Genomic DNA, 341,937 nt, shown 5'->3' with positions numbered 1-341,937 from the left:
GGCGCTCCGGGCGGGGATACGGGGGCGCGGCTGTGGATGAGTCGCCAGGCGACGCCGTCTTCCCCCTGTGGATAACTTCGGATGCCACGGTAGTCATCGGCGCCCGGATCGGCAACCTGTCCCGGGAAAGACGCGGGTGTGTCGTCATCCGGCGTCGTCTCCACAGATGTGGATAATGGCTGTGCGAAACGTCCGGGCCAGGCGACGGCATCCCGGCGTGGATTTGCCCTGCGCGGACGCGGGACGTACTCTTAATCGGTTGACTTATGCCCATTTGGGCAGTTCCCCTGTCTCCGGAAGATAGACCCCGGTGACACCCACGTTCCGGAGTGATCCTCATGAGCAAGCGCACCTTCCAGCCCAACAACCGTCGTCGCGCCAAGAAGCACGGCTTCCGCGCCCGCATGCGCACCCGCGCCGGCCGTGCCATCCTCTCGGCCCGCCGCGCGAAGGGCCGCACCGAACTCTCGGCGTAACCCCCTGTGCTCGCCCGGCCGAATCGTCTGACCCGCGGCACCGACTACCGCCAGGTGGTCCGACGCGGAACGCGATGCGGCGGCGCGCGCCTGGTCACGTCCATGCTGGCCGGCGCCGAGCAGCGAGCACCCCGGTTCGGGTTCATCATCAGCAAGCAGGTGGGAACCGCCGTCGTCCGCAACACGGTCCGCCGACGCCTCAAGGCGATCTGCGCGGAGCTGCGCGACACGGTCCCGGAGGGCACGGATGTCGTCATCCGTGCCCTTCCTGCATCCGCCACCGCCGACTTCGCCGAGCTGCGCGCGGATGTCGCGCGATGCCTGCGACGGATGCAGGGCGCGGAGCGGTCATGAGCGCCCTGCCCTCCTACGCCTTCGGCACGGCGCACCTGCACCCGGGGGATCTGCTGCGCAGCATCCCGCTCATCCCCCGCAATCTCGCGCTCGCCTTCCTCGTCGCGTACCGCGCCGTCATCTCGCCGCTGTACGGGGACGTGTGTCGTTACTACCCGTCCTGTTCCGCGTACGCTGTAGGAGCGGTTCAGCAGCACGGCGCCGTGCGGGGGGCGGCGCTCTCCGCGTGGCGGGTTCTGCGCTGCAACCCATGGAGCAGGGGCGGCATCGACGATGTCCGCCCGCATGCTCACTTCCGATACGACCTGACGCCGACGGGCTTCGTCGTACCTGCTCGAAAGGACTGAACAGTGGGTCTTGACCTTCTGCTCGCAAGCACCTCCACCCCCGCGCCGAGTTCCGGCGGCGGGTTCGATCTGTTCGGCCTGATCCTGTGGCCGCTGAAGTGGGTCGTGGAGCTCATCCTCGTCGCGTGGCACGCGCTGCTGACTCTGATGGGCCTGCCCGGGGCCGCCGGCGTCACCTGGGTGCTGGCGATCGTCGGACTGGTGATCGTGGTGCGCGCAGCGGTGTTCCCGCTGTTCGTGAAGCAGATCAAGAGCCAGCGCAAGATGATGGAAATCGCTCCTGAGCTGCGAAAAGTTCAGGAGAAGTACAAGGGCAAGCGCGATCAGCTCTCTCGCGAGGCGATGAGCCGCGAGACGATGGCGCTGTACAAGAAGCACGGAACGACGCCTGTCTCCAGCTGCCTTCCGCTGCTGATCCAGATGCCGATCTTCTTCTCGCTCTACAGCGTGCTGGTCGACGTGCAGAAGATCCGGGACAACCCCGACTTCAGCGGTGTCGGCCTGCTCAACAACGAGCTGACGCAGGAGTTCTACGACGCGCGCCTGTTCGGCAGCGTGTCCCTGCACGAGACGCTGAGCGTCGCGTGGGAGAACCAGAACACGCTGGCGATCACGATCCTCGCCATCCTGGTGGTGCTGATGATCGTGTCGCAGTTCATCACGCAGCTGCAGATCATCTCGAAGAACCTTTCGCCCGAGGCCAAGACCGGCCAGGCCTACCAGATGCAGAAGATCATGCTCTACGTGCTGCCCCTGGGCTTCATCTTCTCGGGCATCTTCTTCCCGCTCGGCGTGGTCGTGTACTGGTTCATCTCGAACCTGTGGACCATGGGCCAGCAGTTCCTCGTCATCCGCGAGATGCCGACCCCGGGCTCCGAGGCGGCGAAGGCGCGCGAGGAGCGCCTGGCGCGCAAGGGCAAGGCGATCAACGCCCAGGGCAAAGTCGTCCCGATCGCGGTGTACGAGGCGGAGCAGCAGCGCAAGCTCGAGGAGGCCGAGCGGGCCAAGGCGCAGGCGCCGAAGCGCGAGCAGCCGATGAGCAAGAAGCGTGCGAAGAAGAAGGGCGGCAACGGATGACCACCGAGGACCTGGCGACCGAGTCGACGCTCGAGCAGCTCGAGCACGAGGGCGATGTCGCGGCGGATTTCATCGAGGAGCTCCTCGACATCGCCGACATCGACGGTGATCTGACGCTGGACGTCCGGCAGGGTCGCGCGTATGTGTCCGTCGAGGCGGAGGGAGATGGCCTCGGCGTTCTCTCGGCCCCTGAGACGGTGCAGGCCCTGCAGGAGCTGACCCGGCTTGCGGTGCAGAACAAGACCGGCGCGTTCTCCCGGCTGATCCTCGACATCGGCGGATCGCGGGATGCCCGGCGCCGGCAGCTGGAAGCGCTGGTCGACGCCGCGGTGGCGAAACTGGACGAGGGCGCCTCGCAGGCTTCCCTCCCGGCGATGTCCAGCTACGAGCGCAAGCTGGTGCACGACATCGTGTCCGAGCGCGGTCTTATGTCGGAGTCGTACGGCGAGGGCGCCGATCGCCACACGGTGATCTCCCGCCGCTGACGCTTCGCTGTCTCGGTCCCGTCGCGGTTCCGGTCGTTGAGTGAGCCCCGTCCCGGCCGTTGAACGAGCGTAGCGAGACGAAACGCACCCCAGACAGCCCCCACGGAAGGATCCCCGCATGTCCGACGAGCAATCCCCCGCCGTCGAACCGGAACCCTCCGCCGCGGCATCCCTCTTCGGCGACCGTATCGACCTCGCCCGGCGCTTCACCGCGTCCCTGGCCGCCGAGGGTGAGCTCCGCGGCCTGATCGGGCCGCTGGAACTCCCCCGCCTCTGGACGCGGCACGTCTTGAACTCGGCGATCGCCGCACCGCTCTTCCACGGTTCGGTGGCTGATGTGGGCTCCGGTGCGGGTCTTCCCGGTCTCGTGCTCGCGATCGCACGGCCGGACGTGACCTGGACGCTGATCGAACCGATGGATCGCCGCGTGACCTGGCTCAATGAGCAGGTCGATGCACTGGGCCTGGAGAATGTGACGGTGATGCGCTCACGCGCTGAGGACGTGGGCCTGGAGTTCGACATCGTGACGGCGCGGGCGGTGAGCGCGATGCGGACGCTCATTCCGATCACGGCGCCGCTGGTCCGAGACGGGGGCGAACTGATCCTCCTCAAGGGACACAATGTGCCGGCCGAGATCGAGGCTGCGCAGAAGGTGCTCAAGAAGCACAAGGTGACTGACGTCCGCATCGAGGTTCTCGGCGAAGGCGTCCTCACCGAGACCACTCGCGTCGTCCGCGCCCGAGTCCGCGCCTGACCGAAACCCGATGTTTCACGTGAAACGGACTGTCCCGGTCGTTAAGCGAGCGCAGCGAGTCGAAACGAGTTCCCCTGGGTAGACGTTTCACGTGAAACGGACCCTTCCGGTCGTTGAGCGAGCGCAGCGAGTCGAAACGGGGTCTACCGGGGCGGGGGCGTTTCGTCTCGTCGCTTCGCTCCTCGCTCAACGACCGGCGGGTAGTTCGGTCGTTGAGCGAGCGTAGCGAGACGAAACGAGTTCCCCTGGGTAGACGTTTCACGTGAAACGGACCCTTCCGGTCGTTGAGCGAGCGCAGCGAGACGAAACGCGTTCCGGTGACGGATGGCGTTTCGTCTCGGTTGCCCTGCGGGCGTCCTCGCTCAACGACCGATGGTGGGCAGCTTCGGGGTCAGGGCGTTTCGTCTCGTCGCTTCGCTCCTCGCTCAACGGCCGACGGGTAGTTCGGTCGTTGAGCGAGCGTAGCGAGACGAAACGAACTCCCCGGCGGATGTTTCACGTAAAACGGCGTCGCCTTCTCGGTCGTTGAGCGAGCGCAGCGAGCCGAGACGCGTTCTACCAGGGGGCGGAGGCGTTTCGTCTCGTCGCTTCGCTCCTCGCTCAACGGCCGACGGGTAGTTCGGTCGTTGAGCGAGCGTAGCGAGACGAAACGCGTTCGGGTGACGGATGGCGTTTCGTCTCGGTCGCCTTGCGGGCTGGGGCAACTCCGGGGGCGAGGGCGTTTCGTCTCGTCGCTTCGCGACTCGCTCAACGGCCGGGGCGGTGGCGAGCGCTCCAGCCGCGGATGGCGTCGATGCCGCCGTTGATGAATGCCTGGCGCTTGGCGTGACTCCAACCCTGAATGCGCTTCTCCCAGCGGAACGCCTCATCGATGCGTGCGAACTCCTCCCACCAGACCAGCTCCACCGGAAGGCGGCTCGCGGTGTAGGCGCTGCCCAGGCCCTGGGCATGCGTCTCGATACGACGCCAGGGATCGTTCGTGCTGCCGACATAGAAGGTACCGTCGGCGCAGCGGAGGATGTAGGTGTATCCGACCATGCCGCAACGATAGGGAGGCGGGGTCCGGGGGGAGCGGGTGTTCCACAGGGGTTGCCGGGATGTGCGGCGTTTCACGTGAAACGGCGGATCTGTGGTGGACGATGCAACGTCGGAAGGGGCGTTTCGTCTCGGGCGCCCTGGGGGCGTCCTCGCTCAACGACCGGGGGTGGGGTAGGGCGTTTCGTCTCGTCGCTGCGCTCCTCGCTCAACGACCGGGGGGCAGGGCGTTTCGTCTCGTCGCTGCGCTCCTCGCTCAACGACCGGGGGGCAGGGCGTTTCGTCTCGTCGCTGCGCTCCTCGCTCAACGGGCGGTACGGGACGGGTTAGAGTGGGAGGCGGTCCCGGAAGGAGTGGATGTTTCACGTGAAACAACCCGACAAGGCATCGCCGAACGACGACTTCGGGATGGACACCCCCCTCGCACGCGAACTCGCCGACCTCTCCGCTCGACGCCGGGCGCTCCAGAACATCACCGTCGACTTCGACGGCGACACGCGGATCCTCACCGTGTCGAACCAGAAGGGCGGCGTCGGCAAGACCACGACCGCCGTAAATCTGGCCTCCGCTCTGGCCCAACTCGGCGGGCGAGTGCTCGTCGTGGACCTCGACCCGCAGGGCAACGCCTCCACCGCTCTTGGTGTCACCCACACCGCCGACACCCCTTCGGTCTACGACGTCCTCATCGACGACGCCCCCTTCGCCGACATCGTCCAGCAGAGCCCCGAGGGCGACACGCTCTTCTGCGCCCCCAGCACGATCCACCTCGCCGGCGCCGAGATCGAGTTGGTGTCCCAGGTGGCGCGCGAGTTCCGGCTCCGCCGCGCCCTCGAGACCTACCTGCGCGAGCATCCGATGGACATCGTGATCATCGACTGTCCGCCGTCGCTCGGCCTGCTCACGATCAACGCGTTCACCGCGGCATCCGAGGTGCTCATCCCTATCCAGTGCGAGTACTACGCGCTGGAGGGACTGAGCCAGCTCCTCGGCAGCATCCAGATGATCCAGAAGCACCTCAACCCCGAGCTGCACCTCTCGACCATCCTGCTGACCATGTTCGACGCCCGCACCCGCCTCGCACAGCAGGTCGCCGACGAGGTGCGCAGCCACTTCCCGGAGCAGACCCTCCACACGGTCATCCCGCGGTCCGTCCGCGTCTCCGAGGCGCCGAGCTTCGGGCAGACGGTGATCGCGTACGACAACTCATCCGCCGGCGCCGTCGCCTACCGCGAGGCCGCCGTCGAGATCGCCCGCCGCGGCATGGCGGAACAGCAGACATCGCAGGCCGCCGGCCTGCAGAAGAAGGAGCGATGATGGCGAAGCGAACAGGACTCGGACGGGGGATCGGGGCACTCATTCCCACGGCTGACCAGGCGGAACGTCCCGTCGATGTCTTCTTCCCCGGGGCACCGCGCGCCAAGGCGGCGGAGGCCACGAAGGTCGCCGAGGACGCCGCTCCCGCTGTCACGGAGTCGGATGCCGAGCTCGCGGCCGTCCCCGGCGTCCGCCTCATCCACGTCGACCCGCACGAGATCGTGCCCAACCCTCGGCAGCCGCGCACCCACTTCGATCCGGACGACCTGTCCGAGCTCGTGCACAGCGTCCGCGAGTTCGGCGTGCTGCAGCCCGTCGTGGTGCGTCGCAACGCGGACGGCGCCTACGAACTCATCATGGGGGAGCGGCGCACCCGCGCCGCCCGCGAGGCCGGCCTCGACTCCATCCCCGCGATCCTCCGCGAGACCGCTGACGAGGACCTGCTCCGCGACGCCCTGCTGGAGAACCTGCACCGCTCGCAGCTGAACCCCCTCGAAGAGGCATCCGCCTACCAGCAGCTCCTCGAGGACTTCGGCATCACCCAGGAGGAGCTCGCCACCCGCATCGGCCGCTCCCGCCCGCAGATCAGCAACACCATCCGCCTGCTCAAGCTGCCCGTCCCCGTGCAGCAGCGCGTCGCCGCCGGAGTCCTCTCCGCTGGGCACGCGCGCGCCATCCTCTCGGTGGAGGACCCCGAGCAGATGCAGCGCCTGGCGGACAAGATCGTGAACGAGGACCTCTCCGTCCGCGCCGCCGAGCAGGCCGCCAAGGCCCTCCCCGCCGCACCCGGGTCGACCCCGCGCCCCCAGCCCGGAGCCCGCCGCGCCTACCTCGACGAGGTCTCGAACCGCCTCGGCGACCGGCTCAACACCCGTGTGCAGATCACCATCGGTGCACGAAAAGGCCAGCTCAAGATCGATTTCGCGTCGATCCAGGATCTCAACCGCATTCTCTCCGAGCTGGGCGAGGACGGCTACGGCGCATCCTGAGTCCCGCCCGCCGCGACTGACAGTGATGATGGTGGTGGGAGCCCCGCAGCGGTTGTCCTGACTCAGCGACTGACTGACTACGGGTCTTGAACGCGATCTGTCGTTCGATCGCTGCGGGGCTGCCATGCACTCACCGTGCGAGGGTTGTGACCTCATAGGAGCCTGTGCCAGCAGGCACCCATCACTGTCTTGTCCGCTCGCTCTCGGATGGTGCGTGCCGTCCGATCGGAGAGTTGAGAGGAAGGGACGGCGATGACCACCATCGCACGAGAAGAGCAGCAGGACCAGGTCATGATCGTGGCGGGTATCGACACGCATGGCGATTCCCACACCGCGGCGGTCATCGACACCACCGGCCAGCTGCTCGGGAGCGCGCAGTTCCCCGCGAATCGTTCCGGTTATGCCGCGTTGCTGAGTTGGGCGTGTGCGTTCGGTGTGCTCGTGATCGCGGGGATCGAGGGCACCGGCGCATACGGTGCCGGTCTTGCCCGTCACCTGCGCGCTGCGGGTGTCGAGCTGCGGGAAGTGGACCGACCGGACCGGAAGTCGCGGCGCTTTGCCGGTAAGTCCGACCCGCTGGACGCGGAAGCTGCCGCCCGGGCAGCGTTGGCAGGCACACGATCGGGGATCCCGAAGGACCGAGCAGGGAAGGTGGAAGCGCTCCGCAATCTGCGGATCGCCAGGCGCAGCGCCGTGACCCAGCGCGCCGACTGTCAACGCCGGATGAAGGCGATCATCGTCACCGCACCCGACGCGCTCCGCGAACGGTTGCGGGGGCTGTCAGACCGGGAGCTGATCGAGGTATGTGCCGCTGCACGTCCCGACACCACACGCGCCGACGAACCCGAGCAGGCATCGAAGATCGCGCTGCGCGCTCTCGCACGCCGCCACCAGTCGCTGACCGCCGAGATCGCCGAACTCGACGCACTCATCGACCCTCTCGTCGCGGACATCAACCCGCGGCTGCTCGCCCTCAACGGGGTCGGCGCCGATGTCGCCGGGCAACTGCTCGTCACCGCTGGCGAGAACCCCGGCCGGCTCCGTTCCGAAGCCGCATTCGCGATGCTCTGCGGCGTCGCGCCCATCCCCGCCTCATCAGGCAAAACCCACCGACACCGCCTCAACCGCGGCGGCGACCGCCACGCGAACGCCGCGCTCTACCGCATCGTGCTCTGCCGGCTCCGCTGGGATCCCAGAACCCGCGCTTACGCCGCCCGACGCACCACCGAGGGCCTCTCGAAGAAGGACATCATCCGCTGCCTCAAACGCCTCATCGCCCGCGAGATCTACACCGCCCTCACCACTTGACATCCATAGGAGCATCACGGACGTGTCCCGGCGAGACTCCCGGATCGTCACAATCGGGCATTTCCCTTGCCTCCGCCGCATCCGTGGGTGTGTGATCGGAGGACACGGCAGCGACGCCGGGGCCACCGGTGTCCGTGCACGAACGGAGGCGCACCATGGCGGCACACGGCGGAGCTCCCCTCGAGGAGCCGGTCTACGACGACGAGGCCGACGACGGCCGTAAGGCGGGGGTCGTCCGCATCGCGATCGTCGCGGCCCTCGGCGGATTCCTCTTCGGATACGACAGTGCGGTGATCAACGGCGCGGTGGCGGCGGTGGAGCGGGAGTTCCAGGCCGACCCGGTCTCGCTCGGTTTCGCGGTGGCGTCCGCCCTCCTCGGCGCGGCGGTCGGCGCCGTGATCGCGGGGCGGCTCGCGGACAGGATGGGCCGCCTGGCCGTGATGAAGGTGGCCGCCGTCCTGTTCCTCGTCTCCGCGCTGGTGACCGGGCTCGCCCCGGAGCTGTGGATCCTCGTCGTCGGACGCGTCATCGGCGGGCTCGGCGTCGGCATGGCATCCGTCATCGCCCCCGCCTACATCGCCGAGATCGCCCCGGCCCGCATCCGCGGCCGCCTGGCATCCCTGCAGCAGCTCGCGATCGTCACCGGCATCTTCATCTCCCTGCTCGTCGACTTCCTGTTCGCGCTGGCGGCCGGCGGATCCAGCGAGCCGTTCTGGTTCGGGCTGGACGCGTGGCAGTGGATGTTCCTGGCGATGGCCGTCCCGGCGGTGATCTACGGCGGGCTGGCCCTCACCATCCCCGAGTCGCCGCGCTACCTCGTCGCCACGCATCGTGTGGAGGAGGCGCGCGAGGTGCTCTCCCGACTGCTCGGACCGGAGAAGATCGAGACGACCATCGTCCGCATCCGGGAGACGATGGAGCGTTCGACGACCCCGTCCTGGCGCGACCTGAAGTCCCCGTCCGGCCGCATCGCCGGCATCGTCTGGGTGGGTCTGCTGCTGTCGATCTTCCAGCAGTTCGTCGGGATCAACGTGATCTTCTACTACTCCAACATCCTCTGGGAGGCCGTCGGCTTCGACGAGTCGCAGGCGTTCGTGATCACGGTGATCAGCGCGACCATCAACATCCTCACCACCCTCATCGCGATCGCCACCGTCGACCGCTTCGGGCGCAAGCCGCTGCTCATCATCGGATCCATCGGCATGACGGTCACCCTCGCCACCATGGCGGTGATCTTCGGCACGTCGCCGATCGTCGACGGCGCCCCCGTGCTCGAGGGTGCGTCCGGTCCGATCGCCCTTGTCGCGGCGAACCTCTTCGTGATCGCGTTCGGCATGTCGTGGGGCCCGGTCGTGTGGGTGCTCCTCGGTGAGATGTTCCCCAACCGGATGCGGGCGGCGGCGCTCTCCCTCGCGGCCGGCGGCCAGTGGGTGGCCAACTGGGTGATCACGGTGTCTTTCCCGGGGCTGAAGGATCTCTCCCTCGGGCTCGCGTACGGCCTGTATGCCACGTTCGCGCTGCTGTCGCTGCTGTTCGTGTGGAGGTTCGTCCGCGAGACCAAGGGCAAGTCGCTGGAGGACATGACCGAGTCCGTCGTCGTGGTGCGGCACTGAGGAGGTCATGGGCGGCGGATGCCCCGCGCTCAGCCCCGGCCCTCAGCCCGAACGTCAGCCCGTCGGTCAGCCGCCCCTCAGCCCCGGCCCGACGCCTCCGCGACCGCGGCGAGGGACCGTTCGACCGCCGGCCTCGGGTCCAGGGCGTACCCGCCGTCGCCGAACAGCTCGATGGTCGCGAGCCCGGCATACCCGTGGCGCTCCAGCGCCGCGACGATCCCGTCCAGCGGCAGCTCGCCGTCCCCCCACGCGAGGTGCCCGGCGGGCGCGCCGTCGATGAGGTGCACGTGCCGCACCCGGTCGCCGAGCTGCGCGAAGTAGTCGTCCACGCTGTCGCCCGCGACGGCGGCGGCCACGGTGTCCAGGGCCACGCCCAGGTTCCCGGCGCCGACGTCGGCCAGCATCCGCGCGGCATCGGCGGCCGTGTTCACCAGGTTCGACTCCACCCGCTGCAGCGGCTCGAGCACGCACTCGAGCCCGAGCGCGCCAGCATGTTCGGCGATCTCGCGCAGCGCCCCGGCGGCGCGCGCCCATCCGGCATCCGTCTCCTCGTCCTCCCCGCCGCGACCGGCGGTGAGGAACAGCATGCCGGCGCCGAGCTGCACCGCGATCTCGGCCGCGCGCCGGAACATCGCCACGCTCTCGGCGCGCAGCCGCGGCGACGGCGAGGCGATGTTCACCGGGTAGGCGACCTGCTCCGGGGTGAAGCAGGCGATGCGCATGCCGCGCGCCTCGGCGGCGTCACGGATGCGGCGGGCCTCGGCATCCGTGAGCCACGGCACGTGCGCGTGCGGGGCGACACCCCACAGCTCCACCTGCGAGCGCCCCAGGGCTGCCATGTCGTCGAAGCAGCGCTCCAGCGGCAGGTGCTGGTAGGAGAAGTTCGACCCGGTGATCCGGTCGATGAGCGGCGCGGTCATTTCCCGATGCCCTCCGACAGGCCCTTGATGAAGTACCGCTGGCTGGCGAAGAACAGCACGATCACCGGCAGTGCCGCGACCACCATGCCCGCGAACACGACCGGATAGTCCGTGCCGTGCTTACTCATCAGGCTGGTGAGACCAACGGGGAGGGTCTGCACCTCCGTGCCGCTGGTGAACACCATGGCGAACAGGTACTCGTTCCACGCGAAGAGCAGGTGCAGGATGATCGTCGAGATGATGATCGGCTTGCACATCGGCAGCCATCTCGGAGGTCGCCGCCGAGGCCGGCGTCGGCCGCTCCACGGCGGCGCGCACCCTCGGCGGATACGGCTACGTCAGCCCGGAGGTCAGGGAGCGCGTACTGGCGGCGGCCGAGCGGATCGGCTACCGGGCCAACGCGCTCGCGCGGAGCATGTCGACCGGGGTCAGCCACACCATCGGCGTCATCGTCGCCGACATCGCCAACCCGTTCTTCGGCGGCGTGGTGCGGGGCATCTCTGACGCGGCGCGGGCGCGCGGCTTCGACACGCTGGTGATCAGCACCTACGAGGAGCTGGCGGAGGAGGTCGCGGCGACGAACGTGCTCATCGACAAGCGCGTGGACGGGATCATCGTGGCGTCGACCGCTCTCGACGCGGCATCCGCCGACCACCTCGAGCAGGCCCGTGGGCACGGGATCCCCGTGGTGCTCGTCGACCGCGCCGTGCCGGGGCTGGACGTCGACGCCGTCGTGATCGACAACCGCGCCGCGGCGCGGAGCGCGGTCGAGCGGCTGATCGACGCCGGGCACCGCCGCATCGGGTTCGTCTGGGGTCCGCCGGTCGACGAGCTTCCGCGCCGCCGTCGCGAGATGGTCGAGCTTGCGGCGCGCAACCTGTGGACGGACGGCGAGCGTCTGCAGGGGTACCTGGACGCGCTGGACGACGCCGGCATCCTGTACGACGCCGATCTCGTCATGGTCGGCGCCAAGACCGAGGAGCACGCCCGCGACGAGGTGGCGCGGATGCTGGCGCTGCCCGACCCGCCGACGGCGCTGTTCTGCACGGAGACCGACGCGATGACCGGCTCGCTGCGCGCGCTGCGCGAGGCGGGGCTGCGGGTGGCCGCGGACGTCTCGCTGATCGGGTTCGACGACAGCTCCTGGGCGGCCGTGATGGAGCCGCCGCTGACGATGATCGAGCAGCCGATGCTGGCGCTCGGGACCCGCGCGGCCGAAGTGCTGTTCGCGGCGATCGACGGCGAGGCGGCACCCGGCGGTCTGCACACGCTGGAGACGCGGTTCATCGAGCGGGCATCCGTCGCCGCCGTGCCGGTGGCCGAGCGGCGGTGATCGCCCCTGCCTCCGCGGCCCTCGTGTCCGCGGTCGCGCTTAGGCTGGAACGGTGACCCCGTTCCCCCGCCGCGCCAGCCTGGAGGTGCTCCGCGCCGAGGCCGGCGACGAGCGCGCCGTGCTGGTGCACGAGCGGCTGCGGCACGGGCAGGACCCGTGGGACTTCATGTCCGAGATCCCCTCGGTCGACGAGCTCGTCGTGCTGCTGCTGCGCGCGGACGTCGTCGCGGCCCGGGGCGGGAACGTGCGCGATCGCGGCTGGAACGACGGCATCCTGCGCCGCATCGCCCTGGAGTACCCGGAGCTGACCCCCACGGTCTGGCGGATGCTGGGCTGACGGCATCCCGACGCGACGAAGCCCGCCGCCGGGAGGGGCGACGGGCTTCGGAAGGGCGTTTCGTCTCACCCGCCCGCGGCGGGTTCGCTCAACGACCGGAAGGCCGGGTCAGCGGAGGAAGTCCGCGAGGTCCTGCTCGAGGGCGAACTTCGGCTTGGCGCCGATGATCGTGGTCTTGACCTCGCCGCCCTGGAACACCTTCATGGCGGGGATCGAGGTGATCTGGTACTTCATCGCCAGCTCGGGGTTCTCGTCCACGTTGAGCTTGAGGATGGTGATCTTGTCGGGGTTCTCGGCCTGGATCTCATCCAGCACCGGCGCGACCATGCGGCACGGTCCGCACCACGCCGCCCAGAAGTCGACCAGCACGGGTCCCTCGGCCTGGAGCACGTCCTGCTCCCAGGTGGCCTGGCTCGTTGCCTTGGCGGTCATGGAATCTCCTTGCTCGGTATCGGTTGACGCCTGCTACAACAGCCGTCGGGCGGGATGTGTTCCCCGCGGGTCAGGCGGTGATGATCTCCGCGGCCTCGGCGGCCGGGACCTCGACGGATGAGTCCTCCAGGTCGGCGAGGAAGTGCTCGGCGTCCAAGGCGGCGACCGTGCCTGAGCCGGCGGCCGTGACGGCCTGGCGGTAGGTGGGGTCGATGACGTCGCCGGCGGCGAACACACCCGGCACGGACGTGCGCGAGGAGCGGCCGTCCACCCGGATCGTGCCCTCGGGCGTCAGCTCGAGCTTGTCGTGCACGAGATGCGTGCGCGGGTCGTTGCCGATCGCGACGAACAGGCCGTCCAGCGGCAGTTCGCGCAGCGATCCGTCGACCGTGGAGCGCAGCCGCACGCCGGTCACCGCGGTGTCGCCGAGGACCTCCTGCACCTCCGCGTTCCAGATGAACTCGATCTTCTCGTTCGCGAAGGCGCGCTCCTGCATGATCTTCGAGGCGCGTAGGGTGTCCTTGCGGTGGATGACGTACACCTTCGAGGCGAATCGGGTGAGGAAGGTCGCCTCCTCCATCGCGGAGTCGCCGCCGCCGACGACAGCGATCGTCTTCTCACGGAAGAAGAAGCCGTCGCAGGTCGCGCACCACGACACGCCGTAGCCGGACAGCCGCTCCTCGCCCTCCACGCCGAGCTTGCGGTAGGCCGAGCCGGTCGCGTAGATGAGGGTGCGGGCTTCGTGCACGGTGCCGCTGCCGAGCGTGACCTTCTTCACCGGGCCGGCGACCTCGAGCTCGGTGACGTCGTCGTAGACGACCTCGGTGCCGAACCTCTCGGCCTGCTCCTGCATCTTGGCCATCAGCTCCGGGCCCTGGATGCCCTCCGGGAAGCCGGGGAAGTTCTCCACCTCGGTGGTGTTCATCAGCTCACCGCCGACCTCGACCGAGCTGGCGATGAGCAGCGGCTTCAGGTTCGCGCGTGCGGCGTAGATGGCCGCCGTGAATCCCGCGGGGCCGGAGCCGATGATGATGACCTGACGCATGTGCTCTCCTTGTCACGGGGCGCTCCCCGCATCGCCCGCTTCAACCCATGGTAACGGCTTCAACCCATGGTAACGGCGGGGCATTCCCGCGACCGGGCGGGTGACGTCAGGTTCCCGGCGGGTTCCCGGGTGCCGGTTCCTCCGCCTGCCGCGCCTCCCGGCGCTTGCGCAGCACGGTGCGGAGCACGCCCAGGCCGAGCAGCACCACGATGATGCCGCCGAGGACGACCAGGCCGATGCCCTCCCAGTCGGCCCGCAGCGTCACCCGCGCGGACTGCGGCACGTCGATCGGCACCCCGGTCGGGCTGTGCAGGCGGAACTCCACCCGCAGCTCTCCGCTGGCGACCCGGGCCTCCACCGGCACGGTCACCCGCGTGTTGCTGGCGGCGAGGGCCTTCACCTCGGTGGTGCGCTGCACCTTCAGCCGCGGGTCGCTGGGCTGCGTGGTGAGCGTCACCCGCACCGGCCAGGGCAGGTCGTTGCGCACCCACACCGGCAGCGGCGCCGCCGCGGTGAACAGCTGGATCGCGGACGGCTTCTGAATGCTCACCGCGCCCAGCGTCGCACGGGTGGACTCGCGGTGCGTCTGCAGCGCGACGGCGAGCTCCTCGTCGGTCGGGCCCACGCCGGTGAGACGCAGGATCCGGATGCGCTCCGGCACCAGCATCAGCTCCGGCTCCTCGAGCACGGAGGAGAACGGGACCAGCTTCTGCTCGTCCTCGAGCAGTGCGGTCAGGGCGGCCTGCCGCTCGGCATCCGGCTCACCCGTGAGCGTGACCGCGGCCGGCGCGGCGGAGCGGACCGCGGCCAGGCCGGCACCGGGGGTGGCGATGCTGGTGAGCGCGGCGCGCAGCGCCTCCGCGGTGCGGGTCTCGGAGCGGTCGAGGCCGACCAGCACCGGTGCCCCGGAACCGGAGGCGAAGAAGAGATGCCCGGCGGCGGCGGCCAGATCGCGGTCGCGCACGGCATCCTCCGTCTCCTCCACCGCGGCGGAGAGCCGGGCCGAGGCCCGGGCATCCGTCACCAGCAGCTCGCGCGCGCCCACCGCGGCGTGCCCGCCCGCATACCCGTCCACGGACGTGGACGGCAGCACCGTGGCGACCTGGTCGCCGAGGTACGCGCCGAAGGCGGCCAGATCGCCGTCGGTCACGTCGGCCGTGGGCCACAGGATGCCGGGGTCCGCGCCGCGGATGGCGGTGAGCTCGGCGGCGTCCGGCAGCGCCGGGTCGTCGGCATCCGTCCCCGGCGTCGCGGAGGGCGACGGCGTCGGGGTCGGCGATGCGGAGGCGAAGTCGGCGGGGTCGAGCAGCGCCGTGAGGTCGCCGGGCTCGAGGAGCGCGGGCCGGCCGGTCTGCGCCTGCACCGTGGCATCCGCATCGGCGAAGAGCAGCGTGAACGTCTCGTTCGGCAGGGCCTCCAGCCGGGCCAGCCAGTCGACGGCCGACGCCGGTGCGCGCGTGCCGAGCCGACGGACGGATGCCGCGATCGCCGGGTCCACCGCGATGACGGCGCTCGTGCCGCTCACCGCGTCCAGCTGCTGGGTCAGCGCGCCCTCCGGCTCGGTGAGCTCGGCGACCTCGTCCGCGGTGAGCAGCGAGCCGTCCTCGGGCGTGGCCGTGATCGGCACCATCACCGCAACGGCGGGCGCGGCGGCCGGAGGCACGGTGACGACCGTGGTGGCGGTCAGCTCCGCGGGCATGGGATCGCCCTCGCCGTCGGCCGTCGACCCGGTGAGCGTCGCGCGCACCGGGTACACGCCGGGTGCGCTGAGGCCGAGGTCGGCCGTCGACACCACGATGCTCGAGGACGAGGTCGACCCCTCCGCCACCGCGGCGGTCGGCTGGTCGGCGACGGCGTCGAGCCGGGCATCCGTCGACCCTTCGTCGAGCCAGGCGTCGAGGGCGGCGCCATCGGCGAGCGGGGTGCGGGAGATCTCGAGCCGGATGCTGCCCGCGCTGAGCGTCGTGCCGGCCGGCGTCTCGAGCGTGACCGTGGCGAGCAGCGGCGCTCCGGCGGTGACCGTGGTGCCGGCGTTCAGGTGCATCTGCGCCGTCGCAGCATCCGCGGTCTCGTCCTCCTCGGTCGCGGCGACCGCCGGGGTGCCGCCGAACACGATCCCGCCGACGACAAGCACCGCCGCGAGGCGGCTCAGCAGCCGCTGCGCGCGCGTGCGCAGGCCGGATCGGGGGATGGTCGCGGTCATAGGATCTTCCTCGAACACCCCGGGGAGGTGAGTGTCGACGGTCCCGATTCTAGGCGGCACGCCCCTCGAAACCCTGAAGGCGCGTAGAGTGACGGCCGTGCCGGACCGTGCTCAGCCCCGCCCCGACGAACGGCTCGCCCTCGCGCTCGCCGCCGATCTCGACGCGTGCGACTTCCGCTCCGATCCGCTTCGCCGACTGTGGGGCGCGGAGGCCGACGACGCGCTCGCCCGCGGACTGCGCGAGCCGATCCTGCGGGCGCTGGCGCTGCGCGACGATCCGCTGCCGACCCTGGGTCGGCTGTTCGTGCTCGGCATGCCGCAACCGCTCGCCGCGGTGGAGCGCGCCCTGCAGCGGCTGGGCGTCGACGGGCTCACCGCCCTGGGTCTGGCGCGCATCGACGGCGCGAAGGTGGTGCCACTGGCGGTGATCCGGCCGCAGTCTTTCGTGGACGCCGACGGCGTGGGCGAATGGTGGGTCGCGAGCGATCTCGACGAGGTCGCGCTGGGGTGTGCGCTGCCGGCGGACCACGTCCTCGGCGTCGGCGGCGCCTCGCGCACGCTCGCCGAGATCCTCGTGCCGATCACAGTGGATCGCGCCCTCGATCTCGGCACCGGATGCGGCATCCAGGCCCTCCTCGTCTCCCGGCGTGCCGGCACGGTGGTGGCGACCGACGTCTCCGAGCGCGCTCTCGCATACGCCGCGTTCAACGCGCAGCTGAACGGGGTGCGGAACATCGAGTTCCGGCACGGCAGCATGTTCGAGCCGGTGGCCGGGGAGGCGTTCGACCTCGTCGTGTCGAATCCGCCGTTCGTGATCACGCCGCGGGCATCCGGCGTGCCGAACTACGAGTACCGCGACGGCGGGCTCGTCGGGGACGCCCTCGTCGAGCGGTTCGTCCGCGAGGTGCCCGCGCACCTGGCTCCCGGCGGCATCGCGCAGCTGCTCGGCAACTGGGAGTCGCGTGCGGAGGGGGCTTCGAGGACGATCGACGCTTCGGCGGGCGCCGCGTCCGGGCTGAACCGCGTCGCGACCTGGGTCGCCGACGATCTGGACGCCTGGGTGGTCGAGCGCGAGGAGCTGTCGCCGCTGGCGTACGCCGAGCTCTGGATCCGCGACGGCGGCATGCTGCCGCGCGACCCGGGTTTCGTCACCCTGCTCACCGCCTGGCTGGACGACTTCGCCGAGCGCGGCGTCACCGCGGTCGGCTTCGGCTACATCCTCCTTCGCCGCCCCACCGCGACGGATGCCGCGCCGTTGCGGCGCTTCGAGCACGTCGCCCAGCCGGTGTCGGGCGTCGGACGGGCGCTTCGCGACGGCCTCGCCGCTCACGACCTCCTCGCCTCGGGCATCCCGTTCGTGCTGCACGTCGCGGCGGACGTGACCGAGGCCCGCCACCACCTGCCGGGGGAGGACGACCCGAGCGTCATCGAGCTGCGCCAGGGCGGCGGCTTCGCGCGCACGGTGCCGGTGGACCCCGCGCTGGCCGCCTTCGTCGGAGCGTGCGACGGCGAGCTCACCGTGTCGCAGATCGCCGCGGCGCTCGCGGAGCTGTTCGACGTGCCGCTGCCCGAACTGTGGGCGGATCTCGAGCCCCGCATCCGCACCCTCATGCTCGACGGGATCCTCGTCCCGGCATCCTGAGCGGAATGCCTGGCGTGCTGTATGCGTTCGCATAGATCATGAGAGCTTTCGGATTCCTCTCCTTCGGGCACTACGCCGACGTGCCGGGTTCGGTCACGCGCACCGCCGGCGACATGCTGCGCCAGACCATCGAGATCGCGGAGGGCGCCGACGAGATCGGCGTGAACGGCGCCTACGTGCGGGTGCATCACTGGGCGCGCCAGGCGGCATCGCCGATGCCGCTGCTGGCCGCGATGGCCGCCCGCACCTCGCGGATCGAGGTGGGCACCGGGGTGATCGACATGCGGTACGAGAACCCGCTGCAGCTGGCCGAGGAGGCGGCATCCCTCGACCTCATCTCGGGCGGCCGGATCGCGCTCGGCATCAGCCGCGGCTCACCCGAGACCGCGCTGCGCGGCTACGAGGCCTTCGGATACACGGATGCCGAGGACGTCGAGCGCGGCAGCGTGCTCGCCCGGGAGAAGTTCGACCTGTTCCTTCGCGCGATCGACGGAGAGCGGATCGCGCCCGGCGACCCGCGCATGGTCGGCCCCGGGAAGTATCTGCACATCGAGCCGCAGTCGCCCACGCTGCGCGAGCACATCTGGTGGGGTTCGGGCAGCCGCGCGACCGCGGAGCAGACCGGCCGCAAGGGCTTGAACATGATGAGCTCGACGCTCGTCACCGAGGCGACCGGGCAGCCGTTCCACGAGCTGCAGCGTGAGCAGATCGATCTGTTCCGCGCCGCGTACGCCGGGGCCGGGCACACCGGCGCGCCGCGGGTGTCGGTGAGCCGCAGCGTGTTCCCGCTGGTGTCGGACATCGACCGGGCCTACTTCGGGCTGCGCTCGGAGGAGAGCCACGACCAGATCGGCATCATCGACGGCCTCCGGTCCACGTTCGGCAAGACCTACGCCGCCGAGCCGGATGTGCTCATCGAGCAGCTCCGCGCCGACGAGGCCGTGATGGCGGCGGACACCCTGATGCTGACCATTCCGAACCAGCTCGGACCGGACTACAACCTGCACGTGCTCCAGGCGTTCGCCGAGCACGTGGCGCCCGCGCTGGGCTGGAAGCCGAACACCGAGGGGCCGGTGCAGGGCGACCCGGTCTGAGTCACGCGTGCGGGAACCGGGACGATGTCCGCGGCACCCGCTACCTTCCCTCACATCGATTCGGAGGGAGGCTCAGATGAGCACCAACAGCACCGTCGGCGGCATCGGGGGGATGCCGAGCCGCCGCACGACTCAGGGAGGGACGGCTGCCGAGGCAGTCGTCTTCGCGGAGACGGCGTACTCGCGCTCGCTCCGCCGCACCACAACCCGTGCCATCCTCACCGGGGGACTCCTCGTCGGCATGCTCGCGATCGTCGCGGGGCTTTCCCGGCTGGGCGGTGATCGAGCCACGCCGGTCTCGCCGCCGACGATCGCCGTCGAGCAGGGAGGTGCGGCGCTCGCGGTTCTTCTCCCGGCATCCATTGCGCTGCAGGTGCTCCTGCGGATGCCGCGCGATCGCGAGAGCACCGAACCCGAGGACGCTGTGGCGCAGCGGCAGTTCTGGGGGCGGGTCGCCGCGATCGTGGCGCTGGCGTCGGCCTTCGTTGCGCTGTCCGCCTGTGCGAACGCATTCGTCGCCAGTATCCCGGGGGCTCTCGACGTGGTCCGCCTGTTCGGCGTTCCTGCCGGTGCCACCCTGGCCATGCTCATCGCCGCCGATGCCGCCACACTCGCCGAGACCCAGGCGGAACGCCTCAGCCTCCCGAGCGTCCGCAACGAGAAGGAACTGGACCGGATTCGGACGGCGATCACGCGTATTCCAGGACGCATCGACCCGCATCCGACGGTGTCTCTGATCGTCCAGGGCGGACTCGCGGGGGCGATCGTGATCGCGCTGTGCTCGTGGATCGCTCACACCCTCGTGCCCCACGCCGGGGCGACGGTCGTCTTCGCCGTCTTCGCAACCATCGTCACCGCTTTTGCGGTGGCGACCGCTGTGCAGGTGATCCCCGCGGCGCTGCAGGCACGGGTGCTCGACGCCGTTACGGTGCTCCTGCCCCCTGCACTGATCGCGGTGGTTGTCGTCCTCGAAGGAGCGACGGTGTCGATGTCGGCAAGTACCGGCAGTGACCTCGCGCGGTACTTCGCCGGTGTCGTGTACGGGCTTCTGATCGCCGTCCCCGCAGTGGTGACTGTGGCACTTCTCACCCTGCCCCGGGGCCCGAAGCGGGTCTCGCCGCCGGTGCTGGCGTACGCGCGGGCGGGTCTGTGCGCGCGGGCCGAGCGGCTGGCGCAGTCCACACCGAAGGCGGAGCCCGAACCGTGGCGGATCTTCGCCACCGCCAGCATCGTCATGAGCATCGTCCCGCCGGTGGCCGTGGTGCTCGCTCTGATCGCCACCTGGCAGCGGCGCGGGCGAGAGGACACCGGCCGCGCGCTGATCACCGGCGCCTGGACCACGATCATGGTCGCTGCGCTCCTGGAAGTCGCGCTTCTCGTGCTGCTGCCGTTCTACGGCGCCGCGCTCGGCTGGTTCACACTCCGCTGACTGCCGATGCCTCGGCGCCCGGCGGGCCGTTCCCGGCATCCGCGCGCGGGTCCCGCTTCCGCACCCCGGTACCCTGGAACCCATGCTCAACATGGCCGACGGCCTCGCCCGTCTCGGCGCGCTCGCCGAGAACCCGGTCGTCGCCACCCTCTCGCGGGCGTTCGCGGATGCCGGCTTCGAGCTGGCGATCGTCGGCGGTCCGGTGCGCGACGCCCTGCTCGGCCGGGTGACGCACGACCTCGACTTCACCACGGATGCCCGTCCCGACGACATCCTGCGGATCGTCACCCCGATCTCCACCGCGCAGTGGGACATCGGGCGGGCGTTCGGCACGATCGGCGCGCGGGTCCAGGGCGAGCAGGTCGAGATCACCACCTACCGCGCCGACAGCTACGACGGCGTCACCCGCAAGCCGGTCGTCGAGTTCGGCGACAGCATCGAGGGCGACCTGCTCCGTCGCGACTTCACCGTGAACGCGATGGCCCTCCGGGTTCCCGACATCAAGCTGGTCGACCCGGCCGGCGGCGTCGAGGACCTCCTCGCCGGCACCCTGCGCACCCCGATCGATCCCGAGGTCAGCTTCGGCGACGACCCGCTGCGGATGCTGCGCGCGGCGCGCTTCAGCGCCCAGCTCGGCTTCGGCGTCGAGGAGGCCACCGAGCGCGCGATCGAGAAGCTGCGCGGGACGCTGAGCATCGTCAGTCCGGAGCGGATCCAGGGCGAGCTCGTGCGGGTGATGCAGACGGACGACCCGGTCCGCGGCATCCGCGTGCTGGTCGAGACCGGGCTGATCGAGGAGTTCCTCCCGGAGGTCAGCGCCCTGCGTCTCGAGGTCGACGAGCATCACCACCACAAGGACGTCTACGAGCACTCGCTCACCGTGGTGCGCCAGGCGATCGAGCTCGAGCACCGGCGCAACCCGGGCGCGGCCCCCGACGTGCCGCTGCGCTTGGCCGCGCTGCTGCACGACATCGGCAAGCCGCGCACCCGCAAGCTCGAGCCCGGCGGCGGCGTCACCTTCCACCATCACGACGTCGTCGGCGGCCGGATGGCCCGCAAGCGGATGCAGGCGCTGCGGTTCGACGGCGAGACGACGGATGCCGTGGCGAAGCTCATCGAACTGCACCTGCGCTTCTTCGGCTACGCGGAGGGCGCCTGGACCGACAGCGCCGTGCGCCGGTACGTGCGCGACGCCGGGGATCTGCTCGAGCGGCTGCACATCCTGGTCCGCGCTGACGTCACCACCCGCAACCGCCGCAAAGCCGCCCGGCTCGCTGCGGCCTACGACGACATCGAGCGCCGGATCGTCGAGCTGCGCGAGCAGGAGGAGCTGGACAGCATCCGCCCCGAACTCGACGGCAACCGGATCCAGGAGATCCTCGGCATCCCGCCGGGGCGCGAGGTCGGCGAGGCGTACCGCTTCCTGCTCGATCTGCGGCTCGACGAGGGCGTCATCGGCCCGGACGCCGCCGAGCAGCGGCTCCGGGAGTGGTGGGCCGCCCGCGGCTGACCGAGGCTTTCAGCCCTTGGCCGGCCGCCCGCTTCGAGCGGCGGGCGCCGGAGGGTCCGCGGCCTGTGGCGGCGACTTAGACTGGGCACACCGCCGTCAGCGCCGATGGGAGCAGCCGTGGCATCCCCGTGGTCCTCGTCCCGCGACATCTCGCCCGAGGCGTCGCGCCTGCTGATCGAGCGCGCGCACGAGGAGCTGGTCGCGGGCAACTTCGAGGACAGCCGCCTGCAGCAGGTGCGTCCGCTCGTCCGCGCCTCCTGGGAGCGGGCGTGGCGCAGTCGCGTCGGCGCCGAGGGCCTGCCGCCGCTCGACTTCACCCGCGAGGCGCTCGAGGAGTACCGCCGCGGGCATCCGCTGGCCGGCGCCATGGACCTCATCCGAAACCTGCTGCTGCCCGGCTCCGCCGAGGACTCCGGCGTCATCGTCGCGGTCGGCGACCACGCCGGCCGGCTGCTGTGGGTGGAGGGCGATCTGCGGCAGCGGGTGCTCTCCGGCGACATGGGCTTCGTCGAGGGGGCGAACTGGTCGGAGGCGTCGGTGGGCACCGCCGCGCCCGGCACCGCGATCGCGCTCGGCGAGTCGGTGCAGATCCACCAGGCCGAGCACTACAACCGGCTCGTGCAGCCGTGGTCCTGCACCGCGGCACCGGTGTTCGACCCGGAGACCCGGCGCATCCTCGGCGTCATCGACGTCACCGGCGGCAGCGAGGCCGTCACGCCGCAGGCGCGGATGCTGGTGGACGCCACCGTCCGCGCGGTCGAGGCCGAACTCCTCGTCGCCCGGCTCCGCGCCCGCGCCGAGGCGCCCGGAACGACCGCCCCCCGCGCCGGCGGGCGCCGCCACCAGGAGCCGGAACGTGCGATGCTCCAGGTGCTCGGGCGCGACCGCGCACGCCTCGAGGTCGCGGCATCCGACGGCGAGACGGTGATCGAGCTCAGCGCCCGGCACGCCGAGATCCTGCTCATGCTCGCCGTGCATCGCCAGGGCGTGTCGGCGGAGCGGCTGAGCGAGCTGGTCTACGGCGAGGACGCGTCGCCGGACACGCTGCGGCCAGAGATGGTCCGGCTGCGGAAGGTGCTCGAGCGGCTGTCTCCGCAGCTGGTGCCGCAGTCGCGCCCCTACCGGCTCGCGATGCCGCTGGAGACGGATGCCCAGAACGTGCTGTCCCTGCTCGACCGCGGTGCCCACCGGGTGGCGCTGTCGGCGTACCCGGGCCCGGTGCTGCCCGACTCGGTCGCGCCCGGCGTGGAGGAGTTCCGGCAGACGGTGCAGGCCACCCTGCGCGAGACGATGCTGACCGAGGCGAGCGTGGACGTGCTGCTCGCCTACGCCGACATCCCGGAGGGCGCCGAGGACCTCGAGGTGCTGCGGCTGTGCCTGGAGATGCTGCCCGCGCGCTCGCCGAAGCGCGCCGGGCTGGTCAGCCGCATCCAGCGCCTCGGCGGCTGACCCGTTCGAATCGCGGGAAGGGCCCAGCGCCCGCAACCGGATGCAACGTTGCGCACCGGGCCGCAACGTCGCGCGGCCTATCGTCGACCCACACGGAACCTGCGGCGCGGATGCCGCGGGCAGTCGAAGGACAGTCGAAGGAGACGCCATGACCATCGTCGAAGAGAGTGTGTCGACCGCGTACGCCGCCCCCGGGCAGCCCGGGTCGATCGCCCAGTACCGTCCGCGATACGGCCATTACATCGGCGGCGAGTTCGTCGAGCCGGTGAAGGGCCAGTACTTCGAGAACATCAGCCCGGTCAACGGCAAGCCGTTCTGCGAGGTCGCCCGCGGCACCGCCGAGGACATCGACCGCGCCGTCGATGTCGCCTGGAAGGCGTTCGAGACGTGGGGGAGGACCAGCCCCGCGGAGCGGGCCGTCATCCTGAACCGCATCGCCGACCGCATCGAGGAGAACCTGGAGCGGATCGCGGTCGCCGAGACGTGGGAGAACGGCAAGCCGGTGCGCGAGACGCTCGCCGCCGACATCCCGCTCGCCGTCGACCACTTCCGCTACTTCGCCGGCGTTCTCCGCGCCCAGGAGGGCGGGATCAGCCAGCTCGACGAGAACACGGTGGCGTACCACTTCCACGAGCCGCTCGGCGTCGTCGGGCAGATCATCCCGTGGAACTTCCCGATCCTGATGGCGACGTGGAAGCTGGCCCCGGCGCTCGCCGCGGGCAACTGCGTGGTCATCAAGCCGGCCGAGCAGACGCCGGCATCCATCATGTTCCTGTTCGACATCATCGGCGACCTGCTCCCCGCGGGTGTGGTGAACATCGTGAACGGGTTCGGGATCGAGGCGGGGGCACCGCTGGCGCAGCACAAGCGCATCCGCAAGATCGCGTTCACCGGCGAGACCACGACCGGCCGACTGATCATGCAGTACGCGTCGCAGAACATCATCCCGGTCACCCTGGAGCTCGGCGGCAAGAGCCCGAACGTCTTCTTCGAGGACGTCGCCGCCTCCACCGCCGATCCGTTCTACGACAAGGCTCTCGAGGGCTTCACCCTGTTCGCGCTGAACCAGGGTGAGGTGTGCACGTGCCCGTCGCGCGCGCTCATCCAGCGGTCGATCTACGACTCGTTCCTCTCCGACGGGCTCGAGCGCGTCTCGCGCATCAAGCAGGGCAACCCGCTCGACCCGGAGACCATGATCGGGGCGCAGGCGTCCAACGATCAGCTGGAGAAGATCCTGTCGTACATCGCCATCGGCAAGGAAGGCGGCGCGAAGCTGCTCGCGGGCGGGGAGCGCGCCGACCTCGGCGGCGACCTCAGTGAGGGCTACTACGTGACCCCGACGGTGTTCGAGGGCACGAACGACATGCGCATCTTCCAGGAGGAGATCTTCGGCCCGGTGCTGTCGGTGACGAGCTTCAGCACCTTCGACGAGGCCATCTCGATCGCCAACGACACGCTGTACGGGCTCGGCGCCGGAGTGTGGAGCCGCAACGGCGACACCGCCTACCGCGCCGGACGGGCCATCCAGGCCGGCCGCGTCTGGACGAACACCTACCACCAGTACCCCGCGCACGCCGCGTTCGGCGGGTACAAGCAGTCGGGTGTGGGCCGCGAGAACCACCGGATGATGCTCGAGCACTACCAGCAGACGAAGAACCTGCTGGTGTCGTACGCCGAAGGTCCGATGGGCTTCTTCTGATCCGCATCCACCCCTGCGTTGAGCGAGCGAAGCGAGACGAAACGCACCCGGACGGAGGCGTTTCGTCTCGTCGCTTCGCTCCTCGCTCAACGACCGAACGGCGAAGGGTCGTCAACATGGTCAGCATCGGCGCCTATCAGCGGGTCGACGTGACGGATGCCGCGGCATCCCTCATCCGCGACCTGACCGCGCAGCACGGGCCGCTCATGTTCCACCAGTCCGGTGGATGCTGCGACGGGTCGTCCCCGATGTGCTACCCGGTCGGGATGTTCCTCGTCGGGCCGAGCGACGTGCTGCTCGGCCGTCTCGAGATCGAGGGGATCGACCCGATCGAGGTCTACATGTCGGAGGCGCAGTTCGAGTACTGGAAGTACACGCACCTCACCATCGACGTCGTCGAGGGGCGCGGTGCCGGGTTCAGCGTCGAGGGCCCGACCGGCAAGCGGTTCCTCATCCGCTCCCGGATGCTCGACGAGGCCGAGCTGGAGCACTTCGGGCTCCGCGACCGAACCGGGCTCCATCACGGAACCGGAGTCAGTGGTCTAACTGCATCCACACCCAGCCGACGATCATGAGGATGAACACCAGGATCGTGACCCACGAGGTGCTCTTCTTCAGCCGCCGCCCTTCCGGCGCGACCCCGGGAGGGGGCGGCGTGATCATGCCGGCGGGCGGTGCGAACGGCAGGGGCTTCTGCGGCCCGGCATCTGTCGACGCGGGAGGGGCGGATGCCTGGGCCGCACGCAGACGCTCGTCCCGCCACCGCGCCCATTGATCGAACTTGGTCATCAGCGCCCCGACGATCCCGAACAGCCACGCCCAGGTCGCCGGGTCGGTGGTGGACACCGGGCGGCGCATGTAGAGGAACATCCAGTCGTCCACGATCTCGACGTCGAGCTCGGCGGCGTGGTCGATGAAGCGCGCCATGATGTCGGGCGTGAACAGGTAGAGGGCGTCCTGCTCGTAGCCGCGCGGGCAGTACAGCGTGAAGTACCGGTCGAAGTCGCCCTCGAGCGAGAGACGCTGATCCTTGGAGAAGGAGGCCGGCAGGTTGGAGCCGAGGGTGTTGTTGCCGACCGCGTCGAGGACGATGTTCGGCAGCGGAACGTCGAGCCTCACCGCCACATAGCCCCAGTGGTACGTGGTCGAGCTCTTGCCGTGCTTCACCGTGTACTGGTAGTTCCCGAACTCCACGAAGCGCGGGTGGAACCCGCGGACCAGCGAGGTCGACATCCGTCCCGAGCCGTGCTGGAAGATCATGCCCGGCAGCTGCGGATCGGCGATCCGGTCCTCGTAGACCATGTTGTTCGCGGCGGCGAACCGGGCGATCCGGTAGCGCTGCTCCCGCCGTCGGCGCCAGGAGAGGACCCCGAACACGGCGCCCCCGACGATCGTCAGTGCGAGGAGCAGGATCGGCACCACGGCGAGCGCGGAGAGGTCGCCGCCGTGGCTGAGGACGGTGGCGAGCACCACGGTCATGGCGCCGACGACCGGCAGGGCGACCGCGACCACGAACACCGCGGCGATGACGGTGAACACCACCCCCGCGGTGGACGGCGGGGTGCGCCGCCTCATCTCCCGCGCGAACTCGGCGACCGCCCGCGGATCGACCGGTTCGGTCAGCGGACGGGCGTCGAAGGGGACGGCGGGCGGCTGCGGATGCATGGGCACAACGGTACCCGCGCGCCCCGCCCGTCACTCCCCGTTCACCTCGGCGTCGCGCTCGCGTCACACGGCCTCGGCACGATGACCCGGTGCCCGCGCCGCTCGTCACCGTCATCGTCCCCGCGAAGGACGCCGGAGCCTACATCGGCACGGCGCTGGAGACGCTCACCCGCCAGTTCGACGACCCGTCGGCGCTGAAGCTGGTCGCGATCGACGACGGGTCCACGGATGCCACCGGCGCGCTCATGCGGCAGTACGCGGCGCGCTTCGATCACGCCGAGGTGATCCGCAACCCGCATCCGCGCGGCCTGGCGACCGCGCGCAACCAGGGACTCGCGCACGTCGAGGGGGAGGCGTTCTGTTTCCTCGACGGCGATGACTGGATGCAGCCCGCCCGCCTGCCGGTGCTCGCCGCGGCGCTGCGAGACCTCGGCTGCGACTTCGTGCGCACGGATCACGTCACCGTGAAGCGGACGGAGCGCAGGCTCGTGCGCGCCCCCTTCACCGCCCGCGGCGTGGTCGCCGACCCGCGCACGGCCGTGCTCCCGGTCGACGACAAGAGCATGGTCGACTACCCCTACGCGTGGGCCGGCATGCTGCACCGGAGGGTGCTCGATCGCGGCCTGGCCGGCTTCCGCGACGGGCTGTTCACCGCGGAGGACCGCCCCTGGATCTGGCGGCTGCACCTGCACGCCGACTCGTTCGCGGTCGTCGACGCGCCCCACCTGCTGTACCGCCGCGGGCTCAGCGACTCGCTCTCCCGCACCCTCGATAGTCGCCAGCTGCACTTCACCCGCGCCATGGGCGAGGTGCTCGACCTCGTCGACGCACATCCCGAGGCCGGCCGCTTCCGGCCGAAGGCCGTGTTCTCGGCACTCGCCCTGAGCGCGCACCACCTCGTGCGCGCCCGGCGGATGCATCCGGCCGTGCGGCGCGAGCTGCGCACCGGCATCCGCGGCCTGCTCGCGCGGCTGCCGCGCACCGAGACGCACGCCGCGCTCGCCCGCCTGGACGGCCCGCGCCGGCGGGTGCTCGCCGGGGTGCTTCGTCAGGCGGTGCCGGCATGATCCAGCTCTTCGCGCTGCACAGCCCCTACGGCCTGATGACCGCCGCCGCCGCCATCGACGCCGGGCTGCTCGGCGCCTCCTCGCGCCGCATCCTCGTGCCGATGAACACGGCCGCCGTGCCGGAGACCGCCCTCGACATCGCGACGGCCCCGCGGTACGCGACACTGCGCGCTCGCTTCGACGCGATCCAGCCGCTGAATCCGCTGGTCGATCCGCGCCACCCCACCGCATGGACGCCCGATCCGCAGGACCTGCCGCTGCTGGAGCGGCTGTTCTCCCGGGCCTTCGACCTCGGCGACGCCGAGATCGAGCTGTTCGCGCAGTCCCCGCAGGTCGCCCCGGCGCGCACGCTGATGACGATGTTCTCGCGGGCTCGGCTCGGCGTGATCGGCGACGGCCTGATGACGTACTCGCCGACGCGGAACCGGATGCCTCGGCAGGTGACCGAACGGGTCGCCCGGGTCGTCTACCCGGACGTGGTTCCGGGCGTCGAGCCGCTCGTGTTCGCCGAGGCCGGTGCCGCACGCGTGCCGGTGCCGCCGGAGGCGTTCGGCCGGGTGCTGCACGAGGCGGGCGAGGCGGTGCCGGATGCCGCGCTGGATGCGCTCGCCGGCGACGACCGCCGCACCGGCCTGGTGATCGGCCAGTACCTCGGCGCCCTCGGGCTCGTCGGCGCGGCAGAGGAGACCGCCCTGCAGGTCGCGATGGTCGAGCGGCTCGCGGATGCCGGAGTCGAGCGGGTCGTCTTCAAACCGCATCCGTCCGCCCCTCCCGCACTCGCCGACGCGCTGGCCGCGAGCGCCGCGCACCGCGGGATGGCCTTCGCGGTCCACGACGGCGACCAGCCGGCCGAGCACGCCGCTCTGCGCCTGGGCGTCACGGACGTCGCCGCGTGCTTCTCCACCGCTCTGCCGACCCTGCGCGCACTCTCCGGCATCCGGATCCACGCGGTGGGCACGGATGCCGTGCTCCGCCGCCTCAGCCCGTTCGAGAACAGCAACCGCATCCCCGCGGTGATCGTCGACGCGCTCACCCGGCCCGTCGGCGACGGGACCGGCGGCGACGAGCCGGGACGGCTGCAGCGGCTGGTCGACGCCGTCGGCTACGCCATGCAGCCGGAGATCTGCGCGCACCTGCGTCCGGGCGCGGAGGCGTTCCTCGCCGCCCTGCCGGCCGCGGAACGGGAGCGGTATGTCCCGCCCGAGCGCCTGCGCCGGCTCGGCCTGCCGGGGGCACCGGCGCCGACCGTGCTGCAGCGCGCGCTCGCACCGCGCGGGGGCATCGGGCGGCTGGAGGAGCTGCGGCTGACCGCGGCCGGAGCACGCCGGCGCGCGCGCCGCGTGTGGAAGGCGGCGACCGGACGATGACCCCCGGGACGACGTCCGACGCCGTGTCCGCGGGACCGGCCGCGCCGGCTGGGCTCACCGTCGCGATCATCCCGGCGCGCGGCGGCTCCCAGGGCGTGCCCGGGAAGAACCTGCGCCGCGTGGGAGGGACGCCTCTCGTCGAGCGCGCCGTCCGCGCCGCCGCGGCCGCCGGCGTGGACCTCGTCGCCGTCAGCACCGACGACCCGGGGATCGCCGGCGTCGCCGCGGCGGCCGGCGCCCGCGTGATCGACCGCCCTGCCGCGCTCGCCGGCGACACGGCCTCGTCCGAGAGCGCCCTGCTGCACGCGCTGGACGAGCTCGAGGCGAGCGGCACCCGCGTCGGCACGGTCGTCTTCCTGCAGGCGACGTCCCCGTTCATCCCCGCGGACGCCCTCGCCCGGGCGATCGGCGACGTGCGCGACGACCGCTTCGACAGCGTCTTCTCCGCGCATGCGACGTACGGATTCCTGTGGCGAAGGGATGCCGGGGCCGAGGCCGTGGCGATCAATCACGACGCCGCGCACCGGCCGCGGCGGCAGGATCGGGAGCCGCACTACCTGGAGACGGGAGCGTTCTACGTCTTCTCCGCGGAGGGCTTCCGCCGCGCCCGGCACCGCTTCTTCGGCCGCGTCGGCATCGCGGAGGTGCCCGAACGCACCGCGATCGAGATCGACGACGAGCATCAGCTCGCGCTCGCCGAGGCGCTCGCGGGAACCCTGGACGCCCCGGCATCGGCGGCATCGACGGCATCGGCGGCATCGGCGGCGTCTGGCGGGGCATCCGTCCCCGCGCCGATCCCTGCGACGGCCCTCGTCACCGACTTCGACGGCGTGCACACCGACGACACCGCCACCGTCGACAGCGAGGGGCGCGAGTCGGTGCGCGTCAGCCGCGAGGACGGCTTGGGAGTGTCCCGGCTGCGCCGCGCCGGCATCCCGATGCTGATCCTGTCCACCGAGCAGAACCCCGTGGTCGCCCGCCGCGCGGACAAGCTGCGGGTGCCCGTGCGGCACGGCGTCGACGACAAGGCGGCCGCCCTCGCCGCCTGGGCGGACGAGCAGGGCATCCCGCTCGCGGACATCGCCTACGTCGGCAACGACGTCAACGACCTCCCCGCCCTCGCCCTCGCCGGCTGGCCGGTCGCCGTCGCGAACGCGCACCCCGCCGTGAAGGACGCCGCCCGCGTCGTCCTCACCCGCCGCGGCGGCGAGGGCGCCGTCCGCGAGGTGATCGAGCGGATCCTGCTCGCCGCCGCCACCCCCGCCCCCTGACTTTCGAATCGCGCGATCGGTCCCGAAACCGGCCGATTCACAGCAGTTCAGGCGATTCGAACGGACTGGTCGCCCGGCGGTCACCGACCCGACCCCGGGGGTTCACCTCCGGTGCGTAGACCGGTGGGACACAGCGAACGGAGGGCTGTCATGACCGTCAGCATCGGAAGCCGGGTGATCGGCGGGGGTCGCCCCACCTACGTCATCGCCGAGATCGGCCTGAACCACAATGGCGACGTCGAGATCGCCAAGAAGCTCATCGACGTCGCCCGCGCCGCGGGCGCGGACGCGGTGAAGTTCCAGAAGCGGACGCCCGAGATCGCCACCCCCGAGCACATGCGCGACGTGCCGCGCGAGACGCCCTGGGGCACCATGAGCTACCTCGACTACCGCCGCCGGGTCGAGTTCGACCGCGACCAGTACATCGAGATCGGCGACCACGCCACGATGGCGGGCCTGCACTGGTTCGCCTCGCCCTGGGACGTGCCCAGCGTCGAGTTCCTCGAGGACCTCAACGTCGTCGCGCACAAGGTGGCATCCGCCAGCCTCACCGACGCCGAGCTGCTGCGCGCCCTGCGCGACACCGGCAAGCCGGTCATCCTCTCCACCGGCATGTCGACCATCGACCAGATCGACCGCGCCCTGGACACGCTCGGCACCGACCGCACCATCCTCATGCACGCCACCTCGACGTATCCGATGGAGGCGGGCGAGGCGAACCTGAAGATGATCGCCACGCTCCGCGACCGCTATCCCGGCGTCCCCGTCGGCTACTCCGGTCACGAGCGCGGCCTGCAGATCTCGCTCGCCGCCGTCGCGCTCGGCGCCGTCGCCGTGGAACGGCACATCACCCTCGATCGTGCGATGTGGGGCTCCGACCACGCCGCCTCCCTGGAGCCCGGCGGCTTCGAGCGCCTGGTGCGCGACATCCGCGTCATTGAAGAGGCTCTGGGTGACGGCGTGAAACGGGTCTACCCCGGCGAGCTGGCACCGATGGCGAAGCTGAGGCGCGTCGTCGCATGACGTTCCGCGGCAGCCGTGAGCGCCGCCTGCGCGTGGTGGCGATCGCCGACGCCGACTCCTTCGTGAAGTGGTCGGCGCACCTCATCGACCGTGTCCCCGACATCAGCAGGCACCTGCTCCTCGTGCGCACGCCGCTCACGGTGAGCGAGGCGCAGGAGCAGGCTGCGCTCGCCGGCACCCGGTTCGCGGGGGATCCCGCATCCGTCACCCGCATCGACTTCGGACGCGTGGCCTCGTGGCTGGGCGCCGACCGCCCGGACGTCGTCGTGCTCGCCGGACGCGGGCCGTTCGTACGGCTTCTCGGGCGCGAGATCGACCGCCTTCCGGCGCGCCCGGTCGTGGTGAGCGGGCTGCCCGGCATGTCCATTCCCGCCCAGCGCGGCGCGCTGGACTACCGCCGGCACAGCGATCTGCTCGTCGTGCACTCCTGGCGCGAGGTGGCCGCGTTCACGCAGCTCGGACGGCGCATCGGCGTCGACGTCCCGATCGCGCTCGCCACGCTGCCGTTCGCGCGGCGGACGGATGCCGCAGGCCAGCGCGTCCGCGGCACCGAGGCCGATCTGCTGCACACGCCAGGCACCGACCTCGTCTTCGCCGCGCAGGCCCTGGTCCCGGCCACCCGGGGGGAGCGGCTGCGCATGGCCGAGATCCTCCGGCTCGCGGCCGTCGCGGAGCCGTCGAAGCGGGTGGTGGTCAAGCTGAGGTCGCGCCCAGGCGAGGCGGAGACCCATCACGAGCGCGACGCGTACCCCGAACTGCTGCAGGGCGCGCCCGACAACCTCGTGCTCTCGTACCAGCCGATGTCCGAGGCGCTCGCCACGGCGGAGGGGCTGGTCACCGTGAGCTCGACCGCCGCCGTGGAGGCGATCGCCCACGGGGTCCCGGTCATCGCGGTCGACGAGTTCGGCGTGAGTAAAGCGCTCCTGAACCACGTCTTCCGGGGCAGCGGGCTGCTGGGCGGTGCGGAGGACGTGGTGGCCCGACGCTTCCGGCATCCGGATCCGGGGTGGGCGGCCCAGAACTACTTCCATGATCCGCGCGACTCGCAGTGGTGGGCCCAGGTGCGCGGGCTCGTGGCGCAGCGCCGGCGCGGCGAGCTTCCGTCGCGCGTCGTGCCGCGTCCGCGCGGCGGTGCGCTGCACGCCGCATGGCACCGCCGGCTCGTGCTCGGCGAGGAGGACCGCACCCTGTCCGGAGCGCTCGCGGGCGCGGTCGGCGCGCCGCTGGTCTCGGCGCTGGTCGCTGTGCGCCGCCGGCGGGGCGGGACGGATGCCGGGTCCTGGCAGGATGCCGGCAGCGACCTCACCCTGGCACCCACTCCGCTCGCCGAGCCGGTGCGCCGCCGGACCGCCGCATCCCTCGCCATCGGGTAGACTTCTGTGGTTGTCTGCCTTCCGGCATCCGTCGGATGCGGACGACGTGCACAACACCCTCCTGCTTCCGGGAAAGTCCCGGGAGCCGTTCTAGTCCGAAGGAGGTGGGTAAGTGACGCACCAGTACGAGCTCATGGTCATTCTGACTCCCGAGCTGGACGAGCGCCAGGTTGCCCCCAACCTCGACAAGTTCCTGAAGGTCATCACGAACGATGGTGGCTCGATTGACAAGGTCGACATCTGGGGCAAGCGCCGTTTCGCCTACGAGATCAACAAGAAGAACGAGGGCATCTACGCCGTCGTCAACTTCACCGCGACGAGCGAGGCCACGCAGGAGCTCGACCGCCAGCTGAAGCTGAGCGAGCTCGTGTTCCGCACCAAGGTCCTCCGCGCCGAGGAGGCGCAGGCCATGGTCGCCGCTGAGGCCAAGCGCGCCGAGGCCAAGGCCGCCCGCAAGCCCAAGGTCGCGAAGGCCTAAGGCTCATGGCCGGCGAAACCGTCATCACCGTGGTGGGGAACCTCACCGCCGACCCCGAGCTGCGCTACACGCAGAACGGCCTGCCGGTGGCCAACTTCACCATCGCCTCGACCCCGCGGACGTTCGACCGCCAGGCCAACGAGTGGAAGGACGGCGAAGCGCTGTTCCTCCGCGCGTCGGTGTGGCGTGAGTTCGCCGAGCACGTGGCCGGGTCGCTGACGAAGGGCATGCGCGTCATCGCGCAGGGCCGTCTGCGTCAGCGCTCCTACCAGGACCGCGACGGCAACAACCGCACCGCGATCGAGCTGGAGGTTGACGAGATCGGTCCGTCGCTGCGCTACGCGACGGCACAGGTCACGCGGGCCGCATCCGGCGGCGGCGGGCAGTCCCGTCCGCAGCAGCAGGTCTCGGACGAGCCGTGGTCGACCCCCGGGTCGACGAGCGCCGACGCCTGGAGCACTCCGGGCAGCTTCGGCGACGACACGCCGTTTTGATCCATCCCGGTCGTTGAGCGAGGGCCGCAGGCCCGAGACGAAACGCTCATCCGTCCGGAACTCTTCATCTTCTGTAAGGAAATCTCATGGCTGGAAAGTCGAGCGGCGACCGCCGCAAGCCGCGGAAGGGCGCGAAGAACGCCGCCCCCGCGAAGTCGATCCGCGTGGGCGTCATTGACTACAAGGACGTCGCCACGCTTCGCAAGTTCATCTCGGAGCGCGGCAAGATCCGCGCCCGTCGTATCACCGGTGTCTCGGTGCAGGAGCAGCGCCTGATCGCCAAGGCGATCAAGAACGCGCGCGAGATGGCGCTCCTGCCTTACGCCGGCGCTGGCCGCTAAGGAGCACCGACATGGCAAAGCTGATTCTCACGAACGAGGTCGCCGGGCTCGGTAGCGCCGGCGACGTCATCGAGGTCAAGAACGGGTACGCCCGCAACTACCTCATCCCGCAGGGCTACGCGGTCGCCTGGACCCGTGGCGGCGAGAAGCAGGTCGAGCAGATCCGTTCCGCTCGTCAGGCTCGCGCGATCCACGACCTCGACGAGGCCAAGGCCCTGAAGGACAAGCTCGAGGGCACCAAGGTGCGCCTGGCCGTCAAGGCCGGCGCCGAGGGCCGCCTGTTCGGCTCGGTCAAGCCGGCCGACGTGGCCGACGCGGTGGCCGCCGCCGAGCTGGGCTCGATCGACAAGCGCAAGGTGCACATCACCGCGCCGATCAAGTCCACCGGCGAGCACGAGGCGACCATCCGCCTGCACGAGGATGTCACCGCCGTGATCACCCTCCAGGTGGTCGCCGCGAAGTAACTCGCGACGCACGCACCAACGGCGAGAGCCCCCGTCCCCGCGACGGGGGCTCTCCGTGTCTCCGGGTTCGCCGGTCGCCTTGACCCTCGTTCGCCCGGCCACGTATAACGGGCGTATGCGCACAGTCTCACCCGGAAGGCTGCGGTTCGCTGCTGATCTCTCGTGCGCCGAATCCGTGGAGGATCTGACCCGCTGGCTGTACGCGGGCATCGACAAGGTCTTCGATGAGGTCGTCGTCGGATTCGACCTCCTCGACCCCGTCACCCACCGTCCGCAGCTGACATCCGCGCACGGCGTCAGCAGGTTCTTCCTCGCTCGCTACGACCTTCTTGCGCGTGATGAGGATCCCGTGCTGAGCCGTGCCATCGACACCCGGGACCTGGCCTACAACATCGCGATGATGTCCACGGAGGAGTGGGAGGAGTCCGTTCTCTACCGCGAGGTGTTCTCGCTGCATCACATGAGGGACCTGGTGTACGCGCCGGTCATCGTGTCGAGTGAGGTCATCGGGACCCTCAATCTGGGCCGCGTCGCGGATGCCGCCCCGTTCACGTCCGAAGAGCTCCAGGAGGCCGCGGAACTGGCCGCACTTCTCGGCACGATCATCGAGGGCCTGTGGAAGCGCGGCAGCCTCGAGCGTGAGCTCACGCTGTTCCGGCGTGGCCCTCGCGGCTGTCGGCCCCATCACCGGCCTTCTCCGGAACGTTCCGGGTACCCCGGGTACCCCGGGCACGCCTGGCACGCCCGGCACGCCGGGTACCCCTGGCACGCCCGGCACCCCGGGTACCCCTGGCACGCCGGGTACCCCTGGCACGCCGGGTACGCCGGGAACTCCCGGTGCTCCGGATACGCCCGGTACTCCGGGCACGCCGGGTACCCCTGGCACGCCTGGCGCGCCGGGTACCCCGGGAACCGGCGGCGCCCCCGGTGCCCGCGTCGGTTCGCCCGCGGGTCTGAACACCAGCGCGCGCACTGTTCACCGCTCCGTGCGGCCGTTCGCGACGTCCGTGCCGGGTCGTCGACCCTCGCCGCGACGGGCGGGGAGGCCACGCCGCTCGGAGCCGCAGTGCTGCTCCTGGTCGCAGGGCTGATGATGCTGGTTCGGGTGCGTCGCAGCGCCTGACCTGGGGCCGAACCAGCTGTGGTGCGGGCACGAAGGGCCCGCACCACAGCCATGCCCGGCGCAGACGCGCCCGGTGTGCGCGGAGTTGACTTTTCCCCGTAGTTGTACACATGCGACAACGCGGCGGCCAACCTTCAATCAGAGCTTTAAGCGGAAATCCGTCCACAGCTTGAGGATCAGAAATACGGCTGGTCACAGCCATAAAAGTTCATCAAAATCTGAGCTGTCCACCGAGTTGTCCACAGTCGTTCTGCACAGACACTCCGAGGTTCTCCGCACGTCTTCCACAGAGTTATCCACAGCCCCTGTTGCACGGGGAAAAGGCCGCTCCTAGCGTGGTCGGGACCGGATGTCGGGAGCTCGTGGTTCCCTGTGTGCCAGGGACGGGATCTCCGCCCGGACCACGCGCAGAGCACGGGGGCTCTGCGAAGGCATCCGTATTGGGAGGGAGTGCTGTGTCGATCGCCGACATCTCGGAAGAACGTCTGGGTGGCACCCGCACGCCGGAGCGCACGCCCCCGCACGACCTTCTCGCGGAGCAGAGCGCGCTGGGCGGCATGCTTCTCTCCAAGGACGCCGTCGCCGACGTGATCGAGACCCTCAAGGGCGCCGACTTCTACATCCCCAAGCACGAGCTGATCTTCGAGGCCATCCTCTCGCTGTACTCGCACGGCGAGCCCACCGACGTCGTGGCCGTCACCGACGAGCTCATCAAGACCGGCGAGCTCGGCAGGGCAGGCGGTGCCGATTACCTGCACACCCTGACGTCGATCGTCCCCACCGCGGCGAACGCGGGCTACTACGCCGGCATCGTCGCCGAGCGGGCGATCCTGCGCCGCCTGGTGGATGCCGGAACGCGCATCGTGCAGCTCGGCTACGACGGTCAGGGCGACGCGTCCGACATCGTCAACAGCGCGCAGGCGGAGATCTATTCGGTCACCGGCACCCAGGAGGCGGAGGACTACGTCCCGCTCACCGTCGCGGTGGACGCCGCAGTGGAGGAGATCGAGGCCGCGAGCGGTCGCGACAGCACCATGACCGGCGTGCCGACCGGCTTCCGCGAGCTCGACGAGCTGACCAACGGTCTGCACCCGGGACAGATGATCGTCGTCGCCGCCCGCCCCGCGATGGGCAAGTCGACGCTCGCGCTGGACTTCGCGCGCGCGGCATCCATCGGCCACAACCAGCCGTCGATCTTCTTCTCCCTCGAGATGGGCAAGAGCGAGATCGCGATGCGTCTGCTCAGCGCCGAGGGCGCCATCCCGCTGCAGAACATGCGTAAGGGAACCCTCGACCCCCGCGACTGGACCACCGTCGCGGCCACCCGCGGCCGGATCAACGACGCGCCCCTGTACATCGACGACAGCCCGAACATGACGCTCGTCGAGATCCGCGCGAAGTGCCGCCGGCTCAAGCAGCGGGCCGGGCTGAAGATGGTCATCATCGACTACCTGCAGCTGATGACGAGCGGCAAGCGCGTCGAGTCGCGTCAGCAGGAGGTCTCCGAGTTCTCCCGTGCCCTCAAGCTGCTCGCCAAGGAGCTGCAGGTGCCGGTGATCGCACTGTCGCAGCTGAACCGTGGCCCCGAGCAGCGGCAGGACAAGAAGCCCGTGATCAGCGACCTGCGCGAGTCCGGATCGATCGAGCAGGACGCCGACATGGTGATCCTGCTGCACCGCGACTCGGTGTACGACAAGGACGTCCGTCCTGGCGAGGCCGACCTCATCGTCGCCAAGCACCGTAACGGGCCGACCGCGACGATCACCGTCGCCTTCCAGGGCCACTACTCCCGGTTCGCCGACATGGCCCCGGGCGGCGACTTCAGCTGACGCCTCGTCGGGGTCGCGGCCGCGCCGCCACCTTGTGACGGAAAAATGACGCTGGATGACGCTCCGGCCGATCGACCGATGTCGGTGCCTGGAGCGAGGATCGGGATATGCCCGGATGCCCCTGCTCACCGATCCCCGGGACTGCCGACCGGGCCCGCACCGACCGGGCCCGCACCGACCGGGCCCACACCGACCGCGCCGGCACCGGGCGCGCCCGCACCGAACCTGCCTGCGCCGGGCACCCCGCGCGCGAACGCGCCGCTGACGCTGACCGCCGCGGCGGTGACCGTGGTGCTGTGGGCGCCGGCGTTCATCGGCATCCGCGGCGCCGGCCCGCACTTCGACCCGGGCGCCCTCGCCCTGCTGCGCATGGCAGTCGGCACGCTGGCTCTCGGGGTGATCGCGGTGCGCCACGGCATCCGCCTGCCCGAACGACGCCACTGGCCTCTCGTGATCGTGTGGGGCGTCGCCTGGTTCTGCGTCTACAACCTCGCGCTGAACAGCGCCGAACGCACGCTCGACGCCGGCACTGCGGCGATGGTCGTGAACCTCGCCCCGCTCATGGTTGTGGTCTTCAGCGGGCTGTTCCTCGGTGAGGGCTTCCCCAAGCCGCTGGTGATCGGCGCGCCGATCGCCTTCCTCGGCGTCGTCCTGATCGGGATGAGCTCGTCGACGAGCGCCGGCCTCGACATCACCGGCCTGCTGCTGGCCCTGCTCGCCGCGGTCATGTACGCCGGATGCACGCTGCTGCAGAAGCGGCTGCTCACCTCGGGCGTGGACTCGACGACCCTCACCTGGCTGGGCGCCGTCGCCGGCACGGTCGCGCTGCTGCCCTGGACCGCGCGCCTCATCGGCGACCTGCACGCCGCCCCGCTGGATGCGACGCTGTGGGTGATCTACCTCGGCATCTTCCCCACGGCGATCGCGTTCACCACCTGGGCGTACGTGCTGCAGCGCAGCACCGCCGGGCAGACCTCCGCCACGACGTACGTGGTGCCGGCCCTCGCGATCCTGATGTCGTGGCTGATTCTGGGCGAAGTGCCGACCCCGGTGATGTTCCTCGGCGGCGCCCTGTGCCTGCTCGGCGTCGTGATCACGCGCATGCGGTGGGGTCGCCCGCCGCACGGATGATGCCGAGACGCCGGACGAGCAGCCCGTCAGAGCACGATGTCGGCCGGCGTCCTCAGCATCCGCCATTCCCCGGGCCGCGCCGTGCGCGCGGCGAGCACGTCCGCATCCGGCAGCGGCCCGAGGTCGACCCCGGTGAGCTCCGCGATCTCGGCGATCGGCACCTGGAACGTGCGGAACGCCCCCAGCGCATGCACCGCGAGCAGACCGTCGCGCGTGTCGATCAGCTCGGACTGGTCGAGGACGAAACCGGCCGCGGCCAGGCCCGTCGGTCCGCGCCACGCGGCGAGCTTCCAGAACCGCAACGGGATCCGGATGCCGCGATAGGGCGGGTCGCCGCCGCCGAGGACCGGCGCGGTGAACACCGACAGCCGCTGATCCGTCGCGTCGGCGTACCCGAGCACGTGATCCTCCAGGCCCAGCCACAGCTCCTTGGACTGGTTGAACCCGGCCGCCTGCGGTGCCGCGTTCGGGTACGCGAACGTCGCGTCCATGGCGCGACGCGCCTCGTCGACGTCGCCCCAGCCGGGGTCGCGCCGGCGCACGAGGTGGCCGCGGTCGAGGTCGTTGCGCGCGTACATCTCGGGTCCGGTCTGCTCGTCGGGAGCGACCCGCGGATCCCGATGCCACTCACCCGTGCGCGCCAGGTCCTGCAGCAGGGCGCCGTCGATGTTCACCCCGGTCACCGCCGCCATCCGCCGCTCCGGATCGAGGAGCACGGTGAACCTCGGGTACGGGAGGCCCCGCACCGGCTGTGCCGGGCGGGGCAGCGGCAGCTCGGTCGCGAGGAAGTGAGGGTCGTACCCGTCCGCCATGGGACCCATCGTGCCGGATGCCCCCGACATCGTCCGGCCACGACCGCCGCAGAAGGGGGTGACGGATGCCGCGCCCGCGGCCTAGACTCGAGCTGGTCGAGGCGCGCACCTTCGACCAGCGCATCCAGCTGCTCGAGTACATCCCGACGGTGCTGGACGGCCCGCCGGGACGCTGAGATCACACCAGGCGCCGGATCGCCTGCAGCGGGATGCCGATCCAGTCCGGCCGGTTGCGCGACTCGTAGATCGCCTCGTAGACGGCCTTGTCGAGTTCGAGCGCGTCGAGCAGCGGCCGCTGCGCGGCGAGGTCGGCGCCGGATGCTCCCGCGTACCCGTCGAGGAAGGCCGCGCGCGCGGCATCCGCCCATGCCCGCACGGATGCCTGCCGGACGTCGGGCCGCTCCCGCTCGAGCGACCCGGCCACGTAGTCGAAGGAGCGCAGGGCGCCGGCGACGTCGCGGATGGCGAGGTCGGGCAGCATCCGCTCCGGCATCGGCCGCATCGGCTCGCCCTCGAAGTCGAGGATCACCCATCCGCGCCCGGGCGTGAGGATCACCTGCCCGAGGTGGTAGTCGCCGTGCACACGCTGCAGGTCCGGCCAGGCGGCATCCAGCGCCCGCGCGTACACCGCCGCGATCGCATCCTGGACGCCCGCGAGCACGGGGACCTCGGCGGCGGCGATGGACAGGCGCCGATGCCAGCCGGCGACGACCCCGGCACGCTCGTCCGCCGACGGCGGTGCCGACCCGAACAGACCGGCCAGCGACACATGCACCTCGGCGGTCGCGACGCCGAGGTCGCGGGCGCGCGCGCTGAAATCCTCACCCGCGGCGGCCGCGCGGAGGGCCACCCGGCGCGCGTCCTCGACCCCGGGCAGGAACTCCTGCGCGAACGCGAGCGAACCCTCGACGGGCGCGCCGGTCTCCGGGTCTGGCCAGGTGCCGGCCACGGATCCCACGGCTCCGGGCACGTGCGCGGAGCCGGAGGCGGCGAGGGCGGTCTGCAGCTCGATGTCGGGGTTGACGCCCGGATGCAGCTGCCGGAACACCTTGCAGATGATCGGCGCGGTGTCGTCGCCGTCGCGGTAGATGATCGAGGTGTTCGACTGCTCGCCGCCGAGCACGCCGGCCGCGTACTCCGCATCCGGGATCTGCGCCGCGGGGATGCCGCGCGCCCGAGCCCGCTCACCGGCGGCCTCGCCGCCGCGGGTCACCAGCCGGCGCAGCGCCTCGGTGTACGACGGGTCGAACGGGCCGTCCAGCAGCACGGTGCCCGGTTCGGGGCTGCCGATGACGTGGTCTGCGGCGGGGTCGACGGCGGATGCCGGACGCGCGACCACCGGCACCTGATACAGCACGACGGGGTGTGCGCCGGTGTCGGCGACGAGGAGCGTGGTGACGACGGCGCGCTCGCCGCCGTGACCGGCGAACGGGTCCGGCAGATCCCACGCGGCGACGAGCCGCAGCTCCGGGTCGCGACCCTTCGCCGAGTACCAGCGCTGCCGGGGCATCCAGGCCGCCAGGCACGCCACCGTGCTGTCCATACCTGCGACAGTAGAGCCACCGGATCGCCGGTGTCGACAGCCCTTCCGCGCGCCGCCGCGGATCGATCGTGACGCCCTCCTCGTACAGGTCGAACACCCGCGGGTCGATGTAGCTCGCACGCGCGACCGCCGGCGTGTTGCCGAGCACGGCGGCCGTCGTCTTCACCGCGTCGATGACGGCGCGGCGCCGCGCGGTCGCCGTGGTGCGCGGGCCGGTCTCGGCCAGGGCGCGTGCCGCGGTGACCGTGCCGTGCAGCGTGCGGAAGTCCTTCGCGGTGAACTCCCCGCCGGTGCGCGCGCGGACGTCGTCGTTGATGTCGGCGGCGTGCAGCGGATGCCAGCCCGCGTCGTCCTGCCAGGCCAGCAGCGTCGCGTCCGGGCCGCGGCGCTTCAGCCCGGCCACGAGCGCCGCGAGGTCGGGATCCTCCACGTCCGACTCCCACGGCTGCCCGCTCTTGGCGGGGAAGCGCAGCTCGACCACGGTGCCGCCGCGCACCGCCGCGTGCTCGCCGCGGAGCGTCACCAGCCCGATGCTGCCGTGCGTGCGCGCGTACTGCTCCGAGCCGACCCGCAGCAGCGCGGAGTCCAGCATCCGGAAGGCGCCGGCGAGCACCCGCTCCCGCGGGAATCCCTCGAGACGCAGGTCGGAGGTCACCCGTCCCCGCACCGACGGCATGACGGCGGCGAGCTCGAGCATCCGGTCGAACCCGCTCGCCTGGTTCAGTGCGCTGTTCGTGCTGGTCCCGGCGTATCTCAAAGCGCATCGCGACCTGGCACGGATGCCGGTGACCCCGGACTTCGTCACGGAGACGACGCCGATCCCGGTGATCGGCCCGACCGACGGGTCGATGGTGGTGGATGCCGTGCTCACCGCGCCGGTGCCGATCGTTCCCCCGCGGCTGTCGCGGCTGCGCCGGCCGGCGTCGCGGCGGCGCCGCTAGCATCCGCTCGTCGTCGACGCGGCGGCGGATGCGTGGCATCCGTGCTTCCTGCGCGCGGCATCCGTTCGTCGTAGACGCAACGGCCGAACATCATCCTTGAGACGGATGCCCGGCGTCGGAGGCCTCACCTACTCTTGATCACAGAGGCGCGCGGGGGGTGCGCCCGATGACACGGGGGGTCGTGCCATGACGTCATTGACGGTTGCGAACGCGCTCATCGAGCTGTTCGTTCCGATCGGGGTGGCCGGAGCAGTGATCGCGGTGGCCTGCGCACTCGTCGCGGCCACCGCGCTCGCTCGCGGCTGGGCGGGACTGTGCGGAGGGGCGGTCGGCGTCTGGATCGTCGCCGCCATGCTCAGCGTGGCGGCCACGTTCGCCAGCCTGTGGACGCCGGTGCTGGTCTCGCTCGCCGCGCTCGCCGCGGCGCTCGTGCTGGGAGCTGTGGCGCGCGGGCTCTCGGTCCGCCGCTCCGCCGCGGCCTGAGAGCGCCCTGCCGAGGAGCGCCGGTGGCCGCAGGCGATCTCCTGCTCAGCCGCCGAAAATGGGTGTTGACGGGTACCGTGCGGCAACCCGTACCATTCGACTACCCGAACGGCTGATGCCCCGTATGACGCTGTCGGGTCCTCAGCCTCCCGGCGGGGTGTGGTGATCACGCCCGCACCCCGCCGGGACACCAACGGCGGGGACGCGGACACGGCGGGGCACGCTACTCCACGTCGGCGCGCGAAGGTCGCTCCGTGCCGCGCCGGCGCACGGTCGCTTCGTGCGGCGGTCCCTCCGTGCGGCGTCGGCGCACGATTCGCAGCTCGCTGGCGAGGATCCCGAGCACGACCAGTCCGCCGCCGAGCAGCGCCGTCAGCGGCAGCCGCTCCCCGGCGATCCGGCCGACGACGGCCGCCCACACCGGCTCGCCGGCGTAGATGATCGTGGCCCGGGTCGCCGACACCGACTTCTGCGCCCAGTTCATGGTCAGCTGGATGAGGCAGCTCGCCGCGCCCAGGCCGACGGCGGCGCCGAGCCACACCCAGGAGAACGCCGGTGGCGCCTCGCTGACCAGCGGCATCGTCGCCAGCCCCAGCACACCGGCGGTGAGCAGCTGCACGATGGTGATCCGGCCCAGGTCGACGCGGTTCGCGAACAGGCTGATCAGGATGATCTCCGCGACGATGGGCAGCGTGCTGATGATCGTGGCGATCTCGCCGGTGCCGAGCGACAGCCGCAGGGCATCCGGCCCCGCGATGAGCACCAGCCCCGCGAACGCGAGACCGGCGCCGAGGAAGGCGAGGGCGGGCGGTCGGCGGCGGAACACGGCCCACTGCGCGAACGGCACCATCGGCACGTAGAGCGCGGTGAGGAACGCGGACGTGCTGCTCTCGATGGACTGCAGCCCGTAGGTCTGCAGGCCGTAGCCGAGGTGGATCATCAGGCCGATCGCGGCGCCCGCGCCGATGTCGCGCCAGCGGATGCCGCGCAGCGCGCCCCGAAAGATGAGCATGCTGATCAGGCCGGCCAGGAGGAAGCGGATGCCGACGAAGAACCATGGTCCGGAGTGCTCCATCGCCCAGTGGACCAGCAGGAACGTGCACCCCCACACCGCGGTGATCGCGATGAGGGCGAGCTCCTGCGGGCGCAGCCGCATCCAGCGCAGACGAGAGGGCATCCTCCGATTCTGCCCCGTCCCCCTCGCCCCCCTCGCCCCCTCGTCCCCCGCCCGGGCGGCGGGCGCTCTGCCGTGGGCGGATCCGCCTGGGGCGGATTCCGGTGCGGGGCATCCGCATCAGGGCGCAGGCTGACGTCATGACCGACGACACCACCGTTCCCCGCTTCGGGCCGGAGGCGCGGCGCGCACTGTTCCACGAGCGCGTCCTCGTCCTCGACGGCCCGCTCGACGACGACAACGGCACGCTGCTGATGACGCAGCTGCTCAGCCTCGCCGCCGAGGATCCTGTGACCGACATCGCGCTGTGGATCCATTCGCCCGGCGGCTCCGTCCCGGCGATGCTCGCCATCCGCGACATCATGCGCACCGTGCCGAACGACGTCGCCACCGTCGCGCTCGGCATGGCGTGCAGCGCCGGGCAGTTCCTGCTCTCGGCGGGCACCAAGGGCAAACGCCGCGCGCTCGAGCACGCGCGCATCCTGCTGCACCAGGCTTCGGCGGGGATCGGCGGATCCGCCGTGGAGATCGAGGTGCAGGCCGACGACCTGCGGCACATGCGCGACACCGTGATCGGGCTGATCGCCGAGGACACCGGCCAGCCGCGCGAACGCGTCTTCGAGGACTCCCTGCACGACCACTGGTACACGGCCGCCGAGGCCCTGGACTACGGCTTCATCGACGGGATCGTGGGATCCGTGTCGGAGGTGTTCCCGCGGCGTCGGTCGCGGATCGGACTGGGCGCCGAAGGCGGCCCCGAGCAGGAGGAGAGCGGACGATGAGCAGCTACACCATCCCGAACGTGATCGCGCAGCATCCGCGCGGCGACCGCATCATGGACGTCTACTCGCATCTGCTGTCGGAGCGGATCGTGTACCTCGGCACCGAGGTGGATGCCGGCGTCGCCAACGCCATCATCGCGCAGCTGCTGCACCTGGATGCCGACAGCCCGGACAGCGACGTGCAGTTCTCCATCAACTGCGCCGGCGGCGACCCCAGCGCGGCGCTGGCGATCTACGACACCATGCAGCACATCCGTCCCCGGGTGACGACGACCTGCGTGGGTCAGGCGATCGGCGTCGGCGCGCTGCTCGTCGCCGCGGGTGCCCCCGGGATGCGATCGGCGCTGCCGCACGCCCGGATCGTGCTGCACCAGCCGGCGGCGCAGACCCGCGGGGCGATTCCCGACCTGATCCTCGCCGCCGACGAGGTGGTGCGGGTGCGCTCGGAGATCGAGCAGGTGCTCGCACAGCACACCGGCCAGACCGTCGCGGCCCTGCGCGCCGACACCGACCGCGATCGGGTGTTCACGGCCGCCGCCGCCGCCGAGTACGGCCTGATCGACCAGGTGGGCTCAGCGCCCGAAGGACCGCGCCGCCGGGACGGGCTCAGCGCCGAAAGCCTGCGCCCGAACCGCGCCCGGGCCCGGACCCCCGCCCCGGGTCCGTAGACTGGAGGGGTCACCGATCGAGGACTCGTCATGCCCGCCCCTTCCCGCCCGTTCACGGCGCGCCACGTGCAGCTCAGCCGTGCCGCGCTCGCGGCCGTGGCTGCGCTGATGATCACGTTCTCGCCCGACCACTCGGCGGCGGTCGGCCTGTCCGTCTTCGGCGGCTTCGCGATCGTGACCGCCTTCGTGCTCGCGCTCGCCGCCTGGAGCGCGTATCCCGCCGGCCGCCGCTGGCCCGCCGTGGCCATCGCCGTGATCTCGATCATCGTCGGCATGGCCGGCAGCATCCCGTCCTGGCGCTCCGAGACGCTGTTCTTCGTGCTCGTGATCGCCTGGGCCCTGCTCACCGGACTCGTCGAACTCCTCGCCGGCATCCGCCACCGCGGCAGCGAGGGCGCCCGCGACGCGATGATCACCGGCGCCCTCGGCATCCTGCTCGCCGCCGCGCTGCTCCTGGTGCCCGCCGGCTTCGCGCAGCCGTACACCGTCGACGGCGCCGGCACCTTCACGCTCACCGGCATCATCCTGGGCGTCGGCCTCTTCGGCGGATACGCGGCGATCGTCGCGGTGTTCCTCGGCATCGCCGGGCTCACCCCGCGCGGGGCCGTGGAGAGGACGGATGCCGCAGCCGGCCCTCGTGCGAGCGAGGCCCAGAGTGGAGGACCCGCATGACCGACCACAAGCCGTCCCGCCGCGAGATCCTCCGCCCGCTGCACCTCGTCGGCATCGCCCTGGGCTGCGGAATCTTCGCGACCGTCGTGACCCTCGTCTCGACCGGAGCGTTCACCGCGCGGGTGAACCTGGCCATCGCCCGCGGCACGTACGAGGGCCTCACCCCGCTCGGCCTCGGCCTCGTGGTCGGCGGGGCCGCGTTCATCATCACGCTGCTGCTGCTCGCGATGCTGCTGCTCGCGATCGACCCGGCCGATGTCACCAAGCGCGTCGACCGGCCCGTGCTCTACGACGCGACCGACGCGGACGACGCGGGTGACGCAGGCGCAGGTGCCGAGGCCGGCGACGCGGATGACAGGGATGCCGCCGGCCGCGCCGGCCGCGCCACCGACCGCGCCACCGACCGCCGCGCCGACCGCGCCACGGACAGCACCGACGGGAACCCCGGCCCCGCGGACGGCGACGGCCCCGGATCCGCCGACCGTCGCGACCGGTCCTGATCCGGCGGAATGCCCGCCGACCGCGACCGGTCCTGATCCGGCGGAATGCCCGCTGGCCGCCGCGACCGGTCCTGATCCGGCGGAATACCCGCCGCGGCATCCGGCTTGTCCCTGAGGTGACCATCTCCGTCGATCGCGCCGACGTCGGCCTGCGCTCCGAGCGCGGGCCGGTGCTGGGAGCGCTGATGCTCGCGACCGGCCTGATCGCGATCGACGCGACGATCCTCGCCACCGCCGTGCCGAGCATCGTCCGCGACCTGGGCAGCTATCAGGAGTTCCCGTGGCTGTTCTCCGTCTACCTGCTCGCGCAGGCGGTCAGCGTGCCGATCTACTCGCGCTTCGCGGACGTCATCGGACGCAAGCCGATCATCCTGCTCGGCATCGTCCTCTTCCTCGCCGGCTCCGTGCTGTGCGGCTTCGCGTGGAGCATGACCGCGCTCATCGTGTTCCGGATCGTGCAGGGTCTGGGCGCCGGTGCGGTCGCCCCGATGTCGATGACCATCGTCGGCGACATCTACACGGTCGCCGAGCGCGCCAAGGTGCAGGGGTACATCGCGAGCGTGTGGGCGGTGTCGTCGGTCGTCGGGCCGGCTCTCGGCGGTGTGTTCTCGCAGCTGGATGCCTGGCGCTGGATCTTCTTCGTGAACGTCCCGCTGTGCGCGGTCGCGGGATGGATGCTGGTGCGCCGCTACCACGAGGCGAAGCACTCGCAGCGGCACCGCATCGACTACGCCGGCGCCGTGCTGCTCGCGGTCGGGCTCACGAGCGTGATCCTCGGGCTGCTCGAGGGCGGCAACGCGTGGGCGTGGCTGTCGGTTCCCAGCGCGGTGTGCTTCGGCGTCGGGATTCTGGCGCTGGCGGGCTTCGTCGTCGTGGAGCGGCGCGCCGCCGAGCCGATCATCGACCTGCGCCTGGCCGGGCGGCGGCTGATCCTCACCACCACGCTGGTGTCCCTCGGGGTCGGTGCGCTGATGATCGGGGTCACCAGTTTCGCCCCGGCGTATCTGGAGGGGTCGATCGGCATCGCGCCGCTGCTCTCCGGCCTCGCCGTGGCCGAACCCGGTCGTGGTGGCGATCGTGGCGTTCGTGCTCGGCTTCGGCCTGGGCTGGAGCGCCGCGCCCACGCTCATCGCGGCCCAGTCGTCGGTCGGCTGGGGGGAGCGCGGGGTGGTCACCGGCCTGAACGCGTTCGCCCGTTCCGCCGGAACCGCGGCCCGCGTCTCAGAAACTGCGGGTCCCCGGCATCCGCACCCGCATCTTCTGCGACACCGGCGGGCGCCAGCGTCGCCCGGCCCGCAGTCCCCGACTCAGCGCGCGAGCTGCTCCGCGAGCCCCACGTACGTCGCCGGGGTCAGCGCCAGCAGCCGCTGCTTCGCGGCGTCCCCGATGTCCAGGCCCTGCACGAACTCCGCGAGCTCCTCGGCCCCGACCCGGTGACCGCGGGTGAGCTCCTTCAGCAGCGCGTAGGGGTCGGTGATGGTCGAGCGCCCGGCGACGACCTCGGCCCGGATCACGGTCTGGATGGCCTCCGCGAGCACCTCCCAGTTCGCGTCGAGGTCGGCGAGCAGCACGTCCCGCGACAGCGAGATCTCGTTCAGACCGCGGCGCAGGTTGTCCAGTGCGAGCAGCGAGTGCCCGAACGCGACGCCGATGTTGCGCTGCGTGGTGGAGTCGGTGAGGTCGCGCTGCAGGCGCGAGGTGACCAGCGTCTGCGACAGCGAGCCGAGCAGGCTGCCTGCCAGCTCGAGGTTCGCCTCGGCGTTCTCGAACCGGATCGGGTTGATCTTGTGCGGCATCGTCGACGACCCGGTCGCGCCCGCGACGGGGATCTGTGCGAAGTAGCCGAGGGAGATGTAGGTCCACACGTCGGTCGCGAGGTTGTGCAGGATCCCGCCGGCGTGGCGCACCCGGTCGTACAGCTCCACCTGCCAGTCGTGCGACTCGATCTGCGTGGTGAGGCCGTTGAAGTCGATGCCCAGGCCCTCGATGAACTCGCGCGCCAGCCGCGGCCAGTCGACGTCAGGCTCGGCGGCGAGGTGAGCCGACCAGGTGCCGGTGGCGCCGGAGAACTTGGCCAGATACTCGGATGCCGCGATCTGCCCGCGCACCCGCTCCAGGCGCCAGGCGAACACCGCCAGCTCCTTGCCCATCGTCGACGGCGTGGCCGGCTGACCGTGCGTGCGGGAGAGCATCGGGGCATCCGCGTGCTCGACGGCAAGCTCGCGCAGCTTCGCGACGACGGCGTCCAGCGCCGGCAGCCACACGCCCTCGACCGCGCGCTTCACGGTGAGCGCGTAGGAGGCGGAGTTGATGTCCTCGCTGGTGCAGGCGAAGTGCGTGAGCTCGGCGATGGCGTCCAGGCCGAGGGCCGACAGCCGGTCTCGCACCAGGTACTCGACCGCCTTCACGTCGTGACGGGTGACGGCCTCCTTCTCGGCGAGCCAGTCGATCTCGGCCTGCCCGAACTCGCGGTACAGGGCGCGCAGGCGCTCCTTGTCGGCATCCGCCAGCGGTGACGTGCCGAACAGCGACCGGTCGGTGAGGGCGATCAGCCACTCCACCTCGACCTCCACCCGGGCGCGGTTCAGGCCCGCCTCGGAGAGGAAGTCGGCGAGCCCGGTGACGGCGGCGCGGTAGCGGCCGTCGAGCGGGCTGAGCGGCTGGGGCGGGAGGGAAGGCTGGGAAGTCAGGAGAGGTCCTCCGGCTCGGGGCCCCGCATCGCGCGGGACGTCGGGTGGGGCACCCGCACAGCCGGTTCGAGCTGGCGGAACAGCCCGCGGGTCGCGAGCTCAATCATACCGAGCACGGAATCGAACATCGCGGGCCCGGCGTAGTACGGATCCGGCACGTCCATGCTCGAGGCGTGCGGGTCGAAGGAGCGCAGCAGCGCGATCTTCGCCTCGTCGTCCTCGGACCGCGCCCAGGTGCGGAGGATGCGCTCGTGCGTGCGGTCGAGCGCGATCACGAGGTCGTTCTCGGCGAAGGATGCCGCGGTGAACTGCTTCGCCCGATGTGCGGACCCGTCGTAGCCGCGGCGGCCGAGCGCCTCGAGGGTGCGCTCGTCGGCGCGCTCGCCGAGGTGCCAGTCGCCGGTTCCGGCGCTGCGCGCTTCGATGCGGGAGCCGAGTCCCTGCGACTCCGCGAGCGCGCGCAGCACGACCTCCGCCATGGGGGAGCGGCAGATGTTCCCCGTGCAGACGAAGATGACGCGGAAGGGCGCTGGCGACGTCACGCCTCCCATTCTGCCGGTCGCCCGCTCGCTGTCCACACCCGCGGCGGTGAGGGATGTTGTGCACAGCGGCCGTGTTTCCGGGCTTCGGCGCCGTGGCGGTGGACGCACCATGGGGGCATGTACGACATCGCCCCCGCGCACGGCATCGCTCCCGCCGAGTTCTGGGCGGCGCTGGCCGCCCAGCGTGCCCTGGACGACGCCCTCGAGGCGCTGGAGAACGCACGCGCCGAGCTGAGCCGGCTCGCCGCGGAGACGACCTGGCAGTCCCGCGGGGTCGCCGCCCTGCACGAGCGTCTCGTCGCCGCCGGCGAGGATGCTGCGGATGCGGCCGGCACCGTACGCGGGATGCAGTGGTCGCTCGGAGCGGCGGTGGGCCCGTGACGGACGGCCTCGACATCGTCTCGGGCGGAGCGATCGCGGTCGACACCGAGGCGCTCCGCGACGTCGGCCGGCGTCTGCACGGGGTGGCGCGGATGCTGACGGATGCCGAGAGCGCGATCCGCCGCGCGTGCGGGATCGCCGGCGGCATCGCCGCCCTGCGCACCTGCGAGGGCGATCTGGCGGCGGGCGCCGGCCGGATCGCGCGCCTCGCCGACGAGTGCGCGGAGGATGCCGCCGGCACGCTCCTGATGGCCGACGTCTTCGAGGTCGTGGAGCTGCAGGCGCGGCAGCGCGCACTGGAGGTGAACGACCCGCGCGCCGCCCTCGCCCTGCAGGACCGGATCGACCGGCTGACCTCCGCCGATCCGCGGATTGGGTCGATGGCCGCGCAGCTGGTCGCCGGGTGGGAGGAGCGGCGCTTCCAGGGCCTGGAGCACCAGCATCTGGACCGGCTGCTGGTCCCCGGGTCGATGCCGTGGAGCGGCCCCGGGCCGATCGGCGGCCTGGCGCTCGCCGGCGGCGGAATCGCCGCGGTGCGCGGGCTCGGAGTGCTCCCGTACGGCGCCCGCCTGGACGGAACCGCGCCCCCGGTGCGGGTGGAGCGCGTCGCCACCTGGTTCCAGGTGCCGCCGCCGCGGAACATCGCGGAGTCGCTGCAGCGCATCCCGCGGAGGGGCGCGCAGGTGCGCGTCGAGGAGTACACGATGCGGGACGGCGCGCGCCGTTTCGTCGCCTACATCGACGGCACCCGCACGGCCCTGCCGCTGGTCACGCAGCAGCCGTGGGACATGGGGTCCAACTGGGACGCGTACATGCGGCAGGAGAAGTCCGCCGCGTACCACGCCGTGCAGGAGGCGCTGCGGGAGGCCGGCGCCGGCCCGGACAGCCGCGTCGACCTCGTGGGCTACTCGCAGGGCGCCATGATCGCCTCCTACCTCGCGATGGACGGGTCGCTCGACGTCGGCACCACCGTGCTCGCCGGCAGCCCGGTGGAGCCGTCGCTGCAGGACGGTCAGACCCTGGTGCAGCTGCGGCACAGCGACGACCCGATCGCGGCGCTCGCCGGTGGCGGATCACCCGGGTCCCCGGGCGCGGACGGGTTCACCGCCTGGCGGGAGGCGGGCGACGGCATGTTCGGGAACGACGCGCCGTTCGCGGCGCACGACCTGGAGGCCTACATCGAGACGGCGGGGATGGTCGACGCCTCCCGCGATCCCCGCGTGGAGGAGGTGACCCTGTGGAGCGAACTCGCCGGGGCCGTGGACGTGCGCGCCTTCGACTACGTCGCGACCCGGCCGGCCGGCTGACGGGCGGGCCGCGGTCGAAGGGCGGGGCGCGGTCGACGGGCGGGGGGGCGTGGTCGACGGGCGGGGCGTGGTTGCGGTCAGTCGCGCGAGCGCTTCTGCGGCCGCAGTAGGAAGCCGAACACGGCGTTGATGATCGCGATCAGCAGCGCCGCGACCACGGCCCACCAGAAGTTGCCGAGCGTCAGCCCCCAGCCGAACCCGGAGGTGATCCACGCGGTCAGCCAGAGCAGGATGCCGTTCACGAGCAGCGCGATCAGGCCGAACGTGAGGATGTAGAGCGGGAACGCGACGATCCGGATCACCGTGCCGACCACGGTGTTCACGAGCGCGAAGATCGCGCCGACGGCCAGCAGCGTGAGCACGAGCTGCAGGTCCTCGCCGGGCGGGAAGGGCGTGATCACCACCTGCAGGGCGGGGATCAGGGACACCACCCACAGGGCGAAGGCGTTCACGACGACACGGATGACGAATCGCATGGTCCCCTCAGTCTGGCACGAGCGCCGCCCGATGTCGCAGTGCGTGCCCATCTTCACCGGAGCGGTGGGGCCGCGCGGACCGGCGGGCCCGCCACGGCGGTCGTAGACTCTCCCTCGTGACCGAGCCGATCCTGCCCCGCATCCGCCCGGAGATCGCCGCCCTGCCGCCGTACCGTCAGGGTCGCCAGGCCGGGCCGAACGCCTTCAAGCTCTCCAGCAACGAGAACCCGTTCGACCCGCTGCCGTCCGTCCAGGAGGCGCTCGCGCACACCACTCCGGTGAACCGCTACCCCGACGCGTCGGCCGCCGCGCTGCGCGCCCGCCTGGGTGAGAAGTACGGCGTCGACACGGATGCCGTGCACGTCGCCGCCGGTTCGGTCTCGATCCTGCACCAGCTCGTCCTCGGCACGGCGAGCGTCGGCGACGAGGTCGTCTACGCGTGGCGCTCCTTCGAGGCATATCCGAGCCTGCCGCTGGTCGCCGGCGCCACCGGGGTGCAGGTCCCGCTCACCACGGGCGCTCGCCACGACCTCGACGCGATGGCGGATGCCGTCACCAACCGCACCCGCGCCGTCATCGTCTGCACCCCGAACAACCCGACCGGCCCGATCGTCACCAGCGCCGAGTTCGCGTCCTTCGTCGACCGCGTCCCCGCCGACTGCCTGATCATTCTCGATGAGGCATATGCCGAGTTCGTCACCGACCCCGAGGCGGTCGACGGCCTCCGTGAGCGCCTGTTCGAGAAGCATCCGAACGTCGTGGTGCTGCGCACCTTCTCCAAGGCCTACGGGCTCGCCGGACTCCGGATCGGCTACGCGATCGGGCATCCGCGCGTCCTGGACGCCGCCCGCACCACCGGCATCCCGCTGTCGGTGACCAGCGCCGCCGAGCGCGCCGCGATCGCGAGCCTCGACGCCGAGGACGAGCTGGGCGAGCGCATCGCCGAGATCGTCGCCCGGCGCACCGTGCTGCGGGACGGCCTTCGCGCGCAGGGCTGGGACGTCCCGGACGCGCAGGGCAACTTCGTGTGGCTGCCGACCGGCGCCGACACCGACCACGTCGCGGCCGCGTTCGACGCCGCCGACCTGATCGTGCGCCCGTTCTCCGGCGACGGCATCCGCATATCCGTCGGCGAGCATGAATCCGTGGGCAAGGTCCTACAGGTCGCGGAATCCGTTGTGCGGACTCTCCAGCGTTGAGCCGGTGCCGCGGGGTAGCGTAGAGGCGTGAGCTCCCTCGACACCCCCCTCGTGCGCGTGCTGGAGGCGGACGGCAGCCTCGTCCGATCCGCGGAAGCCGAGCAGTACCAGCCGCTGATCGACGCGCTGACGGATGCCGAGCTCGAGCGGTTCTATCGCGACATGGTCGCGATCCGCGCGATCGACACCCAGGCGACCAACCTGCAGCGGCAGGGGCAGCTCGCGCTGTGGCCACCGAGCCGCGGGCAGGAGGCCGCCCAGGTCGGCTCCGCACACGCCGCCCGCCGGCAGGACACGATCTTCCCGTCCTACCGGGAGCACGCGGTCACCCGCATCCGTGGCGTCGACCCGGTCGACATCATCAAGCTGATGCGCGGGGTGTCGCACGGCGGCTGGAACCCGCTCGACCCGAAGAACGGCAACACCCGCATCTACACCCTCGTGCTCGGCTCGCAGACCCTGCACGCGGCGGGCTTCGCGATGGGCCTCGCCTTCGACGGGCGCTGCGGCACCGGCGACCCCGAGCGCGACGCGGCCGTGGTGGTCTACTACGGGGACGGCGCGTCCAGCCAGGGCGACGTGCACGAGGCGATGGTGTTCGCGGCGAGCTACGACGCCCCCGTGCTGTTCTTCCTGCAGAACAACCACTGGGCGATCTCCGTCCCGGTGGAGACGCAGTCGAAGGTGCCGCTCGTGCAGCGCAGCGCCGGCTACGGCATCCCGAGCGTCCGCGTCGACGGCAACGACGTGCTCGCCAGCTACGCCGTCTCCCGCGCCCTGCTCGACGAGGCGCGCGCCGGCAGCGGACCGCGGGCGATCGAGGCGGTCACCTACCGGATGGGCGCGCACACCACGAGCGACGACCCGACCAAGTACCGCCGCGCCGAGGAGGAGCAGTTCTGGGCCGAGCGCGACCCGATCGCGCGGATGCGGGCCTTCCTCGAGGCGCGCGGCGCCGCGGCATCCGTCTTCGCCGACGCGGAAGCCGAGGCCGCCGAGGCCGCGGAGGACCTCCGCGCCCGCACCGTCGCCCTTCCCGGTCCGCCGCGGGAGATGGTGTTCCAGAACATCTACAGCGAACCGCATCCGCTCGTCGAGGAGCAGCGCGCCTGGTTCGAGAAGTACGAGGCCTCGTTCGAAGGAGGCGCGGAGTGACCCTCGAGACCATGCCCTTCTCCAAGGCACTCAACGCAGGGCTGCGCAAAGCCCTCGAGGACGACCCGCGCGTGCTGCTGATGGGCGAGGACATCGGCAAGCTCGGCGGCGTGTTCCGCGTCACCGAACACCTGCAGCGCGACTTCGGCGAACGCCGCGTGCTGGACACGCCGCTCGCGGAGTCCGGCATCGTGGGCACCGCGATCGGGCTCGCGATGGCCGGGTTCCGCCCGGTGTGCGAGATCCAGTTCGACGGGTTCGTGTTCCCGGCGTTCGATCAGATCACGTCGCAGCTGGCCAAGCTGACCTACCGTCACGAGGGCGCGCTGTCGATGCCGATCGTGATCCGGATCCCGTACGGCGGTCACATCGGCGCCGTCGAGCACCACCAGGAGAGCCCGGAGGCGTACTTCACGCACACCCCGGGGCTGCGGGTGGTGTCGCCGTCCACGCCGAACGACGCGTACTGGATGATCCAGGAGGCCATCGCGTCGAACGACCCGGTCGTCTTCATGGAGCCGAAGAGCCGGTACTGGCCCAAGGGCGAGGTCGACCTCGCCGCGCCGGCCGTGCCGCTGCACGCCTCCCGCATCGTCCGCCGCGGCACCGACGTCACCCTCGTCGGCCACGGCGCGATGGTCACCACCCTGCTGCAGGCCGCCGCGATCGCCGAGGGCGAGGGCGTCAGCTGCGAGGTGGTCGATCTGCGCTCGCTGTCGCCCGTGGACTACGGGCCCATCCTCGACTCGGTGCGATCCACGGGGCGGATGGTGTACGCGCAGGAGGCCCCCGGATTCACCAGCCTGGGCAGCGAGATCGCGGCCACCGTCATGGAGCGCGCGTTCTACGTCCTCGAGGCGCCGGTGCTGCGCGTCTCCGGATTCGACACGCCGTTCCCGCCCGCCAAGCTCGAGGGCTCGTACCTCCCTGATGCCGACCGCATCCTCGAGGCCGTGGATCGCTCCCTCGCCTACTGAGTCCCTTTCCGGTCGTTGAGCGAGGAGCGCAGCGACGAGACGAAACGCCATCTTCACGAAGGATTCCTCATATGAGCACCCAGACGTTCACCCTCCCCGACGTCGGCGAAGGTCTCACCGAGGCCGAGATCGTCTCCTGGAAGGTCTCCCCGGGCGACACCGTCGCGATCAACGACGTCATCTGCGAGATCGAGACCGCGAAGTCCCTGGTCGAGCTGCCCTCGCCGCACGCCGGCACGGTCGGGGAGCTCCTCGTCAGCGAGGGCACCACCGTCGAGGTCGGCGCGCCGATCATCACCATCGTGACGGCGGATGCCGCGGAGGCGCCGCGCGCCGCCGCATCCGAAGCGCCCGCGGCGCCCGCGGCGAAGGACGCCGGCAGCGGCTCGGTCCTCGTCGGCTACGGCACCGGCGGCGACGTCACCTCCCGACGCAAGCGCCCCGCCGAGCGGCCGGTGCGCTCCTCGGTCGGGGTGATCGCGAAGCCCCCGATCCGCAAGCTCGCCCGCGACCTCGGCGTGGACCTGGCATCCGTCACCCCGACCGGAGCCGACGGCGAGGTGACCCGCGAGGACGTCGTCAAGCACGCCTCTCAGGCGAGCGTGTTCCGCAACATCGAAACCCCGGACTGGGGCGACGTGCGCGAGGAGACCGTCCCCGCGCCGCAGGCGAAGCCGGTGGGCGTCGCGCGCGGCATCCAGCCCGGCTCCGACCCGTCCCGCACCGAGGCCATCCCGGTGAAGGGCGTGCGCAAGGCCAGCGCGAACGCGATGGTGCAGAGCGCCTACACCGCCCCGCACGTGACCGTGTGGAAGGAGGTCGACGCCACCCGCACGATGGAGCTCGTGAAGCGCCTCAAGGCCTCGCCCGACTTCGCCGACATCAAGGTCTCGCCGCTGCTGATCATGGCCCGCGCCGTGATCTGGGCCGTCCGTCGCACGCCGATGGTGAACGCCGCGTGGATCGAGACCGAGGACGGCGCCGAGATCGCCGTGCGCCACTACGTGAACCTCGGCATCGCGGCCGCCACCCCGCGCGGCCTCATCGTGCCGAACATCAAGGACGCGCAGAACCTCGGCATGCGCGATCTCGCCCGCGCCCTGAACCGCCTGACGCTCACCGCCCGCGAGGGCAAGACCACGCCGGCGGATCAGCAGGGCGGCACGATCACGATCACGAACATCGGCGTGTTCGGGATGGATGCCGGGACGCCGATCATCAACCCGGGCGAGGCCGGCATCGTGGCGATGGGCACCATCAGCCAGCGCCCGTGGGTCGTCGACGGGGAGGTGCGTCCGCGCTGGGTGACCACGGTCGCCGGGTCCTTCGACCACCGTGTGATCGACGGAGACGGCATGAGCCGCTTCATCGCCGACGTCGCCGCCGTGCTCGAGGAACCCGCGCTGCTCGTCGACTGACAGTGATGATGGTGGTGGGAGCCCCGCAGCGGTTGTCCTGACTCAGCGACTGACTGACTACGGGTCTTGAACGCGATCTGTCGTTCGATCGCTGCGGGGCTGCCATGCACTCACCGTGCGAGGGTTGTGACCTCATAGGAGCCTGTGCCAGCAGGCACCCATCACTGTCTTGTCCGCTCGCTCTCGGATGGTGCGTGCCGTCCGATCGGAGAGTTGAGAGGAAGGGACGGCGATGACCACCATCGCACGAGAAGAGCAGCAGGACCAGGTCATGATCGTGGCGGGTATCGACACGCATGGCGATTCCCACACCGCGGCGGTCATCGACACCACCGGCCGGCTGCTCGGGAGCGCGCAGTTCCCCGCGAATCGTTCCGGTTATGCCGCGTTGCTGAGTTGGGCGTGTGCGTTCGGTGTGCTCGTGATCGCGGGGATCGAGGGCACCGGCGCATACGGTGCCGGTCTTGCCCGTCACCTGCGCGCTGCGGGTGTCGAGCTGCGGGAAGTGGACCGACCGGACCGGAAGTCGCGGCGCTTTGCCGGTAAGTCCGACCCGCTGGACGCGGAAGCTGCCGCCCGGGCAGCGTTGGCAGGCACACGATCGGGGATCCCGAAGGACCGAGCAGGGAAGGTGGAAGCGCTCCGCAATCTGCGGATCGCCAGGCGCAGCGCCGTGACCCAGCGCGCCGACTGTCAACGCCGGATGAAGGCGATCATCGTCACCGCACCCGACGCGCTCCGCGAACGGTTGCGGGGGCTGTCAGACCGGGAGCTGATCGAGGTATGTGCCGCTGCACGTCCCGACACCACACGCGCCGACGAACCCGAGCAGGCATCGAAGATCGCGCTGCGCGCTCTCGCACGCCGCCACCAGTCGCTGACCGCCGAGATCGCCGAACTCGACGCACTCATCGACCCTCTCGTCGCGGACATCAACCCGCGGCTGCTCGCCCTCAACGGGGTCGGCGCCGATGTCGCCGGGCAACTGCTCGTCACCGCTGGCGAGAACCCCGGCCGGCTCCGTTCCGAAGCCGCATTCGCGATGCTCTGCGGCGTCGCGCCCATCCCCGCCTCATCAGGCAAAACCCACCGACACCGCCTCAACCGCGGCGGCGACCGCCACGCGAACGCCGCGCTCTACCGCATCGTGCTCTGCCGGCTCCGCTGGGATCCCAGAACCCGCGCTTACGCCGCCCGACGCACCACCGAGGGCCTCTCGAAGAAGGACATCATCCGCTGCCTCAAACGCCTCATCGCCCGCGAGATCTACACCGCCCTCACCACTTGACATCCATAGGAGCATCGCGGCGGGGCGGCTCGCCGCGCGCGTCTGCGCGGTCGCGGGGTCTTTGCGGTCGCGGGGAGCTTCCCGCATCCCCCGGTGGGCAGTGCGATGCGTTTTCCTTCTGGCGGGGAGCGGCCCCGTGATCGCCGGGAGCTTTCCGCATCGGGGAGGGGTGTGGCGGGCCGCTGAAGCAGCAGAACGGCACAAACAGACGCCCGGGGGAGCGGGGCGGTGGGAGGGCGGTGGGAAGGGCGGGCGGCCGGTATGATAATGGTTCTCATTAGCAGGTAGGCTGGGCGGTATGAAGAAGTCTGCCGTCACCCTCGCCGCCGCATCCGTCGCCGCTCTCGCGCTCACGGGGTGCTCCACGTCGGCGAACGGGGCGGCCGGCGGCGATGCCGTCCAGGTCGTCGCCTCCACCAACGTGTACGGCGACCTCGTCGCACAGATCGGCGGCGACCGGGTCGAGGTCACCTCGCTGATCGCCTCGGCGACGAAGGATCCGCACTCCTACGAGCCGACCGCCCGCGACCGCCTCACCGTGCAGGGCGCGGACCTCCTCATCGAGAACGGCGGCGGCTACGACGGCTTCCTCGAGGAGCTGCGCGAGGGGTCGGATGCCCCGGTCATCACCGCGGCCGAGTTCTCCCACGACTTCCCCGGCGCGGAGGAGCACGGCACCGACGAGCACGACCACGAGGAGCACAGCGACGGCGAGCACGCCGACGCCCCAGCCGAAACCGACGCCGCCGAAACGGACGCCCCGGCGGACACCGAAGCGCCGGCCGAGGACGAGCACGCCGACGAGCACGGCCACGAGGGCCACGACCACATCGAGGGCTTCAACGAGCACGTCTGGTTCGACGTGCACACCATGGTCCACGTCGTGGAGCAGATCGCCGCGGACCTGACCGAGCTCGACCCGGAGGGTGAGAAGGAGTTCGCCGCCAACGCGGAGGAGCTCGTCGCCGAGCTGGAGGACCTCGAGGCCGAGCTCGACACCCTGCACGGACAGCACGAAGGCACGCCGGTGTTCCTCACCGAGCCGCTGGCCGGCTACCTGGCCGCGTCCGCCGGGCTCGAGAACGCCACCCCCGAGGGCTTCGACGAGGCGGTCGAGGAGGGCAGCGACGTCGCCCCGGCCACGCTGCTCGACGCCCTCGCCGTCGTCGAGGGCGGGCAGGTGGCCGCCGTGCTGACCAACGCCCAGACCGGTGGCGCCGAGACCGAGCGGGTCGAGGCGGCCGCCGAGAAGGCCGGCATCCCCGTCGTCGCGTTCACGGAACTGCTCGAGCCCGAACAGTCGTACGCTGAGTGGATGCGCGCCGCGATCGACGACCTCGCCGCCGCGCTCTCCCAGTGAGCGGCGGCGCGGCGCCCGTGTCGGGGCGTCCCGTCCTGGAGATCCGTGGCGCGGCCCTCCACCGCGGCGACCGCGAGCTCTGGTCGGGCCTGGACCTCGACGTGCATCCGGGCGAGTTCCTCGCCGTGCTCGGTCCCTCCGGCTCCGGGAAGACCACGCTGCTGCGCAGCATCCTGGGCCTGCAGCCGCTCTCCGGGGGCAGCATCCGCGTCGGCGGCGCCCCGGTCCACCGCGGCAACCCGCGCATCGGCTACATCCCGCAGCAGCGTCCGCTGCCGGCCGATACCGCCATGCGCGCCCGCGACCTGGTCGCGCTCGGCGTGAACGGCACCCGGTTCGGGCTGCCGATCCCGCGCCGCGGTGACCGCGCGCGCGTGGACGCCCTGCTGGCGGGCGTCGGCGCCGCGCACTACGCGGAACGGCGGGTCGGCCTGCTCTCCGGCGGCGAGCAGCAGCGGCTCCGCGTCGGCCAGGCCCTCGCCGGCGACCCGGCGCTGCTGCTCTGCGACGAGCCGCTGTCGAACCTCGACCTCGCCAACCAGCGCGGCGTGACCGGCATCATCGACCGGCAGCGGCGCGAGCGCGACGCGGCGGTGCTGTTCGTCACGCACGACATCAACCCGATCCTCGACCGCGTCGACCGCATCCTCTACATCGCCGGCGGCCGGTTCGTGCTCGGCACGCCCGACGAGGTGCTGCAGAGCCACGTGCTCACCGACCTGTACGGCACCCCGGTGTTCGTGCTGCGCGCCGGCGGCCGGCTGGTCGTCGTCGGCATCCCCGACGCCGACACCCACCACGAGCACGAGGGGGCCGAGGCGTGACCCCGCTCGTGGACTGGAGCGACGTGTTCTCCTTCCAGGACTACGGCGCGCTCCTGGCGCTCCTGGCGAACTCGCTCATCGCCGGTGCCGTCCTCGGCGTGGTCGGCGGCCTGGTCGGCGTGTTCGTCATGCAGCGCGACCTGGCCTTCGCGGTGCACGGGGTCAGCGAGCTGTCCTTCGCGGGCGCCGCGGCAGCCCTGCTGTTCGGCGGCAGCGTCGTGGCCGGCTCCCTCGGCGGCGCGCTCGTCGCCGCGATCCTCATCGGCGTGCTCGGCGCCAAGGCCCGCGACCGCAACTCGGTCGTCGGGGTTTTGATGCCGTTCGGTCTGGGTCTGGGCATCCTGTTCCTGTCGCTGTACGAGGGGCGCAGTGCGAACCGCTTCGGCCTGCTCACCGGCCAGATCGTGTCGGTGTCCAGCCCCGACCTCGGCTGGCTGATCGGCATCAGCGTGGCCGTGCTGGCCGGGCTGCTGCTGATGTGGCATCCGCTCCGCTTCGACTCGCTGGATCCGGAGTCCGCGGCCGCCCGCGGCGTGCCGACCCGCGTGGTCAGCCTGGCGTTCATGGTGATCCTCGGCCTGATCGTCGCGGTCAGCGTGCACATCATCGGCGCGCTGCTCGTGATGGCGCTGCTGGTCACTCCGGCGGCCGCCGCGATGCGCGTGAGTGCCGGCCCGGTCGCGGTGCCGCTGCTGGCCGCGCTGTTCGGGTTCGTCTCCGCCGTCGGCGGCATCCTGCTGGCGCTTGCGGGCACCCTGCCGGTGAGCCCCTACATCACCACGATCTCCTTCCTCATCTACGGCGGATGCTGGCTGGTGCAGCGGGGACGCCAACGCGTCCGTCGCGGCTGACGCGAGGTGACATCATGGATGCCGGGGGGCAGGCGACTTCAGAAAGGCACGACAGGTGAGCGAGACGCACGAGTCCGATGACGCCCAGAACGGCGACTTCTTCGATCAGCTGCTGACGACGGCGCCCAAGGAGCACTCCTCGTTCACGCAGGCGTTCCGCGGGTACGACAAGGCGGAGGTGGATGCCGCGATCGCCACGCTCCGCGACCAGCTGCGCCGGGTGACCGCCGATCTGGCATCCGTGGAGGAGCGGCACCGCGCCGAGCTGGACCGGGTGCGCGCCGAGTCCGAGACCGAGTTGCAGACGCTCCGGGCCGACAGCGAGGAGCGCGTCGCCCGGCTCGAGGAGGAGCTCGCTGCGGCGAGGGCGCAGGCCGAGGATGCCGCGCAGCAGGTGAGCACCCTGGCATCCGAACTGGCCGAGGGCACGCGTGGCGCGAGCGGTGACGAGCCGCAGAGCCGGGCCCAGTTCGAGGCCGTGCTGCGCGTCGCAGAAGAACAGGCCAGCGTGCTCATCCACAACGCCGCCACCCAGGCCGAGCGGCTGCTGCAGGCCGCCCGCGAGGAGGCCGAGGCCAAGCGCGCCGAGCTGGATGCGGACGTCGCGCGCATCACCGCGCAGGCCCAGCACGACGCCGACCAGGTGCGCCTGAAGATCGAGACGGAGTACACCGCCCATCAGGCGCGCATCGAGCGCGAGGCGGCGCACGCCGCCGAGAAGGTGGCGCAGGCCGAGCAGGAGGCGGCGACGATCCGCACCGAGGCCGAGAAGGGCGCCGCCGCGCTGCGCGCGATGGTCACGCGCGAGACCACCGACCTGCGCGCCGCCGCCGAGCGCGAGGTGCGCGAGATGAACGCCCGCGTGCTCGAGTTCGAGGAGACGCTGACCCGCCGGCAGGACGACGCGCAGCAGGAGTTCCTGGTGCTGCACAACCAGGCCGTCGCGCACGCCGAGCGGATCACCGCGGACGCCAACGAGCAGGTGCAGGCCTCCCTCGAGCACGCCCAGCGGATCTCCGCGAAGGCGGAGGACTACGAGCGGCTGATGCGCTCGCAGGCGCAGGCGATCGAGGCGGACGCCCAGGTGAAGGCGCGCGAGATCCTCGACCGCGCCCGGGTCAAGGCGCAGAAGATCGTCGAGACGGTCACCGCGCACGCGACCGGCGTGCTGCGCGATGCGGAGGACCGCACCCGTCAGCTGCGCTGGCAGCAGCAGCAGCTCACCAGCTTCATGGCCGAGGTGCGCGAGCTCATCCGCCCGGAGGGTGTGCTGCTCGGGGCATCGGGGACGGATGATGCCGCGCCGTCGGCCGAGGAAACGGATGCCCCGGCATCCGAGGCGGCCGCGGAGCCCGACGGGGTCCTGGAACCGACGCCCTGACGCCTCCGGCGGGTGGAGCTCCCAGCCGGGGCGGAGCGGCGCCGCCTAGACTCGGCTGTATGGCTCAGCGGAACACCTGGCAGCGCGAACGAGTGCGTGACGCGCTCGCGGACGCGCGCGGGTTCGTGAGCGCGCAGGCCCTGCATGCGACCCTGCGCGAGGCAAACACCGGCATCGGGCTGGCCACGGTCTACCGTGCGCTCGCCGGGCTCGCGGCATCCGGCGACGCCGACTCGCTGCAGAGCCCGGAGGGCGAGGCGCTCTACCGCGCCTGCACCACGCAGGGTCATCACCACCACGTGATCTGCCGCTCCTGCGGGCTGACGGTCGAGATCGAGGCGAAGGACGTCGAGCAGTGGGCGCAGCGCACCGCGTCGCAGCACGGCTTCCGCGACGCCGAGCACGTCGTCGACATCTTCGGCCTGTGCGCCTCGTGCTCAGCGGCACGCGTGCGCGACGGCGGGGCGGGCGAGTGACGCACACCGCCGTTCCGGCTCGCCCGGCGACCCGGCCGCCGCGGCGCGTCTCGCCCTGGGCGGGCGCGGGCATCGGCCTGGGCATCCTGGCCGTGCTGCTCCTCATCGACGTGTTCGCGCCCGCGCTGTTCCCGGCCGGCCTGCCGACGCGGATGCAGGACGGGCTCACGCTCACGCTCAGCGTCCTCATCGAGGCGCTGCCCTGGGTGATCCTGGGCGTCGTGCTGTCGATCGTGGTGCAGGTGTGGCTGCCGGCGGATGCCCTGCAGCGCTGGCTTCCCTGGAATCCCTGGGGCCGCCGGGCCGTGCTGTCCGCGCTCGGCATGGTCGTCCCGGTCTGCGAGTGCGGCAACGTGCCGTTCGCCCGCGGCCTGATGATGCGCGGTCTCGGTCCGTCCGACGCGCTCACCTTCCTCATCGCCGCGCCGATCGTGAACCCGATCGTGATCCTCACCACCCACGCCGCGTTCGGCTGGGACGGCGGCATCCTGGTCGCGCGCCTCCTCGGCGGTTACGCGATCGCCAACCTCATCGGGTGGATCTACAGCCGGCATCCGGACCCGCAGGCGATGCTGACCGCACGGTTCGTGGACACCTGCGAGCTCGTCACGCATGAGCCCGGCAGCCCGGTGCACCGCAGCCTGACCCAGTTCCTCGTCGAGCTGCGCGCCGTGATGCCGGCGCTGGTGATCGGCTCGGCGCTGGCCGGCGCGGTGCAGGTGCTGGTGCCCCGCGACGTGCTGCTCGCGATCGGGGCGAACCCGGTGCTGTCCATCGTCGCCATGGTCGCCCTCGCGATGACCGTGGCGATCTGCTCCAACGTGGACGCGTTCTTCGCGCTGTCGTTCGCCTCCACCTTCTCCGCCGGGGCGATCATCGCGTTCCTGCTGGTCGGACCCCTCGTCGACGTGAAGATGCTCGCCCTGCTGCGCACCACCTTCACCGGCCGGGTGCTGGCGGGGATCGTCGGCGTCGTCGTGCTCGCCGCCTGCGCCATCGGGATCGGGGTGAACGTCCTTGTCTGAGCGCCTCTCCGAGCGCAACCGCGCCCTCCTGAACCGCTGGCTCGGCGTCGGCCTCGCCGCCGTCATCGCCGTGGTGACCATCGTCCTCGGCGTCACCGGGCGGCTGACGCTCTACATCAGCCCGGAGACGGTCTGGTTCGCGTGCGCCGCGGCCGTGGTCACGCTCGGCGTCGCGGTGTGGTCGTGCACGCTGCCGCTGGGCGCCGAGGAGCACCACGCGCACGATCACGCGCACGAGCACGGGACGGATGCCGGCGCCCGCCGCACCCTCGCGACCGCGGCGGTCATCAGCGGCGGGGTCATCGCGACCGGCACCGTGCTGGCGGCCCTGGTGCTGCCGCCGGCGTCGCTGTCGGCCGAGCTCGCGATGTCCCGCGCGGGGGAGCGCACGACCCTGTTCGCCGGCGCCGACGACGTCTCGCTCGGGATCGCCGACACCACCACGTTCGGGGTGGGCGAGTGGTCGAGCGTGTTCGCCACGGCCACGCGGCCGGAGGCGTACGACGGCTCGACCGTGACGCTCACCGGTTTCGTCACGCCGTCGGATGCCGGGGGCCTGAACCTCACGCGCATGGTGATCACCCACTGCGTGATCGACGCGCAGCCCGCATCCGTCCCGCTCGCCGAGCCGGAGGACGCCGGCAGCCTCGCGACCGGCGACTGGATCGAGGTCACCGGCACCGTGCGCGCCGACGGGGACGGCACCCTGCGGATCGAGCCGGCCTCGGTGACGAAGGTCGACGAGCCGAAGGACCCGTATGAGTACTGACGGCGACCGGCCCCTCACCCGCGCCCAGCTCCGCGCCCTCCGTGCTTCCCAGTCGTCGACTGAGCACGCCGACGGCTCCCGGTCGTTGAGCGAGCACGCCGAAGGCGAGCGAGACGAAACGCCCCCCGCGGCGGATCCCCGCCCCGCGGCGGACGCTTCGACGGGCTCAGCGTCCGCACCTTCCGGCGAGCAGGACGCCGTCCCATCCCGGTCGTTGAGCGAGCACCGCGTAGCGGAGCGAGACGAAACGCGTTCCGCCGGTCGGAGCGTTTCGTCTCGTGGGGCGAGCCGCCGCTTCCCGCTGACGCTCCTCGCCGTCCTCGGCATCCTCGCCCTCGTGGTCGGGGTGCTGGGCGTCGTCAGCCTGGTGCAGGGACCGCGGCTGAGCGACGTCCAGGCCTCACCCGCCGAGGCGATCGAGACCTCCGGCAGCCGGGTCATCCTCACCGCGAACCAGGCGCTCGCCGAGGTCGATCCCGAGCAGGTCACCGTCGAGCCCGCCGCCCCCTTCACCGTCGACGCGGCCGGGCGCAGCATCGGCATCCGCTTCACCGCCCCGCTCGACGACGCCACCGACTACACCGTGCGGGTCTCCGACGTCACCGCCGCCGGCGGCGGCCCGGCCGCCGACCTCGCCACGAGCTTCCGCACCCCGGCCGCGCAGATCTTCCTGCTGCAGCGCTCCGCGGACGGCGAGGACCGCATCTTCAGCACCGACCTCACCGGCGAGAAGGGCGTGCCGGTGTTCGCGCACCCGCGGATCAGCGACTTCCGCAGCACCCCCGACGCTCTCGTGGTCGCGGTCGAGGAGGAGGACGGCTCCCGGCTGCTGGTGATGGACCGCGACGGATCCGGCCAGCGCGAGCTGGAGCTGCCCGGGGAGGGCCACGTCTCCTCGGTGCAGGTCTCCGACCGCGGCGGCCTCGTCGGCTACAGCTACTCCGACCGCGAGCTCACCGACACCTCCGGCCGCGCCAGCATCCTCGTCACCCAGCCGCTCAGCGGCACCGGCGCCCCGCGCATCGTCGAGGTCGGCGGCGCGGAGGCCAGCGTCGCCGACTGGGAGTTCGTGCCCGACTCGTCCTCCCTCCTGTTCATCGACTTCGACGGCGCCCTCGCCGTCGAGGACCCGACCTCGGACGAGGGCGTCAAGCCGCTCGGCCTCGCCGCGAGCATCCTCGGCATCAGCCGCGGCACCTACACCGCGATCGTGGAGCGCACGGATGCCTCGCTCGTCGAGCTGAACCTCCTCGACGGCAGTGAGCAGCCGCTCGCCCCGACCGACCCCGACTACGGCCGCCCCACCACGATCGTCCCCTACCCGGGCGGCACGCTGCGTCACGTCGTGCAGCGCGACGACAGCGGCATGCCCACGGGGCAGGCGGTGATCCGGGTCGACGCCGACGGCCGCGCCGCGCCGATCGCCGAGGTGAGCGGGACGGATGCCATCCTGCAGGCGTGCGCCTCGCCGAGCGGCCAGTACGCCGGCGTCGTCGTCGCGCCCGACCTGCCGACCAACCCCTACGACGACCTGCTGCTCCCGCTGCCGACGACCCTGCACACCCGGCTGATCGACCTGGCCGGGGAGCAGGAGCTGCCGACGCTGAACGGCTTCGACATCTCGTGGTGCCGGGTGGCGCCGCGCCCGTGAGCGCGACCCTGCGTCGCGCCGGCCGCGACGACCTCCTCGGCCTGCCGCTCGAGGTCGCCCCGCGGCTCCTCGGCGGCGAGCTGCGCACCGTCGTCGACGGCGCCCAGGTGCGGCTGCGGCTCACCGAGGTGGAGGCCTATCACGGCCGCGGCACCGGCGATCAGCCCGACCCCGGCTCGCACGCCCGCATGGGCCGTACCGCCCGCAACGCCACCATGTGGGGCGAGCCGGGGCACCTGTACATCTATCTCAGCCACGGCATCCACTCCTGCGTCAACGTGGTCTGCGCCCCGGACGGGGTCGCCGGCGGGGTGCTGCTGCGCGCCGCCGAAGTCGTCGGCGGGACGGATGCCGCGGCGGCCCGCTCCGGCCGCACCGGCCGCGACCTCGCCCGCGGGCCCGGCCGGCTCGGCCAGGTGTCGGGGCTGCGGCATCCGCGCCACGACGGCATCGACGCCGTCACGGGCATGCCGCTGCACGGCGCGACGGCGGAGCTGTGGCTCGGCGACCCGCTCCCCGATGTCGCGACCGGCCCGCGGGTCGGCGTCGCCGGCCACGCCGGCACCCAGGCGTTCCCATGGCGGTTCTGGATCCCGGGCGACCCGACGGTCTCGCCGTTCCGCTGGGGCCGTGGGGCGGCCGCCGCGGCATCCGCCGGCTGAGCCGGGCCCGCGGCGCGGAGGCCGGCGCGCACGCGCGCACCCCGCACACGGCCCGGTGTCAGCTCCCGGATGCCGAGGTGCAGCCGCAGGACTCCCGCACCCGCAGGCGCGTGGTCAGCTCGTGGAAGCGCCGCTCCGGGTCCGGGTTCACCAGCGCTGCGATCGCCGTCTCCGCCATCTCGGCGAGCGGCTGCACGGCGGTGGTGAGCCGCGGCCAGACGAAGTCGGCGGGGACGGTGCCGTCGAAGGAGGCCACTGCGATGTCCTCCGGCACCCGCACGCCGTGCTCGTGCAGCGCGGTGAGCATCCCGATCGCGATCTGATCGGATGCGGCCAGCACGCCCCGCGGCATCCGCTCGGCGTTCGCGAGCCGCACGCCGGCCTCGTAGCCGCCCTGGTACGTGAACGGAGTGTGGATGAGCGGGCCCAGCGGCAGGCGCGCGGCCGACAGCGCCTCCGACCAGCCGCGCTCGCGCTCGTCGTAGCGGGCGGCGCTGCCGACGAACGCGATGTCCTGGTAGCCGTGCCCGATCAGATGCTCGACGACCTCGCGCGCGCCCCGGCAGAAGTCCACGCCGACCCCGGCGAGCCCCTCGGTCTCGCCGAACTGCCCGATCATCACCGTCGGAATGTTCAGCGACGCCACGAGCGCCTGCTCCCCGGCGGTGAGCACGGTGGCGATCAGGAGCGCGTCCACCTGACGCGCGGCGAGCTCGCGGATCTGCTCGCCCGGGTCGGCCTGGTCGCGGTCGGAGTTCACGATCAGCAGCGACCGGCCCTGGTCGGCGCTCGCCTTGTCCAGGGCGTGGCAGAGCTCGGCGAAGAACGGGTTCCGGTTGTCGTGCACGAGCAGGCCGAACATGTCGGCCGATCCCATCGACAGCGCCCGCGCGGCCGCATTCGGCCGGTACCCGAGCACGCGCACCGCGTCGAGCACCCGCTCCCGGGTGAGCGGTGCGACCGGCTTCGGGCCGTCATTGAGCACGTAGCTGACGACGGCGGTGCTCACGCCCGCGTAGCGGGCCACGTCCGCGCGCGTCACCGAGCGCGCTCGGCGCTCACCCGGCATCCGCGTCCCCCATGTCCGGGATGCGCAGCCGCTCCCCGCCGCGGCGCGCGGACTCGTGCGCGATCACGCCGGGGAGCGTGAAGCGGGCCGCCTGCCAGGCGTTCACGGGCGGCAGAGTGCCGTCGGTGACCGCGCGCACGAAGTCGTCGACGAGGAAGTGGTGGCTGCCCTCGTGCCCGTTCGGCAGGCGGCGCAGCTCCTCGGGGATGCGCTCGCGGTCGTGGATCGCGGCGTAGCCGGACACGAACGCCTCGCGCAGCGCGGGTGCCACGTGCGCGAGCGACGGGTCGTCGACGGATGCCGAGGCGTGGGTGTCGATCAGGTGCGAGATGTCCTCCACCCCCTCCCTGGTCTGCCACACCGTGGTGCGGGCGAGCTGCTCGAACGAGCCCTCCGTGCCGAACCAGCGGAACCGCGATTCGCGCAGGTGCGTGGGGTAGCCGACGCGGCGGAACTCGTTGATCCGCATCGAGCCGCCGCCGGCCAGCTCGAACAGGGCGGTGGCGTTGGAGAAGTCGTTGTCGAACTGGCTGACGTCGCGGTCGAAGACGCCGTCGCCGCGCTCGTCGACCACGCCGATCGCCGACACCGCGGTGGCGTGGGTAGGCCAGGCGCCGAGCACCCCGCCGATCGAGTGCGTCGGGTACAGCAGCGGCGGGTAGCTCGCGGTCGACCGCCAGTCCTCGCCACCGGAATACTGATATGCCTCGTAGAAGCCGAGATCCATGTCGTGGACGTAGTCGCCTTCGCCGTAGAAGAGGCGCCCGAACGCGCCCTCGGCGAGCTTGGCGCGGGCGAACACCGTGGCCGGGTTGTAGTAGCTGGTCTCGCCCATCATGTAGGTCAGCCCGGTCTCCCGCACCGCCTCGATGATCGCTGCGATCTCCTCCGCCGACACCGCCATCGGCACCGCCGAGTACACGTGCTTCCCGGCGCGCAGCGCCTGCACCACGAGCGGGCCGTGCGTCCACCGCTGGGTGAAGATCGCGACGGCGTCGATCGGCGAGGCCAGCATGTCCTCGAAGCTGTCGAAGGTGCCGGCCAGCCCGGCGCTGGCGACGAGGTCGTCGGCGCGGGAGCGGATGACGTCCGTGACGTGCACGGCGGAGACACCCGGATGATGATGGAAGAGTGTGGCGAACTGACCGGCGAACTGGCCTGCGCCGACCATCCCCAGTGTGAACGCCATGCGTGGAAGTCTTCCACCGAGGTCTACCGGTGTCAACAAGGCGGGTGATCCCGGAACCTAGCCCCCCTCGAAAAGGTTCCGGGATCTTTTCCCCCAGCGATCTACGCGGGTAACATATCACGAACCGAGCGTCGCCGCATCTCCGGATGTCGAGGACAATGAAGTCGAAGGACGAGAGGTACGCATCATGAAGCATCCCGTCGCCGCCCTGGCGCTGATCTCCGTCACCGGACTGGCGCTCACCGCCTGCACGGGGGGAGGTTCCGGCGGCGACGAGGTCTCGCTCGAGGTGCAGACGAACTTCGGCTCGACCGATCCGTCCCTCGACGTGCTGCAGGAGATCACCGACCGGTACCTCGAGGAGCACCCCGGGGTGGCCATCGACCTGGTGCCCTCCACCGACACCTACGAGGCCGACGTCAAGGTGCGCCTCGCCTCGGGCGACGTGCCGGACATCTGGGCCACGCACGGGTGGTCGCTGCTGCGCTACGCGGAGTTCCTCGAGCCGCTGGACGGCCAGCCCTGGGCGGAGAACTTCAACGAGGCGCTCGCACCGGCCATGAAGGACGAGGACGGCCGGTTCTACGCCCTGCCGATCGAGACCGACGTGGCGGGCATCGTCTACAACGCCGAGGTGCTGGAGTCCGCGGGCATCGACCCGGCGTCCCTCACCGACTGGGACGCGTTCGGAGCGGCCCTGCAGAAGCTGAAGGATGCCGGGGTCATCCCGATCTCCTCCTCCGGCAAGGACAGCTGGTTCGCCGGCAACATCACCGACTTCATCGGCTCGGGTGACTTCAGCGAGGAGGCGTTCGAAGGGTTCAAGGACGGCACCTTCGACGAGGCCGGGTACACCCGGATCATGGAGATGATCGACACCTGGCGGCAGAACGGGTACTTCAACCCGGACTACTCGTCCGCGACCATGGACGACCTCGGGCGGTCGCTCGCGGAGGGGAAGACGGCGTTCATCTTCGTGCAGAACTACCTCGTCGCCACCGCGCTGGAGTTCAACCCGGTTGCGCGCATCGCGTACATGCCCATCCCGTCGCAGACCGGGCAGCCGTTCCTGGTCGGCGGCGAGGGCCGCGCGTACGGGGTCGCGAAGGACTCGCCGGACAAGGAGCAGGCCCTCGACTACCTCGCCTTCCTCGCCGAGCCGGAGAACCTCGGGGTGCTGGCCGCGTCCATCGGCGGCATCCCCGGCCTGACGAACGCCGAGAGCGACCTGGGCGTGCTGACCGAGAGCTACGAGACCTTCGTCGCACCGGGGGAGGTGCCTCTGAAGCCGTACTTCGATCGCGTGTACCTGCCCAACGGGATCTGGGACACCATGGTGTCGACCACGGATGGCGTCATCACGGGCCAGATGACCCCGGCGGATGCAGTCGCGCAGATGAAGTCGAGTTTCGACTCGCTGCAATGACGGCGACCACCGCGGTGACGGTGCCGAAGGGCGAACGGGGGACCAGGGGGGCGGTCCCCCGTTTCGCTGGTCGGGGGCTGAACCTGCTCTACCTGCCCGCGCTCGCCGTGCTCGGCCTGTTCATGCTGTGGCCGCTCCTGAACGGCGTGCTGCTGTCGCTGACCGACTGGAACGGGTACAGCGCGGCGCGCGACCTGGTCGGCGCGGCGAACTACCTGCGGCTGTTCGAGGACCCGAACTTCCGCACCGCCCTCGGCAACACCTTCATCTACGGCTTCGGGTCGACGCTCGTGCAGCAGGTGATCGGCCTCGCGCTCGCGCTCGCGCTGGACCGCGCGGTGCGCGGGCGCAACCTCGCCCGCGCGATCATCTACCTGCCCGTGCTCGTCTCGCCGGTGGTGATGGGCACGATGTACTACCTGTTCTTCGCGTACAACTCCGGCGGGCTGAACGACCTCGTGATCGCCCTCGGCGGGCAGCGCACCGCCTGGCTCAGCGAGGTCGGCACGGCCATCGCGCTCATCGTCGCGGTCAACTCGCTGCAGTTCGTCGGCGTCTCGATGGTGATCTACCTGGCCGGGCTGCAGTCCATCCCGACGATGTACTTCGAAGCCGCGCGGATCGACGGCGCGAGCAGCATCCAGTCCTTCCTGCGCATCACCGTGCCGATGCTGCAGCCGGCTTTCGCGACCAGCATCGTGCTCAACCTCATCGGCGGCCTGAAGCTGTTCGACGTCATCCAGGTGCTCACCGGCGGCGGGCCGGGGTACGCGACGAATTCGGTGTCGACTCTGATCGCGAAGATGTACTTCGACAACCAGAGCGCCGGCTACGCCTCCGCGATGGGCGTCGTGCTGTTCCTGATGATCGCGGTGTTCACCCTCGTGCTGAACACCGTGCTGAACCGCCGGCGCCTGGAGCTGCTGTGAGCGCGCCCCGGGCATCCGCCTCCTGGGGCGCGCGGCTCGCCATCGGCGGAGGCGTGCTCCTGGCCGTGCTGCTGCAGCTGCTGCCGTTCTACATCACGGTGACCTCGGCGCTGAAGGCGCGCAGCGACCTGTCCTCGCAGTGGGCGTTCCCGATCGGGGCGTGGCACTGGCAGAACTTCGCCACCGCTGTCGAGGAGGGGCACATCCTGCGCGCGATCGGGAACAGCGCGATCGTGACCGGGAGCACAACCGTGCTGGTGTGCCTGCTCGGGGCGCTCGCCGCCTACCCGCTGGCGCGCCGCCCCACGCGGGGGAACCGGCTCGTCTTCGCCGGCATCGTCGGGCTGATCATGGTGCCGCCGCTGTCCATCCTCGTGCCGCTGTACTCGATGATGAACCAGTTGAAGGCGGTGAACACGTTCTGGGGCACCATCCTGGTGATGGTGGCGATGCAGTTGCCGCTGGCGATCTTCCTGTACGCCTCGTTCATGCGCGGCCTGCCGCTGTCGATCGAGGAGGCGGCATCCGTCGACGGGGCGAATGCGGTGCAGCTGCTGTTCCGCATCGTGTTCCCGATGCTCAAGCCGGTTACCGCGACCGTGGTGATCCTCACCGGTGTGGCGGTGTGGAACGAGTACGCCATCAGCGTCTATCTCATGCGCAGCCCCGAGATGCGCACCATCGCACCGGCGATCGGGACGTTCTTCGCGACCTCGTCCAGCGACCTCGGGGCCGCGGCCGCGGCATCCCTCCTCTCCGTGCTGCCGGTGCTGGTGGTCTACCTCCTGCTGCAGCGCTACTTCATCAAGGGGATGGTGGCAGGGGCCGAGAAGTGATCCGTGCTAGGATTGCTCTTCGTCTGCGCACTCTCCTGGTGCGCAGTTCGTCCCTCCTTCATGCTCGATCGGCCCGATGCCGGTCCCTGAGCCTGTCGAAGGGGCAGACAAGGGATCTTGGGTGGGGCCGTCCGGCCTCACGGTAGTGAAGGAGTCACCGACATGGCAGCAGTGTGCCAGGTGACCGGTGCTGTTCCCGGCTTCGGTCACAACATCTCGCACTCGCACCGCCGGACGAAGCGCCGCTTCGACCCGAACGTGCAGAAGAAGACCTACTACGTGCCGACCCTCGGTCGTAAGGTCACCCTCAACGTGTCCGCCAAGGGCATGAAGGTGATCGACGTCCGCGGCATCGACAACGTCGTGAAGGATCTGCTTGCGAAGGGTGTGAAGCTCTGATGGCGAAGAAGGCTCAGGACGTTCGTCCGATCATCAAGCTGCGCTCGACGGCGGGCACCGGTTACACCTACGTGACCAAGAAGAACCGCCGCAACACCCCGGACCGTCTCGTGCTGAAGAAGTACGACCCGGTCGTCCGCAAGCACGTCGAATTCCGCGAGGAGCGTTAATCATGGCGAAGAAGAGCAAGATCGCCCGCAACAAGCAGCGCGAGGCTGTCGTCGCCCGTTACGCCGAGCGTCGCGCCGAGCTGAAGAAGACCCTGGTCGACCCGAACGCGACCGACGAGCAGCGCGAGGCCGCTCGCGTCGGCCTGCAGAAGCTGCCGCGCAACGCCTCGCCGGTGCGCCTGCGTTCGCGCGACGTCATCGACGGCCGCCCGCGCGGTGTCCTCACGAAGTTCGGCATCTCGCGTGTCCGCTTCCGTGACATGGCGCACCGCGGCGAGCTGCCCGGCGTGACCAAGTCGAGCTGGTGAGCATCGCACCCTGAGCGCGTCGAAGGGACCCTGAGCGCGTCGAAGGGTAGGGGCGGGGATCTTCGGATCCCCGCCCTTCTGCATGCCCCGGCATCCGCCCCGCCCCTTGCGCTCGTCCTGCACGGAACGGATGCCGGAGCGGACTGTCCACAGCGGCCGGGTTCCGGCGGTTCGGGCCGCTCGCCGGTGCCGCAGGATCGCCGCATGGATCCGATCGATGCACTGCGGCGAGCGGGCGGCATCGCCCGTGTGCAGACCCTCCGGCGGCGCGGCGTCAGCGCCCACTCCTTCCGGCGCGCCCGTGAGGCCGGGGCGTTGATCGTCGTCCGCCGCGGCTGGGTGGCGCTGCCGGGCGCGGATCCGATGCTCGTCACTGCCGTGAAGCGCGGCGTGGTGCTCAGCTGCGTGACCCTCGCCGCGCGGCGCGGACTGTGGGTGCTCGACGCCTGCGAGCCGCACGTCGCCGCGCCTCCGCACTCCGGGCATGCACGAGTGACGCGCGGCGTCATCCACTGGAGTGCTCCGCTCTTCCCGCGCGACCCCGATTCCTGCGAGGACGCGATAGAGAACGCGTTGGTCCTCGTCGCCCGCTGCCGTCCGTATGAGGAGGCGCTGGCGGTGTGGGAGTCGGCGCTTCGGAAGGGAGCCGTCGATCCGGGCGTGCTCGATCGGGCGCCGCTGCCGCCGGATGCGAGACGGATGCTCCGTGACGCCCAGCCGTTCGCGGATGCCGGCACCGAGACGATCTTCCTCAGCAGGCTGCGCTGGCTCGGCATCCCGGTCCTTCCCCAGGCATGGGTTCTGGGTCGGCCCGTCGACTGCCTGATCGGCGAGCGCCTGGTCGTGCAGATCGACGGCGGCCATCACGTGGGTGCCCAGCGCAGCAGCGACATCACGCACGACGCGCTGCTGAAGCTGCACGGGTACCACGTGATCCGGATCAGCTACGCCCAGCTGTTCGACGACTGGCCCGCCGTGCAGGCCGTGATCATGGCCGCCATCGCCCAGCGCCTCCACCTCGCCCGCTGACATCCGCCGCCTCCGGGCCCGCTGACATCCGCCGCCTCCGGGCCCGCTGGCATCCCTCATCACCCGCCCGAGCGGTCCGCGCGGCCTGCTCTCGCGCACCGCGTCGGGAGGAGTTCTCTCACTCGGGCGGAGGATTCCCGGTGATTCGTCCTCCCGAACGTGAGAACTCCTCCCGCCCGGGAGGGGCGGGGGCGCCTCCCGACCGGGAGGGGCCGGGGCGCCGCCTGCCCGGGGGACGCGCGCCGCCTGAGCGGGGAAGGGTGTGACAGATGGGGCGGATGTGGCGCGACACGCCGCAGAAATCGCCCGAAACCCCTGAAATGACGCGGAAACACGGGGTGCCGTTGATACATTCGGAGCGGTCGATCGACCACCGGGGTGCGTCCGCCCCTCGGACCCAACATGATGCGACGGGATCTTCGTCGCTGGAGGATGACATGGCTGACAAGTCCATCACCAAGACCGAGCTCGTCGCGAGCATCGCTTCCGCCACCGGCGAGAGCCAGGCCACCGTCTCGCGCGTCCTCGACTCGCTCTTCGGCACCGTCTCCGACGCCGTCGCCAAGGGCAGCAAGGTCTCGATCCCGGGCTGGATCTCGTTCGAGCAGGTCGAGACCGCTGCTCGCACCGGCCGCAACCCGCAGACCGGCGCCGAGATCAAGATCCCGGCCGGCAAGCGCGTCAAGGTGACCGCGGGCTCCAAGCTCAAGGCTGCCGTCAAGTAAGACCGCAGTTCGCACGAAGGCCGTCCCCTTCCGGGGGCGGCCTTCGCGCGTCCTCCGGGTCCGTAGGCTGGGAGGGTGAACCCCTACCGCGTCGCGGGCCTCGCGATCCTCGTCGCCGCCTCGGCGGCGGCCCTCGTGGCGGCGCTGCTGTTCGGCGGCGGAGCGAACGCCCCGATCCTGCTCGATCCGGGCCCGGTCGTGCTGTGGGGCCTCCCGGCGGCGAAACTGGTCAGCAACCTCGGTGCCGCGGCCATGCTCGGATCGCTCAGCCTGGCGCTGTTCGCCCTGCGCACGCAGACGCGCCCGTTCGAGGTCGCCGTCGACACGGCATCCGTAGGCGCCGCCGTGTTCACGGTGGCATCCGGCCTCTCCGGCTTCCTCACCTTCATGGCCGCGTTCAACCCTCGCCTCACCGCCGACCGCGCCTTCGGCGAGCAGTTGGGCAGCTTCCTGCTCGAGATCCCGCTCGGCCAGGCGTGGCTGATCACCACGCTGATGGGGGCGGTGATCACCGTGATGGCGTTCGCCTGGCGCGGCTGGACCGGCACCCTGCTCACCGCTGCGCTCGCCGCCGCCGCGCTCCTGCCGATGGCCACGCAGGGGCACTCCGGCGACCTCGCCGGCCACACCGTCGCTGTGAACGCCATCCTGCTGCACACCGTCGGCGCGGCGGCGTGGCTCGGCGGCGTGATCCTGCTCGTCGTGCTCCGCCCGGCCCCGGGTCGCGCATCGTCGCGGACGGATGCCGGCCGGGGCGCGAGCCGGACGGATGCCGACCGGATCGACCTCCCGGCCCTGATCCGCCGCTATTCGAGCATCGCGCTCGCCGCGTTCGCGGTGGTCGCGGTGTCGGGCATCGCCCGCAGCGTCGTCGCCCTCGGCACGTGGAGCCAGCTGTGGAGCCCGTACGGCGGCATCCTGCTCGCCAAAGCAGCGCTGCTCGCCGGCCTCGGCCTGTTCGGCGCGTGGTACCGGATGCGGCTCATCCCGCACCTGGATGACGGCACCCGCGGCACCCGCGGCACCCGCGGCGGCGCGGCCGCCCGCCCCCGCCGCGCCTTCTGGACCCTCATCCTCGGCGAGCTCGCCCTGATGGGCCTGGCCTCCGGCGCTGCCGCCGCGCTCGCCCGCACGCCGCCGCCGGTCGGCGAGGAGGCCCCGGCCGCGCAGACGCCGGCCGAGCGGCTCACCCGCTCCCCGCTGCCCCCCGAGCTCACCCTGGACCGCTGGTTCACCGCCTGGGACATCGACATCCTCTGGTTGGTGGCCGCCGGCTTCGGCCTGTTCCTGTACGCCGCCGGCGTGTGGCGGCTGCACCGCCGCGGCGACCGGTGGCCGGTCCACCGCACAGTTCTCTGGACCCTCGGCATGCTCCTGCTGGTGTGGGTCACCTGCGGCCCGATCAACGCCTACCAGGAGTACCTGTTCAGCATCCACATGCTGGGGCACATGATGCTGAGCATGGCGATCCCGCTGCTCCTCGTCGCGGGGGCCCCGATCACCCTGGCGCTGCGCGCCATCCACAAGCGCGAGGACGGCACCCGCGGCGGCAGGGAGTGGATCATGTGGGCGGTGCACTCCCCGTTCGCGCGTGTGATCACGCAGCCGCTCGTCGCCGCCGCGATCTTCATCGGGTCGCTGTGGGCGTTCTACTTCACCGACCTCGTCCGGTGGGCGATATACGAGCACCTCGGGCACGAGTGGATGGTGATCCACTTCCTGCTCTCCGGCTACCTGTTCGTGATGAGCCTGATCGGCGCCGACCCGGTCCCGTACCGGCTGCCGTATCCGGGCCGCCTGATCACGCTGATCGCGGTGATGGCCATGCATGCCTTCTTCGGCATCGCGATCATGATGCAGGAGGGGCTCATGGTCGCGGAGTGGTTCGGCGCCATGGGGCGCACCTGGGGCCCGACGCCGTACGAGGACCAGTACGTCGGCGGCGGCATCGCGTGGTCGATCGGCGAGATCCCCACGTTGATCCTGGCGATCACGGTCGCGATCCAGTGGTCGCGATCGGATGCCCGGCTGCAGCGCCGCCGCGACCGGCACGCCGACCGCACCGGCGACGCCGAGCTGGCGGAGTACAACGCCCGGCTCGCCGAGATCGCCGAGCGGGACCGGCGCATCGCGGAGCGCGAGCGGCGCTGAGGCACGTGTGGCAGAGAAGAAGGTGGACCAGGGCCTGTGTGAGCAAACCACTGAACTCTTGTGGTGGTTCCTCAGTGGTGCCAGCTTCCGGAGCGGGGAGCTGCTCGGGGGGTGCGCCGATGAAAGCCAGGCGAGGTTATAGACGCGATGCCGCCATGGTGGCAGTGCTTGGGATTGTTCTGGCTGTCGTGTTACCGGCCAGCCCTGCGGCCGCATATACGACGACGGGGTGCACGTGGCCGACGGCCACCGGAACAGTCACCTGGAATCGGGACCAGTGACGCACAACGAAGGTTCACGTCACGAGCTGTTCGAAAGCGTCGACTCGCTTGCGGCCGCCAGCTCCTTCATCGGTGTGGTGGAGATCGATGACCAGAACATCATCGATGGGAAGTTTCGAGAGACTCTGTCAACGGCGGCCGTCATCACCTCTTTCGAGCCCCCGAGCCTCGCTTCGTCGCTTTCCGAAGCGCCCGCCGTTTCCGGAGACACTGTGATCGTGTGACAGTTGGGTGTTCCAGGAGACGTCGCGCCCTTCCCCTACCTGGAGGAAGGGAAGCGTTATCTGTTGTTCCTTACACCGTCGATGCTGGAAGGTGAGGTAGCAGGCCACTTCTACGTCACGGGAGGGTCGGCCGGGATCTACGCTCAGCAGGACGGCATGTTTGTTCACGGTCCGTTCGAGGAGGGAGACAAGCTCCCTGAGACGCTGGCTGCTGAAGACTTGGAGTAGCCACTCGCGACGTGAGCCCGCGCCCCTGCCCCGGCCTCGGCCCGGGTGCGATGCTCCTATGGATGTCAAGTGGTGAGGGCGGTGTAGATCTCGCGGGCGATGAGGCGTTTGAGGCAGCGGATGATGTCCTTCTTCGAGAGGCCCTCGGTGGTGCGTCGGGCGGCGTAAGCGCGGGTTCTGGGATCCCAGCGGAGCCGGCAGAGCACGATGCGGTAGAGCGCGGCGTTCGCGTGGCGGTCGCCGCCGCGGTTGAGGCGGTGTCGGTGGGTTTTGCCTGATGAGGCGGGGATGGGCGCGACGCCGCAGAGCATCGCGAATGCGGCTTCGGAACGGAGCCGGCCGGGGTTCTCGCCAGCGGTGACGAGCAGTTGCCCGGCGACATCGGCGCCGACCCCGTTGAGGGCGAGCAGCCGCGGGTTGATGTCCGCGACGAGAGGGTCGATGAGTGCGTCGAGTTCGGCGATCTCGGCGGTCAGCGACTGGTGGCGGCGTGCGAGAGCGCGCAGCGCGATCTTCGATGCCTGCTCGGGTTCGTCGGCGCGTGTGGTGTCGGGACGTGCAGCGGCACATACCTCGATCAGCTCCCGGTCTGACAGCCCCCGCAACCGTTCGCGGAGCGCGTCGGGTGCGGTGACGATGATCGCCTTCATCCGGCGTTGACAGTCGGCGCGCTGGGTCACGGCGCTGCGCCTGGCGATCCGCAGATTGCGGAGCGCTTCCACCTTCCCTGCTCGGTCCTTCGGGATCCCCGATCGTGTGCCTGCCAACGCTGCCCGGGCGGCAGCTTCCGCGTCCAGCGGGTCGGACTTACCGGCAAAGCGCCGCGACTTCCGGTCCGGTCGGTCCACTTCCCGCAGCTCGACACCCGCAGCGCGCAGGTGACGGGCAAGACCGGCACCGTATGCGCCGGTGCCCTCGATCCCCGCGATCACGAGCACACCGAACGCACACGCCCAACTCAGCAACGCGGCATAACCGGAACGATTCGCGGGGAACTGCGCGCTCCCGAGCAGCCGGCCGGTGGTGTCGATGACCGCCGCGGTGTGGGAATCGCCATGCGTGTCGATACCCGCCACGATCATGACCTGGTCCTGCTGCTCTTCTCGTGCGATGGTGGTCATCGCCGTCCCTTCCTCTCAACTCTCCGATCGGACGGCACGCACCATCCGAGAGCGAGCGGACAAGACAGTGATGGGTGCCTGCTGGCACAGGCTCCTATGAGGTCACAACCCTCGCACGGTGAGTGCATGGCAGCCCCGCAGCGATCGAACGACAGATCGCGTTCAAGACCCGTAGTCAGTCAGTCGCTGAGTCAGGACAACCGCTGCGGGGCTCCCACCACCATCATCACTGTCAGTCGCTCTCGACGTCCGGCGACCCGACCCGGATGGACGCCGACCCGTCCGGGAGGATCGCGATCGTCCCGTTGATGCGGAACGGCACGTCCTCGGACACGTGATCGATCGACCCGTCGAACAGGGACTGGATGTCGACCTCGATGTGAGCCACGGCGTCGGCGGGCGGGATCGCCCAGTTCGCGCCGTCGGGCACGACGGTCACGGTCGGATGCTGCACGATGGACCACTTCGGCGGCGAAGCGATCCGGTTGCGCACGGTGAGCCCGAACGGACAGGCGGTCGGCTGCAGCACCTCCTGCGTGGTGCAGCCCTCGAGGAACTCCTCGACCCGCTGCTGCACCACCTCGCGGAACTCCTCCGTGGGCTGCGCCTGCACCTCCACGGGAGTGCGGGCCAGGGGCGTGTCGGCGAGCACCTTCACCCCGGGGGTGTGCGAGATCGCGGTGTCCACGGTGACCGAGTACACGCCGGGCGTGAACACCAGCAGATGCAGCGGCTCGAGCGGATCGGCATCCGCCCCCTGCGCCGACACCTGCCGCCGGTCGACCTCGAAGCCGTTCACGGCGAAGCGGTCGGCGCCGCGCAGCCGCAGCTCGACCTCGGCGAGCGGGCTCACCGCGAAGCTCCAGTTCGGGGTGACGCCGACCCAGCCGTCCTGCACCACCGTGAACGTGGTGCGGCCCTTCGCGCCGCCCGCCCGGAAATCGGCGGTGACCAGGAAGGAGCCGTCCTGTTCGGTCTCCGACACGATCTCCACGTCGTCCAGCGGGGCGAGAGCCGCGCGGCGCAGCAGGGCCTCGGAGGCGGCGCCGTCGATCCCGTTCTCCTCCAGCGCGGCGCGGTCGACGGCCACGCCCGGCACGCGCAGCGCGTCCGCCGCCCGTCCGGACGACAGCAGGTCCAGATAGCGCTCGACGAAGGCGGACGGCCCGTAGAAGTCGCGGTACAGCGAGAGGCCGCCGGCGGCGATGGCGGCGAGCAGTAGCACCCCGACGATGCCGAGGATGGTGAGATCGGAGGCGAGACCGGCGCGACGTCGCGTCCTCGTCCTCGCCTGCTCCATGGCGTCAGTCTAGGAGGGGGCGCTGGGACGACGCCGTGACGCGCGGCCCGCATCCGCCGCGTTCGGCCTACCATGGGGGCGTGTCCCTCCCCGCCCTCTCCGCTGAGCAGCAGGAGCTGTTCCGGCTCATCGAAGACACGCACGAGCACGTCTTCATCACCGGCAGGGCGGGCACCGGCAAATCCACGCTGCTGCAGCACTTCGCGTGGAACACGAAGAAGCAGATCGCGATCTGCGCCCCCACCGGCGTCGCCGCGCTGAACGTCGAGGGGCAGACCATCCACTCGCTGTTCCGCCTGCCGATCGGCCTCATCGCCGAGAGCGAGATCGAGCAGACGGATGCCACGCGCCGCATCCTCAACGCGATCGAGACGCTCGTGATCGACGAGGTCTCGATGGTGAACGCCGACCTGATGGACGCCATCGACCGCTCGCTGCGGCAGGCACGCGGGCGGCGGGCCGAGCCGTTCGGCGGCGTGCAGGTGGTGATGTTCGGCGACCCGTACCAGCTGGCCCCGGTGCCGCCCCGCGGCGACGAGCTGCGCTACATCCAGGACCACTACCGGTCGTTCTGGTTCTTCGACGCCAAGGTGTGGACCGGCGGCGCCCCGTCAGCGGGCGCAGGGGACGCCCCGATGCTCGACCTCGGTACGCACGGCGCGAAGCTGCACGTGCGCGAGCTGGTCGAGATCCACCGCCAGTCCGACGACGGGTTCAAGGCCATGCTGAACGCCGTACGGTACGGCCGAGTCACCGCTGAGATCGCCGGCGTGCTCAACGCGCAGGGCGCGCGCACCCCGCCCGAGCCCGAGCCGGGGGAGACCCCGATCATCACCCTCGCCACCCGCAACGACATCGTGAACGCCATCAACCGGCGCCACCTCGCCGCGCTCCCCGGCCGCGAGCAGACCGCCCGAGCGGAGGTCAGCGGCGACTTCGGACGCGGCGAGGCGAACCACCCCGCCGACCTGGAGCTCAAGCTGAAGGTGGGCGCCCAGGTGATGTTCCTCCGCAACGACACGTCGATGTCGGGCGAGCCGCCGCGCTGGGTGAACGGCTCGATCGGGACGGTCACCCGCATCCTCGGCGGCACCGTCCGTGTCGAGGTCGACGGTGAGGAGTTCGACGTCGAACCGGCGGTGTGGGAGCGCTTCCGCTACGCCTACAACCCCGGGACGAAGACGCTCAGCCGCGAGGTCGTCGCCGAGTTCACCCAGTTCCCGCTGCGGCTGGCGTGGGCGGTGACCATCCACAAGTCGCAGGGCAAGACCTACGACCAGGCCGTGATCGACCTCGGCTCGGGGGCGTTCGCGCCGGGCCAGACGTACGTGGCGCTGTCCCGGCTGACCTCCTTGGACGGGCTCTACCTCACCCGCCCGCTGCGGCCGAGCGACATCCGCGTCGACCCCGACGTGCGCAGGTTCATGCGCGAGGCGTGGGAGGCGCGGCAGGTCGCCGGGGCGTCGTGATCGTCGACGGATGCCGGCCCGGCGGGCATGCCGGCCTTTCAGGATCGGCGTTCTAGACTCGGAACTATCGTCCCTGGGGGTCCCTTCATGCCGCATCGTCCGTCCCGCCGTCTGCGCACCGTGCTCGGCGCCGCCGCCGTTCTCGCGCTGACCCTGACCGGATGCACCTCCGCCGACCCGACCGTCACGTACACCCCGCCGCCTCAGGCGGAGGGCGGGCTGCCCGAGGACACCGTGGCGCAGCTGCAGACCGCGGTCGACGAGGCGATGGCGGCGGCCGGGGCATCCGGCGCCATCGTCGGCGTGTGGGTGCCGTGGAGCGGCAGCTGGGTCACCGGCGTCGGCACGCAGGGAGCGGGCGACGATGCCGAGGTGACCACCGACATGTCCTTCCGGATCGCCGACGTCACCCGGCTGATGACCTGCGACGTGCTGTACGGCATGGCCGACGACGGGCTCATCCCGCTCGACGGCAAGGTGCCCGACTACGTGCCCGGCGTCGCCGACATGGCCGACATCACCCTGCTCGACCTGTGCAATGGCACGAGCGGCGCCGGCTCCTCGGAGGAGAAGGTCAAGCCGTACCTGCTGAACACGCCGGAGCGGGTGTGGGCGCCGCTGCAGCTGGCGAGCTTCGGACTGGGCCAGCCGCGCAGCGAGGCGAAAACCGCGTACCGCGATTCGGATGCCGGCTACCTGATGCTCGGGATGGCGCTGGAGCGCGAATCGGGCAAGAGCGCGTCCCAGCTGATCGCCGAGTACGTCACCCGGCCGCTCGGCCTGGAGAGCACGTCGCTGCCCGGCGACAAGGCCGCCCCGCCGCAGCCGGCTCCCGCGCTCAAGGGCTACTACCTGCCGGCGATCGAGGGCGGGTACGACTGCGCCGCCCCCGTGGACATCACCGGGATGTCGGCGAGCACGGGCTTCACGGACTCGGGCGCCGTGTCGACCATCGAGGAGCTCGGGCGCTACGTCCAGGCCGAGGCCCGGCAGGCGCTGCGCGGGGAGAAGGCCGAGCCGGCCCGCTTCGGCAGCCCGCTGCCGGCCGGCCCCGGCGCGCCGTCCTGGCACCAGGCGACCGGCGGCGGCTACCTGGTCGGATCGATGATCGGCCAGCACGGCTGGACGCCCGGCTACGCCACCGCCGCCTACGCCGACCCGGAGACCGGCTTCACCGTCGCGGTGACCCTGAACAACTCCACCTCCGGCGGCGCCATCGCCGGGTACCTGGCGTGGGAACTCGCCGCGATCGCGTCCAAGGCGCCGGCCGCAGCGGGGCAGACCGCCCCCGAGTTCGGTCTGCCCTTCACCGCCGAGCAGTACAAGCAGGCCGTGCTCGACGCCGCCGTGTGCGCGCCGCCGGCACCTGCGGAGTGACCGTCTCCGCGGCGACCGCGCGCGGGACGCCCGGCGGCCGGGGCCGTCGGCCTCGTCGTCGCCGGCCTGCTCGCGCAGGAGGCCGGCGCCGCGCTCGCCGTGCTGCTCTTCCCCGCCGTGGGGCCGCTCGGCATGGTCATGCTCCGGCTGGTGTTCTCCACGGTCATCCTGATGCTCGTGGCGCGGCCGGCGCTGCGCGGTCACACCGCACGGGCCTGGCGCGCCGCCGCCCTGTTCGGCGCGGTGATCGCGGCGATGAACGGGATGTTCTCCCTCGCCCTGAGCGAGCTGCCGCTCGGGGTCACGGTGACGATCGAGGTGCTCGGCCCGCTGGCGCTCTCGGTGATCGTCGGCCGCACCCGCGCCGGATGGATCTGGGCGGGCGTGGCGCTGCTGGGCATCCTGGCCCTGGGCGGCGGGGGCTGGGACCGGCTCACGCTGCCCGGCGTCCTGTTCGCGCTCGGGGCGGCGGTCAGCTGGGCGGCGTACATCCTATGCTCCGCCCGGGTCGGCCGCGCGTTCCGCGGCCTGGACGGACTCGCGTTCGCGATGGGGTTCGGGGCGATCATGGCACTCCCGTTCGGGATCGCGGATGCCGGGTCGGCGCTGCTGCGGATCGAGCTGGTCGCCCTGGGCGCCGCCGTCGCGCTGATGTCGTCGACCATCCCGTACGCCTTCGAGCTGATCGCGCTGCGCCGGCTCGCGCCGGCCGTGTTCGGCGTGCTGATGAGCCTGGGCCCCGCGACCGCAAGCCTGGCCGGCTTCCTGGTGCTGGGGCAGCACCTGTCCCCTCTGGAGGTCGCCGGCATCGCGCTCGTCGTGGTGGCCAGCGCGGGTGCGGTGTGGGAGGGCCGCGACCGGAACGCGCTGCCCGAGGCCGAGGTGCCGCTGGCCGCGTCGGGTCCGCGCCCGGGGGCGCCTCGGGCGCGCGTGCGAGGATGGAGGGGTGCGCACGTCCCGCAGGCCCCACGTCATCCGTGGGTTCGCCGCCGCCTCGGTCGCGACCTTCGTCGCGCTCGCGTCGCACGTCTTCGCCGGCGGCGGGATGCCCGGGATGCTGGGCATCGCCGTGCCGTGGCTGCTGTCGCTCATGGTGTGCACGCTGCTCGCCGGCCGGCGGCTGTCGCCGGTGCGGCTGACGGCATCCGTGGCGATCTCGCAGCTGCTGTTCCACGCGCTGTTCGTGCTCGGCGGCATCGCCCCGCGCACCGGGCTCGGCCCGCACGAGCACGGGGTGCCGGCGCTGCCGGCGCTCGCGGATCGGCCGGTCGGAGGCCCGGTCGGGAGCCCGGCCGCCGCTGCGGCCTTCGTGCCGGACACCGCCGCGATGTGGGCGGGGCACGCGGTCGCCGCGGCGCTGACCGTGGTGCTGCTGTACCGCGGTGAGCGGATCGTGCACGCGCTGCGCGCGCTGGCATCCGCTCTCGCGGCGTGGCTCGGCCGCCCCGCCCTCGTCCCCGCGCGGCCGCACACCGCGCCGCGCACGCCGCTGCCGGTCGCCGTCCCCGCCCCGGTGCGGCAGGACCCGCCGCTGCGGGATCTGTGCCGCCGCGGTCCCCCTCTCCGCCTCGTCTGAGTCCTCCGCCGCCGACGGCGGCCGGCCCGCGCACGACGCGCGGCGCTTCCCCGCGCCCGGGACGCCCGGGCGCCCAGACGATGACGCCGCCCCGTGCGGCATCCGAAAGATGCCCTCCGCGGCATCCGAAAGAGAGGTTCCCTCATGTCCCGCATCCGCACCCTCCTCGCCGGCCTCGCCGTCGCGACCGTCGCCGTCCTCGCGGTCGCCGGCCCGGCATCCGCCCACGACGAGCTCGTCTCCAGCGACCCGGCCGACGGGCAGCAGCTGACCGCCGCGCCCGAGCAGCTCGTCCTCACCTACTCGAACAGCCTGCTCGCGCTGGAGGGCGAGAACAGCGGCACGGCCGTGGTCGTCACGGACGAGGCCGGACGCGAGTGGGCCGACGGGGCGCCCGTCGTCCAGGCCGAGACCGTCACGGTGCCGCTGCGGCAGGGCATGGCCGACGGCGCCTACCGCGTCGCCTGGCAGGTGGTCTCCAGCGACGGGCACCCCATCTCGGGCGAGTTCGGCTTCACCGTGGCATCCGCGACCCCGGAGACCGCCGCGCCGGCCGAGACCACCGAGCCGGCCGAGACCGCCGCCCCGGACGAGAGCGCGGAGCCCGAGGAGGCGCCCGCCGCCGACGCGGTGCCCGCAGCGCTGCTCTGGGGCCTGGGCGCCCTCGTGCTCGTCGCGGCCGCGGTGACCGCGGTCCTGCGGCTCCGCCGTCGCCGCTCCTGACCGCCCCGCGCCGGCGCGCGGGAGAGCCCCGCGCGCCGGCGTGCCCGCTAGAGTCGGCAGGGCGTACGGGAGGAGCAGGCCCATGGCGATGATCGACAACGGCATCTACGTCGACGGCATCCGCACCGAGAACCCGGAGAGTCTCGCCGAGACCTTCGAGCTGATGCGGAGCCGCGGCGGCATGGGCTGGATCGGCCTGTACCGGCCCAGCGAGGACGAGGTCCGCGCCGTCGCGGACGAGTTCGGGCTGCACGAGCTCGCCGTCGAGGACGCCCTCAGCGGCCACCAGCGGCCCAAGATCGAGCGCTACGACGACATCCTCTTCGTCGTCCTCCGCCCCGCCCGCTACCTGGACGCCGAGGAGGAGGTCGAGTTCGGCGAGCTGCACGTCTTCGTGGGGCCCGACTTCGTCGTCACGATCCGCCACGCCGAGTCGCCGAACCTGGCCAAGGTGCGCCGGCGCATGGAGTCGCAGCCCGAGCTGCTCGCGCTCGGGCCGGAGGCGGTGCTGTACGCGATCGTCGACGAGGTGGTGGACGAGTACGGGCCGGTCGTCGCGGGCCTCGAGAACGACATCGACGAGATCGAGAGCGAACTGTTCGTCGAGGACGTCGACGCCACCCAGCGCATCTACGAGCTCGCGCGCGAGGTCATCGACTTCCAGCGCGCCGCGCAGCCGCTCACCGGCATGATCGAGGCGCTGCTGCGCGGCGGTGAGAAGTACGCGGTGGAGGAGGAGCTGCAGCGCCACCTGCGGGACGTGCACGACCACAGCATCCGCATCGCCGATCGCGCCGCCACCTTCCGCACCATCCTCGACAACGCGCTCACCGTCGAGTCCACCATCGTCGCCCGGCGGCAGAACGAGGAGATGCGGCGGATGACCGAGCTCAGCATCCGGCAGAACGACGAGGTGAAGAAGATCTCCGGCTGGGCGGCGATCCTTTTCGCGCCGACCATCATCGGCGGCATCTACGGTATGAACTTCGACACCATGCCGGAGCTGGACTGGGAGTGGGGCTACCCGATGGCGATCGGGCTGATGCTCGCGATGGGCTTCGGGCTGTGGGTGGTCTTCAAGAAGAAAGGCTGGCTGTAGCGGCATCCGTCTGCCGCCGCTCGCGACGACGCGACCACCGCGCGAGCGCGTAGAGCACGGCGCCGGCGGCGAGCAGGATCGCCGCGAACAGCCACACCACCGGGCGCTGCTGGGTCAGCAGCAGGATGCACGAGCCGATGCCGAGCACCGGCACCGCCGTCCACACCCGGAAGTGCTCGTGCGCCACCGCGTCGCGCCGCAGCACCAGGACGGAGACGTTCGCGCTCAGGAAGACGAAGAGGAGCAGCAGCACCACCGTCTCGGCGAGCGTGGCGAGATCGCCGACGAGAGTGAGCAGCATCGCCACGAGGGTGGTGGCGAGGATCGCGACCCACGGCGTGCGCCGGCGGGGCAGCACGCGGGCGAGCACCTCGGGCAGCAGGCCCTGGTCGGCCATCCCGTAGGTGAGGCGGCTCGCCATGATCATCGTCAGCAGGGCGCCGTTGGCGACGGCGATGAGGGCGATGAGGCTGAACAGCCAGGACGGGATGCCCGCGCCGGTCGCCTCGACGACGGCGAGCAGCGGGCCTGTGGATTCCTGCAGCTCGGATGCCGGGAGCGCCGCCGCACTGGCCAGGCCGACCAGGACGTAGACGGCGCCGGCCGTGACGAGGGCGCCGAACAGTGCGCGCGGGTAGGTGCGGCTGGGGCGCTTCACCTCCTCGATGACGTTGGCGGAGGTCTCGAAGCCGACGAAGGAGTAGTAGGCGACGATCGCCCCCGACAACAGGGCGAGGCCGACGCCGGTGCCCTCCGGCGGCTGCATCGCGCGGGCGAGGTCGCCCCCGCCGCGGGCCAGGAAGAGCGCGACGACGACCACGACGATGACCAGGCCGCTGAGCTCGATGACCGTCATCACGAGGTTGGCGCCCATCGACTCGCGGATGCCGCGGGCGTTCAGCGCGGCGATGGCGGCGAGGAAGACGAGAGCGACCGGCAGCACCGGCAGCGGCAGGAAGGTCTGGAAGTACTCGCCGGAGAACGCGATCGCGAGCCCGGCGGCGCTGGTGACGCCGGCGGCGAGCATGCTGAACCCGACCAGGAAGGCCAGGAGCGGGCTGCGGAACGTGCGCTCGGCGAACACCGCCGCCCCGCCGGCGCGCGGGTACTTCGTGACCAGCTCCGCGTAGGAGCCGGCGGTGAGCAGGGCCAGCAGCAGGGCCAGCAGCAGCGGCACCCACAGCATCCCGCCCACCTTCTCGGACAGCACGCCCATCAGCGCGTAGACGCCGGCGCCGAGGACGTCGCCCAGGATGCGACCACCGTGGGCAGCATCTCCGGCGGCGGCTTCAACCCGGCGGTGGCCCTCGGCCTGTCGATGAGCGGTCACGTCGCCTGGAGCTCGCTGTGGCTCTACATCATCGCGCCGGTCCTCGGCGCGGTGGTGGGCGCGGTGCTGTTCCGCGTGCTGAACGCCGATGACGCGAAGAAGGTCGGCGCCGAGTAGCCTCAGGCCTCAGCCGAGATCCCTCGCCGCGCTCCTCAGCTTCCGCAGAAGGAGCGCGGCGAGGACCGTGGACGCCGCCAGCTGGTACCCCAGCCACACCGCCCCGACGAGCCCGCCGCGATCCTCTCCGGCGAGCCACCACGCAGCGAGCGAGGCGATGACCAAGCCGGCGTCGTAGGTCGCGAGGAACCGGCTGTGTCCGCGCAGGCGTGCCGCGCGCATCGCGAAGCCGATCTCCACGATGCCGCTGCCCGCGATCACCAGCGCCGTGAGGAGCGCCAGCGGCGGGTCCGCGTGCAGCAGCGTGCTCGCCGGCGCGATCAGCACCGTCAGTGCCACGGCGACGGCGAGCTTGAACACGCCGTCCGCTGCGAACCCGAACGCGAGAAGCCGCTCGCGCCCCGACCGGCTCATGCCGCGGCCGTCGCGTTCCTGGCCGGAATCGGCCTGCGAGGACGGCTGACGAGCCCGAATGCGCGTCCACCCAGGTCCGACCGCGTCGCCACGTCGAGCAGAGCCGCGGCCAGGTCGGCGCGATGGACGCGTCCGATGCCGTTTATCTCGGGAAACAGCTCGTAGCGGGTGCGCGGCTTGTCGACGAGGTAACCGGGGCGCAGCACCGTCCACTCGATGTCGTCGCCGGATGCCTGCAGCACCTGCTCCATCGCCTCGAGGTCGCTGTAGATGTTCGGGCCGGAGCGCCGCACGAGCGGGCGCACGATCCCGCGGAACCACCACGGCTCGCCCGCACCCGAACGCAGGACGGGGGATGCCGAGGTGGCGACGATCCGCGAGACGCCCTGGCGGCGCATGGCGCCGAGGAGATTGGTCACGCCACCCGCGCACACCGGTGCGGTGTCGTCGTACGAGCGCTTGCCGAGGGTGGAGATCACGACATCCGTGCCTTCGGGCAGCCGCACGGCGTGGTCGGCCACGACGTCGGCGCGGAGCACGCGGATGCCGGGGCCGGGTGCCCACGAGCTGGCAGGGCGGACCAGGGCGGTGACCTCGTGCCCGGCCGCATGCGCCTGCGCGGTCAGAAGACGGCCGGTCGCGCCGGATGCTCCGGCGATCACGATGTGCATGCTGCGGTCCTCCCCGCTCGCGAGCTAGTACAACTTGACTAGACCCTAAAACGAGGGGAGCTGCTAGTCAAACTGGACTAGTCTGGGGCGGGGAGGAGGAGTCATGACGGCGACGAGGCTGCTGATCCTGGGGGCGGTGCGGCAGCGCGGCAGCGCGCACGGCTACCAGGTGCGCCGCGACCTGGAGTCCTGGGCGGTGCACCGCTGGGGCAGCGTCGAGCGCGGCTCGATCTATCACGGCCTGCGCAAGCTGCGCGACGAGGGCCTGCTGGCGGAGGTCGCCCCGAGCGCGCCCGCGGCCGGGCCGGCGAAGACCGAGTACGCACTGACCCCCGCCGGCGAGAAGGCGTTCCTCCAGCTGCTGGAACGGGCGCTGGGCGGGGCGGACGACGACTTCTCCGCCACCATGGCGGGCATCGGCTTCATGCCGGCTCTCGCGCGCTCGCGGGTGATCGAGCTCCTGACCGAACGCCTGGCCGCCCACGAGCGGCAGCGGGCGCAGATCGCGGACGAGCTCGCCCGTCACCAGGGAGAGGACTGGGAGCATCACATCGAGGCGGTGAAGCTGTGGGCGCACACCGTCGACAGCGCCGCCCGGTGGGTGCGCGAGCTCATCGCACGACTGGAGAGCGGGGCGTACCGGATGGCCGGCGAGGCCTGACCGAGGCGCCCTGCAGCACAATGCCGGGCGGAGCCTAGCCGAGGGCTGCCGGGGTGCGCCGGCGCTGCCGCGCCGCTTTGTGGAGGTTGACAGGCGTCGCGTCGAGCACGCGGTCGACCATCGATTCGAGGAATCGGCTCGGCGTGAGGTGGAGCGGCATCGCATCGTGGCGTATCCGCACAGGAGGCAGAGCGGCGAGGTCGCGCTCGACATCTGGGGCCGGTACGTCCAGAACGTCCTCCTCGGCATCCGGGTCCTCGACCAGTCCGGCGGCGATGAGCGGGTTCTCGGGGTCTTCTCCCGTTTCGGTGGGGACCACGAGATCGTCGTCATATTCGATCATGATGAGGCACGTCGCATGGTACGCATCGTCCTCGCGCCCTAGCTTGGCGAGCAGATCGACCAGCCATTCGGCCGTTTCGGGCTCCTTCTCAAGGATGTCCGAGCGCAGGCCGAACACGAATCCGAGGGCCGCCAGCGGATGGCGCAGCCGCAGGTTCTTGGCATCCCCGTAGGACTCCTCGACCCGATTCGCCGCGTTCTTGCCATACGACGAGTCCATGCGCTTCGTGGATATCAGCAGCTCGGGTCCCGTCGCCCAGTCGGTCATGATGACGTCGACCTGCTTGAAGTAGTTCTTACCGAGGATGCTGGCGCTCGCCGCGGTGACTCCCGGAACCGTCGCCTTCTTGGCAAGCCGTGCGTCCAACATCACCCGCTCTTTGCCTCGTAGTGCGCGACGTAGGTTGGCCACAGGCGCCGGAAGGATGCGCGGGTGGATCGGACGGGGCCAGACAGCGTCCTCGTCGAAACCAGCGCGGCGCAGTTCGTAGCTGATCCACACGTCCAGCGCGAGGGCGGGAACGCCCGTGCGCGTATCCGCCCCGAGATAGAGCGGCACCCCGAGCAGCCGGCTCAGGGTTTCGTAGTCGGGGCCGTATCGCAGCGTCCCCTCATCGTCTCGGTACCAGGGATTCGAGTGTTCACCGGCCGGGGCCGCATCCGCGACAATCCGGTCGAAGAGCACCCACGCTCTCTCCTTCGCGCTCGGTTCACCGGGCACGCTGCCCCCTCGCTGTCCGTCGCCTGGCCATCTCGATGCGTGCGTCCCGAACCAGTGCGAGCCGCTCGCCTGCCATCACGCCCGGGTCCTCGAGAAGCACTTCATCGACCTGGTGCACGGCGTCGAGAAGGCGTCCCTGTCGGAGCAGCCTCCCGATCGCCGGCCTGATCTCGCGCAGCCGCTCTGCGCGGGAGCGCACTAGTGCCGGGCTCGGCATCAGCCATCGGTCCGCTTCCCGGGGCTCGATCTTCAGAATCCCACCGCCGTACGCGCGCCCGACCAGCTCGGCGTGCAACACGGTCACGGAGTTCAGGCTTGCGAGCGGAAGGAGCTCGACACCGAGATCACGATGCTGGTCCGCGAGGTACACGCCGTGCACCGAGTTCAAGTGGTGGGCTCGGGCTGTATTCGTCGTCAACCGAGGCGTGTCGGCGTTCATGCACGTGAGGAGCAGGTCGGCAGGTGGGACGAGCGGGACCTTGTACCACGGCTTTCTCACGCGGCACTTGTACGCGGTGTCGACACCGGTGCGGTGCCCGCTTTCGATATACGCCGCCGCAGCGGAGCTCAAGGTCTCTCCCGGGGCGAACAGCAGCGTTGAGGATCCGTCCGCCCCGAGCCGAGTCAGCATCCCCGTCGTCAGTGAGAGACCGCGGAGGTGCGCGCTGCCTGGAGGGGACAGCCGAACAAGTTCCTCCTGAGCGAGCCCCAGCTCTGCCGCCCGCGCGGGTGACATCGTGAAGAAGCGGTTGTTGCCGGTGACGATGCCGAGGGTGGTGTCGCCCCACGTCTCAAGGTCGCGGAAGGCTCCGTCGTCCGCGAGGGAGATCAGGGAGTCGGCCGCGGCTGCGGTGATGAGGCTGCTCGTCCACTTGGCGGAAGGGTCCATGGGTTGCCACTTCGACCCACGGTCGAGGAGAGGCAAGGTCTCGGCGTTCCTTGTCTGCCGGATCGTCGCATGTGTGGCCGGGCCAAGACCGAAGCCATCGGCGAGGAGCAGCACGACGTCGGCCTCGGCCTCGGGGAAGACCTGCTCATCGAAAAGGACGAGGGTGACGTCGGCGAAACTGTCGAACAAAAACCGGCGCACCGGGGCCGCATAGTTGACCGAGAGCAACTCCGCGGGAAGCACGAGGCCGAGCCGACCGCCGGGGCGCAAGAACTGCGCGCCGTGTACCGTGAACGCCGCCCAACTCGACGCGAGGCCGGTGAGCGGAACGCCCGCGCGGAGAGCAGCTGCGCGCGCGCGCATCCGGGACTCGCCGGAGAAGTCCTGATATCTGATGTACGGCGGGTTGCCGATCACCGCGTCATAGGTCGGTAGTGGTTCGACGCAGAAGAAGTCGTCGTGCTGAATCGCCGGTATGCCTCCGGCTTCCATCACCCGCCGCCGGGCAACCTCCGCGCTGTGAGCATGGATCTCGACGCCGTCGACTCGGGGCGCGATCTGCGGGGAATCCGCCAGGGAGTGAAGGCGCTTCACGGCCGCGATGAGAAACGCTGCATCTCCAGCAGAAGGTTCCATCACTCGGTCGGAGGCATCCCGCAGTGCCCACCCGGCGATGAACTCCGTGATCTCGGAGGGGGTGAAGAACGCCCCGCGCGCCTTTCGCAGCTCCGCCGTATCTGCAAGCTGTTCGGGGGTCACGGACGTCACGTCTCCATTCTCGCTTCTCACGGGCGCCATCACTGGCAGACAGGCGGAAGTGACGCCCGTTGGATTGCTCGGTGTGGACGATTCTCGTGGCAGCCACCGACATCGCCAATAGTACAGCCAATGATGTATTATCTGTTCATGCCCGCCATGACCGCCGCCGACGTGATGATCCGGCTCGGCCGCGCCATGTCCGACCGCACGCGCTCCCGCATCCTGCTCGAGCTCCTCGAGGGCGGCCGGTACCCGGCCGACCTCGCCGAGGAGCTCGGCCTCACCCGGCAGAACGTCTCGAACCACCTGTCGTGCCTGCGCGGCTGCGGTCTCGTCGTCGCCGAACCCCGAGGCCGGCGGACCCGTTATGAGGTCGCGGACCCGCACCTCGCCGCGGCCATCCGCGAGCTGCTGCGTGTCACCGTCGCGGTCGCGGAGAACGAGACGTGCTGCGACGGGGCCTGCGACGTCCTCGGATGCTGCGCGGGAGCGGAGTGACCGCCGGGACGGCGGCGCGGCGGGCGCTGCTGTATCGCCGGATCCGTCTCATCGTCGGCATCACGATCGGATACAACGTGCTCGAAGCGGTCGTGGCGCTCGCCGCGGGGAGCGCGGCGTCCTCGGCCGCGGCGGTCGCCTGGCAGTTCACGCGCCGCGACCCGGGGCGCTGGGAGAAGCCGGTGCTGAGGATCATCGCAATCGCGTTCTTCGCGCTCGCCGCCTGGGTCGCCGTGAGCGCCGCGCTCACGCTCGCCGGGTGGTGGGTGGAGCCGGAGCATTCGCCGCTCGGCATCGCGATCGCCACGGTGAGCGTGCTCGTCACGCCGTTCCTGTCTTGGTGGGAGCGCGTCACCGGGCGGGAGGCGGAATCGGCGACGGCGGTCGCCGACTCGAAGCAGGCTCTCATCTGCACGTACCTGAGCGCGGCGCTTCTCGTCGGGCTGGTGCTGCACGCGGGGCTGGGCTGGTGGTGGGCGGACTCGCTCGCCGCGCTCGTCATCGCTGGCTTCGCGGTGCGTGAGGGCGTGGAGGCCTGGAGCGGGGACACGTGTGCCACCTCGGTCGGAATGCTGATGGAGGGCGACGATCACGAGTGACGGCGGGGCCACGGAAGGCGCCGGATGCCGAAGATCGCCCGGCGTGTGGTGGCGGGGCGCTCTTCGCGTGTGGAGGGGCTGACGGGAATCGAACCCGCGCTGTCTGCTTGGGAAGCAGAAGTTCTGCCATTGAACTACAGCCCCGGAGCCTTGCGGCGTCTGGCCAGCATAACAAACCTCGCGGTCGCACCGCGCCGACGCGCGGACCGGTCCGCCCCTCGCCCGCCGTCCGCCGTCACGCGGCCCGGTCCGCCCTCCCGCCGCCCGTTAGGCTGATCCCGTGCTTCTCAGCGATCGCGACATCAGAGCAGAGCTCGCGTCAGGCCGCATCGGCCTCGACCCGCACGACCCGCAGATGGTCCAGCCGTCCAGCGTCGACGTCCGGCTCGACCGCTACTTCCGTCTCTTCGACAACCACAAGTACCCGTTCATCGATCCGTCCGAGGACCAGCCCGAGCTCACCCGGCTGATCGAGGTGTCGCCCGACGAGCCGTTCATCCTGCACCCGGGCGAGTTCGCCCTCGGCGCGACCTTCGAGCGGGTGACCCTCGCCGACGACATCGCCGCCCGCCTGGAGGGCAAGTCGTCGCTGGGCCGCCTCGGCCTGATCACCCACTCCACGGCCGGGTTTATCGATCCGGGATTCACCGGCCACGTCACGCTCGAGCTCGCCAACGTCGCGACGCTCCCGATCAAGCTGTGGCCGGGCATGAAGATCGGACAGCTCTGCTTCTTCCGGCTCACCTCGCCCGCGGAGAACCCGTACGGCTCCGGTCCGTACGGCAACCGCTACCAGGGGCAGCGCGGGCCCACGGCATCCCGGTCCTTCCACAACTTCCACCGCACCGACGTCGGTGTCACCGACGCGGGGTCCGTCGGCGGCTGAACCGCCGCGCGGGGCTTCCGGACGATCCGTCGGATGCCGCGGACGGACGGTCGGGCATCCGCCCCGCCGCCGGGCGAGGCTGGAAGCATGACCACGACCGCACCCCTGCCCGTCGCATCCGCCGCCCCGCCCCGCCTGCGCTACGGCGCGCTGCTCGCCATGATGACGATGAGCTTCCTGCTCGTCACCGCGGAGTTCCTGCCCAACGGCGTGCTCACCGAGATCGCCGCCGAGCTGCGGGTGACGCCGGGCCAGGCCGGGCAGATGGTGACCGTGACCGCCCTCGTCGGCCTGTTCGTCGCCCCCACGATCGGGCTCGCGCTGCCGCGCCTGGACCGCCGCGCGCTGCTGGTGTGGATGGCCGCGGCCGCGGCGGCGTCCAACGCGATCGTCGCCATCGCCCCCACCCTGCCGCTCCTGCTGCTCGCGCGCGTCCTCCTCGGCGCCGCCCTCTCCGGCTTCTGGGCGATGTCGATCACGGTCGCCGCCCGGATCGCAGGCCCCGAGCGGCTCGGCCGCGCGGTGATGTTCACCTCCGCCGGGACGTCGCTGGCGACCGTCGCCGGCGTGCCGATCGGCGTCATGCTCAGCGCCGTCATCGACTGGCGGGGCGTGTTCGCCCTCGCGGCCCTCGCCACCGGCCTGCTCGCCGTGGCGCTGCGCCTGTTGCTGCCGTCGGTCCCGGCCGAGAACGTCGCCCGCCTCTCGGTGCTGCTCGACACGCTGCGCCGCCCGGGCATCGCCCTCGGCGTCGCGGGTCACGTGCTCGTGGTGCTCGGCCACTTCCTCGCCTACACCTACATCCGCCTCGCGCTGGAGCGGGTGCAGGCCGACGGGCAGGCCGTGGACGCGGGCAGGATCGTGCTGCTGCTCGCCCTGTTCGGCATCGGCGGCTTCCACTCCCGGCCGGGGTCGGCATGGACGGCGTCGAGGACGCGGTCCAGGAAGGGGTCGCCGGCGCGATGCGGCCAGCCCTCGGGGGCGCAGCCGATCGTCGACCAGGCGCGGATCAGGGACTGCAGCAGCGTGGTGGCCATCATCCGGCAGATGACGAGGTCGCCCTCCCGCTTCGGGCAGTCTCCCTCGCGGTCGGCGCCCATGTGCTGGGCGAGGGCCGCGGCGGCCGGCTCGAGTCGGTCGAAGCCCTGGATCCATGCCGCCGTCGGCAGCAGCCCGGCGACCTCGGCGGAGCGCTCGTCCAGATCGAGTTCGGAGAGCAGGATGCCCGACCCGGCCGGCAGCAGCAGGGCGAGCGGCTCGCGGGAGAGCAGCGCGTCGCCGGCGCGGAGCTCGTCCGGCAGGCGCGGATGCGAGAGCGGGCGCACCACCCCGTCGAGCACGTACACGAGGCTGAGCCGGGCGGGGTCGAGGGCGATCAGCTCATCGGTACTGTGAGCGCAAACACTCGCCGCTCGGAGCCCCATGTCCCCTTCTGCCGCACCGTCCCTCACCTGGCGTGACGGCGGGCTCCTCCGGGACGGCCGCCCGCACCGCATCCTCTCCGGGGCCGTGCACTACTTCCGCATCCACCCCGGCCAGTGGGAGGACCGGCTGCGCCGCCTCGCCGCGATGGGAGCGAACACGGTCGACACCTACGTCGCCTGGAACTTCCACGAGCGGGTCGAGGGCAGGCCCGACTTCACCGGCTGGCGCGACGTGGAGCGGTTCATCCGCATCGCGGGCGCGGTGGGGCTGGACGTGTTCCTCCGCCCGAGCCCGTACATCTGCGCGGAGTGGTCCAACGGCGGCATCCCGTTCTGGCTGAGCGGGCGCACGCGGGCGCTCCGCACCAGCGATCCGGTCTTCCTCGCCGCGGTGGACGCCTGGTACGACGTGCTGATCCCGCGGCTCGCGCCGCTACAGGCCGCGCACGGCGGTCCCATCCGGTTGGTGCAGGTGGAGAACGAGTACGGCTCCTTCGGCAGCGACGGCGCCTATCTCGCGCATCTGCGCGACGGCACCGGCGTGCCGAAGGCCGTGGAGCTGCGCCGCGACGGCGAGGCGCTGATGTGCAGCGAGCTGTGGGGCGGCTGGTTCGACCACTGGGGGGAGAAGCACCACGTCCGCTCGGCTGCGAGCATGATCGGCACCGTGCAGGAGCTGCTGGACGCCGGCGGCTCGGTCAGCCTGTACATGGCGCACGGCGGGACGAACTTCGGCTTGTGGAACGGCGCCAACCACGACGGCGTGCTGCAGCCGACGGTCACCAGCTACGACTCCGACGCGCCGATCGGCGAGGACGGCACGCTGAACGACAAGTTCCACGCGCTGCGCGCGGCGTTCGCGCCGTTCCACGACGGCGACCTGCCGCCGATCCCGGATGCCCCGCGCCGCCGGCGCGCGGCATCCGCCCCCCTGCGTCCCGTCGCCTCGCTGCCGGAGATCCTGCGGGCGCTGCCGGTGCGGGCCGTCGCGCCGGTGCCGCTCAGCTTCGAGGAGCTCGGCGCCGAGGACGGTCTCGTCGCCTACGAAGCCGACGTCTCGTATCCGGCGGATGCCGTGCTCGGCGTGCTCGGGCTGCGCGACCGGGCCACCGTCCTGCTCGACGGGGTGCGGCTCGGCACCCTTGAGCACGACGGCTCGCACGAGCTGCGGATGCCCGAGGCCGGCGGCTCCGGGCGCCTGACGATCCTGGTGGAGAGCCTCGGCCGGGATCAACTACGGGCCGCTGACCGGGGAGCGCAAGGGCATCCTGCAGGGCGTCGTGATCGGACGGCGGTACGTGCACGGCTGGACGCACGCGTGCTCACGGGACGGGCGGACGCCGAGCCTGTCGAAGCGCCGGCCGACCCTTCGACAGGCTCAGGGTCCGCGCTGGGGGGCTCAGGGTCCGCGCTGGGGGGCTTCAGAGTCCGCGCTGGGGGGCTCAGAGTCCGCGCTGGGGGGCTCAGAGTCCGCGCTGGGGGGCTCAGAGTCCGCGCTGGGGGGCTCAGGGTCCGCGGTGGCCTCCTTCGACATCGACGAGCCGCTCGACGCGTGGCTCGCCTTCCCCGGCGGCGCGAAGGGCATGGTCTGGCTGAACGGCTTCCTGCTCGGTCGCTACTGGGAGCGCGGGCCGCAGGAGACGCTGTACCCTCCCGCCCCGCTGTGGCGGGAGGGCCGCAACGACCTCGTCGTGCTCGACACCGACCGGCTCGGAGCCGCGGTCGAGATCCGTGAGGAGCCGTCGTTCGGCGAGGCCGAGGAGTTCATCGGGTCCTGAGGGCTCCGCCGGGCCGGCGCTCGCGCAGCGGCAGGAGCAGCAGCAGGCCGGCCAGCAGCACCAGCACGATGCCGAGGATGCCGAAGGCGGTGCGACCGGTGAGCAGGATGAACAGGCTCCACGCCCCGGACGCCATCCAGCTCGCCGCCCGGCCCGTGGTGGCGTACAGCCCGAAGATCTCGCCCTCGCGTCCGGCGGGGGTCACCCGGGCCAGGAACGACCGCGCGGCGGACTGCGCCGGGCCGACGAAGGCGCACAGGATGAGCCCGCCGATCCAGAACACCGTCTTGCCGGCATCCGTGAGCAGGAAGACCGCGAGCCCCGCCGCCACCATGGCGGTGAGCGACCACACGATCACGCGCTTGGGCCCGAAACGGTCGTCGAAGCGGCCCGCGATGATCGTGGAGACGCCGGCGATGAGGTTGGCGGCGATCCCGAAGAACACCAGGTCGAGGAAGCCGAAGCCGAACACCGCGGCGGCGATCACGGCGCCGAACGCGAACACGCCGCCGAGGCCGTCGCGGAAGACGGCGCTGGCGAGCAGGAACCAGAACGTCGGCCGGGTGACCGGATTGCGGTACAGCCCGATGACGTCCTTCACCAGCAGCCCGTACGAGGCGAAGAAGCCGACCCGCCGCTCCGGCCGGCCGAGCGACGGCTCAGGGACGTTGAGGAAGATCGGGATGGAGAACACCACGGTCCACAGCGCGCAGCCGAGCGCGATGATGCGGAACGGCAGCCCGCCCTCCTCGCTGATCCCGAACCAGTCGAACACGGAGAACACCACGACGATGACCAGCGCGAGGATGCCGCCGAGGTAGCCGAAGCCCCACCCGAGGCCCGAGATCCGGCCGACCGTCCGCGGGGTGGCGATGCCGATCAGCATCGCGTTCGAGTTGACCGCCGCGATCTCGCCGAACACGCTCGCGGCCGAGATCAGGGCGACCCCGAGCCAGAACAGCGACGGCGACGGCTCGACGAACCAGAGGCCGGCGGTGCAGAGCACCAGCGCCCCGGTGCCGATGCCGAGCCAGAGCTTCTGCCGCCCCGCGGCATCCGCCCGCTGCCCGAGCACGGGTGCGACGAGCAGGATCGCCAGCCCCGCGATCGTCGAGCCCAGCCCGAGACCCGAGGTGAGGTCGGCGATGCCCGCCTCCCGGGCCGGGTCGTCCTCGGCTAGGCCCTGCAGCGACGCCGGCAGGAACCGGTCGGTCGTGAGGTACAGCGCCGTGAAGATGAAGGTGAGGATCACCGTGTTGAACGGCTGGGTGGCCCAGTCCCACAGCGCCCACGAGTAGATCTGCTTCCGCGAGGGCGGCTCGTCCCCGCGCAGCTCCAGGCCGATCACGCCGACGGCGCCGCTGCTCGCCGTGGCGTCCGGGCGCGGAGGATCATCGCTCATGCTCGCAGTCTGGCGCTCCCCGGTGAACGGGAGGTGGCGGCGCGCCGTCCGCGGGCGTGCCCGGCAGGTGCCCAGTAGGGTCGTTCCATGCCGAGGACGCACACGGTCGTACTGGTCGAGGGGCGCAGCGATCGCCAGGCCCTCGACGTGGCCGCGCGCCGCCTCGGCGCGCCGCTGGATCCGGATGCCGGGTCGTCGGTGGGCCCGGATGCCGGGTGGGCCGGCGGTCCGGATGCCGCGTGGCCGGCCGATCCGGATGCGGCGCTGCGCGCCGCGGGGTTCTTCGGCGCCGACCGGGACCTGGAGGACGAGGCGATCCGCGCCGCCGCCCCCGAGCTCGTGCTGTCGGTGCTGGAGCGGACCGGCGACGGCTGCTGCGCCCGTACAACCCGGCCCAGGACGTGTCGCCCTTCGCGATCGCGCAGGTGGTGGATGCCGGTGACATCCCGGCCAACCCGTTCAACCTCACCGAAGCCGTCGACGGCATCGAGAAGGCCGCGAAGGAGCTGAGCGAGAAGGTGCAGCGGATCGTGACGATCGGCGGCGACCACGCACGGCACGCCGTTCCGGCGCGCGAGCGAGGAGGGGCTGATCGACCTCACCGCGAGCTGCCACGTCGGCACCCGCGGTCCGCTCTACTCCAAGCAGGACCTGGAGGACGACGAGCGGCTCGGCTTCTCGATCGTCTCCAGCGAGTACATCGAGGAGCACGGCGTGGAGGCCGGCATCGACCGCATCCGCACCCGCATCGGCGACAAGCCGCTGTACATCTCGATCGACATCGACGTGCTCGACCCCGCGCACGCGCCGGGCACCGGCACGCCCGAGGCCGGCGGGCTCACCAGCCGGGAGCTGCTGCGCATCCTGCGCGCGCTCACCGACCGGAACGTGGTCGGCGCGGACGTCGTGGAGGTCGCACCACCCTACGACCACGCCCAGATGACCGGCATCGCCGCGAGCCACGTCGTGTACGAGCTCGTCACCCTCCTCGCCGCCCAGGTCGCCGCCACCGGTCGTTGAGCGAGCGGAGCGAGACGAAACGCCACCCGTCGTTGACGTCACCTGTCAGTGGGCGGTTGCGACGCCGATCGTGTCGTGCACGATCACGGCCGCCACGCGCGCCCCGGCGCCCGCGGCGACGATGAGCTGCTGCGGGCCGGGGGAGGCCACATCGCCCGCGGCGTACAGCCCGGGCACGTCGGTGCGCCCCGACCGGTCGGTGTGCAGGTGCCCGTGCGCGTCGCGGGCGGGGGCGATCCCGTCCAGGAACGACAGGTCGGCATCCCACTCCGGCCGCACGAACCCGCCATCCACCGCGTACCGCGTCCCATCGGCGACACGGATGCCTTCCAGCCGCCCGCGGTCTCCCTCCAGCTCGGCGATCGGCGAGCGCACCACGGCGACGCCGGCGGTCGCGAGCTCCGCCTCCTCCGTGGTCGTGACGGCGTCCGAGCCGTGCGTGAACACGGTGAGGCTCTCGGTCCAGCGCGCGATCAGCCGGGCGCGGTCGGCGAGATCGGCCGACTCGCCGATCAGCGCCAGCCGGCGGCCGCGCAGCTCCCAGGCGTCGCAGGCGGCGCAGCTGAACAGGCTCATGCCGTAGTAGCCGCGCAGGTTCGGCACATCGGGAAGGGTCTCCCGCAGCCCGGTGGCGAGCAGCACGGTGCGGGCGGTCACCGTCTCGGTGGCCTCGCGGCGCCCGATGCCGGCGGCGAATCCGGCATCCGTCGCCCGCAGGTCGGCGACCCGCACCCGCGAGCGGATCTCGACGTTCGGGTACGCGGCGAGCTCCTCCCGGGCGATGCGGCGCAGCTCGAACGGCGGCACCCCGTCGCGGGTGAGGAACCCGTGCGAGTTGAGCGTGGCGGCGTTGCGCGGCCGGTCGGCGTCCACCACGAGCACCCGGGCCAGGGACCGGCCCAGGTTCAGCGCCGCCGACAGCCCGGCCGGCCCGCCGCCGACGATGAGGACGTCGTACTCAGTCATGGCCGCCGTCCTGCGCTGGCAGGGCCGCGACCAGTGGGTGGTCGCGCGGGATGACGCCGACCTTCGCGGCGCCGCCGGGGGAGCCGATCTCGTCGAAGAACTCCACGTTCGCGGTGTAGTAGTCCTGCCACTCCTCGGGCAGGTCGTCCTCGTAGTAGATCGCCTCCACCGGGCAGACCGGCTCGCAGGCCCCGCAGTCGACGCACTCGTCGGGGTGGATGTACAGCGAGCGCTCCCCCTCGTAGATGCAGTCGACGGGGCACTCGTCGATGCAGGCACGATCCTTCACATCGACGCACGGCAGCGCGATCACGTAGGTCACGGGGTCAGCACCTCCGCGCGCGAGATCGCGACCTGCTCCTCCCGCGGCACGACCTTGACCCGCTCGCGGGTGTGCACGTGCGTCTCGCCGAGGGCGCGCTCGTGCGCATCCAGTGCCAGCCAGCCGTCCCACGTGGTGACCTCGACCCCGCGGGCTTCCAGCACCGCGGCGATGTCCTCGGCCTCGGCCGGGGCGTCCAGCCGCCCGGCGGCGGCGTCGGCGACGAGGTGCGCGATGGTCTCGGTGGCGTCCGACTTGGTGTGACCGATCAGGCCCACCGGGCCGCGCTTGATCCAGCCGGTGGCGTACAGCCCCGGGATGGCGGCGCCGTCGGCATCCGTCACCCTGCCCTCCTCGTTGGGCACCACGCCGCGGCGCGCGTCGAAGGGCGCGCCGAGCACCTCCGAGCCGAAGTATCCGACCGCGCGGTAGACCGCATGCACCGGGTACTCGCGGAACTCGCCGGTGCCGGCGATGCCGCCGGTGCCGTCCGGCGCGGTGCGCTCGAAGCGGATGCCCTCGACGCGGCCGTCGCCGGTGATCTCCACCGGCGCGTGCCAGAAGTGCAGGTGCAGCCGCCGCGACGCCCCGATCGCGGGCCGGGTGCGCCACGTGTTGAGGGTGCGCAGCATCACCTTGAGCTGGTTGTTGGGGGCGGATGCCGGGTCGACGCCTTCGAAGTCCTCGTCGTGCAGCACGATGTCGAGGTCGCGCACCTCGCCCAGCTCGCGCAGCTCGATCGGGGTGAACTTGATGTCCGCCGGGCCCCGGCGGCCGAACACGTGCACGTCGGTGACGGCCGAGGCCTCGAGGCCTGCCAGGACGTTGTCGGGCACCTCGGTGCTGCGCAGATCCTCCGCCTGCTTGGCGAGCACGCGCGCGACGTCGAGGGCCACGTTGCCGTTGCCGATCACCGCGACCTCGCGGGCGTCCAGCGGCCAGGTGCGCGGCACGTCGGGGTGCCCGTCGTACCAGGCCACGAAGTCCGCCGCCCCGTAGGAGCCGGGCAGGTCGACCCCGGGGATGTCCAGGGCGGCGTCGCGGATCGCGCCGGTGGCGAGGATCACCGCGTGATAGCGGCCGCGCAGCTCGTCCAGGGCGACGTCGCGCCCGACCTCGACGTTGCCGAGGAAGCGGATGCCGCGGCGCCCGGCCCCCTCGGTCCGCGCGTCGAGCATCTCGTGCAGCGAGGTGACGATGCCCTTGATGCGCGGGTGGTCGGGGGCGACGCCATAGCGGATCAGCCCGTACGGCGCGGGCAGCGAGTCGAACAGGTCGATCTCGACGCCGCTGAGGTCAGGGCCGGCGGATCCGGCGGCGACGGCGGCGGTGAGGATGTTCCCGGCGTAGATGCCGGCGGGACCGGCGCCGACGATCGCGACGCGCAGCGGGTGAGAGGTCATGACGGGGCCTTTCGGGTGGACGGTTCGCGCGGGGTCAACGGGTGCGCGAGGTGGTGCTGTCGGCGAGTCCGGCGTCGACGGCCAGGCCGGCGTCGAACGCCGCGACGATGCGGGTCACCAGGGCTTGCAGTTCGGGGGTCGACACGCCGGATGCCGGATGCTGCGGGGCATCCCGTCCGACACGTGGCGTGTCGACCCCCGAAGTGTTCGGGGCCGCGTCCCCGGCGGCGGTGGTGCCGAGGCCGGCGGGGGCGTGCGGGCTGAGCCGGACGACGTCGCCGACGACGATCACGGCCGGGTTGCGCACCCGGCGGGCCGCGGCGACCCGGGCGATGTCGCCGAGGGTGGCGACGGTGACGCGCTCGCGGTCGCCGTACCCGTCCTCGACGATCGCGACCGGGCATCCGGTGCCGCGCTCGCCGAGCGAGAGCACGTGCGCGGCGTGCGCGAGCGTGCCCACCCCCATCAGCAGCACCACGGTGTGGTCGCGGCCGCCGGGCAGCTCCTCGAGCGGATCGTGCGCGCTGGCGACTGTGAACGCCGCCGCGACGCCGCGGTGCGTGAGCGGGATGCCGGCCACCGCTGGCACCGACACGGCGCTGGTCACCCCGGGGACGACCTCGACCGGCACGCCCTCGGCCTGGCAGTACAGCTGCTCCTCGCGGCCGCGGCCGAACACGAACGGGTCGCCGCCCTTGAGGCGGACGACCGCCTTGCCCTCGCGGGCGTACCGGACCAGCAGGGCGTTGATGCGCTCCTGCGGCACCGGGTGGTGGCCCGGATGCTTGCCGACGTCGACGATCTCGGCGCGCAGCCGCTCGCCCTCGGCGGCGAGCTGGTCGAGCACGGCGCGGGCGCCGAGCCTGTCGGCGACGATGACGTCGGCGGCGCGCAGCGCGCGCAGGCCGCGGAGGGTGAGCAGGCCGGCGTCGCCGGGGCCGGCGCCGACCAGGGTGACGGTTCCGGTGGTCATGAGGTTCCTTCCGTGAGCAGCCCGCGGCGGCGCAGCAGTCGCCGCTCCAGCGGCCCGAACAGGACGAGTTCGATGAGGATGCCGATCGCGAGGATCAGCAGGATCGTGGCGAGGACGCCGGCGAGGTCGGCGAGTTCGCGCGACTGCTGCAGCATCGAGCCGAGGCCGAAGCCGATCGTGCCGCCGAAGGCGATGATCTCCGCCGCCATCAGGGAGCGCCACGCGAACGCCCAGCCCTGCTTGATGCCGGCGAGGTATCCGGGCATGGCCGCGGGCAGCACGATCTCGGTGGCCAGCTGCCACCGCGAGGCGCCGAGGACGGTGCCGACGCGGCGCAGCTGGGGCGGCACCTGGTCGATGCCGGAGAGCAGCCCGTTCACGATCGACGGGATCGCGCCCATCAGGATGACGAAGTAGACCGTCGCGTCGGTCAGGCCGAACCAGATGATCGCGGCGGGAACCCATGCCACGGAGGGCAGCACCTGCAGTCCGGAGATCAGGGGACCCGCGGCCCGCCGCAGCGGTCGCGACTCGGCCAGCAGCATCCCCAGCGGGGTGCCGACGAGGATGGCGATCGCGAAGCCGAGGATCCCGCGCTCGAGGCTGGTGAGCACCGCCTCCTGCAGCCGCCCCTGCGCCCACGCGTCGCCGATCGCCGCGGCGACGTCGAGCGGGCCGGGGGCGAGGTCGGGGCGCGGCTGCGCGATGACGACGTACGCCTGCCAGGCGGCCAGCAGGGTCAGCAGCAGCAGGACCGGCGGGAGCGTCTTCGACAGCACCTCGCGCCAGGGGGAGCGGCGCCGGGACTCCTCGGACTGCAGACGGTCCAGGCCCGCGGCGAGCGTCTGCAGCTCGTCCTCGGGAGCGGGGCGGAGGTCGACGTCGCCGGGGGTGCGGAGGTCAGTGGGCATTGCGGCGGATCTCCTTCCGCAGCTCGGCGGTGATCTCGGTCGCGAGCGCCGACACCTCCGGGGACTCGATCCGGCGCGGGCCCGTGCTGGACACCCGCCACTCGCCGGCGATCCGGCCGGGCCGGCTGGAGAGCAGGACGACCCGCTGGCCGAGGCGCGCCGCCTCGCGCACGTTGTGGGTGACGAACACGATGGTGCGGCCGGTGGCCCGCCACACCCGCTCCAGCTCCTCGTGCAGCAGGTCGCGGGTGATGGCGTCCAGGGCCGCGAACGGCTCGTCCATCAGCAGCACCGAGCGCTCCTGCGCGAGTGCCCGGGCCAGGGCGACGCGCTGCCGCATCCCCCCGGAGAGCTCGTGCGGGCGCTTGTCGGCGGCGTCGGCGAGGTTCACGGTGGCCAGCAGCCGGCGCGCCTCGACGCGGCGCTCGCCGCGGGGCATCCCGCGCAGCCGCAGGGCGAGCTCGACGTTGCGGGCGGCGCTCAGCCACGGCATCAGCGCGGCCTCCTGGAACATCACCGCGGCCCCGCCGTCGGGGGTGACGATGCTGCCGGAGGTGACCGGCTCCAGGCCGGCGATGAGGTTCAGCAGCGTCGATTTGCCGCATCCGGATGCCCCGAGCAGGCACAGGAACTCGCCGGGTGCGATGTCGAGCGAGATGTCGTCGAGCACGAGCGGCCCGGAGCCGTAGCGCTTGGACACGTGGTCGATGCGGACGGCCGGCGGAACCGGCTCCGCGGGCGGGCGCAACGGGGTGACGCCGTCGAAGCTCGGGGCGAGCGGGGCCGTGGCGCCGATGGTCCGCTCCACCGTGAGGGTGGGCTCGGCGGTCACGGTTCCGCCCTCCCGAGCCCGGCGTCGTCCACCGGCTCCGCGCCGGACTCCTCGAGCAGCCGGTTCAGGATCGACAGGTCGAACAGCCCCTCGATCGAGCCGTCCTTCTGCGTGCCGGCGGCGACGCCGTCGGCGACGAGCTCCTCGAACGCGGCGGCGTGCGGGTCGGCCGTGAACGCGACGTTCTCCAGGGCGCGCGCGAGCACGGGTTCGGCGAGGGCCTTGCCGGTCGCCTGGTCCAGCGCCGCGTTGATGGCACCGCCCAGCTCGTCCGGGTGCTCCTCGATCCAGTCCAGGGCGGCGAGGTGGCCCTGCAGCAGCTTCTCCACGGCATCCGGATGCTGCTGCGCGAAGTCCGCGCGCACGAGCAGCACCGTGGTCGGGAACTCGCCATCCGGCCACAGCTCGCGCTCGTCGACCAGCACGTGCGCGCCGGCATCGACGACCAGGCGCGACGCCCACGGCTCCGGCAGCCAGGCGCCGTCGACGTCGCCGGACTGGAAGAGGGTCAGCGTCTGGGCGTTCTCGGTCGGGACGATCGCCACATCGCCGCCGCCGGAGGTCGAGGTCTCGAAGCCCTCGTCCGCCAGCCAGGCGCGCAGCGCCACGTCCTGCGTGTTGCCGAGCTGCGGGGTGGCGAGGGTCGCTCCCTCCAGGTCCTCGGGGGTGTCGATGCCCTCGCGGACGACGAGCGCCGCACCACCGGATGCCGCGCCGGCGACGATCACGGCGGACTTCCCGCGGGACTGGATGTAGGTGTTGATCGCCGGGCTCGGGCCGATGTAGGCGGCGTCGATCGCGCCCGCGGAGAGCGCCTCGACGGCGGCCGGCCCGGCGTTGAAGATCTGCGTCTCCAGGTCGATCCCGCCCAGGGCGTCCTCGAACAGGTCCTCCTCGACGCCGACGAGCGCCGGCGCGTGGGTGAGGTTGGCGAAGTAGCCGAGGCGCAGCGCGGCCGCCTCCTCCTGCGGTTCGGCGGATGCCGACTGGCAGCCGGCCAGCATGGCGGCGGCCACTCCCAGGATGGTGATGGTCGCGGTCGTACGGACGGTGTTCACTGTCGCCTCCTTCGCAGGGTCGGGTGTTGCGGGTCGGTGTCGGATGCCCGGGGCCGGTTCAGCCCAGGGACGTGATGGTCGCGGCGGCGAGCGTGGCGCCGTCGCCGAGGTGGATGAGCAGCAGCGCGCCGCCGTCGCGGTCGTCGGCGTAGCGCTGCAGCGGGAGCTCGGCGGCGAAGCGCAGGCGCACCCGGCCGATGTCGTTCACGCGCAGCTCGGAGGTGGGCTGGTGGGCCAGGGTCTCCAGGTCGCGGCTGGAGGTGACCTCGCTCACCAGCGCGCGGACGGTGGCGGTGCCGTGCTTGACCAGCACCTCGTCGCCGGGGATGAGCGGGCGGGGGTCGAGGTGGAAGATCTCCGCCTCCGCCTGCCGGTAGCCGGTGAGCCCGGTGCCGGCCGCCGCGATCACGGACCCGCGGGCGGCGTCGATCTCGTCCGCGAGGGTGAGCGCGACGGACTGCGCAGCGTGCGCCTCATCGCTCTCGCGCCCGGCGACGCGGATGCCGGTGACCGTCGTCTCGTGCCCGCCGGGGAAGACCTCGACGCGGTCGCCGACGCGCACCGAGCCCGAGGACACCCGGCCGGTGAAGCCGCGGTAGTCGCGCAGCGCCTCGGCATCCTCTCCCGGCGCGAGCCCGCCCTGGGGCCGGATCACGGACTGCACCGGCAGGCGGAACCGTCCGCGCACGTCGTCGATCTCGGACTCGGCGGGCAGCGTCTCCAGCAGCTCCAGCAGAGCGGGCCCGTCGTACCACGGGGTGCGGTCGGATGCCTCGGCGACGTTGTCGCCCTGCAGCGCCGACACCGGGACGACGTGCGCCGCCGGGATGCCGAGCTCCCGGGCCACGGCCCGGGCATCCGCCTCCACGGCACGGAACACCCGCTCGTCGAAGCCGACGAGGTCGATCTTGTTCACGGCGAGGATGACGTGCGGCACACGCAGCAGCGAGGCGACGGCGAGGTGCCGGCGCGTCTGCTCGAGCACGCCCTTGCGGACGTCGACGAGCACCAAGACGGCGTCCGCGGTCGCCGCCCCGGTGACCATGTTCCGGGTGTACTGCACGTGGCCGGGGCAGTCGGCGAGGATGAAGGTGCGCCGGTCTGTGGCGAGGTAGCGGTAGGCGACGTCGATCGTGATGCCCTGCTCGCGCTCGGCGCGCAGGCCGTCGGTGAGCAGCGCGAAGTCGAACTCGCCGTGCGCGAAGCCGCGCTCGGCCGAGGTGCGAGCGACCTGCTCCAGCTGGTCGGCGAGGATCGCCTTCGCGTCGTGCAGCAGGCGGCCCACCAGGGTCGACTTGCCGTCGTCCACGGAGCCGGCCGTCGCGAACCGGAACAGGATGCCCTCGAGGGTGGTCGTCGTCATCAGAAGTACCCGTCCTTCTTCCGGTCCTCCATGGCGGCCTCGCTGATCCGGTCGTCGGCGCGCGTCGCGCCGCGCTCGGTGAGCGTCGACCGGGCGACCTCCGCCACCACGGCGTCGACGTCCGCGGCATCCGATTCCACGGCGCCGGTGCAGCTCATGTCGCCGACCGTGCGGTAGCGCACCACGCGGCGCTCGACCTGCTCGCCGGCGCGCGGCGCGCTGTACGGGCCGACCGCCCACCACATGCCGTCCCGGCGGAACACCTCGCGCTCGTGGGCGAAGTACAGCGGCGGCAGCGGGATGCGCTCGCGGGCGATGTAGCGCCACACGTCCAGCTCGGTCCAGTTCGAGATCGGGAAGGCGCGCACGTGCTGACCGGGCAGGTGGCGGCCGTTGTACAGGCTCCACAGCTCCGGGCGCTGGTTGCGCGGATCCCACTGCCCGAACTCGTCGCGCAGCGACAGGATGCGCTCCTTGGCGCGGGCCTTGTCCTCGTCGCGGCGGGCGCCGCCGAACACGGCGTCGTGCCGACCGCGCGCGATCGCGTCGAGCAGCGGCCGCGTCTGCAGCACGTTGCGGGTGCCGTCGGGACGCTCGGTGAGCCGGCCGTCGTCGATCCAGTCCTGCACTGAGGCGACCTCGAGGCGCAGGCCGAGCCGGGCGACGGTCTCGTCGCGGAACGCGATCACCTCCGGGAAGTTGTGGCCGGTGTCGACGTGCAGCACCGGGAACGGGATGCGGCCGGGTGCGAACGCCCGCGCGGCGAGGTGCAGCACGACGACGGAGTCCTTGCCGCCGGAGAACAGCAGCACCGGCCGCTCGAACTCGGCGACCACCTCGCGGATGATGTGGATGGCCTCCGCCTCGAGCAGGTCCAGCGTGCTCAGGTGCGCTCCCTCGCCGAGGGCGGGCACGTCCGGGACCCGGCCGAGGTGCGCCGTCGACGACACCGGCCGCCCCTCCCGGTCGTTGAGCGAGGACGGCGCAGCCGACCGGGACGAAACACTCTCTGACGAAACGGTCTGTGCAGTGCTGAAAGTCATACGTGGAGTCCGCATTCGGTCTTGGCGAGTCCGGCCCAGCGGCCGGAGCGGGGGTCGTCGCCGGGGGCGACGGGGCGGGTGCAGGGTGCGCACCCGATGGACGGGTAGCCGTTCGCGACGAGCGGGTTCACCACGACCTCGTGCGCCGTGGCGTAGCCGATCAGATCGTCGAAGGTCCAGGCGGCGACGGGGTTGACCTTGACCAGACCGTTGCGCTCGTCGAAGGTCACCAGCGGCGTGGCGGCCCGGGTGGGCGCCTCCTCGCGGCGCACCCCGGTGAACCACACCTCGCAGTCGCCGAGCGCCCGCTGCAGCGGCTCCACCTTGCGGCGGGCGCAGCACAGGCCCGGGTCGCGGGCGAACAGGTCGCGGCCGAACTCGGCGTCCTGCTCCGCCACGGTCTGCGCCGGCTTCACGTCGACGATCCGCACGTCCAGGGTGCGGGCGACCTCGTGCCGGGTGAAGATGGTCTCGGCGAAGTGGTACCCGGTGTCGAGGAAGAGCACGTCGACGCCCGGCAGCTGCTCGGCGACGAGGTGCGGCAGCGCGGCATCCGCCATCGAGCATGCGACCGCGACGGCGCGCACGTCGAAGTTCTCCGCGACCCACGCCACGACCTCGGCGGGAGAGGCCTCGTCGGAGGCCCCGCTGCGCAGCGCTTGCGCGCCCTCGGCGGCCAGGGCGCGCAGTGTGTCGGCGTCCCGCCGGCTCATCGCACGGCCTCCTGCTCGGGCGCGGCCTGGAGCGCCTCCTCATCAGCTCTGTGCGCCCAGTGCGCGAAGGTCTCGCCCTCCTCGCGGTCGGCGAGGTAGCGGCGGATGATCCGCTCGGCGTAGTCGGCGATGCCGTCCGCCTCGACCTTGAGCCCGCGGACGGTGCGGCCGAGCCCGGCATCCGGGCGGTCCGGCGAGGCGAGCCCGCCGCCGAGGTGCACCTGGAAGCCGGGCACCTGCTCGCCGGCGGCGTTGGTGATCAGCTGGCCCTTCAGCCCGATGTCGGCGATCTGGATGCGGGCGCACGAGTTCGGGCATCCGTTCACGTGCAGGGTGATCGGCTGGCCGATCTCCGGCTCCAGCGCGCCCAGGCGCTCCTCGAGCCGGGCCACGGCATCCGCGGCGTTCGCCTTCGTCTCGACGATCGCGAGCTTGCAGTACTCGATGCCGGTGCACGCGATCGTGCCGCGGCGGAACAGGCTGGGGCGCGCCGACAGGCCGAGCGCGTCCAGGCCCGCCACGAGCGACTCCACCCGGTCCTCGGCGACGTCGAGCACGAGCAGCTTCTGGAACGGGGTGGTGCGGATGCGGGTGGAGCCGTGCGCCTCGGCGAGATCCGCGAGGGCGGTGAGGATGCTGCCGGAGACCCGGCCGACGACCGGGGCGGCGCCGACGTAGAAGCGCCCGTCCTTCTGCCGGTGCACGCCGACGTGGTCGCCCTGGCCGAGCGGCCGCGGTGCGGCGGGGCCGTCGGGCAGCGGGGCGTCCAGGTACTCGGTCTCGAGCACCTCGCGGAAGCGCTCCACGCCCCAGTCCGCGAGGAGGAACTTCAGACGGGCCTTGTTGCGCAGCCGGCGGTACCCGTAGTCGCGGAAGACGCGGGTGACGCCGTGCCACACCTCGGCGACGCGCGCCGGCGGCACGAAGGCGCCGAGCCGCTCGCCCAGGCGGGGCACCGTGGAGAGCGCGCCGCCGACCCACAGGTCGTAGCCGATGCCCAGCTCGGGGTGCTCGACGGCGACGAACGCGCAGTCGTTGATCTCGTGCACGACGTCCTGGCTGGGGTGGCCGGTGATGGCGGTCTTGTACTTGCGGGGCAGGTTCGCCAGCGACTCGTCGCCGAGGAAGCGCTCGGCGATCTCGGCGATCTGCGGCGTCGGATCGATGAGCTCGTCGGCGGCGATGCCCGCGACGGGGGAGCCGAGGATCACGCGCGGTACGTCGCCGCACGCCTCGGTGGTGCTCAGGCCCACGGCTTCGAGCCGCCGCCAGATCTCGGGGACGTCTTCGACCGGCACCCAGTGCAGCTGGACGTTCTGCCGGTCGGTGAGGTCGGCGGAGTCGCGGGCGAACTCGGTGGAGATCCCGCCGATGACGCGCAGCTGCTCGGTGGTGAGCTGGCCGCCGTCGATGCGCACCCGCAGCATGAAGTACTCGTCCTCGAGCTCATGCGGCTCGAGCTGGGCGGTGCGGCCGCCGTCGATGCCGGGCTTGCGCTGCGTGTACAGGCCCCACCAGCGGAACCGGCCGTGCAGGTCGGTGGGGTCGATGGACGAGAAGCCGCCCTTGGCGTAGATCGTCTCGATCCGCTCGCGGACGTTGAGGCCGTTGTCGGCGAGCTTGAACTCCTCGTTCGCGTTCAGCGGCTCGGTGCCGTCGACCTTCCACTGCCCGTGCGGCTTGGTGGGGACGCGCGCAGTGCGGGTGCGGGCGCCGCGGGTCGTCGCTTCCAGGGTCATCGGGGGTCTCGCTCTCGTGAAGGTGTGAACACGGTAAGGAGACTCGGGCGCCGGATGCGAGGACATGACGAACACCCGGAAACGGGAGGTCACAGTTCGTCACGGAGGGGCTCTCGCTCAGCAACGTGCGGTTACATAGCCGTGACTGCGTCTGCCCGCCGCTCGAAGTGGAGGAGCCGGTCGATCAGCCCAGGGAGGCGGCGGCGTCGCGGTAGCGGGAGAGGACCAGGTCGACCAGCGCGGCCGGCGGTTCGGCCGCGTCGAGCAGGGGCTCGGTGACGACGGATGCGCCCGCCTGGCGGACGGCGAGGTCGTGGAAGTAGCCGTGCGCGAGCAGGTACGCCGCGACGACGGCATCCGGATGCTGTGCGGCGACCGTGTCGAGCCGCGGCTCGCGCGCGGCCAGGTACGCGGTCTCGACCGGGCGGCCGAGCCGGGCGGCGAGCAGGCCCGCCATCGCGAGGGCGTCCGTCTCGGATGCGGGGTCGCGCGATCCGGCGACGGCGAGGATCACCGGGGTGTCCGGGCTGCCGGAGGCGCCGGACGCTGTGCCGAGCGCGCCGCCGGCCTGCGCGAGCCGCTCGGCGAGCACGTCCGCGAGGCGGGGGTCGGGGCCGAGCGGCGGGGCGATCGCGAGGTCGTCGCGGGCGAGCCCGCCGATGTCGACGTTGACGTGGAAGCCGCTGGACAGCAGCAGCGGCACGATCACGACCGGGCCGTCGATCGCGGCGAGGGCGGTGGCCGCCTCCGGCTGCTGCACGTCCACGAACGCCTCGTGCACGGCGACGCCGGGCAGCTCCTCCGCGACGCGGGCGACGAGGCGGGCGACCGCAGCCGCGCCGTCGACGTCGGCGGTCCCGTGCGAGACGGCGAGCAGAGCGGGTGTCGTCATGTCGGGTGAGCCTAGCGGCGCCGCGTTACCGGCGTGTGTCGCGCGTCCTCGCGTGACGGCGGGCGGACTCCGCATCGTGGCTTTGTTCGAATGTCGGTGGCTCGTGGTTCACTGAGAATATGACAAACGCACTGATGGACGCCAGTGACGCGCAGGTCGCCGCCCTGGATTCCATCGTGTCCTCGCTGCGTCAGATCGACGCCACGCTGAGCAGCGTGCTCGCGGTGCGCGACGGCATGCTCGCGCTGGCCTCCCGTCTTGCGCTGACCGTCGCCGAGCAGGGCGGGCATCCGGATCACGGCGACCTGACCCTGCGCACGGTGGCGGCCGAGATCGGGGCGGCGCAGCGGGTGAGCGATCGCACGGTGCAGCGCTGGATGGCGGATGCCGAATGGCTGGTGACCCGGTTCCCGCAGGTGTGGGCCGCGCAGGGCGCGGGCCGGATCAGCGCGGGTCACGCCCGTGTGATCGTGGAAGCGGGGAGCCATCTCGAGGATCCCGCCGAGCGCGCCGCCTACGCCGAGAGCGTGCTCGCGATCGCCGAACAGGAATCGCCGAACCGTCTCCGCCCGATGGCGCGACGGCTCGCGGAGCGGTATCAGCCGCTGCCGATCGACGAGCGTCACCGCAGGGCGCGCAAGAAGTGCGGCGTCTGGCTGGACGATCTCGAGGACGGCAACTCCAAGATCACCGCGATCACCTCATCGGCACTCGCGCACGGCATGTTCGACCGGCTCAGCGAGATGGCGACCGAGCTCAAGAACCACAACGCCCAGGCCGCCGCGGAGGCGCGCGCCGCCGGTGCGCGGGTCGTGCCGGCGTCGGATGCCGCGGCCCGGCAGGCGGCGGGGTCGTCGGCGTTCGGGTCGGCGGCGGATGGCGCGGTGTTCGTCGCGGACGACCGCACGGTCGCCCAGCTGCGCGCCGACCTCCTCGCCGACCTCGTGCTGAGCGGTGTGCCCACGGGTCACGACACCGAGGACGGCCTGCTCGCCCGGATCGTCCCGCACGTCCAGGTGACCGTCCCGATCCTCACCCTGATGGGCTTGGATCGCGCGGGCGTGCCGCTGCCGCCGGCCGAGCTCGACGGCGCCTGTCCGATCGACCTCGACACGGCCCGGCGCCTGGCCGGGGCGGCATCCGGCTGGGACCGCGTGCTCACGGATCCGATCACCGGCGGCGTCCTCGCCGTCGACCGGTACCGGCCGTCGACACACCTGCGCCGCTACCTGCATGCCCGGGACCAGCGCTGCCGCTTCCCCACCTGCGGGCGCAGGGCGTCGCAGTGCGACCTCGACCACAACCGCGCGGCTTCCGCCGGCGGGGCGACCTCGGCCGAGAACCTCGGCGACTTCTGCCGACGGCATCACATCCTGAAACACCACAGTCCCTGGCACGTCGAACAGCTGGGCGGCGGTGTCTTCGCCTGGACCAGCCCGACCGGCCGGCTGTACATCGATCGGCCGCCGCCGCAGAACACCGTCACCTTCCAGCCGCCCGATCCGGACCCGTCCCGCGACCTGTGGGCGTCCGTCCCGGCCGCGGAAACCGCGCCGTTCTGACCGGGGCCGCGGAACCCTTGCTTTCGGGCGGTGTCCCGCCGGACCGCCGGCGCGGGGTGCCCCCGGAGTGTGCTCTCCGGGGGCACCCGTAGGCTGGACAGGACCCGAGGAGACCGATGTTCCGCACCCCCGCCCGCCTGTTCCGCGTGCTCGCGATCGCTGAGGCGATCACCTGGAGCCTGCTGATCGCCGCACTCATCGCCCGAGCCGCCGGCCTCCCGCCGGTGCTGGTGACGATCGCCGGAGGCGTCCACGGCTTCGTCTTCCTCTCCTACGGCGCCACGGCGGTGCTCCTGGCCGTTCGTCAGCGCTGGCATCCGGGCGCCGCGATGCTCGCGATCGCGAGCGCCGTCATCCCCTACGCGACCGTCCCCGCCGAGCTGTGGCTGCACCGCACCGGCCGCCTCGACGGCGACTGGCGCCTCGACGAGACCGACGACCCCCGCGACCGCACCTGGTACGACCGCTGCATGCGCTGGCTGCTGCGACGGCCGTGGGCGCTGGCGGTGCTGATCCTCGCCGCGGTCGCCGCGCTCTTCGTCGTGCTGCTGATCCTCGGCCCGCCCGGCGGCCGCTGACCGCCTTCGCCGCGGCGCCCCGGCTACGCGGTCGGATGCTCCGACGCGGCGACGAACTCGTTGCGTCCCTCGTTCCGCGCCGAGCCGCGCACGAGATGGTTGAAGACGATGTTCAGCAGCACCGCGACCACCGTGGTCGAGCTGATCGCCGAGTTGAAGATCACCGTGAACCAGTGTCGCGATGCCGCTCGCCGCCACCGTGCCGAACAGCACGATCCCGACGCCGCCGAGCACCGGAGCCGGGATGGAGACCCCGCTCGAAGCCGCGCGCAACAAGCGCGACCTGGCGCGCGAGGCGCGCTGCGACGTCGCCCTGCACGGCTCGGTGATCACCTGGGACGAGACCGTGCCGGCACAGCTGGACGAGCTCGCGGCCATGGGCATCCGCTCGGTCAAGATGTACATGACCAACCGCGGCTCCACGATGAGCGACAACGACACCGTGCTGCGGGTGATGAAGGAGATGCGCCGCCTCGGCGGGCTGACCATCATTCACGCCGAGCACGACGCGATCATCGTGGACTGCACCGAGGAGCACGCGGATGCCGGCCGCATCGGCATCGAGCACCTGCACCACACCCGTCCCGAGCTCGCCGAGGCGCGCACCCGCGGGGTGGAGGCGTACTCCGAGACCTGCCCGCACTACCTGCTGCTCGACGACGGCGTGTACGCGTCCCGCTACCCGGAGTGGTTCGCATGCTGCCCGCCGATGCGCTCGGCCGAGACGGTGGCCGCGCTGCGGGAGCGGTTCGCCGACGGCTCCGTCGACACCCTCTCCAGCGACCACTCCTGCTACGACCTGACCCAGAAGCGCGAGCGCACCGACGACGTGCGCGAGATGCCGCACGGGCTGCCGGGCGTGGAGACGCGGATGCCGGCGGGCTTCACCGCACTGGCGGGCGACGCGCCGGCCGACGACGCCGTGCTCGCGCGGTTCGCGGACCTGTTCTCCGCCGGTCCCGCCCGCATCCACGGGCTCGCCGGCAAGGGGCGGATCGCGGCCGGGTTCGACGCCGACCTGGTGATCTTCGACCCGGACGAGAGTCGGCGCGTGGACGGCGGCGCGCTGCACATGGGCACCGACTTCTCGCCCTTCAACGGACGGATGCTGCGCGGCTGGCCTCAGGCGGTGATCGCCGCAGGCCGGGTCGTGCTCGACGAGGACGGCTTCCACGACCCCGGCGCCGTCGGGCGCCTGATCGGCCGGCACGCGCAGGGCGAGGACGCCGCGAGAGCGGATGCCGAACCCGTGCTCGCCGGAAGGGGCGCCTGACCATGGAGAGCACCGCGGTCCTCAGCGAGGCGCGGCCGACGCCCGGTGACCCGGATCGCACTGGACGCCGGCTCCGACCAGCAGTTCGACGCGGCCGGCATGCGCGCCGCCGCCGAACTGCTGGCGACGGCGGACGTCGACGTGATCGCCTGGAACGGCACCTCGGGCTCCTGGCTCGGGGTCGATCACGACCGGGCGATCGCGGCCGACGTCAACGAGCAGGTGGCGGCGCGGTACGCCGAGCACGGCATCGCGGTGGCCGGGCATCACGCGCTCGGCCTGAGCGACAACGAGTCGTTCGGCCGGGTGGTCCCGGAGAGCCTGGTGGAGCCGTCGCTAGCGCTCGCCGAGGCCGGCCCCGATGCGCTGGTGTACCTCTGCACGAACCTGTACGGCGCCCCGATCACCGAGCAGGTCGAGAAGCGCACCGGGGTGCCGGTGCTCGACTCGGTCGCGGTCACCCTCTGGCACTGTCTGGTGCTCGCCGAGGCCCCGCTGCTCGACCCGAAGTGGGGGCGATTGCTGACCTGACGACACGTGCCGGTCCGGGCCGGTGCTCCGCTGTTCCCGCCGCGGAATTCTTCGCAAACTTGAGTCCGGGAATATCAACTTTGTTGACATGCCCGGCTCGGACGGCGTATCCTTGAGCCATCGCGACTCAGGTTTCCGGGTCGCGCCAGGCTTCACACACAGCAGAGCAGGCTTCGACAAGAAGGAGAGACACATGGCACGTGCTGTCGGTATCGACCTCGGGACGACGAACTCCGTCGTCAGCGTCCTCGAGGGCGGCGAGCCCAAGGTCATCGCCAACGCGGAGGGTTTCCGCACCACCCCCTCCGTGGTGGCGTTCACGAAGGACGGGGAGGTGCTCGTCGGCGAGACCGCGAAGCGCCAGGCCGTCACCAACGTCGAGCGCACCATCTCGTCGGTCAAGCGCCACATGGGCACCGACTGGACCTTCTCGGTCGACGGGAAGAAGTGGACCCCGCAGGAGATCTCCGCGCGCATCCTGCAGAAGCTGAAGCGGGACGCGGAGTCCTACCTCGGCGACACGGTGACGGATGCCGTCATCACCGTCCCGGCGTACTTCAACGACGCCGAGCGTCAGGCGACCAAGGAGGCCGGCGAGATCGCGGGCCTGAACGTCCTGCGCATCATCAACGAGCCCACCGCCGCGGCCCTCGCCTACGGCCTCGACAAGGGCAAGGAGGACGAGCTCATCCTCGTCTTCGACCTCGGCGGCGGCACCTTCGACGTGTCGCTGCTCGAGGTGGGCAAGGATGACGATTTCTCCACGATCCAGGTGCGCGCCACCGCCGGTGACAACCGCCTCGGCGGCGACGACTGGGACCAGCGCCTCGTCGACTTCCTGATCAAGCAGTTCAAGGACTCGACCGGCGTCGACGTCTCGAACGACAAGATCGCGCTGCAGCGCCTGAAGGAGGCGGCGGAGCAGGCCAAGAAGGAGCTGTCGTCCTCGACCAGCACCTCGGTGAACCTTCCCTACCTGTCGCTCACCGAGAACGGCCCGGTGTCGCTGTCCGAGACCATCACCCGCGCCAAGTTCGAGGACCTCACCAAGGACCTCCTCGACCGCACCAAGAAGCCCTTCGAGGACGTCATCCGCGAGGCCGGCATCAAGGTGTCCGACATCGACCACGTCGTGCTCGTCGGCGGCTCGACCCGCATGCCCGCGGTCGCCGAGCTCGTCAAGCGCGAGACCGGCAAGGAGCCCAACAAGGGCGTGAACCCGGACGAGGTGGTCGCCGTCGGCGCCGCCCTGCAGGCCGGTGTCCTCAAGGGCGAGCGCAAGGACGTGCTGCTCATCGACGTCACCCCGCTCAGCCTCGGCATCGAGACCAAGGGCGGCATGATGACCAAGCTCATCGAGCGCAACACGGCCATCCCGACCAAGCGCAGCGAGACCTTCACGACGGCCGACGACAACCAGCCGTCCGTGGCGATCCAGGTCTTCCAGGGAGAGCGCGAGTTCACGCGCGACAACAAGCCGCTGGGCACCTTCGAGCTCACCGGCATCGCCCCCGCCCCGCGCGGCGTGCCGCAGATCGAGGTCACCTTCGACATCGACGCCAACGGCATCGTGCACGTGTCCGCCAAGGACAAGGGCACCGGCAAGGAGCAGTCGATGACCATCACCGGCGGCTCGTCGCTGTCGAAGGAGGACATCGACCGGATGGTGCGCGAGGCCGAGGAGCACGCCGCCGAGGACAAGAAGCGCCGCGAGGCCGCGGAGACCCGCAACCAGGCCGAGGCGCTGGCGTACTCGATCGAGAAGCTGATCTCCGAGAACGACGACAAGCTCCCCGAGGACGTCAAGTCCGAGGTGAAGGGCGACGTCGACGAGCTCAAGGCGGCGCTCGCCGGGGACGACGACGAGAAGGTCAAGGCCGCGTTCGAGAAGCTGTCGCAGTCGCAGACCAAGCTCGGCGAGGCGATCTACGCGCAGAACCAGAACGCTGCCGCCGGCGCCGCGGACGAGCCCGCTGAGGAGACCGGCGGCTCCGACGAGGACGTCATCGACGCCGAGGTCGTCGACGACGAGGACGAGAAGAAGTAATCATGACGGACAAGAACTTGGACGAGCCTTTCGAGGAGGCTCAGGGACCCGAAGACGGGAACGGTCCGGCGAAGTCCGGTGAGGGGTCGGATGCTCAGGCATCCGGCCCCGAGCCGCAGAATCCGGATGCCGCGCCGGCTCCCGAGAACCCGGATGCCGCGGAGAACCCGGATGCCGCGGAGGCCGCGGCCGCCGAGGGCTCCGACGACGACCTGGAGTTGACGGTCGACGACATCCTCGGCACCGAACAGACCGCCGAGGCTGCCGCCGAGGACGCGGCGCTGCTGGACGCCGAGAACGCGCTGCTGACCGACCTCAAGCGCCTGCAGGCGGAGTACGCCAACTACCGCCGGCGCACCGAGGAGCAGCGCGGCATCGAGATCGCCCGCGCCAAGGGCGAGGTGGCGAAGGGCCTGCTGCCCGTGCTCGACGACCTCGACCGCGCCCGCCAGCACGGCGACCTCGAGGAGGGCTCCCCGTTCGCCGTGATCGCCGACAAGGTGCGCGCGGCGGTCGAGCGCCTCGGCGTGGTCGCCTACGGTGAGAAGGGCGAGGAGTTCGACCCGCAGCACCACGAGGCGATCTTCCAGCAGCCCTCGCCGGACGTCGAGAAGCCGACGGTCCTCGAGGTCGTCGAGGTCGGCTACCGGCTGGGCGAGGTCGAGCTGCGCCCGGCGAAGGTCGTCGTCGCTGTGCCGGACGAGGCGTCGCCGGGCACGGAGGGCTAGGTGATCGATGGCTAGCCAGGACTGGTTCGACAAGGACTTCTACAAGACGCTGGGAGTCTCGAAGGACGTCAGCGACGCGGACCTGAAGAAGACGTACCGCAAGCTCGCGCGGAAGTACCACCCGGACGCCAACCCGGGCGACGCCGCCGCCGAGGCGAGGTTCAAGGAGATCAGCGAGGCGTACGCCGTGCTGAGCGACCCCGAGCAGCGCCGCGAGTACGACGAGATCCGCGCGATGGGCTCCGGTGCCCGCTTCACCGCGGGCCCGGGTGCCGCGGGCGGGTTCGAGGACGTCTTCAGCCGCTTCGGCGGCCGCGGCCAGACCGCGGACTTCGACGACATCTTCTCGATGTTCACGCAGGGCGGCGGGTTCGGGTCGGGTCGGTTCGGGCAGCAGACGGGCGGCTTCCGCGGGTTCGGCGGTCCGCAGCGCGGCGCCGACGTCACGGCCCGCACCACGATCGACTTCATGACGGCCGCCAAGGGCGAGACCATCACCCTGCAGGCCGAGGACGGCAAGCCGTTCAAGGTCAAGATCCCCGCCGGGGTCGCCGACGGGCAGAAGATCCGCCTGCGCGGCCGCGGCCGCCCCTCGCCGGACGGCGGGGAGAGCGGCGACATCGTGGTGCAGGTCACCGTGCGCCCGCATCCGGTGTTCAGGCGCGAGGGGAAGAACCTCCGCATCACCGTGCCGGTCACCTTCACCGAGGCCGCGCTCGGCGCCACCATCGAGGTGCCCACCCTGGACGGCGACACCGTCCGGCTGCGCGTGGCCCCCGGCACCCCGTCCGGCCGTGTGCTGCGCGTCAAGGGCCGCGGCATCACCACCGGCAAGGGCTCCGGCGACCTGCTCGCCGAGCTGCAGGTGGTCGTGCCGTCGCACCTCGATGCCGCCGCGCGCGAGGCGCTGGAGCGGTTCCAGGAGCTGGAGCCGAAGGAGAACCCGCGCGCGGAGATGATGGCGAAAGCGCAGGTGTAACGATGGACGCGGACTCCCCGCTGTTCGCGATCGCGGTCGCGGCCGAGCTGGCCGGGATGCACCCGCAGACGCTGCGGCAGTACGACCGGCTCGGGCTGGTCGTGCCCGGGCGCACCCGCGGCGGCTCGCGGCGGTACTCGATGCGCGACATCGAGCAGCTGCGGGAGGTCGCGCAGCTCTCCAGCGAGGGGATGAACCTGCCCGCCATCGCGAAGCTGCTCGACCTCGAGAACGAGGTGCGGATGCTGCGCCGCCGCGTCGCCGAACTCGAGAACGCGCTGCGCGCCGAGCGGGAGAACCGCCCGGGCGTGCGCGTGTTCGCCGCCGGGCCGTCGGGTCAGGTGATCACCCTGCCCTCCGGCCGCCGGGTGCGCCGCTCCACCGAGGTGGTGCTGTGGCGCCCGCGCATCCCCGCCGCCGGCCGCGAGGACGACGGCGGGGAGGCGGTGCCGGGCGGGCAGCCGGCACGACAGCAGCCGCGCCGGCCGGGGAACCAGCCGGCCGGAGGCTAGCCGCTGATCGCGGCGGATGCCCGGTCGGCGTCCTCCGCGGCATCCGCCTTCTCCCACGGCGCGCGGATCGGGAACAGCCGCTCCAGCGCGTCGCGCACGGCCCGCATCCGCAGCTGCTCCGGGATGTCGGTCTCGGCGCCGTCGTTCAGGCAGAACATGTCCAGGTCGCTTCTCTCGACCAGCCGGTCCACCCGCTCCAGCGCACCCGCCGTGGTGGTGTGCACGTACCGCACCCGCGGCCGCGTCGTCGGCACCGCGCGCCCGGTGAACAGCGCGTAGTAGTGGTACAGGCTGTTCGTCACCGAGATGTCGGTCATCGACCGGAACCGCGCGGCGGCGGTGCGGGCGAACTCCTCGGGGAAGGTCTGCTCCAGCTCGAACAGCACGCTGCGGCGCATCGGGGCGGCGCAGTGCTCCAGGTCGCGCACGATCGTCCGCCCGAAGCGCTCCCGCAGCAGGGCGCGGTTCACCCGCAGGCCGTTGTCGTGGCCGCTGCGCTCCACCTGCGGGGCGCCCGCGCCGATCCGGATCTCGCTCTCCACGAACTTCGTCGTGCCGCCCGGGGCGAAGAACAGCTCCGGCTCCAGCATCCGTCCGAAGAACATGTCGTCGTTCGAGTACAGGAAGTGCTCCGACAGGCCGGGGATGCGGTGCAGCTGCGCCTCCACGGCGTGCGAGTTGTGCGTGGGCAGCACGCTCGGGTCGGCGAAGAACTCCTCGCTGCGCACGATGGTGACCTTCGGATGCTCGGCGAGCCAGCGCGGTGCCGGCGAGTCGGTGGCGATGAAGATCCGGCGGATCCACGGTGCGTACATGTGCACGCTGCGCAGGGCGTAGCGCAGCTCGTCGACGTGCCGGTAGCGGGCCGGCCCGTCGTCGCCCTCGCCGACCACGTGCGCGGCCAGCTGCGCCGCGCGCTGCCGCTGGAACTCGGTGGAGGAGCCGTCCACCCAGGAGAAGACGATGTCGACGTCCTCGCGGAACTCGTCCGGCAGCGGGTCGAACATGCCGTCGATCGTGCGCCAGACCCGGCCGTACCGCTCGACCTCGGTGAAGGAGAGGTCGGATGCCGGCGTGAGCCGCCGGGTGAGCACGTTGTCGTCGGGCGCCTCGACGAGGTCTGCGCCGAACCGCCAGAACTCGACGCGGGCGGCCAGCGACGCTCCGTAGCGGAGGGTGCGGCCCGGTGTGATCCGGGGGCGGAACACGCGCAGCGCGGAGGGCGCGCCGGCGGGTGCGACGGCATCCTCCACCGGTACGGCGGGCCGTCCCTTGAGCTTGACGTAGAACGGGTCCTCGGGCAGGTGCGCGCGCAGCGCGTGGATGGCGGCCTCGCGGTTCTCGGCGTCCACGACCAAGGACGGGGTGGACCGGTCGCGGCGGATCAGCATCACATCGATGCCGGCGGCTTCGAGGGCGTCCGCGGTGGCGCGCAGGTCGTCGATGCGCGCCTGCCACGGCGTGACGTCGTCGTGGACGAGATGGAGCAGGCCCCGATCCAGCAGCACGTCCGGTCGTGCGATGAGATCGGTGCTGCGGTGGCGGGTGCGGGGCAGCGCCGAGAGTGTCGTCATCATCGTCCTCCTTCGCGGGGTCGGCCGAGCACCGCCGGCGGACCGGGGACCGTGCTCGGAATGAGCGTGTCGCGCCGTCGCGGATGCCGCGGAAGCGCTGCCGGGGTGCGATGGCACCCGAACGGCGGGCGTCTGGCGGAGTCGTCGAGCGACGAGGGGCGCGACGGAATTATATCGCCCGGGGCATCCGTCTGTCTCGGACGGGGCTGAGCGCTTGCACAGGAACGATCGGCGGGCAAGCCCCTCGACACCGTCCCGCGTGCGCCGAGAGGATGGCCACCCCGCTCACTTCGAGGAGGTGCATCGTGGCGGTCACCGAGGCACGCACGGCCGGCCGACGCGCCACGCGTGCCCGCGAGGTCCGGCGTGCCGGACGCGACCGCTACGACAAGCGCGAGGCGATCGCGGGGTACCTGTTCATCGCGCCGTGGCTGATCGGGTTCCTCGTCTTCACCGCGGGCGCGATGATCTACAGCCTGTAAATCTCGTTCAGCAGCTACAGCCTCGCCACGAGGGCGCTTTCGTGCTCGGCACGACCGGAGAGTTCCCCGCTGTCGACGTCGACGAGTTCACCGCGCTTGTGTCGGCCGCGATGGAGGAGCTCGCCGATCGGATGCGCGTGATCGTGCACGTCGGGCGGCCGAGCGCGTTCGAGGCCGTGCGCCTGGTCGGGGTCGCCCGGGCTCTGGGGGTGCGCGAGTTTGCCGCGCTGACGCCGTACTACCTGCGCTCGACCGACGACGCCGTGTTCGACTACTTCCGGCAGGTGTCGGATGCCGTCGGCAACGGGCGCCTGTACGTCTACATCTACCCGGCGCGCAGCGGCAACCCCGTGTCGCCCGAGCTGCTGGTGCGGCTCGCCGAGCTGCCGAACGTGGTGGGTGCCAAGGTCAGCGAGCTGACGCTGGACGACCTCGCGGCCTACCGAGCGGCGGTGCCGGAGGGTTTCGAGCTGTACACCGGAGCCGATCGCGACCTGGTCGCCGCCGCCGGGGCGGGTGCGCAGGGCGTCGTGTCTGGCGTGTCTGCCGTGACGCCGAAGCCGTTCCGCGCTCTCGCGGATGCGGCTCGCTCCGGCGACGCCTCGGCCGTCGCCGCGGCTCAGGAAGCCGTCGACGAGGTGGTCGCCCTGATCGGCGGCGACATGGCGCGCATGAAAGAGGGTTACCGGGTGCTCGGCGTCACCGACGCGCACTGCCGGATGGCGATCGCCGCGCCCGACGACGCCGGGCGCGCGGAGGTCGCGCGCGTGGTGCGGGCTCACGCCTGAGTCGACGAGACGTTCGTCGCGGCCTCGGCCGCGGCAGTGAGTTCGGGGAGGCGATGACCGACGCAGGTAAGGTCAGAAGTCCTGCAAGCCATCACCCGAGGACCGTCATGGCCACCATCTACGACGTCGCACGCGCCGCCGGAGTGTCGCCGGCGACCGTGTCGCGCGTGTTCAACGGGACGAGCGTGTCGGCGGAGAAGGCCGAAGCGGTGCGTGCGGCGGCCCGAGAGCTGCGGTTCGTTCCCAACCGCACCGCCCGCACGCTTCGGCGGCGGAGCTCCGAGGTGATCGGGCTGATCATCCCGGACATCGAGAACCCCTATTTCACCGAGGTGGCGCGCGGGGTCGAGGACGTCGCATCCGAGGCCGGGTACTCCGTGGTGCTGTGCAACTCGGATGCCGAGCCGGATAAGGAATCGACCTACCTGGGCATCGCCGTGGCCGAGCACATGTCCGGGGTGATCCTGGCGCCGGCCTCGGATCGGCCGGCGCTCGACGTGCTGCTCGACTCCGGCCGCCCCGTCGTCGCCGTCGACCGTCACGCCGGAGCGGAAATCGACAGCGTGGTGATGGCGAACCGGGAGGCCGGACGCGCCGCCGCTGCGCACCTGCTGGGCACCCACCGCCGGGTCGCGTACATCGGCGGACCCGAGCACATCGAGACCGCGGCCGAACGTGCGGAGGGCTGGCGGCAAGCGCACCATGATGCGGGCCTCGAGGCGCCCGAAGACCTCCTGCTGTTCTCGTCGTTCCGGGTCGACGGCGGGCGCCAGGCGATGGAGCGGCTGCTCGCGCTGCCCGAGCCGCCGGACGCCGTCGTGGCGGGCAACAACCTGATCGGCGTCGGGGCGATCCAGGTGCTCAGCGAGCGCGCGCTCACGCCGCCGAAGGTCGCTGTCGCCGTCATCGGCGGACTGCCGTTCACCACACTGTCGCCGTCGGCGGTGAGCGTCGTGCGGCTCCCCGCTCGGGAGATGGGCATGACAGCGGCGCGCATGCTGCTGGAGAGAGTGCACGGCGAGGCCGGCCCGCCGCGGAACGTCGTGCTCCACGGCGAACTGCATCCCGCTTCGGTCGGCGAGTGACCCGCGGCGCGCGGCGCGGTGACGAGCGCGTTGCATGATGAAATCGATTTCGCGTATCGTGGTCGCAGGTCTCATCAGTCAGGAGGACGAGATGCGCTGCACGCTCGGAGTGGACGTCGGCACGTCGAGCAGCAAGGGCGTGCTCGTCGCGGAGGACGGCACCATCGTCGCCACCGCCACCCGCGCCCATGAGGTCGGCCGCCCGCACGCCGGCTGGGTGGAGATGGACGGTCGCATCTGGTGGGACGAGTTCGTCGCGATCGCGCGGGAGCTGCTGGCGGACGAAGACGCGGAGGTCGTCGGCGTGGGGGTCAGCGGCATGGGTCCGTGCATCCTGCTGGCGGACGAGCACGACGAGCCGGTGCGCCCCGCCATCCTGTACGGCGTCGACACCCGATCCACCGCGCAGATCGCCCACATGACCGACGAGCTCGGTGAGGACGAGATCACCCGCATCGGCGGCTCCGTGCTCACCTCCCAGGCGGGTGGTCCGAAGATCGCCTGGATCGCGGACGAGGAGCCGGATGCCTGGGCGCGCGCCCGTCGGCTGTTCATGCCCGCCTCCTGGCTCGCCCGCAAGCTGACCGGCGCATACGTCCTGGATCACCAGTCCGCCAGCCAGGTGTCCCCGCTCTACGACATCGAGCGCGAACGCTGGCACGAGCCGTGGTGGGACCGCTACGCCGGCAGGCTCGAGCGTCCGCCGCTCGCCTGGGCCGGTGACATCGCCGGCACGATCACCGCGGAGGCCGCCCGGCTCACCGGCATCCCGGCCGGCACGCCGGTCGTCGCCGGCACCATCGACGCCTGGACGGAGGCCGTCAGCGTCGGCGCGCACGAGCCTGGCGATCTCATGCTGATGTACGGCACGACGATGTTCCTCGTCGCGACCGGCGGGGAGACGCTGCGCACCCCGTCGATGTGGACCACGGCCGGCGCCTTCCCCGGCACCCGCAACCTCGCCGGGGGCCTGTCCACCTCGGGCGCGCTGACCGCGTGGCTGAAGGACCTCACCGAGGCGGACTACCCGCAGCTGCTCGCCGAGGCGGCGGCTTCCGGTCCCGGCGCGCGCGGGCTGGTGATGCTGCCCTACTTTGCGGGGGAGCGCACGCCGATCCAGGACCCCGATGCCCGCGGCGTGATCGCCGGACTCACCCTGCGCCACGGCCGCGGCGACCTCTACCGCGCAGCGCTCGAGGCGACCGCCCTCGGCGTGCGGCACAACGTGGAGACCATGCGCGCCGCCGGCGCGGACATCCGCCGCATCGTCGCGGTCGGCGGCGGCACGCAGGGCCGGCTCTGGCTGCAGATCGTCTCCGACGCCACCGGCCTCGTGCAGGAAGTGCCGGAGACGACGATCGGCGCCAGCTACGGCGCCGCGTTCCTCGCGGCATCCGCCGTCGCCGCCGAGGGCGCGGCGCCCGTCATCACGGACTGGAACCCGATCGCCGAGACCGTCACCCCCGACCCCGCCGTCCGCGCGACCTACGACGCGCTCTTCGACCGCTACCTGCGGCTGTACGAAGCGACGAAGGACGTGGTGCACGAGCTCGCCCACGCGCAGCGGACCCACTGACCACCCTCCCCGAATCACCCGGAGCACACCATGAGCTACGCCCTCCCCACCCCGGCATCCCGCCCGGCATCCGCACCGAAGACCGCCTACCTCATCGCCTCGGGCGACCTGCGCGAGTCGGCGAACACCGCCGGCTGGCCGACGCAGGTCGAACTCGAGAAGGGGGTCACCGGGGTGCTCCGCGACCTCGGCTGGACCGTGATCCGTGCGAACGACGTCGACCCGGCCACCGGACACGGCTTCATCTCCAGCCAGCGGATGGGCCTGGAGGTCTTCAAGCGCATCCCCGTCGACGCGCCCCTGATCGTCGCCGAGGCGGTCTGGCAGTACTCGCACCACGTGCTCGCCGGGCTTCGCACCCACCAGGGGCCGATCCTCACGGTGGCGAACTTCGCCGGCGACTGGCCCGGACTCGTCGGGCTGCTCGGCCTGAACGCCGGGCTGACGAAGATGGGCAAGGAGTACGCCACGATCTGGTCGGTCGACTTCACCGACGACTGGTTCAAGGCCGGCATCCGGGAGTGGACCGAGACCGGCCGCATCACGCACGACGCCTCGCACGTGCGCCCGCTGCCCGCGCTGCCCGACTCCCCGGAGAAGGAGCTCGGCCAGGCGCTCGCCGCCGAGCTGCTCGCGGACAAGGCGATCATCGGCGTGTTCGACGAGGGCTGCATGGGCATGTACAACGCGATCTTCGATGACGAGCTGCTGAACGCGACCGGCATCTACAAGGAGCGGCTCTCGCAGTCGGCGCTGTACGCCGAGATGCTGCGCGTGACGGATGCCGAGGCGGACGCCGCCTACGACTGGCTGATCGACCGCGGCATGACCTTCCGCTACGGCGAGGACCCCGCCACCGAACTCACCCGCGACCAGGTGCAGTGGCAGCTGAAGATGTACATCGCCGCACTCCGGATCGCCGACGACTTCGGGCTGGACGCGGTCGGCATCCAGTACCAGCAGGGGTTGAAGGACCTCGTGCCGGCATCCGACCTCGCCGAGGGCATCCTGAACTCCACGGAGCGGCCGCCGGTGACCTCGCGCGACGGTTCGCGGGTGCTGCACGAGGGCCGCGCGTTCCCGCACTTCAACGAGGCCGACGAGGCCGTCGCGGTGGATGCGCTGGTCACCGACCGGGTCTGGCGCGCCATGGGCCTGGTGCCGGACAACACCCTGCACGACGTGCGCTGGGGGGAGGAGTACGACGGCGAGTTCGTCTGGGTCTACGAGATCTCCGGCTCGGTGCCTGCCTCGCACCTCGGCGGCTGGGACAAGGCCGAGGGCTGGCGGCAGGGGCACGTCTTCTTCCCCGCGGGCGGATCCACGATCAACGGCGTCTCCAAGCCGGGCGAGGTCGTGATCAGCCGGGTGTTCATCGCCGACGGCATCCTGCAGGCCGACATCTTCCGCGGCACCGTGATCGAGCTGCCCGAGGAGGAGACGCAGCGCCGCAAGAACGCCACCAATCCGGAGTGGCCGATCGCGCACGTGGTGCTGCACGGCCAGACCCGCGACCAGTTCATGGCCCGGCACAAGGCCAACCACGCGCAGGTCGTCTACGCCCCCGACGCCGAGACCGCCGACAAGGCCCTCCTCGCCAAGGCCGCGATGTTCGACGGCATGGGCATCAAGGTCAACCTCGTCGGAGACGTGAACATCTGATCGCGGGTCGGCACGCGGGGTCGGATGCCCGAGGTTGACCTGTCCGCTGCGTCAACTTCTACCGTGGCAGACATGACGATCACGATGATGGACCGGCTACATCAGCCTCACGCTGTGGCCGACCGACGAGAACCTGGCGCGACTGGAGGCGTCCGCGGTGCACGAGCTGCACCACAACCTGCGCTTCGCGCCGGGCGGCGCCGTCTGGAACCCGGCGACCGTCGCGGTCGGCGACCACGTCGTTTCGGAGGGGCTCGCCGACGCCTTCGCGCGGCAGCTGTACGGCGACGATCTCGGGTACACCCCGATCGCGCGGGCGCACCTGCACGACGACGCCGTGTTCGACAAGGTCGTCTCCGGGCTCGACGTCCAGGGGATGCAGAACTTCGCCGCGTGGGTGCTCGGCGACGCCACGGCGCGCCGCTTCGGCGGTCAGCCGGTGGGTGTGCCGACCGGTGGCGGCTATGCGGTCGGCAACCGCCTCGCGGACCGCTACCTCGCCGCGACCGGCCGGACGGCCGCGGAGGCCCTGCACGCGCCGGCTCACGAGGTGATCGAGACCGCGCTCCGGTCCTGACGGCGGGAGGTCGGGCGGACGCGCTCTGGCCGGGCGGAGTTCAGGCCGGCGGGAGGCGGAGCATGTCCGACTCGCCCGCGGTCAGGTCGTCGGCGATGCGGATGCTGCGGGCGAGATCGTCCAGCGCGCCCTCCAGAGTGCCGAAGCGCTGGCGGTCGCTGCACACCGCGTTCAGTGTGATCAGGTGCGTGCCGGTGTCCCAGGTGTAGGTCGCGAAGGGCGGCGAAGCCGGAGTCCGCGGGATCGCCACCACGAGCTTCTCCCCCACGCCGAGCGGAGTCGGGAACGCCTCGGTGTCGTCGTACTCCATCGGCATCATCGCGCGCGCGGTGCGCAGATGCGGGGTCAGCTCCTGCACCGTGGCCATCGCGACCACGAGCTCGGGCTCGGCCTTCCACGTCCACGCCAGCACCCGCCCGCGCGCCTGGCGCATGGCGATCGGCACGGCCTGGCTGGCCAGCCAGGTGCCGAACCGGGAGCCGGGCAGCGATTCGCGTCCGGCGCCGGCGGCCGCCTGGTCGAGCAGCATCCGGATCGCCGCCTTGCGATGGCGGCGTCCGCGCCAGCCGAACGACTCGGTCACGGGGATCCACAGCGCGGGGTCGGCGGAGGAGGTGAGGCGCATGACCCCACGGTACGGGATGCACCTCGGCACGGCCTCCGGGCCGCCGCAGTCCCCTCGGGTAGAGTGGCCTGCGCCCCACCGTGGCAACCGAACTCGAGAGCTACAGATAGGCAGCCCTCCGTGACAACCTCCGACGATCATCGCGAACCGACGGATCCGTCGACCTCTGATCGCCCCCTGACCATCCTGATCGGATGCGACACCTTCGCCCCCGACATCAACGGCGCGGCGCGCTTCGCGGAGCGCCTCGCGGCCGGGCTGGTGCAGCGCGGCCACCGCGTCCACGTCGTCGCCCCGAACTCCGCCTACCGCCGCTCGGCGCCGCACACCGAGATCATCGAGGGCGAGCCGATGACCCTGCACCGCCTCCCCGCGGTGCGCTGGCTGCCGCACGACTGGCTGCGCTTCGTCTGGCCGTGGCGCTCGAAGCACTACGCCCGGAAGGTGCTCGACCGGGTCCAGCCGGACGTCGTGCACATCCAGTCGCACATCATCATCGGCCGCGGTCTGATGCGCATCGCGCGCGAGCGCGGCATCCCGGTGATCGCGACGAACCACGTGATGGCCGAGAACATCCTCGACCACACCACGATGCCGAAGTTCATCGACGACATCGTGCTGAAGCTGGCCTGGGCAGACGCGAAGCGCACCTTCGACATGGCCCGCGCCGTCACCACCCCGACGCGCAAGGCCGCCGACTTCCTGGAGCGCACGATCGACATCGAGGGCGTCGTGCCGATCAGCTGCGGCATCGACCGGTCCAACTACCGGCCGGTCATCGGTCCGCGCGAGCGCAACCGGGTCATCTTCGTCGGGCGGCTCACCGCCGAGAAGCAGGTCGACGTCATCCTGCGCGCCCTCACCAAACTGGACCCCGCGCTGGACGTGCACTTCGACGTCGTCGGCGGCGGCGACCAGCGCAAGAGCCTCGAGCACCTCGCCCACGAGCTGGGCCTGGACGGACGGGTCACCTTCCACGGGCAGGTGTCCGACGAGGAGCTGCGCGACCTGTACTCCCGGGCATCCGTCTTCGCGATCGCGTCGATCGCCGAGCTGCAGTCGATCGCGACGATGGAGGCGATGGCCTCGGCGCTGCCGGTCGTGGGGGCGGATGCCGTCGCCCTTCCGCACCTGGTGCACGACGGCGAGAACGGCTACCTCTTCGAGCCGGGGAACATCGACGACCTCGCCGAGAAGCTCACGCGCGTGCTGACCGCCGCGCCCGAGGAGTACGAGCGGATGCAGCGCGCGTCCCTCGACGGCGTTGCGGTGCACGACATCAACCGCACCCTGGACACCTTCGAGGCGCTGTACCGGGGCGAGCCGCTGCCGGAGTGAGCCGCTGCCGGAGTGACGGCCGGCCCGCCGGCATTCGGGTTCAGCGGTAACCGACGCCGGGCTCGGGATGCTGCGCGGCGTCGATCGCGGCGACGCGCGACCAATCGGTCGGCACGGGCCGGTAGCCGTCCCGGCGCACCTCGATGATCGTGGCGATGACGCCCCAGAGGGCGAGTGCTGCGAGAAGGATGGCGATGATCATGGCAGAAACGCTACGATCGTAGAGAACCCGTCACGAGTGGCAGAACGGACGGTGTTCGTAGGAAAACTGTCACGTCGTCTCGGCCGGGAGGAGTGCGATGAAGACCGTCGCCTGCGTGATCGACGAGGGCTTCGCCCCCTTCGAGTTCGGTGTGGCCTGCGAGGCTTTCGGCCTGGACCGCAAGGAGGATGGCGTCCCCGACTTCGACTTCCGGGTCGTCGCCGTCGAGCCCGGGCCGGTGCGCTCGAAGCTCGGCTTCTCGGTGAACGTCGAGCACGACCTGAGCTTCGCGTACGAGGCCGACCTCGTCGTCTTCTGCCCGGTGCCGCGGGAGAGCTGGGGGCGCATCGACCCGCGGCTGATCGACGTGGCCCGTGCCGCCGTCGAGCGCGGGGCCTGGGTGCTCAGCGTCTGCAGCGGGTCGTTCGTGCTCGCCGCGGCCGGCGTGCTCGACGGCCGCCGGGCGACCACGCACTGGATGTACGCGCACACGATGGCGGCGATGTACCCGCGGATCGACATCGACCCCGACGTCCTGTTCGTGCAGGATGGCCGCATCATCACCAGCGCGGGCACCGCCGCGGGAATCGACGCCTGCCTGCACCTGCTGCGGATCGAACTCGGCTCCGAGCTCACGAACCGGATCGCGCGGCGCATGGTCGTGCCGCCGCAGCGCGACGGCGGGCAGGCGCAGTACATCGACCGGCCGCTGCCCGCCGCGCCGAGCGACTCCCTCGCGGCGGTCGCGGACTGGGCCGTGGAGAACATCCGCGACGAGCTGTCGGTCGAGGAGCTCGCGCAGCGCGCGCACATGTCCCCGCGCACGTTCGCCCGGCGCTTCAAGGCCGAGTTCGGCGCGACCCCGGCGTCGTGGCTCACCCGCCAGCGGATCATCCACGCGCAGCGGATGCTGGAGCGCACCGACTGGGGCCTGGAGCGCATCGCGGAGGAGTGCGGCTTCGGCTCCGCCGCGGTGCTGCGGCAGAACTTCGCCCGTGTGCTCGGCACCACCCCGACCGCCTACCGCGCCCGCTTCTCGTGCGCGATGCCGGACGCGCTGCCGGAGGCCGTGCCCGCCTGAGCGGCTTCCGTCGGTTCGGCGTGCCGGGTCAGCTCCACTCGCCCGGCCGTGCGAGCACGTGCGAGTGCACGTGCGCCCCGGCATCCGCCACCGCGGCGATGCAGTAGAGCAGCGACATCGTGGGGTAGCCGTGCACGTGGTTGTCCCGGATGATGGCGCGGTCGTCGTCCCGCGAGAGGCGGCCGCTCTCGGCGAGCAGCTCCAGCCAGCGCGAGGACCAGTCGGCGTCGCCCGGGGCCGGGCGGTCCGCGCGGAACCGGGGCAGCCAGGTCGCGATGCGCGCGGTGGTGGGGTCGTCCAGCCCGTCGTGCGCGATCATGTGCACGCCCTCGGGTACCGGCGTCTCGCTCAGCTGCACCCCGTCCCAGGACAGCACGCGGGAGCGCTCCGGGGACACCTCGAGCAGGTTGAAGCCGTGCGTGCGCAGCGGCGGCTCCGGTGACCGCCCCGCGACGGACTCCAGGGCGAGGCTCCCCCGCGAGAGGACCTCGCTCTCGGGCAGATCGAGCACGTCGGCGCGGTTGAGCAGCACCGCCAGGCGACGGGATGCCGGGTCGACGGCCAGCCATGCGCCGCCGGCGCGCCGGTCGCGGATGCCGATCACGCCGGGGTGGTGCTCCGGCCACCACACGCCGAGGTCGTCCCACTCCCGCTGCGGATCCTCGTCGCGGACGGCGAGCAGCCGCGTGGGACGGGAGACATCGATCACGACCGTGCACACGAGGGAGAGTCTAGGCGCGCGCCGCGTGGGGCAGAATCGGAACCGTGAACATCGTCGTCGGCGTCACCGGTGGCATCGCCGCCTACAAGACGGTGCACCTGGTGCGCCTGCTCATCAAGAATGGTCACGAGGTGACGGTCATCCCCACCGAGGACGCGCTCCGCTTCGTCGGGGCGCCGACCTGGGAGTCCATCAGCCGGAACACGGTCACGACCAGCGTCCACGAGGACGTCGCGCGGGTGCGGCACGTCGCGCTCGGCCAGGCCGCCGACCTCGTCATCGTGGCGCCGGCCACCGCCAACACGATCGCGGCGATGGCCGCCGGGCTCGCCGACGATCTCCTCGGCACCACGCTGCTGGCCACCACCGCGCCGGTGATCATCGCGCCGGCGATGCACACCGAGATGTGGCGGCACCCCGCCACCCAGGCGAACATCGCCACGCTGCGGGAACGCGGCGTGCGGATCGCCGGTCCGGCCGACGGCGAACTCACCGGCGGCGACTCCGGCCCGGGGCGGATGCTGGAGCCGGAGGAGATCCTCGTCGAGGCGCTCTCCGCCCTCGCCCCGCAGGACCTCGCCGGCCTGCGCGTGGCGGTGTCGGCCGGCGGCACGCGCGAGCCGATCGACCCGGTGCGCTTCCTCGGCAACCGCTCCAGCGGCCGGCAGGGCGTCGCGCTCGCCGTCGAGGCGGCGAGCCGAGGCGCCGAGGTCGAGCTCGTCGCCGCCCACATCGCGGCCGACGTGCTCGCGGAGGCGCGGCGGCCGGGCATCCGCATCACCGACGCGGGCACCGCGGCGCGCATGGCCGACGCGATGAAGAGCGCCGCCGCCCGCAGCGACGTGATCGTGATGGCGGCTGCGGTCGCCGACTACCGGCCCGCGCGCGCGTCCGACCAGAAGCTCACGAAGGAGGACGGGCGGCTGGAGCGGATCGAGCTCGTCGAGAACGAGGACATCGTCGCCGGGCTCGCGGCCGCGCGCCGCGAGGGACGGATGCCGGAGGGGCAGACGATCGTCGCCTTCGCCGCGGAGACGCTCACGGATCCCGGTGAGCGCCGCGCCCGCGCCCGACGCAAGCGCGAGAGCAAGGGCGTCGACCTGCTCGCGGTGAACCTGGTCGACGCCGAGCGCGGGTTCGAGGCGGCCGACAATGCGGTCGAGATCATCGGAGACGGCGGAGAGGTCGTGGCATCCGCCGCCGGGACGAAAAGGGAGGTGGCGGCGGCGATCTGGGACGCGGTAAACTTGAGTCGACACAACTCAAGTTTGACCGCGAAGGCATCCCCAGGAGGAGCAGAATGACCATCCCCGCACAGCAGCAGGAAGAACAGCAGAGCCCCCTCGAGCAGTTCGGCATCAACCTGACCGACCGCGCCCGGCAGGGCAAGCTCGACCCGGTGATCGGACGCGACAGCGAGATCCGCCGCGTGAGCCAGGTGCTCACCCGGCGCACGAAGAACAACCCCGTCCTCATCGGCGAGCCCGGCGTCGGCAAGACCGCCGTCGTGGAGGGCCTGGCACAGCGCATCGTGGCCGGGGACGTCGCCGAATCCCTCAAGGACAAGGAGCTCGTCGCCCTCGACATCTCCGCCCTCGTCGCCGGCGCGATGTACCGCGGCCAGTTCGAGGAGCGGCTGAAGAGCGTGCTCAAGGAGATCACGGAGTCCGAGGGTCGCATCATCACCTTCATCGACGAGCTGCACGTGCTGATGGGCGCGGGCGGCGGCGAGGGCTCGGTCGCGGCCTCCAACATGCTCAAGCCCATGCTCGCCCGGGGCGAACTGCGCATGATCGGCGCCACCACGCTCAACGAGTACCGCGAGTTCATCGAGAAGGACGCCGCGCTCGAGCGCCGCTTCCAGCAGGTGTACGTCGGCGAGCCGAGCGTCGAGGACACCGTCGCGATCCTGCGCGGACTCAAGGGCCGGTACGAGGCCCACCACGGCGTCACCATCTCGGACAGCGCGCTGGTGGCCGCCGCAGCCCTCTCCAACCGGTACATCCCCAGCAGGCAGCTGCCGGACAAGGCGATCGACCTCATCGACGAGGCGATGTCGCGGCTGAAGATGGAGATCGACTCGTCCCCGGTGGAGATCGACCAGCTCAAGCGTCAGGTCGACCGGATGCGGCTCGAGGAGCTGGCGCTGAAGCGCGAGAAGGACGACGCGTCGAAGGAGCGCCTCGCGGCGCTGCGGGAGCAGCTGACCGGCATGGAGAAGGAGCTGGCCGAGCTCGAGGAGCGCTGGGCGCGCGAGCGGTCGGGTCTGAACCGGGTGGGCGAGTTGAAGAAGCAGCTCGACGACGCGATCACGCAGCGCGACCTCGCCATGCGCCAGGCGGACTACACCCGGGCGTCCAAGCTCGAGTACGAGACGATCAAGCGTCTCGAGCGCGAGATCGCGGAGGCCGAGCAGGCCGAGGCGAACGCCTCCTCCGAGGGGCGGATGGTCAACGAGCAGGTCACCGACGAGGACATCGCCGCCGTGATCGCCGCGTGGACCGGCATCCCGGTGGGGCGCCTGCTGCAGGGCGAGTCCGAGAAGCTGCTGCAGCTCGAGCGCGAGCTCGGTCGCCGCATCATCGGGCAGAAAGAGGCCGTCACGGCCGTGTCGGATGCCGTGCGGCGCTCCCGGGCCGGCATCAGCGATCCGGGCAGGCCCACCGGCTCGTTCCTGTTCCTCGGGCCCACGGGTGTCGGCAAGACCGAGCTCGCCAAGGCGCTCGCGGAGTTCCTCTTCGACGACGAGCATGCCATGGTGCGCATCGACATGTCCGAGTACGGCGAGAAGCACACCGTCTCCCGCCTCGTCGGCGCCCCTCCCGGGTACATCGGCTACGAGCAGGGCGGTCAGCTCACCGAGGCGGTGCGGCGGCGCCCGTACAGCGTGGTGCTGCTCGACGAGGTCGAGAAGGCGCACCCCGAGGTGTTCGACATCCTGCTGCAGGTGCTCGACGACGGGCGGCTCACCGATGGCCAGGGCCGCACGGTGGACTTCTCGAACGTCATCCTCATCCTCACCAGCAACATCGGCTCGCCCATCCTGATCGACCCGTCGCTGTCGTGGGAGCAGAAGCGCGACGCGGTGATGGAGCTGGTGCGGCAGGCGTTCCGCCCCGAGTTCCTCAACCGCCTGGACGACATCGTGATGTTCTCGGCGCTGAGCGAGGACGACCTCGCGCAGATCGTCGAGCTCGCCGTCGACCAGCTCCAGCGCCGGCTGCACGACCGCCGGCTCACGCTCGCGGTGACCCCGGATGCCCGGTCCTGGCTCGCCGAGCGCGGCTACGATCCGGTGTTCGGCGCCCGGCCGCTGCGCCGGCTGATCCAGACCGAGGTGCAGAACAGGCTCGCCACGGCGCTGCTGTCCGGCCGCGTGCACGACGGCGATGTCGTCCGCGTGGACGTCGCGGCCGATGGGTCGGGGCTGGTGCTCACCAGCGCCGGGCAGGCGCCGGCTGCGCCGGCCGATGGCGACGACGATGACGAGGTGATCGAGGCCGTGATCGACGAGGAGTGATCCCGGTCACGCGCGGCATCCGCTCACACCTTCGTGCCGAGGACGATGGCCGAGCCGTCGGGCAGGTCGTCGATGGTCGCGTGCCACAGCGTCATCGCGACGCGGGTGCCGGCCCCGGTGCGGTACGAGGGGACTTCGAGGGCGAGGTCGCCGTGCTCGTTCTGCAGCAGTTCCGCGGGGATCTCGACGCCGTCGTGGAACACGATCGTGAGCTCCCGCGGACCGGCGGCGAGCTCGCTCGCCGGGATCGAGGTCAGCAGCCGGGCGCCGCGGTAGAGGTGCGTGTTGGTGGCGTGTGCGGGCAGTCTTCCGTCGGCCATGTCTCCTCCATGGGTGCGCACACATCCTGCCACGCCGCCCGCCGCCGTCCCACCCCTTCTGCGGACGGCGGCGGGCGGCGACCGGTCAGCCGCGCAGCGCCTCGGTCAGCTTCACCCTCGCGCCCATCCGCAGCAGCGAGTTCTCGTAGATCTTCGCGCCGACGGCGATCGCGGCGGCGCACGAGGCCAGCAGGATCACCAGCGACAGCAGCGGCTCCCACCACTGCGCCTCGCCGACGAACAGGCGCATCGGCATCCCCACCGGCGCCGAGAACGGCACGTACGACATGATCTTGAGCACCAGCGGGTTGTCGTTGAAGACGATCACCAGCACGTAGGGCGCCATCACCAGCATCGTGATCGGCGTGGTTGTCGCCCCGATGTCCTCCTGCCGCGACACCATCGCCGCGGTCGCCGCGAACAGCGACGCCAGCAGCACGAACCCGAACAGGAAGAACACCGCGAACCACACGATCGGCCCGCCGATACCGGCGAGCAGCTCGTTCTGGCCGGTGATGATGAGCCCGACGACGGCGACGGCCGCGAGCGCCAGGATCTGCGCCATCGCCAGCACCGTGTTGCCGAGCACCTTGCCGGCCAGCAGCGCGCGAGTCGGGATCGCCGAGATGAGCAGCTCCACCACGCGGGTCTGCTTCTCCTCCACCACGCTCTGCGCGATCGTGCCGCCGAAGGTCGACGCGGCCACCAGGAAGACGATGCCGAAGCCGATCGCGATGATCCCCCGCAGGTACGGGTTCGTCGCGTCGGGATCCAGCAGCTCCACCGGCGGCGACTTGGCGAGCATCATCAGCAGCGAGTTCGGCGCCTCGTCCATCGCGACGACGGTGTATCCGAAGACGGGGTCGTTCGACGGCACCAGGGCGGCGTCCACCTCGCCGTCGCGGACGAGCCGCTCGGCGGCGGTCCGGTCGGTCACCTCGGTCGGGTCGATCCCGTCGACGCCGCGCACGGCATCCGCCGTCTCCGCGGTCACCGCGACCGGCGTGCCGGACGCGTCACGGTTCACGAATCCGGGGATCAGGATGCCGGCGAGCGCGATCAGCAGCAGGATGCCGGTGGAGATCAGGAACGCCTTGCTGCGCAGCTTGGCCGTGATCTCCCGCTCCGCGACGAGCCAGATCGCGGTGCCGGTCGATGCGGGGTTCATCGGATGACCTCCTTGAAGATCTGCGCGAGGGACGGATGCTGCGGCGCGAACGACAGCACGTCGCCGCGCTCCAGAGCGGTGCGCAGCACGCGCTGCGCCGCCTCGTCGTCCTCGGCGTCGAACACGGCGTCGCCGCCCTCGAAATCCACGACCTCGATCCCCGGCGCGGAGCGCAGCCACCCGGCATCCGTCGTCGTCGCCAGTGCGAAGCGGCGCGTGGAGTGCTGGGCGCGCAGCGCGTCGCGGGAGCCCGCCGCCCGGATCGCGCCGCCGGCGATGATGACGAGGTCGTCGCACAGCCGCTCCACGACGTCGAGCTGGTGCGAGGAGAACAGGATGGCGGCACCGTCGGCGGCGCGAGCCTGCAGCACGCCCGCCACCACGTCCACGGCGAGCGGGTCGAGGCCCGAGAACGGCTCGTCGAGGATGAGAACCTCGGGATCGTGCACGAGCGCGGCCGCGATCTGCGCGCGCTGCTGGTTGCCCAGGGACAGCGACTCGATGCGGTCCTCCAGCCGTTCGCCGAGCCCGAGGTCGGTGAGCAGCCGCTCGGCGCGCTGTGTCGCCTCGGCCCTGCCGAAGCCGTGTAGCCGGGCCAGGTAGACCACCTGCTCGAGCACCTTCATCTTCGGGTACAGGCCGCGCTCCTCGGGCATGTACCCGAAGCGGCGGCGGTCGGCCGTGGTCACCGGCATGCCGCCGAGGGTGACCGCGCCGCCATCCGCGGCGAGCACGCCGAGGATGATCCGCATGGTGGTGGTCTTGCCGGCGCCGTTGCCGCCGACGAAGCCGGTGAGCCGGCCCGCGGCGACCGGGAACGAGACATCGTGGAGCACACGGCGCGAGCCGTAGCTCTTCGTCACGCCCTGCAGCTGCAGCGTCGGTGGCCAGTTCGTCGATTGCATGACATCCACGCTAGGAAGCGGCTGTGCCGAGGGCATCCCCCGGCGGGCGGATCCCGCGGCATCCGTCCTCGGACGGAGTAACTCTATTCATTGGAATAGAACGGTGGCTCGGGGCGGTTGTCCCCATCGTCCCCCTCACGATCAGACAGAAGGACTCTCATGACCCGCACCATCGGATACATCGTCGGCAGCCTGTCGAGCACCTCCATCAACCGCCGCCTCGCGACCGCGCTCGCGAAGCTCGCCCCGGAGGGCGTCGAGCTCGTCGAGATCCCGATCAAGGACCTCCCCTTCTACTCGCAGGACGCCGAGGCCGACTTCCCGCAGGCCGCCCGCGACTTCAAGCAGGCCATCGCCGACGCGGACGGCGTCATCATCCTCACCCCGGAGTACAGCCGCTCCATCCCCGGCGTGCTGAAGAACGCCCTCGACTGGGCCGCGCGTCCCTACGGGCAGGGCTCGTTCGACGGCAAGCCGACCGCCGTCATCGGCGCCTCCGGCGGCGGCATCGCCACCGCGGCCGCGCAGCAGCACCTGCGTGCGATCCTCGGCCACTTCAACGCCGTCACCATGGGCCAGCCCGAGGGCTTCGTCCAGGTCACCCCGGGCCTGATCACCGACGAGGGTGACGTCACCGTGGAGAGCACCGCCGAGTTCCTGCGCGGCTACATCGCCGCCTTCGACACGCTGATCACCCGCGTGGAGGCCGCACGCCGTCACGCCGCCTGACCGCCGACGGGTGAGGCCGGCCTCCGCGGGGGCCGGCCTCCTCAGGCGAGGCCGTGACGGTGCGCGAGCACCACGGCCTGCACGCGATCCCGCGCGCCGAGCTTCTGCAGGATGCGGGACACGTGCGTCTTCACGGTCGCCTCGCCGATGAACAGCGCGGAGGCGATCTCGGCGTTGCTGCGGGCGTCCGACATCAGCTGCAGCACCTCCGCCTCGCGCTCCGTGAGCGGCTCGGCGAGGACTCCGGATGCCCCGGACGCGGAGGCTCGGACGGCGGATGCCGGGCCGGCGGATGCCGTCGAGATGTGCGCCGGCGCTCCGCGCCCGGACGATGACGCGAACCGGGTGAGCACGCGGCGGGTCACCTCGGGCGCCAGCATCCCGTCGCCGGCCGCGAGTGCGCGGACCGCGGCGATGAGCTCCTCCGGGCCCGCGTTCTTCAGCAGGAATCCGCTCGCCCCCGCCTCGAGCGCCTGGAACAGGTACTCGTCGCGGTCGAAGGTGGTCACCACCGCGATCGCGGAGGACACCGCCGGGTCGGCGACGATCCGCCGCGTCGCCTCGAGGCCGTCCATGTCCGGCATCTGCACGTCCATCGTGATGACGTCCGGGCGCAGCTGCGCGGCCGTGGCGACCGCCTCCGCGCCGGTGGCCGCCTCGCCCACGACGGTGATGTCGGGCTGCGCGTCGAGGATGGTCCGGAATCCGGCCCGGAGCATGGCGTGATCGTCCACCAGCAGCACGCGGATCGGGGTCTGCGCGGTCATTCGGGTCCTCCTCCGGCGTCCGTGAGCGGCACCGCGACGCGCACCCGGAAGCCGCCCTCGGCGCGCGGCGCGAACTCGATGGTGCCGCCCGAGGCGTGCGCGCGCTCGCGCATGCCGAGCTGGCCGAGACCGGGACGGATGCCCGCGACGGGCCGGCCGGTGTTGGCCACCTCCAGCTCCACGGCGTCGGCGGCGTAGCGCAGGCGCACATCCGCGGTGGCGCCGGGGCCGGCGTGACGGCGGGCGTTGGTGAGCGCTTCCTGCGCGATCCGGTAGAGGTTCACGGCCACTACCGGCGGCACGGGCACGGGCGTGCCGATGACGTGGAACGCGGTGGGCAGGCCGGCATCCGTCGACGCGGCGGCGAGCGTCTCGATGTCGTCGACGCCGGCGGCGGGCGCGGCCGCCTCGGCGTCCTCTCCCGGCGCCCGCAGGGTCTCCAGCAGCCCGTGGAACTCGCGGATCGCGTCGCGGGCGCCCGCCTCGATCGCGGTGAGGATGCGGGCGGCCTCGGCGGGGGAGTCGTCGATGACCATGCGGGCGGCGCCCGCCTGCACCCCCATCACCGAGACGTGGTGAGCGACCACGTCGTGCAGCTCGCGGGCGATGCGGATGCGGTCGAGGGCGACGGCCTGCGCCGCGGTGACCTCGCGCTCGCGCTCGAGCTCGGCGGTGCGCTCCTCGAGAGCCGCGCGCTGCGCGGCGGCCTGCCAGGAGCGCTCGCCGAAGTAGTAGGCCCCGCCGAAGTACAGCACGTTCAGCAGCAGCTGGATCATCATGAACGCCACGTAGGGGGAGAACAGCCCGGCGGCGACGTCCGCCTCCTTCGCCTGGTCGATGGCGTCGCGGTACATCACCACGATCAGCCAGGCGAACATGCCGGCGATGATCGCGACCCGCACGATGAGGGCGGTTCGCCGGTTGTTCATCCAGGCGCCCACCGTGTAGAGCGCGACGAACATCGCGATGTTCATGACGTACAGCTCGGGCACCTTGAAGGTGACGCCTACGAAGAACGCGACGGCGACGACGACGGCCACCACGGCCGGCCTGCGGCGCCGCAGCGCGAGCGGCGCACTCACGGCCGGCACCAGGAGCAGGGCGGTCCACAGCGGCGCCTGCTCCTCGCCGTAGACGCCCGCGATCGACGACAGCGCGGCGGACAGCATGCCGCCGACGAGCATCGCCGCCGCGAGCACGAGATCCCCGCGGAGTTCGCGCGGCGTGGGCGTGCGCGTGAACGGGACGGAGGACGGCATGCTTCCACCGTAGGAGCGCATGGAGGCCGCGGCATCCCCCGCGCGACGGATGCGGGTGCACGAGGGCATCGGATGCCGGTCCGCGGCGGCGCTGGGGGCGCGATCCGTTTCGGGCCGACAGCAGTCAGGCCGCGGTGGCGAAGTCGAACCTCGCTCTGCCGCCGAGCCGCGGCGTGCCGGCGGGATCGACGTGCGGCGGCGGGATGGGCGAGCCGTTGCGCCCTGGTGAAGAGCCGCTTCTCGGTGCCCCAGTCGAGGATCTCGCCGCGGCCGCCGAGCACGCATGGGATGACGCCCCCGGACGCGGCCATCCTGCGCACCGAGCTGATGCTCACCGAGATGCTCGCAGACCTGCGCCAGCCCGGTCGCCTTGGAGACGCCCTGGGCCATCACCTCGACGAACGGCGCCCCGGACATCGTCGCCTCGAAGCCGGTCAGCCCGAGCGCGCGGAGCGCGTCGAAGACCTCGGCGATCGGACGCGACGGATGCCGGATCACCAGCTTCAGGCTCGGTGCGGCCAGCACGTCCGCCAGTGGCACGCCGCCCATCGTCGCCGGGTCGCGCTTGTGGTCGGCCAGGCCCACTCGTCGAACCCCGCCTGCTCGGCGATCGGCCGCAGACCGATCGGCTGACGAGCGGTGACCGGCACGGTGACGATGCCGGCATCCCGCGCCGCATCGAGCGCGGCCCGGGTGCGCGGCGACACCTGCCCGTCCGAGCCCAGGAGCGTGCCGTCGAGATCGGTGGCGATGAGGCCGATGCCGGGTGCCGTCACGCGAAGATCATCGGGAGGTCGTCGTCTTCCGCCGCGCCGCCGAAGTCGAGGTCGACCACGACCGGCACGTGGTCGCTGGGCTGCTCGCCCTTGCGCTCGTTGCGGTGAATGGTGGCGCCGGTGACGGCATCGGCGAACGTGCGCGAGCCGAGGATGAAGTCGATGCGGATGCCCTCGTTGCGCGGGAACTTCAGCCGCTGGTAGTCCCAATAGGTGTAGCCCTCGGGGATGAGCGGGCGCACGACATCCGTCACGCCCGCCGACTCCAGGGCGAAGAAGGCGTCGCGCTCGGGCTGCGAGACGTGGGTCGAGAAGCCGGGCACGATCGCGGGATCGCCGTTGTCCTTGTCGAACGGGATGATGTTGAAATCGCCGACCAGGGCGAGCGGGAGGTCGGGGTTCGCGGACAGCTCGGAGGCCGTCGCGGTGCGCAGCGCCTCGAGCCAGTGCAGCTTGTAGTGGTAGTGCGGGTCGCCGAGCGACCGGCCGTTGGGCACGTACAGGCTCCACACCCGCACGCCGTCGACCATCACACCCAGTGCGCGTGCCTCGATCGGGGCATCCGGACCCTCATGCCCCTTCGCGAAGCCGGGCTGGCCCTCGAACGAAGTGCGCACGTCCGTGATCGGCAGGCGGCTCGCGATCGCGACGCCGTTCCACTGGTTGAACCCGTGCGCCTCGACGTGGTACCCGGCCTCCTCGAACGGCGCGTACGGGAACTGCTCCGGCCGGCACTTGATCTCCTGCAGCGCGAGCACGTCGATGTCTTCGCGGACGGCGAAGTCGACCGCGCGGGACACGCGCGTGCGGATCGAGTTGATGTTCCAGGTGGCCAGACGCATGGAACCAGCCTATGGGCGGGTGCCGACGTCGCCGGGCTCACCGTTCGCCGGGGTCGGCCGTCCCGACGAGCACCCCGCGGGCGAGGGTGTGGAAGTGCCGGTTGAAGCCGAGCACCGCAGGGGTCGCCCCGGCCTCGAGGTCGAGCCGGTCCACATCGAGCGCGTCCACCACGAAGAAGTAGCGGTGCACACCGGTGCCCTCCGGCGGTGCGGCGCCGATGAACCGCTCCAGCCGCTTCTCGTTCGGCAGCACGGATGCCCCGGAGGGCAGGCTCTTCGCCGTGCCGTCCCCGGCCGGAAGCGAGCGCAGATCGGCGGGCAGGTTGTACGCGGCCCAGTGCCAGTAGCCCGAGCCGGTCGGGGCATCCGGGTCGAAGCACGAGACGGCGATGCTCCTGGTGCCGGACGGCGGCTCCGACCACTCCAGCGCCGGATGCCGGTCCTCACCCCCGCGCGCAGACGCCCACGCGAACAGCGGCAGCGGGCCGTCCGCGTCGAAGTCGGGACTGGTCAGCTCCAGCGAGGGAACCGGACGGAGCTCGGCAAGGGCGGCATACGGGTCGTACGAGAACATGGAACCTCCTCACCTGCCACGGTAGGCGAGGCCGGGCGGGTTGTGAACGACCCGCAGGGGAGGATGTCGCAGGAGCCGCCGCGAATACACTGGATGCCGTGACCGACCTCGCCTCAGACCGCCAGGCCCTGCTCGACCTCATCACGGGGGAGGCGGTGTTCCACGGCGACTTCACGCTCTCCAGCGGCAAGAAGGCCAGCTACTACGTCGACATGCGCAAGCTGACCCTCGACCACCGGGCCGCGCCCGCGATCGGCCGGGTGATGCTCGACCTCATCAAGGACCTCGACGTCTCCGCCGTCGGCGGGCTCACCCTGGGCGCCGACCCGATCGCGAACGCCGTCATGCACGCATCCGTCGACGCCGCCGCCCGTGGCGAGGGCCGCCCGCTCGACGCCTTCGTCGTGCGCAAGGAGCCCAAGGACCACGGCCGCGGCCGCCAGGTCGAGGGCGCGGACGTCGCCGGCAAGCGCGTTGTGGTCCTCGAGGACACCTCGACCACCGGCCAGTCCGCGCTGAAGGCGGTCGAGGCGCTCCGTCGCGAGGGCGCCGAGGTCGTCGCCGTCGCCGTCATCGTCGACCGCAAGACCGGCGCCCAGGCGGCGGTCGAGGCGGAGGGCCTGCAGTGGCTCGCCGCCTTCGACCTCGACGACCTCGGCCTCGACCCGCAGTGACCCGGCACCCGCGATGACCCGGTACGCGCTCGCCGTCGACGTCGGCGGCACCAAGCTCGAGGCGGCCCTCGTCGCCGACGACGGCACCCTCGTCGAGGGCAGCCGCACCCGCCGTCCCACCGGCCGCAGCGCCACACCGGCATCCCTCGACGCCGCCGTCGCCGAGGCCGTCGCGCACGCGCTCGCCGCACGCCCCGCGGATGCCGAGATCGCCGGCGCCGGCATCGGCAGCGCCGGCCCCGTCGACCGCGAGGCCGGCACCATCAGCCCGGTGAACATGCCGGATGCCCGCGGCTACGGCCTCGCCGCAGCGGTGCGCCGCGCGGCATCCGCCGTCCTCGGCCACGACCTGCCCGCCGTGCTGGGCCACGACGGCGGCGCGCTCGCCCTCGCCGAGTCCTGGCTCGGCGCGACCCGCGGCGCCCGCGCCTCGCTCTCGATCGTCGTCTCCACCGGGGTCGGCGGCGGATTCGTGCTCGGCGGCGCCTACGCCCCCGGTGCGTCCGGCAACGCCGGCCACCTCGGCCAGGTCCGCCGCGAGGGCGGGCTCACGCTCGAGGAGATCGCCTCGGGCCCGGCATCCGTCGCGTGGGCGCGCACCCAGGGCTGGCAGGGCGCCACCGGCGAGGACCTCGCCATGGACGCCGCCGCGGGCGTCGCCGTCGCCCGCGCCGCGATCGAGCGCTCGGCCAAAGCCGTCGGCGAGGCGCTGGCGGATGCGGCGACCCTCGTCGACCTGGACGTGATCGCGGTCGGCGGCGGATTCTCCCGCGTCTCGGACGACTACGTCGAGCTCGTGCAGCGGGCGCTGACCGCATCCGCCGTGCACGACTACTCCCGGCGCGCGCGCGTGGTGCGCTCCGGCCTCGGCGACGAGGGCCCCCTGATCGGCGCCGCCGCGCTCGCCCTGCGCTGACCGACCGGAGTGGTCCGAAGCGCGCCCGCTCAGCGGCGGTCGTCGTCCTCCCACGGCCCCTCGTACCACTCGCCGCGGTCGTCGCGCTTGGGGCGCTTCAGCAGCTGCACGGCGAAGATCGTCAGCGACACCAGGCCGATGCCGATCAGCACCAGGAACAGCAGGTCGTTCTGGGTCACGGCCGTCTCCCCTCTGCGGCATCCGCCACGATCTTCGCGATCCGCGCGGCGCGGGTCTCGGGGCGCTTCGCCGTGGCGATGTGCGTGAGCCCGAGCTTCTTCACCGACTTCGGGAACGCGTCCCAGTGCGCACGGGCGGCGGGCACGGCGTCCAGCGCCGCGGTGAAGTCGTCCGGCTCGATCCCGGCCTCGGGCCCGTCGAGCACGGTCCACGACCCGTTCGCCTTCGCGACCTCGATCGCGCGGATGCCGGCGGGCGCGAGCAGCCCCTCCGCTTCGAGCCGCGCCACCCGGGCCTTGTTCGTCGCCGCCCAGCCGCTGGTCGGCCGGCGCGGGGCGAACCACAGCCCGGCGGTGCGCTCGTCGAAGGTGCGCACCGGGCCGTCGATCCAGCCGAAGCAGAGCGCCTGCAGGATGGCGTCCTCGTAGTCGACGTGCAGATCGTCGTTCCCGGCCCGCGGCCGCACCAGCCAGGCGCCCTTCGACACGGCGTGGTTCGCCTCGAGCCAGGACCGCCAGGTCGCGGCATCCGGTGCCACCACGCGCTCGCCGTCGTCGAGGGCGCCCATCTCAGCCCTCCGTCGTACGCGGCAGCAGGTCGGCGACCGACTGCACGATCTCGTCGGGACGGAACGGGTACTTCTCGATCTCGGCCCGGTCGCTGATCCCGGTCATCACCAGCACCGTGTGCAGGCCCGCCTCGATGCCCGCGACGATGTCGGTGTCCATGCGGTCGCCGATCATGCCGGTCTTCTTCGAGTGCGCGCCGATCTTGTTCAGCGCGGAGCGGAACATCATCGGGTTCGGCTTGCCGACCACGTACGGCTCCTTGCCGGTCGCCTTCGTGATCAGCGCCGCGATCGCCCCGGTCGCCGGCAGCGGCCCCTCCGCGCTCGGACCGGTCGCGTCGGGGTTCGTGACGATGAAGCGGGCGCCGTCGTTGATGAGCCGGATGGCCTTCGTGATCGCCTCGAACGAGTAGTTGCGGGTCTCGCCGACCACCACGAAGTCGGGCCGGGTCTCGGTCATGATGAACCCGGCCTCGTGCAGGGCGGTGAGGATGCCGGCCTCGCCGATCACGAAGGCCGAGCCGCCGGGCAGCTGCTGGGCGAGGAAGTCCGCGGTCGCGAGCGCCGAGGTCCAGATCCGCTCCTCGGGCACGTGCAGCCCGCTCGCGCGCAGCCGCGCGGAGAGGTCGCGGGCGGTGAAGATCGAGTTGTTCGTCAGCACCAGATACGGGATACCGGCGGCCTCCCAGCCGTCGAGCAGATCGGATGCCCCGGGGATGGCGTCGTTCTCATGCACGAGCACCCCGTCCATGTCGGTGAGCCAGCATTCGATGTCGGAACGTTCACGCATGCGGCCAGCCTATCGGCGGGCCCCGACGCCGGTCAGGCGCTCAGCCACACCACCTCGGCAGCACCGGCCGGCAGCTCGACCGGCCTGCCGTCGAGCAGGATCCCGGCATCCGCCACCACGATCGCGCGGCCGACGCCGACCCCGGCGTTCTCCAGGGCGCGCAGCAGCTCGGGGTCGCGGTCGCTCACCCGCAGCACCCGGCCGGTGTGGCCGGGACCGGCGTCGCGGAGCAGCACGAACGGCTCGCGCTGCACCCGGCCCGAGGCGTCGGGGATCGCGTCGCCGTGCGGGTCGAAATGGGGCCGGCCCAGCCGCTCGTCGATGCCCTCGAGCAGCCGGTCGCTGATGGTGTGCTCGAGCACCTCGGCCTCGTCGTGCACCTCGTCCCAGGCGTAGCCGAACTCGCGCACCAGCCACGTCTCGATCAGGCGGTGCCGGCGCAGCATTTGCAGGGCTCGGCGCTCGCCGGCATCCGTCAACCGCACCGCGCCGTACGGCACATGCGAGACGAGACCCGCCGCGGCGAGCTTCTTCACCATCTCGGTGACGCTGGACGGGGCGATGCCCAGCTGCGCCGCGAGCTGTGAGGGGGTGATCGGCGCGTCCTGCCATTCGGTGTGCGAGTACACCGTCTTCAGGTAGTCGTCGGCCGCGGGGGATGCCACCTCTCGAGCCTACCCGCGGGCCATCCCGGCGGCCGTCGCCCGGCGCCGGCCGCTCAGCGCCCGGGCGAGCACGCCCTGACGGGGGCTGAACAGATACACGAGCGCGAAGACGGCGCCCTGCACCACAACCACCAGTCCGCCGGATGCCGCGTCGAGCCAGTAGCTGAGGTAGATGCCCAGCACCGACGACGCGGCGGCGATCACCGGGGCGAGGACGAGCATCGCGCCGAAGCGGTCGGTGAGCAGGTAGGCGGTCGCGCCAGGGATGATCAGCATCGCCACGACCAGGATCACCCCGGCCACCTGCAGCGCGACGACGGCGGTCAGGGCGAGCAGGCCGAGCAGGAGCGCGCCGAGCATCCGCGGCGACAGGCCGATCGCGAACGCGTGCGCCGGGTCGAAGGCGTAGAGCGTGAGGTCGCGCCGCTTGGCGATGAGCACCACGAAGGCCACGGTGGCGAGGATCGCGATCTGCACCAGATCGGCCGTGGAGATGCCGAGGATGTTGCCGAAGATGATGTGGTTCAGGTCGGTCTGGCTGGGCGTCACCGAGATGAGCACCAGGCCCAGCGCGAACAGCGTCGTGAACACGATGCCGATCGCGGCGTCCTCCTTCACCCGGCTGGTGCCCCGGATGAGGCCGATCAGGGCGACCGCGAGGAAGCCGAACACGAGCGCGCCGAGCGCGAACGGCGCGCCCACGACGTACGCCAGCACCACCCCGGGCAGCACGGCGTGCGACACGGCATCCCCCATCAGCGACCAGCCGATCAGCACCAGCCAGCACGACAGCACGGCGCACACCACGGCGGCGATCACGGTGGTCACCAGCGCGCGCACCATGAACTCGTACTGCAGCGGCTCCAGGAGCAGATCGATCGCGCTCATGACCCCTCCTTCCCGAGGATGTCCAGCCCGAACGCGCGGGTGAGCTGCTCGGGGTGCAGCGCCTCGGCCACCGGCCCGTGGAACAGCACCCGCCGGAGCAGTAGCACCGCGGCATCCGCAAGCCCGGGGAGGGCGTGCAGATCGTGACTGGAGACGAGCACGGTGCGCCCCTCGGCCGCCGCCTCGCGGAGCAGCCGGACGATCATCGCCTCGGACTTCTTGTCCACCCCGGCGAACGGCTCGTCGAGCAGCAGGATGCGGGCGTCCTGCGCGATGCCGCGGGCGACGAACACCCGCTTGCGCTGCCCGCCGGAGAGCCGGCCGATCTGCCGCTCGGCGAGGTCGGCGAGCTCCACGCGCTCCAGCGCGCGGTCGACGATCTCGCGGTCCTCACGGCGCGGCCGGCGGGTGGGACCGAGGTGGCCGTAGCGCCCCATCATCACGACGTCGCGCACCGAGACCGGGAAGGCCCAGTCGACCGCCTCGCTCTGCGGCACGTACCCGATCAGTCGTCGCCGCCGCGCCTCCGCCGGGGTCATGCCGTCCAGCCGCACCCGGCCGTGCGCGGGCCGCACCATGCCGGTGAGCGCCTTGAATAGCGTCGACTTCCCGGAGCCGTTCATGCCGACCAGCGCCGTCACGCTGCCGAACGGGACGCGCAGCGACACGTCCTCGAGCGCGACGACCTCGCCGTAGCGGACGCCGACGCCGTCGACCTCGATCGCCGGGTGCGGGCCGCTCATGATCCGCCCCCGGTGAGGGCGGCGACGATGGTCTCCGCGTCGTGCCGGATCAGGTCGAGGTAGGTGGGCACCGGCCCGTCCGCCTCGGACAGCGAGTCGACGTACAGGATGCCCCCGAACGAGGCCCCGGTCGCCTCCACCACCTGGCGCATCGGCTTGTCGGAGACGGTCGACTCGCAGAACACCGCCGGCACGTCGTTCTCGGTGACGAACGCGATCGCCCGGGTGATCTGCTGCGGGGTGGCCTGCTGCTCTGCGTTCACCGGCCAGATGTACGCCTCGGTGAGGCCGGCGTCGCGGGCCAGGTACGAGAAGGCGCCCTCGCAGGTGACCAGCGCGCGCTGATGCTCGGGCAGGGCGGCCAGCTCCGCCACCAGCTCGTCCTGCACGGCCTGAAGCTCGGCCTTGTAGCCCTCGCCGTTGCGGGCGAAGTGGTCGGCGTGCGCCGGATCGAGATCGCTGAAGGCCTCGACCATGTTGTCGACATAGATCTGCACGTTCAGCGGGCTCATCCACGCGTGCGGGTTGGGCTTGCCGGCGTACGCGTCCTCGGAGATGTCGATCGGCTCGACGCCCTCGGAGACGACGACGTGCGGCACGTCGACCGACTCCACGAACTGCGCGAACCACGCCTCGAGGTTGAGCCCGTTGTCGAGGATGAGGTCGGCCTCGGATGCCTTCGCGATGTCCCTCGGGGTGGGCTCGTAGCCGTGGATCTCGGCGCCCGGCTTCGTGATCGACTCCACGGCGAGGTGATCGCCCGCGACGTTGGCGGCGATGTCGGCGAGGACGGTGAACGTGGTGAGCACGACCGGGCGGTCGGCGTCCTCCCCGGCCGGGGCGCCGTCGCCCGACGCGGGCGCGCACGACGCCAGCGGCCCGGTGAGGGACGCGGCGAGGAGGAGGGCGACGCCGGCGCGGCGGAGAGTTTTCGGCATACCGAAATTGTAGGCGGATTTTTCGGTGCCCCGAAAGGTGCCCGTGCGGGCGCGCCCGGCATGCCGGCGGGGTGGGCGGCGGGGCGGGCTACGCTGGTCGGGATGGCTGAGCAGACCCCCGAGCGCTCCACACACGGGCTCGGCCCGTGGCAGGGGCCGTGGCCGGAGGGCGACCGATACGACCCGGAGCTGCTCGCGCACGGCGACACCCGGAACGTGATCGACCGCTACCGCTATTGGCGGATGGAGGCCATCGTCGCGGATCTCGACAGCCGGCGGCATCCGTTCCACGTCGCCATCGAGAACTGGCAGCACGACATGAACATCGGGTCGATCGTGCGCAGCGCGAACGCCTTCCTCGCCGACACCGTGCACATCATCGGCCGCCGGCGCTGGAACCGGCGCGGCGCGATGGTGACCGACCGCTACCAGCACGTCGTGCACCACGAGGACGTGGCATCCTTCGCGGCCTGGGCGCGGGACGAGGGCATCCCGATCGTCGCGGTGGACAACGTGGGAGAGGCGGTGCCGGTCGAGCGTGTGGACCTGCCGGAGCGCTGCGTGCTGCTGTTCGGGCAGGAGGGCCCCGGCCTGTCGCCGGAGGCGCTCGCGGCGGCATCCGCCCATGTCGAGATCACGCAGTACGGCTCCACCCGTTCGATCAACGCGAGCGCGGCGGCGGCCGTCGTCATGTACGAGTGGTGCCGGCGGTACGCCTGAGAAGCAGGGCGCGGTCACATCGCCCTATGCCAGAACGGATGCTGCGGCCGTGGCCTGACCCGGTCAGCCGCGGTCGACGCCGAATGCGTGACGCATCAGCGCGTTGACATCGGCGTCGATGCGGTCGAGACGGTGATGGATCGCCTTGATCTCCGCTGCGAGACCGCTCATCTCCGCCCGGATGATCCGGACGAACATCGTCGACATCAGGGTGAGCATGCCGAACAGCCCGGCCGCGAAGACGCCGATCAGCGTCCACACCTGGGGTTCTGTCATGCTCAGCATTCCTCCATTGTCGTCCGGGTCCTTCGACAATGCCAGGGTCGCCCGTGCGGGTGAACCCCGGACACCGGCCGCTGGGGAGAGGTCGCGCTGACGCCGGGGCTGTGCAGGATCAGGCCCCGATCCGCATCCACCGGTCGGTGCGCACGCGCCAGCCGAGCGTGCCGAGCCGGGCGAGGAGGTAGAGCCCGAAGAACGACACGGCGAGCCAGATCAGTCCCGCGGCGCCGTCCACGCCCGTCGCCGAGATGATCCACAGCGCCGGCAGCAGCGGGACCAGGTTGATCACGCCTGCGACCGCGAGATAGCGCGCGTCGTTCGCGCCCATCAGTACGCCGTCCAGCACGAAGACGATGCCGGCGATCGGCTGCGCGATGGCGAGGACGAGGAACGCCGGCTGCACGAGGGCGGCGACGCCGGCATCCCCGGTGAAGACGACGCCGAGCACACCGGACAGGGCCGCGATGAGTCCTCCGACGATCACGCCGAACCAGGCGCCCCACGCGACGGTGCGGCGCAGCACCCGGCGCACCTGCTCGTCGTCTCCGGCGCCGAGGCCCTTGCCGATCAGCGCCTGCGCCGCGATCGCGAGCGCGTCGAGCGCGAACGCGGCGGTCGAGAAGATCGTGAACACGATCTGCCAGCCGGCGAGCTCCTCCGTGCCGATCCCGGTGGCGACGCCGACCGTGGCGAGCAGGGCGACGCGCAGGCTCACCGTGCGCAGGAACAGCCACCCGCCGGAGCGGGCCGATCCGCGGATGCCCTCGCGCTGCGCCTTCATCGAGGCGCCGTGCCGCAGTGCGAGCCGCCGGACCACCACGACGTAGGCGGCCACCATGCCCCACTGCGCGGTGACCGTCCCGAACGCGGAACCGGCGATGCCCCAGCCGAACCCATAGATGAACAGCGCGTTCAGCAGCGCGTTCGCCCCGAACCCGAGGCCCGCGATCCACAGCGGCGTCATGGTGTCCTGCATCCCGCGCAGCAGCCCGGTGGCGGCGAACACGATGAGCATGGCGGGAAGGCCCCACATCGAGATCACGAGGTAGGTCTGCGCCTCGGCGGACACGGCATCCGTCGCACCGAACAGCGAGACCATCCACGGCGTGGCGATCGCGCCGGAGGCGGCGAGCAGGGCGCCGAGCCCCAGGGCGAGCCACATCCCGTCGATGCCGATCGAGACGGCATCCGCATGGTCGCCGGCGCCGAACCGGCGCGCGACCGCGGGGGTCGTCGAGTAGGCGAGGAAGATCATCAGCCCGACGATCGTCTGCAGCACCGCGCTCGCGATGCCCAGGCCGGCCAGCGGGATCGTGCCGAGGTGCCCGACGAGCGCCGCGTCGACGATGAGGAACGCCGGCTCGGCGACGAGGGCGCCGAACGCCGGCACGGCGAGGCGCAGGATCTCACGGTTCAGCGTCGGGGCGGGCACCGTTCGAGCCTATTGCGAGTCCGAGAACCTCACCGGCCTCGGCCCGCCCGCCCTGCTGCTGCGCGTGGCGTCAGCGCCGGGCGGATGCCGCCGCCGCATCCGTCGCGCAGCCGCCGGCACCACGCGGGCTGTTCCGTCGCCGCCGCCGTGGGGGAGGCGGCGCATAGGCTGGGCGCATGACTGACGTGCTCCCCACCGGTGTTCTGCCCTCCGGCCTCGCCATCGACGAGTTCAGCCCCGACATCCGTCCCCAGGACGACCTCTATCGCCACGTCAACGGCGCGTGGCTCGAGCGCACCGAGATCCCCGAGGACAAGGCGCGCTGGGGCTCCTTCCACCTCCTGCACGAACAGGCCGAGAAGGACGTCCGCGACATCATCGTCGAGTCGCAGGATGCCGCGCCCGGCACCCTCGCCCGCAAGGTGGGCGACCTGTTCGCGAGCTTCATGGACACCGAGCGCATCGCCGAGCTCGGCCTCGCCCCGCTGCGCGAGCAGCTCGACAAGGTCGACGCGATCGACGGCATCCCGTCCTTCCTCGCCGCCGTCGGCGGCTTCGACCGCGACGGCATCGCCTCGCTGCTCGGCGTGTTCGTCGAACCCGACCCCGGCAACCCCGACCGGTACGTGCCGTTCGTCGTGCAGGGCGGGCTGTCCCTGCCGGACGAGAGCTACTACCGGCTGGAGAACTTCGAAGGCACCCGCGCCGCGTACCGCGCCCACCTCGAGCGGATCCTCACGCTCGCCGGTATCGCGGATGCCGCCGGCACCGCCGACCGCGCCTTCGGCCTCGAGCACGAGGTCGCCGGGCACCACTGGGACAACGTCGCCAGCCGCGACGCGGTCAAGACCTACAACCTGAAGACCTGGGACGAGCTGCAGCAGCTCGTCGGCGTCGACCTGACGCCGTGGCGGGACGCCGTGGCCCCGGCCGCGGGCGCTGAGCCCGTCGACGCCTTCGCCGAGGTCGTCGTCTACCAGCCCAGTTTCATCGAGGGCCTGGGCGCCCTGCTCACCGAGGAGCGCCTGGAGGACTGGAAGGCGTGGCTGCGCGCCAAGGTCGTGCACGGCCTGGCCGCCTACCTCCCCGACGACATCGTCGACGAGAACTTCTCCTTCTACGGCACCGAGCTCACCGGCACGCCCACCATCCGCGAGCGCTGGAAGCGCGGCGTCACCCTCGTCGAGGGCGCCCTCGGCGACGCGGTCGGACGGATCTACGTCGAGCGGCACTTCCCGCCCGCCGCGAAGGCGGCGATGGATGCGCTGGTGGCGAACCTCATCGAGGCCTACCGGCAGAGCATCGAGACGCTGGAGTGGATGGGCCCGGAGACCCGGCGGAAGGCGCTCGACAAGCTGGCCACCTTCCGGCCGAAGATCGGGCACCCCGAGAAGTGGAAGGATTACGAGGGCGTCGAGATCTCGGCATCCGATCTCGTCGGCAACGTGCGCCGCGCCAACGCGTTCGAGCACGACCGGCAGATCGCGAAGGTCGGCAAGCCGATCGATCGCGACGAGTGGTTCATGCCGCCGCAGATGGTGAACGCCTACTACAACCCGCTGATGAACGAGATCGTGTTCCCCGCGGCGATCCTGCAGTACCCGTTCTTCGACCCGAACCGCGACGCGGCCGCGAACTACGGCGGCATCGGCGCGGTGATCGGCCACGAGATCGGGCACGGCTTCGACGACCAGGGCAGCCGCTACGACGGCGACGGCCGGCTGCAGGACTGGTGGACCGATGAGGACCGCGCCGCGTTCGAGGAGCGCACCAAGGTGCTCATCGCGCAGTACGACGCGCTCGTGCCCGCCGGTCTGTCCGAGGAGCACCACGTCAACGGGGCGCTCACCATCGGTGAGAACATCGGCGACCTCGGCGGCCTGGGCATCGCGATCAAGGCGTACGAGCTGTCGCTCGGCGGCGCCGAGGCGCCCGTGATCGACGGGTACACGGGCATTCAGCGGCTGCTGCTGAGCTGGGCGCAGGTGTGGCAGCAGAAGAGCCGCGACGCCGAGACGATTCGGCTGCTCACCATCGACCCGCACTCGCCGAACGAGTTCCGGTGCAACCAGATCGTGCGCAACATCGACGCGTTCTACGACGCGTTCGGCGTGACCGAGGGCGATGCGCTGCACCTGCCCGCGGAGCAGCGTGTGACGATCTGGTGACGGAAGCCTCCGCTCCCGGTCGAGGGGGAGGCGGACGGGGTTACGATAGCCGGGGTGTCCGCGTCGGATGCACGCCGTGAACCGTCCGGACGCCCGCCGCCTCCCCTCCCCGGCCGTCGGACGAGGTCGCGCACCGTGACCGAGACGCGACGGCCCCGCAACGCTAAAGGACTCCGCGTGGGCACTTCCCCTGGCCCCGTCGACGGGCCGCCGCCGGCGACGCTGCGCCGTTCGCAGCGCGGTGCCCGGCGCGTGCCGCGTCGTGCCGCGCCCGGACGCCGCTCGTTCGGCTCCACCATGCGCGCCCTGGAGGAGCTGGCCGCATCCGGCGCGCAGGTCGCCGTGCACGTCGCTGACCTCGACACCGGGCAGCCCGTGCTCACCGGCGACGACCACGTCCCCCTCCCTGTCGCGGGCCTGTGCCTCGTGCCGGTGCTCGTCGAGGTGGCGGCGGCGCTCGAGGCGGGCGAGCTCGACCCGCTGCGTCTCGTGAATCGTCCGGATGCCGGGCTGGTGACCGGCTCCGGGCTGTGGCGCCACCTGCGCGCACCGGCGCTCCCGATCGTCGACCTCGCCGTGCTCGCGGCCGCCGCCGGAGACCCGAACGCCGCGAACGCCCTGCTCGACCTGGTCGGGAACGAGCGCGTCCGGGCGCGCATGGTCGCGCTCGGGATGCCGCGCAGCGCCGTACTCGACCGCTTCCGCGACCACCGCGGGCCGGACGACGCCCCGCACGTCGCCGTCGGGACCACCCGTGAGTTCGCGGCACTGTTCTCGTCGCTGGTGAACGGGAAGGCCGTCGACGCGACGGTCAGCGCCCAGGTGGCGGAGTGGCTCAGTCTGAACCAGGACCTCAGCCTCGTCGGGGCATCCGCCGGTCTCGACCCGTTCGCGCACGACCACGACGCGCACGGGCTGCTCTTCATCGACAAGACCGGGCGCGACCGCGGCGTGCGGGCCGAGGCCGGCGTGCTCGCCGGGCCCCGCGCCGGCGTGTCCTACGCACTCACGGTCTGCTTCGACGACCTCTCGATCAGCCACCGGCTGCGCGCGCACGACGCGTTCCGCGTGCTCGGCGTCGACCTCATGGAGTACGCGTTCTGAACCCGCGCCGGGGCGCCCGATGACCCACCTGCGGCGCCGCGTTTCCGCACACGGCCCTGGACGGGCAGACTGGGTACGTGCGAACCATCCGCGATCTCGACACCGTTGAACTGATCCTGGACGCCCAGGCCCTGCTGGATTCCATCCGCGGGCCCGAGCGCGTCATCGACGCGGGCACCCTGCGGGCGCTGCAGCAGTCGGGCAACTATGTCGTCGGCCTGTTCGACGACGAGGACGGCACGGAGAAGATGGTCGGCGCCTCCATCGCGTTCTTCGGCGAGCCCGCCCGGCGCGCGATGCACTCGCACATCACGGCGCTGCTGCCGGAGTACCGCGGCCGCGGCTGGGGGCGCGAGCTCAAGGAGCACCAGCGTCAGTGGGCGTTCTCCCGCGACGTCGGCCGCATCACCTGGACCTTCGACCCGCTCGTCGCACGCAACGCGCACTTCTTCCTGACCGTGCTGCGCGCGCACGTCACCGGTTACTCGGTCAACCGGTACGGCATCTTCGGCGGCGGGGACGCCGGCGACGAGAGCGACCGCCTGGACGTCGAATGGGCTCTCGCGGAGCTCGCCAAGCCGCCGGCGGACGACGCCGTGGCGGAGACCCTGCAGATCCCGTCGGACATCGAAGCCATGCGCGTCTCCGATCCGGATGCCGCGCACGAGTGGCGTCTGCGCCTGCGCGGCGAGATGGAGGAGCTGCTCGGCCGCGGCCTGCGCATCGCCGGCTTCGACGTGAACCGCGGGTACCTGTTCACCGAGTGACGCTCAGCCCGCCGGGGGGAGCACGAACGCCCCCGTCTCGCCCGGGTTGACCGCGATCTCCCAGCGGAAGCCGTCGGGATCGGCGAAGTAGCCGGAGTATCCGCCCCACTGGCGCCGCTCGGCCGGCCAGACGCGGGCGCCGAGCGCCTCGGCCTCGGCGAGCACCGCGTCCACCTCGGCGTCGGTGGCGAGGTTGTGCGCGAGGGTGACCGGGGCGAGGCCGGATGCCGGTGCTTCGCCGATCTCGGCCGCGAACCCGTCGACGCTCCACAGTGACAGGATCATGCGGTCCGCGACCGGCAGCATCAGCACGTCGTCTGCCTCGAAGATCGGCTGCCAGCCGAGGCCGTCGACGTAGAACGCCCGGCTGCGGGCGACATCGGCCACCGCCAGGGTGATGAAGCTCACACGCTGTTCCATGCCCCCCAGCCTGCCACCGGCGACCGGCTCCGGGCGCGGATAGGATGGGGATGTCCGTCATCACGGGCGTCTCCCCGCAGCATCCGACCATTGGAGCCACCGTGGCCGAACAGTCCCGTCTTGACAAGGTCATCAGCCTCGCCCGCCACCGCGGGTTCGTGTTCCAAGCGGGTGAGATCTACGGCGGTTCCCGCTCGGCCTGGGACTACGGCCCCCTCGGCACCGAGCTGAAGGAGAACATCCGCCGGCAGTGGTGGCAGACGTTCGTCCGCGGGCGCGGCGACATGGTGGGTCTCGACTCGAGCATCATCCTGCCCAAGCGCGTGTGGGAGGCATCCGGCCACGTCGCCACCTTCACCGACCCGCTGGTGGAGTGCCTCAGCTGCCACAAGCGCTTCCGCGCCGACAACCTGCTCGACGACTTCGAGTCCCGCAAGAACCGCAAGGCGGAGAACGGGCTGGCCGACGTGCCGTGCCCGAACTGCGGCACCAAGGGACAGTGGACCGAGCCGAAGGCGTTCTCGGGTCTGGTCAAGACCTACCTCGGCGTCGTCGACGACGAGTCCGGTCTGCACTACATGCGGCCCGAGACCGCGCAGGGCATCTTCGTGAACTTCACGAACGTGCTCACCGCCAGCCGCAAGAAGCCGCCGTTCGGCATCGGCCAGGTCGGCAAGGCGTTCCGCAACGAGATCACCCCCGGCAACTTCATCTTCCGCACCCGCGAGTTCGAGCAGATGGAGATCGAGTACTTCACCCCGCCGGCGGAGGCGCCGCAGTGGTTCGAGCACTGGGTCGAGGAGTGCTGGAACTGGTTCGTCGACCTCGGCATCGACCCCGACAACATGCGCCGCTTCGACGTCCCCGAGGACGAGCGCGCCCACTACTCGGCGGGCACCATCGACGTCGAGTACCGCTTCGGCTTCCCCGGCAAGGAGTGGGGCGAGCTGATGGGCATCGCGAACCGCACCGACTTCGACCTGTCCAGCCACAGCGAGGCGTCCGGCCAGAGCCTGACCTACTTCGACCAGGCATCCGGCGAGCGGTACACCCCGTACGTGATCGAGCCGTCCTTCGGTCTCACCCGCTCGATGATGGCGTTCCTCGTGGACGCATACCGCGAGGAGGAGGTGCCGAACGCCAAGGGCGGCACCGACACCCGCACGGTGCTCAAGCTCGACCCGCGTCTGGCCCCGGTGAAGGTCGCGGTGCTGCCGCTGTCGCGCAACGAGAAGCTCTCGCCGCTCGCCCGGTCGGTCGCCGACCGGCTCCGCGGGCAGTGGACCGTCGACTTCGACGACGCCGGCGCGATCGGCCGCCGCTACCGCCGCCAGGACGAGATCGGCACGCCGTTCTGCGTCACGGTCGACTTCGACTCCCTCGAGGACGACGCCGTCACCGTGCGCGATCGCGACAGCATGGCGCAGGAGCGCATCCCGCTGGAGGGGCTGCAGGCCTACCTCGGCGAGCGTCTGCGCGGCGCCTGACCGGAGGCCGGTCCACCGTGGAGACGACGACCTTCGCCGCGACCGCCGGGTTCCCGCATCCGGCCCTGGTCGGGGTCACCGGCCCCGAGGAGACGCTCGCGGTGCAGGGCGACCCGCACGCCGTGCTTCCCCTCGCGTCCGTGACCAAGCCGCTCACCGCGTGGGGGGTGCTCGTCGCGGTCGAGCACGGGCTGCTGGACTTCGAGGACCCCGCCGGCCCGGAGGGCTCGACGGTGCTGCACCTGCTCGACCACACCAGCGGCCTGCCGTTCGAGGGCGACCAGCCGGAGCGCCCGCCGGGCGAGCGCCGCATCTACTCCAACGCCGGGTTCGACCTGCTCGCCGCACACGTCGCCGAGGCCGTCGGCATGCCCTTCGCCGAGTGGATGGCCCGCGAGGTGACCGGGCCGCTCGGGATGACGGAGACGGATGTCACGGGCCGGCCGTCCGCGGGCGCGCGCTCCTCGATCGGCGACCTGCTCATCTTCGGCCGCGAGGTGCTCCGCCCCCGGCTGATCCCCGCGGCGCTGCGCGACCTGGCGCTGACCGTCTCGCGGGAGGGGCTGCGCGGGCTCGTCCCCGGCTACGGCACGTACGCCGACAACCAGTGGGGTCTCGGCTTCGAGCTGAAGGGCGCCAAGACGCCGCACTGGCTGAGCGACGCGCTGCCGCCGCAGACCGCCGGTCACTTCGGCGCCCAGGGCAGCTTCCTCTTCATCGACCGGTCCCGCGACCTCGCCGCCGCCTTCCTGTCGGGCGTGCCCTTCGGCGAGGCGCACAAGCGGATCTGGCCGGCGCTCACCGAGGAGATCGTGACGCGCTACGGGTGAGCCCGCCGCGCCGGCGCGGTCGGAGACGCGGTCAGCGCGCGATGCGGAGCGTGCGGACCTCGAAGGGGCGCAGGGACAGCTCGCCGCCCTGGCGCGGGTTCTCCAGCTCGTCCTCGATCAGCGACACCTCGCGGATGCCGGAGTGCGCGAAGTCGGCGATGAGCGTGCCCGTGGCCCGGCGGCCGAGCGCCTCGTACACCCGCACGATCACGTCGCCGGAGCGGTCGTCGGCCAGCTTCACCGCCGAGACGACGATGCCCTCGCCCTCGACGCGCACGAGCGGGGCGACCTCCGCCGCGCCGCGGACGACGGTCGCCGGGGCGTTGAGCCGGCGCCCCTCGGCGGTCGCGATCGCGGCATCCGCCCCCACGACGAGGCCCACGGTGATCTCGTGCCGTCCGTGATCGGTCTCCGGATCGGGGAAGCGCGGCGCGCGCAGCAGCGACAGGCGCACGGTCGTGGTGACCTCGTCCCCGTCGGCGTCGCGTGAGGTGTCGTAGCCGTAGATCGAGTCGTTCACGAGGGCGACGCCGAAGCCGTCCTCCTCGACGAGCACGAAGCGGTGCATCGAGGTCTCGAACTTCGCGGCCTCCCAGCTCGTGTTCACGTGCGTGACGCGGCGCTGGTAGCCGAACTGCGTCTCCGCCAGGGTCTCGCGGGCGAAGATGTCGAGCGGGAAGGCGAGCTTGAGCAGCTTCTCGGCCTCGTTCCAGTCGATCTCGGTGCGCAGCAGCACGGTGCGCGCACCCGGCTCGAGCGTGATCGTCTGCACCAGCGAGGACGCAGAGAAGGCCCGGCGGACGACGACGGTCGCGACGCCGTCCTCGACGGATGCCGTGACGGATTCCGCCTCACGGAGGTCCTCGACGCGGTTGCGGTAGTACCGGTCGATGTCCCACGCGTCCCACATGTTCGGGAAGTCCTGGTGCAGCTGGAACAGGTTCGCCGGGTTCCCGGCGGGGATGGCCTCGCGGCCGGTCGTGCGGTCGGCCGCCGAGACGATGAGCCCGGAGCCGTCGACGAGGATGCTGACCAGCTCGTTCTCCAGGCGGAAGCCGCCGGACTCCTCTGTGAGGGTCACGGCGTTGTCGGCCGAGTCGTCTCGGCGCTCCGCGCCTCGCTCGATGACCGGGGAGGCGACGACCGGGGTGCGGGCAGACGCACCGCCGTCGGTGGGGGAGAAGACGAGCTCGAGGTCGCCGTCGCCGGCCAGGACATGCCGGGCGTCGGATGCCAGCTGCCGGGCATCCGCCACGACCTTGCCGAGCACCTCGACGGCCTCACGATGCACCCACGCGATCGACGTGCCGGGGAGGATGTCGTGGAACTCGTGCAGCAGCACGAGCTGCCACAGCCGGTCGAGCTCCTCGTACGGGTACCCGGTGCCGAGTCGCACGCATGCGGTCGTCGCCCACAGCTCGGCCTCGATGAGCGCGTGCTCGGCGCGGCGGTGCAGCGCCTTGGTGCCGTGCTGGCTGGTGAGGGTGCCGCGGTGCAGCTCGAGGTACAGCTCGCCCACCCACACGGCGGGATCGGTCAGCTCGGCGCGGGCGTCGGCGAAGAAGGCGTCCGGATGCTTCCACTCCACCTTCGCCGACCCCTCGAGGTCCGCCAGACGGGCGGCGCGGCCGGTCATCTCGCGCGTCGTCCCGCCGCCGCCGTCGCCCCAGCCGACCGGCGCCAGCGACATGGTCGCGACGCGGTTCTCCTTGAACTGTCGCGACGCCTTCGCCACCTCCGAGCCGGCGAGCTGGGAGTTGTAGGTGTCCATCGGCGGGAAGTGCGTGAACATGCGCGAGCCGTCGATGCCCTCCCACAGGAAGGTGTGATGCGGGAACACGTTGCGCTGGTTCCAGGAGATCTTCTGCGTGAAGAACCACTCGAAGCCGGCCCGGCGCATCAGCTGCGGTAGCGCCGGCGAGTACCCGAAGCTGTCGGGCAGCCAGACGCCCTTGCAGCGCACGCCGAACTCGCGCTCGAAGAAGCGCTGCCCGTAGGAGAACTGACGCACCAGCGACTCGCCGGTCGGCATGACGGTGTCGGACTCGACCCACATGCCACCCAGCGGCAGGAAGCGGCCGGCGGCCACGGCGTCCTTGATGCGCTCGTAGACCTCGGGGCGGTGCTCCTTGATCCACGCGTACTGCTGGGCGCTGGACATGCCGTAGAGGAACTCCGGCTGCTCCTCGATCAGCGTCGTCATCGAGGACGTCGTGCGTGCGACCTTGCGGATGGTCTCGCGCACCGGCCACAGCCAGGCCGAGTCGATGTGGGCGTGACCGATCGCGGCGATGCGGTGCGCGCTCGCCTCCGCCGGGGAGGACAGCACGTCCGCGAGCCTCGCGCGGGCAGCGGATGCCGTCTCGGGGATCCGCTGGAGATCGAGCACGTCGAGCGCGTCATCCAGGGCCTGCAGGATCCGCATCCGCCGCGGCGAGGTCTCCGGCAGCTCGGCCTGCAGTTCGAGGAGCACGTCGAGGTCGAGGGAGAGCTCGAACACCTCCGGCTCGAACACCGCGAGGTCCATGTGGCGGACCCGGTACAGCGGCTCGGGGGAGGAGGTGAGGATGTCGCCCTCCTGCGTCGGCAGGAAGGGGTGGTAGTCGAGCAGCACCGGGTTGGACGCGCCCTCCAGGTAGTACTCGACGGCCTCTCCGCCGGCGGCCTGCTCCGTGACGGTCAGCCACTGGTTGCGCGGGTTGATGCTCTTCACCGGGGTGCCGTCGGGGCGGTAGACGAGGCCCTCGCACTGGAATCCGGTCATGTTCACGTCGAAGCCCAGGTCGATCAGCGCCTCGACGCGACGGCCCGCCCATGCGGCGGGGATCTCGCCGCGCAGACGGAACCACGTCGTGCCCCAGGCCGGACCCCACAGGCTTCCGGCGGTGAACGGCTCGAAGTCCAGGGCGAGACCCTCGGCCGGTGCGATCGGCTCGCCGGGCAGGGCGCGCGCCGCGATCTCGAAGGGGATCCGCGCCGAGTGGATGGCGGGGCGGACGCGCTCGACGAGCACGCGGTTCACGCGGCCGACGGTGAGCGAGGTCTCTTCGTGCACAGTGTGCTCCTCTGGCGGTGTGAGAATGGGGGATACCCGCGCGGGCGATCCCCATCGCGGCGACTAAAACGGTCTAGTACGGTGAGTCTATGTCACGGACGAAGCGCGTCACCATCGCCGACATCGCGCGCCTCGCCGGGGTCTCCCCCGGGGCGGTGTCGTTCGCGCTCAACGGCCGCCCCGGCGTGAGCGAGCAGACCCGCCGGCGCATCCTGGAGATCGCCGAGGAGCACCAGTGGCAGCCGAGCTCGGCGGCCCGAGCGCTCGTCGGCTCGCGTGCCGGGGTCGTCGGCTTCGCCGTGAACCGGCCGGCGCGCACGCTCGGCACCGAGGCGTTCTTCACCGACCTGATCGCCGGCGTCCAGTCGGCGCTCGCCGCCCAGCGGATCGCCATGCAGCTCGTCCTCGTCTCGTCCATCGACGAGGAGATGGCCACCTATCGCCGCTGGCGCAACGCCCATCAGGTCGACGGCGTGATCGTGATCGACCCGCGCGATGACGACCCCCGCTTCGCCCTGCTCGACGAGCTCGGTCTGCCGGCCGTGGTCATCGGCAGCCATGCGTCGGATGCCGGGGAGCCGGCGGCGATATGGCTCGACGACGGCCAGGCCGCGCACGCCCTGTTCGATTACCTGGCCGCGCTCGGTCACCGCAGCGTGGCGTACGTCTCCGGCCCCGAGGAGTTCCAGCACACCCGCATCCGCGCCGGCGTCCTCGGCGATCTGGCCGCGCGCGGCGTGGCGGGCGAGACGTTCGTCACGGACTACTCGCCGAGCGCCGCGACCGCCACCACGCGGATGCTGCTCAGTCGCCGCGAACGGCCGACCGCGATCGTCTACGACAACGACGTGATGGCGATCGCCGGCCTCCGGGTGGCGCAGGAGATGAACGTCGCGGTGCCGACCGGACTGTCCCTGGCGTCCTTCGTCGACTCGGTGGTGACCGGGCTCGTGCACCCGTCGATCACCTGCCTCACGCGCGACACCTTCGCACTCGGCGAGCAGGCCGCGCAGTTCCTGCTCGCGCAGATCGAGTCGGGCGAGAAGCTGCCCGACCGGCTCGGTCCGCTGCCGACGCTCACGACCAGGGAGAGCACGAGCCCGCCGGGTCGGTGACCCGTCGACGGGCTCGGGGGCTCAGGGGGGACCAGGCCGGGCTCAGTGCCCGACGACGGTGTTCTGCGAGGCGTACTCCGGTGCCTCTCCGATGCCGGGGCGCACGAGCTCGGTGATCCCGCGGGCGGCGAGCGCCGCGGCATCCGCTGCCGTGGTCGACGTCACGAACGCCGGGTCCGCGCCGTCGGCGCACGCGTCGACCCAGGCCTGGAAGACCGAGCCGCCCGGGCTCAGCGCGCCGCGGCTGACCGGCACGTCATGCTCGTCGACCTCGATCACGATGCCGAGGGTGCGGGGCGGTGCAGGCCGGCGCTCGCGCAGCGCGGGGATGAGCTCGGCGAAGCGGCGGCCGATCGGCTTGGCGGCGCCGTCCTGGCCGATCAGCCCGAGTGTGTACTCGAGCTCGGGGAAGTCCGCCAGCTCGCGGCTGACGTCGTGCGAGCACCACCAGGTCACGCCCCACAGGTTCTCTGTGCGCGCCGCCGAGCGCACCGTCGCCTCCAGGAAACCGGGGGTCTCCTCGGGGGTGAGGCAGTTCGACGGGGCGCCCACCTCCTGCAGCCAGACCGGCCGGGCGGGGTCGGTCGCGAAGGCGCGGGAGAGCTCGATCATGTACTCGGCGTGACGATCTGATGCCACCGAGCGCCCGCCGTAGCGCTGCGCCGTGCCGTTGAAGATCCATGAGTGCACGGTCGTCATCGCGCCGAGGCGCGACGCGAGCGCCGGCGTGAAGCCGTGCCCGTCCATGTACCAGACCGCGTCGTACTCGCTGTGCACGTGGGGCAGGCCCGGGGCGGTGCGGTCGGCGGCTTCGAGCAGGGCGGTGATCCAGGCGGACGCCTCGGCCTCGGTCACCGGCCACGGCGACGGATGCGTCTTCGCCGAGAACTGGTTGGTCTCGTTGCCGGTCGTGAACCCGAGGAAGTTGCCGGCGTCCGCGAGCGCGGCGCCCAAGCGCTCGACGAGTGCCACCTGGCCGCTCACCGCGTCCGGATGCGTGAACATGTTCCGGTCGTGCCACGTGTACAGCCACGCCGGCACGAAGTCGAAGCTCGACAGGTGGCCCTGGATCACATCGACGCTCGCGTCCAGCCCGAACTCCGCTGCGACATCGACGACCGCGCGGACGTCGGCCACGGCCTTCTCGCGGATCAGCGTGCGGTTCGGCTGCAGCACGGTCCACAGCGGGAAGACGCGCACGTGATCGAGACCCAGCTCGGCGAGGGCGAAGAAGTCCCGGCGCACGGAGTCGAGGTCGAGGTGCAGCCAGGAGTGCATCCAGTGCGTAGCCGGCGTGTAGTTCGCGCCGAAGCGCAGCAGCGCGCCGGCCGAGCGCGGCGCGTCGGCCGAGAGTGGCGCGTCGGCCGAGAGTGGCGCGGACATGGCGGTCCTTTCCTGAATCGGATGCTCCGTCCCCGGCAGATCGGGGTTGGACGATGCGTCGTCGCTATGGCATGCTTACGCCACTATAGCGTTTTAGGAACCGGTCGCCACGCCCGAAGGCGAAACGACCCTGGGCCCTTCGAAGGAGAAGTCCATGAAGATCCGAAAGATCCTTGCTGTCGGCGTCGCCGGCGCGACGGCGCTCGCCCTGAGCGCGTGCACCGGCGGAGGCGGGGCCGGTGCGGCCGGCGGGGGAGGCCCGATCGACACCTCTGGCGAGCTCACTGGAACGATCAAGTTCCAGACCTGGTCGCTGAAGAACGAGAAGTTCACCCCGTACTTCGAGGCCCTCATCGACGAGTTCGAGAAGGAGCACCCGGAGGTCACCGTCGAGTGGCTCGACCAGCCCGGTGAAGGCTACCAGGACAAGATCCTCAGCCAGGCCAACTCCAACACCCTGCCCGACGTGCTGAACCGGCCGCCGGACATCGCCTTCCCGCTCGTGAAGGCCGGGAAGCTGCTCGACCTGGCCGAGGCCGACCCCGGGCTCGAGTCGCAGTACAACGAGGGCGGCTGGACCGCCTACAGCAGCTACAGCGGCACCGAGGGCACCTACGGTCTGCCCTGGTACCTCGGCAGCGACGCCTCGTGGTGGAACCTCGCGGCGCTCGAGCCCTACGGCATCACGAAGGACAACCTCCCGGCCACGACCGACGAGTGGCTCGACACCGCCAAGGAGGTCGCCACCGCCTCGAACGGCAAGGTGCAGCTGGTCTCCTCGATGCCCGGTGTCGACACGTTCATCTCGGCGGGCATCCCGGTGATGGACGAGGACGGGACCTTCACCTTCAACACCCCCGAGGCCGAGGCGATCATGCAGAAGTACGCCGACGCGTACGCCGCCGGGGCCATGCCGGCCGAGGCGCTGTCGGCGGTCGAAGGCGACCTCGAGCCGGCGCAGGCGGAGGCCATGGATGTGATGTTCGACTCGCTGTCGAAGGCGAAGGCCGCTCCGTTCCAGTGGACCGGCGACATGTCGACCTACTTCAACCAGCAGATCGCCCTCGCGATCAGCGGTGAGATGTCTGCGAAGGAGGCGCTCGACAAGATCGTCGACTACGCGAACGAGAACCGCATCGACAAGTGATCCCCGGACACCAGCACCCACAAGGAGCCTGATCATGCGATCGCATCGTTGGTACACGCCCTGGCTTCTCGTCGGGCCCGCCGTCCTGTGGGTGCTAGGAGCAGCTCGGCGCTGCGGCGGCCGATCTCACCGCCACCTCGCAGAAGCTCGCCGGCCAGCTCGCGGTGCACACGAAGCACCAGGGGTACGGCGTGTACGTGACGTACAACCTCACCTCGGCCGATCACTCGGCGTACCTGTCGGCGATCACCGAGCCGCTCACCGGTCTCGCGACCGTCCACGACGGCTGAACGGGTTCGAGCGGGTCGGTCTCAGGCGGTCACCGAGACCGACCCGCTCTCGAAGGCGCAGGCGTCCGGCCAGGCATCCGACACCGCCGGGCTCGACGTCACTTCGCCGTCTTGGCGGCGGCCTTCATCGCCTTCTTGTGCTCGCGCACCTTGGCGAGCGACTCCGGGGAGACGATGTCGGCGACGCTGCGGAACGAGCCCTCCTCGCCGTAGGGAGCGGATGCTTCGCGCCAGCCTTCACCCGTGTAGCCGTACTGCTTGCCCAGCAGCGCCAGGAAGATCTTCGCCTTCTGCTCGCCGAACCCGGGGAGGGCCTTCAGGCGGCGGAGCACCTCGGGGCCGTCCGGGTCGCCCTCGGTCCAGATCGCGGCCGCGTTCCCGCCCCATTCGTCGACGATGGTCTGGCACAGGGTCTGCACGCGGGCGGCCATCGAACCGGGGAAGCGGTGCACCGACGGGGTCTGCCTGAACGCCTCGAGGAAGGCATCCGGGTCCATGCCGGCGATCGCAGCGGCATCCGCAGCGCCCGTGCGCTGCTGGATCTTGAGCGGTCCGGCGAACGCGGTCTCCATGGGCACCTGCTGGTCGAGCAGCATCCCCACCAGCAGCGCCAGCGGGTTGGTGGTCAGCAGGTCGTCGGCGGCGGTGTCTCCGGTGATGTGAAGGGCCATGCCTCCAGTCTGACATCGCGCATGGTCGACCGCCGAAAGTGCTGTATTTGATAACTCACACCCTCAGATGCGCTCGACGCTGCTCACTGCCGAGGGCATCGTCGCAACCGGAGACATCCAGATGGACAGAGACGGCCGCTATTAAGTAGCGCAACGGCTAAGTTGAAGCACTCCCGTTCGACCGGGTCACGGCGATGTTCTTTAGTCCTGGCGGGGCCCAGCGAAGGTAGTATGCAAAGAACGGGTCGGCGAGGTGAAGCGTCGAGTACTCGGCATCGTACTCAAGAACGGGCTCTCCTTCGATCTTGTCCTTCGCGATCGAGGTCATCTGCTCGAGAACATTCGTAATCTCGTGCCGCTGGGGCAGTTCCGAATTAAGGATTTCGCGCAACGAGGCACGGATGTCGTCATAGCCGAGCGTCGTCCGGGGTCCTGTGTTCTCAATCGCCGCCAGCACAGCGCCATAAATATCCGTCTGGATGCCAGACTTCAGACTTCTGACCATGCGGTCAGTGCGTGTACGAGGGCCCGTCTTCAGCAGATCGAACGCCGACTTCGAAGTCGCGGACGCCTGCTTCTCGAAGAACTCCCGCCAGTCGGGCTCCACGAACACCTCGCTAAGTATGCGACCCTGTCGATTTGCGATGCTCAGATTCAGGCAATGCGTCTGCATCAGGTGGGGGCTTCCAAAGCTCTCGGCCACGAGGCGGGAGACAATATCGGGTGACACAGTGACCCCAAGTGCCTGGAAACCCTGGGTAGCGATCAACGCCAGGTCCTGCTCCTCCCACTGCGCAACAGGGAGTGGCTCTACTCGGCCGGTCATTTCCTTCTCGACGCGCACCACGTCGTACGCGCGATGCGGAACTGCGGCTACCACGACCGCAAGTCCATCGAAGATCAGATCCTTGAGTCCACGGACGATCAGGAGTTGCTGCTCGGCATCGATGTAGTGGAAGTCGTCAATGATGACGACGGGCCGTCTTTCACCAAGCGCCTTCCTTGCAACGGAACGGGAGTTAGCCTTGCGGCCACGGGAGATGCCCTTGTCGAGAGTGTTCTCGACGCGACCCGTACCTGACAGCGAGACCACTGCAGCATTGGCTCCACCCGCAACCTCCGCTCCGGTGCTGTGAGCAGTAGTGACGTTGAGGTGGTGCTCAGTGAACACTTCAAGCTCGTCACAGACACTTGCCCAGAAGTCATCTGCAGTGTCGATCGCTCCGCCCGACAGCCACATCGCATCGGGAATGGTCCTTTTGAGAAGCACTGTCTTGCCGGACTTGGTCGGGCCTGACACAGATAGGAGCGGCTTCTGACGGCGCTCGAGCCAACGGCCTAGGTCCTCCTCAAGCCGGAGGTGATCACGAGACACATAAGTTTCGTGCGGAAGTCCACCGGGAATGAATACGTCGTCGGGGCTAAGCGGCATGATCCAGATGATAGCTGTGGTCTACGACACCGACGCGCTGCCTGGCCGAATAGAGCTCGCTTTGAAACCGGAGGCAGTTCTGCTGCGTCGAGGGAACGCGTATGTCAATAGCAGCTAGCAATGGCCAGCGCACCTGCTGGACGAGCAGCATCCCCACCAGCAGCGCCAGCGGGTTGCTGGTCAGCAAGTCGTCGGCGCGGTGCCTCCGGTGATGTGAAGGGCCATGCCTCCGGTCTGGCGCCGGCTGTCGTGATCCGCGGAGCGCGGCTTCGTCGCGGCCGGGCCGCGGGGAGCTTTCCGCATCCCGTGAGGGTGCGGAGGGTGCGGTTTTCTCCCGGCGGCGGACGGATGCTGCGGCGCGGGGAGCTTTACGCATCGCGGACGGGCCGGGGAGGTGCGTTCTTCTCCCGCCGGCGCCGACACCCCGCGCGTCTGCGACGCCGGGGACCTACGCCGTCGCGGAGGTCTCGCCCGCGGCATCCGCCTCGGGCGTCAGGCCGTACAGCGTCTCGAGGGCGGCGACGAACTCGTCCGCGCGGCCCTCGGCGGCGAGCTCGTGCGCGCGGGAGGTCGGAGTGTGCAGCAGGACGCCGGCGAGGTGGCGCATGGCCTGCTCGACCCGGCCGTCCTCGTCGCCGCGGCGGCGGGCGCGCTCGATCTCCGCCTCGAGCAGACCGAAGATGTGCGTGCGCAGCGCGACCACGGCCGGGGTCACGCTCTGTCGGGATCCGACGATGTGGAACTTCTCGGCCGCCTCGCGGACGACGGTGCGCGCGGCATCCGTCGCCTGCAGCTCCTCGAGCGGCGCGTGCAGGCGGATCGTCTCCAGGTCGAGCAGCGCGACGCCCTCGAGCTGCGCGACCGCGGGGTCGACGTTGCGGGGCATGCCCAGGTCGATCACCAGCTGCGCGCCGGAACCGGAACCGGTCGCGGCGTGCACCGGGCATCCGCCGCCGACGGCGGCCGGGCGCCGCAGCTGCTCCGGCCCGAGCACCGGCTCGGTGGCGCCGGTGCAGGTGATGAGCAGCGTGGAGTGACGGGCGACGGCGGGGTACTCCTCCGCGGTGATCGCGCGGATGCCGTGCTTCTTCGCGAACACGGCGGCCCGACCGGACGGGGAGTGCACCGAGATGTCCACGGCTCCGCGCTCGCGGAGCGTGGCGAGGGTGACCGCCGCGTACGCCCCCGTGCCCACGAGCAGCACGCGCTCGGCGGACCAGTCGGCGATGCGGCTGTCGGCCAGCTCCAGCGCGAGACGCACCAGGGAGCGTCCGGCGCGGTGCAGCGCGGTGACGTTCTTCACCTTCCGCTGCGCCTCGCTGGCGCGCTGGAACAGGCGCTCGAGCTCGGGGGAGGTGGTGCCCTTCTTGCGGGCCGAGGTGAGCGCACGGCGCACCTGCCCGGCGATCTCGCCCTCACCGGACACGACGGACTCGAGACCGGATGCCACGGCGAACAGGTGTTCCGGGACGCGGCGGTCGCGGATGATGCGGTACGCGCCGTCGAGGTCGTCCGCGGGCACGCCGGTGGCCTGCGCGACGGCCTCCAGCAGCGCCTCCGATCCGATCGCCTCGGCGTCGTCGGTCTCGACGTAGGCTTCGAAGCGGTTGCAGGTGGCGAGGACGACAGCCCCCTGCGCACCGGCCTCGATCAGGGTCGGGGCGACGGTCTCGGGGTGGCGGCTGAGGCGTTCGAGCAGGTCGAAAGACGCGGTCTTGTGACTCGCCGTGACGCAGAGCAGCACGCGTCGATTCTACGCGCTGCCGCTGATCACGGCCTCTAAGGGAGGCCTAACCAGGCTGGCCCGCGGCTGGGCGGATGCATAGCAAGCCGGTGAAAGGATGGTGCGCATGACTGACCTGCTGCGCGCGCTCGCCGGCGAGACCCCGGAGCGCACTCCCGTCTGGTTCATGCGACAGGCGGGACGCTCCCTTCCCGAGTACCGCGAGCTGCGCGTCGGCACCCGGATGCTGGACGCGTGCCTGACCCCCGACCTGGCGGCCGAGATCACCCTGCAGCCGGTGCGCCGCCACGGGGTCGACGCGGCCGTGTTCTTCAGCGACATCGTCATCCCGCTGCGGCTGGCCGGCGTGGAGGTCGAGATCGAGCCCGGGCGCGGGCCGGTGTTCGCGAGTCCCGTGCGCACCGCCGAGGACGTCGACCGCATCACCGCGATCGACCCGGCTGATCTCGACGGCACCGCCATCGCGGAGGCGGTGCGGATCACCTGCGCGGAGCTGGGCGACACCCCGCTGATCGGCTTCGCCGGCGCCCCGTTCACCCTCGCCGCCTACCTCGTCGAGGGCGGGCCGTCGAAGGAGCACCTCCGCGCCCGCGCCATGATGCGCGCCGACCCCGCGTCGTGGAACCGCCTGGCCGGCTGGCTCTCGCGCATCTCGCGCCGCTTCCTGGAGATCCAGCGCGACGCGGGGGCATCCGTCGTGCAGCTCTTCGACTCCTGGGCCGGCTCGCTCAGCCCGGCGGACTACCGCGCCTTCGTCGCCCCGCACTCGCGCGCGGCGCTCGACGGCATCGGTCTGCCGACCATCCACTTCGGCGTCGGCACGGGACCGTTCCTCGCCGACATGCGGCTGGAGGGCGTCGCCTCCGCCGTGGGCGTGGACTGGCGGATGCCGCTGGACGAGGCGATCCGCATCCTCGGCCCCGACACCGCCGTGCAGGGCAACATCGACCCCGCCCTGCTGCAGGCGCCGTGGCCGGTGCTCGAGGCGCACGTCCGCGACGTCATCGCACGCGGCCGCTCCGCGAAGGGGCACATCCTCAACCTCGGTCACGGCGTGCCCCCGGAGACCGACCCCGATCAGCTGACGCGGATCGTGGAGCTCGCCCACGCCTGACCGCGCCGACCTGGAGTCACCATGACCGCTGAGCATCCCGCCGAACTCGCCGCCCGCGCCGCACAGCAGCACGTCGTCGTGATCGGCGGCGGCATCGGCGGACTCGTCGCCGCCCGCGAGTGCGCCAAGGTCGGGATGCCGGTGACCGTGCTCGAGGCGGAGGAGCGGCTGGGCGGAGCCGTGCGCAGCGCGACGCTGGACGGGCTGGTCGTGGACGCCGGGGCCGAGAGCTTCGCCACCCGGGGCGGCCACGTGCGCCGGCTCGTCGAGGAGCTCGGACTCGGCGAGGCGATCGTGTCGCCCGAGGGCGGCGGCGCGTGGCTGACCGGCATCCCGGATGCCGCGGATGCTCCGCTGCCGGTCGGCGGGATGCTGGGCATCCTGGCGAATCCGTTCGCCGACGACGTCCGCCGCATCATCGGCTGGCGCGGCGCGTGGCGCGCGTACCTCGACCGGCTGCGGCCGCCGCTGACCATCGGCCACGAGCACAGCCTGGGCAGGTTGGTCCGCTCCCGGATGGGCGCACGCGTCCTGGACCGGCTCGTCGCCCCGGTGACGGCGGGCGTCTACTCCGCGCACCCGGACGACGTCGATGTGGACGTCGCGATCCCCGGCCTGAACGCCGCGCTCACCCGCGTCGGCTCCCTCTCCGGTGCGGTCGCCGTCCTCCGCGAGGAGCAGAAGGCGCGCACGGCGCCCGGCTCCGCGGTGCAGGGGCTCCACGGCGGCATGGGTCGGCTCGTGGACGCCCTCCGCGCAGACCTCGAGACCTACGGCGCCGGCATCCGCACCGGCGTGCGCGCGACCGCGCTGCGGCGCGAGGGCGGCGTATGGATCGTCGACGTCGACGAGGCGTCGACGGATGCGGATGCGGACGCCTGCGAGCCGCTGGGGGCCGCCGCCGAGGCGCTGCGCGCCACCGGCGTGATCCTCGCCGTGCCGGAACCGGCGGCGCGAGCCCTCCTGGACGGGATCGCGACCCTCGGCGCCCCCGGCGCGGCGCCGGAGATCGAGATCGTCACGCTCCTGCTCGACGCCGCCACCCTCGACGCCGCGCCCCGCGGCAGCGGCGTGCTCACCGTGCCCGGCAGCCGCGCCGCCAAGGCGCTCACGCACTCGACGGCGAAGTGGGGCTGGCTGCGGGAGGCCGCGGCCGGGCGGCACGTGGTCCGGGTCTCCTTCGGCAGCCAGGGAGAGCCGGCGGCGACCGCCGCACTCGACGACGCGGAGGCCGCTCGGCTCGCCCTCGCCGAGGCATCCGCCATGCTCGGCGTCCCGCTCGAGCCTTCGCAGCTGCGCGCCGGCCACCGCGCCCGGTTCGTGCAGGCGCAGCCGTCCTCGCTGATCGGCGCCGCGGAACGGCGGGACGCCGCGCGCGACGCGATCCGGCGCACGCCCGGCCTCGCCGCGGTCGGGGCCTGGCTCGCCGGCACCGGGCTGGCGCAGGTGGTGCCGGACGCGGTCGCCGAGGCCGACCGCCTGCGGCACGCCCTGCTCTGGGACTGACCGGGCATTCTCCCCCTCCGGGCCGCGTCGCGCAAGACTAGATGCTGAATCGGGAATATGCGACTACCCTGGGAAGCCGGTCGCGCCCCATCGCGGGCTCGCGACCACGCCGCACACAACGTGAGGAGGCCCCCAATGAAGGGCAAGATCGGACTCGTCATCGGACTCGGAGCCGGATACGTCCTCGGGTCACGGGCAGGGCGCGAGCGCTACGAGCAGATCAAGAAGCAGTGGCTGAAGGTGTGGAATCGCGACGCGGTGCAGGAGCAGGTCGCGAAGGTGCAGGACTTCGCGAAGTCGCAGGCCGCGGCCGTGCCCGGCGCCCTGTGGGACGGCGCGGTGAAGGTCGTGCGTTCGATGTCCGGATCGGGCACGCCGGGGCAGAAGCTCGACTCCGCGATCGACGCGAGCAAGGACGCCGCCGAGGACGTGGCGGAGGCCGCCGAGGACACCCGCGAGGCCGCGAAGAAGACCGTCGCCGCGGCGAAGAAGAAGTCCGACGCCAAGGGCGCGGGCGCGTCCACCGGCTCGGCGTCCGGAGAGGACGAGTCGGCGTCCGGTCCCAGCGGGATCGCCTGAGATGCGCGGATACCGCGACCGCGCCGACGACAGCCTGCTCACGCTGATCGGCGACCTCCCGGAGCTGGTCGGGAACCTCGTCAAGGCCGAGATCGACGCGGCCAAGGTGTGGGTGTCGCGCACCGCGAAGGACGCCGGGATCGGGAGCGTCTGGTTCCTGATCGCGCTGTTCTTCCTGTTCTGGGCGGTGCCGGTCATCCTGGTGTTCGCCATCGCCGGCCTCTCCTCGTGGTGGCCGGTCTGGCTGTCCGCGCTGGCGGTGTTCGGCATCCTGCTGATCGTGGCGCTGCTGTTCGCGCTGCTCGGCATCCTGAAGTTCCGCAAGGTGCTTCGGCGCGAGAACCCCGCCCAGGCGGTCGCCGAAGACGTCCGCATCGTGAGGAGCGCCGGTCATGACCACCCCTGAATCGCTTTCCGTCTCGCATCCGCTTCCCCGCACGGCCGTGCCCGCCGGCATCACCGACCCGGTGGCGTCCGCCCGCGCCGAGCTGAAAGCGGCGCTGGCGGCCATCGAGGTGAAGGGGAACTTCCCGCGGCGGATCGAGCAGGCGTCCCGGCGCGGCATCGCCAGGGCGAAGATCTTCGCGCAGCGCAATCCGGTCGGCGCCGGTGCCGCGGCCGTCGGCGCGGCGGTGGCCGTCGGCGGGCTGGTCTGGGTGATCGCCCGCGCACTGTCCCGCTGATCCGGCGCGCTCGACGCGCTCAGCCCGCTGCCGCGGCCCGGTTCGTCGTCCTCCGGTTCGCCGTCCTCGCGCGGAAGGGGCAGACTGGAAGCATGTCCGAGCAGCGCGATGAGAACCCGTCCGGATTCACCCTGTGGGCCGTGTGGCGGCGCAACCCCGACCTCGCCGTCACCGAGAGCGACGCCACCGAGCTGGAGACCATCGTCGGTCACATCGAGGACTCCGGCGTCGCCGTCCGCGGCTTCTACGACGTCAGCGGGCTGAAGGCCGACGCCGACCTGATGGTGTGGCTGCACGGCGACACCGCCGAGGAGCTGCAGCGGGCCCTGCGCCGGCTGCGCCGCACCGAGCTGTTGCGCACCCTGCTGCCGGTCTGGAACGTGATGGGCGTGCACCGCGACGCCGAGTTCAACCGCGCCCACGTGCCCGGGTTCCTGCGCGGTGTCGAGCCGAAGCAGTGGCTCTGCCTGTATCCGTTCGTGCGCACGCCCGAGTGGTACCTCGCCCCCGAGGAGGACCGCCGGCGGATGCTGGCCGAGCACGGCCGCAAGGGCGCAGCGTTCACCGGCGTCATCGCCAACACCGTCGCCGCCTTCGCCCTCGGCGACTACGAGTGGCTGCTGCCGCTGGAGGCCGACGACCCCGTCGAGCTCGTCGACCTGATGCGCGACCTGCGCTACACCGACGCGCGCCGCTTCGTGAAGGAGGAGGTGCCGTTCTACACCGGCCGCCGCCTCCGCTTCGACGAGATCGCCGACGTCCTGCAGTGATGTCCGCCCCGATCCGCCTCGGCACCCGCCGCAGCGCCCTCGCGCAGGCGCAGTCCGGCCAGGTCGCCGCCGCCCTCGAGAAGGCCGCCGGGCGCCCCGTCGAACTCGTGCCGATCACGTCCGAGGGCGACACCAACCGGGCATCCCTGTCCGAGATCGGCGGCCGCGGCGTCTTCGCGACCCGCCTCCGGGAGGCGCTCCTCGCCGGTGACTGCGACATCCTGGTGCACTCCCTGAAGGACCTCCCCACCGCCGTGCCGGAAGGCCTCGTCATCGCCGCCACCCCGCCGCGGGAGGATGCCAGGGACGTCGTGATCACCCGCGGCGGCACGCCGCTGCACGAGCTGCGCTCCGGCAGCACGGTCGGCACCGGCGCTCCCCGGCGCATCGCGCAGGTGCGCCGTCGTGCCCCGCACGCGCAGCCGGTCGACATCCGCGGCAACGTCGACTCGCGGCTGGAGCGGGTCGCCTCCGGCGAGCTCGACGCCGTCATCCTCGCCGCCGCCGGGCTGTCCCGCCTCGGCGCCGAGCTGAAGCTGCATCGCGAGGACCTCGGGCTCGCCGAGTGGCCCACCGCGCCGGGGCAGGGGGCCCTGGCCGTGGAGACGACGGCGGACGCGCCGGCAGAGCTGCGCCAGGCGCTCGCGCGCCTCGACGACGAGGACACCCGCATCGCGGTGACGGTCGAGCGGGCGATCCTCGCCGGGCTCGAATCCGGATGCCAGGCGCCGATGGCCGCGCACGCGGCCGTCACGGGCGACACCATCCGCATCCGCACCGTCGTGTACGAGCCCGGCGGCGCCCGCAGGATCGGCCTCGACGTCACGGAGCGCCTGAACCGGGGGTATATTCGACGGAACGGCAGCGGCAACGGCGCGGATGCTGCCGATGATGCAGACCCGATGCGCGCGATCCGTGACATCGGCATGTCTGTGGCTCATCGGCTGCTCGAACAGGGGGCGGCCGACCTCCTTCCGCGAGAGTGATGCTGATGACTGCTTCCGAAACGAAACCGGCGAAGCCGCTGCACGGCTGGCGCGTCCTCGTGCCGCGCGGCGGCCCGTGGGGCGACGGGGTCGCGGCCAGTCTGCGAGCGCAGGGCGCCGTGCCCGTCGTGGCGCCCCTGATAAACTTCGCCCCCGCGGCCGACCAGGGCGTGCTCGAGGCGGCGCTGGAGCGCCTGCAGTCCGGCCACTACGACTGGCTCACCATCACCAGCGCGACCACGGTGGACGTGCTGTTCGCGCATCGGGTGAAGATCCCGTCCCGCACCAAGGTCGCCGCCGTCGGCGAGACCACCGCGGCGGCGCTGCAGGCGGTCGGCTACGAGGTCTCGCTGGTGCCCGACCAGGACAACTCGGCGGAGGGCATGGCCGAGCAGCTGATCGCGCTGGAGCCCGAGCCCCGGCGCATCCTGTCGCTGCGCAGCGAGATCGCCAAGCCCGTGCTGTCGGTGATGCTGAACCTCGCCGGACACGACGTCGACAGCGTCGTCGCCTACCGCACGGTCGGGGTCCCGGTCACCGAGCGGATCCGCCGCGACGTGGAGAGCGGACGCATCAACGCGATCCTGATCACCAGCGGGTCGGTCGCGCAGCAGGTGCGCGAGCAGTTCCCCGACATCCCGGACACCACCCTTCTCGCGGCCATCGGCCCGCGCACGGCGAAAGACGCCCGCCGCGCCGGGCTGCCGATCTCGGTGGTCGCCGACAAGCAGACCGTGGACGCGCTGATCGACGCGGTCTCGCACTTCACCCTTCCGCACGCCGCCGACGAGTTCGCCCGGTGAGCCGCTTCCCCGACACCCGCCTGCGCCGGCTGCGCCAGTCGCGCGCCGTCCGCGACCTCGTCCGCGAGACCTCGCTCGAGCCGCGCCAGCTCGTGCTCCCGCTGTTCGTGCGCGAGGGCGTGACTGAGCCCCAGCCGATCGGCTCCATGCCGGGCGTGGTGCAGCACTCCCTCGACTCCCTGCGTCGCGCGGTGACGGATGCCGCGGATGCCGGCGTCGGCGGCGTCATGCTGTTCGGCGTCCCCGCGGTGCGGGATGCGATCGGCAGCGCGGCCGACGACCCGGACGGCATCCTGAACGTCGCGACGGCCGCCGTGGCATCCGAGGTCGGCGACGCGCTGGTGGTGCAGACCGACCTGTGCCTGGACGAATTCACCGACCACGGGCACTGCGGGGTGCTGGACGGCGACGGGGCGGTCGACAACGACGCCACGCTGGAGCGGTACGCGTCGATGGCGCTCGCGCAGGCGCAGGCAGGATCGCAGATGCTCGGACTGTCCGGCATGATGGACGGCCAGGTCGCGGTGGTGCGGCAGGCCCTGGACGACGAGGGCTTCACCGACACGCTGCTGCTCGCGTACGCGGCGAAGTACGCCAGCGCGTTCTACGGCCCGTTCCGCGAGGCCGTCGACTCGCAGCTGACCGGCGACCGCCGCACCTACCAGCTCGACCCCGGCAACCGGCGCGAGGGCGTCCGCGAGGCGCTGTTCGATCAGGACGAGGGCGCCGACATCGTGATGGTCAAGCCGGCGATGGCGTTCCTGGATGTGCTGCGCGAGGTGCGCGACAGCGTGGAGGTCCCGGTGTGGGCGTACCAGGTGTCGGGGGAGTACGCGATGATCGAGGCGGCTGCGACCAACGGCTGGATCGACCGCCCTGCCGCCGTGCTCGAGTCGCTGCTGTCGATCCGCCGCGCCGGCGCCGACGCCGTGCTCACGTACTGGGCCGCCGAGGCCGCCCGCTGGCTCCGCTGACGAAGGACACCTCCCGATGACCGACCGCAACGACGACCTCTTCGACACCGCCCGCACCGTCATCCCCGGCGGGGTGAACTCGCCGGTGCGCGCGTACGGCTCGGTCGGCGGCACGCCGCGGTTCCTGGCATCCGCTCGCGGGGCGCGGGTGACGGATGCCGCGGGCACCGAGTACATCGACCTCGTCGCGTCCTGGGGTCCGGCGCTGCTCGGCCACGCGCATCCGGAGGTCGTGCAGGCGGTGCAGGAGGCGGCCGCGCGCGGACTGTCCTTCGGCGCCCCCACCGAGGGCGAGGTGGAGCTCGCGCAGCTGATCGCCGACCGCGTGCGCCACGGCGATGTGCGCCCGGTCGAGCGGGTGCGCCTGGTGTCCACCGGCACCGAGGCGACGATGACGGCGATCCGCCTGGCACGAGGCGCCACCGGACGCGACCTGCTGGTGAAGTTCTCCGGCCACTACCACGGCCACTCCGACGGCCTGCTCGCCGCGGCCGGCTCCGGGGTGGCGACCCTGGCCCTGCCCGGTTCGGCGGGCGTGCCGGCGCCGATCGCCGCGCAGACGCTCGTCATCGACTACAACGACCCCGAGGCGCTCGCCGCGGTGTTCGCCGAGCACGGACAGCGCATCGCCGCGGTGATCGTCGAGGCGGCATCCGCGAACATGGGCGTCGTGGCGCCCCAGCCCGGCTTCAACCGCCTCATCGCGGAGACCGCGCACGCACACGGCGCGCTGATGATCCTGGACGAGGTGCTCACCGGGTTCCGCGTGCATCCGGCCGGCTTCTGGGGTCTGCAGCAGCAGGCCGGCGAGGAGTACCAGCCCGACATCATCACCTTCGGCAAGGTGGTCGGCGGCGGGATGCCGCTGGCGGCGCTCGGCGGCCGCGCCGAGATCATGGACCTGCTCGCGCCGGTCGGCCCGGTGTACCAGGCGGGCACGCTGTCCGGCAACCCGCTCTCGGTCGCCGCAGGGCTCGCCACGCTGCGCCTGGCGACCCCCGAGGTGTACGCGGCGATCGACGCCGCGGCCGACCGCCTGGCGGCCTCCCTCGACGCCGCGCTGACGGATGCCGGGGTCGTGCACGCCGTGCCGCGCGCGGGCAACCTGTTCGGGGTGGCGTTCCTTCCCGAGGCGCCGCGCGACTACGCGCAGGCGCAGCGGCAGGAGTCGTTCCGTTACGCGCCGTTCTTCCACGCCATGCGCGAGCAGGGGGTGGCCCTGCCGCCGAGCGTCTTCGAGGCGTGGTTCCTTACCGCCGCCCACGGCGAGGAGGAGCTCGCGGCGATCGAGGCGGCCCTCCCCGCCGCCGCATCCGCCGCCGCATCGGCCGCCTGACCCCCCGGCATCCGCCGCCTGCCCCCCGGCAAGCCGGGGAGGGGATCGTTGCGGGTCTGTGAGCAAGTCGCAGACATCTCGCAGGACAGCGCTGGCAGACTGGATGCCATGGTGACGCTGTTGCTGGATCAGACGCAGCTCCAGATCGTGCTGTCGCCGATCGAGCGAGCGACCACTTTCCATCGCGGGAACCTGACCGTCGCGCGCGAGCACATCACCAAGGTGCAGCTCACCGACGACGCCTGGACGTGGCTGCGCGGTGTGCCGGGCCCCGGCACGCACATCCCCGGGGTTCTGGCGGCGGGCACCTGGAAGGCCGCGGGGACGACCGACTTCGTGCTCATCCGCCGGCGCAAGCCGAGCGTGGTGATCGACCTCGTCGGCGACGAGCAGTACCAGCGACTCATCCTCACCACGCGACACGGCCTCGCCCTCACGCAGGCGCTGCGGCTCGAGGTCAGCGACGAGCCGGCGGATGTGGCGGACATCGCCGCCACCGGGCCGGTGCCCACGGCATCGGGGCGCCGGCGCCCGGTGATCCGTCCGCGGCCCGCCTGAGGGGCGCGCCGGGGTCGGCGGATCCGTCGATCAGCCGTGGTGGTCGCCCTCGTGGTGGTCGCCGGCGTGGTCGCCGTCGTAGTGGTGGTCGCCGGCCTCGTCGGTGCGGGTGTCGTCCCCGGCATCCGTCGGCTCCACGGTGTCGATCGCGCGCGTCGCGTCGTCGGCCGGAGCCTCGTCGGCCGGAGCCTCGTCGGCCGGAGCCTCGTCGTGAGCTTCCGCAGCGTCCGGTCGCGGGGCCTCGCCATAGGGGTAGTCGGGGGCGGGGCCCTCGAAGAAGCGGCGGGCGGCGTCGGAGAGCGAGGTGCGCATCGCGGTGAGGCGCGGGTCATCCTGGTCGTCCACGACCTCGTCCTCGTCCTCGTCGTGCGCGCCGAGCAGGGAGGAGAGCACCTCGATGCCCGAGGTCTCGGCGGGCGGCTCCTCGCCGTCGCGGGTGTCGTCCGCGGACCGGTCGCCGTCGAGCGTCGAGGGGATGCCGGTGATGAGCTCAGTGAAGCTCTGCCGATCGCTCTGCGGCGGCAACGAGACCGACATGGTCGCCAGGGGCAGGACGCCGGGGGTGTCCTTCTCCTTCGGCTCGGGTTCGGTCGGGCTGTCGCCCCACAGGCCCGTGGGCGGGAGCTCGATCGCGCCGGTCCGGTCATCGTGTTCGGACTCGCCGCGCTCGTCGCCGTCACGCTCGCCCTGGGCATCGTCCTCGTGCTCGATGCGCACGGTGCTGAGAGCCGCCAGGAAGTCGGAGCCGTCGTCGTTCGCGTCCTCGGCCCCTTCGGCGTCCGTCGTGCCCTGGAACTCGTGGACCGCGGAACCTTCCGCCTCCTCCGCATCGGTCGCCTCGGGGGAGGCTTCGCCGTGGTCGGATGCGGCCTCGGCCTGCTCGGTGTCGGGATGCTCGGTGTCGGTGTGCTCGGCGTCGGGATGCTCGGTGTCGGCGTGCTCGGCCTCGGCCTGCTCGGCCTCGGCCTGCTCGGTGTCGGGATGCTCGGCGTCGGTGTGCTGGTCCTCGGTCGCCGCCGCCTCGGTCGCGTCCGCGGGAGCGGCTTCGGTCTGCTCATCCGGGGCGGCGGCGCCTTCTTCGCCCTCCGCGTCCCCGGTGGACGAGACCTCGGCATCCGCGGGCTCGCCCGCGTCGCCCTCCGCATGCTCTCCGGCGACCGCCGGTGCCTCGTGCTCGCCGGCTGCGGTCTCACCGGAGACCGCAGCGGTCGACGCCTCGTCCACTGCCGCGCCGGCATCCGCGTCGCGTGCCTCGGTCTCGTCGACGTCGGGAGCAGCGCCGGCGTCGAACGTCGCCGCGGCCGCGGCGCCCGCGGCATCCGCACCCTCGTACGGCGCGTGCGCCACCGGGTTCGCGACCTCGTTCAGGGCCGGGCTCTCCGTGCGGCGACCGTAGACGAGGTCGAGGAAGACCTCCTCGAGGCTCGGCCCGCGCTGCTGCAGGGTCGTCAAGGCGATGCCCGCGGCAGCGGCGACGGCGCCCACGGCGGCGGCATCCGAACCCCGCACCGTAAGACCCGAGCGCAGCACGTCGTACTGCAAGCCGGCCGCCCGCAGCGCGGCGGTGAGACCCTGGCGATCCTCGGCGTCGACGATCACCGAACCGGTGGTCGGGTCGACGAGGTCGTCGATGCTGCCGGCGTACACCGCACGCCCCTTCGAGAGCACCACGACGTCGTCGGCGACCTGCTCGATCTCGCTGAGCACGTGCGAGGAGACCAGCACCGTGCGTCCCTCGTCGGCGAGCCGGCGCATGAGGAGGCGCATCCAGCGGATCCCCTCGGGGTCGAGCCCGTTCGCGGGCTCGTCGAGCACCAGCGCGCCCGGATCGCCCAGCAGCGCCGTCGCCACGGTGAGCCGCTGACGCATGCCGAGGGAGAACCCGCCGATGCGGGTGTCGGCGTCGTCCTGCAGGCCGACCATGCGCAGCACCTCGTCGACGCGCGAGGCCGGGATGCCGTTGGCCTTCGCCGCGATCGTCAGCTGGCGCGCGGCGGTGCGGCGGGGACGATACATCGTGTCCTCGAGGACCGCGCCGATGGTGCGGAGCGGATGCCGCAGCTCGGCGTACGGAACGCCGCCGATCGTGACGGTGCCGGAGGTGGGGCGGATCTGGCCGAGCAGCATCCGCAGCGAGGTCGTCTTGCCGGCCCCGTTGGGTCCGAGAAAGCCCGTGACCGCGCCGGGCTCGACGCGGGCCGAGAAGTCGGACACCGCCGTCACGGCGCCGAAGCGCTTCGTGACCCGGGTGAACTCGAGCACCTGTCCTTCGGGCATGTGCGACCTCTCTGATCTGGGCAGTTCCTCCTATCTTTGCGGAAATCCCACGGTTTCGCCCATTTCCGGCCGGTCGCACGCCCCCGGAGTACCCTGGCGGACGTGACCGACTCCGCCGAACCCACCGTCCTCGTCCGCACCGAGCACTCGCTCGGCCGGATCACGCTGAACCGCCCACGCGCGATCAACGCCCTCGACCCGGAGATGATCGAACGGATCACGACCGCGCTCCAGGACTGGCGCGACGACAGCGACATCCAGTGCGTGCTGATCGACGGCGAGGGCGAGCGGGGCCTGTGCGCCGGGGGCGACGTGCGCGCCCTCTACGACCAGATCGTCGGCGGGCGGACAGAGCTCACGGAGGCGTTCTTCCGCGCCGAGTACGCGATGAACGCGATGATCGCCGAGTACCCGAAGCCGGTCGTCGCCTTCGCCGACGGGATCACCATGGGCGGCGGCATCGGGCTTGCCGGCCACGCCGCGGTGCGCATCGTCACCGAGCGCTCGCGGCTGGCGATGCCGGAGACGCGCATCGGATTCACGCCCGACGTCGGCGGCACCTGGCTGCTCGGCCGCGCCCCTGGCCGCCTCGGCGAGTACCTGGGGCTCACCGGCACGTCGATGAACGCCGCGGATGCCATCTACGCCGGCTTCGCGGACCACTACGTCCCCTCGGACCGCCTCGACGCGCTGCGCGACGCGCTCGCGCACCGTGCGGACCCGGGCACGCCGAACGAGCTGGTGCTGCTGTTCGACGAGACGCCGGAGCCCTCATCGCTGATCGCCGCCCGCAGCTGGGTGGACGACGCGTTCGCCGCCGACAGCGTCGCAGAGATCCTCGACCGCCTCGACGCGCGGGAGGAGCCGGATGCCGCCGCCGCGGCGGCGACACTGCGCGAGCTCGCCCCCACCGGTCTCGCGGTCACCCTCGACGCCGTGCGCGAGGCGCGGGCGATGAGCGGGGTGCGCGAGGCGCTGGAGGGCGAGTACCGGCGCGTGATCTGGTTCGTCCACCATCATCCGGACCTCGTCGAGGGCATCCGCGCGCAGCTGGTCGACAAGGACCGGCAGCCGAAGTGGCAGCCCGCGTCCATCGCCGAGCTCGCCCCGGACGCCGGGGCCCCGGCCCGCGAGTACGTCCCCGAGCCGGCGCTGTTCTCCGCCGTGCGCTGAGCCCGGCGGCCCGTTCGCGTCGGCCGGTTCGCATCGCCGCGGGGAGATTCGCGCAGCTCGGAGAGGTGTGGCGGATGCCGGATTCTCCCGGCGGCCCATGAGCCGGGTGACTGCCACGCCGCCGGGAGGTTCTCGCACCGCAGGAGGGCGCCGGGGATGCGGGATCTTCCCGCCGGTGGGGGTGCGGATGCCCCGCGCTCAGTTCCCGGGACGCTCCGCGACCGACGCGGCGATCTCCAGAAGCCTCGCGACGTGGGCATCCGGCTGCCGCTCCCGCGCGTACGCGAGGGCGGCGGCGCGCGGCGCGTCGAGCAGTGAGCGGTCGGCCTCGAGCAGCAGGATCTCGTCGGCGAGAGCCCGGGCATCCGTTCCCGGCGTGCCGATCGCGGCGTCGCCGAACTCCGTCGCGAGCACGGGGTCGCTGACGATCACGGGCCGGCCGTGCGAGAAGGCCTCCAGCGCCACCATCGGCTGATTGTCGAAGCCGAGCGAGGTGATCAGGGCGGCATCCGCAGCGGTCATCAGCTCGCTCACGCGCTCGGGCGGAACCGGCCCGTGGAAGGTGACCCCGGGCGCCGGGCGGCGCGTGCCCCCGGCGACGTCGAGGTGCACGCGCCCGGGGCCGAGCTCGTCGTGCAGGAGTCGCATCGCGTCCAGCGCCACGTCGATGCGCTTCTCCGGTGCGAACCGGGCCACCCACAGCAGGCGCAGCGGGCCCTCGCCCGGCGCGGGGCCGACGGAGCGCAGCGGCTGCGAGACGTTCGAGAACGCCTCGACCCGGCCCGCCCCGGCCGCGCGCAGCGCCTCGGCCTGGTGGCGAGACGGCGACAGCACGACATCCGCGCGCTCCGCCACCCGCAGCGTCATCGTGCGCAGGGCGTTGTTCAGCGGATGACTGCCGGTGAAGCGTCCGCCCTCGCCGATCCCGGTGAGCGCCCGGTGCACGCGGGTGACGAGCGGAGCGAAGGGGGCGAGGAATCCGGGGGCGCGCCAGAAGAAGGTGTGCACCGTGTGCAGCACCGGGATGCCCAGCCTCCGACCCACCGCGATCGCGGCGGCGGCGAGGGCGAACTCCGAATGCACGACGATCACGGTGACGCGGTGCCGCCGGGCGGTTGCCGCCAGCAGCGGCTCGACGTCGCGCGCGCGGCCCAGCAGCGGCAGGTCGAGCACGGGGATCGTCCCGCGACGCGGCGGCGACACCGTGACGATCCTCGACTCCGGATGCGGGGCGGGGGTCGCCGGCTCCTGCGCGGCCTCGTCGGAGACGATCGCGTCGGCATCCGGCGCCACGACCACCACCGGATGCCCCTCGCCGGCCAGCGCCTGGGCCTGCCGGATGAAGGCGGTCTGCGCCCCGCCGAGGTACTTCAGCGAGTAGTCGCAGACCAGCATCACGGCCGCCGCGGCCGCTTCGTCCTCGTGCATCCGTTCCCCTCGCCGTGACCTCCTGCGAGTCTATGCGGGGACGCGGCGAGTTGTTCGATCCAGTCCAGAAAATGGGCGCTGACCGGGGAAGGTTTCGTTGTCAGCGAAGGTCATCCTTCAGGGGGATACGGATGTCGGAGGTTCGTGGCACGCTGTCTGATGGCCCACCGTCGGCCCTGATTCCATCCCAAAAGGAAGTCCGCCTGTGCTGGGAAAACTCCTCGTCCGATATCTCTCGAAATACCGATGGCTGCTGCTCGGCGTCCTGGTGTTCCAGTTCGCCAGCGCGATGGCCTCGCTGTACCTGCCCCGGCTGAACGCCGACATCATCGACAACGGCGTGGCGCGCGCCGACACCGGCTACATCTGGTCGCACGGCCTGCTGATGCTCGCCATCTCGCTCGGCCAGATCATCGCCTCGGTGATCGCGACCTTCTTCGCGGCCCGGGCGGCGATGGCCGCCGGCCGTGACATCCGCGCGGACGTGTTCCAGCGCGTCAGCGGATTCTCCGAGCGAGAGGTGTCGCAGTTCGGCGCCGGCTCGCTGATCACCCGCAACACGAACGACGTGCAGCAGGTGCAGATGCTCGCGATGATGGGCGCGACGATGTTCGTCACGGCCCCGCTCCTCGCGATCGGCGGCATCATCATGGCGGTGCAGACGAACGTCGGCCTGAGCTGGCTGATCGCCGTCTCGGTGCCCGCGCTGCTCATCGTCGCCGGCATCATCATCGGCCGCATGGTGCCGCTCTTCCGCAGCTACCAGGGCAAGCTCGACGCGGTCAACCGCATCATGCGCGAGCAGCTCACCGGCGTGCGGGTCGTCCGCGCCTTCGTGCGCGAGCGCATCGAGGAGGAGCGGTTCCGCGGGGCGAACACCGACATCATGATCGTCGGGCGCAACGTCGGCTCGTTGTTCGTGCTGCTGTTCCCGCTGTTCATGCTGATCCTGAACGTCACGGTCGTCGCGGTGATCTGGTTCGGCGGCATCGAGGTCGACGCCGGCAGCGTCGAGGTCGGCACCCTGTTCGCCTTCATGCAGTACATCGGCCAGATCATGATGGGCGTCATCATGTCCAGCTTCATGGCCATGATGATCCCGCGCGCGGCGGTGTCCGCGGAGCGCGTGGGCGAGGTCCTCGACTCCGAGTCGAGCATGGTGCGCCCGGTCGACGGCGTGGAGGAGTTCCCCGCGCCGGGGAGCGTCGCCTTCACCGACGTCGAGTTCACCTACCCGGGTGCCGAGGCGCCGGTGCTGTCGGGCATCACCTTCCGCGCCGAACCGGGCGAGACCGTGGCGATCATCGGCTCGACCGGCTCGGGCAAGACCACGCTGGTGTCGCTCATCCCGCGCCTGTTCGACGTCACCGGCGGTTCGGTGGCGGTCGGCGGCGTGGACGTGCGCCGGGCCGACGTCGACGCCCTGTGGCGGAGCATCGGCCTCGTGCCGCAGCGCCCCTTCCTGTTCACCGGCACCGTGGCATCCAACCTCCGCTACGGCCGCGAGGAGGCCACCGACGAGGAGCTGTGGAAGGCGCTCGAGATCGCGCAGGCCCGCGACTTCGTCGAGGCGATGCCGGACGGCCTGAACTCGCGGATCGCGCAGGGCGGCACGAACGTCTCCGGCGGGCAGCGTCAGCGGCTCGCGATCGCGCGTGCGATCGTGCACCGGCCGCAGATCCTCGTCTTCGACGACTCCTTCTCGGCTCTCGACCTCACGACGGATGCCCGGCTGCGCCAGGCCCTCTGGCGTGAGCTGCCCGAGGTCACCAAGATCGTCGTGGCGCAGCGCGTGTCGACGATCACGGATGCCGATCGCATCGTCGTCCTGGAGGACGGCACCATGGTCGGCTCCGGAACCCACGACGAACTGCTCGCGTCGAGCACGACCTACCGCGAGATCGTCGAATCGCAGCTGGGGGTGGACGCATGAACACCGAACTGACTCCGCAGGAGCAGTACGAGGCGGAGCTCGCCGAGAAGGCGCGCCTGGACGGCGGCGGCTGGGACAGCGTCGCACCGGGCAAGGCCGACAACTTCGGCAAGAGCTTCGCCCGGATGATCGGGCTGCTCAAGCCCTCGGCCGTCTGGTTCGTGCTGGTGTCGATCCTCGGCGCCATCGGCGTCGTGCTCGCGGTCGCCGCGCCCAAGGTGCTCGGCGAGGCGACGAACATCGTCTACGAGGGGTTCGTCTCGCACGTCCTCGGCACCGGCTTCGGCGACTTCCCCGGCTTCCCGCAGGGGATGAGCCAGGAGGACGTGGTCGCCGCGCTGCGCCAGGCGGGTCAGGACGACTTCGCCAACATGGTCGCGGCGATGCAGAACTTCTCGGTCGGCACCGGTGTCGACTTCGAGCGGCTGCGGTGGATCATCGTCGCCGTGCTGGCGATCTACGTCGTCTCGGCGCTGCTGAGCTGGATCCAGGGCTACGTGATCAACGTCATCATGGTGCGCACCATGTGGCGCCTGCGTGAGCAGGTCGAGGCGAAGATCAACCGCCTGCCGCTGTCCTACTTCGACAAGGTGCAGCGGGGCGAGCTGATCTCGCGGGTCACGAACGACATCGACAACATCACGCAGACGATGCAGCAGTCGCTGTCGGGAGCGCTGACCTCGGCGCTCACCGTGATCGGCGTGCTGGTGATGATGTTCTCGATCTCCTGGCAGCTGGCGCTGGTCGCCCTGGTGGCACTGCCGCTGATGGGCGTGATCTTCGGCATCATCGGCCCGCGGTCGCAGAAGGCCTTCGGCACCCAGTGGCGCAAGGTCGGACGCCTCAACGCCCGCGTGGAGGAAGCGTTCTCCGGTCACGCCCTGGTGAAGGTGTTCGGTCGCGAGAAGGACGCGCTGGAGAGGTTCCAGGTGGAGAACGAGGAGCTGTTCCAGGCCAGCTTCAAGGCGCAGTTCCTGTCCGGCATCATCATGCCGGCGATGATGTTCGTCGGCAGCCTGACCTACGTCGGCATCGCGGTGCTCGGCGGCCTCATGGTCGCCGGCGGCAACCTGCGGCTCGGCGATGTGCAGGCGTTCATCCAGTACTCGCAGCAGTTCACCCAGCCGCTCAGCGAGCTGGGCGGCATGGCCGCGGTCGTGCAGTCGGGCACCGCCTCGGCGGAGCGCGTGTTCGAGCTGCTCGACCAGGAGGAGCAGGAGCCGGATGCCGAGGACGCGCCCACCGTGGCCGACGGCGAGGGCGTCATCGAGTTCCAGAACGTGGCGTTCTCGTACTCGCCCGACCGCCCGCTGATCCGGGACCTGTCGTTCCGGGTGGAGCCGGGGCAGACCGTCGCGATCGTCGGGCCGACGGGCGCGGGCAAGACCACGCTGGTGAACCTCATCATGCGGTTCTACGAACTGGACTCCGGCCGCATCCTGCTGGACGGACAGGACATCTCCGAGATGAGCCGCGACGATCTGCGCTCGCGCACCGGCATGGTGCTGCAGGACCCGTGGCTGTTCGCCGGGACGATCCGCGACAACATCCGCTACGGCAAGGAGAGCGCGACCGACGAGGAGCTGATGGCCGCGGCCAAGGCGACCTACGTCGACCGGTTCGTGCACTCGCTGCCGGACGGGTACGACACCGTGCTGGACGAGGACGCGTCGAACGTGTCGGCGGGTGAGCGTCAGCTCATCACCATCGCCCGCGCGTTCCTCGCCCGCCCGTCGATCCTCATCCTGGACGAGGCGACCAGCGCCGTCGACACGCGCACCGAGCTGCTGCTGCAGCACGCCATGGCGGCGCTGCGACAGGGCCGCACCTCGTTCGTCATCGCGCACCGCCTGTCCACGATCCGCGACGCCGACCTCATCCTGGTGATGGAGCACGGCGACATCGTCGAGAAGGGCACCCACGACGAGCTGATCGCCCGGCAGGGCGCCTACTGGCGCCTGTACCAGTCGCAGTTCGAGCAGGCCGCGACCGATCTGGACGCCGAGGAGGCGTTGACCGGTTCCGACCCGGTCGTCGTCACCGGCGACGCGGAGGAGGCCGAGCTCGACTCCGAGCGCGCCTGACCTCGCCGGGTCAGCCCTGGTCGAGACCGAACAGCTCGAGGGGGTGCGTCAGCCGCCACCAGATGCTGGGGCCCTCGAGCTCCGCATCCAGCGACACGCTCGTCGACGCCTCGTTCAGCGGCCCTTCCACGGTGAGACGGCCGACCTCGGCGCCGTCGGCTGTCCGGTCACCGAGCTCGAAGGCCGTGGCGGCGGTCGGCGTCGCACCGTTCCAGAGCACGACCTCGGCGTCGGCATCCGTCACGATCTCGACGGCCTCGCCCCACGCGGTCGAGACCCGCCCGACCACGGTGCCGGCAGGCACCGTCGCCTCCTGCTCGGCGAGGCTCTTCTCGACCTCGGCGAGCAGCTGCCGGGTGACCGCGAGCCGGGACTCGTCGTCGGGCTGCCCGAGCACGGCGGCGTACAGCCGCACCGTGGTGCCGTCGACCTCGACGTCTTTCGCGGTGAGCAGGTTCCACCAGGTGAGCGTGCCAGTCTTGATGCCGACGACGGCCGGGTCCTCGAGCATGCCGTTGCCGTTCGTCACGGTGCCGGCGCCGGGGATCTCGGCGGTCCTGGTGCCGACGATCTCGGCGAACACCGGGTGGCGCATCGCCACCTCGGCGAGTTCGATCAGGCCCTCCGGCGTCGCCACGTTGCGCTCGTCGAATCCGGACGGGGTGACCAGCGAGACGCCGTCGATGCCGTGCGCTCGCAGCCAGGTCTCGGCCGCGCGGGCGAAGTCGCGGTCCGACCCCCACAGCTCGTCCGACAGCCGGTCGATGTAGTTGTTCGCGGAGCCCAGCAGGATGCCCTGCAGCATCTGGTACTCGGTGAGCGTGCCGTCCACCGGCACGTCCAGGGCCGACTGATCGGACCGGCGGTAGTCCCAGTACTCGACGGAGTCGCCGTAGTCGAAGGAGAACTCCGGACCCTGCTCACCCGGGGCGAGCGGCAGGCGATCGAGCACCATCATCACGGAGGCGACCTTCGTGATGCTCGCGATCTCGGCTGGCTCCGCCGTGGAGGCGACGGTGTCCAGCCCCTCGACCGCCACCGCGGCGCTGCCGGCTTCGGGCCAGGTCACGACGGCCGGCGGTGCCGGCGGCAGTTCGAGCGCCACCGGCGACACGACCGGCGCCACCTCGTGCAACGGCCAGAGCAGGGTCGTGCCGGCGTAGGCTGCACACACCCCCAGCATCACGCCGAGCGGGACCAGCACGCGGGGCCGCAGCCAGTCCGGCCGCAGCCGGGCACCACTGAGCAGGTCCGCGCCTGCGCCCGCAGATGCCCCCGCGTCGAACACCGGCGTCGGAGACGTCTCGGCCACCGCACTCGGGTCGAGCCAGGTCAGTGCGGTCGGCGGGCGCTCGGCATCCGCCCACGCCACCGGGGTCGGCTCGGAGCGAGCGGATGCCGCAGCGGGAGAGGGCTCGGGGGCCGACGTCGGCGTCTCCGCCGCACGCGCGCGCAGATCGCGGCGCAGCGCAGGTCGCGGAGGGCGGTCGTCGGCGGTCACCTGCATACGCTACCGAATCCGGTTATGATCGGGGTCACAACCACGGGAGTCCGGCGAGCCGGGCTGAGAGGAAGCGAACCGCGCTTCGACCGTCGAACCTGATCTGGATCATGCCAGCGCAGGGAGGAGATCTGATGAACGCATCCCCGTCCGCATCCGCGTCCGCGACCACGCCGCGCACGTACACCTGGCGCGTCGTCGACATCGTCGTGGCCAGCGTGCTCGGCGTCGCGATCGGCCTGGTGTTCTGGGTGTGGAACACGATCGGCTACGCCTGGTTCACGGCCGCCGACGGCCTGACCCCCGGCCTCGGCGGCATCGCCGTGGGCATCTGGCTGCTCGGCGGGGTCGTCGGCGGGCTGGTGATCCGCAAGCCCGGCGCCGCACTGCTGGTCGAGCTCGTCGCGGCGATCGTCTCCATGCTGATCGGCAACGTGTGGGGCGTCTCCACCGTGCTCTCCGGCCTCGTCCAGGGGCTCGGCGCGGAGCTGGTCTTCGCCGCGTTCCTCTACCGCCGCTTCGGCCTGCCGGTCGCGATGCTCGCGGGCGTGGGCGCCGCCGTGGCGGCCTGGGTGTTCGAGCTGTTCTACGGCAGCTCCCCGAACATCCTGAAGACCGCGGAGTTCAACGCCATCTACCTGGGCACCCTCGTCGTCTCCGGCGCCGTCCTCGCCGGCGTCGTCGGCTGGCTGCTCGTCCGCGCTCTCGCCGGCACCGGCGCTCTCGGCCGCTTCGCCGCCGGACGCGAACTGCGCCGCGAGGTCTGACCATGCCGGGCCCCGCACGGGTCGTCGCCGACGGCTGGGGGTGGCGGTACGCCGGGCGCCGGCTGCCCGCGGTCCGCGACGTCACGGTCACGATCGAACCCGGCGAGCGGGTGCTGCTCCTCGGCGCGTCCGGAGCGGGCAAGTCCACGCTCCTCGCCGGGATGGCCGGCCTGCTCGGCGACGCCGACGAGGGGGAGCGCACCGGACTGCTGCACATCGACGGCGTGGCGCCCGAGCGGTGCCGGGGCCGGGTCGGCCTCGTCCTGCAGGATCCGGATGCGGGCATCGTGCTGTCCCGCGTCGGGGACGATGTGGCGTTCGGATGCGAGAACCTCGGCGTTCCGGCATCCGACATCCCCTCCCGCGTGCACGAGGCGCTCGACGCGGTCGGGCTCGAAATGCCGCTGCGGCATCCGACCAAGGCGCTGTCGGGCGGGCAGAAGCAGCGCCTGGCGCTCGCCGGCGCGCTGGCCATGCGCCCCGGTCTGCTGCTGCTGGACGAGCCGACCGCCAACCTCGACCCCGACGGCGTACGCGAGATCCGTGCGAGCGTCGAGCGGGTCGTCGCCGAGACCGGCGCGACGCTCGTGGTCGTCGAGCACCGCACCGAGGTGTGGGCCGACCTGATGACCCGGGTCATCGTGCTCGCCGCGGACGGCGGGCTCCTCGCCGACGGCCCGCCGGCGGAGGTGTTCGCCGGCCACGGCGACACGCTCGCGGATGCCGGCGTGTGGGTGCCCCGGCATCCGCTCGTCCTGCCGACACTGCCGCCGGTCGACCCGGCTCCCGCCGTCCTTTCCGCGGCGGGCCTGGCGATCTCCCGCAACGGGCGCACCGCGGTGCACGCGGACCTTCACCCGCGCGTCGCGGACGGCGCGGCGACGGTGATCACGGGGCCGAACGGCGCCGGCAAGTCGACCCTGGCGCTCACCCTGGCCGGGCTCCTGCCGGAGCTGGCCGGCATGGTGACCGCCGCGGAGCGCCTGCGCGGACGCGCCGGGCTGCGCCCGTGGCGCTGGCAGTCGCGCGAGCTGCTGACCAGGATCGGCACGGTGTTCCAGGACCCCGAGCACCAGTTCCTCACCCAGACCGTGCGCGAGGAACTCGCCGTGGGCCCTCGCGCCCTCGGCTGGGACGACGCACGCACGGATGCCGTGGTCGAGGCGCTGCTGGAGCGGCTGCACCTCGACCGCCTCGCCGAGGCGAATCCGTTCACCCTGTCCGGCGGACAGAAGCGGCGGCTGTCGGTGGCGACCGTGCTCGCCGCCGCACCCGAGGTGATGGTGCTTGATGAGCCGACCTTCGGCCAGGACCGCCGTGGCTGGCTGGAGCTGGTCGCGCTGCTGCAGGAGGAGATCGCGCGCGGGCGGTCGATCGTCGCGGTCACGCACGACCAGGATGTGATCCGTCACCTCGGCGGGCACCGCATCCGCCTCGACCTCGCGCAGACCCGAGGCGACGCAGGCCCCGACGGCCGGCGCGGCGCCCGGCCTGGGGCCCGGCGAGGCGCCCGGCCTGGAGCGGGAGAGGAGGCGGCATGACGCACGCCCCCGCCTACGCGCGTCCGGTCACCGCCGATCCGGTCTCGCCGGGATGGCTCGCGGGCGTCAACCCGGTGACCAAGGTGGTGCTCGCGCTGCTGCTCTCGGTGCCGCTGTTCGCGTCGATCGACGTCGTCAGCGGGTTGGTCGCGATCCTGCTGCAGCTGATGCTCGTGCCGCTGACCGGCCTCGGCTACGGCACCGTGCTGCGGCGCCTCGCGCCGATCGCGCTGGTCGCGCCGGTGGCCGGTGTCAGCATGCTGCTGTACGCCGAGCCTGAGGGGCGGGTGTTCTGGAGCTTCGGGTACGCGACCGTCAGCGAGGGGTCGATCCAGCTTGCGATCGCCGTCGGCATCCGCGTCGTCGCGCTCGGCCTGCCGACGATCCTGCTGTTCGGACGCACCGACCCGACCGAGCTCGCGGATGCCCTCGCGCAGGTCGCCCGGCTGCCCAGCCGCTTCGTGCTCGGCGTCCTCGCCGGCACCCGGATGCTGGGCCTGTTCGTCGACGACTGGCGCAGCATGGGTCTGGCCCGTCGCGCCCGCGGCGTCGGGGATCGCGGAGCGCTGCGGCGGTTCTTCTCGATGGCGTTCGTGCTGCTGGTGTTCGCGGTGCGACGCGGCACCAAGCTGGCGATGGCGATGGAGGCGCGCGGCTTCGGCGCCGACGTCCGGCGCACGTGGGCGCGTCCCTCGCGGCTGTCGCGGACGGATGCCGTCGCGCTCGCCGGAGGGGTGCTGATCATGGCGCTGTCCCTCGCGTCGGCGGTGGCCGCGGGGACGTTCCGCTTCATCTGGAGCTGAACCTGCTGCAGGACTTCGTCCAAAGATTCGAATCTGGCTCTTGTGCAACTAGAACACATGTTCTATCATGGGTATATGGACGAGGAGGAGTGGTTCGAAGACGAACCCGAGGAGCCGTCGGTGCCGCGGACAGCGGCGGAGGTGGTCGCGTTCTTGCTGGATGACCTGACCTGCACGGACAACGAGGCGAACCGTAAGGCGTCGCGGCGCGCGGAGCGGATTGTCGAGGCCGTGCGGATGGCGCGTGCGCATCCGGAGGTTTACGTGCCGCACGGTGACCCGGACGCGGCGCGGTATGCGGAGCGGTCGGTGATCCTGGATATCGGTCTGCGGTTGCGGCAGTCCGAGGATCAGATCCGGCATGTGCTCTGGGTGGCCGAGACCGCCATGCTCCGCCTGCCTTTGCTCTGGCATATGGCGCGCGAGGGGTTCGCGTCGATGGCGCAGGTCACGCAGGTCGTGTCCCTGACCGCCCGGATGCGCGCCGGGGACGGGGCGTCGGCGGGCGAACTGGAGGCAGAGGCGGCGGCTTTCGAGGCCGTGGACAGGGCCGCGGCGGAGTGGGCGACGACCTGCGCTCCGGCGGCCTTCCGCCGACAGGTGAAGACCCTGGTGGAACGGCTGGTCGGCCCGGACACCTCCCGCCGACACGCGCAGGCGATGACCAAGCGGCACGTGTTCATCACGGATGACGAGAACGGGATGAGCTGGATCGGTGCATACCTGTCCACCGTCGACGCCCGCGCCGCCTACCGTCGACTCACCGCCACCGCCAAACACACCCAGAAGTCCGAGCGGGACGGCCGCACCCGCGATCAGATCCGCGCGGACCTGTTCGCGGCCTGGCTGAAGGGCGAGGGTACGCCCACAGCGGTGAAGACCTGCATCTACGTCACCATCCCCGCGCAGCTGCTGGCCGGGCAGCCGGTGCCGGCCGAGAGCGCCCGGATCGTCGGCGGCGACACGATCGACCCACTCACCGCGAAGCAGCTCTTCCTGGACGCGAAGGCCTTCCACCGCGTGATCACCGACCCCGTCGCCGGGGTCGTGCTCGATATGGACCGCCGCACCTACCGGCCCACCAAAGCCCAACGCGACTTCCTCATCCTCCAGCACGGCACCTGCGCCCGCGACGGCTGCGAACGCCTCGCCGCCGAAGCCGACATCGACCACGAACACCCCTGGGCCACCGGCGGACGCACCAACATCACCGATCTGCGCCCCCTCTGTCCCCGAGATCACACCCACCGGCACCGAACCAAAGCGACCTACCGATCCCGACCCGACCGCACCGTCCAAGTCACCACCCCCACCGGACACGAAACCCGGCCCCCGCGAGCCCGATTGACCACCGCCGTGGACTGGGCCATCACCGTCCCCGACGCCCCGTTCTGACGCCCGGTACCGTCGCGAACCCGTCCGAGGCGCGCGCTCACCCCTCCACGTCGGTGTTCAACAGTGGACGCAGCGCCTCCTCCAGGACGGCCGCATGGGTGCGCTCGGGGTCGTGCGCGGCGTAGACGAGGGTGACGACCGGATGCCCGCGCAGCTCCGTGGCGAGGTCGTCCAGCGCGCCGGCGCTCTCGTGCGCCAGTTGCTGCCGATACCGGTCTGCGTAGGTCTCCCATTCGGCATCCGCAGCGGCGCGCCAGTCGCGGCGCAGCTCCGGGCTCGGCGCGGTGTCCTTCGCCCACAGATCGATGGCGGCGCGCTCCTTGGAGATGCCGCGCGGCCACAGCCGATCCACCAGCACGCGGAACCCGTCCGACGGGTCGGCCGTGTCGTAGGCTCGCTTTCGACGCAGGTCCATGCCCTCAGTGAACACCTCCTGGGGCATCCGGCCAAGGCTCGGACTCAGAACCACATATGCTGAGACTCAGTCGCATTCGTTCGTCGGTCACGTTCGAAGGAGAACACGATGCAGATCCAGGGACAGGGCGCGCTGGTCACCGGCGGGGCCAGCGGTCTGGGCCTCGCCACGGCGCGCCGCCTCGCGGCATCCGGCGCTCACGTCACGATCGTCGACCTGCCCGGCTCCGCGGGCGAGGAGGTCGCGGCCGAGCTGGGCGGGCACTTCGCCCCGTCCGATGTCACCGACGTCGACCAGATCCGCGCCGCGGTCGAGGCGGCGCAGGCCGCCGCACCCCTGCGCGTCGTCGTGAACTGCGCCGGCATCGCCCCGCCGGCGAAGGTGCTCGACCGGGACGGCAACCCGGCCGACCTGGCCGGCTTCGAACGGATCATCCGGATCAACCTGATCGGCACCTTCAACGTCGTCGCTCAGGCATCCGCCGTCATCGCGCGGAACGAGCCCACCGCGAGCGGCGACCGCGGCGTCATCGTGAACACCGCCAGCGTCGCCGCCTTCGACGGGCAGATCGGGCAGCCGGCGTATGCGGCATCGAAGGGCGGCGTGCACGCGATGACCCTGCCGATCGCCCGCGAGCTGGCGCGCCACGCGATCCGGGTGTGCACCATCGCCCCCGGCATCATGGAGACACCCATGCTCGCCGGCCTCCCCGAGGCCGCGCAGGAGTCGCTCGGCCAGCAGGTGCCGTATCCGGCGAGGCTCGGCCGGCCGGACGAGTACGCCGCGCTCGTCGAGCACATCGTCGCGAACGGCTACCTCAACGGCGAGACCATCCGCCTCGACGGCGCCATCCGCATGGCCCCCAAATGACCACGCATTTCGAATCGCGTGAATGACTGTCATCCGGCCCCGAGCACGGCCAATCAGGCGATTCGAAACGAGTCACGAGCATCCCAAGAGGAGAACAGACGATGTCACTGGCAGGCAAGACGATCCTGATGTCCGGCGGCAGCCGCGGCATCGGGCTGGCGATCGCGCTGCGCGCCGCCGCGGACGGCGCGAACATCGCGATGCTGGCGAAGACCGACACCCCGCATCCGAAGCTGGAGGGCACCGTGCACACCGCCGCGGAGCGCATCCGCGAGGCCGGCGGACAGGCGCTGCCGATCGTCGGCGACGTGCGCAACGACGACGACATCACCGAGGCCGTCCTCAAGACGCAGGGCGAGTTCGGCGGCATCGACATCGTGATCAACAACGCCAGCGTGATCGACCTGTCCGGATCCCTCGACCTGCCCGCCAAGAGGTACGACCTGATGCAGGACGTCAACGTGCGCGGCACGTTCATGCTCTCCCGCGCCGCGATCCCCGTGCTCAAGGAGGCGGCGAACCCGCACATCCTCTCCCTCTCGCCGCCGCTGAACCCGACCCCGCGATGGCTCGGCGCGCACACCGGCTACAGCCTGGCCAAATTCGGCATGACGATGGTCACGCTCGGCATCGCGGCGGAGTTCGCGGATGCCGGGATCGCCGCGAACACGCTGTGGCCGCGCACCACGATCGCCACCGCCGCGGTGCAGAACATCCTCGGCGGCGACCGCGTGATGGCCGCGAGCCGCACGCCGGAGATCTACGCGGATGCCGCGTACGCCGTGCTCACCAAGCCGGCGCGCGAGTTCACCGGGCGGGAACTCATCGTCGAGGACGTGCTCGAAGCCGAGGGCGTCACCGACTTCTCGAAGTACGCCGCGGTGCCCGGGACGCCGGATGAGGCGCTGTTCCCGGACGTGTTCCTGGACTGAGGCACCGGCCGGCGGCCGCCCGCGCAGCCCCGCCTCAGAAGAGCAGCGTCACGGCGCCCAGCACGGTGAGCACGATCACGATCCGGTCGAACAGCCGCTGCGGCATCCGCTTCGCGAGGCGGAGACCGGTCAGCCCGCCCGCGACGACCAGCGGCGCGAGCAGCAGGTCGGTCAGCAGCACCTGAGGGGTGAACAGCCCGAGCCCGGCGAGGAACGGCACCTTCGCGAGGTTCACGATCGCGAAGAACCAGGCCGCGGTCCCGAGGAACACCTGCATCGGCGTGCGCGTGGCGAGGAAGTACATCGACATCACCGGGCCGCCGGCGTTGGCGACCATGGTGGTGAAGCCGGCGACGCCCCGTAGCCGCCGACGGCAAGCGGGCCCGAGGCGGGGGTCGTGCGCCGCCTGCGCCACAGTGTGACGGCGACCATCGCCAGCAGGATCGCGCCGATCATGCGCCGCACCAGCTGGTCGTCGCCGACGGCGAGGAACGCGAATCCCGCGAGCAGGCCCGCCACCACCGCCGGCGCCAGTCGCAGCAGCGTCGGCCAGTGCGCGTGCCGCCGGTAGGCCGTCAGGGCGAACACGTCGCCGACGATGAACAGCAGCAGCATCGCGGCGGTCGAGGTGCGCGCCGGCAGCACGGAGGCGAACAGCACCACCGACACGGTCGCCGCACCGGGGATGGCGCTCTTGGAGAGGCCGGTGATGACGGCGCCGAGCCCGAGCAGCACCCACGCCCACGGCGCGAGTTCGATCACCGTCCGGTCACCGGTCGATCTCCGCCACGATGGCGTCGTAGCCGCGCTGTGACGCCAGGTCGCGCGGCAGCACCCCGTCGCCGTCCGGGATGGTGACGTCCGCGCCGCCGCCGATGAGGGCCCGTACCACGCGCACGTACTTCTCCGACCCGTCGCCCAGCACGATCGCCTCGTGCAGCGCGGTCCAGCCGAGGTTGTTGACGTGGTTCGGGTCGACGCCCGCCTCGAGCAGGATCTCCACGATGCTCAGCAGCCCGCGCTCGGATGCCGGGATGAGCGCGGTGCCGCCGTAGCGGTTCGTGCTGCGCAGATCGGCCCCGTGCTCCAGCGTCATCCGCAGGATCTCGTCGTGTCCGCGCGCCCCGGAGCGCGGCGCGGACGGCAGCAGCGTCTCCGGATGCGGCGGCGGCGAGCAGGTCGCGGGTGGCGTCGGACATGGCGGTCTCCGTCGGGTCGGGGGCGGATGCAGGGGCGCAGCCGGTGAGGGCGAGGGCGAGGGCGATCGCGGCCAGAAGTCTGCGCATGCCTCTGGTCGCGTCAGGCCCGCACGGCGTCCAGCGCCGTGGCGAACCGGGCCGCACGGCGCTCGAGGTCGGCCCAGTCGCCGGCGGCGATGGAGGCCGAGTTCGCGAGGTCCCCGCCGGCGCCGACGGCGAGCGCGCCGGCGGCGAACCACTGCGCGAGGTTGTCGGGGTTCACGCCCCCGGTGGGCATCAGCGGGGCATCCGGGAACGGCCCGCGCAGCGCCGCGAGATAGGACGGTCCGCCGAGCGAGGCGGGGAACACCTTCACCACGTCCACGTCGAGCGCGAGCGCCGACATCACCTCGGTCGGCGTGAGCGCACCTGTCATCACCACGCGCCCGGTGTCGAGCATCGCGCGGGTCAGCTCCGGAAGGGTGCCGGGGCTGACGAGGAACGCGGCACCGGCTTCCGCGGCGTCCTCGGCCTGCGCCGGCGTGGTCACGGTGCCGGCGCCGACGTACGCGGCGTCGCCGTGACGGGCGATGAGCTCGCGGATCACCGCGGGGGCATCCGGGGTCGAGTACGTGACCTCGATCCCGGTCACCCCGCCGCGGATGATCGCCTCGGCGGCGTCCAGGGCGAGCTCGGGGGACGGTGCGCGCAGCACGGCGAGGACACCGGCCTGACGGGCGGGAGCGAGGCGATCGGACATCGGGCTCCTTCATCGACGGGTCGGTGCCCATTCTCCCGGTCCCGGCCTGTCATTACAAGCATGGTGTGGCCTTCGGCCCAGGAGCTTCCCATCCGCCACCGCGTACCCTGGAGGGATGACCGAGACCCCCCGCACGCGCACGACGCGCCCCGCGACAGCGCCCGCGTCCCCGGCGGCGTCGGCGGGGAGCATCCGCACCACCGGCACCCCGCAGGTGCGCCCTGCGACCGAGGGCTGGACGCAGAAGAAGGATGCCGAAGGCCGCCCGCTGCTGCAGTTCGCCAGCCCGAAGCGCGGCAAACCCCCGGTGCACCTCGCCGACCTCACCCCGGCCGAGCGCGTGGAGAAGGTGAAGCAGCTCGGACTGCCCGGCTTCCGCGCCAAGCAGCTCGCCACCCACTACTTCACGCACTACACCTCGGATGCCGCGGCGATGACCGACCTCCCCGCCGCGCAGCGCGACGACCTCGTCGCCGGGATGCTGCCGCCGCTGCTCACCGAGGTGCGCCGGCTGGAGACCGACCGCGGCGACACCATCAAGTTCCTCTGGCGCCTGCACGACGGCGCCCTCGTCGAGTCCGTGCTGATGCGGTACCCGGGGCGCATCACGCTGTGCGTCTCCAGCCAGGCCGGATGCGGCATGAACTGCCCGTTCTGCGCGACCGGCCAGGCCGGTCTCACCCGCAACATGTCCACCGCCGAGATCGTCGAGCAGATCGTGCGCGCCAACGCGCTGATCCGCGCCGGCGGGCTGGGCGACCCGCGCCGTGTGGGTCACGACGGCGAGCGGGTCACCAACATCGTGTTCATGGGCATGGGGGAGCCGCTCGCGAACTACAAGCGGGTGATGGACGCCGTGCGCGTGATGATCGCGCCGCAGCCCGAGGGGCTCGGCATGAGCGCCCGCGGCATCACGGTCTCCACGGTCGGCCTCGTCCCGGCGATCCGCAAGCTCGCCGACGAGGACGTGCCGGTCACGTTCGCCCTGTCACTGCACGCCCCGGACGACGAGCTGCGCGACGAGCTGATCCCGGTGAACTCGCGGTGGAAGGTCGACGAGGCACTGGACGCCGCGCGCGAGTACTTCGAGAAGACCGGCCGCCGGGTCTCGATCGAGTACGCCCTCATCAAGGACATGAACGACCACGCCTGGCGCGCGGATCTGCTCGCCGAGAAGCTGAACGCCCGCGGGCGCGGCTGGGTGCACGTCAATCCGATCCCGCTGAACCCGACGCCGGGGTCGATCTGGACGGCATCCGAGAAGGACGTGCAGGACGAGTTCGTACGCCGTCTCAACGACGCCGGCATCCCCACCACCCTCCGCGACACCCGCGGCAAGGAGATCGATGGGGCGTGCGGCCAGCTCGTGGCGACCACGGAGGACGAGGCGGCGGCCGCCGCCCTGGGCTGAACGCTCAGCCCACGCCGTCGGGCGCGGTCGGCACGTCGTCGGCCGGGGTCCGCACCCGCAGCAGGCGGCCGGAGCCCTCGATGAGCTCGGACCAGGAGCCGACGTCGACCGCGCACTCCGCGACCGCGCAGGTGGGCAGCTGCGTGTCCTCGCCGGTGAGCTCGCCGACGGCGTCGCTCATCCCGGGGTTGTGCCCGACGAGCATGGCGACGACGCTGTCCTCGGGCTGCGTCGCCGCGATCGCCAGGATCGAGCGGGCGGATGCCCCGTACAGCAGCGGCTCCTCGAGGATCGGGATGCCGAACGCGGCCGCGTACTCGTCGGCCGTGCTCCGCGCCCGCACCGCGCTGCTGGAGACGATCCGGTCGAGCGCCACGCCCTCGGCGACGAGCCGCTGCGCCATCGCCGGCGCGTCGCGGCGGCCGCGGGCGTTGAGCGGGCGATCGTGATCGGCGAAGCCCGGCATCCCCCAGTCGGACTTCGCGTGGCGCGCGAGCAGCAGGGTCTTCATGCCTCCAGCCTTGCACTCGCCGCGAGCGCTGGGAAGCTCGGAAGCTGGGAGTGCACGCAGGGTTCGTCCGGGAGTCGCTCAGGCGCGGTTTCCTACCCTCGAAGGATGTCCTATTCCGCGCATCGACCCGGTCGGATGGATTCCCAGGGCCGGATCTCGTTCGACGTCGACGGTCCCGAAGGCTCGGTCACCGACGAGGATCTGGAGTTCCTGCGCCGCTTCGAGCCCTCCGGCGGGTCATCGGACGCTGAGCCCGTCGAAGCGTTCCCCCGCTCTTCGGATGCCGACACCGCGGATGCCGACACCGCGGACGCTGAGCCCGTCGACGCATCCGCCCGCCCGCAGCCGCCCCGGCGCGCACCCCGTCCCGGGCGCGAGCGCCGGCGGCCCCGGACGGCGGCCGAGCGCCTGCGCACGCTCGCCATCCTCGGCGGCGCGGAAGGCCCGATCCTCGACCGCGTCCCCGGCGAGACGCCGCGCTTCGTGCAGATGTTCTTCGTGCTGCTCGGCACCGCGCTGATCTCCGCGATCTCGATGCTGTTCGCGCTCACCACCGGCGTGCAGATCGCGGCGTGGTTCGCCGTGCCGCTCGCGCTGATCTGGGCCGCGATCATCTTCAACCTGGACCGGTTCCTCACCTCCACGATGACCTCCACCCGGAACATCTGGAAGCTGCTCGGACTGGCCCTGCCGCGCGTCGCGATGGCCGCGCTGATCGGCTTCCTCGTCGCGGAGCCGCTCGTACTGCAAGTGTTCCACAACGACATCGCCCGCGAGGTGGCGTCCACCAATATCGTGCAGGCGCAGGCCGATCAGGACGCCCTCGAGAACGGCCCCGAGAAGAAGGCCCTCGATGCGGCATCCGAACGCGTCGCCGCCCTCGAGAACCAGGCCGCGACGGGCATCGTCGCCGGCACCGAGTCGGGCTCGGCGACCACGTCCGCCGCGCAGGCCACCGTCGACGACCTCACCGCGAAGATGGCCGAGCAGCAGGCGGTCATCGACCAGGCCCGCGCGCTGTACCAGTGCGAGCTCACCGGTGAGGGTGCCGGCACGGTGCCCGGCTGCACCGGCGTGAACGGCGAGGGATCGAGCGCGGATGCCGCCGAGGCGCAGCTCGCCCAGGCGCAGCAGACCTACGACGCGCTCGCGGCGCAGCTGCGCACGGCCAACGAGGAGCTGGCCGCGGCGGAGGAGGCCGCGCGTACCGAGACCAGCAGCTCGGAGTCGGCGAACCGTCAGCAGGCGCGCGACCAGCTGCCCGCGGCCCGGGAGACCTACGAGCGCGCGCTCGCCGCGTACAACGAGCGGGCGGATGCCGTGGCGCAGGGCAACGCCGGCGCCGTCGGCCTGCTCAGCCAGATCACCGGGCTCAACCGCCTCGGCGAGAAGGAGCCGACCATCTTCTGGGCGCACTGGCTGATCGCCGCGCTGTTCTTCCTGATCGAGCTGCTGCCCGTGCTCGTGAAGGTGCTCACCAGCTACGGCGAGCCCAGTCTGTACGAGCGCACCCTCGCGATCCGCAAACAGGTCGAGCTCGACCGGGTCACCGCAGAGGGCTTCCGCGACCGCGCCGCCATCGTGACGAACGGCGAAACCCCGTAGCGTGGAGCCATGGCCGCGTATCGGCATCTCGGAAACAGCGGATTCAAGATCTCGGAGATCACCTACGGCAACTGGGTGACGCACGGCTCGCAGGTCGAGGACGACACCGCCATCCGGACGGTGCACGCCGCCCTGGACGCCGGCATCACCACCTTCGACACCGCCGACACATACGCGAACACGCGCGCCGAGGTGGTGCTCGGGAAGGCGCTCGAGGGACAGCGCCGGGAGAGCCTGGAGATCTTCACCAAGGTGTACTTCCCGGTCGGGCCGAAGGGACCGAACGACACCGGGCTGAGCCGCAAGCACATCATGGAGTCGATCAACGGCTCACTGCGCCGGCTCGGCACCGACTACGTCGACCTGTACCAGGCGCACCGGTACGACTACGAGACGCCGCTCGAGGAGACCATGCAGGCGTTCGCGGACGTGGTGCGGCAGGGCAAGGCGCTGTACATCGGGGTCTCGGAGTGGACCGCCGAGCAGCTGCGCGAGGGGCATGCGCTGGCGAGGGAGCTCGGCGTGCAGCTGATCTCCAATCAGCCGCAGTATTCGATGCTGCACCGCGTCATCGAGGGGAAGGTGATCCCGGCATCCGAGGCGCTCGGCATCTCGCAGATCGTCTGGTCGCCGATGGCGCAGGGCGTGCTCAGCGGCAAGTACCTGCCCGGGCAGCCGCTGCCGGAGGGGTCGCGGGCCACCGACACGCACTCGGGAGGCCAGTTCATCAAGCGCCTGCTGCGCGACGACATCCTCGAGGCCGTGCAGCGGCTGAAGCCGATCGCCGCCGAGGCCGGGCTGAGCATGCCGCAGCTCGCGATCGCGTGGGTGCTGCAGAACCCGAACGTCGCGTCCGCCCTGGTCGGAGCGTCGCGCCCCGAGCAGCTGGCCGACACGGTGAAGGCGTCGGGAGTGACGTTGGACGCCGGCGTGATGTCGGCCATCGACCACGCCCTCGAGGGGGTCGTGAACGCAGATCCTGAGGACACCTACTCGGTGTCCCCGCGCGAGCGCCTGGTCTGATACGCCCCGGTTTGGGGCGGATTTTCACGTTCGGGGCGGTCGTATGCCGCCCCGAACGTCGAGATCCGCCCCAAACCCAGGAGAGGACAGCGGGGGGCGATCAGTCCAGGGTGATGTCGACCTGGATCTCGTGCGCGATGCGCTCCAGGTCCGCGCGCAGCGCGTCGAGGTCGGCGGATGCCGGCGCGGTCGCGGTGACGGTCGACTCGAACAGCCGACCGCCGGCCATTGCGGCATCCCTCGTCTCCGTCGTCATGCTCTCGATGCTGAGCGCGTGATCGCTGAGCACGCTCGACACCTCGCGCACGATGCCGGGCCGGTCCTGGCCGAGCACCGAGAGGGTGATGCGATCGGATGCCTCGGGGTGCTCCTCCGACCCGGTGCGGACGTCGATCGTGAGCAGCCCCTGCAGCTCGCGCAGCGCGGTCTGCAGCTCCGCTGCCCGGTCCTCGGCCACCGAGACCTCGATGACACCGGCGAACACCCCGGCGAGCTCGGACAGCTGGCTGTTCTCCCAGTTGCCGCCGTGCGCTTCGACGACATCGGCGACGGCGGAGACGAGTCCGGGGCGATCCGCTCCCGCGACGGTGAGGATGAGCGTGGTCATGCGTTCAGCGTACGCGAGGGCGTTTCGTCTCGCCTTCGGCTCGCTCAACGACCGGGGTGCGCTCGGTCACCAGGCGCCGCCGGCGAGGAAGCGCTCCATCCGCTCGCGGTGCGGGGCGAGGGCCCAGCCCTGCGCGGCGACCCACTCGTCGGAGTAGTAGGTGTGCGCGTAGCGGACGCCGCTGTCGCAGATCAGGGTCACGACGCTGCCCTGCTGGCCGGCCTCCCGCATCCGTCCGATGATCTCGAACGCGCCGCACAGGTTCGTCCCGGTGGATCCGCCCGCCCAGTGCAGGGTGCGCTCGCGCAGCAGCCGGATGGCGGCGATCGACGCGGCATCCGGCACCGGGATCATCTCGTCGATCACGCCGGGCACGAACGACGGCTCCACGCGCGGCCGCCCGATGCCCTCGATCCGGCTCGGGGTGCCGGTCGTGTGCGCCGGGTTCCGGTCGCGCCAGCCGCCGTAGAACGCCGAGCCCTCCGGGTCGACCACGGCGATCCGGGTGTCGTACCGCCGGTAGCGCACGTAGCGTCCGAATGTCGCGCTCGTGCCGCCGGTGCCCGCGCCCATGACGATCCAGGACGGGATCGGATGCCGCTCGCGCGCCAGCTGGCTGAACACGCTCTCGGCGATGTTGTTGTTGCCCCGCCAGTCGGTGGCGCGCTCGGCGTACGTGAACTGGTCGAGGTAGTGCCCGCGGCATCCGGCGGCGAGCCGCTCGGCCTCCGCCGACATCTCGGAGGCGTGCTCGACGAAATGACAGCGCCCGCCGTAGAACTCGATGAGCTCGACCTTCTCGCGGCTGGTCGAGCGGGGGACCACGGTGATGAACTCCAGCCCCAGCATCCGTGCGAAGTACGCCTCGGAGACCGCCGTCGACCCGCTGGAGGATTCCACCAGCGTGGTGCCCTCGTCGATCAGGCCGTTCACCAGCCCGTACAGGATCAGCGAGCGGGCAGATGCGTGTCGACGCTGCGGTTGGCGTCGGCCTCCAGCATCCGGATCGCGCCGTTGACCCATTCGCTCATGGCTTTGAGCGTAGCCGGGCCGCGGGAGGGGCACGCAGCCGGACGCGGGCGGGCCCGCTCAGATCCGGGTGAGCGCGGCCTGCGACTGCTCGCGGTTCAGCTGGAACTCGAACCGCGACCGGTCGCCGCGGTGGTGGGCGAGGAAGAACTCGATCACCCGGTCGCGGTCGTCGCGGCTCACGCTGCGCAGCCGCAGCAGCGCGGATCCGGCGCTCACCCCGAGGTGCTGCGCCTGCTCGTGCGTCGCGACCGTCGCCTCGGCCGAGCGGACGCCATGCGTGGCGTGGATGCCGTGCTCGCCGAGCAGCCGGTACAGCGAGGATTCGCGCAGGTCCGCGCCGAGGGTGAGCGCGCCCACCTCCTCGGGCATCCAGGTCGTGGACAGCGACCACGGCTCACCGTCCACGTACCGCAGCCGCTCCAGCACCACGACCGGAGCGCCGATCGGCACCTCCAGGGCGGCCGCCACCTCGGCATCCGCCACCGTGCGCTCGTGCCGGAGGACCTCGCTGTGCACGTGCCCGCCGCGGCGCTCGACCTCGTCGTAGAGGCCCTCGAGGGTGTGCACGAGCGACTCGCTGGTACGGGGCCGGGCGACGAAGGTGCCCTTGCCCTTCACCCGCTCCACCAGCCCCTCGTGCTCGAGCTGCGCGAGGGCCTGACGCACCACCGTGCGCGAGATGCCGTACTGCTCGCACAGCCGGTGCTCGCCGGGCAGGGCGTCTCCGGGCTGCAGCTCGCCGCTGTGGATCCGGTCCACGATGAGCCGGCGCAGCTGGTCGTACATCGGCGCCGCCGAACGGCGGTCGATCGCGTCGGTCGCCATCAGTACGCCACACCCGCGTGCAGGATGACGTTGGCGTACGGCGTGAACTCGCCGGAGCGCACGAAGGCGCGGGCCGCGTGCGTGCGCTGCTTGAACTCGACGTGCGGCACCATCTCGATCTCGAAGCCCATGCCGGCGAACCGCTCGCGCAGGGCGTCCAGCACCTCGGGGCTGCGCTCGGCGACCTCCTCCGACACGGTCGCACCCTCGACGACGAGCTCGGCCAGCACGGTGTCGAGCACGTCCAGGAAGGCCGGCGCGCCCGGCCGGTAGGCGAGGTCGATGCGCTCCGCGCCGGGCGGGATCGGCAGGCCCGCATCCGTCACCACGATGAGGTCGGTGTGCCCGGTCTCGCTGATCACCCGGGAGAGCGCCGGGTTGATGGTCGTCGGTGTCTTGCGCATTCGTCCCCCTCCTGTGTGTCGCCGTCGTTCGTCTCGCGGTGCCGATGCCCGGGAGCGGTCAGACCGCGGCGCGCTGCGCGGCCAGCAGCGCGTCCACCTCGTCCCGCCGCGGCAGGCTCGGCGAGGCGCCCTGGCGGGTCACCGCGATCGCGCCAGCCGCGGTGGCCAGCCGTGTCGCCGCCGCGAGGTCGAGCCCCTCCGCGAGGGCGGCGCCGAGGTATCCGGCGTACGCGTCGCCGGCGGCCGTGGTGTCCACGGCGTCGACCGGAATCGGGTCGATGAACGTGGTGCCCTCCGGTGTGACCACGGCGGAGCCGCGCTCCGCGAGCGTGATCACCGCGGCGCCGACGCCCTGCTCCAGGAACCAGCGGCCCGCGCGCTCGGCCGACGCGGGGTCGGCGACCTCGATGCCGCTCAGCAGTGAGGCCTCGGTCTCGTTCGGCGTGACGATGTCGATGGTGCGCCAGACGTCGGCGTCCAGGGGTGCGGCGGGGGCCGGGTCGAGCACCACGGTCATGCCGTGTTCGCGGGCGCGGGTGGTGATGTGACGGGTGAGGGATGCCGGGGTCTCCAGCTGCGTCAGCAGCACGGACGTCGTCGGGGCGAGGGCCGCGAGCGCCTCGTCGACCTGCTCGGCGCTGAGCGCCGCGTTGGCGAGGGGCACCATCACGATGTCGTTCTGCGCGGACGCGTCCACGCGGATGTGCGCGATGCCGGTGGGACCGGGGACGGTGCGCAGATGTGCGAGGTCGACGCCCGCGGCGCTCAGCCCGTCGACGACGAGGTCGTGGAACAGGTCGTCGCCTACGCATCCGACGAAGCTCGTGCGTGCACCGGCGAGACCGGCGGCGACGGCCTGGTTGGCGCCCTTTCCGCCGAGCACCAGGGTGAACTGGTCGCCGAGGATCGTCTCGCCCCGGGCGGGCAGGCGCTGCGAGAAGGTGGTCACATCCGCGGTGACGCTGCCGACGATGACCACGCCGGGGCGTGCGGATGCGGTGGTGGACATGGGGCTCCTCGATCGCCTTTGACTTCAGCGGGATGCTGTCATTACATTAGCCGCAACCAACCTGTAACGACAGGTGTGAGAGGAGTCGCGATGACCGCCCCGCGCCTGTACGTGGACAGCGCCGACACCGCCCGGGTCGGCACGCTGCTGGACGCGCGCGTCGTGCACGGCGTGACCACGAACCCGACGATCCTCGAGCGCAGCGGCCGCACCGCGGCGGACATCCCCGACCTGTACGCGGAATGGGTGCGCCGGGGCGCCCGGGAGGTGTTCTTCCAGACCTGGGGCGGCGACGCGCGGGCGTTTCTGCGCAACGCGCAGGGCATCCTCGAGCTCGGCGACCGGGTGGCGGTCAAGGTGCCGGCCACGGCGGACGGGTTCGCCGCGGCATCCGCCCTCGTGCGCGACGGGGCCACCGTGCTCGTCACCGCGGTGTACTCGGTCGGCCAGGCGCTCGCGTGCGCGAGCATGGGCGTGCGCTACATCGCCCCCTACCTCGGCCGGCTGCGCGACGCCGGGATGGACGGCGACGCGCTGATCGCACGGATGCAGGCGGTGTGCGCGGACAGCGACACGGACGTGCTCGCGGCGAGCCTGCGCACCCCCGACGACATCGTCGGCCTGCGCGAGGCCGGGGTGCCGTACTTCACGGCCGGGCCCGACGTGATCGAGCAGCTCCTCTTCCACGAGGTGAGCGACAGCTCGGCGGCGGAGTTCGAGGCCGCCATGCGGCGGCTCGGGGGCTGAGGCCGGGCGGACGCCTCGCGGGCGGATGCTACGCCGACGCCGCCTGGCGCAGCCAGCGCTCCACGCCGGCGATGTGCGCGGTGGCGAGGGAGGTGGCCAGGGCGGCGTCATGCTGGGCGATGGCCTCGGCGATCGCGCGGTGCTCGGACAGGGTGCGCTCGACGGCTCCGGACTCGGTGAGCCCGCGCCACACGCGCGCGCGCACGGTCTGGCTGCTCAGGCTCTCGATGAGGCTCGCGAGGTAGCTGTTCCCGGTCATCCGCACGATGTCGCGGTGGAAGCGGATGTCGTGCGCCACCAGGTCGTCGATGCTCACGGTGGCCGGGTCGACGGAGGCGATCTCCGCCTGCAGCGCCGCGGCGGCCTCGGCGGTGGCGTTGCTCGCCGCGAGGCCGGTCGCCTGGGACTCCAGTATCCGCCGCACCGCGAACAGCTCCAGCAGCGAGTCGTCATCGTGCATGTCGATGACGAAGCTGATCGCCTCGAGCAGCAGGTGCGGCTCGAGGCTGGTGACGTAGGTGCCGTCGCCGCGGCGCACGTCGAGCACCCGGATGACCTCGAGCGCCTTCACGGCCTCGCGCATGGAGCTGCGCGAGAGGCCGAGCCGCTCGGCGAGCTCCTTCTCGGGCGGGAGCCGGTCGCCGGGGCCGAGCTCGCCGGACACGATCATCGCCTTGATCTTCTGGATCGCCTCGTCGGTGACAGCCATAGGCGTCATCGTAGCCAGTCATCGGATGTCTGGTGCGCTGCTGCGCGAACCTGGGGCAGGATGGGCGCATGCGCGTTCTGGATTCGCACCTGCACCTCTGGGACCCCGGCCGGCTCGACTACGACTGGCTCGACGGCGCCCTGGACGGCCGGTTCGCGGCGGACGAGCTCGCCGCCGCGCGGCTCGGTGACGCCGGTGCCGAGGCGGCGGTGTTCGTACAGGCGGAGTGCGTCGAGGGGCAGCACCTGGACGAGGCCCGCTGGGTCGCGGAGATCGCCGACGAGGTGGGCGTGCGGGCGATCGTGGCCGGTGCGCGGCTCGACCGCGGCCGCGAGACCTCGGAGCACCTGGCGGCGCTCGACGGGGTCGGCCTCGTCGCCGGCATCCGTCATCTGCTGCAGGATGAGCCGCCCGGCCTCGCGACCACGCCCGTGTTCCTGGACGGGGCGCGCGAGGTCGCGGCGCGCGGGTGGACCTTCGACGCCTGCGTGCGCGCGCCGGGCATCGGGGACGTCGCGGCGCTCGCGACCGCGGTGCCCGAGCTGCCGATCGTGCTGGATCACCTCGGCAAGCCGGCGGTCGGCACGGCCCGCGCCCCGCTCGAACCCGCTGCATCGTGGCGGCGGGATCTCGGCGAGCTCGCGCGGCATCCGCAGGTCTGCGGCAAGCTGTCCGGGCTGCCCGCCGAGGCCGGAGGGGACTGGGACGCCGCCCAGCTCGCGCCGTTCCTGGATGCCGCGCTCGAGGCGTTCGGCCCGGAGCGGTTGATGTGGGGCAGCGACTGGCCGGTGTCCGCCGTCGGCCCCGCCGGCTACGACCGGACGTCGCGCGCCGCCTGGTTCGAGGCGGTCGCGACCTGGGCGCGGGCGCGCGAGCTCGACCTCGACGCGCTGTTCTGGGGGAACGCGGCCAGGTTCTACGGCATCCGGTGACCGCCCGGCGGGGCGCTCTGTTCAGGTCGCAGAACGTGCCGCTCTGGCATCCGTCTCCCCGCTCAGGTCGCAGAAACTGCCGCTTTCCGGCGCCGGAAGCGGCACTTTTCGCGACCTGAGCGCGCCGCCTCGCGCGCTCACGCGGCCAACGCGGCCCGGATGCGCTCGATGAGCACGTCGGGGCGTGCGAGCAGCACGCTGGTGACCTCGATCACCGTCCAGCCCGCCGCGCGCAGCCGCGCCATCCGCTCCACGTCCGCGGCGTAGCGGGAGTGGTGCAGCGTCTGCGTCGAGTGCCGCCGGCCAGTCGCGATCCAACAGCTTCTCGCCGACGATGCGGGAGAGATCCGCGCGGACCTCCACCCCCTTGCTGACTATCTGCTCACGCACCATGGCAAAGCGGCGTCGCTTGAACGCTGGCTACACAAGAGCAAGTGCGCGATGGTGTTCCGCGAGCTCGCGGACGGGACCCTGCCACTCACCGCCGAGGCGATCATCACCCGAGCCCGCTCGGGACAGTCGGTCGCGCTCCTCCTCTCACTGCTGGTCCGTTCCGGCGTGCTGCCGGAGCTTGACGTCGAGAGCACGCGTTTCGACCACTGGCTCAACGGCTGGCTCGATGACATCGAGGATCCTGAAGACCGGCTGATACTGCGCCGCTACTGCACCTGGGAGCTCCTCCGTTCCGCTCGGACCCTGCGCAGCGCGTCCAGCCCTGCTTCCGGCTTCCTGAGGCAACGGGCTGCGCTGAAGTACTGCGCCGCGTTCCTTCGAGAGATCCGGTCGCAGCAGGAGACGTTGGCGACCTTCCCGCAGCGCCGACTTGACGCGTATCTGACCGATTCGCCGAGCCAACGCGACGCGCTGGCACCATTCACTCGCTGGCTGCGAAAGCACCGGCTGAGCACCGTTCGGGTCGAGTTCCGATCCCATCGTCTCGAAGGCCGAGACTACGCCTCCGACCACCGATGGCAAATGGCCCGCAGGTTCCTCTCCGCTGCCGACATGGACCCGAAGACCCGAGCCGCGGGCCTCCTCGTGCTGCTCTACGGGATCCAGCTGACCCGCATCGTCACGATCACACGGGCACAGGTCGATACGAACTCGCGGCCCGTAACGCTCACCGTCGGGGCCGAGCCGATCGAACTCCCTGAAATCCTCGGGAATGCGATGGTCAACCTCGTCGCCGCATCCGCGAGGCATCGCGTCTCGCCGGCGGTGAGTGGTCCGACTATCCGGCACTCCGTTCCACCCATGCCTGACCGAGCATCACACCTCGGAGCCTTGGCCCGATATCGCTACACGCAGCTGGTCGACGGTTGGCGACCCGGCGAGCCCCGCTGGGGTGCGGAACACCCTGCAGGCGAGCCCGACAGTGGCGTGCTCATCAGCGAAGGGGTCCACACCGTCGACGAGCACGGTCGGGGACCCGTGGAACCCAAGTCGCACCGCGTCCTCAGCGGTCTCGACTCGCTGATGCGTGATCCGGACATCTGATCGGCCATCGATGACCTGAGCGAGCCGCTGGTCGAGCGCCTCCCAGTTGGGGCAGCCGTCGAAGTACTGCAGGGTGATCTCCATGGTTGGTCCTCTCAGTTCTCGGCGCTGCGGAGCATCAGGAGCGCTCCGGCGATCGCGGCGATGACGATGACGATGTCGGCGACGTTCCCGATGAACCAGTTGCCGTAGGCGAGGAAGTCCACGACGTGCCCCTGCGCGAATCCTGGTTGGCGGAAAAGCCGGTCGCCGGCGTGCGAGGCTGCGGCCCCGCCGAGCGCACCGATCACGATCGCCCATCCGGGGCGTCGGACTCGGAAGGCGAACACGATCGCGGTGAACGTGGCCGCGACGGCGATGAGAGCGAACACCCAGGTGGAGCCCTCGCCGAAGGAGAATGCCGCGCCGGGGTTGTAGGCGAGTTGCAGGCCGAGCAGGTCGCCGATCAGCGGGATGCGCTCGTGCTCCGACAGAGTGGCCTCGGCCCATGCCTTCGTCCCCTGATCGATGAAGACGACGACCACGGCGATCAGGAGTGCCCAGGCAGTGAGCCGCCAGCGCCCCCTCTGCGGCCGCTGTTCCGATGCCGACTCAACGTCTGCGTTCGTGTCCGGAGTCATGCGAGGACCTCGAAGAGACGGACGATGACGCCGGACTCGATCAGGATGAACAGGCCCAGGCCGATGAACACGACCGGGACGAGCCAGTGCTCGACGCGCTCGAGCGTCTCGGTGACCGCCTTGTGCGTGCCGATCAGGCGTCCGGCGGCACACCAGACGGCGACGAGGATCAGGAACACGACGATCATGATCACGACGTCGCCGGGAGTGCTGGTGCGGAAGATCGGCGTGTAGAGGGAGATGTTGTCCGCCCCGTTGGCGATCGTGATCCCCGCGACGCCCCACAGGCCTACTGCGCTGATCTTGTCGTCGTCGTCATCATCGTCGCCGTTGCGGCGCAGGCCGCGCACTAGGGTCCAGATGCCGATGCCGAGCGGGATGAGACCGAGGAAGCCCACCCATTCGTCCGGGACGATCGTGAGACCGAGCGCGGCGATCACGCTGATCACGACGAGGGTGATGAACCCGAGATACTGGCCAGCAATGATCTGCCACGGCCGTGGCTTCCCCCGGCTGGAGGCAAGGAACAGCACCGTGAGCACGACGATGTCGTCGATGTTGGTCGCAGCGAACAGGCCGATCGCTGAGCCGATGGTCGCGAGCATCAGCTCGCCAACCGTGGTGTGCGGGGGCGTGCGGCGCGCAGGCCGTTGAGGATCACGATGACCTCCGCGACCTCGTGGACCAGGACGACAGCCGCAAGTCCCAGCACACCGAACAGCGCCAGCGGGAGCAGTGCGGTGATGATCAGCAGCGACAGGATGATGTTCTGGTTGATGATCCGCCGGCCCCGCCGGGCGTGGTCGAACGCCCGCGGGATGAGACGCAGGTCATGGCCGGTGAAGGCCACGTCCGCGGACTCGATCGCTGCATCGGAGCCGGTCGCCCCCATCGCGATGCCGATGTCCGCGGACGCCAGGGCCGGGGCGTCGTTGATGCCGTCGCCGATCATCGCGACCGATCCCGCTTTCGACAACTCGCCGATCGCGGCCGCCTTGTCCTCGGGACGCAGCTCCGCGCGCACGTCACCGATCCCCGCCTGCGCAGCCAGCGCACGCGCAGTGCGGGCGTTGTCCCCGGTGAGCATCGTCACGCCGATACCCTGATCCGCGAGCGTGCGGACGACTTCGGGGACTTCGGGGCGCAGCTCGTCGCGGACACCGATCGCGGCGACCGCCACTCCACCGCGGTGGACGATCACGACGGTCATGCCCTGTTCCTCAAGAAGCGCGACCCGGTCGCCGAGCTCGCCGGCGTCGAGCCAGCGGGGGCTGCCGACGGTGATCGTCACGCCGTCGACGGTGCCTTCGATGCCGTGTCCGGCCTGTTCGGTCACGTCCGCGGCCGCGGGAACGCCCGGGGCGGCGGCGGTGATCGCGGAGGCGAGGGGGTGCGTGCTGTGCTGCTCCAGCGCCGCCGCCCAGGCCAGTGCCTGCGTCTCGGTCACGCCGTCCGCGGTGAGGACGGCGGTGACCGCGGGCTCGTTGCGGGTGAGGGTGCCGGTCTTGTCGACCGCGACGTGCCGGACCGTTCCGAAGCGCTCGAACACCGCGCCGGATTTGATGATCACGCCGAACTTGCTCGCCGCGCCGATCGCGGCGACGACCGTCAGCGGCACAGAGATCGCCAGCGCGCACGGAGAGGCGGCGACCAACACGACGAGCGCGCGGGTGATCCATACCTCCGGGTCGCCCAGCAGCGACCCGATGATCGCGACGAGGGCGGCGAGGATCAGCACACCCGGGACCAGCGGCCGCGCGATCCGGTCGGCGAGACGCGCCCGCTCGCCCTTCTCGGTCTGCGCCTGCTCCACCAGCTCGACGATCGTGGTGAGCGAGTTGTCGGTGCCCGCCGCGGTCGTCTCGACCTCCAGCGCGCCGGCGCTGTTGATCGCGCCGGCCGACACCGCAGCGCCGGGCTCGACCTCAACCGGGATCGACTCTCCGGTGATCGCCGAGGTGTCCAGGCTGGAACGCCCCGCCCGGACGATCCCGTCGGTCGCGATCCGCTCACCCGGACGGACCACCATGACCTGGCCGACCGTCAGATCTTTCGCCTGAACCTGCACGGACACCCCGTCGCGCAGCACTGTCGCCGTCTCCGGCACGAGCTTCAGCAGCGCCCGCAGTCCGCCACGGGCGCGGTCCATCGCCTTGTCCTCGAGGGCCTCTGCGATTGAGTACAGGAACGCCAGCGCCGCGGCCTCTTCGACGTAGCCGAGGATGACCGCGCCGATCGCGCTGATCGTCATCAGCAGCCCGATGCCGAGTTTGCCCTTGAACAGCTTGCGAATCGCGCCGGGCGTGAACGTCGACGCGCCCAGCAACAGGCCGGCCCAGAACAGCATGAGCGCCGGGATCTCGAGAACGGACCACTCGAAGACCAGACCTGTCAGGAACGCGACACCGGAGAAGACCGGCACCATGATCCCGCGGTCCTTCCACCAGGGCCGCTCCACCTCTTCGGGCTCATCCGCCGCAACGGCAGGCTCGTGCTCGCAGCCACACGCCGCACTCACGCGTCCGCCCCTGTACCGCAGCAGCCCGGCACCGTGCACGCTGAGTCCACGCAAGGTGCGTGCTCATCTACAGCCAGCGTCACATCCACGAGCGCGACGAGCGCAGCAGCAAGATGCGGGTCAGCGATCTCGTAGCGAGTCTGGCGGCCCTCAGGCTCAGCGACCACGATCCCGCAGTCTCGCAGACAAGTGAGGTGGTTCGACACGTTCGAGCGAGTTAGGTCGAGCTCACGTGAGAGCACCGCCGGGTAGCTCGGTCCCCCGAGCAACGTCATCAGGATCCGAGAGCGCGTCGGGTCGGCCATGGCCCGGCCAAGCCGGTTCATGACGTCGAGACGCGAAGCAATAGTCAGCATGCACTGAACTATACAGCACCGGCTGATCAATCAGCGCTCCACCAACAAGCGGCACAGCTACCGATTGCTCGTGAATACGCGACTCAGCAACAATCGGTGCTACCAGTAGGCTGCCGCCGGGTGCGCACGCCGTGGAACGGCCGGTCGAGATCGGTGCGACGGAGGCGGCCGGCGCCGACACCGGCATCCCGTGCCTGCTGCACGGAGAACCGGCGGCCGAGCCCCTCGGGGAGCGGTTGCGGAGACCTCATCGCAGCACCGTGGCACGTCCCGGCGGCGCGCGGGGACGTTATCCACAGGGGGGCGGGGCGAACGCGGGGCAGGCGGCGCGCTCGGGTCGCAGAAAGTGTCGCTACGGCATCCGTCTCCCCGCTCCGGTCGCAGAAAGTGCCGCTTCGCGAGGCCGGAAGCGGCACTTTTCGCGACCTGAGCGCGTCGGCCGACCCGGAAGCGGCACTTTTCGCGACCTGAGCGCGTCGCCCGGCTACTCCGCGCGCAGCCGCAGCTGCGCCATCCCGCCGTCGACCTCGATGAAGGTGCCGGTGGTCGACCCGGATGCGGGGCTGACGAGGTAGAGCACCGCGCCGGCGACCTCGTCGGGGGAGACCAGGCGGCCGTGGGGCTGCCGCGCCTGGAGCGCGGCGCGCTCGGCCTCGGGGTCGGCGGCGGCGTCGAGCAGGCGCCCCACCCACGGGGTGTCGGCGGTGCCGGGGTTGACGGCGTTGACGCGGATGCCCTCGCGCAGGTGATCCGCCGCCATCGCGCGGGTCAGCGCCGAGACCGCACCCTTCGACGCCGAGTACAGCGCGCGCTGCGGCAGGCCGGTGGTGGAGGCGATCGATGCCGTGTTGCACACCGCCGCGGCGGGCGACTTCCGCAGCCAGGGCAGCGCGGCCCCGGTCACCCGGGCGATGCCGGTGACGTTGATCGACAGCACCCGCGCCCACTCGTCGTCGTCGTTCGCGGTGATGTCGCCCTGCGCCCCGACGCCGGCGTTGTTGATCACGATGTCGATGCGTCCGAAGCGCTCGCCGACCGCCGCGACGGCCGCGTCCACCGAGTCGCGGTCCGACACGTCGGCCGTGAACGCGGCGAAGCGCGGGTCGGCCCCCGTGATGTCGCGGTCGAGCACGGCGACCTGCGCGCCCTCCTCGTGCAGGCGGCGCGCGATCGCGGCGCCGATGCCGGATGCCCCGCCGGTGACGATCGCCACCAGGCCCTCGACCTGACCGCTCATCGCTGCTCCTCCCAGGCGACGAACTCCTGCCGCTGCCGGCCGAGCCCCTCCACCTCCACCTCCACGACATCCCCCGGCTTCAGGTAGGGGAACCGGCCTCCGAGCGCCACCCCCTGCGGCGTGCCGGTGAGGATGAGATCCCCGGGCTCGAGGGTCGCGAACTGCGACAGGTGGTGCACGATCGTGCGCACGTCGAAGATCATGTCCGAGGTGTCCGAGTCCTGCCGGGGCTCGCCGTTCACCCAGCTCCGCAGCCTCAGCCCGCTCGTGTCCACCTCGTCGGGGGTCACCAGCCAGGGACCGGTCGGGTTGAACCCGTGGGCGATCTTGCCCTTCGACCACTGCCCGCCGGACACCTCCAGCTGGAAGGTCCGTTCCGACACGTCGTTCGCGGTCACGTAGCCGGCGATGCAGGCATCCGCCTCCTCCGGCGCGGCGAGGTACGCCGCCCGCCGGCCGATCACGACGCCCAGTTCGACCTCCCAGTCCGTCTTCTCGCTGCCGCGGGGGATGGTCACGGCGTCGTTCGGGCCGACGACCGTGTTCGGCGTCTTCAGGAACACGATCGGCATGGCCGGCGGCTCGGAACCGGACTCGCGCGCGTGCGCGGCGTAGTTCTGCCCGATGCAGAACACCGCGCTCGGCCGCGCGATCGGCGCGCCGATCCGCAGCGACGCCGCGCCATCCAGTTCCGGCAGCGCCCCGGCGTCGAGGGCCGCCCGCGTGCGGCCGACCGGGTCGTCGGCGAGGAACGCGCCGTCCACATCCGATGTCACGGCGCGCAGATCGTAGGTGCGCTCTCCGACGATGACGACCGGGATCTCGTGTCCGGCCTCTCCCAGTCGCGCGAACTTCATGGATCTCCTTCGGGTCCTCGGGGCGGGTGAGCCGACGACGGTTCCCCATCGGCGGTCCGTTGACAGTATAGACATCGGATGTTTACACTCCAAGTGTCTGCGCCGAGGCATCCGTACCCGGCGACACGTGAAGGAGCCCTGTGAGCCGCATCGTCGCGCTGGAGACCAGCGACATCCGCTTCCCCACCTCGCTGAGCCTGGACGGCTCGGACGCGATGAACCCGGACCCCGACTACTCCGCCGCCTACGTGATCGTGCGGACGGATGCCGGCGACGACGTCTCCGGCCACGCCTTTGTGTTCACGATCGGCCGCGGCAACGACGTGCAGGTCGCCGCGATCGACGCGCTCGCCGGCCACCTCGTCGGCCGCGAGCTGGAGCCGCTCCTGGACGACATGGGCGGCACCTTCCGCGCCCTGATCGGCGACTCGCAGCTGCGCTGGCTGGGTCCCGAGAAGGGCGTCATGCACATGGCGATCGGCGCCGTGATCAACGCGCTCTGGGACATCAAGGCCAAGCGCGCGGGCCTCCCGCTGTGGCAGCTCCTGTCCCGGATGACGCCTGAGGAGATCGTCGACCTCGTCGACTTCCGCTACCTGAGCAACGCCCTCACCCGCGACGACGCCCTCGCCATCCTCCGCGCCGCCGAACCGGGCCGCGCCGAGCGCGAGGCCGAGCTGCTCGCGACCGGCTACCCGGCGTACACCACCAGCCCCGGCTGGCTCGGCTACTCGGACGAGAAGCTGGAGCGGCTGGCCCGCGAGGCGATGGCCGACGGCTTCACGCAGATCAAGCTCAAGGTCGGCGCCGACCTGGACGACGACATCCGCCGGTTCCGGAAGGCGCGGGAGGTGTGCGGGCCGGACTTCCCGATCGCGATCGACGCCAATCAGCGCTGGGAGGTGTCCGAGGCGATCGCCTGGGTGAACGCCCTCGCGGAGTTCCGCCCGGCATGGATCGAGGAGCCGACCAGCCCGGACGACGTGCTCGGCCACGCCGAGATCGCCCGCGGCGTCGCCCCGATCCGGGTCGCGACCGGCGAGCACGCGCAGAACCGGATGATCTTCAAACAGCTGCTGCAGGCGGATGCCGTCGCGGTGATGCAGATCGACGCCGTGCGCGTGGCCGGGGTGAACGAGAACATAGCCAACCTGCTGCTCGCGGCGAAGTTCGGGGTGCCGGTGTGCCCGCACGCCGGCGGTGTCGGCCTGTGCGAGGCGGTGCAGCACCTGTCCATGTTCGACTTCGTCGCCGTCAGCGGATCCCGCGAGGGCCGGCTGATCGAGTACGTCGACCACCTGCACGAGCACTTCGTCGTGCCCACCGACATCCGCCGCGGCAGCTACATGCCGCCGACGGCGCCCGGCACCGGGATGGAGATGAAGGCGGACAGCATCCGCACCTATACCTGGACGGGACGGCATGTCGCCGCGTGACGTCTCCGGAGTGGTGCTGCCGCCGCTCGGTTACGGCGCCGCGAACGTCGGCAACCTGTTCCGCCCGCTGAGCGACGACGAGGCGTGGGCGGTGCTCGAGGCGGCGTGGGATGCCGGCATCCGCTACTTCGACACCGCGCCGCACTACGGACTGGGCCTGTCCGAGCGGCGGCTGGGGGCGTTCCTGCAGACCAGGCCGCGCGACGAGTACGTGCTCTCCACGAAGGTCGGCCGGCTGCTGCGGCCGAACCCGGAGCACGCCCCCGGCGGCCTGGACGTCGCGAACGACTTCCACGTGCCCGACGACCTGCGCCGGGTGTGGGACTTCTCCGAGGCGGGCATCCGGGCGAGCATCGCGGAGTCGCAGGAGCGCCTCGGCATCGAGCGCATCGACCTGCTCTACCTGCACGACCCGGAGCGGCACGACCTCGACCTCGGGATCGCCTCCGCCGTCCCCGCGCTCGAGGCGGTGCGCGCCGAGGGTCTGGTCGCGGCGATCGGGGTCGGGTCGATGGTGACGGATGCCCTGGCGCGCTCGGTCCGGGAGGCCGATCTCGATCTGATCATGGTCGCCGGCCGGTACACCCTGCTCGAGCAGCCCGCGGCCGCCGAGGTGCTGCCGGCATGTGTGCGGCGGGGGACGGGTGTGGTGGCGGCATCCGTGTTCAACTCCGGCCTGCTCGCGCAGAGCGAGCCGCGACGCGACGGCCGGTATGAGTACGGCGCGCTGCCCGAGGAGCTGTGGCAGCGGCTGGTGCGCATCGCCGCGGTGTGCCGCAACCACGACGTGCCGCTGCCGGCCGCCGCGATCCGGTTCCCGCTCCGCCACGGTGCGGTGCGGTCGGTCGTCGTCGGCGGCAGCCGCCCCGGCCAGCTGCGCGAGAACGCCGCCTACGCCGCACATCCCGTCCCTGAGGAGCTCTGGACCGAGCTCGCCGAGGAGGGGCTCATCCCCGCCTGACACGTTCGATTCCAACGCTGAGAGAGAGGCTGCGAATGCTGGAAGGCATCCACCCGCTGCTGACCGGAGAGCTGCTGCTGCACCTGGACCGGATGGGGCACTCCGACGCGGTCGTCGTCGCGGACGCCCACTTCCCCGCGTGGGCGCTCGGGACGCGCGTGATCGATCTGCCGGGGACCACCACCCCCGAGGTGGTCGCCGCGATCCGCACCGTGCTGCCCCTGGACGACGCGCCCGCCATGGACCTGATGGAGTCCGCCGACGGCGAGGTGCTCGAGGTGCAGCGCGAGCTGATGGATGCCGCGGGCACCGAGGTGGGCACCACCCGGTTCGTGGAGCGCTTCGCCTACTACGACGTCGCGAAGGGCGCCTATCTGATGGTGCGCACCGGAGAGACCAGGAAGTACGGGAATGCGCTGCTGCGCAAGGGCGTCGTCGGGCATCCGGCGGGGTGAGACGCCTGGGGGCTGGCGGCGCTCGATCAGCGGGCGGACCTCGCGGTGGACGCGCGGATCACGAGCTCGGCGGGGAACGGGGTCACGGCCGGCGCGCGCGAGCCGGGGTCCTCGAGCTGGCGGAGCAGGGCGGATGCCGCGGCGCGGCCCATCTCGTACGCGGGCTGTCGCACCGTGGTCAGCGGGACGATCGCCTGGTGCGCCTGATCGACGTCGTCGAAGCCCACGATCGCGACGTCCTCCGGAACCCGGACGCCCGCGCGCAGCAGCACGGTCAGCGCCCCGATCGCGAGCATGTCGTTCGTCGCGAACACCGCATCCGGCCGCTCCTCGGGCGGCAGGCGGAGCATCTCCTCGCCGGCGGCCATCCCGGCCGCGATGGTGAGGCCCGGGGTGCGCATGACCTGGACGGCGGCGCGCCCGCCCACAGCATCCGTGAATCCGGCGAGGCGATCGGCCGACTCGCGCACCCCCTCCGGGTCGCCCAGGAAGGCCATCCGGCGGCGGCCGAGGGCCGTCAGGTGCTCCCCGGCCAGGCGTCCGCCGCCGACGTCGTCGAACGGGACGAAGCCGACCGCGGCGGAGGGCTGTGCGGGACCGATCACCACGGAACGGATGCCGCGGGCGGCGAGGCGCTCAAGCCGGGGGACGACGTCGCCGAGCGGGGAGATGACGATGCCGCGCGCGCGGTGCGCCTCGAACATCTCGATGTTGCGCAGCTCCTGCGCCGGGTCGCGGTTGCTGTTGCTGAAGAACAGCGACCAGCCCCCGTCGCGGGTGCCCTCCTCGACGCCGCGCGAGAGCTCGTTGAAGAACGGCAGCCAGGCGTCCAGCAGGATCAGCGCGATCGCCTTGCCCGAGCCGGCGCGCAGCTGGCGGGCGGACTCGTTCGGCACGTAGCCGAGCTCCTCGATCGCGGCCCGGACGCGCTCGAGGGTCGTCGCGCTGAGCAGCTCCGGGTGGTTGAGGTAGTTCGACACCGTCGAGGCCGACACCCCGGCGAGGGCCGCCACGTCCTTCACGCTCGCCGGCATCCTCGCACCTCCCTCCGGTACACCATAGCGCCTGTTGACACGTTGCAAGTCGACGCCGTAGTCTCGTCGGCACGAGGTATTGCAACGTGCCAATCTCCCCGCACGACGTGCCGACGCACGAGATGCGGACCCCCGCGACACCGCCGCCGCACAGCGAAGGAGCTCACATGAAGATCGGATGCCACGGCCTGGTCTGGACCGGACAGTTCGACGCCGAGGGCATCCGCCTCGCCGTCGCGAAGACCGCCGAGGCGGGCTTCGACCTCATCGAGTTCCCGCTGATGGATCCGTTCTCCTTCGACACCGGCGCCGCCGTGCGCGCGCTCGAGGAGAGCGGGCTGGCGGTGAGCGCCTCCCTCGGACTGTCCGAGGCGACCGACATCACCAGCGCCGACCCGGAGGTCGTCGACGCCGGCGAGGCGCTGCTGCGCCGGGCGGTCGACGTCCTCGCGGACATGGGCGGCACCCACTTCTGCGGCGTCATCTACTCCGCGATGAAGAAGTACATGGAGCCGGTGACGCCGGCGGGCCTGGAGAGCAGCCGGCGCGTGATCGGGCGCGTGGCCGAGCACGCCGCGGGCCGGGGCGTCGAGGTGTCGGTCGAGGTGGTGAACCGCTACGAGACGAACGTGCTGAACACGGCGCGGCAGGCGATGGCCTATCTCGACGCGATCGACCGGCCCAACCTCGGCGTGCACCTGGACACGTACCACATGAACATCGAGGAGTCCGACATGTTCGCGCCCGTCCTCGACGCGGCGCCGCGGCTGCGCTACGTGCACATCGGCGAGAGCCACCGCGGGTACCTCGGCACGGGCTCGGTCGACTTCGACACCTTCTTCAAGGCGCTCGGCCGGATCGGCTACGACGGCCCGATCGTGTTCGAGTCGTTCTCCTCGGCGGTGGTCGCCCCGGACCTCAGCCGGATGCTCGGCATCTGGCGCAACCTGTGGACCGACAACGAGGAGCTCGGCGCCCACGCGAACCGGTTCATCCGCGACAAGGTCGTCGCGGTGGACACGATCCGGCTGCACTGACTCGTCCCGGAGAGGCCGCGGCCCGGACCCGGCCGGGAAGGCCGAGAGAGGAGCATCCGTGACCAAGATGTTATTACAGGCCTTTCGTCGCGGGCACACCTTAGATACATTTAGATACAACTTGCGCCGCGAGCGATGCGCGCGCAATATTGATCCGACGTTTGAAATGGATTCCACGCTCGCGGAAGCCGCGGGACGACGACCTTCAAGGGAGCAGGTGCGACGATGAGCGATCCCATCCTCCGGGTGGAAGGCATCAGCAAGGGATTCCCCGGCGTGCAGGCCCTCAAGGACGTGCATCTCGAGGTGCGCGCCGGCGAGGTGCTCGTGCTGGTCGGTGAGAACGGGGCCGGCAAGTCGACGCTGATGAAGATCCTCTCCGGGATCTACACGCGCGACGAGGGCACGATCTGGTTCGAGGGGCAGCCGGTGGAGCTGACCAGCCCGCTGCAGGCGCAGCAGTTGGGCATCACGATCATCCACCAGGAGCTGAACATGATGCCCGACCTCACGGTCGCGCAGAACATCTACGTCGGCCGCGAGCCGAAGAACGGCCCGTTCCTGTCGGAGCGCAGGCTCAACCGGCAGACCGCCGAGCTGCTGGACCGGCTCGGCATCGACCTCGATCCGCGCCAGCAGGTCGGCGAGCTCACCGTCGCCGAGCAGCAGATGGTCGAGATCGCCAAGGCGCTGTCGTTCAACGCCAAGGTGCTGATCATGGACGAGCCCACCTCGGCGCTCACCGACAGCGAGGTGGAGACGCTGTTCCGGCTCATCGATCAGCTCCGCGCCCGCGGCACCGGCATCGTCTACATCTCGCACCGCATGGACGAGCTGCGCCGGCTCGCCGACCGGGTCACCGTGCTCCGCGACGGCACCTACATCGGCTCGCTGGAGAAGTCCGAGATCAGCATCCCGAAGATCATCGAGATGATGGTCGGCCGCGTGATCGACGAGGGCACCCGGCCCACCGCCCGCGAGCACCAGAACGACCCGGTGGTGCTGGACGTGCAGGGCCTGTCCACGAAATCGCTGCTCAAGGACGTCTCCTTCCAGCTGCACCAGGGCGAGATCCTCGGGTTCGCCGGGCTGATGGGAGCGGGTCGCACCGAGACCGCCCGGGCCATCATCGGCGCCGACCCCAAGGACGGCGGGCGCATCCTCATCGGCGGGCGCGAGGTGCGCATCGCGCAGCCGGCGGATGCCGTGAGGCACGGCGTCGGCTACCTGTCCGAGGACCGCAAGTCCCTCGGGCTCATGCTCGAGCAGGACGTCACCTTCAACACGGTGCTCGCCTCGCTCGGCACCTACGCCAACGGCATCGGCTGGATGGGCGACCGCAAGGCGAAGAACCAGACCAAGGAGTACGTCCAGCGGCTCCGCGTGAAGACGCCCTCGGTCAACCAGACCGTCAAGCTGCTGTCCGGCGGCAACCAGCAGAAGGTCGTCATCGCCCGGTGGCTGATGCGCGACTGCGACATCCTCATCTTCGACGAGCCGACCCGCGGCATCGACGTCGGCGCCAAGGAGGAGATCTACCGCCTGATGCAGCAGCTCGCGGCATCCGGCAAATCCATCATCGTCATCTCGTCGGAGCTGCCCGAGATCCTCCGCGTCGCGAATCGCATCGCCGTGTTCGCGAACGGACGGATCACCGGCACCCTCCGCAACGAGGAAGCCAGCCAGGAGAAGATCATGCACCTCGCAGCCCACGGGGAGGAAGAAGAATGAGCACCTCACAAGAGCCGGGCTCGACGACCACCGTCGTCCAGCAGGCCGTCACCGAGAACACCGACAAGCGCGACGTCGCCGGGTTCCTCAAGCGCCAGCTCCAGCAGTCGCTCGCGTTCGGCACCCTGGTCGTGCTGGTGATCTTCTTCTCGATCGCCAGCCCCAGCTTCTTCACCTTCAGCAACATCGCCTCGGTGCTGCTGTCGACCGCGGTGATCGGCATCCTCGCCCTCGGCACCACCTTCGTCATCATCACCGGCGGCATCGACCTGTCCATCGGCACGGGCATGGCCCTGTGCGCCGTGATGACCGGCGTGTTCATCACGAACATGGGGCTGCCGATCGCCGTCGGCGTGATCGGCGGCATCGCGACCGGTGTGCTGATGGGTCTGGTCAACGGGCTGAACATCACCTACCTGCGCCTGCCTCCGTTCATCGCCACCCTGGCGATGATGATGATCGCGGGCGGCCTCGCTCTGGTCATCTCCGGCGTCGCGCCGATCTACTTCTCCACCTCGGCCCCCGACTTCAAGCGGATCGCGCTGGGCGTGATCATCCCCGGCATCCCGAACGCGGTGCTGATCACGGCCGTGCTCGCGGTGATCGCGTACATCGTGCTGACCAAGACGCTGCTCGGCCGGTACACCTTCGCGATCGGGTCGAACGAGGAGGCCACCCGCCTGTCGGGCGTGAACACCCGTCGCTGGACGATCCTGATCTACATGTTTGCGGGCGCCTTCACCGGGATCGCGGGCGTCGTGATCGCCTCCCGCCTGGACTCGGCCCAGCCGCAGATCGGCATGGGGTACGAGCTGCAGGCGATCGCCGCGGTCATCATCGGCGGCACCTCGCTGCTGGGCGGTCGCGGCTCGATCCTCGGCACCGTGATCGGCGCGCTGATCATGAGCGTGCTGGTGAACGGCCTGCGGATCATGTCGATCCAGACCGAGTGGCAGAACATCGTCGTCGGCATCGTGGTGCTGCTCGCCGTGTTCTTCGACTCGCTGCGCAACCGGCAGCGCACCTGAGAGCTCGGGTGGCGGTGAACACCCGTGCCCGCCGCCATCCGATCGGCCCCGGCCGAACCCGCGGAGCGATCCGCATGGGCACACACCGGAATGTCCACCACCCGGCTGCGGAGCCGGACACACACATCAATGGAGTTCTCATGAAATTCGGCAGGAAGACCGCGTTCGCGGCGCTGGTCGCCGCCTCCGCGCTTGCACTGGCAGGCTGCGGCGGCGGTGGCGTGATCGAAGAAGGCGGCGACGGCGGCACCGGCGGTGGCGGCGGCGACGGCGAGATGTACATCGCCATGGTGTCCAAGGGCTTCCAGCACCAGTTCTGGCAGGCCGTGAAGAAGGGCGCCGAGGAGAAGGCCGAGGAGCTCGGCGTGCGGATCACGTTCGAGGGCCCCGCGGCCGAGACCGAGATCAGCCAGCAGCTCGACATGCTCACCGCGGCCATCGACAAGAGCCCGGATGCCATCGCATACGCCGCTCTCGACCCCGAGGCGTGCGTGGCGCCGCTGGAGCGGGCGAAGTCGCAGGACATCCCCGTGGTGTACTTCGACGCCCCCTGCAACGGCGACGTCGGGCTGAGCCTGGTGGCCACCGACAGCAAGAAGGCCGGTGCGCTGGCGGCCGAGCACATGGCGGAGCTGATCGGCGGCGAGGGCGAGATCGCCATCGTCGGCCACTCGCAGATCAACTCGACCGGCGTGGAGCGCCGCGACGGCTTCAAGGAGAAGATCGAGGCCGACTTCCCGGACATCAAGATCGTCGACATCCAGTACGGCGACGGCGACCACCTGAAGTCCGCCGACATCGCGAAGGCGATGATCGCCGCCCACCCGAACCTCAAGGGCATCTACGGCACCAACGAGGGCTCGGCCATCGGCGTCGTGAACGCCGTGAACGAGCTGGGCCTGGAGAAGGGCGAGCTGACCATCGTCGGCTTCGACTCGGGCGCCGCCCAGATCAACGCGATCAAGGACGGCACCATGGCGGGCGCGATCACGCAGGACCCGATCAACATCGGCAAGCAGGTGGTTCAAGCCGCCTACGACGCCGCCAACGGCGACGAGGTCGAGGAGTTCTACGACACCGGTTCGTACTGGTACGACAAGAACAACATCGACGACCCCGAGATCGCCGCGGTGCTCTACGAGTGACCCGCTGATCCAGCGGGCAGGGCCTCTCGCCTCCGGGCGAGGGGCCCTTTCCGTGCCTGAGGACCTCAGCTCCGTGCCTGAGGGCCTCAGTTCCGTGCCTGAGGGCCTCAGTCGCCGAGGGCGAGCAGGCGTGCGGGGTTGGCGACGAGCATCCGCTCCACGGCCTCGTCGCCGAGGAGCGCCCGCAGCCGCGGCAGGTAGCGCTCGCCGAGGTAGGCCAGGCCCGGCATGCCGCCGTAGGCGATGTAGCGGGTGCGGCGGGCGACGTCGCCGCCGAGCACGATCCGGTCGCCGGCGCCCTGGGCGACGGCGGCCTCGGTGAGCGCCAGCAGCTCGGCATCCGATCGGGTGCGCGGCCGGGCGAAGCCGTCGTAGCCGAGGTAGGCGCCGCGCTCGGCCAGGGACGCGTGCAGCCCGGGATCCGGGTCGCGGTCGGCATGCGCGAGCACGACGCGGTCGGATGCCACGCCCTCGGCCGCCAGCAGGTCGAGCACCTCGTGCGCGGCCGTGCAGAACTCCAGGTGCACCATGATCGGCGCGCCGGTCGCGCGGTGGGCCGCGGCTAGGGCGATCAGCGTGGTGCGCTCGAAGGGGCTGATCCGCCAGTAGTCGGCGCCGCCCTTGAGCATCCCGGCGCGCACCGGCGCCCCGGAGGGGCCCTGGGCGCGCGGGCCGGACGGGTCGTCGTCGCGCGCCGGCATCCCCTCCGCCACCTCGCGCGTGAACAGCGCCGCGAGCGCGTCCTCGTCCATCCCGTGGGCCGGATGCCCGGCGGGGTAGTGCGCCTCGCGGTGGCGGCCGGTCGTGGCGACGACCCTCAGCCCGGTGGCGGCGCTGATCCGCGCCACGGCGGCCGGATCGCGCCCGAGCCCGAAGGGCGTGGCGTCCACCATGGCCTCGAAGCCGCTCGCCTTCAGCAGCGCCGCCTCCTCGCCGGAGGCGGCCTCGTAGTCGAGCTCGTCGCCGGGCAGCAGCGGCGAGACCTGGAACAGGTGCTCGTGGTAGTCCACCCGGCCCAGCGTCGCCGGGTCGACGTCGCCGAGGACCGTGCGCACCGGGCCGGCGGACATCAGCGCACCGACTCCGCGGCGGCGGCGAGCTCCTCGACGACGGCCGGCGTCAGGTCGAGCTCGAACACGTCGGCGACGACCTGCGACCAGCCGTGGATGAAGTACCGCCAGCCGTCCTCCACGTGCAGGCCGCGCGTCTCCTGCTGGGCCCGCGCCTGGTGCAGGAACTCCAGCGATCCGCGGTAGTTGAACTCCCACGCCCAGGCGCCCTCGGGGAAGACGACGGCGTCGCTGAGCGGCGAGCCGGGCCGGTCCTTGCCGAGGCCGGTGGCGTTGGCGATCACGGTCCCGGCCGGGGCGGCCGCGACCAGGGCGTCCGCCTGCTCGGGCGTCTCGGTGACCACGTAGCGGATCAGGTCTTCGCGGGTGCCGTGCTGGCGGTGCACCTGGCGCAGGTGGTCGAGCTTGTCCTGCGAACGGGCGGTGACCGTGACCAGGGCGGGCGCGTCGGCGCGCTCGGCGAGGGCCCAGCTCAGGGCGGTGCCGGAACCGCCGGCGCCGAGGATGACGACCTCGGCGCCGGTGCGGGCGAAGTGGTCCGCCGGCAGGAAGTCGTTCAGCGCGAGGTCCACGGTGATCGGGTCCTTCGCGCGGCCGATCAGCCGGTCGCCGCGCTTGGAGATGCTGGAGATCTCCGCGCAGGACACCGCGAACGGGTCGAGCTCGTCGAACAGGTCGGATGCCGCGGCGTACACGTTCATCTTGTGCGTGGTCACCAGGGCGCCGCGGTGGTGCGGGTCGTCGCGGATCTGCTCCACCATCGCGCGGTACTGCGCCGGTTCGGCGTCCATCGGCAGGTCGTGCCCGATCAGGGTGCGCGTTGGCAGCCCCAGGATGTCGGCCCAGAGCGGGAAGACCTTCATGATCGACGACGAGGCCGTGGTCACGCCGACGAAGCCCATGTAGTCGGCGGCGGGGGCGGCGGCGGTCTCGGGGGAGGGGGTCATGGGGTCTCCTAGCGGGTCACGAGATGGGTCGGCTCCTCGCCGCGCAGCACGGCGAGGACCTCGTCGAGCGACATCCGACCCATGTTGTCCACGGCCTGCGTGGTCTGCGCGCCCAGGTGCGGGGTGACGATCACCCGGTCGGCGAGGTCGGCGGTGAGCAGGGGGCTGCCGGAGGCGGCGGTGTCGCCGTCGAGCGTGTCGGCGGCATACGCGGAGAGGATGCCGGAGCGCAGCGCATCCGCCAGGGCCTGCTCGTCGACGAGGTCGGGGCGGGCGGTGTTCACCAGCGCCGTGCCGGGGCGGATGCCGCTGAGCCGTTCCGCGTCCACCAGCCGCTGGCCGCCGGGGGCGTGCAGGGTGATCACGTCGGCGGTGCGGAACAGGGCGTCCAGCTCGACCGGATCGGCGCCCGCGGCCCGGACCGCGTCCTCGGGGAGGAACGGGTCGGCGGCGAGGATGCGGGGGCCGAAGCCGCTCAGCCGCCGGGCGACGCCCTGGCCGATCCGGCCGAAGCCGACGATCCCCACGGTCGCCGCGCCGAGCTCGCGGCCGCGGCGCACCGACCAGTCGCCGCCGCGCACCCGCCGGTCGCCGTCCGGGATGAACCGCAGCGCGGCCAGCATGAGCCCCACGGCGTGGTCGGCGACGGCATCCGCGTTCGCCCCGGGCGTGTTCGTGACCGGGATGCCTCGGGCCGCGGCCGCTGCGAGGTCCACCGCCTCGGTGCCCACGCCGTACCGGGCGATGATCTTCAGCTTCGGGGCTGCGGCGAGGTGCTCCTCGGTGATCGGCCCGGTGCCGGCGATCCAGGCATCCGTGCCGTGCAGCAGGGCCCGCAGCTCGCTCAGGTCGTGATGGGCGGGCCCGCGCATGATGCGGTGCCCCGCGGCGGTCGCGCGGGCGACCAGGTCGAGGTCGCCGTCCGAGAAGGAGCGGCTGGTGACGAGGATCACGGCCATCAGCGCGGCCTTCCCGCGAACCACGGCGCGAGGGCGGTGTAGGCTTCGGTGAACCGGGCGTGCCGCTCGACGTAGACCGCGTGCCGCGCGGCATCCGGGGTGAACTCGGCGGTGACCTCGCTGAGGGCCCGCGCCGCGGAGAAGTCGGCGAGGCCGAGGCCGGCGGCGGCGGTCACCGCGGCGCCCAGGCTGTTCGCCTCCTCGACGATGGTGCGCCGGCGCACCGGCACGCCCCACACGTCGGCGAGGATCGCCAGCCAGGCGTCGCTCTGCGCCCCGCCGCCGACCGCGTCGATGCGGTCGATCACGGCGCCCGACTCGCGGAACGCGTGGATGCAGGTGAGCAGGTTGAACGCCACACCCTCGAGCACCGCCCGGACCAGGTGGGCGCGGGTGTGGTGCCGGCCGATGCCGACGAAGGCGCCGCGCGCGTCCGGATCCCACAGCGGGGCGCGCTCGCCGAGCAGGTAGGGGAGGAAGTAGAGGTCCTCGGTGTCCAGCGGCGCGTCCGCGGTGCCCGCGGCCTCGGCGGTGAGCCGTCCCGTCTCGGGGTGCGTGGGGTCGGGGGAGAGCGCCTCGGCGATCCACTGCACCGACGCACCGCCGGCCTGCATGGTCGCGGTCGGCACGAAGGACCCGGGCACGACGTTGTCGAAGGTGAACGTCCGCATCCCCGGGTCGTGCAGCGGGGCATCCGCCGCGAACGAGATCCACGAGCTCGTGCCGAGGCACACGTACGCGCCGTCCTCGGGGGCGACGATGCCGGAGCCGACGGCGGCGAGCGGCCCGTCGCCGCCGCCCATCACGACCGGGACGGATGCCGGCAGGCCCAGCGCCGCGGCGGCGGCATCCGTCAGCGTGCCGGCGATCGTGGTGGACTCGAGGATCTCGGGGAACAGCGCCGGGTCGAGCCGCGCCGCCTGCAGCACCTCGTCGGACCAGGTGCCGGCCTGCTGGTCGTAGGCGTTCGTGCCGGAGGCGTCGGAGCGGTCGGTGGCGAGGCGGCCGGTGAGGCGGAGGACGATGAAGTCCTTCGCGACGCACACCCGGCGCACGCGCGCCCACACGTCCGGCTCGTTGTCGCGCACCCACATGATCTTCTCGACCGAGTAGGTGGGGTTCAGGCGGTGCCCGAGCACCCGGTACGCGTGCTCGGCGCCGAGGGCCTGCTCGAGCTCGCGCTGCTGGGCGCCGGAGCGCGTGTCGGCCCAGATGATCGCGGGGCGGGCCGGCTCGCCCTGCGCGTCCAGCAGCACCGCGCCCATCATCTGTCCGCTGACGACCAGGCCCGCGACGGATGCCGGTTCGGTGCCGGTGCGGGCGACGAGGTCGCGGGTGGCGGCGACGACGGCATCCCACCAGTCCTGCGGGTTCTGCTCGGCGATCCCTCCGTCGGCGAAGCGCGCGGGGTAGGGCACCGTGACCGAGGCGACGAGGCGCCCGTCGTCGTGATGCAGGGACGCCTTGTTGCCGGTCGTGCCGAGGTCGTGCGCGATGATCACAGTTCTCGCCAATCGATGTCGCGGTTTCGGGTGTTTCGGAGTATACCTGTAATTACAAGTTATGAGGAGGCCTTTCGTGAGCACCGCTGTGGACACCCCCGTCGTCCTGGAGATCGCGCCCGAGGGCGGTATCGCCGGGCGGACCCGCCGCTACGAGAAGTTCCTCGGCGACATGGCCGGGGTGTACCGCGACGAAGCCGCCTGGCAGGCCGCGGTGGCCGAGCGCGGCGCGGACGAGCTCGTCTACTGGGTGGACGACCACCGCTATCAGGAGGGGCCGGGAGCGCTCATCGTCGGCACCAGCACGCTGCTGCCGGGCCGCATCGGCGACGAGTTCGCGGTCACCCGCGGGCACCTGCACGCCATCGCCGACCGCGCCGAGCTGTACCACTGCCTGAGCGGGCACGGCGTGATGCTGCTGGAGACCCTGGACGGGCAGTCGACGGCGATCGAGCTCACCCCGGGCAAGGCCGTGAACGTGCCCGGCCACTGGATCCACCGCAGCGTGAACGTGGGGGACGAGCCGTTCGTCACCCTGTTCTGCTACGCCGCCGACGCCGGGCAGGACTACGCCGTGATCTCGGACGCCGGCGGCATGAAGAACCTCGTGGTCGCGGACGGCGACGGCTGGGCTCTGGTCCCGAACCCCGACCACCGCGGCTACCGCCGCTGACACCCGGCCCGCCTCTTGTCCTCCCCTCCGCGGAGGAGCAGACTGACCCCCGGCTGCCGACCCCGGCGGCCGGGAGGAGCAGGGACATGGCACACGGCGACATCACCCACATCGACATCCCGGTGAGCGACATGGCGAGGGCCACGGCGTTCTACTCGGGCCTGTTCGGCTGGCAGATCGCGGAGATGCCCGGGTTCGAGGGCTACCCGATGTGGCAGGCGCCGAACGGCATCTCCGGCGGCGGGCTCGCCCCGCGCGACGCCGACTTCACCCAGCCGCGCTCGTACGTCGAGGTGGACTCGATCGACGACACGATCGCGGCGGCCGAGGCCGCCGGCGGCTCGGTCGCGATGGGCAAGCAGCCCATCACCGAGACCAGCGCGTGGGCGGTCATCGTCGACCCCGACGGCAACCACATCGGCCTGTTCGAGGGCGTGGTGAACCCGGAGGGCTGAGCCCCGTCGGCTCTTGCGTGCAGCGCCCGGTCAGTGCCGGGCGCTGCGGCGTGCCCGGTAGGCCGCCACGGCGTTGCGGTTGGCGCAGGTGGTCGAGCAGTAGCGCTTCGAGCGGTTGCGTGACAGGTCGAGCGCGAGCGCGTGGCATCCGTCGTCCGCGCACACCGAGATGCGGCCGCCCTCGTCGGCGCGGATGACGTCGATCAGCGCCATCGTGGTCTCGATCAGCACGCGCTCCGCGAGCGGGCGGTCGTCGGCGACGGCGTGCAGATGCCAGTCGAGGCCGTCATGCCGGCGCAGCTGGGGCATCAGCGTGGACTCGGCGAGGGCGGCATTGACCTGCGCCACCATCTCGTCGCGCGGGGCGAGCAGCATGGCGCGCAGGCGCGGGCGCAGGGCGCGCAGCTCCTCGAGCTCGGCGGCGTCGCGGTCGATGCGGCCGGTGTACGGGTACGCCGTGAGGAACCGCTCCTCGTCCTCGAGGGTGACCAGCGTGTCAGGGTCCTCGGCGGAGTTGACCAGCCAGACCGCCGCCCTCAGGGCATCCTCGGTGTCATCGGTGAAGATCACATTGACATCTTACATGGCGCGGGAGTAGCGTCACATGTCATGAGCAGGGTCACCAATGACATCCGTCGTCCCGGGCTGCGGCGCGGCGCGAACGCGGGCGTGCTGTTCGCGCTCGCCGCGGCGCTCTCCTTCGGCACCTCCGGCATCTTCGCGCGGGGGCTGATCGACGCCGGCTGGTCGCCGGGCGCGGCCGTCACCGTGCGGATGTGGGTGGCCGCGCTCGTGCTGCTCGTACCCACGCTCCTCGCGCTGCGCGGCCGCTGGGCCAGCGTGCGCCGCAACGCCGGCATGATCGTGCTGTACGGCCTGCTCGCCGTCACCGCCGCGCAGCTGTGCTACTTCCAGGCGGTGGCCGTGATGGATGTCGGCATCGCGCTGCTCATCGAATACACCGCCCCGATCGCGGTGATCCTGTGGCTGTGGCTGCGCCGCGGCGAGAAGCCCACCCGCCGCAGCATCCTCGGCGCGGTCGTGGCGTTCGTCGGGCTCGTGCTCATGCTCGACGTGCTCACCGGCGCCCAGGTGCACCTCGGCGGCATCCTCTTCGCGCTCGGCGCGATGGTGGGCGCCGCGACCTACTTCGTGCTGTCCGGACGCGCGGACACCGGACTGCCGCCGATCGCCCTCGCCGGGCTGGCGCTGATGATCGGCGCGATCGGGTTGACGGTCGCCTCCGCCGTCGGCCTGCTCCCGTTCGCGTGGACCACCGCCGACGTGGACTTCCGCTTCGTCACCGTGCCGTGGTTCGTGCCCGCCATCGCCGTCGGCGTGCTCTCCACCGCGCTCGCCTACAGCTTCGGCATCGTCTCGACACGCATGCTGGGCTCGCGGGTGGCCTCGTTCCTCGCGCTCTCCGAGGTCGTCGCGGCGATGGTGTTCGGCGCGCTGCTGCTCGGGCAGGTGCCCGGCCCCGCACAGGCCCTCGGCGGCGCGCTCGTGCTCGCCGGCGTGATCATGGTGAAGCTCGGCGAGCCCGCGGTGGCGGATGCCGAACCCCCGGTGACGGCGCCGGAGCCGCTGGCGATCCCGGCGGCCGAGGCGACCGTCCCGGCGGGCACCGAGCGGAATGTATACATATAACGGACGGAGATCGCCCCGCACTGGCGTGAGCCGGGGATTATGCATACACTGAGCGCATGATCACCGCGGCTGACCGTCTAACGGCCAGTGAACGCGCCTACGCGACCCTCCTCGAGGAGATCCAGTCCGGCGCTCTGCCCGCCGGCGCCGTGCTCGCCGAAGTGGAGCAGGCCGAACGGCTCGGGATCAGCCGCACGCCGCTGCGCGAGGCGCTGCGCCGCCTCGCCGCCGACGGCCTCGTCGTGCAGCAGTCGCCGCGGGTGACCGTGGTCGCCGGCATCGACACGGACGACATCCGTGCCTTGTTCGAGATCCGCCGGGCGCTGGAGGAGACGTCGGTGCGGCTCGCCGCGCAGCGCGGCGACGCCGCCGTCTTCGCCGGGCTCGCCGACGAGTTCTCCCGTGTCGATCTCCGTGCGGATGCCGGACGCGACGCCTACTACGCCCTCATCGCCCGCTTCGACGCCGCGCTGGATGCCGCGGTCGCCAACGACTACATCGCCGCCGCGCTGCGCACCGTCCGCACCCACCTCGGGCGGGTGCGGCGGATGGCGCGCGACAAGCCGGAGCGACTCGCCGCCTCGGCATCCGAGCACCGCCTGATCGCCGGAGCGCTCGCCGCGCGCGACGCCGAGCTCGCCGCGCACGCCACGCACGTCCACCTGCACAACGCCCTCGACAGCATCCTCGAATCCCTCACCGAAGGAGCAGCATGACCGTCACCCATCACGTCCGCGTGCACCGCAGCGACGAGAACCTCGAACGCCCCGGCCAGCTCGCCTGGAAGATCGCCGAGGTCGCCGCCGACCCGGTCGAGGTCGAGCCCGAGGTGGTCGACATGATCGTGAACCGGATCATCGACAACGCCGCCGTCGCCGCGGCATCCCTCACCCGCCGCCCGGTCTCCGCCGCGCGGGCGCAGGCGTTCTCGCACCCGGTGTCGACGGGGGGCGCCGGCGCGACCGTCTTCGGGGCGGCGCTCGACCGCCGCACCAGCCCGGAGTGGGCGGCCTGGGCCAACGGCGTCGCCGTGCGCGAGCTCGACTACCACGACACCTTCCTCGCGGCGGACTACTCGCACCCCGGCGACAACATCCCCCCGATCCTCGCCGTCGCCCAGCACCTCGGCAAGGACGGCGCCGCCCTCGTGCGCGGCATCGCGACCGGGTACGAGATCCAGGTCGACCTCGTCCGCGCGATCTGCCTGCACAAGCACAAGATCGACCACGTCGCCCATCTCGGCCCGTCCGCGGCCGCCGGCATCGGCACCCTGCTCGGCCTCGACGTCGAGACGATCTACCAGGCGGTCGGCCAGGCGCTGCACACCACCACCGCCACGCGGCAGAGCCGCAAGGGCGAGATCTCCACCTGGAAGGCGCACGCCCCCGCCTTCGCCGGCAAGATGGCGATCGAGGCCGTCGACCGGGCCATGCGCGGCGAGACCAGCCCGTCGCCGATCTACGAGGGCGAGGACGGCGTCATCGCCTGGATGCTGGACGGGCCCGACGCCGCCTACGAGGTGCCGCTGCCCGCCCCGGGCGAGCCGAAGCGGGCGATCCTCGACACGTACACCAAGGAGCACTCCGCCGAGTATCAGGCCCAGGCGCTCATCGACCTCGCCCGCCGCCTCGGCACCGAGCGACCGGAGCTGCGCGACCCGGCGAACATCGAGTCGATCGTCATCCACACCAGCCACCACACCCACAACGTGATCGGCTCGGGCGCGAACGACCCGCAGAAGTACGACCCGAAGGCCTCCCGCGAGACCCTCGACCACTCCATCCCGTACATCTTCGCCGTCGCCCTGCAGGACAGCACCTGGCACCACGTCGACTCGTACACGCCGGAGCGGGCCGCCCGGCCGGACACCGTCGAGCTGTGGCACAGGATCACCACGGCCGAGGACGCCGAGTGGACGCGCCGCTACCACTCCACCGACCCGGCCGAGAAGGCCTTCGGCGGACGCGTCGAGATCCGCCTGGCGAACGGGGAGACCGTGGTGGACGAGATCGCCGTCGCCGACGCGCATCCGCTCGGCGCCCGCCCGTTCGGCCGCGAGGACTACATCCGCAAGTTCCGCATCCTCGCCGCCCCGGTGCTCGACGCCGCCGAGATCGACCGGTTCCTCGAGCTCGTGCAGCGGCTGCCCGAGCTGTCGGCATCCGAGGTCGCCGAGCTCTCCATCGTCGCCAAGGCGGGCGTGCTCGAGAGCGCGCCGGCGCCGAAGGGGCTGTTCTGATGCTCTCCGCAGGCTGTGGAACCGGTCGTGTGTCACGGAACGTGCGGGTTCGCCCGCCTGCATCCGACGTCTTCTGTGACGCGCCACGGCGGTGTGTCGCACAACCTGCGGGCGCCGCGCTGCGTAACCCGCAGATTCTGAGACACGCTCGACGGATCGCCGCCGGCCGGCTGCGAGGAGGACTCTGATGCTCTACGCGACCACCCCCGCGGCCGCGAAGCGGCGGCTGTTCCGCGAGCGGCTCGCCTCGGGGGAGCTGCTGCGCTTCCCCGGCGCGTTCAACCCGCTCTCGGCGCGGCTCATCGAGCGGAAGGGGTTCGAGGGCGTCTACATCTCCGGCGCCGTGCTGTCCGCCGATCTCGGCCTGCCCGACATCGGGCTCACCACGCTGACCGAGGTCGCCGCACGGGCCGGGCAGATCGCGCGGATGACGGAGCTGCCGGCGATCGTGGACGCCGACACCGGCTTCGGCGAGCCGATGAACGTGGCACGGACCATACAGGAGCTCGAGGACGCCGGCCTCGCCGGCGCGCACATCGAGGACCAGGTGAACCCGAAGCGCTGCGGTCACCTCGACGGCAAGAGCGTCGTCGACCAGGACACCGCGATCAAGCGCATCCGCGCGGCCGCCGACGCCCGCCGCGACGAGAACTTCCTGATCATGGCCCGCACCGATGTGCGCGGCGTGGAGGGGATGGAGGCTGCGGTCGATCGCGCCAAGGCGCTCGTGGACGCCGGCGCCGACGCGGTCTTCCCCGAGGCGATGCGCTCCCTCGCCGAGTTCGAGGCGATGGCGGATGCCGTGGACGTGCCGATCCTGGCCAACATGACCGAGTTCGGCAAGAGCGAGCTGTTCCCAGTGGACCGCCTGCGGGACGCCGGCGTGCGGATCGTAATCTGGCCGGTGTCGCTGCTGCGGATGGCGATGGGCGCGGCGGGCCGCGCGCTCGATACGCTGATCGACGAGGGGCACCTCACCGGCCGCCTCGGCGAGATGCAGCACCGCGCCGATCTCTACGACCTCATCGAGTACGAGTCGTACAGCCACTTCGACTCCGGCGTCTTCAACTTCACGATCGAGAAGCCCTCCGGTCGTTGAGCGGGACGCGAAGCGACGAGACGAAACGAAGGAGCACACAATGCCCGAGGACATCAAGAAGGGCCTCGCCGGAGTCGTCGTCGACACGACGGCCATCTCCAAGGTCAACCCCGAGACCAACAGCCTGCTGTACCGCGGATATCCGGTGCAGGAGCTCGCCGGCACCCAGCCGTTCGAGGCGGTCGCGTACCTGCTCTGGCACGGGGAGCTGCCGGATGCCGGGCAGCTGGCGCAGCTGCGCGCCGAGGAGCGCCGTAATCGCGCCCTCGCCGACGACGTGAAGGCGGCGATCGACCTGATCCCGCTCGAGGCGCATCCGATGGACGAGGTCCGCACCGCGGTGAGCGTGATCGGCGCGGCCGACACCAGTGCGGGCGGCTCGGTGCTGAACGCCGGCGGCAGTCCCGAGGAGAACCTCGCGCGCAGCATCCGTCTCTTCGCCGCCCTGCCGGCGATCGTCGCGTACGGGCAGCGGCGGCGTCGCGGCCAGGAGATCGTGCCGCCCCGCGACGACCTCGACTACTCCGCGAACTTCCTCTGGATGACCTTCGGCGAGATGCCCGACCCGGTCGTGGTCGACGCGTTCAACCGATCGATGATCCTGTACGCCGAGCACTCCTTCAACGCCTCGACGTTCACCGCCCGCGTGATCACGTCGACCCTCAGCGACCTGTACTCCGCGGTGGTCGGGGCGATCGGCGCGCTCAAGGGCCCCCTGCACGGCGGCGCGAACGAGGCCGTGCTGCACATCTTCGACGAGATCGGCGACGCCGCCAACGTGAAGCCGTGGCTGGACGAGGCGCTCGCCCACAAGCGCAAGATCATGGGCTTCGGGCACCGGGTGTACAAGCACGGCGACTCGCGCGTGCCGACCATGAAGGCGGCGCTGGACACGCTCATCGAGCACTACGGGCGCCCCGACGTCGCCGAGCTGTACGACACCCTGGAGCGCGAGTTCGTGGCACGCAAGGGCATCCACCCGAACCTCGACTACCCGTCGGGACCCGCCTACAACCTGATCGGCTTCGACACCCTCACCTTCACGCCGCTGTTCGTCGCGTCGCGGGTGACCGGCTGGACCGCGCACATCATGGAGCAGGGCGCCTCCAACGCCCTGATCCGCCCGCTCTCGGCCTACAACGGACCGGACGAGCGGCACGTCGCGGTCTGACGCCCGGCGATTCGAAGGTGAGAGGGGGCGTCAGCTGTGCAGGTAGGCGGTCTGGCTCGCCGCCCGGATCGCCATCTCCGCCGCCCCGAGCAGAGCGGCATCGGCCCCGAGTGAGGCGGGGATGATCGCCGGCACATGCTGGATCCGGCCCTCCAGACGCGACCGGAGTGCCGAGGCGACGAAGCGGGAATCACCGTCCAGTCCTTCGCCGAGCACGATGTACTCCGGGTCGAGGATGCTGGCGAGGGCGCCGAGGGCCCGGGCGATGTGGTCGAGCACATCCTCGGCGATCGGTCGCGCGCGCTCGTCGCCGGCGTGGGCGAGCGCGATGAGCTGCATCGCGGTGAGTCCGCCGTCGTGTGGGATGCCGGCCGCATCCGCCTGCCGGGTGATCGTGGCGGCGCTGAGCCGGGTCTCGAGGTCGCCGGCCTCCTCGAATCGTCGTTCGAAGGAGCTGGACTCCACGAGCAGGAAGCCGATCTCGCCGGCCGCGGCGTTCGCCCCCCGGTAGAGGGAGCCGTTCGCGACGATTCCGGCGTCCAGGCCGCGTTCGAGCAGCAGCGTGACGAAGTCGGGGCTCTTCCGGCCGATCCCGCGGTGCAGTTCGCCGATCGCCAATGCGTTCGCATCGTTCTCGACGAGCACCGGCGCGCTGAAGCCGCTCTCGAAACGAGAGATCGTGGCACCCGTCCAGTGGCTCGCGTCGAGACCGGTCACCTCGCCTGATCGCGCGATGATGCCGGTCACCGAGACGCCGGCGGCGAGCACGCGAGTGCCGCGCCGATCGCCCAGGCCTTCGAGCTCGGCGGCGATGCCACCATCCTCTCGTCTTTCCTGCGCCGACACCGTGCGCGGCGCGGCGGCTCACCGGTTCAGCCAGCTCCGCAGCATCCGTGTCACCCGGGGCAGCACCCAGTACGTCATGATCGGCGTGAGCACGACCGTCGACGCGAGCGTGCGCAGCCACAGCGGCAGGACGTCCCAGCCCGGGACGGGGGAGGCGGCGTAGGCGAAGGCGACGCTCAGTGGGAAGAAGCCCAGCCAGATCGACACCGCCTGCTTCCAGCGCGGCGGCGTGTGCACGACGGTGACGCCGGTCGTGCCGGTGCGGTCGGCGTTCGGCATCGGGATGCTGCCGGTGGAGGGCTCGTCGAACCAGCCTTCGATGCCGGTGCGCCGCTGCGTCCGCTCGCTGCGCACGAAGCCCTCGCCCATCGACAGCCACCACTCGCGCTCGGGCGAGGTCTCCCACGCCGCCAGGGTCTCCTCGTTCGCGAAGCGGTACAGCATGTCCGGGCACCGGTTGGCGAGGTTCACGCCGGTCTGCACCCAGACGGTCGCCTCGGCGATGCGGGCCGGATCGACCTCACGGCGGATGGACACGGTGATGGGCTCGGACATGGGTGGGGTCCTCGGGTGCGGGCTCGGGTGTGAGCGGATGCGGCGGCGGGTGGCCGGATACGAGTGTAGGCCCGGATACGAGTAGGCGAGGCGCGCCCGCGTCTCTCCGCTACAGCATCTCCAGCGGCACCGGATGCCGCGGGGCGGGGAAGCGCCGGTCGATCTCGTCCAGCACGTCGTCGGGCAGCGCGACCCCGAGCGCGGCGGCGTTCTCCCTGGCGTGCGCGACCGAGCCCGCCTTCGGGATCGCCAGGACCTCCCCGGAGCGGACGACCCAGGCCAGCACGAGCTGCGCCGGGCTGAGGTCGACGGATGCCGCGAGTTCGGCGAGGCCGGGGTCGTCGAGCAGCCGCGCCTGCTCCAGCGGCGAGTACGCCATCGCCGGGATGCCCTGCGCGTGCAGCAGGGGCAGGAGGTCGATCTCGGGACCGCGGCGGATCGGGTTGTAGAGCACCTGATCGGTGGCCGCCCCGGCGGGCAGCTCGGCGAGGTCGTCGGGGTCGAGGTTGCTCACGCCCCACGCGAGGATGTCGCCGTCCGCGCGGAGCCGCTCGAAGGCGGCGACGGTCTCGTCGAACGGCACCGCGCCGCGCCAGTGCAGCAGGTACAGGTCGAGACGGTCGGTGCCAAGGCGCTCCAGGCTGGCCTGGGCGGCGCGCCGCACGCCGGCGGCATCCGCGTGGGAGGGCAGCACCTTGCTGACGAGGAAGACCTCGTCGCGCCGCCCGGCGATCGCCTCGCCGACGAGCCGCTCGGAGCGGCCGCCGCCGTACATCTCCGCCGTGTCGATCACCGTGAGCCCGGCGTCCAGCCCGGCCCGGATGGCGGCGATCTCCTCGTCGCGCCGGGCGGGGTCGTCGCCGACGAACCAGGTGCCGATGCCGATCTCGGGAACCACGGGGCCATGCGGGAATCGGATGCTCATGACTCCACCGTACGGCGGCCCCGGCGTCGCTTGCGCGGGTGAGAATGGGGGCATGAGCAGCGAAGCCGTGGTCGTCGACGTCGTCCGCACGCCCGTCGGGCGCGGCAAGCCTGGCGGGGCGCTGTCGGCGGTGCATCCGGTCGATCTGGCGGCGGGCGTGCTGCAGAGCATCCTCGGCCGCAACGGACTCGAGTCGGAGCAGATCGACGACGTGCTGCTCGGCTGCGTCAGCCAGGTGGGCGACCAGGCGATGAACATCGCCCGTCAGGCCGTGCTCGCCGCCGGGATGGACGTGACCGTGCCGGCCACGACGATCGACCGTCAGTGCGGGTCGAGTCAGCAGGCCGTGCACTTCGCCGCGCAGGGCATCGCCGCCGGGGCCTACGACGTCGTGATCGTCGGCGGGGTGGAGTCGATGAGCCGCGTGCCGCTGGGCTCGTCGGCCGCGGGCGGCACGCCGATGTCGCCGCGACTGCGCTCGCGCTACCCGGAGGGGCTGGTGAACCAGGGGGTCAGCGCCGAACTCATCGCGCATCGCTGGAACCTCGGCCGGGAGCAGCTGGACGCGTACGCCGCTGAGTCCCACCGTCGTGCGGCGGATGCCTGGCGCGAGGGCTTCTTCGACCGCACGGTCATCCCCGTCCCCGAGGCGCCGGATGCCCGCGGGGACGAGACCGTCCGCGATGGGACGACCGTGGAGAAGCTGGCGGCGCTGCCCGCCTCCTTCCGCACGGATGCCCTCGCCGAGCGCTTCCCCGAACTGGAGTGGCGCATCACGCCGGGCAACTCCTCGCCCCTCACCGACGGGGCCTCGGCGGCCCTGATGATGAGCGCGGCGCGCGCGGACCGGCTGAGCCTCACGCCGCGCGCCCGTTTCCGCGCCTTCGACGTGTTCGGCGACGACCCGATGTTCATGCTCACCGGACCGATCCCGGCCACCCGGCGCGTGCTGGAGCGGGCGGGCCTGACGATCGACGACCTCGACGCCTACGAGGTCAACGAGGCCTTCGCCTCGGTGCCGTTGGCCTGGGCGGCCGAGCTCGGCGCCGATCCGGCCCGGCTCAACCCGCGGGGAGGCGCGATCGCCCTCGGCCACGCACTCGGCTCCTCCGGCACCCGCCTGCTCGGCACCCTGATCGACCACCTCGAGGCCACGGGCGGCCGCCTCGGCCTGCAGACCATGTGCGAGGGCGGCGGCATGGCCAACGCGATGATCATCGAGCGCCTCTAGCCGGCCGGAAAGACCGGCCGGAAAGAGAGGACCCCCGCCGACCCGATTCGGCGGGGGTCACGCGGTCGGAGACCGCGGCGGGAGCACAGGACGGCTCACCGCGGCGCGACATCCGGCACCCGATCCGGTCTGAGGCCTCGTTCGCGCAGTCACTGTTCTACGGGCCGGAGGTGGCCGCGCGGTGAACCCGGGGTGAAGATCCGTCGCCCTCACCGCGGACTGGAAGCGTTTGCCCAGCAGATGCCCGAGAATCCTCGGCCTCGTCCGCATCGCCGCCAAACTTTCTGCAAACGCTTGCACGACGTCCGTCGCCCCTGCTACCGTCGCCCACAGCGATCCGGGCACGCCGCCGTGCCCTCCCCAGCCCCCAGGGAGAACCCGTGTCGAAGACGACAGCCTCACGCCGTGCCGCCCTGCTCGCCATCGGCGCGCTCGCCGCATCCCTCCTCGGTGCCGCCGCGCCCGCGCCGGCCGCCGCCGCCGACCGCACGGTCGCCCTCGTCGGCGACCTGCAGTCCGAGCTCGGCTGCCCCGCCGACTGGGCGCCCGACTGCGCCGCCACCGACCTCGCCGCCACCGGAGCCCCCGGCGTATACTCCGCCGCGTTCGAGGTGCCCGCCGGCAGCTACCAGTACAAGGTCGCGCTCAACGACAGCTGGGACGAGTCCTACGGCCTCGACGGCGGGGGTGAGAACATCCCGCTCACGATCGCCGGGCCCGCCACCCTCCGCTTCACCTTCGACGACACGATCAAGCGGGTCGGCGTCGAGGTGTCCGACCTTCGCGGCGGCTACACCTCCGACGACGACGCCCTCGCTGCCGCACCGGTGCGCCAGCCCGGCGCCGGCGAGCAGTTCTACTTCGTGATGACCGACCGGTTCGCGAACGGGGACGCCGCGAACGACACCGGCGGGCTCGAGGGCGACCGGCTGGTCACCGGCTTCGACCCGACGAACAAGGGCTTCTACCAGGGCGGCGACCTCGCCGGCCTCCGCCAGAACCTGGACTACATCGAGGGTCTCGGCACCACCGCCATCTGGCTCACCCCGAGCTTCGCCAACCGCCCCGTGCAGGGCACCGGCGACGCGGCATCCGCCGGCTACCACGGCTACTGGGTCACCGACTTCACCCGCATCGACCCGCATCTGGGCACCAACGAGGAGCTCGCCGCGCTGATCGACGACGCGCACGCGCGCGGCATCAAGGTGTACTTCGACATCATCACCAACCACACCGCCGATGTCATCGACTACGCCGAGGGGCAGTACTCCTACATCGACCAGGCGACCCGCCCGTACACCGACGCGAGCGGCACGCCATTCGATCCCGCCGACCACGCCGGCAGCGGCGCCTTCCCGGCCCTCGACCCGGCCACGAGCTTCCCGTACACGCCGGAGATCGCCGAGGCCGACCGCGAGCTCAAGGTGCCGTCCTGGCTGAACGACCCGACCCTGTACCACAACCGCGGCAACTCGACCTGGACCGGCGAGTCGGTCACCTACGGCGACTTCGACGGTCTCGACGACCTGATGACCGAGCATCCCACCGTCGTGAACGGCTTCGTCGACGTCTACCAGGACTGGATCGACCTCGGCATCGACGGCTTCCGCATCGACACCGTCAAGCACGTGAACTTCGAGTTCTGGGAGACGTGGACCCGCGAGGTGCTCGACTACGCGCACGCTCAGGGCAACGACGACTTCTTCATGTTCGGCGAGGTCTACGACGCCGACCCAGTCAAGCTCGCCCCGTACGTCCGCGACACCGACATGAACTCGGTGCTCGACTTCACCTTCCAGTCCTCCGCGGTCAGCTACGCCTCCGGCAACTCCGCCAAGGGGCTGCAGTCCCTCTTCGCGGGGGACGACCGGTACACCACGCCGGATTCGTCGGCCACGGCCCTGCCCACCTTCCTCGGCAACCACGACATGGGGCGCGTGGGCTCCTTCCTGCGTTCGACGGATGCCCCGCTGGCGCGCGACGAGCTGGCGCACGAGCTGATGTTCCTCAGCCGCGGCCAGCCGGTCGTCTACTACGGCGACGAGCAGGGCTTCGCCGGCCCCGGCGGCGACAAGGACGCCCGTCAGACGCTGTTCGCCACCGAGGTCGCCGAGTACGCGAACCAGGCGCTGGTGACCGGCGAGCAGGCCGGCTCCGTCGACCGGTACCACACGAACGCCCCGCTCTATCAGCACATCGCGACCCTGTCCGCCCTGCGCGAGGCGCACCCGGCGCTGGACGCCGGCGCGCAGATCGAGCGGTACGCGGCATCCGGTCCGGGCGTGTACGCGTTCTCGCGCGTCGACGCCGGGGAGAAGGTCGAGTACCTCGTCGCGGTGAACAACGCCACCAGCGCACAGACGGTCGACCTCACCACGCTCACCGCGGAGGCGTCCTACGCCGTGCTCTACGGGGACGCCGCCCCCATCGCCACCGACGCCGGGGCGGCGACCTCGATCACGGTGCCGGCGCTGTCCGCCGTGGTGTGGAAGGCGCCGCCGAGGACACCGAGCCGCGCGTCTTCCACGACGTGCGCGGTCTCGACAGCGGCACCCTCCTCGAGTACCGCGCCGTGACGACGGATGCCGCCGGCAACCGCGCCGCCGCATCCACGTACGCCTCGGTCGGCAACGCCGTCACCCTCACGCCCGGCGAGGAGCCGGAGTCGCCGATCGACATGGTGACCGTGCCCGGCAGCCTGAACTCCGAGCTCGGCTGCGCCGGCGACTGGGACCCCGCCTGCGAGAAGGCGAAGCTCACCCTGCGCGCCGACGGCGTGTGGGCGGGCACCTTCGACCTGCCCGCCGGCGACTACGAGTACAAGGTCGCCGTCAACGGCAGCTGGAGCATCAACTACGGTGCGAACGGCGTGCCCGACGGGCCCAACATCGTCATCAGCCACGCCGGCGGCCCGATCACCTTCTACTTCGACCCGCGCACCAACATCGTGCAGTCCACCGCCGAAGGCCCGATCGTCACGCTCCCCGGCTCGCTGCAGAGCGAGCTCGGCTGCGCCGGCGACTGGGCGCCGGACTGCCTGGCCACGCTGATGGCAGACGCCGACCGCGACGGCGTGTTCGAGTTCTCCACCGACGACCTGCCCACCGGCGCATACGAGGTGAAGGCGGCACACGGGCTGAGCTGGGCGGAGAACTACGGCGCCGACGGCGTCCGCGACGGCGCGAACATCTCGTTCAGCGCCACCGAGGGCAAGGTCACGAGCTTCCGGTACACCCTCGCCACCCACATCCTCGAGATCACCAGCGCCGACCCGCCGCTGCCCGGCACCGGCGAGCAGCGCGCGCACTGGATCGACGAGACCACCATCGCCTGGCCGGCGAACCTCGGATCCATCGACCGCGCCGCCTACCAGCTGTACTCCTCCGCGGACGCCGCCCTCGAGGTCGTCGACGGCGAGGTCACCGGCGCCGACCCGATCCCGCTCGAGGTGGTGGAGGGCGGGCTCACCGAGGAGCAGCTCGCGCGCTTCCCCGCGCTCGAGGGCTACCTCGCGCTGCGGGTGACGGATGCCGACGCCGCCGCGCTCCTGCGCACCCGGCTCGCCGTCGCGCAGCGCGACACGTCCGGCGCGCTGACGGCGTTCACCGGCGTGCAGATCCCCGGCGTCCTCGACGATCTGTTTGCGGCCGCGCTCGAGGACGTCGAGCTCGGCGTGAGCTTCGACGGCAAGCGGCCCGCCTTCCGGCTGTGGGCGCCCACCGCCCAGAGCGTCACGCTGCTGACCTGGGAGGCCGGCGCCGACGGCGACCCGGTCCGTCACGAGGCCGCCCGCGATGCGGCATCCGGAGTCTGGGAGGTCACCGGCGGCAAGGGCCTGAAGGGCGACGAATACCTGTGGGAGGTGGTCGTCTACGCCCCGGCCACCGGCCGGATCGAGACGAACCTCGTCACCGACCCGTACGCGGTCGCCCTGACGGTCGATTCCGAGCGCGCCGTCGCGATCGACCTCGACGACAAGAAGTGGCAGCCGAAGCAGTGGCGGAGGGCAGAGGCGCCGGCGGTGGAGCGCAACGTCGACCGCGCCATCTACGAGCTGCACATCCGCGACTTCTCGATCGGCGACGAGACGGTTCCCGCGGAGGAGCGCGGCACCTATCGCGCCTTCGCGCGTGACAGCGCCGGCACGGCGCAGCTGCGCGAGCTTGCGGATGCCGGCATCAACACCGTGCACCTGCTGCCGTCCTTCGACATCGCCAGCATCGAGGAGGACCGCGCGGCCCAGGCGCAACCGGCCTGCGACCTCGCCTCGTTCGGGCCGGCCGACACCGCCCAGCAGGAGTGCATCCAGGCCGTCGCCGACCAGGACGGCTTCAACTGGGGCTACGACCCCTTCCACTACCTCGCCCCCGAGGGCTCCTACGCCGTGAACCCGGACGGCGGCGCCCGCGTGGCGGAGTTCCGCTCCATGGTCGGCGCGCTGCACGGCATGGGCCTTCAGGTGGTGCTCGACGTCGTGTTCAACCACACCGCCGAGTCCGGGCAGGGCGAGCGCTCCGTGCTCGACCGGGTCGTGCCGGGCTACTACCACCGGCTCAACGCCGCCGGCGCGGTGGAGACCTCGACGTGCTGCCAGAACGTCGCCACCGAGCACCTGGCCGCGCAGAAGCTCATGGTCGACGCGATCGTGACCTGGGCCCGCGACTACCGGGTGGACGGGTTCCGCTTCGACCTGATGGGGCACCACTCCACCGGCAACATGCGGGCGATCCGCGAGGCGCTGGACGCGCTCACCGTGAAGAGGGACGGCGTCGACGGAAAGGCCGTCTACCTCTACGGCGAGGGCTGGAACTTCGGCGAGGTGGCGAACAACGCGCTGTTCGAGCAGGCCGTGCAGGGCCAGCTCGCCGGCACCGGCATCGGCACCTTCAACGACCGGCTGCGCGACGCCGTGCACGGCGGCAGCCCCGTCGACTCGTCGTCGACCTTCCGGCAGGGCTTCGGCACCGGGCTCGGCACCGACCCGAACGGCGACCCGATCAACGGCACCGTCGAGCAGGCGCTCGCCGACCTCGGCCACGAGACCGACCTGGTCAAGCTCGGCCTCGCCGGCAACCTCCGCGACTACGCGTTCACGACCAGCGACGGGCGGACCACCGCGGGCGAGGACATCGACTACCGCGGCTCCCCGGCCGGGTACGCCGAGCACCCGGACGAGGTGATCAACTACGTCGACGCGCACGACAACGAGACCCTGTACGACCTGTCGGTGCTGAAGCTCCCGCGGGACACCCCGATGGCCGACCGGGTGCGGATGAACACGCTGTCTCTCGCGACCGTCACCCTGTCGCAGTCGCCCTCGTTCTGGCACGCCGGCACCGAGCTGCTGCGCTCGAAGTCCCTCGACCGCAACAGCTACAACTCCGGCGACTGGTTCAACCGCATCGACTGGACCGGTCAGGAGTCCACGTTCGGCTCCGGGCTGCCGCCGGCGGCGGACAACCGCGAGAAGTGGCCGGTCATGGCGCCGCTGCTGGCGGACCCGGCGCTGAAGCCGGCACCGGCCGACATCGCCGCGGCCGAGGCATCCGCTCTCGATCTGCTGCGCGTGCGCGGCGAGGTCGACCTGCTCCGGCTCGGCTCCGCGGAGCTGATCGCGCAGAAGGTGTCGTTCCCGAACGGCGGGACGGATGCCACGCCCGGCGTCATCGTGATGCTCATCGACGACCTGCTCGGCGAGGACGTCGACCCCGAGCTGGACGGCGCGCTGGTGGTGTTCAACGCCTCGCCCGAACCGGTCGCCCAGACCGTCGGCGCGCTCGCCGGACGCGACTTCGCGCTCACTCCCGCGCAGGCGGAGGGAGCGGATGCCGTGGTCACGGCGACCACGTGGGACGCGGCGAGCGGCACGGTCACCGTGCCGGCCCGCTCCGTCGCGGTGCTCGTGGACGCGCAGGGGTAGCCGGGCGTTCATCCTGCACAGCCGGGCGCGTTCCGCGGATTCTCCACAGCGCCCGGGGTTCGGCGGTGACCGGGAACGCCCAGATCGTGCTGGTCTGGGAGCGCCGCGGCGGCGCCGGCATCCGCCCCGCCGACCGCGCCTGGTCCGATAGTAGGAAGCCCTAGCAATTGCACGGATGCCCGAGTATTCTGTCACTGTGCCAATGACGGCACGGAGGAGTGTCAGCAGAATGACTAGTACCATCCCGCATTTCGTGGGCGGATCACTGATCGAACCGGACAGCGGCCGCTTCGCCGACGTCTTCGACCCGAGCACCGGTGCGGTGCAGGCCCGAGTGCCGCTGGCGTCCAGCGGCGACGTCGCCGCGGCCATCGGCGTCGCCGAGGCCGCCCAGCCGGCCTGGGCCGACACCAACCCGCAGAAGCGCGCCCGCGTGCTGATGCGCTTCGTAGAGCTGGTGCACCGCGACATGGAGGAGCTGGCCCGGCTGCTCTCCAGCGAGCACGGCAAGACGCTCGCCGATGCCAAGGGCGACATCCAGCGAGGCTTGGAGGTGGTGGAGTTCGCGATCGGCGCACCGCACCTGCTGAAGGGCGAGTACACCACCGGCGCCGGTGCCGGGATCGACGTGTACTCGATGCGGCAGCCGCTCGGCGTGGTCGCCGCGATCACGCCGTTCAACTTCCCGGCGATGATCCCGCTCTGGAAGGCCGGTCCCGCGCTCGCCGCGGGCAACGCGGTCGTGCTCAAACCCAGCGAGCGCGACCCCTCGGTCCCGGTGCGGCTGGCGCAGCTGTTCGTCGAGGCGGGGCTGCCCGCCGGCGTCCTCAACGTCGTGCACGGCGACAAGGAGGCTGTGGACACCCTGCTCACCGATCCCCGCATCCAGGCCGTCGGCTTCGTCGGCTCCACCCCGATCGCCGAGTACATCTACGCGACCGCGGCCGCGCACGGCAAGCGCGCGCAGTGCTTCGGCGGGGCCAAGAACCACATGATCGTGATGCCCGACGCCGACCTCGACCAGGCCGTCGACGCGCTCGTCGGCGCCGGATACGGCTCCGCGGGCGAGCGCTGCATGGCGATCTCGGTGGCCGTGCCCGTGGGCGAGGCGACCGCCGACGCGCTCGCCGCCAAGCTCGTCGAGCGGGTCCGCGAGCTGAAGGTGGGTCCGTCCCTCGCCGACGGCGTCGACTACGGCCCGCTGGTCACCCGCGCCGCGGTCGAGCGCGTCGAGCGCTACATCCAGCAGGGCATCGACGAGGGCGCCACGCTGCTCGCCGACGGCCGCGGCTTCACGGTGGACGGGCACGAGGACGGGTTCTACCTCGGCCCCACCCTGTTCGACCACGTCACCACCGAGATGGCGATCTACCGCGAGGAGATCTTCGGCCCGGTGCTCGTGATCGCCCGCGCCGGCGACTACGAGGAGGCCCTCGCCATGGCATCCGAGCACGAGTACGGCAACGGCGTCGCGATCTTCACCCGCGACGGCGACGCGGCACGCGACTTCGCCGCGCGCGTGAACGTCGGCATGGTCGGCGTGAACGTGCCGATCCCGGTGCCGATCGCGTACTACACGTTCGGCGGCTGGAAGAACAGCGGCTTCGGCGACCTCAACCAACACGGCGCCGACGCCTTCCGGTTCTACACGAAGACGAAGACGGTGACGAGCCGGTGGCCTTCCGGAGTCCGTGAGGGCGCCAGCTTCGTCATCCCGACTTTCGGTCACTGAGCGAGGGAAGCGAGACGCGATGTCAGACACCATGACCCCCACCGTCAGCACCGAGGAGCGCGAGGCGATCCTCGCCGCGGTCCGCGACTTCGCCGAGACCGAGCTCGCCCCGCATGCCCTGGACTGGGACGAGCACCACACCTTCCCGCGCGAGGCGCTCCGGCGGGCGGGCGAGCTCGGCCTGGGCGGCGTCTACGTCCGGGAGGAGTCCGGCGGCTCCGGGCTCTCCCGCGTGGACACCGTCGCGATCTTCGAGGAGCTCGCGAAGGCCGACCCCGCCGTGGCCGCGTACATCTCGATCCACAACATGGTGGTGTGGATGATCGACACCTACGGCGACGACGCCCAGCGCGCCCGCTGGCTGCCGGATCTCACCGCCATGGCCGAGTTCGGCGGGTACTGTCTGACCGAGCCCGGGGTGGGGTCGGATGCCGCCGCCCTCGTCACCGGCGCGGTGCGGGACGGCGACGAGTACGTGCTCACCGGCGTGAAGCAGTTCATCTCGGGCGCGGGTGAGGCCGCCGTCTACGTGGTGATGGCCCGCACCGGCGAGCCCGGCTCGGGCGCCAAGGGCATCACCGCGTTCCTCGTCCCCGGCGACGCCGAGGGCCTCAGTTTCGGCGTGCCGGAGAAGAAGATGGGCTGGCACGCGCAGCCGACGCGCCAGGTCATCCTGGACGGCGTACGGGTGCCGGCATCGGCCGTGCTCGGCGAGGAGGGGCGCGGGTTCGCGATCGCGATGTCGGCGCTGAACGGCGGACGCCTCAACATCGCCGCCTGCTCACTGGGCGGTGCGCAGTGGGCCCTCGACCGCGCGGTGCAGTATGTGCACGAGCGGGTCGCGTTCGGGGAGCCGCTGGCCGAGAAGCAGTCCATCCTGTTCGCGGTGGCCGACATGCGCACCGACCTGCAGGCCGCGCGGCTCATGGTGCGCGACGGCGCGCAGGCGGTCGACGAGAAGGCGCCGGACGCCACGATGCGGTGCGCGATGGCGAAGCGCTTCGCCACGGATGCCGGGTTCGACGTCGCCAACCGGGCCCTTCAGCTGCACGGCGGCTACGGGTACCTTCAGGACTACGGGATCGAGAAGGTCGTGCGCGACCTGCGCGTGCATCAGATCCTGGAAGGGACGAACGAGATCATGCGACTCATCGTCGGGCGGGAGATGCTGCGTCCCGCGGGCTCCGCGTCGATGCGGAGCGGATCATGACCCGCATCGGCTTCCTCGGCCTCGGCCACATGGGCCTGCCGATGGCGAAGAACCTGGTGAAGGCGGGGCACGAGGTGCTCGGCTACGACGTCGTGCCGGCCGCGGACGAGGCGGCGCGGGCGGCCGGCATCCCGGTCGCGGAGAGCGGGGCGGATGCGGTCGCCGATGCCGACGTCGTGATCACGATGTTCCCGGCCGGCAAGCACGTCATCGAGGCGTACCGGGACGGGCTGCTCGCCGCGGCCAGGCCCGGGACTCTGTTCATCGAGTCGTCCACGATCGCGGTGGACGAGGCGCGCACGGCGCACGAGATGGCGGTGGCGGCCGGGCACCGCAACATCGACGCGCCCGTCTCCGGCGGCGTCGTCGGTGCGGAGAACGCGACGCTGGCGTTCATGGTCGGCGGGTCCGACGAGGACTTCGCCGAGGCGCTGCCGCTGCTGGAGGCGATGGGGAAGCGGATCGTGCACTGCGGCGGGCCGGGCCTCGGGCAGGCGGCCAAGGTGTGCAACAACATGATCCTCGGCGTCACCCAGATCGCGGTGGCCGAGGCGTTCGTGCTCGGGGAGCGGCTCGGGCTCGAGCATCAGGTGCTGTTCGACGTGGTGTCGCAGGCATCCGGTCAGTGCTGGGCGCTGACGACGAACTGCCCGGTGCCGGGTCCCGTGCCCACCAGTCCCGCGAACCGCGACTACCAGCCCGGCTTCGCCGGCGCCCTGATGGCGAAGGACCTGGGGCTCGCGCTGCAGGCGATCGAGCAGACCTCGACGGATGCTCGGATGGGCCGCCTCGCCCAGGAGATCTACTCCGCCTACGCCTCCGGCGAGGGCGCTGCGCGCGACTTCTCGGGCATCATCACCGAGATCCGCGACAGCGAGGTCTGACTTCCCCCCCGCCACTCTCGTTTGGGGCGGATTCTCACGTTCGGGGCGGCGCGGTGCCGCCCCGAACGTGAAGATCCGCCCCAAACCGTGGGGAATACTGGTACTGCCGCGGCGTTGCGGTGGAGGGAGCGACATGACCGAGTACGAGACGATCCGGACCGAACGACGAGAACGGGTGGGGTGGATCACCCTCGACCGGCCGCAGGCCCTCAACGCTCTGAACCGCACCGTGGCGGAGGAGGTCGCCGCCGCGGCCGTCGCCTTCGACGAGGACGACGCGATCGGCGCGATCGTGGTGACCGGGTCCGAGAAGGCGTTCGCCGCCGGCGCCGACATCAAGGAGATGGAGTCGAAGACCGCCGCCGAGATGCTCGCGACGGATCACTTCGGCGCGTGGAGCGACTTCGCCGCGGTCCGCACCCCCGTGATCGCCGCCGTGTCCGGGTATGCGCTCGGCGGCGGATGCGAGCTGGCGATGATGTGCGACATCATCCTCGCCGCCGACACCGCGACCTTCGGTCAGCCCGAGATCAACCTCGGCGTGATCCCCGGGATGGGCGGCACGCAGCGGCTCATCCGCGCCGTCGGGTACTACAAGGCCGCCGAGCTCATCCTGTCCGGCCGGCTCATCGGCGCGGAGGAGGCGGAGCGGATCGGCCTGGTCTCGCGCGTCGTCCCGGCATCCGATCTGCTGGACGAGGCCGCGAAGCTGGCCGAGACGATCGCATCGAAGTCGCTGCCGTCGGTGTACGCCGCGAAGGCGGCGCTGGATGCCGCGATGGAGACGTTCCTGTCCGACGGGCTCGCGCACGAGAAGCAGGCGTTCGCCGCGCTGTTCGACACCGCCGACCAGAAGGAGGGGATGGCCGCCTTCCGCGAGAAGCGCCCCCCTCATTTCACGCACCGATGAACGGGGTGACCGAGGTGCTGCCCGACGACGCCGACCTGACGCTTCCCGTGGAGGATCGCCGCGAGCTCGTCGAATGGACGGTGGCGTGCGCCGAGCGGCTGCTCCCGCTGTTCCTCGCCGAGCGGCCGTCGGATGCCCGCCCGCGTGAGGCCCTGGAGGCGGCGCAGGCGTTCATGCGCGGCGAGCTGGACATCGACGCCGTGCGCGAGAAGGCGTTCGCCTGCCACGCCGCCGCGCGGGAGGCGACCGACCCGGCCGCGATCGCCGCGGCCCGGGTGTGCGGGCAGGCCGCCGCGGTCGCGCACATGGCCGGCCACGCGCGGCAGGTTCCGCGGTACACGGCCAAGGCGTTCCCGCACGACCGCTCCCGCCGCGACGAGGAGCTCGCCTGGCAGCGGATGCACGTGCCCGCGCGCTTCGACCACTACGTCTACGACGGCGACTGACAGCCGCCCCGAGCAGACGGGATCTGGCGGACGGGTTCCGGGGGCTCGAGGACGGTGTGAATGCGCAGCTCTCCCACGCCGTCAGCCTGCGACGAGGACCGGCATCAGAGCGGGTCCGGGAGGGGACGGGGGTCGGTGAAGTCGCCGGCGTTGCGGCGCAGCCGGGCGACGATGCCGACGAGGTCGGCCGCGTCGCCCGGGTCCAGGCCGGGATCGGCGAACACCTCCGCGTTCAGGGCGGTCGTCGCCCGCTCGACGAGGTCGCGGCCGGCATCCGTCAGCGTCAGCATCGCGGCGCGCCCGTCGTGCGGATGCGGCTCGCGCGTGACCAGCCCGTCGCGCACCAGTCGTTCGGCGGTGCTCGTCACGCTCGTGGGATGCACCTGCAACCGCGCCACCACGCTCGACAGGGGAAGCCGGCCGGCGCGGCTGAACGCGAGCAGCCGCAGCACCTCGTACCGGGCGAAGGTGAGCCCGAACGGTCGCAGCGTGGCATCCACCCGCGCCTGCAGCAGCTGCTGGGCGCGCATCACCGAGATCACCACGGCCATGCCGTCCGCGGCATTCGTCCACCCGTGCGCGACCCATTGGCGCTTCGCCTCGGCGAGCGGATCGATGGGCAGCGGGCGGGGTCGGGCCACGGCTCTACGGTACCGTTCGCGGCCCCGGAACCGGCGGATCGTTCGGCGTGAAACCGAGTCCCACCCGGATAGACTCGGAGGCGGCGTGAGGAGCAGTCGATGAAGATCTACGTCCTGGTGAAGGAAGTCCCCGACACCTACGGTGACCGCAGGCTCGACCTCGAGACCGGACTGGCCGATCGCACGGCCGGCGAGGTCGTGCTGGACGAGATCACGGAGCGCGCGCTCGAGGTCGCCCTCTCCCACGCCGACAGGAACCCGGGCACCGAGGTGGTGGCCCTGTCCATGGCGCCCGAGTCGGCGACGGCATCCGTCCGGCGCGCGCTGGCGATCGGCGCGACGTCCGCCGTCCACGTCGTCGACGAGGAGCTCCGCGGTGCCGACCTGGGCCTCACCGCGGAGGTGCTCGCGGCCGCCATCCGCCGCGGCGAACCCGACCTCGTCATCACCGGCAACCTCTCCACCGACGGCTCGGGCGGGATGATCCCGGCCATGCTCGCCGAGCACCTCGGATACGCGCAGGCGACGGCGCTCAGCGCCGTCGACATCGGCGTCGACCGGGTCACCGGCACGCGCGCCTCCGACGGCGGGAACCAGCAGGTCACCGCACCGCTGCCCGCGGTCATCTCGATCACCGAGGCGCTGCCGGATGCCCGGTTCCCGAACTTCAAGGGCATCATGGCGGCGAAGAAGAAGCCCCTTGAGGTGCTCTCGCTCGCCGACCTGGGGGTCTCCGCCGACCCGTCGCTGGCGCCGCGGAGCATCATGACGGCGGTGTCGGAGAAGCCGCCGCGTGCGGCCGGGATCAAGATCGTCGACGAGGGCGACGCCGCCGAGCGCCTCGTCGAGTTCCTCGCGCAGAACAGGCTGGTGTGACATGGCGTACCCGGAGAACCCGATCCTCGTGCTCGTGGACGTCGACCCGGCCGGGGGAGCGGCCAGCAGCACCGCGGGACTGGTCGGCGCGGCCTCGACGATCGGCGGCCCGGTCGCCCTCATCGTCGGCGGGACCCCGGAGGCGACGGATGCCGCGGCCGCGGCCGGCGCGCAGGTGGTGCTCACGGCACCCGGCGACCCCGCCGCGCTCACGGTGCCGATCGTGGACGCGCTGCAGGCCGCGTACCGCCGGGTGCAGCCGGATGCGGTGCTGATCTCGAACTCGATCGCCGGGCGCGACGTGGCCGGGCGCTTCGCGGTGCGCGAGAGGCTCGCCGTCGCGGTCGATGCGGTCGGCGTCTCGCGCGACGAGGAGGGCGTCGTCGCCCACCATTCGGTGTACGGGGGCGCGTTCCTGGTGGACTCGGCGCCGACGTCCGGTGCGCCGGTGATCACGGTCCGGCAGGGGGTGGTGGATGCCCGCGCCGAGGCGGTGGCGTCTCCGGTGGTGGAGGAGCTCGCGGTCGAGCCGTCCGGCGCGGTCGCGGCGACCGCCGGAGCGATCGAGGCGGTCGAGCAGGCCTCCTCCCGCCCCGAGCTGCGCGGCGCGGCCAAGGTCGTCGCCGGCGGGCGCGGGCTCGGGTCGAAGGAGCAGTTCGCCCTCGTCGAGCAGCTCGCGGATGCCCTCGGCGCCGCCGTCGGCGCGTCGCGGGCCGCAGTGGATGCCGGATACATCCCGTACGCGCATCAGGTCGGGCAGACCGGGGTGTCGGTGTCGCCGCAGCTGTACGTCGCGCTCGGCATCTCCGGCGCGATCCAGCATCGGGCTGGCATGCAGACGGCCAAGACCATCGTCGCGATCAACAAGGACCCCGAGGCGCCGATCTTCGAGATCGCCGACTTCGGCATCGTCGGCGACGTGTTCACCGTCGTGCCGAAGCTGATCGAGGCGCTGCAGGCGCGAGGGAAGTAGGTCACGCCGGTGATCGAGCGAGCGCAGCGAGACGCGATCCGCCGGGGACTCCCGCGGGTGAAGGGCGGCGAGCCCTGGCCGCCCGCCGGACTCGTGCCCGCTGCTGCGAACCCGCCGGTCGCCCCGTCGCCGGAACGGATGCCCGAGACCCCCGGGACGCCGGGCGCGGGTGATCGGGAGATCGAAGCGGAGCCGGGCCTCGGGCGTCCGGAGACGGTGTCGGCGACGGTCGGCATCCCGCTGCGGCGCGGGCTTCCGCGCGTGCGCGGCGGCGAGCCGTGGCCGCCGGCCGCGCTCGCCTCGGTGGCAGCAGACCTTCCGGCAGCGCCCCCGCAGCCGTCGGCGCACGCGGGGGCGGCCCCGGGCGCGGACGGCCGCGCCGAGACCCGGGATGCTCCGATCCCGGAGCAGGGAACGCAGGCCGGCGGTTCCGCGCACCCGGCGCCCGCGCCCTCGGCGTCCGGTGAGCGCGCGCCCGAGGCCGGCATCCGACTCCGCCGAGGACTGCCCAGGACGAAGGGCGGCGAGCCGTGGCCGCCCGCCGGACTCGTCGCCGCGGCCGTAGCTGCCGACGCGGAAACCGCCGCCCCGGTCGCGGCCGCCTCCGCCCGAGCCACGACGCCGCCCGTCGCCCCGGCGTTCGACGTCTCCACGCCTCTGCCGTTCACCCGCACCGTCTGGCCCGGCGCCGCCTCGCGGCGCACCCCCGCGGCCCCCGCGGCCCCCGCGGCCCCCGCCGCACCGGCGGGTCGTCTCCCGCGTCCGACGTGGCCGCAGGCGCTGGCCGGGCTGTTCGCGGCCGCGGGCCTGGGCATCCTGGCGGGCGCCGCCGTCGCGTTCGTGCGCGCGTTGCTCAGCCTGCCGTTCATGCAGGACTTCCTGGCCGCCTTCCCCGGCGAGTACGAGCCGGCCGTCCCGGTCGAGCCGGGATTCGCGCCCTGGATCGGCTGGCAGCACTTCTTCAACATGTTCCTGATCGTGCTGATCATCCGCTCGGGCCTCCGGGTCCGCTCCGAGAAGCGCCCCACCGTGTTCTGGACGCCGCGGGGCAACCCGAAGGGCAAGATCAGCCTCACGCTGTGGTTCCATCAGGCCCTCGACCTGCTCTGGCTGATCAACGGCGTACTCTTCGTGGTGCTGATCTTCGTGACCGGGCACTGGGGGCGGATCGTGCCGACCAGCTGGGAGGTGTTCCCCAACGCCCTGTCCGCCGCCCTGCAGTACGTCTCGCTGGACTGGCCGCACGAGAACGGCTGGAACAACTACAACAGCCTGCAGCAGCTCGCCTACTTCATCACCGTGTTCGTCGCGGCCCCGCTCGCCGCGGTCACCGGATTCCGGATGTCGGGTCTGTGGCCGAAGCAGGCGGAGCGGCTGTCGAAGGCGTACCCGGTCGAGTGGGCGCGGGCCGTGCACTTCCCGGTGATGCTGTACTTCGTCGCGTTCATCATCGTGCACGTCGCGCTCGTCATGCTCACCGGATTCCTCCGCAACCTCAACCACATGTACGCCTCGCAGGATGCCGTCACCTGGACCGGGTTCTGGGTCTTCCTCGCCTCCCTCGCCGTCATCGCGGTCGGGTGGATCGCAGCACGGCCGCCGGTCCTGGCACCGATCGCCAAGGTCTTCGGGCAGGTGTCCGGGCGCTGACCGCCGCCGTATCGGTTCCCTGTTCCGCAAGAACGCGGTTTCTTTCCTCGTCATCGGCGCGGCAGAACGATGGTTCCCGGCATCCGGGTCGATAACCTGACCCCAGCAGGGCCGCACCAACGCGGCCGCCGGCCCGCCGTCGGAGGGACATGCAGTGACGCAGATCGGAATCGTGCAGGAGCGCCTGGACGAGGCGCGGGTGGCCGCGACCCCGGCGACGGTGACGAAGCTCCAGGCGCTCGGCTACGAGGTCGTCGTGGAGACCGGCGCCGGTGACCGCTCCTCCTATCCCGACGAGGCGTATCGCGAGGCGGGCGCCCGGATCGTCGACGCCGCCACCGCGTGGGCGAGCGCGATCGTGCTGAAGATCGACGCCCCCACCGAGGCGGAGATCGCCCGGCTCGCCGACGGCGCCACGATCATCGCCCTGCTCTCCCCGGCGCTGCGTCCGGATCTGCTCGAGCAGCTGGCCCAGCGCGGACTCACCGCGATCGCGCTCGACGCGGTGCCGAGGATCTCCCGCGCCCAGTCGATGGATGTGCTCAGCTCCATGGCCAACCTCGCCGGCTACCGGGCGGTGATCGAGGCCGCCCACGAGTTCGGCCGGCTGTTCACCGGGCAGGTCACCGCCGCCGGACAGGTGCCGCCGGCGAAGGTCCTCGTCGCCGGCGCCGGCGTCGCCGGGCTCGCGGCCATCGGCGCGGCATCCAGCCTGGGTGCGATCGTCCGCGCCACCGACCCGCGCCCCGAGGTCGCCGACCAGGTCGCCTCGATCGGCGGCGAGTACCTGGCGGTCGACGTCGAGGTGGAGAAGTCCACCGACGGCTATGCCCGGGCGACCAGCGCGGACTACGACCGGCGCGCCGCCGAGCTCTACTCCGCCCAGGCCGCAGAGGTGGACATCATCATCACCACGGCGCTCATCCCGGGGCGGCCGGCGCCGCGGCTGATCACCGCCGCCGACGTGGCGCGGATGAAGCCGGGCAGCGTCATCGTGGACATGGCGGCCGGGCAGGGCGGCAACGTCGAGGGCTCCGTCCCCGGCCGGCGGGTGGTCACCGCGAACGGCGTGATCATCCTCGGCTACACCGACCTCGCCTCGCGCCTGGCCTCGCAGGCGTCGCAGCTGTACGGCACGAACGTCGCCAACCTCGTCGCCCTGCTCACCCCCGGCAAGGACGGCCGGCTCGCCATCGACTTCGACGACGTCGTGCAGCGCTCGGTCACCGTCGTCCGCGACGGGGAGATCACCTGGCCGCCGCCTCCGGTGCAGGTCGCGGCGACGCCGCCGGCATCCGTGCCCGCCGCCGCGCCCGCGGCCGCGGTCCCCGAGCCGAAGGGGATGCCCGCCGGCCGCCGGGCGGGACTGATCGCGCTCGGCATCGCGGCGCTGTTCCTGGTGAACGCGTTCGCGCCGCCTCCGCTGCCGCAGCACCTCACGGTGCTCGTGCTGAGCGTGGTGATCGGCTTCTACGTCATCGGCAAGGTGCACCACGCCCTGCACACGCCGCTGATGTCGGTCACCAACGCGATCAGCGGTGTGATCGTGGTCGGTGCGATGCTGCAGGTCACCGACCCGAACCCCGTGGTCCAGGTGCTCGCCGCGATCGCCGTGCTGGTGGCGAGCATCAACATCTTCGGCGGCTTCGCGGTGACCCGCCGGATGCTGGCCATGTTCACGAAGGGTGCGCAGAAGTGACCGTCGACGCGCTCGCCGGCGCCGCCTACCTCGTCGCCGCGCTGCTGTTCATCCTGAGTCTGGCCGGTCTCAGCCGTCACGAGTCCGCCCGCAACGGCGTCGTCTACGGCATCGCCGGCATGGCGATCGCGCTGCTGGCGACCCTCGCGCTCACGATCGCCGGGGCCTGGGGCGGAGCCGGCGCCGCGCTCGGCCTCACCCTGCTCGGTGCCGCGGTGCTCGTCGGCGCCGCGATCGGGCTGTGGCGGGCGCGGGTGGTGAAGATGACCGGGATGCCCGAGCTGATCGCCCTGCTGCACAGCTTCGTCGGCCTTGCCGCCGTGCTCGTGGGCTGGAACGGGCACCTCGCCCACCCGGAGATCCCGGCCGCGCTGGCCGGCATCCACGACGCCGAGGTCTTCATCGGCGTCTTCATCGGCGGGGTGACCTTCACCGGCTCGATCGTGGCGTACCTGAAGCTGTCCGCCCGGATCTCCTCACGCCCGCTGACGCTGCCCGGCAAGAACGTGCTGAACGTGCTCGCCCTGGTCGCCTTCCTCGTGCTCACGGTGTGGTTCGTGATCGACCAGCAGCTGTGGCTGCTCATCGCGGTGACCGTGCTGTCGTTCGCGCTGGGCTGGCACCTGGTCGCCTCGATCGGCGGCGGGGACATGCCGGTGGTGGTGTCGATGCTGAACAGCTACTCCGGCTGGGCCGCGGCCGCCGCCGGCTTCCTGCTGAACAACGACCTGCTCATCGTCACCGGCGCGCTGGTGGGATCGTCCGGTGCGTACCTGTCGTACATCATGTGCAGGGCGATGAACCGGTCGTTCCTGTCGGTGATCGCCGGCGGGTTCGGCATCGCCGCCTCCTCCTCCCCGGAGCTGGAGATGGGGGAGTATCGCGAGATCACCGCGGAGACCGCGGCGGGGATGCTGGCCAACGCGCAGAGCGTGATCATCACCCCCGGCTACGGAATGGCCGTCGCGCAGGCGCAGTACCCCGTCGCCGACCTCGTCGCCCGGCTGCGGGACCGCGGGGTGACCGTGCGCTTCGGCATCCACCCCGTCGCCGGACGCCTCCCCGGTCACATGAACGTCCTGCTCGCCGAGGCCAAGGTGCCGTACGACATCGTGCTCGGCATGGAGGAGATCAACGACGACTTCGCCTCGACCTCCGTCGTCCTCGTCATCGGCGCGAACGACACCGTGAACCCCGCCGCCGCGGAGGATCCGGGCAGCCCGATCGCCGGCATGCCGGTGCTGCGGGTGTGGGAGGCGGAGAACGTGATCGTGTTCAAGCGGTCCATGGCCGCGGGCTACGCCGGCGTGCAGAACCCGCTGTTCTTCCGCGAGAACGCGCACATGCTCTTCGGCGACGCCAAGGAGCGCGTGGAGGACATCATCCGCGCACTGTGAGCCCGCTCAGGCGCGCGGATGCCGGCGAGCGGATGCCGGAACCGGCGACGGAGGCCGGTGCCGGCCGTCGTCACCGGCTCAGCGGACGAACCGGACTTCCGTCAGCGTCTCGCCGAGGAACGGCTCGGTGTGCTTCGCGCCGTCGAGGTGGAAGCCGTTGCGGGCGTAGAACCGGTGGGCGCGCGGGTTGTCCTCGGCCACCCACAGGTACAGCGGCTCGTCCTTCTCGACCGCCGCGTCGAACAGACGCTGGCCGATGCCGGTGCCGTGCCACTTGTCGAGCAGGTAGATGAAGTACAGCTCGCGCAGCGCGGGGGCATCCCGATCGCGTGCGGGGCCGGACCCGACGAAGCCGACGATCTCGCCGTCGACGAGGGCGGCGCTCATCTTGAACTGCGGGCCCTGAGCGGCCCAGTGCGTCCACAGCTCCGCGAGCCGGCGGGGCTCGACCTTCGCCAGCGCGGCCTTGCTGATCAGGTGGTCGTAGGTCTCGTGCCAGCACTGCGCGTGCACACGACCCAGAGCCTCCGCGTCCACATCGCGGACAGGACGGACGATGATGTCGGGCTGGGCTTCGGCGCTCATGCCGCGACTCTACGCGCGGTCGCCGCGGAGGTGAAATCGACGGGTCGGACACCCCCGCCTCTGTGCGGAATCGACAACGGATTCCGGCGTCCGCTCCCGGATGGCTACCATCGGGCCTCGTGAACGTGATCTGGCGCACCCTCCTCGTGATCTGGCAGGCCCGCCGTCGTGCCCGCCGCGGCGACACCGTCGAGGTGACCGACGTGGGCCGCATCCGCCTGACGACGCTGCCCACCGACCTCGACATCCTCCGCCACATGAACAACGGCCGGTACCTGTCGCTGTTCGACCTCGGCCGCTGGGACCTGCTCATCCGCAGCGGCCTCTTCGACGCCATGCGCCGGCGCGGCTGGTACGCCGTGGTCTCCAGCGAGACCGTCACCTTCCGCAAGTCGCTCGAGCTGTGGCAGCGCTTCGACATCGAGACCCGGTTCACCGGTCACGACGACAAGGCGCTGTTCATGGAGCACCGGGCGGTGGTGGACGGCGAGGTGTACGCCCGCGTGATCGTGCGGGCACGGATGCTGCGCCGCAGCGGCGGCACGGTGTCGCACGAGGAGCTGTTCGCCGCGGTCGGCCACCCCGAAGGCGTGCCCGGCGTCGAGGACTGGGTGCACGCCTGGGCGGAGGCGTCCGCGCTGCCGTCCACGAAGGCGCCCGCACCGAGCGTCTGGGCGTGAGCGGGCCCGCCTGATCAGCCTGGTCGGCATGCTGCTCGTGCTGCGCGACGGGCTGCTCTCGCTGCAGAGCGTCGCCCCGCTGCCCGAGTCCGCCGCCGAACGGCGACGCTCCTTCCTCACCGCGCTGCTCGCCAGCATCCTGCCCTTCTTCGCCGTGTACGCCGCGCAGGGCCTGCTGCGCGACGACGTGCAGGCGTACGCGCTGCGGGCGCTGGCGAAGAACAGGGAGGAGATCGGGGCGACGCTCGGGACGGACCGCACCTTCGACCCGGGCGACAACGTGCTCGAGCTGTCCTTCAACGTCTGGACCGTGCTCATCATCGCCGCCGCCTTCGCCGCGCGGTGGGCGTGGGGACGCTGGTCGAGCCGGCTGCCGAAGGCGCTCTCGCTTGCCGCGGTGTACTGCGAGGTCGTCTGGGTGTTCTTCTCGCTGCTGCTGCTCAAGGACCTCAGCGACGCGGCATCCGCCTGGGTCGACACGCGGGTGGCGATGGTGTGGCTCGGCGACGCGCGGGCCGCCGTGGCCGGCTGGTTCGCGCCCTTCGTCTGGGCCGGCGACGCCCTCGGCTGGCTCATCTCGCAGGCCGGTCCCGTGCTGCTCGCGCCGCTGTCCTGGCTGACCGTCGCCGGTGTCGTCTACGGCCAGGCCATCGTCGCCGAGAAGCTCACCATCCAGCACCGGCTCGTGGAGCAGATGCGCGAGCGGGTCGCCCGGGTGCCCAACCCGGTGATGCGCCGGCTGCGCGACCTGGGCACCGAGCTCGGCTCCCGCGTGCTGCCGATCTGGAGGGCGATCCTGCTGATGTGGCGGGCGGGGCCGGTGATCATCGCGTCGTACGCCCTGCTCTACACGGCGGTCGTCGTGGCGGAGTCCTGGCTGCGCTACGGGGTGAGCCGCTGGATCGGGCCGCACGACCTGCACGCGTTCTGGGCGGTGTACTGGCCGGTGATCTTCCTGATCCCGCCGCTGATCGTCGAGCCGATCCGGCTGGCGCTGCTCGCGGGCGCGTACGACACCACGTTCGGCATGCTGCGCCGTGCGCAGGACGCGAGGACGGATGCGGATGCCCCGGTCACCGTGGAGGAGGCGGATGCTGCAGCCATCACCGCCGCCGCCGGCGTCCTGCCGACCGCGTCGCCGCGCACCGCCGTCACGGATCCACGGTGAAGCGCACGAACCGCGACTCGGCGAACAGCGGCTCCACATCGACCCAGAACGGCCCCTCGGCGTCCTCGGGCACCACGTACGGCAGCACCAGCTGATACGGCTCGGCCGTCTCGCCGTCGAGCGTCGGCACGCACTCCTCGGGCTCGGCGGTGTCCCACAGCAGGCCGGATCGCGCCGGCCGCGGTGAGGATCCAGCCCGTCGGCACGCGATCGGCCATCTTCCGGACCCACGCGGTCGCCCGGGCCTCCGACCCTGCGCGCTTCGCGGCATCCGCCTCGCCGAGCTCCCCCACGAGCAGACCTCCCTCGGCACCAGCATAGAGTCCGCCCCCGCCGACGCGAGCCCCGGTTCGGCGTCCGCGGCGGATGCCCCGCATAGGCTGGGGACATGGCAGAGGAGTCGTCGTCCGGACCGGGGCAGCGTCTCGCCGACGCCGCGGTCGAACTGGCCCGCCGCTGGGTGCAGGAGACGGCCGTGACACCGGCCGATCCCGCCGCCGCACGGCTGACCGAGGTGCTCCGCGACCCGCACGGCCTGCAGTTCATGATCGGCTTCGTCGACGGCGTGATGCGGCCGGAGAGCCTGACCGCCGCCGCCGCGAACCTGCAGCGCGTCGCCCCGCTCGCCCCCGGCTTCCTGCCCTGGTACCTCCGCGGGGTGGTGCGGCTCGGCGGCGCCGTCGCACCGGTCATCCCGGCGCCCACCGTGCCGATCGCCCGGCGCGTGCTGCGCGAGATGGTCGGCCACCTCATCGTGGACGCCCGGCCGGACAAGCTCGGGCCCGCCCTGCAGCGGGTCCGCGAGAGCGCGGCCGGCGGCACCGGCGTCCGCCTCAACCTGAACCTCCTCGGCGAGGCGGTGCTGGGGGAGGCCGAGGCGCGCCGCCGCCTGGACGGCATCCACGAGCTGATCCGCCGCGAGGACGTCGATCACGTGTCGGTGAAGGTGTCGGCGATCATGAGCCGCATCTCACTGTGGGCCTTCGACGAGGTCGTGGACGCCACCGTGGAGCGGCTGCTGCCGCTGTACCTCACCGCCGCGAGCCAGGGACCCACCTTCCTCAACCTCGACATGGAGGAGTACAAGGACCTCGACCTCACCATCGCGGTCTTCACCCGCATCCTCGAGGACCCGCGGCTGAAGCACCTGTCCGCGGGCATCGCCATCCAGGCCTACCTGCCCGACGCGCTGCCCGCGCTGCGCGAGCTCACGGCGTGGGCACGCGACCGGGTCGAGCACGGCGGCGCGCCGATCAAGGTGCGCCTGGTGAAGGGCGCGAACCTCCCCATGGAGAAGGTGGACGCCGTGATGCACGGCTGGCCGCAGGCGCCGTACCAGAGCAAGCTCGACACCGACGCGAACTACCTGCGCTGCTTGGACGAGGCGCTCCAGCCCCGCAACACCGCCGCCGTGCGCGTCGGCGTGGCCGGGCACAACCTGTTCGACATCGCCTACGCCTGGCTGCTCGCGGGGGAGCGCGGCGTGCGCGAGGCGGTGGAGTTCGAGATGCTGCTCGGCATGGCGCAGGCGCAGGTCGCTGCCGTGTCGCGCGAGGTCGGCGGGGTGCTGCTGTACGTGCCGGTGGTGCGTCCGGACGAGTTCGACGTCGCGATCAGCTACCTGGTCCGCCGCCTGGAGGAGAACGCCTCCCCGTCGAACTTCCTCTCGGCCGCCTTCCACCTCGCCGACGACCCGTCGCTGTTCGAACGGGAGCGGCTGCGCTTCCTTGACTCCGTCGCCCGTTCCGCTGACGACACCCTGCGGATCGGCCCTCGGCGCACCCAGGACCGCACCGCGCCGGTGCATGAGGCGGTGCGCCCGGTCGCGCCGGCACCGGCATCCGACGTCGATCTCACCCGCGCGGTGCTCGGCATCTCGCGCGGATCGGATGCCGGCGGGGACCCCTTCCTGGAGACCGCGGTCTACTCCCGGCAGGAGGCCGCCGCGGCCGCCCGCGCCGAGGGCGCGCCCGGCTTCGCGAACACGCCGGACAGCGATCCCTCGCTCGCCGCGAACCGCGAGTGGGCGCGGGGCATCCTCGCCCGCATCGCGGATGCCGATGCAGGAGGCGCCGCGCTCGGTGCATCCGCCCTGCGCGAGGCCCGCATCGAGGACCCGGACATGCTCGACCGCGCCGTGCAGCGGGTGCGCGACGCGAGCGTCGGGTGGGGCTCCCGCCCGGCGGCGGAGCGGGCCGAGATCCTGCAGCGCGCGGCCGCCGCGCTCGAAGCCCGCCGCGGGGAGCTGATCGAGGTCGCCGCGGTCGAGACCGGGAAGGTGTTCGCCGAAGCCGACATCGAGGTCAGCGAGGCGGTCGACTTCGCGAAGTACTACGCGGCGACGGCCCGCGAACTGGACGGCGTGACCGGCGCGGTGTTCGTGCCGGCCCGGGTGACCGTGGTGGCCCCGCCGTGGAACTTCCCGCTGGCGATCCCGGCCGGGGGTGTGCTCGCCGCGCTCGCCGCCGGCTCGGGCGTGGTGCTCAAGCCGGCGCCGCAGGCGCGGCGCTGCGCGGCGGTGATCGCGGAGACCCTGTGGCAGGCCGGCATCCCGCGGGACGTGCTCGCCCTGGTCGACATCGACGAGGGCGACCTCGGCCGGCAGCTGATCGCGCACCCGGACGTGGAGCGGGTGATCCTGACCGGATCGTGGGACACCGCGGCGCTGTTCCGCTCCTGGCGTCCGGACCTGCCGCTGCTGGCGGAGACCAGCGGCAAGAACGCCATGATCATCGCGCCCACAGCCGACCTCGACCTCGCCGTGGCCGATCTGGTGCGCAGCGCCTTCGGGCATGCCGGGCAGAAGTGCTCGGCGGCGTCGCTGGCGATCCTGGTCGGGCCGGTCGGCCGGTCCAAGCGCTTCCGCCGTCAGCTCGTCGACGCCACCCGGTCGCTGCACGTGGCCTGGCCGTCCGACCCGCGCGCCGAGGTCGGGCCGGTCATCGAACGGCCGCAGGGCAAGCTCGCCTGGGCGCTCACCGAACTGGAGGGCGACGAGCAGTGGCTGGTGAAGCCGCGGCCGGTGCCCGGCGACGAGAGCGGGCGGCTGTGGACCCCCGGCATCCGCGTCGGCGTGCAGCCCGGCTCGCGCATGCACCTCGAGGAGTTCTTCGGGCCGGTGCTCGGCATCATGCACGCGCCCACCCTGGCCCGGGCGATCGACCTGCAGAACGCCGTGCCGTTCGGGCTCACCGCCGGGCTGTGCACCCAGGACCCCGACGACCTGGCGTTGTGGCTGGATCGGGCGCAGGCGGGCAACCTGTACGTCAACCGCGGCATCACCGGGGCCATCGTGCAGCGGCAGCCGTTCGGCGGGTGGAAGCGGTCCTCGGTGGGGCCGGGGGCCAAGGTCGGCGGAGCGAACTACCTGATCCGGTTGGGCTCGTGGCGTTCGCGTCCGCGCGGCAAGTCCTCCAGCACCCTGCACCTGCGCGGTCTGGACAGCCGCATCTCCGCGCTCATCGAGTCCGCCCAGCCCTCGCTCGACTTCGACGCCTTCGAGTGGCTGCGGCAGTCCGCGCTGTCGGATGCCGTGGTGTGGGACCGCGAATTCGGCCAGGTGCGCGACGTGTCCCGCCTGGGCGTCGAGCGGAACCTGTTCCGCTACCGGCCGGTGCCGGTGGCGCTGAGGGCCACCGCGGACGCTCCGCTGCAGGAGGTGCTGCGGGTGGTGATCGCCGGCATCCGCTCGGGCGCCCGCTTCCTGCTGTCGGTGCCGAAGGGACTCCCCGCCGCCGTCCGCCGCGAGCTCGGCGGCCTCGACGTGCTCGTGGCCGTGGAGTCCGACGCGGAGTGGATCGACCGGATGGCGCGCCGGCACGAGACCCCGGCTGAGCCCGCATCCGCCACCCCGCCCGAGACCGACGCCGAGGCGGATGTCGCGCCGGCCGCGCTCGCCGCGATCGCGCGCGTGCGGCTCATCGGCGGCCGGGAGGCGGTCGCCGCCCTGCACCGCGACCTCGCCCGGGCCGTGAACGGCGACCCCGGCCTCGCCGTGTACGACGACGAGGTCACCTCGGCCGGACGCCTGGAGCTGCTGCCCTTCGTGCACGAACAGTCGGTGACCATCACCGCGCACCGGTTCGGCAACCCGGACGACTGGAGCAGCGGCGTCATCTGACATGCACCGCCGTATCTTCCCTGGATCCGTTTCGAGTTGCCCTGGCTACAACGCCACGAGACGGTCAACACCGCGAACCTGCACACCTACGACTCGATGGTGCAGGAGCTGAAGGCGCAGGACGCGCGGCAGGACGCTCTCGAGCTCGAGGTGATCAAGCACCTGGGCACCGGTCGCATGGCCGACGTGCTGGACGACATCAACATCCTGGTGCTGCCGATGCTCAACCCCGACGGCGCGATGGGCGACGTCGACTTCCCGCTCGACTACATGATCGACCTGCACCACCAGGGCACGCAGTCGCGGGTCGACGGGACGCTGGTCTCCGGGTCGATCCTGTACCCGACCACCCCCGATGTGGACCCGGCCGTGCTGGAAGGTTCGAAGCGGCTGGGCGCCGTGGTCTACGCCAGCGTGGACCCGACCGGCTGGGGGCACCTGGGCAAGTACGTCGGCGGCACCGCGAACCCGCAACGGCATCGCGGCCGAGTACGGCATCTCGACGCGTCACCCTGGAGAGCACCATCCGCGCCGTGGCGAGCGGCGAGGTGGAGACCGCCGACACGTCGTTCTGGGACACGCTCCCCCAGCAGGCGTCGGACCCCGCCGACGAGTGATCGACCGGGTCCTGGCGCGCCGACGCCCGCGCGCCAGGACCCCGTCCGCTCCTCGGGATGCTGGCGATGCACAGACTTCGGTGAGAGAATGAACGCGGCGTGCCCGAGTCGCATCTTCCCCGCCGCCGCGCAGCGGGTCGAAGGACCGCCGGGCCTGTGGACAGCGTCCGCCGCATCCGTTTCCGAGGAGCATCCATGTCGACGCCTGAGACCGCCGTGACGACCGCGCCCGCGCGGATCGCGCACCACCGCCGCTATCTGATGTGCCGCCCGGAGCACTTCACGGTGAGCTACACGATCAACCCGTGGATGGAGCCGGCCAGGCCCACCGACACCGCCAAGGCCGTGGCGCAGTGGCAGAAGCTGTACGACCTGTACCTCGAGCTGGGCCACGAGGTCGAGCTCATCGAACCGCTGGCCGACTACCCCGACATGGTCTACACCGCCAACGGCGGGTTCGTCATCGACGGTCGCGCCTACGTGCCGAAGTTCCGCTTCGTCGAGCGCGCGGGCGAGGCCCCGGCCTTCGCCGAGTGGTTCCGCAGCCACGGCTTCGAGACGATCGAGCCGGAGGAGGTCAACGAGGGCGAAGGCGACTTCCTGCTCGCCGGCGACGTCATCCTGGCCGGCACCGGCTTCCGCTCCACCGGCGACAGCCACCGCGAGGTGGGGGAGGTCTTCGGCCGTGAGGTGGTCTCGCTGAACCTCGTCGACCCGCGCTTCTACCACCTGGACACCGCGCTCGCCGTGCTCGACCCGGTCGAGGGCGTGGAGAACGGCGGGCCGGAGCGGGCGAACATCGCCTACCTCCCCGGCGCGTTCGACGAGGCCAGCCGCGCGATCCTCGAGGAGCGGTTCCCGGACGCGATCCTCGTCTCCGACGAGGACGGCGCCGTGTTCGGCCTGAACTCCGCCAGCGACGGCTACAACGTGATCATCTCGCCGCGCGCCAAGGGATTCGAGCGGCAGCTGCGCGAGCGCGGCTACAACCCGATCACCGTCGACCTGTCCGAGCTGCTGCTCGGCGGCGGCGGCATCAAGTGCTGCACGCTCGAACTGCGCGGCGCCCAGCGGAGCGAGTCGACGGAGGGTGCGAAAGTGAGCGCCGTGACCGAGGAGGCCACGCACGCGTCGACGGGCTCGGCCGCCGAGCCGCACGTCGCGGAGAACTACCACCCGCTCCCGGTGACGATCGCCCGCGCCGAAGGCGCCTGGGTGACCGACGTGGAGGGGCGCCGCTACCTCGACCTGCTCGCCGCGTACTCCGCGGTGAACTTCGGCCACCGGCATCCGGCGATCGTCGCCGCGCTCACCGAGCAGCTGGGTCGCGTGGCGCTCGTCAGCCGCGCCTTCCGCAGCGACCGCCTGGAGCCGTTCGCAGCGGCCCTGGCCGGGCTGTGCGGCAAGGAGATGGTGCTGCCGATGAACACCGGCGCGGAGGCCGTGGAGACCGGCATCAAGGTCGCCCGCGCCTGGGGGTACCGCGTGAAGGGCATCACCGAGGGCCGGGCGCGCATAGTCGTCGCCGAGGGCAACTTCCACGGCCGCACCACCACGATCGTCAGCTTCAGCGACGACGAGCAGGCGCGCGTCGACTTCGGCCCGTACACGCCGGGCTTCGACCTGGTGCCGTATGGCGACGCGGATGCCATCGCCGCCGCGATCACGGACGAGACCGCCGCCGTGCTGATCGAGCCGATCCAGGGCGAGGGCGGCGTGATCATCCCGCCGGACGGGTACCTGCGCCGCATCCGGGAGATCTGCGACGAGCGGAACGTGCTGTTCATCGCGGACGAGATCCAGTCCGGGCTGGGCCGGGTCGGGGAGACCTTCGCGTGCGACCGGGAGGGCGTCGTGCCCGACCTGTACCTGCTCGGCAAGGCGCTCGGCGGCGGCATCCTGCCGGTGTCGGCCGTGGTCGGCAACCGCGACGTCCTCGGCGTGATCCGCCCGGGCGAGCACGGCTCGACCTTCGGCGGCAACCCGCTGGCCGCGGCCGTCGGGCTGCGCGTGGTGGAGATGCTGGAGAGCGGCGAGTTCCAGGAGCGCGCCCGCGCCCTCGGCGAGCACCTCGCCGGCCGGCTGGAGACCCTCGTCGGCGAGGGCGTCACGGCGGTGCGGATCGCCGGGCTGTGGGCGGGCGTCGACATCGACCCGGCGCGCGGATCCGGGCGGGAGGTCGCGGAGAAGCTCCTGGAGCGCGGCGTGCTCGTGAAGGACACGCACGGTCAGACCATCCGCATCGCCCCGCCGCTGGTCATCCGCGCCACCGAGCTGGACTGGGGTGTGGAGCAGCTGCGGGTGGTGCTGGGGGGCTGACCGCCCCGCGAGACTCGGCGTTCTGCACGAGACGGCACGAACAGCGGCCTGTCTCGTGCAGAACGGCACGTCTCGCGCGGATCAGTCCTCGCGCTCGGGACTCGCGTCGCCCTGGATGGCGCCGTGCGGCGAGTGGCCGTGCGAGCTGTCACCCTGGATCGCGCCGCCCTGCGTCGCGCCCTGCGGGTCGTTCTCGACGGGCTCCTCGTCGGCTCGGGCGGCCGATGTCTCGTGCTCGTCCGGTTCGGTGAACTCCTGCCGGTGGGCGGGGTCGTTCGGGTCGGGGATCGCCTGGTTCTCGTCCATGCCGCAACGGTAGGCGCGGCGAGACGGATGCGGCAGGGGGTTGACAGCCCGGCCCCGCCGGCCCCCGGATGCCTGCCGGCCGCGTCCAGGTCGCGAAAAGTGCCGGTATCGCGGCGCCGAAGCGGCGGGTCAGGCGGGGGAGTCGTCGGGGTCGAGGGCCTTCAGGGCGTCCTCCTCGACGGCGGTGTCGGCGTCGAGCTGCTCCTCGGTGTTCGCGTCCCCGCCCAGCGGCGCGCCGCCGCCCTCGGCGTTGCGTGCGCCCTCGCTGCTCGGCCCGCCCCTGGCTGCGGAGTCGTCGGATGCCGGCCGCTCGGCGCCGTCGGCCTGCCTCGGCTCGCCGGACCCCTGCGGGTCCTGACCCGGCGTGTGCGGGTGCTGCCCGGCATCCGAGCGCTGCCCGGCCTCCGAGCCGTGTCCGGAGTCCGACCCGTGCCCGGCATCCGATCCCGGCGTGTTCTCGTGGTGGTTCTCGTCCATGCCGCGGACGCTACCCCGGGGCGTCGGAGCGTACGAGGTGCTTGACAACCGCGCCGGTCAGTCCTCGCGCTCCACCCGGATCGGGGTGGTCGCCGCCGTGCGGTCGTCGAAGGATGCCGGATCCATCGCCCGGATCACCGACAGCGGCCGCGTCTCGTCCAGCGTGAGCCGGAAGCGGGCGTCGTCGCGGCGATGCAGCCGTCCCGACCACAGCATCCAGCCGATGCCGATCCCGAACGCGAGGATGCCGGCGACCCCGCCGACCGTGATCGCGGCCCGCGCGGAGAACGTGTCCACCACCCATCCCGCGATCGGCGCGCCGATCGGCGTGGACCCCATGATGACCGCCATGTACAGCGCCAGCACGCGGCCGCGCAGCGCGGCATCCGTCGTCGTCTGCACGTACCCGTTCGCGGTGGTGAGCATGGTCACGGTGGAGAAGCCGACGAGCACGAGCACCGCCGCGTACGTGCCGTAGGTGGGCATGGCGGCGGAGACGAGGGATGCCACGCCGAAGCCGCCGGCGGCGAGGACGAGCACCCGCACGCGGGCGCGGTCGCGGCGCGCGGCCAGCAGCGCGCCGGTGAGCGAGCCGATGGCGAGCACCGAGCTGAGCAGGCCGTAGCCGTCGGCCTCGCGGCCGAACTCGAGGGCCATGGTCGACGCGTAGATGGGGAAGTTCATGCCGAACGCGCCGATCAGGAACACCATCACGAACACGACGACGAGGTCGCTGCGTCCGCGCACGTAGCGGAAGCCCTCCGCGAGCCCGCCGGCGCGGCGGTGCTTCGCGCGCGGGATGAGCTCGCTCCGCCGGATCAGCAGCAGCGCGACGATCATCGCGAGGAAGGTCACCGCGTTCGCGACGAACACCCAACCCGAGCCGATCGCGACGATGAGGAGGCCGCCCGCGGCGGGTCCGATCAGGCGGGCCATGTTGAACGAGGCGGAGTTCAGCGCGACCGCGTTCGAGGTGTCCTCGATGCTCACCATGTCGGACACGAAGGCCTGGCGGGCCGGAGCGTCGAAGGCGTTCGCGACGCCGAACGCCGCGGCGAAGCAGAACATCAGCGGCAGGGTCATCACGCCGGTGGGCAGCAGCACCGCGACGGCGAGCGCCAGCAGCATCAGCACGGTCTGCGTGCACAGCAGCACGCGGCGGCGGTCGAAGCGGTCGGCCACCCAGCCGGTCATGCTCACCAGGACGAGCGGGGGCACGAACTGCAGGGCCATCGTGACGCCCATCGCGGTGGCGTCGTTGTCGGTCAGCTCGGTCAGGACGACCCAGTCCTGGGCGGTGGCCTGCATCCATCCGCCGATGTTCGACACCACGGCGCCGAGGAACCAGGTGCGGTAGTTGAACGACCGGAAGGATCGGAACATGGCGCTCATCGCTCGGCCAGCCTCCGGATCAGAGCGCTGGCCTCGCGCAGCACGGCGATCTCGTTCTCGTCCAGGCCGAGGTCGGTGATCATGCCGGCGAGCAGCTCGTCGCGGCGGCGGATGGTCTCGGCGACGAGCTCGATGCCGCGCTCCGTGATCTCGACGTGCACGCGCCGGCGGTCGTCCTCGTCCGGGATGCGGACCACGTACCCCTGTTCGGCGAGGCCGTTGATCATCGAGGTCATCGTGGGTGCGGTGACCCGTTCGCGCTCGGCGAGAGCGGAGAGCGTGTGGCGGCCGTGCATCCGCAGCGCGGCGAGGACGGCGAGCTGTGCGTCGCTCATCGCGTCGACGGCGCGGGCGCAGCGCAGGCGCCGGGCGAGGCGGAACACCGCGAAGCGCAGCTCGGCGGCGGTGTCGTGGAGGGCTTCGGGCGAGGACGGCATTACTTAGACAGTCTAAGTAAATTTCTCGAGGATCGGAAGCGGGCGCCTCTCCGGCCGGTGCGCGCCCCCGCTCGGCAGCACGCGGACCCCGCCGGGCGGGGCAAGTATGCGCCTCGGGCGACCGTCGCGCCAGCCCATGGCGAAGGCGGCGGCGCGGGGGCACGCTGAACGTGCGGGCGGACGGTCGCGCCCGGCGTCCGCCCCGCACCCATGGAAGGAGCGAGCATGGACACCCCGCAGCACGAACTGGTGAGCCTCGCGGACAGCGACCGCACGGTCGCCGAGGAGGACGACATCCGCGGCCGGACGGTGAGGGACCCCGACGGCGAGGAGATCGGGAAGGTGGAGGATCTGCTCGTCGACACCGAAGAGAACAAGGTGCGGTTCCTCGTGGTCGCCTCCGGCGGATTCCTCGGGCTCGGCGAGCACCGGTCGTACATCCCCGTCGACGCCGTCACCGGCATCCGCGACGACGAGGTGCGCATCGACCAGAGCCGGGAACGGCTCGCCGGGGCACCCGGCTACGACCCGGAGCTGATCAACGACCGCGAATACAACGAGGGCGTCTTCGGCTACTACGGGTACACCCCGTTCTGGGCGGCCGGATACGTGTACCCCGCGTACCCGTACCTGCCCTGACGTCCGGCGTCACGGCGCACGGGAGCGCGCAGGCGCCCTCGTAGACTCGTCGGCATGACGCGCACAGCGGAGTTCACCGACGCGTACGGCATCGCGATCGTCTACGACGTGCACGAGGCGCAGGAGCCCGCCCGCGGCGTCGTGCAGCTGCTGCACGGTGTGGGCGAGCACGCCGGACGGTACCCGAAGCTCATCGAGGCGCTCACCGGCGCCGGATTCCACGTGTACGCCGACGACCACCGCGGACACGGCCGCACCGGCATCCGTCAGCACGGCGGGCCGGAACGGCTCGGCCGGCTCGGCAAGGGCGGACTGCGCGCCGCAGTCGATGCGGTGTGGCGGCTGACGGAGATCATCCGCGCCGAGCACCCCGACCTCCCGCTCGTGCTGCTCGGGCACTCCTGGGGGTCGTTCCTCGCGCAGAAGCTCCTCAACCGGCATCCGGAGGCCTACGACGCGGTCATCCTCTCCGGCTCCGCGCTGCTCACCCCGACCGACCTGAACCCGCTGCCGCTGAACGCGCGGTGGAAGGCGCCCGATGCCACCGGCTTCGAATGGCTCTCCCGCGATCCCGAGGTGTGGCGGGCCTTCGCAGATGACCCGCTCACGACCGACGTGCCCCTGTTGAAGCTCTTCGGCCCGGTCGAGGCGGCGCGGCTCTACGGCGTGCCGCGCCGCGACCTCGGCAGGGACATCCCGGTGCTGCTGCTCGTGGGCCGCGACGACCCGGTCGGCGGGCCCCGCAGCGTGCACCGGCTCGCGCACGCGTATCGCACGCGCTCAGGGCTCACGGATGTCACGACGCTCGTCTATCCGGATGCCCGGCACGAGCTGTTCAACGAGACGAACCAGGAGGAGGTCCGCGCGGACGTCCTCGCCTGGCTCGACCGCCGCTTCCCGCCTCGCGCCTAAGCTGGACTGCGTGCACGGAGAGTACAAGGTCCCAGGCGGAAAGCTCGTCGTCGTCGACCTCGAGGTCGAGAACGGCCTGATCCGGGACTTCCGCCTCGCCGGGGATTTCTTCCTCGAGCCGGACACGGCCCTCGACGACATCAACACCGCGGTGACGGGGATGCCGGCCGAGGCCGATGTCGCCACGATCGCGGCCGCCGTCCGCCGGGCGCTCCCCGACGGCGCACAGCTGCTCGGCTTCTCCCCGGAGGCGGTCGGCACCGCGGTACGCCGCGCCCTCGTCACCGCCCCGGGCTGGCGCGACTTCGACTGGGAGATCGTGCACGAGCACGCCGTCTCGCCGCGGATGAACCTCGCCCTCGACGAGGTGCTCACCGCACGCGTCGGCGAGGGCCGGCGTCGCCCCACGCTGCGGATCTGGGAGTGGAACGAGTCCGCGGTCGTGATCGGCTCGTTCCAGTCCTACCGCAACGAGGTCGACCCCGAGGGCGCCGCCCGGCACGGCTTCGACGTGGTGCGCCGGATCTCCGGCGGCGGGGCGATGCTCATGGCGGCCGGGCAGATCATCACGTACTCGCTGTACGTGCCGGCATCCCTCGTGCAGGGCATGACCTTCGCCGACTCGTACGCGTACCTCGACGACTGGGTGCTGCAGGCGCTGCGCTCCGTCGGGATCGAGGCGACCTACCAGCCGCTGAACGACATCGCCAGCCCGACCGGCAAGATCGGCGGCGCTGCGCAGAAGCGCCTGGCCAACGGCGGCGTGCTGCACCACGCCACCCTGTCGTACGACATCGACGGTCAGATGATGACCGAGGTGCTGCGCATCGGCCGGGAGAAGCTCAGCGACAAGGGCACCGTCTCTGCCGCCAAGCGCGTCGACCCGCTGCGCAGCCAGACCGGTCTGCCGCGCGCAGAGATCATCGAGCGCTTCAAGGACACCTTCCGCTCCCTCACCGGCGCCGAGGACGGCACGATCACACCCGACGAGTACGCCGACGCCGAGGCGCTCGTCGCATCGAAGTTCGCGACCGAGGCATGGCTGCATCGCGTGCCGTGATCGCCGCCGATGAGGGGGCGGACCCTTCGACGGGCTCAGGGTCCGAGACGGGCTCAGGGGCCGCGCCGGGGGCCGTCGAGGTCATTCAGGGCGACAGCCTCGAGGTCGCCCGCACGCTGCCCTCGGCATCGTTCACCCTGGTCTACCTCGACCCGCCGTTCAACACCGGCCGCGCCCAGCAGCGCCAGGTGATCACCTCCCGCCGCCCGGCCCAGGATGCGCCGGCTGACGGCGGGAGCGAGCGCGAGGTGCGTCACGGCTTCCACGGGCATGCGTACGAGCGCGTGCGCGGGATGCTGCGCCAGTACGACGACCGGTTCGACGACTACGGCGCCTTCCTGATGCCGCGCCTCGAGGAGGCCTGGCGGCTCCTCGCCGCCGACGGCACCCTCTACCTGCACCTCGACTATCGCGAGGCCCATTACGCCAAGGTCATGCTCGACGCTGTGTTCGGTCGCGACGCCTTCCTGAACGAGATCATCTGGGCCTACGACTACGGCGCCAAGTCGCGCCGGCGCTGGCCGACCAAGCACGACACGATCCTGGTCTACGTGAAGACCCCCGGCGGGCACGTGTTCAACGCCGACGACATCGACCGCGAGCCGTACATGGCCCCCGGCCTCGTCACGCCCGAGAAGGCGGCGCGAGGCAAGCTGCCCACGGATGTCTGGTGGCACACGATCGTGCCGACCACCGGCCGGGAGAAGACCGGCTATCCGACGCAGAAGCCCGAGGGCATCCTGCGCCGCATCGTGCAGGCATCCAGCCGTCCGGGCGACCGCGTGCTCGACCTGTTCGCCGGCTCCGGCACGACCGGCGCCGTGGCATCCGCCCTCGGCCGCGACGCGGTGCTCGTCGACCACAGCCCCGAGGCCATCCGCGTGATGCGGAAGCGGATGCCGCACGCGGTCATCCGCACCGCCTGAACCGCCGCGCACGGCGATCCGCACCGCCTGACCCGCCGCGAGCCGCCGCGCCCGGCCGGCCCGCGAGCGAGGGCCCCGCCGTTGTCGTTCCCCTTCGCATCCCCGCGATGAAAATGAGAACACGCCAGTCGACAGCGGCCGGGCGCGCGCTGCGTGCCGCCGCGGCCGCCGGCATCGCAGCCGTCCTGCTGTCGGGATGCGCCGCGCCGTCCGGCGCCGCAGACACCGATGCCGCAGACACCGACACCGACGCCGCCGCGGCGGGTGACGGCCCACGCGTCGCCATCGCCTACGAGGGCGGTGTGCTCGTCGTGGACGGCGAGACGCTCGAAGTGATCGCGGACCTGCCCTCGGAGGAGTTCGTGCGGCTGAATCCCGCCGGCGACGACCGGCACGTCGTCGTCACCACGTCGAAGGGCTTCCAGTTCCTCGACATGGATGCCGCCGAGCTCACCGACCTCGTGGTCCCGGCCGAGGCGGCCGCGCACGTGGTGCGCCACGCCGGCCGCACAGTGCTCTACGACGACGCCACCAGCGACACGACGATCTTCGACACCGCCGAGCTCGCCGAGATGGACGGCACACTGCCCGCGGCGGAGGTCGTCCCGGGCGTGGAGGCGCACCACGGTGTGTCCGTCGTCCTCGAGGACGGCACGCTCGTGACCACCGTCGGCGACGCCACGGCCCGCACCGGCATCCGCGCGACGGATGCCGAGGGTGCCGAGATCGCGGCGAACGCCGACTGCCCCGGTGTGCACGGCGAGGGCGCGGCGAAGGACGAGGCGCTCGTCTTCGGATGCGAGAACGGCGTGCTCGTGTACGACGACGGCGAGATCACGAAGCTGACCTCTCCGGACGCGTACGGCCGGATCGGCAACGCGTACGCCTCCGAGGACAGCCCGCTCGTGGTGATGGACTACAACGACGACCCTGATGCCGAGGGCTACCTGCTCTCGGACATCGTCCTCGTCGACACCGAGGCGAAGACCCTGCAGAAGGTGGCTCTGCCGGACGGCGTCGAGTACACCTGGCGCGGCGTCGTGCGCGGTCCGTCCGGCGATGCGCTGATGATCGGCTCTGACGGCTGGCTGCACGTGATCGACCCGGCGACCGGCGCGGTGACGGCCTCGCACGACGCGATCGAGGCCTGGGAGGGACCGGCCGAGTGGCAGCAGCCGCATCCGGCCATCGCCGTCGCCGGCGATGTGGTGTACGTGACCGACGCCGCGAACCGTGAGATCGTCGCCCTCGACGCCGCCGGCGGCGAGGAGATCGCCCGCGCGGGCCTGCCCGAGACGCCGAACGAGATCGCGGTCGTCGAGTAAGCGCGCGCCCCGGTGGGTCAGCCCGCGGGGTCGCGGTGGGATGCCAGCGCCTCGGCCAGCGCCGAACGCACCGCGCGGATGCCGCCGGCCTCGCGGGCCACGGTGCGCACCGCCGTGAACACCTCGCGGACCGGTTCGCCCGGGAGCGGGGCGAGCGTCACCTCCGGGCGGCGGTCGCCCCAGATCAGGTCGGGCAGCATCCCGACCGCGTGACCGGCCGCGACGAGCCGGACGTGCGCGGTGAGGTCGGTGGCCTCGAACCGCACGTCCGGCTCGAAACCCGCAGCCCGGCACTGCTGCACGGCCCACTGCCGTGCCGCGGTGCCGGGCGGCTCCATCACCCAGGCGCGGTCGCGGAGCGCGGCCAGGGGCTGCGGCTCCTCGGCCGGCGGCAGCACCAGCCGGATCGGGTCCTCGCCGAGCAGCTCGTGCTTCACGCCCTCGCGCCGCTCCCGGGTGTGCCCCGGATACTGCTCCGCGATGACGAGGTCGAAGCGGCGGGCGGCGAGCTCGAACAGGCCGTCCTCCGGCGCGAGCTCGGCCACCTCGACGCGCAGTGCGGGCATCCGTTCGGCGAGGAGCGTCAGCGCGGCGGGCACGATCGTCTGCGCGGCCGTCGGCATCGCCGCCATCCGCACCGGCTCCAGGCCGCCGTGCGCGGACAGCGCCGCCCGTGCCGCCTCGTCGAGCTCGAGTGCCCGCGCCGCGTGCGCGGCCAGCTGCCGGCCGTGCGCGGTCAGGCGCACCCGCCGGCCGTCCGGCTCGAGCAGGGGAACGCCGGCCTCGCGCTCCAGGATCGCCAGCTGCTGCGACACCGTGGACGGGCTGTAGGACAGGTTCGCGGCCACCTCGGCGATGGTGCCGCGGAGTGCCAGCTCGTGCAGCATCCGCAGTCGTCGGAGTTCGAACATCGGTCTCTCTCATCTCCCCCGTCCCTCCTCCTCCCTCCTCCTCCCTCTCCCTCCTCCTTTTCCCCGGGTTTGGGGCGGATTCTCGCGTTTGGGGCGGTGCAGCACCGCCCCAAACGCAGAAATCCGCCCCAAACCCGAAGTGACGTGAAGGGGAGGGTGCCGGGAGGACGGATGCCGGGATGGGAGGACAGGGTGGGGGGTCGGGATTGGGTGGGGTTTTCGAACATTATCCATTGGGAATCGTCGCTTTTCCTGGAAGGTCGGCGGCGGCATCCTGGATGCATGACCATCGCCGCCGCATCCGCGTACACCCCCTCCGCGGACCTCGCCGACCTCGCCGACGACGCCGTCGCGCTCGTGCGCCGCTGGCTCGTGGAGAGCCGCGACGTCCCCGTGGACGCCGCCGCCCAGCGCCTCGCCGGCGTGCTCCGCGACCCGAACGGCCTCGACTTCACCGTCGGCTTCGTGGACGGCGTCGTGCGTCCCGAGGACACCAGGGTCGCCGCCCGCAAGCTGCGCGAGCTCGTGCCGCTCACACCGAAGTTCCTGCCCGCGCCGCTGCGCGGCGCGATCGCCCTCGGCGGCGCCCTCGCACCTGTCCTCCCCGGCATCGTGGTGCCGATCAGCCGCCGGGTGCTGCGACAGATGGTGCGCCACCTCATCGTCGACGCGCGCGACGCGAAGCTCGGCGCCGCGATCCGCAGCATCCGCGAGAAGCAGGACGTGCGCCTGAACATCAACCTCCTCGGCGAGGCGATCCTCGGCCAGGAGGAGGCGGCGCGCCGCCTGGAGGGCACCCGGCGCCTGCTCCAGCGCAACGACGTCGACTACGTCTCGATCAAGGTGTCCTCGACCGTCGCCCCGCACAGCCCGTGGGCGTTCGACGACGCCGTCGCGCACGCCGCCGAGGCTCTCCTGCCGCTGTACCGCATCGCGCTCCGCGGCCGGAAGTTCATCAACCTCGACATGGAGGAGTACAAGGACCTCGACCTCACCATCGCGGTCTTCACCAGCATCCTCGACCGCCCCGAGTTCCAGAGCCTCGAGGCGGGCATCGTGCTGCAGGCCTATCTGCCCGACGCGCTCGGCGCCATGATCCGGCTGCAGGAGTGGGCCGCCGCCCGCGTCGCCGCCGGCGGCGCGCCGATCAAGGTGCGCGTCGTGAAGGGCGCCAACCTGCCGATGGAGACCGTCGACGCCGAATCGCACGGCTGGCCGCTGGCCACCTGGTCGACCAAGCAGGAGTCCGACTCCTCCTACAAGGCGGTGCTCGACTACGCGCTGCGCCCCGAGCACGTGAAGAACGTGCGCATCGGCGTCGCCGGGCACAACCTCTTCGACATCGCCCTCGCCTGGCTGCTGGCGAAGAAGCGCGGGATCGCCGGCGCCGCCGACCGGGCTGTCGAGTTCGAGATGCTGCTCGGCATGGCGTCCGCGCAGGCGACCGTCGTCAAGCGCACCGTCGGATCGCTGCTGCTCTACACGCCGGTCGTGCACCCGGACGAGTTCGACGTCGCGATCGCCTACCTGATCCGTCGTCTCGAGGAGGGCGCCTCGCAGGAGAACTTCATGTCGGCAGTGTTCGACCTCGACAGCGATCCGGCCCTGTTCGAGCGCGAGAAGGAGCGGTTCCTGGCATCCGTCCGCACCATCCCGGCCGAGGTGCCGGCCCCGAACCGGGTGCAGAACCGGCAGCTTCCCGCGGCACCGGCCCCGCGCGAGGGCTTCGCGAACACGCCCGACACCGACCCGAGCCTCGCCCCGAACCGGGAGTGGGCCGACGGCATCCGCGCCCGCATGAAGGACTCCACCCTCGGCGACGACACCGTCGCCGCGAACACGCTCCGCGAGGCCGCGCAGGTGGACGCCGCGATCGCCAGGGCCGTCGCGGCGGGTGAGGCCTGGCGCGCGCTGGGTGCCGAGGGGCGCGCCGAGATCCTGCACCGGGCCGGCGACGTGCTCGAGGCGCGCCGCGCCGACCTGCTCGAGGTGATGGGTTCCGAGGCCGGCAAGGTCATCGAGCAGGGCGACCCCGAGGTGTCCGAGGCGATCGACTTCGCGCACTACTACGCCGAGAGCGCGAAGATGCTGGCGCACGTCGACGGGGCGGCGATGCGCCCCGTCGGGCTCACCGTGGTCACCCCGCCGTGGAACTTCCCGGTCGCGATCCCGGCCGGATCGGTGCTGTCGGCGCTGGCCACCGGCTCCCCGGTGATCATCAAGCCCGCCCGCCAGGCGCGCCGCTCCGGCGCCGTCATGGTCGAGGCGCTGTGGGAGGCCGGCGTGCCGCGCGAGGTGCTGCAGTACGTGCAGCTCGAAGGTCGCGAGCTCGGCCGGCAACTGGTCAGCGACCCGGCCGTGGAGCGCGTGATCCTCACCGGCGGCTACGAGACCGCCGAGCTGTTCCGCGGCTTCCGGGCCGACCTGCCGCTGCTGGCAGAGACCAGCGGCAAGAACGCCATCATCGTCACCCCGTCGGCCGACCTCGATCTCGCCGCGAAGGACGTCGCCTACTCGGCCTTCGGCCACGCCGGCCAGAAGTGCTCCGCCGCGTCGCTGGTGATCCTCGTCGGCTCGGTCGCGACCTCGGAACGGTTCCGCCGTCAGCTCCTCGACGCCGTCACCTCGTACCCGGTCGGCGAGCCGAGTGACGGCACCAGCCGGATCGGGCCGCTGATCGGGCCGGCCGAGGGCAAGCTGCTCGGCGCCTTGACCACCCTGCACGCGGGGGAGTCCTGGCTGCTCGAGCCGCAGAAGCTCGACGACGCCGGTCAGCTGTGGCTGCCGGGCATCCGCGACGGTGTGAAGCGCGGCAGCGAGTTCCACAAGGTCGAGTACTTCGGCCCTGTGCTCGGGATCATGACCGCCGAGACGCTCGACGAGGCGATCGACATCGTCAACGAGATCGACTACGGCCTCACCTCCGGTCTGCACGCGCTGGACGAGGAGGAGATCCAGCGCTGGCTCGCCCGCGTCGAGGCGGGGAACGTGTACGTCAACCGCGGCACCACCGGGGCGATCGTGCAGCGCCAGCCGTTCGGCGGCTGGAAGAAGGCCGCGGTCGGCGCCGGGGCCAAGGCCGGCGGCCCGAACTACCTCGTCGGCCTCGCCGACTGGGAGGACGCGCCGGTCACCGCCGACCGCGCCCTGGACGCGCTCGCCGAGAGCGCGCTCTCGGCCGGCGTCGACGAGGCGGATGCGGCGTGGCTGCGCGGTGCTCTGGCGACCGACATCGCCGCCTGGGAGGACGAGTTCGGCGTCGTGCGCGACGCGACCGGGCTGGTCACCGAGCAGAACGCGCTGCGCTACCAGGCGGTGCCGGTCACGGTGCGGTTCGAGGGCGGCCGCGTCGCCGAGCTCGTCCGCGTCGTCGCCGCGGGCCTGCGGACCCGTGCGCACGTCACGGTCAGCGTCCGCGAGCCGCTGCCCGCGCCCACGCTCGCCTGGCTCGGCCGCCACGGCGTCGCGGTGGTCACGGAGGACGCCGCCGCGTGGGCGGCGCACGCCGGTCGACTCGCCGCCGCCGACGGCCGGGTGCGTCTCATCGGCGCCCCCGCGACCGAGACCGCGCAGGCCGTGAAGGGGGCGCCGAGCCTGGCCATCTACGCCAACCCGGTGGTGTCCGCCGGGCGGATCGAGATGCTCCCCTTCGTGCGCGAGCAGGCCGTCTCGGTCACCGCGCACCGCTTCGGCACCCCGCACCGCCACGAGATCCCGCGGCTCGAGCCGGTGCGCTGAGTCGCCGGCGAGGGGCCGGGCCCTCAGACCAGCGGCACCGCCCCGTCGTACGCCGTCGACGACACCTCCGGGCCCTCGTCGGCGCCGAACACCCGGGCCGTGCCGGGGCTGCTCGCCCAGGCCGGCCAGCCCGGGTCGTGCTGCCTGACGAAGGCCGCGGCGGCGCCGTGCATCTCGTCCGCGACGCGCTGCGGCGGGCGGCGGCCGGCGATCGGCGCGACCCGGGGCCCGTGCAGCACGTCCCACCAGAACGGCACGTCCAGGCAGTGGCACGACCAGCCCAGCGTCGGCGACACCCACGCGAACCGGTACACCCAGGTCGGGGCGTCCCGCCGCGCCTCCGCGACCGCGACCACCAGCGAGCGGAACACCTCGTCGGCGACGTAGCGGCCCAGCGTGCCCACGGCGTTGCGCCGCAGCGCCCGATTCGACCGCCGCCAGCTGCGTCGCCGCCCGGCGTCCCGCTCCACGATCCGCAGCAGCAGGTGCCGGGGCAGCCGGCGCAGCACCCGCGGGGCGGTCTCGATCGCCGTGGTGAACTCGTCGTCGGTCGCGCCCAGCAGCAGCGGCTTGTCGGCGCCGACGCCGTCGCGGAAGGAGTCGACCGTCGGCTGCGGGATGAGCTCCCCGTCGATGACCGGACCCCACGGCAGCCCGTCGCGCAGCGCCGCCAGGGTGGCGGCGAGCCCCCGCTTGCCGAGCAGCGACGCCTGGTACTGCCGTCGGGTGAGCTCGCGCTCGGTCGCCCCGCGGAAGCCGTCCAGCGTCGGCTCCACGCCGACCATCTCGGCGAGGCGGATGCTGCGCTGCCGCGCCAGGTCGCGGGGGATGTCGGCGATCGCCCCGGAGAAGGACATCACGGCGCCGAACAGGTGCTGCGCGGCCGGCATCCCGAGCAGGGCGAGCACCGCCCCGCCGCCGGCGGAGTGCCCGCCGATCGTGACGCGGTCGGGACTGCCGCCGAAGGCGGCGATGTTGCGCTGCACCCACTCCAGGGCCGCGATCCAGTCACGCACGCCGCGGTTGTCGGGGGCCCCGTCGATGACGCCGAAGCCGTCGAAGCCGAGCCGGTAGGACAGAGTGACCACGACCACCCCGTCCCGGGTGAACGTGCCGCCGTCGTACCACGGGCTCGCAGCCGACCCCGCCGAGAAGCCGCCGCCGTGGATCCACACCAGCACCGGCCGGCCGCCGTCGTCGGCCGCCGGGGTGAACACGTTCAGGTTGAGCGTCTCCGCGCCGGGGATGCTCGGCTCGGGGATGAGGGCGTTCGGCTCCTCGCGGCGCTGCGGGGTGGGCCCGTACCGGGTGGCGTCCCGCACCTGGGTCCACGGCCGCACCGGCTGCGGCGCGAGGAAGCGGCGCTCGCCGGTGGGCGGCGCGGCGTACGGGATGCCCAGGAACGCGACGTCGTGATCCCGGCGGATGCCGCGCACCGGCCCCTCACGCGTCTCGACGACCGGCCCCTCGCTCATCTCCCCTCCCACGCCCAGTATCCCGCGGCCGGCGACGGCCCGGATGACGCTTGCGCCGGCGGCCCGGTTATGGCACTCCGCGGCGCTCAGGAGTCGAAGCCCATCCCGACCGCATCCAGGGTCTTCAGGAAGAGGTTGCGGCGGCCCTCGTTGTGGTCCGCGCGATCCATCGAGGCGCGGACGAGATTGATGCCGATCGCCGCGGCCGGTTCGGGAGGGAACGGGATCGGCCGCGTGCGCACCATCTCGAACTCGGTGCGCTCGGTCTCAAGGCCCGACAGCCGGTCGAGCATCACGTCCGCCGCGAAGCGGGTGGCGCTGACGCCGAGCCCGGTGAAGCCGGCCGCGTAGGCGACGCGGCCGGCGCGGGCCAGACCGAAGAAGGCGCAGAACCGGCTGCAGGTGTCGATCGCGCCGGCCCAGCGGTGGCTGAACTGCAGACCCTCCAGCTGCGGGAAGGTCGCGAAGAAGTGCGCAGCCAGCCGGCGGAAGCTCTCCGGCCGGTCCTCGTACGCCGCCCGCACCCGCCCGCCGAAGTGGTAGATCGCGTCGTACCCGCCGAACAGGATGCGGCCGTCGGCGGTGAGCCGGTAATAGTGGAACTGGTTCGCGCTGTCGGCGATCCCCTGCCGGTTCCGCCAGCCGATGGCGCTCAGCTGTGCTGCCGTGAGCGGCTCGGTCATCAGCACATGGTCGTAGACGGGCACGGTCATCAGCCGGTTGCGCCGGAGCAGCGACGGGAACACGTTCGTGGCGAGCGCGACGTGGTCCGCCACGACCCGGCCGCCACCGTCGATGGCGAGCGTCTGGGTCCCCCGGCCGCTGATGCCCGTGACCCGGCTGCCCTCGTGGATCTCCACGCCGAGCTCGGCGGCCACGCGCGCCAGCTCGACCGCGAGCTTGCCCGGATGCACCATGGCGCACGCCGCCGGGTTCCAGGATCCGGCGAGGTAGGTGGGGGAGTGCACCTCGGCGCGGACCGCCTCCTGGTCGAGGAAATGGCCCTCCTCCCGCATCCACTCCACCTGGTGCGGCTCGGTGGCGACGTGCATCTCGCCGGTGCGCTCCCAGTCGACGTCCATGTCGTACCGGGCGACGGTCTCCTCGATCTCGCCCAGGTTGCGCATCCCGAGCTCGTCGAGCCGGTCGATCTCGCCCGGCCAGCGGCGCCGGCCGTTCTCGCGTCCGTGGGTGAGGCTGGCCGCGCAGAAGCCCCCGTTGCGGCCGGACGCCGCCCATCCGATGCGGGCGGCTTCGAGCAGCAGCACGCGCCGGTCGGGGTCGCGCTCCCTCGCCCGCACGGCGGTCCACAGGCCCGCGTACCCGCCGCCGACGACGGCGAGGTCGGTGCGCACGGTGCCGCGCACCGGCGGATGCTGCGGACGTTCGACGTCCTCGAGCCAGAACACGCCGCGGCGGGCGCCGCTGAGCGCGTGGTCGACGACGGCGTCGTCCGGGCGCCGTCGTTCGAAGACGGTGGTTCCCATGATCACTTCGATGTGAGGGGCGGATGCGGGGGCGACGGCGTCAGCGTGTGCCCCAGTTGTAGAAGTCCTTGTGCAGGCCGGCGTAGAGGAAGCATTCGGTGTGCGAGACGCCGGGGATCGCGCGCACTCGGGTGGCGACCAGCGACAGCAGGTCCTCGTCGGTCTCGCACACCGCCTCCGCCAGGATGTCGAAGGAGCCGAGCGTGACGACGACGTACGCGATCTCCGTGATCTGCGAGAGCGCCTCGGCCGCCTCCCGCGGATCGCCGTCGACGCGGATGCCGATCATCGCCATGCGGGAGAACCCGAGCTGCCGCGGGTCGGTCACCGCGACGATCTGCATGATGCCCGCCTCGGTGAGCCGTTGCACCCGCTGCCGCACCGCCGCCTCGCTGAGCCCGACGGCACGGCCGATGTCGGCGTACGGACGTCGCCCGTCCTCCTGGAGCAGTTCGATGATCCGCTTGGAGACGTCGTCCAGGACCGCGTGCTTCGGCTTCTCGGTCATGCGACGATCTTGACAGTGTGTACGGCGATTTGCAACTGATTTCGTAGAAATCTGTGCCGAAAGCTTCCGATTTCGCGGCAGCAGGTGGTCGGCGGTGTCAGCGGAAGCGCTTCACGTGGCGGCGCTCGTGCAGCACGAGTCCTGGCCGCTCCTCGACCTTGGTCGCGCCGTCGGCGATCCAGCCGTTCCGCTCGTAGAACCGGGCGGCGCCGATGCTGGCCCAGCCGACGATCGAGCCGTCGCGCTCGGCGACGAGTGTGAGCGAGTTCGGCCTCGGGTCGCGCAGGATCGCGTCCCAGCCGTTCTCGCGCTGCTCGACCGACAGCCCGTCCAGCACGTCCTGCGGCATCAGCCCCCGGTACGCCTCCTGCCACGCCCGCACGTGCACCACAGCGATCCCCGGCGCATCCCCGCGTACGGCCTGCCGCACCCGCACATCGCGCACCAGCTGTCCCGCCCCCACAGATCCGTCAGCCGGCGCTGCGCCGCGCCTCCCAGCCCGTCTGCACCATCTCGTCCACCGAGTACCGCATCTTCCAGTCGAGGTCCCGCGCCGCCAGCTCGCCGGACGCCACGATCCGGTCCGGGTCGCCGGGCCGGCGCGGCCCGATCACGGGGGTGAAGTCGATGCCGGTCACCCGGGCCATGGCATCCATGATCTGCTTCACGCTGAGGCCGTCTCCGGAGCCGAGGTTGTAGGCGGGTTCGATCGGCTCGCCGGCGGTGAGCCGCTGGGCGGCGGCGACGTGCGCGGCGGCGATGTCGCCGACGTGCACGTAGTCGCGGACGTTGGTGCCGTCCGGGGTGTCGTAGTCGTCGCCGTTGATCCGCGGGGTGTCCCCGGCCAGCAGGGCCTCGAACACGATCGGGAACAGGTTGTGCGGGCTGACGTCGTACACGGTCGGGTCGGCGGAGCCGACCACGTTGAAGTACCGCAGCGAGGTGTGCCGCAGCGGCTTGTCGCTCTCGGCCGTCGCGATGCCCTGGTCGCGCAGCAGCCATTCGCCGATCAGCTTCGACTCGCCGTACGGGCTGGCGGGCCGCTTCGGGGTGTCCTCGGTGACCTGGTCGACGTCCGGGGTGCCGTAGACGGCGGCGCTGGACGAGAACACGATCCGGTCGACGCCGGCGGCCTCCATCGCCTCGAGCACGATGCGGGTGCCCTCGACGTTCTGCGCGTAGGTGTGCAGGGGCCGCTGCACCGAGACCCCGGCGTACTTGAAGCCGGCGACGTGGATCACGCCCTCCACGTCGTGCTCGCGCAGGGCGCGCTCCATCAGCTCGCGGTCGAGGATGCTGCCCTCGACGAGCGGAACGTCGGCGGGGACGAAGGACGCCCGGCCGCTGGAGAGGTCGTCGAGGACGACCGGGGCGATGCCCGCCGATGCCAGCGCGCGCACCACGTGCGCTCCGATGTAGCCGGCGCCGCCGGTGACAAGCCAGGACATGGGACTCCTTCCGTCGCGCTCGTGCGCACCGTCCATTCTGTCAGGCGGTCTCAGATGTCCCGGCGCGGCCCCTCGGACGGGGCGACGGTGAACTGGTGCGGTGCGGTGAAGCCGGATGCCGCGAAGGCGGCCGCCACGGCATCCGTCACCCGCTCCACGGCGTCGCGCTCGACGAGCGCGATCGCCGCGCCGCCGAAGCCCCCGCCGGTCATCCGGGCCCCGAGCGCACCGGCCGCGAGCGCCGACTCGACGGCCGTGTCGAGCTCGGGCACGGAGATCTCGAAGTCGTCGCGCATGGATGCGTGGGACGCGGTGAGCAGGTCGCCGATCGCGCGGGGGCCGTGTGTGCGGAGGGCTGCGACGGTGTCGAGCACCCGCTGGTTCTCGGTGACGACGTGGCGCACCCGGCGGAACGTCACGTCGTCCATGAGCTCCGCCGCGCGCGGCAGGTCGTCGACGGTCGCGTCGCGCAGCGAGCGGATGCCGAGCAGTGCGGCGCCCCGCTCGCAGGCTTCGCGGCGCTCGCGGTACCCGCCGCTGGAATGCGAGTGCGTGACGCGGGTGTCGATCACGAGCACCTCCAGCCCCTCGGCGGCGAAGCCGGTCGGGATGGACCTGGTCTCCAGGGAGCGGCAGTCGAGGAAGGTGGCGGCGTCGGCGCGGCCGAGCATCGAGGCCATCTGGTCCATGATGCCGGTGGGGGCGCCCACGGCCTCGTTCTCGGCGCGTCGCCCAGCGCGGGCGAGCGCGACGGGATCCAGCCTGAGCGCCCACAGCTCGTTCAGCGCGACGGCGACGGCGCCCTCGATCGCGGCCGACGAGGAGAGCCCGGCGCCCACCGGCACGTCGGAGGAGATCGCGATGTCGACGCCCGGCAGTGCGGACCCTGCGCGGGCGTCCACTGCATGCCGCAGCGCCCACGCGACCCCGAGCGGGTACGCCGCCCACGCCGGAACCGCCGGAACCTGAGCCTCTCCCGGGCCTTGAGCCTCTCCCGGGCCTTGAGCCTCTCCCGGGCCCTGAGCTCGGCGAAGGGTCACCGGGAACAGCGCGTCCAGTTCGTCGAGCCCGACCTCCACGGGCTCCGCGGCGAAGGTCGAGGCGACCCGGATCCGGCCGTCCTCCCGCATCCGCACGGCCGCCGACGTCCGGTGCGGGATGGCGAAGGGCAGCACGAAACCCTCGTTGTAGTCGGTGTGCTCGCCGATGAGGTTCACCCGCCCCGGCGCCGACCAGACGCCGGCCGGGGCGCGGCCGGTGATCCGGCGGAACAGGTCCTGGGCGTTCATCGGGTCTCCTCCGTGACGGATGCGATCGCGGCGCGCAGCCGCTCGGCGGTGTCCTCGGGCAGGATCTCCGCGGTCCACGCGCCCATCGCCGCCTCCGAGCCGGCCAGGAACTTCATCTTGTCCGCCGCCCGGCGCGGGCTGGTCAGCTCCAGCCGCATCCGCACCGTGTCGCGGCCGGTGTGCACGGGCGCCTGGTGCCACGCCGCGATATACGGGGTCGGCGTGGGGTACAGAGCGTCCACGCCGCGCAGCAGGCGCAGGTAGAGCGGGGCGAGCTCGTCGCGCTCCTCCCCGCTGAGGGCGGCGAAGTCGGGCGCGTGCCGGTGCGGCAGCAGGTGCACCTCGAGGGGCCAGCGCGCGGCGAACGGCACGTAAGCGGTCCAGTGCTCGCCCTGCAGCACCACCCGGTCGGATGCCTGCTCGAAGGCGAGGACGCGCGCGAACAGGTCGGGTGCGGAGCGGTCGATGCTGTCCAGCAGCCGGGTGGTGCGGGGGGTGATGTAGGGGTAGGCGTAGATCTGGCCGTGCGGATGCGGCAGGGTGACGCCGATGGCCTCGCCGCGGTTCTCGAACGGGAAGACCTGCGCGATGCCGGGGAGCGCGGAGAGCGCGGCGGTGCGGTCGGCCCAGGCCTCGATGACGGTGCGCGCGCGGGTGACGGTCTGGGTGCCGAACGAGCCCTCGTGCTCGGGGCTGAAGCAGACCACCTCGCACCGCCCGACGCTGGTGCGGGTGCGCCCGAGGCCGAGGTGCGCGAGGTCGTCGAGCCCGCGCGGCGGATCGGATGCCGCCGGCGCGCCGCCGGTCGCCTCGGCGAGGGCGGGGCCGAACGCGGGGGAGCGGTTTTCGAACACCGCGACGTCGTAGTGCGACGGGATCTCGGACGGGTTGACGTCGGTCTGCGGGGCGAGCGGGTCGGCGTCCGCGCCGGGCAGCATGACCCGGTTCTGGCGCTGGGTGGCGTAGGTGATCCAGTCGCCGGTGAGCACGTCCTGCCGCATCGTCGCCGTCTGCGGGCGGGCGTCGAGGGTGCGCCGGTCGATCCGCCGTTCCGGCCCGAGAGCGGTGTCGGGATCGTCGTAGTAGAAGAGCTCGCGGCCGTCGGCGAGCCGCGTCGCCCGCTTCACCACGCCGGCGGTCAGGGTCTCGGCGCGCTGCTCGGCGCGCTGCTCGGCGGACTGGTCCATGTTCACGTCAACACGGTAGCCCTCCGCCGTGCTAACGTCAACACAGCGGGAGACGGCGACGGATCGTGCGGCGGAGGGGAGGAGCGTGATGGTGAGTGACGGGCGCCGGGTGTCGATGGCGCAGGTGGCGGCGCGCGCCGGGGTGTCCGGGCAGACGGTGTCGCGGGTCGTGAACGGCAGCCCGCGGGTGGATCCCGCCACGCGGGCCCGGGTCGAGGAGGCCATGGCTGAGCTGGGCTACCGCCCGCACCGCGCCGCCCGCGCGCTGCGCACCGGCCGCTCGCACACCATCGGGCTGGTGGTCACGACGCTCGCGACGGTCGGCAACTCGCGGACGCTGCAGGGGGTCGCCGAGACCGCCGCCGAGCGCGGCTACGCCCTCACCGTGGTCACCGCGGGCCCGACGGCGGCCGCGATCGACGGGGCCTTCGACACGCTCCGAGACCAGGGCGTCGACGGCCTGATCGTCCTGAACGAGGCATCCGCTCTCCTCGACCGCGACCGCGTCCCCGGCGATCTCCGCCTCGTCGTCATCGATGCGCCGCACGGCTCGCCCTTCCGGTCGGTGCAGAGCGACCACGCCGACGGCGCCGCCGCCGCGACCGGACGGCTGCTCGCTCTCGGGCATCCGTCGGTCGACCACCTCGCCGGCCCCGAAGGGTCCTACGCCGCCGCCGAGCGCGAGCGCGGCTGGCGCGAGACCCTCGAGCGCGCCGGCATCCCGGCGCCGCCCGTCGTGCGCGGGGACTGGTCGGCCGACAGCGGGTACGCCGCCGCATCCGCCCTCGCCACCGCCGGCGCGGTCTTCTGCGCCAACGACCAGATGGCGCTCGGCCTGATCCGCGGCCTCACCGAGAGCGGCCGCCGCGTGCCCGAGGACGTCAGCGTGGTCGGCTTCGACGACGTGCCGGACGCCGCCAACTACCGGCCGCCGCTCACCACGGTGCGCCAGGACTTCACCGCGCTCGCCCGCACCGCCGTCGCCGCGCTGGTCGCCGACATCGAGGCGGCGCCCGCGCCCGCGGCATCCGTCATCCCCACCGAGCTGGTGCTCCGAGAATCGGCGGCCGCCGCGTCCTTCGGCGCCGCCGTCTCCCCGCACCCGCCCCGCTAGGCTCGCGCTATGAGTCCCCGAGAGGCGGGGGGCCGGATCCGGAAGGGCCCCCCACGCTGCATGAGGTCGCGCGTGCGGCCGGCGTCTCCCTGGCCACCGCGCGCGGCACCTCCGCGGTGATCGCGCTGCTCGTCGCCGACATCGCCGACCCGTATTTCGGTCTCATCGCCTCCGGGGTCGCACGTGGCGCCGACGAGCAGGGCCTGATCGTCACGATCGCTATCACTGAGCGCGACCCCGAGCGGGAGGCCCGCATCCTCCGGGCGCTGCGCGGTCAGCGCCCCCGCGGGGTGATCCTCGCGGCCTCGCGCACCGACGAGAACGAGAGCGGAACCGTGACCGAGCTCGAGGCGCTCCGCGCCCTGGGCGGCCGTTCGGTCACCTTCGGGCCCGGCGGCGATCGGTGCATCATCGACAACCGCGGCGGGGCGGAGCGGCTGGGCCGCGAGATGGCCCGGCTCGGATACCGGCGAGGCGGTCGCCCTGGGCGCCGCCGAGGGCGTGCGCACCTCGGACGACCGCCTCGCCGGGTTCCGCGCCGGTTTCGCATCCGGAGGCGGCACGGTCGAGCGCACCTACCGCGGCACCTTCGAGCGCGAATCGGGCGCCGTGACGATGTCCGCCGCACTGGCCGACGGGATCGAGCCGGGCACGCTGGTGTTCGCGCTCAGCGACGTCGTGGCGATCGGTGCGATGACCGCGATCCGTGAGGCCGGCCGCCGCGTCGGCGACGACATCGCGATCTGCGGCTTCGGCGACGTGCCGGTCAGTCGGGACGTGACCCCGCAGCTCACCACCGTGCGCGTGCCCCTGAGCGATCTCGGCTACCAGGCGTTCCGTGCCGCCGTCGACCCCGACTGGTCGCAGCCCGACGCGACGCTGGAGGTCCTCGTCCGCGCCAGCTCACCCGGGGCCTCGGAGCGCTGATCGGCCCCGATGCGCGGCCTCACGGCCTCCGTGGGCTTACGGCATCGGCGGGCTGAAGGCACGCGCGGGCTCACGGCATCCGCGGGCTCGCGGCATCCGTGGGCTTACGGCGCCCTTCGGGCTTACGGCGTCCGCGCGGCCTTGCGGGCCATGGCGCGCTCGAGGTTGTCCAGGAGTCCCTCGATCGCGCGGTCGTGCTGCCGGCGCAGCGTGATCGGCCAGAGCAGCGCGAACAGTCCGCGCAGCGGGCTGTCGATGGAATGCCGGACGAGGGTCCCTCTTTCCACCGCGAAGAGCTCGACGCCGTGCCCGCGGGGCATCGCGCGTCCGACGTCGAACCAGAGCCGGCGGCCCGGCTCCACCTCCCCGACGCGATACGCGACGCGGTCGTGCCGCACCGGGGCGCCGGGGAAGACACCGTCCGGCAGCGCGAACGTCCCGCTGCTGGCGGGATAGAGGGCCCCGAAGTCGATGAGCACGTCCCAGACCTCGTCCGGGGTGCCGGCGACCACGCGCTCGTGGATGTTCCGCACCATCTGTTCCTCCATACGGTTGCGTATGGTTTGACCATACACCGGCGTATGGACACCGGCAATGGTCTCTCCGCCTCCGCGGCTTTCACTCGCGCGCGGGGAGGAGCCCGTCGAGAACGCCCAGCGCCGACTGGACGAACCGGTCCCGCTCCGCCGCGGTCGCGGGCATCAGCGCCGGCAGCGACGCCTGCAGCTGCAGCAGGCCGAGCCACATCGCGTACGCCTGAACCGCGCGGTCGTGCGCGACGCCGGGGGCGAGGCCGGCCGCGGTCAGGCTCTCGGTCATGAAGGCGACGCGCCGGGCGCTGACCCGTTCGATCGCGGCGGCCACGGCCGGATCATCCGTCCGGCGCAGGAGATCCAGCTCCGCCCGATCACGCGGCACCAGGGCGAACACGCGCTCGAAGAGCAGGCGCAGCCGCTCACGAGGATCGGAGATCCCGACGATGTCGTCGATGATCTCCTCGGTCTCGGCCAGCCAGAGCTCCAGGACGGCGTTCACCAGCTCGCCGCGGTTGCGGAAGTGCCAATAGAAGCTGCCCTTGGTCGCCCCGAGAGCCTCGGCGACGCGCTCGACCGCGACCGCGCTCAGGCCCGACGCGCTGAACATCTCGAACGCCGCACGCGCCCAGTCGTCGCGCCCGAGCCGGGATCCCTCGCTACGCCCCATGCCCATACGGTACCGTCCGGTGGCGCCCCGCTGTCCCCCCGCCGTCGCCCCGCCGTCCCCGCCGCCGTCGCCCCGCCGTCGCCCCTCCCTCCCCGGAGAGGAACGGGGTCTCAGCCGCCCAGGGCTGCGGCGACGACGGCGCGAGCCTCCTCCTGCACCTGGGCGAGGTGCTCCGGGCCGCGCAGGCTCTCGGCGTACAGCTTGTAGACGTCCTCCGTGCCGGACGGGCGGGCGGCGAACCAGGCGTGCTCGGTCTGCACCTTCAGGCCGCCGATCGCCGCGCCGTTGCCCGGGGCGTGCGACAGCTTGGCCGTGATCTCCTCACCGGCGAGGGAGGTCGCGGTCACGGCATCCGGCGACAGCTTGCCGAGCGTCGCCTTCTGCTCCGGCGTCGCCGGCGCGTCCACACGCTGGTACGCGGATGCGCCGAACGCCTGCTCCAGCTCGCGGTACCGCTCGGACGGCGTCTTGCCGGTGACCGCGATGATCTCCGCGGCCAGCAGGCACAGCAGGATGCCGTCCTTGTCGGTCGACCACACGCTGCCGTCCCGCCGCAGGAACGAGGCGCCGGCCGACTCCTCGCCGCCGAAGGCCACGGAGCCGTCCAGCAGCCCCGGCACGAACCACTTGAACCCGACCGGCACCTCCAGCAGCCGCCGTCCCAGCGACTCGGCGACCCGGTCGATGATCATGGACGACACCAGAGTCTTGCCGATCGCGGCATCCCGCGGCCACTCCGGCCGGTGCGAGAACAGGTAGTCGATCGCGACGGCGAGGTAGTGGTTCGGGTTCATCAGCCCGGCATCCGGGGTCACGATCCCGTGCCGGTCGGCGTCCGCGTCGTTGCCGGTGAGCACGTCGTAGTCGCCCTTCTTGGCGACCAGCGACGCCATCGCGCTCGGCGAGGACGGATCCATCCGGATCTTCTCGTCCCAGTCCAGCGTCATGAACCGCCAGGTCGGGTCGACCTCCGGGTTCACCACCGTGAGGTCGAGCCCGTGCATCTCGGCGATCAGCGCCCAGTACTCCACCGACGCGCCGCCCATCGGGTCGGCGCCGATGCGGACGCCCGCGCGCTTGATCGCCTCGACGTCGATGATCGAGGGCAGGTCGCGCACGTACGCGTCGCGGAAGTCGTACTCGCCGATGGTCTCCGCGTCGATGTCGGCGTAGCGGGTGCGCTGCACGCCCTCGAGACCGGCGGCGATCAGTTCGTTCGCGCGCGCCGCGATCCAGCCGGTGGCGTCGGTGTCGGCGGGGCCGCCGTGCGGCGGGTTGTACTTGAAGCCGCCGTCGCGGGGCGGGTTGTGGCTCGGGGTCACCACGATGCCGTCGGCGCGGCCGGGGTCGGATGCCTCGCGGCCGCGGTTGTAGGTGAGGATGGCGTGGCTGAGAGCCGGAGTCGGCACCCACGAGTCGCGCGCGTCGACACGGACGTCGACGCCGTTCGCGATGAGCACCTCGATGGCGCTGCGCTCGGCGGGCAGGGACAGCGCGTGCGTGTCGCGGCCGAGGAACAGCGGCCCCTCGATGCCCTGCTCGCGCCGGTAGTCGACGATCGCCTGCGTGGTGGCGAGGATGTGGTCCTCGTTGAAGCTCGTCGACAGGGATGAGCCGCGGTGCCCGCTGGTGCCGAACACGACGCGCTGCCCGGGATCCGCCGGATCCGGATGGCGGTCGTAGTAGGCGGCGATCAGCTCGTCGACGTCGATGAGGTCTTTTTCCTCCGCGGGGAGGCCGGCTCGGCTCGTCATGCCGATAGTCTGCCCCGCCTGCGGCGGATGCGCACCCTCGGGGTTCCGATGTTTCGGATGCCCGCCCCCAGAGGCATCCGCCCCCGGGTCCGGCGCCATCCGCCGCCGAATCCGTGTCCGCAGTGCTGTTGCCGCGGCCTTGTGCGCTTCGCGCGGACCGGATGCCGGAATCCGGCCGCGGGAACTGCACATGGCCGCGCGAAGGCGCGGGTGCGGGGCGTCGTCTAGGCTGGCGCCGTGACCGAACGCCGCACCTACAGCTATCTGGGTCCCGCCGGAACCTTCACGGAGGCGGCGCTCGAGCAGGTCCCCGAGGCGCGCGGCCACATCTGGAACCCGGTGCACAACGTCGGCGAGGCGCTCGCCGAGGTGCTCGAGGGGCGCAGCGACGCCGCGATGATCGCGATCGAGAACTCCATCGAGGGGGGCGTCTCCACCACCCTGGACGCGCTCGCGACCAAGCCGGGGCTGCGGATCCTCGGAGAGTACCTGGTCAGAGTCAACTTCGTGCTGGTCGCCTCGCCGGGCACGACCCTGGACGACGTGAACGTCATCGCCGCGCATCCGGTGGCCTACGCGCAGTGCCACGGCTGGCTCGGGCGCCACCTGCCCACGCACTCGCACGTCCCCGCGGCGAGCAACGTCGCCTCCGCCCTCGGCATCCTCGACGGCACGCTTCCGGCGCAGGCCGCGATCGCCGCCCCCGGCATCGTCCAGCACCACGACCTCGCCGTGCTCGCGGAGGACATCGGCGACAACGAGAACGCGGTGACCCGGTTCGTCCTGGTCACGCGCACCACCGTGCCGCCGGCCCCCACCGGCGCGGACAAGACGTCCCTCATCGTCGAGCTGCCCGAGGACCACCCCGGCGCTCTGCTCGAACTGCTCGAGCAGTTCTCCACGCGCGGCATCAACCTCTCGCTGATCGAGTCCCGCCCGATCGGCGACGAGCTCGGCCGCTACCGCTTCGTGCTCGACGCAGACGGGCACATCCTCGACGAGCGGATGGCGGACGCCCTGCTCGGCATCCGCCGGTTCAGCCCGCGCGTCGTGTTCCTCGGCTCGTACCCGCGCGCGGACCGGCGCATCGTGCAGTACCCCGAGCGCTACGCCGACGAGGTCTTCGTCGAGGCCCGCGACTGGCTGCGCGCGCTGATCGCCGGCGAACCGGAGGCGTAATCCGGCAGCGCGGCACGGCATCGCCGACCGCCGGCCGGTCAGCTCAGGAACGCCACCGCCCGCACCGCCGCGCCGTCCGCGGCGAGGGCCAGCGGGAAGAACCCGACCCGCACGCGCGAGGGCAGACCGTCCAGGCCCCGCAGGTTCTCCACGATCAGCTCGTCGCCGCCGAGCACGACCTCGTGCACCGGGAACCCGGCGGCGTCGGCATCCGTCGGATCGGGGCTGAGCGTATCGACGCCGAGCACGCGCATGCCGCGGCGCATGAGCTCGCGTGCGGCGGCGGGATCCAGGAACGGATGCCGCCGAGCACGCTCCTCGCCGAACCAGCGCGCCCACACGGTGTCGACGAGCGCGCACGGTGCGCGCCATGGGACTCAACGTTAGGAGCGCGCGGGAATTCCCGGCCGCGGTGTGACGAACGATGACGGGTGGCGGGTGAGCGCGGGGGTCAGAGCGCGCGCCGGCGGCGCCGGTCGGTCTCGTTCGCGGGGAACATCCCGAGCCGCAGATCTTCGAGGAAGTACGTGAGCGGCGTGCCGAGGGCATCCGCGATGCGCAGCAGAGTGTGGATGCTCGGCAGCGCGCGCCCGGATTCGTAGGCGCGGATGTTCGAGGAGTCGATCTCGGCGGCCACCGCGAGCTGGTCCTGCGTCATCGTCGCGGACTCCCGAGCCCCGCGGATCTTGGCCCCCACATGAGCGGCAGCGGGTGAGGGGACGCGGGGCACCCTTCAAGCGTTCCGGGTACCCGGCCGTTCGCACCAGGGTGGATATCGCCGGGTACAAGTACACTGATGCTCGTTCTGAGAATGGGGGCGTCGTGGGGGACGATTCGGCGACTTTGACTGCAGGGGTTCAGTACCCCGGTGCTGAAACGGAGTCCGAGTATCTCGCCGTCGCGGCCGAGTCGGACGAGGGGCCGGAGAGTCACGATCTCGATGCCCCTCCTCGCGGAGTTCCGTGGGCTGGCGGACAGCAAGCGCATGGCCGGGAACTACCTCGAGCAGCTGGCTCGCCACTATCTGACGGTTGAACCGCTTGTAAGTCTCTGAAGTGGCTGGCCTGGGGTCGGCTGGCAGGGTGGGTGCTGGTGCTCCGTCTGGTCGTGACTCTTGAATCGCCTGGCCTCCCGCTTCGGCGGGGTGCCTTTCCCAGGATCTGTCCGGCCGGGTGGGTGCCGGCGCCGACCCTGCCCACTCCGATGGCTTGATCAGAAGCTTGCCCGACCGTTCACGGCGGTCGTGGCCCATTACAGGCCTGCCTCGAAGTGACCATTCCCGGGTCGACGCCAGCAGTGACGTCAACCCAGTGGAGAGGATCACGGTCACCATGACCATCGTCGCAAACACGTTCGCGTATGTCATCGGCGCGGACACCCATTCCAGAACACACACTCTCGCCGTGCTCGACGCGCGCACTGGCGCCAGAGTGGACACTCGGACCTTCCCGACGACGCCGGCGGGATTATCACGCGCGGTCGCGTGGATCGCTCGGCGCACCAGCGGGCTGGCCGATGTGCTCGTAACGATCGAGGGCGTCGGCTCGTATGGCGCCCGGCTCGCGAGAGCATGCCAGGACGCCGGCTACCGGGTCGTGGAGTCGTTCCCGACAGCGGCACGTGAACGTCGCGGACGAGGCAAGAGCGACGAGATCGACGCGGAACTGATCGCCCGCTCCGTGCTCGGCGTCGATGCCGACAACCTCCGTGATCCGCGTCAGGACGCGGGAGTCCGCGCGGCGCTGCGGGTGCTGATCGGCGCCCGCGACCTCATCAACCTCGAACGCACCAGGTCGATCAACGCCTTGACCGCGCTGCTTCGAACGGTCGACCTCGGCATCGACGCCCGCGCCTCGCTCACCAAGAAGCAGCTCGCGGCGATCGAGTCCTGGCGCACGCGACAGGAGGACCTCGCGACCGCGACAGCCCGCCGGGAAGCGATCCGGCTGGCCCGACGGGTTGCCGTCTGCGATGAGGACCTCGCTGCTAACCGTGACGCGATCACCGCGCTGGTCGCCGCCAGCGACGCCGCAATCCTGCTCGACGAGCCCGGGATCGGCGCGATCAACGCGGCCGTGATCATCGCCGCCTGGTCACACCCCGGCCGGGTCCGCTCCGAAGCAGCGTTCGCCGTGCTCGCCGGCGTCAGTCCCGTGCCCGCCTCGAGCGGAAACACCACCCGTCATCGCCTCAACCGAGGAGGCGACAGGCGTCTGAACAGAGCCTTATCGTCGATCGCGCTGACCCGAATGTCGCACCACCCGCCGACCCGCGCCTACGTCGAACGCCGACGAGCCGAAGGACGCACCACCAAGGAAATCCGCCGCTCACTCAAGCGATACATAGCCCGCCAGCTCTACCGCCGCCTCAGCGAGCAGAGCGGACTTGACAACACATAGAAGCATCCTGGGTCTGATGGAGACTCCTGACCTTGGAAACGAGGATGGAGTTATGCCCAAAGAACTGGCGAATGGGAAGCCGACAACGCGTCGCTACTCGAGCGAGGAGAAGGCGGCCGCAGTGCGGATGGTGAGAGCGCTGCGCGCTGAGCTCGGCGTCACGCAAGGGACCGTGCAGCGCGTCGCGACGCAACTCGGCTACGGGGTCGAGTCCGTGCGGACGTGGGTGAGGCAGGCCGACGTCGATGACGGTGTCGCCCCCGGCGTGAGCAGCGCCGAGGGGGTGTGTCAGATTAACGGTGGATCTGGCCTGGCGCATTTCAGTTGATTCGGCCTTCGAAGGTGATCGCGAAGGCGTTGAGTGCGGGCTTCCACCTCGTCGCCCAGCGTGCCCGACCCCTGCCAGTGGGGTCAAGCGACCGAGTCACGAGGTAGAGACACTTCAACGCGGCGGCGTCGTTCGGGAAGTGCCCTCGGGCGCGCACGGCGCGGCGGTAGCGGGCGTTGAGGGACTCGATCGCGTTGGTGCTGCAGATGATGCGGCGGATCTCGACGTCGTAGTCCAGGAACGGGATGAATTCTGCGTTCCGTGCGACGCGACAAGCCGGATGCGTCGCCTGGCGACATCCTCAAGGAGCTCGACAGCCGGTACGTCGCCACCGTCACCATCGCCAGCAGCGGCGTCGGCGCCTCGGCGGCGATTCCCGGCTTCGGCGTCCCGATCGCACTGGGTCTCGGCGTGGCCGACCTGCTCTTCTTCTACGAGACCAGCGCACTCTACGTGCTCGCGGTGGCCGAGCTGCACGGCATCTCCGTGGAGGACCCGGAGCGTGCCAAGCCTCTCGTATTCGGGATGCTGCTCGGGCAGAAGTCGCAGAGCCAGGTCAGCAACCTCGTGCTCTCGGCGTTCGGTGCCGGCGGCGCGGCGCAGGCGCGAACCAAGGCGGCCGGAGCCGTGGGCAAGGTCGTCCCGGGCGGTCGGGGAGAAGTGCTGACCCAGCAGCTTCCGGAATCCGCCCTCGCGCCGCTCACCATCGTGCTCGGCCGTGAGGCGCTCAAGGTGGGCGGCAAGCTCGGCGCGGGAACCATCGGCAAGGCGATCCCGTTCGGCGTCGGCGCCGTGATCGGCGGAGTCGGCAGCTTCACCTTCGGGCGCGATGTCGTCAAGGCGGCGCACGTCGCGTTCCCGGAGACGCCCACGGAGTTCCCCGAATGGCTCCTCGATTACGAGAAGCCGCAGGCCGGGCCGGCCGAGCCCTCCCGCGCCGCTCAGGCGCTCGAGGCCGCCGCCAGCAGCGCGAAGGACTTCGGTGAGAACGTCTGGGGCAAGGTCAGCGAAATCGCGGACGTCTTCCGGCCGATCGACCTCGACGGCGATGGCATCCCGGATGAGGCACGAGCGCTGACCGCCGCGAAGCGCGCCGGCAGCGCGGTCGTGGGCACGGCAAGCAAGACCGCGGAGGCCTTCCGGCACGTGGACCTCGCAGGCGACGGCATCCCTGACGAGGCGCGAGCCGTGACCGCCGTGAAGAACGCGGGAAGCGCGATCGCGGGGTTCGCCGACGGCGCCCGAGGCAAGGCGGCATCGTTGTTCTCCGGTCGACGGAAGCCGACGACCGACGCCGAGAGCGGCGAGGAGCAGCCCACGGCGCAGTGACCAGGCTCTGAATCAACACGGAGCAGCCCAAGCGGCCCCCGTGCGCGGACGATGCGCGGGGGCCGCTTCGCGCGTCTCGGAAGAACTCAGACCCCACCCTTGGCAGCCCCACGCCCCTCATGTAACATCTGTTACACCCATTCGCAGATCAGCCCCCTCCGCACGATCTGATACACACTTGCCCCGGTGTCGATGCCGACGCCACACGAAAGGTCCCCGACGATGACGTCAACGACGCACACCCCGCGCGACCTCGCGCACGACACCGGCGCGGCACCGCGCAAGACACTCCGGCTCTGGGAGGTCGTCGCGATCTCCGTCGGCTTCATGGGGCCGGTGATGGCGATGTCGCTGAACGGCATCGGCGTGGCCGGCCTCGTCGGGGCATCCGTGCCCTTCACGTTCATCGTCTCGTTCCTCGGCACGATGCTCGTGGCCTACGCGTTCATCCGGCTCACCCGCTACATCACCCACGCCGGCTCCGTATACGCGCTCGCCGGATCCACGCTCGGCCCGCGCGCCGGCTTCTTCGGCGGATTCGCCCTCCTCGGCACCTACCTGTTCTTCGCGGCCTGCATCGCCGGCGCCTGCGCCGTGTTCTTCGAGGCCATGATGGTCGAGCTGGGGGTCACCCTTCCTGCCTGGAGCTGGGTGCTCGTGCCGGTCGTCGTCGCCGTCTTCACTCTCCTCCTCAACGTGCGCGAATCCACGGTCACCGCGCGCACGCTGCTGGGCATCGGCTTCCTCGGGATCGCCGCCATGGTCATCCTCTCCGTCGTGATCATCGTCCGCGTCGCGACCGGCGACGCCCCGGTGTCCACCGGCGTCGACCTCTCCGTGCTGCTGCCCGGCGACGCGCCGATCAGCGCGGTGATGACCGCCGCCGTCTTCGGCTTCCTGTCCTGGGCGGGCTTCGAGTCCGGCACGTCGCTCGGCGAGGAGACCCGCAACCCGAAGCGCGTCGTGCCGATCGCGCTGCTGCTCGCGGTCGTCCTCGCCGGCCTCATCTACATCCTCGTGATGTTCGCGCAGACTATCGGCTTCGGCACCGACGCGGAGGGCATCGCGGCCTTCGCCGGCGCATCCTCCACCCTGACCACCCTCGCCTCCACCTACATCGGCCAGTGGTTCGCCGTGCTCATCGCCGTCTTCGCGTTCCTCGTCGCCTTCGCCTCGCTGCTCAGCTCCACCGCCGCGGCATCCCGCCTGCTCTTCGCCCTCGCCCGCGACGGCTTCGGCCCGCGCGCCTTCGCCGCCACCAGCGCGAAGACCGGCGTCCCGGTGAACAGCACCGTGTTCGTCGTGATCCTCACCGTCGTCCTCGCCGTCGGCTTCGGCCTGCTCGGCGCCACCTCGGTCGATGTGTACTACTGGTTCGCGACGATCGCCACGCTCTGCATGGTCGTCGCCTACGGCATGACCTCGGTCGGCGTCATCCGGCACACCTTCTCCCGCGGATCCACCATCCCGAAGTGGGAGGCGATCATCCCGGTGCTGGGCCTGGCCTTCCTCGTCTACGTGTACGTGATCCAGATCGCCGGACAGCAGCCGCCGTACACCTACTTCCCGTGGATCGCCGGCGCGTGGTGCCTCATCGGCCTCGTGATCGTGCTCGCCAAACCCGCCCTCGCGGACCGCATCGGATCCCGCCTCAGCACGGAGGACCTCGACTGATGAGCCTCATCGACCAGCCCCTCAGCCGCCCCGCCCAGGCGCCGACCGGAACGGATGCCATGCAGACGCCGCCCACCCCCGACGTCGACGAACTGATCTTCATCGCCACCACCGACATCGCCGCCCGTACGAAGGGCCGCTCCATGCGGCTGGCGGATTTCGACGAGCGCACGTCCCTCGGGTGGGTGCCGGCGAACCTCGGCATCGGCTCGCTCGGCCACATCGTCGACGACATCCCCTACGGCTCCACCGGCGACCTCCGCCTGCGGCCCGACCTCTCCTCGCTCGCCCGCGTCGACGGGATCCCCGGCCGCCCGCCGCTGAACATCGTCTTCGCCGACCTCGTCAACACGGACGGCACACCGTGGGAGAGCTGCCCGCGAACCTTCCTGCGCGACGCCGTCGACCAGCTGCGCACCGAGTTCGGGATCACCACCCGCTGCTCCTTCGAGCACGAGTTCGTCGACGTCAGCGCGAAGGGCGACCACCACCCGTTCTCGCTGCAGGCCTTCCGCCGCGCCGAACCGATCGGCTCGCGGCTGATGACCGTGCTCAACCGCGCCGGACTCGAGCCGGAGACGTGGCTGCCCGAGTACGGACGGCACCAGTACGAGATCACGGTCGCACCGTCCGACCCGGTCACCGCCGCCGACCGTGCGATCCTCGTCCGCGACATCGTCTACGACATCTTCGATGCGCACGGCCGGGAGGCCTCCTTCGCCCCCGTCGTCTCGCCCGGCGAGACCGGCAACGGCGTGCACGTCCACTTCGGCCTGGACGACGCCGACGGCGAGACGCTCGTCTTCGACGCCGACCGCCCCGGCCGGCTCTCCCCGCTCGCCGGCAGCTTCGCCGCCGGCATCGTGAAGCACGGTCCGGCCATGGCGGCGCTGTTCGCACCGCTCGCGACGAGCTACCTGCGCCTGGCCCCGCACAACTGGTCCACGGCGCGCGCGTTCCTCGGCCTGCAGAACCGCGAGGCGCTGCTGCGGATCTGCCCCACCAACGAGATCGACGGCCGCGACCCGCGCCGTCAGCTGCACTTCGAATTCCGCGGCGGCGACATCGGCGCGAACCCGTGGATCCTGCTCGGACTCATCCTGCGGGCCGGCATGCAGGGGCTGCGTGAGGGGCTGGAGACGCCGGAGATCGTCGACGGCGAGCTCGACCTCGACGGACGTCACGCCCACCTGCCGAAGCTCCCCCGCAGCCTCGAGGAGGCGCTCACGGTGCTGAAGGAGGACGAGGTGGTGTCGGGCTGGTTCTCGCCGGCGTTCCTGGCGACCTACGAGGCCATCAAGCGCGACGAGTTCGCCTCGGTGCAGGCGCGCTCGCTCGCCGAGCAGTGCGAGGTGTACGCCCGTGTCTACTGAGCCCGCAGAGCCCGGCGCCACGGAGAGCCTCGCCACTGAACGCCTCGTCACGGCATCCGACGTCCCCCTGCTCGACCATCACTGCCACGGTGTCACCACCGCCGATCTCGACCGTGCGGCCTTCGAGGCGATGATCACCGAGTCGGACTGGGACGCCCCCGACGGGACCACGCACTTCGACAGCCAGGTCGGTTTCGCCATCCGTCGCCACTGCGCGCCGGTGCTGGGGCTGCCGCCGTTCGCCACACCGGAGGAGTACCTGCAGCGGCGCCGCGAGCTCGGCGGGGCCGAGGCGAGCCGCCGGCTGCTGCGCGCCACCGGGATCAGCGACTACGTCATCGAGACCGGGCACCGCGGCGACGAGATCCTCGACCCGGAGGGGATGGCGGATGCCGGCGCCGCGCGCGCCTTCGAAGTGGTCCGCCTGGAGCGGATCGCCGAGGAGCTCGTGCTGGACGGATGCGACGCCGCGGCTTTCCGCACCGCCTACGAGCGGATGCTGGACGAGCGCCTGCAGCACGCGATCGGCGTGAAGTCGATCGCGGCGTACCGGATCGGCCTCGATTTCGCCCCGGAGCGCCCGGACGCCGACGAGGTCGACACCGCCGTCGCCACCTGGCTCGAGCGGATCGCGGCGGGCGCCCCGGTCCGGCTCGACGACCCCGTGATCATCCGCCACCTGCTGTGGACCGCGGTCGACCGCGCGAGCGCCATCCAGTTCCACATCGGGTACGGGGATGCGGATGTGGATCTGCACCGCTGCAGCCCGCTGCTGCTCACCCAGTTCCTGCGGCTCACCCGCGAGACCGGCGCGCGCGTGATGCTGCTGCACTGCTACCCGTTCCACCGCGAGGCCGGCTACCTGGCGCAGGTGTTCCCGCACGTGTACTTCGACGTCGGGCTGGCCATCAACTACACCGGCTCGCGCTCGGAGGAGGTCATCGCCGAGACGCTGGAGCTCGCGCCGTTCCACAAGATCCTCTTCTCGACGGATGCCTTCGGCGTGGCCGAGCTGTACCACCTCGGCGCCCTGCTGTTCCGCCGCGGCCTCGAGGGGGCGCTGGAGACCTTCGCCGAACGGGACGGTTGGCCCCCGGCCGAACGCTCCCGCATCACCGAGCTGATCGCCTGGCGCAACGCCCGGCGGGCGTACCGCCTCGACGGCGCCGGAGCGTCCGCGTGAGCCCGACGATCACCCGCCTCACCGACCTGGCGGCGCGATGGGACGCCGCGCTCGAGCGCGAACTGGCCCCCGCCACACGCCTGCGGCAGGAGCTGCACGCCGATCCCTGTGTGTCGGGCCACGAGCATCCCGCCACCGAGCGCCTGTTGCACGAGCTGCGCGATGTCGCGGTGTTCGACGCCGTGGCGGATGCCGGGGCCGTGGCCCGGATCGGCCCCGCAGAGGGGGCCTCGATCGCGCTGCGCGCGGAACTCGACGCCCTGCCGGTGACCGAGCGCACCGGCGCCCCCTTCGCCGCCACCAACGGCGCCATGCACGCCTGCGGGCACGACGTGCACCAGGCGGCGCTGGTCGCGCTGCTGCGCGCCGCCGACGGCCTCGACCTGCCGGTCGGGCTCGTCGCCCTGCTGCAGCCCCGCGAGGAGAGCTACCCCTCTGGCGCGCTGGACGTCGTCGACGCCGGGGTCCTCGACCGGTTCTCGGTGGCGCACGTGATCGGTGCGCACGTGCATCCGGGCGTTCCCGTGGGCGCCGTGGCATCCGGCGGCGGCTTCATCAACGCTGCCGCGGACGAGATCGAGATCCGCGTGCACGGGCGCGGCGGCCACGCCGCCTACCCGCACGAGGCGAACGACGCCGTCTCGGCGATCGCGCAGATCGCCCTGGGCATCCCGGAGATGGTGCGCCGCTCGGTGAGCCCGCTGCGCCCGGCGATCATCAGCATCGGCACGCTCACCGCGGGGGAGGGGGCGGCCAACGTCCTCCCGGCGGAGGCGCGCATCTTCGCGACCATGCGCACCACCGACCCCGCCGACCGCGCCGTGCTCTTCGCCGCCGTGCAGGACATGGCGCAGCGGACCGCCGAGGCGTACGGCACCAGCGCCGTGGTGCGCCGCATCGAGGGTGAGCCCGCGCTCATCAACGACGCCACGCTGGCGGCGAGCGCCGACGACTGGCTGACCCGGCTCGGAGTCGACGGCGCCGAGCCGATGCGCTCCCTGGGCGCGGACGACTTCTCCTACTACTGCGACGCCGTGCCGTCGCTGATGCTCTTCGCCGGCGTGGCCACCGCGGGCAAGGGACCGCAGCCGGGTCTGCACCACCCCCGGTTCCTTCCCGGTGACGACGCGATCGCCACCGTGGCGCGGGCGCTCATGGCGGGCTACCTCGCCGCGGCCGAACGGGTCCTCGGCATCGAGCACCACCGCAGCGAGTCGGCGGCCCGCCCGGCGGGGGATTCGGAGGTGTGACCGGCGGCTCGGGCAGCTGACGTCAGTCCCGCGCCGAGACGCGCAGATCCTGCTCAGTCCCGCGCCGAGGCGCGCAGGTCTTCCATCGTCTCCACGCGCCGGCGACCCGTCTCGCCGAGCCGGTCGGTGACGCCAGCGACCACCGTCTCGAGCACGGCCATGGCCGGCACCAGCGAGTCGAACGGCGAGGGCGAGTCCACGTTGGCCGGGAGCACCGTCGTCGCGGCATCCGCGGCGGGCGAGAGCCAGCGGTCGGTGAACAGCACCAGTTCGGCCCCGCGCCGGGCCGCCCGTTGAGCGAACCGGACGATCCCGGGGTCGTAGCGCCGGTAGTCGAACGCCACCAGGACGTCGCCCCGGCGGGTGTCGGGGATCGCCGCGAGACGGTCGAACTCGTCGCGGCCGATGACCTGGACGTCCGGGCGCAGCAGCATCAGGTGCGCCCCGAGGTACTCGGCCAGGAGGTGGCTGAACCGCCCTCCGATCAGCCGGATGCGGTGACGGTTGTCGGCGAGGAGAGCGACCGTCCGCTCGAACTCGCTCGCGGGCAGCTCGCCGATCGTGGCGGAGATGCTGGCCGCGAACACGCGCGCCGCGCGAGCGAGGTCGCCGTCGCCGGAGAGCAGATCGTCGCGCCCGTACTGCTCGAGCGGGGACCCGAGCCGCTCGTGCACCTCGCGCACCAGCCGCTTCTGGAACGCCGGGAACCCGCTGAAGCCGAGACGGCTCACGAACCGGACGACGGTGGGCGCGCTCACGTTCGCGCGTTCGGCGAGCTCCGCCACCGTGCCGAGCCCGGCCAGCGGATAGTTCGCGAGGATGGCCCGCCCCACCTTGCGCTCGCCGGCGCTGAGCGTGTCCAGCGAGGCGCGGACCAGGTCGCTGAGCGGCCGTCCCGTCGCCCCGTCCGCGTCGTCCGTCTGCTCCGTCATCGTGCCCCGCCCCTCGAAGTGAAACATACGTTACACGCGCCGGCGCCCGGCGCGTGTGCCGCCGGGGTCCCCGCCGGCGACGGCGGTGCGGGCGATCAGCTCCACCAGGGCCTCGTCGAGCGTCGGCAGCGTGAGCAGGGCGATCTCCCGCGACAACGGCCGGCGCAGCTCGACGACCGCGACGTCCTCGCCCCGATCGGCCGGGCCCGGCAGCGCCAGCTCGGGGACGAGCGCGATGCCCAGACCCTCCGCGACGTACGCCGCGACCACGCGGTAGTCGTCGCTGCGCGGGCCGACCTCCGGAGCGAATCCCTCGGTCCGCGCCGCTGCGATCAGCGCCCGGTCGCCCGGATCGGCCTCGCTCGTGCCCAGGATCCAGCGATCCTCGCAGAAGTCGCGCAGGCGCCGTGCGCCCGTGCCGGCCAGCGGATGCCCCGCGGGCACGATCAGCGAGAACCGCTCCGTGAACAGCGGGCGGCGCCGCAGCCCGGGAAGCACCGCATGCGGCTCGTCCGCGCGGGCGAAGACCACCGCCGCGTCCAGCGCCAGCCGCTCCAGCAGCTCGGTGAGCTCGTGCATCTCGCCCTCAACGACCTCCGGCCGGTACCCGGCATCCGTCAGCGTGTGCACGAGACCCGGCAGCAGCCGCGCCGCGGCGGTGGGGAAGATGCCCAGCCGCAGGCGCCGCCGCCCGTCGGCGAGCGCGGTCGCCACCTCGGCCCGTGCCCGGTCGGCGCGATCGAGGATCGCGACGGCGTGCGGCAGCCACAGCCGTCCGGCGGGGGTGAGCCGGGTGCCGGCGCGCGAGCTGGCGACGACCGGCGCTCCGGTCACGCGCTCCAGCCCGCGCAGGTGGTGGGCGACGGTGGGCTGGCTCCAGTCGAGGGCATCCGCCGCGGCGAGCACCGAGCCGTGCTCGGCGACGGCACGAAGGGCGATCAGCTGACGAAGATCGAGCACCGGGCATCCGTTCAATACAAGGTATGGATAACTGAAGAGTACTCGCTATTCCGTATTCATCTCAGGTCGGCGAGGCTCGAAGCATGACCTCCGCCTCCCTGCTCGCCCCCGCCGGCGACCGGACCGAATCGGGCACCTCATCCACCCCGTACGCCGATGCGCTGGCCCGCTACGCCGCCCGCGACACGGTGCGGCTGAACGTGCCCGGCCACTCCGCCGACCCGGAGGCCGTGCCGCAGGTCGCCGAGTACTTCGGGCGCGACGTGCTGCTCAAGGACGTGCCGCCGCTGCTGGCCGGGCTCGACAAGGGCGAGGGCAACCCGCTGGCGCAGTCGCTGCGCCTGGCCGCCGAGGCCTTCGGCGCCCGTCGCACCTGGTTCCTCACCAACGGCGCCTCGCAGGCCAACCGCATCGCCGCGCTCGCCCTCGCCGGCTTCCGCGCGCAGACCGCGCCGGTCGTCGTCCAGCGCAGCGCCCACTCCTCCTTCTCCGACGGGATCATCCTCGGCGGGCTGTCCCCGCGCTTCGTGCAGCCCTCCATCGACGGCTGGTTCGGGATCAACCACGGCGTCTCCCCGGCGTCGCTGCGCGAGGCGCTCGGACGGCTCGAGGAGCACGAGCGGCCCAAGGGCGTGTACGTGATCTCGCCCAGCTACTTCGGCGCCGTCGCCGACATCGCCGGGCTCGCCGAGGTCGCGCACGAGGCCGGCGCGCCGCTCATCGTCGACGCCGCCTGGGGCGCGCACTTCGGCTTCCACGAGGACGTGCCCGAGAACCCGCTCCGCCTCGGCGCCGACCTCGTCGTCTCCAGCACCCACAAGCTGGGCGGCAGCCTCACCCAGTCCGCCATGCTGCACCTGGGCGACGGCCCCTTCGCCGACGAGCTGGAGCCGCTCGTCGAGCGGGCGTTCCGCCTCGAGCAGTCCACCAGCGAGAGCTCGCTGCTGCTGGCATCCCTCGACCTCGCCCGCGACGCCCTGCAGACCGGCCGCGACCGGATCGGCGCGGCCATCGCCGCCGCCGACGAGCTGCGCGACCGCATCCGTCGCGGCCGGCGCTTCCGCATCGTGAGCGACACCTTCGACCGGTTCGACGACATCGTCGCCGCCGACCCGCTGCGCGTCTCCATCGACGTGGCCAGCGGCGGCGTGCACGGCCCGACCGCGCGCGAGCTGCTCATGGAGCAGGACGGCGTGTACTTCGAGATCGCCACCGAGACCTGCCTGGTCGCCGTCGTGGCGCCCGGCGTCGTCCCCGACGTGGCACGCGTGGTGGACGCCCTGCACGCGCTCCCCGTCGACGCGGATGCCGCCGCCGACGTCGACGCGATCGAGGCCGCGACCGTGCTGCCCGAGCCCGGTCCGCTCGCGATGCTCCCGCGCGACGCCTTCCTCCGCTCCGCCGAGACGGTGGACGCCGCGGATGCCGTGGGCCGGGTCTCCGCCGCCGCGCTCGCCGCCTACCCGCCGGGCATCCCGAACGTGCTGCCGGGCGAGGTCATCACCGAGGACGTGGTGCGCTTCCTGCAGCGCGTCGCGGCGACTCCCGGCGGCTACGTGCGCGGCGCCGCCGACCCGACGCTGGCGACCCTGTCGGTCGTGCGCTGACGGGGGCCCTCGTCAAGCGGGTCCGCCCTCGGTATGCCCAGGGCGAACACGGGCATCCGTCCCTCGCGCGCTCGTTACTCTCGATGTACAGGTCACGGTGGGAGCCGTGCACCAGGCGCGATGCCAAGGAGTCACAGCAATGTTCGAGAGATTCACGGACCGAGCCCGTCGAGTGGTCGTCCTCGCCCAGGAAGAGGCGAAGATGCTCAACCACAACTACATCGGGACCGAGCACATCCTGCTCGGCCTGATCCACGAGGGTGAGGGCGTCGCCGCGAAGGCGCTCGAAAGCCTCGGCATCTCCCTCGACGCCGTGCGCGAGCAGGTGCAGGACATCATCGGCCAGGGTCAGCAGCAGCCGACCGGGCACATCCCGTTCACGCCGCGCGCCAAGAAGGTGCTCGAGCTGAGCCTGCGCGAGGCGCTGCAGCTGGGCCACAACTACATCGGCACCGAGCACATCCTGCTCGGCCTGATCCGCGAGGGCGAGGGCGTCGCCGCCCAGGTGCTCGTGAAGCTCGGCGCCGACCTGAACAAGGTGCGTCAGCAGGTCATCCAGCTGCTCTCCGGGGCCCCGGGCCGCGAGCCCGCCGCCGTCGGCGCGACCACGCACGAGAACCAGCAGTCCGCCCAGGGCGGCTCGCAGGTGCTCGACCAGTTCGGCCGCAACCTCACCCAGGCCGCGCGCGAGAACAAGCTCGACCCGGTGATCGGGCGCGAGAAGGAGATCGAGCGGGTCATGCAGATCCTCTCCCGCCGCTCCAAGAACAACCCGGTCCTCATCGGCGAGCCCGGCGTCGGCAAGACCGCCGTCGTCGAGGGCCTCGCGCAGGCGATCGTCAAGGGGGACGTGCCCGAGACGCTGAAGGACAAGCAGCTGTACTCGCTCGACCTCGGTTCGCTCATCGCCGGCTCCCGCTACCGCGGCGACTTCGAGGAGCGCCTGAAGAAGGTCACCAAGGAGATCCGCACCCGCGGCGACATCATCGTCTTCATCGACGAGATCCACACCCTCGTCGGCGCCGGTGCCGCCGAGGGCGCAATCGACGCCGCCAGCATCCTCAAGCCGCTCCTGGCGCGCGGCGAGCTGCAGACGATCGGCGCGACCACCCTCGACGAGTACCGCAAGTACTTCGAGAAGGATGCCGCGCTGGAGCGTCGCTTCCAGCCCATCCAGGTGAACGAGCCGAGCCTGCCGCACGCGATCAACATCCTGAAGGGGCTGCGCGACCGCTACGAGGCGCACCACAAGGTGCAGATCACCGACGGCGCGATCGTCGCGGCGGCGAACCTCGCCGACCGCTACGTCAGCGACCGGTTCCTCCCGGACAAGGCCATCGACCTGATCGACGAGGCCGGTGCCCGGCTGCGGCTGAGCATCCTCTCCTCCCCGCCGGAGCTGCGCGAGTTCGACGAGAAGATCGCGAAGGTCCGCGAGGAGAAGGAGGCGGCCAGCGAGGAGCAGGACTTCGAGAAGGCCGCGGCGCTCCGCGACCAGGAGAAGGAGCTGCTCGGCGAGCGTCTGCGCCTGGAGAAGCAGTGGCGCAGCGGCGACGTGGCGACCTCCGCGGTCGTCGACGAGGGCCTGATCGCCGAGGTGCTCGCGCAGGCCACCGGCATCCCGGTGTTCAAGCTCACCGAGGAGGAGTCCAGCCGTCTCGTCTTCATGGAGAAGGCGCTGCACCAGCGCGTCATCGGCCAGGACGAGGCCATCGCGGCGCTGTCCCGCACGATCCGCCGTCAGCGCGCGGGTCTGAAGGACCCCAAGCGCCCGTCGGGCTCGTTCATCTTCGCCGGCCCCACCGGCGTCGGCAAGACCGAGCTCGCCAAGGCGCTCGCCGAGTTCCTCTTCGACGACGAGGCCGCGCTGATCTCCCTCGACATGAGCGAGTTCGGCGAGAAGCACACCGTCTCGCGGCTGTTCGGCGCCCCTCCCGGATTCGTCGGCTTCGAGGAGGGCGGGCAGCTCACCGAGAAGGTGCGTCGCAAGCCGTTCTCCGTCGTGCTGTTCGATGAGATCGAGAAGGCGCACCCGGACATCTTCAACTCGCTGCTGCAGATCCTCGAGGAGGGCCGTCTCACCGATGGCCAGGGCCGCGTGGTCGACTTCAAGAACACCGTGATCATCATGACGACCAACCTCGGCTCGTCGGCGATCGCCGGTGGCCCGGTCGGCTTCCAGATCGAGGGCAACACGCAGACGACCTACGAGCGGATGAAGGGCAAGGTGGACGAGGAGCTGAAGCGGCACTTCAAGCCCGAGTTCCTGAACCGCGTGGACGACATCATCGTGTTCCCGCAGCTGAACAAGGACGAGCTGCGCCAGATCGTGGGCCTGTTCACCAAGCAGCTGGGTGAGCGCCTGCTCGACCGGGACATGACGGTGGAGCTGACGGATGCCGCGAAGGACAAGCTCATCGAGATCGGCTTCGACCCCGCCCTCGGCGCCCGGCCGCTGCGCCGCGCCATGCAGCGCGAGGTGGAGGACCAGCTCTCCGAGCGGATCCTGCACGGCCAGCTCAACGCCGGCGACCACGTGAAGGTCGACGTCGCGGACGGCAAGTTCGTCTTCGTGAACACCCCGCGCGGGCAGAAGGTCTCGGTCGGCGTGAACACCGGCGGCGGCATCTCCGCCACGCCCGACCTCGCCGCCGGCTGAGGTCGCGTCGAGTCCAGATCGCGTGAAGAAGCGGATGTCGTGCGCCACGGCATCCGCTTCTTCGCGTCCTAGGCTTGATCGTGTGAGCGACCTCCTCGTCCGGCCGGCCCGCAGCACCGACATCCTGCCCATCCACCGCATGCTGGAGCCGCTCGTCGAGCAGCGCATCCTGCTGGGCAAGGATCTCGCCGTGCTGTACGGCGCGGTGCAGGAGTTCGTCGTCGCCGAGGCCGACGGCGAGCTGATCGGATGCGGGGCGCTGCACGTGATCTGGGAGGACCTCGGCGAGGTCCGCACCCTCCTGGTGCGCGACGAATGGCTGCACCACGGTGTGGGCAAGGCGATCGTGGAGCGGCTGGAGCAGAACGCCCGCGCCCTCGGACTCACCCGCCTGTTCTGCCTGACCTTCGAGGTGGACTTCTTCACCCGCCGCGGTTTCGAGCCCATCGGCGAGCAGATCGTCGACGCCGACGTGTACTCGCAGCTGCTGCGCAGCGGCGACCCCGGCGTCGAGGAGTTCCTCGACCTCGCGCACGTCAAGCCGAACACGCTCGGCAACACCCGGATGCTCAAGCGCCTCTAACCTGGAAGCATGCCCCGTCACTCCGCCGCCGTCTACCGTCGCCGGCGACTGGCGGTCCTCTCGCTGCTGCTGGTGCTGATCCTGGCGATCGGCGGGGGAGTGTGGCTCGCCCTCGCCCAGCCGTGGAATGCGCCCGCGCCCTCGGCCTCGTCGCCGGCGCCCGAGGCGGAGCCCACCGCGTCGTCGCCGTCGCCGTCCCCGACATCCCCCGCGCCCTCGGCCTCCCCCGAGCCGTCGGCCTCCGCCGAGCTCGTCGCGTGCACCGCCAAGCATGTGAGCGTCGAGGCGGTGACGGATGCCGAGACCTACCCCGCCGACGCGCTGCCGCAGCTGTCGATCCGCCTCACCAACATCAGCGACACCGATTGCGCGATCAACGTCGGCTCGGCCACGCAGACCTTCGAGATCTCCAGCGGCTCGGACGTGTGGTGGCGGTCGACGGACTGCCAGCAGAACCCGAGCGACATGATCGTCACCCTGGCGGCCGGACAGTCGGTCACCAGCAGCGAGCCGGTGGTGTGGGACCGCACCCGCTCCTCGGTGGACACCTGCGACGAGCCGAACCGTCCGCGCGCACCAGGGGGCGGCGCCTCGTATCACGTGAGCGTGTCGATCGGCGGCTTCGAGAGCATCACGTCTCGGCAGTTCCTGCTGTACTGATCCGGTTGCGCCGATGCGGCTGACACAACCGGAATGTTGGGATACCATTAATGAGTTTCTCCGATAGCGCGGCCAAGCCATCCCCAGTGGTGTCGTACAGCGTCCCCAGCGCTTCGACAATCGCCGCCTGAGAACCGGAGGGCCCTCTCGAGTACCCCAGTCCCCGATGGAGGACTCGAGAGGGCCCCAACTCTTCCCCCGCCGCCGGGGGATTCCCCCGCCGCCGCGCGCTTAGGCTGGAGGCATGGCGAAGAAGAGGGCAGGCGGGAAGAAGCGACCCGCCCCGGAGGACTTCCGCTCCGAGGCCCTGGCGCAGGCCCTCGAGAAGCAGGACATGGCCGCCGTCGCGCTGGCCCTGCGCAACGGCATCACCGTCGTCCCCCTGATCAAGCCCGGAGCGCGCGACAACCCGCTCGACGGCGGAGAGGTGTGGACCTATCGCGACCCGAACACCGGCGATGTCGCGCTGCTGCTCTTCAGCGACGCGAAGAACAAGCCGGCGAACCTGCCGCCCGGGGTCGGGATCTACTCGCCGGCCTGGCTGCGCTCGTTCCTCAGCACCCACCGCGACACCATCACGACGGTGTTCCTGGACATCGCCGGCCCGCATCCGATGCAGGCGTCGCCGGAGGAGCTGCTGAAGGCGCTGGACGCCTGAGCGCCACCGCGCCTCAGAACGCCGGGATCTCCTCCTCGAGCCGCCGCGTCCTCGACCGCGCCCGCACGTCGTTCAGGGCCGACCGCAGCGTCCCCGACCGGTCGTCGACGACCTGACGGTACCCGAGGCGGGCGGCCTCGCTGCGCCGCTGCGCGGCCTGCGTCACCGGCCGGATCTCGCCGGCCAGGGAGAGCTCGCCCACGGCGGCGATCGTGCGCGGCACGGACACCTGCCGGATCGACCCGGCCACCGCGACAGCGATCGCGAGATCCGCCGCCGGCTCGGTGAACCGCACCCCGCCCACGGTCGACACGTACACGTCGAGCTTCGAGGTCTGGATGCCGGCCCGCTTCTCCAGGATTGCGAGCACCATCGCCACCCGCGACGCGTCCAGGCCGTGCACCACCCGGCGCGGATTCGGCGTCGACGCCTCGATCGTCAGCGCCTGCACCTCCACGGGCAGCGCTCGCCGGCCCTCCAGCGCGATCGCGACGCACGTGCCCGGCTCGGCGGCTCCCTGCGACAGGAACAGGCCGCTGGGATCGGGCACCTCGGCGATGCCGGTGCCGGTCATCTCGAAGCACCCGACCTCATCGGTCGGGCCGAAGCGATTCTTCAGCGCGCGGATGAACCGCAGCGAGGTCTGCCGGTCGCCCTCGAAATGGCACACCACGTCCACGAGGTGCTCCAGCACGCGCGGGCCGGCGACCTGCCCGTCCTTCGTGACGTGGCCGACGATCACGATCGGCAGGTCGCGCTCCTTCGCCACCCGGATCAGGGTCGCGGCGACCTCGCGCACCTGGCTCGGCTGGCCGGCCGCGCCGTCCACCAGCGACGACGCCACGGTCTGCACGGAGTCGACGATGACCAGCTCCGGTCGCACCTCGTCGATGTGGCCGAGGATCGTGGCGAGGTCGGTCTCGCTGGCGAGGTACAGCTCGTCGTGCAGCGCCCCGGTCCGCTCGGCGCGCAGGCGGACCTGCGCGGGCGACTCCTCGGCGCTCGCGTACAGCACGCGCCGCCCGGACCGCGCCGCCTGCGCCGCCACCTCCAGCAGCAGCGTCGACTTGCCGACCCCCGGCTCACCGCTGAGCAGGATCGCCGCGCCCGGCACGATGCCGCCGCCGAGCACGCGATCGAACTCGCCCACGCCGCTGGTGCGCCGCGGCGCCTCGGAGGTGCTGATCCGCGTGATCGGCCGGGCCGCGCGCTCCACGCTCGGGGTCAGCGGCGCGATCTGCCGGACGATGCCGGTCGGCGCGGACTGCTCCTGCACGGTGCCCCACTGCTGGCACTCGCCGCACCGGCCGACCCACTTCGCCGTCGTCCAGCCGCACTCGGAGCAGGCGAAGCCGGGCGGTGCGGGTCGACGGGTGGCCATGCCCTCACCCTAACCGCCGCCCCCGACACCGCCGGCCATCATCATGCGCGCAGGCTATGGAGGGGATCCGGGATTTCGATCATCACCGGGGGTCTTCCGCACCCATCCGCTGGGAGGATGGAGGCGAAGGCACGGCGTGCAGCGTCGCACTCCCGCATCCGAGAGGAGACGCACATGGAATGGCTGGATCCGCTGGTCCTGTCCCGCTGGCAGTTCGGGCTGACCACCATCTACCACTACCTGTTCGTGCCGCTCACGATCGGCATGGCCAGCGCCGCCGCCGTCTTCCAGACCGCCTGGGTGCGCACCGGCAGGATCCACTACCTGCACCTGACCCGCTTCTTCGGCAAGATCTTCCTGATCAACTTCGCGATGGGCGTGGTCACCGGCATCGTGCAGGAGTTCCAGTTCGGCATGAACTGGTCGGACTACTCCCGCTTCGTCGGCGACGTGTTCGGCGCGCCGCTCGCCTTCGAGGGTCTGCTGGCCTTCTTCTTCGAGGCCACCTTCATCGGCCTGTGGATCTTCGGCTGGGACCGGCTGCCGCAGAAGCTGCACCTGGCGACCATCTGGTGCGTCTCGATCGGCAGCATCCTCTCCGCCTACTTCATCATCGCGGCCAACGCGTTCATGCAGAACCCGGTCGGCTACACGTACAACCCCGAGACGAACCGCGCCGAGCTGACCGACTTCTGGGCGCTGCTGACCAACCCGGTCGCGCTCGCCGCGTTCCCGCACACGATCTTCGGGGCGTTCATGTTCGCCGCCGGGGTGATCATCTCCGTCTCGGCCTGGCACCTCGCCCGCGGGCAGCACACCGAGACGCTGCGGCCGGCGCTGCGGTTCGGGCTGTGGAGCATGATCGTCTGCGCAGCCGGCGTCGCCCTCACCGGCGATCAGCTGGGCCTGGCGATGTACGCCACGCAGCCGATGAAGATGGCCGCCGCCGAGGCGACGTTCAACACGGTATGCGGGAAGGACGCCGCGTTCAGCCTGTTCACGCTGGGCACCCCGGACGGGAAGACCGACCTGTTCAGCATCCGCGTCCCCTACCTGCTCTCGGTGCTGTCGAACCACAGCCTCGACGGCTGCGTGCACGGCATCAACGACCTCAACGCCGAGTACGCCGAGCGCTTCGCAGACACCGGGCTGAGCGATTTCACCCCGGTGCTGTGGATCACCTACTGGGCGTTCCGCTGGATGATCGGCCTCGGCATGCTGCACGCCTTCATCGCCCTCGTCGGGCTGTGGGTGACCCGGAAGGGGGCGAAGAGCGCCCCGGCGCCGTGGATGTGGAAGGCCGCGATCTGGTCGTTCCCGCTCGCGCTGGGCGCGAACATCGTCGGCTGGGTGTTCACCGAGATGGGCCGGCAGCCGTGGATCGTGTTCAGCCTGATGACGACGCGCGACGGCGTCTCGCCGGGGGTCTCCGGACTCGAGGTGCTGATCTCGCTCGTGGCCTTCACCGCGATCTACGCCGCGCTCGCCGTGGTCGAGGTGCGCCTCATCGTCCGCGCCGCCCAGAAGGGGCCGGACACCGCCGAGCAGCCCGCCGAGGCGACGGCCCAGCTGCCGTCGGCCGTGTACTGAGTCGTCCGGGAAGGGAACCGTCATGGACCTCGCGAACCTCTGGTTCTGGATCATCGCCTTCTTCTTCGTCGGCTACTTCGTGCTCGACGGGTTCGACTTCGGCGTCGGCATGTCGCTGCCGTTCCTCGGCCGCGACGACGTCTCCCGCCGTCAGGTGATCAACACGATCGGCCCGGTGTGGGACCTCAACGAGACGTGGGTGATCGTCGCCGGCGCGGTGCTGTTCGCCTCGTTCCCGGAGTGGTACGCGTCGCTGTTCAGCGGCTTCTACCTGCCGCTGCTGGTCATCCTGCTCGCGCTGATCCTGCGCGGCGTCTCGTTCGAGTACCGGCACCAGCGGGAGGACGCGGCGTGGAAGCGCCGCTTCGACCGGATGATCGTGATCGGCTCGGCGGTGCCGGCGCTGCTGTGGGGGGTGGCCTTCGGCAACATCGTGCAGGGTGTGGCGCTGGACCGGTCGCACGTGTTCGTCGGCGGCGTGTTCTCGCTGCTGAACCCGTACGCGCTGCTGGTCGGGGTCACCACACTGCTGCTGTTCTTCCTGCACGGGGTGCACTTCGTCGCGTTGAAGACGGATGGCCGGGTGCAGGCGGATGCCCGGAGGCTGGCCCGTGCCGCGGCGGTGCCGGCGATCCTCGCGGCGGCCGGGACGCTGGCGTGGACGGCCGGCATCGCCGCGGGGCGGGAGGCTCCGCTGCTGGGGGTGGTGATCGGATGCGGCGCGGTCGCGGCATCCGCTCTCGTCCTCTCGACGGTGCTCTCGCGGCGCGGACGCGACGGCGCGGCGTTCGCGGCGGGCACGGTCACGGTGGCGGCGGCGGTCGCGGCGCTGTTCGCGGCGCTGTTCCCGTATGTGCTGCCGTCGACGCTGTCCGCGGCGGGCAGCCTCACGATCGCGAACGCGTCGAGCACGCCGTACACGCTGCAGATCATGAGCTGGACGGCGCTGATCGCCCTGCCGCTGGTGCTGGCCTACCAGGCCTGGACCTACTGGGTGTTCCGCAAGCGGGTCACCCGCGCCTCGATCGAGGCAGCCCCGGTGCACGCGTGAGAGAACGCCCATGAAACCCGTCGACCCGCGCCTCCTGCGCTACGCGCGCGCCGCGCGCGGGTTCTTCGCGGCATCCGCTCTCATCGGCGTGGTGCAGACGGGGGTGACGATCGGGTTCGCCTGGCTGCTCACGGATGCCGTGACCGGCGCGATCGCGGGCCGCGACGTCACGGCGCCGATGCTGCTGCTGGTCGTCCTCGCCCTCGCGCGCGGCCTGCTCATCGCCGCCTCGGATGCCGCCGGCACGCGTGCCGCCGCGCGCACCGGCAGCGAGCTGCGCGAGGCGCTGATGCGGGCGATCGGCCGGCTCGGCCCGGACTGGCTGGCCGGCCGCAACCGTGCCGCGCTCGCCGTCACGGCCGGTCACGGGCTGGACGCCCTGGACACGTACTTCGCCCGGTACATCCCGCAGCTGGTGCTCACCGTGATCGCAACGCCGGTGCTGATCGCGGTGATGTGGTGGCAGGACTGGCCGAGCGGTCTCACCGCGGCGATCACGGTGCCGCTGATCCCGCTGTTCCTGGCGCTGATCGGCATGGCGACCCGGTCGGTGCAGCAGCGGCAGTGGCGGACGCTGCAGCGCCTCGCCGCCCGGTTCGCGGACACCGTGCAGGGGCTGGCCACGCTGCGCCTGTTCGGGCGGGAGGGCCGCGCCGCCGACCGGATCGCGCAGACCGCCGACGAGTACCGGCGGGAGACGATGACCGTGCTGCGGTACTCGTTCCTGTCCGGGTTCGCGATGGAGCTGCTGTCGTCGCTCGCCGTTGCGCTGATCGCCGTGGCGGTGGGGTTCCGGCTGCTCTCCGGCGACCTGTCGCTCGAGGTCGGCCTGTTCGTGCTGCTGCTCGCCCCGGAGGCGTTCCTGCCGATCCGCCAGGTGGGCGTGCAGTTCCACGCCGCGGCGGAGGGTGTTGCGGCGACCGAGGACGTGTTCGCGGTTCTCGACGAGGCCGGTGCCGTTTCGAATCGCGCGATCGGTCGCTTTCCGGCCTCGGGAGCGACCGATCGCGCGATTCGAAACCCGGGGGAGGAGGTCCTGGCGGTCGAGGGGCTGCGGGTGCGGGGGCTTCCGCCGGTGTCGTTCACGGCCCGGCCGGGCACGATCACGCTGATCGAGGGGGCGAGCGGATCGGGCAAGTCGAGTCTGCTCGCGGCGCTGCGCGGCGCCGTGGCGTTCACCGGGGCGGCGACGCTCGGCGGGGTGGATGTCCGCCGTCTCGATCCCGCGGACTGGACGGCGTGGGCCGACCAGCGGCCGGGGCTGCTGCAGGGCACCGTCGCGGGGAACGTCGCGCTGGGCGACCCCGCGCCGTCGGCGGATGCCGTGCGCGCCGCTCTCCGGGCGGCCTGCGCCGACGACCTCGACCCCGCGCAGGAGCTCGGCGTGCAGGGCGGCGGCCTGTCCGGAGGGCAGGCGCAGCGGGTGGCCGTCGCGCGCGCCCTGTACCGGCACGCCGCCGAACCGGGCCGGGTGCTCCTGCTCGACGAGCCCTCGAGCGCCCTGGACGCCGAGACCGAGGCCCGGCTCTGGCGTTCGCTGCGGGAGCGGGCGGATGCCGGGGCCACGATCCTCCTCGTCTCCCACCGCCGCACCGCCCGCAGCATCGCCGACCAGATCGTCCCGCTGTCCGCGGCGTCTGCCGCCTCCCCGTCCGGTGGCGCTTCGACGGGCTCAGCGACCGACCCTTCCCGGTCGTTGAGCGAGGGCGGCGGCGCCGACCGAGACGAAACGCGCTTCGCTCGTTCGACGGCTGAGGCGTCGTCCTTCCTGCGCCTCGCGCAGCCGCCGCTGCGGCGCTTCCTGCCCGGGCTGATCTGGGGCGTCCTCTCCGCGGCATCCGCCGTCGCCCTGCTCGCGGTGAGCGGATGGCTGATCGTGAGCGCTTCGATCGTCGACTCGCTGGTGCCGCTGTCGATCGCCGTGGTCGGGGTGCGGTTCTTCGCGGTCACCCGCGCCGTCACACGGTATCTGGAACGGCTCAGCGGACACGACGCCGCCCTCCGCCGGCTGGCGGTGACCCGCGCCGCGATGGTGCGCCGGCTGACCCCGCTGGCTCCGGCGGGGCTCGGCCGCACCGACCGCGGCCGGGTGCTCGCCGCCCTCGTCGACGACGTCGAGAACCTGCAGAACCTCCCGCTCCGGGTCGTGCAGCCGCTGGCGGTGTCGGCGATCGTGGCCGCGGGCGCGGTCGTGTTCCTCGCCCTGGTCGCCCCTCCCGCGGCGCTGACCCTCGTCGTCTGCCTGATCGTCGCGGCCGCGGCATCCGCCGGCCTGGGCTGGGTGCTCGGATCGCGCGCCGAGACCCGCATCTCCGCACGGCGGGGCGACCTCGCGGCGGCGCTGGGCGACTACCTGGGCGCGCTGGACGTGCTGCTCGCCTACGGCGCGGAGCCCGCCGCCCGTCTCCGGGTGCGGGATGCGGATGCGGCGCTCCGCGGGGCGGTCGGCCGCGGATCGGTCGCGCAGGCCGCCTCCGCGGGCATCGTGTCCGCCGTGTCGGGCGTCGCGTCCGTGACGGCGCTCGCCGCGGCGTCGCCGGGGCTGGCCACCGGCGCCATCGACGGTCCCTGGCTCGCCGTGGCCGTGCTCGTGCCGATGGTCGTCTTCGAGGTCTTCGGGGCCGTGCCCGCCGCGGCATCCGCGTGGCGCAGCGTGCGTGCGAGCGCGCGTCGCCTCGCCGACGTGCTCCCCGCGCGCCTCCCCGCAGAGCTGCGCCCGGATGCCGGCGCCGACCCCGCATCCGACTCAGCCCCCGCCCCCGCAGCCGCCGCGCCCGCCGCCCCTCCCGCCCTCCGTCTCCGCGGCGTCCGCGCCGCCTGGCCAGGCGGCGCCGATGCGCTGCGCGGCGTCGACCTCGACCTGCACGCGGGGGAGCGCGTGCTGGTGGCGGGCCCGAGCGGATCGGGCAAGAGCACGCTCGCCGCCGCGCTGGTGGGCTTCCTGCGGGTGCGCGGCGAGTTCCGCATCGGCGGGCAGGATGCCGCGGCGCTTTCCGGGCCGGCGCTGCGGCGCACGATCGGCCTGTGCGAGCAGAGCCCGACCCTGTTCGACGAGGACATCCGTCAGAACCTGCTCTTCGCCCGCGACACCGCCACCGACGACGACCTCCTCGCCGTGCTCGACCGCGTCGGCCTGGCGGACTGGGTGCGCGGTCGCGGCGGCCTGGACGCCCGCGTCGGGGATCGCGGCGCGCTCGTCTCCGGCGGCCAGGCACAGCGCCTCGCCCTCGCCCGGGCGCTACTGCGCGGCTTCCCGGTGCTCGTGCTGGACGAACCCACCGCGGGCGTCGACCCGGACGCATCCGACGCCCTGCTGCGCGACCTCCTCCGCGCCGCCGGCCCGCAGTCGGTGCTGCTCATCTCGCATATCGAACCGCCCGCGGGCCTGATCGACCGCGTCGTCCGCATCGCCGACGGCCGCACGCCGTCGGCGGCCCCCGAGCGCAGCGATCCCGGCGACCTCGTTAGGCTGGTCGGATGACCCAGCCCCGCGGAGCGCTCCTCGTCGGCAGCGTGAACTACGACGACGCCGAGAAGACCATGCGCACCGCCGCCGGGATGCTCGGCGGACTGCTCCGCCGCATCCCGGGCTCGACGCGCGGCCGCTGCGCCTCGCCGACGGCGTCGACCCGGACGGCATCCGGCTGCCTCCGCTCGGCTATGCCGCCGCCGCGGAGGCGTCGTACGCCGTCTTCCGGCGCCTCCGCGAGGAGGGCGTGATCGCCGAGGGCGTGCGCTTCCAGGTGTCGCTGCCGACCCCGGTGGCCGTGGTGTCCTCCTTCTTCTCCGGCGACGACCGCATCGCCATCGAGCCGGTGTACGCCGCCGCGATGCGGCGCGAGCTCGAGGACATCCTCACCGGCATCCCGCACCGCGACCTGGCCGTCCAGTGGGACGTCGCCAGCGAGATGGGCATCATCGAGCACGCCGCCGGGTACGGCCGGGTGATGGAGGCCTGGTGGCCGGGCGACCCCTTCGACGGCCTGGTCTCCCGCCTCGCCGGCCTCGTCGACGCGGTGCCCGTCGATGTGGAGGTCGGGGTGCACCTCTGCTACGGCGACGCGGGCGAGCGGCACTTCACCGAGCCCGCGGATGCCGGGAACCTGGTCCGCTACGCGAACGCCGTCATCGCGGCATCCGCCCGCCGGCTGAGCTGGCTGCACCTGCCGGTGCCGATCGAGCGCGACGACGATGCCTACGTCGCCCCGCTGCGTGACCTCGCCCCGGTGGACGAGCTCTACCTCGGGCTGGTGCACCGCGAGGACGGCGCCGAGGGCGCGCGGAGGCGCATCGCCACGGCATCCCGCGTGGTGCCGGCCTTCGGCGTCGCGACCGAATGCGGCATCGGCCGCGCCCCGCGCGGGACCACGGAGGACATCCTCCGCACCCACGCCGAGGTCGCCGCAGCCTGGTGACGGACTGGCGCCGCGCGGGTGCTTCGGGCGTGCCGTCTGCCGGCGACCCGCGTGTGCGCTTCGCGCGGAGAAGTGCGCGTCGCGCGGACCGGATCCGGGCATTCCTCCGCGCGAACAGCACATCGCCGCGCCGGCCGCACGGCGGCGATTCGCGCCAGCACGGCGTGTGCCGTAAACTTGTCCTCGGTGACGTGTCCGAGCGGCCGAAGGTGCAACTCTCGAAAAGTTGTGTAGGGTAACCCCCTACCGTGGGTTCAAATCCCACCGTCACCGCCACGAAAACCCCTGGTTCGCCAGGGGTTTTCCGCTTTCTCGGGTTCCCGTCCCGCGTCGCGCCTGCCCCTTACGCGCGCTGGAGCCACGGGCTACCATCCAGCATGACCATCAGACTCGAGAACGTCGGCATCGCCGTGCGCGACATCGACGAGGCGATCGCCTTCTTCACCGACCTCGGACTCACCGTCCTCGGCCGGGACACGATCAGCGGAGACTGGGCCGACACCGCCGTCGGGCTCGACGGCAACCACGTCCGGATCGCGGTCCTGCAGACGCCCGACGGGAACGGGCAGCTCGAGCTGTTCGAGTACATCCATCCGGACGCGATCGAGCGCGAGCCCGTGCTTCCGAACGAGATCGGCATGCACCGCGTCGCGTTCTCCGTCGACGATCTCGACGCCGCTCTCGAGATCGCCGCGAGGCACGGATGCCGGCCGCTGCGCGGCGTCGCCACCTATCAGGACCTCTACCGGCTCACCTACCTGCGCGGCCCGAGCGGCATCCTCCTGATGCTCGCGGAGGATCTGCAGCGCCGCGCCGGCAGGCGGGACGCCCAGGCGTCGGCCCCTGACGCGAGCGCCGGCTGACCGCCGCCGGACATGGTCACGGCGGCCGCATACCCGGGAAGCATGCGGCCGCCGTGGTCTCGGGGGCGAGGCTCAGTGCTCGCCGAGCTGCTCCGTCGGGGTGCGGAAGGTCTCGCGCAGGCCGAAGGCGCACAGGATGAGGAGGAGACAGGCGGCGCTCGAGTACAGGGCGACGCCCAGGGAGTCCTGGCCGCTGGCCATGAACAGCGCCGTGGCGACCGGCGCGGCGGTGCCGCCGCCCAGTGCGGCGCCGATCTGGTAGGTCGTGGAGATCGAGGATCCCGAGGAAGGCGAAGAAGAACAGCCCGTAGACGATGGCGCCGCCGATGAGCACCTTCTTGCGGCCGATGCGGTCCGACAGGGACGCCATCAGGAACGTGCTCACGCCCATCACCAGCAGGGTCAACACGAGCATGGCCTTGCGGCCGATCCGGTCGCCGAAGTGCCCGACGACGATGCCGCCCAGCGGGCGCGCCACGAAGCCGGCGCCGAAGGCGGCGAAGGCGACGATCGTGCCCATCAGCGGGTCCACGTCGGGGAAGAAGAGCTGGGGGAAGACCAGCGAGGCCGCGAAGCCGTAGATGATGAAGTCGTAGAACTCGAGTGCGGTGCCGAGTCCGGAGATGAAGAAGGTGCGCAGGCTCGTCACCGGCGGTGCGGTGCGTGCTGCGGGGGTGATCTGCGTCTGCGCCATGGCATTCGTCCTTGAACGTCGTCCTCGGAGGAGGGGATTGGGGGCGGAGTCGCCGAGACTCCGGTTCGGGTGCTGGGAAGTCGCGGTAGCCACGTAAAACGTTTTGTGCAACACTGTCCCTCGAGGAGGTCGCGATGAGGCGGAACGGCGTCACCATCAGGGATGTCGCGGCGCGCGCCGGGGTGTCGATCACGGCGGTCTCGCACGCTCTGAACGGCAAGGGCACGGTCAGCGAGAAGACGCGGGAGCGGGTGCGCCGGGTCGCGGAGGAGCTGGGCTACCAGGCGGATGCCTTCGCGCGGGGCATGCGGCAGTCGCGCATCGACGCCGTGGGGCTGGCGATGCGATCACTCGACGTCCTCGGCGACTACACCCCGGAGGGCGTGGACGTCTTCGACCGGTTCGCCGGTATCTTCGCGGCGAAGGCGCTGGCCCGCGGGCTGAGCCTGACGCTCGTGCCGGACATCAGCGGGCGCTCGGTGCCGCCGCTCGCTTTCGCGTTGGACGGCTACGTCGTGATGAGCCCCCAGGAGGGCGATCCGGTCACCGCGATGCTGGAGAGCCGCGGCATCCCGTACGTCACCTACGGCCGTGAGCCGGGCCGAGACAGCCACCACCGCTGGGCGGCGGAGGACGACCGCGATGCCGCCCGCCGCGCACTGCACCACCTCGAGCACGCCGGGGCGCGCGAGATCGTCCTGCTCAGCGGGACCGACCGCAACGCCTGGAACGACGACTACCGCATCGAGTACCGAGAGTGGTGCCGCCGCACCGACGTGGCGCCGCGCATGGACGAGCAGCCGGAGCGGAGCGGCGTCGACGGCGGCGCCGAGGCCGCGCGCCGGATCATCGGCGGGGGAGTGCCGGATGCCGTGCTGTGCATGACCGGCCGCCATGCCGCCGGTCTGCAGGCCGAGCTGCAGCGGCACGGGTTCGTCATCCCGCGGGACGTGCTCGTGCTCGCGGCATCCGACTCCGAGCAGGCCCGCTCGGCGAAGCCGGCCATCACCGCCTTCTCGTTCCGCCTCGCCGACACCGCCGACGCGCTGCTCGACATGCTCGTGCAGCTGCTCGACACGGGGGAGTGCGAGGGCCCGCGGCTGACGCGGGCCCAGCTCAAGCCGCGCGCCTCGACGCGGGCCCAGCGTGAAGGCCGGCGCTCAGAGGCGTGACATCCCCGCTTCGGCCGCCTCGGCCGGGCTGCCGGGGAAGAAGTCCAGCCCGAACCCGGCCGCGTCCACGCTGATGGTGAGCAGCGTCTGCCACTGGTCCGGGCGCGGCAGCGCGTCGTCGGGACGGATGCAGATGACCGCCCCTTCGCCCTCGCCGCCGCACGCGGCCGCCGCGCGTTCCGTGGGCGCGAGATCGGCCAGCGTGCCGCGCACCCGATCGAGGTGCTCGTAGCGCTCGCGGGTCTCGGAGGCGTCCGGCATGGTGTCGCCGGTGGCGAGCTCCGGGTCGAGGAAGTGGTTGGTGTGGAACAGCCAGCCGTCCTCGGCAGGCCGGACGATCGCCATCGCAGCGGGGGACAGCTCGATGCTGGCGGCCTGCGAGCCTTCGGCGGTGGACTCGAAGACGGTGAGCACGGTGGAGGCGCTGACCGTGGCGCTGCCGGCGATCCGGATGGCGTCGTCGAGGCTGCGCGCCTCGTCGAGGATGCGGCGCGCGACGGCGTGCACCGGCACGCCCCCGGCGTCGGAGTCGGAGGAGTGCATCAGGATGTTGAAGTGCAGCCCGACGCCGGCGTCGTTCACGCCGATCTTCGCGGCGGTGCCGAACTCGGTGAACAGCTTCACATGCAGCCCGGCGTCGGAGGTGAAGGAGCGCATCAGCCCCTCCGGAACGAGGAACTCGTGCCAGTCCCAGGTCTGGAAGGTCTCCGGGGCGATGCCGGGGCCGGTGCGGACGGCGGTCGAGCACTCCGCCGCGCTCCTGGTCGGCGCGACCGCGAGCACTTCGGTGCGCGCGCCCACCGCGGCGAGCTGCCACAGCTCGATCCCGGACGCCTCGGCGATGGCCTCCGTCTCCGCCGCGAGGCCCGGCGCCCAGGCGCGGAGCGCGTCGTGCGAGCGCTCGGTGATCGCCTGCACGGTGGCGTCGGCGATGCCGAGCTCCTCGAAATGCTCGAGGTAGAGCCGCACGCTCTCACGGAACTGCGGGGCGAACTCGGCGCCGAGCTCCCGACCGCGTGCGGCGGCGTCCGGGGCGGTGGATACGGAGAATCGAAGCTGCATGGCGCCATGCTGGGCACATAAAACGTTTTGTACAAGCGAAGCGGGCGGGCGTCGTAACGCTGGATTCACAGCGGCGCTGGTACAGTGAGCGCTGGGTGGCGCGCCAGGGTGGGCGGCCGGCTGGGGGGAATGGCCGTGGGGGGCTCGAAGGCGCGACGGTGGCTGCCGCTGGCGGCGCTCGCGTTGGTGATGGCGGTCGTCGCAGGATGCGGGGTGCCGGCCGCGGATCCGGCCGAGACGGTGAAGCCGCCGGAGACCACGCCCACGCCCATCGCGACGCCCACGCCGACTCCGGCGCCTGTGGTCCCGGTCGCCCGCAACGGGCTCACCGCCGAGCGCATCGCGCAGCTGCAGGCGTCCTGCCCGCAGCAGCTGCCCGCCGAGGTCGCCGGCCGCCTGCCGTTCGATCTCTCGCAGGCCCGCGCCGACGCGGTCGACTTCTTCGCGAGCACTGGCCAGTGCGGCGACGTGCCCGCGGTGCTGAACACGCCGGATGCCGCGGCGGCCGAGTTCCGGTCGCCGGTGCAGTACCTGACGCCCGCCTGCCCCGCCGGCACCATCGTCTCCTTCTGGGCGCACTTCGACGACGACCTGCTGTTCGGCAGCCCCACCCTGCCCGAGGCGCTCGACGCCGGTCAGTGCCTGCGCTCGTTCTTCTTCACCAACGGCGATGCCGGCAAGGGACGCGACTACGCGGTCGGCCGTGAGGAGGGCATCCGCCTGGCATACGACGCGATGCGTGGCGCCTCCACCCCGTGGACCGATCGCACCGTCACGCTGCGCAGCGGCCTCACCGTGCTGCTCACCCAGCCCGCCGACGACCCGCGGATCACGCTGATCATGCTCCGCCTCCCGGACGGGAACCTCACCGGTGACGGGTTCCCGGTGACCGGCTCGCAGAGCCTGGCCAAGCTGTGGCTGGGTGGGATCGACTGGATGACGACCTTCGACACCGCCGTGCAGGTGACCCTCGACGAGCTCAAGGCCACCGTCGCCGAGCTGTCGGCAGGCTTCGCGGCCACCCGCGTGCTGGCGCACATGCCCGGCTTCGCCGCCGGCGCCACGGGCGATCACCCCGACCACCGCGTCGTCGGCCGCATCGTCGCGTCCCAGGCGGAAAGCGGCGCGATCGACCCCGCGGTGGTCAGCTACGCGCAGGGCTACCCGGTCGCGCAGCGGCCCGCGAACCTCACCGACGCTCAGCTGGACCGCAAGCTGCGGATCTTCGCCGCCTACGCCGGTCACGACCCGGTCATCCCCTGCTCGCAGGGCCGGGACTGCCTCGCCGTGCGGAAGTTCGGCGACTGGCTGCGCCGGCAGTATCTGGTCAGCCATCAGGAGCTGATGGCGACGGGTTGAGCGACCGGATCTTCGGCCCGGATCCGGCGGAAGACTGACCATCGACGCCGGTGCGGCGCGGGCGTACCCTTGCCCCAGGCGGGTGATCCTGCCCGCTGTCGGAACCCGACGAGGAAGGCGGTGCGCGATGGACTCGATGATGATGGACGCCATGTCGAAGGACATGACCTCGATGCCCGGCATGGAGATGACGGACATGCAGGCGATGCAGGCCTGTATGGACGCGTGTTCGGCCTGCGAGCAGGCCTGTACCGTGTGCTCGACCCAGATGATGGACTGCAGCGCGGCGTGCATGAACTGCGCCGACATGTGCAACACCATGATGCGGGCGATGATGCGGATGCAGGGCATGACGCCCGAGGCGATGACCGCGATGCTGGACGCCTGCATCACGATGTGCCGCATGTGCATGGACGAGTGCATGGCGCACGCCGAGCACAGCGAGGTCTGCAAGATGTGCGCTCAGGCGTGCAAGGCCTGCATGGCGGCCTGCATGGCGATGCGCGACTCGATGGCGAAGACCGCCTAGGCGGAGCCCGTCGAAGGGCGGTCCCTGAGCCCGTCGAAGGGCGGTCCCTGAGCCCGTCGAAGGGCGGTCCCTGAGCCCGTCGAAGGGCGGTCCCTGAGCCCGTCGAAGGGTCAGACCGCCACGTTGTACTGCACCCGACCGACGGCCAGCACGCCGTAGTCGCGGTGCAGGGCCACCGGAGTGCCCGGCGCCGCCTCCAGGGCGGCGCCGCCGGCGTTCCACACCAGGTGCTCCTCGCCGTCGAGCGTGCGCAGCGCCAGAACGCCGGATGCCGCATCCGCGCTCTCGACGATGGCATCCGCCCACCCGAGCGGAGTGGCCGACGCCATCCGCGCCTGGATCAGGTGCAGGGCGTGTCCCGGGGCGAACGAGGAGCAGGTGTCGCCGTGGCCGCACATGCACGCCGAACGCTCACGCACCTCGAAGGGCGGGCGGCGGGTCAGCGGCGTGTTCACGGCGGGCTCCTCACGGGATCGGACGTTGCAGGAACGTTACGCCGTGCCGCGGCCGCTGCCAACGCCGGGCGAAACGGAGTGAAACAGTCGGCCGCGCGTAGAATCGAGGCGTGCTGTTCATGGAGGACGCCCGCGTGGCGCGGAGGAGGACTGCGGGCGCGATGCGCGCCGGCGTCAGAGGCTGAATGAGAGCCGGTGACGGATCCCGTCGCCGGTGCTTCGCCGTCTCGGCATCCGTCTGAGGGATGCCGTCCTCCCGACCTCTCGCCGCCCTGTGGCGGCGCCGACAGAAAGCACTCGCATGCGTCCCCTCGACGACCGCGCCATCCGCGCATCCTTCCTGAACGCCTCCCGCAAGGAGGCCGCCTCGCTCACCCTCCCGCCCGGCTTCGACGAGCTCGACTTCGAGCGGCTGGACTACCTCGGCTGGTCCGACCCGAAGATCCCGCGGCGGGCGTACGTCATCGCCGACCTCGACGACCGCCCTGTCGGGGTGCTGCTGCAGCGCGCCGAGCAGCGGGTGCTCCGGCGCGCGCTGTGCTCGTGGCGCATCCTGCGCCTGCGCGAGCACGTTGCGGCGTTCATCCGCGAGCTGGGCTGAGCTCGACGCCGTGCCCGCAGGAGCGCGTTGCCCTCCCGGCGCGGAGGGTCGTCAGCCGGCGACGGCGCGGACGTGCTCCCACGCCGGGCCGGCCAGGCGGGCCGAGACCGCGGTGAACGCGGCCGCGCTGCGCAGCCCGGGCCAGTCGTCCGGCAGAAGCTCCGCGGGGAGCCCCGGGTCGATGTAGGGCAGCACCCGCCAGCTGTCGATCAGGCGCACATAGGCGGGGAACGGCGGCTCGCCGTCATGCGCGCGCACGGATGCCAGGAAGCGCAGGTGCTCGGCGCGGAGGGCGTGCAGATCCCACCACGAGCCCACGGCATCGGCGAGCGGACGGGGCGGGCGCGGGTCCGCGGTGCGGAACAGGGTGGCGGACGCCCGCGCGCCGAGGTCCTCGAGCAGCAGCTCGACCTCCGCCTCGAGATGGCCGGGGACGATCCAGAGGCCGGCGGACACGGCGCCGGCGCCGAGGAACTGCAGCCGCCGGCGCAGCTGGTGGCGCAGATCGCGCCGGGTCTCGGGGATGGTCGCCGAGATCAGGCACCACGGGTCGCCCGGAGCCATGGTGCGCACCTGGAAGATGCGCCGGTCGCCGCGCTCCAGCATCCGCACGGCCGCCGGGTTCAGCGCGTACCCGGGGCCGGGCGCGGGCAGCAGCAGTCCCTTCTGCTTCAGCCGCGCGATCGCGGTGCGGGCGGGACCGGCCGCGATGCCGAGGTCGTCGGCGAGCCGGACCAGCGCGGCGGACGACACCTCGCCGCCGAGCCGGCGCAGGTAGAGCCCCACGACCGTGCGCAGCAGGGACGTGGTGCTGCCCGGCCGAGCCTCGATGTCGTCGAGGACCGTGTCAGCCGGCATCGTTCGGCAGGGCGTCGCGGACGGCGAGGATGCCGCGGAGGGTCTCCTCGTGCGAGGTGCTCAGCGGCGACAGGCCCAGCCGGATGCCGTCCGGGAACCGGAAGTCGGGGATCACGCCGTCCGCCCACAGCCTGCGGGTCACGTCCTGGAACGAGTCGTGGCCGATGGTCACGTGCCCGCCACGGCGCGACGCCTCGCGCGGCGACAGCAGCCGCACGCCGCGCGGGGCGAGAAGCGCGTCGTAGGCGCGCACGGCGAAGTCGGTGAGCGAGATGGACTTGGCGCGGACCGCGTCGATGCCCGCCTCGTCGATGAGGTCGAGCATGCCCTGCATCCCGAGCATCGACATGACCGGGGGTGTGCCGCTGAGCAGCTGACGGATGCCGGCGACCGGCGCGTACTCCGGACCCATCGCGAAGATGTCGGCCGCACCCCACCAGCCGTGGATGGGCTGCTGCAGCACACCCTGGTGCTCGGCGCGGAGGTACGCGAACGCGGGCGAGCCCGGGCCGCCGTTGAGGTACTTGTACGTGCAGCCGACCGCAAGGTCCACGCCCCAGGCATCCAGCTGCATCGGCACGGCGCCGACCGAGTGGCACAGGTCCCAGAGCATGAGCGCGCCGGCATCCTTCACCGCGCGCGTGATCGCCGGCATGTCCGCCAGGGCGCCGGAGCGGTAGTCGACATGGCTGAGCACGACGAGGGCGGTGCGGTCCGAGACCACGGCGGCGACGTCGTCGACCGCGACGCCGGTGACCGGATCCGGCTCGAGCCAGCGCAGCGCGGCGCCGGTCTCCTCGGCGACGCCTGCGGCGATGAAGCGATCGGTCGGGAAGTTGCCCGCCTCGATCACGATCTCGTCGCGTCCCGGCCGGGCGGCGACGGCCGCCCGCATCAGCTTGTACAGCAGCACGCTGGTCGAGTCGGCCACGATCGTCTGGCCGGATGCCGCGCCGAGGGTGACCTCGGCGATGCGGTCGCCCAGGCGCATCGGCAACTCCATCCACTGCTCGTCCCAGGAGCGGATCAGCCGGGTGCCCCAGTCCTCGCGGACGAAGGCGGCGACCCGCTCGGGCAGTGACCGGAGCGGTCGGCCGAGTGAGTTGCCGTCGAGGTACGCGTGGACGCCGGGCGCCTCGGCGAACGCGTCGAGGTGGCGGGCGAGCGGGTCGGCGGCGTCGAGAGTGCGCGCCTGTGCGCGCAGCTCCGCCTCGGCGGCATCGAGCACGGCCGGATCGGTGGCTTCGGTGTCGGTCATCTCGGGTCTCCAGCGTCGTCGAAGGGGTGGGTGGCGCCCAGGTCGGCGGGTGTGAGCCGGCGGGCGCGGGCGGGATCGCCGTCGGGGAGCAGCAGCAGGACGGATGCCGGACCGAGCGGGTCCTCCGGCGCCAGCGCCCGCAGCAGGTCGAGGCCGTCGACGCCCGCTTCGCGCAGCGCGGCCACCTCGCTGTCGCGCAGGTCGACCGGGGTGGGGCCGTTGCCCATGTCGCTGCCGTACACGAGCATGCCGCCGGCGGCATGGAACCGGCGGACGTTGTCGACGACGTGCGCGTACGCCTCGCCCTCGTGGATCGCCATGGTCGAGATCCACGAGACGGATGCCGCCTGCGCGGCGATCTCGTCGTCGGTCAGCCGCTCGGTGAACGGGGCGTGCGCGAGCCGGCTCGCCCCGAGCCGGGCCACCCGCTGCGCCTGCCCGGCGCCCTCGGCGTGCGCGACGAGGGGCAGGTCGTGGTCGGCGGCGAGGCCGGCCAGCAGCCGGAGCAGCGCGTCGTCCAGCACCGGGCCCGCGTCGCTGTTGCCGACGGTCTTCAGGCAGCTGACGCCGGCGGCCGCGAGGGCGGCGACGGTGGCCGTCGCGCCCTCCGCATCCGTGATCTCGTGCACGGCGCCCTCGGGCGCCCACGCGCGATCGGACGGATAGCCGCCCATCGCGGTGAGGAAAGGGCCGGCGTACTCGACGCGCACGGCAGGGTGCTCGGCGGCGATCTCGCGGATGCGGTCCACGTTCGCCCCGAGGTCGATCACCCGGCCGAGCCGCGAGTCCGGGAGCAGGGTGTGGTCGACCAGCTGCAGGTGCACGTGGTGGTCGGTGAACCGGCCGGTGACCAGCCCGTCCAGCCGGGCCGCGTCGGCGGGGGCGGGCCCTGCGGCGAGCCGCGGAGTGCCGTCGATCCCCGCTGCGAGCACGCCCTCGCGCAGCATCCGTCCGTCGAAGTACGCGACCGCGCGAATGCCGGCGGTCGTCGCGCTCATCGCCCGATCTCCGTGCGCACGCTGTACAGCTCCGGAAAGAACGTCAGGTCCAGCGCGCGGCGCAGGAAGTCCACGCCGCTCGACCCGCCGGTGCCGGTCTTCCAGCCGATCGTGCGGGTGACCGTGCGCAGGTGGCGGAACCGCCAGAACTGGAAGTTGTCCTCGACGTCGACGAGCTCCTCGCAGGCCTCGTACAGGTCCCAGTACTCGTGCGGGTTCTCGTAGATCTCCCGCAGCACCGGCACCAGGTCGGCGTGCTCGCGGTACGGCTCGCGCACGTCGCGGTCGAGGATGTCGTGCGGCACCGGCAGGCCGCGCCGGGCGACGTAGCGGAGGAACTCGTCGTACAGCGTGGGCCGCTCCCACTCCGCGGTGAGCAGCGCGAGGTCGGCCGGGTGGTTCCGGAAGACGCCCAGCATCCGCTCGTTCTTGTTCCCGAGGGCGAACTCGACGGCGCGGTACTGCACGGACTGGAAGCCGGAGGAGTTGCCCAGGTCGCCGCGGAACTGCGCGTACTCCGTCGGCGTCAGCGTGGCGAGCACCGACCACTGCTGGGTGAGCACCTCCTGGATGTGCTTGATCCGCGCGATGTGCTTGAGCGCGGCCCGGAGGTCGTCCTCGGCGAGCCGGTCGCGGGCCGTGCCGAGCTCGTGCAGCACCAGCTTGAGCCAGAGCTCGGTGGTCTGGTGCTGGATGATGAACAGCATCTCGTCGTGATGCTGCGGCTGCGACACCGGATGCTGCGCGCTGAGCAGCCGGTCGAGGTCGAGGTAGGACCCGTAGGTCATCCGATCCTTCAGATCGGTGACGATCGAGTCCTCGAGCGGTCGCTGGTTGGGGTGCGCGGCGTCATCGGGGCCCATGCCCACGAACATATCACTTCTGTGCCGTTCGTCACAGAGGTGAAATGTCCGGGTTCATCCGGCGGTGTGCGTCTTCAGGAAGTCGAGGGTGCGCTGCAGGGCCTCCTGGGCCTCCGGCAGATCGAGGTGGAACTGGTACTCGTGCGGCAGCCGCGGTTCGTGCGGCTCCGGCCAGAACAGTGTGGTGACCTCGACGCCGAGCTCGTCCAGGCGCTGCGACATCGGGATGGACTGCAGCCAGGTGAGCCCGTCGCCGTTGCCGCCGCTGATGTAGGTCGGCGGGAAGTCGGCCGTGACGAAGTCGATCGTCGACATCGTCGCGCCGGTCCAGCCGTCCGCCCAGTTCCGCTCGCCGGCGTACGCCCACATCGCGGACTTGAAGCCCCACCCCTCGATGCCGTCGAGGGCGGCCAGGGCCGAGAGGTCGTACACGCCGCAGTTCAGGATGGTCGCGGCGAGCTGCCCGGGCTGGAGCGCCGGCTCGATGCCCATCAGGGTCGCGTACTCCTCGCTCGTGATCAGGGTCGCCAGCTGGCTGGCGAGCTGACCGCCGGCGGAGTCGCCGGCGAGCACGATGCGGGACGGGTCGACGCCCAGCTCGGCGGCGTGCTCGTCGATGTACGCCAGGGCGCTGTTGAGCTGGTGCACCGCGGTCGGGTACGCGGCCTCCGGGCCGCGGGTGTAGTTGAGACCGATGGCGGTGTAGCCCTCGGCGGCGAGGATGCGCAGGTAGGGCGCGACGTCCTCCTTCGAGCCGGAGATCCACGCCCCGCCGTGCACCCACACCACCGTGGGCAGCGGCGCGTCGGCGGATGCCGGTGCGAAGACGTCCATCGTCGTGTCGGCGCCGTCGTCGCCGTAGGCGATGTCGAGCTTCTCGGTGAGCTCGGCATCAGGCTGATGGCGGTTCATCTCGGCGGCCGTCTCCTGGCCGCCCTTGGTGAACACCGACCGGATGATCATCGCGGAGGGCCAGGGCGTGATCGACCCGATCACCGCCGCGATCACGCCGATCGCCAGGATCGCCCCGAGGACGATCCGCACGACCCTCCCTCGCGCGCGCGCCGTGGTCACGACTCCTCCTGCCGGCGGATCCGTCCGGCGCGGGCGAACCAGGTGACGACGAACGACAGCACCAGCGCGATGAACACGCCCAGGTTCGCGTACGCCCAGTCGCCGTCCTTGCCGCCGATCAGCCCGAGGAAGTAGCCCTGCCAGTTGTTCCACGGCGCGGCATCCGCGAACAGGTTCACGACGAAGCCCCAGCCGATGATGCTCGCCACGATCATCGTGCCGATCGAGACCCCGTCCCAGGCGCCGTAGCGCCCGGCGGGGTCGAACAGCGCCTGCTCGTCGTAGTCGCGGCGGCGGCGCAGGATGTCGGCGATGAGGATGCCGGCCCAGGACGCCAGCGGCACGCCCAGCGTGATCAGGAAGGACTGGAACGGGCCGAGGAAGTCGGCGGCGAAGAAGACCACCCAGATCGTGCCGAGGGTGAGGATGACGCCGTCGATGCCCGCCGCGGCCGGGCGGGGGATGCGGATGCCGAGGCTGATCAGCGTCAGGCCGGAGGAGTAGATGCCGAGCACGGCGCCGGAGACCAGCGCGAGCACGGCGGTGAGCAGGAAGGGCACGAGCACCCAGACCGGCAGCAGCGCGGCGAGGGCGCCGATCGGGTCGGCGCCGACGGCGGCCATGAGCTCGTCGTCCGAGCCGGCGAGCAGGAGGCCGAAGACGACGAGCAGCACCGGGGCGATCGCGCCCCCGAAGGTGTTCCAGAACACGATGGAGCCGTCCGAGGCGGTGCGCTTCTGATACCGCGACCAGTCCGCGGCGATGTTGATCCATCCCAGCCCGAACCCGGTCATCACCATGACCAGGGCGCCGACGACCTGTCCCACGCCGCCGCCGGGTCGCGCCAGCACCGCGCCCAGGTCGATGCTCGGCACGGCGAGCACGACGTACAGGATCGTCACGATGCCGGTCACCCAGGTGAGCACCGACTGCAGCCGCATGATCGTGTGGTAGCCGAGCACGGACGCGGTGACGATGAGCGCGGCGACGATGACGGTGGCCACGATCCGCAGGGCGATGCTGTCGCCGTCGCCGCCGAGCCGGCCGATGATGGTGGCCGTCGCGAGCACCGCCAAGATCGCCAGGAACGTCTCCCACCCGATCGAGGTGAGCCACGACACGATGCCGGGCACCTTCTGCCCGTGCACCCCGAACGCCGCGCGGGAGAGCACCATGGTCGGCGCGGAGCCGCGCTTGCCGGCGATCGCGATCAGCCCGCACAGCAGGAACGAGATCACGATCCCGATCACCGACACCAGCGTCGCCTGCCAGAACGAGATGCCGAAGCCGAGCACGAACGAGCCGTAGCTCATCCCGAAGACCGACACGTTCGCCGCGAACCACGGCCAGAACAGGTCTCGGGGCTTGGCGGTGCGGTCGGACTCCGGCACGATCTCGATGCCGGTGCGCTCGATGAGGGCCGGGGCTGCGGCGATCTTCTCGGACATGCCCTCATCCTGGCATCCGAGCCGCGATCGCGGCATCCAACCCGTGCGCCTCGACACGATGGCGGAGCGAGCTCGGCGAACAGGGTACCGTTGATCGCCGGCCCGCACCGGCCCACCCGCCACCCGCTTTCAGTGCCGAAAGGAATCCTCCCATGGATGCCGCGCGCATGCACGCCGTCTCTCCGGAATCCGCCGCGATCGTCGACGCGGTCCTGGACTACTCGCGCCGCCGGATGCTCGCCGACGATGTGCCGCTGGACAAGCCGCAGACCCCGGCGGAGCTGCGCCGGATGGTCGGTCGCACCATCACCGACCAGGGGCTCGGCGCCCAGCGCGCCCTGTCGGTGTTCGAGCACATCCTGGCGCCGGCGTGTCTCACCACGAGCCACCCGCTCTACCTGTCCTTCATCCCGACCGCCCCGACGATGGCGGCGATCGCGTTCGACCTCGTCGTCTCGGCATCCGGCCTCTACGGCGGCAGCTGGCTCGAGGCGGCCGGGGCCGTGCACGCCGAGAACGAGGTGCTCGCCTGGCTGGCATCCGAGTTCGGGCTGCCGGAGAGCGCGGGCGGCGTGTTCGTGCAGGGCGGCACGATCGGCAACCTGTCCGCGCTCGTCGCCGCGCGCGAGGCCGCGAAGGAGAAGCTCGTGGCCGCGGGCGAGCCGCTGCCGGAGCGGTGGAAGATCGTGTGCAGCATCGAGGCGCACTCCTCCAACAAGTCGGCCGCGCGCGTCATGGACGCGGACGTCATCGCGGTGCCGGCCGGCGAGGACGGCAAGCTGCGGGCGGATGCCGTGCGCGCCGCGCTGGAGGAGCACGGCGACAGTGTGTGCGCCGTCGTCGCGACGGCGGGGTCGACCAACTTCGGCATCGTCGACGACATCGCCGGGATCGCGGCGCTCAAGGACGAGTTCGACTTCTGGCTGCACATCGACGGCGCGTACGGGCTCACCGCCATGCTCGCCCCGGAGGCGCGCGACATCTTCGCGGGCGTCGAGCGCGCCGACTCGCTCATCGTCGACCCGCACAAGTGGCTGTTCGCGCCGTTCGACTGCTGCGCCCTGCTCTACCGCGACCCCGAGCTCGGACGCCGCGCGCACACCCAGCACGCCGAGTACCTGGACACCCTCACCGAGACCGACGACTTCAGCCCCTCGGACTATTCGATCCAGCTCACTCGCCGCCCGCGCGGCCTGCCGCTGTGGTTCTCGCTGGCGACCTATGGCGTGCAGGCGTACCGCGACGCCGTGTCGGCGACGATCGCGCTCACCCATCGCATCGCCGAGGAGATCGACCGCCGCCCCGAGCTGACGCTCGTGCGCAACCCGCAGCTGTCGGTGGTGGTGTTCGAGCGCAACGGCTGGACCCGGGCGGACTACGACCGCTGGTCGGCGCAGCTGCTCGACCAGCAGCACGCGTTCGTGGTGCCGAGCTCGCACGCCGGCCGGCCGAACACCCGCTTCGCGATCCTCAACCCGCGGACCACGTTCGAGGACCTCGTCGCGATCCTCGACACGATGGCCTGATTCGGGTCGTTCAGCTGGCGAAGAAGGCGCGCGCGACGCGCGCGAGGTCGTGGAGGTCACTGACCCCCGCGAGCTCGCGCGCCGAGTGCATCGACAGGATCGGGATGCCGACGTCGACCGTGCGGATGCCGAGGCGGGTCGCCGTGATCGGCCCGATGGTCGACCCGCACGGGACGGCGTTGTTCGAGACGAACTCCTGCGCCGAGACGCCCGCCGCCTCGCACCATCCCGCCCAGGCGGCGGCGCCCACGGCATCCGTCGCGTAGCGCTGGTTCGCGTTGATCTTGAGGATCGGGCCGGAGCCGAGCACCGGCTGCACCACCGGGTCGTGCTTGTACAGGTAGTTCGGATGCACGGAGTGCCCGACGTCGCTGGACAGGCACCAGGATGCCGCGTACGCGCGACGGCGGTCTGCGCCGTCGGCGCCGAGCCCCGCGTACACCCGCTCCAGGACGTCCTCGAGGAACGGGCCGGCGGCGCCGGAGCGGGACTCCGAGCCGAGCTCCTCGTGGTCGAAGGCCGCGAGCACCGGGATCACGCCCGCCGCATCCGTCGTGTCCGTCGAGCCGGGCCCACCCGCAGCCTCGATGAGCGCGACGACGCCGGCGTGCACCGACGCCAGGTCGTCCAGGCGGCCCGAGGCGAAGAAGACGTCGTCCTTGCCGAAGACCGCGCCGCGCGCGGCATCCGCCACCACCGCGTCGAAGCCGCGGACCTCCGCCGGGTCCACGCCCGCAGCACCGGCGAGCTCGGCGAGCAGGTCGGCCTCGGCCGGGTCGCCGAGTCCCCAGACCGGCTGCGTGTTCGCCTGGGGGTCCAGCGTGAGCTGCTTGTTCGCCTCGCGGTCGAGGTGGATCGCCAGCTGCGGGAGGCGCAGCAGCGGTCCGGTCGCGGCCAGCACGACGCGGCCGTCGGCGAGGGCCAGGCGGCCGGCGAGGCGCAGCTCGCGGTCGAGCCAGGAGTTCAGCAGCGGGCCGCCGTAGATCTCGACGGCCGCCTGCAGCCAGCCCTTCACGCCGGTGGTCGGCCGCGGCTTGAGCTTGAAGCCGGGGGAGTCGGTGTGCGCCCCGAGGACGTGCACCGGGGCCGTGGCGGTGGCGCCGGACGGCACCGCCCAGGCGATGGCGGCGCCGTCGCGGACGACGACGAACCGGCCGCCGGCCTGCGCCGGCCAGGCATCCGTCTCCTCGAGCCGGGTGAACCCGGCCGCCTCGAGGCGCCGCGCGACCTCCTCGGCCGCGTGGTAGCTCGACGGGGACGCCGCGACGAAGTCGGCGAGATCGGAGGCATGCGCGAGGGCTTCAGAAGACGGCATGCCTCCGATCGTATCCGTGTGGTCTCACCCGGGCGGCGGGGCGGGTGTCGGGCCGGGTGCGCGGCCCACTCCCGAGGCTGCGCGCGTCACTCCACGAGGTTGCGCGCGGCGAGGAGCATCCGGGCCCGGTACTCCGGGCTGTCCGCCGGCTCGCTGGTGCCGAAGATCGCGCGGATCCAGTGCCCGTCGGTGTTGTTCGGGAAGAGGATGAAGTCCCGTCCGAAATGCTCGGCGTCCTCGGCGGCACGCGCCTTCCGCTCAGCGACGGAGGTGACGTAGTAGCGGCGGCGGAAGTCGTTGAGGTTGTCGCCGAGATAGGCGATCACCTCGTACTTCTCCGCGATCGCCTGCTGCGCGGGCTCCTTGTTCGACGACTCCCGCTGGAAGACCGCGTGCGCGTCGTCGGCGAAGGCGAGTCCGGCGTGCTGCAGGTTCGCGACGCCAAGCTGCTGCGTGTCCGGCCCCTGGTCGCGCTGCGAGACGTAGAAGATCTCCACGCCGCGGCTCTTCGCGTAGTGGGTGAAGTCCACCGCGCCGGGCGTGGGCGTGGGGCCGTTCTCACGCACCCACTCGTCCCACAGGGCGTCCGGTAGAGCATGTCGCGTCGGATCCCATTGCGCCCCGGTGCGGGCGAGAGGATAATGGGCCCTCTCAGAGCCGATCCGGAGGGGTCTCATGAACGCTCTCAGTGTCGAGGGGTTCGGGTCCATCGAGTTGCTGCGCGCCTACCAGACGCTGGGCATCTCGCCGGGGGATCTCGCGTCGGTGATCGAGGACGAGGCGCGGCGCGCCATCGACGAGGCGGGCGGGGACCGGCACAGGGCGATCACGCTCGGTTTCCGCCGCATGCGCCGCAACGGTCTCCTCACGGATGCCGACGTGAAGCGCCTGGAGCGGCTGGCGCTCATCGTCTTCCGCGTCGAGGCGGGGAAACAGCCCGCAGAGGAGGGGGCGTCGGAGATCGACGCGCTGTTCCGCGAGTCGCTGGACGATGAGGGTGCGAGCGAACTGGGCTCGGCGATGGTCGGCGTCACGTACTCGGCGCGGAACAGCACCGTCGCCCCGGCGATGGGCCTGTTCGGGATGCTGGTCGGGGCGCTGCTCACCGGTGGGTCGGGCGGGATGCTGATCGGCGGACTCGTGGGATGGGGCGTCGGCAAGGTCTGCGGAGACGAAGAGGACTGAGACCGGGAGGACCGCCGGCACGGGGCCGGGGGCGAAGAGGGCTGGGGTGCACCATGGCGATACTGACGCTGACGTCGATCACCTGTCTCGGGCAGGCGGAGACGTTCACCGACGAGCTGTACGTGACGTTCAACGGCACGAAGAGATCGCTGCCGAACATGACCAAGGGGCAGACGAAGGATCTGGGCGATGAGTTCCTGTTCGCAGGATCGCAGCAGCTGAGCCTGTTCGAGAACGACGGCGACCACTGGTACGACCGTGACGACTTCATCGGCGCGCACACCATCACCGAAGCATCCGTCGACACGACGCTGTACTTCCGGTCCACCAGCGGCAACGCCCTGGGCGCGCATTACGGGCTGGGCGTGCGCGTCGGCCCGCCGACGGGGTCGGCCGTCCTGCGCCTGAAGTCGATCACGTGCCAAGTGCAGGCGGAGACGTTCACCGACGAGCTGTACGTGACGTTCAACGGGATGAAGCGCTCGCTGCCGAACATGACGCAGGGTCAGACGAAGGAGCTGGGCGACGAGTTCGTCTTCGTCGGGACGAAGGAACTGAGCCTGTTCGAGAACGACGGCGACCACTGGTACGACCGCGACGACTTCATCGACAAGCACGCGATCTCGATGACACCCAGGGACACGACGCTGGAGTTCCGGGCGACGAGCGGCAACGCCGAGCCTGCGCATTACGCGCTGAGCCTGAGCGTCACCCCCGGCCCATAGTCGCGGAAGCACTCGGGGAAGAGGAGGGCACCATGCCCGTGAGAAAGAAGTTCGTCCGCGCGGGGGACTGGCGGACGTTGGAGACCTTCTGGAACGTCACGACGACGGCCTGGTTCCAGGGGCCGGCCGGCGCGGAGGTGAAGATCCGCTACTCAGGCTGGTGGTTCGGCGTCGATCGTCAGCGCCAGCGCCTCGACGGCGTCACGGTGAAGCGGCTCGTGGTGAGCCGCTGGTCGGTGTTCACCGCCCGTCTCCAGATCCGGGTGCCCGCCGACACCGCGGTGATCTACGTGGTCGAGCCGGGGGACGTCGCGAATCTGCCGCCCGGCATCTCGTTCTGAACCGGGTCGTCAGGCGATCGGCCGGCATCCATGAGCCGAGTCCACGCGTCGAAATCTTCGCGTCGAACCGCGATGCCGGGATGCCGGTATGCGCACCGGCGTGGGCGTGGGGGGGTGCCCGGGTTCAGGGGGTGCCCGGGTTCAGAAGGGTGCGGGTTGGGGTTCGGGGGCGGGTTGCCGGTAGAGGCGTGGCTGGTGCGGAGCCTCGGGGCCTGCTCCGGGGTCGGTGTCGGGCTCGGGATCAGTTCCGGGGTTGGTGTCGGGGTTGGGGGTGAAGAGGACCCGTGCTCGGGGCCGGTCGGTGTGGGTGCGGCCGAGGGGGCTGGTCCATTCCAGAGTGCCATCAGGAAGCTGGCGGACGGCCCAGCGGATGTGGTCAGGCAGATCGGGGTGCTTGATGGTGTGGTGGGTCAGGCAGAGGTGGCTGAGGTTGCCGATCGCGGTGGGTCCGCCTTTGGCGTGATCGTGGTTATGGTCGATCTGGCAGCGGTGGGCGGGCATGCGGCAGCCGGGGAAGCGGCAGTGCTGGTCGCGCGCGCGGAGGAACCGCCGCATGGGCTCGGTCGGTGTGTAGGTGTCGGTGTGGGTGATGAGGCCGGTGGGCGAGAGGAAGAGTCGGGTCCATCCGGTGGTGCGGCCGGCGAGGGCGCGGGCGGTGTCGGGGTGGAGGGGGCCGTGGCCGTCGAGTTCGGCAGATCGCTCGTCGTCGCCGTGGAGGGTGGTGGCGTTGATGGTGACCTGGATGCGGGCGGTGATGGCGTCCAGAGCAGTGCCCCGGGCCTGGGCCGGATCCGTGGTCAGGAGGAGGTCGGCGAGCAGGTCCGCGCGGATCTGATCCAGCGTGCGCGTCTCCTCGACCGTGGGTGATTCGGCGGGGAGAAGCGGTGCGGGGTCGGCGGAGAGGATCTGTTCCCAGATCCGCGTCCATTCCTTCTCATCGATCCCGCCATCGTCCTCGTCTTCACCGTCGTCATCGACGTCGTCGTTGTCGGAAAGAAACGATCCTTCGTCGTGCTCACCATCAACCCCGTCGAGTTGGCGGCGGAAAGCGTCGACGGCTGCCCAGTCCTCGGCGGTGAGGGCATGATCGTCCTCGTGCGCGTCCAGGAGGGCGATGCCAAGGTCGGGATCGAGCGGTCCCGGCCGCCCGGTCCCCGCCGCCGCACCGGCTCCGGCCGCTGCGGTGGTCCCTGCACCCGCCCCGGCTCGTGCGGTTCCCGCCGCCTTGGTGGTTCTGGTGGGTTTGTGGGTGCGGAGGAGGTGGCGGCCCATCTGGGTGAGGCGGTCCATGATGCCGGCGGCGAGGTGTTCGGGCAGGACGGCGGTGAGCAGGGCGAGGCCGTCGCCGACGGAGCGGATGGTGACGGTGCGTTCGGCGCGGGCTTTGCTGTGCCGTTCGGTCACGGTCTGCCCGGCCAGGGACGCGGCGACCTGCCGGGCGTGCGCGCGGGTGCGGGCGGGGCTGTCCTGTTCGGCCACCACCAGCACCGCCGCCTCGTACAGGGCCAGGGTGCCCGGGGCGACCGCGCCGTGCCCGATCGCCTCGTGCACCGCACCGGCGCAGCGCACGATCTCCCGCACATGCCCGATCGTGACCCGCCCATCCTGGAGCGCTTCACGTACGGCGGGGAAGTCCTCCGCCAGCGCCCACGCGTCCGTGAACGCGTACTCCACGCTGCCCTTGGAAAGCCGACCGGCGGCGGAGTACTCCGCGACCATCGACCGCCAGATCCCGTCCCGATGCACCGGCGACCGGGCCGCATCGGTCTCCATCACCCGCATCCGCTCCGCGAGCAGCCCCGCCGCCCGCGCCTCCAGCGCCGCGATCTCGGCCCGGGTCCGCACCCACTCATCCAGCAGCGCCGCCCGCCGCTCGAAGTCCAGAGGATCCGTCCCCGCCATGAACACATATTAGAACACAACTACGAAGATAGCAAGAGAGAGGTGCGAAGATAAGTCCGACGAACCTCGCGCCTCATCCCCCGACGGCGCGCATGTACCGGCCGTCGTTCGAGATCCCCGAGGCCGACACCGTGAAGCGCACGACGTCGCTGAGGTACCGGTCCTCGGACGCCTCGAAGACGACGCCGTCGGCGTCGCGCGAGATGCGGCTCAACCGCAGGATCGGCGTGCCCTGCGGCACCTCCAGCAGCGCCGCATCCTGCTCGTCCGCCGCCACCGCGTCGATCTCGTGCTGCAGCCCGACGATCGGATGCCCGCGCGAGGCCAGGTACTCGGTGATCGAGACCTCGTCGAGGTTCACGTCGAACAGGGTCCGGCCGACGGCCTCGGTGTAGCTCAGGCGCTCCAGCATCGTCGGACGCCCGTCCAGCAGGCGCAGCCGCACGACGCTGACGATGGTGTCCTCGGGGGAGACGCCGAGCGCGGCCGCCTTCTCGACACCCGCTCTCCGCAGGCTGAGCTCCTGCGTGATCGCCCCCGGCGTGACGCCCAGATCGCGGGCCCACCGGGTGAACGGGATCGAGACGTCGACGGCCTGATCGGCCTTCCTCGACACCACCCGGCGTCGTCGAGCGGGCCTTCCAGCGCGCCGCCGAGCGCACCGGCGTCGGCCGGACGGATGCCGTGGCAGGAGGCTCTGCAGTACGTGCGCGACACCATGGGTCAGTCGAAGATCGACGTCTTCACCCATCTCGCCGGCGGCGACCGCGCCGCGGCTGAGCGCGCCACGGCGGCGTTCGAAGGCGCGTACGCCGAGATCGTCGCCGAGCAGGGCGCGGAGGAGATCCCGGGTGCGCGGGCCGCGATCGAGGCGCTGAAGGACTCCGGCGTCGCCGTCGCGCTGACCACCGGGTTCGCTCCGGTGACCCGGGACGCGCTGCTGGCCGCGCTCGGCTGGGGCGACCTGGTGGACGTCGCGCTGTCGCCCGTGGATGCCGGCCGCGGACGCCCCGCGCCGGACCTGGTGCTCACCGCGCTGATCCGCACGGGCGCCTCGTCGGTGCAGGCGGTGGCCGTCGCGGGGGACACGGTCAGCGACGTGCAGTCCGGGCGCCGCGCGGGCGCCGGGTTCGTCGCCGGTGTGCTCTCCGGGGCGCACGACCGGCCGGCGCTCAGCGCCGCCGGGGCGGATGCCGTGCTGGGCAGCGTCGCCGAGCTGCGCGACGTGCTCGCGGAGCGCGGATTGCTCGCCCTCGCCCGGGCATGAGAGCGGCACCCGCGCGCCCCGACCAGGACCCGGCGGCCGGCCGGCGGCAGGACATCGCGCTGCGTCCGCCGGCCGTGGCGATGGCGTTCCTCGGCGACCGGCACGAGACGATCGCCGTCCCCGGGGTCGCCCTCGCCCCCGACGACGTGCTCGTCGCGGTCGAGCTGTCCACGATCTGCGGCTCCGACGTGCACACCGCGCTGGGTCGCCGGCCCGCGTCCCTTCCCGTCGTCCTCGGTCACGAGAGCGTCGGACGGGTGGTCGCGCGATCGGGGAGGCGGGCGCGGATGCCGCGGACGGCACGCCCCTGCGTCTGGGCGACCGGGTGGTGTGGTCGGTGACGGTGTCCTGCGGCCGGTGCGACCGGTGCGCGGCCGGGTTGACGCAGAAGTGCCGCGACCTCGGCAAGTACGGTCACGACCGGATCGCGCCGCATCGCGAGCTCACCGGCGGCTTCGCCAGCCACGTGCAGCTGCGGGCGGGGACGCACATCGTGCGGGTGGCCGAGACGCTCCCGGCGGCGACCCTCGCCCCGGCGTCCTGCGCCACCGCGACCGCCTGGGCGGCGGTGGCCCGCGCCGGCCGCCTGCGCCCGCTGGACGGCGCCCGGGTGCGGGTCTATGGCGCCGGTCTGGTCGGCCTGTCCGCGGCCGCGATCGCCGCCGTGGACGTGGGCGGGGTGGTGGTGCTCGTCGGCAGCGTGTTCCCGGCCGACCCGGTGCTCTTCGACGCCTCCCGGGATCGGCGCCGCAGGTCAGCCCTCGCGGACCTCCTGCTCGCGGGGCTGGTCCTCGCCCTGCGGATCGTGCCGGTAGTCCGGCCGCTCCGGCTGCGGCGGCTGGTCGGAGAGTTCGCCGCCCTCGCGTCCGCCGTACGGCCGGCCGTGGTCGGCGAACTCCTCGCGGGAGTACACCAGCGTCCAGTCGCCGATCGTGAAGCGCGCGCCCGTGCGGAGCACCTCCGTGCGCGCCCCGTCCGCGCCCTCGGGCACGTTCGCGTTCATCTCGCCGGCTCCGTGCAGGGTGAGCACGTACTCGTCGCGGTCGTCGTGCAGGATGGTGGCGTGCACGGGGTCGGCCCCGTCCAGCACGAGGCTGCTGCCGGCGGCGGAGCCGATCGTCACCCGGTTCTCGGTGAGCGGGAAGACGAGCCGCTCGTCCAGGCTGCGCAAGACGATGAGGTGCGGGTCGCCCGCACCCCACTCCGCGTGGGTCGTGGTCGGCTCGGCGGTGTCGGGCTGCTCGTCCATGTGCTCTCCTTCTCTCGTGAGGCGGGGTTCGTGAGGCGGGTGCGTTCGTGGTTCGTGCGGCTGACGGATGCGGCGGCGCGCGTCGACCGGGCGACGGGTGTCACTGCTGCGAGATGCGCTCCACCGTCTCCCCGGTCGATTCGGCGTCCAGGTGCCGTGCCACGTCGGCCTGGCTGATGATGCCGACGAGCCTGTGGTCCTC

The 341,937-nt window shown here is 71.7% G+C and carries 326 protein-coding genes, 2 tRNA genes, 13 pseudogenes and 1 riboswitch (1 of these 342 running past the window's edge); of the genes and pseudogenes, 207 read left to right on the top strand and 134 right to left on the bottom strand.

Translation table 11 applies throughout. The annotated features are described in order from the left end of the window. Positions 1 to 338 precede the first annotated feature (338 nt). The 6 genes from rpmH (at position 339) to rsmG (ending at position 3,493) form a co-directional block, all read left to right on the top strand. Complete coding sequence (rpmH, locus tag JSY13_RS12475; protein WP_022879826.1) at positions 339 to 476, top strand: 50S ribosomal protein L34; 138 nt, start codon at positions 339 to 341, stop codon at positions 474 to 476. A gap of 54 nt (positions 477 to 530) precedes the next feature. After that, positions 531 to 830, top strand: coding sequence for a ribonuclease P protein component (gene rnpA, locus JSY13_RS12470; protein ID WP_432806420.1), 300 nt, complete (start codon positions 531 to 533; stop codon positions 828 to 830). After that, a complete protein-coding gene (gene yidD / locus JSY13_RS12465) occupies positions 827 to 1,177 on the top strand; it encodes a membrane protein insertion efficiency factor YidD (RefSeq protein ID WP_259606985.1) in 351 nt (116 codons plus the stop codon). Before rnpA ends, yidD begins: the two co-directional genes overlap by 4 nt. A gap of 3 nt (positions 1,178 to 1,180) precedes the next feature. Beyond that, positions 1,181 to 2,254, top strand: a complete 1,074-nt coding sequence (gene yidC, locus JSY13_RS12460) for a membrane protein insertase YidC (protein WP_259606984.1) — start codon at positions 1,181 to 1,183, stop codon at positions 2,252 to 2,254. Then, positions 2,251 to 2,739 carry a Jag family protein gene (locus JSY13_RS12455; protein WP_259606982.1) on the top strand — a complete coding sequence of 163 codons (489 nt, stop codon included), beginning with the start codon at positions 2,251 to 2,253 and terminating at the stop codon, positions 2,737 to 2,739. The genes yidC and JSY13_RS12455 overlap by 4 nt, the downstream gene beginning before the upstream one ends. Before the next feature lie 118 nt (positions 2,740 to 2,857). Next, positions 2,858 to 3,493, top strand: coding sequence for a 16S rRNA (guanine(527)-N(7))-methyltransferase RsmG (gene rsmG, locus JSY13_RS12450; protein ID WP_259606981.1), 636 nt, complete (start codon positions 2,858 to 2,860; stop codon positions 3,491 to 3,493). Between the two features lie 747 nt (positions 3,494 to 4,240). On the opposite strand, the gene JSY13_RS12445 is transcribed toward rsmG, so the two are convergent. After that, positions 4,241 to 4,531, bottom strand: coding sequence for a GIY-YIG nuclease family protein (locus JSY13_RS12445; RefSeq protein WP_259606980.1), 291 nt, complete (start codon positions 4,529 to 4,531; stop codon positions 4,241 to 4,243). Positions 4,532 to 4,885: 354 nt separating this feature from the next. Here JSY13_RS12445 and JSY13_RS12440 point away from each other — a divergent pair, with 354 nt between their 5' ends. From JSY13_RS12440 to JSY13_RS12425, 4 genes are all read left to right on the top strand, one after another. Further along, on the top strand, positions 4,886 to 5,842 hold the full coding sequence (locus tag JSY13_RS12440; protein WP_259606979.1) for a ParA family protein: 957 nt from the start codon (positions 4,886 to 4,888) through the stop codon (positions 5,840 to 5,842). Continuing rightward, on the top strand, positions 5,842 to 6,831 hold the full coding sequence (locus JSY13_RS12435; protein ID WP_259606978.1) for a ParB/RepB/Spo0J family partition protein: 990 nt from the start codon (positions 5,842 to 5,844) through the stop codon (positions 6,829 to 6,831). Before JSY13_RS12440 ends, JSY13_RS12435 begins: the two co-directional genes overlap by 1 nt. 252 nt (positions 6,832 to 7,083) lie before the next feature. Beyond that, entirely contained in the window at positions 7,084 to 8,139 is a 1,056-nt protein-coding gene (locus JSY13_RS12430; protein ID WP_432806419.1) for an IS110 family RNA-guided transposase, read from the top strand. A gap of 155 nt (positions 8,140 to 8,294) precedes the next feature. Further along, entirely contained in the window at positions 8,295 to 9,752 is a 1,458-nt protein-coding gene (locus JSY13_RS12425; RefSeq protein WP_259606977.1) for a sugar porter family MFS transporter, read from the top strand. A gap of 77 nt (positions 9,753 to 9,829) precedes the next feature. Here the strand turns inward: JSY13_RS12425 and JSY13_RS12420 are convergent, their stop codons facing one another. Together JSY13_RS12420 and JSY13_RS12415 are read right to left on the bottom strand one after the other, a co-directional pair. Beyond that, a complete protein-coding gene (locus tag JSY13_RS12420) occupies positions 9,830 to 10,672 on the bottom strand; it encodes a TIM barrel protein (RefSeq protein WP_259606976.1) in 843 nt (280 codons plus the stop codon). Then, entirely contained in the window at positions 10,669 to 10,929 is a 261-nt protein-coding gene (locus JSY13_RS12415; protein ID WP_259606975.1) for an ABC transporter permease family protein, read from the bottom strand. The genes JSY13_RS12420 and JSY13_RS12415 overlap by 4 nt, the downstream gene beginning before the upstream one ends. A gap of 8 nt (positions 10,930 to 10,937) precedes the next feature. Here JSY13_RS12415 and JSY13_RS12410 point away from each other — a divergent pair, with 8 nt between their 5' ends. Both JSY13_RS12410 and JSY13_RS12405 read left to right on the top strand, forming a co-directional pair. After that, a complete protein-coding gene (locus JSY13_RS12410; protein ID WP_259608215.1) occupies positions 10,938 to 12,005 on the top strand; it encodes a LacI family DNA-binding transcriptional regulator in 1,068 nt (355 codons plus the stop codon). A gap of 52 nt (positions 12,006 to 12,057) precedes the next feature. Continuing rightward, the gene (locus JSY13_RS12405; RefSeq protein WP_259606970.1) at positions 12,058 to 12,342 is read left to right on the top strand and encodes a tryptophan synthase subunit alpha; all 285 of its coding nucleotides are present in this window, start codon (positions 12,058 to 12,060) and stop codon (positions 12,340 to 12,342) included. A gap of 108 nt (positions 12,343 to 12,450) precedes the next feature. On the opposite strand, the gene trxA is transcribed toward JSY13_RS12405, so the two are convergent. The 3 genes from trxA to JSY13_RS12390 form a co-directional block, all read right to left on the bottom strand. Next, a complete protein-coding gene (gene trxA, locus JSY13_RS12400; RefSeq protein WP_259606968.1) occupies positions 12,451 to 12,774 on the bottom strand; it encodes a thioredoxin in 324 nt (107 codons plus the stop codon). 70 nt (positions 12,775 to 12,844) lie between these two features. Beyond that, positions 12,845 to 13,819, bottom strand: coding sequence for a thioredoxin-disulfide reductase (trxB, locus tag JSY13_RS12395; protein ID WP_259606963.1), 975 nt, complete (start codon positions 13,817 to 13,819; stop codon positions 12,845 to 12,847). 106 nt (positions 13,820 to 13,925) lie between these two features. Next, the gene (locus JSY13_RS12390; RefSeq protein WP_259606962.1) at positions 13,926 to 16,022 is read right to left on the bottom strand and encodes a DUF6049 family protein; all 2,097 of its coding nucleotides are present in this window, start codon (positions 16,020 to 16,022) and stop codon (positions 13,926 to 13,928) included. Positions 16,023 to 16,110: 88 nt separating this feature from the next. On the opposite strand from JSY13_RS12390, the gene JSY13_RS12385 reads away from it, so the two are divergent. From JSY13_RS12385 to JSY13_RS12355, 7 genes are all read left to right on the top strand, one after another. Beyond that, positions 16,111 to 17,664 (top strand): DUF7059 domain-containing protein, encoded by a 1,554-nt coding sequence (locus JSY13_RS12385; protein WP_259606961.1) that lies wholly within the window; start codon positions 16,111 to 16,113, stop codon positions 17,662 to 17,664. A gap of 38 nt (positions 17,665 to 17,702) precedes the next feature. Continuing rightward, on the top strand, positions 17,703 to 18,758 hold the full coding sequence (locus JSY13_RS12380; protein ID WP_259606960.1) for an LLM class flavin-dependent oxidoreductase: 1,056 nt from the start codon (positions 17,703 to 17,705) through the stop codon (positions 18,756 to 18,758). Positions 18,759 to 18,999: 241 nt separating this feature from the next. Beyond that, positions 19,000 to 20,187, top strand: coding sequence for a hypothetical protein (locus tag JSY13_RS12375; RefSeq protein ID WP_259606959.1), 1,188 nt, complete (start codon positions 19,000 to 19,002; stop codon positions 20,185 to 20,187). An 82-nt stretch (positions 20,188 to 20,269) separates the two neighbouring features. Then, entirely contained in the window at positions 20,270 to 21,697 is a 1,428-nt protein-coding gene (locus JSY13_RS12370; protein ID WP_259606958.1) for a CCA tRNA nucleotidyltransferase, read from the top strand. 117 nt (positions 21,698 to 21,814) lie between these two features. After that, complete coding sequence (locus JSY13_RS12365) at positions 21,815 to 23,146, top strand: GAF domain-containing protein (protein ID WP_259606955.1); 1,332 nt, start codon at positions 21,815 to 21,817, stop codon at positions 23,144 to 23,146. A 148-nt stretch (positions 23,147 to 23,294) separates the two neighbouring features. Then, positions 23,295 to 24,845, top strand: coding sequence for an acetaldehyde dehydrogenase ExaC (gene exaC / locus JSY13_RS12360; protein ID WP_259606950.1), 1,551 nt, complete (start codon positions 23,295 to 23,297; stop codon positions 24,843 to 24,845). Between the two features lie 116 nt (positions 24,846 to 24,961). After that, positions 24,962 to 25,420: a DUF779 domain-containing protein gene (locus tag JSY13_RS12355; RefSeq protein ID WP_259606948.1), complete on the top strand. Its 459-nt coding sequence runs from the start codon at positions 24,962 to 24,964 to the stop codon at positions 25,418 to 25,420. Here JSY13_RS12355 and JSY13_RS12350 read toward each other — a convergent pair. Further along, on the bottom strand, positions 25,380 to 26,510 hold the full coding sequence (locus JSY13_RS12350) for a DUF3137 domain-containing protein (protein ID WP_259606946.1): 1,131 nt from the start codon (positions 26,508 to 26,510) through the stop codon (positions 25,380 to 25,382). The two genes, JSY13_RS12355 and JSY13_RS12350, sit on opposite strands and share 41 nt — an antisense overlap. A gap of 89 nt (positions 26,511 to 26,599) precedes the next feature. Here JSY13_RS12350 and JSY13_RS12345 point away from each other — a divergent pair, with 89 nt between their 5' ends. From JSY13_RS12345 to JSY13_RS12290, 12 genes are all read left to right on the top strand, one after another. Continuing rightward, positions 26,600 to 27,577, top strand: a complete 978-nt coding sequence (locus JSY13_RS12345; protein WP_259606944.1) for a glycosyltransferase family 2 protein — start codon at positions 26,600 to 26,602, stop codon at positions 27,575 to 27,577. Continuing rightward, positions 27,574 to 28,944, top strand: a complete 1,371-nt coding sequence (locus JSY13_RS12340; RefSeq protein WP_259606943.1) for an alpha-2,8-polysialyltransferase family protein — start codon at positions 27,574 to 27,576, stop codon at positions 28,942 to 28,944. Before JSY13_RS12345 ends, JSY13_RS12340 begins: the two co-directional genes overlap by 4 nt. Further along, positions 28,941 to 30,215 carry an acylneuraminate cytidylyltransferase gene (locus JSY13_RS12335; protein WP_259606942.1) on the top strand — a complete coding sequence of 425 codons (1,275 nt, stop codon included), beginning with the start codon at positions 28,941 to 28,943 and terminating at the stop codon, positions 30,213 to 30,215. The genes JSY13_RS12340 and JSY13_RS12335 overlap by 4 nt, the downstream gene beginning before the upstream one ends. A 150-nt stretch (positions 30,216 to 30,365) precedes the next feature. Next, the gene (locus JSY13_RS12330) at positions 30,366 to 31,238 is read left to right on the top strand and encodes an N-acetylneuraminate synthase family protein (RefSeq protein ID WP_259606941.1); all 873 of its coding nucleotides are present in this window, start codon (positions 30,366 to 30,368) and stop codon (positions 31,236 to 31,238) included. Then, entirely contained in the window at positions 31,235 to 32,611 is a 1,377-nt protein-coding gene (locus JSY13_RS12325; RefSeq protein ID WP_259606940.1) for a DUF6716 putative glycosyltransferase, read from the top strand. Before JSY13_RS12330 ends, JSY13_RS12325 begins: the two co-directional genes overlap by 4 nt. A 112-nt stretch (positions 32,612 to 32,723) precedes the next feature. Further along, on the top strand, positions 32,724 to 33,089 hold the full coding sequence (gene rpsF, locus JSY13_RS12320; protein ID WP_259606939.1) for a 30S ribosomal protein S6: 366 nt from the start codon (positions 32,724 to 32,726) through the stop codon (positions 33,087 to 33,089). 5 nt (positions 33,090 to 33,094) lie between these two features. Further along, the gene (locus tag JSY13_RS12315) at positions 33,095 to 33,583 is read left to right on the top strand and encodes a single-stranded DNA-binding protein (RefSeq protein ID WP_259606938.1); all 489 of its coding nucleotides are present in this window, start codon (positions 33,095 to 33,097) and stop codon (positions 33,581 to 33,583) included. Positions 33,584 to 33,669: 86 nt separating this feature from the next. After that, the gene (rpsR, locus tag JSY13_RS12310; protein ID WP_040168021.1) at positions 33,670 to 33,924 is read left to right on the top strand and encodes a 30S ribosomal protein S18; all 255 of its coding nucleotides are present in this window, start codon (positions 33,670 to 33,672) and stop codon (positions 33,922 to 33,924) included. Positions 33,925 to 33,935: 11 nt separating this feature from the next. Continuing rightward, the gene (rplI, locus tag JSY13_RS12305) at positions 33,936 to 34,388 is read left to right on the top strand and encodes a 50S ribosomal protein L9 (protein WP_259606937.1); all 453 of its coding nucleotides are present in this window, start codon (positions 33,936 to 33,938) and stop codon (positions 34,386 to 34,388) included. 175 nt (positions 34,389 to 34,563) lie between these two features. Continuing rightward, positions 34,564 to 35,511, top strand: a complete 948-nt coding sequence (locus JSY13_RS12300) for a GAF domain-containing protein (RefSeq protein WP_259606936.1) — start codon at positions 34,564 to 34,566, stop codon at positions 35,509 to 35,511. 455 nt (positions 35,512 to 35,966) lie between these two features. After that, positions 35,967 to 37,340: a replicative DNA helicase gene (dnaB, locus tag JSY13_RS12295; RefSeq protein WP_259606935.1), complete on the top strand. Its 1,374-nt coding sequence runs from the start codon at positions 35,967 to 35,969 to the stop codon at positions 37,338 to 37,340. 282 nt (positions 37,341 to 37,622) lie between these two features. Beyond that, entirely contained in the window at positions 37,623 to 38,471 is an 849-nt protein-coding gene (locus tag JSY13_RS12290) for a DMT family transporter (RefSeq protein WP_259606934.1), read from the top strand. A 26-nt stretch (positions 38,472 to 38,497) separates the two neighbouring features. Here the strand turns inward: JSY13_RS12290 and JSY13_RS12285 are convergent, their stop codons facing one another. After that, the gene (locus JSY13_RS12285) at positions 38,498 to 39,283 is read right to left on the bottom strand and encodes a DNA/RNA non-specific endonuclease (RefSeq protein WP_259606933.1); all 786 of its coding nucleotides are present in this window, start codon (positions 39,281 to 39,283) and stop codon (positions 38,498 to 38,500) included. Between the two features lie 74 nt (positions 39,284 to 39,357). On the opposite strand from JSY13_RS12285, the pseudogene JSY13_RS12280 reads away from it, so the two are divergent. Beyond that, positions 39,358 to 39,459, top strand: a pseudogene (locus JSY13_RS12280) (dihydrofolate reductase family protein); the annotation flags it as partial. A gap of 2 nt (positions 39,460 to 39,461) precedes the next feature. Here JSY13_RS12280 and JSY13_RS12275 read toward each other — a convergent pair. Continuing rightward, entirely contained in the window at positions 39,462 to 40,826 is a 1,365-nt protein-coding gene (locus JSY13_RS12275) for a maltokinase N-terminal cap-like domain-containing protein (protein WP_259606932.1), read from the bottom strand. A gap of 178 nt (positions 40,827 to 41,004) precedes the next feature. After that, a pseudogene (locus JSY13_RS12775) lies at positions 41,005 to 41,502 on the bottom strand (DNA topoisomerase IB); the annotation flags it as partial. Between JSY13_RS12775 and JSY13_RS12770 the strand changes: the two are divergent. Together JSY13_RS12770 and JSY13_RS12265 are read left to right on the top strand one after the other, a co-directional pair. After that, positions 41,501 to 41,767 carry a hypothetical protein gene (locus tag JSY13_RS12770; protein ID WP_432806418.1) on the top strand — a complete coding sequence of 89 codons (267 nt, stop codon included), beginning with the start codon at positions 41,501 to 41,503 and terminating at the stop codon, positions 41,765 to 41,767. The pseudogene JSY13_RS12775 and the gene JSY13_RS12770 sit on opposite strands and share 2 nt — an antisense overlap. Before the next feature lie 186 nt (positions 41,768 to 41,953). After that, the gene (locus JSY13_RS12265) at positions 41,954 to 42,250 is read left to right on the top strand and encodes a hypothetical protein (protein WP_259606930.1); all 297 of its coding nucleotides are present in this window, start codon (positions 41,954 to 41,956) and stop codon (positions 42,248 to 42,250) included. Positions 42,251 to 42,473: 223 nt separating this feature from the next. Here JSY13_RS12265 and JSY13_RS12260 read toward each other — a convergent pair whose 3' ends face one another. Beyond that, positions 42,474 to 43,427: a DMT family transporter gene (locus JSY13_RS12260; RefSeq protein ID WP_259606929.1), complete on the bottom strand. Its 954-nt coding sequence runs from the start codon at positions 43,425 to 43,427 to the stop codon at positions 42,474 to 42,476. A 137-nt stretch (positions 43,428 to 43,564) separates the two neighbouring features. Here JSY13_RS12260 and JSY13_RS12255 point away from each other — a divergent pair, with 137 nt between their 5' ends. The 5 genes and pseudogenes from JSY13_RS12255 to JSY13_RS12235 form a co-directional block, all read left to right on the top strand. Then, entirely contained in the window at positions 43,565 to 44,206 is a 642-nt protein-coding gene (locus JSY13_RS12255) for a ClpP family protease (protein WP_259606928.1), read from the top strand. Continuing rightward, complete coding sequence (locus JSY13_RS12250; RefSeq protein WP_259606927.1) at positions 44,203 to 44,874, top strand: ClpP family protease; 672 nt, start codon at positions 44,203 to 44,205, stop codon at positions 44,872 to 44,874. The genes JSY13_RS12255 and JSY13_RS12250 overlap by 4 nt, the downstream gene beginning before the upstream one ends. Positions 44,875 to 44,904: 30 nt before the next feature. Continuing rightward, positions 44,905 to 45,546: an acyl-CoA synthetase gene (locus JSY13_RS12245; protein ID WP_259606926.1), complete on the top strand. Its 642-nt coding sequence runs from the start codon at positions 44,905 to 44,907 to the stop codon at positions 45,544 to 45,546. Next, on the top strand, positions 45,543 to 46,046 hold the full coding sequence (locus JSY13_RS12240; RefSeq protein WP_259606925.1) for an amino acid transporter: 504 nt from the start codon (positions 45,543 to 45,545) through the stop codon (positions 46,044 to 46,046). Before JSY13_RS12245 ends, JSY13_RS12240 begins: the two co-directional genes overlap by 4 nt. Positions 46,047 to 46,231: 185 nt before the next feature. Next, positions 46,232 to 47,270, top strand: a pseudogene (locus tag JSY13_RS12235) (MFS transporter); the annotation flags it as partial. Positions 47,271 to 47,353: 83 nt separating this feature from the next. Here JSY13_RS12235 and purB read toward each other — a convergent pair. Both purB and JSY13_RS12225 read right to left on the bottom strand, forming a co-directional pair. Continuing rightward, complete coding sequence (gene purB, locus JSY13_RS12230; protein ID WP_259608214.1) at positions 47,354 to 48,736, bottom strand: adenylosuccinate lyase; 1,383 nt, start codon at positions 48,734 to 48,736, stop codon at positions 47,354 to 47,356. Then, entirely contained in the window at positions 48,733 to 49,287 is a 555-nt protein-coding gene (locus JSY13_RS12225; RefSeq protein WP_432806417.1) for a low molecular weight protein-tyrosine-phosphatase, read from the bottom strand. The genes purB and JSY13_RS12225 overlap by 4 nt, the downstream gene beginning before the upstream one ends. Before the next feature lie 108 nt (positions 49,288 to 49,395). On the opposite strand from JSY13_RS12225, the gene JSY13_RS12220 reads away from it, so the two are divergent. Both JSY13_RS12220 and JSY13_RS12215 read left to right on the top strand, forming a co-directional pair. Next, complete coding sequence (locus JSY13_RS12220) at positions 49,396 to 49,659, top strand: hypothetical protein (protein ID WP_259606923.1); 264 nt, start codon at positions 49,396 to 49,398, stop codon at positions 49,657 to 49,659. Further along, positions 49,656 to 50,966 (top strand): lipase family protein, encoded by a 1,311-nt coding sequence (locus tag JSY13_RS12215; protein WP_259606922.1) that lies wholly within the window; start codon positions 49,656 to 49,658, stop codon positions 50,964 to 50,966. Before JSY13_RS12220 ends, JSY13_RS12215 begins: the two co-directional genes overlap by 4 nt. A gap of 77 nt (positions 50,967 to 51,043) precedes the next feature. Here the strand turns inward: JSY13_RS12215 and JSY13_RS12210 are convergent, their stop codons facing one another. Continuing rightward, positions 51,044 to 51,442 carry a phage holin family protein gene (locus JSY13_RS12210; protein WP_259606921.1) on the bottom strand — a complete coding sequence of 133 codons (399 nt, stop codon included), beginning with the start codon at positions 51,440 to 51,442 and terminating at the stop codon, positions 51,044 to 51,046. A 116-nt stretch (positions 51,443 to 51,558) separates the two neighbouring features. Here JSY13_RS12210 and JSY13_RS12205 point away from each other — a divergent pair, with 116 nt between their 5' ends. From JSY13_RS12205 to JSY13_RS12140, 14 genes are all read left to right on the top strand, one after another. Then, on the top strand, positions 51,559 to 52,641 hold the full coding sequence (locus tag JSY13_RS12205) for a histidinol-phosphate transaminase (protein WP_259606920.1): 1,083 nt from the start codon (positions 51,559 to 51,561) through the stop codon (positions 52,639 to 52,641). 27 nt (positions 52,642 to 52,668) lie between these two features. After that, positions 52,669 to 53,796, top strand: a complete 1,128-nt coding sequence (locus JSY13_RS12200) for a thiamine pyrophosphate-dependent enzyme (protein WP_259606919.1) — start codon at positions 52,669 to 52,671, stop codon at positions 53,794 to 53,796. A gap of 11 nt (positions 53,797 to 53,807) precedes the next feature. After that, the gene (locus JSY13_RS12195; RefSeq protein WP_259608213.1) at positions 53,808 to 54,773 is read left to right on the top strand and encodes an alpha-ketoacid dehydrogenase subunit beta; all 966 of its coding nucleotides are present in this window, start codon (positions 53,808 to 53,810) and stop codon (positions 54,771 to 54,773) included. A 71-nt stretch (positions 54,774 to 54,844) separates the two neighbouring features. Further along, positions 54,845 to 56,191, top strand: coding sequence for a dihydrolipoamide acetyltransferase family protein (locus JSY13_RS12190; RefSeq protein WP_259606918.1), 1,347 nt, complete (start codon positions 54,845 to 54,847; stop codon positions 56,189 to 56,191). Positions 56,192 to 56,423: 232 nt separating this feature from the next. Beyond that, positions 56,424 to 57,479 carry an IS110 family RNA-guided transposase gene (locus JSY13_RS12185; RefSeq protein WP_432806392.1) on the top strand — a complete coding sequence of 352 codons (1,056 nt, stop codon included), beginning with the start codon at positions 56,424 to 56,426 and terminating at the stop codon, positions 57,477 to 57,479. Positions 57,480 to 57,777: 298 nt separating this feature from the next. Then, the gene (locus JSY13_RS12180; protein ID WP_259606917.1) at positions 57,778 to 58,839 is read left to right on the top strand and encodes a metal ABC transporter solute-binding protein, Zn/Mn family; all 1,062 of its coding nucleotides are present in this window, start codon (positions 57,778 to 57,780) and stop codon (positions 58,837 to 58,839) included. 17 nt (positions 58,840 to 58,856) lie between these two features. Next, the gene (locus tag JSY13_RS12175) at positions 58,857 to 59,663 is read left to right on the top strand and encodes a metal ABC transporter ATP-binding protein (RefSeq protein WP_259606916.1); all 807 of its coding nucleotides are present in this window, start codon (positions 58,857 to 58,859) and stop codon (positions 59,661 to 59,663) included. Next, complete coding sequence (locus tag JSY13_RS12170; RefSeq protein ID WP_259606915.1) at positions 59,660 to 60,514, top strand: metal ABC transporter permease; 855 nt, start codon at positions 59,660 to 59,662, stop codon at positions 60,512 to 60,514. The genes JSY13_RS12175 and JSY13_RS12170 overlap by 4 nt, the downstream gene beginning before the upstream one ends. Positions 60,515 to 60,569: 55 nt before the next feature. Then, positions 60,570 to 61,895, top strand: a complete 1,326-nt coding sequence (locus tag JSY13_RS12165; protein WP_259606914.1) for a DivIVA domain-containing protein — start codon at positions 60,570 to 60,572, stop codon at positions 61,893 to 61,895. A gap of 59 nt (positions 61,896 to 61,954) precedes the next feature. Beyond that, positions 61,955 to 62,371 carry a Fur family transcriptional regulator gene (locus JSY13_RS12160; protein WP_259606913.1) on the top strand — a complete coding sequence of 139 codons (417 nt, stop codon included), beginning with the start codon at positions 61,955 to 61,957 and terminating at the stop codon, positions 62,369 to 62,371. Beyond that, the gene (locus JSY13_RS12155) at positions 62,368 to 63,396 is read left to right on the top strand and encodes a permease (protein ID WP_259606912.1); all 1,029 of its coding nucleotides are present in this window, start codon (positions 62,368 to 62,370) and stop codon (positions 63,394 to 63,396) included. The genes JSY13_RS12160 and JSY13_RS12155 overlap by 4 nt, the downstream gene beginning before the upstream one ends. Further along, the gene (locus JSY13_RS12150) at positions 63,389 to 64,165 is read left to right on the top strand and encodes a TIGR03943 family putative permease subunit (RefSeq protein ID WP_259606911.1); all 777 of its coding nucleotides are present in this window, start codon (positions 63,389 to 63,391) and stop codon (positions 64,163 to 64,165) included. Before JSY13_RS12155 ends, JSY13_RS12150 begins: the two co-directional genes overlap by 8 nt. A gap of 214 nt (positions 64,166 to 64,379) precedes the next feature. After that, complete coding sequence (locus JSY13_RS12145; RefSeq protein ID WP_259606910.1) at positions 64,380 to 65,816, top strand: Ig-like domain-containing domain; 1,437 nt, start codon at positions 64,380 to 64,382, stop codon at positions 65,814 to 65,816. Further along, entirely contained in the window at positions 65,813 to 66,478 is a 666-nt protein-coding gene (locus JSY13_RS12140; protein ID WP_259606909.1) for a DNA-3-methyladenine glycosylase, read from the top strand. Before JSY13_RS12145 ends, JSY13_RS12140 begins: the two co-directional genes overlap by 4 nt. Before the next feature lie 58 nt (positions 66,479 to 66,536). Here JSY13_RS12140 and JSY13_RS12135 read toward each other — a convergent pair whose 3' ends face one another. Together JSY13_RS12135 and JSY13_RS12130 are read right to left on the bottom strand one after the other, a co-directional pair. Beyond that, complete coding sequence (locus JSY13_RS12135; protein ID WP_432806416.1) at positions 66,537 to 67,547, bottom strand: LacI family DNA-binding transcriptional regulator; 1,011 nt, start codon at positions 67,545 to 67,547, stop codon at positions 66,537 to 66,539. Further along, complete coding sequence (locus JSY13_RS12130; protein WP_259606907.1) at positions 67,537 to 68,736, bottom strand: Gfo/Idh/MocA family protein; 1,200 nt, start codon at positions 68,734 to 68,736, stop codon at positions 67,537 to 67,539. Before JSY13_RS12130 ends, JSY13_RS12135 begins: the two co-directional genes overlap by 11 nt. A 187-nt stretch (positions 68,737 to 68,923) precedes the next feature. Here JSY13_RS12130 and JSY13_RS12125 point away from each other — a divergent pair, with 187 nt between their 5' ends. The 10 genes from JSY13_RS12125 to JSY13_RS12080 all read left to right on the top strand — a co-directional run bounded on the left by JSY13_RS12125 (position 68,924) and on the right by JSY13_RS12080 (position 77,214). After that, complete coding sequence (locus JSY13_RS12125; protein WP_259606906.1) at positions 68,924 to 70,162, top strand: ABC transporter substrate-binding protein; 1,239 nt, start codon at positions 68,924 to 68,926, stop codon at positions 70,160 to 70,162. After that, positions 70,159 to 71,091 (top strand): carbohydrate ABC transporter permease, encoded by a 933-nt coding sequence (locus JSY13_RS12120; RefSeq protein ID WP_259606905.1) that lies wholly within the window; start codon positions 70,159 to 70,161, stop codon positions 71,089 to 71,091. The genes JSY13_RS12125 and JSY13_RS12120 overlap by 4 nt, the downstream gene beginning before the upstream one ends. After that, positions 71,088 to 71,927: a carbohydrate ABC transporter permease gene (locus JSY13_RS12115; protein ID WP_259606904.1), complete on the top strand. Its 840-nt coding sequence runs from the start codon at positions 71,088 to 71,090 to the stop codon at positions 71,925 to 71,927. Before JSY13_RS12120 ends, JSY13_RS12115 begins: the two co-directional genes overlap by 4 nt. Before the next feature lie 162 nt (positions 71,928 to 72,089). Further along, positions 72,090 to 72,326: a 50S ribosomal protein L28 gene (rpmB, locus tag JSY13_RS12110; protein ID WP_259606903.1), complete on the top strand. Its 237-nt coding sequence runs from the start codon at positions 72,090 to 72,092 to the stop codon at positions 72,324 to 72,326. Next, entirely contained in the window at positions 72,326 to 72,496 is a 171-nt protein-coding gene (rpmG, locus tag JSY13_RS12105; protein ID WP_046014935.1) for a 50S ribosomal protein L33, read from the top strand. Before rpmB ends, rpmG begins: the two co-directional genes overlap by 1 nt. Positions 72,497 to 72,498: 2 nt before the next feature. Continuing rightward, a complete protein-coding gene (gene rpsN / locus JSY13_RS12100; protein ID WP_259606902.1) occupies positions 72,499 to 72,804 on the top strand; it encodes a 30S ribosomal protein S14 in 306 nt (101 codons plus the stop codon). Positions 72,805 to 73,008: 204 nt separating this feature from the next. Then, a complete protein-coding gene (locus JSY13_RS12095) occupies positions 73,009 to 73,833 on the top strand; it encodes a type IV toxin-antitoxin system AbiEi family antitoxin domain-containing protein (RefSeq protein ID WP_259606901.1) in 825 nt (274 codons plus the stop codon). A 437-nt stretch (positions 73,834 to 74,270) separates the two neighbouring features. Next, positions 74,271 to 74,558 carry an HU family DNA-binding protein gene (locus tag JSY13_RS12090; protein ID WP_259606900.1) on the top strand — a complete coding sequence of 96 codons (288 nt, stop codon included), beginning with the start codon at positions 74,271 to 74,273 and terminating at the stop codon, positions 74,556 to 74,558. Between the two features lie 75 nt (positions 74,559 to 74,633). After that, on the top strand, positions 74,634 to 76,709 hold the full coding sequence (locus JSY13_RS12085) for a bifunctional copper resistance protein CopD/cytochrome c oxidase assembly protein (RefSeq protein WP_259606899.1): 2,076 nt from the start codon (positions 74,634 to 74,636) through the stop codon (positions 76,707 to 76,709). A 277-nt stretch (positions 76,710 to 76,986) separates the two neighbouring features. Beyond that, the gene (locus tag JSY13_RS12080) at positions 76,987 to 77,214 is read left to right on the top strand and encodes a hypothetical protein (RefSeq protein ID WP_259606898.1); all 228 of its coding nucleotides are present in this window, start codon (positions 76,987 to 76,989) and stop codon (positions 77,212 to 77,214) included. 293 nt (positions 77,215 to 77,507) lie between these two features. Here JSY13_RS12080 and JSY13_RS12075 read toward each other — a convergent pair whose 3' ends face one another. Next, the gene (locus tag JSY13_RS12075; protein ID WP_432806392.1) at positions 77,508 to 78,563 is read right to left on the bottom strand and encodes an IS110 family RNA-guided transposase; all 1,056 of its coding nucleotides are present in this window, start codon (positions 78,561 to 78,563) and stop codon (positions 77,508 to 77,510) included. Positions 78,564 to 78,795: 232 nt separating this feature from the next. Continuing rightward, complete coding sequence (locus tag JSY13_RS12070) at positions 78,796 to 79,863, bottom strand: hypothetical protein (RefSeq protein ID WP_259606897.1); 1,068 nt, start codon at positions 79,861 to 79,863, stop codon at positions 78,796 to 78,798. A gap of 80 nt (positions 79,864 to 79,943) precedes the next feature. Here JSY13_RS12070 and JSY13_RS12065 point away from each other — a divergent pair, with 80 nt between their 5' ends. Both JSY13_RS12065 and JSY13_RS12060 read left to right on the top strand, forming a co-directional pair. Further along, complete coding sequence (locus JSY13_RS12065) at positions 79,944 to 81,332, top strand: ATP-dependent DNA helicase (RefSeq protein WP_259606896.1); 1,389 nt, start codon at positions 79,944 to 79,946, stop codon at positions 81,330 to 81,332. A gap of 87 nt (positions 81,333 to 81,419) precedes the next feature. Further along, a complete protein-coding gene (locus JSY13_RS12060) occupies positions 81,420 to 82,709 on the top strand; it encodes a serine hydrolase domain-containing protein (RefSeq protein WP_259606895.1) in 1,290 nt (429 codons plus the stop codon). A gap of 200 nt (positions 82,710 to 82,909) precedes the next feature. On the opposite strand, the gene JSY13_RS12055 is transcribed toward JSY13_RS12060, so the two are convergent. Further along, entirely contained in the window at positions 82,910 to 83,110 is a 201-nt protein-coding gene (locus JSY13_RS12055; protein WP_259606894.1) for a hypothetical protein, read from the bottom strand. On the opposite strand from JSY13_RS12055, the pseudogene JSY13_RS12050 reads away from it, so the two are divergent. The 4 genes and pseudogenes from JSY13_RS12050 to corA form a co-directional block, all read left to right on the top strand. Next, positions 83,016 to 83,486: pseudogene (locus JSY13_RS12050) on the top strand (EamA family transporter); the annotation flags it as partial. The gene JSY13_RS12055 and the pseudogene JSY13_RS12050 sit on opposite strands and share 95 nt — an antisense overlap. Positions 83,487 to 83,655: 169 nt before the next feature. After that, entirely contained in the window at positions 83,656 to 84,285 is a 630-nt protein-coding gene (locus JSY13_RS12045; RefSeq protein ID WP_259606893.1) for a hypothetical protein, read from the top strand. Between the two features lie 144 nt (positions 84,286 to 84,429). Beyond that, on the top strand, positions 84,430 to 85,008 hold the full coding sequence (locus JSY13_RS12040) for a copper resistance CopC family protein (RefSeq protein ID WP_259606892.1): 579 nt from the start codon (positions 84,430 to 84,432) through the stop codon (positions 85,006 to 85,008). An 82-nt stretch (positions 85,009 to 85,090) separates the two neighbouring features. After that, positions 85,091 to 86,107 carry a magnesium/cobalt transporter CorA gene (corA, locus tag JSY13_RS12035; RefSeq protein ID WP_259606891.1) on the top strand — a complete coding sequence of 339 codons (1,017 nt, stop codon included), beginning with the start codon at positions 85,091 to 85,093 and terminating at the stop codon, positions 86,105 to 86,107. Here the strand turns inward: corA and JSY13_RS12030 are convergent. Beyond that, positions 86,085 to 87,437, bottom strand: a complete 1,353-nt coding sequence (locus tag JSY13_RS12030; protein ID WP_432806415.1) for an APC family permease — start codon at positions 87,435 to 87,437, stop codon at positions 86,085 to 86,087. The two genes, corA and JSY13_RS12030, sit on opposite strands and share 23 nt — an antisense overlap. Here JSY13_RS12030 and JSY13_RS12025 point away from each other — a divergent pair. Then, positions 87,372 to 87,554: an aquaporin gene (locus JSY13_RS12025; RefSeq protein ID WP_259606890.1), complete on the top strand. Its 183-nt coding sequence runs from the start codon at positions 87,372 to 87,374 to the stop codon at positions 87,552 to 87,554. The genes JSY13_RS12030 and JSY13_RS12025 overlap by 66 nt on opposite strands. Before the next feature lie 9 nt (positions 87,555 to 87,563). Here the strand turns inward: JSY13_RS12025 and JSY13_RS12020 are convergent, their stop codons facing one another. Both JSY13_RS12020 and JSY13_RS12015 read right to left on the bottom strand, forming a co-directional pair. Next, positions 87,564 to 87,968: a hypothetical protein gene (locus tag JSY13_RS12020; RefSeq protein ID WP_259606889.1), complete on the bottom strand. Its 405-nt coding sequence runs from the start codon at positions 87,966 to 87,968 to the stop codon at positions 87,564 to 87,566. Beyond that, a complete protein-coding gene (locus JSY13_RS12015; protein WP_259606888.1) occupies positions 87,965 to 88,639 on the bottom strand; it encodes an NAD(P)-dependent oxidoreductase in 675 nt (224 codons plus the stop codon). Before JSY13_RS12015 ends, JSY13_RS12020 begins: the two co-directional genes overlap by 4 nt. 103 nt (positions 88,640 to 88,742) lie before the next feature. Between JSY13_RS12015 and JSY13_RS12010 the strand changes: the two genes are divergently transcribed. Then, entirely contained in the window at positions 88,743 to 89,300 is a 558-nt protein-coding gene (locus JSY13_RS12010; RefSeq protein ID WP_259606887.1) for a PadR family transcriptional regulator, read from the top strand. A 34-nt stretch (positions 89,301 to 89,334) separates the two neighbouring features. On the opposite strand, the gene JSY13_RS12005 is transcribed toward JSY13_RS12010, so the two are convergent. After that, positions 89,335 to 90,327: a hypothetical protein gene (locus JSY13_RS12005; RefSeq protein WP_259606886.1), complete on the bottom strand. Its 993-nt coding sequence runs from the start codon at positions 90,325 to 90,327 to the stop codon at positions 89,335 to 89,337. 25 nt (positions 90,328 to 90,352) lie between these two features. Then, complete coding sequence (locus tag JSY13_RS12000) at positions 90,353 to 92,020, bottom strand: HsdM family class I SAM-dependent methyltransferase (RefSeq protein ID WP_259606885.1); 1,668 nt, start codon at positions 92,018 to 92,020, stop codon at positions 90,353 to 90,355. A 138-nt stretch (positions 92,021 to 92,158) separates the two neighbouring features. Between JSY13_RS12000 and cmtR (JSY13_RS11995) the strand changes: the two genes are divergently transcribed. Together cmtR (JSY13_RS11995) and JSY13_RS11990 are read left to right on the top strand one after the other, a co-directional pair. Continuing rightward, positions 92,159 to 92,509 (top strand): Cd(II)/Pb(II)-sensing metalloregulatory transcriptional regulator CmtR, encoded by a 351-nt coding sequence (cmtR, locus tag JSY13_RS11995; protein ID WP_259606884.1) that lies wholly within the window; start codon positions 92,159 to 92,161, stop codon positions 92,507 to 92,509. Next, on the top strand, positions 92,506 to 93,108 hold the full coding sequence (locus JSY13_RS11990) for a cation efflux transmembrane domain-containing protein (RefSeq protein ID WP_259606883.1): 603 nt from the start codon (positions 92,506 to 92,508) through the stop codon (positions 93,106 to 93,108). The genes cmtR (JSY13_RS11995) and JSY13_RS11990 overlap by 4 nt, the downstream gene beginning before the upstream one ends. Before the next feature lie 70 nt (positions 93,109 to 93,178). Here the strand turns inward: JSY13_RS11990 and JSY13_RS11985 are convergent. Further along, positions 93,179 to 93,252, bottom strand: a tRNA-Gly gene (locus JSY13_RS11985). A 136-nt stretch (positions 93,253 to 93,388) separates the two neighbouring features. Here JSY13_RS11985 and dcd point away from each other — a divergent pair. The 4 genes and pseudogenes from dcd (at position 93,389) to JSY13_RS12610 (ending at position 97,196) form a co-directional block, all read left to right on the top strand. After that, positions 93,389 to 93,994, top strand: coding sequence for a dCTP deaminase (gene dcd / locus JSY13_RS11980; RefSeq protein ID WP_259606882.1), 606 nt, complete (start codon positions 93,389 to 93,391; stop codon positions 93,992 to 93,994). Positions 93,995 to 94,081: 87 nt separating this feature from the next. Further along, positions 94,082 to 95,389 (top strand): MFS transporter, encoded by a 1,308-nt coding sequence (locus JSY13_RS11975; RefSeq protein WP_259606881.1) that lies wholly within the window; start codon positions 94,082 to 94,084, stop codon positions 95,387 to 95,389. A gap of 27 nt (positions 95,390 to 95,416) precedes the next feature. Then, positions 95,417 to 96,586, top strand: a pseudogene (locus tag JSY13_RS11970) (beta-galactosidase); the annotation flags it as partial. Positions 96,587 to 96,698: 112 nt separating this feature from the next. Continuing rightward, the gene (locus tag JSY13_RS12610; protein ID WP_336297714.1) at positions 96,699 to 97,196 is read left to right on the top strand and encodes a hypothetical protein; all 498 of its coding nucleotides are present in this window, start codon (positions 96,699 to 96,701) and stop codon (positions 97,194 to 97,196) included. On the opposite strand, the gene JSY13_RS11965 is transcribed toward JSY13_RS12610, so the two are convergent. Further along, positions 97,183 to 98,598: an MFS transporter gene (locus JSY13_RS11965; protein ID WP_259606879.1), complete on the bottom strand. Its 1,416-nt coding sequence runs from the start codon at positions 98,596 to 98,598 to the stop codon at positions 97,183 to 97,185. The genes JSY13_RS12610 and JSY13_RS11965 overlap by 14 nt on opposite strands. Positions 98,599 to 98,813: 215 nt before the next feature. On the opposite strand from JSY13_RS11965, the pseudogene JSY13_RS11960 reads away from it, so the two are divergent. Next, positions 98,814 to 99,618, top strand: a pseudogene (locus tag JSY13_RS11960) (arginase family protein). 45 nt (positions 99,619 to 99,663) lie between these two features. Here the strand turns inward: JSY13_RS11960 and JSY13_RS11955 are convergent. The 12 genes from JSY13_RS11955 to JSY13_RS11900 all read right to left on the bottom strand — a co-directional run bounded on the left by JSY13_RS11955 (position 99,664) and on the right by JSY13_RS11900 (position 111,833). Beyond that, on the bottom strand, positions 99,664 to 100,584 hold the full coding sequence (locus JSY13_RS11955) for an NAD(P)/FAD-dependent oxidoreductase (RefSeq protein WP_259606878.1): 921 nt from the start codon (positions 100,582 to 100,584) through the stop codon (positions 99,664 to 99,666). Continuing rightward, the gene (gene fdxA / locus JSY13_RS11950) at positions 100,577 to 100,906 is read right to left on the bottom strand and encodes a ferredoxin (protein WP_259606877.1); all 330 of its coding nucleotides are present in this window, start codon (positions 100,904 to 100,906) and stop codon (positions 100,577 to 100,579) included. Before fdxA ends, JSY13_RS11955 begins: the two co-directional genes overlap by 8 nt. Beyond that, on the bottom strand, positions 100,903 to 102,309 hold the full coding sequence (locus tag JSY13_RS11945) for an FAD-dependent oxidoreductase (protein WP_259606876.1): 1,407 nt from the start codon (positions 102,307 to 102,309) through the stop codon (positions 100,903 to 100,905). The genes fdxA and JSY13_RS11945 overlap by 4 nt, the downstream gene beginning before the upstream one ends. A gap of 34 nt (positions 102,310 to 102,343) precedes the next feature. Beyond that, entirely contained in the window at positions 102,344 to 103,282 is a 939-nt protein-coding gene (gene cobA / locus JSY13_RS11940) for a uroporphyrinogen-III C-methyltransferase (RefSeq protein ID WP_259606875.1), read from the bottom strand. After that, the gene (locus JSY13_RS11935; RefSeq protein WP_259606874.1) at positions 103,279 to 104,193 is read right to left on the bottom strand and encodes an ABC transporter permease; all 915 of its coding nucleotides are present in this window, start codon (positions 104,191 to 104,193) and stop codon (positions 103,279 to 103,281) included. The genes cobA and JSY13_RS11935 overlap by 4 nt, the downstream gene beginning before the upstream one ends. Beyond that, on the bottom strand, positions 104,183 to 104,941 hold the full coding sequence (locus JSY13_RS11930) for an ABC transporter ATP-binding protein (RefSeq protein WP_432806454.1): 759 nt from the start codon (positions 104,939 to 104,941) through the stop codon (positions 104,183 to 104,185). The genes JSY13_RS11935 and JSY13_RS11930 overlap by 11 nt, the downstream gene beginning before the upstream one ends. A gap of 80 nt (positions 104,942 to 105,021) precedes the next feature. Continuing rightward, on the bottom strand, positions 105,022 to 106,083 hold the full coding sequence (locus tag JSY13_RS11925; RefSeq protein ID WP_259606873.1) for an ABC transporter substrate-binding protein: 1,062 nt from the start codon (positions 106,081 to 106,083) through the stop codon (positions 105,022 to 105,024). 58 nt (positions 106,084 to 106,141) lie between these two features. Beyond that, positions 106,142 to 107,446 carry a sulfate adenylyltransferase subunit 1 gene (locus tag JSY13_RS11920; protein ID WP_259606872.1) on the bottom strand — a complete coding sequence of 435 codons (1,305 nt, stop codon included), beginning with the start codon at positions 107,444 to 107,446 and terminating at the stop codon, positions 106,142 to 106,144. After that, entirely contained in the window at positions 107,446 to 108,360 is a 915-nt protein-coding gene (cysD, locus tag JSY13_RS11915; RefSeq protein ID WP_259608211.1) for a sulfate adenylyltransferase subunit CysD, read from the bottom strand. Before cysD ends, JSY13_RS11920 begins: the two co-directional genes overlap by 1 nt. A 125-nt stretch (positions 108,361 to 108,485) precedes the next feature. Next, positions 108,486 to 109,202, bottom strand: coding sequence for a phosphoadenylyl-sulfate reductase (locus JSY13_RS11910; protein WP_259606871.1), 717 nt, complete (start codon positions 109,200 to 109,202; stop codon positions 108,486 to 108,488). Further along, positions 109,199 to 110,941: a nitrite/sulfite reductase gene (locus JSY13_RS11905; protein WP_259606870.1), complete on the bottom strand. Its 1,743-nt coding sequence runs from the start codon at positions 110,939 to 110,941 to the stop codon at positions 109,199 to 109,201. The genes JSY13_RS11910 and JSY13_RS11905 overlap by 4 nt, the downstream gene beginning before the upstream one ends. 184 nt (positions 110,942 to 111,125) lie before the next feature. After that, the gene (locus tag JSY13_RS11900) at positions 111,126 to 111,833 is read right to left on the bottom strand and encodes a sirohydrochlorin chelatase (RefSeq protein WP_259606869.1); all 708 of its coding nucleotides are present in this window, start codon (positions 111,831 to 111,833) and stop codon (positions 111,126 to 111,128) included. A gap of 119 nt (positions 111,834 to 111,952) precedes the next feature. Between JSY13_RS11900 and JSY13_RS11895 the strand changes: the two genes are divergently transcribed. After that, the gene (locus JSY13_RS11895) at positions 111,953 to 113,395 is read left to right on the top strand and encodes a 13E12 repeat family protein (protein WP_259606868.1); all 1,443 of its coding nucleotides are present in this window, start codon (positions 111,953 to 111,955) and stop codon (positions 113,393 to 113,395) included. Positions 113,396 to 113,511: 116 nt separating this feature from the next. Then, positions 113,512 to 113,973: a DUF3817 domain-containing protein gene (locus JSY13_RS11890; RefSeq protein WP_259606867.1), complete on the top strand. Its 462-nt coding sequence runs from the start codon at positions 113,512 to 113,514 to the stop codon at positions 113,971 to 113,973. 23 nt (positions 113,974 to 113,996) lie between these two features. Here the strand turns inward: JSY13_RS11890 and JSY13_RS12765 are convergent, their stop codons facing one another. Then, positions 113,997 to 114,137 (bottom strand): hypothetical protein, encoded by a 141-nt coding sequence (locus tag JSY13_RS12765; RefSeq protein WP_432806414.1) that lies wholly within the window; start codon positions 114,135 to 114,137, stop codon positions 113,997 to 113,999. Between the two features lie 17 nt (positions 114,138 to 114,154). Between JSY13_RS12765 and JSY13_RS11880 the strand changes: the two genes are divergently transcribed. The 6 genes from JSY13_RS11880 (at position 114,155) to JSY13_RS11855 (ending at position 120,043) form a co-directional block, all read left to right on the top strand. Beyond that, positions 114,155 to 115,246 (top strand): dihydroorotase, encoded by a 1,092-nt coding sequence (locus JSY13_RS11880; RefSeq protein WP_259606866.1) that lies wholly within the window; start codon positions 114,155 to 114,157, stop codon positions 115,244 to 115,246. Between the two features lie 45 nt (positions 115,247 to 115,291). Then, the gene (locus JSY13_RS11875; protein WP_259606865.1) at positions 115,292 to 115,777 is read left to right on the top strand and encodes an aspartate racemase/maleate isomerase family protein; all 486 of its coding nucleotides are present in this window, start codon (positions 115,292 to 115,294) and stop codon (positions 115,775 to 115,777) included. Between the two features lie 193 nt (positions 115,778 to 115,970). Continuing rightward, positions 115,971 to 117,824 carry a molecular chaperone DnaK gene (gene dnaK / locus JSY13_RS11870; protein WP_259606864.1) on the top strand — a complete coding sequence of 618 codons (1,854 nt, stop codon included), beginning with the start codon at positions 115,971 to 115,973 and terminating at the stop codon, positions 117,822 to 117,824. A gap of 2 nt (positions 117,825 to 117,826) precedes the next feature. Beyond that, a complete protein-coding gene (locus JSY13_RS11865; protein ID WP_259606863.1) occupies positions 117,827 to 118,552 on the top strand; it encodes a nucleotide exchange factor GrpE in 726 nt (241 codons plus the stop codon). A 7-nt stretch (positions 118,553 to 118,559) separates the two neighbouring features. Further along, a complete protein-coding gene (locus tag JSY13_RS11860; protein ID WP_259606862.1) occupies positions 118,560 to 119,531 on the top strand; it encodes a DnaJ C-terminal domain-containing protein in 972 nt (323 codons plus the stop codon). A 2-nt stretch (positions 119,532 to 119,533) separates the two neighbouring features. Further along, positions 119,534 to 120,043 (top strand): heat shock protein transcriptional repressor HspR, encoded by a 510-nt coding sequence (locus JSY13_RS11855; protein WP_259606861.1) that lies wholly within the window; start codon positions 119,534 to 119,536, stop codon positions 120,041 to 120,043. On the opposite strand, the gene JSY13_RS11850 is transcribed toward JSY13_RS11855, so the two are convergent. Beyond that, positions 120,040 to 121,617, bottom strand: a complete 1,578-nt coding sequence (locus tag JSY13_RS11850) for a stealth family protein (RefSeq protein WP_259608210.1) — start codon at positions 121,615 to 121,617, stop codon at positions 120,040 to 120,042. The two genes, JSY13_RS11855 and JSY13_RS11850, sit on opposite strands and share 4 nt — an antisense overlap. A 305-nt stretch (positions 121,618 to 121,922) precedes the next feature. On the opposite strand from JSY13_RS11850, the gene JSY13_RS11845 reads away from it, so the two are divergent. The 6 genes from JSY13_RS11845 to JSY13_RS11820 all read left to right on the top strand — a co-directional run bounded on the left by JSY13_RS11845 (position 121,923) and on the right by JSY13_RS11820 (position 127,787). Next, positions 121,923 to 122,099, top strand: coding sequence for a hypothetical protein (locus JSY13_RS11845; protein ID WP_259606860.1), 177 nt, complete (start codon positions 121,923 to 121,925; stop codon positions 122,097 to 122,099). Then, entirely contained in the window at positions 122,045 to 122,887 is an 843-nt protein-coding gene (locus JSY13_RS11840; RefSeq protein ID WP_259606859.1) for a dihydrodipicolinate synthase family protein, read from the top strand. Before JSY13_RS11845 ends, JSY13_RS11840 begins: the two co-directional genes overlap by 55 nt. A gap of 107 nt (positions 122,888 to 122,994) precedes the next feature. Continuing rightward, the gene (locus JSY13_RS11835) at positions 122,995 to 123,972 is read left to right on the top strand and encodes a LacI family DNA-binding transcriptional regulator (protein WP_259606858.1); all 978 of its coding nucleotides are present in this window, start codon (positions 122,995 to 122,997) and stop codon (positions 123,970 to 123,972) included. A gap of 91 nt (positions 123,973 to 124,063) precedes the next feature. Continuing rightward, the gene (locus JSY13_RS11830) at positions 124,064 to 125,548 is read left to right on the top strand and encodes an FGGY-family carbohydrate kinase (RefSeq protein WP_259606857.1); all 1,485 of its coding nucleotides are present in this window, start codon (positions 124,064 to 124,066) and stop codon (positions 125,546 to 125,548) included. Between the two features lie 30 nt (positions 125,549 to 125,578). After that, positions 125,579 to 127,210 carry a fucose isomerase gene (locus JSY13_RS11825; RefSeq protein WP_259606856.1) on the top strand — a complete coding sequence of 544 codons (1,632 nt, stop codon included), beginning with the start codon at positions 125,579 to 125,581 and terminating at the stop codon, positions 127,208 to 127,210. 100 nt (positions 127,211 to 127,310) lie between these two features. Then, on the top strand, positions 127,311 to 127,787 hold the full coding sequence (locus JSY13_RS11820) for a DUF2268 domain-containing putative Zn-dependent protease (RefSeq protein ID WP_259608209.1): 477 nt from the start codon (positions 127,311 to 127,313) through the stop codon (positions 127,785 to 127,787). A gap of 40 nt (positions 127,788 to 127,827) precedes the next feature. Here the strand turns inward: JSY13_RS11820 and JSY13_RS11815 are convergent, their stop codons facing one another. Beyond that, complete coding sequence (locus tag JSY13_RS11815; protein WP_259606855.1) at positions 127,828 to 128,412, bottom strand: hypothetical protein; 585 nt, start codon at positions 128,410 to 128,412, stop codon at positions 127,828 to 127,830. 120 nt (positions 128,413 to 128,532) lie between these two features. Here JSY13_RS11815 and JSY13_RS11810 point away from each other — a divergent pair, with 120 nt between their 5' ends. Next, positions 128,533 to 129,750 carry a glycosyltransferase gene (locus JSY13_RS11810; protein ID WP_259606854.1) on the top strand — a complete coding sequence of 406 codons (1,218 nt, stop codon included), beginning with the start codon at positions 128,533 to 128,535 and terminating at the stop codon, positions 129,748 to 129,750. A gap of 40 nt (positions 129,751 to 129,790) precedes the next feature. Here JSY13_RS11810 and JSY13_RS11805 read toward each other — a convergent pair whose 3' ends face one another. Further along, positions 129,791 to 129,952, bottom strand: a complete 162-nt coding sequence (locus JSY13_RS11805) for a hypothetical protein (protein ID WP_259606853.1) — start codon at positions 129,950 to 129,952, stop codon at positions 129,791 to 129,793. A gap of 97 nt (positions 129,953 to 130,049) precedes the next feature. Between JSY13_RS11805 and JSY13_RS11800 the strand changes: the two genes are divergently transcribed. Further along, complete coding sequence (locus JSY13_RS11800) at positions 130,050 to 131,033, top strand: GlxA family transcriptional regulator (protein ID WP_259606852.1); 984 nt, start codon at positions 130,050 to 130,052, stop codon at positions 131,031 to 131,033. 28 nt (positions 131,034 to 131,061) lie between these two features. Here the strand turns inward: JSY13_RS11800 and JSY13_RS11795 are convergent, their stop codons facing one another. Continuing rightward, positions 131,062 to 131,754, bottom strand: coding sequence for an NRDE family protein (locus JSY13_RS11795; protein ID WP_259606851.1), 693 nt, complete (start codon positions 131,752 to 131,754; stop codon positions 131,062 to 131,064). A 44-nt stretch (positions 131,755 to 131,798) separates the two neighbouring features. On the opposite strand from JSY13_RS11795, the gene coaBC reads away from it, so the two are divergent. Beyond that, the gene (gene coaBC, locus JSY13_RS11790; RefSeq protein ID WP_259606850.1) at positions 131,799 to 133,058 is read left to right on the top strand and encodes a bifunctional phosphopantothenoylcysteine decarboxylase/phosphopantothenate--cysteine ligase CoaBC; all 1,260 of its coding nucleotides are present in this window, start codon (positions 131,799 to 131,801) and stop codon (positions 133,056 to 133,058) included. Continuing rightward, positions 133,055 to 135,274 (top strand): ATP-dependent Clp protease ATP-binding subunit, encoded by a 2,220-nt coding sequence (locus JSY13_RS11785; protein ID WP_259606848.1) that lies wholly within the window; start codon positions 133,055 to 133,057, stop codon positions 135,272 to 135,274. Before coaBC ends, JSY13_RS11785 begins: the two co-directional genes overlap by 4 nt. A gap of 23 nt (positions 135,275 to 135,297) precedes the next feature. Here JSY13_RS11785 and JSY13_RS11780 read toward each other — a convergent pair whose 3' ends face one another. From JSY13_RS11780 to JSY13_RS11770, 3 genes are all read right to left on the bottom strand, one after another. Continuing rightward, positions 135,298 to 135,594 carry a hypothetical protein gene (locus JSY13_RS11780; protein WP_259606847.1) on the bottom strand — a complete coding sequence of 99 codons (297 nt, stop codon included), beginning with the start codon at positions 135,592 to 135,594 and terminating at the stop codon, positions 135,298 to 135,300. 85 nt (positions 135,595 to 135,679) lie between these two features. Further along, positions 135,680 to 136,762: an ABC transporter permease gene (locus JSY13_RS11775; protein WP_259606846.1), complete on the bottom strand. Its 1,083-nt coding sequence runs from the start codon at positions 136,760 to 136,762 to the stop codon at positions 135,680 to 135,682. Further along, positions 136,759 to 137,667, bottom strand: coding sequence for an ABC transporter ATP-binding protein (locus tag JSY13_RS11770; RefSeq protein ID WP_259606845.1), 909 nt, complete (start codon positions 137,665 to 137,667; stop codon positions 136,759 to 136,761). Before JSY13_RS11770 ends, JSY13_RS11775 begins: the two co-directional genes overlap by 4 nt. Positions 137,668 to 137,826: 159 nt before the next feature. Between JSY13_RS11770 and JSY13_RS11765 the strand changes: the two genes are divergently transcribed. After that, a complete protein-coding gene (locus JSY13_RS11765; protein WP_259606844.1) occupies positions 137,827 to 138,396 on the top strand; it encodes an NADPH-dependent FMN reductase in 570 nt (189 codons plus the stop codon). Positions 138,397 to 138,437: 41 nt separating this feature from the next. Here JSY13_RS11765 and JSY13_RS11760 read toward each other — a convergent pair whose 3' ends face one another. The 5 genes from JSY13_RS11760 to JSY13_RS11740 form a co-directional block, all read right to left on the bottom strand. After that, positions 138,438 to 139,163: a response regulator gene (locus JSY13_RS11760; protein ID WP_259606843.1), complete on the bottom strand. Its 726-nt coding sequence runs from the start codon at positions 139,161 to 139,163 to the stop codon at positions 138,438 to 138,440. Continuing rightward, on the bottom strand, positions 139,160 to 140,422 hold the full coding sequence (locus JSY13_RS11755) for a sensor histidine kinase (RefSeq protein WP_259606842.1): 1,263 nt from the start codon (positions 140,420 to 140,422) through the stop codon (positions 139,160 to 139,162). The genes JSY13_RS11760 and JSY13_RS11755 overlap by 4 nt, the downstream gene beginning before the upstream one ends. Positions 140,423 to 140,925: 503 nt before the next feature. Beyond that, positions 140,926 to 141,198: an HAD family hydrolase gene (locus JSY13_RS11750; RefSeq protein WP_259606841.1), complete on the bottom strand. Its 273-nt coding sequence runs from the start codon at positions 141,196 to 141,198 to the stop codon at positions 140,926 to 140,928. Beyond that, on the bottom strand, positions 141,195 to 142,040 hold the full coding sequence (locus JSY13_RS11745; RefSeq protein WP_259606840.1) for an exodeoxyribonuclease III: 846 nt from the start codon (positions 142,038 to 142,040) through the stop codon (positions 141,195 to 141,197). The genes JSY13_RS11750 and JSY13_RS11745 overlap by 4 nt, the downstream gene beginning before the upstream one ends. A 37-nt stretch (positions 142,041 to 142,077) precedes the next feature. Then, positions 142,078 to 142,614: a YbhB/YbcL family Raf kinase inhibitor-like protein gene (locus tag JSY13_RS11740; RefSeq protein WP_259606839.1), complete on the bottom strand. Its 537-nt coding sequence runs from the start codon at positions 142,612 to 142,614 to the stop codon at positions 142,078 to 142,080. Positions 142,615 to 142,712: 98 nt separating this feature from the next. On the opposite strand from JSY13_RS11740, the gene pyrE reads away from it, so the two are divergent. Together pyrE and JSY13_RS11730 are read left to right on the top strand one after the other, a co-directional pair. After that, the gene (gene pyrE / locus JSY13_RS11735) at positions 142,713 to 143,288 is read left to right on the top strand and encodes an orotate phosphoribosyltransferase (RefSeq protein ID WP_259606838.1); all 576 of its coding nucleotides are present in this window, start codon (positions 142,713 to 142,715) and stop codon (positions 143,286 to 143,288) included. A gap of 13 nt (positions 143,289 to 143,301) precedes the next feature. Further along, the gene (locus JSY13_RS11730; RefSeq protein ID WP_259606837.1) at positions 143,302 to 144,204 is read left to right on the top strand and encodes an ROK family protein; all 903 of its coding nucleotides are present in this window, start codon (positions 143,302 to 143,304) and stop codon (positions 144,202 to 144,204) included. Between the two features lie 29 nt (positions 144,205 to 144,233). On the opposite strand, the gene JSY13_RS11725 is transcribed toward JSY13_RS11730, so the two are convergent. Genes JSY13_RS11725 through JSY13_RS11695 form a run of 7 tightly spaced genes read right to left on the bottom strand, consistent with a single transcriptional unit; the run spans position 144,234 to position 148,976 of the window. Beyond that, positions 144,234 to 144,383 (bottom strand): hypothetical protein, encoded by a 150-nt coding sequence (locus tag JSY13_RS11725; RefSeq protein WP_259606836.1) that lies wholly within the window; start codon positions 144,381 to 144,383, stop codon positions 144,234 to 144,236. Continuing rightward, positions 144,380 to 144,952, bottom strand: coding sequence for a YdeI/OmpD-associated family protein (locus JSY13_RS11720; RefSeq protein ID WP_259606835.1), 573 nt, complete (start codon positions 144,950 to 144,952; stop codon positions 144,380 to 144,382). Before JSY13_RS11720 ends, JSY13_RS11725 begins: the two co-directional genes overlap by 4 nt. Before the next feature lies 1 nt (position 144,953). Then, positions 144,954 to 145,742 carry an HAD-IIA family hydrolase gene (locus tag JSY13_RS11715; RefSeq protein ID WP_259606834.1) on the bottom strand — a complete coding sequence of 263 codons (789 nt, stop codon included), beginning with the start codon at positions 145,740 to 145,742 and terminating at the stop codon, positions 144,954 to 144,956. Between the two features lie 32 nt (positions 145,743 to 145,774). Further along, entirely contained in the window at positions 145,775 to 146,407 is a 633-nt protein-coding gene (locus JSY13_RS11710; protein ID WP_259606833.1) for a metal-dependent transcriptional regulator, read from the bottom strand. 9 nt (positions 146,408 to 146,416) lie between these two features. Beyond that, the gene (locus JSY13_RS11705; protein WP_259606832.1) at positions 146,417 to 147,295 is read right to left on the bottom strand and encodes a metal ABC transporter permease; all 879 of its coding nucleotides are present in this window, start codon (positions 147,293 to 147,295) and stop codon (positions 146,417 to 146,419) included. Continuing rightward, on the bottom strand, positions 147,292 to 148,038 hold the full coding sequence (locus JSY13_RS11700; RefSeq protein WP_259606831.1) for a metal ABC transporter ATP-binding protein: 747 nt from the start codon (positions 148,036 to 148,038) through the stop codon (positions 147,292 to 147,294). Before JSY13_RS11700 ends, JSY13_RS11705 begins: the two co-directional genes overlap by 4 nt. Beyond that, positions 148,035 to 148,976, bottom strand: a complete 942-nt coding sequence (locus JSY13_RS11695; RefSeq protein WP_259606830.1) for a metal ABC transporter substrate-binding protein — start codon at positions 148,974 to 148,976, stop codon at positions 148,035 to 148,037. Before JSY13_RS11695 ends, JSY13_RS11700 begins: the two co-directional genes overlap by 4 nt. Before the next feature lie 102 nt (positions 148,977 to 149,078). Between JSY13_RS11695 and JSY13_RS11690 the strand changes: the two genes are divergently transcribed. Further along, positions 149,079 to 149,696, top strand: a complete 618-nt coding sequence (locus JSY13_RS11690) for a TrmH family RNA methyltransferase (protein ID WP_259606829.1) — start codon at positions 149,079 to 149,081, stop codon at positions 149,694 to 149,696. A gap of 63 nt (positions 149,697 to 149,759) precedes the next feature. On the opposite strand, the gene JSY13_RS11685 is transcribed toward JSY13_RS11690, so the two are convergent. Both JSY13_RS11685 and JSY13_RS11680 read right to left on the bottom strand, forming a co-directional pair. After that, a complete protein-coding gene (locus JSY13_RS11685; protein ID WP_259606828.1) occupies positions 149,760 to 149,972 on the bottom strand; it encodes a hypothetical protein in 213 nt (70 codons plus the stop codon). A 118-nt stretch (positions 149,973 to 150,090) separates the two neighbouring features. Then, a complete protein-coding gene (locus JSY13_RS11680) occupies positions 150,091 to 151,410 on the bottom strand; it encodes an MATE family efflux transporter (RefSeq protein WP_259606827.1) in 1,320 nt (439 codons plus the stop codon). A 176-nt stretch (positions 151,411 to 151,586) separates the two neighbouring features. Between JSY13_RS11680 and JSY13_RS11675 the strand changes: the two genes are divergently transcribed. From JSY13_RS11675 to JSY13_RS11665, 3 genes are all read left to right on the top strand, one after another. Next, positions 151,587 to 153,578: a M13 family metallopeptidase gene (locus tag JSY13_RS11675; RefSeq protein WP_259606826.1), complete on the top strand. Its 1,992-nt coding sequence runs from the start codon at positions 151,587 to 151,589 to the stop codon at positions 153,576 to 153,578. 177 nt (positions 153,579 to 153,755) lie between these two features. After that, positions 153,756 to 154,682: a class A beta-lactamase-related serine hydrolase gene (locus JSY13_RS11670; protein ID WP_259606825.1), complete on the top strand. Its 927-nt coding sequence runs from the start codon at positions 153,756 to 153,758 to the stop codon at positions 154,680 to 154,682. Positions 154,683 to 154,759: 77 nt separating this feature from the next. Continuing rightward, positions 154,760 to 155,449, top strand: coding sequence for a GNAT family N-acetyltransferase (locus tag JSY13_RS11665; RefSeq protein WP_259606824.1), 690 nt, complete (start codon positions 154,760 to 154,762; stop codon positions 155,447 to 155,449). A 3-nt stretch (positions 155,450 to 155,452) separates the two neighbouring features. Here the strand turns inward: JSY13_RS11665 and JSY13_RS11660 are convergent, their stop codons facing one another. Beyond that, positions 155,453 to 155,869 (bottom strand): VOC family protein, encoded by a 417-nt coding sequence (locus tag JSY13_RS11660; RefSeq protein ID WP_259606823.1) that lies wholly within the window; start codon positions 155,867 to 155,869, stop codon positions 155,453 to 155,455. Positions 155,870 to 155,970: 101 nt separating this feature from the next. Between JSY13_RS11660 and JSY13_RS11655 the strand changes: the two genes are divergently transcribed. After that, complete coding sequence (locus JSY13_RS11655) at positions 155,971 to 157,356, top strand: glycine--tRNA ligase (protein WP_259608208.1); 1,386 nt, start codon at positions 155,971 to 155,973, stop codon at positions 157,354 to 157,356. 17 nt (positions 157,357 to 157,373) lie between these two features. Beyond that, positions 157,374 to 158,186 carry a serine hydrolase domain-containing protein gene (locus tag JSY13_RS11650; RefSeq protein WP_259606822.1) on the top strand — a complete coding sequence of 271 codons (813 nt, stop codon included), beginning with the start codon at positions 157,374 to 157,376 and terminating at the stop codon, positions 158,184 to 158,186. A gap of 31 nt (positions 158,187 to 158,217) precedes the next feature. On the opposite strand, the gene JSY13_RS11645 is transcribed toward JSY13_RS11650, so the two are convergent. After that, the gene (locus JSY13_RS11645; protein WP_259606821.1) at positions 158,218 to 161,241 is read right to left on the bottom strand and encodes an alpha-mannosidase; all 3,024 of its coding nucleotides are present in this window, start codon (positions 161,239 to 161,241) and stop codon (positions 158,218 to 158,220) included. A gap of 89 nt (positions 161,242 to 161,330) precedes the next feature. Between JSY13_RS11645 and JSY13_RS11640 the strand changes: the two genes are divergently transcribed. After that, positions 161,331 to 162,356, top strand: a complete 1,026-nt coding sequence (locus JSY13_RS11640; RefSeq protein ID WP_259606820.1) for a LacI family DNA-binding transcriptional regulator — start codon at positions 161,331 to 161,333, stop codon at positions 162,354 to 162,356. A 42-nt stretch (positions 162,357 to 162,398) separates the two neighbouring features. On the opposite strand, the gene JSY13_RS11635 is transcribed toward JSY13_RS11640, so the two are convergent. Next, positions 162,399 to 163,739, bottom strand: a complete 1,341-nt coding sequence (locus JSY13_RS11635; protein WP_259606819.1) for a glycoside hydrolase 5 family protein — start codon at positions 163,737 to 163,739, stop codon at positions 162,399 to 162,401. 154 nt (positions 163,740 to 163,893) lie between these two features. Between JSY13_RS11635 and JSY13_RS11630 the strand changes: the two genes are divergently transcribed. Together JSY13_RS11630 and JSY13_RS11625 are read left to right on the top strand one after the other, a co-directional pair. After that, positions 163,894 to 164,886 (top strand): ABC transporter substrate-binding protein, encoded by a 993-nt coding sequence (locus JSY13_RS11630; protein WP_259606818.1) that lies wholly within the window; start codon positions 163,894 to 163,896, stop codon positions 164,884 to 164,886. Positions 164,887 to 165,050: 164 nt separating this feature from the next. Further along, positions 165,051 to 165,176 carry a hypothetical protein gene (locus JSY13_RS11625; RefSeq protein ID WP_259606817.1) on the top strand — a complete coding sequence of 42 codons (126 nt, stop codon included), beginning with the start codon at positions 165,051 to 165,053 and terminating at the stop codon, positions 165,174 to 165,176. Positions 165,177 to 165,274: 98 nt separating this feature from the next. Here the strand turns inward: JSY13_RS11625 and JSY13_RS11620 are convergent, their stop codons facing one another. The 3 genes from JSY13_RS11620 to JSY13_RS11610 form a co-directional block, all read right to left on the bottom strand. Then, entirely contained in the window at positions 165,275 to 165,847 is a 573-nt protein-coding gene (locus tag JSY13_RS11620; protein WP_259606816.1) for an HhH-GPD-type base excision DNA repair protein, read from the bottom strand. 157 nt (positions 165,848 to 166,004) lie between these two features. Then, on the bottom strand, positions 166,005 to 167,279 hold the full coding sequence (locus JSY13_RS11615; protein WP_259606815.1) for an ATP-binding protein: 1,275 nt from the start codon (positions 167,277 to 167,279) through the stop codon (positions 166,005 to 166,007). A 448-nt stretch (positions 167,280 to 167,727) separates the two neighbouring features. Further along, positions 167,728 to 169,023: a glutamyl-tRNA reductase gene (locus JSY13_RS11610; protein ID WP_259606814.1), complete on the bottom strand. Its 1,296-nt coding sequence runs from the start codon at positions 169,021 to 169,023 to the stop codon at positions 167,728 to 167,730. 106 nt (positions 169,024 to 169,129) lie between these two features. On the opposite strand from JSY13_RS11610, the gene hemE reads away from it, so the two are divergent. The 11 genes from hemE (at position 169,130) to JSY13_RS11555 (ending at position 178,332) form a co-directional block, all read left to right on the top strand. Next, entirely contained in the window at positions 169,130 to 170,137 is a 1,008-nt protein-coding gene (hemE, locus tag JSY13_RS11605) for a uroporphyrinogen decarboxylase (RefSeq protein WP_432806413.1), read from the top strand. A 21-nt stretch (positions 170,138 to 170,158) separates the two neighbouring features. Then, positions 170,159 to 171,643, top strand: a complete 1,485-nt coding sequence (locus JSY13_RS11600; protein ID WP_259606812.1) for a protoporphyrinogen/coproporphyrinogen oxidase — start codon at positions 170,159 to 170,161, stop codon at positions 171,641 to 171,643. A 135-nt stretch (positions 171,644 to 171,778) separates the two neighbouring features. Continuing rightward, positions 171,779 to 172,222 carry a hypothetical protein gene (locus tag JSY13_RS11595; RefSeq protein WP_259606811.1) on the top strand — a complete coding sequence of 148 codons (444 nt, stop codon included), beginning with the start codon at positions 171,779 to 171,781 and terminating at the stop codon, positions 172,220 to 172,222. A gap of 1 nt (position 172,223) precedes the next feature. Beyond that, positions 172,224 to 172,628 (top strand): phage holin family protein, encoded by a 405-nt coding sequence (locus JSY13_RS11590; protein WP_259606810.1) that lies wholly within the window; start codon positions 172,224 to 172,226, stop codon positions 172,626 to 172,628. Then, a complete protein-coding gene (locus tag JSY13_RS11585) occupies positions 172,615 to 172,905 on the top strand; it encodes a hypothetical protein (RefSeq protein WP_259606809.1) in 291 nt (96 codons plus the stop codon). The genes JSY13_RS11590 and JSY13_RS11585 overlap by 14 nt, the downstream gene beginning before the upstream one ends. Before the next feature lie 92 nt (positions 172,906 to 172,997). Further along, positions 172,998 to 173,675: a hydrogen peroxide-dependent heme synthase gene (hemQ, locus tag JSY13_RS11580; RefSeq protein ID WP_259606808.1), complete on the top strand. Its 678-nt coding sequence runs from the start codon at positions 172,998 to 173,000 to the stop codon at positions 173,673 to 173,675. Then, the gene (gene hemC, locus JSY13_RS11575) at positions 173,675 to 174,661 is read left to right on the top strand and encodes a hydroxymethylbilane synthase (RefSeq protein WP_259606807.1); all 987 of its coding nucleotides are present in this window, start codon (positions 173,675 to 173,677) and stop codon (positions 174,659 to 174,661) included. The genes hemQ and hemC overlap by 1 nt, the downstream gene beginning before the upstream one ends. Positions 174,662 to 174,666: 5 nt before the next feature. Next, positions 174,667 to 175,464, top strand: coding sequence for a uroporphyrinogen-III synthase (locus tag JSY13_RS11570; protein ID WP_259606806.1), 798 nt, complete (start codon positions 174,667 to 174,669; stop codon positions 175,462 to 175,464). Further along, entirely contained in the window at positions 175,461 to 176,438 is a 978-nt protein-coding gene (gene hemB, locus JSY13_RS11565) for a porphobilinogen synthase (protein ID WP_259606805.1), read from the top strand. The genes JSY13_RS11570 and hemB overlap by 4 nt, the downstream gene beginning before the upstream one ends. Positions 176,439 to 176,454: 16 nt before the next feature. Then, positions 176,455 to 177,774 (top strand): glutamate-1-semialdehyde 2,1-aminomutase, encoded by a 1,320-nt coding sequence (gene hemL / locus JSY13_RS11560; RefSeq protein WP_259606804.1) that lies wholly within the window; start codon positions 176,455 to 176,457, stop codon positions 177,772 to 177,774. A gap of 108 nt (positions 177,775 to 177,882) precedes the next feature. Next, entirely contained in the window at positions 177,883 to 178,332 is a 450-nt protein-coding gene (locus JSY13_RS11555) for a hypothetical protein (RefSeq protein ID WP_259606803.1), read from the top strand. Positions 178,333 to 178,362: 30 nt separating this feature from the next. Here JSY13_RS11555 and JSY13_RS11550 read toward each other — a convergent pair whose 3' ends face one another. Beyond that, on the bottom strand, positions 178,363 to 180,609 hold the full coding sequence (locus JSY13_RS11550) for an ATP-binding cassette domain-containing protein (RefSeq protein ID WP_259606802.1): 2,247 nt from the start codon (positions 180,607 to 180,609) through the stop codon (positions 178,363 to 178,365). A 102-nt stretch (positions 180,610 to 180,711) separates the two neighbouring features. Between JSY13_RS11550 and JSY13_RS11545 the strand changes: the two genes are divergently transcribed. Further along, positions 180,712 to 181,782 (top strand): enoyl-CoA hydratase/isomerase family protein, encoded by a 1,071-nt coding sequence (locus JSY13_RS11545; RefSeq protein WP_259606801.1) that lies wholly within the window; start codon positions 180,712 to 180,714, stop codon positions 181,780 to 181,782. Between the two features lie 198 nt (positions 181,783 to 181,980). On the opposite strand, the gene JSY13_RS11540 is transcribed toward JSY13_RS11545, so the two are convergent. Then, positions 181,981 to 183,210 (bottom strand): glycosyltransferase family 4 protein, encoded by a 1,230-nt coding sequence (locus JSY13_RS11540; protein ID WP_259606800.1) that lies wholly within the window; start codon positions 183,208 to 183,210, stop codon positions 181,981 to 181,983. A gap of 205 nt (positions 183,211 to 183,415) precedes the next feature. On the opposite strand from JSY13_RS11540, the gene JSY13_RS11535 reads away from it, so the two are divergent. Together JSY13_RS11535 and JSY13_RS11530 are read left to right on the top strand one after the other, a co-directional pair. After that, the gene (locus tag JSY13_RS11535) at positions 183,416 to 185,143 is read left to right on the top strand and encodes an ABC transporter ATP-binding protein (protein ID WP_259606799.1); all 1,728 of its coding nucleotides are present in this window, start codon (positions 183,416 to 183,418) and stop codon (positions 185,141 to 185,143) included. Next, entirely contained in the window at positions 185,140 to 187,227 is a 2,088-nt protein-coding gene (locus JSY13_RS11530) for an ABC transporter ATP-binding protein (RefSeq protein ID WP_259606798.1), read from the top strand. Before JSY13_RS11535 ends, JSY13_RS11530 begins: the two co-directional genes overlap by 4 nt. 10 nt (positions 187,228 to 187,237) lie before the next feature. On the opposite strand, the gene JSY13_RS11525 is transcribed toward JSY13_RS11530, so the two are convergent. Further along, the gene (locus JSY13_RS11525) at positions 187,238 to 188,728 is read right to left on the bottom strand and encodes a D-alanyl-D-alanine carboxypeptidase (protein WP_259606797.1); all 1,491 of its coding nucleotides are present in this window, start codon (positions 188,726 to 188,728) and stop codon (positions 187,238 to 187,240) included. 32 nt (positions 188,729 to 188,760) lie between these two features. After that, positions 188,761 to 188,870: riboswitch (TPP riboswitch) on the top strand. Here JSY13_RS11525 and JSY13_RS11520 point away from each other — a divergent pair. The 4 genes from JSY13_RS11520 to JSY13_RS11505 all read left to right on the top strand — a co-directional run bounded on the left by JSY13_RS11520 (position 188,863) and on the right by JSY13_RS11505 (position 193,234). Beyond that, positions 188,863 to 189,495, top strand: coding sequence for an ECF transporter S component (locus JSY13_RS11520; protein ID WP_259606796.1), 633 nt, complete (start codon positions 188,863 to 188,865; stop codon positions 189,493 to 189,495). (Overlaps the previous riboswitch by 8 nt.) A 2-nt stretch (positions 189,496 to 189,497) precedes the next feature. Beyond that, positions 189,498 to 191,036, top strand: coding sequence for an ABC transporter ATP-binding protein (locus JSY13_RS11515; protein WP_259606795.1), 1,539 nt, complete (start codon positions 189,498 to 189,500; stop codon positions 191,034 to 191,036). Continuing rightward, entirely contained in the window at positions 191,033 to 191,839 is an 807-nt protein-coding gene (locus JSY13_RS11510; RefSeq protein WP_259606794.1) for an energy-coupling factor transporter transmembrane component T family protein, read from the top strand. Before JSY13_RS11515 ends, JSY13_RS11510 begins: the two co-directional genes overlap by 4 nt. Positions 191,840 to 191,914: 75 nt before the next feature. Beyond that, a complete protein-coding gene (locus tag JSY13_RS11505; RefSeq protein ID WP_259606793.1) occupies positions 191,915 to 193,234 on the top strand; it encodes an HNH endonuclease signature motif containing protein in 1,320 nt (439 codons plus the stop codon). A 37-nt stretch (positions 193,235 to 193,271) separates the two neighbouring features. Here JSY13_RS11505 and JSY13_RS11500 read toward each other — a convergent pair whose 3' ends face one another. Continuing rightward, positions 193,272 to 193,649, bottom strand: coding sequence for a DUF488 domain-containing protein (locus JSY13_RS11500; protein WP_259606792.1), 378 nt, complete (start codon positions 193,647 to 193,649; stop codon positions 193,272 to 193,274). A 108-nt stretch (positions 193,650 to 193,757) separates the two neighbouring features. Between JSY13_RS11500 and JSY13_RS11495 the strand changes: the two genes are divergently transcribed. Together JSY13_RS11495 and JSY13_RS11490 are read left to right on the top strand one after the other, a co-directional pair. Next, complete coding sequence (locus tag JSY13_RS11495; RefSeq protein ID WP_259606791.1) at positions 193,758 to 194,519, top strand: SDR family NAD(P)-dependent oxidoreductase; 762 nt, start codon at positions 193,758 to 193,760, stop codon at positions 194,517 to 194,519. Between the two features lie 101 nt (positions 194,520 to 194,620). Then, positions 194,621 to 195,451: an SDR family oxidoreductase gene (locus tag JSY13_RS11490; RefSeq protein WP_259606790.1), complete on the top strand. Its 831-nt coding sequence runs from the start codon at positions 194,621 to 194,623 to the stop codon at positions 195,449 to 195,451. A 34-nt stretch (positions 195,452 to 195,485) separates the two neighbouring features. Here JSY13_RS11490 and JSY13_RS11485 read toward each other — a convergent pair. The 3 genes and pseudogenes from JSY13_RS11485 to JSY13_RS11475 form a co-directional block, all read right to left on the bottom strand. Further along, a pseudogene (locus JSY13_RS11485) lies at positions 195,486 to 196,213 on the bottom strand (sulfite exporter TauE/SafE family protein). Between the two features lie 7 nt (positions 196,214 to 196,220). Next, entirely contained in the window at positions 196,221 to 196,547 is a 327-nt protein-coding gene (locus JSY13_RS11480) for an ankyrin repeat domain-containing protein (RefSeq protein ID WP_259606789.1), read from the bottom strand. A 203-nt stretch (positions 196,548 to 196,750) separates the two neighbouring features. Then, a complete protein-coding gene (locus tag JSY13_RS11475; RefSeq protein WP_259606788.1) occupies positions 196,751 to 197,389 on the bottom strand; it encodes a bifunctional 4-hydroxy-2-oxoglutarate aldolase/2-dehydro-3-deoxy-phosphogluconate aldolase in 639 nt (212 codons plus the stop codon). Between the two features lie 115 nt (positions 197,390 to 197,504). Between JSY13_RS11475 and rlmN the strand changes: the two genes are divergently transcribed. Continuing rightward, complete coding sequence (gene rlmN, locus JSY13_RS11470; protein WP_259606787.1) at positions 197,505 to 198,800, top strand: dual-specificity RNA methyltransferase RlmN; 1,296 nt, start codon at positions 197,505 to 197,507, stop codon at positions 198,798 to 198,800. Between the two features lie 4 nt (positions 198,801 to 198,804). Here the strand turns inward: rlmN and JSY13_RS11465 are convergent, their stop codons facing one another. Next, entirely contained in the window at positions 198,805 to 199,311 is a 507-nt protein-coding gene (locus JSY13_RS11465; RefSeq protein ID WP_259606786.1) for a SixA phosphatase family protein, read from the bottom strand. 135 nt (positions 199,312 to 199,446) lie between these two features. Between JSY13_RS11465 and JSY13_RS11460 the strand changes: the two genes are divergently transcribed. Together JSY13_RS11460 and JSY13_RS11455 are read left to right on the top strand one after the other, a co-directional pair. After that, positions 199,447 to 200,916 (top strand): DUF4407 domain-containing protein, encoded by a 1,470-nt coding sequence (locus tag JSY13_RS11460; RefSeq protein WP_259606785.1) that lies wholly within the window; start codon positions 199,447 to 199,449, stop codon positions 200,914 to 200,916. A 9-nt stretch (positions 200,917 to 200,925) separates the two neighbouring features. Beyond that, positions 200,926 to 201,939: an aldo/keto reductase family protein gene (locus JSY13_RS11455; protein WP_259606784.1), complete on the top strand. Its 1,014-nt coding sequence runs from the start codon at positions 200,926 to 200,928 to the stop codon at positions 201,937 to 201,939. 100 nt (positions 201,940 to 202,039) lie between these two features. Here the strand turns inward: JSY13_RS11455 and JSY13_RS11450 are convergent, their stop codons facing one another. From JSY13_RS11450 to JSY13_RS11430, 5 genes are all read right to left on the bottom strand, one after another. After that, positions 202,040 to 202,546: a glycine cleavage system transcriptional repressor gene (locus JSY13_RS11450; RefSeq protein ID WP_259606783.1), complete on the bottom strand. Its 507-nt coding sequence runs from the start codon at positions 202,544 to 202,546 to the stop codon at positions 202,040 to 202,042. A 66-nt stretch (positions 202,547 to 202,612) separates the two neighbouring features. After that, the gene (locus JSY13_RS11445) at positions 202,613 to 203,479 is read right to left on the bottom strand and encodes a PLP-dependent cysteine synthase family protein (RefSeq protein ID WP_432806412.1); all 867 of its coding nucleotides are present in this window, start codon (positions 203,477 to 203,479) and stop codon (positions 202,613 to 202,615) included. A 156-nt stretch (positions 203,480 to 203,635) separates the two neighbouring features. Next, positions 203,636 to 204,403, bottom strand: a complete 768-nt coding sequence (locus tag JSY13_RS11440) for a GntR family transcriptional regulator (RefSeq protein ID WP_259606782.1) — start codon at positions 204,401 to 204,403, stop codon at positions 203,636 to 203,638. Beyond that, on the bottom strand, positions 204,403 to 204,807 hold the full coding sequence (gene rbsD, locus JSY13_RS11435) for a D-ribose pyranase (RefSeq protein ID WP_259606781.1): 405 nt from the start codon (positions 204,805 to 204,807) through the stop codon (positions 204,403 to 204,405). The genes JSY13_RS11440 and rbsD overlap by 1 nt, the downstream gene beginning before the upstream one ends. A 58-nt stretch (positions 204,808 to 204,865) precedes the next feature. Continuing rightward, positions 204,866 to 205,816: a ribokinase gene (locus JSY13_RS11430; protein WP_259606780.1), complete on the bottom strand. Its 951-nt coding sequence runs from the start codon at positions 205,814 to 205,816 to the stop codon at positions 204,866 to 204,868. 90 nt (positions 205,817 to 205,906) lie between these two features. On the opposite strand from JSY13_RS11430, the gene JSY13_RS11425 reads away from it, so the two are divergent. Further along, positions 205,907 to 206,563, top strand: coding sequence for a transaldolase family protein (locus JSY13_RS11425; protein ID WP_259606779.1), 657 nt, complete (start codon positions 205,907 to 205,909; stop codon positions 206,561 to 206,563). 28 nt (positions 206,564 to 206,591) lie between these two features. Here JSY13_RS11425 and JSY13_RS11420 read toward each other — a convergent pair whose 3' ends face one another. Next, a complete protein-coding gene (locus JSY13_RS11420) occupies positions 206,592 to 207,272 on the bottom strand; it encodes a FadR/GntR family transcriptional regulator (protein WP_259606778.1) in 681 nt (226 codons plus the stop codon). A 68-nt stretch (positions 207,273 to 207,340) separates the two neighbouring features. On the opposite strand from JSY13_RS11420, the gene JSY13_RS11415 reads away from it, so the two are divergent. Together JSY13_RS11415 and JSY13_RS12605 are read left to right on the top strand one after the other, a co-directional pair. Continuing rightward, positions 207,341 to 208,204 (top strand): amidohydrolase family protein, encoded by an 864-nt coding sequence (locus JSY13_RS11415; protein WP_259606776.1) that lies wholly within the window; start codon positions 207,341 to 207,343, stop codon positions 208,202 to 208,204. A gap of 441 nt (positions 208,205 to 208,645) precedes the next feature. Next, on the top strand, positions 208,646 to 209,701 hold the full coding sequence (locus JSY13_RS12605) for a hypothetical protein (RefSeq protein ID WP_349773854.1): 1,056 nt from the start codon (positions 208,646 to 208,648) through the stop codon (positions 209,699 to 209,701). 95 nt (positions 209,702 to 209,796) lie between these two features. Here the strand turns inward: JSY13_RS12605 and JSY13_RS11405 are convergent, their stop codons facing one another. The 6 genes from JSY13_RS11405 to JSY13_RS11380 all read right to left on the bottom strand — a co-directional run bounded on the left by JSY13_RS11405 (position 209,797) and on the right by JSY13_RS11380 (position 215,289). After that, complete coding sequence (locus JSY13_RS11405) at positions 209,797 to 210,225, bottom strand: signal peptidase II (RefSeq protein ID WP_259606774.1); 429 nt, start codon at positions 210,223 to 210,225, stop codon at positions 209,797 to 209,799. A gap of 92 nt (positions 210,226 to 210,317) precedes the next feature. Then, the gene (locus tag JSY13_RS11400; protein WP_046748003.1) at positions 210,318 to 210,926 is read right to left on the bottom strand and encodes a cadmium resistance transporter; all 609 of its coding nucleotides are present in this window, start codon (positions 210,924 to 210,926) and stop codon (positions 210,318 to 210,320) included. Beyond that, the gene (locus tag JSY13_RS11395; protein ID WP_259606773.1) at positions 210,926 to 212,839 is read right to left on the bottom strand and encodes a heavy metal translocating P-type ATPase; all 1,914 of its coding nucleotides are present in this window, start codon (positions 212,837 to 212,839) and stop codon (positions 210,926 to 210,928) included. The genes JSY13_RS11400 and JSY13_RS11395 overlap by 1 nt, the downstream gene beginning before the upstream one ends. After that, positions 212,836 to 213,195, bottom strand: a complete 360-nt coding sequence (cmtR, locus tag JSY13_RS11390) for a Cd(II)/Pb(II)-sensing metalloregulatory transcriptional regulator CmtR (RefSeq protein WP_147039205.1) — start codon at positions 213,193 to 213,195, stop codon at positions 212,836 to 212,838. Before cmtR (JSY13_RS11390) ends, JSY13_RS11395 begins: the two co-directional genes overlap by 4 nt. Positions 213,196 to 213,679: 484 nt before the next feature. Further along, positions 213,680 to 214,432, bottom strand: a complete 753-nt coding sequence (locus tag JSY13_RS11385; protein WP_259606771.1) for an SDR family NAD(P)-dependent oxidoreductase — start codon at positions 214,430 to 214,432, stop codon at positions 213,680 to 213,682. Then, on the bottom strand, positions 214,429 to 215,289 hold the full coding sequence (locus JSY13_RS11380; protein ID WP_259606770.1) for a fumarylacetoacetate hydrolase family protein: 861 nt from the start codon (positions 215,287 to 215,289) through the stop codon (positions 214,429 to 214,431). The genes JSY13_RS11385 and JSY13_RS11380 overlap by 4 nt, the downstream gene beginning before the upstream one ends. A 140-nt stretch (positions 215,290 to 215,429) precedes the next feature. On the opposite strand from JSY13_RS11380, the gene JSY13_RS11375 reads away from it, so the two are divergent. Genes JSY13_RS11375 through JSY13_RS11365 form a run of 3 tightly spaced genes read left to right on the top strand, consistent with a single transcriptional unit; the run spans position 215,430 to position 218,141 of the window. Continuing rightward, on the top strand, positions 215,430 to 216,725 hold the full coding sequence (locus JSY13_RS11375) for an L-fuconate dehydratase (protein WP_259606769.1): 1,296 nt from the start codon (positions 215,430 to 215,432) through the stop codon (positions 216,723 to 216,725). Next, positions 216,712 to 217,686, top strand: a complete 975-nt coding sequence (locus JSY13_RS11370; protein ID WP_259606768.1) for an aldo/keto reductase — start codon at positions 216,712 to 216,714, stop codon at positions 217,684 to 217,686. Before JSY13_RS11375 ends, JSY13_RS11370 begins: the two co-directional genes overlap by 14 nt. Before the next feature lie 35 nt (positions 217,687 to 217,721). After that, positions 217,722 to 218,141: an RbsD/FucU family protein gene (locus JSY13_RS11365; protein ID WP_259606767.1), complete on the top strand. Its 420-nt coding sequence runs from the start codon at positions 217,722 to 217,724 to the stop codon at positions 218,139 to 218,141. A 26-nt stretch (positions 218,142 to 218,167) separates the two neighbouring features. On the opposite strand, the gene JSY13_RS11360 is transcribed toward JSY13_RS11365, so the two are convergent. Continuing rightward, entirely contained in the window at positions 218,168 to 219,175 is a 1,008-nt protein-coding gene (locus JSY13_RS11360) for a LacI family DNA-binding transcriptional regulator (protein ID WP_259606766.1), read from the bottom strand. Between the two features lie 167 nt (positions 219,176 to 219,342). Between JSY13_RS11360 and JSY13_RS11355 the strand changes: the two genes are divergently transcribed. From JSY13_RS11355 to JSY13_RS11340, 4 genes are all read left to right on the top strand, one after another. Further along, entirely contained in the window at positions 219,343 to 220,212 is an 870-nt protein-coding gene (locus JSY13_RS11355) for a sugar phosphate isomerase/epimerase family protein (RefSeq protein WP_259606765.1), read from the top strand. A gap of 225 nt (positions 220,213 to 220,437) precedes the next feature. Beyond that, positions 220,438 to 221,943, top strand: coding sequence for a sugar ABC transporter ATP-binding protein (locus JSY13_RS11350; protein ID WP_259606764.1), 1,506 nt, complete (start codon positions 220,438 to 220,440; stop codon positions 221,941 to 221,943). Further along, positions 221,940 to 222,971 (top strand): ABC transporter permease, encoded by a 1,032-nt coding sequence (locus JSY13_RS11345; protein ID WP_259606763.1) that lies wholly within the window; start codon positions 221,940 to 221,942, stop codon positions 222,969 to 222,971. The genes JSY13_RS11350 and JSY13_RS11345 overlap by 4 nt, the downstream gene beginning before the upstream one ends. 140 nt (positions 222,972 to 223,111) lie before the next feature. Next, a complete protein-coding gene (locus tag JSY13_RS11340; RefSeq protein WP_259606762.1) occupies positions 223,112 to 224,116 on the top strand; it encodes an ABC transporter substrate-binding protein in 1,005 nt (334 codons plus the stop codon). A gap of 107 nt (positions 224,117 to 224,223) precedes the next feature. On the opposite strand, the gene JSY13_RS11335 is transcribed toward JSY13_RS11340, so the two are convergent. Genes JSY13_RS11335 through xylB form a run of 4 tightly spaced genes read right to left on the bottom strand, consistent with a single transcriptional unit; the run spans position 224,224 to position 228,594 of the window. Continuing rightward, on the bottom strand, positions 224,224 to 225,186 hold the full coding sequence (locus JSY13_RS11335; protein WP_259606761.1) for a phosphotriesterase family protein: 963 nt from the start codon (positions 225,184 to 225,186) through the stop codon (positions 224,224 to 224,226). Continuing rightward, positions 225,186 to 226,133, bottom strand: a complete 948-nt coding sequence (locus JSY13_RS11330) for a shikimate dehydrogenase family protein (RefSeq protein WP_259606760.1) — start codon at positions 226,131 to 226,133, stop codon at positions 225,186 to 225,188. Before JSY13_RS11330 ends, JSY13_RS11335 begins: the two co-directional genes overlap by 1 nt. 8 nt (positions 226,134 to 226,141) lie before the next feature. Beyond that, positions 226,142 to 227,116: a phosphoglycerate dehydrogenase gene (locus JSY13_RS11325; protein ID WP_259606759.1), complete on the bottom strand. Its 975-nt coding sequence runs from the start codon at positions 227,114 to 227,116 to the stop codon at positions 226,142 to 226,144. After that, positions 227,092 to 228,594, bottom strand: coding sequence for a xylulokinase (gene xylB / locus JSY13_RS11320; protein ID WP_259606758.1), 1,503 nt, complete (start codon positions 228,592 to 228,594; stop codon positions 227,092 to 227,094). The genes JSY13_RS11325 and xylB overlap by 25 nt, the downstream gene beginning before the upstream one ends. A 76-nt stretch (positions 228,595 to 228,670) precedes the next feature. Here xylB and JSY13_RS11315 point away from each other — a divergent pair, with 76 nt between their 5' ends. Continuing rightward, entirely contained in the window at positions 228,671 to 229,267 is a 597-nt protein-coding gene (locus tag JSY13_RS11315; protein ID WP_259606757.1) for a glucose-6-phosphate isomerase family protein, read from the top strand. 86 nt (positions 229,268 to 229,353) lie between these two features. Beyond that, entirely contained in the window at positions 229,354 to 229,722 is a 369-nt protein-coding gene (locus JSY13_RS11310) for a VOC family protein (RefSeq protein WP_259606756.1), read from the top strand. A gap of 30 nt (positions 229,723 to 229,752) precedes the next feature. On the opposite strand, the gene JSY13_RS11305 is transcribed toward JSY13_RS11310, so the two are convergent. Further along, positions 229,753 to 230,292 carry a CGNR zinc finger domain-containing protein gene (locus JSY13_RS11305; RefSeq protein WP_259606755.1) on the bottom strand — a complete coding sequence of 180 codons (540 nt, stop codon included), beginning with the start codon at positions 230,290 to 230,292 and terminating at the stop codon, positions 229,753 to 229,755. Between the two features lie 39 nt (positions 230,293 to 230,331). On the opposite strand from JSY13_RS11305, the gene JSY13_RS11300 reads away from it, so the two are divergent. The 5 genes from JSY13_RS11300 (at position 230,332) to JSY13_RS11280 (ending at position 235,881) form a co-directional block, all read left to right on the top strand. After that, positions 230,332 to 231,372 (top strand): EamA family transporter, encoded by a 1,041-nt coding sequence (locus JSY13_RS11300; RefSeq protein ID WP_259606754.1) that lies wholly within the window; start codon positions 230,332 to 230,334, stop codon positions 231,370 to 231,372. A gap of 56 nt (positions 231,373 to 231,428) precedes the next feature. After that, positions 231,429 to 232,088: a GntR family transcriptional regulator gene (locus tag JSY13_RS11295; RefSeq protein ID WP_259606753.1), complete on the top strand. Its 660-nt coding sequence runs from the start codon at positions 231,429 to 231,431 to the stop codon at positions 232,086 to 232,088. Beyond that, on the top strand, positions 232,085 to 233,611 hold the full coding sequence (locus JSY13_RS11290; RefSeq protein WP_259606752.1) for an MmgE/PrpD family protein: 1,527 nt from the start codon (positions 232,085 to 232,087) through the stop codon (positions 233,609 to 233,611). Before JSY13_RS11295 ends, JSY13_RS11290 begins: the two co-directional genes overlap by 4 nt. Positions 233,612 to 233,798: 187 nt before the next feature. Continuing rightward, positions 233,799 to 234,710 (top strand): methylisocitrate lyase, encoded by a 912-nt coding sequence (prpB, locus tag JSY13_RS11285; RefSeq protein ID WP_259606751.1) that lies wholly within the window; start codon positions 233,799 to 233,801, stop codon positions 234,708 to 234,710. Between the two features lie 40 nt (positions 234,711 to 234,750). Continuing rightward, positions 234,751 to 235,881, top strand: a complete 1,131-nt coding sequence (locus JSY13_RS11280; protein ID WP_259606750.1) for a bifunctional 2-methylcitrate synthase/citrate synthase — start codon at positions 234,751 to 234,753, stop codon at positions 235,879 to 235,881. 30 nt (positions 235,882 to 235,911) lie between these two features. Here the strand turns inward: JSY13_RS11280 and JSY13_RS11275 are convergent, their stop codons facing one another. From JSY13_RS11275 to JSY13_RS11265, 3 genes are all read right to left on the bottom strand, one after another. Beyond that, on the bottom strand, positions 235,912 to 236,727 hold the full coding sequence (locus tag JSY13_RS11275) for an ROK family protein (protein WP_259606749.1): 816 nt from the start codon (positions 236,725 to 236,727) through the stop codon (positions 235,912 to 235,914). Positions 236,728 to 236,745: 18 nt separating this feature from the next. Further along, positions 236,746 to 237,282: a putative antibiotic biosynthesis monooxygenase gene (locus JSY13_RS11270; RefSeq protein ID WP_259606748.1), complete on the bottom strand. Its 537-nt coding sequence runs from the start codon at positions 237,280 to 237,282 to the stop codon at positions 236,746 to 236,748. A 109-nt stretch (positions 237,283 to 237,391) separates the two neighbouring features. Continuing rightward, positions 237,392 to 238,207, bottom strand: a complete 816-nt coding sequence (locus tag JSY13_RS11265; RefSeq protein WP_259606747.1) for an aldo/keto reductase — start codon at positions 238,205 to 238,207, stop codon at positions 237,392 to 237,394. A gap of 52 nt (positions 238,208 to 238,259) precedes the next feature. Here JSY13_RS11265 and JSY13_RS11260 point away from each other — a divergent pair, with 52 nt between their 5' ends. The 7 genes and pseudogenes from JSY13_RS11260 to JSY13_RS11230 all read left to right on the top strand — a co-directional run bounded on the left by JSY13_RS11260 (position 238,260) and on the right by JSY13_RS11230 (position 250,540). Further along, a complete protein-coding gene (locus JSY13_RS11260; RefSeq protein WP_259606746.1) occupies positions 238,260 to 239,438 on the top strand; it encodes a thiolase family protein in 1,179 nt (392 codons plus the stop codon). Between the two features lie 380 nt (positions 239,439 to 239,818). Then, positions 239,819 to 245,358, top strand: a pseudogene (pulA, locus tag JSY13_RS12760) (pullulanase-type alpha-1,6-glucosidase). A gap of 229 nt (positions 245,359 to 245,587) precedes the next feature. Continuing rightward, positions 245,588 to 247,090, top strand: a complete 1,503-nt coding sequence (locus tag JSY13_RS11250) for a CoA-acylating methylmalonate-semialdehyde dehydrogenase (RefSeq protein ID WP_259606745.1) — start codon at positions 245,588 to 245,590, stop codon at positions 247,088 to 247,090. A 19-nt stretch (positions 247,091 to 247,109) separates the two neighbouring features. Then, positions 247,110 to 248,300, top strand: a complete 1,191-nt coding sequence (locus JSY13_RS11245; protein WP_259606744.1) for an acyl-CoA dehydrogenase family protein — start codon at positions 247,110 to 247,112, stop codon at positions 248,298 to 248,300. After that, positions 248,297 to 249,184 carry a 3-hydroxyisobutyrate dehydrogenase gene (gene mmsB, locus JSY13_RS11240; protein WP_259606743.1) on the top strand — a complete coding sequence of 296 codons (888 nt, stop codon included), beginning with the start codon at positions 248,297 to 248,299 and terminating at the stop codon, positions 249,182 to 249,184. Before JSY13_RS11245 ends, mmsB begins: the two co-directional genes overlap by 4 nt. A gap of 133 nt (positions 249,185 to 249,317) precedes the next feature. Continuing rightward, the gene (locus JSY13_RS11235; protein WP_259606742.1) at positions 249,318 to 250,094 is read left to right on the top strand and encodes an enoyl-CoA hydratase-related protein; all 777 of its coding nucleotides are present in this window, start codon (positions 249,318 to 249,320) and stop codon (positions 250,092 to 250,094) included. Further along, positions 250,091 to 250,540 (top strand): putative immunity protein, encoded by a 450-nt coding sequence (locus JSY13_RS11230; RefSeq protein WP_259606741.1) that lies wholly within the window; start codon positions 250,091 to 250,093, stop codon positions 250,538 to 250,540. Before JSY13_RS11235 ends, JSY13_RS11230 begins: the two co-directional genes overlap by 4 nt. Before the next feature lie 104 nt (positions 250,541 to 250,644). Here JSY13_RS11230 and JSY13_RS11225 read toward each other — a convergent pair whose 3' ends face one another. Continuing rightward, the gene (locus JSY13_RS11225) at positions 250,645 to 251,181 is read right to left on the bottom strand and encodes a MarR family winged helix-turn-helix transcriptional regulator (RefSeq protein ID WP_259606740.1); all 537 of its coding nucleotides are present in this window, start codon (positions 251,179 to 251,181) and stop codon (positions 250,645 to 250,647) included. 99 nt (positions 251,182 to 251,280) lie between these two features. On the opposite strand from JSY13_RS11225, the gene JSY13_RS11220 reads away from it, so the two are divergent. From JSY13_RS11220 to pntB, 5 genes are all read left to right on the top strand, one after another. Further along, positions 251,281 to 252,057: an electron transfer flavoprotein subunit beta/FixA family protein gene (locus JSY13_RS11220; protein ID WP_259606739.1), complete on the top strand. Its 777-nt coding sequence runs from the start codon at positions 251,281 to 251,283 to the stop codon at positions 252,055 to 252,057. A gap of 1 nt (position 252,058) precedes the next feature. Then, positions 252,059 to 253,030: an electron transfer flavoprotein subunit alpha/FixB family protein gene (locus JSY13_RS11215; RefSeq protein ID WP_259606738.1), complete on the top strand. Its 972-nt coding sequence runs from the start codon at positions 252,059 to 252,061 to the stop codon at positions 253,028 to 253,030. Positions 253,031 to 253,039: 9 nt separating this feature from the next. Next, the gene (locus tag JSY13_RS11210; protein WP_259606737.1) at positions 253,040 to 254,680 is read left to right on the top strand and encodes a cytochrome b/b6 domain-containing protein; all 1,641 of its coding nucleotides are present in this window, start codon (positions 253,040 to 253,042) and stop codon (positions 254,678 to 254,680) included. Positions 254,681 to 254,834: 154 nt separating this feature from the next. After that, a complete protein-coding gene (locus JSY13_RS11205) occupies positions 254,835 to 256,379 on the top strand; it encodes a Re/Si-specific NAD(P)(+) transhydrogenase subunit alpha (protein ID WP_259606736.1) in 1,545 nt (514 codons plus the stop codon). Further along, positions 256,376 to 257,776 carry a Re/Si-specific NAD(P)(+) transhydrogenase subunit beta gene (gene pntB / locus JSY13_RS11200; RefSeq protein ID WP_259606735.1) on the top strand — a complete coding sequence of 467 codons (1,401 nt, stop codon included), beginning with the start codon at positions 256,376 to 256,378 and terminating at the stop codon, positions 257,774 to 257,776. Before JSY13_RS11205 ends, pntB begins: the two co-directional genes overlap by 4 nt. 78 nt (positions 257,777 to 257,854) lie before the next feature. On the opposite strand, the gene JSY13_RS11195 is transcribed toward pntB, so the two are convergent. Further along, a complete protein-coding gene (locus JSY13_RS11195; protein ID WP_259606734.1) occupies positions 257,855 to 258,361 on the bottom strand; it encodes a GNAT family N-acetyltransferase in 507 nt (168 codons plus the stop codon). A 119-nt stretch (positions 258,362 to 258,480) separates the two neighbouring features. On the opposite strand from JSY13_RS11195, the gene JSY13_RS11190 reads away from it, so the two are divergent. Both JSY13_RS11190 and JSY13_RS11185 read left to right on the top strand, forming a co-directional pair. Continuing rightward, on the top strand, positions 258,481 to 259,041 hold the full coding sequence (locus tag JSY13_RS11190; protein ID WP_259606733.1) for an acyl-CoA thioesterase: 561 nt from the start codon (positions 258,481 to 258,483) through the stop codon (positions 259,039 to 259,041). A 28-nt stretch (positions 259,042 to 259,069) separates the two neighbouring features. Continuing rightward, a complete protein-coding gene (locus JSY13_RS11185; RefSeq protein ID WP_259606732.1) occupies positions 259,070 to 260,209 on the top strand; it encodes a hypothetical protein in 1,140 nt (379 codons plus the stop codon). Here JSY13_RS11185 and JSY13_RS11180 read toward each other — a convergent pair. Beyond that, entirely contained in the window at positions 260,193 to 260,339 is a 147-nt protein-coding gene (locus JSY13_RS11180; protein WP_259606731.1) for a hypothetical protein, read from the bottom strand. The genes JSY13_RS11185 and JSY13_RS11180 overlap by 17 nt on opposite strands. A 258-nt stretch (positions 260,340 to 260,597) precedes the next feature. Here JSY13_RS11180 and JSY13_RS11175 point away from each other — a divergent pair, with 258 nt between their 5' ends. The 3 genes and pseudogenes from JSY13_RS11175 to rocD all read left to right on the top strand — a co-directional run bounded on the left by JSY13_RS11175 (position 260,598) and on the right by rocD (position 267,265). Beyond that, the gene (locus JSY13_RS11175) at positions 260,598 to 264,329 is read left to right on the top strand and encodes a bifunctional proline dehydrogenase/L-glutamate gamma-semialdehyde dehydrogenase (RefSeq protein WP_259606730.1); all 3,732 of its coding nucleotides are present in this window, start codon (positions 260,598 to 260,600) and stop codon (positions 264,327 to 264,329) included. A 63-nt stretch (positions 264,330 to 264,392) separates the two neighbouring features. Continuing rightward, a pseudogene (locus JSY13_RS11170) lies at positions 264,393 to 264,946 on the top strand (M14 family metallopeptidase); the annotation flags it as partial. A 195-nt stretch (positions 264,947 to 265,141) separates the two neighbouring features. Continuing rightward, on the top strand, positions 265,142 to 267,265 hold the full coding sequence (rocD, locus tag JSY13_RS12755; RefSeq protein ID WP_432806411.1) for an ornithine--oxo-acid transaminase: 2,124 nt from the start codon (positions 265,142 to 265,144) through the stop codon (positions 267,263 to 267,265). 81 nt (positions 267,266 to 267,346) lie between these two features. Here rocD and JSY13_RS11155 read toward each other — a convergent pair whose 3' ends face one another. From JSY13_RS11155 to JSY13_RS11140, 4 genes are all read right to left on the bottom strand, one after another. After that, the gene (locus JSY13_RS11155) at positions 267,347 to 267,571 is read right to left on the bottom strand and encodes a hypothetical protein (RefSeq protein WP_259606729.1); all 225 of its coding nucleotides are present in this window, start codon (positions 267,569 to 267,571) and stop codon (positions 267,347 to 267,349) included. A 129-nt stretch (positions 267,572 to 267,700) separates the two neighbouring features. After that, complete coding sequence (locus tag JSY13_RS11150; RefSeq protein WP_259606728.1) at positions 267,701 to 268,048, bottom strand: hypothetical protein; 348 nt, start codon at positions 268,046 to 268,048, stop codon at positions 267,701 to 267,703. 57 nt (positions 268,049 to 268,105) lie between these two features. Then, positions 268,106 to 269,431, bottom strand: coding sequence for an MFS transporter (locus JSY13_RS11145; RefSeq protein ID WP_259608206.1), 1,326 nt, complete (start codon positions 269,429 to 269,431; stop codon positions 268,106 to 268,108). Positions 269,432 to 269,436: 5 nt separating this feature from the next. Further along, entirely contained in the window at positions 269,437 to 269,877 is a 441-nt protein-coding gene (locus tag JSY13_RS11140) for a MarR family winged helix-turn-helix transcriptional regulator (protein WP_259606727.1), read from the bottom strand. A 225-nt stretch (positions 269,878 to 270,102) separates the two neighbouring features. On the opposite strand from JSY13_RS11140, the gene JSY13_RS11135 reads away from it, so the two are divergent. From JSY13_RS11135 to aztD, 5 genes are all read left to right on the top strand, one after another. Continuing rightward, a complete protein-coding gene (locus JSY13_RS11135) occupies positions 270,103 to 270,516 on the top strand; it encodes a PRC-barrel domain-containing protein (RefSeq protein WP_259606726.1) in 414 nt (137 codons plus the stop codon). Positions 270,517 to 270,570: 54 nt separating this feature from the next. Continuing rightward, complete coding sequence (locus JSY13_RS11130) at positions 270,571 to 271,428, top strand: alpha/beta fold hydrolase (RefSeq protein WP_259606725.1); 858 nt, start codon at positions 270,571 to 270,573, stop codon at positions 271,426 to 271,428. 10 nt (positions 271,429 to 271,438) lie between these two features. After that, on the top strand, positions 271,439 to 272,488 hold the full coding sequence (gene lplAB / locus JSY13_RS11125; protein WP_259606724.1) for a lipoate-protein ligase LplAB: 1,050 nt from the start codon (positions 271,439 to 271,441) through the stop codon (positions 272,486 to 272,488). Continuing rightward, positions 272,467 to 273,414 carry a DNA-methyltransferase gene (locus tag JSY13_RS11120; protein WP_259606722.1) on the top strand — a complete coding sequence of 316 codons (948 nt, stop codon included), beginning with the start codon at positions 272,467 to 272,469 and terminating at the stop codon, positions 273,412 to 273,414. Before lplAB ends, JSY13_RS11120 begins: the two co-directional genes overlap by 22 nt. A gap of 107 nt (positions 273,415 to 273,521) precedes the next feature. Continuing rightward, positions 273,522 to 274,739 (top strand): zinc metallochaperone AztD, encoded by a 1,218-nt coding sequence (gene aztD / locus JSY13_RS11115; RefSeq protein WP_259606721.1) that lies wholly within the window; start codon positions 273,522 to 273,524, stop codon positions 274,737 to 274,739. A 17-nt stretch (positions 274,740 to 274,756) separates the two neighbouring features. Here aztD and JSY13_RS11110 read toward each other — a convergent pair whose 3' ends face one another. Then, positions 274,757 to 275,650 carry a LysR family transcriptional regulator gene (locus tag JSY13_RS11110; protein ID WP_259606720.1) on the bottom strand — a complete coding sequence of 298 codons (894 nt, stop codon included), beginning with the start codon at positions 275,648 to 275,650 and terminating at the stop codon, positions 274,757 to 274,759. A gap of 282 nt (positions 275,651 to 275,932) precedes the next feature. On the opposite strand from JSY13_RS11110, the gene JSY13_RS11105 reads away from it, so the two are divergent. Continuing rightward, complete coding sequence (locus JSY13_RS11105; RefSeq protein WP_259606719.1) at positions 275,933 to 279,388, top strand: bifunctional proline dehydrogenase/L-glutamate gamma-semialdehyde dehydrogenase; 3,456 nt, start codon at positions 275,933 to 275,935, stop codon at positions 279,386 to 279,388. Between the two features lie 23 nt (positions 279,389 to 279,411). Here the strand turns inward: JSY13_RS11105 and JSY13_RS11100 are convergent, their stop codons facing one another. The 7 genes from JSY13_RS11100 to galT form a co-directional block, all read right to left on the bottom strand. Beyond that, positions 279,412 to 280,863 carry a carboxylesterase/lipase family protein gene (locus JSY13_RS11100; protein WP_259606718.1) on the bottom strand — a complete coding sequence of 484 codons (1,452 nt, stop codon included), beginning with the start codon at positions 280,861 to 280,863 and terminating at the stop codon, positions 279,412 to 279,414. Positions 280,864 to 280,949: 86 nt separating this feature from the next. Next, positions 280,950 to 282,350 (bottom strand): NAD(P)/FAD-dependent oxidoreductase, encoded by a 1,401-nt coding sequence (locus JSY13_RS11095; protein ID WP_259606717.1) that lies wholly within the window; start codon positions 282,348 to 282,350, stop codon positions 280,950 to 280,952. 40 nt (positions 282,351 to 282,390) lie between these two features. Then, on the bottom strand, positions 282,391 to 282,858 hold the full coding sequence (locus tag JSY13_RS11090; protein ID WP_259606716.1) for an Lrp/AsnC family transcriptional regulator: 468 nt from the start codon (positions 282,856 to 282,858) through the stop codon (positions 282,391 to 282,393). Positions 282,859 to 282,955: 97 nt separating this feature from the next. Continuing rightward, positions 282,956 to 283,321: a GNAT family N-acetyltransferase gene (locus JSY13_RS11085; protein ID WP_259606715.1), complete on the bottom strand. Its 366-nt coding sequence runs from the start codon at positions 283,319 to 283,321 to the stop codon at positions 282,956 to 282,958. A gap of 7 nt (positions 283,322 to 283,328) precedes the next feature. Beyond that, a complete protein-coding gene (gene galE, locus JSY13_RS11080; RefSeq protein WP_259606714.1) occupies positions 283,329 to 284,306 on the bottom strand; it encodes a UDP-glucose 4-epimerase GalE in 978 nt (325 codons plus the stop codon). A gap of 50 nt (positions 284,307 to 284,356) precedes the next feature. Next, the gene (gene galK / locus JSY13_RS11075) at positions 284,357 to 285,595 is read right to left on the bottom strand and encodes a galactokinase (protein ID WP_259606713.1); all 1,239 of its coding nucleotides are present in this window, start codon (positions 285,593 to 285,595) and stop codon (positions 284,357 to 284,359) included. Next, positions 285,592 to 286,782, bottom strand: coding sequence for a galactose-1-phosphate uridylyltransferase (galT, locus tag JSY13_RS11070; RefSeq protein ID WP_259608205.1), 1,191 nt, complete (start codon positions 286,780 to 286,782; stop codon positions 285,592 to 285,594). Before galT ends, galK begins: the two co-directional genes overlap by 4 nt. Positions 286,783 to 286,870: 88 nt before the next feature. On the opposite strand from galT, the gene JSY13_RS11065 reads away from it, so the two are divergent. Further along, positions 286,871 to 287,896: a LacI family DNA-binding transcriptional regulator gene (locus JSY13_RS11065; protein WP_259606712.1), complete on the top strand. Its 1,026-nt coding sequence runs from the start codon at positions 286,871 to 286,873 to the stop codon at positions 287,894 to 287,896. Positions 287,897 to 288,397: 501 nt separating this feature from the next. Further along, complete coding sequence (locus JSY13_RS11060; RefSeq protein ID WP_259606711.1) at positions 288,398 to 288,823, top strand: substrate-binding domain-containing protein; 426 nt, start codon at positions 288,398 to 288,400, stop codon at positions 288,821 to 288,823. Between the two features lie 122 nt (positions 288,824 to 288,945). Here the strand turns inward: JSY13_RS11060 and JSY13_RS11055 are convergent, their stop codons facing one another. From JSY13_RS11055 to pgm, 3 genes are all read right to left on the bottom strand, one after another. Further along, positions 288,946 to 289,359 carry an SRPBCC family protein gene (locus JSY13_RS11055; protein ID WP_259606710.1) on the bottom strand — a complete coding sequence of 138 codons (414 nt, stop codon included), beginning with the start codon at positions 289,357 to 289,359 and terminating at the stop codon, positions 288,946 to 288,948. 82 nt (positions 289,360 to 289,441) lie between these two features. Further along, positions 289,442 to 290,026: a TetR/AcrR family transcriptional regulator gene (locus JSY13_RS11050; RefSeq protein WP_259606709.1), complete on the bottom strand. Its 585-nt coding sequence runs from the start codon at positions 290,024 to 290,026 to the stop codon at positions 289,442 to 289,444. A 110-nt stretch (positions 290,027 to 290,136) separates the two neighbouring features. After that, the gene (pgm, locus tag JSY13_RS11045; protein WP_259606708.1) at positions 290,137 to 291,780 is read right to left on the bottom strand and encodes a phosphoglucomutase (alpha-D-glucose-1,6-bisphosphate-dependent); all 1,644 of its coding nucleotides are present in this window, start codon (positions 291,778 to 291,780) and stop codon (positions 290,137 to 290,139) included. A 237-nt stretch (positions 291,781 to 292,017) separates the two neighbouring features. On the opposite strand from pgm, the gene pheA reads away from it, so the two are divergent. Then, on the top strand, positions 292,018 to 292,959 hold the full coding sequence (pheA, locus tag JSY13_RS11040) for a prephenate dehydratase (protein ID WP_259606707.1): 942 nt from the start codon (positions 292,018 to 292,020) through the stop codon (positions 292,957 to 292,959). A gap of 38 nt (positions 292,960 to 292,997) precedes the next feature. Here the strand turns inward: pheA and JSY13_RS11035 are convergent, their stop codons facing one another. Then, entirely contained in the window at positions 292,998 to 293,300 is a 303-nt protein-coding gene (locus tag JSY13_RS11035; protein WP_259606706.1) for a cyclase family protein, read from the bottom strand. A gap of 110 nt (positions 293,301 to 293,410) precedes the next feature. Then, complete coding sequence (locus tag JSY13_RS11030; protein ID WP_259608204.1) at positions 293,411 to 293,656, bottom strand: helix-turn-helix domain-containing protein; 246 nt, start codon at positions 293,654 to 293,656, stop codon at positions 293,411 to 293,413. 634 nt (positions 293,657 to 294,290) lie between these two features. Between JSY13_RS11030 and JSY13_RS11025 the strand changes: the two genes are divergently transcribed. Both JSY13_RS11025 and JSY13_RS11020 read left to right on the top strand, forming a co-directional pair. Then, entirely contained in the window at positions 294,291 to 295,358 is a 1,068-nt protein-coding gene (locus tag JSY13_RS11025) for an IS110 family RNA-guided transposase (RefSeq protein ID WP_259606526.1), read from the top strand. Positions 295,359 to 295,410: 52 nt separating this feature from the next. Beyond that, positions 295,411 to 295,638 (top strand): annotated as a pseudogene (locus tag JSY13_RS11020) (transposase); the annotation flags it as partial. 40 nt (positions 295,639 to 295,678) lie between these two features. On the opposite strand, the pseudogene JSY13_RS11015 reads toward JSY13_RS11020, so the two are convergent. Then, positions 295,679 to 295,939: pseudogene (locus tag JSY13_RS11015) on the bottom strand (transposase); the annotation flags it as partial. Positions 295,940 to 295,947: 8 nt separating this feature from the next. Here JSY13_RS11015 and JSY13_RS11010 point away from each other — a divergent pair. The 5 genes from JSY13_RS11010 (at position 295,948) to JSY13_RS10990 (ending at position 302,495) form a co-directional block, all read left to right on the top strand. Continuing rightward, a complete protein-coding gene (locus JSY13_RS11010; RefSeq protein WP_259606705.1) occupies positions 295,948 to 297,015 on the top strand; it encodes a hypothetical protein in 1,068 nt (355 codons plus the stop codon). A 222-nt stretch (positions 297,016 to 297,237) separates the two neighbouring features. Continuing rightward, positions 297,238 to 298,689 (top strand): APC family permease, encoded by a 1,452-nt coding sequence (locus JSY13_RS11005; protein WP_259606704.1) that lies wholly within the window; start codon positions 297,238 to 297,240, stop codon positions 298,687 to 298,689. After that, a complete protein-coding gene (locus tag JSY13_RS11000; RefSeq protein WP_259606703.1) occupies positions 298,689 to 300,062 on the top strand; it encodes a type I glutamate--ammonia ligase in 1,374 nt (457 codons plus the stop codon). The genes JSY13_RS11005 and JSY13_RS11000 overlap by 1 nt, the downstream gene beginning before the upstream one ends. Then, a complete protein-coding gene (locus tag JSY13_RS10995; RefSeq protein WP_259606702.1) occupies positions 300,052 to 301,245 on the top strand; it encodes an amidohydrolase family protein in 1,194 nt (397 codons plus the stop codon). The genes JSY13_RS11000 and JSY13_RS10995 overlap by 11 nt, the downstream gene beginning before the upstream one ends. Beyond that, complete coding sequence (locus JSY13_RS10990; protein WP_259606701.1) at positions 301,242 to 302,495, top strand: M20 metallopeptidase family protein; 1,254 nt, start codon at positions 301,242 to 301,244, stop codon at positions 302,493 to 302,495. The genes JSY13_RS10995 and JSY13_RS10990 overlap by 4 nt, the downstream gene beginning before the upstream one ends. A gap of 53 nt (positions 302,496 to 302,548) precedes the next feature. On the opposite strand, the gene JSY13_RS10985 is transcribed toward JSY13_RS10990, so the two are convergent. Together JSY13_RS10985 and JSY13_RS10980 are read right to left on the bottom strand one after the other, a co-directional pair. Next, positions 302,549 to 303,427 (bottom strand): MurR/RpiR family transcriptional regulator, encoded by an 879-nt coding sequence (locus JSY13_RS10985; RefSeq protein WP_259606700.1) that lies wholly within the window; start codon positions 303,425 to 303,427, stop codon positions 302,549 to 302,551. Positions 303,428 to 303,457: 30 nt separating this feature from the next. After that, positions 303,458 to 304,387, bottom strand: a complete 930-nt coding sequence (locus tag JSY13_RS10980; RefSeq protein ID WP_259606699.1) for a LysR family transcriptional regulator — start codon at positions 304,385 to 304,387, stop codon at positions 303,458 to 303,460. Positions 304,388 to 304,470: 83 nt separating this feature from the next. Here JSY13_RS10980 and JSY13_RS10975 point away from each other — a divergent pair, with 83 nt between their 5' ends. From JSY13_RS10975 to JSY13_RS10955, 5 genes are all read left to right on the top strand, one after another. Further along, on the top strand, positions 304,471 to 305,994 hold the full coding sequence (locus JSY13_RS10975) for an aminotransferase class I/II-fold pyridoxal phosphate-dependent enzyme (RefSeq protein ID WP_259606698.1): 1,524 nt from the start codon (positions 304,471 to 304,473) through the stop codon (positions 305,992 to 305,994). Between the two features lie 139 nt (positions 305,995 to 306,133). After that, positions 306,134 to 308,653 carry an ATP-dependent Clp protease ATP-binding subunit gene (locus JSY13_RS10970; protein WP_259606697.1) on the top strand — a complete coding sequence of 840 codons (2,520 nt, stop codon included), beginning with the start codon at positions 306,134 to 306,136 and terminating at the stop codon, positions 308,651 to 308,653. Between the two features lie 82 nt (positions 308,654 to 308,735). After that, positions 308,736 to 309,236: an amino-acid N-acetyltransferase gene (locus JSY13_RS10965; RefSeq protein ID WP_259606696.1), complete on the top strand. Its 501-nt coding sequence runs from the start codon at positions 308,736 to 308,738 to the stop codon at positions 309,234 to 309,236. A gap of 9 nt (positions 309,237 to 309,245) precedes the next feature. Beyond that, positions 309,246 to 309,896 (top strand): hypothetical protein, encoded by a 651-nt coding sequence (locus tag JSY13_RS10960; RefSeq protein WP_259606695.1) that lies wholly within the window; start codon positions 309,246 to 309,248, stop codon positions 309,894 to 309,896. Between the two features lie 244 nt (positions 309,897 to 310,140). Beyond that, positions 310,141 to 310,554 carry a dehydrogenase gene (locus tag JSY13_RS10955; RefSeq protein WP_259606694.1) on the top strand — a complete coding sequence of 138 codons (414 nt, stop codon included), beginning with the start codon at positions 310,141 to 310,143 and terminating at the stop codon, positions 310,552 to 310,554. Between the two features lie 13 nt (positions 310,555 to 310,567). Here JSY13_RS10955 and radA read toward each other — a convergent pair whose 3' ends face one another. Then, positions 310,568 to 311,935: a DNA repair protein RadA gene (gene radA / locus JSY13_RS10950; protein WP_259606693.1), complete on the bottom strand. Its 1,368-nt coding sequence runs from the start codon at positions 311,933 to 311,935 to the stop codon at positions 310,568 to 310,570. 174 nt (positions 311,936 to 312,109) lie between these two features. Here radA and JSY13_RS10945 point away from each other — a divergent pair, with 174 nt between their 5' ends. The 8 genes and pseudogenes from JSY13_RS10945 (at position 312,110) to JSY13_RS10910 (ending at position 319,854) form a co-directional block, all read left to right on the top strand. Next, entirely contained in the window at positions 312,110 to 313,525 is a 1,416-nt protein-coding gene (locus tag JSY13_RS10945) for a cytochrome ubiquinol oxidase subunit I (protein ID WP_259606692.1), read from the top strand. Positions 313,526 to 313,547: 22 nt separating this feature from the next. Beyond that, positions 313,548 to 314,576: a cytochrome d ubiquinol oxidase subunit II gene (cydB, locus tag JSY13_RS10940; protein ID WP_259606691.1), complete on the top strand. Its 1,029-nt coding sequence runs from the start codon at positions 313,548 to 313,550 to the stop codon at positions 314,574 to 314,576. 10 nt (positions 314,577 to 314,586) lie between these two features. Next, positions 314,587 to 316,188, top strand: a pseudogene (gene cydD / locus JSY13_RS10935) (thiol reductant ABC exporter subunit CydD); the annotation flags it as partial. Positions 316,189 to 316,344: 156 nt separating this feature from the next. Then, the gene (gene cydC, locus JSY13_RS10930; RefSeq protein ID WP_259608203.1) at positions 316,345 to 318,057 is read left to right on the top strand and encodes a thiol reductant ABC exporter subunit CydC; all 1,713 of its coding nucleotides are present in this window, start codon (positions 316,345 to 316,347) and stop codon (positions 318,055 to 318,057) included. Then, entirely contained in the window at positions 318,054 to 318,296 is a 243-nt protein-coding gene (locus tag JSY13_RS10925) for a hypothetical protein (RefSeq protein WP_259606690.1), read from the top strand. Before cydC ends, JSY13_RS10925 begins: the two co-directional genes overlap by 4 nt. After that, on the top strand, positions 318,293 to 318,991 hold the full coding sequence (locus JSY13_RS10920; protein ID WP_259606689.1) for a uroporphyrinogen decarboxylase/cobalamine-independent methonine synthase family protein: 699 nt from the start codon (positions 318,293 to 318,295) through the stop codon (positions 318,989 to 318,991). The genes JSY13_RS10925 and JSY13_RS10920 overlap by 4 nt, the downstream gene beginning before the upstream one ends. 185 nt (positions 318,992 to 319,176) lie before the next feature. Further along, positions 319,177 to 319,267 (top strand) — tRNA-Ser (locus JSY13_RS10915). A 101-nt stretch (positions 319,268 to 319,368) separates the two neighbouring features. Beyond that, positions 319,369 to 319,854, top strand: a complete 486-nt coding sequence (locus JSY13_RS10910) for a VOC family protein (protein ID WP_259606688.1) — start codon at positions 319,369 to 319,371, stop codon at positions 319,852 to 319,854. Positions 319,855 to 319,870: 16 nt separating this feature from the next. Here the strand turns inward: JSY13_RS10910 and JSY13_RS10905 are convergent, their stop codons facing one another. Beyond that, entirely contained in the window at positions 319,871 to 320,548 is a 678-nt protein-coding gene (locus tag JSY13_RS10905; protein ID WP_259606687.1) for an MFS transporter, read from the bottom strand. 134 nt (positions 320,549 to 320,682) lie between these two features. On the opposite strand from JSY13_RS10905, the gene JSY13_RS10900 reads away from it, so the two are divergent. After that, positions 320,683 to 321,720, top strand: coding sequence for a LacI family DNA-binding transcriptional regulator (locus JSY13_RS10900; protein ID WP_259606686.1), 1,038 nt, complete (start codon positions 320,683 to 320,685; stop codon positions 321,718 to 321,720). On the opposite strand, the gene JSY13_RS10895 is transcribed toward JSY13_RS10900, so the two are convergent. After that, on the bottom strand, positions 321,709 to 322,782 hold the full coding sequence (locus tag JSY13_RS10895; protein WP_259606685.1) for a C45 family autoproteolytic acyltransferase/hydrolase: 1,074 nt from the start codon (positions 322,780 to 322,782) through the stop codon (positions 321,709 to 321,711). The genes JSY13_RS10900 and JSY13_RS10895 overlap by 12 nt on opposite strands. A gap of 135 nt (positions 322,783 to 322,917) precedes the next feature. Between JSY13_RS10895 and JSY13_RS10890 the strand changes: the two genes are divergently transcribed. Both JSY13_RS10890 and JSY13_RS10885 read left to right on the top strand, forming a co-directional pair. Beyond that, positions 322,918 to 324,141, top strand: a complete 1,224-nt coding sequence (locus JSY13_RS10890; protein WP_259606684.1) for a PIG-L family deacetylase — start codon at positions 322,918 to 322,920, stop codon at positions 324,139 to 324,141. A 127-nt stretch (positions 324,142 to 324,268) separates the two neighbouring features. Then, complete coding sequence (locus tag JSY13_RS10885; RefSeq protein ID WP_259606683.1) at positions 324,269 to 324,670, top strand: four-helix bundle copper-binding protein; 402 nt, start codon at positions 324,269 to 324,271, stop codon at positions 324,668 to 324,670. Positions 324,671 to 324,780: 110 nt separating this feature from the next. On the opposite strand, the gene JSY13_RS10880 is transcribed toward JSY13_RS10885, so the two are convergent. After that, entirely contained in the window at positions 324,781 to 325,125 is a 345-nt protein-coding gene (locus tag JSY13_RS10880; RefSeq protein ID WP_259606682.1) for a hypothetical protein, read from the bottom strand. A 301-nt stretch (positions 325,126 to 325,426) separates the two neighbouring features. Here JSY13_RS10880 and JSY13_RS10875 point away from each other — a divergent pair, with 301 nt between their 5' ends. Further along, entirely contained in the window at positions 325,427 to 325,726 is a 300-nt protein-coding gene (locus tag JSY13_RS10875; protein WP_259606681.1) for an FBP domain-containing protein, read from the top strand. Positions 325,727 to 325,777: 51 nt separating this feature from the next. On the opposite strand, the gene JSY13_RS10870 is transcribed toward JSY13_RS10875, so the two are convergent. From JSY13_RS10870 to JSY13_RS10845, 6 genes are read right to left on the bottom strand one after another with little or no spacing between them, the layout of a single operon-like run. After that, the gene (locus tag JSY13_RS10870) at positions 325,778 to 326,584 is read right to left on the bottom strand and encodes a PaaX family transcriptional regulator (RefSeq protein ID WP_259606680.1); all 807 of its coding nucleotides are present in this window, start codon (positions 326,582 to 326,584) and stop codon (positions 325,778 to 325,780) included. Then, positions 326,574 to 327,842 (bottom strand): kynureninase, encoded by a 1,269-nt coding sequence (locus JSY13_RS10865; protein ID WP_259606679.1) that lies wholly within the window; start codon positions 327,840 to 327,842, stop codon positions 326,574 to 326,576. Before JSY13_RS10865 ends, JSY13_RS10870 begins: the two co-directional genes overlap by 11 nt. Continuing rightward, positions 327,839 to 328,840 carry an amidohydrolase family protein gene (locus JSY13_RS10860; RefSeq protein WP_259606678.1) on the bottom strand — a complete coding sequence of 334 codons (1,002 nt, stop codon included), beginning with the start codon at positions 328,838 to 328,840 and terminating at the stop codon, positions 327,839 to 327,841. Before JSY13_RS10860 ends, JSY13_RS10865 begins: the two co-directional genes overlap by 4 nt. After that, positions 328,837 to 329,703, bottom strand: coding sequence for a tryptophan 2,3-dioxygenase (locus tag JSY13_RS10855; RefSeq protein ID WP_259606677.1), 867 nt, complete (start codon positions 329,701 to 329,703; stop codon positions 328,837 to 328,839). Before JSY13_RS10855 ends, JSY13_RS10860 begins: the two co-directional genes overlap by 4 nt. Before the next feature lie 54 nt (positions 329,704 to 329,757). After that, entirely contained in the window at positions 329,758 to 330,777 is a 1,020-nt protein-coding gene (locus tag JSY13_RS10850; RefSeq protein ID WP_259606676.1) for an alpha/beta hydrolase, read from the bottom strand. After that, positions 330,774 to 332,225 carry a purine-cytosine permease family protein gene (locus JSY13_RS10845; RefSeq protein ID WP_259606675.1) on the bottom strand — a complete coding sequence of 484 codons (1,452 nt, stop codon included), beginning with the start codon at positions 332,223 to 332,225 and terminating at the stop codon, positions 330,774 to 330,776. Before JSY13_RS10845 ends, JSY13_RS10850 begins: the two co-directional genes overlap by 4 nt. 152 nt (positions 332,226 to 332,377) lie before the next feature. On the opposite strand from JSY13_RS10845, the gene JSY13_RS10840 reads away from it, so the two are divergent. Beyond that, on the top strand, positions 332,378 to 333,751 hold the full coding sequence (locus JSY13_RS10840) for a pyridoxal phosphate-dependent decarboxylase family protein (protein ID WP_259606674.1): 1,374 nt from the start codon (positions 332,378 to 332,380) through the stop codon (positions 333,749 to 333,751). Positions 333,752 to 333,761: 10 nt separating this feature from the next. Here JSY13_RS10840 and JSY13_RS10835 read toward each other — a convergent pair whose 3' ends face one another. After that, positions 333,762 to 335,066 (bottom strand): M18 family aminopeptidase, encoded by a 1,305-nt coding sequence (locus JSY13_RS10835; protein ID WP_259606673.1) that lies wholly within the window; start codon positions 335,064 to 335,066, stop codon positions 333,762 to 333,764. Positions 335,067 to 335,152: 86 nt separating this feature from the next. Further along, positions 335,153 to 335,743 (bottom strand): HAD family acid phosphatase, encoded by a 591-nt coding sequence (locus JSY13_RS10830; RefSeq protein WP_259606672.1) that lies wholly within the window; start codon positions 335,741 to 335,743, stop codon positions 335,153 to 335,155. On the opposite strand from JSY13_RS10830, the gene JSY13_RS10825 reads away from it, so the two are divergent. Genes JSY13_RS10825 through JSY13_RS10815 form a run of 3 tightly spaced genes read left to right on the top strand, consistent with a single transcriptional unit; the run spans position 335,742 to position 337,317 of the window. Next, complete coding sequence (locus JSY13_RS10825; protein WP_259606671.1) at positions 335,742 to 336,251, top strand: hypothetical protein; 510 nt, start codon at positions 335,742 to 335,744, stop codon at positions 336,249 to 336,251. The genes JSY13_RS10830 and JSY13_RS10825 overlap by 2 nt on opposite strands. Before the next feature lie 53 nt (positions 336,252 to 336,304). Continuing rightward, positions 336,305 to 336,976, top strand: a complete 672-nt coding sequence (locus JSY13_RS10820; protein ID WP_259606670.1) for a hypothetical protein — start codon at positions 336,305 to 336,307, stop codon at positions 336,974 to 336,976. Between the two features lie 32 nt (positions 336,977 to 337,008). Next, positions 337,009 to 337,317, top strand: coding sequence for a hypothetical protein (locus JSY13_RS10815; protein WP_259606669.1), 309 nt, complete (start codon positions 337,009 to 337,011; stop codon positions 337,315 to 337,317). Between the two features lie 141 nt (positions 337,318 to 337,458). Here JSY13_RS10815 and JSY13_RS10810 read toward each other — a convergent pair whose 3' ends face one another. Both JSY13_RS10810 and JSY13_RS10805 read right to left on the bottom strand, forming a co-directional pair. Continuing rightward, the gene (locus JSY13_RS10810; RefSeq protein ID WP_259606668.1) at positions 337,459 to 339,219 is read right to left on the bottom strand and encodes an HNH endonuclease signature motif containing protein; all 1,761 of its coding nucleotides are present in this window, start codon (positions 339,217 to 339,219) and stop codon (positions 337,459 to 337,461) included. Between the two features lie 73 nt (positions 339,220 to 339,292). After that, positions 339,293 to 339,838 carry a GntR family transcriptional regulator gene (locus tag JSY13_RS10805; RefSeq protein WP_259606667.1) on the bottom strand — a complete coding sequence of 182 codons (546 nt, stop codon included), beginning with the start codon at positions 339,836 to 339,838 and terminating at the stop codon, positions 339,293 to 339,295. A gap of 60 nt (positions 339,839 to 339,898) precedes the next feature. Between JSY13_RS10805 and JSY13_RS10800 the strand changes: the two genes are divergently transcribed. From JSY13_RS10800 to JSY13_RS12750, 3 genes and pseudogenes are all read left to right on the top strand, one after another. Further along, positions 339,899 to 340,486 (top strand): HAD-IA family hydrolase, encoded by a 588-nt coding sequence (locus JSY13_RS10800; protein ID WP_259606666.1) that lies wholly within the window; start codon positions 339,899 to 339,901, stop codon positions 340,484 to 340,486. After that, positions 340,483 to 340,827, top strand: coding sequence for an alcohol dehydrogenase catalytic domain-containing protein (locus tag JSY13_RS10795; protein ID WP_259606665.1), 345 nt, complete (start codon positions 340,483 to 340,485; stop codon positions 340,825 to 340,827). The genes JSY13_RS10800 and JSY13_RS10795 overlap by 4 nt, the downstream gene beginning before the upstream one ends. After that, positions 340,812 to 340,913: pseudogene (locus JSY13_RS12750) on the top strand (alcohol dehydrogenase); the annotation flags it as partial. The gene JSY13_RS10795 and the pseudogene JSY13_RS12750, both read left to right, overlap by 16 nt. Before the next feature lie 327 nt (positions 340,914 to 341,240). Here the strand turns inward: JSY13_RS12750 and JSY13_RS10790 are convergent. Then, positions 341,241 to 341,735 carry an FHA domain-containing protein gene (locus JSY13_RS10790; RefSeq protein ID WP_259606664.1) on the bottom strand — a complete coding sequence of 165 codons (495 nt, stop codon included), beginning with the start codon at positions 341,733 to 341,735 and terminating at the stop codon, positions 341,241 to 341,243. A gap of 100 nt (positions 341,736 to 341,835) precedes the next feature. Further along, positions 341,836 to 341,937, bottom strand: partial view of a CBS domain-containing protein gene (locus tag JSY13_RS10785; RefSeq protein ID WP_259606663.1) — the final stretch only. The gene runs 315 nt beyond the window's last position; 102 of the gene's 417 nt are visible here — the last part of the coding sequence; the start codon falls outside the window, past its right edge — the gene reads right to left on this strand; it ends in the stop codon at positions 341,836 to 341,838.

It is taken from the genome of Microbacterium neungamense, from assembly GCF_024971095.1.
GTDB lineage: Bacteria > Actinomycetota > Actinomycetes > Actinomycetales > Microbacteriaceae > Microbacterium > Microbacterium neungamense.
Note: the sequence above shows the minus strand (reverse complement) of the source record. Positions and strands in the feature narration are given on the sequence as shown.

Bases quoted from the DNA above. Each gene is read 5' to 3' on its own strand.
- rpmH (WP_022879826.1), top strand. From the start codon at position 339: ATGAGCAAGCGCACCTTCCAGCCCAACAACCGTCGTCGCGCCAAGAAG.
- yidD (WP_259606985.1), top strand. From the start codon at position 827: ATGAGCGCCCTGCCCTCCTACGCCTTCGGCACGGCGCACCTGCACCCG.
- JSY13_RS12455 (WP_259606982.1), top strand. From the start codon at position 2,251: ATGACCACCGAGGACCTGGCGACCGAGTCGACGCTCGAGCAGCTCGAG.
- rsmG (WP_259606981.1), top strand. From the start codon at position 2,858: ATGTCCGACGAGCAATCCCCCGCCGTCGAACCGGAACCCTCCGCCGCG.
- JSY13_RS12445 (WP_259606980.1), bottom strand. From the start codon at position 4,531: ATGGTCGGATACACCTACATCCTCCGCTGCGCCGACGGTACCTTCTAT.
- JSY13_RS12440 (WP_259606979.1), top strand. From the start codon at position 4,886: ATGTTTCACGTGAAACAACCCGACAAGGCATCGCCGAACGACGACTTC.
- JSY13_RS12435 (WP_259606978.1), top strand. From the start codon at position 5,842: ATGGCGAAGCGAACAGGACTCGGACGGGGGATCGGGGCACTCATTCCC.
- JSY13_RS12430 (WP_432806419.1), top strand. From the start codon at position 7,084: ATGACCACCATCGCACGAGAAGAGCAGCAGGACCAGGTCATGATCGTG.
- JSY13_RS12425 (WP_259606977.1), top strand. From the start codon at position 8,295: ATGGCGGCACACGGCGGAGCTCCCCTCGAGGAGCCGGTCTACGACGAC.
- JSY13_RS12420 (WP_259606976.1), bottom strand. From the start codon at position 10,672: ATGACCGCGCCGCTCATCGACCGGATCACCGGGTCGAACTTCTCCTAC.
- JSY13_RS12415 (WP_259606975.1), bottom strand. From the start codon at position 10,929: ATGTGCAAGCCGATCATCATCTCGACGATCATCCTGCACCTGCTCTTC.
- trxA (WP_259606968.1), bottom strand. From the start codon at position 12,774: ATGACCGCCAAGGCAACGAGCCAGGCCACCTGGGAGCAGGACGTGCTC.
- trxB (WP_259606963.1), bottom strand. From the start codon at position 13,819: ATGCGTCAGGTCATCATCATCGGCTCCGGCCCCGCGGGATTCACGGCG.
- JSY13_RS12390 (WP_259606962.1), bottom strand. From the start codon at position 16,022: ATGACCGCGACCATCCCCCGATCCGGCCTGCGCACGCGCGCGCAGCGG.
- JSY13_RS12380 (WP_259606960.1), top strand. From the start codon at position 17,703: ATGAGAGCTTTCGGATTCCTCTCCTTCGGGCACTACGCCGACGTGCCG.
- JSY13_RS12375 (WP_259606959.1), top strand. From the start codon at position 19,000: ATGCTCGCGATCGTCGCGGGGCTTTCCCGGCTGGGCGGTGATCGAGCC.
- JSY13_RS12370 (WP_259606958.1), top strand. From the start codon at position 20,270: ATGCTCAACATGGCCGACGGCCTCGCCCGTCTCGGCGCGCTCGCCGAG.
- exaC (WP_259606950.1), top strand. From the start codon at position 23,295: ATGACCATCGTCGAAGAGAGTGTGTCGACCGCGTACGCCGCCCCCGGG.
- JSY13_RS12355 (WP_259606948.1), top strand. From the start codon at position 24,962: ATGGTCAGCATCGGCGCCTATCAGCGGGTCGACGTGACGGATGCCGCG.
- JSY13_RS12350 (WP_259606946.1), bottom strand. From the start codon at position 26,510: ATGCATCCGCAGCCGCCCGCCGTCCCCTTCGACGCCCGTCCGCTGACC.
- JSY13_RS12340 (WP_259606943.1), top strand. From the start codon at position 27,574: ATGATCCAGCTCTTCGCGCTGCACAGCCCCTACGGCCTGATGACCGCC.
- JSY13_RS12335 (WP_259606942.1), top strand. From the start codon at position 28,941: ATGACCCCCGGGACGACGTCCGACGCCGTGTCCGCGGGACCGGCCGCG.
- JSY13_RS12330 (WP_259606941.1), top strand. From the start codon at position 30,366: ATGACCGTCAGCATCGGAAGCCGGGTGATCGGCGGGGGTCGCCCCACC.
- JSY13_RS12325 (WP_259606940.1), top strand. From the start codon at position 31,235: ATGACGTTCCGCGGCAGCCGTGAGCGCCGCCTGCGCGTGGTGGCGATC.
- JSY13_RS12315 (WP_259606938.1), top strand. From the start codon at position 33,095: ATGGCCGGCGAAACCGTCATCACCGTGGTGGGGAACCTCACCGCCGAC.
- rpsR (WP_040168021.1), top strand. From the start codon at position 33,670: ATGGCTGGAAAGTCGAGCGGCGACCGCCGCAAGCCGCGGAAGGGCGCG.
- rplI (WP_259606937.1), top strand. From the start codon at position 33,936: ATGGCAAAGCTGATTCTCACGAACGAGGTCGCCGGGCTCGGTAGCGCC.
- JSY13_RS12285 (WP_259606933.1), bottom strand. From the start codon at position 39,283: ATGGCGGACGGGTACGACCCTCACTTCCTCGCGACCGAGCTGCCGCTG.
- JSY13_RS12275 (WP_259606932.1), bottom strand. From the start codon at position 40,826: ATGGACAGCACGGTGGCGTGCCTGGCGGCCTGGATGCCCCGGCAGCGC.
- JSY13_RS12770 (WP_432806418.1), top strand. From the start codon at position 41,501: ATGACGGCGGCGAGCTCGAGCATCCGGTCGAACCCGCTCGCCTGGTTC.
- JSY13_RS12265 (WP_259606930.1), top strand. From the start codon at position 41,954: ATGACGTCATTGACGGTTGCGAACGCGCTCATCGAGCTGTTCGTTCCG.
- JSY13_RS12260 (WP_259606929.1), bottom strand. From the start codon at position 43,427: ATGCCCTCTCGTCTGCGCTGGATGCGGCTGCGCCCGCAGGAGCTCGCC.
- JSY13_RS12255 (WP_259606928.1), top strand. From the start codon at position 43,565: ATGACCGACGACACCACCGTTCCCCGCTTCGGGCCGGAGGCGCGGCGC.
- JSY13_RS12250 (WP_259606927.1), top strand. From the start codon at position 44,203: ATGAGCAGCTACACCATCCCGAACGTGATCGCGCAGCATCCGCGCGGC.
- JSY13_RS12245 (WP_259606926.1), top strand. From the start codon at position 44,905: ATGCCCGCCCCTTCCCGCCCGTTCACGGCGCGCCACGTGCAGCTCAGC.
- JSY13_RS12240 (WP_259606925.1), top strand. From the start codon at position 45,543: ATGACCGACCACAAGCCGTCCCGCCGCGAGATCCTCCGCCCGCTGCAC.
- JSY13_RS12225 (WP_432806417.1), bottom strand. From the start codon at position 49,287: ATGGGAGGCGTGACGTCGCCAGCGCCCTTCCGCGTCATCTTCGTCTGC.
- JSY13_RS12220 (WP_259606923.1), top strand. From the start codon at position 49,396: ATGTACGACATCGCCCCCGCGCACGGCATCGCTCCCGCCGAGTTCTGG.
- JSY13_RS12210 (WP_259606921.1), bottom strand. From the start codon at position 51,442: ATGCGATTCGTCATCCGTGTCGTCGTGAACGCCTTCGCCCTGTGGGTG.
- JSY13_RS12195 (WP_259608213.1), top strand. From the start codon at position 53,808: ATGCCCTTCTCCAAGGCACTCAACGCAGGGCTGCGCAAAGCCCTCGAG.
- JSY13_RS12190 (WP_259606918.1), top strand. From the start codon at position 54,845: ATGAGCACCCAGACGTTCACCCTCCCCGACGTCGGCGAAGGTCTCACC.
- JSY13_RS12185 (WP_432806392.1), top strand. From the start codon at position 56,424: ATGACCACCATCGCACGAGAAGAGCAGCAGGACCAGGTCATGATCGTG.
- JSY13_RS12180 (WP_259606917.1), top strand. From the start codon at position 57,778: ATGAAGAAGTCTGCCGTCACCCTCGCCGCCGCATCCGTCGCCGCTCTC.
- JSY13_RS12160 (WP_259606913.1), top strand. From the start codon at position 61,955: ATGGCTCAGCGGAACACCTGGCAGCGCGAACGAGTGCGTGACGCGCTC.
- JSY13_RS12135 (WP_432806416.1), bottom strand. From the start codon at position 67,547: ATGCCGGGTGAGCGCCGAGCGCGCTCGGTGACGCGCGCGGACGTGGCC.
- JSY13_RS12130 (WP_259606907.1), bottom strand. From the start codon at position 68,736: ATGGCGTTCACACTGGGGATGGTCGGCGCAGGCCAGTTCGCCGGTCAG.
- JSY13_RS12125 (WP_259606906.1), top strand. From the start codon at position 68,924: ATGAAGCATCCCGTCGCCGCCCTGGCGCTGATCTCCGTCACCGGACTG.
- JSY13_RS12120 (WP_259606905.1), top strand. From the start codon at position 70,159: ATGACGGCGACCACCGCGGTGACGGTGCCGAAGGGCGAACGGGGGACC.
- rpmB (WP_259606903.1), top strand. From the start codon at position 72,090: ATGGCAGCAGTGTGCCAGGTGACCGGTGCTGTTCCCGGCTTCGGTCAC.
- rpmG (WP_046014935.1), top strand. From the start codon at position 72,326: ATGGCGAAGAAGGCTCAGGACGTTCGTCCGATCATCAAGCTGCGCTCG.
- rpsN (WP_259606902.1), top strand. From the start codon at position 72,499: ATGGCGAAGAAGAGCAAGATCGCCCGCAACAAGCAGCGCGAGGCTGTC.
- JSY13_RS12095 (WP_259606901.1), top strand. From the start codon at position 73,009: ATGGATCCGATCGATGCACTGCGGCGAGCGGGCGGCATCGCCCGTGTG.
- JSY13_RS12090 (WP_259606900.1), top strand. From the start codon at position 74,271: ATGGCTGACAAGTCCATCACCAAGACCGAGCTCGTCGCGAGCATCGCT.
- JSY13_RS12075 (WP_432806392.1), bottom strand. From the start codon at position 78,563: ATGACCACCATCGCACGAGAAGAGCAGCAGGACCAGGTCATGATCGTG.
- JSY13_RS12070 (WP_259606897.1), bottom strand. From the start codon at position 79,863: ATGGAGCAGGCGAGGACGAGGACGCGACGTCGCGCCGGTCTCGCCTCC.
- JSY13_RS12060 (WP_259606895.1), top strand. From the start codon at position 81,420: ATGCCGCATCGTCCGTCCCGCCGTCTGCGCACCGTGCTCGGCGCCGCC.
- JSY13_RS12055 (WP_259606894.1), bottom strand. From the start codon at position 83,110: ATGCCCAGCAGCGCCACGCCCGCCCAGATCCATCCGGCGCGGGTGCGG.
- JSY13_RS12040 (WP_259606892.1), top strand. From the start codon at position 84,430: ATGTCCCGCATCCGCACCCTCCTCGCCGGCCTCGCCGTCGCGACCGTC.
- corA (WP_259606891.1), top strand. From the start codon at position 85,091: ATGGCGATGATCGACAACGGCATCTACGTCGACGGCATCCGCACCGAG.
- JSY13_RS12020 (WP_259606889.1), bottom strand. From the start codon at position 87,968: ATGAGCCGGTCGGGGCGCGAGCGGCTTCTCGCGTTCGGGTTCGCAGCG.
- JSY13_RS12015 (WP_259606888.1), bottom strand. From the start codon at position 88,639: ATGCACATCGTGATCGCCGGAGCATCCGGCGCGACCGGCCGTCTTCTG.
- JSY13_RS12010 (WP_259606887.1), top strand. From the start codon at position 88,743: ATGACGGCGACGAGGCTGCTGATCCTGGGGGCGGTGCGGCAGCGCGGC.
- cmtR (WP_259606884.1), top strand. From the start codon at position 92,159: ATGCCCGCCATGACCGCCGCCGACGTGATGATCCGGCTCGGCCGCGCC.
- JSY13_RS11975 (WP_259606881.1), top strand. From the start codon at position 94,082: ATGACCACGACCGCACCCCTGCCCGTCGCATCCGCCGCCCCGCCCCGC.
- JSY13_RS11965 (WP_259606879.1), bottom strand. From the start codon at position 98,598: ATGAGCGATGATCCTCCGCGCCCGGACGCCACGGCGAGCAGCGGCGCC.
- JSY13_RS11955 (WP_259606878.1), bottom strand. From the start codon at position 100,584: ATGACTGAGTACGACGTCCTCATCGTCGGCGGCGGGCCGGCCGGGCTG.
- JSY13_RS11945 (WP_259606876.1), bottom strand. From the start codon at position 102,309: ATGACCTCTCACCCGCTGCGCGTCGCGATCGTCGGCGCCGGTCCCGCC.
- cobA (WP_259606875.1), bottom strand. From the start codon at position 103,282: ATGACCACCGGAACCGTCACCCTGGTCGGCGCCGGCCCCGGCGACGCC.
- JSY13_RS11935 (WP_259606874.1), bottom strand. From the start codon at position 104,193: ATGCCCACTGACCTCCGCACCCCCGGCGACGTCGACCTCCGCCCCGCT.
- JSY13_RS11920 (WP_259606872.1), bottom strand. From the start codon at position 107,446: ATGACGACGACCACCCTCGAGGGCATCCTGTTCCGGTTCGCGACGGCC.
- JSY13_RS11910 (WP_259606871.1), bottom strand. From the start codon at position 109,202: ATGAGCCGGCGGGACGCCGACACACTGCGCGCCCTGGCCGCCGAGGGC.
- JSY13_RS11905 (WP_259606870.1), bottom strand. From the start codon at position 110,941: ATGACCCTGGAAGCGACGACCCGCGGCGCCCGCACCCGCACTGCGCGC.
- JSY13_RS11900 (WP_259606869.1), bottom strand. From the start codon at position 111,833: ATGACGACACCCGCTCTGCTCGCCGTCTCGCACGGGACCGCCGACGTC.
- JSY13_RS11895 (WP_259606868.1), top strand. From the start codon at position 111,953: ATGACAAACGCACTGATGGACGCCAGTGACGCGCAGGTCGCCGCCCTG.
- JSY13_RS11890 (WP_259606867.1), top strand. From the start codon at position 113,512: ATGTTCCGCACCCCCGCCCGCCTGTTCCGCGTGCTCGCGATCGCTGAG.
- JSY13_RS11880 (WP_259606866.1), top strand. From the start codon at position 114,155: ATGCCGCTCGCCGCCACCGTGCCGAACAGCACGATCCCGACGCCGCCG.
- dnaK (WP_259606864.1), top strand. From the start codon at position 115,971: ATGGCACGTGCTGTCGGTATCGACCTCGGGACGACGAACTCCGTCGTC.
- JSY13_RS11865 (WP_259606863.1), top strand. From the start codon at position 117,827: ATGACGGACAAGAACTTGGACGAGCCTTTCGAGGAGGCTCAGGGACCC.
- JSY13_RS11860 (WP_259606862.1), top strand. From the start codon at position 118,560: ATGGCTAGCCAGGACTGGTTCGACAAGGACTTCTACAAGACGCTGGGA.
- JSY13_RS11855 (WP_259606861.1), top strand. From the start codon at position 119,534: ATGGACGCGGACTCCCCGCTGTTCGCGATCGCGGTCGCGGCCGAGCTG.
- JSY13_RS11850 (WP_259608210.1), bottom strand. From the start codon at position 121,617: ATGACGACACTCTCGGCGCTGCCCCGCACCCGCCACCGCAGCACCGAT.
- JSY13_RS11835 (WP_259606858.1), top strand. From the start codon at position 122,995: ATGGCCACCATCTACGACGTCGCACGCGCCGCCGGAGTGTCGCCGGCG.
- JSY13_RS11830 (WP_259606857.1), top strand. From the start codon at position 124,064: ATGCGCTGCACGCTCGGAGTGGACGTCGGCACGTCGAGCAGCAAGGGC.
- JSY13_RS11825 (WP_259606856.1), top strand. From the start codon at position 125,579: ATGAGCTACGCCCTCCCCACCCCGGCATCCCGCCCGGCATCCGCACCG.
- JSY13_RS11815 (WP_259606855.1), bottom strand. From the start codon at position 128,412: ATGCGCCTCACCTCCTCCGCCGACCCCGCGCTGTGGATCCCCGTGACC.
- JSY13_RS11805 (WP_259606853.1), bottom strand. From the start codon at position 129,952: ATGATCATCGCCATCCTTCTCGCAGCACTCGCCCTCTGGGGCGTCATC.
- JSY13_RS11800 (WP_259606852.1), top strand. From the start codon at position 130,050: ATGAAGACCGTCGCCTGCGTGATCGACGAGGGCTTCGCCCCCTTCGAG.
- JSY13_RS11785 (WP_259606848.1), top strand. From the start codon at position 133,055: ATGACCATCCCCGCACAGCAGCAGGAAGAACAGCAGAGCCCCCTCGAG.
- JSY13_RS11780 (WP_259606847.1), bottom strand. From the start codon at position 135,594: ATGGCCGACGGAAGACTGCCCGCACACGCCACCAACACGCACCTCTAC.
- JSY13_RS11775 (WP_259606846.1), bottom strand. From the start codon at position 136,762: ATGAACCCCGCATCGACCGGCACCGCGATCTGGCTCGTCGCGGAGCGG.
- JSY13_RS11770 (WP_259606845.1), bottom strand. From the start codon at position 137,667: ATGCAATCGACGAACTGGCCACCGACGCTGCAGCTGCAGGGCGTGACG.
- JSY13_RS11765 (WP_259606844.1), top strand. From the start codon at position 137,827: ATGACCCGCACCATCGGATACATCGTCGGCAGCCTGTCGAGCACCTCC.
- JSY13_RS11760 (WP_259606843.1), bottom strand. From the start codon at position 139,163: ATGACCGCGCAGACCCCGATCCGCGTGCTGCTGGTGGACGATCACGCC.
- JSY13_RS11755 (WP_259606842.1), bottom strand. From the start codon at position 140,422: ATGCCGTCCTCCGTCCCGTTCACGCGCACGCCCACGCCGCGCGAACTC.
- JSY13_RS11745 (WP_259606840.1), bottom strand. From the start codon at position 142,040: ATGCGTCTGGCCACCTGGAACATCAACTCGATCCGCACGCGCGTGTCC.
- JSY13_RS11740 (WP_259606839.1), bottom strand. From the start codon at position 142,614: ATGTTCTCGTACGACCCGTATGCCGCCCTTGCCGAGCTCCGTCCGGTT.
- JSY13_RS11730 (WP_259606837.1), top strand. From the start codon at position 143,302: ATGACCCGGTACGCGCTCGCCGTCGACGTCGGCGGCACCAAGCTCGAG.
- JSY13_RS11720 (WP_259606835.1), bottom strand. From the start codon at position 144,952: ATGGGCGCCCTCGACGACGGCGAGCGCGTGGTGGCACCGGATGCCGCG.
- JSY13_RS11715 (WP_259606834.1), bottom strand. From the start codon at position 145,742: ATGCGTGAACGTTCCGACATCGAATGCTGGCTCACCGACATGGACGGG.
- JSY13_RS11705 (WP_259606832.1), bottom strand. From the start codon at position 147,295: ATGAGCGCGATCGATCTGCTCCTGGAGCCGCTGCAGTACGAGTTCATG.
- JSY13_RS11700 (WP_259606831.1), bottom strand. From the start codon at position 148,038: ATGAGCGGCCCGCACCCGGCGATCGAGGTCGACGGCGTCGGCGTCCGC.
- JSY13_RS11695 (WP_259606830.1), bottom strand. From the start codon at position 148,976: ATGCCGAAAACTCTCCGCCGCGCCGGCGTCGCCCTCCTCCTCGCCGCG.
- JSY13_RS11690 (WP_259606829.1), top strand. From the start codon at position 149,079: ATGGCTGAGCAGACCCCCGAGCGCTCCACACACGGGCTCGGCCCGTGG.
- JSY13_RS11685 (WP_259606828.1), bottom strand. From the start codon at position 149,972: ATGACAGAACCCCAGGTGTGGACGCTGATCGGCGTCTTCGCGGCCGGG.
- JSY13_RS11675 (WP_259606826.1), top strand. From the start codon at position 151,587: ATGACTGACGTGCTCCCCACCGGTGTTCTGCCCTCCGGCCTCGCCATC.
- JSY13_RS11660 (WP_259606823.1), bottom strand. From the start codon at position 155,869: ATGGAACAGCGTGTGAGCTTCATCACCCTGGCGGTGGCCGATGTCGCC.
- JSY13_RS11640 (WP_259606820.1), top strand. From the start codon at position 161,331: ATGTCACGGACGAAGCGCGTCACCATCGCCGACATCGCGCGCCTCGCC.
- JSY13_RS11635 (WP_259606819.1), bottom strand. From the start codon at position 163,739: ATGTCCGCGCCACTCTCGGCCGACGCGCCACTCTCGGCCGACGCGCCG.
- JSY13_RS11630 (WP_259606818.1), top strand. From the start codon at position 163,894: ATGAAGATCCGAAAGATCCTTGCTGTCGGCGTCGCCGGCGCGACGGCG.
- JSY13_RS11620 (WP_259606816.1), bottom strand. From the start codon at position 165,847: ATGGCCCTTCACATCACCGGAGACACCGCCGCCGACGACCTGCTGACC.
- JSY13_RS11615 (WP_259606815.1), bottom strand. From the start codon at position 167,279: ATGCCGCTTAGCCCCGACGACGTATTCATTCCCGGTGGACTTCCGCAC.
- hemE (WP_432806413.1), top strand. From the start codon at position 169,130: ATGACTGACCTGCTGCGCGCGCTCGCCGGCGAGACCCCGGAGCGCACT.
- JSY13_RS11600 (WP_259606812.1), top strand. From the start codon at position 170,159: ATGACCGCTGAGCATCCCGCCGAACTCGCCGCCCGCGCCGCACAGCAG.
- JSY13_RS11595 (WP_259606811.1), top strand. From the start codon at position 171,779: ATGAAGGGCAAGATCGGACTCGTCATCGGACTCGGAGCCGGATACGTC.
- JSY13_RS11590 (WP_259606810.1), top strand. From the start codon at position 172,224: ATGCGCGGATACCGCGACCGCGCCGACGACAGCCTGCTCACGCTGATC.
- JSY13_RS11585 (WP_259606809.1), top strand. From the start codon at position 172,615: ATGACCACCCCTGAATCGCTTTCCGTCTCGCATCCGCTTCCCCGCACG.
- hemQ (WP_259606808.1), top strand. From the start codon at position 172,998: ATGTCCGAGCAGCGCGATGAGAACCCGTCCGGATTCACCCTGTGGGCC.
- hemC (WP_259606807.1), top strand. From the start codon at position 173,675: ATGTCCGCCCCGATCCGCCTCGGCACCCGCCGCAGCGCCCTCGCGCAG.
- JSY13_RS11570 (WP_259606806.1), top strand. From the start codon at position 174,667: ATGACTGCTTCCGAAACGAAACCGGCGAAGCCGCTGCACGGCTGGCGC.
- hemL (WP_259606804.1), top strand. From the start codon at position 176,455: ATGACCGACCGCAACGACGACCTCTTCGACACCGCCCGCACCGTCATC.
- JSY13_RS11555 (WP_259606803.1), top strand. From the start codon at position 177,883: ATGGTGACGCTGTTGCTGGATCAGACGCAGCTCCAGATCGTGCTGTCG.
- JSY13_RS11550 (WP_259606802.1), bottom strand. From the start codon at position 180,609: ATGCCCGAAGGACAGGTGCTCGAGTTCACCCGGGTCACGAAGCGCTTC.
- JSY13_RS11540 (WP_259606800.1), bottom strand. From the start codon at position 183,210: ATGCACGAGGACGAAGCGGCCGCGGCGGCCGTGATGCTGGTCTGCGAC.
- JSY13_RS11530 (WP_259606798.1), top strand. From the start codon at position 185,140: ATGAACACCGAACTGACTCCGCAGGAGCAGTACGAGGCGGAGCTCGCC.
- JSY13_RS11520 (WP_259606796.1), top strand. From the start codon at position 188,863: ATGAACGCATCCCCGTCCGCATCCGCGTCCGCGACCACGCCGCGCACG.
- JSY13_RS11515 (WP_259606795.1), top strand. From the start codon at position 189,498: ATGCCGGGCCCCGCACGGGTCGTCGCCGACGGCTGGGGGTGGCGGTAC.
- JSY13_RS11510 (WP_259606794.1), top strand. From the start codon at position 191,033: ATGACGCACGCCCCCGCCTACGCGCGTCCGGTCACCGCCGATCCGGTC.
- JSY13_RS11505 (WP_259606793.1), top strand. From the start codon at position 191,915: ATGGACGAGGAGGAGTGGTTCGAAGACGAACCCGAGGAGCCGTCGGTG.
- JSY13_RS11500 (WP_259606792.1), bottom strand. From the start codon at position 193,649: ATGGACCTGCGTCGAAAGCGAGCCTACGACACGGCCGACCCGTCGGAC.
- JSY13_RS11495 (WP_259606791.1), top strand. From the start codon at position 193,758: ATGCAGATCCAGGGACAGGGCGCGCTGGTCACCGGCGGGGCCAGCGGT.
- JSY13_RS11490 (WP_259606790.1), top strand. From the start codon at position 194,621: ATGTCACTGGCAGGCAAGACGATCCTGATGTCCGGCGGCAGCCGCGGC.
- JSY13_RS11480 (WP_259606789.1), bottom strand. From the start codon at position 196,547: ATGACGCTGGAGCACGGGGCCGATCTGCGCAGCACGAACCGCTACGGC.
- JSY13_RS11475 (WP_259606788.1), bottom strand. From the start codon at position 197,389: ATGTCCGATCGCCTCGCTCCCGCCCGTCAGGCCGGTGTCCTCGCCGTG.
- rlmN (WP_259606787.1), top strand. From the start codon at position 197,505: ATGACCGAGACCCCCCGCACGCGCACGACGCGCCCCGCGACAGCGCCC.
- JSY13_RS11465 (WP_259606786.1), bottom strand. From the start codon at position 199,311: ATGAAGACCCTGCTGCTCGCGCGCCACGCGAAGTCCGACTGGGGGATG.
- JSY13_RS11460 (WP_259606785.1), top strand. From the start codon at position 199,447: ATGGATTCCCAGGGCCGGATCTCGTTCGACGTCGACGGTCCCGAAGGC.
- JSY13_RS11455 (WP_259606784.1), top strand. From the start codon at position 200,926: ATGGCCGCGTATCGGCATCTCGGAAACAGCGGATTCAAGATCTCGGAG.
- JSY13_RS11450 (WP_259606783.1), bottom strand. From the start codon at position 202,546: ATGACCACGCTCATCCTCACCGTCGCGGGAGCGGATCGCCCCGGACTC.
- JSY13_RS11440 (WP_259606782.1), bottom strand. From the start codon at position 204,403: ATGGCGACCGACGCGATCGACCGCCGTTCGGCGGCGCCGATGTACGAC.
- rbsD (WP_259606781.1), bottom strand. From the start codon at position 204,807: ATGCGCAAGACACCGACGACCATCAACCCGGCGCTCTCCCGGGTGATC.
- JSY13_RS11430 (WP_259606780.1), bottom strand. From the start codon at position 205,816: ATGTCCACCACCGCATCCGCACGCCCCGGCGTGGTCATCGTCGGCAGC.
- JSY13_RS11425 (WP_259606779.1), top strand. From the start codon at position 205,907: ATGACCGCCCCGCGCCTGTACGTGGACAGCGCCGACACCGCCCGGGTC.
- JSY13_RS11420 (WP_259606778.1), bottom strand. From the start codon at position 207,272: ATGGCTGTCACCGACGAGGCGATCCAGAAGATCAAGGCGATGATCGTG.
- JSY13_RS11415 (WP_259606776.1), top strand. From the start codon at position 207,341: ATGCGCGTTCTGGATTCGCACCTGCACCTCTGGGACCCCGGCCGGCTC.
- JSY13_RS12605 (WP_349773854.1), top strand. From the start codon at position 208,646: ATGGTGTTCCGCGAGCTCGCGGACGGGACCCTGCCACTCACCGCCGAG.
- JSY13_RS11400 (WP_046748003.1), bottom strand. From the start codon at position 210,926: ATGCTCGCGACCATCGGCTCAGCGATCGGCCTGTTCGCTGCGACCAAC.
- cmtR (WP_147039205.1), bottom strand. From the start codon at position 213,195: ATGCTGACTATTGCTTCGCGTCTCGACGTCATGAACCGGCTTGGCCGG.
- JSY13_RS11385 (WP_259606771.1), bottom strand. From the start codon at position 214,432: ATGAGCGGTCAGGTCGAGGGCCTGGTGGCGATCGTCACCGGCGGGGCA.
- JSY13_RS11380 (WP_259606770.1), bottom strand. From the start codon at position 215,289: ATGAAGTTCGCGCGACTGGGAGAGGCCGGACACGAGATCCCGGTCGTC.
- JSY13_RS11370 (WP_259606768.1), top strand. From the start codon at position 216,712: ATGTCGCCGCGTGACGTCTCCGGAGTGGTGCTGCCGCCGCTCGGTTAC.
- JSY13_RS11365 (WP_259606767.1), top strand. From the start codon at position 217,722: ATGCTGGAAGGCATCCACCCGCTGCTGACCGGAGAGCTGCTGCTGCAC.
- JSY13_RS11360 (WP_259606766.1), bottom strand. From the start codon at position 219,175: ATGCCGGCGAGCGTGAAGGACGTGGCGGCCCTCGCCGGGGTGTCGGCC.
- JSY13_RS11355 (WP_259606765.1), top strand. From the start codon at position 219,343: ATGAAGATCGGATGCCACGGCCTGGTCTGGACCGGACAGTTCGACGCC.
- JSY13_RS11350 (WP_259606764.1), top strand. From the start codon at position 220,438: ATGAGCGATCCCATCCTCCGGGTGGAAGGCATCAGCAAGGGATTCCCC.
- JSY13_RS11345 (WP_259606763.1), top strand. From the start codon at position 221,940: ATGAGCACCTCACAAGAGCCGGGCTCGACGACCACCGTCGTCCAGCAG.
- JSY13_RS11340 (WP_259606762.1), top strand. From the start codon at position 223,112: ATGAAATTCGGCAGGAAGACCGCGTTCGCGGCGCTGGTCGCCGCCTCC.
- JSY13_RS11335 (WP_259606761.1), bottom strand. From the start codon at position 225,186: ATGTCCGCCGGCCCGGTGCGCACGGTCCTCGGCGACGTCGACCCGGCG.
- JSY13_RS11330 (WP_259606760.1), bottom strand. From the start codon at position 226,133: ATGACCCCCTCCCCCGAGACCGCCGCCGCCCCCGCCGCCGACTACATG.
- JSY13_RS11310 (WP_259606756.1), top strand. From the start codon at position 229,354: ATGGCACACGGCGACATCACCCACATCGACATCCCGGTGAGCGACATG.
- JSY13_RS11300 (WP_259606754.1), top strand. From the start codon at position 230,332: ATGAGCAGGGTCACCAATGACATCCGTCGTCCCGGGCTGCGGCGCGGC.
- JSY13_RS11295 (WP_259606753.1), top strand. From the start codon at position 231,429: ATGATCACCGCGGCTGACCGTCTAACGGCCAGTGAACGCGCCTACGCG.
- JSY13_RS11290 (WP_259606752.1), top strand. From the start codon at position 232,085: ATGACCGTCACCCATCACGTCCGCGTGCACCGCAGCGACGAGAACCTC.
- prpB (WP_259606751.1), top strand. From the start codon at position 233,799: ATGCTCTACGCGACCACCCCCGCGGCCGCGAAGCGGCGGCTGTTCCGC.
- JSY13_RS11280 (WP_259606750.1), top strand. From the start codon at position 234,751: ATGCCCGAGGACATCAAGAAGGGCCTCGCCGGAGTCGTCGTCGACACG.
- JSY13_RS11270 (WP_259606748.1), bottom strand. From the start codon at position 237,282: ATGTCCGAGCCCATCACCGTGTCCATCCGCCGTGAGGTCGATCCGGCC.
- JSY13_RS11265 (WP_259606747.1), bottom strand. From the start codon at position 238,207: ATGAGCATCCGATTCCCGCATGGCCCCGTGGTTCCCGAGATCGGCATC.
- JSY13_RS11260 (WP_259606746.1), top strand. From the start codon at position 238,260: ATGAGCAGCGAAGCCGTGGTCGTCGACGTCGTCCGCACGCCCGTCGGG.
- JSY13_RS11250 (WP_259606745.1), top strand. From the start codon at position 245,588: ATGACTAGTACCATCCCGCATTTCGTGGGCGGATCACTGATCGAACCG.
- JSY13_RS11245 (WP_259606744.1), top strand. From the start codon at position 247,110: ATGTCAGACACCATGACCCCCACCGTCAGCACCGAGGAGCGCGAGGCG.
- mmsB (WP_259606743.1), top strand. From the start codon at position 248,297: ATGACCCGCATCGGCTTCCTCGGCCTCGGCCACATGGGCCTGCCGATG.
- JSY13_RS11235 (WP_259606742.1), top strand. From the start codon at position 249,318: ATGACCGAGTACGAGACGATCCGGACCGAACGACGAGAACGGGTGGGG.
- JSY13_RS11230 (WP_259606741.1), top strand. From the start codon at position 250,091: ATGAACGGGGTGACCGAGGTGCTGCCCGACGACGCCGACCTGACGCTT.
- JSY13_RS11220 (WP_259606739.1), top strand. From the start codon at position 251,281: ATGAAGATCTACGTCCTGGTGAAGGAAGTCCCCGACACCTACGGTGAC.
- JSY13_RS11215 (WP_259606738.1), top strand. From the start codon at position 252,059: ATGGCGTACCCGGAGAACCCGATCCTCGTGCTCGTGGACGTCGACCCG.
- JSY13_RS11195 (WP_259606734.1), bottom strand. From the start codon at position 258,361: ATGAGCGCCGAAGCCCAGCCCGACATCATCGTCCGTCCTGTCCGCGAT.
- JSY13_RS11185 (WP_259606732.1), top strand. From the start codon at position 259,070: ATGCTGCTCGTGCTGCGCGACGGGCTGCTCTCGCTGCAGAGCGTCGCC.
- JSY13_RS11175 (WP_259606730.1), top strand. From the start codon at position 260,598: ATGGCAGAGGAGTCGTCGTCCGGACCGGGGCAGCGTCTCGCCGACGCC.
- rocD (WP_432806411.1), top strand. From the start codon at position 265,142: ATGTCGACGCCTGAGACCGCCGTGACGACCGCGCCCGCGCGGATCGCG.
- JSY13_RS11155 (WP_259606729.1), bottom strand. From the start codon at position 267,571: ATGGACGAGAACCAGGCGATCCCCGACCCGAACGACCCCGCCCACCGG.
- JSY13_RS11150 (WP_259606728.1), bottom strand. From the start codon at position 268,048: ATGGACGAGAACCACCACGAGAACACGCCGGGATCGGATGCCGGGCAC.
- JSY13_RS11145 (WP_259608206.1), bottom strand. From the start codon at position 269,431: ATGTTCCGATCCTTCCGGTCGTTCAACTACCGCACCTGGTTCCTCGGC.
- JSY13_RS11140 (WP_259606727.1), bottom strand. From the start codon at position 269,877: ATGCCGTCCTCGCCCGAAGCCCTCCACGACACCGCCGCCGAGCTGCGC.
- JSY13_RS11135 (WP_259606726.1), top strand. From the start codon at position 270,103: ATGGACACCCCGCAGCACGAACTGGTGAGCCTCGCGGACAGCGACCGC.
- JSY13_RS11130 (WP_259606725.1), top strand. From the start codon at position 270,571: ATGACGCGCACAGCGGAGTTCACCGACGCGTACGGCATCGCGATCGTC.
- JSY13_RS11120 (WP_259606722.1), top strand. From the start codon at position 272,467: ATGGCTGCATCGCGTGCCGTGATCGCCGCCGATGAGGGGGCGGACCCT.
- aztD (WP_259606721.1), top strand. From the start codon at position 273,522: ATGAAAATGAGAACACGCCAGTCGACAGCGGCCGGGCGCGCGCTGCGT.
- JSY13_RS11110 (WP_259606720.1), bottom strand. From the start codon at position 275,650: ATGTTCGAACTCCGACGACTGCGGATGCTGCACGAGCTGGCACTCCGC.
- JSY13_RS11105 (WP_259606719.1), top strand. From the start codon at position 275,933: ATGACCATCGCCGCCGCATCCGCGTACACCCCCTCCGCGGACCTCGCC.
- JSY13_RS11100 (WP_259606718.1), bottom strand. From the start codon at position 280,863: ATGAGCGAGGGGCCGGTCGTCGAGACGCGTGAGGGGCCGGTGCGCGGC.
- JSY13_RS11095 (WP_259606717.1), bottom strand. From the start codon at position 282,350: ATGGGAACCACCGTCTTCGAACGACGGCGCCCGGACGACGCCGTCGTC.
- JSY13_RS11090 (WP_259606716.1), bottom strand. From the start codon at position 282,858: ATGACCGAGAAGCCGAAGCACGCGGTCCTGGACGACGTCTCCAAGCGG.
- galE (WP_259606714.1), bottom strand. From the start codon at position 284,306: ATGTCCTGGCTTGTCACCGGCGGCGCCGGCTACATCGGAGCGCACGTG.
- galK (WP_259606713.1), bottom strand. From the start codon at position 285,595: ATGAACGCCCAGGACCTGTTCCGCCGGATCACCGGCCGCGCCCCGGCC.
- galT (WP_259608205.1), bottom strand. From the start codon at position 286,782: ATGGACCAGTCCGCCGAGCAGCGCGCCGAGCAGCGCGCCGAGACCCTG.
- JSY13_RS11065 (WP_259606712.1), top strand. From the start codon at position 286,871: ATGGTGAGTGACGGGCGCCGGGTGTCGATGGCGCAGGTGGCGGCGCGC.
- JSY13_RS11055 (WP_259606710.1), bottom strand. From the start codon at position 289,359: ATGGTGCGGAACATCCACGAGCGCGTGGTCGCCGGCACCCCGGACGAG.
- JSY13_RS11050 (WP_259606709.1), bottom strand. From the start codon at position 290,026: ATGGGGCGTAGCGAGGGATCCCGGCTCGGGCGCGACGACTGGGCGCGT.
- pgm (WP_259606708.1), bottom strand. From the start codon at position 291,780: ATGACGAGCCGAGCCGGCCTCCCCGCGGAGGAAAAAGACCTCATCGAC.
- JSY13_RS11025 (WP_259606526.1), top strand. From the start codon at position 294,291: ATGACCATCGTCGCAAACACGTTCGCGTATGTCATCGGCGCGGACACC.
- JSY13_RS11005 (WP_259606704.1), top strand. From the start codon at position 297,238: ATGACGTCAACGACGCACACCCCGCGCGACCTCGCGCACGACACCGGC.
- JSY13_RS11000 (WP_259606703.1), top strand. From the start codon at position 298,689: ATGAGCCTCATCGACCAGCCCCTCAGCCGCCCCGCCCAGGCGCCGACC.
- JSY13_RS10985 (WP_259606700.1), bottom strand. From the start codon at position 303,427: ATGACGGAGCAGACGGACGACGCGGACGGGGCGACGGGACGGCCGCTC.
- JSY13_RS10975 (WP_259606698.1), top strand. From the start codon at position 304,471: ATGACCTCCGCCTCCCTGCTCGCCCCCGCCGGCGACCGGACCGAATCG.
- JSY13_RS10970 (WP_259606697.1), top strand. From the start codon at position 306,134: ATGTTCGAGAGATTCACGGACCGAGCCCGTCGAGTGGTCGTCCTCGCC.
- JSY13_RS10960 (WP_259606695.1), top strand. From the start codon at position 309,246: ATGCCCCGTCACTCCGCCGCCGTCTACCGTCGCCGGCGACTGGCGGTC.
- JSY13_RS10955 (WP_259606694.1), top strand. From the start codon at position 310,141: ATGGCGAAGAAGAGGGCAGGCGGGAAGAAGCGACCCGCCCCGGAGGAC.
- radA (WP_259606693.1), bottom strand. From the start codon at position 311,935: ATGGCCACCCGTCGACCCGCACCGCCCGGCTTCGCCTGCTCCGAGTGC.
- JSY13_RS10945 (WP_259606692.1), top strand. From the start codon at position 312,110: ATGGAATGGCTGGATCCGCTGGTCCTGTCCCGCTGGCAGTTCGGGCTG.
- cydB (WP_259606691.1), top strand. From the start codon at position 313,548: ATGGACCTCGCGAACCTCTGGTTCTGGATCATCGCCTTCTTCTTCGTC.
- JSY13_RS10925 (WP_259606690.1), top strand. From the start codon at position 318,054: ATGACCCAGCCCCGCGGAGCGCTCCTCGTCGGCAGCGTGAACTACGAC.
- JSY13_RS10910 (WP_259606688.1), top strand. From the start codon at position 319,369: ATGACCATCAGACTCGAGAACGTCGGCATCGCCGTGCGCGACATCGAC.
- JSY13_RS10905 (WP_259606687.1), bottom strand. From the start codon at position 320,548: ATGGCGCAGACGCAGATCACCCCCGCAGCACGCACCGCACCGCCGGTG.
- JSY13_RS10900 (WP_259606686.1), top strand. From the start codon at position 320,683: ATGAGGCGGAACGGCGTCACCATCAGGGATGTCGCGGCGCGCGCCGGG.
- JSY13_RS10895 (WP_259606685.1), bottom strand. From the start codon at position 322,782: ATGCAGCTTCGATTCTCCGTATCCACCGCCCCGGACGCCGCCGCACGC.
- JSY13_RS10885 (WP_259606683.1), top strand. From the start codon at position 324,269: ATGGACTCGATGATGATGGACGCCATGTCGAAGGACATGACCTCGATG.
- JSY13_RS10875 (WP_259606681.1), top strand. From the start codon at position 325,427: ATGCGTCCCCTCGACGACCGCGCCATCCGCGCATCCTTCCTGAACGCC.
- JSY13_RS10870 (WP_259606680.1), bottom strand. From the start codon at position 326,584: ATGCCGGCTGACACGGTCCTCGACGACATCGAGGCTCGGCCGGGCAGC.
- JSY13_RS10865 (WP_259606679.1), bottom strand. From the start codon at position 327,842: ATGACCGACACCGAAGCCACCGATCCGGCCGTGCTCGATGCCGCCGAG.
- JSY13_RS10860 (WP_259606678.1), bottom strand. From the start codon at position 328,840: ATGAGCGCGACGACCGCCGGCATTCGCGCGGTCGCGTACTTCGACGGA.
- JSY13_RS10855 (WP_259606677.1), bottom strand. From the start codon at position 329,703: ATGGGCCCCGATGACGCCGCGCACCCCAACCAGCGACCGCTCGAGGAC.
- JSY13_RS10845 (WP_259606675.1), bottom strand. From the start codon at position 332,225: ATGTCCGAGAAGATCGCCGCAGCCCCGGCCCTCATCGAGCGCACCGGC.
- JSY13_RS10840 (WP_259606674.1), top strand. From the start codon at position 332,378: ATGGATGCCGCGCGCATGCACGCCGTCTCTCCGGAATCCGCCGCGATC.
- JSY13_RS10835 (WP_259606673.1), bottom strand. From the start codon at position 335,066: ATGCCGTCTTCTGAAGCCCTCGCGCATGCCTCCGATCTCGCCGACTTC.
- JSY13_RS10825 (WP_259606671.1), top strand. From the start codon at position 335,742: ATGAACGCTCTCAGTGTCGAGGGGTTCGGGTCCATCGAGTTGCTGCGC.
- JSY13_RS10830 (WP_259606672.1), bottom strand. From the start codon at position 335,743: ATGAGACCCCTCCGGATCGGCTCTGAGAGGGCCCATTATCCTCTCGCC.
- JSY13_RS10820 (WP_259606670.1), top strand. From the start codon at position 336,305: ATGGCGATACTGACGCTGACGTCGATCACCTGTCTCGGGCAGGCGGAG.
- JSY13_RS10815 (WP_259606669.1), top strand. From the start codon at position 337,009: ATGCCCGTGAGAAAGAAGTTCGTCCGCGCGGGGGACTGGCGGACGTTG.
- JSY13_RS10810 (WP_259606668.1), bottom strand. From the start codon at position 339,219: ATGGCGGGGACGGATCCTCTGGACTTCGAGCGGCGGGCGGCGCTGCTG.
- JSY13_RS10800 (WP_259606666.1), top strand. From the start codon at position 339,899: ATGCCGTGGCAGGAGGCTCTGCAGTACGTGCGCGACACCATGGGTCAG.
- JSY13_RS10795 (WP_259606665.1), top strand. From the start codon at position 340,483: ATGAGAGCGGCACCCGCGCGCCCCGACCAGGACCCGGCGGCCGGCCGG.
- JSY13_RS10790 (WP_259606664.1), bottom strand. From the start codon at position 341,735: ATGGACGAGCAGCCCGACACCGCCGAGCCGACCACGACCCACGCGGAG.